A 455,457-nucleotide genomic window follows, 5' to 3' on the forward strand; every position below is an offset into this window, starting at 1 on the left:
GCCATCAAGCGCCCACACTTATCGGCTGTTAATTTTTAAAGAGCATTTCTGCGAGGAATCTTGAACCCCTCAGCAGCGCTGCGTTTTCAGCAGCAGAGAAACGAGATTATGAACCGTGTTTTGCAGCTCGTCAACAACTTTCTGAACGACTTCGTTGCGACTGCGGGGCTCAACTTCCGTACCGCCAAGGCTCGCTACCGCCGAACCTCAACAGCACTGCTTCCCGTCCTTCCGCGCCGCGTTTCCGTTAGCGCGAAAGAGGCGTGATTCTAAGCACCCGCCCCCATCCACGCAAGCCCTTTGTGAAGAAAGTTTGAAAAAGCCTCGGTGCGCTGCCGCGCACCGAGGCTTTGGGCTCGACGAGCGGTAAAGCGCAACACGCGCCGCCCTCCAAAGATATGACGAACACGTCTCTTTCCGTCTTTATATAGGAGGGTGCGGAACGGGCAAGGAACCTGGCGCCGTCGAGTATCATGCCGCGACCGAACCACGCACTCATATCGATGATGGACAGCACGACTCAACCCGGCGACGCCGACCTTCGCGACGAATATGCGGCGCTGCGCGAGCGCGCGATCCTGCTGGAACAACAGGTGCCGCCGCTTCTGCAACGCATCTCGGACATGTTGCCGCGCATCAGCGGCGAATCCGAACTGGCAGACACGCATCGCGAGCGGCTCGTCGGCGCACGCAATGCAGCGCTGGTCTCGATCGAAAACTATCAGCAGGCAATTCCATTCCTGCAGACGGCCGACTCGATCATCGAGCAACTGGACAAGACGCCCGAGCGCGACGAAGACATCGAGTGGCGGGAATCGCTGCTGCAACGGCTGGACGAGCTGATCGACGTCGCGGTCGTGATGATCGATGATGCGGACAGCTACTTCGAGCAAGCACAAGCCTGCGATCTGTCCAGCGTGCCGACATCGATCCTCGAGGATTGAACCGGCTCGACCGGAATCGCGCGGTGCACCGGACTCACGTCGTGGCCGCCGACAACCGTTAGCTGCTTCCCCCTGCATCGCCGGGCCTGCCGCCGATTCCCGCACAAAGCGACCACCACGCGACCGTCACCCCGCGCGGGGTCGCACGTCGCCACTACGGCGCATCCAGCACGATCGGCGCGCGCATCATCGGCACGCGGATGTATCCGCCCGCCGCATCACCGTACGCCCGTGCGTTCCCGTCGATCACGTATTGCGCCGTCAATGCGCACAGGGTCGCATCGCGCGCATCGACGGAGCGCAGCGTCGATACGTCGATGCCCAGCCGCTCCAGCAGTTGCCGGCGCTGGTTGCGCTTCTGCTTCGCCGACGCCACGGCCTTGCCCAGCATCGCGCAGGTAATCGCATAAGGATAGGTTTCGAAGCTCGCCCGCCCACCCGCGTAGCGCGCCTCGGTCAATAACGGATAAGCGTCCGCGAGCGCGCAGTAGACGCGCTCCCCCATGAACATCCAGTCGAAGAAGCCCGACGTGCTCGCAACGGCCTGCTCCCGCGACGGGGTCGGGAAGCACGAGATCCGTTCGCGCGCGAGCGCCTGCTCGGCCGCGCGGCGGCCGCTCCCGGTCCACCACAGGCTCGGTGCGTCGACGCCGACGGCGACGACATCATGGGAGAGACACAGTGCGGGCAGCGACTCGGGCGTGATCCGCGCCTCCCGGCAAACGACCGACGAGCCACGCAGGATCACGAGATCGCACAGCTTCCTGTCGCCGCCGACGTCGACACCCGCCACGGCAGCGGGTTGTCGTGCGGCGAATCGGGCCGAGCACATGCGCGTGCGTCAGTCCGCCGGCCGCGCGGCGTACGCGGTGTCGAAGATCGCCTCGAGACCGGGATGGACGCCGCGCATCGGGTCGACGACCGACTTCGCCCAGTCGAAGTACGCCTGCTTGCGTTCGAGCGGCCAGTCCGCGGGCGGATGCCGGGCGATGTCGCGCAGGTTGCAGATCTTGTCGGCCAGCTTCACGAGCTTCGCGCGCCGGCTGATGGTGGCCGCGTGCTCGACCTGCAGACGCTTGCGCTCCTCCTTCGGCAGCGACTTGTCGTCGGTGACTTCCATCACGATGTCCGCCACGTCCTTGCCGAACAGCCGCAGCAACTCCTGCTCGGTCGTCTCCGTATCCTCGACCGTGTCGTGCAACACGGCCGCGACGATCACGCGTTCGTCCTCGACGCCGGCCTCGTTGGCCAGCACGTCGGCGAGCGCGATCGGATGATTGATGTACGGCGACGCCTCTTCATCCTTGCGCCGCTGATTGCGATGCTTGTCCGCCGCGAACGCAATCGCGGCTACCAGCTTCTTCATATTCCCCCCTCGTGTGGCCAGACCCGCGGCCGTCGAACCGGCCGCGTGCGTTTCGGAACTGCTCATACTACCTGTACGCGATGACCCTTCCCGTGCGCCGACATCCCGGCGTGTCCCGTGTCACGCGCCGGCCGGCGCGCGCTGCAACTCGACCACGTTGACCCGCGCGCCGAATACGTCTCTCACGAGCGGCAGCAGGTGGTCGTGGTGCGTCAGGAACAGCACCTGCGTGCGCGTCGACAGATCGCGCAGCGCATCGAGCCCGGCCTTCGCGCGCGCATCGTCGAAATTGATGAACAGGTCGTCGGCGACGAACGGCAGCGCCGTGCGGCTGCCGAGCTGCAACTCCAGCGCCGCGATCCGCAGCGCGAGGAACAGCTGATCGCGGGTCCCTTCGCTGAGCCCCGCGACCTCGACCGACGTTCCCCTCGTGCGCCGCGCATACAGCGCGGGCGGCGTCCGTTCGGTGTCGACGGTCAGCTTCGCGAATTCGCCCAGCGTGAGCCCGGCGAAAATCTCGCCCGCGCGCCGGAGCATCGGCCCCTGCTTCTGGTCGCGGTAGCGATCCGTCGCCCACTTCAGCAAGCGGCTCGCGGTGGCCGCCTCGAGATACTGTTCGGCCGCGTCGCCCATCGCCGCCAGCGCCTCCTGCCGTTTCGCCTCGGCGACGGCCGCGTTCGCCTGGCCGTCGATCGCGCCGAACGCCTGGTCGGCCACGACCTGCTGCTGCGACAGCTCGTTCAGCCGCTTGCCGATATCGGCGAGCGACTGCTTCACCGCTTCGAGCTGCGCCGGCACGTCGGCGATGTCCTGTTCCGCCACCTCGGCCTCGACGGCAGACCGGGACAGCCCGTCGCCGTCGCGCACCAGCGCCTCGTGCGCGGCGTCGACCGCCTGCCGAAGCTGGCGCTGCCGATCCGAGCGTTCGGCCAGCGGCAGCGCCGCGTCGATCGACGCGACGCCGGCCAGTTGCAGCAGCGGCTGGATGCGCGCATCGGCGCCGGCTACCGCGGCAGCCGCGTCCGCGACCTTGCCGTCGGCCTGCCGCACGGCCTCGTCGGCACGATCGATCGCACGGGCGATTTCCCGGGCGGCCGCGAGACGCATCGTCAGCCGGCGCGCCACGTCCAGCCAGTCGCCGCTCGCCAGCCATTCCGGCGCGAGCGCTTCGGCGAGCCGCCGCGCGCCGGCCTCAAGCGCGTTCAGCTCCGCGCGGATCGTTGCGATCCGGTTGCGCGGCACGTCGGCATCGGCCAGTTCTGCCGTCACCGTAGTCGCAAGCCCGAGCGCGCCTTCCGCCGCGGCCAGCGTCGTCGCGCTCGCGGACAGTTTCGCGTCGGCCAGTGCGTCGCGCCATTGCGCTTGCCACGCGTCGTAAGCCGTTTGCGCATGATCGGCCCGCGACTGCGCGGTCGCACAGCCGCGTTCGGCTTCGCGCGCGCGATCGTCGAGGCTGTCCTTCTGTGCGGCCGCTTTCTCGGCCGACTGGACAAACGTCTCGGCGACAGCGACGAGCGCGGCCAGCCCGTCCGACTCGCCGCCTCGCGATACCGTCAGCAGCGCCGCCCGCAGCGCGGCTTCCGCGCCGACGCGGGCAGCACGCATCGTATCGAATTCGCGGCGCTGGCGATCGAGATCGGCCTGCGCGGCGAACACCGCGTCGCGCTTCGCGAGCCAGTCGCCCATCGCCGCCAGCGGCATGCCGGGCACCGCGGCCGCCGTCGCGAGCGCGGCCCAGGCGTCGCGATGGGCGGCGAGCTCGCGCTCGCGTTCGTCAAGCGCGGCCTGTCGGCGCGTCACGCCCGCACGCGCGGATTCGACCTGTTGACGCAGCGATTGCAGCGTCGCCGCGGCCTGGGTGGCGCCGAGCTGCGCATCGACGAGTTCGTCGGCGAGGCGAATCGCATCGTCGAGCGCCGGTGCGCCCGTGGCGAGATCGACGGCGCCGCTGCGGATCTCGCCCCACGCGCCGTCGCGACGCGCACGCGCCGTCAGCACGTCGGCGGTCGTGACGACCTTGTGGTTCTCCGCGAAATGCTTCTCCTGCAGTTCGAGCCGCTCGAGCTCCTCGAGTGCGCCATCCCGCGCGTCGCGCGCGGCAGCGGCCGCGCTGGCACGCTCGCTGTCTTCCTTCAGCAGCGCACCGAGCCGCGCCGCCGACGGCACGTCGAGCGCACGCAGCGCATCGACCGGCATGCGCCACTGACCGAGCGCATCGAGCGCGCCGGACAGCGTGCGTTCGGCCGCCGCGATTTCGTGCGCCAGCGCCTGCTCACGCGGGCCGCTGTTGCGAAAGCCTTGCGCATCGGCCAGCGCCGCGCGCAACGCTTCCGGCACGTCGACGGTCGACAGGCGCACCTGTTGTTCGCGGACCTGCGCCAGTTCGCGCGTGCGCTCGTCGAGCGATTCGCGCGCGCCGGCGAGCGCCTGGTGCAGCGCACCGTGCTCGCGCAGCAGGTTCGCGACCGTCTTCAGCGACAGCGCCGTCGGCAACGCGGCGCGTAGCGACGATTCGTCCGTCGGCCAGCCAAGTTGCGCGGCCGCCGACGACGCGGCTAACAGGTGCCGCTCGACGTCCGCGCCGAGCAGCAGCAGATCCTGCGCGTGATTCATGCATGCGCCGCGCAGCCGATCGAGCGCTTCGATATCGGCTTCGAGCGCCAGCGTGTCGGCGTCCGCGACGATCGCATCGCGCGCCTGCCGCTTCGCGAGCAGATCGGCACGCCGCTCCTCGAGCACCTTCTGTTCGGCCGCGAGATCGCCTTGCGCCTTCAGCAGATCCGCGTACGCGGTCGGCGGCAACTCGACGACCGCGCCAAGTTCAGCCAGCGCCGCGTCCTTGACCGTCAGCTCCTTCAGGTACGGCGCGAGCCGCCGCACGCGTTCGAGCTTCGAGCGCAGCGCTTCGAGCCGGCGCTGTTCCGCGCGCACCTGCTCGATCTGCTGCTCGACCGCTTCGCGCGCGTCCTTGCGATCGACCCAGTCGCGCGTACGCACCTGGACCATCTTCAGTTCGGTCACGGCTTCGTTGAATGCCGTTTCGGCCAGCGCGAACGCGCTGCCGCTGCGACGCGGCGCCCACAATTCGAGCACGCGCGCGTCGAGTTCCTCGCGTACCGGCCCGAGGCTGCCGACCCCGGCAGCCGATTCGAACAGCACCTGGCCGAGCTTGTCCGATGCGTCGAGAATGCTGCGGCCGCCATCGACCAGCCGCCCGTGATCGAGGCCGAACATCTGCTCGAAGAACTCGCGCGTCGCGCCGTCGAGGATGGCTGCCAGATAGTCGTCGGGCAACTTGTCGTCGGCGGGGGTGCGCAACGGGCTGCGCCCGCGCGCACGGTGGAACGCGAGTTCGCCCGTGCCGCTCTCCAGCACGCCGCCGATCCGCAACTCGGGCGTGCTGTGCAGAAAATCGAGCGGCGTCTGCAACTTCATCCCGAACAGCAATTCGGACACGGCCGTGCGAATCGTCGACTTGCCGGCCTCGTTCGGCCCGACGATCACATGAAAATCCTCGCTGGCCGACGGAAAACGCAGCGTCTCGTCGGTGAACTTGCCGTACTTGATCAGATCGAGCTGGCTGATGCGCATCGCTTACTCCCCCCTCGCCAGCCGCGCGAGCAGCGCGGGCCCGACCTGCTCGACCAGCGCGGTCAACTCGCCCGCGCGCGCCATCGTCAGCAACGGCACCTCCTCCTTCACGTCGCTGCGAACCTTGCCGACGAACGGCTTCAGGTCGCGCTCGAGCAGCGCGAGAAAATCCGGATCGTGTGCGGCGTCGGCCAGGATCTGCTTCAGGTCCTCCAGCGCCTCGAGCGGTTCGCTTTCGCCCGGCTGCTGATCGGCCGCGGACGTCGCGAGCCGGACCTTCTCGAGCCACAGCCGCTCGTTGCCGATGATGCCGATCTGGTTCAGCACCTCCGCACGCAACTGCGGCGCGCGGCCGAAAAAGAGGCCGTGCGCGGGCGTGCGCCCGGTGACGGTGACGCGCACCGCGCGCGGCACGTGGCCGTCGACGGTCAACAGCGCCTCCAGCGACTGGCCGATCTTTCTCGACAGATCGGCCACCGACAGGCAATCGGACGCATCGACCGACACGGCTTCCCAACGCAGCACGTCGAGATACAGGCGCTCGACCTGCGTGTTGCCTTGCTCGACCGTCACGAGCACCGCGCCGCGCCGGCCAGTCTCGCGGATATGGCGCCCCTGCAGATTGCCGGGAAACACGACGGTGGACGGGCCCGTCCATTGCTGGAATTCATGCACGTGGCCGAGCGCCCAGTAGTCGTAGCCTTTCGCATGCAGTTCGGCCAGCGTGCACGGCGCATAGTTCGCATGCGCCGCATACCCTTCGAGCGCCGTATGCAGCACGCCGATGTTGTAGTACCCGGGCACCGGGTCCGGATAGCCGATCGCGAGGTTGTCGACGACGGCCTTGTCCTTGAAGCTCTGCCCGTGCAGCGCGACGTCGAATTCCGGCAGCCGGAAGGTTTCCGGCTTGCGGTGGCCGAACACGGTGACGTTGTCGGGCAGCGTCAGCTTCTTCGTCATCTCGCTTTCGGCATCGTGGTTGCCGCCGAGCACGAACGCGCGGATGCCGGCCCGGCGCAACCGCCCCATCTGCTGGCCGAAGAAGATACCCGTGTTGTGATCCTTCCAGTCGCCGTCGTACAGGTCGCCCGCGATCACGAGGAACGCGACTTCCTCTTCGATCGCACGATCCACGAGTTGCCGCAGCGCCTCGCGCGACGCGTTGCGCAACTGCGCGGCCGGCGCGTCGGGATACGCGCTCAGGCCGTGCAACGGGCTGTCAAGGTGAATGTCTGCCGCGTGGATGAACTTCACGAAGGTTCCTCTGTTTCATGGCGAAGGGGCGACACCGCTCGCACGGGCTCGTGCCGTCAAGTGTCATCCCGGTCGCCGCCGGACTTGCCGCAGCACGCGCGGCGCGCGCCGAACCGGGTCGCGCCGCCCGTTGCAAGCGGGTCGGGATGGTACCTGAAAGCGGATAACGGCATGCGTTCCCCGTCGGTCCGGACGGTGGGGTAGCACGCGATACCGATACGAACCGCCATTGTGCCGCAGCACGATCGCGTGACAGCGAAACCGCGCCGCTGAAGAACGAGCCGCTCACGAAACGACGGCCATGCAATCGTTCGATATGGCAGTTACGCTCGAGACCCGGTTTCGAGCGCAACGAAGGAAGCCGGCAAGGCGTTGAACGGGAATCAGCAAAGCACGCCGGATCACCCCGCGTGCGTCGCACCGCACGCAGGCATCCGGCTACCTGCTGTCACTCGCCGCGTCACGGTATCGATCGGACATGCTGGCCCATGCCGGGCGGCACCGTCATCGTGGCGGCCGGGGGTCGGGAGCCCTGCCATTCAAGCATGGCGCGCGGGCAATCGGCAGGGGCCGCGCGCCGATAAAAAAAGCCCGGCCCGCATCGAAGCGGGCCGGGCCGTGGCGGAATGCCTGCCGCTTGTTACAGCGCGCCGCCTTGCGCCGACGCCGAACCCTTCACGCCGACCGATGCGCCGCCCTGCACCGAGTTCGTCGCGCCTTCGAGCGCTTCACCGGCCTTCGCCTTCGCACCGCCCGCGACGTCGCCTGCCGTCGACACCGCGCCTTGCGCATGGCTCTTCGTCGAGCTTGCGACGTGCTTCACGTGCGACTTCGTCGCGTGCACGGTCGATGCCGCCGCATCCTTCGTCGCACCGGCCGCCGAACCGACTGCCTGCGTCGCGCCGCCCACAGCCGTGCCGGCTGCCGAGCCCACGCCGCCGACCGTCTTGCCGACACCGTTCAGCGCGCCGCCGACGACATTGCCCGCACCCGAACCCGAGCCTGCCGCATTCGCGCCGGCGCCCGCCTGCACGCCCACGCCGCCGCCGAGCAGCGGCGTCTGGACCTGAGCGCCGACGCCTGCGGAACCCTGGGCGCCGGTCTGGGCCGTCTGTGCGAATGCAGCCGACGTCGCCATCGCCGTCAGAGCGGCACCCAGCAGAATCGTATGGATCTTGTTCATGGTCATTCTCCCCAAAGACGTTGTTGCTGCGGGCCGCCTTCGAGCGGCTTGTCGCATGCCTCACCGCGACATGCGGCAGGTGGAGCTAATGTAGCGGCGCCGCCGGCCAAAACGATCGAATTGCAGGGACTGTTACTTCGGTTGCAAATGCTGACGATTGACTCACACTGTTTGACAATCGAGGGGGTTGCGGCGGGGTGAACGCCGTATTTGACAACGGGCGGGCGACAACCGTGAACCCGGGGCGGCAGGCTGCTTCACGCCGGCGATTCGCCCGATCCGATCGTCATGCAGCGGGACAAGCCAGCCGCTTTCATCTGCATCCCGAAGGATATGAATTGCGTGGCCGGCGATGCGGCCACTTCAAAATGCAAGGCCCCGGCCGCCAGCAAGCGGACCGGGGCCGTGCGCACGCTGTCCGGTTACGGCCGGAACGTATCGCCGAGCACGACGCCTTCACGACGCGGATCGGTGCCGCCCTGCAGCGCCGGCGACTGGCCGACCGTCACGCGCATCACCGTGTTGACGCCGCTCGCCTGTGCGGACGTCGACACCTTGTGTCCGAGCGCGAGCAGCCCCGTGATCAGCGGATCGTTCGCACCGTTGTTCGCCGCGTTGACGTTCGGATGCTCGCCGCCGATCGTGGTGGTCGGGCTGTTGCTCGCGCCGAAGTCGACGAGGCCCGCCGACTGCTGCGCGTCGAGCCCCCAGTCGAGCGCGCCGACCAGCGTCTTGACCACGTATTGCGGAATCGTGCCGCCGCCCGGCGAACCGGTCGCCATCACGAAGTCGCCGCGCGAGCCGTCGGCGGCCTGCTCGAACACGATCGTCGGCGCCATCGAGCTGCGCGGCCGCTTGCCCGGCTGCAGCCGGTTGGCCACCGGATTGCCGGATGTGTCGAGCGGATTCGCGGAGAAGTCGGTCAACTGGTTGTTCAGCAGGAAGCCGTTGGTCATGTGGAACGAGCCCATGCTCGACTCGACCGTCGTCGTCGCGCTCAGCACGTTGCCGTCGCCGTCCACGATCGTGAACTGGTTCGTGCCGTGCTCGATCAGCGTCGTGTCGACGCCGAGCGGCACCGCGCCGAGATTGCCGGGCTGCGCGGTGCCCATGCTCTTGGTCGTGTCGATCAGCGCCGCGCGCGACTTCAGGTACGGCTTGTTCAGCAACGTGTCCCACGTGCCGCCCGGCAGCGGCACGAAGTCGGTATCGGCCACGTACTTGTCGCGGTCCGCATAGGCGAGCCGTTCGGCCTCGGTGATGAGGTGAACACCCGCGACGGTCGGCTTGCCGCCTTCGAGATCGATCGCCGTCGGCTTCAGCGACTTCAGGTCGAAGTTCTCGAGAATGCCGAGCGCCGATGCAACCGCGATGCCGCCCGACGACGGCGGCGGCATCCCGCACACCCAGTAGCTGCGATAGGTCGTGCACACCGGTTCGCGGCGCTTCGCCTGATATGCGACGAGATCGGCGACGGTCGTCTTGCCCGGCGTGAGCGTCGAGCCGTCCGCGCCCTTGGTCACCGCGATCTTCGCGACGATGTCCTGCGCGATCTGCCCGGTGTACAGCGCGTTCGCGCCCGACTGCGCCATCAGCGACAGCGTGCGCGCGTAGGCGGGATTCTTCAGTACGGTGCCGAGCGTCTTCGGCGACCCGTCGGCGTTCAGGAAATACGCGGCGGCTTCGGGGTCGCGCTTCAGGTTCGCGGCGTTCGCCGCGATCGCGTCGGCCAGCCGGCCGCCGATCGGGAAACCGTTGGTCGCCAGCGTGATCGCGTCGCCGAACAGGCTCTGCCACGGCAGGCGGCCGTGATCCTGTTGCAGCGCCTCGATGAGCCGCGGCACGCCGATCGTGCCGATCGAGCGGCCACTCGCGCGCGCGTTCGGCAGCGGCGCGGAATGATCGGTGGCGTCGTCGACGTAGCGCAGGTAGTTCTCGGTGGCGGCGGCCGGCGCGGTTTCGCGGCCATCGTATGCCTGCACCGTCTTGCCGCGCGCGTCGTAGTAGAGCAGCACGCCGCCCGACCCGAGACCCGTCGCCTCGGGGACGGTCAGACCGAGCACGGCCTGCACGGCGACCGCCGCGTCGGCGGCCGTGCCGCCCTTCTTCAGCACCGCGCAACCGGCCGCGCTCGCGTACGCGTTCGACGTGGCCACCAGGTACGTTTTCGCATAGACGGGCTTCATCCCGGTGCGATAGCCCGACGACGCTTCCGGCAGCGACGGGTCGCCCGGCTGGTTCGAGCCCACCACGACCGTCGCGCCGCTGTTGTCGACCGCGAGGCAGCTCGCATCGGTGGAAGGTGCGGTCGTGCGGGCCGCCTCGTTTTCGACGTCGCCGCCGCAGGCGGTCAACAGGGCAGCCGCGAGCAACGCGGACGCATACGGAAAAATCGCTGTTCTGTTCATTGTCTGCCGATGTTCTTGTCGATCGTTGCGATGGACATCCCGTTGCCTGCAACCCCCTCGGTGCACGGGCAACGCGTTCGATAGTCCCATGAACAAAATTTTTCCCGCAATAAGGAAATGACGTCATGCCACCGGACGCCCGGTGCGCGACGTCACCGAACCGGCATGCGGGTTTGCCTGCTGCATTGCAGCGCATCCCGAGACGCCCATGCGGCTCGCATCGTCACGTCGTTACCTTTTTCGCCCGGCGACGCGTGCCGCTCGCCGGGCCGCCGCGTGCGAAACCGTGCTCCATCGCGTCGATCGCCTCCGAAAAGAGCTCGAGAAACATCGCCATCGCGACCGTCGCGCTCATGTCCGCCCGCTGGTAGATGCAACTGAACGAGCGCGCACCCGCGTCGGCCAGCGGCGTCCACGCGAGCCGGCCGGCGGCCACGTCGTCCGCGACGTTTTCCGCGATCAGGAAGCCGACGCCGGCGCCTTCGGCCGCGAGACGCCGCACCATCGACACCGACCCGGTTTCGACCAGCGGCCGCACGCCGCGCGGCTGCCGCGCATCGATCTGGTCGAACATCGCGCGCAGCTCCGTGTCGGGCGTCATCAGGATCAGCGGATGCGCGAAGCAGTCGCGCATGCGCACCTTGCCGCCCGTCGACGCCAGCGGATGGCCGGGCGCCGTAACCACACCCAGCGGCTGCGCGAACGCGCGCACCTCGACGACCCCCGGCGCGGTGCGCCGGCGCAGCGCGTAACCGATGTCCACCTCGCCCGTCTCGACCCAGCGTACGATGCTCTCGCCGTTTCCCGAGCGCACGCTGTACGTGACGCCGGGATAGCGCTGCATCGCGGCGAGGATCGCGTCGGGCACGAGCTTTTCCGCCGTCGATGCCGGTACCGCGAGATTCACGTGACCACGCCGCAGCGCGCGCAGATCCTCGACCTGCGTCAGCGCGTTGTCGAAATCGCGCTGGCCGCGCCGCACGGCCGCGATCACGATCTCGCCGGCGAGCGTCAACTGCATGCCGCGCGGCAGCCGGTCGAACAGCGGCACGCCGACCTGCTCCTCGAGATTGCGGATCTGCTGGTGCACCGCGGCGGCGGTCAGGTGCAGCGCGTCGGCCGCCTTGCGAATCGAGCCGCGTCGCGCGACCTCGTCGAAACAGCGGAATGTCTGCGATATCGAACGCATGAAGGGGCCGTTAGATTTTTTCGAACAGGGCGTCAAGAATAATCCGATTTTACTGACCGGACGAATCGTCTAGATTCCGCTGCATCCCCGTATCCGATTCGAATGGAGACCGCAGTGACGACCGTCGACCAGATTACCCAGCGGCGCCGCGGCGTCGGCCTCATCGCCCACGATCCCGCGCTGTCCGCGGGCGGCTATACGCTCATCGCGCCGCAAACGGCCGACGGCAACGTCTATCTCGTCGGCATCGACGGCGAGGTCGTCCACCAGTGGAAGATGCCCGTGCGCCCCGGGCGCCACGCGGTCATCCTCGCGAACGGCAACCTCGGCTACAACGGCAATCATCCGCATTCCGAATCGCGCTACGCGCCGTGGTCGATGTGGCATGGCGGCGACTTCTACGAGGTCACGCCGCAGGGCGAAACGGTGTGGCGCTACGAGGACCCCGCGCATCACCACGACGCGCAGTGGCTGCCGAACGGCAACCTGCTGTACGCCGCGTGCGAACCGGTCGACGCGGCGTTCGCGCGGCGCGTGCCGGGCGGCACCGCGCACGGCGACGACGAGGTGATGTTTGCGGACGTGATCCGCGAAGTGAACCGTGCCGGCCAGATCGTCTGGGAATGGCACGCGCGCGAGCATCTGCGGCCGGAGGATTTCCCGATCGCGGCAGGCTTCGGCCGCTATCACTGGCCGCTCGTCAACGGTCTCGCGGTCGATGCGAACGGCCGCGTGCTGATGAGCCTGCGTACGACGTCGGGGATCATCGGCGTGAACCGTGCAACCGGCCGCGTCGACCTGCACATCGGGCCCGACGTCGTGTCGCACCAGCATGCGCCGGTGCCGCTCCCGAACGGCCACATCCTCGCGTTCGACAACGGCAATTTCCGTCACGGTGCGCACGTCGTGTTCTCGCGCGTCGTGGAAATCGATCCGGCGACGCAGCGCGTCGTATGGTCGTATGCGGACGACGTCGTGAACCTGTTTTATTCGCCGTTCATGGGCAACGCGCAACGCTTGCCGAACGGCAACACGCACATCACCGAATCGTCGACGGGCCGGTTGTTCGAAGTGACATCGGCCGGCGAGGTCGTCTGGGAATACGTGATCCCGTGGTTCGCCGAATACCCGGACGAAGCGGCGCGCAAGACCGGCCCCGGCCAGTTGAACAGCGTATTCCAGACGTTCCGCTACAGCGCCGCCCAATTGCCCTGGCTACGGACCTGAGCGTCCGTTCATCGCCGGTTTCCGGCCATCGTCGCCGTTCGTTTCCGAGGGGCCTGCCGTGTCGCACGATCCGATTTCCCCGCCCGTCGATGCCCGGCTGCCCGCGTGGCAGCTCGCGCTGTTCGGGCTGCAGCACGTGCTGTCGATGGCCGCGTCGCCGATCACGGCCGTCTTCCTGATCGCGAAGGTGCTCGCGCTGCCGGCCGACCTGACGGTCCAGCTGATCGGCGCGACGTTCTTCGCATGCGGCATCGGCACGCTGCTGCAATCGCTCGGCGCCGGCCCGATCGGCGCGCGCATGCCGTTCGTGATGGTGCCCGGCGGCGCACCGACGATGTTGTTCGCGGGCATCGCCGCGCAGTCGGGCCTGCCGACCGCGGCCGGTGCGGCGCTGCTCGCCAGCGCGTTCTACTGGGTGCTGCTGCCCGTCTTCACGCGCTGCCTGCGGCTCTTTCCGCGCGTCGTCGTCGGCGCGATGCTGTTGCTCGTGTCGATCAACCTGATCCGGATCTACGCGACGATCGTCGTCGGCCAGCCCGGCTCGGCCGACTTCGCGCAGCCGCGCGCGCTCGGTCTCGCGCTCGCGACGATCGTCGCCACCGTCGTCGTCGCGGGCGCGTTCCGCGGCACGGCCGGGCGCCTCGCGGTGCTGATCGGGCTGATGGCCGGCGCGACGCTCGGCTGGGCGCTCGGCGCGATGCCGGCGCTCACCGACGTGTGGCATGGGCCGCTGTTCACGCATCCCGTATGGCTGCCGTTCGGGATGCCGCGTTTCGACGTGCTGGCCGCGCTGCCGCTGCTGATTTTCACCGCGATCTCGATGGCCGAGGCCACCGCGCAGACGGTCGCCGTCGGCGAAACGTGCGGCAAGGCGATCTCGCTGCCGCGCGACGTGCCGAAGACGATACGCGGCGATGCGCTCGCGTCGCTGGCCGGCGCACTGTTCGGCACGCCGCTGATCGTGACGAGCGCCGAGAACATCGGCGTCGTGCAGACGACCGGCGTGCGCTCGCGCTACGTGACGGCCGCCGCCGGCGCGATCCTGATCGTCATCGCGCTGTTCGCGCCGCTTGCGCGGCTCGCGTATGCGATCCCGGCCGCCGTGGTCGGCGGCACCGCACTGGTCGTCTTCGCGATGATCGGCGTGATGGGCATCCGGCTGCTCGCGAGCGTCGACCTGCACGCGCGCGCAAACCAGTACACGCTCACGGCCGCACTGGTGGTCGGCCTCGCGCCGATCCTGGTGCCGAACCTGTATCGCCATTTCGGCGCACCCGTGCAGATCGTGCTCGGCAACGGCATGGCAGCCGGCACGCTAGCGGCCATCGCGACGCAACTGGCGTTCGCCGCGCTCGCGCGACTGGGCGGGCACGCACACGCGGGTGCGGCTGCGACGCCTTCGCGCGACGCGTAACGGCAGCGGCATGCGCACGCGGGACGCCGCTTGGCGACGCCTGCGGATCGGCCGACGCCGCGGACGCGTGGCGGTTCTTCATCCCGCTGCTGCTCGTTTCCTTGACGATGACGACGACGGCACCAACGACACGCGTGCCGCGCGCTGACGCGCCGGTTTCGTCGCGCGCCGCCGACCGGCCATCGGGACGATTGCCGGCGTCACCGCGTCCGGCTATAAAACGGGAATGGACACGAATCGCTGGATTCACGATCCCGTCGGTGCGTTTCGCGCCTGGCAGGAAACCGCCGCGACCGGCGCCGGCCGCCGGCCGTTCGCGCCGCGCTCGGTCGTGCAGCACGTCGCGATGTTCGAGCGGTTCCTGCGCCACCTGAGCACGCAACGCGTATCGCTCGCCACGTTCGGACCCGACCACGTCGCGGCCTTCCTCGCGGAACTCGACCGCACCTGCACGCCCGGCACGTCGACGCGCGTGCGCTATGCGAAACTGATCGACCGGCTCGGCCGGCATCTGGTCGACGCCGGCGTGCGGACGATCCATCCGGCCGGCCGATCGGCGCGCGATCTCGCCTGGCCGGACGGCGAGCCCGAGCCGTGCTACCTGCCGCCCGATGCCGACGCGGCGCTGCAGCGCCATGTGCAGCCTCGAGCGGACGACACGCCGGCCGATTGCCGGAATCGCGCGATCGTCGCGCTGCTGCTCGCGAGCGGTATCACGTCGGCCGAAATTCGCGCGGCGACCGCCGGCGCCGCCGAGCTCGACGCGCGGCCGCCGGCGTTGTCGGTGCCGCGCGATCGCGCGCGGCCGGCGCGCCGGATCGAGCTACCCGCGTTCGCGATAGCGCCGCTCGCCGCATGGCGTGCGCGCTCGACCGACGTGCCACCGTCGGCGCTGCTGTTTCCCGCGCCACGCGGAGGCGCGATGAACGACATGTTCCTGCTGCTCGTGGTGCGTGACGCGCTGAACGCGATCGGCTTTCGCGCAGCGGACATGAGCCCGCGCGTACTGCGCAATACGTATGCGCGCCGCCAGTTGCTCGCCGGCCAAGCGCATGCCGACGTCACGGCGATGCTCGGTCTGGCCAGCATGCGGACGGTCACGCGCATCCGGCAGACACTGCCGCCCGACGCAGCCGCGGATCGCGCTGCCCACGAGCATTGATCGCGCGTCGCGCGCCGCCCTGCGCGCATCGTGCTTTCCGGTTCGTTACTCGCCCGGCTTTGACTGGACTAGCCGCAAAATCCGCGTGTCGTACGGCGATTGCATCACTTCCGCGATGTGGATCTCGGACGCGGCCGGATGCAGCGGATTCAACAGGAAGTTGTGCGCGTGCGGCACGACGACGCTCGGCACGCGCAGCAGCGCGCTCGGCTGCGTGTGCAGCCACTCGGTGCCTGCGCTGCGGGTCCAGTCGACGTTCGTGCGCCAGTCGTCCGGCGCATCGCCCTCCGCGATTTCGGCGATGTCCACCGACTCGGGCACCTCGATACGCAGCAACTGATATCCGCTCGGCAATTGCGCGACGGTGGCGATTTCGAAATGAACGAGCGTCTCGAGCAACGCGAGCGCCGGATGCTCGGCGAGATACACGACGGGCTGCCCGGCGAAATGCCAGCGCCCGCCGGCCCGCAATCCGCCGATGCCTTTCAGATCGGCGTAATTGCTGATCCGCCACAGCGTCGTCAAGCGAAGTACCCCTCGTCGATCTGCGTAAGGGCCTCTTCGACGAGCCGCGCGCCATGCTCGGTGCTCGCCATGTCGAGCGACGTGCGGCCGCCGAAGCGCTGGAGCCCGTTGCGCAGCCACGCCATCGCCTTGTCCTGGTCGCTGAAGGTGGCCGTCGCCTGCGCGACGATGCGTGCGAGGCGAATCGCCTTGTCCGACTCTTCCGGCGACAGGCGTTCGTGCGCCTGGCGGCGATGACTCAGCGTGCGGCGCGGAATGATGAAGGCCAGCTCGTCCGATTTCAGCCCGCGCTCCGACAGCCGGTCGATCACCGACACGTCGACGCGCGCGCTCGCCAACTCGGCCAGATCGGCGCCCGACCGGACGCGGACCGCCAGCAGCTGCTCGAGAATCGTGAATTCGGCCTGACGCGGATGGGCGACGCCCGAAGGATGAAAAGCGATGGTGCTCATGACCTCTCTCCGGCAATTTGCCCAATCATTATAGGCGTTTTGCCGGAAGCATGCGGGTCGTTGAGCGAAGGCTTGCTGATCGGGGCTGGGAGACGGTATTCGGGGCACGCGAATCGGAGATTCGCCTCGGTGAGGGGGTGTAAAAATTCAGTATATAAAGTCATCGCTGGCGATAACGTGAAGTTGTCACGTAACAAGTTTCCAACGGTAATACGCGAATTGGAGCAATTGCCTCTTTTCCCAGTCCGGTCCCTACCGTCCCCCGGCAACACGCAGAGTTCTACTGATTACCCCGTCGACCGCTCCAGCAAGCCGAACCAGTCGACTCACCCTCGTCGCGCGTGACGAATCGCTCCCGTGCCCGCTCCAACCGATTCCATACACTCGAAATCGCGCCTCGCACCGGCCGGCCTACTTACTGTTCGACACAACCGGCGTCGGCGCATTGGCCGGCAGCGCGCTGAATTTCGCGGGCGCGGTGATGGTAGGCACGGCGATCGGCTTGAGCATGACGAAATCCCCGCCCGATATCGGCTCGCGCTGGAACATAACCGGAGCATCAACGCTGGCGCGCGCGGCAACTGGCTCAACCATCGTGCCGATGGTGCGGCCGGCGCGGCGAAATTCGCGGGCTCTGAAGTCTGCGGCAAGACGATCACCGCACTCAGCGGCTCCGCCAAGGCCCAGGCGTGACGTCGGCGCCGAACCTGCTGAACGCCGGGCAGCCGATCAACATAGGCTGATGCGCGACCGCCCGCCCTCAGCCGGCCCACGCGGACGACCGGATCACGCTGCAGAAGTTGCCCGCATGGAAGTGCGGATTCTTGTCCGCGAGCACGTCGGCCTTCACGTTGCCGAACGTCGTGCCGGGCTTGTGCTTGATGCCATCGTAGAACGCCTGGATGATGTCTTCCTTGAAATGCGGCGTGCGCGGATGCGCGCGCACGACCGCTTCCCGCTCGACGTCGCTGTATTCCGGGTAAGCGAGGCCCAGCACGTCCATCTCGACGCCCGCGGTGACCAATGCGACGACCGGATGCATGTGTTGCGGGATGCCGGGCGTGGTGTGCAGTGCGATCGAGGTCCACACGACATCGATGTCCTGTTGCGAAATCCCCTTGCCCTTCAGAAAATCGCGCGCGGCGTTCGCGCCGTCCACTTCGAAGCGCTCGCATGGGCTGCTGTGCCGGTGCGTGAGCCCCATGTCATGAAACATGCAGCCGCAATAGAGCAGCTCCGGGTCGTACTCGAGCCCGCGGCGCCGGCCCGCCAGCGCCGCGAAATAGAACACGCGGCTCGAGTGCTGGAACAGCAGATCGGATTCGGTATCGCGTACGAGCTCGGTGATCTCGCGCGTCAGACGCGTATCGGGAAGGGTGATGCCGGCAACGTTCACAGTCATGATCGACCTCCATGGAAGACAGCTTCGATTCTCCGGAGTCCGACAGATGTCTCCAATGGACGTGTTACGACGAATCCTGCCATTTCGCGCGACGAACGGACACGATGCCTGCGCGGCTAAGCCAGCGCCCCTATACTGCTGCGCATCAGGTTCGATACGACACGCAATCGATCATGCCGAAGGTCGTGGGTATTTTCGCCGTTCCGGGTGTGCAACTGCTCGACGTCTCCGCGCCGCTCGACGTGTTCGCGCAAGCGAACGTCGAATGCGGGAAGCCGTTCTATACGCCGCGGATCATCGCGAGCGGGCCCGGTCCGATCCGCAGTTCGTCCGGCGCACGGCTGCTGCCCGACTGGATCGCGCCCGACATCCCCGAGCGCATCGACACGCTGCTGGTCGCCGGCGCGCCGCACGCCGGCCAGATCTTGCTGCGCACCGACGTCCTCGCATGGCTACGCTCGGCGGCCGTGCAAAGCAGGCGCTACGGCTCGATCTGCACCGGCGCGTTCATCCTCGCGGCCACCGGCCTGCTGAAAGGGCGTCACCTGACCACGCACTGGGCCGCCGCCGAGGCATTCGCACAAGCGTATCCGTCCGTCGCCGTCGACGCCGACGCACTGTACGTGCGCGACGGCAAGCTGCGCACCGGCGCCGGCGTCACGGCCGGGCTCGATCTCGCGCTCGCGCTGGTCGAGGAGGATCTCGGCCGCGAGATCGCGCGGCGCGTCGCCGCGCAACTGGTGATGTTCTTCAAGCGCCCGGGCGGGCAGCTCCAGTTCAGCCGCAAGGGCGAGGCGCGGCCCGCCGGGCGTTCGGTGCTGCAGGAAGTCCAGCGCTGGATCGCGGCGCATCCGGAACTCGAGCATTCGGTGGCCGACATGGCGAAGCATGCGGGTATGAGCCCGCGCCATTTCGCGCGGCTGTTCCGCGCGGAAGTCGGCATGACGCCGGCCGCATGGGTGGAGGCGACGCGCATCTCGGTTGCCCGCCAGCTACTTGAAGACGGCCGCGACACGCCGAAGCAGGTCGCCGCGAAATGCGGCTTCGCGAACGTCGATACGCTCAGGCGAGCGTTCACCCGGCATGTCGGCATCACACCCGCCGAATACCGGAAACGGCAGGTGACGCTGGTTGCGTGATGTTGAACGTGCGACGCCGGCGGCCTCGCAAAAAATAATTCGGAATCCGACTCAACTGTCCGTCCCGCTGCTGCTGCGCCGAGCGCCCCTGTCGCCCGCGGAAAGCCATGCTCCTGCTCCGGCTCGCGGCAATCTTCGGATGAAATTGCATGCCGCGCGAATCGTTTACTCCGTTGCAATAATGATTCGCCGCAACGCGTATTTCCGGCCGGTAACGCGATCGTTACGATGCAATCAACCGCTGAACGCACCGTGCGAAGCGCGAAATCAACAGAACCGGAGGTCACCATGAAGTCGTTCATCCCCACTGTCGTCGCCGCAACTGCCCTCTGCGCATCGTACGGCGCATTCGCCCAGTCGAACCCGTCCGGCCAGTTGACCCGCGCGCAGGTGCGTGCGGAACTCGTCCAGCTCGAACAGGCCGGCTACAAGCCCGAAGTCTCCGACCAGTATTACCCGCGTGCGCTGCAGACGGCGCAGGTCCGCGTGACGAATGCCGAGGAAGCCGGCTACGGCGCGCAAGCGGCCGCCGGCACGCGTGCCGGCCGCGCGATCGCGGTCAGACAGGAAGGCCGCGACTCCGTCTATTTCGGCCAGTAAGCCCGATACGCGCCGGCTTATTCCCGGCTATTCCGATCCGCACGGCGTACCCGCGACACCCCGCTCCCGTTCATCGGGGCGGGGTGTTTGCTTTCCGGTCGTCCGCTCCCTTCGCCGGTCGCGCGCCGCGCGGCACCGTTCACGCAAGCGTCCGCTGTTTGCGCATAGAATGGCCGCGTGGTCGGTGCCGGCCAGAAAGAACGCGAGCGGTATCACGACGCCCGCTGGCCGGCCCGATGTCGCACACGGCGTATTTTTCGAAAAGGAGCGGTTTCATGTCTCAAACATCCGGTTCCACGATCACGTTTCGCCGCCCCGACGGCCAGGAACTGCAGGGCTATCTCGCCACGCCGGCACGGACCGAAGGCGCGCCCGCGGTCGTCGTCATCCAGGAATGGTGGGGGCTGAACGACCAGATCCGCGGCGTCGCGGATCGCCTCGCGCGCTGCGGCTACTTCGCGCTCGTGCCCGACCTGTATCGCGGCAAGTCGACGGTCGAGGAGGAGGAAGCACACCACCTGATGACGGGCCTCGATTTCGGCGACGCTGCGTCGCAGGACATTCCCGGCGCGGTCGCGTACCTGAAGACGCTGGCGCCGCGGGTCGCGGTGACGGGCTACTGCATGGGCGGCGCCCTCACGCTGCTGTCGCTGCAGTACGCCGAGGCGGACGCCGGCGTCACGTGGTACGGCCTGCCGCCGCTCGACTACATCGACCCGGCCAAGCTCAAGGTGCCGCTGATGGGACACTGGGCGACGCAGGATGCGTTCTTCAAGATCGACCAGGTCGACGCACTGGAAAAGAAGCTGACCGATGCGAAGGTCGGTTTCGAATTCCATCGCTATCTCGCGCACCATGCGTTCGCGAACGAAACAGCCGTCGGCCCCGGCCGCATCGCCGGCACGCAGTTCGATCCAGTGTGGTCGGAAACGGCGTGGGATCGCACGCTCACGTTCTTCGGCCGGACGCTGTGGGCGAAGCAGGCATAACGTAACGACGCTCGCCGCGCGGGCGACGGTACAAAAGAAAACGCCACGGATTTACCGTCCGTGGCGTTTTCGTTTTCACATTCCTTCGGACGTGCCGACAGGCACGGCTTACCCGTTCGCGGCCGACGCAGGCGCCGGAGCCGCCGCCTTGTCGTAGTCGACCGGTGCATCCGGCGCGCGCGGCGCTTCGCCTGCATGCTGGATCCAGCCGCCGCCGAGTACGCGGTACAGGTCGACCAGGTTCGTCCAGCGTGCCAGGCGTGCGCTGATCAGCGACTGCTGCGCCGAGTACAGATCCGTCTGCGCGGTCAGCACCGACAGGTAGCTGTCCACACCGTTCTTGTAACGCAGGTCCGACAGGTCGAAGCGACGCTGCTGCGCGTGCTCGTTGCGCTCCAGCGCCGCGATCTGCTGGTCGTACGTGCCGCGTGCGGCCAGGCCATCCGACACTTCGCGGAACGCCGACTGGATCGCCTTCTCGTAGTTCGCGATCTCGATACGCTTCTGCACGTTCGCGAGATCGAGATTCGCGATGTTCTGCCCGCCCTCGAAAATCGGCAGCGCGATGTTCGGCGCGAACGACCATGCCGCCGTGCCGGCCTTGAACAGGCCGCCCAGTGTCGGGCTCGCGGTACCGAACGCGGCCGTCAGCGAGATGCGCGGGAAAAACGCCGCGCGCGCCGCGCCGATGTTCGCGTTCGCGGCCAGCAGCGTTTGCTCGGCCTGCATCACGTCCGGGCGACGCGTCAGCAGATCCGACGGCAGGCCAGCCGGCACGTCCGTCAGCAGGTTCTGCGCGTCGAGCGGCATGCCCGCCGGCAGGTCGTCCGGCAGCGGCTCACCGATCAGCAGCACCAGCGCGTTCAGCGCCTGCGCGCGGGCACGCGCCTGCGCCTGCTGGTTCGCGAGCGCCGTCTCGACCACCGTCTGCGCCTGACGCAGCTCGAGCTCCGAGCCCGTGCCGTTGTCGAACTGCAGCTTGGTCAGGTCGTAAGACGCCTGCGCGGTCTTCAGCGTGTCCTCCGTGACCTTCAACAGGTCATCGGTCGACAGCAGCGTCAGGTATTGATCGGCCACCTGCGACACCAGCGAGATCTCCGACGCCTGCCGCGCATACGCGGTCGACAGGTATTGCGCGAGCGCCTGGTCCTTCAGGCTCTGCACGCGGCCGAACAGGTCGAGCTCCCACGACGCCGACAATCCGACGTTGTAGGTGCGCGAGATCAGCGGCTGGCCCGTCTGCGATACACCAGCCGGGAAGCGCTGGATGCTGCCCGTGCCCGTACCGTCGAGCGTCGGGAACAGCCCCGCGCGCGTGATCTGGTACTGCGCACGCGCCGCCTCGATGTTCAGCACCGACACGCGCAGGTCGCGGTTGTTTTTCAGCGCGATTTCGATCAGCCGCTGCAGGCGCGGATCGACGAAGAACTCGCGCCAGCCGATGGCAGTCGCCGCCTGGCCGTTCGCGCTGCGCGCGCCGGCCGCGCCCGGCTGCGTCGCGTAGACGCCGCCGGCCGGGTACGCCTGCGCGACGGGTGCGTCGGGCCGCTTGTAGTGCGGCGCCATCGTGCAGCCCGTGGCAAACAGCGCGGCAGCCAGTGCGGCCGCGGTTGCAGTCAAAGCATGTTTTTGCATCGTTACTGCCCCTTCGAATCGTGTGCGTCGTCGTGACCGCGCTGCAGGTCACCCTGCACGAGACGCCATGCATCGTCGACGTTTTCCGTCTCGCCGCTGAAGATCGCGCGAACCCGCACGAAGAACATCGGGATCATGAAAATGGCGAGGAACGTCGCCGTGATCATCCCGCCGATCACGCCGGTGCCGATCGCGTGCTGGCTGGCCGAGCCCGCGCCGTTGCTGATCGCGAGCGGCAGCACGCCCAGCATGAACGCGAGCGACGTCATCAGGATCGGACGCAGCCGCAGGCGGGCCGCCTCGATCGCCGCCCGCACCGGCCCCATGTTCCCGCCCGCCTGCAGCTCGCGCGCGAACTCGACGATCAGGATCGCGTTCTTTGCAGACAAGCCCACGGTCGTCAGCAGGCCGACCTGGAAGAACACGTCGTTCTCGAGACCGCGCAGCATCGTCGCGAGCAGCGCGCCGACCACGCCGAGCGGCACGACCATGATCACCGAGAACGGAATCGACCAGCTTTCATACAGTGCCGCGAGACACAGGAACACGACGAGAATCGAGATCGCATACAGGATCGGCGCCTGCGAGCCGGACTGGATTTCCTGGAACGACAGGCCCGTCCATGAATAGCCGATGCCTTCCGGCAGCTTGCTCGCGAGCGCTTCCATCGCGGCCATCGCCTGGCCGGTCGACTTGCCTTGCGCGGCCTGCCCCTGGATCTCGATCGACGACACGCCGTTGTAACGCTCGAGCTTCGGCGACCCGTAGATCCAGTGGCCGGTCGAGAACGCGCTGAACGGCACCATCCCGCCCGCGCTGTTGCGCACGTACCAGATGTTCATGTCCTCCGGTGTCATCCGGAACGGCGCGTCCGACTGTACGTACACCTTCTTGATCCGGCCGTCGGTATCGAGGAAGTTGTTCACGTACTGGGACGCCCATGCGATCGAGAACGTCTGGTCGATCGCCGCGGCCGTCACGCCGAGCGCGTTCGCCTTCTCGCGATCGATGTCGACCTTGTACTGCGGCGTGTCGTTCAGGCCGTTCGGGCGTACCAGCGCCAGCGCCGGATCCTTCGCGGCCAGCCCGAGCAACTGGCCGCGCGCGGCCATCAGCGCTTCGTGACCGAGACCGGCGTTGTCCGTCAGCTCGAAGTCGAAGCCGGCGGCCGTGCCGAGTTCGGGAATCGACGGCGGGTTGAACGGAATCACCATCCCGTCCTTGTACGTCGAATAGTGCGCGAAGGTCCGGCCGATCAGCGCCTGCACCTTCTGGTCCGAACGCTGACGCTGCTCGTACGGTTTCAGCTTCACGAACACGAGGCCCGCGTTCTGCCCGCGGCCCGCGAAGCTGAAGCCGTTGACCGTGAACACCGAGTCGACCACGTCCTTCTCGGCGGTGGTCAGGTACGTGTTGATGTTGTCGAGCGTCTTGCCGGTCGTTTCCTGCGTGGAACCGGACGGCGTCTGCACGATCATGAACATGTAGCCCTGGTCTTCATCGGGCAGGAACGACTTCGGCAGACGCACGAACATCACGCCGACCGCGAGGAACACGGCCAGGTAGATCACGAGCCAGCGGCCCGAGCGCCGGATCACGTGGTTCACGCCGCTCGTGTAGCGATCGCGGCCGCGATCGAACGTCCGGTTGAACCAGCCGAAGAAACCCTTCTTCTCTTCGTGATGCCCCTTCTCGATTGGCTTGAGGATCGTCGCGCACAGTGCCGGCGTCAGGATCAACGCGACCAGCACCGACAACACCATCGCTGACACGATCGTCAGCGAGAACTGACGATAGATCGCGCCGACCGAGCCGCCGGAGAACGCCACCGGCACGAACACCGCCGACAGCACGAGCGCCACGCCGACTAGCGCGCCGGTGATCTGGCTCATCGCCTTGCGGGTCGCCTCCTTCGGCGACAGCCCTTCCTCCGCCATCACGCGTTCGACGTTCTCCACCACCACGATCGCATCGTCGACCAGCAGGCCGATCGCGAGCACGAGGCCGAACATCGACAGCGTATTGATCGAGAACCCGGCGAGGCCCATGATCGCGAACGTACCGAGCAGCACGACCGGCACCGCGATCGTCGGGATGATCGTCGCGCGCAGGTTCTGCAGGAACAGGTACATCACGAGGAACACGAGCACGATGCCCTCGATCAGCGTCTTGACCACTTCCTCGATCGACAGGCGCACGAACGGCGTCGTGTCGTACGGGTAGTGCACGACGAGACCATGCGGGAAATACTTAGACAGCTCGTCGATCTTGGCCCGCAGCGCGTTGGCGGTCGCCAGCGCGTTCGCGCCGGTCGCGAGCTGGATGCCGAGGCCGGCCGTCGGCTGCCCCATGTACTTCGTGTCGAACGTGTAGTTCTCCGAACCCAGCGCCGCGCGGCCGACGTCCTTCAGGCGAACCTGCGAGCCGTCCTGGTTGACCTTCAGCAGGATGTTGCCGAACTGCTCGGGCGTGCGCAGCAGCGTCGATTCGGTGATCGTCGCCTGCAGCACGGTGCCCGGCTTCGCCGGCGTGCCGCCGATCTGGCCGCCCGCGATCTGCACGTTCTGCTGCGTGATCGCGGCCGTCACGTCGGTCGGCGTGAGGCTGTAGTTGGTCAGCTTGATCGGGTCGAGCCAGATCCGCATCGAGAACTGCGAACCGAGCAGCAGCGTCTGGCCGACGCCGTTCACGCGGCTCAGCGGATCGAGCACGTGCGAGGCCACGTAGTTCGTCAGGTCCTCCTTCGACATCCGGCCGTCCTCGGAGTTGAACGCGAACCACATCAGCCAGTTGCTGCTCGACTTCGTGACCTGCATGCCGAGCTGCTGCACGACCTGCGGCAGGTTCGGCGTCGCGAGCGACAGCTTGTTCTGCACCTGCACCTGCGCGACATCCGGATTCGTGCCCGGAGAGAAGGTCAGCGTGATCGTGGCGTTGCCCGAATCGTCGCTCGTCGACGACATGTACAGGAAGTTGTCGAGCCCGCTCATCTGCTGCTCGATCACCTGCGTCACCGTGTCTTCCACCGTCTTCGCGGAAGCGCCCGGATAGTTCGCCTGGATCTGGATCGTCGGCGGTGCGATCGTCGGATACTGCGCGATCGGCATCTTGAAGATCGATGCGACGCCGGCCAGCATCAGCACGATCGCGATCACCCACGCGAAGATCGGGCGATCGATAAAGAACTTGGCCATGAAAAGGACTCCCTGTTATTGCGCGCTCGACGCGGCGGCCGAACTCGCTGCGGCACTCGTCGCGGTACTCGCCGGCGCGGCGCCTGCCGATGTGGCGGATGCGGCGTCCGGCGCCGGGGCGAGCTGCGCGGCGACGGTCTTCACGGTCGCGCCCGGGCGCACCTTGTCGACGCCTTGCACGATCACGTGGTCGCCCGCCTGCAGGCCGCCTTCGACGATCCAGTTCTGGCCGTACGTGCCGGTCGTCGTCAACGGACGCATCTCGACCTTGTTGGCCGCGGTCACGACGAGTGCGATCGCCTGCCCCTTCTGGTCATGCGTGACGCCGATCTGCGGCACCAGGAACGCGTTCTCGTTCACGCCTTCCTCGATCCGTGCGCGCACGAACATCCCCGGCAGCAGCACGCGGTTCGGGTTCGGGAACACCGCGCGGATCGTCACCGAGCCGGTGGTCTGGTCGACCGTCACGTCCGAGAACTGCAGCTTGCCCGGCTCCGAGTAGGTCTTGCCGTCTTCCAGGATCAGCGACACCTTCGCCGCGCCCGGGCCGCTCGTCTTCAGACGGCCGCTCTGCACGTCCTGACGCAGCTTCAGCCCTTCGAGGCTCGACTGCGTGAGGTCGACGTACACCGGATCGAGCTGCTGCACGGTCGACATCAGCGTCGCCTGGCTCGCCTGCACGTATGCACCCGGCGTCACTTGCGAGATGCCGACGCGGCCGCTGATCGGCGACACGACGTCCGTATAGCCGAGGTTGATCTGCGCGGTGTCGACCGCCGCCTTGCCGGCCGCGACGTCCGCCGCGGCCTGGCCTTGGGTGGCGACCGCGTTGTCGTAGTCCTGCTTGCTGACCGCGTTCGCGGCCACCAGCACCTTGTAGCGCGCGACCAGCGCGTTCTGCGTGACGAGGTTCGCCTGCGCCTTCGCGAGCGTCGCCTTCGCGCTGTTCAGGGCCGCGATGTACGGTGCCGGATCGATCTTGTAGAGGCGCTGACCGGCCTTGACGTCGGTGCCTTCGGTGAATTCACGGCGCAGCACGATGCCGTCGACCCGTGCACGCACTTGCGCGACTAGGAACGCGCTGGTGCGGCCCGGCAGTTCGGTCACCGCCGGCACGGCTTGCGGCTGCACGGTGACGACGCCGACTTCCGGCGTTTGCGGCGGCGGTGCCGATTCTTTTTTCCCGCACGCGGCCAGGAAAACGGCGGCCGTTGCGGCAGTGATTAAGCGGTATGGAACCCGTTCGACGCGCATGGAGCGACCTCTCACAATTAGACGACCTTCAATGGGAATCACCAGATCTCCTCATGGCCCTGACGCGCGGCGGACCTGCTGTGTCCGGTCCGCCGCGGATGCGGACGCGTGTTGCGGGTGTGCGTTGCACCCGGCGGAGCGTTCGTTTGCCGAACTGCTTCCGAAAAAAGAACGGCGAGCCCGCGGCCTTCGCGGGCGCGCGGTGCCGGGGGTTCGGCCAGACCGCTAGCGCGCGGGCCGGAATGCGGCGCCGGCGAATTCGATGAACGCGCGCGCGGCGGCCGGCAAACGCGCGGCGCGCGCATGCGCGAGCTTCAGCGTGACGGGCGCGAGCGGGTGCAGTGGGGCCACGCGCACCAGCGTGCCGGCCGCCAGATCGGCGTCGACGAGATACGCGGGCAGCACCGCGGCGCCCATGCCGGCCACGGCCAGCCGCCGCGCCATCTCGAGATGGCCGACGCCCGCATTGCCGGTTGCCCCACCGGATCGCATCCCGGCCATGGGGTCGTCATCGGCCGCCGGCAGCTCCAGCCGCACGGCCGCGATGTCCGGCCAGTCGCCCGACGCGGCCGCGCCGCCGTGCGCGGCGACGTAAGCCGGCGCCGCGACCCGCACGGATTCGTACGCGGCCAGCGTATGCAACGCGTGTGCGCCGGACACCGGCATGCCGTCCGTCAGGAACGCGACGTCGATGTCCTCGGCAGTCAGGTCGACGTGGGCATCGGTCAGCGTCACGGTCGGCCGCACGTCCGGAAACCGGTGCACGAAACGATCGAGCAGCGCGCTCAACTGGCTGAGCCCGAACGCGACCGGTGCGGCCACGCGCAATACCCCTTCCGGCTTGCTGCCCATCGCGACGAAACGGCCGTCGATCTCGTCGATCGCACCGAGAATCCGCTCGACGCGCGCGAGATACAGCTCGCCGATTTCCGTCAGCGACTGGTGGCTAGTGCTGCGTTGAAGCAGGCGCGCGCCGAGGCGCGTCTCGAGCGCGTCGACCAGCCGGCTCGCCATCGCCGTCGACACGCGCAGCCGCGTCGCCGCCCGGCGAAACCCGCCTTCCCTTGCCACCGTCACGAATGCCCGAATCGATTGAAGTTGGTCCATTTGTCCGGATTCCCCTGCGCGGACGACTGCCCGTCTACCTGCACCCGATGCCGGCCCGCATCGGCCCGGCCAATGCAGCGGCCCCGCCACCGGCTCAGCCGGGTCGGTCGGCACGCTCGCGACGGGCACGCGCCGGCTTGCAACGGGCGCAAACCGGCCTCGGCAAGCCCGATGCACGATCATTCAGTAGCAGTCCTGAGTCTTTTCCGGCGATTCGCGGCGGCGACGCACGCGACAAGGCCGGCGGCGTCCGCGCATCACGCGGACGGTGTGGCCCGCAACATCCGGGCGTGCTGAATCGCATTTCCTTCAGCAGGTGCAATGGTAGGGAAACCGCCGGAAAATGGCTTGCCCGATCCTGCGATTGTTTTGCCTTAATTTCCGAATTTGTGCGCTGCACACTCTGCACCGACGGGCGACGCGGCCGCCGACCATGCAGGTCCGGATGATCGGGCTAATTTCGGACAGGTTTAGGCAATCCCGCGCGCTCGACTCGCCGTACGATGTGAGCGCCGTGCCATGTGCCTCGACAGGGGATCGCGGCCGCACGCATTGCACCGCTCACTCCGCCAACCGCTCACCCAACATGGAAATCGACGCCCGAACGCCGCCGCAACCGCGCACCCCGCTGGATCACGATGCCCGGTGGCCCGCCCGGTCAACCACGGCCCGGCTCGCGGCGCTGATCGCCGCGTACGCGCCGCACGACGGCATGTTCGACCTGCCGCTGCGCGGTATGCGCATCGCGCGCGCTTCCGCACCGTCGCCGCAGTGGAACCACGGTGTGCACCACGCGTGCCTGAGCATCGTCGGGCAAGGCGCGAAATCGATGCGGGTCGGCGACGCTACCTACGGGATCAACGAATCGCGGATGCTGGTCGCCACCGCCGACCTGCCCGTGACCGGACGCGTGACGCGCGCGAACCCGGCCGAGCCGTTCCTTTACGCGCAACTCGAACTCGATCCGCGCCGCATCGCGGCGCTCACGCCGGTCGTCTTTCCGCACGGACTGCCGAAGGCGGTCGACTACGGCGCGCTCGACACGCTCGACGCGACGCCCGAAATCGTCGACGCCGTCGCGCGGCTGATGCAACTGATCGCACAACCGGACGATCTCGACCTGCTCGCACCGCTGATCGTCGACGAAATCCTCATCCGGCTGCTGCGCGGGCCGTCGGGCACACGCGTCGCGCAGATCGGCGACGCCGGTTCGACGACCCAGCGCATCTCGCGCGCCGTCGCATGGATTCGCGACCACTACCTCGATCCGATGGCGGTCGACGCGCTCGCGCGACAGGTGGAGATGAGCCCGTCGACCTTCCACCATCACTTCCGCGCGGTCACGTCGATGAGTCCGTTGCAATGCCAGAAGGTGCTGCGGCTGCAGGAGGCGCGCCGCCTGATGTGCCTGTCGGCGATGGATGCGCGGCAGGCGTGCCGAAGCGTCGGCTATGTGAGTGCGTCGCAGTTCAGCCGCGAATACGCCCGGCTGTTCGGCGACGCACCGGGCCGCGACGTCGCGAGGCTGCGCGGCGAAGCGGTGCCGTTCTCGCGGGTCGCGCCATGACCGGATTTCGCAAGCGAGGACGTTGCTCGCCGCGAACCCGATCGTCGGGCCGGCTACACGTTCACGCGAGCGAGGGCGGCGCAGCGTGGCTGACGTCGACGCGTTTCGGCAGGATGCCGGCCTGAAAGAACACGTCCGCGATGCGCTGCTGGTACGCGAGCGTGTCGCGGGTGACGGGCTCGACGCCGAAGCGTGCGCGGTGAAACGCGAGCGCCACGGCCGGCTCCGGAATGCCCCACAGCTTCGAGAATTCGGCCGCGCCCTGCGCGCGATTCGCATCGAGCCAGCGCTGGACCGTCGCCAGTTCCGACACGACCGCGTCGAGCACGTCGGCATTGCGCTGCGCGTACGTGCGCGACGCGAAATAGTAGCTGCGGTTCTCGACGAGCCCCGTGCCGTCCGCGACGATACGCGCGCCGAATGCCTGCTGGACCACCGCGAGAAACGGATCCCAGATGATCCACGCATCGACCGAACGGTTCTCGAACGCCGCTCGCGCATCGGATGGCGACAGCCAGACCGGCGTGACGTCGGTGTAGCCGAGCTTCGCGGCCTGCAGCAGCCTCACCAGCAGGAAGTGTGTATTCGATCCCTTCACCAGCGCGATGCGCTTGCCGCGCAGGTCGGCAAAGGTCCTGACCGGCGAATCCTTCGCGACGACCACGGCTTCGGCTGCCGGACCGGCCGGCGTCTGCGCGTAGTAGACAAGCGGCGCACCGGCCGCGAGCGCGAAGATCGGCGGTGCTTCGCCGACGTCGCCGAAATCGATCGATCCCGCGTTCAGCGCCTCGAGTTGCGGCGGGCCCGACGGAAACTCGGTCCACGTGACGTTCACGCCGAGTGTCGCGAGCTTGCCCTGCAGCGTGCCGCGCGCCTTCAGCAGGCTGAGCGGCCCTTTCTGATAACCGATGCGCAACGTACGCGCGCCGGCCCCGTTGGCCAGCGCAAGGCCGGGGTGGGCGGCCGCGCCTGCCGCGATCGCCAGGCCGGCATGAATGAGCCGGCGGCGGATGCTGGAGTGTCGATCTGCCATGTCGTTTCGGGTTCGATGAAGTGGACGCGCAAGGAGCGCGCATGCGATGAAGCAGGTCGAACCGATTCTAAAAGGCAGCTACCGCATGCCGAACCAACGATGCTCGATATCGAAAGCGAGCGTTTTCATAAGGGCATGCCGATGGCACCGGCATCGTTAGCGGAAACGGTCCGCACACATTCCTGCGCCATTCGCTTTTAATAAAGGAATGCGAACCATTTCCATCAAGCCGAAAGTCCGTGCGCGGCACTCACGTACCGATCATGCGTGATCAGGAATGGCGGGACGCGCAACAAGCGTTCAACGCAGCCTCGTCGGCGGCCAGCATCTCCGGCACGCATTCCCGCAGGAAATCGACGAACGTGCGGATCTTCGCATCGAGATACTGACGCGACGCATACAACGTGTAGACCGTGAGCTTCTGCAGCCGGTAATCGGGGAGCACGCGCACCAGCGCGCCGCTCGCGAGCGCGGGCAGCGCCGCCGACATCGGCAGCGAGCCGATCCCGAGCCCCGCGCGCAGCGCGGTGCCGAGCGCATCGGCGATATTCACCTGGAAATCCGGCAGCGGCAGTTCGACCGTTTCGCGGCCGTTCGGGCCGTCGAGATGCCAGCGGTCGCGCGGAAAGAGCGGCGTGACGAGCCGCAGGCACGCATGTCCGGCGAGATCGCTCACCGTGCGCGGCGTGCCGCGCGCCTCCAGATAGGCAGGCGACGCGCACAGCACGCTGCCCACGTCGCCGAGCCGCTGCGACACCAGCCCGGAATCGGGCAGCTCCGTCGTGCTCAATTGCAGCGACACGTCGTAGCCTTCGTCGATGATGTCGGGCACATGCTGCGACAGCGTCAGCTCGACCGCGACCGACGGATAGCGTTCGCGGTAACGCACGACCGCGGGCATCACGTAGGACTGGCCGAAACTCGTCGTCGCGTGAACGTGCAGCCGTCCGGACGGCTTCGCCTGTGCATCGGCCGCCTCGGCTTCCGCTTCGTCGATATAGCCGAGGATGCGCTGGCAGCGGTCGAGATAGCGCTGCCCGGCGTCGGTCAGCGCGATGCGGCGCGTGCTGCGGTTGAGCAGGCGGGTGCGCAGATGCGTTTCGAGTTGCGCGACCGAGCGCGACGCGTAGGCCGTCGTGATGTCCAGGCGCTGGGCCGCGCTCGTGAAGCTGCCCTCCTCCGCGACCCGGACGAAAATGCGCATCATCTGTAACGTGTCCATCGACCTGCCCCCGGGATTGTCACGTCGCGCCGCCGTGCGGCCAGGGGGCCGGCGGCGCCGGCACGAGCCGGTCTGGCGCGAATTGTGCGGAACAGTACAGCAGCGTTGCAGGCGTGTCCAGTTCGCCGTATGCGGCACGGTCCGGATGCCGAATCGTGCCGCCGAGCCGTTCGCCGCGGGCATCCGGGCCGGTCGCCCACTCGTACCGGATGGGTCGACGAACCAACGGGAACGGTCGGCAAAAACGACCTGCCGGCCACGATACCGCTCGTCGATCGATGCCCTTCGCGTCTCGCACGTTACGCGGCGGCGGCCGCATCGAACGGATCGCGCAACACGATCGTGTCGTCGCGCTCCGCGCCGGTCGTGATCATCGAAACCGGCGCCTCCGCCACGCCTTCGATACGCGCGATGAAATCCTGCGCGGCCCGCGGCAGCGCCGCCCGCTCGCGCACGCCCTTCACGGAGCCTTGCCAGCCTTCGAACCATTCGTAGAGCGGCTTCGCGCGCGACTGCGCATCGAGGCTCGCGGGCAGATGATCGACGCGCGCGCCGTCGAATTCGTAACCGACGCACAGCGCGATCGACTCGAAGCCGTCGAGCACGTCGAGCTTGGTGAGCGCCAGCGAATCGATGCCCGAGATCCTGACGGCCTGGCGCAGTTGCGCGGCGTCGAGCCATCCGCAGCGTCGCGGCCGGCCGGTATTGACGCCGAACTCCTGTCCGCGCGCACGCAGCGTTTCGCCGGTGGCGCCGGTCAGCTCGGTGAGGAACGGGCCGCCGCCGACCCGCGTCGCATACGCCTTCGTGACACCCAGCACATGGCCGAGCTTCGCCGCACCGAGCCCGGTGCCGGCGGCCGCGGCCGATGCCACGGTGCCCGACGACGTCACGAACGGGTACGTGCCCCAGTCGATGTCCAGCATCACGGCCTGCGAACCCTCGAACAGGATGCGCTCGCCGCGATCGGTCGCGTCGTTGAGGTCGGCCCAGACCGGACGCACGAACGGCAGGATCTTCGGTGCGAGCGCGACCAGCGTCGCCAGCATCGCGTCGCGATCGTACTCGTCGAGCCCCAGGCCGCGGAACCACGCGTTGTGATGGTCGACGAGCACGTCGAGTTTGGCGGCGAGTCCGTCCGGTTCCGCGAGATCACCGACGCGCAGCCCGCGACGCCCGACCTTGTCCTCGTAGGCCGGCCCGATCCCGCGCAGCGTGGTGCCGATCGGTTCGCGGCGCAAACGCTCCTGCGCCTGGTCGATCGCGCGATAGATCGGCAGCACCAGCGTCGCGTTCTCGGCGATCGACAGATTGTCCGGCGTCACCGACAACCCGAGCTCGGCCATCCGCCCGATTTCCGCGAGCAGCGCTTCGGGGTCGAGTGCCACGCCGTTGCCGATCACCCCGCGCTTGCCGCGCACGATACCGCTCGGCAGCAGCGCGAGCTTGTACGTGTTGCCGCCGACGACCAGCGTGTGGCCCGCGTTGTGACCGCCGTTGTAGCGTGCGACGAGATCGGCCTGCGCCGCCAGCCAGTCCACGACGCGCCCCTTGCCTTCGTCGCCCCATTGGGCGCCCACTACCACCACGTTCGGCATGCTCCGTACTCCATGTGAGAAATTCAGACACTGGTTCGGCCAGGTGGGTCGTTTGTGTGCCATATTGGCGGAGCCGGATCACCCGATCAAACGATTAAACCTGAACCATCGTGTGAGTAAATCTCACACGAAACGATGCAATGGCCCGACGACTCCCTCCATTGAATTCGCTGCGCGCGTTCGAAGCCGCCGCGCGGCTCGGCAGCTTCACGCTGGCCGCGGACGAGCTGTGCGTCACGCACGGCGCGGTCAGCCGGCATGTGCAGCAACTGGAAGCATGGCTCGGGCGGCCGCTGTTCGAACGCCACAACCGGCGCGTCGAACTGACCGCGGCCGGACGCGCGTACCTCGCCGAGGTCGGCGCTTCGTTCGACCGGATCGCGCTCGCCACCGCGCAGCATTTCGGCCACGCGCAGCAGCGCGTGCTGCGCGTCAGCGCGCCCGCGACGTTCTCGCTGCGCTGGCTCGTCCCGAAGCTGTCGTCGTTCCAGGTCGCGCATCCGGCCATCGAGGTGCGGCTGTCGACGTCGAACGAACCGATCGACAAGTTGCGCGACAAGGTCGACCTGATCGTTCGCGGCGGCCCGCAGGCGATCGACGGGTATGTCGCGGAGGAATTCCTGTCCGAGGTCCGGCTGCCGGTGTGCGCGCCGAAGTTGCTGGAGGGCCGGTCGCTGGATACACCTGCCGATCTCGCCGGCTTCACGCTGCTGCACGCGGCAACCTACCCCGGCATGTGGCCGGAATGGCTCGCGGCGGCCGGGCATCCGCATCTCGTGCCGCGGCACTCGCTCACGCTCGAGCATTTCTACCTGACGCTGCAAGGCGCGCTCGATGGGCTCGGCGTCGCGATGGGGCCGATCGCGCTAGTCGCCGACGACATCGCCGAAGGCCGGCTCGTGCAGCCGTTCAGCGAACCGGCGCTGCCACCGTGGCGCTACTTCACGTATGTGGCATCCGCACGTGCGGACGATGACGCCGTACGCGCGTTCAAGGACTGGCTGAAGGCAACGGGAAGCACGACTATGTAGGGTGGATGGCGCTCACCACCCCTGCCTGCGTGGCGTACATTTTCAAGATTAGCAGGATTCCGAATCAAATTGGATAAACCCGCGGAACGTGTTTGCCTTCGTGCACCGCGTGATCGCGACGCACGCGGCAAGCCGCGGATGGAGCCGTGGCTTGCCGCCGGACAACGCTTACTGGCTGGCTGCGCCGGCCTTCTTCTCCGCGTTCTGCAGGTTCTGCGGATAGTTCGGATCATTGGCCGCCGGCTTGTAACCGGCGTCTTCGAGTTTCTTCAGCTCGGCGGTGTTCTTCGCACGTGCGGCCTTGTGTTCGGCCTTGCGTTTGGCCCTGGCCGCCTTGCGTGCTTCGCTCTTCGCGGCCTTGGCGTCCTGCGCAGCCGGTGCGCTGGCGGTTTCCTGCGCAAAAGCCGGAACGGCCGAGCCAAACAGGAAAGCGGCTGCAGTAGCAGCCAGCGTGAGTTTTCTGATCTGGATTCGCATCGCTGAACTCTCTTTTTTGATGACCATCACGGTTTGAAAAACCATCGAGATACCGCCCCTGCCCTGATCGGTCGTCATGTCGCGATCAGGACCTGTGCATCATAACCGTGTCGCAAGAATTGTGGCGTCAACGTGCTGACGGAATTGGGGATATACGTATGGGAGACAACGTGGGTCCCGCGCTCGATGACGGAAATCGCGGTACGCGAGACGCCGATGGCTGTTTCACGGGTGGTGATACCGATACGCTGATACGCGACGTGAGTATCGTCGTGCTTGCGCGATCACCGCAGCGGCAGTCGATCCGCACGTTCGATGCGGCTCGAGCGACGGTTCCTCCCATAAACGACCACGATTCGCTTCGTCGACGATCAAGGCGATTACGTTGCGTCGTTGCGGGGTGCAGCGATTCGTGCGGCAACCGTTGCCGCCTTGTGATGCAAAAGGTTACCTGTGGAGACAAGGCTCCCTGTCGACCGGCAGGTCTGACGAAAAAGGCCGGGCTAGTGCGAGCGGTGACGACGTCGGCTCGATTGGTTGCACGAATGCGCTGCAACCCGACATGAGCGATCAGCGCTCGTCCGGTGGAGGTGCATATGGCGCGAAGGCCTGTCCGTCGATGCGGCCGTGCTTGCCGACGCGTCGGGTGTCACGTATCGATGCCGATCGTTTCTTGTTTGCTCCCATCGATGGTGCCTTATGTGGACGGAGCGGCGATCTGCACAGCTTGCTTATACCTGTGCTTTATCCGATCGGTGAGCTTTTACGGGATTCCGCTTCGGGGGAAAGGTGAGCAGGTTCGGGAGCATCGTGGAAATCGGTTGCGGTGAGCTTCAGCACAGACGGCACCTTCACGTTCACTGGCAACGATGTCGATGAACTCCGTCAAGTCGTCCCAAGCGGCGCACTGTGCGACGACATTTTGGCACCCGGTCTGCTTTTCGGGCCGTGGTACGAGTCCAGCGTCCCCTGTGGCGGGCACAGCAAAACTTCCCGACCGTGGTTCCAAAGGTAGAAAAACGGACGCGGCGTGGAGATGAAAAGCAGCCCGGCGCGGATTCCTCCGCCACAGTCCACAGGCTAAATTTGGCGAGCAGCGTCACAGGCGATCGACAAAAACTTGTCCGTAGACGAGGCTGTGCGAGTACAAAAAACCATTCGTGGGCAGTCCAGGATGATTTCGAACTGCCGTGCAGGAAAGCGACCGGTTCCGCTCCACTGGCCGATCACCGGTGCCAAGAGGGCCGGGGGCCGGTTTTTGGGTCCCATAAACGGGAACCTCTACGCTGAATCCTGGGATTTCCTCCCATAACTTTCTACGTTTCGGGGGTTTGTTAGTGGGCACTCACCTCTTCGGAATGCCTTACCAGGCCTGAAGCCTTTCAGGAGCAGCGGGTCAAACGCGGCCGAGTGGGCCTGGATCGAGAGATCTGGACGGTCGGCTTCCCATGGACGACTCCCATTGGTAGCGGTTTATGGGGTTCGCCTTTCTGTGGAAGCACACGTGTGTTTACATCTTTGGTAAACCACGTTTACTTCTTTAACTACTTTTAGACGGCTCACAGCCTTGCCTGGCATGGGTTTGAACGGTGTTCGGTACCCATTTATGGGAGCACAGGTGGAAGGGTTTGGGGCTTCAGGTCTGTGGATTTGGGGTTTGGGGTACCGGGTTGTGGGAAATCAGGGTTGTGGATATGGGGCGAACGTATCCGGTTATGGGAAATCGACGGTAAATCGCGTGAGGTAGTCGTCTATGGGAACGCGTGAAGGTAGCCTTTTATGGGGTGCTTTTCTTGGTCCGTCGTTGAGTCGGTGCACAGAGATTTTCTTCTGGTAGCCGGTTATGGGGAATCTCTAAGGTACCCATGTATGGGAGCCGGTTTCGATCGATTCGATGTCCGGTGCTCAACGGTCCCAAGAAGCTTTCCCATAGACAGGACCGGGGCCGCGGACAGGTTGCCTTTTATGGGGAATCCGGAAGGTAGCCTTTTATGGGTGTGATTTCTACCATCGGGACGGAAAGCAATGACGTTGACGACGCCGACAGGTACCCTCCTATGGGAATCGGAAAAGGTAGCAAGTTATGGGAGAAAAGCGGAGCCGTGTTGCAGGGCACCACGACTCCTTCCGACGATCTCGATTCCATTCGTTTGCCCCATGGATGGGTACCTTCGTGGTGGCAAATCTTGTGCCGGGTTTCGCGGTGCGGACGGGAAAGGTAGCAGCTTTTGGGAGGAATTTTGATCAAAAGGTAGACGGATATGGGGTTCTGTCTAAAACGTGAAATCGGCACTTTTCCTTCCATATCATATACTTAGAAAAGATAGTGAAAGTAATGCTTGAGCATGAACGTTGCTCCACGACGCGAAAAGGTATAAAGTCCGCTCTCAATAAGGCAACCTTCCCCGGACACCACGATGCCGCGCAAGCCCGCAAGCAAAGGCTCAGACAAACAGGTTTCGCTGTTTCAGACACCCGAGCCGCCCGACTTGCTGCGCAAGGCGGTCCAGGCGATTCATATCGCACCGAAGTCCGGCAAGATCGGTCTGCAGCAGCGCAAGATGTTCAGTTCGCTGATCAAGAACGCGCTTCGGCAGGAGGCGTTCGAACCGGGCCGAACGAGCTTCTCGATCTCGATCGCGTCGCTGTCGCACGAGAGCGGGCTGAACAGCAACAACACGAAATACGTGAAGGACACGGTCAACTCGTTGATCAGTACCGTCGTCAATTGGGACTACCTGGCCGCGGACCGTTCGACGGTCTGGAAAGCGTCGGGCCTGCTCGCCGGCGCGGAGCTCGAGCAATCGGTGCTGAAGTACAGCTTCTCCGACCAGATTCGCAGCGAACTGCTCAATCCCGAAATCTACGCGCTGATCGATATGCGGATCGCCCGCGAGTTCCGGCGGTCGCATTCGCTCGCGCTGTGGGAAAACACGGTGCGTTACGAGGGAATCGGCATCACCGCGAAGATTCCGCTGCCGAAATTCCGCGACCTCATCCTCGGCCAGGACAAGGCATCGCAGTCGTACAAGGAATACAAGCTGTTCAAGAGCAAGGTCCTCGTGCCGTGCATCCAGGAGGTGAACGAAGTATCGGACCACACGCTCGAGCTGATCGAACACAAATCCGGCCGTAGCGTGGAAGCCGTGCAGTTCAAGGTGACGCGCAAGCAGAGCACCGATACGGTCGAAGACGGCGACGTCAAGAACGAAGCGCTGGTTGAGGAGGTCGCGAAGTTCGGCATTCCGCGCTCGGAAGCGCGCCGGTTGATCACGCAATACGGCGTGCAGCGCATCAAGGCGGCGATCGCCTATACGCTCAATCGGACTACGAAGAAGAATGCGACGCCGGTCGACAACGTCGCCGCGTACTTCCGCAAGGCGCTGACGCACGGCTACACGCTGGCCGATGGGCAGGGAACCGAAGCGGCCGCACCGGCGAAGGAATCCGCGCAGAGCAAGCAGGAACAGATTCGCGACAAGTATCTGGCGGCGAAGGTCGAGGAAGCCGGCGCGTATTTCCGCGAGCTGGAGATCGACGACCAGACCAAGCTGATCGAGCGCTACAACGAGACGGTGGCGGGTTCGAAGGACCTGACGCTGTCGCCGAAGAAGAAGGCGAGCAAGCTCGCGCAAACCAGTTTCTTCCGGTGGCTCGCGCTCGATACGTGGGGCGAGCCGACCTCGGACGACCTGCTGGAATTCCTGCTCAAGAGCAGTCTCGCAGGCAACTGACCGAGGCCTCGCCGTCGTGCGCACCATGCGCCGGACCGTTTCGAGGTCCGGCTTGATGGCGCAGCGCGAAGGCGAGGCCTTTTGCCGATAGCGCGTTACTTCGACGGGGCCGTGGCCAGCTCTGCGACGTACGCGTCGATGACCGTCTTGAGCTTGTCGGCAAGCGCTTCCTGGTGGGATGCGTCGACGCCCTTGAGCTGCAGGTCCAGACGCCCGTCCGGATACGTCTTCAACTGGCCGATCGCGCGCGATTCGAGCGCGAAGTCATGACGAACGCTGTAGCGCGTACGCCCGGCCTTCCTGGCGCCGTCGCTCTGCGCACGCAGGAAATTCTCGAGATCGCGGACGGATTTTTTTCGGTCGATCACGGCCGTCAGCAGCCGATCGGCCGTCGTCTCGCCGAGGCGTTCGAAGATCAGCTTCAGGAAGTACGCAGCCTGCAGACCGACCACGTCGTTCGCACTGGCCATCCGCTCCAGCAGCGTATTCGGCAGCGCGTTGAGCGACAGCGTCTTGCTGATCGAGGCCTTGTCCTTGCCGATTTTCTCCGCCAGCGTGTTCTGGTCGGAAAAGACCTTCTCGTCCAGGAGACGTTTCCACGCGATCGCATCGTCGAAGATCGTCTGGCGTTCGTGGTCGTGGTTCGCCCGATACGCGATCGTATAGAGCTGCTCGGGCGTGTGATCCGTGCGGAACGTCGCATTGATCGTCTCGTCGCCGTTGATGCTCGTCGCGCGCAGCCGGCGTTGCCCGTCGATCACGACGAGCTTGCCCGGGAACTCGGGAAGCCGCGTGACCTTGATCGGCTCGATCTGCCCTTCCCGTTTCAACGTCAGCGCGAGCTCGTGCAGGCTCGATTCCGAGTAGAACACGCGCGGGTTGAACGGGTTCGGGATGCAGTCCTTGACCAGCACCTTCTGCGGCGCGCCGAGCTCGGGCGTACCGGCGGGCGCGGTTGCGGCTTGGCCATTGGCAGGCGCCGCTTCGACGACGGCAGCCGGTGCGGCCACCGGCTCGGGCAGCCGCGTTTCGAGCGCCGCATTTTCCTGCGCGAGTCCGCGCAACAGGCCGGCTGCGAGATGCAGATTGCCGGTCGGTTTCTTGTCTTTCGAGGTGTCCTTAGCCATGGGCGGCTCCGGTAGCGCGCGTCGACGCGATGTATTGGGCCATTTCCGTGACCAGCTTTTCGATTTCCGCGCGGGCTTCCTTCAGGCCCTTCAGATATCGATTGTGGTGATGGATCGTGGTGCCGAGCGCGAACGTCTGACGATAGACCTCGCGTTGCGCGATCTGGCTGTCGAGCAGATGCTCCCCTATTTCTTCAGCCCGTAGAATTTTTAAAATTTCTTCACGCATTTTAGTTTTTCCATTAACGCTATTCAGCATTAATGCGGAAGAAAGTTGAGGATTTCGAACGGCGCGCATCGACTCGATCATGCGGATCATCGCGACCGTGCTGTACAGATCGGCCGGCGATGGCGAAAGCGGCACCAGGCAGAAGTCCGCCACTTCCAGGACGGATGCGATACGTGGATCTTCGAGGTTGCCGGGGCAGTCGACCACGATCACATCAAAGTTCGCGTCCTGCTTCTTGATCTCGCCCCCGATGCCGCGGCCGGCGGGAGCCAGCGAAAGGACCGTCATCGGCAGCGTGTTCTCGCCGCTCGTGACCCAACGGACGGAAGTGCCCTGAGGGTCGGCATCGATCAACGCGACTTTATTGCCGCCGGCTTCGAACGCAGCCGCGATGTTGACGGAGATGGTCGTCTTTCCAGTCCCACCTTTTTGATTGCTGACGGCGATCTTGAAAGCCATTAAATCCCTCCAAGGAGTTTTGCATAATATATGCAATTATTATCAAAATGTCCAGAAAAGTGTTCGAGGCCGTGGATATCGTTTGATCCTTGTGGTTGTTACGTGACAAATATGCCGAATGGCCAAAGCGTCATTCTTGCATTGGCTAAAAAGGACAAAATCGTGGAGCTCGGTTACGCGAACGAACGGAAAATACGGAAAACACCAACCATGGTTGAGATCAACAATGAAACCGTCATACGGAGAATTGATGTCTCGCCGCGCTTCCAATAGAAAATTCGATACGAATCCGAGTCGTTGATGTTGCGAGGTATCGAAGGGGGGCGGTTGTCACGTGACAAGCTGCCGGAGATTGATCGCATCGAGGGCGGCCACGTCGAGCGAAAGTTTTCAAGGTGATTGAGGCTTGCGCCACGGAGAGTCGCTTCACTTGAATTGCCGATGCACGCCGCATAACCACGACGTACGTCTAGCTGGCAAGGTCGTGAGTTGTCACGTGACAAACAGAGCCAAGCACACGTCCCAGGAGCAGCTTTGCGATCGCCAAGAAGTAGTCCTCTTTGCCCATGCCCATGCCCATGCCCATGCCCATGCTCGTGGCGTAGCGGACATACTGCTTAGAAAGGAAGGCATCGCCGATAGCTTCCGGTCCAGCTGGCTCGTCGGTAGGTTATCAAGAGGCGTTGTCACGTGACAACAGGAATGGGTGCCTAGCAGTTCGAGCGACTGGACGCTGTATAGAAATGGGGTGTCGCCGGGAGGCGTTGCAAGGAGCGTCGGGAGTGGCGCGGTACAGACATGCTCGGCGAGTCCCGTGGATCCCTTTATCGTCCACATACGCTCAGGGCGCTGACCCAACGCGCCGAGAGATTACCCGCATATGTTCTAACGAGATATGAGGGAAGCATCGATATGACCCCATTTAACGGGGCGCGAAAATCCATATTGCCTTTTGCATAGGCCAATAGGGCAGGGGACTGGTTTCGTGGCGAGTATCACGTACTCGCGCTGGAGGGAGGTTATGCGCGAGATCCCCGCAATGTGGCCCACTTTTGGTGCCGAATGCATAGGTGTGCGACATGTAGCGACTCAAACGGGTCGGGTCGTGAAACATTTCCCAAAAATCGATACTCGCCGGAAATCCTTGCGCGGCAATGGTTTGCGGCATGTTCTTCATGTTGTTTCACGCAAAATGAGCCGGATGCCGCCCAGAAATGGGGGCGTATGGTTTTTTGGGGTGTGGGCAACGAGGGCGGGTATGGCTGAGGCGCGATTTGTTGTAATTGATACGTGTTGTGTAATTCATGATACGTTTTTCGATGAGCGGCCGCCGGCGGTGCCGAAGTGCTGAGGATCAGTGCATCACTGGGGCGCGCGGGCCGTTCCATTGAGTGCTGGGTACCCTGATATTTAGCGCCAGTTGTCACGTGACAACGCATGCGTCGGCCTCCCCATTAACGGAGTCGCGAAGTATCGCGAGGAGAAATTGACACTCGGGATCTATGGAGGGAATCCGGGAGTGCGGCCGGTACGACCTAGCCTTTGGAAAGGGGAAGCTCCGCTCCGCCGAAATCGTCAGTCGGGAGCGGTTCGCCTGTAGCCGAATGAGAGGTGAAAGTATGGCCCCCGCCGCACGATACACGTCGGCGATGTTTGGCAAGAAGCAGCAAGGGAGACGCCGAGCAATTCATCCGAGTTGAAAACATATCGGCGTTTGGCGCTTCCTTTCCGTCTGAGCCTGCTCGACCCCGCATGCGAGGCGCCAGTCCCGCGCCGTTCACCCGTAATAGCTGACACATCCCCGCCCACCGTGCCGCCGTCAATAACTCGCGACGATCGACAGGGCGACATCCCCGCCACCCCTTAGGCTATCGATATCCCGTCGCGGAGAGTTGCCGAACAGCCGGCTATATTCCCGGTTGAACTGGGTCGGGCTCGCATACCCGACCCTGAATGCTGCCGATGCGGCGTCGAGCCGCTCCGCCAGCATCAGCCGACGTGCCTCGTTGAGCCGTATCCATTTCTGGTACTGCAGAGGACTCATGCCGGTGAGTTGACGGAAGTGGTGATGGAAGGTCGAACTGCTCATCTGAACCTGCGCCGCGAGATCATCGACACGCAACGACTCGTCATAGTGAGCGCGCAACCACTGGATCGCGCGTGACACGCGGTTGCACTGACTGCCGGCGGACGCGATCTGACGCAGGCGGGCGCCCTGATCGCTCGTCAGCAGTCGATAGTAAATTTCCCGCTCAACATACGGTGCGAGAACGGCAATCGCATTCGGGTCATCCAGCAGCGCGAGCAACCGGTTCAGCGCGTCGTACAGCGATTCGGTCATGTCGCCGACGACGAGCCCGCGGCCGGCTGGCGCATCGTCGTGATCCGGCGCGACTTGCATCATCAATTCGGCCATGACGCGAAAATCGAGCTTGAGGCCGAGCCCGAGAAACGGTTTGTCGGGGCTGGCCTCGATGATCTGCGTCGAACCGGGCAGGTCGAGTGACGTGATTAGAAAGCGGTCTGTGTCGTAGATGTAGGCGTCGCCGCTCTGCATGACCCGCTTCGCGCCTTGAACGACGAGGCCGAAGCTCGGCTCGACCATGCATTCCATCGGCTGTGTCGGCGCTTCCCTTCGATGAAAGCTCAGGTTGGGAATGGCCGTGTCGAGATGATCGACTCCTTCGGTCCATCTCGCGACGCGCGCTGCGAGCATCTGTCGCAGCTCGTTCTCGCGGTTGCGGCCGGTCGAACGACGGCCTGCCGGGTCGAATGCCGCGATGGCGACGTCATCATTTCGTTGGCCGGATATGTATCGGACGGCTGTCGGATGCATGGCTTCTCTACTCGGGTAATCGGGTCGACAGGCGGCCGCCGACGTGCTGGGGGCAACGAGAACACCGCTCGGAACCGCGGCACGGCCACCTTCCCGGAAGGCACGTGCGGCGACTGGCGGATTGGGACTACTTCGTCGCCTGCGATGCGCAAAGCTGCCAACGTCGCGATTTCGCCGCCGGCGTTGCCGCGCGCTCGTCGACCGTGCGCCACCAGCGCTCGCCGCGATGCGGCGCGTCGAGAGCGAGATGTTCGCCCATTCTGGGCGTCGACAGCTCGATGCCGCGCACGAGCGCCAGCGCAGTGACCCGCTCGAACGGCTCCTGCCAGCGATGCATCGCGAGGTCGAACGTACCGTTGTGGATCGGGACCAACCAGCGCCCGCGCAAATCGATATGCGCCTGCACGGTTTCTTCCGGCTGCATGTGAACGTACGGCCATTGCGCATCATAGGCGCCCGTTTCGATCAGCGTGACGTCGAACGGCCCGAGGCGCTCGCCGATCTCCCGGAAGCCGTCGAAATAACCCGTATCGCCGCTGAAGAACACGCGCAAGTCATCGTCGACGATCACCCACGACGCCCACAGCGTGCTGTTGCCGTCGAACAGGCTGCGCCCGGAGAAGTGCTGGGCAGGCGTTGCCGTCAGCGTCAGCCCGGCTACGTCCATGCTTTGCCACCAGTCGAGCTGGCGGACCTTGTTCGCGTCGATACCCCATTCGATCAGCCGATCCCCGACGCCCAGCGTCGTCACGAACACGTCGGTGGTGGCGGCCAGCGCGAGTACCGTGTCGCGGTCGAGGTGATCATAATGATCATGCGACAGGATCACGCCGCGCAGCGGCGGAAGATCCTCCAGCGCGATCGGTGGCGCATGAAAGCGCTTGGGGCCGATACGCCGAAACGGCGACGCGCGCTCCGCGAACACCGGGTCCGTCAGCCAGAATTCGCCACGCAGCTTCAGTAACAGCGTCGAATGGCCGAGCCGATACAGGCTGCGATCGGGTGCCGCGTCGAGTTCCGCGCGGGTCAGCGAATCGACGGGCAACGCGCCGGCGGGCACGGTATGACGCGGCTTGTTGACCAGCATGTTCCAGGCGATTCCCAGCGTCTTGCCCAATCCTTCGGCGGGGCGCGGCGCGACATTGGCAAAGCGCTCGCCATTGTGCTGCGGCGAACTGCCGGAGAGCGTCCGGCCGCGTCGGGCGGCCGCGAAACCCAGAATGCGGTGAATCAAAACGAGAGGCGATGCCATGTCGGTTCGTCCGGAGAATAAAGTACACTAAACAGTGTAGTTTATTTTTGGGATAAGTAAACTGCCCGGTGTAAAATTTCTGTATGGATACCAGCACTCCCCCTCAGCGCCTGACCGACCGAAAGCGCGCGGCCATCGTCGATGCGGCGATCGAGGAATTTCTCGCCGCGGGCTACGATGCGACGAGCATGGATCGTATCGCTGCGCGCGCGGACGTGTCGAAGCGCACCGTCTATAACCACTTCCCCGGTAAGGAGACGCTGTTCGCCGCGATCCTGAACAAGTTGTGGGATGCGACTCGCACCGGCAGTTCGCCGACCTATCGCGCCGACGTGCCGCTGCGCGAGCAACTGCTCGCGTTGCTCGACCGCAAATTGCGGTTGATGAACGACGAGGCCTTTCTCGCACTGGCGCGTGTCGCGATCGGCGCGGCAATCCATTCGCCGGAACGGGCGCGCGACATGGTCGAACGTCTCGGCGAGCGCGAGGAAGATGTCACGGTCTGGGTGCGTGCGGCCGCGGCGGCCGGCCGCCTGGCGGTCACCGATCCGGTGTTCGCCGCGCATCAGTTGCATGGCGCGGTGAAGGCATTCGCCTTCTGGCCGCAGATCACGATGGGCCAGCCGCCGCTGACGGCGCAGGAGCAGCAGAAAGTCGCGGAATCGGCTGCCGATATGTTCCTTGCGTACTACGCGCGACCCGACGACGGCGTTGCACGGCATCGCCGGCAAGACTGAACGCGGTCCTGGACACATCCGGAAGCATCCGGCTCCCCGGGCAGATCGAAACCATGGCGATGCGCGCGCTGTCGACGAGCAGGCAAACCGGTCGATCCGGGGAAAAACGAACGCCAAATGACGCCCATCCGTGCCGGCCGGTCATTTGACCTGGGCTCAACGATACTGCCGGCGCACCCGAAGCCGAACGCGAGCAACGACCCATGAAGACGCTGTTGATCGTCTATCACACGATGACCGGAGGCACGCGACAGATGGCCGAAGCAGCTGCCGGTGCGGCTCGCGAGCAGCCTGGCGTCGACGTCAGGTTGCAGCGTGTGGACGCGACGAGCGCAGACGATGTGCTGGCCGCCGACGCATACCTGTTCGCGACGCCGGAGAACCTTGCGGCGATGTCCGGGCTGATGAAGGATTTCTTCGATCGCTGCTACTACGCGGCGCTCGATCGCGTGAACGGCCGCCCGTATGCGGCAATGATCTGCGCGGGAAGCGACGGGCAGAACGCGTTGCGCCAGATCGACCGGATTGCGACCGGGTGGCGGCTGAAGAGCGTTGCGCCCGGCCTGATCGTCTGCACGCATGCGCAGACGCCGGAGCGCATTCTCGCGACGAAGACGATCGACAGCGATGCGCTTGCCCGCTGCGCCGAACTCGGTGCGGGCCTTGCTGCGGGGCTCGCACTGGGCGTGTTCTGATCACGAGTGCGGCGGCACCGATCTGCCGGATCGACACCGGCACGGCCCGCAGCCGTTCGCGCACTGCCGGTTTCGCAAATTTCCGCAAACAGCGCCGAACCGCCGAGCGTCGGAACTTCAACTGCCCTTCGTCGGTGCCGAAGGCTGGTGGTACTCGGGCCAAAGACGTTTCACGAGATCGCGCGATGCACCGTAGGCGTAGCAACTGTCGATCTTGAGCGGCTTCCCTTCGCTGTCGCGGTAATCGAGCGACGATCGCCGCATGCCGACCATCGTCTGATAGGCCGTCGTCGCGATCGGGCCGAGCAGTTCCTTCAAGTGCGTGCACGTATCGCAGGATGGCAGGCGCTTGCGAACCTCGCTGTTCCAGCCGGCGCCGATGTTCAATCCGACGAGCGCCTGCAGCGAGTCGCCGCCGCCCGGACACTGCGCATACGGATGCGAACGCATGAACGTGGAGACGGCGCGAACGACCATGTCGACGTCGAAGACCAGCGTCACGCCGAGATCGTGGAGCGGTGTCAGTGCCGCGACCGTTCGCGCGCCGCCGGGCGGCGTGAAATCGCTGGTCTTGCGGTCCGCGAGGCAGGCCGTCACTTCGAACAGGCCGTCGCTGCGCCGATAGCCGCGCATGTCGATCTGCCGGTGGTGAATCTCCTCGCGCGTGAGGCCGTCATGAGGGGTGTCGTCTTGGGAAACCATGCTGGCGCTCCATCTCGTGTAACCAGGTCTTTTCGCAGGCAACGGGATCGCGTCCGGCCGATCGGGCGCGCGGAGAAAAGCAGGCGGGGACATGCTGCCAACGAAGTCGATTCGGCCATACTACGCACTTTCCGAGATCTTCGTTCGCGACGCGATCGATGCGCACGCAACGAGCCGCGTATCGCGGCCGGCGCAAACGGGTGTCGGGCGGGCGGGGCGTGCGAGGTCGGCGGCTACGCGACCCGTCGCGGTTGTGACACGACGCCGTTGGACGTCCGTCGAGCGAAAGATCGTGCCTTGCGCCTTGCGCCTTGCGCGTTGGCCCGGCCCGGCGCAATTTTCCAGTAGCGGCCGCGAATGGCGTGACATCCGGAAACGTATCCATATAATGCGCAACACGACCGCGCGGACGCATTTCCGGCACCCCGGATCGGGCAAATGCAGACCGGTGAGTCAACCGGCTGTCGCGCGTACCGGTATACTTCCACTCCTGCCTTGTCCGGCATCGAGGCCGGGTGCCTGAAAACAGAGTGGCGTGCGCGATGCGGCCCCGTAGTGTTCCGCATCGGCGGCAGGCCCGCCGCACGCATGGCGGCGAAGCTTTTGTGCCGCGCGGCATGGCCGCACGAACCACACCTTATATTCCTGGTGGATTGAATTTATGGGTTTTGAACAACTTGCCGAATTGCGGGCGCAGCTCGCAGCGAAGGCCAAGCAGGAGCGCAACGCAAAGCGGCCGGCAGCGCCGACGGACGCCGGCGCGAAGCCGAAGTCCGGCGACCAGCCGTCCCGCGGCGCCAAGCTGGGTGCTGGCGCGAAGACGCAGCATCGGGCGAAGCCTGCTTCGGCGAAGCCGGCGGCGCCGGTCGATCCGGTCATCGTCGCGATCGGCAAACTGCAGCGGAAGTTTCCGCGCGCGTTCCCGAAGAATCCGGCCCCCAAAGTGCCGCTCAAGGTCGGCATCTGGGACGATCTCGCACGCGAAGCGCAGGCCGTCGGCCTCAACGAAGCCGAACTGCGCGAAGCGATGTCGACGTGGTGCCGTGGCAATCGCTACTGGTCTTGCCTCGTCGAGGACGCGGTGCGCGTCGACTTGCAGGGCAACGAAGCCGGGCGCGTGACGCACGACGATGCGGCGCGTGCACGCCGCCTGAAGGCTCGCCGCCCGGGCAAGGGCGCGGCACAATCGGCCAAGGGCGCGCCGCAGCAGCCGAAAACCGAGCAACAGGCCGAGGCCGCTGCCGCGCCACAACCGGCGCAGCCCGAAGCGGAAGCGCCGGTGCAGACCGACGCCGCGCCGCAGGTCGAGCAGCAAGCGGCCGGCAACGAGTAATCCGCACCGCGCTGCCGTCCATCGAGCAGCGTATAGCCGCATGCAAGTCGCGTGCGGTGCATGACACCCCAGACCGACTTGCCTCGACAGAGGCAGGTCGGGACTGCCTCCACCGGCGCTGAACCTGCTGGTACATCCCCTCCCTCGTCGAACACACAACGCGACCGGACGACCCACATTCGTCGATCGGCCTCGGTGCACATGATGTTTCGACCGTGCTGATCGAACATCAATAATATGCATGACTGATCATGAAAACGTGTCGACCATATAATTCGTCTTCCGAAATGATAATGTGGAAATCGTCGATCGATGTGCGCGCGATCCCGCCAGCCCACCCGACAAAACGGCGCGCGATAATCACGACGGGAGCGTCCGGCCGCAGGCAAGCCGGGCACGATACAGCCAGCCTTTCGAAAGATTAGGCAAGGCCGCCTCGACCCAAAGCCACGCCCCGTTTCATCAACCTTGATTCGCCCCGGACAATGAACTCGAGACACTCCGCGATTTTCGTCGCGCTCGCCGCCGCCGCGCTGTTCGGCGCCGCGACACCGCTTGCCAAGGCGCTGATCGGTGCAATGTCGCCGTTCATGGTTGCCGGCCTCTTCTATTGCGGCAGCGGCGTCGGGCTCGGCATCGGGATTCTGCTGCGCGGTTGGCACAGCCGTCGCGCATCGGCCGCGGACGCCGCGCCGTTGCAGCGTGCCGATCTGCCGTGGCTGGCCGGTGCGATCGCGGCGGGCGGCGTGGCCGGCCCCGCTTTGCTGATGCTCGGGCTGTCGAGTACGCCGGCGGCGACGAGCGCGTTGCTGCTCAATCTCGAAGGCGTGTTGACGGCGGTGATCGCGTGGGTCGTGTTTCGCGAGAACGTGGATACGCAGGTGTTCCTCGGCATGGTGGCGATCGTCGCTGGCGGCACGTTGTTGTCGTGGACGCCGGGCCGGGCCGGCGTGCCGGTCGGCGCGCTGCTGATCGTCGGTGCGTGCCTGTGCTGGGCGATCGACAACAACCTGACCCGCAAGGTGGCCGCGAACGACGCGATGGTGATCGCATGCATGAAAGGGCTGATCGCGGGGCCGGTGAACATCGGCATCGCGCTGGCGGCCGGCGCGACGCTACCTGCGTTACCGGTCACGGCCGCGGCGATGCTGACGGGGCTCGGCGGCTACGGGATCAGCCTCGTGTTGTTCGTGGTCGCGCTGCGTCATCTCGGCAGCGCGCGCACCGGCGCATATTTTTCCGTCGCCCCGCTATTCGGGGTCGTGCTGTCGCTGCTGATCTGGCCCGCGCTGCCGCCCGCGACGTTCTGGATCGCGGCCGCGCTGATGGCGTTTGGCCTCTGGCTGCACGTGCGCGAACGGCACGAACACACGCATGCGCACGAGCGACTCGAGCATACGCATCGGCATCGGCACGACGACCATCACCAGCACGCGCACGACTTTCCGTATGACGGCGACGAACCGCACACGCATCCGCACGTGCATCTGCCGATCACGCACAGTCACGCGCATTTTCCCGACATTCATCATCGACATCGGCATTGACGGTGTCGTGAGCGACGAGTGCCTTACGTCGCAAGGTGACCGTTTATGGGAAGCGCGAAAAGCCGGTCATCGGTTCGGCAATGTCGGTTGCCGGCATGTTGCCGCAGCATTCGCCGGCATTTGCGTGCCGCAAGCCGCGCGTTGCCGATCGGGTGGGAGGCGCGCAACGCGTACCGGATCATCCAACCGTTGTTGCGCCGGATGGAGGTGATCCACGGTTTTTCGTGGAAGCCGAATGTGGCGTCGAAGTCGCGTAACGGCAGGTTCGCGCTCGCCATGCCGGTCAACGCGGTTTTTCCGGCCGACGATGCGATGAAACGGCTATCGGACCGGCCGTTGCCGCGACACCTGTCACGCGCGAGGAAAGCAGAAGCCGAAATCCTCGCAGCCTGGACATCCGGGTGCGGGCCCGGGCGGCACGCCGAGCGATGCGGCCACTTCGTGCGCGAGGAATTTCTTCCAGCGCAGATGAGCGATGTTGCGCGCGGCGAGCGCGGGGAAAAAGCGCGCGAGCATCGCGGACACCGCGTCGCGTCCGTCGAGCCCGAGGTCGCGCCACAGATGATCGGGGCGCAGGCACGCATGCGCGATGATCGCGGCGAGGCAGTCGGCATCGTCACGGGCGACGGCGGGATTTGCATCGTCCATCAGCCGCGCATGCAGTGTCGCGACGAATGCCGAGTGGGTGGCCGGCAAGGGTAGCGGTGCGACCGCCGACGTGAGTGCAACGGTATCGACCGATCGCAGATGCGGAAACTGTCGGGCCAGCAGGCCGGCGAACTGGCCGGGAGGCAAGCCCAGCAGCGAGAGTTCGTTGCGCCCGGCGCGTGCCGTAACGAGTGTGCCGAACAACTGCGCATCGGGCACGTCGGTGTTGGCCGCCGCGGATTGCAGTAACTGCAACGCCTGTTCGTACGTGCGATCGGCCGAAGCGGTCATCGTCAGCCTCCGGACGAGAACCGGACCGCACGCATGCGAGGGGCACAACGAATCGCCGTCGCGATCGTCATGCGATCACTCGACGCCGACGATCACGCTCGATGCCTTGAAGATCGCGGATGCGGCGGTGCCGCTCGCGAGGCCGAGACGATCGACGCTGTCGTTGGTGACGATCGCGACGATTTCCGCGCCGCCCGCGGCCTTGACCACCACTTCCGAATTGACCGCGCCCTTCGCGATCGACGCGACGGTGCCCGCGACGCAGTTGCGGGCCGACACCTTGCTGCTGTCGACGTCGACCATCACGATGACCGACGATGCCTTGACGAGCGCGAACGCCTTCGTGCCGGCCGCGAGGCCCAGCGATGCCGCGCTGCCGTGGGTGATCACCGCGACGATCTCGAGGCCGTCCTGCGTGCGCAGCGTGATTTCGTCGTTGACGGCACCGGGTTTGACGGCGCCGATCTGGCCGACGAATTGGTTGCGGGCGCTGGTTCGCATGATGACTCTCCGGGTGGATGCCGCGGCCGGGCCGGCCGCGGTAGCAGATGAATGGAAATGCATCGGCCAGTGTACCGTCAACGCAGGCCCTGCGAATGCGATGGCGCGAATCGGTAAAACGCGCCGCCACAGGGCGTGTCGTCACGCATGCGTCATATCCCGACCGCGACGGCGCTACGGCGTCGACTGGCCGGCCGTGGGCGCCGTGGCCACAGAGCCGGCGTCCGCGGCGGCTGCCGCACCGTCGCCGTCCCATCCGCCGCCGAGTGCGAGAAAGAGCCGCACCTGGTCGGCCGCGACCTGACCTTCGGCCGCCGCGACCTGCGCCCGCACGCTCGTCAACGTGCGCGTCGCGTCGAGATCGGAAATGAACGATTCGCGGCCGGCCGCATAGAGACGATGGGTTTCGTCGGCGGAATTGCGGGCCGACTCGTACGCGGTGCGCAGTGCGTCCGTGCGCTGCACGTCGGCCGCGTAGGTCGCGAGGCTCGACTGCGTTTCGCGCAGCGCATTCAGCACGACGCCGTCGAAGTGCGCGAGCGCGCCACCTGTCGCGGCTTCGGCTTCGCGCACGCGCGCACGCTGGCCGTTGACGGGGAACGTCCAGCTGATCAGCGGTCCGAACGACCAGCGATTCGTGGTGGACGAGAACAGGTCGGCGGCGACGCCGACCGAACCGGCCGACGCACCGATGCTGACCGACGGGTACAGCGCGGCGGTCGCCACGCCGATCCGCGCGGTCGCGGCGGCGAGCTGCCGCTCGGCTTCGCGCACGTCGGGGCGGCGGCGCAGCAGCGCGGCGCCGTCGCCGATCGGAATCGGCTGACGCAGCTTCGGCAGGCGTTCGCATTCGGCGGCGGCTTTCGGCAGGTCGGCCGGCGCGCGTGCGAGCAACGCGGCGAGCTGGTACTGCGCGATCTTGCGGCGGCCTTCGAAGCGCGGAATGTCGGCGGAGAGCGTGCGCACCTGCGTCACGCCGCGCGTCACGTCGGTCTGGTTGCCGCGCCCCGCATCGCGTAGCCGTTGCGACAGTTTCACGCGTTGTTGCTGCAGGGCGAGCGACTGCTTCGCGATCGCCAGTTCGTCGCCGGCCGAGCACGCTTCGACGTACGCGCGCACGACGTCGGCCACGACCGTGATGCGCGCCAGGTCGCCGGCCGCCTTGACTGCCTCGCTGTCCGCGCGCGCGGCTTCGACGCCGCGCCGCAGCTTGCCGAACAGGTCGAGCTCGTACGACACGTTGATGCCGACCGCGCCTTCGTTGACGACCGGCAGCTTGTTTTCGAGCAGGTATTGCTCGGCCGATTCCTGCGCGCGCTGCACGCCCGCGTCCGCTTTGCCCGAGAAGCCGCCCTGTTCGTTCGCGACGACCAGCGCCGCGCGCGAGCGCGCGAGGTTCGCCGCGGCGACGCGCAGGTCGGTGTTCGACTTCAGCGCATCGCGCACGAGCCCGTCGAGTACCGGGTCGTCGTACAGCTGCCACCAGTTGCCGGGCACCGCGTCGCGCGACACCAGCGCGCCGTTCGCGTCGTCGAGCGCATGATTCGCGAGCGGCGCATTGACGTACGCGTGCTGTGGCAGCGTGTAGTCGGGGCCGACCGACTTGCACGCACCGAGTGCGAGTGCAAGCGGGGCGAGCGTTGCCGCGATGCGCAGACCGTGCCGCTTCATTGCGATGCTCCCGTGGCGCTCGCGGCCGTACCGGACGCAGCCGGAACCGGCGCGGCCACCGATGCGGTGCTGGCGCGAGCCGGCCTCGCGTCGTCGTCGCGGCGCGCGTCGGCGCCACGCATCGACACGGTCGCGGTACGGCCCGCGATCATCCGGAAATCGTCGGGCACCTCGTCGAGCACGACGCGCACCGGCACGCGCTGCGCGAGCCGCACCCAGCTGAACGCCGGGTTCACGTTCGGCAGCAGGTTCGCGCCCTGCGTGCGGTCGCGGTCCTCGATCGCGGCGACGATGCTCTGCACGTGGCCGCGCAGCGCATGCGGCTCGCCCATCACGATGATGTCGACCGGCTGCCCGATATGGATGCCGCGCAGCTTGGTTTCCTCGAAGTAGCCGTCGACGCGGAACGAGTTGCGGTCGACCACCGACAGCACCGCGCGGCCGGCCGGCACGTATTCGCCGACGCGCGGCGCGCGGTCGTTCAGGTACCCGTCCACGGGACTGACGATCGTCGTGCGCTGCAGGTTCAGTTTCGCGGTGTCGAGCGACACCTGCGCATCGGCGACGCTGGCTTCGCCCTGCTCGACGCGCGTACGGCTTTCCTCGACCTGTTCGCTCGCGACCAGGTTGCCGAGCTGCAGGTTGCGCGCGTATTCGCGCTTCGCCTGCGCCAGCGTCGCGCGGCGCTGCGCGAGCGTCGCTTCGGCGAGCCGCTCTGCGAGCGCGTAGCGTGCCTGGTCGATCACGAACAGCACCTGGCCGCGCTTGACCTCCTGGTTGTCGGCCACCTGCACCGACGTGATGAGGCCCGAGACGTCCGGCGCGACCTGGATCACGTCGGCGCGCACGTGCCCGTCGCGCGTCCACGGCGAGAACATGTAGTAGTTGATGATGCGCCACAGCACGAGGCCGGCCACAATGACGACGATCAGGGTGAGCAGGACTTGCCCTGCCGAGAGCCAGGTTTTTTTCACGTTAGGTAGCCACGAGTTGGTGGGACACGATCACGACGGCGGCCAGCACGAATACGTAGATGCCGAGGTCGAAGATCGAACGGTGCCAGACGAGGCGGTAGAAGCCGACGCGCTCGAGCACCGCGCGCACGACGATGTTGATCAGGTACGCGATCAGCATCAGCACGAGCGGGGCCGGCACGAACACGCCGAAGATATCGATTTCGCCGATCATGGTCGCGGTTGGAATGACAAGGTGGAAAGCCGGCTCATGCGCGCGCTCCGTCCGGCGCCTGCGGCGCTTGCGCGGCCGCGGCCGGATACAGCGACAGGCGCAGGCCGACGAGCGCGTGCAGCGTGTCGCGCAGCCGGCGGTGCGTGGCCGGCACCGCGGGAGCGGGCACGCCGTCGGCCTGCGTGCTGTCCGGCAGGCTGCGGCCGGCCACGCGCCGCAGCGCGTCGTCGATCGTCGCGAGCAGCGCGGGCGGCACCGGCTGGCGCGCGTTCGCGGCCGCGCAGCGGGTGTAGTGATCGGTGACGCCGGCCAGCACGCGATCGATCGCGTCGGGCACGTCGCCCGACAGCCGGCGCCGCGAGCGGCGCAGGTCGAGCGCATTCAGCGCGATGCGCAGATCGCGAAAGCTTTCGATCGACGGGTGGCGGTGGTCGTCGGACGCGCCGAGGCGCGGCAGCAGTTGCGTGACGCGATCGAGCATCCGCGATGCGTGGTTGCGCTGATCGTCGAGCGGCTGTGTCGACGCGGAGCGCGCGACGTCCTCCCAGCCCGAGCGCAGCAGGCGCCGCACCGCGAGTTCCGCACCGAACGGCCGCGTCGCGCGCGTCCATACGTACGCGAACAGCAGCCCGGCGACGCCCGCGAGGTTGCTGTTCAGGAACACGAAGAAATCGGCCTCGTACGCGCTCTGGATGCTGATGAAGGTGGCCGTGTTCACCGCGACGAGCATCGTCACCATGTTGAACTGCGGGCGCGGCAGCAGCGTGCCGATCAGGATGAACGGGCCCGCGAACATCAGCACGAGCATCGCGAAATCGTGGACGTGCGGCAGCACGACGAACAGGTACAGGCCCGCGAACACGACGCTCGCGGCGGTCGACAGGAAGAACTTGAACACCAGCGGCGCGGGCTCGTCGAGCGCGGCGAAGAAGCTGCACGACACGGCCACGAGCGTGACGGCGGCCGCGCCGTCGTGCCAGCCGGACGAGATCCACAGCCAGCACGCGAACACGATCGCGAACACGACGGTCAGCGTCGAGAACAGCATCATCCCGCGATCGAAGAAGCGTTCGGTGCCGCCGAGCCGCCAGTGCCGGTAGCGCGGCTGCCACACGCCCGACTCGTTCGCGATCAGCGCACGCAGCGAGCGGCAGTCCTGCCAGATGTCGATGACCTGGCGCAGCCGCCACAGCGCATTCGACATCAGCGCGCCGTCCCAGCTCGTCAGTGCGCTGTCGGGCGGCTGCAGCGCGGCGATGCGCTCGCGCAGGTCGTCCGCGACCGGATCGTGCGCCATGGCGCCGTCGGAGCCGGCCTTCACGGCCGGCAGCGGCGCGTCGAACCACTTCGCGGCGTCGGCCAGCAGCGCGTCGAGCGCGGGCGGGCGCACGTGCAGGTCGCGCATCAGCGCGATCAGCGGATCGGCGAGCGACGACATCAGCGGCAAAAATAGCTGCATCCGGCCCGCGAGCGCCTGTGCGCGGGCCAGCACGCGTGGATGCGCGTGGTCGTAGCCCAGCTGGCTCAGCAGGAACTCGAGGCCGGTGATGGTCGCGGCGAGCCGCTGCCGGCACGCGGACAGCGCCTTGCCGGCCAGGTGCCCGGACAGCGTTTCGCGGCCGTAGAACGCGGCGTCCTTGAACCACGCGTCGGTGCGCTCGATCAGCGTCGGCGCGAGGCGGTTCGGGAACACCGTGCTGCCGACCACGCTCGCGCACACGATGCCGAGCACGATTTCCTCGGTGCGCGCGATCGCGACGTCGAACACGGTGGACGGATCGGTGACGGTCGGCAGCGCGATCAGCGGCATCGTATAGCCGGCGAGCATGAAGACGTAGCTGCGCGCGGTGCGGTCGGAGATCGCGAGGTACAGAAGCGTGCCGCACCAGGTCGCGACGATGATGCTGAACAGGAGCGGCGTCTCGACGAACGGCGGCACGAAGAAGATCGCGGCGGCCGCCCCGAGCGCGGTGCCGAGCGCGCGGTACAGCGCCTTCGAGCGCGTCGCGCCGACGAACGGGTTCGACACGATGTAGACGCTCGCCATCGCCCAGTACGGGCGCGGCAACTGGAAGTACAGGCCGAGGTACAGCGCCAGCATCGACGCGGCGAACGTCTTGCCCGAGAACAGCCAGTCGCGGAGGCTCGGATAGGTCATGACGCGGAATCGGCGGAGTGGGGCGGGCGCGACGCCGGCGGATGCGGGTCGGCTGCGTTGAACGCGTTCAGCACGCGCAGCGTGGCTTCGAGATCGGCGCGCGACACACCCTTGAGCACCTGGGCGCGCAGCGCGCGCAGGTCTTCCTCCATCTGCGCGGTGACCGCGCGGCCGGCGGCCGTCAGCGAGATCGTCTTCGCGCGGCGATCGTGCGGGTCCTCGTCGCGGCGTGCGAGTCCGGCCGCGCACAATTGATCGAGCAGGCGCACGAGCGACGGCCCTTCGATGCCGACGTGTTCGGCGAGCGTGCCTTGCCGCACGCCTTCGCCTAGGCGCCCGGCGATCAGCAGCGGCGTCGCGCAGGCCTCGGACACGTTGTACGCGCTCAGCATGCCGTCGCTGGTGCGGCGCCATTTGCGCGCGGTGAGCACGAGCAGGCTGCTGACGGCGAGGCGGAGGTCGTGCAGATTGGTCATGGGCGAGATGATAGGGGCAAAAACATTCGATAGCAAACTATCGTTTTTGTCACCCGGATGACACGTCGCATGCGCCCCGGCCGGCCCGTCTGAAGCAATTTAGGCGGCGTGTCGGCCGGGGTCAAGCGGCAAGGCCGGCGACCGCGAACCGCGCACGTTCGGCGGGCCGACTATATTGAATAGTCAGACGAGAACCGTCCGGCAGCACGGCGCCCGCCCGCGCGCGTTAAGCAAATTCGAAGCCCCGGTTCGGGAAAGCCGACTTCGCGAAGCCGCGCGTGGCGTGCATATTAGGGTCATTGCAAGCGCACCGGAGACCGACGTGCCGACCTCATCCCCGCAGCCTGCCGCCCCCGCGTCGCTCGACGCATGGCTCGGCAAGACCGAAACGCTCGGCGACGACATCACCGCGTTCCCGCTGAACGCGCTGGCCGCCACGCTCGACCGCCCGTCGCCCGGCGATACCGTGCCGCCGATGTGGCACTGGCTCTACTTCCTGCCGGTCGCGCCGCTGGCCGAGGTCGGCCCCGACGGTCACCCGAAGCGTGGCGGCTTCCTGCCGCCGGTGCCGCTGCCGCGCCGCATGTGGGCCGGGGGCCGGCTGACGTTCCATGCGCCGCTGCGCGTCGGGCAGCGCGCGACACGCGAATCGACGATCGCGAACATCGAGGACAAGACGGGCCGCAGCGGCCGGCTCGGGTTCGTGACGGTGCAGCACCGGATCGAAGCCGGCGGCGCGCTGTGCGTCGAGGAGGAGCACGACATCGTTTATCGCGACGCGCCGCAGCCGGGGGCGCCCGCACCGAAGCCCGTCGCCGCGCCGGTGGGCGAAACGTGGTCGCGCACGGTCACGGCCGACGCGGTGATGCTGTTCCGCTATTCGGCGCTGACCTTCAACGGCCATCGCATTCACTACGACCGCAGCTACGTGACGCAGGAAGAAGGCTACCCGGGGCTCGTCGTGCACGGCCCGCTGATCGCGACGCTGCTCGTCGATCTCGTGCACCGCGAACGGCCGGACGCGACGCTCGCGAGCTTCGCGTTCCGCGCGGTGCGCCCGACCTTCGACGAGCAGCCGTTCACGCTGTGCGGCAAGCCGTCGGACGACGGCCGCACGATCGAGCTGTGGGCGAAGGACCGCGACGGCTGGCTGACGATGCAGGCCACCGCGACTCTCGCGTGACGCGCTTCCTTTCCTTTCTCCCTTCATCGACGACGGACATGCAGACGACGCAACACGACCCGTACCAGGACATCCGCGAAGCGGTGCGCGACCTGTGCAGCCAGTTTCCCGGCGAGTATTTCCGCCAGATCGACGACGCGCGCGGCTACCCCGACGCGTTTGTCGACGCGCTGACGAAGGCCGGCTGGCTCGCCGCGCTGATTCCGCAGGAATACGGCGGCTCGGGGCTCGGGCTCACCGAGGCGTCGATCATCATGGAGGAGATCAACCGCGCGGGCGGCAACTCCGGCGCGTGCCACGGGCAGATGTACAACATGGGCACGCTGCTGCGCCACGGTTCGGCCGAACAGAAGCGCGCGTATCTGCCGAAGATCGCGAGCGGCGAGCTGCGCCTGCAGTCGATGGGCGTGACCGAGCCGACCACCGGCACCGATACGACGAAGATCAAGACGACCGCCGAGCGGCGCGGCGATCGTTACGTGATCAACGGGCAGAAGGTGTGGATCTCCCGCGTGCAGCATTCGGACCTGATGATCCTGCTCGCGCGCACGACGCCGCTCGCCGACGTCAAGAAAAAGTCCGAAGGGATGTCGATCTTCGTCGTCGACCTGCACGACGCCATCGGTCACGGGCTGACGGTGCGGCCGATTCCGAACATGGTCAATCACGAGACCAACGAGCTGTTCTTCGACAACCTCGAGATTCCGGCCGAGAACCTGATCGGCGAGGAGGGGCAAGGCTTCAAGTACATCCTCGACGGGCTGAACGCGGAGCGCACGCTGATCGCGGCCGAGTGCATCGGCGACGGTTACTGGTTCATCGACAAGGTGTCGCGGTACGCGAAGGAGCGCGTCGTGTTCGGTCGCCCGATCGGGCAGAACCAGGGCGTGCAGTTTCCGATCGCGCGCGCGTTCGTGAACGTCGAGGCCGCGAGCCTGATGCGCTTCGACGCCGCGCGCCGGTTCGATGCGCACGCGCCGTGCGGCGCGCAGGCGAACATGGCGAAGCTGCTCGCGGCCGACGCGTCGTGGGAGGCCGCGAACGCATGCCTGCAATTCCACGGCGGCTTCGGCTTCGCATGTGAATACGACGTCGAGCGCAAGTTTCGCGAGACGCGGCTGTACCAGGTCGCGCCGATCTCGACCAACCTGATCCTGGCCTACGTCGCGGAGCACATCCTCGACCTGCCGCGCTCGTTCTGACGGAGGCTGACGATGCGACCCCTCGACGGCATCAAGGTGATCACCCTCGAACATGCGATCGCGGCGCCGTTCTGCACACGCCAGCTCGCCGATCTCGGCGCACGCGTGATCAAGATCGAACGGCCCGGCAGCGGCGATTTCGCGCGCGGCTACGACGAACGCGTGCACGGGCTGTCGTCGCACTTCGTGTGGGTGAACCGCTCGAAGGAGAGCCTGACGCTCGACGTCAAGCAACCCGATGCGGCCGCCGTCCTCGACGCGCTGCTCGCGGATGCCGACGTGCTCGTGCAGAATCTCGCGCCCGGCGCGGCCGAGCGGCTCGGCCTCGGCTACGACGCGTTGAAGCACACGCATCCGCGCCTGATCGTCTGCGACATCTCGGGTTACGGCGGCGACGGCCCGTATCGCGACCGCAAGGCCTACGACCTGCTGATCCAGAGCGAAGCCGGGTTCCTGTCGATCACGGGCTCGGCCGGGCAACCGGCGAAGGCCGGCTGCTCGATCGCGGACATCGCGGCCGGCATGTACGCGTACACCAGCATCCTGAGCGCGCTGCTGATGCGCGGCCGCACCGGTGAAGGTTGCCGGATCGACGTGTCGATGCTGGAGAGCATGGTCGAGTGGATGGGCTACCCGCTCTACTACGCGATCGACGGCCAAAGCCCGCCCGCGCCGTCGGGCGCGTCGCACGCGACGATCTGCCCGTACGGGCCATTCCCGGCCGGTGACGGCAAGACCGTGATGCTCGGGCTGCAGAACGAGCGCGAATGGAAGCTGTTCTGCGAGCAGGTGCTGCGGCAGCCAGCGCTTGCCGACGATCCGCGTTTCAATGCGAATTCGAAACGGCATGCGGCGCGCGACGTGGTGGATGCGCTGATCGTCGATGCGTTCGCGACGCTGACGGCCGCCGACGTGATGCAGCGGCTCGACGCGGCCGGGATCGCGAACGCGCGGATGAACACGCTCGACGACGTATGGCGGCACCCGCAATTGCAGGCACGGGAGCGCTGGCGCAGCGTCGACACGGCCGCTGGCCCGGTGCCCGCGCTATTGCCGCCCGGGGTGCCCGCCGGCGTCGAGCCGCGCATGGACGCGGTGCCGGCGCTCGGCCAGCATACCGACGCGATCCTCGCCGAACTCGGCTACGACCGCGCGCGGATCGATGTGCTGCGCGCGAACGGCACGATCTGATTGCGCTTTCACGACGATGACGACCACCACGATTTCCGCCAGTGCCTCCGCCTCCGCCCGTTCGTGGCTGTTCGTTCCCGGCAATCGTCCGGAGCGCATCGAGAAGGCGCGCGCGGCCGGCGCCGACGCGGTGATCGTGGATCTCGAGGACGCGGTGCCGCCGGACGGCAAGCCGGCGGCGCGCGACGCGGTCGTCGCGCAGCTCGATGCCGCGCGGCCCGTGTGGGTGCGTGTGAATGCGGCCGATACCGCGTGGTTCGCCGACGACCTCGCCGCGATCGCCGCGCATCCGGGCGCAACCGGCGTGATGCTGCCGAAGTGCGAGACGCGTGCGCAGCTCGATGCCGTGCTCGCGCACGCGCACGGCACGCTGGAACTGCTGCCGATCGTCGAGACGGCGGCCGGCATCGCGGGGCTCGATCAGGTGTGTGCCGCGCCGCGCGTCGTGCGCGTGGCGTTCGGCACGCTCGATTTCCAGGTCGATCTCGGCATCGACGGCGACGGGGAGGAACTGAACGCATTCCGCTCGCGGATCGTGCTCGCGTCGCGGCTGGCGGGGATCGCGCCGCCGGTCGACGGCGTATCGACGATCATCGACGATCCCGCCGCGATCGAACGGCATGCGCGCGACGCGCGGCGGTTCGGCTTCGGCGGAAAACTGTGCATTCACCCGAAGCAGCTCGACGCGGTGCATCGTGCGTATGCGTGGACCGACGCGGAGCAGGCTTGGGCGCGGCGCGTACTCGATGCCGTCGACGCGAGCGGCGGCGCGGCGGTCGCGCTCGACGGCAGGATGATCGACATGCCGGTGATCCTGAAGGCACGGCGCATTCTGTGCGGGTAGGCGGCCCGCGCCATTCCTCCGAACAATCGAAGTGCCGCGCGGTATCCGTTCGGGCACGCCGATTGCACCGTCCGATTCGACCCGCAACGTCCTGCTTTCGCCCGCGATTGCACTAGGACAATATTTTCAGGGTGTCTTTCTGAGCGACCATGCGGAAGCCACGACGGAGACATCGAGATGGGACGGACCGAGGTATCGGCAGGCTGGCGCGACGCGCTCGGCGCGGTGCACGGCATCGAGTCGAAATACAAGCGGCTCGTGAAGGCGATCGCCAGCGACATCGAGAACGGCGCGCTCGCGCCGGGCGCGCGGCTCGCGCCGCAGCGCGACGTCGCGTCGAGCCTCGGCGTCAGTGTGCAGACCGTCACCAACGCGTACAAGGAACTGGAGCGCCAGGGGCTGATCCGCTGCGAGGTCGGCCGCGGCAGCTTCGTGGCCGCGCGCGTGACGGAATCGATGTCGAACTACATCCTCGATACGACCGAGCGCGAACTGGTCGACTTCTCGATCGCGCGCATCGTGCACACGCCCGAGCATGATGCCGCGTGGCGCAGCGTGTGCGCGGCGCTGGCCGGCACCGACGATCAGCCGTGGATCCGCTCGTTCCGGCCGATCGCCGGGCTCGACGCGCATCGCGACGCCGGTGCCGCGTGGCTCGCGTCGCTGAACATGCCGGTGCACCGCGAATCGCTGCTGGTCACGAACGGCGCGGCGCATGGCATCTTTCTCGCGCTCGCGTCGATCGTCGGGCCGGGCGACACCGTGTTGTGCGAGAGCCTGACCGATCACGGCGTGATCGGCTCCGCGAACGTGCTCGGGTTTACGTTGAAAGGACTCGAGATGGACGAGCACGGCATCCGTCCCGAACATTTCGAGGAGATGTGCGACGGCGAACGGATCAGTGCGCTCGTCTGCACGCCGACCCTCAATAATCCGACGGTGTCGCTGATGCCCGAGTCGCGGCGGCGCTCGATCGCGCGCATCGCGACGCGCTACGGCGTGTACGTGATCGAGGACGACGTGTACGGCCCGCTGCCCGAGAAGACGGGCACGCCGATCGCCAGCCTGATCCCGGAGCTCGGTTTCTACTGCACGAGCATGACGAAATCGGTGCTGACCGGATTGCGCACCGGCTATCTCGCGATGCCGCGGCGGCTCGCGTTGCGCGTCGAGAGCGTGCTGCGCGTGAGCAGCTGGATGGCGACGTCGCCGATCGCGGAGATCGCGACGCGCTGGATCGTCGACGGCACCGCGCGGCGGCTCGTCGAACTGCAGCGCCAGCGGCTCGCCGTGCGTCAGGAGATGGTGAAGACCGCGCTGGGGCCGTATGTGCTCGGTGCGCACCCGAACGCGCTGTCGGCGTGGCTGCGCGTGCCCGACTACTGGCAGGCCGAGCGGATCGTGCGCGAACTGCGCACCCGCAAGATCGCGGTGACGTCGCCCGATCCGTTTCTCGTCGGCGGCACGGAGCGGCCGAACGCGGTGCGCGTGTGCATCGGCGCCGAAACCTCAGATGCCGCGTGCAATGCCGCGCTCGAGACGATCGCGGGCGTGTTCGAACAGTATCCGCACCTGAACGATTTCCACTGAACCGGCGGCGCCGCCGCGACGTCGCGCGCAATGTATCAGGACATTCGAAAGCGCGATTTGGAACATTAGACTGGATCGCATCACATCCGTCGCGAGGCGCGCGTTCCATGTCCTTCCTGTCGCTGTCCGACGTTTATCGCGCGCGCCGCCGCCTCGCCGGGCGCGCCGACGGCACGCCGCTCGTCGCGTCCGCCGCGCTGTCCGCGCGCGTCGGCGCCCCTGTCCATCTGAAGCTCGAGACGCTGCAGCCGACCGGCAGCTTCAAGTTGCGCGGCGCGACCAATGCACTCGCGGAACTCGCCGCGCAACGCGTGACGCGCGTGGTCACCGCGTCGACCGGCAACCACGGCCGCGCGATCGCGTATGCGGCACGCGCGCTCGGCATCGAGGCGGCCGTCTGCATGTCGTCGCTGGTGCCGGCCAACAAGGTCGATGCGGTCGCGGCGCTTGGCGCGCGCGTGGTGATCGTCGGCGAGAGCCAGGACGACGCGCAGCTCGAAGCAAGGCGCCTGGTGCGCGACGAAGGCTATGCGTACGTACCGCCGTTCGACGATCCGCGCATCATCGCGGGCCAGGCGACGATCGGCGTCGAGATCCTCGAAGCGCTGCCCGATACGGCGACGCTGGTCGTACCGCTGTCGGGCGGCGGCCTGTTCAGCGGCGTCGCGTTTGCCGCGAAGGCGATCCGGCCGTCGATCGACGTGATCGGCGTATCGATGGCGCGCGGCGCCGCGATGCATGCGAGCCTTGCGGCCGGCCGCCCGGTCGACGTCGCCGAGCAGCCGACGCTGGCCGATTCGCTCGGCGGCGGCATCGGTCTGGACAACCGCTACACGTTCGACTTGACGCGCGCGCTGGCCGACGACGTCGTGCTGCTCGACGAGCCGTCGATCGCGCGCGGCATCGCGCATGCGTATCGCGAAGAGCGACTGGTCGTCGAAGGCGCCGGCGCGGTCGGTCTTGCCGCGTTGCTGGAGGAGCGGATCGTGCGCCGCGATCGCGGCGGCCCGATCGTGGTCGTCGTGAGCGGCGCGAACATCGACATGGCCGTGCATCGCCGGCTCGTTTCGGAGAACTGACATGGCCCATCCCGTCACGTTGCTCGGCCAGGCGCAATTGCGTGCGCTGGTGCCGCTCGATCTCGCCGCGATCGACCAGGTCGAGGCCGCGTTCGTGTCGCTCGCGACCGACGCGGTCGTGATGCCGCCGATCCTGAATCTCGCTCTACCGGCGCGCCACGCCGAAGTCGACGTGAAGACCGCATACCTGCCGCGCTTCGACAGCTTCGCGATCAAGGTCAGCCCCGGCTTCTTCGATAACCCGTCGCTCGGGCTGCCGAGCCTGAACGGGTTGATGCTCGTGCTATCGGCGCGTACCGGCCTGACCGAGGCCGTGCTGCTCGACAACGGCTACCTGACGGCCGTGCGCACCGCGGCGGCAGGCGCCGTGGCCGCGCGCCGGCTCGCGCGCGCCGATGCGCGCCGTGCGGCGATCGTCGGTGCGGGCGAGCAGGCCCGGCTGCAACTGGCCGCGCTGATGCTCGTGCGCGACATCTCGCACGTGACGGTGTGGGCGCGCGACGCCGAACGTGCCGCGCGATTCGCGGCCGACGTGCGCGCGGTGCACCGCATCGATGCGACGGTCGCGCGCTCGGTGCATGCGGCGCTGGCCGACGCGGACATCGCGGTGACGACCACGCCGAGCCGCGCGCCGCTCGTGCACGCGGAAGACCTGCACCCGGGGCTGCACGTGACGGCGATGGGCTCCGACGCCGATTACAAGACCGAACTCGCGCCGTCGGTGTTCGGCGCCGCACGGTATTTCTGCGACCGGTTGCAGCAGACTCGGGTGGCCGGCGAACTCGCGCACGCGATCGCGGCCGGGGCCGTTGCAGCCGACGCAGTGTTTCCCGAACTCGGCGAAGTGATCGCCGGCCGCCGCGACGGCCGCACGCATCGCGACGAGATCACGATCTGCGACCTCACCGGCACCGGCGCGCAGGACACCGCGATTGCCGTGCTCGCGCTGCAGCGCGCCCGCGCGGCGGAAGTGGGCACGATTTTCCACAACGACCTCACGACTTGAGAGGAGACAGATGTCCGCAGTCATCGAAACCCAGACAGCCGCGCCGCGTCTCGCGTTCGCGCGCAGCGAATATGCCGCGCGCATCGCGAAGACGCGCGCGGCGATGGAGCGGGCCGGCATCGACCTGCTGATCGTCACCGACCCGACCAACATGGGCTGGCTGACCGGCTATGACGGCTGGTCGTTCTACGTGCACCAGTGCGTGCTGCTCGCGCTGGACGGCGAACCCGTGTGGTTCGGCCGCAACCAGGACGCGAACGGCGCGAAGCGCACCGCGTTCATGGCGCACGAGAACATCGTCGGCTATCCCGACCATTACGTACAGTCCACGGCACGCCACCCGATGGATTACCTGTCGACCGAAGTCATCGCGGCGCGCGGCTGGAGCACGCTGCGCATCGGCGTCGAGCTCGATAACTACTACTTCAGCGCGGCGGCGTATGCGTCGCTGCAAAAGCACCTGCCGGCCGCGCGCTGGGTCGACGCGACCGCGCTCGTCAACTGGCAGCGCGCGGTGAAGTCGCCGCGTGAGATCGAATACATGCGCGTGGCCGCGCGCATCGTCGAGCGGATGCATGCGCACATCGTCGAGGCGATCGAGCCGGGCATGAAGAAGAGCGACCTGGTCGCGCAGATCTATGCGACCGGGATCGGCGGCGCGGACGGCTTCGGCGGCGACTATCCGGCGATCGTGCCGCTGCTGCCGACCGGCGCCGACGCGGCCGCGCCGCACCTGACCTGGGACGACTCGACGTTCGCGCGCGGCGCCGGCACGTTCTTCGAGATCGCCGGCTGCTACCGCCGCTATCACTGCCCGTTGTCGCGCACCGTCCATCTCGGCAAGCCGCCCGCGCACTTCATCGAAGGCGAGCGCGCGGTGGTCGAAGGGATCGAAGCCGGGCTCGCGGCCGCGAAACCCGGCAACGTGTGCGAGGACATCGCGAACGCGTTCTTCGCGGTGCTGCGCCGCGCGGGCATCGAGAAGGACAGCCGCTGCGGCTATCCGATCGGCGCGAGCTATCCGCCCGACTGGGGCGAGCGCACGATGAGCCTGCGCCCGGGCGACCGTACCGTGCTCGAACCCGGCATGACGTTCCATTTCATGCCGGGGCTGTGGCTCGACGACTGGGGGCTGGAGATCACGGAAAGCATCCTGATCACCGAGACCGGGGTCGAGACGTTCTGCAACGTGCCGCGCAAGCTGTTCGTGAAGGAGTAGGGCGATGCGTGCTTCCCCGATTACACCGACCGTCGATTTCGACGCGGATGGCGAACAGCACGGCTTCCTGAAGCTGCCTTACTCGCGCGACGATTCCGCGTGGGGCGCGATCATGATTCCGGTGACCGTCGTGAAGCGCGGCGACGGGCCGACGGTGTTGCTGACCGGCGGCAATCATGGCGACGAATACGAGGGGCCGGTCGCACTGTCGAAGCTCGCCGGTTCGCTGAAGGCGGCCGACGTGACCGGCCGCGTGATCGTCGTACCGTTCATGAACTATCCGGCGTTTCGCGCCGGTTGCCGCACGTCGCCGATCGATGCCGGCAACCTGAACCGCAGCTTCCCGGGCCGCCCGGACGGCACCGTGACCGAGAAGATCGCCGACTACTTCCAGCGTCATTTGCTGCCGCTCGCGACGCACGTGCTCGACATTCACGCGGGCGGCCGCACGCTCGACTTCGTGCCGTTCGCGGCGATTCACGTGCTGGAGAACCGTGATCAGGAAGCACGCTGCGAGCGGGCGATGCGTGCGTTCGGCGCGCCGTATTCGATGCGCATGCTGGAACTCGACAGCGTCGGCCTCTATGACAGCGCGGCCGAGGAAGCCGGCAAGGTGTTCGTGTCGACCGAGCTGGGCGGTGGCGGCACGTCGACGGCTGCGAGCGTCGCGATTGCCGAGCGCGGCGTGTATGGATTTCTCGCGCATGCGGGCGTGATAGCGAAGGACGTCATCGACGGCAATGCCCCTCGCAGCACGACGACGCTGCTCGACATGCCGGACGGCTCGTGCTTCACGACCAGCGAGCATCGCGGGCTGCTCGAGATGTGCCGCGATCTCGGCAGCGAGGTGGAGGCCGGCGACGTGCTCGCGCGCGTGCACGACATCGACCGCACGGGCGTCACGCCGGTCGAGTACGTCGCGCGGCGGCGCGGGCTGCTCGCGGCGCGGCATTTTCCGGGCATCGTGCAGACCGGCGACACGATCGCGGTGGTGGCCGACATCGTCGAGCGCAACATTCCGGTGGCCGTATGAGGACGCGCACGACGTGATCAAGCTCGACCGATACGACCTCGCGATCCTGCGCCTGCTCGAGCGCGACGGGCGCATCACGAAGTCGAAGCTCGCGGAAGCCGTGAACCTGTCGATTTCGCCGGCATGGGAGCGCGTGCGCAAGCTGGAGGAAAGCGGCGTGATTCGCGGCTATCGCGCGGACGTCGACTGGATCGGCACGTTTTCCGGCAGCCGCATCGTCGTCGAGGTGACGCTGTCGCGGCACACCGCGCCCGACATGCGGCGCTTCGAGGATCGCGTGGCCGCGGCACCCGAGGTCGCGCAGTGCTATGCGACGGGCGGCGGCGTCGATTACGTGCTGCACGTGGTCGCGCGCGACATCGACCATTACCAGCGCTTCATCGATGCGTTGCTGATGGAAGACCTCGGCATCGAGCGCTACTTCACGTACATCGTGACGAAGGTCGTGAAGTGCGCATCCGGCGGCGCGCCGGACTGGCTGTAAAAGTTCGCGCCGGCGCGCGGCAATACGGAAAAAACCGGCAATTCCGGCTGTGCAGACCAAAATTTCCGCATGCGCGGGCGCGACACAATGAAGTTCGTGCCCACCAACGAGGAGACGCAGCATGCTGCCCGGACACCCCGTTCTGTTCAAGTCGACCTGCTACGTCGACGGTCGCTGGATTCATAGCGACAGTGCCGCGACGGTCGCCGTCGTGAACCCCGCCGACCAGGCCGTGATCGGCCACGTGCCGATGCTCGAACGCGCGCAGATCGTCGCGGCCGTCGACGCCGCGCAGCGCGCGTACGACACCTGGCGCTGGACGTCGCAGGCCGTGCGCAGCGCGGCATTGCTGCGCTGGCATGCGCTGATCCTGCGTCACGTCGACGATCTGGCCGCGCTGCTGTCGCTGGAGCAGGGCAAGCCGCTGGCCGAAGCGCGCGGCGAGATCCGCTATGCGGCGAGCTTCGTCGAATGGTTCGCGAACGAGGCGAAACGCGTCGCGGGCCGCACGATCCCGACCCACATCGACGGCGCGCATCTCGGCACCGTGATGGAGCCGGTCGGCGTCGCGGCGCTGATCACGCCGTGGAATTTCCCGGCCGCGATGATCACGCGCAAGGCGGCGGCCGCGATCGCGGTCGGTTGCGCGGTGGTCGTGAAGCCCGCGCACGAAACGCCGTTTTCGGCGCTCGCGCTCGGGCAGCTCGCCGACGAGGCCGGCTTCCCGGCCGGCGTGTTCAACGTGGTGCTCGGCGAGCCGCAGATGGCGATGGAAACGCTGGTCGGCGATGCGCGCGTGCGTGCGGTGAGCTTCACCGGCTCGACGCGCGTCGGCCGGCTCGTGACCGAAACCGCCGCGAAGGCCGGCATCCGCAAGGTCGCGCTCGAACTGGGCGGCAATGCGCCGTTCATCGTGACCGAGGACGCGGATCTCGACCAGGCGGTGCGGATCGCCGTCGGCGCGAAGTTCCAGACGTCCGGCCAGGACTGCTGCGCGGCGAACCGGATGCTCGTCGCGCGCCCGCTGTACGACGCGTTCGTCGAACGGTATGCGGACGCGGTGCGCGCGCTGAAGACGGGGCCCGCGTTCGAGCAGGGTGTGGACGTCGGGCCGCTGATGCACCAGGCCGCGTTCGACGCGACCGTGGCGCGCGTCGAGGATGCGCGGTCACGCGGCGCGCGCATCGTCGCGGGCGGCCGGCCGCATGCGCTCGGCGGCTGGTTCTACGAGCCGACCGTGATCGCGGATGCCGCGCCCGGCATGCGCGTGGTCGACGAGGAAAATTTCGCACCGATCTCGGCCGTCAGCGCGTTCGACACGCTCGACGAAGCGGTCGAAACGGCCAACGACACCGAGTACGGCCTCGCGGCCTACGTGTGCGCGACGCGCATCGACACGATCTTCCAGCTGGTGCGGCGGCTCGATTTCGCGATGGTGTCGGTCAACGGCGTGAAATTCACCGGTGCGCCGATCCCGTTCGGCGGGATGAAGGCGTCGGGTCTCGGGCGCGAAGGCGGCGCCGAAGGCTTCGAGCCGTTCACCGAAACCAAGTACTTCTGCCTCGGCAATCTCGGCCTGCCTGTCGCGGCGACGGCCTGACCCATTCAAAGGAGCCCATCATGAAACAATCGATCGACGCACTGTTGCGCGAGGACCGCGCCCACTTCATGCACCCGTCGACGCACGCGTACGACCATGAGACCGGCGCGCTGCCGGGCAAGATCGTGCGCGGCGGCAAAGGCATCCGCATCGAGGATCACCAGGGCAAGCGTTATATCGACGCGTTCGCCGGCCTCTACTGCGTGAACATCGGCTACGGCCGTACCGAAGTGGCCGACGCGATGTACGAGCAGGCGAAGCAGCTCGCGTACTACCACACGTATGTCGGCCATTCGTCGGACGCGATCATCGAGCTGTCGTCGCGCATCATCGGCTGGTCGCCGGCCGGGATGAAGAAGGTCTATTACGGGATGTCGGGCTCCGACGCGAACGAGACGCAGATCAAGATCGTCTGGTACTACAACAACGTGCTCGGCCGCCCCAACAAGAAGAAGATCATCTCGCGCGAGCGCGGCTATCACGGCTCGGGCATCGTGACGGGCAGCCTCACGGGCCTGCCGAGCTTCCACCAGCATTTCGACCTGCCGATCGATCGCGTGAAGCATACGGTGTGTCCGCACTGGTATCGCAAGGCGCCGGCCAGCATGAGCGAAGCGCAGTTCGTCGCGTACTGCGTCGACGAGCTCGAGAAGCTGATCGCGCGCGAGGGCGCCGACACGGTCGCCGCGTTCATCGCGGAGCCGGTGATGGGCACCGGCGGGATCATCGAGCCGCCGGCCGGCTACTGGCCCGCGATCCAGGCCGTGCTGCGCAAGCACGACATCCTGTTGATCTCCGATGAAGTCGTGTGCGGGTTCGGGCGGCTCGGCTCGAAGATGGGCGCCCAGCACTTCGGGATCGAGCCCGACCTGATTACCGTCGCGAAGGGGTTGACGAGCGCGTATGCGCCGCTGTCGGGCGTGATCGTCGGCGAGAAGGTGTGGGACGTGATCGCGCGCGGCTCGCAGGAACACGGGCCGATGGGGCACGGCTGGACGTATTCGGGCCATCCGGTGTGCGCGGCCGCCGCGCTCGCGAACCTCGCGATCCTGGAGCGCGAGAACCTGGTCGGCAATGCTGCGGAAGTGGGCAAGTATTTCGGCGCGAAGCTGCGCGACGCCTTCGGTGCGCATCCGCTCGTTGGCGAGGTGCGCAGCGTCGGCATGCTGGCCGCGCTCGAGTTCATGGCCGACAAGGACGCGCGCACGCCGTTCGATCCCGCGCTGAAGATCGGTGCGCAGGTGTCGGCGGCCGCGCTGCAGCGCGGCGTGATCGCGCGGGCGATGCCGCACGGCGACATTCTCGGGTTTGCACCGCCGCTCGTGATGACGCGCGAGGAAGCCGACGAGATCGTCGGGATCGTGAAGGAAGCGGTGGATGAAGTCGCGCAGCGAAACCTGTCTGCCGTCGCGTGATATTCGAACGGTCCTGATGCGTGTTTCGACGCGCGAGGTGACGCCGCCGCATGCAAGTGCGGCGGCGTTTTTTCTTGCCGGTACGGTGCGGGAAAACGTCAATGCGGGGTGTACGGCGCGTCGGCTACCGATCGAACGGCACGATGTTTTCGCCATGGAGGTCCGCGAACCTCGCCGCCGCCTTGCGCGGCGCGGGTGGAACGGTTTCCGGCATCACCGTCTTGCTGAAGTCCGGATTTTTCCAGAACGCCACTTCCGCGGCCGATATGTGAATGCGTACGTTGGGGCGCAGCTTCGCTTTGGCGCCGTCGACGTTCAGCCCGCCCATGTGATCCATGTGCATGTGCGTGATCACGATATCGGCGATCGCGGCCAGGTCGATGCGGGCCGATTCCATGCGCATCACCGAGCGCCCGGCGCGCGTGAAGTATTCGAAGCCGTCGCCCACGCCCGAATCGATCAGGATCAGGCGATCGGCGCTGCGCCCGAGCGCGATGTCGAGTGCCCGGTCGAACATGTCGCGTTGCAGGAAACGGCCGTCGAACCAGGCGTTGCGGTTCGCTTCGCTCACATTGGGGACATGGTGGAAGTCGGCAGCGCGACCAGCCCCGACCATGCAGTCGTCATGTAGTACGCGGGAATCAGCGCGTGGCCGGTCTTGCCGATCAGCCAGTCGAAGCCCCCCGGCAGATATGCCGCTACCGCCAGCCCGGTACGACATCGCGACAGGCTTGCCGCGCTTACGCGAGATAGCCCGTGACGCCATCCCAAAGCAGTTTCACCGCGGCCAGCACCAGCAGCCCGTAGCAGGCGCGATAAACCTGGCGTTGATCCAGTTTCGCGTGAAGCCGCCAGCCGGCGACGACACCAGCAGGAATGGCACACAGGCAGACCATCATCACGATCCAGACATTGCCCGTCGGCCTGGCCAGCAGCAGCCATGGCACTGCCTTGGTTGCGTTACCCACGGTAAAGAACAAGCTTGTCGTTCCCGCATAGACTTCCTTGCCGAGGCCGAGCGGCAGCAGATACATGGCGAGCGGCGGGCCGCCCGAATGCGCGACCATCGTGGTCACGCCGGAGGCAAGACCCGCCGTGATCGCCTTTGGCGTCGAACGCGGACGGACCGTCAACGCCGCGCCTCCGGCCCACCACAGTCCGACGAAGATCAGCGTGATCGCCGCCATCACGATCGCGATCGCACGGTGGTCGAGGAGCCGGAAGGTCAGATAGCCGACGCCGATGCCCGTCACGAGTCCCGGCAAAAGCAGCATCAGGTCCGGCTTCGACCAGGTCGAAGGCTTCCAGTAGCGCAATGCGAACAGATCCATTGCGATGAACAGCGGTGCGAGCATGCCGCCCGCGGTCACCGGATCCATCACCAACGACAGCAACGGAATACCGACGATCGAAAAGCCGCCGCCGAAGGCCCCTTTCATGAACGAGATCAGGAACACGCCCGTGAAGGCGATGAGTATCGTGATGAATGTCAGTTGCAGATCCATTCCGGTCGACGAAATCATCGCGATGACCTCGCGCGGTCGGCGTCACACACGCCCAACAGGCGTGAAAGCCCCGTCGTCCTTCTCGCAGACGCAGGGTGGGCGGTCATCGAAGCGGTGAAAGGCATATTGCGTCTCCATGAATGCTCCGAGGACAATCCGACGCCCGCGCGGATTTCGTCGAAACGAGGCGCGTGCACATTGGCCGTGGAAGCTGGGCAATCCCGATACAATCGGGCGATGAAGACAGAATGCACCGGCGTGCAACTCGGTACAATCAAAACATTGATCTCGGTGCAATATATATTGAACTCGGTGCATTGAATGTCCAAATCCGAATATCTGAAGTTGGCCGACACGATCGCCGCGGACATTGCCGCCGGAACGCTCAGGCCGGGCGACCGGCTTCCTCCCCAGCGCAATTTCGCGGACCAGCGAAAGATCGCCGTGTCGACGGCCAGCAGGGTCTATGCAGAGTTGTTGCGGCGAGGGCTCGTCGTCGGCGAGGTCGGACGGGGAACGTTCGTTTCGGGCGACGCAAGGCGCGGCGCAGCGGCGCCGGGCGAACCGCGCGATGTCCGGATCGATCTGGAGTTCAATTACCCGATACTTCCCGACCAGACGTCGCTCATCGCGAGAAGCCTGAGCGGGCTCGAAAGCGGTGCGGAGCTCGCGAGCGCCCTGGGTCAGGCAACCAGCAGTGGAACGCCCGCTCTCAGGAACGTCTCCGCCGCATGTCTGGCGGGCAACGGTTGGGCGCCTTCTGCCGAGCAGCTGGTCTTCACGGGGAACGGACGACAGAGCATTGCCGCCGCGGTCGGCGCCATTGTTCCGACGGGCGGGCGCTGCGGCGTCGAAACCTTGACCTACCCGTTCATCAAGGGCATCGCGGCTCGCCTCGGTATCACGCTGGTCCCGCTCGCGATGGACGAAGGCGGCGTGCGCCCCGACGCCGTACTCAAGGCGCACCGGGAAGCGAATCTCTCGGCGATCTACATTCAGCCCGCCATCCAGAATCCGTTGGGCATGACGATGAATGCCGCGCGACGGGAAGATCTGTTGCGCGTCGTGGAAAAGCTCGGCATTCCGATCATCGAGGACAACGTGTACGGCTTCCTCGACGACCAGCCGCCGCTTGCCGCCCTCTCGCCGGACAATTGCATCGTGATCGACAGCCTGTCGAAGAAGGTCGCGCCGGGGTTGACGCTCGGCTTCATCGTGCCGCCGCATCGGTTGCGTGAAACCGTGATGGCGTCGGTGCGCTCGGGTGGATGGACGGCATCGGGATTTGCATTTGCCGCCGCGCAGCGCTTGATGAGCGACGGTACGGTTGCCGAACTCGCCCGACTGAAACGCATCGATGCGGTGGCTCGTCAGAAGCTGGCCGCCGACCGTCTGTCGGATTTCGACATTCAGACGAACGGCAAATGCTTTCATCTGTGGTTGACGCTGCCGGCCCATTGGCGCTCGCAGGCGTTGGTCGCAGCGGCAGCCCGGCGCGACATCGCGTTGACGCCCTCGACCACCTTCGCGGCCGCGCCCGGCCATGCGCCGAACGCCGTCAGGCTGGCGCTTGCCGCACCCACGATGGACCAGCTCGACGCGGGTCTGCTCACGCTGAGCGGAATCCTGAATGCAAGAGAAGAGGATTTCGATTCGACCGAATGAGCGCTGCGCCGAGACGCTGGACTGGCCTCTCGCGCGTGGCCGTCGGACGGTCGTTCGGCACCGACGCCCTCAACGCAACGCTCAAGCCGCATCGATTCGGGCGCGGGCGCTCGGAAACCTCGGGCCGGCACATCTGGCCGAGCCGGAACCGCGCTCCCGGCGGCTTGAAGATACGGCCGACGCGGAAGCCAATATCGAGTGACGTTTTGTATTCCTGCCCGCTTCGGGCGAGCTCACGGCCGTCGATTCCGTCGACGGCCAACGACGGCTTCCGGTCGAAGCGCATCGGACCCGCGGTGGCCGTCGACCCCTTCCGAAACGCACATCGCCCGCCTCCGTTGCCGGAAGGCGGGCGATGAAGGTTGCCGCTTATGGGAAGCCGCAGGCGATCGTCGCGAATGCGTCAACCCGGTTGTCCCGGCACGGCTTCCCCACGCAACGAACACCCGCGCGTCTCGATCACCGCCAACAGCGCGACCAACCCGACCGCGCACGCGGCCATCATGTAGTAAGCGGGAATCAGCGCGTTGCCGGTCTTGCCGATCAGCCAGTCGTTGACGATCGGCGCGGTGCCGCCGAACAGCGACGTCGACACGTTGTACGCGATCGCCATGCCCGCATAGCGGACGTGGGTCGGGAACATCGCCGGGAACATCGCGGAAATGGTGGCGAGCTGCGGCACGTAGAGCACGCCGAGCACCGCGAAGCCGATGAACGCGCCGAGCGGGCCGTGCGTCATCAGCGTGAACATCGGCACGGCCGCGACGAACAGCCCGACGAGCGAGAACCACCACATCGTCTTGCGGCCGACGCGGTCCGACAGCCAGCCGGCGAACGGCAGCAGCACCATCATCGCGAGCATGCCGATCAGCGGAATCAGCAGCGACATGTTCTCGCTCACGCCGAGCTCCTTGTGCATGTAGGTCGGCATGTACGCGAGCAGCACGTAGTTGACGACGTTCAGCGCGACGACCAGCCCGCCGAGCAGCAGCAGCGGCTTCGCATAGCGCACCAGCAGCAGCCGGATCGGCAGCGCGGCGGTGGCGTTTTTCTCGCGGCGGTGTGCCTGTTCCTCCAGTTCGCGGAACACCGGTGTTTCCTCGAGGCGCGAGCGCAGGTAGAAGCCGATCAGGCCGAGCGGCGCCGCGACGAGGAACGGCAGGCGCCAGCCCCACGCATGCATCGCCGAATCGCCGAGCAGCAACGCGAAGCCGAGCATCAGGAACGCGCCGAGCGAGAAGCCGGCGAGCGTCGCGAATTCGAGGAAGCTGCCGCACAGGCCGCGCCGTGAATCAGGTGCGTATTCGGCGATGAAGGTCGCCGCACCGCCGTATTCGCCGCCGGTCGAGAAACCTTGCACCATGCGCAGTACGATCAGCGCGGCCGGCGCGAGCCAGCCGGCCGTCGCATAGCTCGGCAGCACGCCGACGAGCAACGTGGCGCCCGACATCGTCAGGACCGTCAGCGCGAGCACGCGCTTGCGGCCGAGCCGGTCGCCGAGCGGACCCCAGAACAGGCCGCCGAGCGGGCGGATCAGGAACGAGATCGCGAACGTGCCGAGGGCGAACAGCGTCGCGCTCGCGGTGTTGCCGGGAAACAGCGCGGCGGAAATGTATGCGAGGCCGTACGCGTAAATGCCGTAATCGAACCATTCGGTCGCATTGCCGAGGGCGGCGGCCGCGATCGCGACCCGCGGCAGGCTGTGCGGCTCGTCGCCGCGTTGGGTGGTCGCATCGTCGGGAATCGACGACGCGGCGGAAACGGAAGTCCACGATGGCACGTATCGCATGAGGGGTCCTCGCTATCAGCATGCGCCCGGGCGGGCGCCGACGAGGATCAAAGTAATCCCGTCAATTTGCGATGCCGGATGTCATAGGACGATGTGGGAATCGGGGTTTTCCCGCGCTGCGGCGGGGCGGCCCGCCGCGGCCGTGGCCGGCTCTCCGCGGCGCCGACTGGCGAACGGCGGTAAGCTGCGCGCTGCCACGCCGGATTCCTCGGACCGTGCCGCGCGTGGCGTCCCTTTTTTCACCCTTGATCAGGAGCGCATATCGTGGCGACCTACATCGTCTTTACGCGGGAAAGCACGCTGGACCAGCATGAGCTCGACATCTACGCGAGCCAGGTCGGCGCGACCCTTGCCGGCCATCCGGTGAAGGTGCTCGCCGCCTATGGGCCGCAGGAAATCCTCGAGGGGGAAGGCCCGGAAGGCGTCGTGATCGTCGAGTTCCCGTCGAAGGAGGCCGCGCACGCGTGGTATCGCGGCCCCGAGTACCAGGCGGTCGTCCAGCACCGGTTCAAGGGCGCGCGCTATCGCGCGGTGCTGGTCGAGGGCGTCTGAGCGCGGCCGCGCGCGCCCGTTACCGCACGTGCGGCAGCAGCGCGCGCAGCCAGTACGACACGGCCACCGCGCCGCCGTCCGGCGTGCCGATCGCGCGCTCGCCGAGATAGCTGGCGCGTCCCGCGCGCGGCGTCATGCGCGTCGTTTCCTCCGCGCCTCGTTCGGCCGCTTCGACGGCCGCCGCCCACGCGCTCGCGGGATCCCGATCGCCGTCGAGCGCGCGACCGAATGCGTCGACGGCCGGCACCAGCGCATCGAGCATCGTCCGGTCGCCGGCCTGCGCGCCGCCGAGTTCGCTGATCGCATCCACCGCTGCGCGGAACGCCGCGGCCCAGTCGCGCGGCGACGGCTCGGCGCCATCGGCGACATCGGCCAGCCGGCGCGACGCGCGCAGCAGCGCGGTCGCATAGAACGGCCCCGAACTGCCGGCGATCGCGCGGCGCAACGCGGCGCCGAGCGCCGCGAGCGCACCGGCCGGCGTGCCGTACGCGGTGTCGGGTAATTCGAGGATCGCCTGCGCGGCGCGCCGCATGCTCGCGCCGAGATCGCCGTCGCCGGCTGCCGCGTCGAGATCCGTCAGCGTCTGTTCGTGGTCGATCAGTGTCTGCGCCACCGCGTGCAGTGCCGGTTGCAGGCGCGCGGCCCACGCACGGCCGGTCGCATCGAGCGGCGGCGGCGGCGCGTCCTGCGACGCGGGAGCAGCCACGCGAATCCGTGTGTTCACGAGGCCGCCGCCCGGCCAGGCGCGCGCCTGCGTCGGCGCGTCGAGCAGCGCCGCGCGTTCGTCGTTCAGCCGCAGCACCGAGATCGAGCAGCCCGGCATGTTCAGCGCGGACAGGAACGTACCGGCCCATGCGCGCGCGACGACGATGCCGCGCCGGCTCAGGTTGTCGAACGCGGCGCGCAGCACGATCGCGAGCTCCATGTCCGGCGTCGCGCCGAGGCCGTTGACGAACAGCGCGACGCGTTCGTCGCGGTCGAGCACGAGATCGGCGACGATGCTCGACAGCAGCGTGTCGGCCAGCGCGTCGGCCGGCAGCGGCGCGCGGCGCTCGACGCCTTTCTCGCCATGGATGCCGAGGCCCAGTTCGATCTCGTGATCGGCGAGGCTGAAGCCCGACTTGTCGGCGCCCGGGATCGTGCAGCCGTCGAGCGCGACGCCCATCGTGCCGAGCTCGGCCGCCGCGTCGCGCGCGATGCTCGCGACGCGGGCAAGCGGCAGCCCGCGCGCGGCGGCCGCGCCCGCGAGCTTGTGGATCAGCACGGTGCCGGCGATTCCGCGCCGCTGGCCGCGCTCGACGCGGCCGCGCAGCGACACGTCGTCGGCGACGATCACGGTTTCGACCGGAATGCCTTCCGCGCGTGCGAGTTCGGCGGCGAGCCCGAAATTGAGCCGGTCGCCGGTGTAGTTCTTCACGATCAGCAGCGCGCCGTTCGGGCCGGCGCTCGCGCGGATCGCGGCGAGCACCGCGTCGGTCGACGGCGACGTGAACACTTCGCCGCACACGGCCGCGCTCAGCATCCCTTCGCCGACGTAGCCGCCGTGCGCGGGCTCGTGGCCGCTGCCGCCGCCGGACAGGATCGCGACCGGCCGCTGCGACGGCTCGGGCAGCGGCTGGCGGACGAGCACGTGCTCGTCGCCGAGGATCGCGAGATGCGGCGATTGCCGTGCGATGCCTTCGAGCATTTCTCGCACGACGTCGGACGGGCGGTTCACAAGCTTTTTCATGGCGACGGATTCCGGACGGGTGAACAGGGCTCGGCCGGGCGCGCACGGGCGCCGGACGGCTTTCGTGTTGCGGAGGTTCGTGCGTGCGTTGTTGCCAGTCGCGGATGGTCGCGTAACGGGCGACCGGTGCGGGGCGGACAACGAAGCGTACGCTTCGCGCCAAGATACATCAGGTTCGGACGTTGCGGCGCGGATCGCGGCGCGATGGCGCCGGGGCGGAGCGGCGGCGCGCGCCGGATGCCGCTATTTCAGCGCGGTGATCGCCTTCGCGCGAATCAGCCGTGCCCGCAGCACGTTGCGGCTGATGCCGAGCAACTGCGCGGCGCGGATCTGGTTGCGGTGACTGAATTCGAACGCGACACGCATCACGGTGTCCTCGATGTGTTCGAACAGGCTGCCGTGCCCGTCGTCGAACAGGTCACGCAGCGCATGCTCGAGCGCCGCCTGTGCATCGGCGGACGAATCGGCCACCGGCGCGGCCACGGCCGGTACACACGGCGGCGCGATGTGCAGGTCGCTGTCCTGCAGCACGTCGTGACGGCTCACGAGCAGCGCGTGATGGATCACGTTCTCCAGTTCGCGGATATTGCCGGGCCAGCCGTGTGCCTCGAGCCGGCGCTCGGCGCGCGGATCGATGCGGCGCGGCCCGCCGCCGAGCCGGTCGCGGTACATGTCGAAGAAGTGGCGCGCGAGCGGCAGGATGTCGCCCGGCCGCTCGCGCAGCGGCGGGACCGCGAGCTGGACGACGTTGAGCCGGTAGAACAGGTCGCCGCGAAACTGCCCGGCCGCGACCGCCTGTTGCAAGTCGACGTTGGTTGCCGCGACCACCCGTACGTCGACGGGAATCCCGGTGCGTGAACCGAGCCGCACGACCTCGCGCTCCTGCAGCACGCGCAGCAGTTTCACCTGCATCGCGAGCGGCAGGTCGCCGATTTCGTCGAGAAACAGCGTGCCGCCGTGCGCGGCTTCGAACCAGCCGGGCTTCGCGCTGAATGCACCGGTAAACGCGCCTTTCTCGTGGCCGAACAGTTCGCTATCGACGAGCGTTTCGGAGAACGCGCCGCAGTTCACCGCGACGAACGGCCCGTCGCGACGGGCGCCGAGCTCGTGCACGTGCCGTGCGATCAGTTCCTTGCCGGTGCCCGTCTCGCCGACGATCAGCACGTTCGCGTCGCTCGGCGCGACGCGGCGAACCTGTTCGAGCAGCGCGAGCGAACGCGGATCGGCGAACACCTGCACCTGTGCGCCGGCCTGCGCGTGACGTTCGGGCAGCGTGCGCACGGGCGCCGCGGCTTGATGGCCTGCGGGGTCGCGGGAAGCGGTAACGACGCGAAGATTGAGCGGGCGCGGCGATGCGGAAATGGAAGTCATGGCGATGAACCGTTGGATGGCCGGGCAGTGCGGACCGGCTGCTGCGTGGTCAGCAGAGTGTTGAACGTTTCGCCGCGCGCGAGAAGCATCGATTTCTGATAACCAAAGCGCGATTGCTGCGGAACCCGCAATGGCGCGGAAGAGCGGCGGTGCAGTGATGTCACGGCATCAAATTCAGCGCTATCGCACGCGATGCGCTGCTGCCTGATCAGCAGCGCATCAGCAGACCCGCTGCACCGGATTCATCGCGTGACGGAATATCGATGTGAAGCGCGAACCGGAACGCTTTCCACTGCCGCGCATTTGGTCGAGCGTCATTTCTGACGGGCGATGGCAAGAAACTTCGCGGTGCAGACGGAATTTCCGTCACGCAGCCGCACCGATGGCACGCTCCTTGCTGCCCCGAACCGGTATCGCCGCATTGCACGCGGCTCCACCACGGGAACGCATTGCATGAGCCACACCCTCAACGTCGTCGCGATATCGGGCAGCCTGCAGCGGCCGTCGCGCACGCTGGCGCTGACCGACGCGATCGTCACGGCGCTCGGCGCCGCGCTGCCGATCGAGACGCGATTGATCGAACTCGGCGAGATCGGCAGCCGGCTGGCCGGCGCGCTGACGCGTGCGCAGGTGCCGGACGATCTCGATGCGCTGATCCGCGCGATCGAGACGGCTGACGCACTCGTCGTCGCGAGCCCGGTGTATCGCGCGTCGTACACGGGCCTCTTCAAGCACCTGTTCGACCTCGTGCGCCACGACGCGCTCGTCGACGTGCCGGTGCTGCTCGCGGCCACCGGCGGCAGCGAACGCCATGCGCTCGTGATCGATCATCAATTGCGCCCGCTGTTCAGCTTCTTCCAGGCGCGCACGCTGCCGATCGGCGTGTATGCGTCCGAAAGCGATTTCGACCAGTACCAGATCGCCAGTCCGGCGTTGCGCGAGCGCGTCGCGCTCGCCGTGGCGCGTGCGGTGCCGCAACTGCGCGCGCCCGCGCTTTCCGCCGCGGCCGCGTAAGCCGCTTTTTTCGTTTCCCCTTCGACCAGGACACCTTCATGAGCCTTCCCGACCTTTCCGCCGATGGCGTCAAATTCGCGTACTGGGTGCCGAACGTCAGCGGCGGCCTCGTCGTCAGCACGATCGAGCAGCGCACCGACTGGAGCCTCGAATACAACCAGAAGCTCGCGCGCACGGCCGAGGCGGCCGGCTTCGACTATGCGCTGAGCCAGATCCGCTTCACCGCCGGCTACGGCGCCGAATACCAGCACGAGTCGGTATCGTTCAGCCAGGCGCTGCTGCATGCGACGACGAAGCTCAAGGTGCTCGCCGCGATCCTGCCGGGGCCGTGGCATCCGGCCGTGGTCGCGAAGCAGCTCGCGACGATCGACCACATCTCGAACGGGCGCATCGCGATCAACGTCGTGAGCGGCTGGTTCAAGGGCGAATTCACCGCGATCGGCGAGCCGTGGCTCGAGCACGACGAACGCTATCGGCGCTCGAAGGAATTCATCCAGGCGCTCAAGGGTATCTGGACCCAGGACAACTTCACGTTCAAGGGCGACTTCTATCGCTTCAACGACTACACGCTCAGCCCGAAGCCGGTGCAGAAGCCGCATCCGGAAATCTTCCAGGGCGGCAGCTCGCGCGCGGCGCGCGACAACGCGGCGAGCGTGTCGGACTGGTATTTCACGAACGGCAATACGCCGGAGAACCTGAAGGCGCAGATCGACGACATTCGCGCGAAGGCGGCGGCGAACAACCATCGCGTGCGCATCGGCGTCAATGCATTCGTGATCGCGCGCGACACCGAGGAAGAAGCGCAGGCCGTGCTCGACGACATCATCCGGCATGCGCACGTCGAGGCCGTGCACGCGTTCGGCGATGCGGTGAAGCAGGCCGGCAAGGCGTCGCCCGAAGGCGAGGGCAATTGGGCGAAATCGACGTTCGAGGATCTCGTGCAGTACAACGACGGCTTTCGCACGAACCTGATCGGCACGCCGCAGCAGATCGCCGAGCGGATCGTCGCGCTGAAGGCGATCGGCGTCGATCTCGTGCTGGCCGGGTTCCTGCATTTCATCGAGGAAGTCGAGTACTTCGGCAAGCGCGTGCTGCCGCTCGTGCGCGAACTGGAGGCGCAGCGGCAGGCCGTGGCCGCGTGATGCGGGCCGCCGCCCGCGCGCGGCCCGCGATCGTGCGGGCTCGCGCGGCGGCACGATGCTTACGCGATGCCTGCCATCTTCGACGCTTCGATCATCATCTCCACGCCGAGGCCGCCGAGCACCGCGCCCATCGCCCAGCGCTGCGCGAGCAGCAGCGTCGGGCGGCCGTGCAGGAACTTCGCCAGGCTGCCCGAGCAGATCGCGACCAGCCCGTTGGCCGATGCGAACGCGGCGATCAGCAGCGAGCCGAGAAACAGCGACTGGCCGAACACGCTGCCGTGTTTGTAGTCGATGAACTGCGGCAGCAGCGACACGAACAGCATCGCCAGTTTCGGGTTCAGCACGCTGGTCGTCGCGCCCATCGCGAGCAGCCGCAGCGGCTGTTCGTTCGGCAGCGTCTTCACCTCGAACGGCGAGCGGCCGCCCGGCCGCACCGCCTGCCATGCGAGGTACAGCAGATAGGTCGCCCCGACCGCGCCCAGCACGCTGCCCGCATAGGGCACGCTCATGAACAGCGTCGTGATGCCGAACGCCGCGGCGAACATGTAGAACAGGTAGCCGAGCATCACGCCCGCGAGCGAAACGAGCCCCGCCGCCCGCCCTTGCGCGATCGAGCGCGACATCACGTAGACCATGTTCGGCCCCGGCGTGACCGCGAGCATGCCGCCGATGACGAGAAATCCGTAAAGCGATCCGGACGTGTGCATGTTTTTCGCTTCCTGCGTCGAATGAGTGCTGACGGAGTTCATTGTCCGGCGCTGGAGGCGAACAGTAAAACGGGATAAACTGAATCGATTGATCAGTTTTTCTGAACCAAAATGAAGAAGCTCGACCTCGATGTGCTCGCGATGGTGGTGGCTGTCGCGGAATCCGGATCGTTTGCGCAGGGCGCGCAAATCGTGCACCGGTCGCCGTCGGCGGTGAGCATGCAGATCAAGACGCTGGAAGACGCGCTCGGCAAGCCGCTGTTCATCCGCGACACGCGCAACGTGACGCCGACCGACGACGGCAGGATGCTCGCCGACTATGGCCGCCGGATGCTCGCGATGCGCGACGAGGCGTGGGCATCGGTCGTGCGTCCGGAGATCCGCGGCCGCGTGACGATCGGCGTGCCCGACGACTACATCTCGTCGCTGCTGCCGCAGGTGCTCGGCAAGTTCGCCGCGATGCATCCGCGCGTGGAAGTGCGCGTGATCGGCCAGCCGAGCAGCGCGCTCGTGCCGATGCTGAAGGACAACACGGTCGATCTCGCATGCCTGACCCGCGTCAAGGGCGTGTCCGGCGAGCTGATCCGGCTCGAGCCGATCGTCTGGACGGGATCGGCGAAACGGAACGTGTGGGAGGAGCGGCCGCTGCCGGTTGCGCTGTTCTCGCATGGCAGCATGGCGCGCGACCATGCGATCAAGGCGTTGAACCGGCGGAAGATTCCGTTCCGGATGTCGTATGAAAGCCCGAGTTTCCTCGGGCTGCTCAGCATGGTCGAGGCCGGCCTTGCGATCGCGCCGCTCGCGCGCTGCTGCGTGCCCGATCACCTGTTGCAGCTGTCGGAGAGCCACGGGCTGCCGTCGCTCGGCGAACTCGAGGTCGTGCTCGCGCGCAGCGCGCAGTCCGCGCGGCCGCCGTGCGACTACCTTGCCGAGCAGATCCTCGGCGAATGGCGTGCCTGACCGGCACGTCGCCGGAAGCGCGTCAACACGACGTCAGCAGCCATTCACGGAACGCGACCAGCGACGGCAGCGTTTCGTTGCCCGGCGGGTAGACGAGGTAATAGCTGCGCTGGCTGGTAATCGCGTCGCCGATCGACACGAGCTCGCCGCGGCTCAATTCATCCTCCACCAGCACCTTCGGCACCAGCCCGATTCCCATTCCCGCGCGCACGGCCTGGATCAGGTGCGACGTCAGCTCGAAACTCGGACCGATCCGCATCTGGCGATGATCGAGCCGATAGTGCGAGAACCACTCTGCCCAGGCCTGCTGATTGCTCGTCACGCCCAGCAGCGTCTGCTTTGCGGCCCAGGCCGGCGTGCGCGCGTCGGCCTTGCGACCGCGGCCCGTGTCGGGCGGCGGCGCGATCGCGATCAGGAACTCGTTGTACAGCCGGTGCGCGTGCAGGCCGGGCCAGTCGCCGGCGCCGACGGTGATCGCCGCGTCGAGGTCGTCGTGGAGGAAATCGATCGCACCGATCCGTGAATGAAGGTGCACGGTCACGCCCGGATGCGCGGCGTAGAAGCCGTGCAGGTGCGGCAGCAGCCATTTCGAGCCGAACGTCGGCAGGGTGGCCAGCCGCAGCGTGCCGGCGCCGGCCTGGTGCGACATCGCCTGCAGCGTCGCGCCCCGAATGCGCCCGAGCGCGCCGCTCAGCTCGGCGAAGTAGCGGCGGCCGACTTCGGTCAGCTTGACCGAGCGGCCCTCGCGCCGGAACAGCGGCACGCCGAGCTGATCCTCGAGCGTCTGCACCTGCCGGCTGATCGCGCTCTGGCTCAGCGACAGCTCGTCGGCCGCGCGCGTGTAGCTTTCATGCCGCGCGGCGGCCTCGAATACGAGCAGCAGCGACATCGACGGAGTGAGGCGACGGTAATTCATGAGTTTTATGCAAGGTTCGCCGGGTAAGAATTCGTTTGTTTCTGGCGGAATATCGAAAGATACTGCAATTCCCGGTTGTGCGGAAACTTGCCAAAAAATCATACTTTGGCGTGCGTGAACCGGCCGGCTCCCCCCAACATTGCGCCTTTGCCCCATGTCGATCGCCCCGTTGCCCCGTCCCGCCAGCCCGTCCGCGAACGTTTACCGCGATTTTCTCGCCGCGCTGCAGGCCGCCGGCTTCGCCGGGGAAATCCGTGCGGACCACGCGAACCGGACCGTGCAGGCCACCGACAATTCGATCTACCAGCGCCTGCCGCAGGCGGTGATCTGTCCCGCGCATGCGGATGACGTCCAGCTGCTGGCCCGGCTGCTGGACGAGCCCGCGCACCGCGACGTCGCGGTCGCCGCGCGCGGCGGCGGCACCGGCACCAACGGGCAGTCGCTGACCGACGGCATCGTCGTCGACCTGTCGCGCAACATGAACGGGATCCTCGAAATCAACGCGGAAGAGCGCTGGGTGCGCGTGCAGGCGGGCGTCGTCAAGGATCAGCTCAATGCGGCGTTGAAGCCGCACGGGCTGTTCTTCGCGCCGGAGCTGTCGACGTCGAACCGTGCGACCGTCGGCGGGATGATCAACACCGACGCGAGCGGGCAGGGCAGCTGCACGTACGGCAAGACGCGCGACCACGTGCTCGAACTCGATTTCGTGCTGATGGGCGGCGAGCGTCTGCACAGCGACGCGCTCGACGACGAAGAACTGGCGCGCCGCTGCGCGCGGCAGGACCGCGTCGGCAAGGTGTATCGCACCGCGCGGCGCATCAGTGACGACAAGGCGGCGCTGATCGACGCGAAATTTCCGAAGCTCAATCGCTGCCTGACCGGCTATGACCTCGCGCACCTGCGCGAACCCGACGGCCGCTTCAACCTGAACAGCGTGCTGTGCGGCGCGGAAGGCTCGCTCGGCTTCGTCGTCGAGGCGAAGCTCAACGTGCTGCCGATTCCGAAATATTCGGTGCTGGTCAACGTGCGCTACGCGGGCTTCATGGACGCGCTGCGCGACGCGCGCGCGCTGCTCGAACACCGGCCGCTGTCGATCGAGACGGTCGACTCGAAGGTGCTGATGCTCGCGATGAAGGATTTCGTGTGGAGCAGCGTGGCCGAGTATTTCCCGCAGGACGACGCGCGTCCGACGCTCGGCATCAACCTGATCGAATTCAGCGGCGACGACGAACACGACGTCGATGCACGCGTGCGTGCGTTCGTCGAGCATCTGCGCACCGATACGAGCGTGGAGCGTCTGGGCCATACGCTCGCGGCCGGCGACGACGCGCTGAAGCGCGTGTATGCGATGCGCAAGCGCGCGGTCGGCCTGCTCGGCAACGTGCAGGGCGAGGCGCGTCCGCAGCCGTTCGTCGAGGACACCGCGGTACCGCCCGAGAACCTCGCCGCGTACATCGCCGAATTCCGCGCGCTGCTCGACGGCCACGGGCTGCAGTACGGGATGTTCGGCCATGTCGACGCGGGCGTGCTGCACGTGCGCCCGGCGCTCGACATGAAGGACCCGAAGCAGGCCGCGCTGGTGCGGCCCGTGTCGGATGCGGTGGCCGAGCTCACGCGGCGGCATGGTGGCCTGTTATGGGGCGAGCACGGCAAGGGCGTGCGCTCCGAATATGCGCCGGCGTTTTTCGGCGAGCTGTATCCGTCGCTGCAGCAGTTGAAGGCCGCGTTCGATCCGCACAACCAGTTCAACCCGGGCAAGATCGCGACGCCGCCGGACCCCACGCTGCGGCTGCTGAAGATCGACGAGGTGCCGACGCGCGGCGACCACGACCGGCACATCGACGAGCGCGTGTGGCAAAGCTACGGCACCGCGATGCATTGCAACGGCAACGGCGCGTGCTACAACTTCGACCCGGACGACGCGATGTGCCCGTCGTGGAAGGCGACGCGCGAACGCGTGCAGTCGCCGAAGGGGCGCGCGTCGCTGATGCGCGAATGGTTGCGTCTGCAAGGGCAGGCCGGCGTCGACGTCGTCGCGGCGGCGCGCACGCGGCAGCCGTTCCTGCGCGGTCTGGCCGAGCGCTGGCGCAACAGCCGCAACGCCCGCAACACCCTCGATGGCGACGCGGATTTCTCGCACGAGGTGTACGACGCGATGGCCGGGTGCCTCGCCTGCAAGTCGTGCGCGGGGCAGTGCCCGGTCAAGGTCAACGTGCCCGAGTTTCGCTCGCGCTTTCTCGAGCTGTATCACCAGCGTTACCTGCGGCCGCTGCGCGACTACCTGATCGGCTCGCTCGAATTCACGATGCCGTGGATGGCGCGCGTGCCCGCGCTGTACAACGGCCTGATGGGCGCCGGCTGGGTGAGGACGCTGCTCGAGCGCCAGGTCGGCATGGTCGACAGCCCGCTGCTGAGCCGCTTCGATCTCGCGGCCGTGCTCCGCGCGTGGCGCGTGAAGCCGGCCGACCCGCATGCGCTCGCCGCGCTGAGCGAGGCGCAGCGCGCGCGCAGCGTCGTCATCGTGCAGGACACGTTCACGCGTTATTTCGATACCGAGCAACTGGCGACGCTGATCGAGCTGGCGGCGCGTCTCGGTTTCCGGGTGTGGCTCGCACCGCTCGCGCCGAACGGCAAGGCGCTGCACGTGCAGGGATTTCTTCATGCATTCGAAAAGGCCGCGATCCGCAACGCGACGCAACTGGCCGCGCTGGCGCGCTCGGGTGTCGCGCTGGTCGGCCTCGATCCGGCGATGACGCTCACGTATCGGCAGGAATACCTGAAGGTGACCGGGCTCACCGACGTGCCGGAGGTCGCGCTGCCGCAGGAATGGTTGCTGGATACGCTGCCGCAAGCCGGTGCGGGCGGGGCGACGGTTTCATACCGGTTGCTGCCGCACTGCACCGAGAGGACCAATGCGCCGGACAGCGGCAAGCAGTGGGCGCAGGTGTTCGCGCGTCGCGGGCTGCGCTTGCAGGTTCAGGCGGCCGGGTGCTGCGGGATGTCGGGCACGTACGGGCACGAGGCGCGCAATCTCGCGACGTCGAAGACGATCTATGCGCAGTCGTGGGCCGCGCACGTCGACGGGGCGCAGCAGGAGGGCGAGGCGCTGGCGACCGGGTATTCGTGTCGCAGCCAGGTGAAACGTCTGTCGTCGAAGCAGGTGCGCCATCCGCTGCAGGCGCTGCTCGATCATGTGCGGGCGGTGGGGTGATGCTCGGGCGGTGCGGGTCGCGTGGCCCGTGAGGGAGTGTCGAGCGGCAATCCCCGTGCCGCTTTCGACCTGGGCCGGCGCGGGTCAGGCGTCGGCTTTCGCCGCTTTCCGCGAGCGCGGTTTTTCCGCGGCGGGAAACACGCCGACGCCGCGCGGACGTTTCGGCTCGATCCGCATTTGCCGGATCACGCGCCGGAAGTCGATCTCGTGCGCGGCCAGCGTGCCGATCAGTTTCGCGATGACCGCGAGGTGGGATGGGACGGTGCCCTTGCTCGAATAGTTGGTGATCGAACTTTCGTTCATCCGGATCAGGCGGGCGAACTCGCGCGCCGTCAACTGGGCCTTCTTCAACTCCTGTTGGAATTCCGCATACGCCATTGCACACATGATGCTTCGTCTCCGTGAATCGGTATTCCGCCCGCGCGGCGCCGGCGCCGACGGGTGGCGTTCCCGTCGTGCCGGCGCCGCGTCGGATTACATCTTCACCTGGTCGAGGAAGGTCTTCTTGCCGCCCTTGTAGCCGTAGATCGAGATGATCCCGTGCGTCAGGTCGCCCTTCGCGTCGAACGTCGTCGTGCCGATCACGCCGTCGTACTTCGTCGCCGGCATCGCCGCGAGGATCTTCGCCGGGTCGGTCGAGTTCGCGCGCTTCATCGCGTCGACCACGATGTAGACCGCGTCGTACGCGAACGGCGCGTCGAACTTGATGCCCTGGTTGAAGCGCTTCTGGTACTTCGCGAGGAAGCCCGCGCCGCCCGGCATCTTCTCGAGCGCGGCGCCTGCCTGCGAGCACAGCACGTTGTCGGCCGCCGGGCCGGCCAGTTCGGCCAGCGAATCGGTGCACACGCCGTCGCCGGACAGAATCTTCGCGCGCAGGCCGAGCTGCTTCGCCTGCTTCGCGAGCGGGCCGCCGGTGGCGTCCATGCCGCCGTACATGATCGCGTCGGGGTTCTCGCCCTTGATCTTCGTCAGGATCGCGCGGAAGTCGACGGCCTTGTCGTTGGTCGCGTCGTGCGACAGCACCTTCAGGCCGAGCGCCTTCGCCTTCTTCTCGAACTCGTTCGCGAGACCCTGGCCGTACGCGGTCGAATCGTCGACCACCGCGACGCTCTTCACGCCCTTCGACTGTGCATAGCTCGCGAGCGCGGGGCCCTGCTGCGCGTCGGTGGCGACCACGCGGTAGGTCGTCTTGAAGCCTTGCTGCGTGTAGGTCGGGTTCGTGGCCGACGGCGAGATCTGCACGATGCCCGCGTCGCTGTAGATCTTCGACGCCGGAATCGACGTGCCCGAGTTCAGGTGCCCGATGACGGCGACGACCTTGTCGTCGACGAGCTTCTGCGCCACCTGGGTGGCCTGGCGCGGGTCGGCCGCGTCATCCTGCGCGTCGAATTGCAGCGTGATCTTCTTGCCGCCGATCGTCAGGCCCTTCGCGTTGATTTCCTCGACCGCGAGGCGCGCGCCGTTCTCATTGTCCTTGCCGAGGTGCGAGATACCACCCGTCGTCGGTTCGACGCTGCCGATCTTCACGACCTGGTCGGCCATCGCGGTCGACGCGGCCGCGAACGCGGCGGCTGCGAGTGCAACGGTGATCAGGGGTTTGCAGCGCATGCCGACAGTGCTTCGTTCCATCTGCCATCTCCGAATTGAGTCTTTCTATTGACGTCTCGACCGGCCGGCCGCGGGGCCGGGGCGATCGGACGAGTCTCCATACCCATCATGGGCTTCACTTGCATGGCGCCGGGCCGAGTGACCTGCGTTGCCGCTGGACGCCACGCAATCGTATGAATATATATGAAGCCGCTTTTGCGCGCTGCGGCGAATCCCGTAGCGGGCCGGCGCGGCACGGGTCGACGCCCGGCCGTCGAAGGCTCCGGATGCCGGAAATCGTGCACTGCGGCGAGCTGCAGGTTGCGATTCGCTGTCGTCGGCCTTACGACCGCATCCATTATTCGGCCGGTCGCCGCGACGAAGCCATGGACACTGACGCGCGGTCAATCGGGAACTGTTCGGTCGATTTGTCTGCACAGTTTGGACACTCGCTCGCGCCTCGCCTCGCCGGTTTCGTGGTCATGCTTGATCGAGCGCGATTGCTGCTGGGATGCAACTAACGGTCAAGTCCAGTCGCACCGGCGAATGGGTGCCGATTCCACCGGCCGAACCATTCGTCTGGATCAGCAGAGAGCGGGGCGTCTTTGAACCGGCCCGCATGTGCTTTCGGAGCGTCGCGTCGCTGCAATCCACTGCAAGCTCGACCCTACGACCGTCCGCGCAACGCGACGACGATCACCCCTGCAATCGCCAGCAGGCCGCCGCACGCCGTCGTGATGCCGGGCCGCTCGCCCGTCAGCGCCACCGACAGCAGCGTCGCGACCGCCGGCGTCAGATAGAGAAAGCTGGCCGCGCGCGCCGCGCCGAAGTAGCCGAGCGCGAAGGTCCACGTCGCGTAACCGAGGGCGGCGGGAAAGACGCCGAGCACCACGACGGCCAGCACCGTGTCGCGCGATCCGCCGCCGAGCGACACGAGCGCGCCGGGCAGCCACGGCGTGAGCAATACCGCGCCGGCGAGCAGCGTGTACGCGGTGCACGGCAGCGCGCCGTACACGGGAATCAGCCGCCGCTGCAACACGAAATAGCTGGCCGAACACAGCGCCGCGCCGAGGATCAGCGTGCTTCCCGAGCCGAGGACGAGGCCGCCGGGCTGCCCTTGCGCGATCACCGCGATACCGGCCAGGCTGACCAGCGACCCGAGCCAGCCCCAGCGATTGAAGCGCTCGCGCAGAAACACGGCGGCCAGCAACGCGGTGAAGATCGGCAGCGTGTTCACGATGAAGCTCGCCGCGCCGGCCGACACGGTCTGTTCGCCGGTGTTGAGCAGCGCGTTGTAGAGTGCGATGCCGAGCAGGCCGCACGCGAGAAAGCGCCACGCATCGGCTTTCGTCGGCAGCGGCGGCCGCCGCCATGCGAGCCACGCGATCACGAGCACCGCCGCGGTCGCGAAGCGCGCCGCCGCGAGCTGCAGCGGCGCGAGGCCGTGCAGGCCGATCCGGATGAACGGGAAGGCGGACGCCCACGAGACGATCGTGAACGCCACAGCGGTTGCCGCGACGAGCGGCTGTCGCGCGCCGCGCGACGTCGATGACGAAAGAGTATTCATACGGCAATGGTGCGGCGTGGCGAGATGCTAAGCTAGCGCACAGATCAATATCCGGATATGAATATGGCTCACAGCTCGGACGCGCGGCGCACCGGCGGTCCGGCGCGGGCGCGTCGGGTGGCCGGCGGGCTGCCGGCCGCCGCGCCGATGCCGGGCCCGCGGCCGCCGCTCGCGAGCCTGGAGACGGTCTGCACGGTGGCGCGCGAGGGTTCGTTTCTCGCGGCCGCCGACGTCTCCGGCGTCACCCACGGCGCGATCAGCCGACGGGTGGCCGCCGTGGAAAACTGGCTCGGGATGGCGCTGTTCGAACGGCATGCGCGTGGCGTGCGCCTGACGCCGGACGGGCAGCGCTTCGTCGGCCGGATCGAGCAGGCGTTCGCGATCATCGACGGCGCGGCCGATCAGTGGCGCTCGCCGCGTACGCCGCGGCTGGTGCGGATGAGCGTGGTGCCCGCGTTCGCGCAGCTGTGGCTGCTGGAGCGGCAGCCCGCGCTCGAGAGCGAAGCGCCCGTGCTGCGCATCGAGCTCGGCATCGAGCTGCGCAACGTGGATATCGCCGGCGGCGAAGCCGATCTGTCGATCCGCTACGGGCGCGGCAACTGGCGTCGGCTGGAAACCCGCCCGTTCATGCCGGAACGGCTGTATCCGGTCGCGCATCCGCGGCTCGCCGCGCAACTGGCCAGGATGGGCCGCGGAACGGGCGACGCCGCGCTGCTCGACATGCCGTTGCTGCACGATTCCGACGTGACCGGCTGGCGCACGTGGTTCGACGCGCTCGGCATTCCGTTCAAGCCGCGTGCGCAGGATCGCCGGTTCGAGGATTACAACCTCGTGCTGGCGGCGGCCGAAGCGGGGCTGGGCGTGGCGCTTGCGCGCACGCCGCTTGCGGATGCGTATCTGCGGCGCAGCGCACTCGTGCGCGTGAGCCGTCACGAGGTCGATTCACTGCTCAGCTATCACTTCGTGCATGCGAAGGGCGAGAATCGGCCGGAAGTCCTCGCGTTGATGGAGCGGATGGTCAAGGCGCTGGGGTAGCGCGTACCCGGCGGGTAGCGCAGACGACCGCTTCAGCACGCGCGTCGCGACTGCGGCCGGCCGCTCGCTCCCGGTTCGTTCGGTCGCGGCCGCCAAATCGTTACAATGCAGCCGCGGAAAACGGCGAGATCGCCGCGGTGAAGCGGAATCGAGCCTTTGCCCGATGGCAGGGCAATCACCAACCATTGCAGTACGGGTTCAAATTTGTACAAAAGGGAACCGATGAATAGACCAGACAAATCGTCGAAGGCGCGTGCGGCGCTGGATCAACTTTTTTCCGGCCTGGCGCCTGCGGACGCGAAGCGCGAATCGCCGCGTCCGGGCAATCCGTTCGCAACGGACGACGAGGTGTCGAGCGCATCCGGCGGTCGCTGCGGCGCGGAAGTCACGTTGTCGACCCGCATCCAGCTGCGCGGTTATCCGAGCGCCGACGCGTTCATGAAACGCATGGCCGAAGCATGGGGCCTCGAGTGGGGCACGTACGACAGCATCCGTGCAGTGGCGACGCTGCCTGCGGGATGGCGCTCGCGCCGGTTGCCGGAAGTCACGCAGATCGTCGACGAACGCGACGTGCTGCGCGCCGAGAGCAGCCTGCAGGGCGGCGAGATGTCGTATCTGAAGGTGCATCCGCGCTACTACATCGATGCGCGCAAGCGTTTCGGCTGGAGCAAGTCGTCGAAGGCATCCGACGATCCGGATCTCGACGGTCCCGACTGGAACTGCTTCGTGGTCGATCGGGAAAAGTCCGTCGAAGTGCACGAGCTGACGACGTCGTCGTTGAAGGCCGACATGGACAATGCCCGGGCGACGCTGCTGAAATGGCTCGACGAGCACTACCCGAAACATCGCGACCCGTTTGCATACTGGTCGGACTGCGAAGGGGCGTCGTAAACCGGTTTGCACGGCGGTTGGCTCGATGCATCGACCGGCCCGCCATGAGGGCGATCATTGAAACGAGCGAGTGGGGTCCCGATTTTCTGGGCAGCGTTCGGCGCGGCGGTCGGGTCGACCGTCATCGAGCTGCTGCTCTGGGCAATCGCCGGCGATGACGCCGTCCGGAATCTGTTGCGCGACGCGCGCCTCACGGCCGCGATCGTGATGGGGCGAAGCGTGCTCGCTGTGTCCGGCGGCTTCGATCCGCTGGTCATGGGCGTGGCGACGCTCGTCCATGCGGCGCTTTCGCTGGTCTATGCGGCCGTGCTGGCACGGCTGGTCCGCAATCTGTCGTGCGTGGCCGCGCTGGTGGCGGGCGGCGCGTTCGGGCTTCTCCTGTACGGCGTGAACCTGTACGGATTCACGACGATCTTTCCGTGGTTCATCGCGGTGCGCGATGCGATCACGCTGATCGCGCATCTGGTATTCGGGGTCACGGCAGCGGCTGTCTATTACGTCGCCCGGCGCGACGCCAGCCGCTAATACCCTGGACGAACGAGCGGCGCGAGCCGATGCGTCTACAGAATTGACGCGAACCGCGGCACGCGAAGCAGGAGGCCGGCAATCAGATAGCACGCGACGCAGGCGATGCTCCCGGTCACGGCGAATTTCAGGAACGGGGACGCCGGTACGTTTCGCCACGCGAGGGCGACCGCGACCAGCACGGGCGGATGGATGACGTAGATGGCATACGCGCGTCGCGACAGCGGCCGCCACGCGCCCGTCAATGTGTCGAAGTGCTGTTGGAAACGATCGACGAGAAACAGGATCACGCCCCACGCGACCAGCGGCTCCCAGAATGCGTAGATGACGTCCTGCGGACGGCCGCGCCACGCGGGAACGTGCTTCGCGATCAGGTAGGCGACCGGCAGGACCGGCAACGTCATGAGCGCGATGCGCGACCAAAGTCGGACCTGCGGTGCCGGCAGATGCTCGATCCAGTGCGCGCGCGCCGTCCGGCAACCCGCTGCGTACAACACGACGTAGCTCGCGAAGTAGCCGAGTTGCAGCCCCCATACGTTGATACCTACCGGCCATCGCGACCGCAACGCCAGTGCCGCGATACCGGTGAGCAGTGCCGCGGCGGCCAGCGTCGTGTCGGAAGGGGCGCGCGCGACGCGGTTCGTATCGCGCGCCACGGTGCGCGGGAAGACGATATGCGGCAGCGCCGCCGCCGCGCTGAAAATCAGCAATGCCTCGGCGAACCACATCGGTCCGTTCTCGAACGTGCCTTTTCGCCACAGATGCTCCAGCGTATCTATAAACGGATGGCCCGCGCCCGACCGAGCGAGTGCAATCGTCGCGGGGCCGATCACGAAGCCGTAGACGAGCAACGGCAGGCCGAGCCGGAGAAACCGGTCGGCGAGGAAGCGGACGGCGCCCTTGCGCTCGATGGATGGCGGCGTGTAATAGCCCGCGAGGAAAAAGAACAGGCCCATGAAGAACGCCTGGTTGATCGCGCAGAAGAGCGTCAACAGCGCGGACGCCACCGACGGGCCTGCGGCCACTTCGTGGTAGTACCATCCGCCGAGTGCCCCGTACGTGATCGCGCAGTGGTGAAAGACCACCAGCAACGTCAGGCAGGCTCGTAACGCGTCCAGCCCGGCGTTTCGATGCACGGCATCCGTCTCGTCCTGCTGAAACGCCAAGTTGACCGGAACCTCATGAGCGCTCATCGCCTGCCTGCGTGTTTGGTCAGTCATGACCCGCCCGGCGACGATCGTCGTCGCGACGACGCATATGCATCCGGCGGGTATACAGGTCGGCACGATACGCCGTTGTGCTTACAACCATCCGACAAGCCGCTCCGATGCCGGCGCAACAGTCGCTCAGCCGAGCTTGCCGCGCAGATCGTCGAACGGAATCATCACGTTCGTGCGATACGCGGGTCGCGCCTTCAGGCGTTCGTACCACGCCACGACATGCGGCACGTCGGGCCGCGCGATGTCGAGTTCGAAATACCGGTAAAGGTGCGTGCCGGCCGCGATGTCGGCGAGCGTGATCGCGTCGCCCGCGAGAAACGGCTGCCCGGCCAGCACTGTGTCGAGCAGCCGGAAGTACTGCGCGCATTGCGCGATGCTCTGCTCGATGCGCACGGTGTCGCGCTGCTCGGGCGGCGTGCGGTAGTAGTCGCGGAACACGCCGTTGAGGAATGCCGGCTGCAGCGTGGTTTGCGCCCAGTCCATCCAGCGGTCCGCCCGCGACTGTTCGGCGGGATCGTCGCGCCAGAAGCCGGGGCGTCCGTGGCGCGCGGCGAGGTAACGCAGGATGCTGTGCGATTCCCACACGACGGTACCGTCGTCGTCGATCACCGGGATGCGCCCGTGCGGGTTCATCGCGAGGAATTCGGGTGTATCGAGCAGGCCGAACCGGCCGCCGGCCGGCACGTGGCGATGCGCGAGCGCGAGTTCGTCGACGAGCCACATCACCTTCTGGAGATTGAATGCGTTGCGTCGTCCCCATACCGTCAGCATGCCGGACTCCCTGTGTCGTGACGAACGTGAAGACGGACAGTGTAAACGCGGCAGGCGCGCACCGCGGTGCGCGCCTGCCGGCGATCGTCGTGCAACGTGACGATCAGAACTTGTGGCGGATGCCGACGATCGCGAGTTCCTGCGTATCGGTGCCGGAATTCACACCGTACGAGCCGACCGACGCGGCCGCTTTCACGGTCGCTCCGCTCGCGTTGAGCGTGTTGCCGCTCGCCTTCTGATAGCCGAACAGCGCATACAGGTCGGTGCGCTTCGACAGCGCGTAATCCGCGCCGAGGTTGACCTGGTTGTAGTGAGCGGAAGCCGGGCCCGTCAGCGACGTGTAGTTGTAGCCGACGCCCGCGCGCAATGCCGGCGAGAACTGCCAGTTGAAGAATGCCGAGCCGTTGTTGAACTTCGCGTTCTGGCTGAATGCCGAGAGCGTGTCCGCGCCGTACTGCGTGTTCGAATACGCGAGGCCGAAGGTCGCCGGCCCGGCCACGTACTGGCCGGCCACGCGCACGATCTGGATCGACTTCGCGCTCGAGAAGCCCTGGTTGATCACGGTGTTGAACAGCGTGTCCGAGCTGCTCGACCACGTGCGCACGCCGTTCGCGACCGTCGTGCCGCCGTTCGCGTAGAAGTAGCCGGCGCCGAGCGACAGCGGGCCGTTCGCATAGCTCGCGCCGAAGCTGTACGTGCGGCCGCTGCCGGTCGCGCCCGCGACGCCGCCGAAGCCGTACAGCGCCTCGAACTGGAAGCCGGAGATCAGCGGGCTCGTGTATTTCACCGAGTTGCTGACGCGCAGGCTGTTGTCGTAGTTGTCGAGATCCCCCGGCGTCGCGAACACGCCGCCGAAGTAGTTGTCCTGCGTGAGGCCCTGCACGAGATCGACGATCGGGTCGTACTGGCGGCCGAGCGTCACGGTGCCGTAGGTGCTGCTCGCGAGGCCGACGACGGCCTTGCGGCCGAATTCGCGCCCGCCCTGGCCGAGCGCGCCGGTGCCGATGTTGAAGCCGTTCTCGAGCTGGAACAGCGCGGACAGGCCGCTGCCGAGATCCTCGATGCCGCGCAGCCCCCAGCGGCTGCCCGACAGGTTGCCGCTGCTGAACTTCACGAGGCTCGACGCGTTGCTGCCGTTCGCGTTCTGCGCGTTGTGGACGTATGCGATGCCCGCGTCGGCGATGCCGTACAGCGTGACGCTGCTTTGTGCATGCGCGCCGGCGGCGACGAGCGCGGCCGGCAGGGCGAGCAGCGCGAATGAACGGATCTGTTTCATCGTTGGATTCCCCGTTGGTCGATTGGCCTGACGAATCGGTGAACGATACGGACCGCGCATCGTCGAGGGAACCAATAAATTGTCGGATCGTTATGAGGCGGGGCGGAGATGGGTGTGCGCGCAACGAGCCGGCGCCTCGTGGCGTTTCGCACCCGGGCATCCGCCCGATCCGTCGGAGACGATCGATGCGATCGTCGATCGCGCGCAACTCGATCGCGCGGTGGGGTATATCGGGCTCGGGCGAGATGAAGGCCGCCGGCACGCGCCTGCCGGCAGTCGTCGTGCGACGGGCCGGCCCGAACGCGCGGCCATGTGCGCAGCATGGCCATTCTTTCCTGTCTCGAAAATCTTGTAGCATCGCCGGAGTGCCGGTTGGCATGCCGCGATCACAGCCGCATGCCCGCTTTTCCGTTTGTTGTGAACCCGCCGCCATGCGCCGGCGGGGTCGATTCGCATGAGGTCAATATGCGTCGCATTGGGCTTGTCCTCGTTCCTCAGTTCCAGGTAATGAGCCTGCTCGCGTTGTCCGTGTTCGACATCGCCAATCTCCGCGCGGGCCGCTCGCTCTATGAAGTGAGCGTGATCTCGGAGGATGGCGGCCCCGTGGAGGCGTCGTTCGGCATGTACGCATCAACGCAACCGGCGCGGCTGTCGGAATTGCACACGGTATTCGTCGGCGCTTCACTGTCGACGCCGCCGCTCACGGACCGCATGCGCGAACTGCTGGTTGATCTGTCCGGCAAGGTCGAACGCATGGCGTCGATCTGCCTCGGTGCGTTTCTGCTGGCCGAGGCGGGCCTGCTGAACGGGCGCCGCGCAACGACGCATTGGGCGTTTCTCGATCGGTTCAGGGATCGCTATCCCGCGGTATCGGTGGAGAAGGATTGCATCTTCGTGCGCGACGGCACGCTGTGGAGTTCGGCAGGAATGAGCACGGCCATGGACATGGCGCTCGCGATGCTCGAAGAGGATCTCGGCCCGGACGCCGCATTGCAGGTCGCGAAAGACCTGGTGCTCGAGCGCTGGAGGCGCTCGGGGTCGCAGCCGCAGTCGTCCGTGCTGATCGACCACCCCGCACGCAGCAATCGGATCCACGACGTCATCACGCACATCCGGGCGAATCTCGGCACCGAGCTGACCGTCGACAAGCTCGCCGACGTGGCGAGGATGAGCAAGCGGCAGTTTACGCGCCGCTTCAAGGATGAAACCGGCCTGACGCCTGCAAAGGCAGTCGAGCGCATCCGGCTCGAAACGGCCCGGGATTTCGTGACGAGTTCGTCGTGGACCATCGACACGATCGCACGGGAAACCGGTTATGCGGATACCGAGCGGATGAGGCGGTCGTTCGTGCGTGCGTTTGGCCATCCGCCACAGGTCTTGCGGCGGCAGCGCAAGCCCGAACACGCGGACACCGACTGAGCGCGGCCGGCCGATACCGGGTCCCGCGCTGCAACATCATGGCACGAAAGGAGGGAACTGCGTCCCTCCACGCGCGCCCATCGTCAATAGAATGTTCTTCGGGCGGTGCCTGCTCGGGTAAGCCGAACCGAAGACTCGTCGACAGCGGACCGCACGCTCGTCCGCCCGCGGTTTTGCGAACCGTCCCTTGCTGCCCGCGTCATGTCGCCAGGCTGGAACCTCCGTGTGTGCCGCAAGGACGCGCCCGGTCGCCGATTGCGTTGCCGCACGTGCGAAGCGTGTCCGGCATGTGCAGGCACGCCGCGCGACGCGAATGACGCAACCGCCGAAGTGGCGCGGATCGGCGAAGCGCTGCGCGGGTGGCCGGGACGGCGCGCGTCGTCGGCGCCGTGTCGGGCGACACGCGGTTCGCGATGATGAAAACTGAACGGACGGTTGGGGCGCAGGATATGTCAGATGCAGCGATGAAAGACGACTCGTCGGCTGTTGTATATGTCGTCGACGATGATCCGGCCATACGCGCATCGCTCGATACGTTGTTGCGATCGCTAGGCCTGCGCGTCGTGACCTTCGCGAGTACCGCGGAGCTGCGCGCGACGCACCGGGAGAATGTCACGAGCTGCCTGTTGCTCGATGTGCGGCTGCGCGGGGAGAGCGGGCTGGTGTTTCAGCAGGCGTCGGACCGGCCGTCGATCCCGATCGTCGTCATCACGGGGTTCGCGGACGTCGAAGTGTGTCGCAAGGCGCTGAAGGGCGGCGCGGTCGATTTTCTCGTGAAGCCGTTCACCGACCACGAGTTGATCGATGCCGTGAACCTGGCGCTGTCGCTGGATGCGGCACGGCGAGTCCGCAACGACACGCACGACGAGTTGCGGCAGTCGTTCGAGTTGCTCACGCGCCGCGAGCGCGAAGTGCTTGCGTACGTCGTCAGCGGCGCGCTGAACAAGCAGATCGCGTCGCATCTCGGATTGAGCCTGATCACCATCAAGCAGCATCGCGCAGCGGTGATGCGCAAGATGAATGCGTCGTCGCTTGCGGATCTCGTGCGCAAGTCCGAGGCGATCGGCGTGCAACTGGCGACATGACGCCGCGCGTCGCGAGCGTCATGCGGCCGGGTCGGTCGTGCGCGGGTGGGCCGGCAGTGCGAACGAGAAGCAGCAGCCGGCGCCCGGTTCGCCGCGTGCCCAGATGCGCCCGTGATGGGCGTCGACGATCGAGCGTGCGACCGTGAGACCCATTCCCATGCCGTCGGATTTGCTCGTGAAAAACGGATCGAAAAGCCGATCGATCGATTGCTGTTCGATACCCGGCCCCGTGTCGCATACGTCGAACACGACTTCGGCGTCGCTCAGCCTGGCCGAGACCGTCAGCGTGCGCGCGTGCGACGGGCCGCTTTCGATCGCCTGGATGCCGTTCATCATCAGGTTCGCGAGCACCTGCTGGACCTGCACGGGATCGGCGAACAGGCGCGCGTCGGCATCGATGTCGCTGTCGACGCGAACGTTGCGTGCAGCGGCTTCCGGCGCGATCAGGAACAGCGCAGCGTGCACGGCGTCGGCGGCCGCGAAGTCGACGCACTTCGCCGGCGCCTTGCCGATGAAGCCGCGAATCTTGCGGCAGATTTCCGTCGCATCGCGCGCCCACCGGGCGGCCTGCGTGATCGCGGCAGCGGCCTCGGCGACGTCGGGCTCGTCGCGTTCGAGCCAGCGCAGCGCCGCTTCGGCCGACGAACCGACGGCCGACAGCGGCTGGCTGACCTCATGCAGGATCGAGGCCGACATCTCCGCAAACAGCGACACGCGGGCCGCGCGTGCGGCTTCCGCGCGCAATACCGTGAGCCGGTCGCTGTTCTCCTTCTGCTCGGTCACGTCGAACGCATAGAAATGCAGGCGCCGGTAGCCGTCCTCGTGCTTCGGCAGCGAGCAGCGCCATACGATCGGTACGCGGCGCCCCTTGAACGTCACGAGCGTGCGTTCGCCCTGGCAGGCGGTCCGGTTTTCGTAGATCGCGCGCAGCACCGCACTGTTGCTGAGCCGGTCGGCCGGCAACAGGATCTCCGCGTGCTGCAGGAAATGCTCTTTCGATTCGGCATCGAAGAGTTGCACCACCGCGTCGTTGGCCGCCACGAACGCATGCAGCGCGCGCAGCCGGGCGACGGCCTGCGGATGCTCGTCGAAATAGCGGTCGATATCCGAGATCCCGGCCATCTTCAGTTCCTTCACCGCGCGATAAACGCGCGACCAGTCTTCGATCAGGATCGGTATCGGCGCCGACAGGAAGAGCTCGCTTTCCGCTGGATGAGGGTCGTCAGGCAGGGCGATCGTCGGGGCTGCGGACGTGGACATGGGGACGTGGTGCTCGCTGAGGTTCGCGCCCGGCGCGAAACCGGATGACCGGAAGTGACGCATCGGGACGACGAACGACGTGCGCGTCCGACCTCGATGTAGCTGCAACTATAAAGCAGATCGCCGCGTGCTGCTGACCTCGACCGCGGGCGGATGCAGGCCGGCGCGGTGGTCAGACTTTGGTATGGGAAGGCATCGACCACGGTCTGATGGATCGAAAAAAACCGTTCCTCTAGACTCGATTCCAACGTGAGTGAAGCGCGCGGCGCGGCCGATGGCGAAGCGGCGATGTTCGCGATGCGTCGGTGCGACGGATTGATCGCGCGAGCCGCGCATGCGCATTCAATGCGAGGGGAACGGTAGAGATGACGCAGCCAACGTGTGCATACGACGATGTATTCGAACGCGCGCTGATGGGCCTGCTGGATCCGTCGAGAACGGCGGGCGTGCCCGGCTCGCACCGGCGGCGCGTGCGCGGCAAGCGCAATGACGGCGCGCGAGAGACCGGCGCGCCGGTGGCCTCGCGGATCAGGATCGTCGAGATTCTGTCGGATACCGCTGTCAGCGTGCGCTGGAGCGACCCGAGGTACGGGCATTTCGGCGAACAGCTGTGGCATTGCGTGACCGCGAGAACGGCGTCGCGCTGCGTGCTGACCGGTGCGCCGATCAAGCCGGGCGATCGCGTGTATCGGCCGCGGGGGCGCGGCCGCACCGTTCCGTGCAACTGGGACAGGATGATCCATGCCGCGGCAGTCGCGCCGGCGCCGTCCGCCGGCGCGGACGGCCGGTGACGCGCGAGCGGGTACGGTCGGTTTCGGCCGCATCATACCTCGGCATGATTGTCGGTACCGGGGGCGGTCGGTACGCTGTCCGAAATCCGGTTGCGTTCCCGGCCCTGCCAGCGAGCGTGGCGTCACGCGAGACACTCTGTGCACGACAAGACGGTTTGCATCATCGACGATGAATTGGCGATGAGACAGTCGCTGGAATCGCTCGTGCGCTCGATGGGCGTGCGCGCGAGGCTGTACGCCTCGGCCGAGGCGTTTCTCGAACACGGCGCGAGCGGGACGTCGCACTGCATCGTGTGCGATATACAGATGGCCGGGATGTCGGGCATCGAGCTGCTCGCCGTGCTGCGGGAGGGGTGTTGCGACGTGCCGATCATCTTCGTGACCGCGCACCCGAGCGCGCGCCGGGTGCTTGAGGCGAGACGGCTCGGCGCATTGTGCGTGCTGGAGAAGCCCTTCGATCCGCGCGAACTCGTGCAGTGGGTGATGCGCGCGCTCACGGGATGCTGAATGGGCGGCACGATGGCCAAGGGCGCAGCGACGCTGCGTTCGTGCCGCGTTATCGCGACCGGGCATGTCCATTACGCGGTTTTGTATAGACGACAGGAAAACTTATGGAAAACGATAGTCCGAGCCTCGGCGCCAGCACGCAGTTCGTCGACGTCGACGGTCGGCGCCTCGCGTATCGCACATTCGGCAGCGGTACGCCGCTCGTGTTGTGCGTGCGCTTTCGCGGCACCATGGACACGTGGGATCCGCTGTTCCTCGACACGCTCGTCGAACAGGGCTTCCAGGTCACGATCTTCGATTACAGCGGACTCGGGCAGTCGAGCGGCGAGCGAACCTATCATCCTGCGTCGCTCGCCAAGGACGCGATCGACCTGATCGTCGCGCTCGAGCTCGGCAAGGCGGTGATCGGCGGCTGGTCGGTCGGCGGAATGGCCGCGCAGATCGTGCTCGCAAAGGCGCCGCAGCTCGTCACGCACGCAGTGCTGATCGCGACCACGCCGCCGGGCCAGTTGGTCAGGGCCGGCGAGCCGTTGTTCTACACGATGGCGAAGCGCGAAAACGACTTCGAGGATTTCGTCACGCTGTTCTTCGAGCCGGCCTCCGCGGCGAGCCGCGCGGCGGCTGAGCTTGCGGCCGCGCGGGTCGCGCAGCGCAAGGTCGACCTGAGCCCGGCGGTACCGGTCGCGTGGGCCGGCGAGCAGGTCGGAGACGGCCCGCGGAACCCGGCCTTCCCGGTCGATGCCGTGCTCGATGCGCTGCGCTCGACGTCGATTCCGGTTCTTCATGTCGGCGGCGGTCACGACATCGTGTTCCCGGTGGAGAACTGGTATGCGCTCAACGGCCAGCTGCCGACGCTGCATCTCGTGACGCTGCCGCGTACCGGGCACGGGCCGCAACTCGAGTATCCGGTGGCTTGCGCGAGGCACATCGCGGCGTTCGTCGGCGTGCACGCCGGCTGATCGCGCGCGCCGCCGCCGCGCCGCACGGCAGAAGAACGAGGAAGACGTTTCATATCGTTTAGGATGACAAATGGAAGATCTGGTTGATTTGGCGATTCGCGCCGCAGGGGGAGTGGAACGCTTCAAGCGCTTTCGCAGCGTATCGGCGCAGTTGCATCACACGGGCGCGATCTGGGCGCTGAAGCAGCGCGACGGCGTGCTCACCGATTCGCGCGTGACGGTGCAGCTGCACGAGCAGCATGTCTCGCATGCCCCGTTCGCCCCAACGACGGATCACTCCGTCTACACGCCCGCGCGCGTCGAGATCCGCCGTGACGACGGTACCGTGGTCGATACGCTCGACGCCCCTCGCGCGTCGTTCGACGGCTACGAAATGGAGACGCCGTGGTCCAACGCACAGCTGGCGTACTTCGCCGGCTACACGATGTGGACGTATCTGACGTCGCCGTTCCTGCTGCGCCACGGCGGCGTTCGCAGCCGCGAAATCAAGCCGTGGATCGTCGACGGGCTGCCGTGGCGGCGCCTGCATGTCGAGTTTGCGCCGGAGATCGCGACGCATAGTGCCGTGCAGACGTTCTACTTCGACGCGGACGGGCTGCTGCGCCGACACGACTACGAGGTCGACATCCAGGGGCGCAACGCGGCTGCGCGGTACATCAGCGACTACGTCGACGTGCAAGGCATCCGGATGCCGACGCGCTTCCGGATTTATCCGCGCACCGACGCGAACGTGGCGCTGCCCGCCCCGTTGATCGTCGGTGTCGATCTGTCGAACTTCCGTTTCGAGTAACGAGGCAATCATGACGAATCAAGCGACTTACCGCGCGGCGGTAGTCAAGGCGCCTGGGCAACTGGAACTGGTCGAGCGGCCGATTCCCGCGCCGGCGCAGGGGCAGGTGCGCATTCGCGTCGAAGCCTGCGGCGTATGCCATTCCGACAGCGCAACCGTGGAGCGCGAAGCGCCTGACGGCGCGCCGCCGCGCGTACCGGGGCATGAAGTCGTCGGCCGAATCGACGCGCTCGGCGAAGGGGTGTCCGGCTGGCGGCTCGGCGAACGTGTCGGCGTAGGCTTTCTCGCCGGCGAAGATCGCACGTGCCCGTCGTGCCGGCACGGCGATGTCGTGAACTGCGAGAACCCGGTCATCACCGGGATGACGACGGACGGCGGCTATGCGGAAATCATGCTGGCCGAAGCTCGCGGGCTCGTGCGCGTGCCGGACGATCTCGACGCGGCCGAGGCTGCGCCGCTGTTGTGCGCGGGGCTCACCACGTTCAACGCGCTGCGCAATGCCGGCGCGCGGGCCGGCGACGTGGTCGCCATCCATGGCCTCGGCGGGCTCGGCCATCTCGCCGTGCAGTTCGCGAACAAGATGGGTTTTCACACCGTCGCGATCGCCCGCGGAGCCGACAAGGCCGCGCTTGCCGCGCAGCTCGGCGCGCATCGCTACATCGACGCGCGGACCGAGGACGTCGCCGCCGCGCTGCGCGCGCTTGGCGGCGCGAAGGTCGTGCTCGGCACGGCGCCGACCGGCTCGGGCATGGCCGACACCGTCGCCGGCCTGTCCGCGCGCGGCAAGCTGATCGTCGTTGCCGTGCCGGGCGAGCCGATCGCCGTGAATGCGGTCGATCTCGTGTTCGGCGGCCGCTCCGTGGTCGGCGCATTGACGGGAACGGTGACGGACAACGAAGAGACGCTCGCGTTCGCGCGGCTGCAGAACGTGCGGCCGATGATCGAAACGTTTCCGCTCGAGCAGGCGCAGGCGGCATACGACCGCATGATGCGCGCGGACGTCCGGTTCCGCGCGGTACTGACCATGAATTACGCACCCAACGGAGCTTCCGCATGAACGCAATCGCCCAGTCCATCCTCGACGCCCACGGCGGGCTCGCGCAGTGGCGCAAGTTTCGGCAGGTGCGCGCGCGCCTCGTACAAGGCGGTGCGCTGTGGGGCCTCAAAGGTCACGCCGGTGTGCTCGACGACACCACGGTCACCGTCGCGACGGATCGCCAATGGGCGTCGCATGCGCCGTTCGGTGCGCTGGCCGCGCGCAGCGAATTCACCGGCGAGCGCATTGCGCTGCTCGATTCGGCCGGACACGTGCTCGCGGCGCGCGAGCAGCCGCGCGGGTCGTTCGACGGGCATACGCTCGAGACGCCGTGGGACGAACTTCAACTGGCGTTTTTCGCCGGATGCGCGATGTGGACGTACCTGAACGCGCCGTTCGTGCTTGCATGGGACGGTGTGCATTGCGAAGAAGACGGCGTCTGGAACGAACAGGGCGAAGCATGGCGCCGGATTCGCGTTCACTACCCCGACACGCTCGAAGTGTTCAGCAAAGCGCAGACCATCTACGTCGGGCCGGACGGCCTCGTGCGCCGGCTCGACTACGACGTCGAAATCGCAGGCAACACGCCGGGCGCGCATTACGTCAGCGACTATGTGACCGTGTCGGGGATCCGCTTCCCGACGAAGCGGCGCATCTACCCGCGTGCAGCCGACGGGCAGGCCGTGCCGGAACCGCTCGTCGTCTCGATCGGCCTGCACGACATCGCGCTGAGCTGAGCGCGAACCACGGCGCGCCTCGCGCGCCCATCGAGGGAACTCATCATGACGCAATCTGCATCATCCGCCGCTCCGACCCGCTACGTCGATGCAGCCGGCGTGCGCTACGCGTATCGCCGCTTCGGCAACGAAAAGGGTAAGCGGCCGCTTCTGTGCCTTCAGCACTTCACCGGCACGCTGGACAACTGGGATCCGGCGATCGTCGACGTGCTGGCCCGCGATCGCGAAATCATCCTGTTCGACAACGCCGGCGTCGGCCGCTCCGGCGGACAGGTTCCGACGTCGATCGCGCACATGGCGCAGCACGTGCTGCACTTCGTCGACGCGCTGTCGATCGACCGGCTGCACATCCTCGGGTTTTCGCTCGGCGGCTTTCTCGCGCAGGACATTGCGATCGCGCGACCGGAGCTGGTCGAGCGGATGATCCTGTCCGGCACCGCGCCTGAAGGCGGCGAAGGCGCGGGGATGGACCGGCCGGAACTGCTCGCGATCTACCCGGACGGCGAGATGCCGATGAGCGAAAAGCTCAAGCGGCTGTTTTTCCCGGCAACGCCCGCGGGCCAGACGGCCGCCGCCGCATTCGTCGACCGCCTCGCCGCGCGCACCGCCGAGCCCGATTTGCCGGCCGGCCCCGAAGTCGCGTCCGCCCAGTTGCAGGCGATGATCGCGTGGGCGAACTGGAGCGGTGACGTGGCAGGCAAGCTGGGCCGGATCAAGCAGCCGGCCCTCGTCACCAACGGCAACGACGACCGCATGATCCCCACCGCGAACAGCTTCGTGCTCGCGCAGGGGTTGCCGAATGCGACGCTGATCGTCTATCCGGATTCAGGCCACGGCGCGCTGTTCCAGCATGCGAGTGCGTATGTCGCGCACGTCGCGGAATTCCTGCGCGGCGCGTGAACGCGTCGCCGACCCCTTCAAGGAGCCCATCATGAAAGCCATCGTATATGCAAAGGCCGGCGTACCGATCGACGATCCGACGTCGCTGTACGACACGGAGTTGCCCGTGCCGACACCTGGCCCGCGCGATCTGCTCGTGCGGATCGACGCGATTGCCGTCAACCCGGTTGATTCGAAGCTGCGGCTCGGCGTGCAGCCGAGCGGCCCGCGCGTTCTCGGCTGGGACGCGGCGGGAACGGTCGAGGCGGTCGGCGCCGACGTCGAGCTGTTCGCGCCGGGCGACAAGGTCTGGTATGCGGGCGACATCACGCGGCCCGGCAGCTACGCGGAATATGGTCTCGTCGACGAGCGGATTGCGAGCCGCCGCCCGACGACACTGGGCGCTGCCGACGCCGCGGCCCTGCCGTTGACTGCGATTACCGCGTGGGAACTGCTGTTCGACCGGCTGAAGATCGCCGAGCGCGGCGGCGCTGGGCAGAGCGTGCTGGTGATCGGCGCGGGCGGCGGCGTCGGGTCCATTCTCGTGCAACTCGCGCGCCGGCTGACCGAGCTGACGGTGATCGGCACGGCGTCGCGGCCGGCCACGCACGCGTGGGTCGCCGAGCTCGGCGCACACCACGTGATCGATCACGGCCAGCCGTTGCAACCGCAACTGAAGTCACTGAGCATCGACCACGTGGACCACGTGATCAGCCTCACGCATACCGACGCGTACTACGCGCAGATCGTCGACGTACTAAAGCCGCAGGGCCAGCTCGCGCTGATCGACGATCCGGACACGCTCGATGCGATGCCGCTCAAACGCAAGGCCATCTCGCTGCATTGGGAATTCATGTTCACGCGCTCGATGTTCCGCACGCCCGACATGGACCGTCAGCACGCGCTGCTCGCGCGCGTGGCGACGCTGATCGACGACGGCGTGCTCAAGAGCACCGTCGCCGAGCACCTCGGCAAGATCGACGCGGCGAACCTGCGACGCGCGCATGCGCTGCTGGAAGGCGGCCGCGCGAAGGGCAAGATCGTGCTCGAAGGCTTCTGAGCGCACACCGCCACCATTCCAACGGAATCACCATGACCACCATCACCACGCAAGACGGCACCCGGATTTTCTACAAGGACTGGGGCGTCGGTCGCCCGGTCGTGTTCTCGCACGGCTGGCCGCTGAACGCCGATGCATGGGACGCACAGATGCTGTTCCTCGTGCAGCACGGCTACCGCGTGATCGCGCACGACAGGCGCGGTCACGGCCGTTCGGGGCAACCGTTCGCCGGCAACGACATGAACACGTATGCAGACGATCTCGCGGCACTCCTCGACACGCTCGACGTGCGTGAGGCCACGCTGGTCGGCCATTCGACGGGCGGCGGCGAGGTCGCGCGTTACATCGGCCGTCACGGGACGAAACGAGTCGCGAAGGCCGTGCTGATCGGCGCCGTGCCGCCGATCATGCTGAAGACCGATGCGTATCCGGGCGGCTTGCCGCTGGACGTGTTCGACGGTATTCGACGCGGCGTGGCCGCGAACCGGTCCCAGTTCTATCGCGATCTCGCGGTGCCGTTCTTCGGCTTCAACCGGCCGGGCGCGACCGTGTCGGCGGGCACCGTCGACGCATTCTGGGCGCAGGGGATGACGGGCGGCGTCCACGGCCAGTACCAGTGCATCCGCGAATTCTCCGAAGTCGACTACACGGAGGATCTGAAGAAGATCGACGTGCCCACGCTGATCCTGCACGGCGACGACGACCAGATCGTGCCGATCGACAATGCAGGCCGGCTGTCCGCGCAGATCGTGAAGCACGCGACGCTGAAGGTGTATGAGCGTGCATCGCATGGCATGTGCGTCGTCGATGCCGATCGCGTCAATGCGGATCTGCTCGCCTTTTTGCAGTCGTGACGCGGGAACTTGCGCGACTCACACACTTCGAGCGGGACGAACGGAACCTGGAGAGCAGCATGGCAGACGTCAAACGGGTCGAATACCTGTTTCTGGGCGGCGGCAAGGGCGGGAAATCGCTTGCGATGGAGATGGCCCGGCAAGGCAAGCGCGTCGCGGTGATCGAGCGCGGGATGATCGGCGGCTCGTGCATCAACGTCGCGTGCATCCCGAGCAAGGCATTGATACACCGTGCGCGCGCGACGCATGCGTGGCGGGATGCGGCGCAACGGGAAGACGTGACGGCCGACATGACGGGCGTTTCCGCGTATGTCGCGTCGGTCGTGAACGGGATGGTCGACGTCAATCGCCGCGCATTCGAGCAGTCGGGTCTCGAACTCGTGATCGGGGCGGGGCGGTTCGTCGCGCCGCGCACCGTCGCGGTGCGCGGCGCCGACGGGGCCGAAACGATCTACGAGGGCGAGAATGTCTACATCAACACGGGTACGGTCGCGTCGATCCCGGACGTACCGGGGCTGCGCGATGCGCAGCCGCTCACGCACGTGGAGGCGTTGCGGCTGACGACGCTTCCCGGGCATCTGGTTGTCATCGGCGGCGGTTATATCGGGCTCGAGATGGCGCAGGCGTTTCGGCGGCTCGGCAGCGCGGTTACGCTCGTCAGCGATACGCCGCGCGTCGCGATGCGCGAAGACGAGGACGTCAGCACGGTCATCCAGCAGGCGCTGACCGACGACGGCATTCGCCTCGAACTCGCCGCGCGGCTCGTCGGCGTCGAAGGCAGAAGTGGCGAGCGCGTCACGGTGCGGCTGGCCGGCGGCCGTGCGATCGAAGGTTCGCACGTGCTCGTGGCAACCGGGCGCACGCCGCAGACGGCCGGCATCGGGCTCGAGCTCGCCGGCGTCGAGACGAACGAGCGCGGGTTCATCAAGGTCGACCACCGGCTCGCGACGACGGCGGAGCGCACGTGGGCGATCGGCGAAGTCGCGGGCACGCCGATGTTCACGCATGCGTCGTTCGACGACTACCGTGTGCTGAAAGCCGGTATCGAAGGCCGTCCGGCGAACACCGTGGAGCGCGTCATTCCTTATGCACTGTTCATCGACCCGGAACTCGGTCGAATCGGCTTGAACGAAACGGACGCGAATGCCCGACAGATCGACGTCGAGGTCGCGAAGCTGCCGATGGCTTCCGTGCCGCGGGCGCGCACCGACGGCAACACGCGCGGGTTCATGAAGGCGCTCGTGCATCCGGGCACCGGCGCGATTCTCGGGTTCACGATGGTCGGCACGGGCGCCGGCGATGTGACGACCGCGGTCCAGATGGCGATGCTCGGCGGCCTGCCGTACACGGCGGTGCGCGATGCGATCATCGGGCATCCGATTGTTTCGGAAGGACTGAACCTGCTGTTCGCGACGTTGCATTGACCGGGCGGCGGAGGGGGCACGCATTGTGCCCCCGGTTCGTCCGACCGGCGATGATCGAAGTGCCGCCATGTTGCCATGGCTGCCCTGCTCACTGCTCGACGCTTTCCGCGTCCGCCGTTTCGCCGAGGAAGCCACCGCTCTGGTGCGCCCACAGCGCCGCGTAAATGCCGCCCGCCTGCAGCAACTGCTGGTGCGTGCCTTCCTCGACGATGCGCCCTTCGTCGAGCACGATCAGCCGGTCCATCGCGGCGATCGTCGACAGCCGGTGCGCGATCGCGATCACCGTCTTGCCGCTCATCAGGGTGTCGAGGCTGCGCTGGATCGCGACCTCGACCTCGGAGTCGAGCGCGCTGGTCGCTTCGTCGAGCACGAGGATCGGCGCATCCTTGAGCATCACGCGCGCGATCGCGACGCGCTGCCGCTGGCCGCCCGACAGCTTCACGCCGCGCTCGCCGACTTCGACGTCGTAGCCGCTGCGGCCGTGGCGGTCGCGCAGCCGGCCGATGAACTCGGACGCTTCCGCGCGCACGGCCGCATCCTGCATCTCGCGCTCGGTCGCGTCGGGGCGGCCGTACAGCAGGTTCTCGCGCATCGTCCGGTGCAGCAGCGACGTATCCTGCGTGACCATCCCGATCGCGCCGCGCAGGCTGTCCTGCGTCACGTGCGCGATGTCCTGCCCGTCGATCCGGATCGCGCCGCCGCCCACGTCGTAGAAACGCAGCAGCAGGTTCACGAGCGTCGACTTGCCGGCGCCCGAGCGGCCGATCAGGCCGATCCGCTCGCCCGGGCGGATCGTCAGGTTCAATCCGTCGAATACCGCGCGATCGTTGTCCTCGTGCGCGAACTGCACGTTGTCGAACACGATTTCGCCGCGCCGCACCGTGAGCGGCTTCGCATCGGGCGCGTCGACCACGCTGCGCACCTTCGTCAGCGTGTTGATGCCGTCCTGGATCGTGCCGACGTTCTCGAACAGCTCGGTCATTTCCCACATGATCCAGTGCGAGTAGCTCGACAGGCGCAGCGCCATCGCGATCACGGCCGCGACGACGCCCGCGCTCGCCTCGCCGTGCATCCACAGGTACAGCGCGAGCCCGGCCGAGCCGATCAGCAGCAGCGTCGACAGCAGGTGATTGACGATCTCGAACGCGCTGACGAGCCGCATCTGCGCGTCGCCGGTCGCCTTGAACGCTTCCATCGCGCGCCGCGCGTGGTCGGCTTCGCGCCGCGTATGCGAGAACAGCTTCACGGTCGTGATGTTCGAATACGCGTCGGTGATGCGGCCCGTCATCAGCGCGCGCGCGTCGGCCTGCCGGCTGCCGACGGCGCCCAGACGCGGCACGAAATACGCGCATGCCGCGCCGTAGCCCAGCGCCCATAGCGCGAGCGGAATCATCAGCCGCCAGTCGAAGCTCGCGGCAAGCACGAGGATGCCGATCAGGTAGGCGGTGACGCCGATCACGACGTCGACCGACATGAACAGTGCGTCGCGCACCGCGAGCGCGGTCTGCATGATCTTGGTCGTCACGCGGCCCGCGAATTCGTTGGCGTAGAACGACAGGCTCTGGTCGAGCATCAGCCGGTGAAACAGCCAACGCAACCGCATCGGGAAGTTGATTGCGAGCACCTGGTGCTTGACCATCGTATGCAGCGCGATCAGCACCGCGCTGCCTGCGAGGATCGCCGCGAAACCGGCGAGCGTGCCGAAGTGGCGGCCGCCGAATTCGGCCGGTGTCGACGACGACAGCCAGTCGACCACGTGCCCCATCATCGCGAACAGCGCGGCTTCGTACGCGGCCAGCGCGGCCGACGTCAGCGCGATCAGCAGGATCCAGCCGCGCGCGCCTTTCGTGCACGCCCAGACGAACGAGAAGAATCCCTTCGGCGGCGTGACGGGATCTTCGAGCGGGAAAGTCGGCAGGCGCCGTTCAAACCACGAATACATCGACTTGTTCTCCTTGTGCGGCCCGACGCAGCGGGCGGGCCGGTGATGCCGGGGCCGGATGCGAGGCGGTCATCGTGTGTTCGCCCACTTCTCCAGCCGATGGGCGTTGTGCCGCGATCGCGGGGCCCGGCGTGAAGTGTCGCATCGATTCGACTGTGCTGCAGGCCGGTTGTAAGCCGGTCCGGCGGTACGACCGACTCTTCCGTACTTGCGTCTCGGGCTCCCTCCCGGGCAAGGTCATCCCGCGTCTTAAAAAAATCTCTTGACTATCTATCTATGAGTAGATAAAGTTCGACTCATGGAAACGAAACCGACCGTCCGCGAACAGATTCTCGACCACGCGATCACGCTGATGATGCAGCGCGGTTACAACGGCTTCAGCTATCGAGACCTGTCCGACCTGGTGGGCGTGAAGACGTCGAGCATCCACTACTACTTCCCGTCGAAGGACGATCTCGTGCTGGAAGCGGTGGCGGCGTACAGCGACGAAGTCCTCGCGGCCATGCGGACGATCGATCCGGCGTTGCCGGCCGACGTGAAGCTGAGCCTGTATACGAAGATGTTCGGCCGCACGCTCGGCGACGGCAACCTGATCTGCCTGTGCGGGATGCTCGCGGCCGACATCGAAACGCTGCCGGAGAACGTGCGGCAGGCCGTGCAGGCGTTCTTCACGGCCAACGAGCGCTGGCTCGCGGAATTGCTGAAGCAAGGCGCGAAGGAGGGCACGCTGCAGTTCAGCGGCGAGCCCGACACGGCGGCGCGCACGTTGTATGCGGCGTTTCAGGGCAGCGTGCTGGCCAGCCGGTTGTTTCACACGCGGGCGCGTCTCGAGGATGTCGAGGCCGTCTGGAAAACGCGGTCCTGACGGACGGCGCAAGGGGTCGGGCGGTTCGCCGCCTTTTATTGAATCTCGTTATCTATCATGTGGTAGATAGATGGTAGGCGCAGGTGGCGTGTCCGCCTGCATTTTTTGGGGATGATTATCTACCTATGAGTAGATAAGTTGATGCGAGACCGACGGAGAAGCCGCCGGCACGCGGTCCCCGGTTCGAAGGCTGTTTCATTCATTGGTGGAAAAAGGAGTCTGTCATGTCGATCGAAAAAGTGCTGTACCGCGCCCATGCAAAAGCCACCGGCGGCCGTGACGGCCGTGCGACGGTGCCCGAAAGCGGTCTGGACCTGAAGCTGACCACGCCGCGCGAACTCGGCGGCGCGGGCGGTGCGGGCGCGAACCCCGAGCAACTGTTCGCCGCCGGCTATAGCGCGTGCTTCATCGGCGCGATGAAGTTCGTCGCGGCGCGCGACAAGATCGCGATCCCCGCGGACGCCGCGATCGAAGGCAGCGTCGGCATCGGCGCGATCCCGAACGGCTTCGGCATCGAAGTCGAGCTGAAGATCTCGCTGCCGGGCCTCGATCGAGACATCGCGCAAACGCTGATCGACCGCGCGCACGTCGTCTGCCCGTACTCGAATGCGACGCGCGGCAACATCGACGTCACGCTCACGCTCGTCTGACCAATCGCACTGCGAACCACTCATCGCCATTCAAAGACCTGACCAGGGAGTTGCACCATGAAGATCGTCAAGCCGCTGTTGATCGCTGCCGCCGTGGCAGCCGCGCTGTCCACCGCACCTGCCGCGTTTGCCGCGGGCGCCGACGCCGTCGGTCCCGATGTGAAGACGAGCGCGTTCCTCGCTGCGCTGAACGGCCAGAAGGGCCCGGGCCTCGAAACGCTGAGCTCCGCGAAGGCGCGCCAGGTGCTGGTCGACGCGCAGAACGGCGTGAAGGTCGATCTGTCCGGCATCGACGTGTCGAACCGCACGATCGAGCAGGACGGCCTGTCGGTGCCGGTCACGATCGTGCGTCCGCAAGGCGTGACGGGCACGCCGCCGGTATTCGTGTTCATCCACGGCGGCGGCTGGGTGCTCGGCGATTTCCCGACGCATGAGCGGCTCGTGCGCGATCTCGTCGTGCAGTCGGGCGCCGTCGCGGTGTTCGTGAACTACACGCCATCGCCGGAAGCGCGTTACCCGGTCGCGATCAACCAGGCGTATGCGGCGACGAAATGGGTGGCCGCGCACGGCGCGGAGATCGGCGTCGACGGCAGCCGCCTCGCGGTGGTCGGCAACAGCGTCGGCGGCAACATGTCGGCCGTCGTCGCACTGATGGCGAAGGACAAGGGCGGCCCCGCGATCCGCTTCCAGGGGCTGATGTGGCCGGTCACGGACCACAACTTCAACACGGGTTCGTACAACGCGTATCAGCAGGGGCACTTCCTGACGCGGCCCCTGATGAAGTGGTTCTGGGATGCCTATACGAAGAACGAGGCGCAACGCAACGAGATCTACGCGTCGCCGCTGCGCGCGAGCATCGCGCAACTGAAGGGGTTGCCGCCCGCGCTGATCCAGGTCGCGCAGTTCGACGTGCTGCGTGACGAAGGCGAAGCATACGGCCGCAAGCTCGACGCGGCCGGCGTGGACGCGACGACCACGCGCTACGACGGCACGATTCACGATTTCGGTCTGCTGAATGCGCTGGCCGACGATGCGCCGACGAAGGCCGCGACGAAGGCGATGGCCAACGAAATCGCGACGCGGCTGAAGTAACGCGATCGGCGGTCGTTCGAACCTGAACGACGGAACGGCGGGCAGGTTGCCCGCCGTTTTTGCGTTTGGGCGTTTCGTTCATGCCCGGCAGTGTGTCGGGCAAAACGGTTGAAACGAATGAATGGCGATCGCACGAACGCGCCCGTGCCGCCGGCATTGTTGGTACGATCGCGCGTATCGTCCACGCCGGGGTCGCCAGCCGCCGGTTTATCGGCCGCGCAGCCGCCCGTTCGCGCGGCCACGTTCGGGAGAAGCGGTTCATGTTGCAGGCGTTCGCGGTCTTGCTGATCTTCCAGTGTCTCGGGGAAGGCGTGTCCTATCTGTTCGGCCTGCCGGTGCCGGGCCCGGTGATCGGCATGCTGCTGCTGTTCGGCTTCGTGATGCTGCGCCCGCAGGTCGCCGATGCGATCGAGCCGACCGCGCTCGAGCTGCTGCGTCACCTGTCGCTGCTGTTCGTGCCGGCCGGCGTCGGCATCATGGTGTCGGCCGACCGCGTGCGCGGCGACGCAGTCGCGGTCGTCGTCGCGCTGGCCGTCAGCACCACGCTCGCGATCGCGGTGACGGCGCTCGTCACGCGCGCGCTGCTGCGGCGCCAGCGCCGCGCGGGCGGCACCGCGGAGGGCGCGCAATGACGGCGTTCCCCAAGCTCGGCGCGATCTGGGTCTATCTCGCCGCGAGCCCGCTGCTCGGCCTGACCATCACGCTGGTCGCCTATCTGTTCGCGCAGGCCGTTTATGCGCGGGCGCGTTTCAATCCGCTGGCGAATCCGGTGCTGATCGCGGTCGCGGTGATCGTCGTGCTGCTGACGATCACGCATACGCCGTATCCGACGTATTTCGAAGGCGCGCAGTTCGTCCACTTCCTGCTCGGCCCGGCGACGGTCGCGCTCGCGTTGCCGCTGTACCGCCAGTGGTCGAAGCTGCGGCGCACCGCGTTGCCGCTGCTCGTCGGCCTGCTCGCGGGTTCGCTGACCGCGATCGTGTCGGCGGTCGGCATCGCCGCGCTGTTCGGCGCGTCCCATCAGACGATCGCGTCGCTCGCGCCGAAATCGGCGACGACGCCTATCGCGATGGCCGTCGCCTCCGAGATCGGCGGCATTCCGTCGCTCACGGCCGTGCTCGTGATTTCGACCGGCGTCTTCGGCGCGGTGTGCGCGCGCGGCATCCTCAATCTGCTGCGGGTCGACGAGCCGGCCGTGCGCGGCTTCGCGCTTGGCGTCGCGTCGCACGGGATCGGCACCGCGCGCGCGTTCCAGGTCAGCGAGGAAGCCGGCGCGTTCGCCGGGCTCGGGATGGGGCTGAACGGCGTGCTGACGGCGTTCGTCGTGCCGATCCTGCTGCCGGTGCTGTCGCGTTGGATCTGAGCGCCGGCCCACGCCGCCTGGGTATCGGTTTCCCTGATGGCGCGGATGGCACGCCGAAAGGACGGCATCCTCCGGCGTACATGTATCGTTGACGTTATCAGGACAATTCAGGAACGCACACGGACATTTGCGCGGCGATCGGCTAACGTTGCATCGGTGCCGTTGTCGCAAGCCGTCGCGTGCGCGCCGGTGTCCGACCCACACTCAACAATCGACAAGGAGATCGGTCATGAAGCAGTCTCGCGTGGTTTCGGTGGCAGTAGCAGTAGCGGCGTCGTTCGGTCTGTCGTTGACCGCCGCGCCGGCGGCATACGCGCAGGACCCGGCGTCCGCGCCGGCGCAGAAGCAGCTCGACAAGGCGCAGAAGAAGGCGGCGCGCAAGGCGGCCCGCGCGCGGCACGCGTCGGACCTGAAGGCGATCGGTACCGGCAGCGGCTACCGGTTGACCGGCGACCAGAGCAACTATCCGCAGAACGCCGTGCAGAAGGCGCCTGCGACGAAGGCGGCGCCGGCCGCGCCGGCGTCGGGACAGTAACGGTCGAAAGCGTTGCACAGCACGAACGGAGCCGGTTGAACCGGCGCCGTTCGTTCATGTGCGGAACTGCACAACTGCGGGGCAGCGAGGGGCGAGGCCCCCGCGTTACGACGCGAGCTTGCTCGCGAGTTCCGCGACGTGCTTGCCCTGGTAGCGCGCGATGTCGAGCTCGTTCGCGCTCGGCTGGCGGCTGCCGTCCGCGCCGGCGAGCGTGGTCGCGCCATACGGCGTGCCGCCGGTGATTTCGTTCATGTTGACGAGCCCGCTGCACGCATACGGCACACCGACGATCACCATCCCGTGATGCAGCAGCGTCGTGTGGAACGAGGTGATCGTCGTTTCCTGGCCGCCGTGCTGCGTGCCGGTCGACGCGAACACGCTGCCGATCTTGCCGACGAGCGCGCCTTTCATCCACAGGCCGCCGGTCTGGTCGAGGAACGTGCGCATCTGGCCGGCCATGTTGCCGAAGCGGGTCGGCGTGCCGAAGATGATCGCATCGTAGTCGGCGAGTTCGTCCACCGTGGCGACCGGTGCGGCCTGGTCGACCTTCACGCCGATCGCGCGGGCCTGGTCGACGGGGATCGTTTCCGGCACGCGCTTGAGCGTGACCTCGACGCCGGGCACCGATTTCGCACCCTCCGCGATGTGCTGCGCCATCGTTTCGACGTGCCCGTAGGACGAGTAGTAAAGAACGAGAACCTTGGCCATGTTGCGAATCTCCGATTAAAAAGGCCCCGCATTCAGCGGGGCCCGGTTTCCCGAACGGGCGTCACGCCCATTCGGCCGTCACTTCGACCGGACGCAGGTCGAACACCAGCACCTCGGCATCCTTACCGTCGGCGATCGTCAGCGCGTGTTCGCCACGGATGCGCGCGCCGTCGCCTTCGCCGAGCGTCACGCCGTTGACCGTCACGCTGCCGCGTGCCACGTGGACGTAAGCAAAACGGCTCGGATCAAGTTCCAGCGTAGTGCTTTCGTCGCCGTCGAACAGGCCCGCGTAAATCCGGGTGTCCTGCCGGATCTTCAGCGAACCGGCATCGCCGTTCGGCGACACGACGAGGGCGAGCTTGCCGCGCTTGTCTTCGGCCGCGACGTTCGTCTGCTGATAGCGCGGCTCGGCGCCCTTTTCGGCCGGCCCGACCCAGATCTGCAGGAAATGGACCGGCGTGTCCTGCGAGTGGTTGAACTCGCTATGGCGCACGCCCGTGCCCGCGCTCATCAACTGCACGTCGCCCGGCACGATCACCGAGCCGGTGCCCATCGAGTCCTTGTGTTCGAGCGCGCCGTCGAGCACGTACGACAGGATTTCCATGTCGCGGTGCGGGTGCGTGCCGAAGCCGCGGCCCGGGGCGACGCGGTCGTCGTTGATCACGAGCAGATCGGAGAAGCCGACTTGCTTCGGATCGTAGTAATTCGCGAACGAAAACGTATGACGGGAGCTGAGCCAGCCATGCTCCGCACGGCCACGTTGGTTTGCTGCACGGATATCGATCATGATTTCTTGTCCTTGAAGTCGCCGGACCTCGGAAGTGAGGCCGGCCGTTCGTTGAGATGAATCTTAGGTCAATCTATTTGACAAATAAATCGCTGTAGAGATAATGACTGTCGCAATGGAGTGGACAATATGGAAATCAACGACCTGAGGATCTTCGTCGCGACCGTGGACGCCGGCAGCTTCACGGCGGCGGCCGATCAGTTGATGCTGTCCAAGCAGTTCGTCAGCCGGCGCACGATGGCGCTGGAAGCGTCGCTGGGTGTCCGGCTGCTGCACCGCAATACCCGTAATCTGGCGGTGACCGAATCGGGGCAGGAGTTCTACGTGCGCGCGCAGCGCATCCTCGCGGAGATCGCCGACGCCGAGCAGGCGATGTCGGTACGTAGTACCGAGCTGCATGGTTCGCTGAAGATCAGTGCGCCGCTGTCGTTCGGGATCACGCACGTGTCGCCGCTGATCGCCGAATTCCTGTCCGCGCACCCGGCCGTGCGGTTGAACCTCGACCTCACCGACCGGCGCGTCGACCTGATCGGCGAGGGCTTCGATCTGGTGCTGCGGATCGGTTCGCTCGAGGATTCCACGTTGATCGCGCGTCCGCTCGGCGCGTGGCGGATGATCGCGTGCGCGAGCCCTGCCTACCTGAAGCGGCACGGCACGCCGCAGACGCCGGCCGATCTCGCCGGCCACACCTGTGTGCTGTACGGGCGCGAGCGGCGGATCGGCTGGGAATTCCGCGTCGACGGTGCGGTGCGGACGTTCGACGTGCAGGGGCCGCTCGTCGCGAACAACGGCGAAGTGGTGCGCGACGCCGCGATCGCGGGGCTAGGCATCGCGCTGCTGCCGCACTTCATCGTCGGCGCGGCGCTCGACGGCGGCGCGCTCGTGCCGGTGCTCGACGCGTACGTGCCGCCGCCGATCACGCTCAACGCGGTGTTTCCGCAGCACCGGGAAGGGTTCGTGACGCTGCGCACGTTCATCGGGTTTCTCGCGGAGCGGCTCGGGGAACCGGCGCCCACGGGTGTGAATGGGGCGGGCCGGGTACGGTAGCCGGCCGCTTTGCGGTGAATGGGGTGATTAATCTCCGCACATTTTGCGGGGATTGTTGAGTCGCGCGGTGAATGAGCGGATAATCTCCGCATGATGAGCGGAGATTACACCTTTATCTGGGAAGCGGCCGACTGGCCGGCATGGCGTTTCGACCTCCCGGTCCTCGCCACGCCGCTCGCCGACGTCAGCCGTGCGCAAGGCATGCTGGCCGGGCGGCTGGCGGATGTCGGGCTGGCGCTGCGCGACGAGGCGAGCCTGGCCGCGCTGACGGACGACGTCGTGAAGACCAGCGCGATCGAGGGCGAGAACTTGAATGTCGCATCGGTCCGGTCGTCGATCGCGCGCCGGCTCGGCGTCGATATCGGCGCGCTGGCGCCGGTCGATCGCCACGTCGAGGGTGTCGTCGACATGGTGCTGGATGCGACGACCCATTCGGCGGCGCCGGTCACCGAAGCGCGGCTGTTCGGGTGGCATGCCGCGCTGTTTCCGACCGGCTACTCGGGGCTGTCGCGCATCACGGTCGGCGGCTGGCGCACGGATGCGAGCGGGCCGATGCAGGTGGTTTCCGGTCCGATCGGCCGGCAGCGCGTGCATTTCGAGGCGCCGCCGGCCGCGCGCCTGCCCGACGAGATCGGGCGTTTTCTCGCGTGGCTCAACGCGCCGCCGGCCGAACCGTTGCTGATCCGGGCCGGGCTCGCCCATCTGTGGTTCGTCACGCTCCACCCGTTCGACGACGGCAACGGTCGTATCGCACGCGCGCTCGGCGATCTGGTGCTGGCGCGCGCGGACCGAAGCCCGCAGCGTTTCTACAGCCTGTCCGCGCAGATCCAGCGCGAGCGCAACGCGTATTACGACGTGCTGGAGCGCACGCAGCGCGGCTCGCTCGACGTCACGGAGTGGCTCGCGTGGTTTCTGAATACGCTGGGCCGGGCCATCGATCATGCGCACACGACGCTCGATGCGGTGCTGATCAAGGCGCGTTTCTGGCAGCGGTGCGCGGGCGTCGCGATGAACGAACGCCAGGTCAAGGTCATGAATCGCCTGCTCGACGGCTTCGAAGGCAAGCTGACGACCACCAAGTGGGCGGCCCTCGCGAAATGCTCGCAGGACACGGCGTTGCGCGACATCACGGAGCTCGTCGAGCAAGGCATGCTGCGTCGCTCGGCGTCCGGCGGCCGGAGCACGAGTTACGAGCTGGTGCCGTTCGACGGGTGATGTCGTCGCCGGCTCCGAAGACGAGCCACACGTGGCACGACAGGCTCGACAAGACGCTGCCGATCGACGTGATGCAGTCAGCCGGCGCTGCCCGGCTATTTCCTGCGTGCCGCGCGCGCCTGCGTCTGCGCCGGCGGCGCGGCGGATTCCCGTATGCGTAACTCGGGCTGAACGGCATGGCCGGGCCCCGTGGCGCCGTTCTCGAGCGCGTCGAGCAACGCGTGCGCGGCCTGGCGCCCGATCGCGTCGGTATCGACCCACATCGTCGTCAGCGGCGGCTGGATCTCGCGCGCGAGCGCGACGTCGTCGAACCCGGTGATCGACAACTGCGCGGGCACGTCGATGCCGAGCGCCTGCGCTTCGAGCAACGCGCCGAGCGCGAGCGCGTCGTTGCCGCAGATCACGGCGGTCGGCCGCGTCGCCGCATCGCTGCCGGCAATCGCGCGCAGGCTGGCCCGCCCGAACGCGATCGTGGCCGCGCCTTCGTGCTGATGCACGGGGCGCACCGCGAGCCCGTGCGCGGCCAGCGTTTCGTGAATGCCGCGCAGGCGGGCCTGGACACGGTCGTTGTCAGTCGACGGCTGCATGATGATCGCGAAATCGCGGTGACCGAGGTCGAGCAGGTGCGTGGTGAGCCGTGCGAACGCCGCGCGGTTGTCGAAGCCGATGCAGCAGTGCGGGCTGTCGTCGCGGTACGCGTACGTGACGACGTAAGGCACGCGATGCATCGCAAGGAGTTCGAACAGTTCGGGCGGATACGCTTCGCCGACCAGCGACACCGCTTCCACGCCGCGCGACAGCATCGCGCGCACTTGCGCGAGCGCCTGCGCGGGGTCGTAGTTCGAGCAGCCGAGGAACAGCGTGATGCCGTGCTCGGCCATGATCGTCTGCATGCCGGCGACCTGCGACGCGAACACCTGGTCGTCGAGGGTCGGAATGATCGCGCCGGTGATGTGGGTGCGCGTGGACGCCAGCGCGCGGCCGGCCGCATTCGGAATCCAGTTCAGCGCGAGCGCCGCGTCGCGCACGCGTTGCTGCACGTCGGCCGACACCTTGCCGGGGTCGTTGTACACGCGCGAGACGGTCGCGGTCGACACGCCGGCCAGTTTCGCGACGTCGCCGAGCACCGAGCGGCCGCTGCCGCGGCGTGCCCGCGATGCGCCGCCGCGGGGCGGGGGCGTGCTCATCGGCGGTCTCCCGGCGGGGTAGGCCGGCCTGCGCCGTGCGTTGCCAGTCGCGTCATTGTTTACCCTCGATTCATGGTGGCCGCGCTTGCATCCTCATTCGATCCTGTGAGAATGTAAGCGCTATCTTGATGCTGTTCCGTATTATGTTAGACATGGATTTCACCCGCACCGCGAAATTTTCAGAGAGGACGGCCTTTCCGGCCATTTTGTCGATCTCGAATGTAAGCGGTTACATTCAAACATGAGCAATCTCACCTCACCGCGTATCGCTGTCGTCGGCAGCGTCAACATCGACCTCGTCACGCGGGCGCCGCGTCTGCCGGTGCCGGGCGAAACGCTGCTCGGCACGACGTTCGAGACCGTTCACGGCGGCAAGGGCGCGAACCAGGCGGTCGCGGCCGCGCGCCTCGGTGCATCGGTCGCGATGATCGGCTGCGTCGGCGACGACGCGTTCGGCACGCGCCTGCACGGCGCGCTGGCGGCCGAGCGCATCGACGTGACGCACCTGCACCGGATCGCGGGCACGGCAACCGGCGTGGCCACGATCACGGTCGACGACGGCGGCGCGAACAGCATCGTCGTCGTGCCCGGCGCGAATGCATGCGTCGATGCCGAGCGGATCGACGCGGCGCGCGACGCGATCGCCGCAGCCGCGCTGCTCGTGTGCCAGCTCGAAGTGCCGGTTGCCAGCGTGGCGCGTGCGATGGCATGCGCAAGCGCCCACCACACGCCGGTGCTGCTCAACCCGGCGCCCGCGCAACCGCTTTTCGATGCGTTGCTGGCGCGGGTCGACTATCTCGTCGTCAACGAAACCGAGGCCGAGTCGCTGACCGGCATCACCGTTGGCGACGACGCATCGGCCGCGCGCGCCGCCGATGCGCTGTGCGCGAGGGGCGTCGGCAACGTGCTGGTCACGCTTGGCGCGCGCGGCGTGTGCTGGCGCGGCAGCGCAGGGAGCGGCCGCCATCGTGCGATGGCGGTGGCGGCCGTCGATACGACCGCGGCCGGCGACACGTTCGTCGGCGGGTTCGCGGTCGCGCGGGCCGGCGGCGCGTCGATGGCCGACGCGATCGGCTTCGGCCAGCGTGCGGCGGCGATCAGCGTCACGCGCCATGGCGCGCAGACGTCGATTCCGACGCGCGACGAAGTCAACCATATGGATACCTGAATTCCGCATGCGACGGAACGGCCGCACCCGGCCCCTACCAGTGACATGGAGACAATCGACATGAACGACAACCCACCTGTTCCGCACGCGCCGCCCCGGATTCGGCGCGGTCAACGCATCGCGCTCGCGCTGTTGATGGCGAGCGGGATCGTCAACTATCTCGATCGCGGCACGCTGGCCGTCGCGAGTTCGGCGATCCGCGGCGATCTCGGCCTGTCGCTCGCGCAGATGGGGCTGCTGCTGTCGGCATTCTCGTGGAGCTATGCGCTGTGCCAGTTTCCGGTCGGCGGGCTGGTCGACCGCATCGGCCCGCGCCGGCTGCTCGGCATCGGGCTGATCGTCTGGTCGTTCGCGCAGGCGTCGGGCGGCCTCGTGTCCACCTTCGGCTGGTTCATCGTCGCGCGCATCGTGCTCGGCATCGGCGAGGCGCCGCAATTCCCGTCGGCCGCGCGCGTGGTGAGCAACTGGTTTCCGCTGCGGGCGCGCGGCACGCCGACCGGCATTTTCAATGCCGCGTCGCCGCTCGGTACCGCGCTTGCGCCGCTGCTGTTGTCGGTGCTCGTTGCATCGTTCGACTGGCGCTGGGCGTTCATCGTGACCGGCGCGCTCGGCCTCGTCGTCGCCGTCGTGTGGTTCGCGCTGTATCGCGATCCGGTGCGCACGCAACTGTCTACCGCCGAGCGCAATTATCTCGATGCCGATGCGCAGAGCGTCGTCGCGGCGCCGAAACTGACCTTCGTCGAATGGCGCAGCCTGTTCTCGCACGGCACGACCTGGGGGATGCTGATCGGCTATTTCGGGTCCGTGTACCTGAACTGGGTCTATCTGACCTGGCTGCCAGGCTACCTGACGATGGAGCGGCACATGAGCCTGATGCGCACCGGGTTCGCCGCATCGGTGCCGTTCCTGTGCGGATTCGTCGGTTCGCTGGTCGCCGGCTGGCTGTCCGATTTCGTCACGCGTCGCAGCCGGTCGCCGGTCGTGAGCCGGCGCAACGCGGTGGTGGCCGCGATGCTCGGGATGGTCGCGTTCACGATTCCGGCCGCGCTCGTGCAGAGCAATACGGTTGCGCTCGCATGCATTTCGGTCGTGATCTTTCTCGCCAACGCGGCGTCGGCGTGCTCGTGGGCGCTCGCGACGGCGGCCGCGCCGCCGAGCCGCATCGCGTCGCTCGGCGCGATCCAGAATTTCGGCGGCTTCATCGGCGGCGCGCTGGCGCCGATCCTGACCGGCATCATCGCGCAGAAGTGGTCGTTCGTGCCCGCGCTGCTCACCGCGGCGGCGATCGCGTTCGCCGGCGCGATGGCTTATCTGCTGCTCGTGCGCAAGCCGATTCCCGAGCAGGCCACGAACGCCGCGCCTGGACCGTTGCCTGCGTAATCGTGCAGCCCGCATTCGCATTCACTGAAGGAAGGAGAAACCGATGCAACATCCGCAGCAATCGAACGTGACCATCGAGGGGATCGTACCGGTGATGCTGACGCCGTTCGACGACGCCGGCGCGATCGACTACGCCGGGCTCGAGCGGCTCATCGAATGGTATCTGGCACACGGCTCGGACGCATTGTTCGCGGTTGCGCAATCGAGCGAGATGCAGTTCCTGAGCCTCGCCGAACGCGCGGCACTCGCGCGCTTCGTGGTCGAGCGGGTGGCCGGGCGCGTGCCGGTCGTCGCGTCGGGGCACATCAGCGACGATCTCGACGCTCAGGTTACCGAACTGTGCGCGGCGGCCGAATCGGGCGCGCAGGGCGTCGTGCTCGTGACCAACCGGCTCGATCCGCAACGCAAGGGCAGCGCCGCGTTGCTCGACCACCTCCACCGGCTGCTCGCACGACTGCCGTCGGATCTCCCGCTCGGCCTGTACGAATGCCCGGCGCCTTACCGGCGGCTTCTGTCGGATGACGAACTGCGCGCGTGCATCGACACGGGCCGGTTCGTGATGCTCAAGGACGTGAGTTGCGATCTCGCGATGGTGAAGCGGCGCGTCGCGCTTGCCGAGGGATCGCCGCTGAAGATCCTGAACGCGAACGCCGCGATCGCCTGGGACGCGATGAAGGCCGGGTCCGCCGGTTTCAACGGCGTGTTCACGAACTTCCATCCCGATCTCTACCAGTGGTTGCGCACGCACGGCGAGTCGAATCCGGCGCTGGCCGACGAGCTGTCGACGTTCCTGGTCGTCTCGGCGGTATCGGAGGCGCTGGGTTACCCGGCACTCGCGAAGCTCTATCACCAGCGGATCGGCACGTTCGGGTCGATCAAATGCCGTGCGATCGACTACGACGTGCGCGAGCGCTTCTGGGCGCTCGACGCGGTGCTCGACAAGATCGTGGCCGGCACCGAACATTTCCGCCGGCGAATCGCTGCGTCATGACGTACGACGCGTGCCGCGCCAGTGGCGTGGCACGTGATCGCATCGCGTGCCGTGCATGCGGCCGGCACGCCCGTTGCCTGCAAGCACGACCCGCTTTGCGCGATGCGCCGCAATCGCGGCGCACGCATCGCGATTCCCCTCTCGTCGATGGCGGCAACGTCTGCCGCCGCGCCCCTCCTGCCGTCATTCACGACATCACGAACCCGAACCGCCCGCGATCCGCGAGCGCGGCGTCGATGCTCGTCCGGCCAACCTGCCGCGCGTTGCATCGACCCTGTCTGACGGACTGTCGACATGTCTTGCGCGAGGCGAGAAAAGCGCACAAATCTGCGCAATCCCGCGCCCATCCGTTGTAACGCTTCGTAATACCATGCCGCGGAGTGATTTTCACCGACGAACCGCCGAAGCCGCATTCGCCCATGCAACACGTAACGACGACAAGCCGGCCGCCGATCCTGGCGGCGCCGGTGGATGCCATGCTGCATGCCGTGATCGACGAAGTCGTCCACCGGAGCGTGTCGGAAGCGACGACGCGCGGCGGCTACATGCGCTGCGCCGATTATGCGATCGTCGGCGCGCGGGTGCTGACGCTGCTGACCGGCAAGCCCTATCGGCCGTTCGCAGGCGGCGAAGTGATGGATTTCGGCGGCGGCAACCTGTACGCGCTCTGCACGACACGCGAGCGGCGCCGCACCGCGCGTCATCTGTCGCAGCTCGCGCGGTATCACTGCTGGATCGAAGCGCGCCATGACGATGCGCTCGGACGCACGCGCAAGGAGATCGTCGACTTCACGCTGCGCCACGACGAGGCCGTCGCGAACCAGCTGGGCATGCCGTTCGCCCGTCCTTACCAGGCCTATTTCTGGGGTTGGGAGGATGAGCACGCGGTACCGGCCGAGTGGCACGATCATCCGGTATTCGCGAAGCAGGGGCCCGTGTGGCGCTGGGCCGAGCGCGAATGCACGTCGCTGCTGCGTGCGTACGAGCACGAACGGCCCGGCTATTTCGGGCGTCAGGTGTCGCGCGCGATCGATCGGTTCGCCGATCGCGTCGAAGGTCTCGGCTGACGCCGGCCCGCTTCAAGAACAACCGCGGGCTGGGCGCCGCCCCCGATGATGCGAATTTCGCGAGTGCTGGCGCGTCGCGGGGCATGAGCGGCAACTCCGGGCCGCGCCTCTCGCGCGACCCGGCCGCTCACTTGTTGGACAGCGTGCCGCTGCTGTTCGCACCTCCGAACAATCGCGTCAGGTACTGCGTGTTGGTGTTCATCCGCGCCATCAACGTGTTGAGTGCGGTGAACTGCGCCTGGTACTGCTTCGTCAGTTGCGCGGCATAGTCGGACAGATCCGACTGCTGCTGCGTGACGCGCTTCAGATCGGCGGTCAGCGCGGTCGTGCGCACGTCGATCATCCCGTTCTTCTTCGTGAACTGCGTGATCTGGTCGGCCAGGCGCGTGCCGATCCCGTTCTCCGGATTGAACAGGCGCGCGACGCCCGACGGGTTCGCGGATAGCGCGCCGTCGAGCTTCGCGCTGTCGACGTTCAGCGTGCCGTCTTTCTCGAGCTTGATGCCGATCGACAACAGGTTCACGTGTCCGTTGCCCTTCTCGGTGGTGGCGCCGCTGTCGACGCCGCGCGCGACGATCGACGCGAGCGAGTTGCGGATCGTGTTCAACGTCGAATCGCCGATCAGCGCACCCTGTGAGCTGGCCCCTGCCGTGTAGCTCGTCAGCGCGCCCATCGTCTTGACCACCGTGTTGTACAGGCTCACGAAATTCGTGATCGTGGCGGCCTGCGACTTCGTGTCGGTGCTGACCGTCAGCGTCTGCGTATCGGTCGCGCTGACCGCGGCCGCCGACAGGTTCAACGTGATGCCGGTCAGCACGCCCGATACCGCGTTGCTCGCGCTGGTCGATGCGATCCCGTTGAGCGTGAACTTCGCATCCTGCGCGGCGGTGCTCTGCCGCCACGCGGCCGCGCCGTTCGCCGAATCGATTTTCGATGCGCCGCCGGACGGGTCGGCCGTCGACGTGACGCCGAGGCTCGACAGGCCGCCATCGTTGGACACGTTGCCGACCGCGACGCTGATCGCGTTCGCCGCGCCCGTCTTCGACGATGCCAGCACGAGGTGCGCGCCGTCCGTGCCGTTGATGACCGTCGCGCTGATCCCCGGGTTGCCCGACGCGCCGTTGATCGCCGCCGCGATACCCGCCAGCGTGTTGTTCGTGCCGCCGACCTCGACCTTGAACGACTGGCTACCGAGCGACAGCGTCAGCGTGCCGGTACCGAGCGCCTTGCTGCCGTTGAAGCCGGCGGAAGACAGCGCCTGCGCGGTCGCGATCTGCGTGACGCCGACCGTGTAGGTGCCGGCGACCGCACCCGCGCCGGCCGTCGCGGTCAAGCCCTTGCCGCTTGCGACCGCGTTGAACGTCGACTGCAGCGCGCCGTTCTTCAGCGACGTCAGGCCCGCCTCGAGCGCGCCGAGCGCGGACGACAGCGCGCCGAACGCGGAAATCCGCGTGTTGCCGGTCGTTTGCGACGCGGCAAGCGTCGCGGCCCGGCCGGCCGTTTTCGCGTTCACGAGCGTCTTGACGAGCGAGCCGACATCCATCGCCGGATTGCCGGTCGAGCCGTTGATGATCGATTGCGCCGCCTGTTGCATCAGGCTGTTCGCGTTCGCGCCGCTGTTGACGGGCGTGGTCGTTGGCATGGGTGAGCTCCGGTTGAAGGCGATCCAGTGGGAAACGGCGGTGGAGCCGGCCGGCAGCGATCCGGATGGGTCCGTGGCGATCCGCGTGCGTGTCGTTTCTCGCGCTTCTCGCCCGACGTTCGCCACGGATCGTGAGAGTGTCGGGAAAACGTAAGAATGATGGGTGGCCTATCGTATTATTAAATCGGTATTGGTTGGTAATTTTTTGTAATTATTCTTGCCGAAAATGTGAGAGAAGAAAGAGGGGTGCGGAGCCCGGTTTCCAAAAGAAGTCGGCTATTCCACGGCTAGAAAATCGTAGCCGGGCCGAAGCGGGCATGAAACCTTGGGCTGTCTACGGGCGGGCAAGCTCAAAGAGTTAGAGCGTTTTTGGCTGTGCGCCTTGTGAACGTTGCCGAGGCATTGCAGGCCTATGCTCGGGAAGTATTGGGCAGCGAAGCTGCGGACCGCGCCTTCGTCACGATCTTGGCGTGCAAGGCGTCAAAAATAGCGATTATTGTCCGCACTACACTGCACCGAGTCCCTGTCGACGGTCAGTCTCCACCATGCCCGCCACCGCCCTGCAGTTCGCGCTGCTCGCCAAGCATCAGGAAATCGCGTCCCTGCGCCACCTGGCCGAGCAGATCGAATTGGTCGACCTGCTCGGCCGCCTGATCCATGCGCTGCAGCGCGAGCGCGGCGCCACCAGCATCTATCTGGCGTCGAGCGGCAAGCGCTTTGTCGCCGAACGCGCGGCTTCGCGCGGCGAATCGGCGCCGCTCGTCGCGCAGTTGCGCGAGCGCCTGGACCTGGAACTGACGCCCGCGCGCGGCTCGACTTCGCGCCTGCTGTCGCTGATCGCCTGGGTGCTGCTCGACCTGGAATCGCTGGATGTGCTGCGCGAACAGATCGACCATCTTGCGCTGTCGGCGCCGGATTCCGTCCAGGCGTTCAGTACCGTGATCGGCGGCCTGGTGGAGCTGATTTTCCAGTTTGCCGACAGCGCGGCGGATCCGTCGGTGTCGCGCATGCTGATTGCCCTCGTCCATGTCGTCGAGGGCAAGGAGGAAGCGGGACAGGAACGCGCCGTCGGCGCGCACATGTTCGCGGCGGGCACGTTTTCGGCGGACCAGCAGCAGCGCCTGCTGTATCTGATAGCCGCGCAGGAGCGCAGTCTCGAAGTCTTCGCGAGCTTCGCAAGCCCGGCGCAAAACGCATGGTGGGAAACCCGCATGACGGAGCCGCACATGGCGGCGCTCGAGAAGCTGCGCCGCGTGCTGTGCACGGCGCACGCCGGCGATGCGCTCGATGCCGTCCTGAGCGAAGCATGGTTCGACGCCGCGAGCGCCCGCATCGATGATCTCTGGCACCTTCAGATTGCGCTGACGCTGCAGGTGCAGGAAACGTGCAACGCGCGAATCGACGACGCGCACCGAACGCTGCGCGACTCCGAGCGCCTGATGGCGCAGTTGCGGAACAATCCGCCCCCGCATATCCAGGCGCTCGCCCAGTTCTTCGCCGGCGATCCGTTGTCGGCGCGCGCGGCGGTTCACGAACTGCCGGGACGCCTCTCCGGCTCCGACACGTGGACGCTCGCCAGCCTGAAATCCCTGCTGGAGTCGCAATCGGCGCGACTGGCCGGCGCGGAGGTCGAGCTCGACGCGGCGCGTCGCGCGCTCTACGAACGAAAGCTCGTGCAGCGCGCGAAAAATACGCTGATGACGCGCTTCAGCCTGCGGGAGGACGAAGCGTACCGGATGCTGCAGAAAGCGTCGATGGACGGCAATCGGCCGCTTGCCGATATCGCGGAAGACGCGCTGACGTCGCCCGAGCGATTCGTCGACGAGCACGCGCAGCCTTCCGCGCGACGTCGTACGCAGCGAAGCGCGCCGGAGGCACCGCACGACGACGGCACGACCTGACCGGAACGCACCGCGCTTCACGCACCGCGGCTGCGCCCGAAGCGCATGCATGAGGTGCGGTTTGCACCGCGCGAGTGCGATTCGCCGCGATCGGCCGCGGCTTTTTCCCCCGGCATTTCGCGTCCGGCCAGCCTGCATCGCGATATCCCCGTCACTGGTACGAGAATTGCGAACCTCTCGCTCGTCGGGCTAATGGCGGCCTGACGATCACGCCATGTCGAACCGTGGCGGCCGATCACGTGGATAACAGCGTCCGCGCCAGGCACTCGCATGTCGAGCGAGTGCCTGGCGCGTTTTTTTTGCCCGTCCAACTTTACGAGCGCACACCATGGCCTACCTCACGCCCAACGAATTCGTCACCAGGATGGTCGATGCCGGTGAATCGAAGCTGTCGATGTCGACCCGCGATACGCTGATTCGCGCGTACATGGCGGGCGCGATCCTCGCGCTCGCAGCCGCCTTCGCGGTCAGCATCACGATCAACACCGGCAACGCACTGGCCGGTTCGCTGCTGTTTCCGGTGGGATTCTGCATGCTGTACCTGCTCGGCTTCGACCTGCTCACCGGCGTCTTCACGCTCGCGCCGCTCGCGGTGATCGATCGCCGGCCCGGCGCGACCTGGGGTGGTGTGTTCCGCAACTGGACGCTGGTGTTCTTCGGCAATTTCGCGGGCGCGCTGACGGTTGCGCTGTTCATGGCGATCATCTTCACATTCGGCTTTTCGGAAGCGCCGAACGCAATCGGACAGAAGATCGGCGGCATCGGCGAAGCACGCACGCTCGGTTATGCGGCGCACGGCGCCGCCGGCATGCTGACGCTGTTCGTGCGCGGCGTGATGTGCAACTGGATGGTGTCGACCGGCGTGGTCGCCGCGATGATGTCGACGTCCGTACCGGGCAAGGTGATCGCGATGTGGATGCCGATCCTCGTGTTCTTCTACATGGGCTTCGAGCACTCGGTCGTGAACATGTTCCTGTTCCCGTCCGGGCTGATGCTCGGCGCCCACTTCACGATCGTCGACTATCTGCTGTGGAACGAGATCCCGACGGTACTCGGCAACCTGGTCGGCGGGCTGGTGTTCGTCGGCGCGGCGCTGTACAGCACGCACTACAAGACCGCACCGAAACGCACGCCCGCTTCGCCGGTGGGCGTCGTCGCGCGCAAGGCCTGATCGCGCTGCGCAAGCCGCAACCGACTGCCGGCGAGGCGCTGAAACGCGCACCGGGGGCGCGCGACCGTCACGTTGGCGGATGCGTCGGGGCTGATCTACGACGCGATCACGGTCACGTCGGCGCGCGTTGCCGCGCGCGGGGCCGACCGGGCGCGCGACAGGATCGAAAACAACTTCGCATAGTCCCCGCCGGCATTGCCGGCAGGGATGAGCGATGCAGCATCACATCGCATCACGGGCCAGCGCTGCGACCTCCGCGGCACTCCATGCGCCTGCGTACACGCGGAAGCCCTGGATGCGGCCGTTGAAAGATGGATGCGCCCAATTGCGGCCTAGGAAAGTGACCTGGTCGCCAACCTGGCGCGGCGACAGCAGGATTTCGTCGGATTTCCCGGCCTCGGTGCCGTCAACGTACAGGCGGCAGGTATTGCCCTGCAGCGTGACCGCGAGATGGACCCAGCGTCGAATCGGCAGGGCCCACGGCGCCGCCACCACCTGTGAATCCTTGAATGTCGCGCCAAAGATCGAGAAGCACAGCGTGCCTGAGCCGGTCTGGGGTGCGATGCACATGGCTGCGTTCGCGTCCAGCCCTGCATAGAACACGCAGCTGTCCCAGTGCAACCCATTCGCGTAGACCCACAAGGAAAGGCTGAAGTCGTCGAGGTCGCCGAACACGCCCGACGGCAGTTGCAGGCCGGCCTTCAGACCGTCGAACACGATGGCCTTGTCGTTGCGGCGCCCGTCGCCCCAGGTCGCGCCGTCCAGCAGCGTGCCCTCGATGAAGGTCATGGTGCCGGCGGCGGTCCGCAGCGCGCCGTGCGTGCCGGTGCCGCTCGGGTCGTTCAGCGGCAGGGACAGGCGGACCTCGCCGGGAACGGCGATACGAACCACATTGGAGCCGGCTCCCGGCGCGCCGGCGCCCTGCGCCGTGATCTGGTAGAACCAGACGCCGTTGGACGGTATATCGCTGTAGGTGAGCACCTCGCGCGCCGAAACCGTGCCCAGCAGGTTGAAGGGGCCGCTGGCCCGGCTCGCGCGCTTGATCTCGTACGAGGTCGCGCCGACGCTGCCCCACCACGACAGCACGACGCGATTGCCGCGCAGGTAGGCCGTGAGGCCAGACGGCGGCTTCATGGAGCCGGCATAGTCCGGGCGGCGATGGATCAGCGTCGGCCACCAGACGTCGTCACTGCTGCCCCCGTACTTCGGCTCGCACAACTTCACCATGCGCGCGACGTTCGGCGCCGCCAGCCCCAGGCGGTTGACGTAGTGGTTGTAGATGGGCTCCCAGCAATTGCGGCCCATCTGACCGTAGTTCACTTGCGTCCAGAAAGACGGGTGGGGCTGGGACGGATTGTTCTCGCGCACATAGGGCATCGGGTAGTTCTTGCCGTTCTCGTCGAGCAGGTTCGAGCGCGCCACATACTCTGCCGCTGCGAGGAAGCGGTTGTTGTACAGCCCGTAGAGATCGTCGCCCTGGTTCCAGGCGATTTCCAGCAGGTCACCGCCCAGCGACATGCCCAGCGTGGAGTGGCCCTGGTCGCGGCCGCTTTCCTCCCACTGCCCGAAATGGCCCGGGTGCATGAAGTACACGCCATGCCCGATGGCGCCATTGCCGAAGTTGCGGAGCTTGCCGCGGTTGTTGCCCGCATAGCAGTCGCAGGCCAGCCGGTACAGGTCGGGCTTGTCGCAGAACACGCCGATCGCCATGGCGCCCACCATCGAGGCCATGTCCCAGTTGGCATGGGACCCGATGCGCCCGTCGCTGAGGAACCACGACGATACCGGGGCGAAGACGTTGAGCAGCATGTCCTGGAACCGCTTCAGGTTCGCCGGGGCCCAGCCTGGGTAGGTGCGCAGGACTTCGCCGATCTGCGCCCACTGATGGCCTTGTATGCCGGCCAGGATGATGAAGGTGTGGTCGTCATGGGCGGTCGAGCCGGGAGGCACCGTTCCAACCACCTTCAGCGTGTTCGCCCAGGCGTCCAGGAACTCCACGGCCTTGTCGGCATAGCGGTTGTCCTGCGGATCGGACAGCTTCCATCGCAGGACCAGGGTCCACGCGCGCCAGATGTCGACGTACATGTCCCGCGAGCTGCCATCGGCGCGGTAGACGCCCGCCAGCGGGAAAGGTCGGGCGTCGAGGGAAGCGAAGCGCTCGGCGCACAGCGTGCTCCACCAGTGCGCCCACGGCTCCTGACCGGCCTTGATGTAGCCGCGGATGCGGGCGAAGTCGTCTTCGGTGACCAGCAGTCCCGGGTGACGGAAGACACCACTCGCCGAAGCCGGCGCGCGCGCCGGACCTGCAACAGCGGCCCGTGCCGCTTGGGCTCCGAGTCCCGGCAGCAGCGGCAGCATAGGAAATAGTCCCAGGCCCAGCGACAACGCTCGACGCGCAGGATTCGGCAACTCCTCGAGGCTGGCACGCTCCACGAACCGTTTCGACATCTTTATTTCCTCTGTCGTCTTGTTGAACTGCGCGACAGTATGGATTACGCGACAGTGGGTCGGTGTGACAAAGCACCTCCCGAAGTTGCAGGCGCGACCGACGATCGCCTGTTCAAACGCGAGGGTTGTACATCACGTGACTGCGACAGCCGGCGCTGCGGGGAATGGATGCGGTCTTAGCGAGACCACGCGCGGCGCTCTTTCCTGATTGTCCACTTAATCGAGACAGCGAATCATGTTTTGAAGGATTGATGATTCTTGGCGGGACAGTAGACTGCACCCGTGCTTCGCCAGAACCGATCCGGGGCACGCCGCCAGTCGCGGCGTCACCGGACGGATTCTTCGGCGGCGGGCCATGTGGTTTGCCGTCCGATCGTGCGAAGAGTAGTCCGTTGCCGGCATCGCGCGCTGATTCGGCGCGCAGCGGCACCGGCTGCATCAAACCGTCAATTCAAGGTGATTGCTATGCGTTACGTTTCGCTGGAGTCGAAGAAGGACGAGCTGCTGCTGGCGGCTCGCGTGCTGATGATGATCCTGTTCGTGCTGTTCGGCTGGCAGAAGCTGAACGGTTTCTCGGGCACGGTCGCGTACATGGCGTCGACGGGGAACCCCGCGCCCGAGCTGGCCGCCGCGATCGCGGTGGCGGTCGAACTGGTCGGCGGCGTGCTGATCGCGATCGGCTTCTATACGCGTCCGCTCGCACTGCTGTTCGCCGCCTATACGCTCGCGACCGCGCTGATCGGCCATCGCTACTGGGCGCTGCAGGGGATGGAGCAGTACATGGCGATGATCAACTTCTACAAGAACGTGAGCATCATCGGTGGACTGCTGTTGCTCGCATTGACCGGGCCGGGGCGGTATTCGGTTGACCGGAAGTAAGGCAGGGCGCATTTCCGTCCGGTATCGGGGCCCGGTGCGCGCGAGCGTGCCGGGCTTCTGTTTTTTGCGGGCGACGGAGCGACCGGCGCACGCACCGACGACGGAATCGGCGTCGTGCCCGGGCACGGCGGCCAGCGCATGCGCTCACGGCCGGAATCAACATCACGGATCATGTATCGCACGAAGCCGTTGGTCAGCGCGATGGGCGAAGAACGGGGCGATCATGTTCGCGACCGGATGCGAGCCGTTCATGTTATCCAATAGGCCCGATAATCCCTTCGTTTCCGTGATCGATCGCCACCTCATGCCAAACCAGATTTCGCCAACGGGCCGTTCCACTGTCCTCCTCATCGGCGCCTCCGGCCTGCTCGGTCGTGCGGTTGCCGCCTGCCTGGCTCGCGAATCGTCGTTGACGCTGCTCGCCACCATACGGAACCGGCAAAGCGCCGGTGCGAAACTGCTCGCGTTGCCGCCGGAAAACATCGCCGAGCTCGACGTTCTCGACCAGTCGTCCCTCGAGCACATTTTTGAAACCCGCCGACCGGCAGCGGTGATTCTCTGCGCCGCCGAACGCCGCCCCGACGTCTGCGAACGCGACCCGGCCGCGGCCCGCGCCATCAACGTCACCGCGCCCGCCCGCATCGGCGCGCTCGCCGCGCGATACGGCGCATGGACGCTCGGCATTTCGACCGACTACGTCTTCGACGGCAAGGCGGCCCCGTACAGCGAAGACGCGACCCCGAACCCGCTGAACATCTACGGCCGCACCAAGCTCGAAGGCGAGGCCGCGCTCCTGGCCGCGTCGCCGCTGTCGTGCGTGCTGCGCTTGCCGTTGCTGTTCGGCCCGATCGCCGACTGGAGCGAATCGGCCGTCACGAGCCTCGTGCCGGCCGTCGTCGCGTCTTCGCGGCCGGGCGCCGATGCGGTCGGCATGGACGCATGGGCGATCCGTTACCCGACCTGGACGCCCGACGTCGCGCAGGTCATTCGCGACCTGACGCTGCGCCATCTTGCGGGCGAATCCGTCACGGGCATTCGCCATTGGTCGAGCGAGGAGCCGATGACGAAGTACGACATCGCGCAGCGAATTGCCGCCGCGCTCGGCATCGACGCGTCGCTCACGCCGATCACGCAGCCGACCGACGCGACGCCGCGCCCGTACGACTGCCATCTCGATGCCGCGCGCGTGCGCGCGCTCGGGATCGATTACGCGACGCCGTTCGATACGGCGCTGCGGACCGTGCTGCGCGATGCGCCGCGGGCGTTATAGGCGCGACACCGGCCGCGGCTCGCGGCAGCCGCCGATATCAACGAGCCGATTCGCTGAGGTTCGTGCCGCCGTTCACCGTCTACCTGGCAGTCGGGCGACCTTCCGCCCGATATTCATTTGACGAACGAGGAAGCATCCGCGCCGCCGACGAGGGCGCGGCCGCTCGACGCCGATACAGATGCCATACCGCACGGCGCCATCGATGCGGCAACGATGCAGGCATCGCGAGCCGTCAATCCTCAGACATGCGTCACGGGGCGAGCGGCGTCGTGGTCGAATTCAAAATTTGTCTAGTCATCCTTGCGATTCGGTCACCCGAATTGCACCAAACGTGTGCCGCCATTCCCCGTAACGAGGCACGCTAGACCCTTGAAATTAGGGGATTTCCCGCGTTTCCCCCGTTTTTATTGATCACCGCTTGTCTCGCTGTTTTTCTTCTTGCATGCTTGTATAGACAAATTCCTGAGGCGGCTTGCTGCACCGAAGGGATGGTGAACTTCAACGCAAGGAGAAATCTCGTGAACGGCAAGCGCATCAAGTGGGCAATCAGGACGATCGGCGTCATCGCGGCTGCGGCGGCAACGCTCGCGGCGCCGGTGCAGGCAAAGGAATGGAAGACGGTGACGGTCGCACTCGAAGGCGGCTACGCGCCGTGGAACCTCACGCTGCCGGGTGGCAAGCTGGGCGGTTTCGAACCGGAGCTGCTCGCCAACGTGTGCGAGCGCATCAAGGTGCAGTGCAACATGGTCGCGCAGGACTGGGACGGGATGATTCCGGGCCTGCAGGCCGGCAAATTCGATGTCCTGATGGATGCCATTTCGATCACGCCGGAGCGCGAAAAGATCCTGCTGTTCTCGCGTCCGTATGCGGCGACGCCGGCGACGTTCGCCGTCACCGATACGAAGATCCTGCCGAAGGCCGCGCCCGGCGCACCGATCGTCAAGCTCACAGGTGACGCCAACGCGGACAAGCCTACCGTCGACACGCTGCGCAAGCAGCTGAAGGGCAAGACGATCGGCATCCAGTCGGGCACCGTCTACACGAAATTCATCAACGACAGCTTCAAGGACATCGCGTCGATTCGCGTGTACAAGACGTCGCCCGAACGCGATCTCGATCTGGTCGCCGGGCGCATCGATGCATCGTTCGACGACGTCACGTACTACGCGGCGAACAACGCGAAGAAGGACAACGCGTCGATCGTGCTCGCGGGGCCGAAGCTCGGCGGCCCGATCTGGGGGCCGGGCGAGGGGCTGGCGTTCCGCAAGCAGGATGCCGACCTGAAGACGAAGTTCGATACGGCGATCGCCGCGGCGCTCGCGGACGGCACCGTGAAGAAGCTCGCCGACAAGTGGTTCAAGACCGACGTCACGCCGTAAGCGCAGCGCGTTCGGCCGCCGCCGCGTAAGTGCGTCGAACGACGCGCGGCGCGGCGGCACGCATCCAGCGGATTCACTCAACGCATGCAGGGAGGCACGCATGGCGATTCTTGAAATGCTCGGCTTCGGTACCGAAGGCTGGGGCGGTGTGCTGCTGCTCGCCGCACTGATGACGGTCGCGCTGACGCTCGCCGCGCTCGCGGTCGGCGCCGTGATCGGCGCGGCGATCGCGGCCGCGAAGCTGTCGCGCTACCGCACCCTCCGCCTGCTCGGCGATCTGTATACGACGGTATTTCGCGGCGTGCCCGAACTGCTCGTCATCTATCTGTTCTACTTCGGCGGCTCGACGCTCGTGACGGCCGTCGGCCAGTGGTTCGGCGCGGAAGGCTTCATCGGCGTGCCGCCGTTCGTGATCGGTGCGCTCGCGGTCGGGATGATCTCGGGCGCCTATCAGGCGGAGGTCTATCGCGCGGCGGTGCTCGCCGTGTCGAAAGGCGAGCTGGAAGCCGCGCGCTCGATCGGCATGCCGCGCAGCATGGTGCTGCGGCGCATCCTGGTGCCGCAGGTGCTGCGCTTCGCGCTGCCCGGTATCGGCAACGTGTGGCAACTGAGCCTGAAGGATTCCGCACTGATTTCGGTCACCGGTCTTGCCGAGTTGCTGCGCACGAGCCAGATCGCCGCGAATTCGACGCACCAGTACTTCGTGTTCTTCGTCGCGGGCGGTGCGTTGTATCTGCTGATGACGGGCTTGTCGAACCGTGTGTTCAACCGGGCCGAGGCGATCGTCGGCCGGTCGTTCCGCCGCAATTTCGCGCGCAACTGACGGAGTACGGGCATGTCCATCGATTTCGCTTTTCTCCTCGATACGCTGCGCCAGCTGCTCGCGGCCGTGCCGACCACGCTCGGCCTGTTCTTCGCATCGCTCGTCCTCGGCGGCCTGCTGTCGCTCGTGATCGTCACGATGCGCGTGTCGCCGCGCTGGCTGCCGAACCGCTTCGCGCGTGCCTACATCCTCGTGTTTCGCGGCTCGCCGTTGCTGATCCAGATGTTCCTCGTGTATTACGGGCTCGGCCAGTTCGGCGTGATCCGCGAGAGCTTCATGTGGCCGCTGCTGCGCGAGCCGTACGTCTGCGCGGTGCTGTCGCTTGCGCTGTGCACGGCCGGCTACACGGCCGAGATCCTGCGCGGCGGGCTGATGGCCGTACCGGTCGGGCAGATCGAGGCCGGGTATGCCATCGGCCTGTCGGGCTTCTCGCTGCTGCGGCGCGTGATCGGCCCGATCGCGTTGCGCCAGTGTCTGCCGGCGTATTCGACCGAAGCCGTGCTGCTCGTCAAGTCGACCGCGCTGGCGAGCCTCGTCACGGTGTGGGAAGTGACGGGCGTCGCGCAGCAGATCATTCAGCAAACCTACCGGACGACCGAAGTGTTCGTCTGCGCGGCCCTCATCTATCTGGGCCTGAACTTCATCGTCGTGCGCCTGCTCGGTGCGCTCGAATGGCGGCTCTCGGGGCACCTGCGTGCGCCGAAGCCGTCCGGCCCGCCCGCCGCGGCGACCCGCAATGCCCAGCGCGTCGCGCCCTGAGCGCCATTTTTTCCAGGAGAATCCGATGAACACCGCTGCTCCCGTTGCGCTGTCGGTCAGAAACATCCACAAGTCGTTCGGCGATCACCATGTGCTGAAGGGCATTTCGCTCGACGCGCACGAGGGCGACGTCATCTCGATCCTCGGCGCGAGCGGATCGGGCAAGAGCACGTTCCTGCGTTGCCTGAACCTGCTCGAGACCCCCGACGACGGTTCCGTCGCGCTCGCGGGCGAAGAGCTGGCGATGAAGCGCGCACGCGACGGCAAGCTGCATCCGAGCGACCGGCGCCAGGTCGACCGGATCCGCTCGCAGCTCGGCATGGTGTTCCAGAACTTCAACCTGTGGTCGCACATGACGGTGCTCGACAACCTCGTCGAAGGACCGCTGCGCGTGCAGAAGCGCAGTCGCGCGGAAGCGGTGGAGGAGGCCGAGGCGCTGCTCGCACGCGTTGGCCTCGCGGACAAGCGCGGCTACTATCCCGCGCACCTGTCGGGCGGCCAGCAGCAGCGTGTCGCCATTGCCCGCGCGCTGGCGATGCATCCGAAGGTGATGCTGTTCGACGAACCGACGTCGGCGCTCGACCCGGAGCTGGTGGGCGAGGTGCTGCGCGTGATGCGCTCGCTGGCGGAAGAGGGGCGCACGATGCTGGTCGTCACGCATGAAATGGGCTTTGCACGCCACGTGTCGAACCGCGTGATGTTCCTGCATCAGGGCGAGGTCGATGCGGACGGGACGCCCGACGAAGTGTTCGGCGGCCAGACCTCCGAGCGCTTCCGGCAATTCGTGTCGAGCCACCACGACCGCACCACGAACTGAGGCTGCCATGACCGTATTCCGTGCGGCGCGGCCGCTCGACTGGCGACAGGTTGCGGCGGTGGCGGCCGGCGAGCCGCTGGCATTGGCCGACGAGACGCGCGCGCGGGTCGTGGCCGCTCGCGAACTCGTCGACGAGATCGTCGCGCGCGGGATTCGCGCCTACGGCGTCAATACCGGCGTCGGCGCGCTGTGCGACGTGATCGTGTCGCCGGCCCAGCAGAGCACGCTGTCGCACAACATCCTGATGAGTCACGCGGTGGGCGTCGGCATGCCGCTCGGCGCGGCCGAAACGCGCGCGATCATCGCGGCCGCGATCAACAACTATGCGCACGGGCATTCGGGCGTGCGTGCCGACGTCGTCGACCAGCTCGTCGCGCTGCTCGAGCACGATTGCCTTCCCGAAGTGCCGGCGCACGGCTCGGTCGGATACCTGACCCACATGGCGCACGTCGCGCTCGTCTGCGTCGGGCACGGCCATGCGCGCCATCGCGGCGAACGCATCCGCGGCGACGAGGCGCTGCGGCGCATCGGCCGCGAACCGCTCGTCCTCGGCGCGAAGGAAGGGTTGAGCCTCGTCAACGGGACGCCCTGCGTCACGGGGCTGGCGGCGCTCGCGCTGGCCCGCGCGGAACGGCTGCTCGACTGGGCCGACTGGATCGCGGCGATGAGCTTCGAGAACCTCGGCGGGCAACTCGCCGCATTCGATCCGGCTTCGCTCGCGCTGCGGATTTCGCCCGGTATCGGGCAGGTCGGCGCTCGTTTGCGTGCGCTGCTGGCGGACAGCGGCATGCTTGCCGCGGCGAGCGGCCGGCATACGCAGGACCCGCTCAGCCTGCGCACGATTCCGCACGTGCATGGCGCGGCGCGCGACGTGTTCGACGTCACGGCGGAGGTCGTCGATCGCGAACTCGCATCGGTCACCGACAATCCGATCGTCGCCGGCACGCGCGAGGCGCCGGCCGTGCATTCGCAGGCGCATGCGGTCGGCGCCGGCATCGCGCTCGCGATGGACAGCCTCGCGAGCGCGATGGCGCAGGTCGCGGCGATCGCCGAGCGGCGGCTCGACCGGCTCGTGAATCCGCTCGTCAGCGGGCTGCCGGCGTTTCTTGCCACGCCGGGCGGCAGTTGTTCGGGTTTCATGATCGCGCAGTACACGGCGGTCGCGCTGGTCGCGCAGAATCAGCGGCTCGCGGCGCCGGCGAGCCTCGACGGCGGCATCACGTCGGGGCTGCAGGAAGATCACCTGTGTCATGCGACGCCGGCCGCGCTGAAAGCGCTCGACATCATCGAGAACACGACGCGCGTGCTCGCGATCGAGCTGCTGGCCGCCGCGCAGGCGTACGATCTGCAGCCGGGCGAAACGGGGCGCGCGGCATCGACCGACGCGCTGTGGCGACACGTGCGCGAACGCGCGCCGGCGTATCACGACGACCGGCCGCTCGCGGACGATATCGCGATCGCGGCCGGCATCGTCGCCGGTGTGCCGCCGTCGTTGCGATGACGACGGTCAACGGCGAGCCGATCACCCCACATTCATTCGGTCGAGGGCGCATGAGCGAAACGGAACGCAGACTTTCCGCCCGGCAGGCGTCGGCATCGGCCGACACCGTGCCCGCGCGGGCATTGCCGGCCTACCAGCAGATCAAGCGCTACGTCGTCGAGCGGATCGCGAAGGGCGACTGGAAGCCCGGCGGCGCGATCCCGACCGAGGCGGAGCTGGTCAAGGAATTTGGCGTGGCGCGGATGACGGTGTCGCGCGCGCTGCGCGAACTGACGGCCGAGCGCGTGCTGACCCGCATCCAGGGGGCCGGCACGTTCGTCGAGCGCCGGCATTACGAGTCGACGGTGCTGGAGATCCGCAACATCGCGGACGAGATTGCCGAGCGCGGCCACCGGCACAGTGCGCGCGTGCTGCTGATCGAGCGCAGCGTCGACCCGGACGCGATCGATGCGCTCGGGTTGCGCGCCGGGCCCGTGTTTCATTCGCGTATCGTCCATTACGAGGAGGACGAACCGATCCAGTTCGAGGATCGCTACGTGAATCCGGCGTTGTTTCCCGCGTATCTGGAGCAGGACTTCACGCTCGAGACGCCGAATCACTACATGGTGCGACTGGCGCCGATCCAGCGTGCGGAGTTCCGGATCTACGCGGAGAAGCCTAATGCGCAGGTGCGTCGGCATCTCGTGATGGAAATCGGTGAGCCGTGCTTGCTGTTGCGACGCCGCACGTGGGTCGGCGATCAGGTCGCCACGTCGGTCAGGCTGTGGCATCCGGCGTCGCGGTTTCACCTGGCGGGCAACATGTAGGGAAGCGGGGTGGCCCGTTTGCCGCGGCAGCCGTGCTGGCCGGTGCCGCCGCATCGGGCGTGACGGAGCCCTGTCGTACCTGCATCGAAAGGCGATACACTGCGCGGGTTCCCGATTCGGTCGGGAGCATCGGGGAACCGGGCGACCGCATCGCGGCGCCGGCGCGGATCGCGCGACGGACCCTGACTCATGCGAAAAAATCGAGAGAAAGAGAGAGGGCCCATGCTGACACGTCTTCGTAACGGCATCCTTCGCGCACAGGACCTGCGCGAATCCGGAGCCGCTTTGCCCACCCAGCGCCCGTCGATGGCGTGCGAACTGGTCGACCTGAGTGCGAAGCGCGCGACGTGGCGCGTTCCCGTGCCGAACCAGGCGGACTGCTATCTGAAGGCCGAGCCGGGCGGCGCGGAGCGGTTCGTCGTCCATCTCGACGCGGAGACGTTCTATCGCCGCTGGCTCGAGACGAGCCCCACGTTCCCGAAACAGAATTCGCAGGATTGCGTACCGCGCCGCGCCATGTCGCTCGACAGCAAGTTCGCGACGGCGGCCGCCGCGTTCAGAAGCGGCCGCGACGCACCTGTGACGTTGCCGTCGGTCGGCTACTGGGCGGCGGCAAGCGGCTACGAGGTTGCGATGAGCGACGGCATGACGCGTACCTTCTGGCTGCTCGCCCATCGCGTACGGTCGTTTCCGGTCAGCGTGGCCGACGCGAGCTGGGCGACGATACTGAACGGCCTGGCCGGCATCGGCGTGGCGCCGATCACGTTCAGCGAGCTGTTCAGCCGGCGCGCATAAGCGCGAGGCCGCCGCGCGGCGCGCATCGTCCGGCTCGATTTGACACCTGACGCGGCCGCCGATTAAAGTCGGGCCGCGGGGCGGTGGGTCAAGCACACGCCCGGAACAGGCAGCCGATGTTCCAGGACCACGGGGCTACCCCGTGGATCAGATCGATACACCGATGCGTCGCAAGTGCGCATGTTGCGCGTTGCGCAACGACCGCTCTCGCAGCACCAGCCACGTTGACTCATCGTCCCGCCCCTCTCCGTCCATGCACTCATCCCTGCGCGACACCACCCGCACGATTGCCGAGGCGATGCTCGCCGGTTCGCCCGGACGCGACGGCGTCGTCGCGCGGATGGCCGCCGTGCTCGGCGAAGCGCCGCCGTGGACGCACGAATGCGCGGACCTCGCGCTTGCCCGCTTCGGCGCGGACTGGGCCGATACCGACACCGACGCGCTCGCGGCGATCCTGGCCGAGGCGCCCGCGTTCGTGCGCGCATGGCATGGCGACCGTCGGCCGGTGGTGATCCGCATCGTGCGGCGGCCGCTCGTCCAGCGACCGTTGCCGGCGCCGCTCGCCGGCTGCGACGTGCCGTACTGGCCGACGCCCGGCGATCTCGCCGGCTGGCTCGGGGTAAGCGTGCCGGAACTCGACTGGCTGGCCGATCACTGGCGTGTCGACGCGCGCAGCAGCGCCACGCCGCTGCATCACTACACGTACGTCGCGGTCGACAAGCGCAGCGGCGGGTGCCGCCTCGTCGAAATCCCGAAGGGGCGGCTGCGTGAAGCGCAGCGCCGCATCCTGCACGGGCTGCTCGATCGCATCGCGCCGCACGGCGCGGTACACGGCTTTCGCAAGGGGCACGGGATCGTGTCGTTCGCGGCGCCGCATGCGGATCGCGAGGTCGTCGTGCGCTTCGATCTCGCGGATTTCTTCGTGTCGGTGCGCGCCGCGCGCGTCCATGCGCTGTTCGCGACGCTCGGGTATCCGGCCGAAGTCGCGCGTACGCTCACCGGGCTGTGCACCAATCGCGTGCCGTCGGCGCGGCTGCTCGCGCCGGATCTGCGCGACCGGTTCGACTGGGTCGGCCGCCAGCGCTATCGCGAACGGCATTTGCCGCAGGGAGCGCCGACGTCGCCGGCGCTCGCGAACCTGTGCGCGTTCCGGTTCGACCTGCGGCTTGCCGCGCTCGCGCGTTCGCTCGATGCGACCTACACGCGCTATGCGGATGATCTCGCGTTCTCCGGCGGCGGCGCGCTCGCGCGCGACATCGAGCGGCTGCAGATCCGGGTCGCCGCGATCGCGCTCGAGGAAGGTTTCGCGCTGCAATTGCGCAAGACCCGCGTGATGCGGCGCGGTGTGCGCCAGCAACTGGCCGGCGTGGTCGTCAACCGTCACCCGAATCTGGCGCGCGACGCGTTCGATCGCCTGAAGGCCATCCTGACCAATTGCATCCGGCATGGCCCGGCGTCGCAGAACCGCGACGCGCATCCGGATTTTCGTGCGCATCTGGCCGGACGCATCGCGCATGCGGCGGCGTTGAACGCGGCGCGCGGCGCGAAGCTGCGCGCGCTGTTCGACCGGATCGCGTGGGAGCCCGGCGGCGCCGACCGTTGAACCGTCGGGCCCGCGCGACGCCGGTCAGCGACTTCTGCATCACGACGCCGCGCACTGCTATCATTCGCGCCATGCCGCGCCCGTGCCATGCGCGGCGATCATTTGCCGCTGCCGTTCGCCCCTTGCATGCGTACGCGGCGCCGCCTTTGCCGGCCTGGCCCTGTCTGTCAGTGACGCACGACGTCGTTTAGTGCGCATCGCGCAATCATGCCGGCTCAGGTGGACGATTCACCTATTTGACAGCCCCGATCGGCTGAACTTCGTGGTAGGTTCGGCCATCGGAGCTTTTTGCAAAAACATGCCCAAAGAGGATGAATACATGACCCAGGCCCTGCAGGAACTCGAAGCACAACTTCGGGACCTGAACATCAAGCTGTCAGAGGCGAAGCAGAAGGAGAAGCAGGCCGCGCTCGCGGCGTTCAAGGAACAGGTCGAGTTGCTGGGAATTTCGCAACAGGAAGTGCTGAGCGCGCTCGGCTACATCGTCCAGCGCAAGCGCAAGGCGCCTGCCAAGTACTACGATCCGTCGACCGGCCGCTCATGGTCGGGGCGCGGCCCGCGGCCGAAATGGCTCGAAGGCAAGGATCTCGAAACGCTTGCGGTCGATCGCGAGGCCAAGACCTGGTGGCCCGGGGACGATCAGGGCTGAAGCCCGTCGCATCGCAAGGCCATCCGGCGCCGCCCGGTTCGCGCGGGCGGGCCGGCCGGCGATCCTCCGCCCGCCCGCTGTCTTTCATCCGGTGTCCGGCCTGATCGCGACATCGCCGGCCTCGCCGCCGCACCGGATCGACGTTTTCCCTTCTTTTTTCTCTTTTCCGTTCGTTGCCTGTCATTTTCCGCCTGCCGCCCCGCCAGCGCGGGCCGACGTGCGTCCGCCCCCGTCGTTCGCGGGCACAGGCCTTAGAATGTCGCCGGACATTCGTGGCAGGACACCATGGCAGCAAACATGAAATCTTCGGCGCTCGGCGGCCCGTCGACCCCGCGCGTCGAGCAGGTCGGGGCGTACGCGTGGAAAGCGCTGGCCGGCTCGGCGATCGGCTATGCGATGGACGGCTTCGACCTGCTGATCCTCGGCTTCATGCTGCCGGCGATCACGGCGGCGCTGCACCTGACACCCGGGCAGGGTGGTGCCCTGGTCACGTGGACGCTGATCGGCGCGGTCGCGGGCGGCATCGTGTTCGGCGCGCTGAGCGACCGCTACGGGCGCGTGCGGGTGCTGACCTGGACGATCCTGCTGTTCGCGATCTTCACGGGCCTGTGCGCATTCGCACGCGGCTTCGAGGATCTGCTCGTCTATCGCACCATCGCGGGCATCGGCCTCGGCGGCGAGTTCGGGATCGGCATGGCGCTCGCGGCCGAAGCGTGGCCTGCAGCCAAGCGCGCCCGCGTGTCGTGCTACGTCGCGCTCGGCTGGCAGGTCGGCGTGCTGCTGGCCGCGCTGCTGACGCCGTTGCTGCTGCTCCACATCGGCTGGCGCGGCATGTTCGTGGTCGGCGTGCTGCCCGCGCTGCTCGCGTGGGTGATGCGCAACAAGCTGCACGAGCCGGAAGCGTTCGTGCAGCGCGCGACGCAGCCGAAATCCAACGCGTTCCGCATGCTCGTCGCCGACGGCCGCACCGCGCGCACGAGCGTCGGCATCGTGATCCTGTGTTCGGTCCAGAATTTCGGCTACTACGGGATCATGATCTGGCTGCCGACCTTCCTGTCGAAGCAGATGGGCTTCTCGCTGACGAAATCGGGGCTGTGGACGGCGGCGACCGTCGTCGGGATGATGATCGGCGTGTGGGTGTTCGGCCAACTGGCCGACCGCATCGGCCGCAAGCCGACGTTCCTGCTGTACCAGCTCGGCTCGGTCGTGACGGTCATCGCGTATGCGCGGCTGTCGGACCCGACGGCGATGCTGTGGGCCGGCGCGCTGATGGGGATGTTCGTCAACGGGATGGTCGGCGGCTACGGGACGCTGATGTCGGAAGGCTATCCGACGGCCGCACGCGCGACCGCGCAGAACGTGCTGTGGAACATCGGCCGTGCGGTCGGCGGCTTCGGCCCGGTCGCGGTGGGCGCGCTCGCCGCGCACTACTCGTTCCAGACGGCCATCGCGCTGCTCGCCGGCCTCTATGTGCTCGACATGGTCGCGACGCTGTTCCTGATCCCCGAGCTCAAGGGCGTCGAGCTCGAATGAGCACGGTGCGCGCATGCACCGCCACGAATTCACCGGAAACCACGATGCAACGGAACAACAGGACGATCGGCGTGATGGGCTCGGGCAAGGAGCCGTGGCTCGCGTTTTCGGAACCGCTCGGCGCGTGGCTCGCGCAGGCCGGCTTCAACCTGCTGACGGGCGGCGGGCAGGGCGTGATGCTGGCGGTCGCGCGCGCGTTCACCGGCGTGCCCGGTCGCGCCGGCCGGTCGATCGGCATCCTGCCGACACAGGCCGATCCGGTCGCGGGCTTCGTGCCGCTCGACGGCTATCCGCATCCGTTCGTCGACATCCCGGTCCTCACGCCGCTGCCGCGCCGCGAACCGGGCGCCGCGCCGGGCACGATCAACCGCAACTACGTGAACGTGCTGAGCAGCGACCTGATCGTCGCGCTGCCGGGCGGGCCGGGTACCGCCGAGGAGATTGCGCTCGCGCAGCGCTGGCGCAAGCCGCTCGTCTGCTTCGGGCCGGACGGTGCGTTTCGGTCGCTTGTCGCGGACGCGGTGTGCACGTCGTCGCTCGACGATGTGATCCGGTTCATCGACGATGCGTTTGCGGCGGAGCAGGCGCAGGCGGGTCGATAGTTCGGGGGGCGATGCGATTCCTTTCGTCGGGATGCGCGTGTGTCATTCAAGACGAGAACGCATGACGACATGCGCAGCGACGGCGTCCGCCGATCTCAGCCGCCGGCCGGCCCGGGCCGGCTGAAGCGCTGTTCGACGACCTCGGTCCCCCACTGCGTGCCCGCGGATTCGCTCGTCAGCGCAAAGCCGAACGACTCGTACAGATGGCGTGCGGCATCGAGCCCCTTGAAGGTCCACAGATAGGTTTCGCGAAACCGGTGCTCGTCGACGAAACGCATCGCGAGCGTCATCAACCGACGCCCGACGCCCGAGCCGCGCAACGCGTCGTTGACGATGAACCAGCGCAGGTGCGCGACGCCCGTCGCCGGGTCGCCGTCGATCGCGAGCGACGCAAGCGTCCGGCCGTCTTCCTGGCACAGCCAGAGCGCCTTGCCGTCGGCCGGCAGCGCACCCGCGAAGGCGGCCAGCTCGGTCGCCACGCGCTGTTCGAAGAAGGCGCCGAAACCCCAGTGTTCCGCATAGAAGCGCGCGTGCAGGCTCGCGATGTCGCCGATGCAGCCCGGCTGATAGCCGTCGCGAATCGACGGCGCGTCGACGGGCGCGACGCTCGCCCTGGCCGCGTTGTCCTGGGCGAGCGCATCGGCATACAGCGCGAGCGAACGCAGCAGCGCTTGCTGGTCGGCCGGAATCATGCGGCGCAGCGCATTCGACACCTGGTCGGTCGCGAACGTGTCGATTCTTTTCTGAAGCTTTTTGCCTTCGGCGGTCAGGTACAGCTCGATCGCGCGCGCGTCCTCGCTCGACACGCGCCGCTCCACGACACCGGCCGCTTCGAGCCGCGCGAGTTGCCGGCTCGTGTTCGACTTGTCGAGCCGCAGGATCGCGCCGAGATCCTTCGCGTTGATGCCGGGCGCCATCCCGATCTCGAGGATCGCGTGCACGGCCGACGGCGCCCAGTCGCTGTCGGCCAGCGTCGCGCGCATGAAGCCGAGTTCGCGCACCAGTTTGCGCGAGAAGTCGCGCAGCTCGAGGATGGTCGCGTCGCGCGGCTTGGCCGGTGCGTCGATGAGGTCCATGGTTGCCCCTGAAAGGTTGCGTATCGCAATCAATAATAGTTGCGAGTCGCAACTTGAGCAAGGCGGATTTTCATGTGGACCGCCTGCTTCGGGGCGGCGCTTGCGCGCGGCCGGACGGCCAGGCCGCCGAGACGTGGGGTCGGCCGGAACGGCGCGCTCGTGACAGGTACAGAAGCGGATGGCCCGGCGCGGCGAAGTGGCCGCATACTGGCCGGAGCTGGCCGACCTGCGAGCAGGGCCATCGACCGATCCTCGATCGACGGCCGCGGACCACGGAGATCACCATGAACAAGCTGTTGCCGATGACGATCGCATTGCTCGCCGGGAGCGGCATCGGAGCGGCGCCGCTCCATGCCGCCGGCGCGATGGACGCGCCGCCCTGCAGCGCCGCGCATGCGGCGGATCAGGCAGGCGGGAACGGCGCGATGCCGGGCACCTCGGTCCGCAGCTTCTCGACCGCCGGGTGTTCGGGCGCGGTATTGCAGGGCGACCAGGCTACTGCGACGGTCGACGGCGACAGGGTCGAGTTGCGCGACGGCGTCGTCTATGTGAACGGGCGATCCTATGGCGCGGTCACGCCGGCGCAGACGGTCGAATACGAGGCCGCGCGCGACCGGCGCACGTTGAAGGTCGACGGAAAAGTCCGCACGCCGCAGCGCTGATGCGGATCGCGTGTGCCGGAAAGCCGGATGACGGTTTTCGTGCTAGCGTTTTTCGCCGCGCGATGCTCGAACGAACACGATGACATTTTCCGCAACGCGCGGCGTCGATCCGCTTCCCGAAGCCGGCGCCACGGCGCCACGGTGCGCCGGCCCGGGCGCGGCTCAGGACGTGGCGACCGCCGCAACCGCCTCGGCCGGGCTGCCCGGCGGTTGGCCGGTTTGCCGGCGCGATCGGCCCGAGCTGAGGTACGCGGCGATCGAATCCTGCGTGATCTCGCCGAGCCATGCACCGTCCGGGTCGAGCACCGGCATCCACGACACACTGTACTGATACATCTTCGACAGCACGATGCGCAGATTGTCGTCCGCCGCGACGCCGGCCGGGAATGGCGTCACGCGTTCGCCGCACACGCCGCCGCCGTCGGTGCGTGCCGCGCGGCGCGTCACGTAGCCGAGCGCCCGGCCCGCGTCGTCGAGCACGGTCAGATAGCGGCAGTCGGTTTCGTCCATGACCGCCAATGCATGTGCGAGCGGCGTATCGACGCGCGCCGTTTCGGGTTGCGTGGCGGCGTCGCCGGCCTTCACGAGCAGCAGGCGCTTGAGCGTGCTGTCCTGGCCGACGAACTGCGCGACGAACTCGTCGCGCGGGCGCGCCAGCAGCGTGTCGGGGTGATCGTACTGCACGAGCTGGCCGCGCCGGAACACGGCGATGCGATCGCCCAGCTTGATCGCTTCGTCGATGTCGTGGCTCACCATGATCACGGTCTTGTTCAGTTGCCGCTGCATCTGGAAGAACTCGTTCTGGATCGATTCGCGGTTGATCGGATCGACCGCGCCGAACGGCTCGTCCATCAGCAGCACGGGCGGATCGGCGGCCAGCGCGCGAATCACGCCGATGCGCTGCTGCTGGCCGCCCGACAGCTCGCGCGGATAGCGTTTCAGGTACAGCTTCGGGTCGAGCGCGACCATCGACATCAGGTCGCGCGCGCGTTCGGCGCAGCGCTTCTTGTCCCAGCCGAGCAGGCGCGGCACGACGGTGATGTTTTCCTCGATCGTCATGTTCGGAAACAGCCCGATCTGCTGGATCACGTAGCCGATGTGGCGCCGCAGGTCGACTTCATTGAGTTGCGCCGTATCCTCGCCGTTGATGAGCACGCGGCCCGAGGTCGCGGCGATCAGCCGGTTGATCATCTTGAGCGTGGTGGTCTTGCCGCAGCCCGACGGGCCGAGGAACACGCAGATTTCCCCTTCGGGCACCGACAGGCTCACGGAGTCGACCGCGCGTACGGCCTGGCCGTCCTTGCGCGTGAAGGTCTTGGTCAGTTTGTCGAGTTCGATCATGTCTTCTGCACTCCCTTCGGTGTCAATGCACGTTGCAGCATCTGCAGCAGCCGGTCGGCGACGATCGCGAGCAGGCTCACGAGCACCGCGCCCACCAGCAGCTTCATCATGCTGCTCTGTCCGATCGCACGCAGGATCAGCGTGCCGAGGCCGCCCGCGCCGATCACGGCGGCGATCGTCATCACGCCGATGTTCATCACGACCGCGGTGCGCACGCCCGCGAGAATCACGGGCACCGCCAGCGGCAGCTCGACGAGGCGCAGGCGCTGCCACGACGTCATGCCGATGCCGGTGCCGGCTTCCTTGATCCCCGCCTCCACGTTGTGCAACGCGAGGTAGGTGTTGCGCATGATCGGCAGCAGCGAGTAGAGGAACACGGCGGTGATCGCGGGTGCGGCGCCGATACCCTGGCCGAAGCGCGAGAACAACGGGATCATCAGGCCGAACAGCGCGATGGACGGCAGCGTGAGCACGAGCGTGGCAATGCCGAGCAGCGGGCCGGCGAGCCAGTCGTGGCGATTGATCAGGATGCCGAGCGGTACGCCGGCGACGATCGCGCAGCCCACGGCGATCGCGACGAGCCACACGTGCTGCAGCGTGAGTTGCAGCAGCTCGGGCCAGCTCGAAGCGAGATAGTCGAATACGCTCATCGGTTGCTCCTTCAAGGTAGCGGGTGGGTGCGCAGGAATTCGTCGGCGACGTCGCGCGGCGATTTGCCGTCGAGGTCGACCGCCTTGGCCATCGCCTGCATCGCGTCGTTGTCGAGCGCGGCCGACAGCGCGTTGAGCTGCGCCGCGAGCTTCGGGTTGTGCGCCAGCGTGCTTTGGCGGACCACCGGCGTCGCGTTGTACGGCGGGAAGAAGTGCCTGTCGTCCTCGAGCGGCACGATGCCGAAGCCCTTCACGCGTCCGTCGGTCGTATAGACGAGGCCGATCTTCAACTGGTTGTTGTGCAGGGCCGTATAGACGAGCCCCGGGTCCATCTGCTTCAGTTGCGCGCGGCTGAACTGCATGCCGTAGGCGGCGAGCAGCGGCTTGAGGCCATCGGGGCGATTCGCGAATTCCGCGTCCATGCCGAACACGTAATGCTTCGCCGCCGGATCGGTCCTCAGGTGCTCGGCGAGCTGCGACACCGTCCGGATGCCGGTGGCCTGCGCGAGCTGGCTCGGCAGGCCGAGCGCGTAGGTGTCGTTGAGCGGCGACGCGTCGAGCCACACGAGCCCGCGCGGCACGTCGAGCGCCTTGACGCGCCGGTACATTTCCTCGGGCGACAGCTTGTCCTGGATCTTGTTGTAGACGAGCGCCGCGGTGCCCGTGTAATCCCACATCAGGTCGAACTGGCCGTTCTCCAGCGCGCTGCGGGCGAGCGTACTGCCGAGCCCGGCGCGGACTTCGACGTCGTAGCCGCGCGAGCGCAGATACTGCGACGTGAGTTCCGCGAGCACGTATTGCTCGGTGAAGTTCTTCGCGCCGAGCACGAGCTTCGCGGCGAATGCCGGCGTGCTGGCCGCGACGCACAGCGCACTGGCGGCGCACAGGCGTGCGAGCGATCGAAGGATGCGATGAAGCGTCATGCGGCACCTCCATGGCGTGCGAGCCAATGGCGGCTGCCGGCCGCGACGATGCCGTCCAGCACCAGTGCGAGGATCGCGGTGAGCGACGCGCCGAGCAGCAGCAGCGGCTGGTTGTCGAGGTAGATGCCGGGGAAGATCAGCGAGCCGAGGCTGTCCGCGCCGATCAGGTACGCGAGCGGCGCCGTCCCGACGTTGATCGCGAGCGCGGTGCGCACGCCGCCGACGATGATCGGCAGTGCATTGGGCAGTTCCACGCGAACCAGCGACTGCCAGCCGGTCATGCCGATGCCCTTGGCGGCTTCGCGCAGCGCGGCCGGCACGTTCTTCATGCCTTCGTAGGCATTGCGCGTGACGGGCAGGAGCGACGCGAGGAACAGCGCGACGATCGCGGGCACGTTGCCGATGCCGAAGATGCCGAGCGCGATGGCGAGCACCGCGAGCGACGGGATCGTGTTGCCGATGTTGAAGACCTGCATGAAGCGCTCGGCCTGATGCTGGAATCGCGGCCGGCTCAGCAACACACCGGCCGGCACGCCCACGGCGATGGCCAATGTCATCGAATAGACGACCAGCAGCATGTGCTGGCCCGCGTAGTAGGCGAGATCGTCCGCGCGCTGATGGAACGTTTCGGCGCCGATGCCGCGCGCCAATGCCCATCCCACGGCGATGATTGCCACCAGGCTGCCCACCAGCTGGACAGTGCGTCGAGTCATGAAGATACGCCTCCTCGATTCGGTGCGGCGCGCGCAGGCGCTCGCCGCGATGACGCCGCATGGCGTCGCGATGGAAGTTCGTGATCCCGGCATGGCCGCGATTGAACTGACGGAAACAGTGCTGCCGGCTGCACCGAGGTGCGGCTGGCGGTCGGGTGAACGCAACGACGCGTTCGTCTGATTGTCAGGTTCAGCCCGGCGGCGCCGTAACGGCAAGGCACGTTCGAGCAGGGCACCGTCCTGTGAAGACGGCATGGATGCGGGCGGCTGGAAGCCGACCGCTGGGGCCGGAGGCCCCTTTGACGTGGCGAAACGGATGCATGCGCAACGAAGTGCGAAATGACATCACGTTGCGCACGAGATCATGCGTTTTGTGATGAAGTTGACGCGAGTATAGAACAATCGATAAATCGCGTCTACCCGGGGGTGATCGCGGCGACGCGTCGCCGGGAGCGCGATAGCGAAGCGCGGGGTGCGTAAAAATTGATTCGAAGGCCGAATCGGTTCGGTAAAACCGCCGTCGCGGCCCACGCGTGCCGATCACGTTGGTCGGCAGTCGCGCGATCGTCGGCGCGGTCTTCCCGCGCATGCCGAGTGCCGCGCGATATTCGACGACTTCGATTCCCGCGACGCGCGTGAACGACGAATACCGCGCATCGGATTCACGCGTCCACGTCCGACTCCGAGCGCGGCGTCTTGCCGGTCCAGCGCCGATACGCATGACGGAAGCTGCGCGGTTCGCTGTAGCCGAGCCGCTCGGCGATCGCGGCGACCGTCAACGCATGATCGTCGAGCAAGCGCACGGCTTCGTCGCGGCGCACGTCGTCCAGCAACGACTGGAACGTGATGCCGTCCCTGTCGAGCCGTCGACGCAGCGTGCGTTCGGTCAGATGGAGCGCGCTGGCGAGCGCCGTCATCGACTTGAAGCGCACGAGGTCGCGCGCCATCAACTCCTTCGCGCGATCGGCGAAGCGCGTGCCGACCGACGCGGCCCACTGCCGTTCGAGCACTTCGCACTGGCCGTGCAATGCATTGAAGCTGACTTCGTTCGCGAGACGCGGCGCCTCCGTGCCGTCCACGGACGTGAACACGAGCCGGTTGTCGGCCGCATTGAAGACGACCGGGCAGCCGAAGTGGCGCGCATAGTCGGCCGCGTTGCGCGGCGTGCGGCGCGCGAGCAGCACCTGCTCGGGCCACACCGGCTTGCCGACGAGATCGGACACGATCAGGCGCAGGCTCGACAGGCACATGTCGGCCTGGAACACCTCGAGATCGGGCTCGCCGTTGTAGCGGCCGATGGTCACGCTCATGCCGCCGGCGTGCGCGTCGACGCGCACGTCGAAATACAGTCCCATGAACAGCGGAAACTGGCCCATGCAGCGGAACGCCTGCATCACGGAGCCGCTGATCAGCATCGCGTAGCCGGCGAGACCCAGCGTCGATACATGCAGCCGCGCGCCGATCGACAGCCCGATCGACGGCACGCCGCTGCAGCGCAGCAGGTTGCGGAAGCAACGTTGCTCCTGGCCGCGATTCACGTGCAGGTTCGGCGACGCGACTTCGTCCGCGCCCAGCCCGGTGCCTTCGAGCAGCGCGGCGCCGTCGATGTGCCGCACGCGGCACTCGTCCAGCGCGACCGCGATCGCGTGGACCGTGGCGGGAATGTCCTCCTGGCGTCCGGCCGGGCGCGCGAGGCCGAGCGCCGAACGCAGGCTGCGCTCGGCCCGACTCTGGTTTCGTTGGGAACGATTGTCCATGGTGCCGATGCGGTGACGGGGTCGCACAGAACATAGCCGGAATGTCCGCAAAACGCCAGTGCGGCACAGCAGCATGCAGGGCGGAACGGCGCGATGCGCGACCACATGTCCGGAAATATCCCTCGATTACGTCCGCTTTTCTCATTCGTCGTCGATTTTTTTGGCGCACCACACTTTCTTCCAGTCGTGCCCCGCCGGCAGCGCCGGACGCACGCGTGTTGAAGTCATGGACGCCACCCACGTGAGGACAGCATGGACAACGACAGGTCAGGTCGAACCGCATCGGCCGCCGCGATGCATGACTTCGGCGCGGATGCGCAGCGCGGCGACATGGACGCACGCAAGCCGCATCTGCTCGGACTCTCGACGCTGGTGATCTTCGGCCTCGCATACATGCTGCCGATGACGGTATTCACGACCTACGGCCTCGTCACGAGCGAGACGAACGGGCATCTGACGGCCGCGTACGCGGTCACGCTGATCGCGATGCTGTTCACCGCGCGCAGCTACGGCCACATGGCGCGGCTGATGCCGAGCGCCGGGTCGGCCTATACGTTCGCGAGCCGCAACTTCGGTACGTCGGCCGGCTTCATGGTCGGCTGGGCGTTGCTGATGGATTACCTGTTCATCCCGATGATCAGCTACCTCGCGATCGGCATCTACATGAAGCAGATCTTTCCGGCGGTGCCGGCCAGCGTGTGGATCGTCGGCAGCATCGCGCTGATCACCGGGCTGAACATCGTCGGCATCCGGCTCGTCAATCGCGTGAACCTGATCCTGATCGCGAGCCAGCTCGTGTTCATCGCGGTCTTCGTGATCGCGTCGGCGCACGTCGCGGCCGGCGAAGGGCTGTCGATGGCCGTCGCGTTGCCGTCGTCCGGCGATGCACGCGCGATCTTCGCCGGCTCCGCGATCCTGTGCCTGTCGTTCCTCGGCTTCGATGCGGTCACCACACTGTCGGAGGAAACGCGCGAGCCGCGGCGCACGGTGCCGCGCGCCATCCTGCTCTGCACGCTCGCGAGCGGTCTGCTGTTCATGCTGATCGCATATGTCGGGCAACTGGTGTTTCCCGACTGGCACGCGTTCAAGGATCTCGATTCGGCGAGCCTCGACCTGATGCGGCGAGTCGGCGGCCGCACGCTGTCGGCGTTCTTCGTGGCGGTGTACGTGGCCGGCTGCTTCGCGAGCGCGATGGCGGGTCAGGCGAGCGTGACGCGCGTGCTGTTCGCGATGGGCCGCGACCGCGTGCTGCCCGAATCCGTGTTCGGTCATCTGCATGCGCGGCTGCGCACGCCGGTGCGCGCGACGCTCGCGGTTGGCGTCGTGTCGCTGTCCGCGCTGTTCGTCACGCTCGATCTTGCGTCGACGATGATCAGTTTCGGCGCGCTCGTCGCGTTCGCGATCGTGAACCTGTGCGTGATGCGCAGCTATCTGGGCCGGCCGGAGCATCGCCACGCCGGGGGCTGGATCGCGTACGGCCTGATGCCGGCGATCGGCTTCGCGATGAACGTGTGGCTCTGGTCGGGGCTGTCGCGCCAGACGTTCTATGTCGGCATCGGCTGGCTCGTGCTCGGGCTCTGCCAGCTCGTCTGGCTGACGCGCGGCTTCACGCGCCCGGCGCCGACGCTGTCGATGAATTGAATGGCCGGCTGCGCGATGCCGGTTTTGAAACCCTGAAGGAGGAGTGATCCATGCACGCTGTTGACGTCAATTCCGCTGCGGACCTGCAGGCGCTCGGCAAGCGCCATCTGCTGATGCACTTCACGCATGCCGATGCATACCGCGAGAACGCGCTGACCGTGTTCGACCGCGGCGAAGGCTGCTGGCTCGTCGACCGCAACGGCAAGCGCTATTTCGACGGGCTCGCCGGGTTGTACTGCGTGCAGGTCGGCTACAGCCACGGCGTGGAGATCGGCGATGCGATCCGCGAGCAGATGGCGCGGCTGCCCTTCGCGACCAACTGGGGCGTGGGCCACGAACCGGCGATCCGGCTCGCGCACCAGCTCGCCGCGCTCGCGCCCGAGGGCTTGAACCGCGTGTTCTTCACGTCGAGCGGCTCGGAGTCGAACGAGTCGGCGATCAAGCTGGTGCGCCAGTATCACCAGTCGCGCGGCGAGCCGCAGCGGCGCAAGTTCATCGCGCGGCGCGTCGCGTATCACGGCACGTCGTTCGGCGCGCTCGCGTTGAACGGGATGACGAACTTCCGCAAGCATTTCGAGCCGCTGATGTCGGGCGTGCGCCATGTGGGCAACACGAAGCGCTACGGGCGCCCGGCGGGCGAGACGGAAGCGCAGTTCACGCGCCATCTGCTCGACGAGATCGAATCGCTGATCGTGCAGGAGGGGCCGGACACGGTCGCCGCGATCGTCGTCGAGCCGTTGCAGAACGCGGGCGGCAGCCTGACGCCGCCGGCCGGCTACGCGGCCGGCCTGCGCGACATCTGCGACCGCCACGGCGTGCTGCTAGTGGCCGACGAGGTGATCTGCGGATTCGGCCGGCTCGGCGAGTATTTCGGGTCGGCGCGCTACGGGCTGAAACCGGACATCATCACGTTCGCGAAAGGCATCGCGTCGGGTTACGTGCCGCTCGGCGGCGTGATCGCGAGCGATGAGGTCGTCGACACGGTGCTCGACGGGCCGCAGCAGATGTTCCTGCACGGCGCGACGTACGGCGGCCATCCGGTCGCGTGCACGGCCGCGCTCGCGAACCTCGCGATCATGGAGCGCGAGGGCGTGCTCGCGAATGTTCGGAATAACGAAGCGGTGTTTCGCCAGACGCTCGACGGGCTGCTCGAGCTGCCGTGCGTCGGCGACGTGCGCGGCGACGGCTATCACTACTCGCTCGAACTCGTGACCGACAAGGCCGCGCGCCGCTGGGCGGCGGCCCTCGGCGCGCAGGCGTTCGTGTCGACGATACTCGCGCCGGCGATCTTCGACGCGGGGCTGTTGTGCCGCGCGGGCGTCGACCACGAAGGCACGCCGATCCTGCAGTTCTCGCCGCCGCTCGTGATGTCGCGCGACGAGATCGTCTGGTTCGTCGCGCGGATTCGCGACATCCTCGTCGAGTCCTGCGCACGGGCGACGCGCTGAGCGGTAGCCTTCATTTCAGGAGCATTCGATGCGAACGTCACAACAGTCCTACATTGACGGCCAGTGGCTCGATCCGGCCGACGCGCGATCGATCGACGTGATCGACCCGGCCACCGCGCGGCCGTATGCGCGGCTCGCGATCGGCGGCGCGGCCGATGTCGACCGTGCGGTCGGCGCGGCGCGGCAGGCCTTCGACACATATTCGCGCTGGTCGGTCGACGAGCGCGTCGCGTTGCTGAAGCGCATCCTCGAGATCTACCAGCGCCGCTACGAAGAGGTCGCGCAGACGATCAGCCAGGAGATGGGCGCGCCGATCGCGTTCGCGCGGGCGATGCAGGCCGCGGTCGGCACCGCGCATCTCGAACAGACGATCCGCGCGCTGCAGTCGTTCCGCTTCAGCACGCAGACCGGTTCGCTGCTGGTATCGCACGAGCCGATCGGCGTGTGCGCGCTGATCACGCCGTGGAACTGGCCGATCAACCAGATCGTGTGCAAGGTCGCGCCGGCGCTCGCGGCCGGCTGCACGATGGTGCTCAAGCCGAGCGAGATCGCGCCGTTCAGCGCGATCCTGTTCACGGAGATCCTGCACGAAGCGGGCGTGCCGCGCGGCGTGTTCAATCTCGTGCACGGCTATGGGCATGAAGTGGGCGACGCGCTGTCGCGGCATCCGGAGGTCGACATGGTGTCGTTCACGGGTTCGACGCGCGCGGGCGTCGAGGTCGCGAAGGCGGCGGCCGATACCGTGAAGCGCGTGCACCAGGAGCTCGGCAGCAAGAGCCCGAACCTGATCCTGCCCGACGCGGACATCGAGGATGCCGTCACGCGCGGCGCGCGCAGCTGCTTCAGCAACAGCGGGCAGTCGTGCAACGCGCCGACGCGCATGCTCGTGCACGTCGATCATCTGGCGCGGGCCGAGCAGGCGGCGCGCCGGGAAGCGGAACGTACCGTCGTCGGCGATCCGCGGTCGACGGAAACCGGCATCGGGCCAGTGGTCAGCCGCACGCAGTTCGATCGCATCCAGCATTTCATCCGGCTCGGGATCGAGGAAGGCGCGACGCTCGTCGCCGGCGGCCCCGGCCGGCCGGAGGGGCTGACGGCCGGGTTCTACGTGCGGCCGACGGTGTTTTCGAACGTCACGCCGCGCATGACGATCGCAACCGAGGAAATCTTCGGGCCTGTATTGGCGATCATGACCTACCGGACCGAGGACGAGGCCGTCGCGCTCGCGAACGATTCGGTCTACGGGCTGGCGGCCTACGTGCAGTCGACGGATCTCGAACGCGCACGCCGGATCGCGGCGCGGTTGCGCGTCGGCAATGTTCACATCAACTACCCGGCATGGAACCCGGCCGCGCCGTTCGGCGGCTACAAGCGCTCGGGCAACGGGCGCGAATACGCGGAGTTCGGCCTTGTGGAGTATCTGGAAACGAAGGGCACGACCGGGTACACGGAAGGCGGCGCGTGATGACGATCTGATCGCCCGCGCGAACCGCATGGCGATTGCATTCCTGCCGATGCCGGTGCCGGTGCCGGCGCGGCGCTCAGCGGCAACGGCCCGGCACATCGCGGCACCCTGGCGCAGGAGAAGTCCTCGGGCCGTCGCGAAGCGGTCGGCCCTTGCCGCCCTCGACGCCACGCCGCATGTGCCGCCGCTCAGCGTTCTTCCGGGTCCGCCGCGGCCGTACCGGATTCGGCGACGGGTGCGGCGGCGGCCCGCCGGCGGATCTCGGAATCGAGGATCAGCCGCCCGCGCAGCTTGCCTTTCATCCGCTTCACATGCTTGGGCGCTTCGGTCATGTGCTCGACCATCAGCGCACGGACGCGTTCGGCATCGCGCTCGCGCGCGGCCTGCAGGATCGCCTTGTGGATCGACACGTTCGCTTCGCCGAAGCGCTTGTGCTCGGCGAGCGGCGTATCGTTCCGGAACTCGATCAATTGCCGGATCATCTCGTTGATCAGTTCGCAACTGAAGCGCAGGAACGGATTCGGATTCGCGGCCGCGAGGATGTCGTGGAACGTCGTGTCCTCCTGCCGCTGACGCAGCATGCGGCCGCGATCGTGCACGCCCGACCCGCCGTCGCAGCACGCGATGTTGGCTTCCAGCGCCGCGAAGTCACGCTCGGTCAGGTGCGGCACGGCGCCGGCAGCGAGCTCGGGTTCGAGCAGCTTGCGCACCGTATAGATGTCGTCGATCGTCACGTCCTTGAAGAACAGGTAGTTCTGCAGCAGCTGAAGCGTGCGGTCGAGCGGCACCTCGACGACCATCCCGCCGCCCGACGGCCCTGTCGTGACCTTGATGAGCCCCTGCACCTCGAGCGATTTCAGCGCCTCCCGGATCGTGCTCTTGCTCACCGCATAGAGCTGCTGCAGCTCGGCCTCGCGCGGCAGGCGGTCGCCCGGCTTCAGGTCCTTCTCGGTGATCAGCCGCTTGATCTCCTCGGCGACGAGGTCGGCCCGCTTCGGCTGCTTGATTTCGACCGCGAGGCCCGCACTGGCTCGGTCCATGACCATCTTCACGACTCCTTTGTCTGACCGCGCGCCCGCGTCATCGTCGACGATCGGTCCCGGCGCGGGTACGGAATTTTGCCTGATTGACACCAATTTTGATCAACTCTAGCATCAGGTTCATTCTATTTATCATGATAAATAGGATCAACCGGCGGCGCGCATCGAAGAGTGGCGTGGGCACGGTTTGGCAGTCGGTCGTATCGCGTGTGTCCCCCTCATGAGGAGCGTCAACTTGAATCGCCGAGAACTGTTGAAACTGGCCGCGCTGTCGGCCGTGCCGGGTGCGCTCGGCAGCATGTCGTCCCGGGTCGCGTTCGCGCAGGGCGCGCCCATCCAGCTCGCCTGCCCGGTGCCGATGTCCGGCCCGTTCGCCGCCAACGGCAAGTACGCCGATCTCGGCATGCAGCTCGCCGTCAAGCAGTACGGCAAGGTGCTCGGCGCGCCGCTCGCCTATACGGCGCTCGACACCGAGGGCAAGCCCGCGACGGCCGTGCGGCGCGTGCAGGAGATCGCGCAGCAGAAGGGCGTGCGTTTCTTCGCGGGCGGCATCCTGTCGTCCGAATCGCTGGCGATGGGCAAGGAAGTCCAGAAGGCGGACGGCGTGTTCATCACGACGGCCGGCGCGGACGAGATCACCGGCAAGGACTGCAACGCGGCGACGTTCCGCTGGTCGGTGCCGACCTTCGGCGCGATCGAGCAGACGGTGCGCCCGTTGATCCAGATGCTGCCGAAGGCGAAGCGCTGGTACACGATCACGCCGCAATACGTGTTCGGCGATGGCCTGCTGTCGGCCGCGAAGGCGGTCTTCAAGGAGAAGGGCATCGAGCACGTCGGCAACAGCTATCACTCGCTCGCCGAAAAGGAGTTCAGCGGCTACCTGACGAACGCGGCAGCCGCGCAGCCGGACGTGCTGCTGATCCTGAACTTCGGCTCGCAATCGTCGGACACGCTGCGTCAGGCCGTCAGCTTCGGGATGAAGCGCAACTGCACGATCCTGCTCGCGTGGGCGTCGGGCCTCGAGCAGTTCGAGGCGCTCGGGCCGGACATCTGCGACGGCGTGTATTTCGGCGCGCAGTACTGGCACGGCATCGATTCGCCGCTGAACCGCGATCTCGTGAAGCGCGCGAACGCCGCGTTCAAGGCGAACCCGAACTACAGCCTCGCGGGCTCGTACATCTGCTCGAAAATCCTGATCGACGCGATGGTGAAAGCCGGCAGCGCCGATCCGAAGAAGGTCGTCGCGGCGATGGAAGGGATGAAGTACGACGGCCTCACGGGCCCCGAGGAAATCCGCAAGGGCGACCACCAGGTACTGAAGAACTACTACCTGCTGAAGGGCAAGCCCAAGAGCCGGATGAAGAACGCGGACGACTATGCCGACATCGTCAGTTCCGGCCAGTCGTTCCTGCCGCTCGACAAGACGGGCTGCAAGCTCGCATGACGCCGTGCATGCGTTCGCGGCGCAGCGCGCGCCGCGGGCGTCCGTTTCCTTCCTTTCCGACACGGAAGCCATGAACGTCTATCTGCTGCAGATCGTCAACGGCATCGGCGTGGGCATGCTGTATTTCCTGCTCGCCGTCGGCCTGTCGATCGTGTTCGGCCTGCTGCGCTTCGTGAATTTCGCTCACGGCGCGTTCTATCTGCTCGGTGCGTACCTCTGCTACCAGGCGCTGCAATGGTCGGCGAATTTCTGGGTCGCGCTCGCGGTCGTGCCGCTCGTCGTCGGCGCGTTCGCATGGATCGTCGAGAAGCTGGTGCTGCGCCACGTGTACGCGCAGCAGCACGAATTCCACATCCTCGCGACGGTCGGCCTCGCGCTCGTGCTGCAGGAGTGCGCGATCCTCGCGTGGGGCCCGCTCGGCGACAACGTGCCGCCGCCCGACGCGCTGAACGGCGTCGTGATCTGGGGCGGCTTCGTCTACCCGAAATACCGGCTGTTCGTGATCGGCTTCACGGCCGTGCTCGCCGCGTTGCTGTGGTGGGTGCTCGAAGGTACGCGGCTCGGCAGTACCGTGCGCGCGGGCAGCGAGTCGACGGAGATGGTGTCGCTGCTCGGCATCAACGTGACGCGTGTGTTCAGCCTCGTGTTCGCGCTCGGCGCGGCGACGGCCGCGCTGGCCGGCGTGCTTGCCGCACCGATCCGCGGCGTCGATCCGTTCATGGGGATCGAGGCGCTCGGCGTCGCGTTCGTCGTGGTCGTCGTCGGCGGGATGGGGAATTTTCTCGGCGCGCTCGTCGGCGGGCTGCTGGTCGGCATCGTGCAGAGCCTGATGAGCACGCTGTGGCCGGAAGGCGCGCGATTGATGATCTACGTCGCGATGGCGGCCGTGCTGCTGCTGCGTCCGAACGGTTTGCTGGGGAGGGCCGCATGATCGATTCGTCGAAACCGCTGCCGCCCGGCGCGGCGGCGGCGCAACGCCCGCGGCCGTGGCGCGGCCTGCTGCAGCGGCCGGAAGGCTGGCTCGCGGTGGTGGCCGCGTGCGGGTTGCCGCTCGTACTGAGTTCGGGCTCGCTTGCGACCGAAGTGCTGGTGTTCGCGCTCGCCGCGCTCGGCTGCAACCTGCTGCTCGGCTACACGGGCCTGCTGTCGTTCGGGCAGGGCATCTTCTTCGGGCTCGGCAGCTACGCGGCGGGGCTGGTGCTGACGCGCGGCGTCGCATCGGTGAGCGTCGCACTGCTTGCGGCGGCGGTGCTCGGCGCCGTCGCGGCCGCGCTCGTCGGCTGGTTCTCGATCCGGCAGCGCGGCACTTATTTCGTGATGCTGACGCTCGCGTTCGGGCAACTGTTCTACTTCCTCGCGTATACGACGCCGGACGTGACGGGCGGCGACAACGGGCTGCTCGACATCCCGCGCCCCGCGCTCGCCGTGTTCGGGCATCCGCTCGTCTCGCTGGATTCGCCGTGGCGTTACTACGGCTTCGTCGCGGTGCTGTTCGTCGCGGTGTTCTGGCTGCTGTTGCGCGTGTCGCGTTCGGTGTTCGGCCGGACGCTGCTCGCGATTCGCGACAACGAGGCGCGCGCGGCGGCGGCCGGCTACGACGTGAAGCGCTTCAAGCTCGCGGCGTTCGTGATCTCGGGCGCGGTCACGGGCCTGGCGGGCGCGCTGCACGCGCTGATGACGGGCATCGCGCCGCTGTCGAACATCGACTATCACACGAGCGAGATGATCCTCGTGATGACGGTGATCGGCGGCACGGGCAACCTGTTCGCGTCGGTGCTCGGCGCGGCGTTCTACGTGCTGTTCGCGGACTGGCTGTCGACGCTGTGGCCGCGCTGGCTGCTGCTGCTCGGCCTCGTCCTGATCGCGGTCAGCCTGTTCATGCAGCGCGGGTTGTGGGGGCTGGGCGAACGCATCGTGGTGTCGCTGCGGCGTGGCGATCGCGCGGCGGCCACGGTCAAGGAGCGGCAATGAGCGAAGCGATTCTCGAAGCGCGCGGCATCGTCAAGCGTTACGGCAAGTTCACCGCGCTGGGCGGCGTCGATCTGCGCATCATGCCGCGCACCGTGCATTCGGTGATCGGCCCGAACGGCGCGGGCAAGACGACGCTGTTCCATACGCTGACGGGCACGCTGCCGATCACGTCGGGCTCGATCCTGTTCGACGGTCACGACGTGTCGCACGAACCCGATCACAAGCGCGTGCGGCGCGGCATCGCCCGCTCGTTCCAGGTCACGAGCCTGTTTCCGAACCTGAGCGTGCGCGAGAACCTGCGCGTCGCCGCGCAGGGCGTCGAATCGCGGCGGGCGCTGAATCCGTGGACGCCGCCGCGCGGCGCGCTCGCGCATGACGGCATCGTCGACGACGTCCTCGAGCGGCTCGGCCTGCAGCGCTTCGCCGACACGGCGGCCGGCGTGCTGTCGCATGGCCAGCAGCGCCGGCTCGAGGTCGGCATGGCGCTGGCGGCGCGGCCGCGCGCGATCTTTCTCGACGAGCCGACGTCGGGCATGGGCATCGACGATCTCGACGACATGAAGGCGCTGATTCGCGGCCTGCGCGACGACTATACGGTCGTGCTGATCGAGCACAACATGGGCATCGTGATGGATATCTCGGACACGATCACGGTGATGCAGCAAGGGCGCGTGCTGGTCGAAGGCAAACCCGACGCGATTCGCGGCGACGCGCGCGTGCGCAGCGCGTATCTCGGCAACATGATCACCGGAGGCCGCGCATGATGCTCGACGTGAAGGAGGTGCACGCGTGCTACGGCAAGAGCCACGTGCTGCAGGGCATTTCGCTGAACGTGAACGAAGGCGAGACGGTGACGCTACTCGGCCGCAACGGCGCGGGTAAATCGACGACGCTGAAGACGATCGCGGGCGTCGTCGCGCCGACCGGCGGCACGGTGACGTTCGCGGGCCGGCCGGTGGCCGGGCAGCCGGCGCACCGGATCGCCGCGGGCGGACTGTGCTTCGTGCCCGAGCATCGCGGGATTTTCCGGCTGCTGTCGGTCGAGGAAAACCTGCGGCTCGGCGCGCGCCGCGATTCGCCGTGGCAGCTCGACGATATCTACCGGATCTTTCCACGCCTGAAGGAGCGCCGCCGCAACGGCGGCGCACAGTTGTCGGGCGGCGAGCAGCAGATGCTCGCGATCGGCCGCGCGCTGATGAATCATCCGCGGCTGCTGATGCTCGACGAGCCGGTCGAGGGACTCGCGCCGGTGATCGTCGAGGAGATCGTCGAGCAGTTGAAGCGGATCAAGGCGGCCGGCGTCGCGATCCTGCTCGTCGAGCAGAACCTCGAAGTGTGCACGCAACTCGCGGACCGCCACTTCGTGATCGAACAGGGCGTGATCGTCTACGAAGGCAGCAACGCGGCGTTCGCGGCCGATCATGACGTGAAGGACCGCTACCTGGGTGTCGGTGTGGCATGAGCGCCGGGCCCTTTCAATGCGAGGAATGGCAACGATGCAAGTACTGGATTTGACTCCTGGCTTCGCGGCGTCCGGCTTGCGCGTCGATGGCGCGCGGCTGTGGGACAGCCTGATGCGGCTCGCGCGGATCGGCGCGACCGACAAGGGCGGCGTGTGTCGCCTCGCGCTCACCGAACTCGATCGCGATGCGCGCGACTTGTTCGTCGCATGGGCGAAGGAAATCGGTTGCACGGTGCGCGTCGATGCGATCGGCAATATCTTTGCGCGGCGCGCGGGCGAACGGGACGACCTGCCGCCCGTGGCGACGGGCAGCCATATCGACACGCAGCCGACTGGCGGCAAGTTCGACGGCAACTACGGCGTGCTGGCCGGCCTCGAGGTGCTGCGTACGCTCGACGACGCCGGGGTACGCACGCGTGCGCCGCTCGAGGTGGCCGTCTGGACCAACGAGGAAGGGTCGCGCTTCGTGCCGGTGATGATGGGTTCCGGCGTGTTCGCGGGCGCGTTCACGCTCGACCATGCACTCGCGCAATGCGACCGCGATGGCGTGTCGGTGCGCGATGCGCTGGCCGCGATCGGCTATGCGGGCAGTGCCGACGACGGGAACGGCGCGCATCCGGTCGGCGCGTATTTCGAAGCGCATATCGAGCAGGGGCCGGTGCTGGAAGCGCATGGCACGACGATCGGCGTGGTCGAGGGGGCGCTCGGGCAGCGCTGGTACGACGTAACCGTCCACGGGATGGAGGCGCATGCGGGCCCGACGCCGATGGAACTGCGCCGCGACGCGCTGCTGGTCGCGGCCGATCTCGTGCGTACGGTGAACGGCATCGCGCGTGCGCATCCGCCGCACGGACGCGGCACGGTCGGCTGGGTCGACGTGCACCCGAATTCGCGCAACGTGATTCCCGGCCGCGTGACGTTGACCGTCGACCTGCGCGCGGCCGACGACGCGACGCTGACGGCGATGGATGCGGAATTGCGTGCGGCATGCGCCGACCACGGCGCGGCGGCCGGGATGCGGATCGACATCGAGCCGGTCGTGTACTTTCCGCCGCAGCCGTTCGATCCGGCGCTGGTCGAGCAGGTCCGCGCCGGCGCGAGCGGGCTCGGGCTGTCGTCGATGAACGTGATCAGCGGTGCGGGCCACGACGCGGTGTATCTCGCGCGCGTCGCGCCGACCGCGATGATCTTCGTGCCGTGCAAGGACGGCATCAGCCATAACGAGATCGAAGACGCCGATCCGGCGCATCTGGAAGCCGGCTGCAACGTGCTGCTGCACGCGATGCTGGGCGCGGCCGGGATCGCGGGGGGCGCTGCGCAATGAAGATCCTGATCGCCCGGATGAACCACGAGACCAACACGTTCTCGCCGGTGCCGACGCCGCTCGCCGCGTTCGGCCGCAACGGTCCCGACTGGGGCGACGACGCGTATCGCGCGAATCATGGGATGCGTACCGCGATGGCCGCGTTCATCGATGCGGCCGAGCGCGCAGGCGCGGACATCGTGACGCCCGTATCGGCGGCCGCGAACCCGAGCGGGCCGGTCGCGGCCGACGCGTATGCGGCGATCTGCGATGCGATCGTTGCGGCCGCACCCGGTTGCGACGCGGTGATGCTCGATCTGCACGGCGCGATGGTCGCCGAGCAGAGCGCGGACGGCGAGGGCGATCTGCTCGCGCGCGTGCGCGCGGCGCTGCCCGACGCGCCGATCGCGGTCGCGCTCGACCTGCACGCGAACGTCACGCAGAAGATGATCGACCATGCGGACGTGATCGTCAGTTTCAAGACCTATCCGCACGTCGACATGTATGAGACGGGCGACCATGCGGCGCGGCTGCTGCTCGACCGGCTGCACGGCCGCGCGCGGCCCGTGCTCGCGTGGCGGCAGCCGCCGCTGATGACGTCGACGCTGCGCAGCGCGAGCGCCGAAGGCGCGATGCGGCGCGCGGTGGAGGCCGCGCGCGCGGCCGAGGCTGAAGGGATGCTCGCGGTGTCGATCCTGCCCGGCTTCTCGCTCGCGGATATTCCTGCACCGTGCATCAGTGTGGTCGTGGTGGCCGATGGCGACCGCGCCGCCGCCGACGCAGTGGCCGAGCGCATCGCGCGGCAGATCTGGGATGCGCGCGATGAATTCGTCTATCGCAGCGCGCCGCTCGCCGAATCGGTTGCGCAGGCTGCGGTGCTCGCACAGGGCGCGGACCGCCCCGTGCTGATGCTCGATCATGGCGACAACTGCATGTCGGGCGGCCCGTGCGACACGATGGACCTGCTCGAAGCCGCGCTCGCGCACGGCCTCGACGGGATCGTCAGCGGACCGTTGTGCGACCCCGAGGCGGTCGCGACGCTGATCGATGCGGGCGTCGGCGCCACCGTCACGGTGCCGGTCGGCAACCGGTTGCCGTCGCACGGCGGCGTGCGGCGCGAACCGTTTCGCGCGACGGGCATCGTGCGCGCGATCACCGACGGCGAATACGTGATCACCGGGCCGACGTATACCGGGCAGCGTGCGTACATGGGCCGCGCGGCCGTGCTCGACATCGGCACGGCCACGCTCGTCGTCACCGAGCGCACGCAGGAGCCGTGGGATCTCGGCGTGTTCGAGAGCGTGGGTGTCGATCCACGCCGTGCGCGCTTCCTGCTGCTGAAGTCGCGAATGTATTGCCGGCCGGTGTTCGTGCCGATTTCGTCCGCCCTGGTCGAATGCGACAGCCGCGGCGTGACGGGCTCGGACTACGGGCTGTTTCGCTACGAGCGACTCGCGCGGCCGGTGTATCCGCTCGACGACGTCGTCGAATGGTCATCGGGCACGCGACGCACGGATTGACGGAACCGCAGCGGAACCGAAGCGGAACCGAACCGGGAACGAGACGCCGGGTCGGCCCGCTTTCGGGCATCATGCGATGGCGCCGGCCCGTCGAGCAGCAGGGTCGGGCAAACCATTGCGTCCGCAACCGATCCGGAGAATCGACCGCCATGCATTCGAATCCTTTCCACCTGCGCAGCGCGCGCCTGCTCGCCGCGCTGACCCTCGCCACGACGGCCGTTACCGTGCACGCCGCCGACTGGATCGTGTCCGGCAACGACGGCAAGTACCAGCGCGTCGAGGGCCGCGACACCTATCTGCCCTCGCCGCCCGCCGACACGCTGACGCTGCTCGACGCGAGCACCTTCCCGCCGAAGGTCGCGCTGCAGGTCGACGTCGAGAACGGCATCCAGGGGCCGCCGCAGGCCGTCGCGATCACGCCCGATGCGAAGCTTGCGCTGGTCGGCGCGCCAACGCGCTATGACACGGCCGCGAAGCAGCTCGTATTCGACACGTTTCTACAAGTCGTGAATCTCGACAGCGCACCGCCCGCGATCACGCGCATCGAGCTCGGCACGCATCCGCAAGGGATCGCGATCGACCGCTCGGGCCGGCTCGCGCTCGTCGCCAACGTCGACGGCAGCGTGTCGATCCTGCGCATCGACGGCACGCAGGTGACGCTCGACGGCACCCTGAAAATCGGCAAGAAGCGGCTGGCCGGGATCAGCTTCACGCACGACGGCAAGCATGCGCTCGTGTCGCTGCGCGACGAGCAGGGCATCGCGGTGCTGAACGTCGACGACGGCAAGGTGACCGACAGCGGCACGCGCCTGAGCACGGGCGTCGCGCCTTACACGATCGACGTGTCGAGCGATAACCGCTGGGCCGTCGTCAGCAACGTCGGGCTCGCCGGGCTGCCGGGTTACACCGGCACGCTCGCGGGCGACGCCGATTCGGTCGCGCTGATCGACGTGTCGCGCGTGCCGTTCCGCACGGTACAGTACCTGACGGTGCCGTCGCTGCCGGAAGGTGTCGCGATTTCGCCGAACGGGAAGTGGATCGCCGTGCAGGCGATGGACGGTTCGAACCTGACGGCCGACAACCCGGGCCGCCACAAGCTCGGCAAGGTGCTGCTGTTCGAGGTCCGCGACGGACAGGCCGTGAAGGTGAGCGAGGTGCCGGGCGGCGAAGCCGCGCAGGGCATCGTGTTTACCGCCGACAGCCGGCACGTGATCGTGCAGTTCAACGTCGAACGGCAGCTTGCGCTGTATGCGGTCGAAGGCGGCAAGCTGCGCGATACGGGCAAGCGGATCGCGCTGACGGGCGGGCCGTCTTCGTTGAGGACGTTGCCGCGCTGACGCGCGACGCAGGGCTTGTTCGCGGCGCGCGGGTCAGTCGTGAGAGGGGGGAAGCCATCATCGCGCGGCTCGACGAAGCGTCGTGGATTGCAAGCCGCGGCGCCGTTTGCGACGGCACGCCGTTCGGCCGCGCACTTACGGACGCAGCAGATCGAACCCGCCGAACACCACGACACCGCTGAGCACGATCATCGCGACGGAGTGCTGGCCGAAGTAGAGAATCGCGGCGGCGAGCCACGTCGTGATGCAGAAGGCGCCGATGCGGGCCATCGTGTGTTCCTCGAATGCGTGATGAGGTGAATGTGTGCCGCACGGCGTTCGCCGCTCGAGCGGGCGAGCGGAGTACGCATGCGGACGGACGGAAACGGCAACGCGGGAAGCCGCGATCGCGGCGCCGGCCCATGTCGCATGCCGCGCGCAACGGGGCAGGGAGTCGAAGCTGGCGGCGTCGCGGTCGGGCCCGACGGAGGCCTCGACATGCGTAGCCAGCCGGCGAAGCGGCGATTTTACCAGCGCCGCCATGCGGCCAATCTGGCCCTTTCGCGATCCATTGTGCTCATCGCGTGGCAATCCACCCGACCCCGATATTCAAGTTTCGTGTGACGAATGCCGTAAACGAGATGGAAGGCGATTTCCGCCCTGTCACTTCGTTTACCGACATACGGACCGACACGATGCAGATCGATTTCTCCACGGCCGCGCGATCCCCGCTCGCGGATAGCGGCGTGGCCGCGAACCCGCCCGCCGCGACGTCGCCCACTGGCGCAACGAATGCCGCGAGCACGACGGGCACGGACGGCACCACGGGCGCGAGCGGCACGACCCGCCCCTCCGGCACGAAGGATTCGGCCGGCGCCACCGGCGAAACGCCTGGTGCGGCGGGCGCATCGTCGGAAGACCCGGCGGTTGCCCAGTTGAAGGCGCTGATCGAGCGGCTGCAGAAACAGCTTGCGACGCTGGAGCGGCAGATGGCCACCGCCGCCCAGCGCGCGAAGGACGATCCCGCTGCGGCCGTCGAACAGCAGTCGCTGAGCGCGGAAGCCAGCGCGATTTCGGCCGCGCTCGCGACGGCGATCTCGCAACTCGCCGCGGCGCTCGAAAAATCCGGCGGTTCGCCGTCGGGCGGCCTGGTGTCGACGCAGGCCTGAGGGGCCACGACCTCATCGGCCCCGCATTACAATCGCAAGCTCGTCTCCTTCTCAAGGATGGCTGAACGATGAATGCGGAACTCGACGACGACGAACTCGTTCGCTTCGACACGCACGGCGGCACGCCGCTGCCGGCAGCCGATGCCGAAGGATGGCTCGATCACGACGGTGCGCGCATCTGGCACGCGTCGTTCGGCCGGGGGCCGGCGGTCGTGCTGCTGCACGGCGGCCTCGGCCACGGCGGCAACTGGGGCAACCAGGTGCCGGCACTGCGCGCGGCCGGCTACCGCGCGATCGTGATCGACAGCCGCGGCCACGGCCGCAGCACGCGCGACGACCGGCCCTATTCATACGAACGCATGGCATCGGACGTGCTGGCCGTCCTCGACGCGCTGCAGGTCGGCCGTGCACGCTTCGTCGGCTGGAGCGACGGCGCGTGCATCGCGCTCGTGCTGGCCGCGCGCGCACCGGAACGCGCGGCGGGCGTGTTGTTCTTCGCCTGCAACATGGATCCGGGCGGCACGAAGGAGATGTTGCCGAGCCCGCTGATCGAGCGCTGCTTCGCGCGGCATCGCAAGGACTATGCGCGACTGTCCGCGACACCGGAGCAGTTCGACGCGTTCGTTGCGGCCGTCGGCGAAATGATGCGCACGCAACCCAATTACACCGCGCAGGATCTCGCGGCGATCACCGTGCCGGTCGCGATCGTGCAGGGCGAGCACGACGAATTCATCCGGCCCGAGCATGCGGCGTACCTCGCGCGCACGATCCCCGGCGCGACGTTGACGATCCTGCCCGGCGTGAGTCATTTCGCACCGCTGCAGCGACCGGCGCGGTTCAACGCGGCGATGCTGGCGTTTCTCGACCGGCTGCCGGGATGATGCACGCACGGCCCGCCGGCGAGCGGGCGCGTGCGTCGGCCCGGGTTCAGACCATCGCGTTGTCGGCGCCCGGAATCTCGTGCGCCTTGATCTGCTTGCGCTGCAGCTTGTAGCGAAGCTTCCCGAGCATGCCGTCTTCGTGGCTGACACGCGTGATGTTCAGCACGTATTCGTCGTCCGGTGCGATGGCCTGCGCGCCCATGATCCATCGCACGCTTTCGCGATAGTCGTACAGCGACTTGTCGTTGATGTCGGCAAGGAAGAACGACAGCGCGGCCATCGCGGCCGGGTGACCGCCTTCGGCATGTCGGCGCAGTTCGTCGACGTAGCGATGGCGCGACGGATAGTCCTCGATGTCGCCGATGAACATCAGCATGCACTCGAGGCCGTCCGTATGCCCCATCTCGTGCGCCTTGCGCGCGGCCTCGACGGCCTCGGTCTGCATGCGCACGCGTTCGGCACGGTCCGTGCTGGTCTGCCCGATGTGATGGTACGTGTAGCCGAGCCGGTACGCTGCCATGTTGCCGCCGGCCTCCATCGATTCGCGGAAGTAGTGGGCGGCGCGGTACGGGTCGGCCTCGACATGCATGCCTTCCTTGTAGAAGCAGCCGAGCAGGTAGTCGCACGAATCGCCGCCCGCCTCGTAGCCGAGCTGGCAGATGGCGAGGGCATCGGCGGGGCGCCGGTTTTCATACTCGAATGCGGTGGCGATCTGGTTCCATGCGAGCGAGCCGGGCTCGTTCTCGCGCGCGGCTTCGAGCCAGGCGTCGCCGCGCGCGTCGTCCTGGGCGAAGCCGAACGTGCCCGTGCGATGGGCGTAGCCGCGCAGGATCATCGCCGACGTGCAGGCGCGTGCGTCCGATGCACGTTCGATCGCGCGGGGCAGCCAGTCGCCCTGTGGATCGCGGCCGAGCGCCAGCCGCAAACCCATCGCCATGGCGCGATTGTCGTCGATCGGCTCGTTGCGTTCGGCTTCCTGCAGCCGCGCGTAGGCCTGTTCGTACTCGCTGCGCTTGAAATGGCTGTACGCGAGCCAGTGCAGCGTCTCCCAGCGGTGGTACGGATGCAGCGCGGCCTGCGCACGCGCGAGCGTCGCGGTCATCGCGCGGCGTGCGTCGTCTTCGTCGTCATCCGCGTCGAGCGTGTTGCCGGCGTAGTCGTCGCGCCAGATCTCGTGCAGCAGCCGGTCCTTCTCGACCGCGTCGAGGTGCGCGCACGCGTCGGACGCGACGAAGGCGCGGATGTGATCGTGCGAGCCGCCCCAGCGCGGCTGCATGTACCAGATGAACGTGCGCATCGGGAAGAACAGCTTCGGATGGATGTGCAGCGTCGCTTCCATCCAGTACCACTTTTCCTTGCGCAGCTTCTTGCCCTGGACGGCGCCGGGCAGCGCGTCAGGAAATTCCGGCGGGCAGGCGGCCGGCACGTCGGGATTCAGTCCCGAACGCGCGAACATGTGTTGCAGTTCGGCGCGCGTGGCTTCGTCCTCGGCGCCGGCGTTCAGGTGCAACTCGGTGACGGGCCAGCGGCGCTCGCGCACGAGCTGCGTGAGCCAATCGGGTTCGCCGAACGACGACACGCTCGTGAAGATCACCATCGGCGCGCTCCACATCGTCGGTGCGAGCACCAGCGCGCGCAGCGCGGCGACGAGCGTCAGCGTCGCGCATGCATGCGCGCCGATCCAGCCGGCTTCGGTCACCGTTTCGGCCCAGCCGCTGCCGCGGTACTCGTAGGCCCAGTGATGCCAGTAGTGCGCTTCGCACAGCCACGCATGCGCGGAGCGCGGGTTCGCGGCCTGCCACGCGCGCAGGCGCGCGAGGCCTTCGGCGCCGGCGTCGATGCACGGCTGCACGTCGGCCGGCAGCGCGTCGACGTACCGCGCTTCGGCGGTGCGATCGGCGAAGCTGGCGGCGAGCGCGGCATCGAGTTGCGCGTCGAGCGCGGCATGGTCGCCCGCGCGCAGCAGCGCGTCGACGTCGCAAATGTGCCAGCGGGATGTCGCGGGCGGAATCAGGTCGGCGGAAGCGGAGGACATGTCGGTATCGGCGGTCATGACGAAACGGGTTGGGGATCGAAGATGCGGTAGCGCTTCCACGGCAGCGCAAGCCAGTTTCCGGACGGATTGCGCAGGTACTCGCGCACTTCCTGCGTGGCGCGCGACGACGCGGGGCCGTCCTGGCCGCTGCCGCGCAGCCACTGCTGGCGCGCTCGCGCATACGCGAGCCCGAAATCTTCCCAGCTGTCGAAGCTGTCCTGCGCGCGCTGCGCATTGAGCAGCAGCACGACCCACGCGTGCTGTTCGGACGCCCAGCCGAGCAGCGCGATGCAGCGCACGAGAAACGCGGTGCGCGCGCAGTCGAACGCGAGTGCGTCGCGCACGCGCCCGAGCGCGGCGAGTTGTTCGTAGAAGCCGTCGTGCGAGCGACCGACGCCGCGAATCCAGCCCGCGAGGATCGACGGCACGCGCTGCACGATTTGCCACTCGGGCAGGTCGGCCGGCAGGTCGAGTTCGCGCCGCAGCTGGCGCGCGAGCTGTTCGCGCTGCGAGTCCGGCAGCGCATAGACGAGGTCGTCGCAATCGCAGCGCAGCCCGTTGCGGATCAGCAGGATGTCGGCCAGCGCGAGCGCCCAGCGGCGGCGGTTCGGCGGCGCCTGCTCGGCCTGCGCATGTGCGAGCCGGACGGCCGTGGTTTGCCGCACCGGCACCGCGCTGTCGGCGCCCGCGGCCTGGTCGGCGTCGACTTCGCGCACCAGCCGCGCGGCGACCCGGAACGAGCGCCACACGTACCACACGAGCCACAGCGCGACCGCGCCGAGCAGCAGTTTCAGCATGACGGACTCCCGTCCGCCGGCACGGGCAACGCGAACGCCGCGCACAGCGCGGGGTCGATCGCGATGCCTTCGATCTCGAATGCGGCCGTGGCCGGCGGTGCATCGGGCATGCGCGCGGCCGGCAGCGCATCGGCCGGCAACGCATGGCGCGCGGCCGCCGCGACGGCCGGATCGATCTGCCGCAACTGGCCGAGCGCATAGGGTGCGTTGCGCAGCAGCAGCCATTGCAGCACGGCCGGCGGCTGCTCGAAATGCTCGATCAGGTGGAAGTTGGCGCTCATCACGCTCAGCAGATGGTCGGGCGAGCGCACGTCGGTGACGAAGGTCCAGGTGCCGGTGGCCGCGCCCGGTGCATCCGGCTCGAACACGAGGCCCATGCCCTCGCAATCGGGGTGACGCTCGCCGCGCGGCGCGAGCGCGCGCAGGAACTGGCGGACGTCGTCGGCATAGCGGCGCACCGGATGGCGATTCTGCTTGCCCTTGATCTGGTCGATGCGCAGGCCGTCGCCGCTTACCTGCAGGCTGATCGTCACGTGCGGCTGGTTGCCCGCACCGCGCAGCGTGAACAGGCGCAGCCGGCCGTCCTGCGCGGCCTGCGCGTACTGCTCGCCGTAGCCGCCGCGCAGCCGTCGGCGATCGGCGAACTGGCCGAGGCAGTGCTGCATGTAGTACGACTCGTACGCGAGCTCCTCGCGCAGCGCCGCATGATCGCCGACGAATTCGAACACGATTCCGTTCGGCGTACGCAGTACCTCGCGCAGCGCGAGGCCGCTGCTCGGCACCCAACCCTTGTCGCGACGCGCCTGCATCCGCTGGTGCTCGCGTTCCCACATGTCGAGCGCCATCGCGCAAGTGATGCGCTGCAGTTTCTGCGCGAGCCGCGTGCCGGCGCGCGAGCGCAGGAATTCGACCAGCACGCGTTCGCGGTCGATCAGCAGCATGTGCTCGGGATCGATGAAGTAGAGCGGCGCCGGCTCGGCGGCGGGCGGCTGCGTCGCGTCGGATGCCGGGCCGGAGGCCGGGGATGCCGCGGAGGTCGCAGATGCCGGTTGCGCGCGGAACCGGCGCACGAGCCATTCGGGTGCCGGCCGGTCGGCACCGGCGAGCGCGCGGTAATCGGCGAGCGAAGCGAGCGGCTGCGCCTGCTCGAACGCACCGACGACCCAGCGGAAGAAATGGTTGCCGAGCCACGCGCGGATCTCGGCCGGATCGCCGCGCGCGGTGCTGCGGCGGGCGATGGCCGCCTTGACGTCGGGCGCATTGACGACATCGCGCGGCCGATAGGCCGACGCGGCCACGGTTTCGGTCACGGGCTCACTCTCCGGTCGGGCAGGGCGTGCGCGGGCGGTGCGCGCGCGACCCTGGCGGTGCTTCTGGCTCAAGGGCGAAACGGCGAGCGTACGCGCGCAAACAAATGCGGCGGCGTCGCGTATTCCGGTTCAGGTCGGTCGGTGCGTGAACGTCACGCGAGCGCGCGGGAGCCGATGACTCGGGAGCGGACGAGCGGAAAAGGGCGATTCATGGATTCTCTCAGGTCGGATTTTATTTTTGGCTTCCGCGAGTCTACTTCGATCCGTGCGGATGAATCAATCGCGCGGCTGGCCGGCGTCCGTGGATCTGACAAGACTTATCTCTTTTTCGTCGATTTTCGACGCGGCGCCATTCGGCCGCCGGATTCGATGCTGTTAAAACCGACAGGTTTTCCCGAAAAACGGGTGAGTGGTCCGGCCATGGCCGCGGCCTCGTCCGGCCTTCCGCGTATCTCATAAGTTTTTCTTTCGGCTCGCGCAACATATCGTCGATTGTTGGCGATCGGACGGTAGCGGATAGTCCTGCTTCGACAGGACGGCCGCGGCTTTTTTGCGTGACGCGGCCGGATCTGTTGTTCATGCAACCATCGGAAATAGAAGGAACCGCACTCATGCGATTCAATGCGACACGCGTCGCCGCGACCCTGTTCGTCGCCGCATGCGCGACCGCCACGGCCGGTCGCGCCGCCGCCGTCACGCAGGACGACCTCCACGACACCGTCACGCGCCATATCGCGCCGCTGATGAAGCAGTATGCGATCCCCGGCATGGCGATCGGCATCGTCGCCGACGGCAAACCGCAGGTGTTCGACTACGGCGTGATGTCGAAGCAGACCGGCAAGCCGGTGACCGGCGACACGCTGTTCGAGATCGGCTCGGTCAGCAAGACGCTGACCGCGACGCTCGCCGCGGACGCGCAGGAGGGCGGCGAACTGTCGCTCGCGGACCCGGTGGCCAGATATCTGCCCGAGTTGCAGGGCAAGCCGTTCGGCGTCGTCACGCTGCTTCAGCTCGGCACGCACACGCCCGGCGGGACGCCGCTGCAGGTGCCGGACAGCATCCGCGACGATGCGGGCCTGATCCGCTATCTCGACGCGTGGCGGCCCGAGTATGCGCCGGGCACGCACCGCAAGTATTCGAACGTCGCGATCGGCATGCTCGGCTGGCTCACCGCGAAGGCGATGCACGAGGATTTCGCGACGCTGATGGAGCAGCGGCTCTTTCCCGCGCTCGGGATGACGCACACGTACATCGACGTGCCCGCCGCGCGCATGGCCGACTATGCGCAGGGCTACACGAAGGACGGCAAGCCGGTGCGGATGTCGGAAGGCATGCTGTGGCAGCCGGCGTACGGCGTGCGGACCACGGCGGCCGACCTGCTGCGCTTCGTGCAGGCGAACCTGGGGATGATCCAGACGGCGCCGCGCCTGCAGCGCGCGATCGAACGCACGCACACCGGCTATTTCCGCGCGGGGCCGCTGACGCAGGACTTGATCTGGGAACAGTATCCGTACCCGGTCGCATTGCCGACGCTGCTCGCCGGCAACGCGCCGAAGATGCTGTTCGACGCGGTGCCGGCCAGCGCGATCCAGCCGCCGCTCGCGCCGAACCCCGCGACCTGGATCAACAAGACGGGCTCGACCGGCGGCTTCAGCACGTACGTCGCGTTCGTGCCCGCGAAGCGGATCGGGATCGTGATGCTCGCGAACGGCAACGTGCCGATCGAGGACCGCGTGAAGGTCGCCTACCGGATTCTCGGGTCGATCGGCGACGGGCGGTGACGTCGCCATGCCCGTGTCCGAGCGCTGGAGCCGCTTGGTCGGCGGCGTGTGCGCGCATCGAGCGTCAGGCCCGCTTGCACGCCAACGCCACTCAATGACCGCGATAGATCGAGTCGCGGCCGTTGATCATCATCGCGCGGCCGGATTCGCCGGTCGTGCGGGCTTCGCTGCCGTAACCGGTGTTGTCCGTGGCCGGGGCGGCGTTCGGGGCGGATTGCGCGACGGCGTTTTCACGCACACGCTGTTCGGCGGCGCGGATCGCGGCCGGGTACTGGTTGTGATCCAGCGCCGGGGTGTAGCCGACGGCCGCGAGACGGGCCATCTCGGCCTTCACTTCGGCGCGGGTCAGCGGATGGTCGGCTTGTTGCGCGAACGACAGCGCCGGTGCGGAAAGGATCAGTGCGGCAAGGGTGGAAGAAACGAGCGTTTTCATCGTGGGTACCTGTCTGGTTGAGTGAGCCGCAACCACCGTCGACCACGTCGATGTCGTTGCGAGTGCAGTCAATATAGGTACGCCGGCACCCGGGAAAAACGGCCGCCGCGCCAAATCATTTTTGATCCTGCGTCACGAATCGAACGTCGATTCGGTCGGCAGCCTTGCCGGCCGGGCGTCCTGCGTGAACAGCGCGGCGGGGCGGGTGATCGAAACGGGCATCAAACGGGGTAATCAGACCTCGCGGGACTCAAGTATGTCGAATTCCGTCTTGGACAGACTTAAGCCGTCTCCCTAGACTGAACTCGCTTTCCTTTACTCCCTGGAGAAAATCATGAGTCTCAAAGACAGGCTGCCCGGCAACAAGATCCTCGGTTTCGGTACGGCTCCGCTCGGCAACATGTTCCGCAACATCCCCGACGCGGAAGCCGCGGCCACCGTTGAAGCGGCGTGGCAACACGGCATCCGTTATTTCGATTCGGCCCCGTTCTACGGCGCAGGCCTCGCGGAAATCCGCCTCGGCGACGCGCTGGCGCACCATCCGCGTGACGAATACGTGCTGAGCACGAAGGTCGGCCGCCTGATCCTCGACGAAATCGAAGACGTGTCGGCGCGCGATCTCGGCGAAAAGGGCGGCCTGTTCGAACACGGCCGGCCGAACCGCATCGTCAACGATTACTCGGCCGACGCGACGCTGCGCTCGATCGAAGACAGCCTGAAGCGCCTGCGCACCGACCGCCTCGATATCGTGTGGGTGCACGACATCGCGCAGGATTTCTACGGCGACGAATGGCTCGCGCAATTCGAAGTGGCACGCAAGGGCGCGTTCCGCGTGCTGAGCAAGCTGCGCGAGGAAGGCGTGATCAATGCATGGGGCCTCGGCGTGAACCGCGTCGAGCCGATCGAACTGGTGCTCGACCTTGCCGAACCGCAACCGGACGGCATGCTGCTGGCCGGCCGCTACACGCTGCTCGATCACGAACGCGCGCTGCAGCGCGTGATGCCGGCGGCGGCCGCGCAGAACGTCGGGATCGTCGTCGGCGGCCCGTACAGCTCGGGCGTGCTCGCGGGCGGCACGCACTTCGAATACCAGAAGGCGTCGCCGGAAATCCTCGCGAAGGTCGACCGGATCAAGGCGATCGCCACGCGTTACGACGTGCCGGTCAAGGCCGCCGCGCTGCAGTTCTCGATGTCGCATCCGGCCACCGTCGCGGTGATCCCGGGCGCGAGCCGTCCGGAGCGGATCGCGGAAGACCAGGCGGCGCTGAACGTGGCGATTCCGGCCGACTTCTGGCGCGACATGCGCGAACAAGGTCTGATTGCGGCCAATGCGCCGCTGCCGACCGATCAGTGATCCTGAAAGGTGACGACATGGCGCAGGCCCATGCAGGTATCGAGATCGCGGCGTCGGCCGACACGGTCTGGCAACTGATCGGCGGTTTCGGCGCACTGCCCGACTGGCTGTCGTACATTCCGGCCAGCGAGCTGAGCGAAGGCGGGCGCGTGCGGCGTCTCGCGAACCCGGCAGGCGACGCGATCGTCGAGCGGCTGGTCGCGTTCGACGAAGCGGAACGCAGCTATACGTACGCGATTCTCGACGCACCGTTCCCGGTCGTGAACTATCGCTCCACGCTGCGGGTGCGCGATACCGGCCCGAACGCATCGAAGGTCGAGTGGTCGGGCACGTTCACGCCGCACGGTGCGACCGACGACGAAGCCGTCCGGCTGTTCCGCGGGATTTACGAAGACGGTCTCGCGGAACTCGCGAAGCGTTTCGCGACGGCCTGACGGCGGCACGTCGCATCGTGCGATGGGAGTCAGGCTTTCCGGCTCCCGCCACGCCTTCGCCGCGGTTTCGACCCGCTGCGAAGGCGTTGGCGCACCGGTGGCGCGCGTCGATCGGAAATCGCGCGCCGTACGATGAAGATCAGGGTTGCGAAGCAATCGGCACACTCGCTGCGGGTGCGCAACGCGCCGTGATGCAACGACGCTTCGCGCATTCATGGATTCATTTTCCAGCTGCCGCGACGACCTCCTCGCCGGTCAGGATCTCGCGGAAGATGCCGACCAGCGGCCGCAGGTTGACCTTGTGCCATGCGGCCCACAGCGGCGTGCGGTAGCTGAACCACGGCAGCTCGCGCAGCACGACGCCTTCCGGCACCTGGTGACGCAGGCTTTGCTGGATCATCGTCACGCCGAGCCCCGCGGCGACGAGCCCGAGCGCCGCGAGCGGCTCGGTCGCCTCCACCGAAATGTCCGGCGAAAAACCGGCCTTCGCACAGGCCGCGACGAATGCGCCGTGCCGCGGCGCGCTTTCCTGCTGCGTGACGCCGATCCACGCCTGCGCGGCGAGATCGTCGGCGCTCAGCGTCTTCTTCTTCTTCGCGAGCGGGTGCCCGTCGGGCAGCGCGAGCAGCATCGGATCGTTCAGCACCATCGTCGAATCGAGTTCGGGGTCGTCCGGCGCGGGCGGCTCGGTCACGAGCGCGATGTCGAGGCTGCGTTCGCGCAGGCCTTCGAGCTGTGCGGCGGAGGGATAGTTGTACAGCGCGATATGCACCGACGGGCGCTCGGCGCGCAGCGTTTTCAGCGCACGCGGCAGCACGCCCGAGTGGGTGGCCGTTTCCAGGTAGCCGATGCACAGGCCGCCTTCGTCGCCGCGGCCGAGCCGGCGCGCGAGCGATTCGAGCCGGTTCGCATGGCGCAGGAACGCATGCGCTTCGCTGAGGAACGTGCGCCCGTCACGCGTCAGACGAATGCGCTGCTGGCTGCGTTCGAACAGCGTCAGGCCGAGCTTTTCCTCGAGCTGCGCGATCTGGCGGCTGAGCGGCGACTGCGAGATGTGCAGGCGTTCGGCCGCACGGCCGACGTGCTCCTCTTCCGCGACCGCGATGAAATATTGAAGCTGGCGGATGTCGAGCATGTCAGACCTGATGGGACTCAATATCGATGAATTATGTCCCATCCAGACTTATTCGTGCAACCTGGGCCGGATTCACTTTCCTGCCGCACCAGCAGAAACGCATGCGCCTCGACGACACGCCGCCGGCCATCGCCTCCGTGAATGCCGCGTCGGCACGAAAGTCGGCGAAGACGTCCATCGACGGAGAAAAGCGCGGGATTTTCGCGCATGGCCACGCGAACCGGCTGCGGTGCGACTGCTCGACGTCGCGCTCGCATGAGTCACACGAGCGAAACCAGGCCCGCGCTGTCGTCAATTCCCGTACATGTCGAAGTCGAAATATTTCGCCTGGATCGTGTTGTACGTGCCGTCGCCGCGAATCTGCGCGATGGCGCGATTCAGCGCTTCGCGCAGGTCGGCGTCGGCCTTGCGCACGCCGGCCGCATCGCCGTTGCCCATGATCTTCGCGTCGTACACCACGCCGCCCGCGAACGAGAAGCCCTTGCCGCGCGGTGTCGCCAGGAACCCGAGCTGGCCTTGCACGGCATCCATCAGCACGCCGTCGACGCGCCCGGTGACGAGGTCCGCATACGCCTGGTCGTAGCTCGGATACGGCACGACCTCGACCTTCGCGGGCGCCCACTTCTCACGCGCATAGGTTTCCTGGATCGTTCCCTGTTCGACCGCGACGCGCTTGCCGGCGAGCTTCGCCGCGTCCGGCAGCAGCCCCGACCCGGTGCGCGCGATCAGCCGCGTCTGGTTGCGGTACAGGCGATCGGTGAAGTCGATCTGCTGGCGCCGCTGTTCGGTCGCGGCCATGGACGACAGGATCACGTCGAACTTGCGCGCCTGCAGCCCGGGAATCAGCCCGTCGAAACTGCTCGACACCCACACGCATTTCGCCTTCAGCTTCGCGCACAGCGCGTTGCCGAGATCGATGTCGAAACCCTTCACGCTGCCGTCGGTCGCGGTCGATTCGAACGGCGGATAGGTCGGGTCGACGCCGATGCGGATGGTGGTCCATTCCTTCGCCGACGCCAGCGACGCGAAGGCCATCGCGGCGGCGGACAGGAGAATCGTGAGGCGCGTCTTCATGGTCAGGCTCCGTTCGTGTGGGCAAGCGTGGGCGTGCATGTCAGCTCGGAAATTCGCCGCGCTGAAAATCGTTCGACAGTTCGAGGGCGTCGGCCATCTCGCCGACGGTGACGGGCTTGATCGGCGCGCGGATTCGGTAATGGCCGACGTCGCCGACGCTGCGCTGCTGCACGTCGGCGATCAGCTCGCCGACCGTCGTGCCGCACCAGCGCCCTTGGCACGGGCCCATGCCGCAGCGCGTAAACGCCTTCATCTGGTTCGGCCCCTGGCAGCCGAGCGCCGCGAGTTGGCGGATCTCGCCGGCCGTGACTTCCTCGCAGCGGCACACGATCGTGCCGTCGTCGGGGCGGCGCAGCGCGGCGGGCGGCGTGTACAGCGCGTCGAGCAGCGGGCGCACCGCGAGGTGGCGGCGCAACGCGCGCAGCACCGGGCGCTCGCGTGCGGCCTGTCGTTGCGTGTCGAGCGCGCCGAGTTGCGCGGCGATGTCGAGCGCTGATATTTCGCCGGCGAGTGCCGCCGCCCGCGCGCCGCCGATGCCCGCGCCGTCGCCTGCGATCCACACGTGCGGCATGCTGCTGCGGCCGCGCGCGTCGCACCGCGGCCGCCAGCATGCCGACGAATCGTCCCATTCATGTGCGCAGCCGAGCGAACGCGCGAGCTGCGTCGACGGAATGACGCCCTGATGCAGCAGCACGAGCGACGTGTCGAGGGTTTGCATGACGCCGTCTTCGTCGCGAAAGCGGATGCGTTCGGCGCGGCTTTCGCCGTCGATGCGGACGTCGGTCGCGCCGCGATACACCGGAATCCCGGCGCGGCGCACCGCGCGCAGCATGCGCCAGCCCTTGAGCAGATAGTCGGCGCCGCGCAGGGCCGGCAGCGCATGCGGGAGCGCGCGGCGCCACGCATCGCGCGGCGTCGTATCGACCAGCGCACGCACGCGCCGGCCGACATTCAGCAATTGCGCGGCGAACAGCCACAGCAGCGGGCCGCTGCCCGCGAGCACGGCGTCGGCGGACGGCGCGAGGCCTGACGCTTTCAGCAGCGTCTGCGCGGCGCCGACGCCCATCACGCCGGGCAGCGTCCAGCCGGGTACCGGCCACGGCCGCTCCTGCGCGCCGGTCGCGATCAGCACCGCGCGCGCGCCGATGTCGAGCGTGCCGCGCGCCGGGCCGCCTTGCGTGAGCATCGCGACGGGCGCCGGTTCGAACGCGACCTGCCACACGACGCTGCGCGGCAGGTAATGCGCGCCGCTGGCGAGCAGGCCGTCGACGAGCGGGCGGCCCGCCGTGTAGTCGGCCCCGAGCCATTGCGCGAGCGGCGCCGGCGCATCGGCCACGTTGCGGTAGATCTGGCCGCCGGGTGCGTGGCCTTCGTCCGCGACGACGACCGACAAGCCGGCCGCACGCGCGGCCGTCGCCGCCGCCATGCCGGCCGGCCCGGCGCCGACGATCAGCAGGTCGCACTGGCGGCGCGTCATGCGAGCCTCGCCTTGCCGTGCATCGCGTGCACCTGCATGCCGTCGGCGACGGGCGTCATGCAGCCTTGCACGTTCGGTACGCCGTCGATTTCGACGAGGCAGTCGAAGCACACGCCCATCATGCAGAACGGGCCGCGCGGCGCGCCGCTCACCGCGCTCGTGCGGCACGCGGCCGAGCCGGCGGCGAGCATCGCGGCCGCGACGCTGTAATGCGCGGGGACGTCGTGCGGCGTGCCGTCGATATGGATGCGCACGCGCTCGAGCAGCGCGGCGGCGGGAGTGAGCGGTTCAAACATGCCGGGCTTCCGTGGGCGCGGCGAAGCGCGCGGTGGTAAAGGCGGACAGGTCGGCCGGCGCGGCGCCGCCGGCGATCCACGGCGCGACGAGATCGGCGTGGGTCGCCGCGAGCGTCACGCCGCTGTGGCAGATCGCGATGAACGCGCCGGGGTACGTGGCCGACGCCTCGTAGACGGGCAGGCCATCGGGCGTCATGATGCGCAGCGCACCCCATGCGCGCACGATGCGCGCATGAGCAAGCGCCGGGAACGCAGTGCGGGCGCGGCGTGCGATGTCGACCATCGCGGGGCGTGTCTGGCCGTCGTCGAAGCCGACGTCTTCGGCCGAATCGCCGAGGAGCACCGAGCCTTCCGGCGTCTGCCGGACGACGAGCGTCGGATAGTCGAGAAACGGCGTGAGGCGTTCGGTGACCATGATCTGGCCGCGCAACGGCGAGATCGGTGCGCGCAGGTCGACCATCGGCGCGAGCCGCGCGTTGTCGAGGCCGGCCGCGAGCACCACGCGCCCGGCTTCGAGCTGCGCGTGGCGCGTGTCGATCTCGAAGCGCCCGGCGCGCGGCCGGATGTCGGTGACTTCGCTGCGCGGCAGATAGACACCGCCACACTGCTGAAACGCCTGCAGCATCGCGCGCAGCGTGGTGAGCGGATTCGCGTGACCGTCGTTCGGCGACCACAACGCGCCGGCCAGCGACGGCGATGCCGCGGGAACGCGCCGGCGCAGCGCCGCCGGATCGAGCACCTCGTACGACAGCGCGGCTTCCTGCCGGCGCAGCGATTCGAGCAGGTCGGTCGCGCTGTCGAGTTCCGTGTGCTGCTCGAACAGCTCGATGCCGCCCGGGCGCTCGAACGCGCAGTCCACGCCCGTTTCGCGCTGCAACTGCGCGGCGAACGCATGCCAGCGCTCGGACGATTCGCGCGACCAGCGCGCATACGGCAGGCAGCGGCCGCCCTTGCCCTGCACCCATACGAGCCCGAAATTGCCGCGCGCCGCGCGAAACGCGATGTCGTCGCCGTCGCACACCGCGACGCGCTGACCGAGACGCGCGATGCCCCACGCGATGGCCATGCCGACGAGACCGCCGCCGGCCACGACGACGTCGAAGCGGCGTATGGTCATGCACGGCTCCGGTATCGCGGGTGAGGCGGTTGCATGTTATATCCCATGGCGGCGCGGTTCCTTGCTTACAATACGTTGCGGAACCGATGTTCGGGCAGGCAAAATGGGTTGTCCAATACAGCTTGATCAACGACCCATAATCCAGTGTTATGACCACGCCCTCGCTCAGGATTCGCCAGATCGAAGCGTTTCGCGCGGTGATGCAGCGCCATACCGTCACGCGTGCGGCACGCGATCTCCATATCTCGCAGCCGGCCGTGAGCCGGCTGATCGCCGATCTCGAGGAGCGGGTCGGCTTCGTGCTGTTCGAGCGGCAGCAGGGGCGCTTCACGCCGACCGCGCAGGCGCGTGTGCTGTACGAGGAGGTCGAACGCGCGTTCGTCGGCCTCGATCGCGTCGCGCAGGCCGCCGAGCAGATCCGTGCGATGCGGCGCGGCACGCTGCGCGTGGCCGGCTCGCCGGCCGTCGCGCTCGACCTGCTGCCGCAGCTCGTCACGCGTTTCTCGCACGCGCATCCGGGTGTCGACATCACGTTGCTCGCGCACAGTGCATCCACCGTCGTCGACAAGGTCGCGTCGGGGCAATGCGATGTCGGGCTGATCGCCGAACCCGTTCCGCATCCGGCCGTGCGCGGCGAGCGGCTCGCGGAAAGCGCGATGCGCTGCATCGTGCCGCGCGGGCATCGGCTCGCGCGCAAGCGCGTCGTGCGGCCGGCCGACCTGCGCGACGAAGCGTTCATCTCGTTTCCGCCGAGTTTCGAGGCGCGCAGCGCGATCGATCGCGTATTCGTCGAAGCCGGCGTGTCGCGCGTGCTGTCGATCGAGGCACAACTGTCGCAAACGATCGTCGCGTTCGTCGCGAACGGCGCCGGCGTCGCGCTGATCGATCCGGTGACGGCCGCGTATGCGGGGCATCGCGTGGCCGTCAAGCCGTTCGAGCCGGCCGTGCCCGATCACTTCTATCTGGTGACGTCCGCGTCGCAGCCGCTGTCGATGATCGGCGACGCGTTCTGCGCGGATGTGCGCGACGCGTTCGCGCGGATGCGTGCGCCGCGCGATGCGTAAGCGGGAACAGGGAGGGGAGTCGCTTCGAGCGCGCCGTACGCCGTCGGGCGTGCCGGCGCGTTGCCGTTTCGGCCGGGCTCCCGGCTCAGGCGAGCGCGTCGTCCGTTGCGGGTGTGGCGGATGCACCGGACGCGCACGACCTGGTTGCGCCCGCATCCTTCGCCCCTGCCAGCCGCCGATAACGCGCGAGCGCCCACAGCGGGAAGTACGCGGTATAGCCGTGATACTTCAGATAGAAGATGCGCGGAAAGCCCGGCGCATTGTGCGAGCGGTGCCACCAGAAGCCGTCTTCCTGCTGCACCGACTGCAGATACGCGATGCCGCGCTTCACCGAATCGGATTCGCAGTCGCCGAACGCCATCTGCGCGAGCAGCGCCCACGCGGTGCAGTTCGACGTGCTCTCGTCGCCGTTCGTGCCGGCCAGCTTCGGATCGATGTAGCTGTCGTTCGTCTCGCCCCAGCCGCCGTCCGCGTGCTGCCGCGCGCGCAGCCAGTCGAGCGCGCGGGCGATATAGGGCTGCGACTGGTCCTCGCCGGCGAGCGCGAGGCCGGCCAGCACGCTCCACGTGCCGTAGAGGTAGTTCGTGCCCCAGCGGCCCCACCAGCTGCCGTCGGGCTGTTGCGTGCGCTTCACGTAGTCGATCGCGCGGGCGAGCGACGCGCGGTCGTCGGCGCGCTTCGTCACGCCGAAGCACAGCAGCACGCGGCCCGATACGTCCTCGGTCGGTGGATCGAGCAGCGCGCCGTGATCGGCGAACGGAATCGCGTTCAGATACATGCGGTCGCAGTCCGCGTCGAACGCCGCGAAGCCGCCGTTGCGCGATTGCAGCCCGCGCATCCAGTCGAGCGCGCGTGCGACGCGCGACGCGTACGGGTGCGTGCCGTCCGCGTCGCGATGCGTGCGGCCGCGGCGATCGAGCATCGCGGTGACGAGCGCTGTGTCGTCGATGTCCGGGTAGTACGGGTTCGCATACTGGAATGCCCAGCCGCCCGGTTCGACGTCGGCCGGGGCGTTCTCGATCCAGTCGCCGCGCAGGTCGTTCACCTGGCGCGTGGCCAGCCAGTCGTACGCGCGGGCGATGCGCTCGTCGAGTTCGCGCGGCGCGCCGGAAGCCGTGTCGCCGGTTTCCGGCGCCGCGACACCGCGCGCCTGCTCGAGCGCCATCGTGCTCCACGCGGTGTCCCACACCGGCGACAGGCACGGCTGGCAATACATGCTGCCGTCCGGTCGCGTCACCAGCAGCTTCTCCAGCGCGTTCTCGCAATCGCGCCGCAGCGGATGGTCGTCCGGATAGCCGAGCACCTGCATCATCTGGTAGCTGTACACGATCGGCGGGAAGATGCCGCCGAGCCCATCCTCGCCGTTCATCCGCTCCGCGCACCACGCTTGCGCATGCCGGATCGCGCGCTGCCGCAAGCGCTTCGGCAGCAGCGGCTCGATAGGGCGGACCATGCGATCGAGCGCAAGGAACAACCGGCGCATGCCGCGCGCGGGCGGGAAGTACCGGCGTTCTTCTTCCGGCGGCGTGACGAACAGCTCGCGGATCGACACGTTGCGCGGATTGCGCGCACGCGCCTTCAGCGAGCACAGCACCAGCAGCGGCACCATCGTCGTGCGCGCCCAGTACGCGACCTTGTACATCGAGATCGGCACCCACTTCGGGAACAGCACGAATTCGATCGGCATGAACGGCGCCGCGCGCCACGGCACCTGGCCGAACGTCGCGAGCAGGATGCGCGTGAACACGTTCGAGCGTGCCGCGCCGCCGAGCTTCAGGATCGCGTCGCGCGCGCGGATCATGTGCGGCGCGTGTTCGCTGTCGCCGGCCGCCTTTAGCGCGAAGTACGCCTTCACGCTGCACGACACGTCCGGCGCGCCGTCGACGTACAGATCCCAGGCGCCGTGCGTGTCGAGCCGCTGGTTCGCGCGCAGGTAGCGCGCCATCTTTTCCTGGCGCACGTCGTCGATCCGGTCCATGAAATGCATCATCAGGATGTATTCCGCGGTGATCGTCGCGTCGGATTCGAGTTCGAAACACCAGCTGCCGTCGGGCTGCTGAAGGCGCACAAGTGCGTCGCGTCCACGAGCGATGGCAGCGTCGAGCGCGGACCAGGGAGAGGGGGCCGATTTGTTCATGCGGCGGATCATACCATCCAGATGGAATGTTTATCTCGAGACGCGTGGTGCTACCATCCGCACCATGAAAAAACGCCTCGAACCCGCGCCGCGCGACGTGTCCGCGCCTGCCGAACCCGCTGGAACGCCCGATGCACGGGCCTCCGAAGGATCATCGGCGCCGGCCGCAGCCGTGGCCGGCGTGCGGCGAAAAAAAGCGCCGGATCAAGTGCGCGCGCAATTGCTGGCGGCCGCGTCGGAGATCGCGACGCATCACGGCGTGGCCGCGTTGACGCTCGATGCGGTGGCCGAACGGGCCGGCGTGACGAAAGGCGCGCTGCAATATCACTTCGCGAACAAGCAGGGGCTGCTGGATGCGCTGTTCGGGCAGGCGACCGAACGGTTCGGCGCGCAACTGGCCGCGCGGATGGCGGCCGATTCCAGCGGCGACGGCGCGGCGGCGCGCGCGTATCTGCATGCGGTGCTCGACGCGGCCAATCCGGCCGCGAGTATCGAGGTGCTGCGCGTGCTGGTCGCGTCGATGATCACCGAGCAGGACACGCGTGCGCGCTGGTCGGTGCCGATGCGCGAATGGACACGGCCCGACCCGGTGCCGCTCGAGCAGGCCGCGACGCTGATGATCTGCCGGCTCGCGGCCGACGGCTTGTGGATTTCGGAACTGCTCGACAGCGTCGAGGTATCGGCCGAATTGCGCGCGGAGATCGTTCGGCAGCTCGATGCGATGAGCAGGGGCGTGTTTCCGAAGTGATGCGCCGCCGATCCTATTTCGACGCTGTGCGCATGAACGGCCCGGGAACCCTGCCCGCTTCCTGACGCGCGATCATCCAGCCGGGATAGCAGGGCGGCAACGCGCTCACGGCGTCGAGACGCGCCAGCTCATCGTCGGTCAGGACGACATCGACCGCGCCGAGGTTGTCGTCGAGCTGGTCGATCCGCTTGGCGCCGATGATGACGCTCGTGACCGCCGGCCTGGCGAGCAACCATGCGAGCGCGATCCGTGCGACCGACACGCCATGCGCGCCGGCGATCGCGCGCATTTCCGCCACGCACGGCCACGCCCGATCGAGATCGACCGGCGGAAAATCGAAATGGCCGCGCCGCGACCCCGCTTCGGTCGACGCACCGGGGCCGAACTTGCCCGACAGCAATCCTCCGGCGAGCGGCGACCACACGAGCAGCCCCATCTGCTCGTCGACGGCGAGCGGAACGAGTTCGCGCTCCACGTCGCGCCCGGCGATCGAGTAGTAGGCCTGCAGCGTCTCGAAGCGCGTGGCGTGCAGCGCGGCACTCAGGCCGAGCGCCTTGCCGATCTTGCCCGCGCGCCAGTTCGACACGCCAACGTAACGGATCAGCCCCTGTCGCGTGAGATCGTCGAGTGCGCGTAGCGTTTCCTCGATCGGCGTGACGGGGTCGCTCGCGTGAATCTGGTACAGGTCGATATGGTCGACCTGAAGCCGTTCCAGGCTTCGCTGCACCGAATCCATGATGTGACCGCGCGACGCGCCCTGGTCGTTCGGGCCCGCGCCCATCACGCCGGCCGTCTTCGTCGCCAGCACGATCTCGTGGCGCGGGACGCCGAGGTCGCGCAGCGCTTGCCCGACCACGCGCTCGGCCTGGCCGAACGAGTAAATATCGGCGGTGTCGATGAAGTTGACGCCTGCGTCGAGCGCGCGGGCAATCAGGCGGTTCGCGTCGTCCTGGCCGACCGCGCCGATCGCCGCCCACATGCCGGCATCCGCGTTGCCGCCCATCGTCATCGTGCCGAGACACAGCTCGGACACATAGAGGCCCGTGCGGCCCAATTGCTTGTATTTCATTGGAGTGCCCTTCAGAATCGGCCGGACACAATGCGAGGCGTCGGCCGGTGGCGCCCCGCATGAACGTCGGAATGTTAGTTGGAGCGTGACTGGCCGGCCCGCAACTGCCCGGCAATCGCCGCGACGCGCGCGCCATAGCGGCGGGCCGTTTCGAGATCGCCCGGCGACATCTCTTCGGGCGACGCATCGGCCGGCGTCTGCGCCATCGGCGCGATGTAGGCGCCCATGCGGTTGAGGTCGTCGCGCGTCGACGCTTTCAGGTTGGCCGGCTTGATGTCCATGCTGACCCAGATGCCGCCGTGCTGGCCGGCCAGCAGGAAGAAGTATTCGAGCGTATTGAGCTTGTCGCCGTTGATGCTTGCGCTGTTGGTGAAGCCGCCGAAGATCTTGTTCTGCCATCCGCTCTCGAACCAGACCTTCGACGACGCGTCCGCGAACTTCTTGAACTGCCAGCTCGGGCCGCCCATGTAAGTCGGCGAGCCGAACAGGATCGCGTCGGCGCGGGCCAATGTGTTCCACGCGTCGTCGGCAAGGTTGCCGTCGGCATCGATCGCGACGAGTGCGGCGCCGGCGCCGTCCGCGACGGCGGCGGCCATCCGTTGCGTATGGCCGTAGCCGGAGTGGTAGACGACGGCCGTTTTCACCGGCGGGTTGAGTTGATCCATGAGGGTTTCCTTTTGTTCGGAGTGTCGTTCGGACGACGAGGGAAACCACTTTAGCGAGCCGCGATCGGGTGATAAACGACGACAGATTGAACGTTCTGTTACTTTCCGGATGAACAATGCAGAACCTTGATGCGCTTTTGATTTTTGCCCGTGTCGCCGAAATGGCGAGCTTCACGCGTGCGGCCGAAAGCCTCGGTATTCAGAAGGGACGGGTATCGACGGTCGTCCGCACGCTCGAACGGGACATGGGCGTCGCACTGCTGCATCGGACCACGCGGCGCGTGCAGCTCACCGAAGACGGACGCGCGTTCTATGCGCGCGCAACCGACCTGCTCGCCGAAGTGCAGGAATTGCAGTCGATGTTCTCGGGGCGTGGCGCATCGCTGCGCGGCAGGTTGCGCGTGGACATGCCGACGGAACTCGCGCGCAGTGTCGTGGTGCCGGCGCTGCCGCAACTGATGGCCGCGCATCCGGACCTGGAGCTGGAACTTTCGAGCACCGACCGGCGTGTCGATCTGGTTCGGGAAGGGTTCGACTGCGTGATCCGGCTCGGCCCGATCGCCGACGAGACGCTGGTTGCGCGGCCGCTTGGCAAGCTGCGCATGACGAATGCGGCGAGCCCCGACTATCTGGCGCGGCATGGCGTGCCGCGTACGCTCGCCGATCTGCACAGCCAGCGGCACAAGATGATCCACTACACGTTGACGCTCGGCGCGCGGCATCCCGGCTGGGAATACCCGGACGGCGACGGCTATGCGTGGCTGCCGTTGCCGAGCGCGATGCAGGTCAACAGCGTGCAGACCTATCACGCGGCCGGGCTGGCGGGCATCGGGCTGATCCAGGCCGGCTATTCGGCGCTCGCGCATCACGTCGAAAGCGGCGCGCTCGTGGAGGTGTTGCCCGACTTGCGGCCCGAGCCGCTTGCCGCGTCGCTCGTCGTCGCGCATCGGCGCAATCTTTCGCCGCGCGTGCGGGCTTTCATGGACTGGATCGGGGGCGTGTTGGAGCCGTACCTCGATTAGCGGGGCGGCGGAGCAGGCCCTTCCCAATCCGTGTCGCGATGAACAGCGGGTGCGGCATCAACGCGCCAAACCTCGCGCCTCGCCCAGTACCCACTCCGCGAACGCCCGCACCGGCGCCGTGCTCAATTCGATCGGCTCAGGAAGCACGAGGCAGAAGTTTTTCGTTACCGCCTTGCCGTCGGGCCACGGCGCGACCAGACGCCCCTGTTCGAGCTCGGCGCCGATGTAAAGGCGCGGCACCAGCGCGACGCCCAGGCCGGCCAGCGCGGCCTCGATCAGCATCGAATGAAGATCGTATCGCGGCCCGACCGCCGAATTGGTCAGCACGATGCCGGTCTCCTGCGCATAGCGCTGCCACGCGTCCGGATTCTGCCGCCGGTGAAGGCGCGGCAGCGCATCCAGCGACGGGTTCGCGCCAACTCCTTCGAGAAGCGCCGGACTGCAGACGGGCACCAGCACCTCCTCCAGCAGCGGATGCAGATGCATGCCGGCCCAGGCCGGATGCTCGAAATGAATGGCCGCGTCGAATCCGCTGCCGGCCAGCAGGAAGGGTTCCATCCGTTCGGCGATATGCACGGTGACGTTCGGATGGCGATCCTGAAAGCGCTTCAGCCGCGGGATCAGCCAGCGGGTCGCGAAGGTCGGAATCGCGGCGATATCGATGCTCGCGCCTGCCACGGGCTGCCCCATCAGATACAGGCTGTCCCGTTCCAGCCGGTCCAGAATCTCGCGCACCTGCACTGCGTATCGCGTGCCGTTGGGGGCAAGCCGCACCCGGTTGCCGACGCGCTCGAACAGCGTCACGCCGAGGAACGCCTCCAGCCGGCCGATCTGGCGACTGACGGCGCCCTCGGTGCGGGCCAGTTCGTCGGCAGCGCGGGCGAAGCTGCCATGTCGGGCCGCCGCCTCGAAGGCCAGAAGCGCGGAATTGCTCGGGATCTTGCGTCGCATCGGAGTCTCGTGGGTCGTACCGCGTTCGGCCGTCAGCTTGAACAAATATCACTGAAGGCTGACTTTAAGTCGATATCTACGCGGAAAACAGCAGATTAGCATTACGTCACTGCACTGAATATCCCGCATTCGAAGCACAGGATGCGCATCCGTCACGAAGGAAAATCCGATGATCTACACCGTGGAATGCAGCTTCGCCGACCCTGTCAGCGAAGCCGAATGGAACGACTTCTACAGCCTCGACAAGCTGCCGGCCCTCATCTCGGTGACCGGCTTTCATACGTCGCAGCGCTTCAGGGCGATCAGCGACGGCTGCCCCGTCTATCTGGCCGTTCACACGATCGACGGCCTCGACGTGCTGACCGGCGATGAATATCGGAAGAAGGGCGGCGGCAATTTCGCGCGATGGCAGCAGCACATCACCGACTGGCACCGCAATCTCTATAGCGACATCGGTCGTGCGCCGGCGGTCAATGCCGATGAACTGCTCGTGTTGAGCGCAAGCGGGCCCGACTCGCTGATCGAACTGGGCCTGACGCCGCTGGCCATGCAGGCCGTCGCGCTGGAACAGTTTCCGGCGCGCCGCTGGCTCGCGGTCCTGCCGCAGAGCGATGCGTCGCTTGCCGGGAACGTGCCGGCCGGGCTTTACCTTTACGCACCGATGACGGCGCAACTGACGAAGGCCGCCCGCGATGCCTAACGTGACTTTCCATATCGATGCGGAACGCATGCCGCCGGACGCGCGCCTCGCCGAACTGTCCGACGACTGCATCGACCTTTGTACGCGGGTCCTTCAGGCAGAAGTCACGAACGTCCACGTCATTTACGTAGCGGTTCGGCATGGCTGCGGGCATCCCGTTTTCGCGGAAATCCAGTATCGCGACGCGTCGTCTCGCCCGCCCGCGGTCATGAACGCGTTCATGGAGGCGCTGGATCACGCCATCGTCCGGCGCACCGGGCTGACCGCACGCATCCGTTGCTTCGGTCATGCCGCACCGAACCTTCACGCCCGAAACTAACCGCCGCGGAGCTGCACGATGTCCAACGTTACGTTTCCCGGCCAGCGTGTCGGGGAGTTCACGATCACCGCGATCAGCGACGGCTACCTCACGGCCAGCCTCGATTTCCTGTCGAATATCGACGCGACCGACGCCGCCGGGATGCAGCGTGCGGCCGGGCAGCTGGCGCCGTCCGCCGTGCATATCAACTGCTACGTGGTGCGCGGCGCGGGCCGTATGGTGCTCATCGACGCCGGGGCCGGCGGCATCAAACAATGGGGCGGCCGCCTGATGGACAATTTGCGGCTCGCCGGCGTCGAGCCTGCCGCGATCGACACCGTCCTGCTCACCCACGCCCATCCCGACCACGTCGGCGGGCTGGTGCATGCCGATGGACACGTCGCGTTTCCGAATGCGGAGCTGGTCGCGCATCGACGCGAGGTCGCATTCTGGCGGGACGACGGCAACCTGAGCCGCGCCAGCGAGCGCGCCCGCGGCAATTTCCGGATCGCGCGTCAGGTATTCGACGCTTACAGCGACGCGCTCAGGATCTTCGAGGAGGGCGAGGTGCTTCCCGGCATCGCCGCCATTCCGCTGCCGGGGCATACCGACGGGCATACCGGGTACCTGCTCGCATCCGGCGATCAGGGCCTGCTCGTGTGGGGCGACATCGTGCATTTTCCGCACATCCAGATCAAGCGGCCGGACGTGTCGATTGCGTTCGACCAGGATGCGTCGCAGGCGGCGACGACGCGTTCGAGGCTGCTGGACCGGGTCAGCTCGGAAGGGCTGTTGATCGCCGGCATGCATCTGGGCGAACCGGGGTTCGCGCGAATCAGGCGGACGAGTGGTGAATACGGGCTGTTTTACGAGACCGATGCCTGACGCGATACAGGTGTTTCCGTACGTGTATGTCGACGACTCCGATTCGATCTGTCGACGGACGCTCGCGTTGCAGGCGATCCCGCTGGAAGCGCCGTCCGGCGGCCGGCGGCGAGGGTGAAGGACGCGCGCGGAAACGTTTGGCAGATCGCCTCGCACCGGCGCGGCGCGTCGGCCGACGAAATTCGTTCGAGGCTCGACGATTGCCGGTAGCCGCGCTGCGCGCCTTCCCCCTCTGTCGCAATCGTCAAGATTCGTGTCGCGTGCGGATAAAAGCCGCCCGTTCCCCGCGCCGTTAACTCGTTCGCAACCCCGCGCCGCGTAGTGCGTCATGGCGCGCGCCGTTCGTGTTCCGGAATTCACCTCCGCCGCTGGCCGTGCCCGGCCGGCTCAAGGGAACGTCATGCGAAAACAACTCACTATCCGTGGTGGACTCGTCGCGACCATCGCCGGCTATACCGTGCTGCTCGTGCTGGTGGTCGGTGCGGGCATCGCGGCCCTCACCATCGGCAACGGTTCGCTCGAGGCGATGTACCGAGACGACACCGCGTCGCTGCTGCACCTGAAGACCAGTTCCGAGCGGATGCTCGTGCTGCGCGAACGCATGAGCGACGTCGCGCAGATCATCAGCGCCGGCCAGCCCGCGAAGGAGGAAGTCGCGCAACTTCACACATTGCTCAAGCAGAGCAACGACGAACTGGACGCGTACACGCGTCTGCACGCGCGCGACGCCAGCGAGCAGGCGCTGTTCGACACGCTGCAGAGCCGTCGGCGCGCGCTGCTCGACCGCGTGTTCCTGAAGGCGCTGTCACAGCTCGACGGCGACGACGCGTTCAATTTCCTCGACACGCAGCGCACCGCGCCGCCGGCGTTGTTTGCCGCCTACCAGGAGGCGATCGACGCGCTCGAATCGTTCCAGGTCGCGCGCCAGAAGGCCCGCTACGAGGCGGCCGGCGTGAATTTTCACCGGATCGTGTGGGGGATGGGGGCGGTCGCGGTGCTGGCGCTCGTCGTGGGCTTCGTTGCGCAGCGCGTGCTCGCGAAGGCGATCATCGGGCCGATCAATCTCGCGGTCGATCAGTTCGAGAAAATCTCGAAAGGCGACCTGACCGGTACCGTCGTCGTCCCGGGCGAGAACGAGATGGCGTATCTGCTGAATGCGCTGAAGCGGATGCAGGACGGCCTCGTCGATACCGTGAGCCAGGTGCGTGCGAGCACCGAGACGATCGTTGGCGACGTGCGCACCATCGCGAGCGGCAACGTCGACCTGTCCGCACGCACCGAGCAGCAGGCCGTGTCGCTGCAGCAGGCGGCCGCGAGCGTCGAGCAACTGACGGCGGCCGTGCGCCAGAACGCGGACAACGCACGCGATGCGCGCACGTACGTCGAGGGCGCGGCCGGCATCGCGTCGCGCGGCGGCGAAGCGATGCAGCGCGTCGTCGCGACCATGTCGGAAATTTCGACGAGCTCCACGCGCATTTCCGGCATCGTCGGCGTGATCGAGAGCATCGCGTTCCAGACGAACATCCTCGCGTTGAACGCCGCCGTCGAAGCCGCGCGCGCGGGCGAGCAGGGGCGAGGGTTCGCGGTCGTCGCGACCGAGGTGCGCGGGCTCGCCCAGCGCTGTGCGGCGGCGGCGAAGGAAATTCGCGACCTGATCGGTCATTCCGCGCAACGCGTCGAAGACGGCAGCGGTCTCGTCGCGCTGGCCGGCTCGGCGATGACCGAGCTCGTCGCGGCGGTCGAGCGCGTCAACGCGATCATGGGCGAAACGAGCCAGGCGTTCGACGAGCAGTCGTCGGGCATCGAGCAGGTGAACGCCGCGGTGATCCAGATGGAGCAGACGATGCAGCGCAATGCCGCGCTGGTCGAGGAGGCGGCGGCCGCGGCGCTGTCGCTCGACGAACAGGGCGCGCGGCTGAGCGCGGCGGTCGCGCAGTTCCGTCTGCGCGAAGCGGCGCTCGCGTGACGGGCGGGCTTATTGCGGCGCGTCAGGCAATGCGTAGTCGAAGCGGTACGCATGCTGGCCGTTGTCGATGTCGATGCGCATCGCGCCGGACAGCCCGATCAATTCGCCCGTGCCGGAGTCGGGCACGACAGTGATCGACTGCGCCGGCTGCCCGCGCGTCATGGTGGAGCTGTGCTGCAGCACGAAGCTGCCCTTGCGTCCGCCGAGCACGCCTTTGACGGTTTCCATCGCCACGTAGCCGGCCGAACCCTGAACGCTGCTGCGAAACGCGAGCATTTCTCCCTGGCTGACGGCCTCCAGATCGCCGTGAAAATGCTTGTCCAGCGACATGCGGCCGAGCCCGCTGCCTTCCGCGACGTTGCTCAAGGGTTCCGGATTCAGCTTCACTTCGAACGGACCGCGGGCCTGCAGTGTCATGACTGTTCTCCTCGTTGAATGGGCAATCGGCACTATAGGCGAATGCTGTCGGCGATGGGCGGATTGCGGCGCGCAATCGCCGGCGAAACAATGCCGCCGGCAAGTCGCGCCTCCCGCAGTCCGACATATTCCTCTACTCGGCGCCTTGACCTTGAAGCTGACTTAAAGCTTAGAGTGCCTGCTGACCACGGTGAATCGGCAGGCTTCGGGTGTTGCCTGCCCCGGTCGACCATCGACGGGAGACAACGAGCATGGACAGGCGTTTTACACAGGTCGAATTCGGGCCGCATACGGTCGACGTGCCCGAGGGCGGGTACTACGACCGGTTCCGGATGAACCCGGACCTGGACGCGGTGGCGCGCGACCCTGCCGCGGGAAACATCGATTTCTTCCGCCGGATTCCGAAGCGTCAGGTAGCATCGCGGGTCGGCCCGACGTGGGCACCGAACTTCTACTATCGCTCCAGCAGCGTTCAGCTGCTGTTCCTGGCGCCGCTCGACCGCCTGAGAACCATGCTCCCCGTACCGCTCGAACCGCTGCGGGCGTTGCCCGGCTACGGGCTCGTCGCGTTGACGTTCTTTTCGTATTCGGTGTGCGACAACGATCCGTACGACGAAGTATCCGTCGCGGTGGTCATCCGCCGGCCCGGCGCGAAAGGCTCCCACGCGCTCGAGCTGATCGACTCGATGCGGCGCCGGAGTTTCTTCGCGCACGTACTGGCGCTGCCGGTCACGACGGAAATCGCGCGGGTGCGGGGCGTGCACGGCTATCAGCTGCCGAAGTGGCTTGCGGATATCGACGTGGACATCGGCGCGACGGCGCGCGCACGTATCGCCGGCCCGGGCGGCCGGCCGGATCTGAGCCTGAGCGTGCCGCTGCCTGCGCTGATCCAGGTTCCGCCGCAATCGCACATGGGCACCACGACGATGATCAATCGCATCGACGGCGAATGGCACCAGTCGTCGGTGCAGACCAACATGCTGTCGTTCGCGCAGCGCCTGTTGCCGCGCAACGTCGAGCTGGTGCGGCACGGCGGCCCGCTGAGTCAGTTGCTCGACGGGCTCGGCGCATCCGCCATCGTGCGTCTCGACGTGGTCAAGGATGCGCAACTGGTGCTGAATCTGCCGACGCCGTTGACGGCCTTCGATGAACCCCGAAAGCCCCGCTAACGATACGGATGCGTGCGATGCGCGCGCGCCAAAGGAGTCGTCCATGCCGCAACCGACCTACGATCTCGTCGTATTCGGCGCCACGAGTTTCGTGGGGCAGATTCTGGCCCGCTATCTGTCCGACTATCTATCCACCGCGGGTGCAGGCGAGACGCTGCGCTGGGCGCTCGCGGGCCGGTCCGACGCAAAGCTCAGGCAAGTCCGGGATACGCTCGGCGCGGCCGGGCAGTCGGTGCCGATCATCGTTGCCGACGCGGCCGACGAAGCGCAGCTTCGGGCGCTGTGCGCGCAAACGCGGGTGGTGGTGTCCACCGTCGGCCCCTACGCGCTGTACGGCGAGCCGCTGGTCCGGGTCTGCGCGCAAACCGGCACCGACTATTGCGACCTCACCGGCGAGACGCAGTGGATCAAACGGATGATCGACAAGTACGAGCCCGCGGCCCGGCAATCGGGCGCGCGCATCGTGCATTGCTGCGGCTTCGATTCGGTGCCGTCCGACATGGGCGTTTTCTTCCTGCAGCAGCAGGCGCGGCAGCAGTGGGGCATGCCGGCCGCCCGCGTGAAGATGCGCGTCAAAACGCTGAAGGGCGGCGCGTCGGGCGGCACCGTGGCCAGCGTGATCAACGTCGTGCGCGAAGCGGCGGCCGATCCGGCATTGCGCCGGGAACTGCTCGATCCTTATTCGTTGTGCCCGCAACGGCATGGCTTTACGATGCGGCAGCATGCGGTTCGATCCGCCGAATTCGATCGCGACTGCGATGCGTGGATCGCGCCGTTCGTGATGGCGGCGATCAACGAGCGCGTCGTGCACCGCTCGAATGCGCTGGCGGACAATGCCTACGGCAGCCGCTTTACCTATGACGAAGCCGTGATGACGGGCACGGGCCTGAAGGGGCGCGTGACCGCGCTGGCGATGGTGGCGGGCCTCGGCGCATTCATGGTCGGTGTCCTCATCGCGCCGGTGCGCGGCCTGATGGAGCGCTTCCTGCTGCCGAAGCCCGGCGAGGGGCCGAGCGTCGAAGCCCAGCAGGCCGGCCGCTACGATTTGCGCTTCTTCGGCCGCGCGGACGACGGCAGAACGCTGCGCGTGAAAGTCACCGGCGATCGCGATCCCGGCTATGGCTCCACCGGCAAGATGCTCGGCCAGGCCGCGATCAGCCTCGCGATCGATGGCAGCCGTGACGGTGTGAAGACCGGGCGCGGCGGCGGGTTCTGGACGCCCGCGACGATGTTCGACGAGCGTTTCATCGACCGTCTCGTTCGCCACGCGGGCTTGCGTTTCGAGGTGATCTGAGCGCAGTTCGCGTCAGCTATTCGAGCAGCCGCGAGGGGGCATGGATGCCTTGGCCGGTACGCTGGCGGGCTCTACCCGCTACGCACGGCGACGCTTGCCCGTGCCCGTGCGGGCGGCCGCTTCGCTCACGATCATCGCGGCGAATTCGGCGGCCGCCGGCATCCGCGCGTCGTGCATCATCACGAATTCCATCGCCGGCAATTCCGGCAAGCCTTCGGGCAAACCCAATTCGCGAAGCGTGTCGTCGATCGCGCTGCGCGGCACCGGCGCGATTGCGATGCCGGCCCGCGCGAAGGTGCGGATGCCGGTCACACTCGGGCTTTCGCACGCGATCCGGTAGCGCATGCCGGCCAGCGCGAGCGCCTTGATGGCGGCGCCGCGGTACGGGCACGGATCGGGGAAGCACGCGAGCGGCACGTCGCCTTCCGGAAGCGGCTCGTGGCGCGCGAACGCCCAGACGAGCGGCTCCTGCCACAACGTCGCGCCGTGGCCCGCGTGCGAGCACCGGCTGCCGATCACGAGATCGAATTCGCCGTTGGCGTGCCGTTGAAACAGGCTGTCGCCGATGTCGACGACCAGATCCAGCCGCAGGCCGCGCCGCGCGGCGCCGTGACGGCGCATCAGGTCCGGCAGCCAGCCACTGGCGAAGTCCTCCGACACGCCGATCCGCAGCTTGACGTCGATCGCGTCACCCGTTCCCAGCCTGGCGCGCGCTTCCTCGCTCAGATTGAGCATCGCGCGCGCGTAGCCGAGCAGCGTCTCGCCATGCGCGGTGAGCGTGACGCTGCGCGTGTTGCGCGCGAGCAGTGCCTGGCCGACCTGTTCCTCGAGGCGAACGATCTGCGCGCTGACCGCGGACTGACTGAGGTTCAGCCGGCGCCCGGCGCCGGTGAAGCTGCGCACGTCGGCGACCGCGATGAACGTATGAAGCAGCGCTGTGTCGAGGGGAGCGTTCATTCATCAATAATCCGGGTTAATTCGATCAATTAATATCGTTTCCGGATTATAGGCCGACCCGCTAGGCTGCGAAGGGCAGTGGGCGAGCGCGCATGCCGCGCGCCGTCGTCACGCTTGGCAAGGATCGGCACCATGACACACGTGCTCTATATCGAAGGCTCACCCAACAAGGCCTATTCGGCGTCCATCGAGGTATGCGATGCGTTTCTCGACGCGTACCGGCAGGCCCATCCCGATCACGAGATCCGGAAGCTCGACATCTGGGATCTGGCGATGCCCGAATTCGATGGCGCCGCGCTGGCCGCGAAATACGCCGGACTGAGCGGCACGGCGTTGACGCCGGAGCAGGCGGCTGCGTGGCAGCAGATCGAGCGGCTCGCGGCGCTGTTCCACGAAGCGGACAAGTTCCTGTTCGGCGTACCGCTGTGGAATTTCAGCATTCCGTACAAGCTCAAGCACCTGATCGACGTGATCTCGCAGAAGGACGTGCTGTTCACGTTCGACGGAACGGGTTTCACCGGCAAGCTGGCCGGGAAAAAGGCGGCGGTGGTCTACGCGCGCGGGCTCGCCTATCAGTCGCCGGGGTCGTTTACGCCGGCCGCCGAGTTCGATCTGCAGCGCCCTTACATGGAAACGTGGCTCAAGTTCGTGGGCGTGACGGACAGCACGGGGATCGTCGTCGAGCGCACGTTGTTCGGCCCGGACGGGAAGGTCGACCGGAGTCGCGCGATCGACGAGGCACGAACGATTGCACGGACGTTCTGACGTGGGTGGCGCAGGGCACCCGGCGCTGCGCATCCGCGCGGGTCGAGTGTCAGCGCCCGCCGCGTGCGACGGCGAGCACGACGCCGAAGCCCACCAGCAGGCACCCGAACGTGCGATCGATCCAGTGTCGCAGCGACAGCAGCCGATCGCGGACAGCCGTGGCCGAGAAGCACATCGCGACGAGGGCGAACCAGCCGGCATGTGCGGCCGCGATGAACGCGCCGTAGCCGAGCTGCACGATCAGCGGCGTGTCGGGACGGACGGCCTGCATGAACAGGCTGACGATGAATACCGTGGTTTTGGGATTCAGCGCATTGGTCAGGAAGCCCGTGCGCAGCGCGGCGAGATCCGACAGCGCCGCCACGCGGCGGTCGGCTTGCACGCCGCCGGCTTTCGTCAGGAGCATCTTGGCGCCGAGGTAGATCAGGTAGATCGCGCCGATCAGCTTGACGGCATTGAAGAGCCACGGCGACTGACGGATCAGGAGCCCCACGCCCAGCAGCGTGTAGCACACGTGGACCGTTACGCCGAGCCCGATCCCGCATGCGGTGAGCACGCCGGAGCGACGCGACAGCATCAGGCTGTTGCGTGTGACCATCGCGAAGTCCGGCCCCGGGCTGATGACGGCCAGCAGCGTAATGGTGACTACGACTATCCATTCGGTCATACGTTTCTCCTGCGCTGGATGGGTTGATGGCACAATCCTATCGATCGTGCTTCATCAGGAAAAACGATGATTTCTGACCAGAATGGTGAGTTCGAGTCACAATCGATTCGTGCGAACCTGCCGTCTCTGATGGCGCTGCGTTGTTTCGACGCGGCGGCGCGTCACGAGAATTTCAGTCGCGCGGCCGACGAGCTGTGCCTGACCCATGGCGCGGTCAGCCGCGCGGTGCGTCTGCTCGAGGACGATCTGGGCGTGACGTTGTTCGAGCGGCGCAGTCGTCGCGTGTTCCTGACCGAGGCGGGCCGCACACTCGCCCGGGCCGTCCATGACGGGCTGGGCCTGATGCGTCACGCCGCCCACGCGTTGCGCACGGAGGCCGCCCGTGCGCGGCGTTCGGTCCTGTCGTGCGAGCCGACGCTGCTGATGCGCTGGCTGATCCCGCGCTGGCCGGATTTCCAGGCGCGGCATGCGGGCGTCGATATCCATCTGGCCGCCGCGGGCGGGCCGTTCTCGTTCGATAGTGGTATCGACATGGCGATACGTCGCAACGATTTCGCGTGGCCGGCGGGGTATCACGCCGAGCATCTGTTCGCCGAGCGGGTGGGGCCGGTTTGCCGGCCGGACAAGGTCGGTGCGTGGTTTGCATCGCGGCGCGGCGGCCGCGCGTTGAAGCCCGACGCCGCGCTGCTGCATACGCGGACCCGGCCGGACGCATGGAACGCGTGGGCGGTGGCGGCGAATCAGCCGGCCGCGAACGGGCGCGGGCAGCGATTCGATCACTTCTACTTCAGTCTGCAGGCAGCCGTCGCGGGGCTTGGGGTTGCGATCGGGCCGTGGCATCTGGTGCGCGACGACATTGAAAGCGGTGTGCTGGTCGCGCCGATGGGGTTCGTCGAGGATGGATCGGATTACTACCTGTTGACGCCGGCGCCGGTGGCGGAAGGAAGTGCGCAGGCGGCGTTGCTGGGGTGGTTGAGGGAGATGGTTTGACGGGGGGCTTTGTCCGCACTCGCATCGATATCAACGACTCATCGGGCAAACGCAACCTCGAATCGAAATAAGGCATGAATGTCCGTGCTGATGCTTGCTCATGCCGGCCTGCGAACGGAAAATGCGTCGATCGACGCGTGCTCGCAAGCCCGTTATTCGCGCGAAGGGCTTGGCTCGACGCCGCGGAGGCCGACGGGATGTCGGCCGGCTTTTACCGAAATGGCGCGCTATGGCGCACGCGTCGCTAAAAGAATGTCGCGATGTACTTTATCGCGCCAATGAATGAGCGTCGGTAAAGTTGCACTCATTCTTCATCTTTTTATCAGACATTTGACGACGTCCTTGCAGACCGGCGCGATGTCGGACTGCGGCGAACATTTCCCGTCGTCTTTAAACCCGCAGCCTTTACCCGACGATCAACGACGAGGCGAAGCCATGCAACTTCCAACCGGTAATTTATTCAGCGTCGACGGGCGGCGCGGCGGCGACGAGCGAATCGACCTGCTCGTGACGAGCCCGCGCGTGAACGTCGAGCGCATCGTATCGATGGGGCACACGAGCCCGGACGGGTTCTGGTATGACGACGCGCGGGCCGAATGGGTCGTGTTGCTGTCCGGCGCGGCCGTGCTCGAATTCGAAGAAGATGCAACGCGGCTCGATATGCGCGCCGGAGATTACGTGCTGATCGAGCCGCATTGCCGTCATCGTGTCGCGTGGACGCATGACGAAGTGCAAACCGTCTGGCTTGCCGTCTATTACGAACGCTGAAGAAAGGATTGACGTGTGGTGCGATTGGCCGATTGGCCAGTGCCCGACACGCCGATCGGGCAAGACCGCGTCGACCGGAGCAGCGTTGGAAACCCGCCGGTATCGATGCGCCAATCAATGCCCAAATCGCCGGACGGCGCGTTGAATCGCGCGCCGGCCCGTGCCGGGATGCTTATTCCTGAATCAGGAATCGATTGCGATTCTTCGCATCCTTGATCCATGCGGGCGCGCGACCGCGGCCCGACCAGGTCGCCCCGGTCTTCGGATCGCGATACTTTGCCTGCACGGGGGCGCCCGCTTGTTTGGCCGGCCGACCACGGCGTGTACCGAAAATGTCTTTTTCGGTAATGCCGTATTCCGCGACTTTGGTGCGGATGTCGTCGACGATCGCCTGGAATTCAGCGGCGCGCGCGGCCTCGGCTTTCTCGGCCAAAGCGTCCATTTGAGCCTTCAGTTCCTTGTAAGTTGCCATATATCACTCTTCAGGTTTGTGTCCATACATGATAGCGGTTTCAACCGAAATGATGAAGAAAATTGCTGAGACGGTGAATTCCATTGCCGATATGGCAATCCGCGACTGCTTCGAACACCTGAGAAGTGGTTTGACTGGATCGTTCGTGACCGATCTTTTCCTGCGGGACAAGCTTCGGAGACTCAATTATTCTTTATCTTTTTTCAGAGGGATTGGGGAATTCACTGATGAACAGGGATGACAAACTGAAACAGGTCGCGGCCGAATTCGGATTCGATCCGGACGAAACGATCAGGATCGGCGGAAAGTACACGCCCGTTCTGGTCGACGGAAGCACGGCCTACATTGCCGGCCAGGTGCCGCGAATCGGTGAAGTCGTGCATTTCGTCGGCGTCGTGGGCGAATCCGTTTCGCTGGACGATGGCCGCCGGGCAGCCGCTATCTCGGCGCTGCGCGCGCTGTCGCTGATCCGCAAGCATTGCGGCACGCTCGATGCGATCGCGACGGTACCGCGCATGACCGTGTACGTGCGAAGCGCGCCCGGCTTCACGATGCAGAGCGAAGTGGCCGACGGCGCGTCGGACGTGTTGGTCGCGGTGCTTGGCGACGCCGGCATCCATACGCGTTCGTCGGTCGGCGTGCTGCAATTGCCGAAGGGCGCGTCGGTCGAAGCCGATTTCATTTTCGGCTTGAAGCGCAGCGGCACGCCCGGCTGATATGGAATGGCCGGATAGACAGGGCGGGCCGCTTTGCGTCGATCAACGCGCCGTGCGTGAACGGGCGGCTTCGGGCGTCATTCCGGTCCATTCATTGAATGCGCGAAAGAACGAATTCGGGTCCTGGTAGCCGAGCAGGAAGGCGATCTGACTGTAGGGCAGATCCGAGCGATCGAGGTAATGCCACGCGAGCTTCTCGCGGACTTCCGCGAGCAGGGTCTTGAAGTTCGCGTCTTCGTCGCCGAGCCGCCGCTGCAGCGTCCGTTTGCTGATCGCAAGCGTTTGCGCGACGCCGTCCGCGGTGGCGAGCCCGCCCGGAATCAATTCGAGCAGCGCCGCGCGCACGCGCTCGACGATGCCGGCCTCGGCCGACAGTGCGTCGAGGCGGCGGCGCAGGTCGGGTTCGAAAATCCGCCACATCGCATGGTTCGCGGTCACGAACGGGCGTCGTGCATCCTGCAGCGCCACGCTCACGGAAGGCGCGTCGCCATACTGCGGCGTCACGCCGAAAAAGCGCGCATAGCCGGGATGGGGGCTGACGTCGCGCGGCAGCGTGACGGCGCGCGCCGGCAACTCGGTGCGGGTCGCCAGCCGCGCGAGTTTCACGAAGAAGCCGAGTTCGGCCGCGACCAGCATGCCGGGCGGCGGTACGTCGCGTTCCAGGAAGTCGACGGCGAGGGTGAGCGCATTGACCTCGTGCGACACACGCAACCGCATCGGGCCGATCAGCGGCTTGAACTGGCTGATGCGCCGGATCGCGATCTCCAGATTCGGGCTGCACAACGCGGCGAATAGCGGCGGATCGAAGGTTTCGACGGAGAGCAGATCGAGGATGCGCAGCGCGACGGCCGGCGTATTCGCCATGTCTTCCATCGCGCGCCACAGGCCGAAGTACTCGCGGGTCGTCAACCCGTTCTCGGGGCGCGTGAACAGATCGGCGGGCAACTGCGCGCGCCGCAGCAGTTCGTCGGCGCGCAGGCCAAGATCGACCATCATGACCTGCCAGCCGGGCGAGATCGCGAAGCGGTTCATTGCCGCAATTGCCCGGTTTCGACGAGTTGCTGAAAGAAGTCGTTCATCGACTCGGCGAGCGGGCGATAGCGCATCCCGAGCTCGTTGCGGCTGCGGCTGTTGTCCGCGCGCCAGGGCAGCCCGACGTTGCGAGCGATCACGCGGCGCGTCACGCTCTTGTTCGCGAGCGGGCCGACCAGCCACACCAGCCATTTCGGCAGGATGCGTCGCGGAACCGGATAGTCGGCGCCGTACCGTTCCAGCAGTGTGGCGGCCATCGCCGGCAGGCTCGTGTCGTGCGCCGACACGATGTAGCGGCCGTTGGCGCCCGGCAAGAATGCCGCACGCACGTGAGCGTCGGCAACGTCGCGGACATCCACCGCGCCCATGCCGAGATCCGGCACGCCGATTTTCATCGTGCCGTTGCCCATCTGCCGCACGATTTCGAAGCTTTCCGACGTCGCGTACGGGTTGATGCCGGGCCCGATCACGAGCGACGGGTTGATGGTGACGAGATCCCAGCGTTGCTGCTGGCGGGCGATCTTCCACGCTTCGCGCTCGGCGACCGTCTTCGAATACGAATAGGGCTGGTGGGTCAGCGACGAACTGGTGTTCCAGATTGCTTCGGTGAACACACCGTCGGGCGTCGCGGCGAGGTCGGCGTTGTCGCCGTAGATCGCGGCGCAACTGCTGGTCAGCACGACGCGCCGTACCGACGGCGTGCGGTTGGCCGTCTCGAGTACGTTGCGCGTGCCGAGCAGCGCCGGATCGACCAGCTCCTTCTGCGGATCGCGGACGGTGACGGTGAAGGGCGACGCGGTATGGAACACGGTCCCGCAACCGGCCATCGCGTCGGCGTACGACCCGGGTTCGAGCAGGTCCGCTCGGAAATAGCGGATGGTGCCGGGCTTGCCGGCCGCGATGCGCTGCAGATGCTCGAGCTTGTCGGGGCTGTCGGGGTCGCGGACGGCCGCATGGACCGTCACGCCGGCCTCGAGCAGCCGCTGCACGAGCCAGCCAGCGACGTAGCCGGTCGCGCCGGTGACCATGACGGGGAGGTCGGTATCGATATTCACGGGCGGGATTCCGTTGCAGAAGTGATGCGCCATGATGCCGCCTTTTGCGCGCCACTTCACTCGCAAAGCGCGCCAATCGACATGCGGGGGGCGACAGGCGGTGCGATACCGGCCGTGCGCGGGTGGGGCCGACGGCCATTGACGCGTCGCCCCACGTCCGATTACGCTCGTCCGCGATCCTGTTTCAAGGAATACACATGAATGACGACGCGACAGAGCGGGTGATCGAACTCGCCAGGCACGTAGTCGGCTACATGCAGGCCGCGTTTCCCGGCTGGCAGGAAGTTTACCTTTGTTTCAGCGTACCGGGCGACGGGCAGTACGGCGGGCGTGCGTCATACGCGACGGCGGCCGGCGTCGAGCTGGTTTCGACCATCGAGCATCGGGAGCTCATCGGCGGAATCATGCGCATCGGGCCGCTACTGCGCGACGCGCTCGCGAACGACGGCCGGAAATTCCGCGCCGCGCTGTTTCGCGCGAATGCCCGGTTTTCCTATCGAATGGATTACGACTGGAACGATGCCGCACGCTGGAACATCACGAAGCTCGGCGGCGCATCCGGCCGCCCGGCCGGGCTGGAGGCGCTGGAGCCGCTGGACAGACCGATGCATCGGGTCGTATGCAGAAGCGGCAATGGATTCAAGGCCGCGTTATCAGTTTGACGAATCGCCGACGATACGCACTCGATCGAAGGCAGGAGGGCCGCCATGCCGAAAGCAAAAAAGAAACTGCTGCCGAAAGACTTCGACGCGCTGCTCGAAGAAGGCGACGTCGCGAAGCTTCAGGCGGTGTTCGACACCTGCGACGTGAATGCGCGCGGCGGGCCGAGCAAGCGGACCGCGCTGTCGTTTGACCGGTGTCCCGACGATCTCGCGCGCTGGCTCGTCGCACAGGGCGCGGATATCGGCGCGGCCGATGCATACGGCAACACGGCCTTGCACGTGCGGGCCCGCAGCCGGCGCAGCCGCTTCGACGTGCTGCTCGAACTCGGCGCGGACGTTCACGACGACGGAGCGTCGATCGGCACGCCGCTGCATGCGGCGGCCGATTCGCGTCATGCGCTTGCCGCGCGCCTGCTGCTGGCGCACGGCGCGCGCGTCGACGCGTTGAACCGGGACGGGCAGACGCCGCTCGAGCGTGCATTGCGCACCTGCGACAATGCGGATCTCGAGCATATGGTGGCGCTCGCCGACGTGCTGCTCGACGCCGGTGCGGCGAAGACGCCGCCGATGCGGGCCCGCGTCGCGGAAATCGGCGAGCGTTTCGAGTTCATGCGCGAGCGCTACAACCCGCAGGCCGTCGATGCGGCGAGCGCTGCGCTGGACCGTCTCTACGCGTTGTTCGACGTGCCCCCGGCGCCGCGTCGTCGGCTGCACGACGGCCGGTCGCCGATCGTCGTCGCGGCCGGCACCTGGCAGGAACAGCATCAGGCGTTGTGGACGCAACTGGTGCCGGGAACGGGACACGCCGCGACGGTGCAGGGTGAACTCATCCGGATCTCGGGCCGCATCGCGCATGAACTCGATCACAACGGCGGCTGCAACTGGGATGCCGATTTCAGGAAGATGGCCGATGCATTCGCGGCCATCGTGCGCACCGGCACGTCGCTGCCGGCGGCCGATTTGTCAGACATGGAAGCCGTCGTGCAGGACGTCAAGCGGCAAGCCGGCGACCCGGCGCAACTGTGCCGGCTCGCGGTTGCGTGGGTGCGCCTGAACCCCGATCCGCTCGAACTCGCGCCTCCGTCCTATCGTCGGTAGCGCGCGGCGGCGTCGCCATGCGGCGCCGACCGGCAACCCCATGCCGGCCGTTCCGGCGCTCCGTCGTTTCCGGAAGCGATCCCCGACCGATATCAACCGCCATCCCCACTTTTGGGGATGCCGTCGCCAAGCGGTACGCCTACGATGGTCAACAAGGCGCCGGGGACCGGATATCACCAGAACTAATCGAGCAGGCCTGCCGTTGCGTGTCAATCGCTGTGAGCATCCGCACAGTCGGTTGACACGGTCGTCGCGTACGCTGATGCGCAACGTCCGTGGTGCGTCGTGGGCGCCGCGGCCGACGGCGCGTTGATGACGGAAGGCCTGATGTCGTATTTCGGGGAATTTCAATCGATATGCTCGCACGAGACTATGTGGAACGAGAGCTCTCCCATATCCAGCGCATGGTGGCGCTGCTGGACAGCGAGACGGACGTCGACGACGTGTCGATGTCGGGCGCGGCGCGCGTCAGGCATCCGAGATACTGGCGCGGGCGCATCGAGGAACTGCTGTCCACGCCCGACGTGCCGCGTCACGTCAGAAAGCTGAGCGAAGCCGTGCTCGCGAAGATCGACGAGATGGAAGCGCGGTTCGTGGCGATGAAGTAAGTGCATCGTCGGGCCGGGTATCGAACCGCGCGCCATCGCGTCGCATCCGGCCTCGAACGCCTCCATCTGCGACAGGCTTTCGTCCCGCGCGATCCGCGCCGCAGGCCGCCATCCGCCGTTCGCATCGCCACCGATTCCACGCCCGCCGCGTCAAAAATCACCTTTACGTCTGACGAGAAACGGTGACAAACGTGGTATTTCGGCCAAATCCGCATCGGCAATTTGAACAATCAGACCGATTGAGTAAGATGCCCGAACGGCGTTCGACAAAAACGCACGGCGCGGGGTGGCCAGATGCAGATGAACGGATTGATTCCCTCGGCATGGATCGATGACGTCTACGCTGCGGCACTGGGCGATCAACGATGGGAAGCGGTGCTGGACGGGCTGCGTCTGACGGTCGGCACGCGCATGGCCACACTGCTGTCGTTCGACGACGCGGCGCGGATGCCGGCAATCGAGCGGGCAGCCGGCGACGATCCGTCATGGGTCGCCGCATGCCACCACCGCTACAACACCGAGTTCTACCTGTACGACCCGGTCGTGCCGGTTGCCGCCGACTGGCCGGCAGGGCGCTGGTTCGAGGACGTCAAGCACCTGTCGGTGCGGCAGCGCACACATGGCGTGTTCTATCGCGAATTCATGCATCCGTTCGGGCTCGGCGGCATCTCGGGCCTGTACATCCATCGCGGCGAGGGCGCCGGCGCTTTCCTCAGCGTACAGAGCGGCCCGGAATCGCACGGATTGTCCGACGCGCAGCGCCGCACCATCGAAATCATGGGCGGCCACATCAGTCGCGCGCTGCGCATCCATGCGCGCATCGGCGAACTCGAAGCGCGCGTGGCTGCCGCGGAGTCGGCGCTCGATGCGGTGCCGGTGCCCGTGTTCCTGCTCGGCCCGCGGCGCGAACTGCGCTATACGAACCGCGCGGCCGATCAGCTGATCGCCGCCGAACCGGCGCTGCGGATCGTCAACGGCCGTTTCGCGCCGGAAGGCTGCGTCGATGACACGCAATGGCGGTACGCGTTTGCGCGCGGCGGGCTATTGCTGCGGCGTACGACGGGCGAGCCGCTGCCGCTTGCGCTGATTCCCGTTCCGGAACAGTCGCGCCTCGCGCGCGAACGGCCCGGCGTCGCGGCGCTGATGACGGCCGCGGACCTGCGTGCGCCGTCGGCGCGCGCGCAACGCTTGCGGGTGTTCTACGGGCTGTCGTCGGCGGAAGCCGAGCTGGCCGTGCTGCTGTGCTGCGACGGACGCTCGCCGCAGGAGTGCGCGGCGCTGCGCGGCGTGTCGATCGGCACGGTCCGCGCGCAGATCAAGTCGATCTACACGAAGACGGACGTGGCGCGCGCCGCGCAACTGACGTCGCTGGTCATGCAGACCTGAGCGCGCGACGCGCGCCGGTGCGGCGGCCTTTTTGCCTATCCGCCGCCGATTCCCTGCAGTATCTTGCCGGTCCCGCCGCAGACGGTGCAGGGCTGGCCCTCCACCCTGCCGGTGCCGCGGCAGACGCGGCACGTGTCCTCGCCGATGCCCGGCGCGCCTGCGGGGCCTTCGTCGCCGGCGTTCGGCGGGGTAGCCGGGTCGGGTTGCGCTGATGGCTTCGTGGTCGACATCACTGGCTCCTTTTGCGTTGCATGATGTCGCGGCGCGCATCGCACGTGCCCGTCAGGCGGCATGCGCGATGGCGACGGAATGACCGGAAGCGACAGCGCCCCCGTCGACCCGAACGGCTTCCACTGGTCGATATCCGGAAAATAGTCGACGACCGCTTTGCTGCAAGCCGAGCACGCTGGCCGGTTCAAGCGCATGGGACAACAAGGCGGCGTGACAACTTTCTGGTCAGTCATCCTACAACACCCGTAAGCGAAGCGGCGGAAATGCCGCTGGTTGTCCGGAAGCTGCCGCGCCGGTGTCCAGTTTGAATGCTAATCCGTTTCTGGAAAACGTTTCGCAAAAAAATGCGAAAGTGGAGAATGTGCTTCCTCGCTTTCTGCCAATCAACCTTTATGACAAAGGTTATAGGGGTATGCACCAAGTGAGTTAAACGATTAACCGACGTACATTCGCTCAACACGTCATACGACGTATGACTCTGCGATTCAAGAACGCGCATGGGTGAAGCAGGCGCCTACCCACGGATCGCCGCACAACAACGATCGACCATCAAGGAGACTCACCATGAAGCACCGATTCACCGGCTCCCGTACCGCCCTGGCCGTCGCGTTGATGGCCGGCTTCGCGATATCCGCGCAGGCGCGCGTGTTTCGCTCGGCGGACGTGCACGGCGACAATTTCCCGACCAACATGGCCGTCAAGTTCATGGGCGAGGAGCTGTCGAAGCAGACGGGCGGCAAGGATTCGATCAAGGTGTTCGGCAACAGCGCGCTCGGCTCCGAGAAGGACACGGTCGACCAGGTGCGGATCGGCGCGATCGACATGGCGCGCGTGAACGGCGCGTCGTTCAACGAGATCGTGCCGGAGTCGCTGATTCCGTCGTTCCCGTTCCTGTTCCGCGACGTCGATCACTTCCGCAAGGCGATGTACGGCCCGGCCGGCCAGAAGATCCTCGATGCGTTCACCGCGAAGGGGATGATCGCGCTGACGTTCTACGAGAGCGGCGCGCGCTCGATCTACGCGAAGCGCCCGGTGCGCTCGCCGGCCGACATGAAGGGGCTGAAGGTGCGCGTGCAACCGTCCGACCTGATGGTCGACGAGATCCGCGCGATGGGCGGCACGCCGACGCCGATGCCGTTCGCCGAGGTGTACACGGGCCTGAAGACGGGCCTCGTCGATGCGGCGGAAAACAACCTGCCGTCGTACGAGGAAACCAAGCATTACGAAGTGGCGCCCGATTACTCGGAAACGCAGCACGCGATGACGCCGGAAGTGCTGGTGTTCTCGAAGAAGATCTGGGACACGCTGTCGCCGCAGGAGCAGGCGGCGATCAAAAAGGCGGCCGCCGATTCGGTGCCGTACTACCAGAAGCTGTGGACCGCGCGCGAGGCGTCCGCGCAGCAGCTGGTGACGAAGGGCGGCGCGAAGATCGTGCCGGCCGCGCAGATCGACCGCGCGGCGTTCGTGAAGGCGATGCAGCCGCTGTGGACCAAGTATGAAAAGACGCCGCAGATGAAGCAGATCGTCGACGAGATCGAGGCTACCAAGTGACGCGTCGCACTTCCCTGAACGGCGCGGCGGCCGTGGGCTCGCCGGACGCGGCCGCCGCCGACGGCGCGACGCCGTGCCGGCCGCGTGCGGCCGCGCCGCTGCTGCGCTGCGTGAACGACGTGCTGTTCCGCGTGCTGGCCGTGATCGCGTCCGCGTGCCTCGCGGTGCTCACGGTGCTGGTGTTCTACGCGGTCGTGATGCGCTACGTGTTCGAGAACGCACCGGATTTCGTCGAGCCGATCGCGCTGTTGCTCGTGATCGTGATCGCGATGTTCGGCGCGGCGATGAAGGTGCGCGACGGTGGCCATATCGGCCTCGATTCGCTGGTGCGCCGGCTGTCGCCGAAGGCGCGTACGGTGGTCATCGCGATCCAGCACCTGAGCCTGATCGCATTCGCGATCATGATCATGATCGGCTGCGGCAGCATGGCCGTCGAGACGATGGGCGACCGTATCCCGATCATCGGGCTGCCCGAAGGCGTGCGCTACCTGATCGCGATGCCCGCGGCGATCGCGATCATCTTCTTCTCGCTCGAGCACCTGCTCGCGCTTCGTCGTTCTTCGTCGGGACAATAACGCCATGGAACTCGCGATCCTGTCCGTCAGTTTTCTGATATTTCTCGTGCTTGGCGTGCCCGTGTCGTTCGCGCTCGGCATTGCATGCGTGCTGACCTACATGGTCGAAGGCCTGCCGATCGCGACCGCGATGCAGGCGATGATCTCGGGGATGAACGCGTTCTCGTTCCTCGCGGTGCCGTTCTTCATCTTCTCCGGCGAACTGATGCTGCATGGCGGTATCGCCGACCGCATCCTGCGCTTCGCGCAGGCGACCGTCGGCCACTTCCGCGGCGGCCTCGGGATGGCGAACGTCGTCGCGTGCACGCTGTTCGGCGGCGTGTCGGGCTCGCCGACCGCCGATACGTCGGCGATGGGCGGCGTGGTGATTCCGCTGATGAAGCGCGAAGGCTACAGCGCCGCGTACGCGGTCAACGTGACGACGCATGCGTCGCTCGCCGGCGCGCTGATGCCGACGTCGACCAACATGATCATCTACGCGTTCGCCGCGCAGGGCATCACCGGGATGCTGCACGGCCAGCCGGTGAGCGGCGTGTCGATCGGCGACCTGCTGTTCTCGGGGCTCCTGCCGGTGTTGTGGGTAATGGGCTTCGTGCTCGCCGCCGCGTACTGGCAGGCCGTGCGTCACGGCTATCCGCGCCGCGAGGACGGCTCGTCCGCGCTGCCGCGGTTTCCCGGCTGGTATGCGGTGCTGCGCAGCTTCGTCGGCGCGGTGCCCGGGCTGATGGTGATCGCGATCATCCTGGTGTGCGTCGCGAAGGGCATCGCCACCGCGACCGAAGCGGCCGCGATCGCCGTCGTGTACTCGCTGGTGCTGACCGCGGTGGTCTACCGGACGCTGACGGCCGAGAAGCTGCGCCGCGCGCTGTCGCATGCGGCACGCACGACGGGCGTCGTGCTGCTGCTGATCGCGGTGTCCAACATGCTGCGCTTCCAGATGTCGTACCTGGAGATTCCGGATGCGATCGAAGGGCTGCTGAAGCAGTCGACCGCGGCGCCGTGGCTGATGCTGCTGTACATCAACATCATCCAGGTGTTCCTCGGCACGTTCGTCGACATGGCCGCGCACATCCTGATCACGACGCCGCTGTTCCTGCCGATCGCGATGGCATGCGGCGTCGGGCCGGTGCAGTTCGGGATCATGCTGCTGCTGAACTGCTCGCTCGGCCTCGTGCACCCGCCGATCGGGTCGGTGCAGTTCGTCGGCTGCGCGATCGGCAACGTGTCGATCGGCGAGACCACGAAGATGGCGTGGCCGTACTACCTCGCGATCTTCAGCGCGATCAACATCGTCACGTACATGCCGTTCTTCTCGACCTGGCTGCCGAGCCTGATCAGCGGGCACGCGGTGTTCTGATCGCGTTGCGCGTCGCGCGTTTCGCCCGTCGCGGCGCCGGACGACCGACGTGGTCCGGCGCCGCGGTTGCATGCGCGGCGCGTTCGCCGGGCCGTCGCGAGCCGGCTGCTCAATCCTGCCGTTCATCCGTTTCGAGGTCGCGAGCGATCGACCGTTCGTCGCGCCAGTCCGCCAGTTCGCGCCACAGCGCCGGGCGTGCATGGTCGCGCGGCGACAACGGGATCACGCAAGCGACGCCCCGCACGTTGACCACCACGCCCGAGTCGGGCAGCGTGGCCGGGATGCCGGAGGGCGAAGGATCGGCGTCGGGTCCGGCAGGGGTGCCCGGGCCGGGCGGGTGTCGAAACATCATGCGAAATCTCCGTGGCGCCGCGAATCGGCGCGTCAGTAGCGGACCCGCCCGATCAGGCCGAGCGGATCGATCGCGTGCTGGACGGCGCCGGCGAGTTGCCGGTGCGCGGCCGGCACGTGCTTGCGGTAGTACGCGATATTGACCGGCCCGACGCCGTGTTCGGCGCTGAAGCAGCCGCCTGCCTGCACGACGCGGTCGTACAGCGCGCCGCGCAGCGCCACCTGCTGCACCGGCCCGTAGCGTTGCGCCGCGGCATGCGGAATCGACACGACGAGATGGCAGCCGCCGTCGCCGAAATGGCCGAACGCATGACAGCGCAGCGCCGGATGCGCGGCGGCGAGCCACTGCTCGGCGGCGGCGACGAATCCGGCCAGCGCGCCGCGCGGGAACGATACGTCGAACGACAGCGGCACGCCGTCCTGCGCGACCGCGGCCGGCAGCGCGTCGCGAATCCGCCAGAAGCGTTCCGCCGGCGCGCATGCCGCGTCGAGCACCACGCGATCGCCGGCCAGCGCGTCGAGCGTCGCGACCGTGCGTTCCTCCAGCAGCGCGTCGAGCCCCGGCATGCCGGTCGCCATCTCGACGAGCGCGTAGCACGCGGCATCGCTCGCGTCGAACGGAATGCGCAACACGGGAAACGCCGCCGCGACACAACCGACCGCCGCCGCCGACATGAACTCGAACGCCGACAGCATTTCGCCGAATGCGCGTTCGAACGCGAGCAGGCCGGCGAGCGCCGCGTCGTACGACGCGAACGCGACGAACGCCGCGCACGACGACCGTTCGAGCGGCGCGAGCGCGAACGACACGGCGGTGACGAGGCCGTTCGCGCCATTCGCGCCGATGAAGCACTGCGCGACGTCGAAGCCCGCGTTGCGCTTGCGCAGTGGCGCGAGCGCGTCGATCACGGTGCTGGCTTCGTCCGCAAGCACCACTTCGACACCGAGCACGTGACGGCGCACGTCGCCGTACTTGATCAGGCGGCTGCCGCCCGCGTTTGCGCCGACGAGGCCGCCGGCCGCCGGATCGCTGCCGAGATCGATCGGCACGCAGAGCCCCGCTTCGCCCGCCAGACGGTTGATGTCGGACAGCCGCACGCCGGCCTCGACCGTGATACTGCGATTGGCCGGATCGAACGCGCGAACGGCGCGCATCCGCTCGAACGACACCACGCATTGCGTGCCGCTGCGATCGGGCACGGCCGCGCCGACGAGCCCGGTGCGCGCGCCCTGGGCGACGAGCGCGACCCGGTGCGCGACGGCGGCGCGTGCCAGCGCACGCACGTCGGCGGTCGAGCCCGGCCGCGCGACGCCGAGCGGCATGCCGCCGTACTGCACGACGTCGGTCGCATACGGTTCGCAGGCCGCGCCTTCGAGCCAGCCGTCGCCGAGTGCCGCGGCGAGCGCGTGCCGTTGCGCGGCGTGTGCGGCGGGGGCGGGCAGCGCGTTCATCGTCAGCTTGCCCGCGCGAGCTGCTTGCGCAGCCGGCCGCGCACGACGACCAGCGCGATCAGCGGCACGACGCCGCCCCACAGCGGGCTGTGGCGCATCGCGATCGACACCGCGAGCGCGACGGCGGTGACGGCGAGCAGCACGAGCGACAACGACCGCGCACGCCCCTGGTCGACGAACGTGCCGTCGACGAAGCCGCCGTCCGACCATGCGGTATGCACGATGCCGACCACCAGCACGCAGACGAGCATCGCCGCCGGCCCGAGTTCCTCGCCCCACAGACGGCTACCTGTCGGCGACACGAGCGCGAGCACCGCGCCGATCACGAGGAACAGGTCGACGCCGAGCGCGATGCTGTTGCGCTCCGCGCGGCGCATCAGCCACGCGCCGTGCACGAGTGCGAGCACGCCACCGATCAGGAACGCGTGGGTCCAGCGCAGGTCCGGCTGCTCGGGGCCGAGCCGGCCGTAAAACAGGAACACGATCGCCGGCAGGAAATTGCTCGCGTGCAGCAGGTAGTCGGTTATGGGATGGTTCGATTTCATCGTGTCTCTCCTTCGTCGAAACAGCGTGGCGACGCGTCAAGCGTCGTGCCAGCGGAACAGCCGCGCGGCGGCGAACAGGAACAGCGCGGTGCACACGGTCATGCCGAGCAGTTGCGGCGCGAGCTGCGCGTACGGCGCGCCGTCCACCAGCGCGCCGCGCAGCGCGACGGCGAACTGGTTGGTCGGCAGGAATGCGAGCCCGGCCTTCAGCCACGCGGGCGCGTCGTGCATCGGGATCGTCAGGTCGCTGAAGAACAGCAGCGGGTAGTAGGTGACGTTGCACGCGAGTTCGGCAGCCGCGAGCGAGCGGGTGCGGCTCGCCAGCAGCACGCCGATGCTCAGCACCATCGCCGCGCCGAGCAGCACGATCGGCAACGCGCGCAGCCCGTCCGGCGTCGCGATCGGCAGCGCGATGCCGAACGCGACGCGCGCCACCGTCAGCAGCACGAGCGCAGACAGCGCCATCATCGCCATCCGCGCGACGATCAGTGCGGCGAGGAACACGCCGCGCGACACCGGGAAGCACACGTACAGCTTGAACGTATTGCGCTCGCGCAGCGCGGCGATCGCGGTGGTCGTCGAGTTGAGGCCGATCGCCATGAACGCCATCACGAGGATGCCGGTCGCGAAGAACGCGCCATAGTCGAACGGGCGGCGCGTGGGCGCGGCATTCTCGAAGCGCGCCTGCGCGGCGGGCAGCCCGAGCCGCTGCGCGGCGCAGCGCGCGAGCGCGATCTCGACGACCCGCGATGCCGCCTTCACCGCGAGCGAGCCGTTGAAGTCGTAGCGGATCGTCGCCGGCGTGCGCTCGTCGGCGCCGAGCACGACGGTCACGCGCTCGGCCGGCGTGCCGCGGCCGCCGAAGGTCGCCTTCACCGTGTCGCTGTGCGACAGGCTGGCGACGATCTCCGCCCTGCACGCCTGGTTGTACGGCGTCGTGCCGCCGGGCACGTCGAACGCGATGTCGGCCGTGCCGAGCGAGCCCGAGCCGCCGAACGCGAACAGCATCACGCTCAGCAGGAACACCGGGAACACCAGCGTCCAGAACAGCGACGAGCGGCTGCGCAGATAGCCGAGCAGCTCGTTGCGCACGAGGATCAGGAACACCTTAGTCATGGGTCGGGCCCTCGGTGCACAGGCGCAGCAGGTCGCCCGGCGTGCTCGGCGCGAGCGCGAGATGCTGGATGCCCTGTTCGCCGACGATCCGGTGCACGTTCGGATGCAGCGTCGCATCGCCGAACGCCTCGACCACGTGCGCGGCCGACACGCGCACGCCGGTCACGCCGGGCAGCGCCGCGAGCCGCTTGCGCAGCGCGCGCGCGTCGGCTGCGTCGCGGCAATGCAGGACCGCGCGCGCATCGCCGACGAGCTCGGCGCGCAGCGTGTCCTGGTCGCCCTGGTAGCGCACGCCGCCGTCGCGCACCCAGACGAGATCGTCGACCACGCTCAGTTCCTCCTCGGAATGGCAGATCATCGCGACGCTCGTGCCGCTCGCGCGCTGGCGCAGCAGGTCGATCACGACGCCCGCATAGCGACGGTCGAGGCCCGTGAACGGCTCGTCGAGCACGGCCAGTTCGGGCCGGTGCGCGAGCGCGACGTACAGGTCCACGCGCTGGCGCTGCCCCTTCGACAGCGCGCGGCACGGCTTGTCGAGCAGTTCGGCGATGCCGAGCGCGTCGGTGATTGCCGCATCGGTGTGCGCGTACATCGCGCGGTGCAGCGCGACGATCTCGGATACACGCAGGTGATCGGGATACTCGACCTTCTGCAATTGCGCGCCGATTCGCTGCAGCGAGCGCGAATCGCGCATGAAGCGCTCGGCCGGCACGTCGAGCACGCGCACGTCGCTGCCCCCGCGCCGGAAGCCGAGCAGCGTTTCGAGCAGCGTGGTCTTGCCCGAGCCGTTCGGCCCGACGATCGCGGTGATCGCGCCGAGCCGGAACCGCACGTGGCGCGCGGAGAAGCGGAAATCGCCGGCCGCGACGTCGATCGCGCGCGCGCCGAGCGCCGCACCCGGCGCATGCGCGTCGGGCAGCGGCGGCGTGCTCGCGCGCCGCGGCCGGTCGAACGCGGCGGCCGGGGCGAACATCGCGCGTACGGACGCAAGAAACGAAACGCTCATCGTCGGCATCCTCAGTCGAACAGCATGACCTGCGTGTCGCGCGCGCCCCGGTACGGGTTGCGGCCGTGCGCGACCAGCATGTTGTCGACGACGAGCACGTCGCCGGCCTGCCACGGGAATGCGCATTCCTCGTCGTCGAGCGCGTCGTAGATCGCCACCAGGTCGTCGAACGGCATCGGCGCGCCGTCGCCGTAGCGGATCTCGTACGGGAACGCGGCGCGCGTGCCGTACATGCGCTGCAGGTAGCGATAGCTGAGCTCGCCCATCGAGCGCGGGTTCGGGTGCTGCGCGCTCGCCTGGTTAAACCACACGGTCTCGCCGGTGCGTGGATGCGTGCGCAGCGCGCTGCCGACGTGCGATACGGTCACGCTGCCGTCGTCGAGCCAGCGGCAGCCGACGCCGCGCTCGGCGCACAGCCGCTCGACCTCGTCGCGCTCGGTCGTGCCGAATGCGTCGTCCCACGGCCGGTGGTAGGCGGCGAACGGCAGGTTCGGGTTGGCGGCGAGACCATCCGCGCGGTCGCCCGGCGCCGCGAAATTGCGCAGGTACATCACGCCGCGTTCGGCGAACCGCTCGCGCAGCGCGGCCGGCACGCGCGCGGTCACCCGCCGCATGTCGCAGATCGGCGTCTCGCCGCCGGCTTCCGCCGGCTGCCGGCAGTAGAACGCGACGAGGCGAGGGAATGCCGGCATGTAGGCCATCTCCTGATGCAGCCCGATCCTGAACGGCGGCGGCATGCGGGTCGATTCATAGACCTGGCCGTCGATCTGCTTGCGTGGCGCGGCGCCGGCCGTGTAGCCGTTCGCGTGCGCCGGATACAGCGCGCCGAGGCGGCCGAACGCGGCGGTGTCGGGCACCGCGAAGCCGCGCCACAGCAGCGCGCCGCATGCGTCGAGCAGCGTGTCGATCGTGTCGAGCCGCGAGCGGTACCACGCGACGAACATCTCCGGCGACGTCGCGAGTTCGGCGCTGCGTGGCGTCACGCACAGCGGCAGCGTCGCGCCGGGCGCGACCGGCGCGCAGTGCACGTCGTCGGCGCCGAGCCGCACGGCGGCATGCGCGGCGAGGAAGGCGAGATCGGTCATCGCTCAGGCCAGCGCCGGTTTCTTCAGCAGGATTTCGAAGCCGAGCGCGCCGAGCCCCATGCTCGGGCTGTAGATCGACGCCACCGCCGACAGGCCGGCTTCGGCCACCAGCGCATGCGCTTCGTCGAGCGTGATCTTTTCCTCGACGTGGGTCGGCGGATAGTCGGCGGCCGCGCGCATCTCGGTGAAGCGGTCGAGCATATGCTGCGGCGCGTCGCGGCGCATGTCGTGCACGAGCGCGATGCCGCCCGGCTCCAGCACGCGGTACATCTCGGTCAGGCTGAGCGCCTTGTCGGGCAGGTGATGCAACGTCGCGCGGCCGACCGCCATCGTCAGCGTGCCGTCGTCGAACGGCAGCGCGAGCGCGTCGCCCACACGCATCTCGATCGCGTCGTCGAGCCCGAGTTCGTGGATGCGCGGGCGGCCTTCGTCGAGCATCGCCGGATCGAGGTCGATGCCGACGTAGCGCCAGCCGCGCATCGCCGGATCGGTCGCGAGCCGCACCGGCACGACGCCGGTGGCCGTGCCGATGTCGGCGATCGTGCCGGCCGTCATCCCGCGCGCCAGCTGGCGGATGCGGCTGATGAACAGCAGGTCCCACGGTTCGAGCGTTTCGGTGGCGAAGCGATCGTAGTCGTTCGCCGGGCGCAGGTTCTTGAGCAGCATGACGTTCCTTGTGCGAGAGAGTGAGGGTTCACAGCCAGCCGACCGGCACGGCGGCCAGCAGCCGTCGCGCGGTCGCGCTGTTGACGCCGAACGCCGGGCGGCGGCGCCGTTCCACCGCATGCGCGGCCATCGCCGCGATGCGCGCGCCGAGCCCGATGCCGACGCCCCACGACGGCGCGGCGACACCGAGTTCGAGCAGCGTCGCGGCGGTCAGGAAATCGATGTTCGGCCGCAGCGCGCGGCGCGCGTCGGCCTGCGCGCAGCACGCGTCGAACAGCGTCACGTACGCGCCGTCGAAGCTTTCTTCCGTCAACCGGCTACGTATGTGCGGCGGACGCGGATCGGCGACGAACAGCGGATGGCCGAAGCCGTACAGCGTGCGTTTTGCGTCGAGCGCCGCATCGATCGCCGCGCGGCCTGCCGCGTCGAGCGCGGCGGCCGGCGCGTGGGTGCCGCCCGGCACCGACTGCACGAGCGCGGCGAGCCACTGCATCGCTTCGAGCGCCGCGCCGACGTGCGACGGCCCGCTCGCGAGGAAGCCGGACGCGATCGCCTGCGTCAGCGTAACGCCGGTGCCGATCGCGACGCGCGGCGCAAGCACGGTCGGCGTGATGTAGCCGAAGCCGGCGTGCCACGCGACGAGCAGCATGTCCATCGCCGCTTGCGCGGGCGCGTCGTGACGCGTCGCGCCGGTCAGCACGAGCATGCGGTGCGCTTGCGTTTGCGCTGCATCGAGCGCCGTGCTGCCGCTGGCGTGTGTGCCGGCCGCGAACGGCCGGCCCTCGATCGCCGCATGCAGCAGGAATGGGGCGGCGGCCGCGCACAGCAGCATCGTGTCGAGATCGGCATCGTCCGGCGCCGGGCCGTGCACGCGTGCGGTCACGTCGTCGAGGCCGCGCAGCAGGCCGGACGCCGCCGCGAATACCGGCGCGACGCCCGCCGCGCCGAGGTCGGCGGCGAGCGACTGGGCGACCGAGCCCGGCGCCAGCGCGTCGGCGAACGCCGCGAGCCGCGCGGCGATCGCCGCCTCGTGCGCGCGATGGTCGGCGTGGCCGGGCGCGACGTCGAACCAAAGATGCGCGAGCGCGCCTTCGAACGTCGTCGCGCCGATCAGCGCGTTCAGGTCGAGATCGCGCACCCGCAGCGCTTCGGGGTCGAGCGTCGCGCCGTCGATATCGGTGCCGCGATGGCGCGTCGCCGGCCGACCGAGCAGATTGCGCGGCGCATCGCCGGTCGCGGTCGTGGTGGCGGAGGTGCCGGAGTCGAGTGTCGTATCCATGTCATTCCACCGCGGCGAGTTCGTCGCTGCTGACACTGATCGCCGCGTGCGCCATCGCGGCGATCACGGCCGCGTGCTGGTCGACGACGGGCAGCACGTTCGCGAAGTAGTAGCGCGCGCTCTTCAGCTTGCCGCGATAGAACGCCAGCTCGGCCGGCGCGTCGGCGGTGTCCGGCGCATCGAGCCGGCGCGCGGCGATCGTCGCCGATTCGAGCAGCACCCACGCCGACGTGACCACGCCGAACATTTCCAGAAAGCGCGTGTAGAACTGGCTGCTGCGATGCGTGTGGCCGTCCTGTACGTCGCGCGCGATGTCGTCGAGCGCGGCGGCGATGCGGTCCGCGCCCGCGCGCAGCGCATCGAACAGCGGCCGCAACTCCGCATGCGTGCCGGCGTGGTGCTGCTGCGCGAGGAACGCGTCGAGTTCGTCGCGGTAGTACTGGATTAGCCGCGAATGGCGGCCGAAGCCGAGCTTGTCGCGCACGAGATCCTGCGCCTGGATGTAGTTCGTGCCTTCCCAGATCGACAGGATCTTCACGTCGCGCGCGTTCTGCTCGACCGGGCTCGCGTCGGTATAGCCGAGCCCGCCGTGCACCTGGATCGCCGTTTCGCAGATCCGCCACGCCTGGTCGGAGATGAACGCCTTGCAGATCGGCGTCAGCAACAGTTGCAGCTTGCGATGGCGCTCGATCTCGGCCGGGTCGGCGTCGGGCGTGGCTTCGAGCATCGCCGCGCGCGTCGCAGTCGCCGCGAGCTTGCCGAGCAGGCCGCGGCAGCCGTCGACGCGGCTTTTCATGTCGACCAGCATGCGCTGCACGTCCGCGTGCTCGACGATCGCGACGCGCGCGGCGTGGGTGTTCGACGCGCGCTCGATCGGCCGGCCCTGCAGCCGGCGGCCCGCATACTCGACCGCGTGCAGGTACGCGCTCGACGCGACGCCGACGCCGAACATCCCGGTGCTCATCCGCGCCTGGTTCATCAGCGGCATCAGCTGCAGCAGGCCGACGTTGCGCCGGCCGCCGAGCAGCCAGCCTTTGGTCGTGCCGTTCGCGCCGAACACGAGATGCGTGTTCGCGCAGCCCTTGAGCCCCATCTTGCGCGGCAGGCCGATGCAGTCGACGTGGTTCGGCCGCAGTTCGCCGGTTTCCTCGTCGGGCCAGAAGCGCGGCACGACGAGGCACGACAGCGAGAACGAATCCGGCGACGCGGTATCGATGCGGCCGAGCACGAAATACAGCGTGTTTTCCGTCAGTTCGTGCATGCCGGCCGAGATGTAGACCTTCTCGCCGTCGATCGCGTAGATATCGCGTTCGAGCGGCGTCGCGCGCAGCGCCACGGCGGTGAGGTCGGTGCCGGCCTGCGGCTCGGTCGCGCAGAAGCACGCGTCCCAGCGATACGCTTCGAGCGGTGCGATCAGCGCCTTCTGGTGCGGCGTGCCGTGCATCTGCAGCAGCTTGACCGCGGGGCGCGTGAAGCCGCCGTAGGTCATGAACGACGGGTTCGCGCCCATGAACATCTCGTAGATCATCTGCGTGACGATCGGCGGCAGCCCGTGCGCGGTGCCGAACAGCGTGTTCGACCATTCGTCGCGAAAGCGCGCCCACAGCGCGTGGAAATGCGACGGAATCCGTACCTGGCCGTCATCGAGCAGCGTGCAGCCCTCGACGTCGGCCTGCTGGTAGCTGCGGCCGAGGTCGAGCGCGAAATCGCGGGCGCGTTCGAGCAGCGCATCGATCGACGCGCGATCGTGCGTGCCGTACAGGCCGTGTTCCGCCAGGAACCGCTTGTCTGCCTCGAACAGTTCCCACAGAAAGAAGCGCAGTTCGCGCAGGCTCACCTTGTATGCGCTCATCATGCGTCTCCTTCGATATCGAGCGCGGCGTCGAGGCCGCCGGCCAGGTCGACCACGGCGGCTGCCGCCGCGCCATGCAGCGCCGCGTCCCACACGAGCACCGTGCGGCGCTCGCCTTCGTCGAGCGCGCCCGCGAGCCGGATCAGCGCGGCGGCCGATTCGGCCGACGACAGATGGCCCGAGCCGTCGTGCTGGATACGCGCGGCAACCGGAATCGACGCGGCATCGGCCACGCGCGCCGCGAAGCCGGGATCGAAGCCGGGCGGCACGCACCAGTCGATCTGGTTCGCGCGCAGGTCGGCCTGATCGAGCGCGCGGCGGATCGCGCGGGCCGCGACCGGCGCGAGCGTGTCGCGCAGCGCGGTTGGCGCATCGGCCCACGGGTCCGTGATCGACGGCCCGAATTCGAGCGCGACGGAGCGCACGCCGCCCCACGCCGCCGGTTCCGGCGCCGGGCCGGCGCGCGACACGAGCAGCGCGGCGGCCGCGTCGCCGTAGCCGACCAGGTCGCCGAACTGGCGGAAGAACGGGTAGAGCCACTTGTCGCTGAGGATCACGAGCGCCTGGTCGCCTTCGTCGAGCAGGAGCCCGTCGAGCAGCGTCAGCGCCGAATACCAGCCGAGCGTGCCGTTCTGGCCGAGCGCGAACGGCGTCACGCGCTGCAGCCCGAGTTCGTACTGCATGCGGCCGACGACCGAATCGCCGATGCCTTCGTTGAGCGCGCAACTGGCGACGATCACGTGCGTCGTGCGGGCCAGCGCGCCGGAGCCGAGCTGGTCGCGCAGGTCGAGCGCCGCGTCGGCGGCGAGATCGGCGAGGCTGCGCCCGGGCGGCGCGACGCGCAGCGCGGGCCGGCCGCCCGGCGCGAGGCGCGTGCCTTCGTCGGGCGTCAGCGCACCCATGCCGCGCGGCCGCGCAAAGCGCGCCTGCGGCAGCAGCAGGTGCCGGTACCCGGGGTGGCGCTCCTGCGCCTGGATCGCGCTGAACACGACGGCGGGCGGCAGCACCACGACGCCGCCGGACAACGCGAGCGTGCCGGGCGCGGCGACGCGCGGCGCGCCGACACAGGTTTCATCGAGCGTCGACAGGGTCATGCGGCGGTCTCCTCGAGGTTCGGGCGCGCGAATGCGTCGCGATACTGCGCTTTCAGCGCCGGTCGGTCGATCTTGCCGTTCGGGTTGCGCGGCAACGTCGGCAGCGGCTCGACGACGAGCGGGTTCATGTAGGTGGGCAACGCGTCGCGGCATGCGCGGGCGATGTCGGCGCGGCACGCGTCGGCGTCGAGCGTCGATACGACGCACGCGGCGATCGCCTCGCCGAGCGCCGGGTGCGGGACGCTGAACACCGCGGCCTCGCGGATGTGCGGCAGCGCGAATAGCACGTCCTCGACCTCGGTCGGGCTCACGCGGTAGCCGGACGTCTTGATCATGTCGTCGCCGCGCGCGACGAAATACAGGTAGCCGTCTGCGTCGCGCCGCACGATGTCGCCCGACCATACGGCGACGTCCGGGCGCGGAATCTCGCCGTGCCGGCGCGGCAGCGGGCGAAAGCGCTGCGCGGTCAGCTCGGGCCGGTTCCAGTAGCCGAGCGTGACGAACGCGCCGCGGTGCACGAGCTCGCCGGGCTCGTCGGCCGCGCATTCGCTGCCGTCCGCGCGCAGCACGAGGATCTCCGCGTTCGGCACGGCCTTGCCGATCGACGTCGGGCGCAGCGCCGCGTCGGCCGGCGCCAGGTAGGTCGAGCGGAATGCCTCGGTCAGCCCGTACATCAGGTACGGCGAAGCCTGCGTGAACAGCGTCTGCAGGCGGTGCAGCAGCGGCGTCGCGAGATGGCCGCCGGTGTTCGCGAAGCGGCGGAGCCGCGTGCGTGCGGTGTCGCTCCAGCCGGCCGACGCGATCTGCATCCACAGCGGCGGCACGCCGGTGATCGACGTCACGCCGAACGCGTCGCAATGGCGCGGCACTTCGGCCGGCTGCAGGAAGTCGAGCGGCGTGTAGCACGCGCCGGACGCCAGCGCGGTCGTGAGCTGGCTCAGGCCCGCGTCGAAGCTGAGCGGCAGCACGCCGAGCACGACGTCGTCGTCGGCGAGCCGCTGGTACGCCGCGACGCTGAACGCGCCCGACACCAGGTTGCGATGCGATACGACGACGCCCTTCGGCTTGCCGGTCGAGCCGGACGTGTAGAGCAGCGCGGCCGGATCGTCGTCGACCGGGCGGCCGGCGGGGGCCGCTGCCACTGCCGATGCTGATGCCGGCGTATCGGTGCCCGGCGAATCGATCGCGTCGGCCAGCTCCTCGATCAGCAGCGTGCGCGTGCCGACGAGCGCGGCGAGCGCCGGCAGGCGCTTGAGCCGCTGCGCGCCGGTCACGAACAGCGCGGCGCCGCTGTCGGCGACGATGTGTTCGATCTGCGCTTCCTTCAACTGCGGATTGACCGGTACGAAGATCGCGCCGAGTGCGTTGGCCGCGAGCATCGCGACCACGGTTTCGATGCGCTTCGGCGCGTAGATCGCGACGCGTTCGCCCGGCTGCACGCCGCGCGCCGCGAGTACGGCGGCGGCGCGCCGGACCGCGCGGGCGAGCTGGTCGTAAGTCAGGGTGCCGCCGCCGTCGGCATACGCCGGATGATGTGGCCAGCGCTCGGCGCCGTGTTCGAGCAGGTCGGCGATGCTGATCAATGGGTTCATGATCGGCTCCTCGGGTTCAGGCCGGCCGCACGTACACGTGCGCGGCTTCGTGGGACAGGAAATGCGCCATCGAGTACGTGCGGTGGTACGCGCCGCAGCGCTCGAACACCGCGATGTCGCCGACTTGCGGGGGTGCGCCTGCGTCGTCGCGGCCGATCACGTCCGCGCGGCTGCAGGTGCTGCCGACGTAGAGCGTCGGCACGCCGCGCGGCGGCGGCGCGGGCGTGCGGCGCACGAGCGACGGCGCGGCGAGGCGGCGCATCACCGATTCGGTCTGCGCGAGCAGGAACGCATGCGACAGCCCGCCGTCGCAGACGGCGATCGTGCGGTCCTGCCATGTCTTGACCGCGACGACGCGCGTCGCGAACACGCCCGCATCGGCGAAGATCGCGCGGCCCGATTCGTGCGCGAGCGAATAGGGGCCGGCCAACGGCGCGAGCGCGGCGGCATAGCGGTCGAACGCGGCGTCGCCCGGGTGATCGTCGGCAAAACCGCCGCCGAGGCTCAACGAACCGAGCGGCGCGCCGTTGGCGGGCGCGAGATCGCGGGCCAGCGCGGCGAGCAGTTGGGGCAACACGAGCGTGTCGGGCTGCGTCGGGTCCTGGCGGATGAACGAATGCGGGCCGGAGAAGACGTGCAGCCCGGCCACCGGCAGGCCGGCAGCCGCGAGCGTGCGCACCGCGTCGTGCGCCTCGTTCGGCGTCATCCCGAAGTGGTCGTGCCATAGCGCGCGCGCCTGTTCACCCGCCAGCGCGCCGGCATTCACGCGCAGCAGCACGGCCCCCGGCGTGCTGCCGCCGGCCGCGGCTTCGCGGGCGAGCGGCACGAAGCGCGCGACCGCGTCCGGGTTGTCGAGCACGAAATGGCAGCGCGACGCGAGCCCGGCGCGCATGAACATCTCGTCCATCGACGGATTGTTCAGGTAGCGCGCCGTCTTGATCCGGCCGATCACCGCGTCGAGTTCGCCGCGGCTCGCGAGTTCGACGCCGTCCTCGTACGCATGCGCGCAGCGCGCGAGCATGTCCTGGTTCGGGTTCGCCTTCAGCGACACGATCAGCCGCGTGCCGAGCCGCGCCTTCAGCGACCGGTAGCGGGCGATCGCGATCTCCGGCTCGTACACGTAGCACGGCGTGCGCAGATCGGCGATCCACGCGTGATCGGCGGCGGCGGGAAGCGGGCGCTCAGGCGTCATGGCGGCCCACCGGATGGAGCGTGGCGGCCGCATACGCGCCGCAGTTCGACTGCATCACGCCGAGCACGCGCCGGCCGTGCGCGAGCGCATCGAGCCCGACGTCGGCCAGGTTGATCGGAAAATCCGAACAGCACGCGTGGCCGCGCGCATGGATGTTTTCCGCATACAGCCGCTCGGCCGGCACGCGCATCGCGCGGCACAGCGCGTTCCAGCCGGGCAGGTCGGCGTTGTGCGGCAGCACGAGGTCGTACGCGTCGAGCGCATGCGGCTCCAGCGCGACGGCCGCGTCGATCGCACGGCGCGTGTACGGCCACTCCATCATGATCAGGTCGGCCTCGTTCGCGGCGACCGTGTCCGAGCCGCGATGCCATTTCGCATGCGTCTCGATCGCGATGCCGCCGAGCCGGTTCCTCGTGCTGTTGCGCGCGATCAGCATCGCGGCCGCGCCGTCGCACTGCACGCCGGTCATCTGCCGCATCCGGTAGTCCTCGCCGTACACGCGGTCGGACGACACGACGAGCGCCGCGTCGAGCTGCGGATGGCGGCGCATCAGCGCGCGCACCGTTTCGATGCCGGCCGCGACCGACACGCAGTTCAGTTGCGCGACGGAGCCGAGCCACAGCGGCTCGATGCCGAACTGCGCAGCCACTTCATGCGGCAGGCTGCGCGGCGCCGGCGGCACGCTGAATTGCTGCGTGTGCACGTGCACGATCGCGCCGACGTCGGACGGATGCACACGCGCGGTGTCGAGCAGCCGGCCGACCGCCGCGATCGCGAGATCGGTCTCGCTGGTGTCGAGCGCCATGTGGAAATAGCGGCTGCCCGACTGCGCGATCGCGGCCGCCCGCTGCGCCGGATAGTCGCGCTCGGCGGCCCAGGCCTCGATATCGACAGGCGGGCCCGGCAGCTCGTAGGCGACCGCGTCGATGCCGATCCAGAAATCGCGTGACGCTTGGGAGGAGGTCGTCGTCATGGTTCAGTTGAGCGGCATCGCCGCGTAGTCGAGGACGTCGAGCTTTTCGAAGGTCGCCTGCACGGTGGGCGTGAGCAGGCCCATCTCGCGGATCGTCGGCACGAGGCGCCGGAAGATCGAGCGGCGGATCGAGCTCGATACCGGCGACTCGCGCACCATCGCGCTGCATTCGCGCTTCGACAGCCCCATCGGCTCCCAGATGTCGTCCGCGCACAGGTGCTCGTACAGCACGGCCGCGCCTTCGCAGATGAACTCCTCGCGCTCGCGCAGCTCGTGCGAACTCATCTCCGCGTACACGCGGCACAACGTGATCCGGCCGACCGCGAAGTGGCGTGCTTCGTCGCGCTGGATTCGCAGGAACAGGTCCTTGATGAACGGATCGGTGCTGTACGCGACGACGCTCTGGAAGATCGACAGCGCGATACCCTCGACCAGCACCTGCATCCCGAGGTTCGTCATGTCGAGCGCGCTGCTCGTGATCGTGTCGTGCAGTAGCCCCTTCAGCGAGCGGCTCATCGGGTAGCTGACGTCGAGCTTTTCGTTGACGAGCTTCGCGTACGCCTCGACGTGGCGCGCTTCGTCCATCATCTGCGCGGCCGCGCACAGCCGCGCGCTCAGGCCGTTCTCGGCCGACGCGAGCTTCGACGCGCAGATCAGCGCGGCCTGCTCGCCGTGCAGGATCTGCGACAGCAGCCAGCCCTGCGCGTGATGGCGCACCTCGCGCTTGTCGGCTTCGGCGAGCTTGCCCCACAGCTCGGTGCCGTAGATCAGCAGCGTCGGGTCGGGCATGCCGAGCGGGTTCGCCGGATCGAGGTCGTGGCGCCAGTCGACGTCGGTCGCGACGTCCCACTGCGCGGCCTTCGCTTTCTCGTACAGCCGGTTCAGCGCCTCTTCGCGCAGTGCGTAGTCGTTCGACATCAGCGCGTCGACGGGCATCGACCAGCGGATGTCGGCCGTGTCCTGCATCACGGTAAGCGTGTCATTCATGTCAGGGTCTCCCCGGCCGCGCGGCGGCGCCGGAATGATGGGCGGAATCGGTGAACGGGGCGGCGGCGCGCGACGCGCCCGGGTGCGGTTCGAGCCGGATCGCGAACGACGGCCACGCGCCGCGCAGTTGCGCGTCGAACGCATCGGCGAGCCGCGCGGGCCAGATCGCGCAGCACACGCGGTTGTCGCCGGCGAATTCTGCATCGCGCCGGATGCGGTCGCCGATCCAGACGACCGGCGCGCCGCGCGCGGCATCGCGCAACGCTTCGTCGTACAGGTGCACGCCGAGCAGCACGTGCGGGGCGAGCAGTTCGGCCGGCAGCGCGCCGAAGTATGGTGCGCACACTTCGATGAAGAGGCGGGAATCCGGGTGCACGGCGTCGCGAATCCGCGCGGTGACTTCCGCGAGGAATGCGAAATACTGCACGTGGTCGAGCAGCACGCGGCGCTCGCCGCCGGCCACGTCGTATGTATCGCCCGCGTCGTACGCATCGCCGGCGGCTTCCGCGAGCGCGGCGCGTGCATAGTCGGCCGGCGTGTCGAGCGGCATCCGGTACGCGCTGGCCGCGACCGCCACGGGCTGTCGCGCATCGCGCTCGATCCGGTAGGTGAAGTGAACGGGTCGCACCATGTCACGCCTCGCCGTCGAGAGAGAACGTCGCGTCCGGCGCGAACGCGACGTCGGCGATCGCGTAATAGCCGTTCAGCGCGAGCGAGCAGACGGCCGCGCGGCGCGGCGTGTCGCCGTCACGGTGCGCGAGCAGCACCGACAGCCACGGATCGCTGCCGAACGCATGGCCGAACACGCCGTGGCCGTCCGGCAGCAACGGCGTCTTGCCGACCGACGCGAGCAGCGCACGGCGCGACGTGGCCGGAAAGAACGGCAGCGCCGCGTGCAGCCCGGGGCGTGCCGCGCAGAACGTGCGGATGTCGCGGCCGAGCCGCACGACCGCGCTGGCCGGCGGCGCGGCGTCCGCGATCACCGACTGCGCCGGTTCGCGGCCGACGTCGACGAGCAGCGTGCAGACGCCGAAGCCCGAGCGCCCCCAGGCGGGATTGCCGTGCCAGTACGTGTAGCCGTGCACGTCGACGTCGACGATCTGCAGCAGCAGCGTGCGCGGCCCGGTTTCCGCCGCGGTCGCGAGCGCGCGGCGCAGCACGTAGCCCCAGCCCGCGCATTCGTACGAGCAGGTCATCCAGTCGGGCGTGTAGTCGTTCGCGCCGGCAAGGGCCTGTGCGAACGCGCGATGCTGCGGCGAGTCGTTCATCAGCAGCATCGACAGGATCGTCGAGCTGACCACGTAGTCGTCCGCGCCGACCGCGCCGCACAGCCGCTCGCGTTCGGCGCACGCGAGCGTGCCGATCGCGCGGGCCGTATCGTCGAGCGGCGCGGCCGCGCCGTCGCGCGACGGCGCGACGCGCCGGTACGCGAGTGCCTGCACGGTCAGCGCGGTCGCCGGGGCCGGCTGGACGGCGGCGGCCGCCACGGGGGCAAGGGGCGCGAGCATCGCCGTATCAGGCCGCGTGCTGCTGGCTGCGCAGTTGCGCGTCGAGCTGCTGCAGCGTCGTGTACTGCGTGATGTTCAGCGCTTCCGGATCGATCGAGCCGTAAAGCTGTTCGCAGAACACGATCAGCTCGACGATGTTCAGCGAATCGATGCCGAGTTCGCCGATGCCGGCGTCGGTGTCGACGGTTTCGACGTTGAGGATCTTCGCGACTTCGCGGGACAGGATGTCGAGCGCGTCGGCCGGAACGTTCTGGGTCGTCATGAGGGGAGCTCCTGAAGTTGAGTGGATTTGATCGGGATCGATCGGCCTGTCGCGTGGGTCAACTGCCGGCTTCGCAGCGCAGGCTCTTGCGAAGCTCGTGATAACAACGGTACGAACTGCCTTCCATCTTCGAAAACGCCAGCAGGTCGCGCTGGTCGTCGAACAGCGGCACCTTGCCGTCGCGCACGAGCGCGGTCAGGAACTCGTTCGACAGCAGCTTGATCGCGAGCACGCGCTGCACCTTGCCGAAGCTGTAGTGCGCATCGTCGGTCTGGCTGCGCGCGGCGTCCGCGATGAAGCGGTGCACGGCGCGCGCATCGGCATCGAGCTCGACGCGGCCGGTCCGTTCGAGCCAGCCGACGTGCGCCATCAGTGCGCGGACGAAGTACGGGCGCACGACGGTCAGGTATTTGTTGAACACGGTCGGGCCGCCGATCCGCAGGCGATCCTCGGCGGCGACGCGCACCTGGCCGCCGACGTTCGCGAGCTGCAGGTTGCCCGCGAGGAACGGCGCGCCGCAGGTCGAGCGTTTCAGCTTTCGGTATTCGTCGGGCCACACGAGGTAGGCGGCCGGGAACATCACGCCGGGCAAGCGTGCGGCGACGACGGCCATGCAGTCGCGATGCGCTTCGATGCCCCACACCTTGTCGACGGTCAGCGCGAGCCCGTTGTCGTCGCTGCGCACGACGGTGCGCCACGCGGCCAGCGTCGGGCCGCCGCCGTCGCTCATCAGGAACGCGAAGTTGTGGCCGGCGTCGATGCATTCGCATGCGCGACGGTTCTGGTCGTCCGAGAAGAACAGCCCGAACATGATGCGGATGAACGCGCGCATGAACGGCTTGAACAGGTGATGAAACCCTTCGCGGCCGATCTGCTCGAGCAGCGCTTCGGTGAGCGGCGCCTCGTCGTGCCGCAGCGGCGTCGATGCGGACGCGTCGGGCAGCACGTCGGGCGTGGCGGCGCGCAGCGCGATCACCATCTCGCTGTCGAGCAGCCGCACCGCGGCGGCTTCGACGAGCCGGGCCGCCGCATGCGGCGGCGTGCCGATTGCGTCGAGGTGGCGCAGCACCGGATACGCGGCCTGGTCGGCCACGCGCAAGAGCAGCGGCGGTGCGAGCGGGGCGGGGGCGGAAAGCGTGGACATGGCAGGGTTCCTGTCAGAAGCGCACGCGCACGGCGGCGTCGATGCGGGTGCCGAGACCGACCATCCGGTACTCGGACTGGCTGTCGGAGAAAGCGTGGGTGAGCGCGACATCGACGCTCACGCGTTGGTTCACGTCGGCGACGACCTGCGCGATCGCGAGCAGACCCTTGTCCTGCGGCGAATAGACGCCGCGCAGCGAATACTCGACACGGCCGACCTTCTTGCCGAGCCGCGCGAACAGGTAGTCGCGCAGGCTGCCGTCGACGCTCACGAAGTTGGCCGTGCCGCCGAGGCCGGCCAGCGCGGCGCCGGGCGCGACCGGCAGCAGCGCGTTGTTCGCCTGCGCCGCGCCGATCATCCGGCGCCACTGGCTCGCGTCGTAACGCGCTTCGTCGTGCGACCACTCGACGATCAGCGACAGGTTGCCGGGCAGCGCGCTCTGCATGCCGAGCGCGCTGCGCCACATGTATTGGCGATCGTTGCGGCGATCGACGGCGTCGTAGGCGGCCGCCGAATCGAGCGGCGTGCCGTTCGCGATGAAAGCGGGCAGCGGCCGCGTCGTGCCGCGTTCGAGCCACGCGCTCGCATAGACGGTGTTCGAGCGCGCGACGTCGACCGACAGCGTCGCGCCGGCGCCGCCGCGGCCCGCGTGACGGCCCGCGAGCAGCGCGGCCGAGCCGCCCGCCCAGTTGTAGGCGCCGCGCACGAGCTGCGTGGCGCCCTGCACATCGCGGTTGTCGACGTCGTTGCGCAGCGTGTGGTTCTCGCCGGCGATGAATTGCAGCGTGGTCTGCTCGCCGACCCATTTCGCTTCGACGAGCGGCGTGCCTTCGACGTCGCCGTAGCGATCGTAGATGTCGGCCGTCGCGGCCCGCTTCTGAAAGAAGCCGAGCGGGAAGAACGCCTGCGACGTGTCGAGCGTATCGATCCGCTTGCCGGCCGTCAGCGTGATGCCGTTGTCGAACGCGTAGCGCACGCCGGCTTCGTTGAAGCGGCTCGCTTGCGCGCCGAGCGAGTGGTTGCTGGCGACCACGCGCGCATTCACGAACAGGTTCTCGCCGTCGATGCGCGCGAGCAGCCCGGCTTCCTGCTGGTTGCGCGGCGAATCGCCGATCAGGCGGCCGAGCAGCGCGCGGCCGTCCATGCTGTCGACGGTGCGCGCGTAGCCGATGCCGTTGAGCGTGCCGAGCTGGTCCATCAGCGATTCTCCGTGCGCGAGCGTGCAGCCGAGCGCGAGCGGGATGGCAAGCGCGACACCGGGCCAGCCGCGGCGGGCGCGTTTGCGCGATGAATGGTGGCGGTCACGACGAGCGTCGGCATCGGCGTCGTACTCACTGGCCATCGGCGAGCGTGTCGGGATTGAACCAGCCCGACGGAATCTTGCGCGGCTGGCCGTCGAGGATGTCGACGACGCTCGCGCGCTGTTTCTCGACCTCGTTGCGATACGTGATCTTGCGGATCACCTTGCGGCCGTTCGCGTCGACCGGCGCGGAGAAATCGGCGCTGCGAAACAGCAGGCCGCTCGCCAGGAAGAACTGCGCGCGCACCGGCACGTCGGTATCGGGCGTGACCCACAGCTTGATCGTCGGGTAGACGTTGTCGGGATCGGTCGCGGTCAGGTCGAGCTCGGTGGCCGGCTTGCCGGCGATCGGCGTCGTGCCGGGCGCGGCCGTCGCGCGATAGCTGTCGGCCCAGTGCGTGCGCGTGATGTCGCTGATCACGACTTCGCCTTGCAGCCGCTGCATGCCGTTGATGCGCACCGCGCTGCGCGTGTTCGGCACGTAGAACCAGTGCCCGCGCGTCGTCGCGAGGTACTTCTGGCCGTCGTTCTCGCCGCTGCGCGTGAGCGCGAGCGTGTCGCCGTTGCCGCGCGTGTAGACGAGATAGCGCGTCGCGTCGCCGGACTGTCCGCCGACTTCGTTGGTGATCTGGATGTTCGTCTGCGTATCGGCGGCCGTGCTGCGATACGCGTCGGCGCGGGCGAGCATGGTCTGGGCCGTCGGCGCGTCGGCCGCCTGCGCGGCGAGCGGCGCGCACGCGCCTAGCGCGGCGAATGCGGCGAACGTGAGGCGAATACGATTCATGGGGCGAGTCCTTCGAGGATGTTGCGTTTCGCGAGCCCGAGCGTCGCGAGCAGCGCCGCGGCCACGCCGAGCACGACGAACGCGGTTTCGACGGCCGCCACGGCGACCGGCGACACGGTGAATTCGAGCAGGATCGGCTTCACGCGGCCGGGCGGCGCGGGCAGGTGGATCTGCGCGTGATTGAGTGCGACCATCGTCAGCAGCGCGAGCGCGATGCCGGCGGCCGCACCGAGCAGGCCGAGCAGCGCGGTTTCCTGGATCAGCACGCCGCGCACCGTGGCGGCCGGCACGCCGAGCGCGCGCAGCGTCGAGATCTCGCGGCGGCGCTCGACGATGCTCATCAAGATCCAGTTGCTCATCGACAGCAGGATCGTCAAGCAGAGAATCGCGCCGAACACCGAGAACTGGTTCTTGTACAGCGCGACGATCTGGTGATAGAGCGACACGAGCTGATCCCAGGTCTTCACGTCGAGCGTCGGCAGCGCGGCGCGCAGCGTCGCGGCGGCGGCCGGCGTGCCGGCGGTGTCCTTGAGGAATATCGCGATGCGCGACGCGCGGTCGGTGCGCAGCAGCGCCTGCGCGGCCGTGAACGTCACGTTGACGATCCGTTCGTCGACGTCCTTGTTGCCGGTGCTCATCACGCCGACGATCTGCGCGTCGGTCGCGTTGATGCCGCCGTGCGCGGTCGACGCCATCAGCTGCACGACCGAGCCGACGTGCACGCCGAGCTTGCGCGCGAGTTCGGCGCCCACGACGACTTCGGTGCCCGCGTTCGTCGGCGACAGATAGCGGCCCGACAGCACCGTGTGATAGTCGAAGAAGCCGGGCGGCTCGCGGTTCGGCTCGATGCCTTCGCCGACGAAGCCGTAGCTGAGATCGCCGTTCGACACGAGCCCGTCGAAGTCGATGCCGCGCGCGGTCGTCGCGACGCCGGGCAGCCTGGCAATCGCCTGCGTGGCGGCGGTCTGCTCGTCCGCCGTCAGCCCGTATTGCAGCGGCCGTTCGCCGATCAGGTCGAGGTAGCCGTGATGCAGCACCTGCACATGGCCGACGCCGCTGTCGATCGACCCTTCGCGGACCGCGTCGAAAGTCGCGATCACGTAGCCGAGCGCGAGGCTCGACGCGAACGCGGCGACGCCGATCATCGCCATCGTCAGCACGGTGCGGCGCCGGTTGCGCCAGAGGTTACGCCACGCAAACGTCGACCAGTTCACGATTCACTCCCGGTACGCCGTCGCGCATTTCGATGCGGCGCGGCAGGTGCGCGCACAGACGATCGTCGTGCGACGCAATCAGAAAGGCGGTGCCCAGCGTGCGGTTGGTCTCGAGGATCAGCTCGGCGACCGCGCGCGCGTTGGTGCTGTCGAGGCTCGCGGTCGGTTCGTCCGCGATCACGATGGCCGGCTCCTTGGCGAGCGCGCGGGCCAGCGCGACGCGCTGCTGCTCGCCGCCGGACAGCTCGCCGGGGCGGTGCCGCTCGCGCGCGGCGAGCCCCACCGCGTCGAGCATCGCGCGGGCGCGTTCGCGCCGCGTGCGCGGCGTGCCCCATGCGAAGCAGCCGAGCTCGACGTTCTCGAGCGCCGACATCACCGGAATCAGGTTGAATTGCTGGAACACGAAGCCGATGCGTTCGCGGCGAATCCGTTCGAGCGTGTCCGGCGCGTCGTCGATGCGGCGGCCTTCGAGCCAGCGTTCTCCGCTCGTCGGCACGTCGAGAAAGCCGGCGAGGTTGAGCAGCGTGCTTTTGCCGCTGCCCGACGGCCCGACGAGCGCGACGACGTCGCGCTGCCCGATCGAGATCGTCGCGCCGCGCACCGCGACGACGCGGCCCGCGCCTTCGTATGTGCGCGTGACGTCGCGCAGTTCGAGCACCGGGGCGAGGGACGAGATCGTCATGCGAACGCTCCCTGGACTGCCTCGACGGCGGCCGACGCGGGAATCACGGGCAGCGCGCCGTTCGCATAGAGATCGCGACACTTCAGGCGTTGCAGCTTGCCGCTCGTCGTGCGCGGCAGCGACCCGGGCTCGACGAAACACAGATCCTGCGCGGCGAAGCCGATGCGCGACGCGAGCAGTTGCTGGCACTCGGTGCGCGTTTGCGGCGTCGCGTCGACGGGCCGCGCCTCGATCGCGACGACCAGCCGCTCGGTGCCGGTTTCGGGATCGGGCAGGCCGAACGCGATGCAGGTGCTCTTGCGCAGCGCGCTGTGCGACGCCAGCGCTTCCTCGATCTCGTGCGGGAAATAGTTGCTGCCGCGGATGATGATGACTTCCTTCTTGCGGCCGAGGATATGCAGCTGGCCGTCCGCGACGTAGCCGATGTCGCCGGTGCGGAACCAGCCGTCGGCCGTCAGCGGCGCGGCGATCGTGCCGTCGTCGGGGTTCAGGTAGCCGAGCATCACCGACGTGCCGCGGATCGCGACTTCTCCGACCGCGCGGTTGGCCAGCGCGTGGTCGCCGTCGTCGAGGATGCGAAACGCCATCCCGTCGATCGGTGTGCCCATCGCGAGCACCGTTTCGGTCTCCGTGTCCTGGCCGTCGTTCGCGGCGGCCGGCTGCGCGTCGCGGCGCTCGATCAGCGCGCGGCGGTCGAGCGTATCGGCGATCACGTACGGCGCGCCGTCGACCGCGCCTTCGTGCCACGCGCGATGCATCGATACGGCGAGCGTCGATTCGGCCATCCCGTAGCACGGTTGCAGCGCCGACGCCGCCAGGCCGTACGGCGCGAACGTCGCGGCGAAATCGCGCAGCGTCGCGTCGTCGACGCGTTCACCGCCGATGAAGATGTTGCGGCACGCGGACAGATCGACACCATCCATCGCGGCGGCATTGAAGCGGCGCACGCAGTAGCGCAGCGCGAAGGTCGGCACCGACGTCGTCGTCGCGCGCGCCGATGCGATGCGCTTCAGCCAGCCGAGCGGATTCCGGATGAAGCTGTTGGGCTGCATCATCAGCAGCGGCGCGCGGTAATGCAGGTTCGACAGCAGCGTGAGCAGCCCCATGTCGTGATAGAGCGGCAGCCACGACGCGGTGCCGTCGCCGGCCGCGATGTCGAAGCGCACCGACCCGCCGATGCCGAGCACGTTCGCGATCACGTTCTCGTGGCTGAGCACCGCGGCCTTTGGATGCGACGTCGAACCCGACGTGAGCTGCACATGATGCGGATCGCGGCCGCTCTTCGAACTGATCAGTGCGCGCGCGCCGGCGTCCGCCGCGCTCGACAACGTCGCGAGATCGACCACGCGCGTGGCGGCCGCGGGAAACGCATCGTCGCGCCAGGCCGAGGCTTGCGCGTTCGCGGCGACCACGAGGCGCGGCCGGTACAGCTCGCACGCGACGTCCGCCACCTGCCGCCCGGCCGCCGCACGCCGTGCGGGAACGGGCACGGTGCAAGGCAGCGCACCGGTCATCACGCAGGCCATCATCGCGACCGCGTGCTCGACCGATGCGGGCAGCGCGAGCATCACCAGATCGTTCTCGCGTACCCCGAGCTCGCGCAGCGCGCCGGCCTGGCGAAACACCTCGCCCGCGAAGTGCCGGTACGTGATGCCCGCTTCGTGGCCCGTGTCGTCGACGAACGTCATGCGATGCATGGCGCCCGCGACGTCCTCGAGCGATTCGATCAGGCGATGAATGGTGGATGCGTACTTCGTCACGAAGGGTTCTCCCCTTGAGGAACACGGCCGCTCGCGCCACGGTGCCGGCGGCGCCGTTCGTCGAGTGAGGTGGATTCTTGCCGGATCGATTCGCCGCGACAAACGGAATCTATGCACGCTATGCATGAGCGCAGCGCATCCACTCGAGAACGGTTCCTAGGTGACTGGTCGGTCTCATTCGACCGGTCGTCTAGTTCACGATGTGGTGAGCTCATGCGCGTGCGTCATGCAATGCGTTCGGAAAATTCGTTTGTCCGAAACATCGACTCACAGAAGAATTGCATCCCGGCAGCGCGCCAGCGCCGCCGCGTCATCGTGCCGGGCAGGGCCCGGCTCAAGGAGAGCGTCTTGTCCGTCACCTCATCGCTTGTCGCCCGATCGAAACCGGTTGCAGACATGAAGAGCCGCCCGAGCGGCGTGGTCTTCTCGCTGAAGCTGGCGGTCTACGTCGCGCTCATCGCGCACGGGATGATGTTCGCGCTGTCGGCGCTCGTGATCCTGAAGATCGTCGGTATTCTGCTGATCGGTGCGATGTATGCGCACGGCGTCGAGCTGCAGCACCAGGCGCTGCATTACCAGGGGTTCCGCAGCAAGCGCCTGAACATGGTGTTCGGCGTGCTGCTCGGCATGCCGATGCTCGTGTCGTTCCATGCGTACCAGGACAGCCACCTGCGTCATCACCGGCTGCTCGGCACGCCGGAGAACAAGGAATTCTTCGACTACGGCGACCAGTACGGCGCGAGCCCCGTCGTCAATGTCGGGCTGTGGGCCTGGCGGCTGTCGATGGCCGCGCACTATATCCAGTTCGCGAAGAACGTCGCGAAGCTCGTCGTGCCGGGCGCGCGCTTCGGCGACAACGCGCTCGTGTCGCGCGCGATCCGCCGCGACTATCTGCTGATGGCCGCGGCGATCGCGCTGCTGGCCGCGCTGTCGTTCGCCTTGCACACGTGGTGCGTCGTCTGGGTGTGGGTCGTGCCGCTCGTGTTCGTCGCGGCGCCCGTGCATGCGCTGGTCGAAATGCCGGAGCACTATCGCTGCGACCTGACGAGTACCGACCCGTTCCGCAACACGCGGACGATCGAGAGCAACGCATTCATGACGTGGTTCACGAACGGCAACAACTATCACGTCGAGCATCACATGATGCCGAGCCTGCCGATCGAGCGGTTGCACGATCTGCACGGTGCGATCGCGCCGCGCATCCGCTATTACCACCGCACGTATCGGCAGTTCTACTACGCGTTGCTGCGCGGCCGGCTGTCGCCGCGCTCGGTGGACGACGATCGGGACGATCGCGAGCCCGATGCCGAAGCGGCTGCGCCGGCGTCCACGCAATCGGCGTGAGCGCCAGTGCCGAACGCCTTGCCACGACGGTGACGACGATGCTCTATCCGGAACTTTTCAGGTCGCTCGAAGCGGTCCGCTGGGACATGGAGAAGGACATCCCGTGGAACCGGTTCGACGCCGCGCTGCTCACCGACGAGCAGGCCGAGACGATCAGGATGAACGCGATCACCGAATGGTCGGCGCTGCCCGCGACGGAGATGTTCCTGCGCGACAACCGGCACGACAGCGACTTTTCCGCGTTCATGAGCGTGTGGTTCTTCGAGGAGCAGAAACACGCGCTCGTGCTGATGGAATACCTGCGCCGCTTCAGGCCCGAACTGGTGCCGACCGAAGCGGAGCTGCACGCGGTGCGCTTCGAGTTCGATCCCGCGCCGCCGCTCGAGACGCTGATGCTGCACTTCTGCGGCGAGATCCGTTTGAACCACTGGTACCGCTGCGCGGCCGACTGGCACACCGAGCCCGTCATCAAGCAGATCTACGAAACGATCTCGCGCGATGAAGCGCGTCATGGCGGCGCGTACCTGCGCTATATGAAGAAAGCGCTGAACGACTGCGGCGACGTCGCACGGGCCGCATTCGCGAAGATCGGCGTGCTGATGGCGTCGGCGCGCCGCACCGAGAAGCCGCTGCATCCCACGAACCTGCACGTGAACCAGGCGCTGTTCCCGCGCGACACCGTGCAGTCGCGCCTGCCGGACCCGACATGGCTCGAGCGCTGGCTCGACGAGCAGATCCGTTTCGACGGCGAATGGGAGAAGAAGGTCGTCGAGCGAATCCTGCACAACCTGTCGATCCTGTTCGAGCGCACGTTCGCGACCGCGCAGGAGCTGAACCGCTATCGCCGCGAAGTGACCGCGCGGGCGAATGGCGCGGCGGAGCCCTCGTAGCGGATCGACACATACGGCTGTCGCACGGCGGGAGCCGGATTTCGGTCGACTGGCGGACCCGATGCAAGCAGACCGGCGCTGCCGGCCGGCGGATTATTCATTTCCGGAAATAATCGGCTCATCCATTTCTTGTAACCGCATGGCAAGATCGAATTTCATCCGTTTAGTAAATTTTAATAAACACCGGTTTGCGGATTTAAATGACATTTTGTATGTCTGTTGCCGACTGTTTGTTTTTCGCAATCCGGGAAATGCGATGAAAAGTCGGCTGGTTGAAATTGAATTGTAGGCATTGGACGCTGCAGCTGCCAGGACGGCGAAATCGACTTGACGACGTCTAACTTTGCCGACAATCGCCTGTTTTTACGAGAATTTATCAACCATTTTGGTGCGCTCGATTCGTTCGCATATTAATTTACAAAATCACTACTCGATAATGTTGATGTAAGCATATTGATGCGATGAAAATCGATAGATAAATACGAGTGTCACGATTGAAAATAAGAATGATATGCATCCATGCTTCAATATAAAATCGTTTCCGAATCCAAATAGGAGAAGCGATACAGGGAGACGAGCGGCAACTTGCCTGTCGATGGGTGCAACTTTGAGGCGGCGGTATGGCTAATGTGAGATTGGCAAAGCGATTGAGAAGTTTGCCTTCGCTGGATTTCCTGAGAGGCTTCGAATGCGCGGCGCGCCATTTGAGTTTCACGCGTGCGGGGCAGGAGCTCAACGTCACGCAATCGGCCGTGAGTCGCCAGGTCAAGGCGCTCGAAGAGCAGCTCCGGATCGAGCTCTTTCACCGGCATATTCGTTCGCTGACGCTGACCGACAAGGGGCGTGAGTTGTACGACGCGATCTCGTTTGCGTTGTCCGACCTGGAATCGGTGGTCGGCAAGCTGTCGTCGAGTGTGGGCCAGCGTTCCATCTCGTTGTCGACCACCGTCTCGTTCGCGGCGCTGTGGCTGATTCCGCGCCTCGGTTCGTTCCGCGCCAGCTATCCGGACATCGACGTGCGCGTGTCGGCCACGAGCGAAATTGAAGATCTTAAACGCAAACGTTTGCACCTGGCCGTGCGCTACGCGGGCCCGTATACGTCGACCGACGATACCGACGTGCTGTTTCGCGAGCGTGTGGTGGCGGTGTGCAGCCCGAGCCTGATGACGGCGGCGGGCGACGCCGCGTCGATGCAGCCGGCCGACCTCGACAAGCACGTGCTGCTGCATCTCGACGACCCGCGCGGCGAATGGCCGTGGCACGGCTGGAGCCATCTGCTGAAGGCGCTCGGCGTGCCGCGGCTGCGGCCGGCCGGGGCGCTGCACTTCAGCCAGTACGATCAACTGGTCCAGGCCGCCGTCGACGGGCACGGCATCGCGATCGGCAGGCGGCCGCTGGTCGACGGGCTGCTGAAGCAGGGGCGGCTCGTCGAGCTGTTCCCCCATTGCACCGTTGCATCGGGCAGCTACGTGCTCGTACAGAACCCCGATGCGTGCAACGAATTCGATATCGCGGTGCTGACCAACTGGTTGCTCGAACAAGCCTGCCAGCCGCTCGCGTCGGAGCAGGATACGGCCGGCAGCAACGTGCTGCCGATGTATCGCGTCGGATAGCGCGGCGCGGGCGACATGGCGCGCCCGCCGTCGGACACCGTGAAGATGGCGAGCGTGATCGGCTGCGCGCATGCGCTGGTGCCCGACGCCGGCCATCTCTCGAACCTGGAGAATCCCGCGTTCGTCACGCGCAGGCTGCTCGACTGGTTCGACGCGCAGCAACTGCCGTCGAAATGACGGTCACGCGAACGGCGACGCCCGCGCGGGCCGCGCGGACGTCGCATCGACCTGAGTCACGCACGCTCGCTGACCGGCGTGAACTTCCGGGCGCGCACACGCGCTTCGTCGGCACTGCCGCGCACGAGGTTCAATGCTTCCGCGCGGCTCGCCACGCACGGCCCGGAGCCGGGCAGCGGCTGACGCGCGGTCTCGCGCAGCGCGAGCACCGACACGATGCCGATGAACGACGCGCCCATCAGGTAGTAGGCGGGCATCATCAGGTCGCCGGTGCGATCGACCAGCCACGCGGTGACGAGCGGCGTCGTGCCGCCGAACAGCGACACCGACACGTTGAAGCCGATCGCGAGCGCGCCGTAGCGAATCCGCGTCGGGAACAGCGCGGGCAGCGCCGACGGCATCACGCCCGTGAACGTCGACAGCAGGACGCCGTAAATCAGCATCCCGCCGAAGATCGGCAGCGTGCCGCCGGTGCGGATCAGCATCAGCGCCGGCACCGACAGCGCCAGCAGCCCCACGCAGCCGGCCATCATCACCGGCTTGCGGCCGACCTTGTCCGACAGGTGCCCGGCGTACAGCGTCATCGGCATCATCAGCACCATCACGAGCAGCACCATGAAGAGCCCGTGCGATTCGCGCACGTGCAGCGTCGCCGACAGGTAGCTCGGCAGGTACGACAGCGCCATGTAGTCGGTCACGTTGAAGATCAGCACGAGGCCGACGCATTGCAGCAGCGGCTTCCACTGTTCGACGAGCAGCGTCGCGAAGCGCTGTTTCGGCCGCGCGCGTTCGTCCGCTTCGCGCGCTTCGGCTTCCTTCTTGAAGGCCGGCGTTTCCTCGAGCTTGAGCCGCACGTAAAGGCCGACGAGGCCGAGCGGGCCGGCGATGAAGAACGGCACGCGCCAGCCCCACGACAGCAGTGCTTCCTGCGACAGCGTGGCCGTCAGCAGCGCGACCGTGGCCGCGCCGAGCGTATAGCCGATCAGCGTGCCGAACTCGAGGAAGCTGCCCATGAAGCCGCGACGCCTGTCGGTCGCGAATTCGGCGATGAAGGTGGCGGCGCCGCCGTATTCGCCGCCGGTCGAGAAGCCCTGCACGAGGCGGGCGACGAGCAGCAGGATCGGGGCCATGATGCCGATCGACGCATAGCTCGGAATCAGGCCGATCGCGAAGGTGCCGACGGCCATCATGATCATCGTGGCGGCCAGCACGCGCTGGCGGCCGATGCGATCGCCGAGCGGGCCGAACACCATGCCGCCGAGCGGGCGCACGAGGAACGCAGCCGCGAACGTGCCGAAGGTGGCCAGCAACTGCGCGGACGGGCTGCTCGACGGGAAGAACACCTTGCCGAGCGTGACGGCGATATAGCTGTAGACGCCAAAGTCGAACCATTCCATCGCGTTGCCGAACGCCATCGCGCCGACCGCGCGCTTGAGGACGGCCGGGTCGACGATCGTGATGTCATCCAGCTTGATGGACTGGCGCGAAGACCGGGTTTTCGCGGGGCGCGCTTGCGACGGGCTCAATGATCTCTCCTGGAGTTGCCTCGGCGGCGCGGCCGGCGGGAATGCGGCGGGGGCACGCGGGCCGACCGACGGCGAAGGCGGATGTCTCGGGGATGCCTCGATGCCGGTGGCGTGACGCGCGCGGCGGACGACACCGGGCAGGTGTGTTGTGCGAACCAGTTTAGAGAAACGGGCGGGAGCGGCTATCGGTCATGCGCCCGGAACCCGGTGGTAAACGACACGCGGGGAGCGGTGCCGGTCGCGCGTGGCCTCGGGAAGGGAACGCGCGACGTGGGCGGTCATCTCGCCATGCGCCGGCGCGCGGATACCAGCAACGCGACGAATGCCGCTTCGTCCGCGCGCAGGCCGCGCGGCGTACGCCGGACCGCCAGCGCGGCGAGCGTGCCCGCCTCGAACGCGTCGAGCACGGCCGGATGGATGTAGCAGCGCCGGCACACGGCCGGCGTGTTGCGCAGCAGCTCGGCCACCGCGCGCACGGTCTCGACGATCTGCTTGCGGGCATGCGTGACGCCGCGATGCTCGATGCGCCGCAGCAACCCGAGCGCGTGCACGCTGCCGGCCCAGGTCCGGTAATCCTTTGCGGTGAAATCGGCGCCGCCGGCCTCGCGCAGGTAGTCGTTCACGTCGGACGACCCGACCGGATGGCGCACGCCGTCGTCGTCCACATACTGGAACAGCTCGTGCCCGGGCAGCTCCGCGCAGCGCCGCACGATCCGCGCGACCCGCGCGTCGTCGACCGTCACGTCGTGCTCGATCCCGCTCTTGCCGGCGAAGCGCAGCCGCACCTGGCCGGGCTGGATCTTCAAATGGCGCTTGCGCAGCGTCGTCAGCCCGTACGAGCCGTTTTCACGCGCGTATTCCGCGTTGCCGATCCGCGCGAGCGTCGTGTCGAGCAAGCGGACGATCGTCGCGACGACCTTGTCGCGCGGCATGCCCGGCAACGCCAGATCGCGCGTCACGCGCGCGCGGATGCGCGGCAGCGCCCGCGCGAACGCCGCCATCCGCGCGTACTTGTTCGCATCGCGCGTTTCCCGCCACTGCGGGTGATAGCGATACTGCTTGCGGCCGCGCGCGTCGCGGCCCGTCGCCTGCAAGTGGCCGAGCGGGTCGGCGCAGATCCACACGTCGGTGTAGGCAGGTGGAATCGCCAGCGCGTCGATGCGGGCGATTTCCGCGGCATCGCGAATCCGCGTGCCGTCCTGCGCGTAATACGCGAAGCCGTTGCGCAGGCGGCGGCGCGTGTAGCCGGGCTGGCGGTCGTCGACGTGGCGCAGCGCCGCGGCCGCGCTCGAAGCGGGCTGCTTCATGCGCTCGTGTGCCGGGTGACGGCGATGGCGACGGCGACGGCGACGGATGGCGACCCGTGCTCCTGGGCTGCGGTCATGTATTTGCTCCCTTGTTCGTAATGGGCCCGGACGGCGCCCTGCAGCACGGCATGAGCGGTCGTCGCGGAACGGGAGCAAGAATCGTGCGCCGGCTGGCAGTACGACGCGATGGCAGAGCGGCCAGGAAATGCCGTTCGCGGCGACGACGAAACGTCATCGGCCGGCCGCGGGCTCGAGACACCTCGACATCCCCTGGCCGAGCTTCTCCAGCAGAAACTCGGCGACGGCCGTTACCGCGGGCGGCAGCGGCGGGCGGCTCGTATAGACGAGCTGCAGCCCGAGCCCGGCGCCGGAGCGTTGGTAGGCCGGCAGCACGCGCGCCAGCTTGCCGTCGTCGATCGCCGCCGCGGCGAGCACCTGCGGCACCAGCGCGATGCCGAGGCCGGCGAGGCAGGCCTGCATGACCACGCGCATGTCGTTGACCGAGAAACGGCTGTCGATCGAAATCTCCTGCGTGCCGCGCGGCCCCTGCAGGCGCCACATGCTGCGTCCCTGGCGGCTGGACACCGTCAGGCAATCGTGGTCGGCCAGCTCGCGCGGCGTGCGCGGCGTGCCGCGTCGTTCGAGATAAGCGGGGCTGGCGGCGAGGATCATCGTGCCCGGCGCGATCCGGCGCACGCGGAAGCTGCCGCCGGTCTCGATGCCGATCCGCAGTGCGAGGTCGATGCGCTCGGCGATCAGGTCGGACGGCGTGTCGTCGAGCAGGAAGTCGATGCTGATTCGCGGATAGCGCGCGTAGAACTCGGCCAGCCATTCCAGCTTGATCACTTCGAACAGGCCGGCCATCGCCGCCACGCGCACGGTTCCGGCCGGTTCCTGCCCGTCCGCGTGTTGCCGCTCGATCTCGAAGATCCGGTCGAGTGCCGGCGCGTAGCGCTCGAACAGCGCCAGGCCCTCGGTGCTCGGCGCAAGCTTGCGGGTCGAGCGATGCAGCAGGCGCGTGCCGATGTGCCCTTCGAACTGGTCGATGCGCCGGCTCAGCGTATTGGCCGGCATGCGCAGGCGTCGTGCCGCCTCCGAAAAGCTGCCGGCGCGGACGACCTGGACGAACAGCGCGAGATCATTCAGATCCAGCATGGGATTACTCCAGAAATGGATTAATCAAATCCTGTTTATCCATCTAGTGTAAAGCTGAATCGATCTCCATACTGGTCTCACGCTACCGGCGAATCCATCCGTCTCAAGGAGAATCTGCATGAAACTGCTGCACATCGATTCAAGCATCCTCGGCCAGGGCTCGGTCAGCCGCGAACTGTCGGCGGAAATCGTCGCCCACTTCCGCGCCCGCGATCCCGGCCTCACGGTCACGCGCCTCGACCTCGCCGCCACGCCGATCGGCCATCTGGCCGCCGAACACCTTGCCGCCGCGCAAGGCGCGCCGGTCGACGACGCGCTGAAGGCGGACGTCGACGCCGGCCAGCACGCGCTCGACACGTTCCTCGCCGCGGATATCGTGGTGGTCGGCGCGCCGATGTACAACTTCGGCATCCCGTCGCAACTGAAGGCGTGGATCGACCGCATCCTGGTGGCCGGCAAGACCTTCCGCTACGACGAGAACGGGCCGGCAGGCCTGTGTGGCGGCAAGAAACTGGTCATCGCATCGTCGCGCGGCGGCGTGTTCAGCGCGGGGTCGCCGGTGGCGTCGCTCGATCATCAGGAAACCTATCTGAGAGACGCATTCGCGTTCATCGGCATCACCGACATCACGTTCATTCGTGCCGAAGGCGTCGCGATGGGGCCGGACAAGCGCACGGGCGCCATTGCATCGGCGAAGGAAGCGGCGGCGGCCCTCGCGGCCTGACGCAATACGCCGGCTACCGGCCACGGGAGAACCCATGTTGAATACCCTCGATTCCGTTCCCTCGACCACCGTCGCCGGCCGTCATGTCGTGTTCCGCACGCGCGGTCACGCGCACGGGCCGGTCGTCCGCATGGTCAGCCCGTCCGACGTCGGCGAGATGATCAAGCCGTTCGTGTTCCTCGACCTGATCGATACGCGGGCGCCGCTCGGCAAGCCGGCCTTCGGCTGGCATCCGCATTCGGGCATCGCCACGCTGACGCTCATGATCGACGGGCACGGCACCTACGTGGAATCGACGGGCCACGAAGGCCCGATGGGGGCCGGCGACATCGAATGGATGAGCGCGGGGCGCGGCGTCTGGCATACGGGTTCCGTGGTGCCGCCGGTCAAGGCGTTCCAGCTGTGGGTGGCGTTGCCGCCGGGGCGCGAGCTGGCGCCGGCGTTCAGTCAGCACCTGTCGATCGACGACATCCCGACGGACGGGCCGGCCCGCGTGCTGCTCGGCCGCCACGGCGACGCGGTCAGCCCGGTCGATGCGCCGGCGGGCATCAACTACGTCGTCGTGCAGTTGAAGGCGGGCGAGCGCTGGACCTGCCGGCCGCCGCAGGGCCACCGGGTCGGCTGGACCGCCGTGATGGACGGCCGCCTGCGCACGCCGGACCCGGCCGGGCGGGGCGAACTGGTCGTGTTCGACTCGTCCGACGCGCCGATCGAATTCGAGGCCGTGACCGACGCGCGCTTCGTGGTCGGTACCGCGATTCCGCATCCGCACGATCTTCATCTGGGCGCCTATTCGGTGCATACGAGCGCCGCCGCGCTGGCGGAAGGCGAGCGCGAAATCGTACGTGTCGGCCGTGAACTGCGCGCCAAGGGCGTGATGCGCTGATGCTTTCGTCTCCGTCGATATCCGTCCTCGGGTCAAGGCGGCCGGCGCGCCGAGACGCCGCGCCCGCGGGGTCTTGCGCTTAGGTGTTTATACGTATGCCGATTTCGGCATCGGCCCAATCCAATATTTCATTGGAAGGTTATCGGACTTGTTTCTAGACTGATGCGGGGCATGTATACCGCGCCGGCCGCACACGCCGGCCGGTGCAGCCCGATCCGCGCCAGCGCCACGCAGAAACACAACAGCGCCGCGGCACACAACGACATCATCGGAGACGGACCATGACATTCATCAGGAAGCTGGCGGCCGGCGCGATCGTCGCCGCGGCGACGGTGCTGGCAGGCGGCGCGCACGCGCAGCAAAAGCCGATCACGCTCGGGTTCTCGCAGGTCGGCGCGGAAAGCGCATGGCGCACCGCGAACACCGTATCGGTGAAGAGCGCGGCGAAGGAGGCCGGCATCAACCTGAAATTCTCGGACGCCCAGCAGAAACAGGAGAACCAGATTCGCGCGATCCGCTCGTTCATCGCGCAGAAGGTCGACGTGATCGCGTTCTCGCCGGTCGTCGAATCGGGCTGGGAGCCGGTGCTCACAGAAGCGAAGGCCGCGCATATCCCGGTGATCCTGACCGATCGCGGCGTCGACGTGAAGGACCCGTCGCTGTACGTGACGATGATCGGCTCCGACTTCCTCGAGGAAGGGCGGCGCGCCGGCCACTGGCTCGAAGAGCGCTACAAGAACGACGCGGGCCCGATCAACATCGTCGAGCTGCAGGGCACGGTCGGCTCCGCGCCGGCCAACGACCGCCGCGCGGGCCTGCTCGAAGTGATCAAGAACAATCCGAAATTCAAGGTGATCGCGTCGCAGAGCGGCGACTTCACGCTCGCCGGCGGCAAGCAGGTGATGGAAGCGTTCGCGAAGACCTACGGCAAGCAGATCAACGTCGTCTATGCGCACAACGACGACATGGCGCTCGGCGCGATCCAGGCGATGGAAGAAGCCGGCATCAAGCCCGGCAAGGACGTGAGCGTCGTATCCTTCGATGCGACGAAGGGCGGCTTCCAGGCGATGGTCGCCGGCAAGATCAACGTCGACGTCGAATGCAGCCCGCTGCTCGGCCCGCAGCTGATGACCGCGGTGAAGGACGTCGTCGCCGGCAAGCAGTTGCCCAAGCGCATCGTGACCAACGAGACGGTGTTTCCGATGAGCGTCGCGGCGCAGGTGTTGCCGACCCGCAAGTACTGACCTGTCCGCCCGGGCGGCGGCCTCGCGGCCGCCGTCCGGCGGCGTTTCGAGGGAGGCTGCATGCAGAGTCCGCCGGTGGTTGAGATGATCGGCATCGACAAGTCGTTTCCGGGCGTCAGCGCGCTGCAGCGCGTGGACTTCCGGTTGTTTCCGGGCGAGATCCACGCGCTGATGGGCCAGAACGGCGCGGGCAAGTCGACGCTGATCAACGTGCTCACCGGCGTGCACGCGCACGATGCGGGCGAGATTCGCGTCGGCGGCGCGCCGGTGAATTTCACCGCGCCGCGCGAGGCCGAGGCGGCCGGGATCCAGACGCTCTACCAGGAAGTGAACCTGTGCGCGAACCTGTCGGTCGCGGAGAACATCTTCGCGGGCCGGCAGCCGATGCGGCGCGGCGCGATCGACTGGAAGACGATCCATGCGCGCTCGCGCGACGCGCTCGCCGAACTCGATCTGGCGCTCGACGTCACGCGTTCGCTCGATTCGTATCCGATCGCGGTGCAGCAGATGGTGGCGATCGCGCGGGCGGTGTCGGTCGACGCGCGCGTGCTGATTCTCGACGAACCGACCTCGAGCCTCGACGACGGCGAGGTCGCGCGCCTGTTCGACGTGCTGCGCCGGCTGAAGGCGTCGGGCATCGCGATCCTGTTCGTCACGCATTTTCTCGAGCAGACCTATGCGGTGTCCGACCGCATCACCGTGATGCGCAACGGCGAGCGCGAAGGCGAATACCTCGCGCGCGACCTGCCGGTCGACGTGCTGGTCGCGAAGATGACCGGCCGCGAACGCATGTCCGAGACGCTGCAGGCGGGCGCCGCGGCGGTCGAGCATGACACCGCGACCACCGCGCCGTTCCTGTCGATGCAGCAGGTCGGCCGGCGCGGGATGATGAGCGCGCTCGATCTCGACGTGCGCCCCGGCGAGATCGTGGGGCTGGCCGGGCTGCTCGGCTCGGGCCGCACCGAAACCGCGCAACTGGCGTTCGCCGCCGCGCGCCCGGATACCGGCGCGATCGAGATCGACGGCGCGCGCAAGCGGCTCGCGTCGCCGCACGACGCGGTGCGCAGCGGCATCGCGTACTGCCCGGAAGACCGCAAGAAGGAGGGCATCGTCGCCGCGCTGTCGATCCGCGAGAACATCGTGCTCGCGCTGCAGGCGCGGCGCGGCTGGTGGCGGCTGATCGGGCGGGCGCGCCAGCGCGAGATCGCCGACACGTACATCGCCCGGCTCGGCATCAAGGCGCGCGACGCGGAGCAGCCGATCGGGCTGCTGTCGGGCGGCAACCAGCAGAAGGTGCTGCTCGCGCGCTGGCTCGCGACGGACCCGAAGCTGCTGATTCTCGACGAGCCGACGCGCGGCATCGACGTCGCCGCGAAGTTCGACATCATGGAGCGCGTGCTCGCGCTGTGCGCGCAGGGGCTCGCGATCCTGTTCATCTCGTCGGAGATCAGCGAGGTCGTGCGCGTGAGCCATCGGATCGCGGTGCTGCGCGACCGCCGCAAGGTCGCGGAGCTGAGCGGCGCCGATGCGTCCGAGGAGCAGGTTTACCGGTTGATCGCGGGAGGCCAGTCATGACGTGGCTACGCACGCTGTTTCGTCATTCGCTCGCGTGGCCGGTGCTGACGCTCGCGCTGCTGTTCGCGCTGGATGTCGCGTATCGTCCCGGCTTCCTGTCGATCGTGCTGCTCGACGGCCACCTGTTCGGCGCGCCGATCGACATCCTGAATCGCGCGGCGCCGCTCGTGATCGTGTCGCTCGGGATGACGCTCGTGATCGCGACGCGCGGGATCGACATCTCGGTCGGCGCGATCGTCGCGATCGCCGGCGCGGCGGCCGCGACCGTGCTCGAGGCGGACCCGTCGCAAGTCGGCGCGGCGCTGGCCGCCGCGCTCGGCGTCGGGCTGCTGGCCGGTGCGTGGAACGGGCTGCTGGTCGCCTTCGTCGGGATGCAGCCGATCATCGCGACGCTGATCCTGATGGTGGCCGGCCGCGGCGTCGCGCAATTGCTGACGGGCGGCCAGATCATCCCGATCGGCGCACCCGGCTACCTCGCGCTCGGCGGCGGCTATCTCGCGACCGTGCCGTGCGCGGTGTGGATCGCGCTCGCGACGATCGGCGCGAGCGCGCTGCTGGTGAACCGCACGGCGCTCGGGCTGTTCATTCGCGCGATCGGCGTGAACCCGGTCGCGACGCGGCTCGTCGGGCTGCGCTCGGGTGCGATCGTGTTCGGCGTGTATCTGTGCTCGGGCGTGATGTCGGCGCTCGCGGGCATCCTCGCGAGCTCGAACGTGCGCAGCGCCGACGGCAACAACGCGGGGCTGCTGCTCGAACTCGACGCGATCCTCGCGGTCACGCTCGGCGGCACGTCGCTGCTCGGCGGCCGCTTCAGCCTCGCGGGCTCGGTGCTCGGTGCGCTGATCATCCAGACGCTCACCTACACGACCTATTCGATCGGCGTGCCACCGGAGGCGACGCTCGTCGTCAAGGCGGTCGTCGTGATCGCCGTGACGCTGATCCAGTCGGATGCGGCGCGTGCGCTGCTGGTGCGGCACGCGTCGCGGCTGCTGCCTTCCGCGCGATCGCGCGCCACCACCACCGGAGCGACGCCGCGATGAACCGTTTCCTTGGCCGCCTCGCCGATCCGCGCACGCTGCCGATCGTCGTGACGATCGTGCTGTTCGTCGCGCTGTTCGGCTTCGGGTCCGTGATGTACACGGGCTTTTTCTCGATGCAGGTGCTCACAGGGCTGCTCGTCGACAACGCGTTCCTGCTGATCGTCGCGATCGGGATGACGTTCGTGATCGTATCGGGCGGCATCGACTTGTCGGTTGGCTCGGTCGTTGCGCTGACGACGATCTTCTGCGCGGTCGGCGCCGAACGGCTGCACTGGCCCGTGTGGGTGATCGTGCCGCTGGTGCTCGCGTTCGGCGCGCTGTACGGCGCGGCGATGGGCGCGCTGATCCACTACTTCAAGTTGCAGCCGTTCATCGTCACGCTCGCCGGGATGTTTCTCGCGCGCGGCGCGTGCTTCCTGATCACGACGCAGTCGATCACGATCAACGCGCCGGCGTTTCATGCGATTGCGGGCATCAGCGTGCCGCTCGGCGGCGGCATGCTGAGCGCCGGTGCGCTGATCGCGCTCGCGACGCTGGCCGTCGCGATCTACGTCGCGCATTTCACGCGCTTCGGCCGCAACGTCTATGCGGTCGGCGGCAACGAACGCTCGGCGCTGCTGATGGGCTTGCCGGTCGCGCGCACGAAGATCGGCGTCTACGCGTTGAGCGGCTTCTGTTCGGCGCTCGGCGGCGTGGTGTTCACGTTGTACGTGCTGTCGGGCTATGGACTGCAGGCGCAGGGGATGGAACTCGACGCGATCGCCGCGACCGTGATCGGCGGCACGCTGCTGACGGGTGGTGTGGGCTACGTGATCGGTTCGGTGTTCGGGGTCGGCATCCTCGGCACGATCCAGGTGCTGATCACGTTCGACGGCACGCTGAGTTCGTGGTGGACGCGGATCGTGATCGGCGCGCTGCTGTGCGTGTTCTGCGTGCTGCAGCGGGTGATCGAGCGGCATGCGACGCGGCGGCGTACCGGCGGCACCGGGCTCGGCGCGCGGCGGCCGACGCAATCCGCCGCGCCCGCGCGGCCGGCGCCGCCCGAAGAGGACATCGGGCTGGTATCGACGATGCGGCGGTCGTAGTGCGACCGTCCACCCTTGTGAGAGGAGAACGGCATGAAGCGCGATGACGTGACAGCGGGCGTGGCCGATGCGCTGGCCGTCGAGCATGGCCGTCGGCCGCTGCTCGATCTCGGCGACGCGCGCGACTGCCGGATCGTGGCCGATGCGCTGCGGGTGCTGCTGCGCGAGCGCTCGGAAGCGCTGGCCTTCGCGATGCGCGTGGCTGACGAGCACGGCCGCCCGCGCCCGGATGCCGGCGAATTCGGCCTGACCGACATCATTCGGTTGGCCCGCGTGGTCGAGCGGGCCGATCGGCGGCGCGAGCGCATCGCGATGGAATGACACGCGCGGCCGCATGCCGGCCGCGCGTGGGACCGCGCCGTCAGGCCGGCCCGGTCGCGTCCGCCTCGGTGTCGAAGGGCGTATCCGCGACGCGCGTGCGTTTCAGCGCGCCGGCCAGTTTTTCGATCGCGTGCAGGTCCAGCGCATCGAGGTGCTCGCGCATTTCCTGCACGAACGGCGCATGGCCCGGCTCGTCCACGTACTGGCCGAGCCATTCCTCGATATCGGTCAGCCGGCCTTCGCCGGCGAGCGCGATCAGCTCGGCGAGCGCGTCGGCGGGCGGGCTGTGCATCGCCGGCGCCGCGTGTGCCGGCTCCGCTTCGTCGGCGGGATGAAACTGCCGGACGAGCCCCGACGCCGGTGCGAGCGCATGGCCGAGCGCCGGTGCGACGACCGCGAACGAGAACGACGTGCCGACGCCCGGCTGGCTCGCGACGGCCAGCTCGCCGCCCATCGCGGTGACGATGCGCTGCGCGATGAACAGGCCGAGCCCGGTGCCGCCGTTCACCGCCTGCACCTGCTGGTACGCGCGGAAGATGTCGGTGGTCGCGGTGATGTCGATGCCGATGCCCGTATCGGCCACCTCGAACAGCAGGCGCCACGCGTCGCCTTCGCGCGACGCGTGAATCGACAGCGTGACCGTGCCGTTGCGCGTGAATTTCGATGCATTGGACAGCAGGTTCAGCAATACCTGTTGCAGCCGGATGCCGTCGATCAGCACCGTGCGCGGCAGCGCCGTGACCGGCCGGTAGACGAACCGGTTGTCCTGCTGCGCGCACAGCGCGACCGCGTAGTGGCCGATGTCGTCCAGCAGCCCGGGCAGGTCGGTACGGTCGGGCGCGACGCCGAGCGGCTGGAGTTCGGCCTTCGTGAACGCGAGCAATTCGTCGATCAGCGCGAGCTGATAGCGGATGCTGCGGTCGATCGACCGGATCAGCCGCGCCTGGCCGCGCGTCGCGCCTTCCAGCAGCAGCTTCGCATAGCCGTTGATCGTCGACAGCGGCGCGCGCAGGTCGTGGCTGACATAGCCGAGCGTCTCGATCTTCTGCTGCATGTGCGTTTTCGACTGCTGCAACGCGTCGTTGAGCGCCACCGTGCGCCGCGCGACCTCATCGCGCAGCCGGTCCTGTTCGGTGAGCTGCCAGTGTTCGAGCCGCTTGCGTGCCTCGGTGCGCTGCCGGCCCACGTGGTGAATCCACGCGGCCAGCACCAGCAGGTGCGTCGCGAGCCCGATGATCGCGATGACCGGGTTCGGAAAGACGTCGGACCGGATCCACGACAGCACGGGAGGTAGCGCATCGCGGCCGTCGAGCATGCGGATCAGCATGTTGAACGTCGCGAACGCGACCGCGATCAGCATCACGCGGGCGGTCGGCGTGCGCCGGATCACGAGCAGCAGCGCCAGGCTGATGTTGACGAGCCCGAGCACGGTGTTCAGCCACAGGCAGAACCGGGCGAAGCTCGCCAGATCGCCGAACGCCGCGCCGGCGATGCCCACGCATTCGAGCGCGAGAAACACCACGTACACCGCGCGCATCGGCATCCTGGCCTTCTCGCGGTGCGCGACCATCAGGATGAAGACGATGAAGCACGCGACCGACAGGTACACGAAGATCGTTTCGCCGCGCGTCGACCATTCGCGCGCGCCGGGCGACAGCGCCATCGCGAGATAGCCGCGGTACGCCGCTTCGAAGAGCGCGGTGTTCAGGGTCAGCGCGGCCAGCACGTGGAACACGCCGCTGCGCGAGAAAAAGCCGATCAGCAGCGCGCACCAGACGAGGGCGAGCAGCCCGCCGAAGAACCCGAAGTTCCACATCGACGCGTGCAATTCCTGCGCGATCCATGCGTCTCGGGTGAACGCGACCGGCGCAAGGCGCATCTCCTTGCGCGACGTGATGCGGATCAGCACGGGCAACTGTTCGCCCGCGCGCAGCGTGACGTCGAGGGTCGGGTAGCGCGCCGGCGCGTCGTGCGCGTCGCCGCGATCGGTCGGGAAGCTGCGATCGAGCGTCCACTGGCCGTGCCGGCCGACATAGAAGTCGGCCCGATCGACGCGCGCATCGCGAATCGCGAGCACCAGCGGGTGCGTCTCGCTGTCCCGGTTGATCAGCGTCGCGCGGACCCACCACGCCGAGCGCGAGAACGTCACGTTGAACGCGGTGCGGGCCGGGGTGGCTGCATGACGCGACGGATCGGCGAGTCGCGCGGCGACCTCGTCGGCCGTTAGCGTCGTGCCGGCATCCTCGAAAACCGATACCGCTTCGAGTTGCGCGGGACTCGGCGCCGTTGCGGCACGGGCCGTCGCGCACGTGACGGCCAGCGCCGCCAGCAGCAGGAGCAACACGCGACATCCCGCCGTCCATGCCGCGTCGTGCCTACGCATCGCCGTGGTGCCCCCCCGGCGCGGCCGGCGCGTCGACCGCGTGGCGCTGGCGCCGCCAGTCGGACGGCGTGATGCCGAAGCGTTCGCGGAATGCCGTCGCGAAATTGCCGGGCGTGGAAAAGCCGATTTCCTCGGCGATGTCGCCGATGCCCATCGACGTTTCCGACAGGAAGTGCATCGCCGCGCGCAGCCGCGTGTCGCGCAGGTATTCGAATACGGTCTGGCCGAGATGATCGCGGAACACGCGCGACAGCCGCTTTTCGTGCGTGCCGACCTGCTTCGCGAGATCCTCGAGCGCCGGCGGATGGCGCAGGTCGCGCAGCAGTACCTCGCTCGCCGCGCGCACGAGGGCGGCATCGGGGTTGTCGGGCAAATCGGGCAGGTGTGCGAACGGCTGGCTGCGCCGCGTGCGCTTCAGGTGATTGCGGATTCGCGCGATGACTTCCGCCGGTTCGAACGGTTTGACGATGTAGTCGATCGCACCCGTTTCGAGCCCCGCGATGCGATCCTCGAGATCGCCGGCGGCCGTCAGGATGATCACCGGAATGGATTGCGTCGACGGCGTCGACGCCAGCAGCCGGCTCGCGGCGAAACCGTCCATGCGCGGCATGCGGACGTCCATCAGGATCAGGTCGGGCGCGATGGCCTGCGCGCGGTGATAGGCCTGCAGCCCGTCGAACGCGACGCTGATCCGGCACCGCGCGGTGCGCAGGATTTCGGTCAGGAGCCGCAGGTCGTTCGGGCGGTCGTCGACGATCAGAATATGGGCGCCAGCGAGATCCGGCGTGGTGCGTGGCGACGCCGAACTGGGCAAGCGGGATGACATGGTTGCGAACGCGTTGGAAGGGAGGGGGCCTGTCAGGTCGGCGGCATCGCAATCTGTACGATTGTTGCGAAAAATTATATGTCGACAACAGCGTCGATTGTGAGGATTCCGTGCGGCGCGTGTGGGCTTGTCGCATGGGCATGGCGGACGCGCGGCGGGATTGTCGGTGCTTCGGAAAATTGTGCCGAATCCATTAATAAAATTCCGGTCTTTATTTCCGGTCGAGCGGATTTTTAAATTTGAATGGCCCGGATGATGAATTCGTGATCGAGGTGTCGAAATCTCGATGGTGCGGTGTAAATGAAATTCGCTGATTCATTGCCGGGCCAATTAAGTTTACATCGATGCCGGTTGACTATTTCTATTTCTACAAAATCGAGATTCCTGCAAATGTGTATGAATGTAACTGCCGTCCGCTCTGGAAAAGGATTTTTCCGCTGCGGAAAAGGTTTGTTTGGACGAATGCCTGCAAACTAGCCCCGGCGCGGCTGGAATCGGTTCTTTTGCCGCCGCCGGTTGCCGCCAAAATTGCTGTTGCCGTCGCTTTCATGGCAGCCGATATTCAATGTCACATTGAATGATGTCATTCCCGGATCATGGGATGGCAGTAACAAAAGGATAACGGGCACGAGGGTAATGCAATCGTCATAATTCGCGAAGAGGTTCGATATACAAGATGAAGCGCGAAATGACGGGATGGGGCTGAGGGCAAGGCATCGAGCGAGAAGAAATCGTCACGTCAATTCGATCGATTAATTCGATGCCGGGGCCGTGCGGTGAGAGGCCGGTTTTTTCCGGATTTCCGGAAAAAACCGGTCGCGCGCCGGACGGAAAGGGGTGAGCGACTTTGCGTGGGCAGCCGGGCCGTTTGATCGATCCGGGCGCCGCGCGCGGCGCTCTATCGAATCAGGCGGATACGAAAAATATGAATACGACAAGCATGGCAGGTCAGGGCCTCGGGTCGATCGATCCGGCGCCGGCCGTCAGCGTCAGCGATGCGGCGGCGCATGCTTCACATCCGGGGACCACATGGCGCCTTTCGCCGCCTGAATGAAACATGACGGGCCGCCCGTGATGCGGGCCGGCGTCCGTTCGTCCAGCGTCCGAGCGACGCTTTTCCAATGAGATTCGACGTCGCCCTTCGGCGGGAGCGATGGCGTGCGCGCGTGCGGATTCGCGTCGCGTCGTGCGCCGTGCCGCCGCCGGGCCGGCGATGTCGACTTCCGTGAATCGATAACCGGCTTTTCGCCGTCGCGCATCGTGCCGAGCGGGCCGGCGCGGCGGTCGGTCGTGCACTCGCGATGTGGGTCGAGCATGCCGGGCAACGCTGTTCGTAGTGTTTATTAGTAATGCGAAGTGAGAGGCGGGCGGCGCGAGGCAGGCGAAAACGGAGCGGGTCCGCGCTTCGCCTGACGCCGCGTTCGCTGTTGCGTCATCCAGCACACGAAAACCGAGGGAACACAAGATGAACAAGTCGTTCAAGTCGATCTGGAACGAAGCACTGGGAGCCTGGGTTGCGGCTTCGGAGCTTGACCGCGCACGCGGCAAGCGTGTTGCGTCGTCGACGCGCGCGCCGTCCTGCGCCGCGCACGGAGAAGCCGCGACGCACGCGGGCATGCCGTCGGCGCCTTCGGTGTTGAGACTGGCCGTGCTGACGGCGACCGCTTGTCTCGGGTTGTTCCATGCGAGTGCGCATGCGCAGTACGCGCAGGATGGCGGTACCGCGTCGGGTGGCACGACGGCGATTTCGATCGGCCTCGGTTCGACTGCCGCGCAACAGAATTCCACCGCGGTCGGCAACCTGTCGACGGCGCAGGGCGTGTCGGCCACGGCGCTGGGCCCGGGCGCGCATGCGATGGCGGATGCTTCGACGGCCGTCGGCATCAACTCGCAGGCGACCGGCGTCAACAGTTCGGCGCTCGGCGTGCAGGCGATCGGTTCCGGCGCCTACTCGGTCGCGATCGGCAACCTGTCGAGCGCGACCCAAAGCGGCGCGGTGGCGATGGGCAGCGGCGCGGCGGCGACCGGCGTTTCCGCGGTGGGGTTGGGCAACAATGCGCTGGCGTCCGGTCAATACGCGGCGGCGGTGGGGCTCGGCGCCAGTGCGGCGGGCGCGCAGAGCGTCTCGCTCGGCTATGCGTCGCATGCCACCAACACGGGCTCCGTCGCGCTCGGCAACCAGTCGACCAGTTCGGGCGCGGCCGGCGTGGCCGTCGGCAGCGGTGCGCTGACGACCGGAAATTCCGGCGTGGCGATGGGCGTGAACAGCGGTGCGAAGGGCACCGCGTCGATCGCGATCGGCTGGGGCGGCACCGCGGGCGTACCCGGGTCGGGCACGCAGTCGCTCGGCACGAGTTCGATCGCGATGGGCTCGAACACGAATGCCGGCGCCGATCAGGCGCTGGCGTTCGGCCTGAACGCCAACGCGTCGGGCGTCAGTTCGATCGCGACGGGCGTGCAGTCGACCGCGACCCAGCAGTTCGCGACCGCGCTCGGCAATCTGGCGCTGGCGACCGGTGTGTCCGCCAGCGCGCTGGGGTCCGGAGCGACGGCGTCGGCCACGAATGCGACGGCAGTCGGCATCAACAGCGTCGCGGCGGCGGCCTCGACCGTGGCGATCGGCGATTCCAACTCGGTTGCCGCGGCGGCGGGTGCGGGCTCGATCGCCGGCGGCAACAACTCGAAGGTGCTGGGCGGCATCGGCGCCGTCGCGCTCGGCCTGGGCCAGACGGTGAGCGGCAACGGCGCGGTCGCGATCGGCGATCCGAGCACCGCGATCGGCACCGGCGCGGTCACGATGGGGTCGAACAATACCGCGAACGGCGACGGTGCGGTAGCGATCGGCAACAGCAACAACGCGCAGGGCACGGGTTCCCTGGCGCTCGGCAATACGTCGACGGCAGCGGCGGCGGGGGCGGTCGCGTTCGGCGCGTCGGCCGTGGCCAACAACGCAAACGATGTCGCGCTCGGCTCGGGATCGACGACGGCCGCACCGAATCCGACGGCCAGCGCGGTCATCGGCGGCGTCACGTACAGCTTCAACGGCGTCAACCCGGCGAGCGTCGTCAGCGTCGGCACCACGGGCAGCGAGCGCCAGATCACGAATGTCGCGGCCGGGCGGATCAGTTCGTCGAGTACGGACGCGATCAACGGGTCGCAACTCGCCGCGACGAACACGGCACTCGATTCATTGTCTACGTCGACGGCATCGAGCATCACATCGTTGTCGACCGGGGTTTCATCGCTGTCGACCGGTCTGAGTTCGACCAATAGCGCGGTGACGTCGTTGTCGACTTCGACGTCGACCGGGATCAGTTCGCTGTCGACGGGGTTGAGCTCGACCAATAGCGCGGTGACATCGCTATCCACGTCGACGTCGACCGGCATCGGCTCGTTGTCAACCGGCCTGAGTTCGACCGACAGCACGGTGACGTCGCTGTCGACGTCCACATCGACGGGCCTGTCGTCGGCCAATAGTTCGATCGCGTCGTTGTCCACGTCGACGTCGACGGGCATCGGTTCGTTGTCTACCGGGCTGAGTTCGACCGACAGCACGGTGACGTCGCTGTCGACGTCCACATCGACGGGGCTGTCGTCGGTCAATAGTTCGATCACGTCGCTGTCCACCTCGACGTCGACGGGTATCGGTTCGCTGTCCACCGGCCTGAGCTCGACCAACAGTGCGGTGACGTCGCTGTCCACGTCCACGTCGACCGGCATCGGCTCGCTGTCCACCGGCCTCAGTTCGACCAATAGCTCGGTGACGTCGCTGTCCACGTCGACGTCGACGGTCGTCGGCTCGTTGTCCACGGGCTTGAGTTCGACCAACAGCTCGGTGACGTCGTTGTCCACGTCGACCTCGACGGGCATCAGCTCGCTGTCGACCGGCCTGAGTTCGACCAACAGCTCGGTGACGTCGCTGTCCACGTCGACGTCGACGGGCATCAGCTCGCTGTCCACCGGCCTGAGCTCGACCACCAGCTCGGTGACGTCGCTGTCCACGTCGACGTCGACGGTCGTCGGCTCGTTGTCCACCGGCCTGAGTTCGACCAACAGCAACCTGACCTCGCTGTCCACGTCGACCTCGACGGTCGTCGGCTCGCTGTCCACCGGCTTGAGTTCGACCAACAGCTCGATCACGTCGCTGTCCACGTCGACGTCGACGATCGTCGGTTCGTTGTCCACCGGCCTGAGTTCGACCAACAGCAGCCTGACGTCGCTGTCGACCGCCACGTCGACCGGGATCGGTTCGCTGTCGACGGGCCTGAGCTCGATCGCGAACAACAACACGAACCTCGGCAACAGCACGGCCGGCGCGATCGGCGGCGGCGCCACCTACGATCCGACCACCGGCACGATCTCGGCGCCGTCGTACGTGACATACAACAGCGACGGCTCCACGACGATCAACAACAACGTCGGCTCCGCGATCGACAACATCAACGCGAACGGCATCAAGTACTTCCACGCGAACTCGACCGCGCCGGACAGCCAGGCGCTCGGCCTGGACAGCGTCGCGATCGGCCCGAACGCGATCTCGCGTGTGGACGGCAGCATCGCGCTCGGCTCGGGTTCGGTGGCCGATCGCGCCGTGGTGCCGTCGTCGGGCATCCTCCGCAACGGTACCGCGTCGATCCCGTTCAACACGACGGATCAGACGCTGCTCGGCGCGGTCTCGGTAGGTGACGCGACGAACAAGACGTACCGCCAGATCACCAACGTCGCGGACGGCACCGGCCAGCAGGATGCGGTGACGGTGCGCCAGCTGACCGGCGCGCTGCAGTCGTTCGCGGTCACGGGCCAGAAGTACTTCCACGCGAATTCGACAGCGGCCGATTCGCTCGCGGTCGGCGCGGAATCGGTCGCCGTCGGGCCGACGACGGTCGTCAACGGCGACAACGGCGTGGGCATCGGCAACGGCGCGATCGTCGACCAGACCGCGCCGGGCGGGATCGCGATCGGTCAGGCGGCGAGTTCCGCGCAAGCCGACGCGATCGCGCTGGGCAGCGGCGCGACGGCGACCGGCGCGCAGTCGGTCGCGCAAGGCGCCAACGCGGTGGCGGTCAGCGTGGGCAGCGTCGCGCTCGGCTCGGGCGCGCGCAGCACGGCGACCGATGCGCTCGCGCTCGGCGCCGGTGCGTCGGCGACGTTCGCGAACAGCGTCGCGCTGGGAGCAGGCTCGCTGACCACGGTCGGTGCGCTGACGAACTACGTCGCGTACGGGTTGAGCAGCCCGCAGTCGTCGGCTGGCGAAATCAACATCGGCAATCGCCAGATCACCGGCCTTGCGGCCGGCAAGAACGGCACCGACGCGGTGAACGTGTCGCAGCTCGATTCGGTCGCGAACCAGTTGACGACGTTGATCGACCAGCGCACGGCCAACCTCGGCGGGCAGTACACGACGAACCCGAACGGCTCGAACGTGCCGCCGGGCGCGAGCGGGTCGAATTCGTCGGCGGGCGGTTCGGGGGCGGTCGCATCGGGCGCGAACAGCACGGCGGTCGGCAACAATGCGCTCGCATCGGGCAACGGCTCTTCCGCGATCGGCGTGGGCGCGACGGCAGCGGGCAACAACTCGACCGCGATCGGCACGGGCAGCAACGACGGCGGGCGCTCGAACGTGGTCGCGGTCGGCTCGGCGGATTCGGCGCGCCAGGTCGTGAACGTCGCGGCCGGCACGCAGGGTACCGATGCCGTGAACGTGAACCAGTTGAACGCGGTCTCGAACCAGTTCACGCAGTCGCTGAACACGGTCAACAACCAGCTCACGCAGATGCAGCAGCAGATCCAGCAGACCGATTCGATGGCCCGCGAGGGGATCGCCGCGACCGCCGCGATGGCGTCGATTCCGCACATGGACCGCGATTCGAACTTCGCGATGGGGGTCGGCACGGCGACGTTCCAGGGCCAGAAGGCCATGGCGGTCGGCGTGCAGGCGCGCGTCACGGAGAACCTGAAGGCGACGCTGAACGGCGGTTTCGCCGGCAGCCAGCGCGTCGTCGGCGCGGGCATGCTGTATCAGTGGAAGTGATCGTGCGCAGCGGTTCGTTCCGGCCCGCGTGGCCGGAGCGGACCGCGCCGAACGCCAACGTGCGTGGAGGCGTCGCGACATCGCGCCGCACGCGCCGTGCTCATCGCATTCTCGGAGTCATCAAGTGAAAAACATCCATCTTGTTCTGCTGGCGTCCGTCGTTTCCCTCGCGGCCTGTTCGAGTGCGTCGGGGCCGACGTACAACGCGTACGAGCTGCAGTCGCGAAACGGCATCCGGACGTTCCAGGTCGATTGCCACGGCATCCTGTCGACCGCGAAGACCTGCATGAAGGTCGCGACGCGCATGTGCGGCAACGAGCCCGTGCGCCTGGTCGACACCACCACGCCGTACCGCGACGGCGCCGATCCGCATTCGATCGTGTTCCAGTGCGGTGCGGCCCCCGCGCCGGCCGCCGCGGCCGTTGCGCCGGCGCCCGCGCCGGCCGAGAAGGTGAGCCTGACCGGCGATGCGTATTTCGCGACCGACTCGGCCGTGCTGACGCCTGCGGCCACCGCCGCGCTCGACACGCTGCTGAACCAGCAGGCCGACCGGCATTTCGCACGCGTGGAAGTGGACGGCTATACCGACGCGACCGGCTCGGATGCCCATAATCAGGCGCTGTCGAAGCGCCGGGCGGATGCGGTCGCCGGGTATTTGCGCGAGCACGGGCTGAAGGCGGATTCGTTCGCCGCGGCCGGTCACGGGGAAGCGAATCCGGCGGCATCGAACGATACCGCCGAAGGGCGCGCGCGCAATCGTCGCGTGGAAATCTCGCTGCAGAAGTAGGACGCCGCGGCCAGGTTGCCGCAAGCGTGACCGTCGAAGCCAGGCGGCTCGCTTGCGGCAATGCGTGCTCGACGTGGACAACGGCCGCGGGCAAGGCTCGTTGCGGCGTGCGCATGCGGTGTCCGTCGCAGCGGCGGCGCCGCCGAACGGCGACTGGCGTCCGGCACGCGGATCGCCATCCGTACCGGCCGTGGATGGTGCTCAGTGTCGGATCATGCAGACGGCCACGATCTCGTACCCGGGGTCGGCATTCGCGCTCGCGGCTTGCTCCGCTTCGTCATACGAACCAAAGGAGGCGGCATCCTCGATGGCCGGCGCCATGCCGATATCGCCGTCCTCGGCGGTGCAGAGGAACTGCTCGCCGGTCTTCACGACATAGATGGACATCATGATTCCCTCCAGGGTTTGCAGGGGGAAATTTCAGTCTAGCAGGCCGGAAGCGGGGCGGCGGTCCGCTTTCGGCACGCGCGACCGGGCGGTTTTACGACCGTCGACCCGGACCGGCCTGCATGCGGCGGCAGCGGAAAGCCGTGCACAATACCCGCATGCGCTCCCTCGACCTCGAATGCCTCGTCACCGTCACCATGCCCTTCGGTAAGTACAAGGACCGGCTCCTTGCCGACCTGCCGGGCAACTACCTCAACTGGCTGGCCCGCGAAGGGTTTCCGCGCGGCGAACTCGGCCGACAACTCGCGCTGATGCACGAAATCGATCACAACGGCCTGAGAGGCTTGCTGGACCCGCTGCGCAAGCGCGGCTAGTGCAGGGCGGCGCGTCACTGAAGCCGCGCGCTGTTTCGACCGCGCATCGCAGGCGCGCGATTTCCGGAGAGCCGATGCCGACGGGGAATCCGCGGCCGCCTGCCCATGAAGCCCGCAGGGTCGTCATGGAAAACTGTATGAATATACAGTATAGTACCCGTCGAACTCGAGCCGCACAGGTCCAACCCTTGCGGCACGTGCGCCGCGCCTGCGGGCATCCGCCGCAGCGTTCCGGCACCGTGAATTCCCGCTAACTCATTCAGACGGGCAGGCAAATTGTCATCCAGCAATCTGATCCGCATTCGCGGAGCACGTCAGCACAACCTCAAGAATCTCGATCTCGACCTGCGCACCGGTGAAATGACGGTCGTGACCGGCCCGTCGGGCTCCGGCAAGTCGAGTCTCGTGTTCGACACGCTGTACGCGGAAGGCCAGCGGCGCTACGTCGAAACCTTCAGCGCGTACGCGCGGCAGTTCCTCGACCGGATGGACCGCCCGCAGGTCGAGCGTGTCGACGGCGTGCCGCCCGCGATCGCGATCGACCAGACCAACCCGGTTCGCAGCTCGCGCTCAACCGTCGGCACGATGACCGAGCTGAACGACCACCTGAAGCTGCTGTACGCGCGCGCGGCCGAGCTGTTCGACCGCAAGACCGCGCGGCAGGTGCGGCACGACACGCCGGAGACGATCTACGCGGAGCTCGTCGCGCGCACGCAGGCGGACGATCCGCGCGTCGTCGTCACGTTCCCGGTCGAATTGCCGGAAGCGGTGTCCGACGAGGAAATCGCGCAATGGCTGTCGGCGAGCGGCTACACGCGCGTGCAGGCGCAGCGCGAGGTCGCGTCGCCCACCGGGCCGCGCAAGATGCTCGACGTGGTGGCCGACCGCTTTCGCGTGCAGCAGGCCGACAAGGTGCGGGTGGTCGAGGCGATCGAGGCGTCGCTGAAGCGCGGCGGCGGTCGCGTGAACGTGTACGTGCTGGCCGCGGACGCGGAAAACGCAACGGCCGAGCCGTCGATCTGGCGCTTCTCCACCGGGCTCCACGATCCCGACAGCGACCTGCGCTACGCGGAGCCGCAGGCGGCGCTGTTCTCGTTCAACTCGGCGTACGGCGCGTGCGAGACCTGCCGCGGCTTCGGCCGCGTGATCGGCGTCGATCTCGGCCTCGTGATTCCCGACGCGCGCAAGACGCTGCGCGGCGGTGCGATCAAGCCGATGCAGACGCCTGCGTGGAAAGAGTGCCAGGACGACTTGATGCGCTACGCGGCGAAGGCCGGCATCCGGCGCGACGTGGCGTGGTCCGAGCTGACGGACGCCGAGCGCGACTGGGTCGTCAACGGTTCGCCGGACTGGAACGGCAAGTGGCAGAGCCAGTGGTACGGCGTGAAGCGCTTCTTCGGCTATCTCGAATCGAAAGCGTACAAGATGCACATCCGCGTGCTGCTGTCGAAATACCGCAGCTACACGCCGTGCGACGTGTGCGGCGGCGCGCGCCTGAAGACGGAATCGCTGCAATGGCGGCTCGGCTCGAAAGAGAATGCCGACGCCGTGCTCGCGCCGGCCGACCGCTTCATGCCGCGCGGCGTCGACTGGAGCCGCGCGCAGCTCGAAGCGCTGCCGGGCCTGACCGTGCACGACCTGATGCTGCTGCCGATCGAGCGCATCCGGCGCTTCTTCGACGACATCGTGCTGCCGAGCGCGCTGCTCGACGACGCATTGAAGCTGCTGCTCGCCGAGGTGCGCACGCGCCTGAAATACCTGTGCGACGTCGGGCTCGGCTACCTGACGCTCGATCGGCAAAGCCGCACGCTGTCGGGCGGCGAGGTGCAGCGGATCAACCTGACGACGGCACTCGGCACGTCGCTCACGAAAACCCTGTTCGTACTCGACGAACCGAGCATCGGGCTGCATCCGCGCGATCTCACGCGGATCGTCGAGGCGATGCAGCGGCTGCGCGACGCGGGCAACACGCTGGTCGTGGTCGAGCACGATCCGTCGGTGATGCTCGCGGCCGATCGATTGATCGACATGGGCCCCGGCCCGGGCGAACGTGGCGGCACGATCGTGTACGACGGCACGCCCGGCGACATCCGTTCGGCGCATACGCTGACGGGCGAGTATCTCGGCGGCCGCAAGCAGGTCGCGCATGCGTCGAACTGGGCGCGCCGCGCGGTCGACGCGAACACGCCGCGCATCGTGCTCGAAGGCGCGACCGAGCACAACCTGCGCGACGTCACGGTCGAGATTCCGCTGCAGCGGCTCGTGTGCGTGACGGGCGTATCCGGCTCCGGCAAATCCACGCTGCTGCAGGACGTGCTGTATCCGGCAATGGCGCGGCACCACGGCAAGGCGACCGAATCGCCGGGCGCCTTCCGCAGCCTTACGGGCGCCGACCAGGTCGGCGATGTCGTGTTCGTCGACCAGTCGCCGATCGGCAAGACCACGCGCTCGAACCCGGCGAGCTACGTCGGCGCGTTCGACGAAATCCGCAAGCTGTTCGCGAAGGCACCCCTCGCGCTGCAACGCGGCTACGGCGCCGGCACGTTCAGCTTCAACTCGGGCGACGGGCGTTGCCCGACCTGCGGCGGCTCGGGCTTCGAACACATCGAAATGCAGTTCCTGAGCGACGTCTACCTGCGCTGCCCGGACTGCGACGGCAGCCGCTACCGCGCCGAGATTCTCGAAGTGCGCATCGAGCGCGACGGCCGCGCGCTGAACATCGCCGACGTGCTCGATCTCACCGTCAGCGAGGCGGCCGCGTTCTTCGCGACCGATGCGGAGGTGCTGCGCGTGCTGCAGCCGATCGTCGACGTCGGCCTCGAATACGTGAAGCTCGGCCAGCCGGTGCCGACGCTGTCGGGCGGCGAAGCGCAGCGCCTGAAGCTCGCCGGCTTCCTCGCCGAATCCGCGGCGGCGGCCAACGGGCGCCGGGTCGCGACGGAAGAGGCGCGCATCGCCCGCGCGAAGCTGTTCATGTTCGACGAGCCGACCACCGGGCTGCACTTCGACGACATCGCGAAGCTGATGCAGGCTTTCGGCAAGCTGCTCGCGGCCGGCCATTCGCTGATCGTGATCGAGCACAATCTCGACGTGATCCGCGCGGCCGACTGGCTGATCGATCTCGGCCCGGAAGGCGGCGATGGCGGCGGCCTGGTGCTGTGCGCGGGCACGCCCGACGACGTGAAGGCCTGCGCCGAATCGCATACCGGCGTGGCGCTGCTGCAGTACGACCGCGAGATGGATGGCGCGGCCGCGGCTGCCGACGAAGGCGTGCCGCTGCAGGCCGCGCTGAACGCGGCGCGCGCGCGCCGTGCGATCGAAGGCGAGGACGTCGTGCGGATCGTCAACGCGCGCGAGCACAACCTGAAGTCGCTCGACGTCGACATCCCGCACGGCAAGTTCAACGTGATCACCGGCGTGTCGGGTTCCGGCAAGTCGACGCTCGCGTTCGACATCCTGTTCCACGAAGGCCAGCGCCGCTACCTCGAATCGCTGAACGCGTATGCGCGCTCGATCGTGCAGCCGGCCGGCCGCCCCGAGGTCGACGCGGTGTACGGCATTCCGCCGACCGTCGCGATCGAGCAGCGGCTGTCGCGCGGCGGGCGCAAGAGCACGGTCGCGACCACGTCCGAGGTGTGGCACTTCCTGCGGCTGCTGTATGTGAAGCTCGGCCTGCAGCATTGCATCCACGACGGCACGCCGGTCACGTCGCAATCCGTCGAATCGATCGCCGCGCAACTGCTGCGCGATCATCGCGGCGAACACGTCGGGCTGCTCGCGCCGCTCGTCGTCAATCGCAAGGGCGTCTATACGGATCTCGCGAAGTGGGCGAAGGCGCGCGGCAGCACGCATCTGCGCGTCGACGGCGAGTTCGTCACGGTCGATCCGTGGCCGAAGCTCGACCGCTTCCGTGAACACACGATCGAATTGCCGGTGGCCGATATCGTCGTGTCGCCGGACAACGAAGCCGAGTTGCGGCGCAGGCTCGACGAAACGCTCGAGCTCGGCAAGGGCGTGATGCACCTGCTCGCGCCGCTCGACGGGCTGCACCACGCGATGCAGAACGATCATTCGACCGCGCGCGTCGGCGAGGTCAAGGTGTTGTCGGTCAAGCGTGCGTGCCCGGTGTGCGGCACGAGCTATCCGGAACTCGACCCGCGGATGTTCTCGTACAACAGCAAGCACGGCTGGTGCACGACCTGTGTCGGCACCGGCGTCACGCTCACGCGCGAGCAGCGCGCCGCGTACGACGACACGGTGCTCGCCGGCGACGATCGCGGCCGCGAACAGACGCTGCCGTCGGACGAGCAGGAGCCGGAAGGCGTCGGCAATGAGCCGTGCCCGGATTGCCACGGCACGCGGCTGAACCCGTCCGCACGCGCGGTCACGTTCGACGCGCATCCGATCGTCGAGGTCGCGCAGTGGACGGTGTCGGACACGCGCCGCTGGATCGACGCGCTGGAACTCACCGGGCGCGACGCGCAGATCGCGCGCGACATCGTCAGCGAGATCGGCAGCCGCCTCGCGTTTCTCGAGGAAGTCGGGCTCGGCTACCTGAGCCTCGACCGCGCGGCGCCGAGCCTGTCGGGCGGCGAAGCGCAGCGCATCCGGCTGGCCGCGCAGCTCGGTAGCAACCTGCAGGGCGTGTGCTACGTGCTCGACGAGCCGACGATCGGCCTGCATCCGCGCGACAACCAGATCCTGCTCGACGCATTGCGCAAGCTCGGCGACAAGGGCAATACGCTGGTCGTCGTCGAGCATGACGAGGACACGATCCGCCGCGCGGATCACATCATCGACGTCGGCCCGGGCGCCGGCAAGCGCGGCGGCACGCTGGTCGCGCAAGGCGCGGTCGCCGATCTCGCCGCGCAGGCCGATTCGGTGACGGGGCGTCTGCTCGCGCAGCCGATGACGCACCCGTTGCAGCCGCGCCGCAGCGTGAGCCTGCCGGGCAAGAAGGGCGGTGAGGCCGTACCGGAAGCCTGGCTGACCGTGCATGGCGCGCGGCTGCACAACCTGCGCGACGTCACGGTCGGCATTCCGCTCGCGCGGCTCGTCGCGGTCACGGGCGTCAGCGGGTCGGGCAAATCGACGCTCGCGCGCGACGTGCTGATGACCAACCTGCTGGATGCGGTCGGCCGCTCGGTGCTGTCGTCGCCGGCCACGCGGCGTGCGCGCAAGGCCGCGCAGCAGGACGCGCCGGCCACCAACCGTCGTTCGAGCGTGCTCGCGCGCAGCGCACCGCGGCCGTCGCTGAACGTCACGCATGCGTGGCAGGGCTGCGAGTCGCTGAGCGGCTGGGAGCAGATCGATCGTGTGCTCGAAGTCGACCAGACGCCGATCGGCAAGACGCCGCGTTCGTGCCCGGCCACCTATATCGGCGTGTGGGACACGATCCGCAAGCTGTTCGCCGATACGCTCGAAGCGCGCGCACGCGGCTATACGGCGTCGCGTTTCTCGTTCAATACCGGCGACGGGCGCTGCCCGGCCTGCGAAGGGCAAGGCGTGCGCACGATCGGCATGAGCTTCCTGCCCGACGTGAAGGTGCCGTGCGACGTGTGCCACGGGCAGCGCTTCAATCCGGAAACGCTCGCCGTCACGTGGCGCGGCCGGAACATCGGCGACGTGCTGACGATGGAGATCGACGAGGCGGTCGAGTTCTTCGCGCCGATCTCGAACATCGCGCATCCGCTGCAGCTGATGAAGGACGTCGGGCTCGGCTACCTGACGCTCGGTCAGCCGTCGCCGACGTTGTCCGGCGGCGAAGCGCAGCGCATCAAGCTCGTCACCGAGCTGACGAAGGTGCGCGACGACATCACGCGGCGCGGCCAGAAGGCGCCGCATACGCTGTACGTGCTCGACGAGCCGACGGTCGGCCTGCATATGGCCGATGTCGCGAAGCTGATTCGCGTGCTGCACCGATTAGTGGATGCCGGGCATAGCGTCGTCGTGATCGAGCACGACCTCGACGTGATCGCGGAAGCCGACTGGGTCATCGATCTCGGGCCGGAAGGCGGCGTGGGTGGCGGCACGATCGTCGCGGCGGCGCCGCCGGAAGCGCTCGCGAAGGTGAGCGCGAGCCATACCGGGCAGGCGCTGAAGCCGGTGCTGGCCCGAACGGCCAGCGAAGACGCCGAAGCGGAGCAGCAGGGCGCGGCGCGGGTCGGCTGAACGCGTTGTATCCGGCGAGCGGCCCCGGTGCCTGGTGAGGCATCGGGGCCGTTCTCGTTTCGTCATTCATGTCGACGATGTCGACGCGCTCAATTCGCGTTGACGCCGATCGCCTCGATGATGGTCTCCAGTTGCGGGCTCATCGGCAGGTTCAGACTCAAGCCGGACGGAAGCGGGCGCAGGAACCAGCGCTTGTACTGACGCGCGATCTCGCCGTCGGCCGCCAACTCCTGGAACGTGCTTTTCACGATCTGCGCGAGTTGCGGATCGTCCTTGCGGAACATGATGCCGTACGGGTCGTACGATAGAAAATCGCCCACCACGTCGTACTGGCCGCCCTTGCTCGCATTCTCGGCGATCAGGCCGTACAGCAGCACGTCGTCCGTCGCGAACGCGTCGGCGCCGCCGTTCGCGACGAGCGCGAAGCCTTGCGCATGGTCCGGCACCACCTGTAGCTGGACCCCGAGCCGGAACTTGTCATTCAGGTCGCGCAGCGCCTTCTCGTTGGTCGTGCCGGCCGTCACCGCGACTTTCTTGCCCGCGAGATCGCGGAACGAGCGGATCGGCGCGCCGCGTTTCACCATCACCTTCGTGCCGGCCACGAAGAAGATCGGCGAGAACGCCACGCGTTTCTGGCGCTCGAGGTTGCTGGTCGTGGAGCCGCATTCCAGATCGACCTTGCCGCTGACCACCGCATCGATGCGGTTGTCGGACGTGACCGGCACCCAACGGATCGTCAGGCTCTGGTTGATCGCATCCTCGATCGACGCCACGAGCGCCTTGCACAGCTCGATCGAATAGCCGATCGGCTGGTTGCGCGCGTTCAGGTACGAGAACGGGATCGACGCGTCGCGATAGCCGAGCGCGATCGTGCCGCTGCCGCGCACCTTCGCGAGCGTGCCGGTCAGTTGGGCCGGCGCGAACGGCTCGCCGCGCGGCGGTGTCGACGGCGCATCTTCCGCGCGTGCGGCTGCGCCCGTGGCAAGCAGGCCCGCGAGCGCGAGCGCGCGCCAGAATCGCTGCATCTTCATCGCCGGGCCTCCGTCAGACTTCCGTCGGATGTGCGATCGTCGCTTCCTGTTCCGCTTCGATGCGCGCCGCGTTGGCTTCGGCTTCCGCTTCCGGCAGGAGCTGGCCTTCCCATTTCGCGACCACCGCGCTCGCGATCGAGTTGCCCACCGCATTGGTGGCCGAGCGACCCATGTCGAGGAACGTGTCGACGCCGAGAATCAGCAGCAGCCCGGCCTCCGGCAGCCCGAACTGGTGCAGCGTGGCCGCGATCACGACGAGCGACGCACGCGGCACGCCGGCCATCCCCTTCGACGTGAGCATCAGCACCAGCAGCATCGTGATTTGCGTGCCGAGCGACAGGTGCATGTTGTACGCCTGCGCGATGAACAGCGACGCGAACGTGCAGTACATCATCGAGCCGTCGAGGTTGAACGAATAGCCCATCGGCATCACGAAGCTCGAGATCTTGCGCTTCACGCCGAAGCGGTCGAGCGCGTCGAGGATCTTCGGGTACGCGGCTTCGGAGCTGGCCGTCGCGAACGACAGCATGAACGCTTCCTTGATCAGCACCAGCAACTTGAACACCCGCGGCCCGAGGAACACCAGCCCCGCACACACGAGCAACGCCCAGAGCAGGAACAGACTGAGGTAGAAGTCACCCATGAACACCGCGAACTTCAGCAGTACCGATAGCCCGTTGACCGCGACGGTCGCGGCCATCGCGGCCATCACCGCGAGCGGCGCGAGCTTCATCACGTAGCCGGTGATCTTCAGCATCACGTGCGACAGCTGGTCGATCGCGGCGATGAGGATCTTGCCACGCTCGCCGAGCGCGGCGAGCGCGACGCCGAAGAACATCGAGAACACGACGATCTGCAGGATTTCGTTGTTGCTCATCGCCTCGGCGAACGACCGCGGCACCATGTGGCCTACGAAATCCTTCAGCGTGAACTTGGATGTCGCGAGGTTCGCGGAGGCGCCGATGTCCGGCAGCGGCAGGCCGAGATTGTCGCCGGGCCGCAGCAGGTTCGCCATCAGCAGCCCGAGCAGCAGAGAGACCAGCGACGCGGTGATGAACCACGTGATCGATTTCGCGAACACGCGCCCGACCGAGGCCGCGTCGCCCATGTGTGCGATGCCGACGACCAGCGTGGAGAAGACGAGCGGCCCGATCACCATCTTGATCAGGCGCAGGAACACGTCGGAGACGAGCGAGATGTATCCGGCGACTTCGGCGGCGGCCTTCTTGTCCGGAAAGCTCGTATAGACCATGTAGCCGATCGCGATGCCTGCCGCCATCGCGACCAGGATCCAGAGGGCTGCAGCATTCTTTTTTCGCATCGTAAGCCTCCCATGCAGCGGTTTCGCAATCGGGGATGGAAGGACGATACAGGACCAGAATCGCGATGAACAGTGCAACCGGGTTCGGGTTTGCGCTAGCGCCGGGTCGCGGCCGATCGGGCGACGGCGGCTGCGCCGGTGGCGCTTCGTGCCCGAACCCGGCGCAACCTGCCGCCGGTTTGTGCGGAGCAGCACGTCGCCTGTTCGGCGGTTGCAGCGTCATGCGCCGCGGTCCTGCGCCAATCGACCGGCGATGTTGCGGTGCCGGGGTGCGGCACTAGTCATGCGCCCGGGGATCCAGCAGGCTCGTGCTGAAATCGCACGCCTGCGCCGCGAGCCTGACGATCTCGGCGGTCAGCGACTGCGCGCGTTCGGCGCGATGCAGCGCGACGTAGCGAACCGGCGGCAGCGCCGGCTGCGTGCGCACGATCTCCAGCGCGTCGCACGCGACGAGGTGTGCCACGCACGCCTTCGGCAGATAGCTGATGCCGAGGCCCGACAGCGTCAGACCGATCTGCGCGAGCAGGCTGTTGCTCGAGAGCACGCGCTGGATCGCGACGCCGTGTTCCTGCAGAAAGCGTGTGTACAGGTGCCCGGTGCCCGACAGGTTCCCCTGCAGGATCAGCGGAAACCGCGCGATGTCCTGCAACCCTAGGGCGGCGCGGGATGCCGGCATGAATCCGGCCGCGCACATCCACGCGTTGTCGACCTCGCCGACCACCGTCGCCGTAAACGCGTCCGTCGCATGAATCTGCGGGACCACGATCAGGTCGATCGTATCGGCCGCGAGCCGGTCGCGCAGCGTCGCGGTCAGGTCCACCTCCGCTTCCACGTGCACGCGCGGATACGCGGCCTGGATCGCCGCGATCAGGCGCGGCAGCCACGTCAGCGCGGTCAGCTCGGTCACGCCGATCCGGACATGCCGCACCAGCGCTTCCTTCGAACTCATCCGCTCGACCACGCGGTCGCGCTGTTCGAGCAATGTCTTCGCATGGTCGAACAGCTCGGCGCCCTTGTCGGTGAGCCGCGCGCTGCGATGCGCGCGATCGAACACGGTCAGGTCGAACGCGCGTTCGAGTTCCTGGATCCGCTTCGAGACGGCCGACTGTGTCGTGTTCAGGCGCGTCGCGGCTGCGTCGAACGAGCCGAGCTGCACGATCCAGTACACCGCTTCCATCTGCTTGAACGTCAGCATCGCGGGTCACTCGATAGATGAATAAAAGCGATATGTTCTCATGTCAAAAAATCGCTTTTTTTACATATTTAGGCTGTTTAAGGTGCTCCCGTTGCGTCGCCTGGCGAGTGCGTTCATCAGAAAGCGCGCCGCATCGCACCCAGCGTTCAATCGAACCCCCATTTCATGGAGATTGCATGGACACCGTCATCGATTCCCCGCCCGTCTCAGTCGCGGCCCGCAAGCCGCGCGTCGGGCTCGCATGGCAGATCGTCATCGGCCTCGTCATCGGCATCGCGACCGGGCTCGTGCTGAACCGGTTTCCGCAACTGCGCGACACGGCCGTGTCCGGGTTGCTGCAGCCGGCCGGCGACATCTTCATCAAGCTGGTGCGAATGATCGTCGTGCCGATCGTGTTCACGAGCATGGTGATCGGCATCGCCGGCGTGGGCGACGGCAAGTCGCTCGGCCGCCTCGGCATCAAGACGCTGTTCTATTTCGAGGTGATCACGACGATCGCGATCGTGCTCGGGCTCGTGATCGGCAACGTGCTGCAGCCGGGCGTCGGCACCGACATGTCGCAACTCGGGCACACCGACATTTCCCGTTACCAGCAGACCACGCAACAGGTGCAGCAGGCGCACCACGGGCTGATGGCGCTGGTGCTCGGCATCATCCCGGACAACATCGTCGCGTCGATGGCGAAGGGCGACCTGCTGCCGGTGATCTTTTTCTCGCTGCTGTTCGGGCTCGGGCTGCAGTCGGTGCCGGAAGAACATCGCAAGCCGGTGCTCGCGATGCTCAAGGGCATCGCCGATGCGATGTTCAAGGTGACGAACATGGTGATGCGCTATGCGCCGGTCGGCGTGTGCGCGCTGATCGCGGTGACCGTTTCCAGCTTCGGCTTCGGCTCGCTGCTGCCGCTGCTGAAACTCGTCGCCGTTACTTACTTCGCGATCCTGCTGTTCGCGATCGCCGTGCTCGGCGTGACCGCGCGACTGTTCGGGTTCCGCATCCTGACGCTACTGCGCGTGATCAAGGACGAGCTGATCATCGCGTTCTCGACCTGCAGCTCGGCGACCGTGCTGCCGCAGTTGATGAAAAAGATGGAGGACTACGGCGTGCCGAAGAGCATCACGACGTTCGTCGTGCCGACCGGCTACACGTTCAATCTCGACGGCGCGTCGATCTATCTCGGCATCGGCACGCTGTTCGTCGCGCAGCTCTATGGCGTGCATCTCGGCTGGCAGCAGCAGGTGCTGCTGACGCTGACCATGGTCGTCACGTCGAAGGGCGCGGCCGGCGTGCCGGGCTTCATGTTCGTGATCATGCTCGCGACGCTCGCGAGCGCCGGGTTGCCGCTCGAAGGGCTCGCGTTCATCGCTGGCGTCGACCGGATCATGGACATGGGCCGCACCGCGCTGAACGTGGTCGGCAACGCGCTCGCGCCGCTCGTCATCGCGAAATGGGAAGGCCGGTACGACGCGGAGAAGGGCCGCGCGTACGTCGAATCGCTGCGCGGCTGAACGCCGACATGCACGTATCGCACAACAATCCGAAGCAAACAGGAGCATCGAAGATGAGCAGTCCCCGTGGCGCACTTTTTCCCGACGCGTTGATGCAGCAGATCAAGTCGCGCTTTCATCACGTCGATCGCGACGTCGACGGCCGCGAGCGGCTGTTCTTCGACAACGCGGGCGGGTCGTTCCGGTTGAAGGCCGCGGTCGACGCGTATGCGCGGATCGATGCGCTGCCCGATTGCCCGGAGCGCATTCATGCACGCGCGCTCGATCTGCAGGCGATCCAGTCGCGCGGCGAGGACGACGTGCGCACGATCCTGAACGCGCAGGGCGGCACCGTGTATGCGTCGCTGACCGCGTCGGGCGCGATGTTCGACATGGTGCGCGCGATCATGGAGAACGTGCCGGGCACCAACGTGGTGACGACCGTGCTCGAGCATCCGTCGTCCTACGATGCGATGACGGTTTACGCGGAACGGACCGGCAAGACGCTGCGCATCGCGCCGAGCAATCCGGAGACCGGCGGCGTGGACGTCGACGCGATCGTGGCGCTGGTCGACGCGGACACCGCGCTGCTCAGCGTGATGGCGGCGTCGAACATCTCCGGCGCGAAATTCGACATCGAGACGATCGTCGCGCGGGCGAGAGAGAAGAAACCCGATCTGTTCATCGTCGTCGACGCGGTCCAGCATGCGCCGCACGGGATCATCGATTTGCAGCGCACGCCGGTCGACGGGATCAACTTCGCGCCGTACAAGTTCTTCGGATGCCGCGGCTCGGGCATGTCGTGGCTGTCGCCGCGCGCGGCGGCGTTGCCGCATCACCGGCTCGCGGCGAAGGAGAACGGCGTATGGGAACTCGGCAGCCCGGCGCCCGCACAGTTCGCGGTCGTGTCGGCGATCGTCGATTACGTGACGTGGATCGGCCGGTATTTCATCGATTCGGACGACCGGCGCACGCTGTTCGTCGAGGGCATGCACCGGATCGAGCTGCATGAACGCGCGCTGCTGGCCGCGTTGCTCGACGGCTTGCGCGCGATCGACGGCGTCGACGTGTATTGGGATCATGACGACCTGACGCAGCGCGACCTGATCGTCGGGATCGGCTTCGCGCATCTCGAACCGACGCAGGCGGTGCGGGAATACGAGGAGCGTGGCGTGATCGTCTATGAGCGCGTCGCATCGAGCCTGTATTCGGGCCGAATGCTGAAATCGCTCGGGCTTGGCGGCGCGGTGCGGATCTCGCCGCTCCATTGTCATGCGCCGGACGATATCGCGCGGTTCGTCGCGATCACCGAAGCGCTCGCGGCGCAGCGCTGATTGACGGCACGACCCGGAGCATCCGGGCCGTGTCGCATTGGGCGCGGTTGTCGATCAGCCTGCCGGCGCGACCGATGCACCCGTGATGCCGTGCCGGCGCAGCGAATCGGCGACGAAGCCCGACGCCTTCATGTCCTCGACGAATGCGGCCAGTGCGGCGGCGGCCGCGTCGCCGCGGCTCTTCGGCACGCCCATCGCCTGCCGGATCACCATGAAGCGCTCGTCGAGCAGGCGCAGGCCCTGCGTTTTCGCGGCATCGGTTTCGAGCTGCTGCTTCACGCCGGCCGCCACTTCCAGCTTTTGCTCGACGAACGTCGGCACGACGGCCTGCGACGTCGGCGCACGCACGATCTGCGCGGCTTTCAGTTCGCGGGTGAGGAACAGGTCGTACGCGCTGCCCTTGCCGACGGCCACGCGGTTATGCGGCTGGTCGACGTCCGCGTTGGTACGGATCGGCGACGCATCCGGCACGAGATAGAAGCCTTCGATCAGCACGTACGGCGCGGTGAACGCGACCGTTTCGCCGCGCAGCGGATCGACCGCGAAGAAGCCGAAATCGGCGCGCTCGTCGCTCAGCGCCTGCACCGATTTGCCGGCGGCGTCGAATACGACGAGTTCCAGATCGGCCGACAGGCGCTCGGCGAAGGCACGGGCGAGGTCGATCGATACGCCGAACGGCTCGCCCGTTGCCGGGTCGCGGTTCGCGAGGATCGGGTTGCCGAGGTTGATCGATGCGCGGACCTTGCCGGTGGGCGTGAAGGCGGAGACGACAGCAGGAGCGATGGGCATGGGCGGACTCGCGGGAGGCGTAGGGTTGGTCGGGTGACGGGATGCGCGACGGCGCGCCGATGTCGAGCTTATCACCCGGACGTTGGGTGGAGCGTGTCGCCCGGCGTGCCGGTGCGATCGGGCCGGGCGCACCGTGGCGACGGGGCGGCGCGCGATAGAGCGGGAGACGCTGCGCCAGCGTCGATGGCGCAGTGCATCGACGATCGGCGACAGGGCCGGCGACGCCTCCGTACTTTGCTTTTTCGTGAGAACCGCGCGCGATCTGTCGTGCGCACGGCTGTTTCCGGCAGCCCGTCGCGGGGGAACGAAGCACCGATAGCAAGACGCCCGTGATGTGGGAAAGCGCGTCGTTCACGGGCGTACGGAGGCTACCGCTGCGCCACCGCGCTCGTTTCCCGCCAGCCGCCGCCCAGCACCTTGTACAGCGTGATGAGATTGGACTGCTTGGCGAGCATGTCCGTGACCAGTTGCTGTTGTGCGGCGTAGAGCGTGCGCTGCGCGTCGAGCAGGGTCAGGAAGCTGTCGGTGCCGCTGCGGTAGCGTGCCTGCGCGAGGTCGTAGTACTGCTGCGCGGAGTTGACGTAGTCGCGGTCCGCGGCTACCTGGGTGACGTACGTCGTGCGTCCCGCGAGTGCATTCGACACTTCCTTGAACGCCGTCTGGATGGCCTTTTCATAGTTGGCGATGTCGATGTCCTTCTCGACTTTCGCCACGTCCAGCGTGGCGCGGTTGTAGCCGAAATCGAAGAGAGGCACCGAGAGGGTCGGCGCAAACGTCCACGCCCCCGTGCCGGCCTTGAACAGGCTCGAGAGGCTGCCGCTCGTGGTGCCCGCGGAAGCCGTCAGCTCGATCTTCGGAAAGAACGCGGCGCGCGCCGCGCCGATGTTGGCGTTGGCGGCCTTCAGCGTGTGCTCGGCTTCGACGATGTCGGGCCGGCGCGCGAGCAGATCCGACGGCACGCCTTCGCCGATGTCCGCAAACGTGTTCTCGCTTTCCATCAGTGAAGGGCCCTGCGGCAGATCGTCGGGCAGCGGCGCACCGATTTCGGCCACCAGGTTGTTGCGGTCCTGCGCGACCGCACGCGTGTACGAGGCGAGACTCGACCGCGCGCTCGCCAGTGAATTTTCGGCCTGGCGCACGTCCTGCAGCGACGCGCTGCCCATTTTCATCATGTTCACCGTGAGGTCGTAGGTGTGCTGGTCCGCATCCACGGTGTTCTGCGTGATCTGCAACGACGTCTCGTCGGAGAGCAGTTGCAGATAGTCGGTGGCGACGGTCGCGATCAGGCTGATCTGCGTGCTGGTGCGCGCGGCGTCCGTGGCGAGGTACTGCTCCAGTGCCTGACGCTTGAGGCTGCGCAGGCGGCCGAAGAAGTCGATTTCCCATGATGTGAGGCCCACGCTCGCGCTGCTCGAACTGTATGCGCTCGTGGAGCCGGCCACGCGTTCGCGCGTGACCGAGCCGGATGCGTTGATGGCCGGTCCGACGTTGGCGCGCGCAATGCGGTACTGCGCTTCGTACTGCGCGACGTTGAGCGCGGCCACGCGCATGTCGCGGTTGTTCGCGAGCGCGAGTTCGATCAGCTTTTGCAGTCGCGGATCCTTGAAGAAGTCGCGCCAGCCGAGGTCGGCTCCCGGCGGTGCCGCAGCCGTGCTCTGCGCGGCCTTCGGCTGCGCCAGCGGGGGCACGGTGGACCAGGTGTTGTCGACCGGTGCGGCCGGCCTTTGGTACGTCGGGTCCAGCGTGCAGCCTGCCAGCACGCCCGCGCAAACAAGGGCGATCAGTGTGCGTTTCATGCGTTGCCCTCGTTGATGTCGGCGGAGTCCGTGGTGTGGCCGTGTTCGTTGAACAGCCTGCGCACCACGACGAAGAAGACCGGTACGAAGAAGATGGCGAGCACCGTGGCCGCGATCATGCCGCCCGTCACGCCCGTGCCGATGGCGTGGCGTGCGCCGGCGCCGGCACCCGTACTGATGACGAGCGGCAGCACGCCGAACACGAACGCGAGCGAAGTCATGAGAATGGGGCGCAGCCGCATGTGGGCGGCTTCGAGTACGGCGTCCACGAGGCTGTGCCCCTGCGCCTGCAGATCCTTCGCGAACTCGACGATCAGGATGGCGTTCTTCGTGGACAGACCGACAGTGGCCAGCAATCCCACCTTGAAATAGATGTCGTTCGAGAGCCCGCGCCCATGAGCGGCGAGTAACGCGCCCAGCACACCGAGCGGCACGACGAGCAGCACCGCAAGCGGAATCGACCAGCTTTCGTAGAGGCCCGCAAGGCACAGGAACACGACGACGAGCGAGATCGCATAGAGCACCGTGGCTTGCGAGCCGGCCTGCTTCTCCTGATACGACTGCCCCGTCCATTCCACGGCGAAGCCGGGCGGCAGTTTGCGCGCAAGCTGTTCGACTGCCGTCATCGCCTCGCCGGTGCTCACGCCGGGCCGCGTGGCGGCCGACATGCCCGCGGCGAGCTGCCGGTTGTAGCGCTCGATCTGTGGCGGCCCGAACGTCCAGTGGCTCTTTGCGAACGACGAGAAGGGCACCATCGTGGCGTCGTAGCCTGTCGTGCTCGTGGTGGTGCTCGAAGACGATAAGGATGACGAACTCGACGAACTGCCGCTTGCCTTCACATACCAGTCGCCAAGGTCGGCAGGCATCATGCGATACGGCGCGTCCGACTGCACGTAGACTTTCTGCACGCGCCCCGTGTCGATGTAGTTGTTCACGTAGGACGAACCGAACGCGGTCTGCAGCGTGTCGTTGACGTCGGAGATGGCAAGCCCCAGCGCGTTGGCTTTTTCGCGGTCGATGTCCACCTGCAGCTGCGGGGTGTCTTCAAGGCCGGACGGGCGCACCATCGCGAGCGTCGGTTCCTTCGACGCCATGCCGAGAAACTGGTTGCGCACCGCGAGCAGCTTGTCGTGGCCTGCGCCGCCGCGGTCTTCTATCTCGAAGTCGAGGCCGCTTTGCGTACCCAGTTCCTGAATGGCGGGCGGATTCAGCACGAAGATCCGCGCGTCGCGATTGCCGGCGAAATGCTGGTTGGCGCGCGCGATGATGGCCGACGCGCTGTCGCGCGAACCGCGCAGGCTCCAGTCCTTGAGCGTCACGAACGCGATGGCGTTGTTCTGCCCCTGGCCGTTGAAGCTGAAGCCGTTGATGGCGATGACCTGCTTGACGCCAGGCTCGTCTTTCAGCACGTACTGCTCCACGGCCTCCACCGTCTTCAGCGTGCGCGAGGCCGGCGTGCCCGCGGGCGCGCTGATCGACACGATGAAGTAGCCCTGGTCTTCGTCAGGCAGGAACGAGGAGGGCAACGTGACGTAGAGCAACGCCACGACGCCGGCGATCGCGCCGTAGAGAAGCATGTAACGCGCGGGTCGCGCGACCACGCGAGCGAGCGAGGAACTGTAGCCCGCATTGCTCTTGGCGAACCACCGGTTGAACCAGCCGAAGAAGCCGCGCTTTTCGTGGTGCTCCACGTCGGCGCGCTTGAGCAGCGTGGCGCACAGCGCCGGCGTGAGCGTAAGCGCGAGCATGACCGACAGCAGCATCGCCGAGACGATGGTGATGGAGAACTGCCGGTAGATCGCGCCCGTGGAGCCCGCGAAGAACGCCATCGGAATGAAGACGGCGGTGAGCACGGTGGTCACGCCGACCAGGGCGCCGGTAATCTGTCCCATCGCCTTGTGCGTGGCTTCCTTCGGGCCGAGCTTCTCCTCGCTCATGATGCGCTCGACGTTTTCCACCACCACGATGGCGTCGTCCACGAGCAGGCCGATGGCGAGCACCATCGCGAACATCGATAGTACGTTGATCGAAAAACCGATCATCGACATCACACCGAACGTGCCGAGCAGCGCAACGGGCACCACGATGGTCGGAATCAGCGTGGCGCGCACGTTCTGCAGGAACAGGTACATCACGAGGAAGACCAGTACGACTGCTTCGAACAGCGTCTTCACGACCTCTTCGATCGAGATGCGAACGAACGGCGTGGTGTCGTACGGATAACTGATCGCGACGTCCTTCGGCAATTGCAGCTGGATCTCGGCGAGCTTCGCGCGCACGGCGTTGGCTGCGTCCAGCGCGTTGGCGCCGGTGGCGAGCTTGATGGCGAGCGCGGATGCCGGCTTGCCGTTCAGACGCGACGAGGTGTCGTAGCTGTCGCCGCCCACCTCCACGCGCGCCACGTCCTTCAGCAGCACGCGCGAGCCGTCGCTGTTCACGCGCAGCAGGATACTGGCGAACTGGTCGGCGGTCGTCAGCAGACTCGACGAGCGGATGGTCGCGTTGATGGCCTGCGAATCCGTTGCCGGCGAGCCGCCGACCTGCCCCGTGGAAAGCTCGACGTTCTGGTTCGTGATGGCCGTGGTCACGTCGGAGGGCGTGAGTCCGAAGCTGTGCAGCTTCACCGGGTTGAGCCAGATGCGCATGGCGTGCTGCGCGCCGAACAGCGTTACGTCGCCCACGCCGTTCAACTGCGCGAGCGGATCTTCGATCCGGGTCGCGATGATGTTGCCGAGATCCACCGAATTCCAGGTGCCGCCCGGCGACGAGAGCGCGACGATCATGAGGAAGCTCGTCGACGCCTTCGCTACCTGCACACCTTGCTCCTGCACCGTTTGGGGCAGGGTAGGCGTGGCCTGCGTCACCTTGTTCTGCACCTGTACCTGCGCGATGTCGGGATTCGTTCCGGGATTGAACGTCAGCGTGATGGTGGCCTGTCCGGCGGAACTGCTCGTGGACGACATGTACAGCACGTTGTCGATGCCGCTCAGCTTCTGCTCGATCACCTGGGTCACGGTTGCAGCGACGGTGTCGGCGGAGGCGCCGGGGTAAGTGGCCGTCACCTGCACCGAGGGCGGCGCGATGGTGGGGTACTGCGCGACGGGAAGACTCGTGACCGCCGCCGCGCCCACCAGCATGATGACGATGGCCATGACCCACGCGAGAATGGGACGCTTGATGAAGAACTCTGCCATGCCGTTCTCCGCCTAGCGTTGTGCCGACACGGTCGAGGCCGTGTCTGTCGCGGGTGGTGCAGATGCCGCGCTCGCCTGCGTCTGCGGCGTATCGGCCGCCACCTTGACCGGCGCGCCCACATGCATGCTCTGCAGGCCGCTCACGATCACGCGGTCGCCGGTGTGCAGGCCTGAGGTCACGATCCATTGGTCTCGGAATGCGTTGTCGGCCGTGACTTGCACTTGCCGCGCGTTGCCGGCCGCATCCACGAGGTAGACGCTCGCCTTGCCGTCTGACGCGCGCGTCACGGCCATCTGCGGCACGAGTATCGCGTGGTCGTTCTCGCCTTCTTCCAGGCGGGCGCGCACGAACATGCCGGGCAGCAATTCGCGTTCGGGGTTCGGGAACGTGCTGCGCAGCGTGACCGAACCCGTGGTGGCGTCCACCGTGACGCCGGAGAACTGCAGCGCGCCTGGGTGGGCGTATTCGGTGCCGTCTTCCATCACGAGCGTGACGGCGGCGCTGTCGCTGCCCGTCTTCTTCAGGCGCCCGGAAGCGAAGGCCTTGCGAAGCCTCAGCCATTCCGTGCTGGGGCGCGTGACGTCGAGGTACATCCGGTCGAACGCCTGGATGGTGGCGAGCGCGGTGGTCTGGTTCGAGGTGACGAGCGCGCCTTCCGTCACGGTCGATGCGCCGATGCGTCCGGAGATGGGCGCACGCACGCGCGTGTATTCGAGGTTCACGCGCGCGGATTCGAGCGCTGCCTCGTCGGCCGTGACGTTCGCGGCGTCTTCGCGAACCGCGGCGACGGCATCGTCGTAGTCCTGCTTGCTCACGGCGTTGATCTTCACGAGTTCGGTGAAGCGGTCCGCTTTCGTCTTCGCCGAAGCCAGCGTGGCGCGGGCGTTTTCCAGCGTGCCGCGCGCCTGGTCGTAGGCAGCCTGGTAGGTGGCCGGATCGATCTGGTAGAGCACCTGGCCCGCCTTCACGTCGCCGCCTTCCACGAACAGGCGCTTGCGGATGATGCCGCTCACCTGCGGTCGCACGTCGGAGACCTTCTGCGAGGAAAGGCGGCCGGAGAGTTCGGTGGTTTCGACGATGCGCTGCGGTGCGAGCGAGAGCACGCCCACCTGTGCGGTCTGCGCGGCGAAGCCGCCGGGCGGTGCGCCGGTTTGCCTGTTGCAGCCGGCGGTTCCGACTATCGCAAGTATCGAGAGTGCGGCAAATAGCTGGCGCGGCCTGCACGTCATGGGGCGGCGCGCGGGGTTCGGGAGAATGGGCGTCTTCATTTTTGACCTGTTTGGACATCGCGATGTCGCGCGATGCGAGAACGGGACGGCACCGGACGCTTCAGGGGTACCTCGGCGGTACCGGTGCTGGACAAGGCGTAACGCTACCGACGGCGCATTTTTTTGTGCTTACGGAAACTTACTGTCCAGTGAAGTGCCCCGACAGGGAAAAGAGAATCGGGCTTTCGGTGTACGTAATACCCGCGCGGCCCGGCCCTTGTGCCGGTTCCGTTAGCGATCGCAAATCACAGTAATATTCCGAAAGCCAGTCAGGTCGTATCCGGGCTACCATCATTGCGTCCTCACGCCGCCCTGAATACCTGAAATGCACCCACCTTCCATCCCCGACTCCGCGCCGCAAGTCCTGCTGGTCGACGACGATGCGGAACTGCGCGACCTGCTGCGCAGGTTCTTCCAGCAGCGCGGCATCGAGTTCTCCGTTCTGCACGACGCAACGAATCTCGCGCGGCGGCTGGAGCGCGAACGGCCGGCCATCGTCGTGCTGGACCTCATGATGCCGGGCGTGGATGGCCTCACCGCGCTCAAGCAACTGCGCGCGAGCGGCGACACGATTCCCGTCATCATGCTGACCGCGCGCGCCGAAGGCATTGACCGCGTGCTCGGGCTCGAACTCGGGGCAGACGACTATCTGGGCAAGCCGTTCATGCCACAGGAACTGCTCGCGCGCATCCAGGCAGTGCTGCGCCGCCAAGGGCCACCGAGAACCACGGCGGTGCGGGAGAAGCCCACCCCGTGCCGGTTCGGCCGCTTCGAACTGGATTTCTCGACGCGCACGCTGCTGTGCGAAGGCACGCCCGTGAAGCTCACTGGCGGCGAATACGCGCTGCTCGAGGTGCTGGCCTCGCACCCCATGGAAACGCTTTCGCGTACGCGGCTCATCGAATTGCTCCACGGTCCGGACGCAGAAGTGACCGAGCGCGGGATCGACGTGCCGGTATGGCGCCTGCGCCGCCTGATCGAGGACGACCCGTCCAATCCCCGACGGCTGCAAACCGTGCGCGGGATCGGCTACATGTTCATTCCCGACCACCCGGCCGATGAAGAATCCGCTTGATACGATGTTCGGCCGGCTCGTCATCACCACGGTGGGCCTGCTGGTGCTGGTTCATCTTACGTCGCTGCTGTTGATCGAGCGAACGCGCGCGAGCCTCGCCGCCTTCCATATTTCGCGCGTCGTGGAGGTTGCCGCCAGCATGGGCGGGCAGGGCAGCGACAGCGAGCGGTCCGGGGCGGACATCCTCGGTATTTCGTTCGTGGATCTGAAGCAATTACCGGCCGCCGACGCGCAGCGCTTTCGAGACGACACGAACGGGCCCATCGAACGACAATTGCGGCACGTGCTGCCGCCGGGCACTCACGTGGCAATGGACGACGACGGCACGCTGCGCGTGCTCCGCGCGGGCAGCACGCGTGGCATCGTGCTGCCGCGAGCCGAGGTGCCGCTGAGCCGTTTCACCGGGGCGCTGGCGTTGACGCTGATGTTCGCTATCGGGGTTGCCGTCGTGCTTGCCTGGCAATTGAATCGCCCCATCCGCGATCTTGCCGCAGCCGCGCGCGAATATCGCACCGGCCACCACCTGAACATCGTGCACAAGCGCGGGCCGCGCGAGTTGCGCGAGCTGATCGGCGATTTTAACGACATGACCGGCGAGCTGGCCGTGGCCGAGCGAGAGCGCGCCGTGATGCTGGCAAGTATCGCGCACGACCTGCGCACACCGATCACACGCATGCAGGTGCGGGCAGACCTGCTGAGCGATCGTGGCGATCGCGAGGGTTTTCTGCGCGATACCGAGTCCATGTCGCGTGTCATCACGCAGTTTCTCGACTTTGCGCGCGAGATTCCCGAAGGTTCGCCGCAGATCAGCGTGGACACGCATTGCCGTCGCGATTACACCGACGCGCTGAGTCCGAGCGGCGACGCGCACCGAGATGCGCTCGTCACGCTCGATCTTCACGCGGGGCCCGACTTCATGCTACCCGCGGTCGATATCGACCGCACGCTCTCGAATCTCGTCGAAAATGCGCTGACCTACGGCGAGCCGCCCGTGGAGATCGCCACGCGAGCGCGTGGCGAGCACTACGAACTCGTGGTGCGAGACCACGGGCCCGGCGTATCCGAGCCTGATCTGGATCGCGTGCTGCGTCCGTTTGTCCGGCTCGATCCCGCTCGCGGCGGCACCTCGCACAGCGGCCTTGGCCTGGCCATCGTTCACCGCCTCGTTCGCCATCACGGCGGCACGCTGCAAATTTCCAACGCGGCAGACGGCGGGCTTGTCATAGCGATGAGGTTTCCGAAGCGCAGCGCCGCGCAATGAAGCCCGCACGCGGTGACGAGACCCGTTTGCGCGCGCCGCCAAGGTCGGCAACGCGACACAAATAGCCACGCTTGCCAACGTAACGTGCCCGAAAGTATTCCGAGACCGACCCTGCCGCCGCCAAGCTCAGTTCGTCGATGCTCTCATCGGCCACCTGCGGCCAGCTAAACGACGGCCTGCGAATTGACATCGTTGCTTCGCAGAAACAGAACCTAGTACATTTTTCGGGGCGGCAGCAGGCGCTTTGCTCGCAAGCGCTGCCGGGCAACGGCGCTGGCCTTTTTCCGCTTGCGCTCCGTCGTGGGCTTCTCGTAGCCGGTGCGAGCGCGCAACTCGCGAATCAGCCCGGTTTTCTCGATGTCACGCCGGAATCGCCGAAGGGCGACATCGATCGGTTCGTTGAGCTTCAGCGTAATTGTCGTCATGTAGATCCTGTTGAAAACGGTTGAACGAAAAGCTAGCCGAGCCGCGTCATGACGGCGCTTGCTATCTCGTCGGATTCGAATTCCGAATATCCTGCTCCGATCGATAGCGCACGTACCGCCATGAACATGTGCAGTTCCGGTTGATGGCACATCGCTGAATCGGCGATTCTGGCGGGTACGACGGTGTCGATCCGGGTGACTTCATGTCGTCTGATCAAGCCGAGCAGTTCGTCGATGATCATTTCGTCCTCCAAAATACCGAAAAATTGCGTTGCGCCGGCGAGCATGCTTCAGCGCGCGCTCGAAAAGAACCCCTGATTGCCGTGATTGTCGTCGATGATGTTCTCGGCATAGCGCACGGACGCACGACGGGCGTCACCGGCATTGTCGAACGGGGAGGTGTCGTGCAATTGGAAAGTCTGGCTCTGCGTCAGCGTATCGGTGGTGCCGCGCAGGCAGATCTTGACTGCCGCGTCGAACCCGGCGTCGTAGTTATGCGGGGAGCCCTGCGGCGCCGCCACGTGAGGGTAAATCAATGGGTAAATCTCGAATCCACGATAGACGTGCATGCTCATGACGAACTCCTGGCGTTCGGCCACGACGAGTCGCATGGGCGAACACATCCGGCCAGTATTCCCGTCGAGGGGCGGGCCGATGGGTGAAGGGGACAACGTTGCAGCGCGAGGGAGGGGCGATGCAGCAAGCGGGCGGGTGGAGGGGCGAACGCTCAAAGAACGGCTGATCGCTCGGATGAACCCATCATACGCGCATCGTTTGCCGAGCGGTCGATTTATTCCGGGTTGGTGCAAGCACGCACCGGCACACGGTGCGACAGGCGGGTGGTCGGATCGCTGGCGCCGCGCCGGCGAGGACGTCAGAGGGTCGTCAGCAATTGCAACTGACGTTCGGTCTCGTTTCCCGCGACCAGCGAGAAGAACCCCGTCTCGCGACGTTCGACTACCGTGAGCCCTTCGCTGTCGGAGAAGCCGTTCCACGCGCTGTCGTCGACATGTGCGATCGCTCCGCGCGTTCGCGCGAATGCCAGCAGTAGCGGGCTCGCCTGACGGCGGAGCACCTGACGATCCGAATTCAGCACGTAGGGCGGCCAGCCCGCACGAAGGACCAGATAGTAAGGAATGGAGCCGGGGTCGATTGTCATTGGAGCGGTTTCGTGGGCGGGCCTGCGTTTGCCGTCCAGTTGCATTCGGAACGGTGTCGGGGAAAGCGTGCGATGGATCGACGGGAGTTCGCCGTGGCGTGCTTTCAGTGTATGCGTTGAACCGCTCGATTCGCAGAATATCGTAACGATCTGCTGCGGCGTCCGTCACGTGCATGATGACGGCATGATGCGCGGGCTCCGATGTCGTCGCGCGCGACTTCGGCGCTCACGTGATACCGGGCGTTCTGTCCATTTCCCCGATATATCGATCCGGATGGCGCTGGAGTTTTGACTGTCGTCATTGCTGTGTTCCTGCTCCACGCATCGAGTGGAGCTGTCTACCGCCAAAAGTTGTAGCGATCTCTACTGAATTGCAGTGTTCGTGACGACCCACTATGCTGCCGTCATGAATCCCGTCCCGACTTCCTGGCTCCTGTTGATCGTCAGTCTGCCGACCTCCGGTGCGACAACCCGCATGCGCATCTGGCGTACCGTCAAGGCGCTCGGCTGTGGTGCGCTGCGGGACGGCGCCTACCTGTTGCCGGCGCATGCCGAGCAGGCAGCGCAGTTGCGTGAGCTCGCCGACGAGGCCCGCAACGGCGAGGGGCAGGCGTGGTTGCTGGATGTCCGTGCGGACGATCCTGCCGACGAAGACGCGTACAAACGGCTGTTCGATCGCACGGGCGACTACGCGGCGTGGCTTGCCGAGCTTTCGGAGGCCCGCCAGACACTGCCGGGTCTGGCGGCAGCCGATCTCAATCGCCTGCAACGCCGCCACGCCCGCACGTACGAGGCCATTCGAAGCATCGATTTCTTTCCCGGCGAAACCTCGCTGCGCGCGCAGGCGCAATGGCGGGATTTCACCGCCGCGATCGAAGCGTTGCGCTCTCCCGGCGAGCCGCATGCCGCTCAACGCGGCATCCCGCGTCGCGACCCTGCGCAATATCAGGGCAGGCTGTGGGCGACGCGCCGTCACCTGTGGGTGGATCGCGTCGCCAGCGCGTGGCTGATTCGGCGTTTCATCGATCCGCATGCGCGCTTCGTGTGGCTGGACAACCTCGCCGATTGTCCGGTTGACGCGCTGGGCTTCGATTTCGACGGCGCCCCGTTCACGCATGTGGGCGATCGCGTGTCGTTCGAGGTCCTGATCGCGAGCTTTGGACTCGACGACAACGCGGGCCTCGTCCGGTTGGGCGCCATGGTGCATGCGCTGGACGTGGGCGGCGCCACCGTGCCGGAAGCAGGCGGATTCGAGGCCATTCTCGCGGGTGCCCGCAAGCGTGTTGCCGACGACGATGCGCTCCTGATGGAGATCGGCGCCGTACTCGATTCGTTGTACGTGCATTTCCGTGGCAATCGAAACCCCTGACCTTTCTGCGCGCCTCGACATGAATACACATCGCGACCGCCCGGCCTATACGCTGTGGCAACTGACCCGGTACTTCGCGTGGCTCGGCGCGACCGGTTTCGGCGGGCCCGTCGCGCTCGCCGGCTACATGCATCGGGATCTCGTGGACACGCGCGGATGGATCGCGGACGCGGACTACAAGGAGGGCCTCGCGCTCGCGCAGCTCGCCCCCGGCCCGCTTGCCGCGCAACTGGCGATCTATCTCGGCTACGTGCACTACCGGATCGTCGGCGCCACGCTGGTCGGGATCGCGTTCGTACTGCCTTCGTTTCTGATGGTGGTGCTGCTCGGCTATGCGTACACGCGATTCGGCGGCCTGACGTGGATGCAATCGGTGTTCTACGGCGTCGGCGCGGCGGTGATCGGCATCATCGCGATCAGCGCGCGCAAGCTGACCGCGAAAAGCATCGGTCACGACAAGCTGCTGTGGGCGATCTATCTCGCGCTGGTTGCCGTGACGGTGATCACCGAATCGGAAGCGGCGTGGCTGTTTCTCGCGGCGGGCCTGGTCGTCTGGTTCACGCGTGCGCCGCCCGGGTGGTTGCGCCAGCGGCGCGTCGATGCGGCCGTGGCGTTGCCCGTCTCCGCCACCGGGGCATGGCTCGGTATCGTCGACTGGCCGCAGTTCGCGCAACTCGCCGCGTTCTTTGCGAAGGCCGGCGCCTTCGTGTTCGGCTCGGGGCTCGCGATCGTGCCGTTCCTCTATGGCGGCGTGGTCACCGAGCACCATTGGCTCAACGAGAAGCAGTTCGTCGATGCGGTGGCCGTCGCGATGATCACGCCGGGCCCGGTCGTCATCACGGTGGGCTTCATCGGCTATCTGGTGGCGGGGCTGCCGGGCGCATGCGTGGCGGCGGCCGGCACGTTCCTGCCGTGCTACCTGTTCACCGTGTTGCCGGCGCCGTACTTCAAGAAGTACGGCAGGCTGCCGGCGATCCTGGCATTCGTCGACGGCGTGACGGCCGCGGCCGTCGGCGCGATCACGGGGTCGGTGATCGTGCTGGCCCGACGTTCGATCGTCGATGTGCCCACCGCCTTGATGGCGCTCGCGGCGATCGTGCTGCTGGTCAGGTTCAAGAAGCTGTCGGAGCCGGTGGTCGTGGGCGGGGCCGCCGCGATCGGCCTGATCGTGTACCCGCTGCTGCATCACTGACCGTGGAGGCCGCCATGCAATGGATTACGCGACAACGCCCGAAAATCGACCGGGTTGCCTGCCCCTGGCTCATTGCCCGTTTTATCGATGAGACGCCCGAATTTCTGTACGTCCCGCCGGGCGACGTGCTGCGGATCGCCAACGAGACCGGTGCGATTCCGTACGACATTCCGGGCGTGGAATTGACGCACGTCGGCGAGCAATGCAGTTTCGATGCGTTTCTCGACAAGTATGGTCTGGCCGACGATCGGGCGCTGCAGCACATGGCCCGTATCATTCGCGGCGCGGATACGTCGCGGCTCGATCTGACGCCGCAATCCAGCGGGCTTTATGCGATTTCGCTCGGACTGTCGGACATGTTTTCCGACGATCACGACATGCTCGAGCATGGTCTGGTGATGTACGACGCGCTGTATGCGTGGTGCCGGCATTGCCAGGCCGAAGGCCATGCGTGGCCGCCGAGGATGGCGGAGTGACGACGCGGAGAACGGGGAATTCGTCGAACCGTCCGGCATAGACTTGCGCGTCACTGACGAATAGTGGGGCGCAGTGTGCTCGTGATACCTGGCGGCGCCGGGGTTGCTGGCTGTAACAGTCAGTTTCGGCAGGGCACTGCCGTTCGTGACGGCAATCTGGCAAGATGCGTCGACTGACTGGAGACAGGGTGCCCCATGCACATCGCGATCGTAACCTTCCAGGGCTTCAACGAGCTCGACTCCCTCATTGCGCTCGGCGTGCTCAATCGAATCAGGAAGCCCGGCTGGCGTGTCACCCTTGCGTGCCCGGAGCCTTCCGTCACGTCGATGAACGGCGTAACCGTGCACGCGCAATCGACGTTGGCGGACGCCTGCACGGCCGATGCCGTCATCATCGGCAGCGGTATTCAAACGCGGGACGTCGTCAACGACGCGGCGCTGATGGCGCAGCTCAGGTTCGACCCTGCCCGGCAGTTGATCGGCGCGCAATGTTCGGGCACGTTGATTCTGGCGAAGCTCGGGTTGCTCGGCACGATCCCGGCCTGCACCGATCTCACGACCAAACCCTGGGTGATCGAGGCTGGCGTCGAGGTCCTGAATCAACCGTTCTTCGCTCAAGGTAACGTCGCCACGGCGGGTGGCTGCCTTGCTTCGCCGTATCTGGCCGCGTGGCTCATCGCGCGTCTCGAAGGGGAGGACGCCGCGCGCGGCGCGCTGCACTATGTCGCGCCGGTCGGGGAGAAGGACGAGTATGTTTCCCGCGCGCTGACGAACATCAAGCCCTACTTGCGGTAGCTCGACAGGATGCGGCGAGCCTCCATCGCAATGAGCCGGCGGCGGCGAGTCGCTAAGCCGCCGTTGCGTTTCTCACCCGGGCCGTCTCTCGCGCGGATTCACGCTGGTCGGGCTGGATAGAGCATGTCCCGCTGTTAACCCGGCCCGTCGCTCGCTGCCGCGAGCAGCGGCACGACCAGATCGCTGATCGGCGTCGGAATGCCGTGCGTTCGTCCGTATCGCTGCACGACGCCATTCCGGCAGTCCCATTCGAGCGGGCGGTTGCCCTGCCGGTCGGCCAGAATCGACGTACCCAAATCCGGCGGAAAGCCATGGAATCCGTCGATGATCTCCTGCGGCACTTCATCGCCGAGCGTCGCGCCTTCCGCACGCGCGACCTCGAGACATTCCTTCAGGTAGGCGAGCGACAGTTCGGTGATGTCGCTTCGCGAGAACATGCCGGCGCGACGACCGGTCAGCGCCATGAGCCCGGCCACGGCGTTCTGCAGCAGCTTGCGCCATGCGAGCGAGATGAAATCCTCCGCCACCTCGGGCGCGCAGCGCGTGCCGCGCAAGGCCGACACCACCACGTTGCTCGCCGGCGTATCGGGCAGGGTGAGGCGAGGCTTGGCCCGCAGCCACACCGACGCGCCGGATTCGCGTTGCGCCGGAAACCAGACGACCGACGGCACGATCGCGGCGCCCGCCGCATACGGTGCGAAGGCGGCTTTTTGCTCGACGCCGTTTTGCAGCACGCAGATGACGGTATTCGCATCGCATAGCGCGGCAACCCACGGTGCCGCGCTCGCCGTCTGCGTCGACTTGACCGCGACGAACACGAGATCGACCGTTTCCTTGACTGCTTGCGGGTCGGTCAGGACCGGCCCGGGCACGACGATCTCGCCGCCATCGAAGCGCAATTTCAATTCCGCGTGCGCGGAGCGGCCGCAGATCACCGGCGTGCGGCCGGCTTCGTGAAGGGCCGCGCCGACGGTCGTGCCGATTGCGCCCGGACCGACGAGCGCGACGGACGGGTAGCCGGATTTCGTCATGGTGTTTCTCCTGTCGAGTCATCCGCCAGATGCGGGCGCAGTGCGAGGGCGAGCGGAAAGATCGCGAGGGCGGTCAACGCGGTCGCATAGGTGGCGCCGTGCACACCGATCCGGTCGCCCAGGAAACCGTAGAGAACGGGCGATAGCGCGCCCGATGCGATCGTCCCGGTATAGAAAATCGCGAATGCGCGCTCGGTGCGCTCGGGTGCGGACAGCTCGGGGACGGTTCCGTACAGCACCGACGAAGTGCCGTTGAGCATCATACCCAGAATCGGCAGCAGCACCATGGTCGGCGCCAACGGGAGATACATCACCGCGATGATGGACGCCGCTGTCCCGCCCTCCGTGAGCAGCACCGTCCTCACCATGCCCATGCGCGCACCGAGCCAGCCGCACATGAACTTGCCGGCCGCACCGCCAATGAAAACGAGTGCGAGGGCCGTTCCCAGCAGTTGAGGCGAGACACCCTTTGCCTTCAGCAGAAAAGGCAGAAACGTAAGCAGTCCCATGCGTACGGCCGTATCGAGCACGCCGATGGAGAAGAGCGCGGAGAATCCGCTTTTTGCCGTGCCGCCGCGTTGAGCGGACGCATGCTCTTTCGCCGTCGTATTCGCCGCACCGCGCGGCACGGCGGGAAACCAGAGCGCGATGGCGGCGGCCACGATGCAGCCCAGTCCGGCGACGATCCATAGCGCATGACGCCACGGCATCAGGGTCACGAGCAGCGAAATGGCGGCCGGCAGCGCCGATTTCCCGAGATCGCCGGAAAAGTTGTAGATGCTCAGCGGGCCTCTCGCGTCGCGCCCATAGAAGCGGGAGACGGCGCCCGAAGCGATCGGATGCTGCGTGCTGGAGCCGCCGCCCGAAATTGCCAGCGCGATGCCCAGCCCGAGCAGGCCGCCCGACATGCCCGCGAGCGCATAGCCGAGCGCGGCGAGCAGCGTACCGAGTGCGAGCGTCGCGCGGCTGCCCAGACGTTGCGCGAGACGCCCGGCGGACAACTGCAGCGTCGCCATCGTGCCGGCATAGACGCCGCGCAGGATGGCCAGGGCCGCAAAGTCGAGCCCGAATTCCGACTGCCACACGGGCAGCAACGCGTAGATCATGTCCGTATAACCATCGTGCATGGCGTGTGCAGTGCACGATAGCCACAGCACGCGCCGTCGGGGTGGCGCGGTTTCCCGCATGATGGGAGGGGAAAAAACCGGCAGGCGCATCGTCATTCGCTCCGAGCGAGCGGTGAATGGAAGCCGCTCGTGGTATCGCTTTCAGCCTCGATGTGTCGATTTTAGGGCTGAGGGGACCGCCATTTCAATTGAGCTAAAATCGCGTCAATGGAGAGAAAAAGTCACGTCATGAGCGAAAGCCGGGATGTTGCGAAGCACCGGGGCGAGTTGCCCCCGCTCAATGCGCTGCGCGCGTTCGATGCGGTCGCGCGGCACGGCAGCTTCGCGGGCGCCGCGGCCGAACTGCATGTCACTCACTGGGCCGTCGGAAAGCAGATCAGGTTGCTGGAGGACTGGTTCGGCCTGCCGTTGTTCGACCGTCGTCCGCGCGGTGTCGCGTTGACCGACGAAGGGGCGGCGTTGCTGAACGACGTCAGCCACGCGTTCGAGCGTCTCGGTACCGCGGTTGTGCGGCTGCGCCACAACACGTTCACGCACCGGATCTCAGGCGTCGTGCGGGTGAACGTGCCGATGAGCTTTGCGTTTTGCTGGCTGCTGCCGCGGCTCGCCGATTTCCATTCGCGGTACCCCGACATCGACGTCAGGGTATCGACGACATCGCGCAAGCTGCGCTATGTCGCCGACGCTTTCGATATCGGTGTCCGCTCCGGTCCCGAGCAAGGCGCGGGCGTCGTGTCGCGTCCGTTGATGCCCGACCTGCGCGTGCCGGCCTGCAATCCTGCGTTGCTGCGCCAGCAGCCGATCCAGAGCGTGGCCGACCTGCGCCATCACACGCTGCTGCATTCGGCCACGACGCGCTCCGCCTGGTCGCACTGGTTGAAGGAAGCGGGCGCGTCCGATCTGCGGGCCGCGCGCCATGTCGAATTCGATCACGTGAATCTTCAGCTTGGCGCGGCCATCGAAGGGCTCGGCGTCGCGCTGGCATCGCTGCCGCTGATCGGGCGCGATCTCGCCGAGGGGCGCCTCGTGTGTCCCATCGCATCGCCCGTATGGCGCGCTGACGACTACATGCTGGTGACGAACGCCGATCGTGCCGACGATGCCGCGGTGTCCGCGTTCGAGGAATGGATGGAAGGGATGGCGAGCCGGGAGAGCGGCACGACGCCGGAGTAGTGGGGCCACTACCCCGGCTTGCGAGTGGACGATCAGAAGCCGTGGAACATGCCGATGTTGACCTGAACCTGGTTGCCGCCCGACGAGGTGTTGCCGAAGTCGGCAGCCGAAGCCTGCGCGCCCTTGGCATGCACGTAGGCACCCATCGCGTACAGCGCGGTACTCTTCGACAGCGAGTACGTCGCACCCAGCGACACCTGGTTGATCGATGCCATCGTGCGGCCTTCGGCTGCTTGCGTGGGGGTGGCCGCGGAACCGTATACGTACGTGTAACCCGTTGCCAGCGACAGCGCCGGCGTGACCCGGTACTGCAGCAGCGCACCCAGCACGTTGAAGTGGATCGACGGCTGGCCGTCGTTACCCTTGTACTGGGCGTTCGAGTAGCGCAAGCCGGCCGTGTACGGCCCCACCTCGTATTGCGCGGCGATTTGCGCGATGCCCGCGCTCTTGAACGCATTGCCGCCGTTGTAGCCCGAACTCGGATAGCCCAGCGCGCCACCGAAGCTCGGTTGCGCCGTCGCGTTCGTCCATCCGTTCTCGCCCTGGTTGGCCGCACGGAAGTAGCCGCCGGCGACCGTCAGGCCGCCTTGAGCGTAGGTCGCGGCCGCCGACCACGATTGACCCGACCCCGTTGCACCGGCCACGCCGCCGAACGAGTACGCGGCTTCGGCCTGGAAGCCGTGGATGATCGGCGAGATGTACTTCACGGCGTTGTTCTGGTTCGTCGTGTTGTCGTTGTTGTCGACGTCGCCCGGCGTCGAGAACGTCGACGCGGAAATGGCGTCGCCCGTCAGGACCTGAACCATTTCCGTCACGGCATCGAGCTGGCGCCCCATGCGCAACGCGCCGTACTGACTGGATGCGAGGCCCACGTAGGCCTGACGGTTGAACAGCGAACGTGTGGTACCGATCGGCCCTTGGCCGCCGATGCCGCCTGTCGCGATGTTGAAACCATTCTCGATCTTGAATACCGCCTGGAGGCCGCCACCGAGGTCCTCTTGCCCTCGGAGGCCCCACTTGTTCGAGCCCGCCGCGCCGCCATCGAGGCCGAACCTGCTGTGGCCGTTGATGTTCGACGTATAGCCGATGCCCGCATCGAGCATGCCATACAGGGTGACCGACGACTGTGCCATTGCTGCCGAGGATGCTGCGAAGGCGGCAACAGCGATAACGCTGATGTTGATCTTCTTGTTTTTCATCTGCATTTCACTGTCAGGAGTGGTTTCGGGAAGGGGTGAAACGGCTTTTGTCGTATTCGAATGCAGGTGACGGCGCGCGGCCTGCGCGTCGCCTCGGTCGCGAGGGCCGGCGTCATATTCGCCACATCGGCATGCCGGCTTCACTCATTTCGTGATCCTTACAATTTTGTATGGGGAACGTCGTACTGCTTGTACTGCTCGATCTGTCCTGCACCCCCTGCGTGGCCGCACTTTGCAGGTGCAAAAACCATATCAGGAACATAAATTCCCGTCAAAATTTGTTTGGTATAAGTTAATCTCGTTTGATGGACGCGTGCCTTACGGGGTTTCCCCTATAAGAACCAGCAAGTAGGCGATGTGTTATCGAAGTCCGCGGCATCACGCTGATGCGCTCGACGTCGGCAAGCGAATTCAGGTTGGGTCGTGTGGGGACGATAATCGACTGCAAGGGACAGCCATCGAGAGCAACAATCCGGCAGTACCGGTGGTGACCGTTCATTTTGATTTCGGATTGCGATAATCGAAATGAAGGGCGCGATTGTTGAATGCGTGTCCGTATAAGCCGTAAGCGCTTTCCGCATGTGATACGGCGGCGGACAGTTCCGAGCAGATCGGCTCTGAATATCTCGCGGCTATTGCTTCAACGACTGTTTCCGGATGGGACGAGAGGCGAGGGCCCGCAATTCTTCTCGGGGAAAAAGGCGCCGCAAGCGATCTCGATCTTCGCGCGGGCGAACCGGCTCAGGCGGGCGCCGGTTGAACGGGGGGTTTCGGGCCGACAGCCAACTGCGTGACATCGGCCCCGGAATTGCGTTCGAACGAACGTCAGTCGTGGACGAAACTCAGCATTCGATCGGGCGCTGCATTAAATAGAATTTCATGTCGTCGCGGCCATGCAGCGAAATCGGAATCGGATCGCGATTGAAGCCGAGCATTTCATAGAACTGGTAGGCCGACTCGCGTGCCGTGCACCAGAGCAGCGTGCCACGCTGTTCGCACACATGGCGAATGGACAGATTGACCAGCAGGCGGCCGAACCCCAGGCCGCGGACCGACGGATGGACGGCCATGCCGCGCAGGCGCCAGGCTTGCGCATTCGGCACGCCGGATTGTCCTTCTTTACACACGGATGCCACGGCGACAATAGTGTCGTGGTCGCGAACGGCAAAATGCAGGGTGGTTGGCGCGTGATCTCCGTGTAAAGCGCTTCCCTCTTCATCTCCCGCCATCAGGATCGCGGCCCTGAGGGGATAGGTTTCTTCCGCACGGACGGCACAGATGGTAAAGCGCACATCTTGTGAAGTCATATAATTATCGGCTCTCTTCGTGACGCAGATTTTCTTCCAGTTTTCTTTCGGTATACCCACTCGCAAAATTAGCAGTTGCCGTGCGTTACCAGTAAGGGTAATTTCCTATCCGTCACCTCTTTTACAATCATACGCTAACTGCGATCACAGATGACGTCGAAAGTCTCGACAGATGCAGAGCTTGCCTACGAGGAGATCCGAGCGAGGATCTTTGACGGCCGCTTTGCGCCCGGGCAGAAAGTATCCCACCGGGGCTTGTCCGACGAACTCGGCTTCGGCCAAATGCCCGTGCGCAGCGCATTGCATTTGCTCGAATCCGAAGGGTTGGTCGTCGTCATCGAAAAGAGTGGCACCTATGTTGCGTCGCCGACTACCAGCGATCTCCGCGAAATTTTCGAAATGCGGCTGGCCCTGGAGAGTACCGCGGCGTTTCTGGCTGCGAGGTCGGGCGTGACGGCAGGCCTTCGCGAGGCTGCAGCAAAAATGCAGGAACTGCTTGACCGGGACGTCGCGGACATCATGCTCGAGCAACGTATCGGTTGGGTATTTCATCAGGAGTTGTTCGCCGCCGCACGGAACGTGCGTATCTCCTCGGCGTATGGTCTATTGCGAGCCCAGACCCTGGCCCTGAACGAACTTCCGCGTGGCGACGCCGAAACCGTTCGGCGCGGCACGATCGAGCACCTGCACATCTTTCACGCAATCGAAGCGAACGACGGCGAGCTGGCGCGTCGGCATATGTGGAATCACATCGTTGACGGCACGCCGGCACGGATCAAACTGCTAAAGGCACGGCATGAACATGAAAAATAAAGGGCTTTCCCTCCCGATGCAAATGCTTGGCGGGCTTGTCATGGGCGCCGCTTGCGGCGTGTTTGCTCCAGGCTTTGCCGCGAAGCTGGGCTTCCTGAGCGCGATGTTCGGCCACGCGATCAAGATGGTCGTCATGCCGCTGATTTTCCTGTCGGTCACGGTCGGGGTCTTTCGTGCGGGCCGGCTTCGCGAGCGGCTCGGCAAGGTCGCACTGTCGAGTATCGGCTTCTTCGTGTTGATGACGGGTCTGGCCGCCTCGCTCGGCCTGCTGCTCAACTTTGCATTTCGACCGGGTCTCGGGGCGAGCATGGTTCAGTCCGGATCGATGCCCGCCGCGCTTGCGTCCAGTATCGACTGGACGAAATTTCTCGTCGACCTGATCCCCGCCAACATCGTCGCTGCGCTCGCCGCGGGGAATTCGCTCCCCGTGCTGGTTTTCGGGGTGATTTTCGGGGCGGCCCTGGCGGCCGCGCCGGAGCGTGCCGAGCCCGCGATTGCCGTTTTCGAGGCGCTGCTGTCGGGACTGTTCAAGATGGTCCAGTGGGTGATCGCATGGTCGCCGCTCGCGATCTTTGCCGCGATCGCGCAGCTGTTGTCGGCCAAGGGGTTCACCGGCGCGCACTCGCTTGTCGAGCTTCTGGGCGTCGCCTATCTCGGCATGGCGATTCTGGCGGTCGTCCTCACCCTCGTCATTCGCATCGCCGGTCAGTCGCCGCTGGCCGTTCTCAGGAAGGTGAAGGAGCCGCTGATCCTGGGTTTCACGACGCGTTCGTCCGAAATTACCTACCCGTTGCACCTGAAGAAGCTGGTTGAACTGGGCGTGCCTTACGGCGTGGCGTCCACGATCCTGCCGCTGGCCTATATTTTCAATCGCGACGGCGCGGTACTTTACACGGCCCTTGCGGTCGGCTATCTGGCCGATGCCTATCATCTCGCCTGGTCCTGGCCGCTGGTGATCACGATCCTGATCCTGACGATCATCACCATCGACGGCGCGGCCAATGTGCCCTCCGGGGCGATCGTCGCCATCACCATCGTTCTCACGTCGATCGGGTTGCCGGCCGATGCGGTGCTGCTGCTGCTGGGCGTCGACGCCTTTTTCGACATGGGGCGAACCGCCCTCAACGTCTACGGGAGCACGGCCGCCGCTGCAGTCGCGGTGAGGCTGTCCGGTTCGGACAGTATCGCCGCGGAAACCGTACCCCGGCAGGCAAGCGTGTAAGGGCTTCGGAAGCGACGGGCGGTGTGCGTTTCAATGTCGCCCCGCCCATTATCAGGCGCTGGCGTACGTCTATTCGAACCTTGAGGCAGGGCGGGAAAAGCAGGATGGGATGAACGTGCGTTCTTATCAAGTTTCAGTTGGTGGAACGACGTATTTTTTGCCGGAGAAACATGATGATTGGTTCAGAGTCCGCAGCTTTTTTCATGCTGCGCCTAGGCACACCGCATCCTTCGTGGGCATTCACTGACGACAGCAACATGCTCGGCATCGGCGATTGCGACGGCGTGATGAGTGCCATGTTCGAACTGGATCGCAACCAGGTCGCGCGGATCAGAAGATTGGGTCAGTCGGTGGAGCGAATCAGGTGTACGTGCGAACGCGCTGGCCGGGAACTGCACTTTTATCTCCATGGCAGGCAGGTATCCCAAGGCGTGTGGGTCGGCGTCGCGTCGGCCGATCCCGACTATCTTCCGACCGACGAGATGATCGCAACATGGGAAGCGCCGAAGCCCGACGATACCTTCAGGTCGACGGGCGCGGGCGCAGACCTGATCGCATCGCTTAGCCTGGTCTAAACTGCGATCACAGATTGTCGGGCGTACGCCGTTCAATGCATGTGGTTCTGGCACACACCAACCTCGGATCGCCAGAACCGTTTTGCTGGCCAGGGCATCGGCCAGCGCTTTTTATTCATTGAGCCGATTGCATCGGCTCGCTTGCGTCACGCTCACTGATCGGGGGCGTGACGTGCTGCACCCAAGTCCCCGTCGAAACCCGGCTGGCGCCGCAGCGCCACGCCGGGTGCGCGCTCCTGCACGAATCCCGCCGGCCAATGACAACGACACTGACCTTCCTCCCCGTCACGCCGGCCGACGCCGACGCCCTCGTCGCGATCCGCATCGCCGCGATGCGCGACAGCCTCGAGCGCATCGGCCGTTTCGATCCGCAGCGTGCGCGCGACCGGTTTCTCGCGTCGTTCGACCCGGCGCTATGCCGTTTCATCGAAGCCGGCCATGCGCGTGCGGGTTTCTATACGCTCCGCCCGATGGCGGATCACTGGTTGCTCGACCACCTGTATATCGTGCCCGCGCATCAGGGCAAGGGTATCGGCGCCGCCGTGCTGCGCGAGATCCTTGCTGCCGCCGACGAACGACGGATGCCCGTTCGCGTCGGCGCATTGCGCGGCAGCGACTCGAACCGCTTCTACGAACGGCACGGCTTCGTGCGAACCGATGAAGCGGAATGGGACATCTACTATCGGCGCGAACCGGGCACGGCGGCGACGTAGCGTTCGCGTGACGCATTCCGGTTGAAATCGACACGCACGTATTAGCGTTTTCACCCATGTGGAAAACGCGGAGTCGGCCGATGTTGCAGAGAGGGCGTAAATAATTGATCCGAGGCCGATTATGACGACATCTGCAACAAACGGCGTGAATGCCGTGCCGCCCGAAACATCCGACGCCGCAGCCGCATCCGTCGAAGTGCCCCGCGTCCCGTCGATCCTGCTGGTCGACGACGAACCGAACGTGCTGTCGGCGCTGCGCCGCGTGTTCCGGCCCGCCGGCTACGACATCGTGACCGCCGACAGCGGCGAGACCGCGCTCGAGATCCTGGCGTCGACCGACATCGACCTGATCGTGTCAGACATGCGGATGCCGCACATGAGCGGCGCGGAATTTCTGGCGCGCGCGCGGGCGCTGTACCCGGACACGATGCGCATTTTGCTGACCGGCTATGCGGAGATCGCGTCGGTCGTGCAGGCCGTCAACGAAGGCGGCGTGTATCGCTACCTGAACAAGCCGTGGGACGATCACGACCTGCTGCTGACCGTCGATCAGGCGCTGGAACAGCGCCGTCTGCGTCGCGAAGCGGCCCGGCTGGCGGCGCTGACGGAGGCGCAGAACGAAGCGTTGCGCCGTTTCAATACGGACCTCGAAACGCAGGTGCGCGCGCGTACCGAGGAACTCGGCCAGACGGTGATGTTTCTCGAAGCGGCGCAAAGCGACCTGAAAAGCAGTTTCACGGCGATGGTTCAGGTGTGCGCGAGCATGATCGAACTGCGCTGCGGGGCCGCGAGCGGGCATGCGATGCGGGTGGGCGAGATCGCGCGCCGGCTCGCGCTGGCGTCGGGGATGAGCGAACTGCATGCGCAGGACGTCTACTTCGCGGGGTTGTTGCACGGCATCGGCAAGCTGTCGCTGCCGGACGAATTGCTGCACAAGCCGCTCGCGCGGATGACGACGGACGAGCACCGCGTGTTTCAGGAGCATCCGTTGCGTGCGCAGATGGTGCTGACGCCGGTCGCCCAGTTGCACAAGGTCGCGTCGATCGTGCTGCACCAGTACGAGCGCTTCAACGGCCGCGGCACGCCGGACGGGCTGGTCGGCGATGCGATTCCGGTCGGGTCGCGGATCGTCGCGATCGCGCGCGATTTCGAAGGGTTGCGCCACGGCGAAATCGGTGCGCCGCATTCGATCGAACAGGCGATCGACGTGTTGCGCTCGCAGGCGAGCGTGCGTTACGACCCGCAACTGGTCGCCGGCTTCATCGAGTTGATGCGGGACCCGGCGAGCCTCGGCATCGCGGCGTCCGTCGCGGAAATCCGCTCGGCGCAACTGCGCGAAGGGATGGAGCTCGCCGACGATCTGCGCACGCATCGCGGCGTGTTGCTGATGACGAAAGGCAGCGTGATGTCCGCGCATCAGATCGAACTCGTGCGTCGCTTCGAAACGCGGGAGGGCACGCCGTTCGACATTCTCGTGCTGGCCGGCCCGGCCGCGCAGGCGCACGCACCCAACGCAGGCGCGCCGCCGGCCTGACATCGAACGTCGGCAAGATGGCCGCGGGACGGGCGCCTGCCCCTACCGCGGCGATGCACTCAACCCGTTGCGGGCGCCCGATCATGCATGGCATCTACAACCTTCCGCTCGTCGTGCTGTCGCTCGCGATCGCGACGCTGGCGTCGTATACGACGCTCGACCTCGCCGCGTTCATCTCGCTGCTCGACGATCCGAAGCTCAAGCGCGCGTGGCTGGGCGGTGGCGCGGCGGCGATGGGCACCGGAATCTGGTCGATGCATTTCGTCGGCATGCTCGCGTTTTCGTTGCCGGTGCCGCTCGGCTATGCGTGGCAGGAAACGGGGGCGTCGCTGGCGATCGCGGTGCTCGTATCGTATTTCGCGCTGAACGTCGTCACGCGCGCACGGCTGGGCTGGCGGCGACTGGGCATGGGCGGCGTGCTGATGGGCGGCGGGATCGCCGGCATGCACTACACGGGGATGGCCGCGATGCACATGCAGCCCGGCATTCGCTACGATGCCGCGCTGTTCGCCGCGTCGATCGGCATCGCGGTGATCGCATCGACGGCCGCGTTGTGGATCGCACAGGCGTTGCGCATGCAGCAGGCGCGCCACGCGACCGCGCAACGTATCGGCGCGGCCGTCATCATGGGCATCGCGATTACCGGCATGCACTACACGGCGATGGCGGCCGCGCATTTCGCGCCGGATGCGCGGTGCGGCGCCGCGAACGGCGTCGACGCGCCGTGGCTGGCGACCACCGTCGCGTTGTTTACGATGGCGACGCTGGTCGTCACGCTGCTGGTGTGCCGCTTCGATGCGCGCACGACTTTCCTGCGCGGGATGACCGACACGCTCGAACGGCTCGTGCGGGTGCGAACCGGCGAACTCGAACGCGCGCTGTACAGCTACGAGCAAACGACGCAGATGCTGCAACGCACGCGCGAGAACATGGCGGCCGAGATCGACGAACGCAAGGCCGCGCACGCGCTGCTCGAACAGGAGAAGGACGAGCAGCGACGCTTGCTGCATGCGCTCGCGGAAACCCACGAGCAGTTGCTGCAGTCGGAAAAACTCGCGTCGATCGGCCAGCTCGCGGCCGGCGTCGCGCACGAGATCAACAATCCGATCGGCTTCGTCAGCGCGAACCTCAATACGTTGAAGACATGGGTGCGCAGCCTGCTCGACGTGATCGCCGCGCATGAAGCCGCGCTGCCGCAGCTCGATCCGGCCACCCGCGATGCGTTGACGGCCGCGCACCGCGCGGCGGATCTCGACTACGTCCGCGACGAGATCGCGATGCTGATCGACGAGTCGATCGACGGCGCGCTGCGCGTGCGGCGCATCGTGCAGGATCTGCGCGATTTTTCCCGCCCGGCCAGCGACGAATGGAGCGTGGTCGATCTGCATGCGGGCCTCGAGAGCACGCTCAACGTCGTCCACAACGAGCTCAAGTACAAGGCCGACATCGTGCGCGATTACGGCGATGTCCCGCACGTCGAATGCCTGCCGTCGCAATTGAATCAGGTCTTCATGAACCTGCTGGTCAACGCGGCGCAGGCGATTCCGGAGCGCGGCGTGATCACGATCAGCACGTCGAGCGACGGCGATCAGGTGTCGATCGCGATCAGCGATACCGGTGCCGGCATGACGCCCGACGTCGTCCGGCGGATCTTCGATCCGTTCTTCACCACGAAACCGGTCGGGCAGGGCACGGGGCTCGGGCTGTCGGTATCGCACGGCATCGTCGAGCGTCATCGCGGCGCGATCGACGTGACCAGCGAGCCGGGGCGCGGCACGACCTTCCGGATACGGTTGCCGGTTCGGCGTGCCGGCGAGCGCGCGAACGCGGCAGCGCTGGAGCAGCGGGTTTGACGTCATGACGGCGGCCGCTACGAGCGTCATGCGTCACGCCAGGCGCTTGCGGCGCTGACGACGAAAGAAATGCCAGAACATCGCGGTCGCGTCCGGCCCCTTGGCGGAATGGAACGGCTCGCTCGGATCTCCCCCGCTCCACGCATGCGGCAGCCGGCGGACGATGCATACCCTGACGACCAGTCGCCCACCCTTCAGATAATCGACGTAGTCCGCATCGTCCTGCGCGTAGCTGCGTTGCTCGCCGACGCGGATCGCACCGTGTTCGTCGACGAGCCGGTTGAGCCGCGCGAACGCGATGCCGAGCTGCGTCGCGTTCCGGTCGGTCACGACCGTATCGAGCGCGCCGTGGATGACGAGGGCCGGCATGCCGGGATAGGACGCGGCGTCGGCGCACGCGTCGAGCGCGGCGACCGGATCGTCGCGGAGCCCGCGACGCATCAGGCTCATCGCGGCCATCGTCGACGACGGCGGCGCGATGGCCGGGCCGGAGTGCAGGCCGACCGCCGCGAAACGGTCGGGATACCGTAGCGCCAGCGCCGCGGCGAGCCCGGCGCCGGCGGACAGGCCGGCCACGTAGATCCGGTCGCGATCGAAGCCGTGGCGCCGCACGATGGCGTCGACCAGCGACGCGACGGCCGCGGCTTCGGACTCGGTCGCGTCGCCATGCCAGTGCCAGCAGCGGTGCGCATGGGTCGTCTTGGCCTGTTCGGGAAACAGCACGGCGAACCCCGCTCGCTCGGCCAGACGGCAGATGCGCGTGCCCGCGGCGAACGATTCGGCGGTCTGCTTGCAGCCGTGCAGCATGACGACCGCCGGCATGCCCGCTGTCTTGGCGGGTGCGGCGGGAAGATACAGCGCGTACGCAAGATGGTTCACGAGCCGGCCGGCGCTCGGGCCGGCGGAATGAAACGAGCGCAGCCAGGTGCCGGGCGGTTGGGCCGACGGCGCACGTGCGGCGGGCGCGGTGCCCGGCCGTTTGGCGGCAGGGGCGGCGGCCGGCTTGATGGTGCGTTGAGCGACCTTCTTGGCGGCTTTTTGGGCAGCCGGTCGCGGCTTGCCGGCCCGCTTCTTCGGCCGCGCACCGGTCGCGATGGAAAACAGTTCGAGATGCCGCAGCCAGAGGCTGGATTTTTTCCTGGGCATGTTCAGTTTCGTGCCGGCGGCCGGCCGTGGCGGGAAGAGGCGGCCGACTCCACCGTCGGATGGAAGTCGAACGGGCGCGAAGCAAGGTTCGTGCTGCCGGTGCCGCGGCAACCGAAAGGCGGCGTCCGGCGGAACGGGGTGACGCGCATCGATTATCGGCGATGCTGGCCGCCCGACGTGACGGGCGTGCGAATCGAAGCCTGATTCGGCCCTGGAAAGGACCATGGTGCATCCGGAATCGTTCGGCCGGCCGGGCCTTGGCCGCCGGACATTCGTCGCCCGCGCAGCCGGAAATGACGACGGCGGCGATCGAATCGTCGGATCACGCCGTTATTCAGTGATATCGTGCGGTTCGACAGAAGCGTCCAACGTTCATTCCGTTGTGAGGGGCGATATGCGTCTTGCTGATTTCATCGTACGGAACATGGAAACGATCCTGGTGCACTGGGAAGCGTTTGCCGCCACGTTGTTACCGGCCGCGAGGCACATGAACTCGCAGGGGCTGCGCGACCACGCGCGCGAGATCCTGATCGCCGTCGCCAGGGACATCGTGACGCCGCAAACGCGGGAAGCGCAACACGAAAAATCGCTGGGGCGCGCCCCCGAGCCGGCGAACGCCGGCGAGACGGCCGCCCAGACGCATGCCGTTCTGCGCGCCCGGCGGGGCTTCAACATCAACCAGCTGGCAGCCGAGTATCGGGCGCTGCGTGCCAGTGTGCTGCGGCTGTGGATCGACGCGTGCCAGCCGGGGGCGCCTGACATGGACGACATGATTCGCTTCAACGAAGCGATCGATCAAGCGCTGGCCGAATCAGTCTCTTTTTTTACCGACCAGGTCGAACAGGCTCGCAACCTGCTCCTCGGCATGCTGAGCCACGACATGCGCACGCCGCTGCAGACCATCCAGCTCACGGCGTCGTATCTTGCCGCCCTCAATGCAGGTGAGGCCGTATCGGAGGCCGCCGCGCGGCTGATTCGAAGCGGTGGCCGCATGCAGGGCCTTCTCGACGATCTCTGCGATTTCAATCGGACCCAGCTCGGGCTGGGCATCAACGTCGTTCCCCGCAATATCGATCTCGCACATGTGCTCGACAATGTGGTGGACGAGTTGCGAGCCGGTCATCCGGATCGTGAAATTACCGTCGATATGCGCGGCGATCTCCGGGGCGAATGGGACGACCAGCGAATGCAGCAGTTGCTGAGCAACCTGGTGAGCAATGCCGTCAAGTATGGCGCGCGCGATACACCGGTGCGGGTGGTGGCCACGACGACCGGCGCCGAGGTGGTCGTCGAGGTCAGCAACGGCGGGCCGGAGATCGATCCGCGCACGCTCGACCGCATTTTCGATCCGCTCGAGCGCGGGGAAGAGCCTCAGGGAAGGACGGGGGACGATGCCGGCCTGGGGCTCGGCCTGTTCATCGCGAGGGAAATCGCCAGGGCGCATCGCGGCCGGATCGAGGCGCGGTCCGATCAGACGGAAACCGTGTTTGCGGTGCGGCTGCCGAGAGGCGTATGAAGCGGGAAGCACGGGTCCGGGGATGATTCGCCGTCGGGCTTGCGGGCGGCGGTGGCGAGAGGCCGCTACCGGCCACGAACGGCCGTTCGACACAGCTTTTTAGATCGTCGGCAATCGGTGCGGATAAGGGCGTAGCCTTTAGCGGTTACCGTCGATCAGATCGTTCAGCAGCGCATCGAACGCGGCCTGTGCGTCTTCAAGTTCCTGCAGGGCGGCATCAAAGGTTTGCAGCGCGAACGGCGAAGGCTCGCCGCTGCCTTGCGGCGGAAATTGCTTCTGCATCGAGGCGAACGTACTCTGCACGCGCAGCGTGGCGGCCACCATGCGCTCCATCGCCTGGGTTTCTTCGGCTCGGGCCTGTTCCGGATTCATTCCTCTCTCCTTGGATGGTTTTCTTGAAGACCAGATCGTACACGCTGTGTCCGTTCTTGCCGCCCTTGGCAGAACGACTCCATTGAAGATTCCAACGGCACGCTGCGGGAGAAGCGATTTAATCGGGAATGATTCCGCAGTCGCGCCGAGGCCAAGATACTCATCGAGCGAGGCTATACAATCCCGCCGCAGGTCACAACGATTGGCCGCTTTGGATAAACCTGAAGGGCTGTTCAGGGTCGGCTGTTGGCGCCCATGTCGGGCAGCAGTCGGCCTAGACAGTCGTAGGCAATCGCTCTCAAGCAGCCATTCGAACGTCGACCGTACCTTGCCAAGGGACACACGCGTGCCAATCGTATCCGTCGCGGCACGCCACGCCCTGAACGCGAAGGCGCGAATATGGGCGCGTCCGATCGTCTTGGGACACGCACACCGGACACCGGTCGATGCCGTGGCGCTTGACCCGGAATGCGACTCGGTCGCCGCTCGCCGCTCGCCGCTACCGATAAACGGGCCGTGGCTGCGCTGGCGGGGCGACAACTAAATTGACGCGAGCAGAATCATGCGCCTGGCTAACTGTGCGTCACGCCACGAGCAGACAAACGGCAGCATGTACCTTAGACTCTTGCCGCAATGACCATTGAGTGGCCGGAGGCTTCGTCAACGAGAGCATCCGAGTCAGGGACGACATCGCCTTTGTCCATTTGATCAGCATCCGAGCGAGTCCCGAAAGGTTGGGCAACCGCATGTAAGCGTTGCTGCGGCAAAGCCGCTCGGCCGTCGCGGTGAAGCCTGTGAACGATAGAAGTATCTAAGGACGCTGTATGGCGACCAAGCTGTCATTTGAAGTTCTCGAAGTTTTGGATGCAATTGACCGGACCGGTACATTCGCCGAGGCGGCCGAGTTGTTGCATAGAGTTCCGTCCACGCTCACTTACCTTGTGCAAAAGCTGGAAAGCGACATGGACGTCGAGCTGTTCGATCGCAGCGGCAGACGGACGAGACTCACGGAAGCGGGTCGTGCTGTCGTGGAAGATGGGCGTCGACTTTTAGACGCGGCTCGACGCCTGGAGGCCAAAGCAAAAGGCATTCGAGACAGTTGGGAATCGGAGCTTCGACTATGCGTCGATGCAATCTTGCCAATCCAGTCCTTATGGCCGTATGTCCATGCCTTCTACGACCTGGAGATGAATACCCAGCTAAGTCTTTCCACCGAGGTGCTTGGGGGCGTGTGGGATGCCCTGGTTACGCGGCGTGCCGATCTCGCGATAGGGGCGTTCGGCGAGCCGCCGCATGCCGCCAATATTGCGGCCCGGCCAATCGGAACCCTCCGGCACGTTTTTGTCGTGGCTCCGGACCATCCACTCGCCCGCATCCCCGAGCCGTTGGAGAGCGAAACGATCGCAAGATATCGAGGTGTTGTCATCAGTGACACTTCTCGCGAACTGCAACGGCAATCTGTGGCCACCCGTGACGGACAGCCACTGGTCATCGTGCCGACGCTCGCAGCCAAACTGCAAGCACTGTGTGAAGGTATCGCTGTCGGGATGCTGCCTGATTTCGTAGCGAAAGAACCGATACACGAAGGCAGGCTGGTCGCGCGTCGCATTGTGGGTGTGCGCGAGTTCACGAATGGCTACCTCGCTTGGCGCGAGGACAAGGTAGGGAACGCTTTAAACTGGTGGATTGCGCAACTAGACAGCGCCGATCTGCTTGAACGGCTCTTGACGCCGCGTCAAGAGAGTAAAGGGCAGCCCGGGACGGCCACTTGCGCAGTCCGTTACTAAAGCGCGGAGTAACAGCCCATCAGTGCTAATGTCCGAGGATCTTCGCCGGTGCATGCAGTTGGACATCCGAAGATCAGCTTGGCACTGAACCTTGCCGTTGAGTTGCCGAGGCATCCAATGGCTGCACCGGGTCGAACTGCGACGGCCGCACATTGCAGAGCATTGGCCGGCCATGTTCGGCCAGAACCGGTCGGTCGGCAACAGAGGATAGGCTGTCGACGATCTTCAGCCACGTGACTCGTTTTGGTCCTTGAGATCACGTCGGGGCCTCCGAGACATGTGGATCGGTTCACAAATCAAAATTAATGTGCCAATATGGCCCGCATGGAACTCCGTAACGTCCCGAACCAATCTCGTCATCATCACGGTCGTCACTCGATGCGCCGTGGTTCGTTACGTCCATAGCAGGACATCCGGGATTGCAGTTTCCCCTTCCTGTACAAACGACCAAGGCGCCTACGGCGCCTTTTTTATTTTTTACCCCGAGGAGACTCTCATGACCATGATTCGCGGAACACGTTTCATCGTTGGCGAGGAAGCTGCACAAATTCGCGCTCTGGAAACCCAATTCCGGAGCTATCTTCATTAACGCTGGAGCAGAGGAGGCGATTGTCCCGGCGTTGTGGTCGCAAGATACATTCATTCAAAAAGCCGGGGGTAGCGAGATCATCGGCCAGATGTGGGCCTTTCCCGATAAGAAGGGACGCGCTTGCTGCCTGATTCCTGAGGCAACGGCGCTGTTCCAGGAGCGGTGCAGCGAGCTGCTGGGCCGACAACGGGAGCGGATGTTGTTTTATATCGCTCGATGCTACCGCTATGAACGACCTCAAGCCGGTCGCTACCGCGAATTCTCCCAACTAGGATTTGAGTATCTATGCCCCAACCCGGAATCCGCCCTCAAACGCAGTCGGGAGGTGGCGCTCGGCTTTTTTGATTCACTCGGCCTCCGCTATGAAATCGACGATTCGGCCCGCAGAGGCCTCAGCTACTATCTGAACGGTCGGGGCTTCGAAATACGCTGTACCGAACTCGGCGCACAACAGCAAGTCCTTGGTGGCGGTGCCTATCAGGAGGGCGCCGGTTTCGGCATCGGCGCTGAACGACTATTGTTAGCGCTGACCACCCAGGGACTTGCGTAGTGAAGTCCAATGCCGACGCGGCTTGCGGCCCGGGACAGTCGCAGGCTCCATATCGCTGCGTTGTCACGGAAAGCCATCTGTCGATGGGCGAATTTTGTCCGGCCTAAAATCTTCTCGATCGATGTACGGGCGGGTCAAAACCGACGGAGCGCTGAGTGACGGTCATCGCACAACTTTCCGATATTCATGTCCGGCCTCACGGCGTCCTGTATCAAGACGCCGTGGATTCCAATGCCATGTTTTCGGCGGCCGTCGATTCGCTGAACCGCATTCGACCTGAACCAGATCTCGTTGTCATCTCCGGCGACCTGACGGACGAGGGTACCGAAGGCGAGTATCGAAACCTTCGCGAACTGCTCGTCGAGTTGAGGCGACCGTTCGTGGTTCTGCCGGGTAATCACGACGACCGTGGCAATCTGCGAGCCGCGTTCCCGGATCACGCGTGGCTTCCGGACGAGGGCGCACTCTCGTTCGCGCTGGACGTGGGCGAACTACGCCTCGTGGCGTTGGACACCTCCGTTCCTGGGCTACATCACGGTGAACTGGGCGCCGAAACCCTGGCGTGGCTCGACGCTGAACTTGCCGAGCATCGCAATCGGACCGTGGTTATCGTCATGCACCATCCACCGTTCATGACCGGCATTCCTTATCTGGACATCTACGGGTTGCGAAATGCGGAGGCCTTTGACGCGGTTCTGGCGCGCCACGACAACGTAGATCGCATTCTTGCCGGACACGTCCACCGGTCGATGCAGACGCGTCTTGGGCGCGTCCCGGTACTTACCTGCCCGAGCACGACCACCCAGATTGCGCTGCGCGTTGAAGCGGACGCGCAGCCCGCTTCTTTTCTCGAACCCCCTGCATACATGCTGCATCGCTGGGCAGGTCGAGGTCAGCCAGCGGTCTCCCACTTGTGTTACGTGGGGCACTTCGAGGGCCCGTTCCCTTTCGCGTAAGCGCCCCGTCAACACACGGCGGTCGATGACGTACGAGGCATTGGCGCGGCATGGACGGGCAATGACCGCTTGTGACCTCGGAGCACGTGAGCGCATCAGAGTCGCCCACCGGCGCGGCGCATTGCCGCGCCGGTGGGCGCACTGCCCTCAATGCGCGTCGACGAGCCGCGGATCGATATACGCGTCGACGTCCTGCGACTGCTTGTACACCGCATTACGCACGTTGAACGCATTCGCGTTGCGCGTCGAGCCGTAGATCGAATCGAGGCCGTCGCCCTTGCGGAACGCACGCTTCGCGGCCGCCTCGTCGAGCAGGTGCGTGCCCTTCAGCAGCGGAAGATATTGCGCCGGCGCGAGACCGACACGCGCCGACATGATCTTGACCGCATCGGCCTGCGTTTTCGGATCGTTGATGTACGCGACGCAGCGATACCAGACCTTGATGACCTTCGCCCAGTCGGCGCGGCGCGCGGCGAGGCTCGCTGGCGCGACGGTGATCGCATCGTAGATCAGCCCCGGCGCATCCGCCGACGTGAAGATCGCCCGTGCGCCCGGCGCGCGCTTCAACGCCTCGCCGGCGTTCGGCTGCCAGGCGGCCACCGCGGCGATGTCGGCCGACGAACCGAGCACCTGCGGCAGCTCGTTGGTTTTCGCATTCACGAGCGTGACGTCGCCGTCCTTGAGCCCGTGCTTCTGCAGCGCGGTTTCGAGCAGCAGGTGGTCGACCAGGCCGAGCTCGACGCCGACCTTCTTGCCCTTCAGCGCCTCGACGGTGCGCAGCGGCGGCTTCGCGACGATCATGTCGTTGCCGGCCGAATAGTCGGTCAGCAGGATCATCACGTTCTTCGCGCCGGACGCGCCCGTTACCAGCGCATCGCCGTTGGTCGCCGCGACCGCATCGAGCTTGCCCGCGGAAAACGCGTCGAGCGACGCCGAATAATCGAACCATTCGAAGTCGACGTCGACGCCGGCCTCCTTGAACCAGCCCTTGTCGAGCGCGACCTGGAAGGCGACCCAGCCGGGCCAGTCGCTGTAGCCGATCTTCAGCGGTGCGGCAGCGTGCGCGGCAGGCGCGGCCCATAGCGCGGCGGCCGCCACGGCGGCGCCCAATGCATGACGGATGAAACGGAAGGACGGCAGGCGGCGGAACGCCGGGGCGGGACGGGTCATCGTTGTTCTCCAGGAGACCGGGATCGGGATCGTCGATACGGACCGTGCGCGAGCACATGGTCCGGCTGCGTGACCGGTTCCTGCGGATGCGGAACGGACGAGCGGCCACGGAGAGGCGCGACGGCCGTTGCCATCGCCAATCTCCCGGGCTTTTGTCCCGCCGTGTAGCACGCGTGCATCCGGTCTTGCGACCGGACGGACCCGCGCCGGGCTGCTCTCGGACCAGACGTTCGATGATGAACCGGAACCCTAGCACCCCTAAGATGCGACGCCGCCGCACCTCTCGGCGTCATGCCGAGCGAGAAGCGTGCCAACGGCGCGCGGCAAGGCGATTCAACGGCGGCGGGTGGCGCGCTGAAGTTCGATGAAGCGAGCGGCGAACAGGGCATGCAGTGCGCGCCGGAGCAGGTCGAGCTTGTTCATGAAGGATCGGATATGAGGTGACGGTGCATGAGTTCAGCAATGCCCATGCCATCACGCATCGGCCGGTGGGCGAGCACGCGATGCGCACTGCACCGGTGCGCGCTTGCGTGCGCATGGTGCGCCGCGCGCCCGCCGCGAGGGCAAGCGGATGCGTCGGTCATTCGGATGGCGTGCGGCATCGCGCCGCCGGGCCGCGTCGTGCGGTCATCGAGCGGCGGCTGGCACGCAACTCGCTTATTGGATGTCCGAGAGGTGCGAAGCAATTTGCATCATCTTCAGGATCGCTAGGGTTCCGGTCGTGCGGCGTGTGCCGCGCGATGCCTGGTCCGAGAGCAATCCGGTCTTGCCTTCGCCTCGACGAGAGGAAACGGCGAGGCTCCACGGAGGGATAAAAGCCCGGGAGGTCGCGATGTCGTTCAGTCGCCCTCTCACGCCTTTTATCCAACCGACCCCGGAGCCGCCATGTCGCCGAGCCCCCAAGCCATTCTTGCCCCGCCGCCGCACGTCGCGTGGGAAACGCTGATTCCCGCCGGAACCCACTGGTCCGGCATCCTGCGCCGCGGCCTCGCGCTGCGCATCGTCGACGTCGACGGCGGCGCGAACCTGTCCGCCGTCTTTCATCGCCAGGAAGACCTGCTCGAACGCTACAACATGGCCGATACGCTGAAGGCGCAGCACACCGCGCATCTGACGCGCGGCCATGCGCTGTATACGGACATGGGCCGCGTGATCGCGTCGATCACGGCCGACACGCTCGGCTGGCACGACCCGCTCGGGGGCGTCGGCGATGCGCGGCTGTTCGCGCACAAGTACGGCGCGTCGTCGTATCAGGCCGATCGCAACGCGATGATCCGCAACGGCCGCGACAGCCTCGTGCTCGAGCTCGCAAAATACGGCCTGTCGGCGCGCGACCTCGCCGCGAACGTCAACTTCTTTAGCAAGCTGGACACGCGCGACGACGGCGCGCTCGATTTCGTCGCCGGCCATTCGCCGGCCGGCAGCGCGTTCGACCTGCGCTTCGAGATGAATACGCTCGCGGCGTTCTCGACCGCGCCGCATCCGCTCGATCCGCGCCCGGACTATGCGCCGAAAGCCGTGAAGCTGATCGCGTACCGCGCGTATCCAGCCGAGGGCGCGGCGCCCGACGACGACCCGTGCCGGCGCGCGTGCGAAGAGAACACGCGCGGCTTCGCCAACACCGACCGTCTGTTCGCATGAGGAGCGAGACCATGCCGATCATCGAAAGCCGACTCGACCCGCGCGACGCGATCCACGACATCACGCTGAACGCGGGCGACCCGTGGCTGCACGACCTGAAGCGCGGGCAGACCTTCCGCATTCTCGACCTCGAAGGCAACCAGGCCGTCGACACGTTGTTCTACAGTACCGACGATCCCGAGGAACGCTACAGCGCGCAGGACACGATCCGCGCGCAGCGCAACCTGTACCTGAGCGCGGGCAGCGTGCTCATGTCGAGCCGCGGCAACCCGATGGCGACGATCGTCGCCGACACGTGCGGCCGTCACGACACGCTCGGCGGCGCGTGCGCGGCCGAGAGCAATACGGTGCGCTATGCGCTCGACAAGCGCTACATGCACAACTGCCGCGACAGCTTCCTCAACGCGATCGCGCACTGCACGTGCGGCGCCGGCGCGCGGCTCACCAAGCGCGACCTGGTCGGCAACGTCAACTTCTTCATGAACGTGCCCGTCACGCCGCTCGGCGGGCTCACGTTCGAGGACGGCATCTCGGCGCCCGGCAAGTACGTCGAGATGCGTGCGGAGATGGACGTCACGGTGCTGATCTCGAACTGTCCGCAACTCAATAACCCGTGCAACGGCTACAACCCGACGCCCGTGCGCCTCATGATCTGGGAGGCGGAATGAACGGCCCCCACGCTTACTTGCTTTGCATGGGGCCGGAGTACGCGCCGAAGCGCTACGCCGGGCCGACATGTTCGCCGCGGGAGGCAACATGAGATTCGCCAAAATCCTCGTCGCGAATCGCGGCGAAATTGCGTGCCGCGTGATCCGCACGCTGAAGCGCCTCGGCATCGCGTCGGTCGCGATCTATTCGGATGCCGACCGCGACGCGCGCCACGTGGCGCTCGCCGACGAAGCCGTGCGGGTCGGGCCCGCCCCGGCGGCCGACAGCTATCTGAACGTCGCGGCGATCCTCGCCGCCGCGCGCGAGACCGGCGCGCAGGCCGTGCACCCCGGCTACGGCTTCCTGTCCGAGCACGCGGGCTTCGCCGACGCGTGCGAAGCGGCGGGCCTGCGCTTCATCGGGCCGCGCGGCGATCACATGCGCGCGTTCGGCCTCAAGCACACCGCGCGCGAACTCGCGGCCGCGCACGGCGTCGCGCTGCTGCCCGGCACGGGGCTGCTCGACGACGTCGCGACGGCGCTCGCCGAAGCCGACGCGATCGGCTATCCGGTGATGCTGAAAAGCACCGCGGGCGGCGGCGGCATCGGCATGTCGCTGTGCCGCGATGCGGCGCAGCTCGGTGCGGCGTTCGAATCCGTCGTGCGGCTCGGCGCCGCGAACTTCGCGCATGCGGGCGTCTATCTCGAGAAGTTCGTCGAACATGCGCGGCACATCGAAGTGCAGATCTTCGGCGACGGCCGCGGCGGCGCGATCGCGCTCGGCGAACGCGATTGCTCGGTGCAGCGGCGCAACCAGAAGGTGATCGAGGAAACGCCCGCGCCCGACCTGAGCGCCGCCGAGCGCGACGCGCTGCACGCAAGCGCGGTGCGGCTCGCGCGCGCGGTGGGCTACGCGTCGGCCGGCACGGTCGAATTCGTGTTCGACGCGAGCACGCGGCAATTCTATTTCCTCGAGGTGAACACGCGGCTGCAGGTCGAGCATTGCGTGACCGAGGCCGTGACGGGCGTCGATCTCGTGGAATGGATGATCCTGCAGGCCGAAGGCGACCTGCCGCCGCTCGACACACTCGCCGTCGCACCGCGCGGCGCGAGCATCCAGGTGCGGCTCTATGCGGAGGATCCGAACAAGCAGTTCCAGCCGAGCGCCGGGCTGCTCACGCACGTCGCGTTTCCGGAGAACGTGCGGGTCGACGGCTGGATCGAGGCAGGCACGGAGATCAGCGCGCATTACGATCCGCTGCTCGCGAAGCTGATCGTGCGCGGCGACACGCGGCGCGACGCGCTGGCGGCGCTGCGGGCCGCGCTCGACCAGACCGGGCTGTACGGGATCGAGACCAACCTCGACTACCTGCGTGCGGTCGTCGGCTCCGACACGTTCGCGCGCGGCGCGCCGACGACCGCCTTCCTGTCGCGCTTCGCGTTCGCGCCGCACACGATCGACGTGCTCGACGGCGGCGTGCAGACCACCGTGCAGCAGGCGCCCGGGCGGGTCGGCTACTGGAGCGTCGGCGTGCCGCCGTCGGGGCCGATGGACGATCGCGCGTTCGATCTCGCGAACGCGCTGCTCGGCAACGCGCGCGACGCGGCCGGGCTGGAATTCACGATGGTCGGCGCGACGCTGCGCTTCAATACCGCGACGCTGTTCGTGCTCGGCGGTGCGCCGCTCGCCGCCACGCTCGACGGCGAAGCGGTGCCGTTCTGGCAGGTCGTGCGGGCCCGACCGGGCGCGGTATTGAAACTGGGCGGCGTGACCGGCGCGGGCGTGCGCGCGTGTCTCGCCGTCAAGGGCGGGCTGCAGGTGCCCGACTATCTCGGCAGCAAGGCGACCTTCACGCTCGGCCAGTTCGGCGGCCATGCCGGCCGCGCGCTGCGCAAGGGCGACGTGCTGCATCTGCACGCGGACGCCGGGCGCGGCGACGCAGGTGCGACGCTGGCCGCGGCCGACATTCCCGCGCTGACGCATGCATGGACGCTCGGCGTGCTCGACGGTCCGCATGGCGCGCCGGATTTCTTCACGCCGGACGACATCGCGATGCTCTACGGCACGCAGTGGACCGTCCATTACAACTCCAGCCGCACCGGCGTGCGGCTGATCGGTCCGAAGCCGCAATGGGCGCGTGCGGACGGCGGCGAGGCGGGGCTGCATCCGTCGAACATCCACGACAACGCGTATGCGATCGGCGCCGTCGATTTCACCGGCGACATGCCGGTGATTCTCGGGCCGGACGGGCCGAGCCTCGGCGGCTTCGTGTGTCCGGTGACGGTCGTGCGCGACGAGCTGTGGAAGCTCGGGCAGTTGCGGCCGGGCGATACCGTGCAGTTCGTGCGTGAGGGCGTGTCGGCCGGGATAGCGACTGCGGCGGCTGTGGAAGCGACACGTGACGTTGCCGCTGCCGCATCCGGCTCATCCGGCTCATCCAACGATTGCGTGCTGCATCGCGACCCGTCGGCCGGCGGCGGCATCGGCGTCGTCTACCGGCGCTCGGGCGACCGCAACGTGCTGGTCGAATATGGGCCGCTCGTGCTCGACCTGAACCTGCGCTTTCGCGTGCATGCACTGATGGGCTGGCTCGACGCGCACCGGTTGCCCGGCATGCTCGACCTGACGCCGGGCATCCGCTCGCTCCAGGTGCAGTTCGACGCGCGGACGCTGCCGCTCGACGCGCTGCTCGCGCATCTGCAGGCCGCCGAGCGCGAACTCGCGGACGTGGCGGACCTGCGTGTGCCGAACCGCATCGTGCATCTGCCGCTGTCGTGGGACGACCCGTCGACGCGCGTCGCGATCGAGCGCTACATGCAGTCGGTGCGGCCGGATGCGCCGTGGTGCCCGAGCAATATCGAGTTCATCCGGCGCATCAACGGCCTGGCGAGCATCGACGACGTGAAGCGCATCGTGTTCGACGCGCGCTATCTGGTGATGGGCCTCGGCGACGTCTACCTCGGCGCGCCCGTCGCGACGCCGCTCGATCCCCGCCACCGGCTCGTGACGACGAAATACAACCCCGCGCGCACCTGGACGCCGGAGAACGCGGTCGGCATCGGCGGCGCGTATCTGTGCGTGTACGGCATGGAAGGGCCGGGCGGCTATCAGTTCGTCGGCCGGACCGTGCAGATGTGGAATCGCCACCGCACCACGCGCGAATTCGAGGCCGGCAAGCCGTGGCTGCTGCGCTTCTTCGACGAGATCCGCTTCTACGAAGTCAGCGAAGCCGAGTTGACTGCGCTGCGCGCGGATTTCATCGCGGGCCGCGCGACGCTGAAGATCGAGGAATCCGTGTTCGATCTGCGCGAATACAACCGCTTCCTGAGCGACGAGGCGGAGTCGATTGCCGCGTTCAAGGCGACGCAGCAGGCCGCGTTCGACGCGGAGCGCGAGCGCTGGCGCGCGGCGGGCCACGCGGAATACGTCGGCGACGCGGAGCCGGGCGACGCGCAAGCGGACCGGGCAGCGGGTGCGCTCGACGACACGCAGCGGGCGATTGCCGCCGACGTGTCGGGCAGCGTATGGAAGGTGCTGGTGGAAGCCGGCGAGCGCGTGACCGAAGGGCAGATCGTCGCGATCGTCGAGTCGATGAAGATGGAGGTGGCGGTGACGGCAACGGAAGACGGCACGATCGAGACGATCGATTGCGCACCGGGCGCGGCGGTGGTGGCCGGCCAGCGGCTGATGGTGATGAAGGCGGGCGCCGCCGAGGAGGTCGCATGAGCACGACGGAACGCCCGGTTTTGCCCGGGTTGCACTCGATTGCCGCGCTGCGGGCACGCTACGCGGCGGGCAGCCTGACGCCGCATGCGCTCGTCGACGCGATCGCCGCGCATTTCGACGCGGGCGATCCGCACCATGCGTGGATCAGGCCGCTGACGCGCGACGAGATGATGCCGTATGCCGACGCGCTGGCCGGACGCGACATCGCATCGTTGCCGCTGTACGGCGTGCCGTTCGCGATCAAGGACAACATCGACCTCGCGGGCATCCCGACGACGGCCGGCTGCCCGGCCTACGCGTACACGCCGGCCCGCAGCGCGCCCGTCGTCGAGCGATTGATCGCGGCCGGCGCGATTCCCGTCGGCAAGACCAACCTCGACCAGTTCGCGACGGGCCTCTCGGGGCAGCGCTCGCCTTACGGCGCGTGCCGCAATGCGCTCGATCCGCGCTACGCGTCGGGCGGGTCGAGTTCCGGGTCGGCGGTGGCCGTCGCGCTCGGCGTCGCGACGTTCTCGCTCGGCACCGACACGGCAGGCTCCGGGCGCGTGCCGGCCGCCTTCCACGGGCTCATCGGGCTCAAGCCGACACGGGGCGTGCTGAGCACGCTCGGCGTGGTGCCGGCCTGCCGGTCGCTCGATTGCGTGTCGGTGTTCGCGCGTTCGGCGGACGACGCGCGCACCGTGTTCGCCGCCGCGCACGGCGTGACGGACGGCGATCCGTACGGGCGCGCCTGGCAGCCGCTGCTGGGCGCGGACGGGTTGCGCGCGCAGCCGGCGCGGCCGCTCGCGCAATTGCGCTTCGGCACGCCGCGTGCCGATCAGCTCGAATTCTTCGGCGATGCATCGTATCGCGCGGCTTGGGGCGCGGCGCTCGAACGCTTGCGCGCGACCGGCGCGCGGGTCGTCGAGATCGATTTCGAACCGTTCCTGGCCGCCGCACGGCTGCTGTACGACGGCCCGTGGGTCGCCGAGCGGCTGGCCGCGATCGGCGCGTTCGCCGCGCGCGAGCCCGACGCGCTGCATCCGGTGATCCGCGAAATCGTCGGCGGGGCGTCGCGCTTCAGCGCCGCCGATGCGTTCGCCGCGTTCGACCGGCTCGCGGCGCTGCGCGTCGATGCGGCTCGCGCGTGGGACGGCCTCGATGCGATCGTGATGCCGACCTCGGCGACGACCGCGACCGTCGATGCGCTCGAAGCCGATCCGATCGCGATCAATTCGCGCTTCGGCTACTACACGAACTTCGTGAACCTGCTCGACCTGTCGGCGATCGCGGTGCCTGCGGGTACTTGCGCAACCGGGCCGCATGCGGGCTTGCCGTTCGGGATCACGTTCGTCGGGCGTGCGCACGACGATGCGCGGCTGCTGGATCTCGCACAGGCGTGGGGCGATGGCGTTGTCGCCGTCGACGACGTTCGGCCGCCCGCGGCCGCGATGTCGGCGCGTGCCGCCGCCGCGGGGGGCGTGCGCGTGGCCGTCGTCGGCGCGCATCTGCGCGGCGAACCGTTGAACGGGCAGCTCACGCAGCGCGGCGCGCGCTTCGTCGCCGCGACCACCACCGCGCCGGCCTATCGCCTCTACGCGCTGTCCGCGGAAGCAAGCGGCGGTGTCGCCAAACCGGGGCTCGTGCGTGTGCCGAACGATGGCGCGCCGATCGCGGTCGAGGTCTGGGAGATGCCGGTCGACGCCTACGGCAGCTTCGTCGCGGGTATCGCGGCGCCGCTCGGCATCGGCACGCTGACGCTCGCCGACGGTTCGCGCGTGCAGGGCTTCCTGTGCGAGAGCGTGGCCCTCGACGATGCGCAGGACATCACGCGGTTCGGCGGCTGGCGGGCATACCGCGCGCAGGCGGCCAGCGGCACGCTGCAATGAACGCACGGTCGCGCGATGCCGCGGTATCCGCGCGACCGGCACCTGAAACGATACGGAGATTCCGATGACAACGACCCGTAAAACGACCGGCTGGCTTGCCGTGCGCCGCGAGCTGACGACGCGCGGCAAATGGACGCTCGGGCTGGCCTCCTTCCTGCTGCCGTTCGCCGTCTGGTGCCTGATCAGCTATGTGCCGTTCGTCTGGCATCCGCAGATGCGCATCACGAATCCGGGCAGCGTCGACTATTTCCAGACCGGGATGCAGATCGACCGCGACGTGTTCGACGACGAGCTCGCGCATGCGCGGGCCGCGCACGCGGCGGTGCCCGAGGGCGAGCGCGCGAATCCGGTCTACCTGCCGGCGCCGCACCAGGTCTTGCGCGCGTTCTACACGGCGTTCACGACACCGCCCGCGTCGCGCGACGGCGTGTGGCTGCACGAAAGCCTGTGGCACAGCATCCGCATCATCTTCTGGGGCTTCGTGATTTCGTCCGCGATCGGCGTGCCGCTCGGCATCGTCTGCGGCACCTTCAGTGCGCTCGCGCGGCTGCAGGAGCCGTTCCTGGAGTTCTTCCGCTACCTGCCGGCGCCGGCGTTCGGCGCGCTGATGGTCGCGATTCTCGGCATCTATGACGCGCCGAAGATCGCGATCATCGTGATCGGTACGCTGTTCCAGCAGGTGCTGATCATCGCGAACACCACGCGCAAGCTCGAATACGGGCTGTTCGAAGCCGCGATGACGCTCGGCACGAAGAAGCTGAAGCTGCTCACGCACGTCGTGATTCCGGGCGTGCTGCCGGATCTGTATCGCGATCAGCGCATCCTGCTCGGGTGGGCGTGGACTTACCTGATCGTCGCCGAGCTGGTCGGCACGAGCTCGGGTATCACGTGGTACATCAGCCAGCAGGCGCGCTATCAGCATTTCGACAACGTATATGCGGCGATCCTGATGATCGGGATCATCGGCCTCGGCACCGACATCGTGCTCGGGCTGCTCGGCCGCCGGCTCTTTCCGTGGGACCGCACGCTGAAAGCGTGAGCGCCGCCCGTACGTCCCCATCGACCGATTTCCGCAGAGGGCATCATGCAGAACCCGCAAGCCGTTCCCGATTACCTGATTCAATCCGACGCGGTGCGCGAGCGCTTCGCGCGGCTGAAGGCCCGCGACGTGATACTCGACGTGCGACACGTCGGCAAGCGTTTCACGACGCCGCAGGGCGAGTGCGTCGCGCTCGACGACATCAGTTTCCGCACGCACCGGCGCGAGTTCGTGTGCGTGATCGGCCCGTCCGGCTGCGGCAAGTCGACGTTGATCCGTATTCTCGCCGGGCTCGACGCGCAGACGAGCGGCGACGTGCTGCTGGACGGCAAGCCGGTCGATGGGCCGGGCGCCGATCGCGGAATGGTGTTCCAGGGCTATACGCTGTTTCCGTGGCTCACGGTGAAGAAGAACGTGATGTTCGGTCTGCGCATGAACGGCAGCAGCAGCGGCGTGGCCGAGCGCGAGGCGCTGCAGTGGCTCGATCTCGTCGGGCTGACGCGTTTCGCCGACGTGTATCCACACCAGTTGTCGGGCGGCATGAAGCAGCGCGTGGCGATCGCCCGCGCGCTCGCGAACCGTCCGCGCATCCTGCTGATGGACGAGCCGTTCGGCGCGCTGGACGCCCAGACGCGGGCAAGGATGCAGACACACCTGCTCGATATCTGGCGCAACATCGACGTGACGATCCTGTTCATCACGCACGACCTCGACGAGGCGATCTTTCTGGCCGACCGGATTCTGGTGCTGAAGGCGAATCCGGGCGGGGTGCAGGAGCTGATCGAGGTGCCGGTGCCGCGGCCGCGCGATTATTCGCAGGTCAATACGCCCGAGTTCGTCGCGACGAAGGCGCGGCTCGAAGCGCTGATTCATCCGCGGGAGGCCGCGAGCGCCGAGGACGACGGCATCAAGCCGCACATGATCCGGATGACGGACGTGGCTGATAACGTCGAATAGCGTCGAATAGCGTCGAGCCGATTCATTCCGTTACGCCGCGATCCATGTCGTACCGGCCCCTGCTGCTCGAGTTGACGACTTCACCGACAGCCGCACCAAAATAATGTCGTCAACTTGATTACACCCGGATTAATTTTGTCCATTCGTAGTGGACCTCGACTTCCCACGGTAAGCTGATGCATTCCTGATCGATTCTTCGGCTTGCGAGAGAAAGCGATGAAGGTAACCATTGCGTACATCGAGGAACCTCCGTTTGGGTGGACCGAAGCGGATGGCACCGCCACAGGTGCCGATCTCGAGCTCGCGGCGACGATCCTTCGGCAGATAGGCGTCACCCGGATCGAGTATTGCCCGACGACGTTCAGCGAGTTGCTGCCCGGCGTCGCATCGGGTCACTGGGACATGAACGTGCCGCTCTTCGTGACACCGCAGCGGGCCCATACCGTCGCGTTCAGCGTGCCGGTGTGGGGAATCGAGGACGGTTTCCTGGTACGGCCCGGCAACCCGAAGGCACTCAGGCGTTATGCGTCGATCGCCGAACGTCCCGATGCGCGCCTCGGCATCATTGCCGGACAGGTACAGCATGATTCCGCGATGGCGGCAGGCGTGAGCCGGCGGCAAATCGTCGTCTTCGAACAGCAAGCCGACGCGATCGCGGCCGTTCTGTCCGGCGTGATCGACGCCTATGCGAGCACCGCTTTGGGGAATCGAATCGTGGCGGGCCGGATAGGCAGCGCGATGATCGAGGCCGTCGCGCACGAGCCGGATGGCAACGGCAGCCAGCGGACGCCTCCGCTGGGTGCGTTTTCATTCAACCGGGAAAACCGGGATCTCCTGGCGGCGTTCAATCGGCAACTGCGCGCGTACGTCGGTTCGCCGGACCATCGCGCTCGCATGGCGAGATTCGGGTTGACGGCTCGCGAGATCGATCCAGCCGTCTCGCCGACAGGATAGGTCGCCGTTCGGCTGTGAACGGCAACCGTCCATTCGACTCGGCGAAATGGCTGAAAGCCGACGTCGATCAATCGAACCTGACCAGGTCCTTGAAGATCAGGCGCCCCCAGTTTTTTCCGCGCGCGTGTACCAGCCATCCGCCTTCCGACAGCCCGCCAAGCTGGATCGGCGCGAAACCGAGTTGTTCCGCAAGCGTACCCACTTCCGCCGCGGCCTCGTCATCGTCGCTCGCCAGAAACACGACTCGCCTGCCGCCGTGGACGGCCGGGTCCTGGCCAAGAACGCCAGCGGCCAGATGGTTGAAGCCTTTCACCAGTCTGGCGCCGGTGAACGCTTTCGCGACGAAGGCAGAGGACGGGAGACCATCCAGTTCGCCCAGCGGGGCCTGCGTGTTCATCGCGTCGATGACGGTCTTTCCGTTCCAGTCGGCCAGCGCTTTGGCGACCGCCGGGTGCGATTCGAAACGAACCGCCAGAAAGATGACGTCCGCCTTGACGGCCTCCGCCAAGGTGGTGGGAATGATCGTCGGTCCGATCGCGGCCGCGTCGGCCGTAAAGCTTTGCGGATCGCGCGTGGTTGCAACGGCCACTTCGATGCCGTTGCGGGCGAATGCCCGGGCAAGCGCATGGCCGATCTTGCCGAATCCGATGATTGCGTAACGCATGGGTTTCTCCTTCGTGTCCCGGTGTGCTCAGAGCTTGTAGCCGCCGCTCGCCTCGATCGTCTGGCCGGTCACCCAATGACCGTCATCCGAAGCCAGAAACGCGGCGACGGCGGCGATTTCCGAAGGCTCGCCGAATCGACCCAGTGCGATTTGCGCCTCCGCTGCCTTGACGAGGTCGGGATTCTCGCGAAAGGCGGCGTTCGCATCCGTTCGCGTGAAGCCCGGTGCGACGGCGTTCGCGGTGATGCCACGCGGCCCCAGCTCGATGGCGAGCGTATGGGTCAGCGTGTTGATCGCCGCTTTCGCCATCGAGTAGACGGGCGCCGCCGTGACGGGCTTCGTGGCGGCAGCGGATGAAATGTTGACTATGCATCCGCCATCGGCGAGGCGATCCAGCGCGGCCTGGATGATGAAGAAGGGCGCGCGGGCATAAACGGCCATAAGCGTGTCCCAGCTTTCCGGCGTCGCATCCTTGAAGCCGAGCCAGCCGGAATTGCCGGCGTTGTTGACCAGAATGTCGAGGGTCTTGCTGCCGTTGCGCCGGGTGAGCTCGTCGTCGAGTGTTTCGAACAACGCCGGGACGCTCGCCGGGTCGACGAGATCCGCATGGATCGCAAACGCGGTGCCGCCCGCTTTCTCGATCGCAGCGATCGCCTCGTCCGCGCCGGATTTGCTGGCGTTGTAGGTCAGTGCGACGGTCGCGCCGTCCCTGGCAAGACGTTCGGCGATCGCGCGGCCAATGCCGCGTGACGCGCCGGTCACGAGCGCGGTCTTGCCTTTCAGAGATTGAGTCATTGGGTCGTTCTCCTCAGAGTTGTGCCAGGCCGCCGTCGACAGCGACCTCGCTGGCGGTCATGAAGCTGCTGTCCGACGACGCAAGAAAGGCGGCCACCGCCCCGATCTCCGCGGGATCGGCCATCCGCTGCAGCGGCGTCAGCGCCCCGTAGGCCTTCTGGCCTGCTTCGCCGAGCGCTTCCTTGGCCAGTTCGGTCGCCGTCGCGCCGGGCGACAGCACGTTGACCCGGATGCCGGTGCCCTTCAGGTCTTCCGCCCAGGTCCGCGCGAGGTTGCGCACCGCGGCCTTGCTCGCGCTGTAGGCCGTGAAGCCGGGCGCGCCGGTGGTGCCGGCGCTCGACCCGGTCAGGATGATCGAGCCGCCCGCGCCCATTAGCGGCAGCGCCTTCTGGACCGTGAAGATCGTTCCCTTCACATTGGTGTCGAACGTGTCGTCGATGTGCGCGGCGGTGATCTGGCCGAGCGGAAGCGGGCTACCCGTCCCGGCGTTGGCGAAGACGATGTCGAGCGTTCCGCGCTGGGCTTTCACCGCCGCGTAGAGCCGGTCGAGGTCGGCGGGGTCGGAGACCGAGCCCTTCACCGCGCGGGCATGCGGCCCCAGGTCGGCCACCGCCGCGTCGAGCGCTTCTTGCCGCCGGCCGAAGAGGAAGACGAACGCGCCTTCGTCGATGAAGCGCCTTGCCGCGGCGCGGCCGATGCCGGTTGCGCCGCCGGTGATCACGGCGGTCTTGCCATTCAGTCTGTTCATGTCGTGCGTCCTTCGAAACAAGAGCGGGAAACCCGATTCTGGCGCGCTTGATTCATGAAGCCAATTGACTGAATATCTATAAATAACATCTACTTTTTAGATAGATCTATGCTCGACAACGTCACCATCAATCAACTTCGGGCATTCGTTGCCGTGTGTGACCAGGGAAGCTTTTCCGGAGCGGCAAGGGAACTGAGGCGCGCGCAGTCGGCGATCAGTCACGCGATCAGCGCGCTCGAAAGCGCCTTCGACGTGATGCTGTTCGAGCGCAACACGCGCAAGGCGACGCTCACCGCCGCCGGCCGCAGCCTGCTGCCCGATGCGCGCGGGGTGATCTCACGCACCGAGGAAATGAAGATGCGTGCGGTTGCGATCGCCGAAACTGGCGTCCCACAGGTGTCGATTGCCGTGGACACCTATTTTTCGCGCACGCACCTGATCGAATGCCTGCGCACGCTGCAGGCGGAATTTCCAACGGTTGCGATCAGTCTGCGCATGACGACCATGCAGGGCGGCGAGCGTCTGGTGCTCCAGGGCACGTGCGCATTGGCGGTGACGATCACGGACGTGCCCGAGCTGAGCCCGGGCACCATCGAACGGCATCATTTATTCGATGCGCAAATGGTGACCGTATGTGGGCCGGCGCATCCGCTGGCCGCCATGGCGAAGCCGATCCCGCGGGAGGAATTCGGCCGGCACATCCAGCTCGTCGTCACCGACAATCAGCCCGATGCGGAAAAGACTCAGCAAGGGGTCGCCAGTGAGCGCCAGTGGTGGGTAAACGATCTCGGCGCGAAGCACGACCTGCTCAGGGGGAGCCTGTGCTGGGGGCACATGCCGCGCCATATGGTCGACGCGGACCTCGCGAAGGGCACGCTCGTCGAGCTCCAGCGGCGCGCGTGGCACATGCGGCCCCTCACGTTCATGGTCTCGCAGCGGCGCGGATACGCGTTTTCCGGATGCGAGACGCGGCTGGTCGAACTCCTTGGCCAGTGTCCTTCGCAAAGGGTGCGAAGAGGGAAGTCGACGTAACCTGCGGCCGCGTTCGGGAATGGCGGCGATCGCTCATGGGGCGGTCGCGGTCTGATGGAGAAAGGCAAGGGCATCCGGGGGCAGCGTCGTCATCGGGCACGAGAGTGCTTGATTCGACCGCTCACCGAAACGTCACTTTGGCCATCGCCAGACGGGATTGCCCAGATGTTCGGCGAAGTAGTCGGACAACGCCGTTACCTTCGCGGGTCGCGCCCGCGCCGACGGCGTAACGAAATAGAGCCCGCCCGTCGTCAGCGACCAGTCGGGGAGAATGGCTTCGAGACGGCCATCGGCCAGATATTCGCCCGCGATGAACTCCGGCAGCTCGGCGATCGCAAGACCATCGAGCAGCGTCGGCAACAGCGCATCGGCGTTGGTGACGCATAGCGGGCCCGTGCGAGCTTCGTGAACGGCATCGAATTGTTCGTCGATGGCGGCCAGCAGCAGATCTGAACGGGGGCGATTGGCGCGACGGGAGGCATGCGGTCGCGTCGATCGTCTTTAGTGCCGGCAGGAGCTCCGCCGACCGTGCTCGGCTGCGAAGCGACGGTTTGATCGCCCAGCGGTTGCCGGCCGGAAGCAGCCGGCAGTTCCATCTCCGAACCTGACGGCCAGACGACTGCTCCACTCGGAAATCCGACGGTAGGTCCCTTTCCGGACCTCGGCCTTGGCAATCAATCGCCGATAAAAAGAAATGGCCGGCTCAGCATTCAGACCGGCCATTTGCTATTCGACGCTGAAAACGGAGAGGGTAGGTCAGCACGACCGTACCCAAGGGATGCTCATGGACCTGCGACCGGAGGTGTTCGCGCTGTCGCGAGTTGTCCTGTAGTTCATTGGGATACATTTGTGATCACAAATGTGATTATTTTCGAGATATCATCGATAAACACCCAATGTTGTGATCACATCATGAGTGACATGCGATGAACGACGCTTTGAGCGACTTCCTGACCCGGCACCGCATCCGTGAGGTGGAGTGTGTCATCCCCGACATGACGGGCATCGCGCGCGGCAAGATCCTGCCGCGCGATCTCTTCATGGCGTCGGGCGAGATGCGCATCCCCAAGAGCGTGCTGCTCAACACCGTGAACGGGCAACAGCCCGACAACAGCCCCTTCGTCGGCGATACCGACCCCGACATGGTCTGCAAGCCCGACGCCGCCACCGTGCGCATCGTGCCTTGGGCCGCCGAACCGGTGGCCGTGGTCATCCACGACTGCCTGGAATGGGACGGCCAGCCGGTGCAACTGTCGCCACGCGCGGTACTCCGCCGCGTGCTGGCGCTGTACGAAGCACGCGGTTGGCAGCCCGTCGTGGCGCCCGAGATGGAGTTCTATCTGGTCGCGCGCAATCAGAACCCGCACGAGCCGCTGCAGCCGCCGCTGGGGCGCACTGGAAAGCCCGAGGTGGGGCGGCAGAGCTACTCCATCGACGCGGTGAACGACTTCGATCCCTTCTTCATGGAGCTCTCCGCTTTCTGCGACCAGCACCAGCTGGGCGTGGAAACGCTGATCCACGAGGCTGGCCCGGGGCAGATGGAGATCAACTTCAGCCACGGCGAACCGCTCGACCTGGCCGACCGCGTTTTCCTGTTCAAGCGCACGGTGCGCGAGACGGCGCTGCGCCACGGCGTGTTTGCCACGTTCATGGCCAAACCCATGGAGGGCGAACCCGGCAGCGCGATGCACATCCATCAGAGCATCAACGACGGCGAAGGCCGCAACATCTTCAGCAATACCGACGGCACAGCCAGCGAACACTTCCACCACTTCATCGGCGGACTGCAAACCTATATCCCGCAGGTGATGCCCATGCTGGCGCCCTACGTCAATTCATACCGGCGGCTGGCGCCCTACATGTCGGCACCCATCAATGTGCGCTGGGGCCAGGACAACCGCACCTGCGGTATCCGCGTCCCCAAGTCGGGCCCCGGCGCCCGCCGCGTCGAAAACCGCGTGCCCGGCGTCGACGCCAATCCCTATCTGGCGATGGCCGCCACGCTGGCCTGCGGCTACATCGGCATGCGCGACCGGCTGCACCCCAGCGAGCCCACCGAAGGCAGCGCCTGGAACGTCGCCCACGAACTGCCGCGCCATCTCGAAAACGCCATCGAGGCCATGCGCGCCTGCGATGCGATGAAGGAGGTCCTGGGCGAAACCTTCGTCGACGCCTTCTGCGCGGTGAAGGAACTGGAGTTTTCCACCTACAACCGGGTGATCAGTTCGTGGGAACGAGAGCACCTGTTACTGCTGGTTTGAGGAGTCCGTCATGAACCGCACCCTTCCACATACCGGCATCGAGCACGAACGCGTACAGGCCTTGCTCGCACGTGAACGCGCCGAGTACGCGCAACGCAACCCGAAGTCGCAAGTGATGTCCGCACGCACCGCGCCGCAACTGATGTTCGGCGTGCCGCTGCACTGGATGAACGACTGGTCCACGCCTTTCGCGCTGCACGTGGCCCAGGCCCAGGGCGCACAACTCACCGACGTGGACGGCCACACGCTGGCCGATTTCTGCTTGGGCGACACCGGCGCCATGTTCGGCCATTCGCCCGCCGTCGTGAGCGACGCACTGGCGACCCAGGCACGGCACGGCCTGACGACCATGCTGCCCAACGAGGATGCATCCGTCGTGGGTGAATTGCTGGCTCGGCATTTCGGTCTGCCGAAATGGCAGTTCGCGATGACGGCCAGCGACGCCAACCGTTTCTTGCTGCGCTGGGTACGTGCCGCCACCGGGCGGCGTACCTTGCTGGTGTTCAACGGCTGCTACCACGGCACGGTCGATGACGTCTTCGTCGACCTGGTGGACGGCCAACCCACGCAACGCGCCAGCCTGCTGGGCCAGGTGCACGATCTCACCACCACCACGCGCGTGGTGGAATTCAACGACCTGGCCGCGCTGGAAGCCGCATTGGCTCCGGGCGACGTCGCCTGCGTTCTGGCCGAGCCGGTGATGACCAACATCGGCATGGTGCTGCCCGAACCGGGCTACTGGGCGCGGGCGCAAGACCTCATCCGCCGCCACGGCAGCCTGCTGGTCCTGGACGAGACCCACACGCTCAGCAGCGGCCCCGGCGGCTATGCGCGCGCTCACGGCCTGCAGCCCGATGCCGTGGTGGTGGGCAAGGCACTGGGCGGCGGCATGCCGTGCGCAGCCTATGGTTTCAGCGCGGCGCTGGCCGAGCGCGCCGAGGCCGCCAAGCGCACGGCGCCGCCGGGCCACTCGGGCATCGGCACCACGCTGACCGCCAACCTGCTGGCCATGGCGGCGATGCGCGCCACGCTCACGCACCTGATGACGCCCGAGGTCTTCGCCCCGATGCACGCGCTGGCCGAGCAACTGGCCGCCGGGCTGCGCACGATCATCGCCCGCCACAGCCTGCCCTGGTGCGTCACCCAGGTGGGTGCCCGGGTGGAGTTCCAGTTCTGCCCGCAGCCGCCGCGCAATGGCAGCCAGGCCGAGGCGGTGATGGATGCCGAGCTGGAGCACGCGCTGCATCTGGCGTTGCTGAACCGCGGCGTATTGATTACGCCTTTTCACAATATGATGCTCGTCTGCCCTGACACGACCCGGATGCACGTGCAGCGCCTGCTCGCCGCATTCGACACCGTGCTGGCTTCGCTCACCGCCGCTACCGATTCATGAGTCACGACATCGAACCCACCACCACTCAGCAAGACACGATCTATGCGACGTTGCGGCAATGGGTCACCGTAGGCCGCTTCCTTCCCGGCGAGCGCTTGAAGATCCGCAACGTGGCAGCCGAGATGGGGGTGGGTCAGATGCCGGTGCGTGCCGCGCTGCAGCGTCTGGCTGCCGAAGGTGCGCTGGTGAACGTGCCCAACGCCGGAACGATCGTCCCCAGGCTGACGGTGCCCGAGTTCGACGATCTGCTGCAAATGCGCATGCTGCTCGAAGGCGAGGCCGCCGAGCGCGGCTGCCTGAGGCTGGAGCCGGCCGAACTCGCCACGCTGCGCAAGCTTTGCCAGCGCATGGCGAAGGCGTTGAAGCACCCCGCGGATCAGCCGGCTCGCGCCAGGAAGTCCGCGGGAGGCAAACAAGCGCTGAAGCAGCCCGCCGTTTCGTTGAAGGCCGGCCAGGCCACCGATTACCTCGCCGCCAACGAAGACTTCCATGTCCTGCTCTACAAGGCGGCCGGCTCGCCGTTGCTGTTCGAGCTGATCGATACGCTGTGGCTGAAGGCCGGCCCGATCTCGAACCGCCTCTTCGACACGTCCGAAGCCTCCGCCGTGTTGAACGACGCCCACGAAGACCTGATGGATGCGCTGGACAGGCGGGATGCCGCCGCGGCGCGACGTGCAGTGGAGCGCGACATCTTCGTGGCGGGACAGTTTTTGCGGTCGACACTAAAACGCGATTGATCGCGGGTGTGAGGGCCGGCCTGGTCGGCGCATAGGGCGTCTTATGGGAGAGACCGCGATACGCTGTTCGGCGAGCGTTCGCGGATGTGCGGTTCATCGTCCTCTTTGTCCGACCCGTTGTCGGTGGAGCATCGCGTCGACGGACGTTTTCTGCCGCGAACGTATCTTCACACCGCCGCGGATTGTCCTTGCGGCCCGGCGAGGTGCGCAAGCCCGAGGCTCTCCAGTGTCTGCGCCTGAATCGCTGCTGCTTGAGCGTTGAGGGCGTCGGCGCCGAATGACTGACCCACGACCCAACGTGCGGGACGCGTGCCCGGTGCCCGCTCGACGAGCTGCACGATGGCTTCTGCGACGTCGTGCGGGTCCGGCGCGTGGTCGCTCGCGAACAACGCCATCAACGTCTCCACCATCTTGTCCGGAATCGCACCGGCTTCACCGTAGCCGGGCATGCGAGCGGCGTCAGCGGGCCGCTGCGCGCTGGCGAAGATATTCGTCGGATAGTTGCTGGGTTGAACGAGAACGACGTCGATGCCCAACGTCGACAATTCGTAGCGGTAGCTGTCGGTCAACGCTTCGATCGCGAACTTCGATGCACCGTACAGACCGAAGAACGGAAACGTCACGCGGCCGAGTATCGAGCCGATGTTCACGATCAGGCCTTCACCCTGCTTTCTGAAGGTCGGCAATACCGCTCTCGACATGCGCTGGATGCCGAATACGTTCACGTCGAAGAGTGCCTGTACCTGCTTCGTCGTGAACGCCTCGGAAACGCCGGCCGAACCGATACCAGCGTTATTGATCAGGACATCGAGGCGCCCGGCATGTTCCAGCACGGAAGCGACGCCGCGCTCGACGGACGCATCGTCCGTCACGTCGAGTTCGACGACCTGCACGTCGCTCGCCCGGAGCGCATCGGCCTGTGGCCGGTTGCGGCCGGCGACGTCACGCATCGACGCGAATACCCGGTGCCCGGCACGTGAGAGCGTTTCTGCGGTGTCGCGGCCGAAGCCGCTGCTGGCGCCGGTGATCAGAATGGTTCTGGACATGTTGAGTGTTTCCCAGCCAATGAGGTTAGAGGACCGCAACCGCATCCGTACGTGCGGCTCCGATGCGGTTGAGGTGAAACGTGCGACGTAATCGAAAACCGAGGCAGCTAATGTCTTCACCGTGTTGCCATGCAGTCTAGGCTTTGCCCCGAAACCCGGCTATAGTCGTAAATGACATTAATAGCGATGTTTACGACATGAGATTGACGATCCTGGCCCTCGAGGGTCTGTTCGACACCGGGCTGACGGTACTGCTGGATACCTTCGCGATGGCCAACGAACTGGCTGCAGCCCAAGGCTTTGCCGCGCCGCCCTTCGACGTGACGGTGGTTGGCGTGCGCAAACGCATCCGCACCGCACATGGACTGTCGATGCTGGTGGAACCGGCAAGCGGCGTGCGTCGCCCGGACTGGGTGGCCGTGCCCGCGCCCGGTATCAGAGAGCCGGAGCGCCTGATCGAGACGCTGCAGCGTCGAGACGTGTGCGATGCGATGGCGCACCTTCGTGCGTGGCATGCCGACGGCGTCGGCGTCGCCGCCGCTTGTATCGGTACGTTCTTGCTGGCCGAAGCCGGGCTGCTGGATCGCCGCGAGGCGACGACCACCTGGTCGCTGTCGCCTTTTTTCCGTCAACGTTATCCGGCAGTCGATCTGAATGATTCGCGCATGGTCGTCGCCGCGGATCGCGTGGTCACGGCAGGGTCGGCCATGGGCCATCTCGACCTTGCGCTGTGGTTGCTGCGTCAGGCCAGTCCCGAACTGGCCACGCTCGTGGCCCGCTTCATGCTGATCGACAAGCGTTCGTCGCAGGCCGAATACGTCATTCCGGATTACCTTGCACACGCCGATCCATTGATCGCGCGATTCGAGCGCTGGGCCCGCGAGCATCTTTCCCTCGGTTTCTCGCTTCAGACAGCGGCAGCCGCACTAGCCGTCGGACCGCGCACGTTGCAACGCCGTACCGAGGCGGTACTCGGGAAGTCGCCCTTGGCGTTCTTCCAGGATCTGCGAATCGAACGGGCGCAGACCCTCGTGTCGATGGGATACGACCTGGAGACGATCGCGAGCGAGGTGGGCTACGCGGATTCGGCGACGTTGCGGGCCTTGTTGCGTCGCAGGCTCGGCCGAGGCGTGCGGGAATTGCGTGCCGACAATCGGTAGCGTCCTCGGTACGGCTGGCACTGCTTCGCCGACGGCGAGCGACCCGGCTCGAACGCCGTCGCTGCGTCGGCAGCGGTGCTGTCGTGCGCTGCGAATGCCGGAACAAGGTTCCGTGGGCTCCGCCGGAACGGCACTAGCGCGCGCCGCCGCCCCCATGAATGCCCGTCAGTTCGACCATGAAGTCCAGGAATACGCGGGTCTTGGCCGGCACGTGATGCCGGGACGGGTAGTACGCGTATAGCGGATACCGCTCGTCGGCCCATTCGGGAAAGAGGTTGATCAACCGGCCGTCGGCGATCAGCGGCTCGGCACCGAGCAGCAGCATCTGCGCAATGCCGGAACCGGCGAGGCACGCGTTGAGCAGTGCGCCCGGATCGTTGACCGTGAGGCGTCCGCGAGTGTCGACCACGATGCGTTTGCGCTTGCGATGGAATTCCCACGCGAACGGCTTGCCGGTCTCCGGATTGCGAAATTCCAGGCAGCGGTGGTGCCGGTCTTCGAGGTCCTCGGGTTTGGCCGGCCGTCCCCGGCGCGCGATGTACGAGGGCGCCGCGACCGTCACGACGCCGGTATCGAGCAGCTTTCTCGCGATCAGGCTGGATGCCCGCGGTTCGCCGAAGCGCACGGCGAGGTCGAAGCCGTCCATCACGAGGTCGCCCAGGCTGTCTCGCGCGATGAGCTCGATTTCGAGTTCGGGATGCGCATCCATGAACGCATCGAGTCGTGGCCCGAGAATGGCGCGGTAGACGACCGGATCCAGATTGATGCGCAGCTTGCCGCGCACCGCGGAGGCGCCGCCCGCGGCCGCCGTGGCGGCTTCCTCCAGCCCGGCGAGATGGGGCATGACCTGCTCGTAAAAGCGGCGGCCCTCTTCGGTCAGCGACACCGATCGCGTCGTTCGGTTGAACAGCCGGATGTTCAGCCTCTTTTCCAGCCGCGCGATCGCGCGACTGACGCCCGGCGGCGTCATGCCGATGACGTCGGCGGCCGCCGAAAACGTCCCGGCATCGACGACGGCGGCGAACACGCTGATGCTGCCTGACAGCTTCTCGCTACTGGATCTCATGGTGGTTCGACTGAATACGGGTGGCGGATCGCGCACGACCCACTGAAGGCCGACACGCCGACGCCGCACAGCGTAGCCATGCCGGGCGTCCGTGTCGATCATGCCGAATTGATGACGCATTGTCACTTATCTGATGCCATCCATGTCGTTTTGTTTTGGTTGGCGTTTGTCCAGAATGCGACCCACGTATTCACACATGGAGAACGAGCAATGTATGCAATCACAGGAATTACCGGTAAGGTCGGCGGCGCACTGGCCCGTGAACTGCTGGCCTCGGGTCGGCCCGTGCGCGCGGTCGTGCGCGACGCGACGCGGGCAGCGGCATGGGCGGCAAGCGGGTGCGAGATCGCGACGGCTTTCATGGAAGACCCGGCGTCGCTTGCCGACGCATTCGCCGGCGCGACGGGCGTTTTCATCCTGCTGCCGCCGGTGTTCGATCCGGCGCCCGGGTTTCCCGAAGCGCGGAAGGTGATCGAGGCCGTATCCGCCGCGCTGCTGAAGGCGCGCCCCGACAGGGTCGTATGTCTGTCGACGATCGGCGCGCAGGCCGACGAGCCCAATCTGCTCACGCAACTCGCGCTGATGGAGCAGGCGCTGCGCGAGATGCCGATGCCGGTGACGTTCCTGCGGCCCGGCTGGTTCATGGAGAACGCCGCGTGGGATGTCGCGTCCGCGCGCGACGAGGGCGTCGTCGCCAGTTACCTTCAGCCGCTCGACAAGCCCGTGCCGATGGTCGCCACGGCGGACGTCGGCCGCGTGGCGGCGGAACTGCTGCAGCAGACGTGGAGCGGGGGGCGTGTCGTCGAGCTCGAGGGCCCGTACCGGGTGAGCCCCAACGATCTCGCGCTGGCCTTCGCTCGCGTGTTGGGCCGGCAGGTGCGCGCGGAAGTCGTCGACAGGCGAACGTGGGAAGCGCTGTTTCGCGCGCAGGGCATGAAGCATCCGCTCCCCCGCATGCGCATGCTCGACGGCTTCAACGAAGGCTGGATCAATTTCGAGAGCAATCCTGAAGAAATCCTGCACGGCCACGTTGCACTGGACACGGTTCTGGGCGAGCTCGTGTCGCGTACGGTCTGATTGAATGCGGTGGGCGGCGCGTGACGCGTTGCGCTACGCCCGCCCATGCATCGGATTTTCCGGTCGGACGGATAGCGGCGTTCATGTCGCAGGGGTGTCGTAAATGTCGCTATTAATGTCATTTATGACTATGGCGAGCGACCTCGTCCCGAGTCTAGACTGCGAAGCATTTCCGGCATCCGCAGATCTCTCCTGCGGCTCAGTCCGATAGAGGCCAATCCGATGACATTTTCGCCAGAACTTCACCTGCTGACGCTGACCGCGATCGCGACGCTGCTGATGTGGATTCCTTACATGCTGGCCAGAATCATGACGCGTGGCCTGATGGCGGCCTTGAGCAATCCCGATCCGTCCCATCCGCCCGATCCGCCGTGGGCGGAACGCGCACGGCGTGCGCATGCGAACGCGATCGAGAATCTGGCCGTGTTCGCCCCGCTCGTATTGATGTGCGCAATGACGGGTGCGAGCAGCCCGGCGACGGTGTTCTCGGCGAGGCTCTATCTGGGAGCCCGGCTGGTTCACTACGTCGTCTACGCCGCCGGCATTCCGGTTGTTCGCACGATCGCTTTCCTGACCGGCTTCGCGGCGACGCTCACGTTCGCTGTCGCGCTGCTCGGTCACGCGACATGACGGCTACCCGCCTGGTCTTGCCCATTCGCTCACTTCAGAGGTCAACATGAAATCGACGCCCGGCAGCATCCTCGACACGATCGGCAACACGTCGCTCGTCCCGTTACGACACGTTGTCCCGAAGAATGGCGCGCGCTTGTTCGTCAAGCTCGAAAGTCAGAATCCGACCGGCAGCATGAAAGACCGGATCGCGCTTGCGATGATCGAAGCGCCCGAGCGCGATGGGCGCCTGAAGCCCGGCGGCGCGGTGGTCGAGTACACCGGCGGCAGCACGGGCGTGTCGCTCGCGCTGGTGTGCGCCGTCAAGCGGCATCCGCTGCATCTGGTCTCATCGGATGCGTTCTCGAAGGAGAAGCTCGATCACATGCGCCTGCTTGGCGCGAAGCTGACGCTCGTCCCGAGCGACAACGGCAAGCAAACCGAGAAGTTGACGAAGGACATGATTCGCGAAGCGCATCGGATTGCCGGCGAGACGGGCGCATACATCACCGCGCAGATGGAAAACACCGATCAGCTCGACGCCTATACGAAGATGGCCGACGAGATCTGGGAGCAGACCGGCGGCCGACTCGACGGTTTCGTCCAGAGCGTCGGCACGGCTGCGTCGCTGCGCGGGATTTCGCGGCGCTTGCGCGAACACGACGCACGTATCCGGATCGCCGGTGTCGAGCCGGCTGAATCGGCGGTGCTGTCGGGTGGGCCGACCGGCGCGCACAAGATCGACGGAATCGGCGCGGGCTATGTCGTGCCGCTTTGGCGCGACGGCATCGCCGACGAACTGGAGCGCGTCTCGACGGAAGACGCGAGAGCCATGGCGTTCCGACTGGCCGCGGAGGAGGGGCTGTTCTGCGGGACTTCGACCGGCGCCAACGTAACCGGCGCATTGCGACTCGCCGAACGGCTCGGCCCGGACGCCACGATCGTGACGATCATGTGCGACACGGGCATGAAGTATCTGAAGTCGTTCGCGCAAACGATGGGTTGATGGCCGGGAAGGGCGGGCTTCCTCGTTTGTGGCCGACACCCCTCGAGGTGACTCAGGCCATGGATGGATCCGTCACGCCTGGGGCGCCGGTCTCGACATATCCGGCAAACTGGCGCAGAAAGCGTGCATCGGCGTCGCACGTGATGCTGATGTCGTACCACCGCTTGCTGGCCGCGAGGGGCCACGGAACCTGTATCGTTCGTCCGGCTTGCACGGTCATGGACTGCGCGGCGACCCCGTAGCGATTGTCCGTGATCGAGAACGTCACGACGGATTTTCCGCTATTGATCAGGTTGATCTCCAGGTCGCCCTGGGTGACTTCGTAGCAGACCGTCGCTTCCTGTGCACTCGCATTCGAGCCGGAAGAGCTGAAGCGCCGTACGAAGCCGTTGGGGGCGACCACCGTGATGTCGTATGCGGCAGAAGCGGCCCCCGCGGCGGAAAAGCGCCACGTGTCGGACAGCCTGGTTTGCGCATCCACCGTATAGCGCCTGACGGATGTGGGCGAAATACCGGAATGGACGGAAAACCCGGCCGCGACGCTTCCGCTGTTCACGAACGTCAGCATCAGGTTGCCGGACTCGGGGTGTTCTGCGGCATTGACGAACAGCTCGTACGGCAGCGCCCGCGCGTTTCGGCTGCCGCGCTCCTGCTGCGTTGGCACCTGGATGGTCGGGGCGGTGGGTGCCGGTAGCGTGCTTTGTGCGGCTGCCGCCGCACTCAATCCTGCAACCGGGGGGACGGTAACGGCGCTCGTGTCGGGATGCGTAAAGTCGAAAGCCGAAGTGAGATCGCCGCATACCGCGCGGCGCCATGCGCTGATGTTCGGCTCGATCACGCCGAAACGTTTCTCGAGAAATTTGATGATCGACGTATGGTCGAACACCTCCGAGCATGTCCATGCGCCCCTGGACCACGGTGATACGACGAACATCGGCACCCGAGCGCCGAGCCCCACGGGCCCCGCGGGGTTCGTTGCGCTGCCCGAATAGAATTCACGCGCGGTCGGCACATTCGACAGGCCGTCTTGAGCAGAGGCCGGCGGCGACGGGGGAACGACATGATCGAAGAATCCGTCGTTTTCGTCGTACGTGATGAACAGCGCCGTCTTGCTCCATGTATCCGGATTGGAGGTCAGCGCGTCCAGCACGGCGGCGATGTAGGTCGCCCCGTCGGCTGGCGAGCGAGCCGGGTGCTCCGAACACATGTACGGCGGCAAAAGCCAGGATACCTGGGGCAATGTGCCGGACTTCACGTCTCGGGTGAAGTCCGCCAGCGTTCGCTTCGTCGTGCCGTTTGCGACGAGTGCCGGGTCCGCATTCGCCGACGTGTAGGCCTGGAAGAAATTCAGTACGTTGTACGGATTCGGAAAATCGACATTCGTGGATCCCGCGGGGTTCGGGGTGAGCGTCGTCTTGAACGGCTCGGTGCCGTCCGAACCTTGATAGACATGCCAGCTGATACCGGCCTTTTGCAGTCTCTCCGGGTATGTCGTCCACGTGAAGATATTCGCCGGCGTGTTGTCGATCAGCGGTCCGCCGCCGGTGCCGGCCACGTCGATCATGCCTGTCATCAGATGGAGGCGATTCGTGTTGGTCGGCCCCATGCAGGACGAGAAATAGGCATCGCATACCGTAAACGCATCGGCAAGCGCGTAATGGAACGGGATATCGTTCCGCGAAAAGTGGCCCATCGTGAGCGCGCCCTTCGCCGGAATCCAGTTGTCCCAGCGACCATTGTTCCAGGCGCTGTGCCCATCGGGCCAGCCGTGCGGAAGCGAGCTGATCGTTTGCGCTTTCGTGGTGTTGGTGTCGAGATGGAAGGGGCTCGCATACGCGCCCTTGCCATCCGGTTGATTCCAGATCGAGCTTCGATTGTCGACGGGAAACGTCGAGCGATCGTTGAATCCGCGCACTCCGGCATGCTGGCCGAGGTAGTGGTCGAAAGAGCGATTTTCCTGCATGAGGATGACGACATGCTCGACGTCGGCGATCGTTCCGGTTTTCGACGCAGCCGGAATCGCGAGCGCACGTTGAATGCTGGCCGGCAACAGCGACACTGCCGTTGTCGCACCCAGCACGGCTGCAGTTTGCTTGATGAAATTTCTGCGGTTAACGGTCATGGCGTGCTTCGTACGATGGGTCAGTTGCCGCAATGAAAAATCTTCTTGGCGACCGGCGTGGAATCGATATGGCTGTCGTCGCCGCCACATCCCGAAAGAATCGCGCTTGCGAGCAACAAAAAAAGACAGGTGACCGCTCGAGTTTTTTTCATCCTTATTCCTTGTCCGACTTCGATGCGTCGTGGTCGGAAACGAAGCTGAAATCGCGTTCCCGCTGGCTACGTTTGCGTGAACGCGAAAGATGACGCTGCCGGGTTTAGGGGAAAGCCGGTTTCCGCTTGTCCGTTTTCGGTGTCAGGCAGTGAGCGGCTCGACGCAAAGCGCAAGACCGTGCAAGGGCGCAAAGCTGGCCCCGCACGCACGAGTGTCATGTGCGTCATCGATTCGAATCCGTGTCGGAGTGTGGGCCGGAGCGATGGCGCGATGCTTGGGCGTGCGCATTCGAACATCGGCGGATGACGGGATGGAGACAGAAAAATTCCTTTTTCATTTCAATATATTTCGTTTTGCTTTCCGTGTTGTCGTCTGCCTTCCATGCCCGTCCGCTAGCAGTGAACACGGATGCCGCTGACGGGTAAGCCGGTCGGAGCGCCGGCGGCAAAGGATTCGAGCGACGTTCCCGGTGTTTCCGCACGCGATGCGTTCGTGCAATACGCGCCCGAGCGGTGTAATGAGGGTAGTCGCTGGTGACGAGTGCGCCGGGTGCCTGCAGCGATGATTGGGTTGTGTTGTCAACGATGCGGCTGTCCTCGCCGTCGGGGTTTCCGGGGGGGGGCGCGTCGCTCCATCGCATAAGCGGAATAGTCCGGAATGGTTAGCGTAACTAATGGATGAAGATGGCGGAATATGCGAACTTCAACGACAATCCGGACAAAGGAAATTTTCATTGACCCGCGAAGGTGATCCGATCATGGCATGTTCGTCGAACTCCGGCATCGCCGAGCCTTCCAGTGTTCACCGGTTAGTGATCGTCGAGGGCATCATGGGATCCGGCAAGTCGGCGACCATGCGGTTTATTACGAAGCACTTGCAAGAAGCAGGGAGGCTGGCGCTACCTGTTCACGAAAGGGCCGACCCGCACCCGGTTCGCGCGACGGATGAACTCGAGCACTGGTTTGAGCCATGGAAGGACGCCACGCCAGAGGAACTCGCAGACCGCGCTCTGGCGAAATGGACCGCTTTCGTCGAGTACACGGCATCAAAAGCCGAGATTCCTGTTTTGGACGGTCAACTTTTTCATGGGGATCTGACTCATCTGCTCCTCATGGAAGCCGATATCGCGCTGATCGCGGGCTACGTCCGCGAGCTTGCGGCAGTCATCGCTCCGTTGAATCCGTTCGTGCTCTATCTTTGGCAGGAAGATGTAGAGGCAGCTGTCAGAAAGGTTTGCGCAGAACGCGGAGGCGAATGGATCGACTATCAAGTCGACTGGAAACTCGCGGCGCCGTACTGCCGTCGCAGGGGTTACGCGGGACTGGACGGTCTGATCGCGCTTTACCGGGATTACCGCAACCTTACCGATGATCTGTTTCGGGAACTGCCGTTAGCGAAGCTCGCCATTGAAAATTCCGGATGCGACTGGCCTGTTTATGAGAAGCATATTTTGCGCGAGTTGGGGTTGCCGACGGAATGAAGCGAAAAAAGTTAGCGCGTGGAGAGAGAGGCGGTCAGGTCAAAGCGCTCGTGGCAAATATCCGCAATCAGGCACTGCCGCGCGTTACGCCTCCGTCATCACCATGCCGAATCCATCCATTCCTACATGCAGGTCGCTATGAAAATTGCCGGACGCCTTTTCTGGATTTGCCTTGCACTCTCGATACCTGACGTCCGTGCCGAACAATTCAGGTCGGACCTGCACGAATCTGTCTCGACAGTCGACGTGAGCGTGAAGGATTTTTACGGGGCGGAACAGACCGGCAAAGTCGCGATCACGCAATTCCGTCCGGATGGCGATGGCCCGTTCCCGATCCTGATTCTCAATCATGGTCGCAGCCCGACGGATCGCGGCACGCCACCGCGTTTTCGCTTCACCCGGCAAGTTGCCTTTTTCGTGAAACGAGGATTTGCCGTGTTCGAGCCTACGCGCATCGGCTACGGTCAGCTCGGTACGCAATTCGATCCGGAATATAGCGGTAAATGCGGTCAGAAAGACTACGCACCGATGATCGAGGCGGCTCGCGCGGAGGAGCTTGCGGTCCTTGACTATTCGAGGCGGCAGCCCTATGTCGACCCGCATCGGATCGTCATTGTCGGGCAATCGGTAGGCGGCTTCGTCACGACGGCCATGGCGGCCGACAATCCGGACGGCGTGATCGCGGCGATCAACTTTGCTGGCGGTTCCGGCGGTGATCCGGTCGCGCATCCCGGCGTGCCATGTCACGGCGAGCGTCTGGAAGCCATGTATTCGCGATTCGGAAAAACGGCGCGTGTCCCGATGCTGTGGATCTATACCGAAAACGATCAGTACTTTGCGCCGACGTATAGCAGCGCGTGGCACGACGCATTCGTTCGCGCGGGTGGCAGCGCCGACTATCGGCTGCTTCCTCCGTTCGAGAAAAACGGGCACATGCTGTTCGCGCACGGTATCGACCTGTGGGAGCCCGTGGTATCGGAGTTTCTCGAGCGCCAGGGATTCCCGGTTCGATGACAAGCAGGATGAATGTGGAGATATTCGCAAGAGGCACAGCAGTAGCCGCCACCCGCGACGGATGTAAACGGTCACTCAATCGATCCAGGTGGCCGGCGAGAATCCGGGGCGAGGCGTCGCTTCATTTTGGCCAGGAACGGGCGTTCAGACGTATCGATCGTACGTCCACTTATGAAAAGTCATGACTGTCCGCATGATGCTCCAGCTTCAATCAATGTATGAAGTCTGGTCGGCGCTGTTGTGAGGAAATTATTTTGGTGTCTGATATATTCGGTTGGTATAAATTTCAGGAACGCATCATGAAACTTCGGACCGTATATTTGAAAGTGAGCGACATGGAGACGTCCGCTTCTTTCTGGGAAAGGATCCTCGGATATGAACCGATTAAGCGATCCGGCAAGTGGACTGAGTTCATGATCGGCACAAACAGGCTCGGTCTGTTGTTAAACGATTTTGGAGATGAAATAAAAAGCAGTAGCGCCGTCCCCGTCTTTGAGTTCGAAGAAAATGCACTTCACGAATTCGTGAAACGAGCAACAGAAATCGGTGCCGTCATCGTGATGGACGGGCTGAAGATCGAATCGATGAAAAGCATTGTATTGAGCAGCCCGGACGGACACGAATTCGAACTTTGCATGTGCCGCAGCTAACCAACGGCTTTACGGTTCGTGGAACGCCCTTACGAACCACTGCTTGGCAGCGATGAAGGCCCGTTGCAAAAAGCAACGACCGTCCCTTGCGGTCGGAAGCCACAGCGGCCGGCGGAATTCAGCCGGCAAGCGGATAGACCTCGCCTTCATCGCCGCGGATGACGGCAGAAAGCGCCACGGCCAGTTGCATGGCCGCGGCCATCGTTGGATCGACTGCGGAGGGGTGCCGAGGCGCGTTGAAACTTGCACGGCCCCGATTCCAGCTAAAGGTCTTGATCCATTCGCCATCGACAAGGACCGCGACGTCGCCAGGTCGTCCCGGAATCGAAATCCATTCGCCCGTCACTGGATTCACCGACGTGACCGGGCGCTCGTCTTCTTTTAAAGAAGCTTGCCCGCGGATGGCAGCCCGCCATTCATCCAGCGAGATGGACGGATCACGTTCGATGTGCAGTTGATAAGCCATGGCGGAAACCGGAGCGGCAGTGGGAGGATTACGCTAACACGAATGACGGGTTCGAAAAGAACGGGGCGATCGCACTGACCGCCGTGCCGTCGTCGCACGCCGCAACTCATCGAACATCCACCGCCCGTGCCGGAACCGTTGCCGCGACCAAAGTCGCGCCCCCCATTCTAGGCAACCACGCAAACGCGATCGTAACCAGCGTGACGCCGACGACGAGCATCGGCACCACCATCGGCCATGCGCCGGACTGATAGCGCGGATCGGTGAAAACCGCCGCCGTCTGCCCCACGCTGAAAGCGAAGAACATCATGATGAAGCCGGACCAGGACACTGCGCGGCCGGCAAGATGAGGCAGACCGCTGACCGCGCCTGCCTGCCCGCATGGCTGATGGATTCCGTGCCCGAGACAATACACGCCGTGCCCGACGAGCAGCGGCCAGATGCTGCCGGGAAGCAGCGCGCAGCCCAATGCCTGGATCACCGCGCCCGACAGGCTCAACGTCGCGCCTTGCCGCACCGTTCGCAGCATGCTTTGACGTCGCAGCAAGTGCCGGCAACCAACGGTACTGAGGACATAGACAAGCGTACCGCTCGCCGGTATCCAGCCGTACCGCTGGGGCGAGATGCCGAGCTGCCGAATGTAAATCGTGGGAGAAAGCAACAGAAAGCAGAACATGCCGGTGTACGTCGACGCGGCCAGCAGCGTCCATACCCTGAACGGGGCATTGCCGAATATCTCGCGCACGTCCCCGGTCGAGTTCCGGCCCGGCGCGATTCCGGCGGCGCTTTCCTCGAAGCCGTACCAGCACATGACGAGCAAGCCGAACGCATACAGGCTCATCCCCGCGAGTACCCATCGCCAGCCCGCGTGTTGCGTGACATACGCGCCGAGAATCGGGGCAAGGAACGCCATCATCCCCATTCCCATGAAACCGCGTGCCATCACGTACGGGCCGTCGCCGGCCGAATACCGGTCGCGCACCGTCGCACGCGCGCATACCAGGATCGCGGCCATCGCAAAGCCCTGCATCGCACGCGCGGCCACCAGCATCGCGGCGCTCGACGCGAGCGCCGCCGCCAGTGCGCTCAGCGCATAGAGCGCCAGGCCGGTCAGCAACACGGGACGACGACCGATGCGGTCGGAAAGACCGCCCATCGGCAATTGTCCGACACCGAATATCAATGCGAAAACCGTGAGACTGATGCTGGCGGAGCCCAGCGTCGCGGCGATTTCAGGCAGGGCCGGCAAGTAACTGTCGGTCGCCACCGGCTGGGCCGCCAGCAGCAGCGGCAACATGAGCGCGAAGTTCAGGCGAGCAGGGCGCGTGGTGTCCGGCATGACGGTGTTCGGCACGGTATCGGGCGTGGACGGAGGACGGCGGTAATGCAAGGTGGCTCGGCGAAGCTCGTTCGTATGGACGCGCCCGCCGAGTCTACCGGATCACGCTCGCCGACACTGTCGCGAGCGATGCCTTGGCGCATCGGGATCGCCTGCATGCCGATCCCCATCGCGTGTTCAGTCGAACGGCACGGCCAACCGGTCGATCACGGCGCTGGTCGCGGGCCGTACGCCGCGCCACCATGCGAACGCCTCGGCCGCCTGCTCGACCAGCATGCCGACACCATCCGCGATCCCGTGCACGCCCGCGTTTTTCGCGAGCCGGAGAAACGGCGTGAGCCGCTTGCCATAGGCGAGTTCGTAGGCGGTTCCCTTCGGACTGAACACGCTCGGCGGGACAGGCGGCAGATCGCCGGTCAAACTGGCCGACGTCGCGTTGACGACCAGGTCGAAACGTCCCATCCGCGCGAGGTCCGCGTAGCTGCCGGCAACCAGAGGGCCGCGTCCGGCGACCTGCGCGGCCAGCGCGCGCGCCTTGTCGACGTCGCGATTCGCGATCACGAGTTCCGCCGGGCCGGCTTCGAGAAACGGCAACAGCGCGCCGCGCGCCGCGCCGCCCGCCCCGAGCACCAGCACGCGCTTGCCGGCCATCGGCAGATTGAGGTTCGCCTCGATATCGCGAACCAGCCCGATGCCGTCGAAGTTGTCCGCCAGGATGCGGCCGCCGTCGAACTTGAGCGCGTTGGCCGCGCCCGCGAGCTGCGCCCGCTCGCTGCGTTCGTCGGACATCGCGAATGCGTCGAGCTTGAACGGCGCGGTGACGTTGATGCCCTTGCCGCCGCCATCGAAAAATGCCCGCACCGCGGCAGCAAAAGCGCCTGCCGGCTCGAGCGGGCCCTCGATCGCCGTATAGCGGAGGTCCTGCTGCGTCTCTTGCGCGAAGAGGCCGTGAATCAGCGGGGACTTCGTATGCCCGATCGGATTGCCGATCACCGCGTATTGGTCGGTCATCATTGGCTCACTTTTGAATAGAGGACGCCGTCGGCCTGCATCGCGTCGATTTCGGCCGCATCGAACCCGAGGGACCGCGCGATTTCCGCGTTGTGCTGCCCGAGATCGGGCGCGACCTCGCGAATCGTCGTATCGCAATCGGAAAACCGGAACGGCAGGTTGGGCAGGCGCAGCGTCCCGTAGCGTGGATGCTGTTGCTCGACGACCATGCCTCTGGCCTGGATCTGCGGATCGTTCAACACCTCGTCGATGCGCTGCACCTTCGCGCACGGCACGTCGATGCCGTCCAGCAGGTCCAGTACCGACGCGACGGAACGCGCGGCCACCCATGGCTCGACCACCGACAGGATCTCCGCGCGATGCGCATTGCGCCCGGTGCTGTCGTGAAACCGGGTGTCCGCACCGAAGCCAGCGGGGCCGCCGTGCGCTTCGATCAGTTGTGCAAAGCGCTTCCACGCGTCGTCGACCTGCGCGGCGATCACGAGATCGCCGTCCGCGGCACGGAACACGCCATAGAGCGTCGACGTCGGCATGTCGTGCCCGGTCTGCTCGGGCAGCACGCCCTTCAGCGTGTAGCACTGCACCGCGTATTCGTGCATCGACACCAGCGTGTCGTACAGCGCCATGTCGACGTGTTGCCCGCGGCCGCTCTTCACGCGCCCCAGCAGCGCGGCGTTGATCGCCGCGACCGCATGAATGCCGGTGTACATGTCACCGAGCGAAATACGCAGCAGCGGCGGGCGCTCGCCCGGCGTGCCGACCATCTGCATGATTCCGCTCTTCGCTTCGGCGATCAGCCCGAAGCCTGCGCGATGCGCATCGGGACCGGTGTGACCGTACGCCGAAATCGAGCAGTAGACGAGGCCCGGATTGCGCGCCGACAGTTCTTCATAGCCGAGCCCGAGCTTGTCCAGCGCGCCCGGCCGATAGTTCTCGATGAAGACGTCGGCGGAGTCGCACAGCCGCTGCATGAACGCCTTGCCGCGCGCGTCCTTCATGTTCACGCTCACGCCGCGCTTGCCCATGTTGAGCTGCAGGAAGTAGCCGCTTTGCTGGTCGTCGAGCACGGTCGCGTGCTGACGTCCGGCGTCGCCGGCGCCGGGGCGTTCGACCTTGATGACTTCGGCGCCGAGCGCCGCGAGACAGCGGCCGACATACGGGCCGGCGAGGAAATGGCTGTAGTCGACGACGCGAATGCCTTCGAGGGGACGTGCCTGCATCACAGTGCCTCCGGGCGCCGCGGCACCATCAGGCGATGTTCGCCGCGTTGAACGACCTCACCGTCCTGATTGATCAGTTCCGACGGCAGCACGACGATGCCCCAGTCCGGGCGGCTCTTGCTGGCCCGCATCGAACCAACGCGGAACGTCACGTGCAGCACGTCGCCGACCTTGATCGGAAGCAGAAAATCCCAGGTCCAGCCGAGCGACATGCCCGGCAGGAAGCGATAGTCGCTCTGGGTCTTCAGGCCGTCGGCCACGGACAGGCCGAACAGCCCGTGCGCGACGAGGCAGCCGAAATGGCTGGCGTTCGCGTATTCCTCGTCCACATGAACGGGCGTGTGGTCGCCGGTGAGGTCCGCATACGCGAGAATGCGTTCCTTGGTCACGACGTAGGTCGGGCTCGTGCAGGTGTCACCCTCGCGGGCGTCGTCCCAGTATTTCTCGACGATCGTCATGGTCATGCCTCCGCGCGCGGGTTGATCGCCAGCGCCTGTGCGACGCAGGAAGCCGGCCGGGCCTGAATCAGTTCGACGGCAAGCCCGTCGGGCAGGCGAATCCAGTTGCGCCCCTGCGGCATCTCCGTCACGTCGAATCGCTGCGCCGCGGCGAGCGCCGCTTCCAGGTCTTCGCACATCACGCCGAGATGCGCGAGCCGGCCTTCCGGGCCGTCGTGTTCCGGCGCGTGGATGAACTGCATGCCGCCGAGCGTCCAGTACTGCCGCGGCGCGTCGAGCGGGCCGTCCACTTCGCGCAGCGTCATGCCGAGCACGTCCTCGAAGAAACGGATGTGCCAGCGGATGTCCTTCACCCAGATCGCGACGTGTTCGAGATAGGCTTTCGTGGCGCTCATGCGGCGGCCTCCTCGCGTTGGCGATCGGCCATCGCGCGCTCCAGCCCCTTGATGCAGGCGACGAGCGTGGCATTGACCGGGGTCGGCACGCCGTAGCGCTGCCCGGCGCGCACGACCGAACCGTTGATGAAGTCGATCTCGGTGATCGAGCCTTTCTCCAGGCTTTGCAGCATCGACGTCTTGAAGGCGGCGGGCAGCCCCTCGGCGGCAAGGGTCCAGGCCTGTTCGGGATCGGTCATCGACAGCTTGACGCCGGCCGCCTGCGCCGCCGCGATCGCTTCGGCGACCGCCGCGAGCGACGTCGACTTCAGCAGCGGCTCATCGTAGAGCTGTCCGTAGGTGAGGCCGGTGAGGCCGGTCAGCGCGCCCGTCGCGACATTCACCAGCAGCTTGTCCCACATCGTGCCGACAATGTTGTCGCTGATCGTCGTGGCGAGGCCGGCGGTATCGAACGCGGCGGCGATCGCCTGCACGCGCGGCGTGATGCGGCCGTCGAGCTCGCCGATGTAGGTGCTTTTGCCGATCACGCCGGATTCGATATGACCCGGCCCGCGCAGCACGCCGCCGACGTAGGTCTTGCCCGCGAGGACGCGCTCGCGGCCGACTGCGTCGCTCAGGATCTCCTCGTGGCCGAGGCCGTTCTGCAGCGACAGCACGACGCTGTCGGGCCCGACTAGCGACAGGGCGCCGCGGATCGCGGCGTCGGTGTGGAACGATTTGACCAGCACCACGACCACGTCGGCCACGCCGACTTCGGCCGCTTGCGTCGTCGCGTGCACGCGTACCTGCCGGGTGCCGCGGGCGTCGTCGACCCGCAGGCCGTCGCGACGCATCGCATCGACGTGTGCGGGCGAGCGGTCGATCAACCAGGTTTCGTGACCGCCTTCGGTGAGGGTGGCGCCGATCGCACAACCCAGTGCGCCGGCTCCCAGAATCGCGATTTTCAATGGTGTCTCCTTGACGTATGGCCTCACGATAGGAGCCGCCGCTCATGCCGACAATGCAATGAGTACAATGACGTCATTGCCATGGACAATAATGTGACAATGCCCGCCGATCTGCCGGACCTGAAGCTGCTTCAGCTATTCGATCTCCTGTACGACGTGCGCAGCGTCACGCGCGTCGCCGAGCAGCTCGGCCAGAGCCAGCCGACCGTCAGCATCTGGCTCGGGCATTTGCGGGAACACCTGCACGATCCGCTGTTCATTCGCACGCCCGGCGGCATGGCGCCGACCCCTCAGGCCGACGCGCTGATCGGGCCCTGCCGGGAAATTCTCGAATCGCTGCGGCGCTTCACTGCGTGGGAGATCGCGTTCGATCCCGCAACGGCCCAGCGACGGTTTCGCATCTGCATGACCGACGCGAGCCACGTCACGCTGCTGCCGCGGCTGCTGGCCCATGTCCGGGCGCAGGCGCCGGGCGTCCGGCTGGAAGCGGCACGGATCGACGGCAATACGGAGCGGGCGCTCGAATCCGGCGAAGCCGATCTCGCGATCGGCTACGTGCCGTGGCTGGGCGGCGGCATTTATCAGCAGAAGCTGTATGACCAGGACTGGATTTGTCTGGTGAATCGGCATCACCCGCGGATTCGCGGCCGGCTTGGGGCCAAGCAGTACCGGTCGGAAGGGCATGTCGCCATCACGGCGGGAACCGGCGCGCAACTGCTCGAACAGGCGCTGCGGCAGGCGCGCATCGAGCGAGACGTGGTGCTGGAATTGCCGGGCTTTCTGGGGCTGGGGGCGATCGTTCAGACGACCGACCTGATTACGACGCTACCGCGTCATATCGGCGAGACGCTGGCCCAGGCCGGCGATCTGGCGGTTCACGCATGTCCGATCCCGGTCGAAGGCTTCGCGGTTCGGCAGCATTGGCACGCGCGCTATCACCACGAGGCCGGCAACCGGTGGCTGCGCGGCGTCGTAATTCGACTGTTCGGTGCTTCGCATTGACCTGCGGCTTGGGCGTTTGCGATGGCGGCCGGAGCGTTCGCGATTGCGGTACGTCGACTTCCGGTCTGGCCGAGCTTGCAATCTGGTTACCGATAGACGATCTGCGCGGCGAGGTCATGCTTGATCGACCTGGCCATGCTTCGGAATTCGCGGTATTCGCCCGGCCGCATGCCAGTTTTCCACGCGTTCACGTTGCCCGGTTACCGCTGCGCAGTTCGAGCAAACGTAGTCGAGAGAATTCGCGGCACGTCGTGCGTTCGCGGATACCAAACCGGTGCGGCATCACGGCAACGGGCAATTTCCCCGGAATGTGCGGAAGGCACGACGCATGACGGGAACATTGGGCCGGATCACCCCTCGGAAGCACCCCATCCTTGGCTGCTGACATCTGCCAGTGCGTCGAACACGGCCGGCGAGCGTTCCAGGCGCGCGACCGTGCGGGCGCCTTCGAGCGCGGCGACCAACGCGGCCGCGGCCGAGGATGCGCGCGCGGCAGCGAAACCGCACCCCCTGAAATGCGCCGCAATCACCTCGGTCGAATCGGCAAACCCCCGCGCCACCCGCTTGGTCAGCTCGGCGTCGAGCGCGGGCAGTTCGTTTGCCAGGTTTTGCATGAGACACCCGTACTGGAAATCCGTGGCGACCATTTCGGCCGCAAATGCGCTGAAGATCTGGCGAACAAAATTCAGCGCATGACCGGTCGTATCAGCCGAGATGTTCCGCAAGACGGCAATTCGATGGGAGACGTAATTGTCGATTGCTTCCTCGGCGAGTTGAGCCTTGCCGCGAGGAAAGTGAAAGTAGAACGACCCTTTGGGCGCGCCGCTTTCTTCCAGGATCTGGGTCAGTCCGGTCGCCGTGTAGCCCTGGATGCGAAACAGCCGTTCGGCCGTGGCAATCGCGCGAGCGCGCGCGTCAGTCTTGCGTGTCATGCCGGAAAAGTACCACGTTCCGCTTGACCGGTCTATGGCGATCGCTATACTATGGTGATCACCATATTTTGGAGTTCGACGATGCCCCTCGACAAGCGCAAGCCATCGGCGCCGCGACGAACCGTCCTGGCGATGGGCGCCGCCGGCCTGGTTGCCGCCTTGCTTCGTCCTGCCCGCGCAACCCCGACAGGAGAAGGTGATTTGGCCACGCCGACATACGGTGCAGGGACGCTTCCGAAAGGAGTGCGCTCGCGCATGATCCACGGGGTGAACGGCCTCGATGTCCATATTCTCGAGGCCGGTCATGACAGCGCCGGCCGGCCGCTCGCGTTGCTTTTGCACGGTTTTCCGGATCTGGCCTACGGCTGGCGGCATCTCATGCCCATTCTGGCCGACGCGGGATACCACGTCGTGGCACCCGACCAGCGCGGTTATGGACGCACCACCGGTTGGGCGAACGACTATGACGCCCCGCTCGGGCCCTTCAGCCTCCTGAATATGGCGCGCGATGCCCTCGGCCTGGTGTCAGCGTTGGGGTATCGGCATACGTCGATGCTGGTTGGGCACGACCTCGGCTCGCCCGTGGCGGCGTATTGCGCGCTGGCGCGACCGGACGTCTTTCCGTCAGTGGTGCTGATGAGTGCGCCGTTCCCCGGTCCGCCGGCGCTACCATTCGACACGGCACGAAGTGAGCCATCGTCAGCTCAACCGAACAGTGAAAGTCGAAAGTTGGCGGCGGCGCTTGCCGCGCTCGATCCACCGAGAGCGTATTACCAGCAATACCTGTGCACACGGAACGCCAACCGGGACATGTGGCACCCGCCCCAGGGTCTATCAGCGTTTCTGCGTGCATTTTTCCACGTGAAGAGCGCCGACTGGCCGGGCAACAAGCCGCATCCGCTGAAGGCGCTCACGGCTTCGGAACTGGCGCAAATGCCCACGTACTACGTGATGGATCTCGGCAAGACGATGCCCGAAACCGTCGCGCCATTCCAGCCGTCCGCCGCCGAAATCCTTGGCTGCACATGGCTTACCGACGCGGAACTGGGCGTGTACGTGGCGGAGTATGGCCGCACCGGGTTTCAAGGCGCGCTTCAGGCTTATCGTGTCTTGTCCGATCCCGACCTGAACGCCGAGTTGCGCCTGTTTTCGGGCAGAACGATCGACGTTCCGTCGCTCTTCATTGGCGGCAAGCGCGATTGGGGCACCTATTCGGCGCCGGGCGCGCTCGATCTGATGAGAACGAAGGCGGCGACGAGCATACGCGGCATCGAGCTGATCGACGGCGCAGGTCACTGGATCCAGCAGGAGCAACCGCGCAAACTCGGCGAGCTGCTGCTTGCCTTCGCGAAGGCGTGAAGCGGGGCGGTGTTGGTCCAGTCGTGACGACAGCGTCCGGCTTCGCCGCCCGCGGTCGGGGAGCCGCGTCCCGATGCTGAAGGGCGTCTCGATGTCGGCGAGTCGAGCTGGATGTCACACAGTTACAAGATAGTCGTTGACGCGACAGGCGCCTGCCGTTAGTGTATGCACCGAAGTCCAAGAAGTCCGATTGCTGTTCATCAATTGCTGCTGCTCCTCGGCGGTATTCGTTGTCCTCTCCCTCCTTGACGCTTCACGCGCTCTTCATCAGAGCAATTCTCCGTATTTTTTCTCAAGGAATCTTCATGGATACCGGTATCGTCAAGTGGTTCAACGACAGCAAAGGCTTTGGCTTCATTACTCCGGACAAGGGCGGCGACGACCTGTTCGCTCACTTCTCCGAAATTCGTGCCGACGGCTTCAAGACGCTGGCTGAAAATCAAAAAGTGAGCTTCGAAACGAAGCAAGGCCCGAAGGGTCTGCAAGCGGCCAACATCAAGCCGCTGTAAAGTTTGGAGGGCCCGGCCTCCGACGACGGACGCCGGGTCGCAGCGACATCCCAACGGAGCTTCACCTCCCCAAGTTGGCGCGATCGCCTTGAGCTGCATCGAGTGATTCAGCTAGCCGAGCGCCACACGTCTCGTTGCACTTCATTCCCCTCCGGCCGCAACGCCTTATTTTCGCTTTCCGACTGCGTCAGATTCAGTCCGCAATGGCTTTGAATCGGTGTGCCCATGCGCATTTCGCACGGCACGCGCGCACTCGAACATCATTAAAATTAAAATGCATAACAAACGAATTCAACAATACAACGGCTATGCCGTCCAACCCTCGGCGCATCGCTTGCCCGACGGTAGCTTTTCATCCAACCTCCTGCTCGAACGCGCCGATAGCATGCACAACGAAGGCCGCTATCAGTTCTATTCGCTCGATTACTTCACGAGCGAGGCACAAGCGCTCGCGCATTCGGCACGCTGGGCGCGCAACTGGGTCGATTCGCGCGGCTAACGGCAACGCCCTGCGGGCGGCGGAGGCGGCGCGATCCGATTCGAGCTCCGTCGCTTCGGCGCCATTCCGTCGCGGGCCGGTGCGGACGAACGACCACGGTGGCTGAGGACGGAAACGCACATCAGGTCGAAATCGCGAGGTGTCGATGGAATACGACGCCTTTCGCGATCGGCGGCAACCGCCTCACGTCCGACAGGCCGTTTCGGCGCCGAACCGGTCGACCACGAATTCAGTAAAGCTGCGAAGCTTCGGCGATTGCTGCCTCTCCTGAAGATAAAGCAGATTCATCTCCCGTTCGGGGCCGGCGAAGTCCGGCATGATCTCGACGAGGCGCTTCTCGCGAATGTCGTCGCGTATCAAGATGGAAGGAAGCATCGCGATGCCCAGCCCTCTCAATGCCGCCCGGCGCAACGCGTCCGCATTATCAATTTTCAGTCTGCCGTCCACGGACAGGCTCATCGGCCCATCCGGCCCTTCCAGCGTCCATTGAGTTTGCGCCGCATGCCATTCCGATCGGGGCGGATACGCATACGTCAGGCAATGATGCTCGCCTAGCGCGTGCGGCGTAGCCGGCGCGCCATGTTCGTGAACGTAAGCGGGCGACGCACACAGCACCAGTCGATATGGCGCCAGCGGACGCGCCACCACATCGGGATTGGCGAGCGTGCCGATGCGAATGGCCGCCTCGAAGCCTTCGTCGAACAGATCGGCGAGCGAGTCGGTTGCGACGATATCGAGCTTGATCTCCGGGTAGCGCCGGTAATAGTCCGCGAGCGCGGGAATCAGGCACTCGGTCGTAAACACGACAGGCGCGGTCACGCGCAAACGCCCTCGTGGCTGCTTGAGGTGAGCGAGCGCGAGCTGTTCCGTGTCGTCGACCAGACCGAGGATTTCGACGCATCGCTCGTAGTAAGCGTGGCCGAACGCGCTGACCTTCTGCTTGCGGGTCGTGCGGTGAACGAGCACCGCGCCCAGCCGGCTCTCCAGCGCCTGAAGGTAGTTGCCGACCATGGTCGGCGACAGATCGGCCGCCTGCGCGGCCGCCGTCAGGCTACCCGTTTCCACGATACGGACGAATACGGCCATCGCCTTGAGGAGGTCCATTGCGCAATCGTACTGGATTCTGTTTCAAGGTGATGCGCGTTTATCGGCCACCGGTTTGGAAATACAGTGCGATAGACGAGCGAAAGGAGAGCAGATATGCCGTATGAACTCACGACGTTGTCGTGTCCGCTTCTGGACCAGGACAGGGTGTCCCGCCATGCGCATCGCTGGGTATCGGATGCCGGCGCGCAAGGGCGGCTGCTTGGCGCATGGCGCACGGAAATCGGTGAGCTATCGCGGATTGTCGTGCTGCGTGGCTTCGAGACGATGGATGAATTGCAGCATGAACGCGATCGGGCATTGCGCGCCGCGCGACCTTTCGGCATTGAAAGCGCGTCCGTTCGATTGGCCATGGAAAGCCATGCACTTTTTCCTTTTCTACCCGACATCGAACCGGGTGCATTCGGCGGCTTTTACGAGATTCGTCGTTACTGGCTGAGAGCCGGCGGTATCGCGCCGACCATGGCCGCGTGGGAACGTGCGGTGGGCCCGGCCAAGGCCTATACGTCGCATCTCGTCTGCAACATGTACGCGCTCGATGGGCCGCCGCGCATCACGCACATCTGGGGATTCTCGAGTCTGGAAGAACGCATGGCGTTGAGAAAGCGGCACTACGCCGAGGGTCTGTGGCCGCCGGCAGGCGGGCCGGAACAGATCGAAAGGGCGACGTCGACGATCGGCTTGCCGGAGACGTGGTCGCCGTTGCGTTGAATGCACCGTTCGCGCTGGATGTCACGTATTTTCCGCTCGGGTGATCGGGGCTTGTGTCAACAGGACCTAGCCGCGCGTGATCGACCTGGCAAACTCGATGAACTGCTCGACGCAGTTCGACGAGAACGGTTCGGACCACGTAACGACCAATTCAAGAACGTGCGGCCTCGCCAGCGGCACGTAAGCGACGCCCGAGCGTTGCAACGTCGACGTGAAGCCGGGCACGATGGCGACGCCGCGTTCCGCGGCCACCAGCGACACCAGCGTCGTGATCTGCGACGCGGTCGGCCCTGTCCGCGGCGTAACGCCCTCTTGCGCGCACAGATCCTCGAGCGCGGCGTTCAGCGCGGAACCGTAACCCGCGGGAAACGTGACGAAGTCCTCCTTGACCAGTTCACGGAACTCGATCGTCGCCTTGTCCGCGTATTTGCTCCGGGCGGGAACCGCGGCGACGAGCGACTCCCGCGACACGACGAGGGACCGGATGCGCTCCCCGGGTGCCTTCGCCGCTGACCAGCCGAATCCGACGTCCATCGTGCCGTCGGCGATCTGCTGGCGCTGAGTGGCGGTCGATACTTCCCGAAACGCCAGCTCGACTTCCGGCATGCTGCGGCTCGCATTGCGGATGATGTCCGAAAACGCGTCGAACATCGGAATGGAACTCGCATAGCCGATCACGACGCGACCGACCATACCTTGCGCCATCTTGCGCGCCGTTGCCTCCGCCTCGTCGACTGCATGAATGACGCTCCTCGCGTGTTCGAGGAACAGCGCGCCTGCCGGCGTGAGCTGTACCGCACGTGTCGATCGTTCGAACAGCCGGATACCGAGGTCGGCTTCCAGCGCGGCGATATGGCGCGTCAACGGCGGCTGGGCGATACGCAAACGCAACGCCGCGCGTCCGAAGTGCAATTCTTCGGCGACGGTCACGAAATAGCGGAGGCGGCGTAGGTCGAGCATTCTTGTCGTTTCGGTATCAATGGCCACGAAATCAGTATTGGCACGCGTGTCGTCCACTCGTCAGACTGTCACCCACACCAGAGAGGGCGTCACCAGTGGGCAACAGAACCATCCGATTCGCATTTTTCCTGTGCGGCTTCGCGGCTTTTCTCACTCTCTATTCGACGCAGGGCATCCTGCACGAACTCGCCGCGGCCTTCAACGTGAGCGCGGAACGAGCAGGCCAGGGCATCAGCGCCACCACGTTGGCGGTTGCCATTATCGCGCCGTTCGTCGGTGCGCTGGCTGCCCGCTTCGATCGCCGAACGGTGATTTCGTGGGCTGCCGTGGCGTGTGCGCTTCCCGTCGTGTGGTCGGCACACGCGGCGAGCTTCTCATCGTTCCTCGCCGCCCGCTTTGCGGCGGGCATGCTGATGCCGTTCATCTTCGCGATCTCGATCGCCTGCATCGGCGAGATCTTCAGCCACGACGCGGCGACGGAGGTCAGCGCACTCTTCGTCGCCGGCACGACACTCGGCGGCTTCGCCGGACGCTTCGTGACCAACGTGCTGACGTCCGGGTTCGGCTGGCGTCACGCGCTCGATTTCATCGCGGTCCTGTGTCTCGCAACGGGCCTCGCGATCCACGCGTGCCTGCCGTCGTCCGGTGTCGCGCGTCCGGAAGGCGAGGGAGCGTCGACACCGCGCTGGAAGCTCCTGACGCGCGGCCCGCTGCTGGCCTCGTTTCTGGTCGGCGCATGCGTGCTCGCCTCGCAGGTCGCGACGTTCACCTTCGTCGGACTGCGGCTGGCCCGCGCGCCATTTGGCTTCAATACGGTCGAGATCGGCGCGATCTATGCGGTGTTTCTCGTCGCGGTCGTCGTCACGCCGCTCGCGGGCCGCGTCGCGGCGAAACGCGGCCCGCGCGATCTCGCGCTCGCGGCGACCGGGCTCGCGATGGTCGGTGCATTGGTGACCTTGTCGGGCAGTGTCGTCGCGATCCTGACCGGTCTCGCGCTCAGTTCAACCGCGGTGTTCGTCGAGCAGGCGTCGGCCAATGTGTTCATCTCGCGCGCGGCACCGGGTGCAAGATCGACGGCGATCGGCGTCTACCTGTCCTTCTATTACTTTGGCGGCAGTCTCGGCTCGGTCCTGCCCGTTCCCGCATGGAATCGGTGGGGCTGGGTGGGCTGCGTCGCATTCGTCGTCGTAGCGCAGGCGATCGCAGGCGTGCTCGTGTTTTTCTTCTGGCGCGGGGCGCCTCCCGCCGGCGCAAGCAAACCACGCTCACCTGAAGTCAGGCTGACTCGGTAGTCGACTTCGATTCACGGCGCTCAGCCGCCGCTCCTGCGCCGTTCGCCGCACCGTGCGCTGCCGGCAACGCAACCCGCACATAAAGAAACGCACGCCGCTCGCGATCGGGCAGCACTTGCGGCCCGTAGCTGATCCTGACCGCCCCGTCGTCGATCTCCCCGCCCCGCGCGAAACGCCACGCGCCGGGATCGCTGTCGAGCAGGAATTCGGCGCGCGCATACGCGTGCGGCTCGAACAGCGCTGGGATCGTCACAGTCCTTCCGTCGAGCTTGTCGAGCAACGCTTCGACCACGTTGAAGCCGTAGCCGTCGCGCACGATGTCGCAGATGAAGCTGCCCGCGATGCGCGGATTCAGTTCGATCACGTGCGGCACGCCGTCATGCACGATGCAGTCGAGATGCACGGGCCCCCACGTGAGCCCGGCGGCGGCCGTCGCACGCGTGCCGACGTCGATCAGCGCGCGCAGCGTGTCGGCGTCGAGATCGAGTTCCGACGTATACCCGCGCTCGAGAAAACCCGCGCCATGTCGCTTCAGCTTGCGCAGCGCGCCGACGTAGCGGCCGTCGAAATACTCGACGCAATATTCGCTGCCCGCCAGGAATTCCTCGATGACGACGCGTTCGGTCGCAAGCTCGGGTGCGTCGGCTTGCGCGGCGGCGCCGAGCGTGTCGAGCTGCGCGCGCACGGCGGCGATGTCCTCGCAGCGGCGCACGCCGTCGCTCGCGGAGCCTTCCGACGGCTTGACGACGACCGGGAAGCGCAACGGGGCAGCAGCCGCCGCGAGCGCAGCCGGCGCGGCCAGCGTACCCGCGACGAACTGCGCGGCCGGGATGCCGTGCTCGGCGAACAGCGCCTTCTGGTTCGACTTCGACACCGCATACGCGACATGCCGCGCATCGGGGCCGGCCAACCCGAGCGCGTCGGCGACCCATGCCGCGGTGCGCGCATAGGTATCGTGCGCGGTCGTCACGCGCAGCGTGTCGAGTTCGTCCGGAAAGCGCGCGCGCAGCCAGCCGGCGAGCTGGCCGGCGTCGGGCGCGAGGTTGACCGTCTCGACGCCGTCGGGAAACACGCCGTCGAGACGATGCCCGGGCGCGGTGATGACGGTCACGGTCGCCTGGCGTGCGAGGGCGGCGCGTACCAGCGCGATGCTGCTGCCGGTGGCGCGTGCGCCGATCACGATGAGTCGCTTCATGAGGAATCCTTGATCGAGGGCGGAAGAGGGAAACCGGCTAGCGTGCGCGCCGGCGCAGACGCTGCGCCTCGAGGCGCGGCAGCAGATGCTGGACGACGCGCGGCAGCGTATAGATCGGCAACTGCGCGCACGCGAACACGAGCGCCATGGTCGGTGTCGCGGCCAGCCCGAGCGCGGCCCACATCAACCCGACATTGCGATTGGCGACGATCAGCGCGACGTTCAGGCGTGTGCGGACGTCGCCGGGCGTGAGCCCGTACGCGACGATCTGAAAACCCGCGTTGACGACGAATGCGAGGGCGATCGCGGCCAACGCGCGGTGCGGTGCGTCGATGATCGACTGCTGCATGCCGGCCATCGTGCCGAGCGCGAATATGAGCAGCGCGACGACGACGATGGCGTCGATCGGCGTCGCATGGCGTGCGAGCCGTGCGCCCGCAAAGCGCCGCACGAGCAGCGCGACGCCCTCGGCGCTGCCGATCAGCAGCGCGAGCCGCAGCGCGAGGCTCGTCGGCGAGATCGACACCGCCGCGTCGTGGCTGAACCAGGCGGTCAGCAGCGGCGCGGTCAGCGGCACGAACACCATCGACGCGAGGGTCGCGACGAGCGCGACACTGGCGTCGAGCGACAGCATCCGCGCGATCGTCGACGTGCCGCTCGACGGCGGCGCGCAGTAGGCGATCACCAGTGCCACGACCCAGTCGTACGGCAGGCCGGCGAGCCGCGCGGCGACGCCGAGCGCGACCGGGCACGCGATCATCGTCATCGCGGGCAGCAGCAGCGACACCGCGGGCCGTCGCGCGACCGCGCGCACGGCGCTCGGCTCGACGCGCAGCAGCGTGCCGAGCACGAACACGAACACGGTAACGGGCATCAGCGGCCGCGCGAGCGCCGCGAGCGGCGGCACCAGCAGCCCGAGGCCGACGCCGCATGCGAGCACGGTCGGGCCGCGCCGCACCAGCGCGGCGATCAATGCGCGCACGGACGAACCTCGGGCGGGCGGCGAACGGGCGTGAAGCCGGAGCAGGCAGCGGATGGCATGCGGATTCCTCGGAACATGCCCTAGGCTAATCCGGATGATGGGCGAAGTAAAATGATATAAACTGAATCGGTAACAAGAGAAATCGATATGAACATCCCTCTGCTCGAAACTTTCCGGGCCGTCGTGCAGGAAGGCAGCGCGTTGCGTGCGGCCGAACGGCTCGGCTGCACGCAATCGAACGTCACGGCGCGGCTGCGTCAGCTCGAGGAGTCGCTGGACGCGCCGCTGTTCGACCGGCACGGCAAGCGGCTGGTGCTGAACGATGCCGGGCGCCGGCTGATTCCGTATTGCGACCGCATTCTGCGCCTCGTCGACGAGGCGACGCAGGTGGTGCGCGAAACGCCGGTTGCGCGCAGCTTCCGGCTCGGCTCGATGGAAAGCACGGCCGCCACGCGGCTGCCGGCGCTGGCCGCCGCGCTGAAGGAACGCGATCCGGCGCTCGGCCTCGCGGTGCAGATCGGCAGCGAGCCGGATCTGGCCGAGGCGCTGCTGCGCGGCCGGATCGATGCGGCGCTGACCGCACGGGCAGTGGTTCGGCCCGGGTTGCGTTACGAGCCCGCATTCGCGGAAGACATGGTGCTGGTGAGCGCGGCGACCGTCACGCGCCGGCAGCTGCTGGCCGACAACGCGGTGCGCTTGCTCGCGTTTCACGATGGCTGCCCATATCGCGCGGTCGCGGAGCATTGGCTGAAGGCGCGCGGCATCGCGATCGAATCGGTGTCGTCGTTCGGCACGTTCGGCGCGATCCTCGGCTGCGTGGCGGCCGGGATGGGCGTCGCGATCCTGCCGAAGCGGATCACGACCGAACACGTGGCGCGCAAGGAACTGCGCACGCATGCGTTCGACGATCTCGACAGCGTGACCACTTACCTCGTCACGCCCGACGAAGCGCCTGCCTTGCCCGAACTCGACGCGTTGCGCGCGGTGCTCGGCCGGCAGGCGGGGGCGTTGCTCGCGCGCTGATACACGCATGACGCGGCTCTAGGCCGGCGCAACCGCGCCTTCGTCCGCGAAGAAATCGGCCTCGATCTCGCGAATCCGCCGGCAATCCTCGAGCAGGCGCTCGAAGGTCGGACTGTACAGGCCGACCGTGCCGAGCGCGGTTTGCAGGTCGGTGGTCACGCGCAGCGTGTCGCCGACCTTGATCCACTGCTTGAGCCCGACGAACGACGGCAGCGCCCGGATCGCCTGCCACGTGAAATCCTGCCGCAGTACGCCGTTGCGCGACGACAGCAGCAGCACGTGCCCGCAGTACCCGCGAAAATCCGTCGGCGCGGCGACGTCGCCGAACAGCCTCTCCGGATGCAGCACCGCTTCGACGGCGGCCGACACGTGATTCTCGCCGCTGACCGCACTCGTGAGCCGCGGATCGAGGCTGCCGTGCAGCCGGGCGTTCAGCTCGACGATCGTCGGACCGTCGGCCGTATCGAACAGCTCCAGGTGGGTCGGCCCGAAACGCACGTCGAGCGCGTCGAGCACATCGGCCGCGTAGTCGAGCAGCGGGGCGTAGCGCGGGTCGGCATGGTTCAGCACCAGCATCTTGTCGAGCCGCGGCGCATGCGTGCGGTCGCGATGCACTTCCCACAGGCTGACCACGCGGTGCCGGCCTTCGAACGATACCGAATCGACGATGTACTCCTGCCCCTCGGAATAGCTCTGGATCACGATGTCGTCGTTCGGCTGGTTGTACAGCGAACGGGTGGCCAGCACGTCGCGCGCGGCGGCCTCGACCTGCTCGAGCGTCCGGCAGATCTTCACGCCGGCCACGCCCGCGCTGCGCGCCGGCTTCACGACGAGCGGCAGCGTGCCGTGCGCGCGCGCCCAATCGAGTGCCTCATCGACCGACGTGCTGTGAAAGTGCGCCGGCGCGCGCAGCCCGGCCTGGCGAATGCGTTCGTTCATCGCGAACTTGTCGCGTCGCGCGGCGGAGCTCGAGAGCGGGTTGCGAGACGGCACGTCGAGCCGCTCGGCCAGCGTGTCGGCCAGCTCCAGCGCCGCGTCGAGGCCGTGCAGCACCGCGCCGATCCGCAGATCGCTCAACTGCGCGAGTGTCGCGTCGATGTCGCCGCGATGCTGGACCTGGCGGATATAGTCGGACGGCACGAACTGGTTCCGGTAGATTTCCGGCAGATCGGGGTCGCTGATCACATGCGCGCAACGGATGCCGTATGCGCGAAACGCGGGGGCCAGGTAAGCGGCGGTCGACGCGCCGTCGACGATCAGGACGGTATCGATGAAGCGATGCTGCATGGATTCCTCGCTCGGATGGGGATCGGTTGAAGGATGTCGGGCGACGGCTCGCTCAGGCCTGCGTGCCGGTACCGGATGCGTCGCGGGGCCAGCGTACGGCCAGCACGACACTGATCGCGACGAGCACGGCCGCGATGGCAAACGCACGCGCCGCACCGGCCGTGATTGCCGCGCCCTGGCCGGCGACCAGCGCGCCGAGTGCCGCGACGCCGATCGCGGCGCCCACCTGGCGCGCGGTATTGAGGATTGCGGACGCGGTGCCCGAGCGGCCGGCTTCGACGCTGCCGAGCATCGTGGACGTCAGCGCGGGAATCGCGATGCCGCCGCCGATCGCCATTGCCGCGAGCCCGGGCGCCAGCAGCAGGTACGGCGTGTGCGCGGCGAGCGTCTGCCATAGCCACAGGTAGCCGGCGAGCGAGACGGCGAGGCCGACGATGACGGTCGCGCGGAAGCCGTAGCGCACCGCGAGCCGCGCGCTTGCAATGTTGGCGAGCATGATGATCGTGAGCGGCGCGAGCGCGAGCCCCGATTCGGTCGCCGTGAAGCCGCGCGCGTTCTGGAAATAGACGCTGAGCGAGAAGATCAGCCCGTAGAACGCCGCATTCGTGACCGCGCCGATCGCTAGCACGCCCGGCACGCGGGGGACCTGGAACAACGCGAGCTGCAGCATCGGCGCGGCCACGCGCCGTTCGATCGCGACGAACAACGCGCCGAGTACGGCCGACGCGATCAGCGCGCCGGCCGCATACGGGTCACCCAACCCATGCGCGCCGGCCCGGATGATCCCGCCCGTCAGCAGCCCGAGCACGAGCACCGCGACGAACTGGCCGGCCGGATCGAACAGCCGCGTGCGCGCGGCGGCCGAATCCCGCACGTGGCGCAGCGTGAGCCACAGCCCGAGCGCGCAGATCGGCAGGTTGATGAAGAAGATCGCTCGCCAGCCGAGCGAATCGATCAGCAGGCCGCCGAGCGTCGGCCCGGCCGCGCTGATCGCGCCGCCCGTCGCGCTCCACCACGCGACGGCTTTCACGCGGGCGGCGGCATCGTTGGCGCAGGCATGCGTGATGAGCGCGAGCGACGTGGGCAGGATCATCGCGGCGCCGACGCCTTGCGCGACCCGCGCGGCGACCAGCGCGGCCAGCGACGGCGCGAGCGCGCAGCCGAGCGATGCGAGCAGGAACAGCGCAAGGCCGTACGCGAACAGCCGGCGGCTGCCGAAGCGATCGGCCAGCGTGCCGGACGTCAGCAGCAGCGCGGCGAACGACAGCGTGTACGCATCGACGATCCACTGCAGCCCGTGGATGCTCGATCCGAACGCGTGGCCGAGGCTCGGAATCGCGACGTTGAGGACGGTCACGTCGAGCTGGACGATCGCGAAGCCGAGGCTCGCGGCCGCGACGGTCGGGAAGATCGCGCGCAGCGACGTGCGGGGCGAATCAGGGGCGGTGGTCGGCACGCGGTCGACGCGGTCGAGCGTCGGGGCACGGTCGCTCATCGCGGCTCCCGGGGCGTGCTGCAAGTATGCGGCGGCAGGCGGTATCGATTCATCGGGCGGGTTTCCGTATGGCGGATGAAGGAAGCCGGCTGCCCGTCGGGCGCTGGCCGCATCGTCGAATCCGACAGAAAACTAGCATCGACCCGTTGGCGAATACAAATAATAAGCAGCGATTTTTTAACAAGTATTCGTGTTAAGGGATGGCGCAAGGGACGTGAACCGGTTCCGCGCGGATTGCTGAACTTATATCGATAATTTTTGTTTGCAATCGAATTAATATCATTTCGCAATGCAATGACGGTCTCCTAGTCTTGTCGAGCGCTTCGCCCCGAGGACGGCGGAGCGCGGCGGTGTGCCACGCCGCTCTTCGAACCAGATCTTTATACGAGAGACCTATGACCTATCTCGCAGATGCACGCATCGCTTTGACGGCAGCGGAATCCGCTCACATTCGCCAGGCGCTCGGTGCGCTGGCTTACGACCCGGCCGGCGGCGCAGGCTATATCAGCGCAGTCCGCAAGCTGGCCTACAACGCGTTTCCCGACCGGATCGTCGACGCATTCGATCGTGCCAAGGCGCCGACCGCGGACGCGCACGGCTCGATCGAGATCGACAACCTGCCGATCGACGACGACGTAAAGGGCAGCCCGCGGTTCGAGGAAACCGGCCGCTCGTTCAAGGCCGGCGTGCTGAGCGAGAACGTGCTGGTCGCGTTGAGCACGCTGGCCGGCGAACCCTACTCGATCGCACACGAGGGCCGCGAACTGGTGAACAACCTGACGCCGCACAAGGCGACCGCGCGCGACTACACGGGCCTCGGCTCGGAGGTCGAGCTCGACTTTCATATCGAGAACGCCGCGCAGGCGCACATGCCGGAAGGCGACACGTCACCGTTCGCGCTGCTGCTGCTCGGCGTGCGCAGCGAGGCCGGCGGCGGCCCGTACACGCGGCTCGCCGATGCGCGCCGCGCGCTGCAACTGCTGTCGCCGGACGATATCGCGCAACTCTACGGCGAGCACTACATCATCCGTGTGCCGTACCGGTGGCGCGGCGCGGCGCCCACGCCGCGCGACAACACCGACCTGAGCGCCGTGCTGTCGGGGCCGCTCGATGCGCCGCGCGTGACGGTCGCGTTCTATCCGGACATGGTGCTGGCGGTCAACACGCGCGCGCAAGAGGCGCTGGCCAACCTGTATCGCGCGGTGCGCGAGGTGTCGTTCGGCGTGCAGGTATCGCCGGGCAAGCTGGTGCTGATCAACAATCACTTCACGCTGCATTCGCGCGACCGCTTCGATCCGCAGTACGACGAGAACGACCGCGCGTTACGCTGGGTGCAGCGCGTGTTCGTCGCGCGCAGCCTGTGGAATTTCCGCGCGTTCACGCCGCTGCAGGCGCGTGTGTTCGACCCGAAGGCGCTGTATGCAGGCGAGTCGGCGCAGGCGAGGCAGCCGTCGCCCGTCGTGCAACCGGCGCCGCGACGTGCGGCCGCGGTCGAACTCGAAGCGACGCCTGCGTGATCGATCCGGCTGGGTAGCGACCGGCGCCGGCCGTTGCCGACCCGCTGCCCGCCCTCGCTCCAAGCATCCTCGAATAAAAACAGGATTCCACAACACATGAGCAGAACCGCCTTTGCCGTTACACGCATTGCCCGCTTGCTGGCCGCCACGCTGATCGCCGGGAGCGCCGTCGCCGCGCATGCCGCATCGTTCGACCTGAGCCCCGAGCAGCCGGCCCGGCAGCGGGCCACCGTGAACCCGGCCGTCGAGCAGGCGCTGCCGGCCGGCTTCCGGTTCGCCGAAGCGAACACGCTGACGATCGGCATCGCGCCGAACCTGCCGCCGCTCAGCACCTATGCGACCGACGCACGCACGGTGGTCGGCTTCGATCCCGATTTCGCGCAACTGATCGCGGACAGCGTCGGCCGCAAGCTGAAGCTCGTGCCGCTCGCGTGGGCCGACTGGCCGCTTGCGCTGCAGTCCGGCAAGGTCGATGCGGTGATCTCGAACGTGACGGTGACCGAGCAGCGCAAGGAGAAGTTCGATTTCTCGACTTACCGGAAGGACCAGCTCGGCTTCTACGTGAAGACCGGCAGCAAGCTGGCTGAGATCCGCGAGCCGAAGGACGTCGCTGGGCTGCGCGTCGTGACCGATTCGGGCACGAACCAGGAAAAGATCCTGCTCGAATGGAACCGGCAGAACGTCGCGCGCGGCCTCGCGCCGGTCGAGATCCAGTATTACGCGGATGCGGCCGAGCGCTGGGTCGCGCTGCAGTCGGGCCGGGTCGACACGATCTTCAGCGTGAATTCGATGCTCGCGTACCAGGCGTCGCTGCGCGGCGATGCGAAACTGATCGGCACCGTCAGCGGCGGCTGGCCGCGCACCGCGGATATCGCGATCACGACCCGCAAGGGCAGCGGCCTCGCCGATCCGCTGACGCTCGCGATCAATGCGCTGATCGCGAACGGCAGCTACCGGAAGGCGCTCGATCACTGGCAACTGGATGCCGAGGCGATCGATCGTTCGCAGACCAATCCGCCGGGGCTGCCGCGCACCTGACGACGGCGCATGACGAGACGCGAGCGAGCGGCCGCTGTTTGGCTGCAGCGTGAACTGGCGGTGCGATCCGGCTACGGTTTGACGCCGGGCGGTTTCGTGGCCGGCCGGCCGCCCGCGATCTCGATCGTCGTCTCCCAGCGGAAGTAGCCCGATACCGCACCGTCGCGATCGAGCACGGCGAAATCGGCCGTGCACGTGGTGGTGCCCGGAGCCAGCACCTCGCTGTGCCAGAAATGGTCTTTCATCGGCCGACACGACGGATGCAGCAGGTTATCGCCGTCCGGCACCGGCGTGGCGGCGTCGCGGATTTCCGCTTCGATCGGCGCGACGATGCCCGCATCCTTCAGCGCGAACCGGATGAACAGCACGGTGACCTCCGCACGCAGCGCGAGCGCGGTTTCGCGCAGATGAAGCTGGTCGCCCGGCGACAGGCCGGCGAAGAGCCGGTTGTCGTTGTGGCCGACCTGCCCGGCGTCGCCGGGGCTCAACACGTAGATGTGCCGACCGTCGATCACGGTCGGCGCGTCGGCGTCCCGGCTCGCATCGGGGTAGGCCGACAGCAGCGTGACGGCGTCGACGATCGCGAGCGCATCGCAACGAACACCAGACATGAGCACCTCCTCCGCAACAAGGGAGCGGTGCGGGCAGCCGTCGGGCGGCCGCCCGCATGCCGCGATCAGTTATGGATCGAGATGAACGGGTCCCACGAGAAGCAACCCTGGCTCTGGCAATTGCGATCGATGATCTGGAACTGGAAGTGGTAGGTCACGCGGCCGACCTTCAGGCATTCCGACGACCAGTAGTAGTTCGCGACCTTCTGACACGTCGGCACTTCCGGCTTGCTGGTGTTCGGCACCGGGATCGACGCTTCCGCGACCCGCGGCGTCGGCGTCGAGATCAGGTCGTTGCCGACGTTGCCGATGAACTTGTAGAACACCACCTGGTTTTCGAAGCCCAGCGACAGGCTCGTTTCGCGCCAGCGAATCAGGTCGCCGACCTGCGCCTTCAGGTCGAGCTCGCCGCCCGCCTGCCCGGAAATGACGTTGTCCTGGTTGGTCACCATGTAGACGTAGCGCCAGTCGATCAGCGTCGGCGCCGCCGGATTCTTGCTGGGATTCGGATATTTTTTGAGAATGGTTTCGGTATCGAACGAAACGAGCACATCGGTAACGCGTGACATAGAAGCTCCCGTTTTAAGTAATGGGACTTATCGTTGCGCGAATTGCTTCGTGCGGCCGCCATCGCCTTGTGCTGCAAGGCTTTTAGCCGGTATCGACACATTCAGCAGCGACGGCGAATGCAGATTATCCCGTTTGGTTAAACGTGGAAGCTGTAAAGGTAAACAGGTCGATAAAATGATTTATCGAGTTAATTTTAAAATCGGAATCAATCGATTGGATGCGTGACATGAATATCACGACATTGAATCTGTTAATTGATTGATCGATGATGGGCGGGGACGGAAGAAGGGGCGCTTACCGGTAGGTCCAGAGCCGGTGCAGCACGAACGTCGTCGGCGGGATCAGCAGGGCGATCGCGACGACGCCCATTGCCCGCGACGCATCCAGCGCCTCGGCGGCGCGCGCGATGAGCATCGTTTCGACGAACCCGGCGAGCGTGACCGCGAGAAAGCGTATCGCGTTGCGGGTGCGCACCGTCGACGAGAAGCTCCACAGCGTATTCGCCAGGTACGAGAATGCGGTGGCGCAGAGGAATGCGAGCGCGTTCGCGGTCACCGGCGCCGCATCGAGGCGCGCGAACAGCGCCGTCGCGACCAGCACATGGATCGCGGTCGAGCAGAGCCCGGACACGCCGAAACGCACGAGCCGCGTGCGCTCGGCCTGGAGCAGCGTGCTCATGGCGGGCGCGGGTCAGCGCGCGCCGATGCGCGCCCGGACCGGTTGCGCGCGCCGGCGAGCCGGCTGTCGGCGTGCGTCGCGCGCGACCGGCAGTTCGATCACCTTGCCGTGCGCCTGGTAGCGGCGGCGGATCAGGTAGACGGGCCGTTGCTTCGATTCGTCGTAGATCCGCCCGACGTATTCGCCGACGACGCCGATTCCGATCAGCTCGATGCCGCCGATGAACAGCGTGACCGAGATCAGCGACGCGTAGCCGAGCACCGGGTTGCCGAACAGCAGCGTGCGCAGGATGATGAACGCGCCGTACACGAACGCGAGCGCCGCGATGCCGACGCCGATGTAGGTCCAGCTGCGCAGCGGCACGGTGCTGAAGCTGGTGATGCCTTCCAGCGCGAAATTCCACAGCTTCCAGCCGGAGAATTTCGAGTGCCCGGCGCTGCGCGGGTCGCGCTGGTATTCGACGATCACGGTCTTGTAGCCGACCCACGCGAACAGCCCTTTCATGAAGCGGTGCCGCTCGGGCAGGTTGCGCAGCGCGTTCACGACCTTGCGGTCCATCAACCGGAAATCGCCGACGTTCTCCGGCAGCTTCACGTCCGAGAGCACGTTGTGCACGCGGTAGTAGAGCGCGGCGGCGGTGCGCTTCGCGAACGAATCGCACGCACGGTTGCTGCGTTTCGCCGCGACCACCTCCGCGCCGTCGCGCCAGTGTTCGATCATCACCGGGATCAGGCTCGGCGGGTCTTGCAGGTCGGCGTCGAGCGGGATCACCGCATCGCCGGCGGCTTCGTCGAGGCCGGCCGTCAGCGCGGCCTCCTTGCCGAAGTTGCGGGTCAGGTCGATCACGCGCACGCGCCGCTCGGCGGCGCCGATCCGGACCAGGCGTTCCAGCGTGTCGTCGCGGCTGCCGTCGTTCACGCAGACGATCTCGAAGCGGATCGCGTCGATCGCGCTCAGCAACGGAATCACGACGTCGAAGAAGCGTTCGACGGCTTCGCCTTCGTTGTAGAACGGCACGACCAGCGAGACGAGCGGCGTGTAGATGGATTCCCGCATGATGATTCCCCTTGAGATGTCGTCTTACCGGCCGGCGCCGAGCGTCGGGCGGCCGGTGCGGCGCATGCCGTGCGCCGGGCGGTGGTGTGCTCGGGCCGGATGGGCGAACCCGGTCTCGGTCGAGGTGTCGCCCGCGTCGGGCATCGACGGCACGTCGCGTCGTTCCTGCGCGATCCGGCTGACGAGCAGCGTGAGCGACGCGAGCGTCACGAGCGGCATGAACTGGAACGACAGGTACGGCACGACCGCGAGGCCCGCCAGCGGCATCGGCCACAGCAGCATCAGCCATTCGCGATCGAAGCGCCGCCAGCCGTGCGTCCACGCATAGCGCGCGTACCACGCGATCACGATGCCGTACCACGTCAGGTCGTAGTCGTACAGATAGGGGCTGACGAGCAGGCATGCGCATGCGAGGGTCGCGGCGCGCAGTGCGTACGAGCACGCGCCGCGCCACGCGTAGACGACCGCGATCGCGGCAACCGCCGCCGACAGCAGCTGAAGGCCGCGCGCGACGAGCGCGGGCCAGCCGGCCATCGTCGCGAGCGCGAACAAGGTTGGCATGCGAGCGAGCTTGGCGTGGCCGGTGCCGACGATCGTGTAGACGTGGGCGATCACGTGCGTGAATGCGACCCACGGGCCGATGCCGAACGCGAGCGTCGCGAGCAGGGCGCTGACGGCGATCGTCGCGGCCCATGCGGCCAGCGCGCGCCATTGGCCGGCACACAGCAGTGCGAGCGGGAACAGCACCGCGAGCTGAGGCTTCATCGTCAGCAAACCGAAGCAGATGCCGGCGCAGACGGGGCGGCGGTTCAGCGCGAGCAGGCCGACGGCGGCGAGCGTCGCGGTGAAGAGGCTGGTCTGTCCGACGATCACCGTGAGGAACGCGCCGGGGAACGCAAGTGTGCACAGCCACGCGGCATCGCGCTGCACGGTCGCGTGAATCGTTGCAGCGAACAGCGCATACGTGATGCCGAGCCACAGCACGAGTGCCAGCGTGTACGGCAGCCAGCCGAGCGGCAGCACGAGCAGCAGCATCGTCGGCGGATAGAGCCACGGCAGCGTGCCGTCCGCGAGATTCATCGTCGGGATCGCGACCTTCTCGACCGCGAACAGCGCGGGGAACTGCCACGCGTCGGCCGCATGCCCGTGCGCGGCGAGCCATGCTGCGCTCCAGATCGGCGAGAAGTCCTGCGACAGCGGGCCCAGCGCGCCGTGGCGCGCCAGGAACATGCGGGTCAGGTAGATGCTGACGAACAGCAGTTCGGCCAGCAGCACGGCGCCCGCGTAGACCCGCACGCGATCGCGATTGAGCCAGTGCGGGTAGCGGCGCGGGCCCGCGATCGGAAGTTCCGGATGCGTATCGATGGTCGGATGCGCGTGACGGGCGAGCGGAGGCGTTTTCATCGCGCGCCCCGAGAGGCGAGCGTCGCCCGGTGCACGACGATGAACAGCACCGCGAGCAGCACGATCGGCCCGACCTGCGGAAACCGCATCAGCCGGTTGAACATCTCGAAGATCGGCAGCAGCCACGCGAGCACGATGGTGCCCTGTTCGCCGGGCAGCCAGCCTTCATCGAGACAGTAGGCGATCAGGCAGAAGATCGCGACGCCGAGCCACGTCAGTTCGTAGCCCCATAGATACGGCGTTGTCAGCAGCGTGGCAACGGCCAGGGCCGCGCCGCGCAGCCGCATGTCGCGCGTGCGGCGCCAGACGTCGACCGCCGCGGCGATCGCGAGCACCGCGATGGCCGCTTGCGCGGCCAGCGCGACCGAGACCGGCATGCCCGCGAGCCGCAAGGCGGCGAACGGCGTCGGCGACGCGAGCCAGTACGACGGCAGCATGAAATGCTGGTCGCGTACGGTCGACATGGTGTGCGCCAAGCCACTCAGCACGGCGGGGCCGGTCAGCGCGATCCCGGCCGCGGCGAACAGCGTCGCGCTGACGGCCGCCGCCGTGAACGCGCGCCACGCCCGTGCCGCGATCAGCACGAACGGGAACACCACGGCGAGTTGTGGCTTGATCGCGAGCAGCCCGATCAGTAGGCCGGCCATGACCGGGCGCCTGTCGAGCAGGTGCAGCGCAAGCGCGGCGAGACCGGCGGTCAGGATGCTGTTCTGACCGAACAGCGCACTCAGGAATACCGCCGAATACGCGACCATGACGAGCAGTGCGGCGCGCGGATGCGGAAGATGCGTGCGCAATCCCGACAACCGCGAGACGGCGAACGCGTAGCATAAAAGACTGCCCGCGGAAAAAAGGAGGTATGCGGGCAGGAAAGGCACGAGGGCGGCCGGCGCGATGAACAGCAACATCGTCGGCGGATAGAGCCAGGGAAGCGACTGGTGCTGCAGATACGCGCCGAAGTGCGCGAGTTCGGCTTGCATGAATGCGACGGGGTCGTAGGCCGTCGCGGCATGGCCTTGCAACACCAGTTGTGCTGCGGTCCAGAAGACCGCGAAATCGGTACCCGGTCGGGCGGTGGCCTTCGATGTAAAGCCGTGCGTCACGACGCCCCAGGCAATCAGCAGGGCGACACAGAGCGTCAGCATGATGCAGCTGTACGGAATGATGCGGTCGGCTGTCAGCCATTGAGCACAGCGTATGGCGCGAGCGCGCGTTTCACCACGATTGGCTGTGTACATGATGCCCCGTCTGTCGTAGTGGCTGCGTGGTCTGTCGCAACCGTTTGATGTTGTCGTGCCTGCGGATCGAATCGCGTTGAATCGGCGTTGTCCGGTGAATCCATTGTTGAGGAAAAAATCGCGGGATGCAAACCAGGCACTGAAGGCCGGTATTTAAACCGTCGGCTGACGGGCTTGAAAACCGCATTTTCATGTATGAGAAATCCGTGCGATAGGTTTTCGTGTTTCCGGCTTGAAACATTCCGTAGTTTTCACCTGTGTTGCGGCCCGCCGAACCAGTGGCGCACGACCGGCGCGCTGCGTCCGGGAAAATCCCGACGAAAATTTTTCCGCCCTTTGTGCAGCGCGACGGCGGGGATTCCGGCAAGTCGCGCCAGCCGCCAAGGATCGTTCAAATTTGAAACATTCGGGGCATCGCACGCCGGAACCGGGAAAGCGGAGGTCGCCGCGAGCCTTGATACGCCGAGATTTCTCCCGAGATGGCCTGCTCTTTGCGTAAGCGTTGGCACGGCAGTCGGCGACGTGACGACCGGGCGGTTTTGAGAGCAGACACACGGAACCGGCTTCGGGTCGCCTGCGGAAAAAATGACCGAAGCGCGACGGGGAATACGTAGCGTCAGGTCGATGACCTGCGAAAACCGTCGCCGATTGACCAATCAGACCCGGAATCGTCTGGGCAATAAGAATTCGGCAGCACATGGGGAATAAAAATGAAAGACCACTGCACATCGCGGATCGCAAACCGCGTTAAAGACACATTGCAGATTTTCAGGGAGTTCGTCTCCCGTTCAACTGGATTCCATGCGTCGAACGGCCGTCGTGCCGTTCAGGTCGGTCGGCGGGCCCGGTTCATCCGGCTAGCCGCACCGTACACGCCCCTCTCGCGCTCCGTTTCGCCGATACCCGTTCGCACGGACAGGGATATGCATTCCCGCTCCCGCAGCTGAGCGTCGCGCTTCGAATTTTCGCGTAGTGCCGGTGGTGCCCGTCCCCGACGTCCTGAAAGACGAAGGGAAATCAATAGTAGTCCGAAAGGAGGTGCTCATGTACAGAATCATCGAAAAGATCGCGTGGATCGTTCAGGATCAGAGCGGCGTGACGGCCATCGAATACGGCCTGATCGCCGCACTGATCGCGGTCGCCATCGTCGTTGCGTTGACGACGATGGGTACGGATCTGCAGTCCGTGTACAGCATGGTTGCCGCGGATCTGGATTCAGCGGTAGCAAGCATGTGATGGACGGTACGACGAGCGGTGCTTCCGGATCGATCGTCGACACCACCGGGCATTAACCATTCTCCTCGACGTCTCGATGCCGGATCGATCGATCCAGCCGGTACGCGAGGGTTTTGAAAGTCACCACGAAAGGAGATCACCATGTCCAAGCTCATTCAACAAGCCGCCCGTTTCGTCCGCGACGAAGACGGTGTGACCGCCATCGAATACGGCCTGATCGCCGCACTGATCGCCGTCGGCATCATCACCGCGCTGTCGACGATCGGCAAGGATCTGGCAACCGTGTTCAATACGATCGCCGACGATCTGAACTCGGTCGTCTGATGCTTCTGCAAACGGACCGCGAGGATGGCTCGGCCGGTGCAGTGAGCGAGCCTTCCTCCGGTCCACCGGGCAACGTGGAGCCGGAGACCATCACGCAAGCCGATGCGTGCATCGTCTGTCGTCGGATCGGCGACGAGCAGGGCAAGACGTCTATCGAATCCGCATCGCTTGCGGCAATGGTTTTCTGATCCACCTATCTGACCGATGAGGTTCGCCATGTTGCCAGTTGCGCCGCCTTACCCGGTTCCGTTGTGCGTGACGCTGCTCGCGGTCGCCGCGGCCAGCACGGACATCGCGTCCCGTCGCATTCCGAACCGTCTCGTCGTGCTCGGCCTGGCCGGCGCGCTGGTTGCGCAGTGCCTGCTGCAGGGTGTACCGGCGGGCGTGCTCGGTTGGCTCGCCGGAGCGGCGACCGGCTTTGGCCTGCTGTTGCCGTTCTACCTGTTGCGCGGCATGGCGGCGGGCGACGTGAAGCTGATGCTCGCGATTGGCGCATGGGTCGGCGCGGAAATGACGTTTTACATCGTGCTGGCCACGTTCCTGGCCGGCGGGATCGGCGCCATCGCCTACGCGCTGCTGCGCGGGCGGATGCGCCAGATGTGGACGAACGTGCGCACGCTGATCGTGCGGCGTTCGCAGGCGGCGCGCGCCGAGGCCGACGACGGCCCCTTCGAGATCGCATCGGTCGGCACGCTGCCGTACGGCGTGGCGATCGCGGTCGGCACGCTGGGCACGCTGTTCGCGTCGTGCGCATAGCGCGGCGGACCCGCAACGAGAACGCAACGAGGACGCAACGATCATGAACACGAACCACACCGAACCGAGACGCGACGCGCAGGTGGCACGCCTGCCCGATCCGCCGCCGTCGCGGGAGGTCCATACGAAGCTGGGCGCGCAGCTGCCGCCGGCGCCGCGCTCGCTCGCGGAAACCGGGCTGAGCATGGCGTTCGTCGGCGGCCTCGTGCTGAAGTCGACGCTGGTGCTCGGCCGCCCGTCGTACGGCGATCTGGTCGAACGGCACTGCCTGTCGCTCGCGGTGCTCGACGAAGTCTTTGCGTTCCTGGTGCGCGAGCATCTCGTCGAGCTGACCCATCGCGGCGCGACGGATCTCGACGTGACGTTCCGCCTGACCGATGCGGGCCGCGTGCTCGCGCTCGAGGAACGGGAACGCAGCGGCTACAGCGGGCCCGCGCCGGTGACGCTCGACGCGTATCTCGCGAGCGTCGCCGCGCATTCGGTGCGCAAGCTGCACATCGGCCAGAGCGACGTGTGGGCGGCGTTCGAAGGCATCGTGATCGACACGGCGGTGCTCGATGCGGCGGCCGCCGCGCTGAACGCGGGCCGGCCGCTGCTGATCTACGGCCCGGCCGGCAGCGGCAAGACCTTTCTCGCCGAGCGGCTCGGCGCGCTGATGCACGGCCGCGTGCCGATCCCGTACGCGATCTGCGCGGCCGGCGAGGTGATCGAGGTCTACGACCCGCTCGTGCACGTCGACGTCGGGTCGCAGGCCGGCGGCCAGTCGGTCGATCGCCGCTGGCGCCTGTGCGAACGGCCGGTCGTGATGTCGGGCGGCGAGCTGACGCTCGACGAGCTCGACCTGCGTCGCGACGAAGCGGCGGGCTTCTACCAGGCGCCGCCGCACATGAAGGCGAACATGGGCATGTACGTCGTCGACGATCTCGGCCGCCAGCGCGTCGAGCCGCGCGACCTGCTCAACCGCTGGTTGCGGCCGCTCGATCGGGGCGTCGATTTCATGACGCTCGAATCCGGCAACCGCTTCGTGATGCCGTTCGACGTGTGGCCGGTGTTCTCGAGCAACCTGGCGCCGGAGCAGTTCTGCGACGACGCGTTCATGCGCCGCCTCGGCTCGAAGCTGCACGTCGGCGCGATGTCGATCGACGACTACCGCGCGGTGTACGACGCGGCCTGCGCATCGCTCGGGCTCGTGTCGGCGAGCGACGCATTCGACTTCCTGCTGCATCGGCTGCACCTGCCGACCGGCAAGGCGTTTCTCGCGTGCTTCCCGGCGGACCTGCTGCGCCTCGTGGCCGCCGGCGCGCGTTACCGCGGCGATCCGCCCGAGGTGACGCACGACGCGCTGTACGACGCGTGGGCGAGTTATTTCGGCGCGGCGCCTGAACGGGACGGCGGCCATCCGCCGCCCGTCGAGCGCGGAGGCCGCACGTTCATCACCGGTTGAGCCGTTTCTTTCACGATTCGTCGAGGAGCATTGCCATGAAAAACAGTCGAGCGCTCATGATGCTGGTCGTCGCGATGGTCGCGGGTCTCGCCGCGGTCGTGTTCGCGTCCCGCTGGCTGGTACAGACGTCCACGAGCTCGGTCACGTCCGTCGCGGTCGCGTCCACCGACCTGAACCTGGGCGAACCGCTCGGGCCGAACCAGATCCACATGGTCAGCTGGCCGGCCGGCAGCGTGCCGACCGGCGCCTTCACCGATACGAAAGCGCTCGAAGGGCGCGTCGTGCGCACCAGCCTCGCGCGCGGCGAGCCGGTGATCGAGTCGAAGCTCGCGCCGGTCGGCACGAAGGGCGGGCTGTCCGCGGTGATCGCCGACGGCAGCCGCGCGATCACGGTGCGCGTGAACGACGTGGTCGGCGTCGCGGGCTTCGCGCTGCCGGGCAACTACGTCGACGTGATCGTCAACACGCAGGAACAGCAGGGCAAGACCGACGGGCAGAGCATCTCGAAGATCGTGCTCGAGCACATCCTCGTGCTGGCCGTCGCGCAGCAGGTCAGCCGCGACGACACGGCGCCGAAGGTGGTCAACGCGGTGACGCTGGAAGTCACGCCCGACCAGGCCGAACGGCTCGACCTCGCACGCAGCGTCGGCACGCTGTCGCTCGTGCTGCGCAACCAGGTCGACCAGAAGACGCTGACCACCGGCGGTGCGACCAAGCTGACGCTGCTCGGCAAGGAACCCGTGCCGGAAGCTGCGCCGGCGCCCGTCCATGCGCGGCCGGTCCGCGTGCACGTCGCGTCGCACGCGGCGCCGGAAGTCCGGCGCGACTGCGTCGGCGTGCTGACGGGCGTGAAGGGCAGCGTCGAATGTTTCTGAAACGAATGCTTGTAGCCAGACCAACAAACCGGCCGCCGGCAACGCGCGGCGGCCTTGGAAGTCGATAACCGGCACGGCGCCGGTCTCTCGGGGGATCAGACGAAATGAAGATCAAACCGCAACGCACAGGTACCGGCCCGCTGCGCACACGCGTCGCACGGGGCACGATGATGGCCGCGATCCTCTGTTCGGGATGGCTGACCGTGTATGGCGCACTCGCGCAGGAAGGCATCGAGTCGGCGGTGCTGACCAAGGGCGGCGCCAGCGCGCCGGCCGCGGTCGGCAAGGGGCCGATGCAGATGACGATCAGCATGGCGCCGGTACCGGCCGCCGCGCCCGCCGCGTCGGCGGGGCCGCTGCGCGGGCCGAACTGCGTCGGCGCCGTGCGCGAATCGACCAGCGTCGCGGTGCCGCTCGGCAAGTCGCTGCTGGTGCCGATGCCGGAGCCGGTCCGCAATCGGACGATCGGCAATCCGGCCGTCGCGCAGGCGACGATGGTGTCGCCGCAAACGCTGTACATCCTCGGGCTTGCGGTCGGCACGACCAACATGATCGTGCAGGGCAGGAGCGGCGCATGCCGCGTGATCGACGTCGCGGTCGGCGCGGACGCCGGCGGCCTGCAGGCGTCGCTGCTGCAACTGATGCCGAACGAGCGCGACATCCATGTGTCGACCGCGGCCGGCACGATCGTGCTGGCCGGCACCGTGTCGAGCTCGCAGGCCGCGCAGCAGGCCGTGCAGATCGCCCATGCGTATGGCGACAGCGCGGGCGATGCAGGTGGCGGCAAGCAGGGCGGCGGCGTGCTCAACATGCTGAACGTCACGTCGCCGCAGCAGGTGATGCTCGAGGTGAAGGTGGCCGAGGTGTCGAAGACGCTGATCAACCAGATGGGCAGCGCGTTCAACATCCAGGGCGGCTTCGGTTCATGGAGCGGCGCGCTGGTCAGCAACCTGCTCGCGGGCGTCGCGAGCGGCGCCGTGTTCAACAAGGCGAACAACAAGCCGTTCAGCATCGCGGCCGACGCGCAGAACACCGACAACCTCGTCAAGATCCTCGCGGAGCCGAACCTCGTGACGATCAGCGGCCAGGAGGCGACGTTCCTCGCAGGCGGCAAGATCTTCATCCCGATCCCGCAGAGCGGCAGCAACGGCGTCTCGTCGATCACGCTGCAGGAAGAGGAATTCGGCGTCGCGCTGAAGTTCACGCCGACGGTGCTGGCCAACGGCCGGATCAGCCTGAAGGTCGCGCCGGAAGTGTCGGAACTGTCGCAGACGGGCGTCACGCTGAGCGCGTCCAACATCGGCGGCACGTCGATCCTGCCGCTGATCACGACGCGGCGCGCGTCGACGACGGTGCAGATGAGCGACGGCGAATCGTTCGCGATCGGCGGGCTGATCAAGGACAACGCGAGCGGCGCGCTGAAGGCGATCCCCGGCGTCGGCGAAGTGCCGGTGCTCGGCGCGCTGTTCCGCAGCACGTCGTTCCAGCAGGACCGCACCGAGCTGATCTTCCTGATCACGCCGCACCTGGTGAAGCCGCTGCAGACCGCGGACGTCGCGCTGCCGACCGACAGCTTCTCGAAGCCGAACGAAGTCGACGTCTTTGCGACCGGCAACATGGAAGGCCGTGGCGGCGTGCGCAAGGCAGGCGCGCAGCCGATGCAACCGGCGAACGGCGCAGCCGCTCCGCAGACGCCGGCCCAGGCGCCGGCACCTGCTCCGGCGCCGAAGTCGGAAGCACCGGCCGCGCTGCCCGCACCGCGCGCGCCGCAAGACGCGGACGTGCAACCGCCGGTGCCGGCCGAGCCGCCGAAGGCGCCGGCGCCGGTCGCGGCCGCCGCCCCGCAGTCCGACGCGGCCACCGCGGCGCGTGTCGCGCGCATCGAAGCCGCCGCCGCGCGCCTCGCGGCCGCCGGCCCTGAATCGTCGGCCCAGCCGGCGGCGCGACCGAAGCACCGGAGCGCGACGGCGCCGAAAGCGCAGATTGCGCGCGCCGGCGCGGAACCCCAGTCCACCGATCGTTGAAACCATCCAAGGGGAAGCTCATGAAATCCGCCTACCTCGTATTCGTGCGCCGCGCGGCGCTCGCCGCCCCGCTCGCGTTCGCGCTTGCCGGCTGCATGTCGTCGACCCCGGTGTGGGACAGCCGTTTCGGCGACTCGGTCCGCACCGTGATGCACGCCCAGATCATCGACCCGCATGCCGGCGAACGTCCGGTTTCGGCATCGGGGGTCGACGGCGGCGCCGCCGCGTCTGCGCTCGACAACTACGACAAGTCGTTCAAGCAGGTCCAGCCGCCCACCAATGCGTTCGTGATCGGCATCGGCAAGTCGACCCAGTAACGACGGCACGCTCAGGGAGAACGCCATGAACCGCGCAGCCCGCTATCCGAAAGTCACGCGTCGCAGCCTGCACCGCCAGCGCGGTGCCGTCGCGATCATCGTCGGTCTCGCACTGGCGGTGATGATCGGGTTCGTCGGGCTGGCGCTGGATCTCGGCAAGCTGTACGTCACGCGCAGCGAACTGCAGAACAGCGCCGATGCCTGCGCGCTGTCCGCCGCGCGCGATCTGACGTCGGCGATCAGCCTGTCGGTCGCCGAGGCCGACGGCATCGCCGCCGGCCATCTGAACTTCGTGTTTTTCCAGAAGACATCGGTACAGATGTCGACCAACGCGAACGTCACGTTCAGCGATTCGCTGACCAACCCGTTCCTGACCAAGAACGCGGTCACGACGCCGGCGAACATCAAGTACGTGCAGTGCACCGCGACGCTGAGCAACATCGCGCACTGGTTCATCGAGGTGCTGAACGTGATGCCGGGCACGCAGGTCGCGAATACGGCATCCGTGTCGGCGCGCGCGATCGCGACAGTCGGTGGCGGGCAGACGACCTGCGCGATTCCGGTATTCGTGTGCCGCGCGGCGGCAGGGGCGCCATACAAGGTCGGCGACTGGATCTCGTCGCCGTCGGGCTCGTCGACGACCTACGGGCCCGGTAATTTCGGTTGGGCGGCGCTCGACGGTTCGACGAACGAGACGACGCTCGCGAGCGAGCTGTCGGGCAACACCTGCAACATCACGAGTCCGCCCGACCTCGGCACCACGGGCTTGAAGTCGGCGTCGCTGCGCGCCTGGAATACGCGCTTCGGCATCTACACGAACGGCGCGAACGGTTCGAGTGGGCAGCCGGACTTTTCAGGCTATGCGTATGTCGGCCCGAACTACGGGCCGCCCGGAACGGCCGGCATCAAGGGTGACGCATACACGCAGTTCGTCGCCGACCGCGCGGCTTTCAAGCCGTACCAGGGCGACGGCGCGCCGCCGTCGGGCAGCGGGATCACCACGAACGGCACGGCGAGCGCGAGCAACTACCAGACCTACGGCGGCGACCGCCGCCTCGCGCTCGCGCCGGAAGGCGACTGTTCGACGCTGCAGGGCAGCAGCGCAAAGGTGCACATCACGCAATGGGATTGCGTGCTGATGCTCGATCCGTTGCCGTTCAGCCCGGGCAGCGGAAATGTCGTCGCGCATCTCGAGTACCTCGGCTCGTCGGTGTCCGGCAACAATCCGTGCGCCACGCATGGGATGCCCGGCAGCGGCAGCGCGTCGGGCACCCAGGTGCCGATGCTGGTTCAATAGCGGAGAGGCGATCATGAAAACGCTACCGATTCGCCGTTCTCGCACGCGCGGCGCCGTCGCCGTCGAGTTCGCGCTCGTGCTGATGCCGATGATCCTGCTGGCAACCGGCGTGGCCGAGTTCGGCCGTGCGATCTACCAGTACGAGACGCTGACCAAGGCGACGCGCGATGCGGCACGCTACCTGTCGGTCTGGCTACCGACCGACAGCGCGTACCCGATATCGCAGGCGCAGTGTCTCGTTGTCTACGGCAGCACGACCTGCGGCGCGTCCGGCACCGAACTGTTGCCGGGGCTCACGACGTCCATGGTGACCATCTGCGATGCTCAGCACACGACCGGCTGCAGCGATGCGTCCGACCCGTCGCAGTTCGCGAACGTGCCGACCTACGACGCGAACAACAACGCGGCGAGCGGAACGGCGTCGGGCGCCATCAACATCGTCGAAGTGAAGATCTCTGGTTACCAGTACCAGCCGATCCCGGCGTACCCGGCGCTGCCGTCGATCACCTTCGGCAACATCATCACCGTGATGAGGCAAGTGTCATGAACGGACACCCTTTCCCGCAGTCGTACCGGCGGGCCCAACGTGGCGCGGCGATGGTCGAGTTCGCGCTCGTCGCGATGATCCTGGTCATGCTGCTGATCGGCATCTTCGAGTTCGGTCGCGTGCTGTTCTACTGGAACACCGCGAGTGAGGCCGTGCGGCTCGGCGCACGCACGGCGGTGGTGTGCGACGTGAACGCCGCCGGCGTCGCGAAGCGCGTGACGGCGCTTCTGCCGCTGCTGTCGAACGCGAACGTTTCGGTTAACTACTCGCCGGCGAACTGCGACGTGAACAGTTGCTCGTTCGTGACGGTGAGCGTGACCAACGTCACCGTCAGGACGATGATCCCGTTCGTGAACGTCGCGCTGACGATGCCGCCGTTCACGACGACCCTGCCGCGCGAAAGCCTGAATTCCGCGACGGGCGGCTCCGCCTGCAACTAATCGAAAAGACGAGGCACACGACATGATCAACATCCTCGTAGCTTCCGACGATACCGCGCGTCTCACGCAGATCGCGCGTCTCGTGGCCGATTGCGGACGCTATCGCACGACGCGCGCTACCGGCCGCCCGTCGCAGATCGAGCATCGCACCGACGGGCTCGATGCGTTCGACATCCTGCTGATCGACGGCACGTCGCTCGATCCGTCCGAGCTATCGGCGATCGAGCGCATCTGCCGCGCGCATGCGGGCTTGACCTGCATCCTCGTGACGGCCGATGCATCGCCGCACGTGCTGCTCGATGCGATGCGCGCTGGCGCCCGCGACGTGCTGCAGTGGCCGCTCGATCTGCAGGCGCTCGGCAACGCGCTCGGGCGGGCGGCGGCGCAAAGCACGCGGCGCGATACCGACGACACGCGGATCGTGTCGTTCATGTCGTGCAAGGGCGGGGTCGGCACGAGTTTCGCGGCCGGCAACATCGCGTTCGAGATCGCCGAGGGCTTCAAGCGCCGCGTGCTGCTGATCGACCTGAACCAGCAGTTCGCCGACGCGGCATTTCTCGTCAGCGACGAAACGCCGCCGTCGACGCTGCCGCAGCTGTGCGCGCAGATCGAGCGGCTCGACGGCGCGTTTCTCGACGCGAGCGTTGCGCACGTGACGGAAAACTTTCACGTACTGGCGGGCGCCGGCGACCCGGTCAAGGCCGCCGAGATGCGCGAGGACGCGCTCGAATGGATTCTCGGCGTGGCCGCGCCGCGCTACGACTTCGTGATCTTCGACGTCGGCGTCGGCATCAACCCGCTGTCGATGGTCGCGCTCGATCGCAGCGACCAGATCCAGATCGTGCTGCAGCCCGCGATGCCGCACGTGCGCGCCGGCCGCCGGCTGCTGGAAATTCTCGTGTCGCTCGGCTACTCGACCGACCAGTTGCGGCTGATCGTGAACCGCACGACCCGCGCGAGCGAGCGGACCCGCGCCGCGCTCGAGGAAGTGCTCGGCCTGCACGCGGCCTGCACGATTCCCGACGACGCCGACACCGTGCTCGAAGCGATCAACCAGGGCCATCCGGTGTCGCGGCTCGCGCGCGGCTCGGCGGTCGTCCGGGCGCTGCAGGGCTGTGCGAAGCAACTCGTCGACGGCGAAGTGCGCGCGGGACGCGGCGCGACGCACAGCGAACCGTTGATGTCCCGGCTGTTCGGCCGCAAGGCCACGCCGAAGCTTAAGTCGATGTAATTCTTTCGGGGAACCATCATGTCATTGCGCGAACAGATGTCCTTGCACCGGGCCCAGCCGCTGGCGGCCAGCGACGCGGCCGGCCCGGCCCATTCGTCGGTGCGCGACGCATACCAGAAGCTGCGCCGCGACATTCACCTGGCCGTGCTCGAGCGCGTCGAGCTCGAGCGCCTGTCCCGGCTGCATCAGGATCAGATCCGCATGGAAATCGGCGCGCTGATCGCGCGCATCCTCGACGAGGAGCGGCTGCCGGCGAACGACATCGAGCGGCGCCAGCTCGCGATCGACGTGTACGACGAGATGTTCGGCTTCGGCCCGCTCGAAGCGCTGCTGCGCGACCCCGGCATTTCCGACATCCTCGTGAACACGTACCGGCAGGTCTACGTCGAACGCTGCGGCCAGCTGGAACTGACCGACGTGACGTTCTACGACGACGCGCACCTGATGAAGGTGATCGAGAAGATCGTGTCGCGCGTCGGGCGCCGCATCGACGAATCGAGCCCGATGGTCGACGCCCGGTTGCCGGACGGTTCGCGCGTGAACGCGATCATCCCGCCGTCCGCGATCGACGGGCCGCTGATGTCGATCCGGCGCTTCGCGGTCAACCCGCTGAAGATGGACGACCTGGTGCGCTACCACAGCCTGACGCCGCCGATGGCCGAGCTGCTCGACGCGCTGTCGCGCGCGAAGGTGAACGTGCTGGTGTCGGGCGGCACCGGCAGCGGCAAGACGACGCTGCTCAACATCCTGTCCGGCTTCATTCCGCGCAACGAGCGGATCGTCACGATCGAGGACGCCGCCGAGCTGCAACTGCAGCAGCCGCACGTGCTGCGGCTCGAGACGCGCCCGCCGAACATCGAGGGCAAGGGTGAAATCACGCAGCGCACGCTGGTGCGCAACGCGCTGCGGATGCGCCCGGACCGCATCATCCTCGGCGAAGTGCGCGGCGCCGAAGCGCTCGACATGCTCAACGCGATGAACACCGGCCACGAAGGCTCGCTCGCGACGATCCACGCGAACACGCCGCGCGACGCGCTGACGCGGCTTGAGAACATGGTCAGCGTGTCCGGCCTGACGCTGCCGCCGAAGACGATGCGCCAGCAGATCGCGTCGGCGATCTCGGTGGTCGTGCAGGCGGCGCGCCTCACGGACGGCAAGCGCAAGATCGTCAGCATCCAGGAACTGACCGGGATGGAAGGCGACATCATCAACATGCAGGAGATCTTCACGTTCAAGCGCACGGGCGTGGACCGCGACGGCTCGGTGCGCGGCCACTTCTGCGCGACCGGCGTGCGGCCGAAGTTCGCCGAGCGGCTGCAGGCGTTCGGCATCAACCTGCCGGATTCGCTGTACGACCCGTCCGTGCATTACGAGACGGACTGACGCCAGGACGACATGTGCTGCCGGGGAGGCCTCATGAATGCGATCTTTTACGGTTTTGTGATTCTCACCTTCGTCGCGGTCGTGCTGTCGATCGAAGGCTTTTATCAATGGTGGAGCGCCCGGCATGGCGCCGCCGCGCGCCGGATCGAAGCGCGCATTCGCGCGATGTCGGCCGGCGGCAACGTCCAGCAGGAGCGGCTGTCGATCCTGAAGAAGCGGATGCTCGACGAGTCGAAGCCATTCGATCGGCTGCTGCTGCGCGTGCCGCGCGTGCAGGCGCTCGATCTCATGATCCAGCAATCGGGTCTCGCATGGACGCTGCCGAAGCTGATCACGCTCAGCGCCATGTGCGCGGCAATCGCGTGGTTCACGCTAAGCTTCGCCACGTTGCCGCAACTCGCCGCGCTGCCGATCGCGCTGTTTGCCGCCTGCATACCGACGATGTACGTGCTGCGTGCACGCGCGCGCCGGATGCTCAAGCTGGAGCGCCAGCTGCCGGACATTTGCGACATGATCGCGCGCGCACTGCGCTCCGGTCATTCGTTCACGAGCACGCTCGGAATGGTCGGCGACGAGTTTCCCGAGCCGATGGGCGGCGAGTTCCGCGTCACGTTCGACGAAGTCAATTACGGCGTGTCGCTGCACGATGCGCTGACGAACCTGGCGACGCGCGTGCCGGTGCAGGACCTGCGCTACTTCGTGATCGCGGTACTGATCCAGCGAGACACGGGCGGCAACCTGGCTGAACTGCTCGACAGCATCGCCGGCCTGGTGCGCGAGCGTTTCAAGCTGTTCGACAAGGTGCGCGTGCTGTCGGCGGAGGGACGCCTGTCCGCATGGATTCTCGGGCTGCTGCCGTTCGGCACCGCCGGCGTGATGGCGTTGCTGAACCGCGAGTTCCTGTCGGTACTATGGGAGGATCCGGTCGGGATCAGGATGGTCGGCACGATGCTGGTGTCGATGGCCTTCGGTCTGCTCTGGATCCGCCGAATCGTCCGGATTCGTGTCTGACGCGCGAACCGACCAACGAACCATTGCGAGGCAGTCATGCAAAACCTGAGCGTGGTCCATGCCGTGATGCTGGGCGGCTTGTTCATCTTCGTGGCCGGCGGTGTGCTCGTCGCGATGTTGCTGTTCGCGCCGCGCAGCATCCAGCGCCGGCTCGAGCAGGCGGGTGGCGCGGGCAGTGCCGGTGCCGTCCCGGGCGACGTCGACGACATGGCGGCGCGCTGGGTCGCGAAGCTGGTCGAGCTGTCCACGCCGATCTCGAAGCTGTCGGTGCCGAAAGAGGGCTGGGAGAATTCACCTCTGCGTATCCGGCTCATGAATGCCGGCTGGCGCGACCCCAGCGCGGCCGCATTGTATTTCACCGCGAAGACGATGCTCGCGCTCGCACTACCGTGCGCGACGCTGCTGGTGCTGATCACCACCCGGCTCGGCAACCAGCGCGAGGTGCTGTCGGTCATCCTCGTGCTGCTCGCATGTATCGGCTACTACATACCGAACATCGCCTTGTCGCGGCGGGTCAAGGTGCGCCAGCAGAAGATCTTCGAGGATTTCCCGGATGCGCTCGACCTGCTGACCGTGTGCGTCGAAGCGGGGCTGGGGCTGGACGCGGCGCTGATGAAGGTGAGCGAAGAGTTGCGCTTCAGCAGCGACGTGGTCGCGAGCGAACTCGATCTGCTGCTGCTCGAGATGCGTTCCGGCTTCACGAAGGAAGCGGCGCTGCGCAATCTCGCGCTGCGTACCGGCGTGGAGGACATCGAATCGTTCTGCGCGATGCTGATCCAGGCCGATCGCTTCGGCACGAGCATTAGCGAATCGCTGCGCGTGCTGTCGGACATGCTGCGCACGCGGCGCCGGATGCGCGCGGAGGAACGCGCGGCGAAGATCGCGCTGAAACTGCTGTTTCCGCTGATCTTCTGCATCTTTCCCGCGCTGATGATGGTGCTGCTCGGGCCGGCGATGATTCACGTCTACCGCGTGCTGCTGCCGACCTTCGTCGGCATCTCGCACTGAGCGGCGGGGCGCGACGGCCTCACCTGCATCCATCACGATCTTGCGTGCCGACCTGACCCGCGCGGCGGCCGGCACGGCAACAGGCTTCATGGAGGCTCCCTCCCCAGGCGGCGCCGCGAGACAGGTCGACCATAGCGGCGTCAATGCATCCTGGACCCATGGTCGGTCATGGAACAAGCCGTAGTCCACCGCCTTTACGGCTGCCCCCTACTGCTAACCCGTTGAAGCGGCGGCGCCCCGTAGCGGGGCAGCCGGCGCGCCGCGCGTCACTGGAAGTGATGCACGTAGCGCAGCACCATCCGCGTGCCCTGCGGCCGGTTGCGCGCATAGGTTTCAAAGTACGCGTTGAACAGCAGGTGATCGTGCGGCGAGAAGCTGACCATCGCCCCCGGCCCGATCGCGAACACGGCTTCTCGCGTGCCCGGCACGTCCTGCCCGTTGGCCTTCATGTCGGTGGTCTGGCGCAGCCAGTAGCCGTTGAGCCCCAGCCGCAGTCCGGGCCGCACTTCGTACTCGGTCGCGAAGTTCACGTGGAGCGCCTGGCCGGCCTGCGTCGACGTCACGTCCGGGCCGAGTGCCGTGGCCGGCTGATGGTTGGTCGCGTTCCACAGATAGTGCAGCCGCCACGACACGGTCCATTTCGGCGTGAGCCACAGCGTCGCCGCCCAGTACGGATCGAACGACCAGAAATGGCTGCCGGGATTGATCGCGCGCGACGGGTCGTACGCGCCGGTCGGCACGATGAACTGGAATTCGACGCGCTGCGCGAAGCGCGGGCCCTGCGCGCCCATCATCGGCTCGAACTGGATGAACGGGCCGATCAGCAGATCGCCGAAACCGGCGCGCGCATTCAGCGCGACGTTGCCGATGCCGTCGTCGGTGCGCGCGGACGCAATCCAGGGCAGGATCACGTCGAGGCCCGGATGCATGCCCGCGAACGTCAGCGGCGACTGATAGACGAGCTGGCTCAATCCGGCGAACAGGTCGATGTCCTGCTTCGGCAACCCGACCTTGTTGCCCGCATTGTCGTTGACGCGGCCGGCCGTGTAGTACTGCAGGTACTGCGTGCCGTACCAGCCGGCGCCGGCCGGCGGCATCCCGTCGAGGAAACTGGTCATGCCGAGGTTGACCGCGGGCAGGTCGGCCGCGTGGGCCGGCGCGTGGCCGGCGAGGCCGGCGATCGCGAAGCCTGCGGCGACGAGCAGGCGAGAGCCGAGTTTCATGTTCACCACCTCCTTGAGTTGTATTTGCGTGTACTAATCAAATTTCGCGTGAAAGATCCGGATGATCGGCGATCGCGTGATACTGGCCGGCATGGAACACGAGCGGCGCCTTGCCGAATGCGTCGAACCGTTCGATCTCGCCGATGAAGAGCAGGTGGTCGCCGCCTTCGTAGTGGCCGACGTTGCGGCACACGAAGCGCGCGCTCGCGCCGCCGAGGCACGGCACGCCGCCGCTCTCCGATGCCACGTGCGGCACGCCGTCGAACTTGTCGGTGCTGGGCGTCGCGAAGCGGCGCGACAGGTCGATCTGGTCGTGCGCGAGGATGTTGATCGCGAAGTGCGTGGCCGCGACGAAATCCGGGCGGCTCGGCGCGACCTTGCGAAGGCTCCACAACACGAGCGGCGGATCGAGCGACAGCGACGAGAACGAATTCGCGGTGAGGCCCACCTTGCGCCCGTCGGCCGCGCACGTGGTGATCACGGTGACGCCGGTCGGGAACTGCCCGAACGCGGCGCGCAACTGCATCGGGTCGAGGGCCGCGCGGTCGGTAACGGTCGTTTCCATGGCGTTACTCCGCGCGGACGCTGTGTTCGCGGATCAGCGCCGCGCACGCCGACGGCTCGAACCACCACGGCGCGAACCGGCGCGGATCGTCGAAGCCGTCGACGATCGTTTTCGCGAGCGACGGCGACTGGCCGGCCGCGCCGAGCAGTTCGAGAATGTGCGGCGGCGGCGGGGTGAGCAGCGAGTTGGTCCAGCGCACGACATGCTGCGCATAGGCCCAGTAGCCTTCGAAGGTCTGCTGCATCCAGTCTTCGCCGAACGGCGCGGCGCCGCGCGCGACGATCGCGTCGAAATACGCGTTCGCGCATTTCGCGGCGTTGTTCGAGCCCTGGCCGGTGATCGGATCGTTGACCACCACCGCATCGGCCATCCCGAACACTGTGCGGCCCGACGGCAGCCGGAAGAACGGCTTGCGCACGGTCGGCGCGAAACGCCCGGCCAGCGTGCCGTTCGGATCGGTGAGCGCGACGTCGCGGCAGCGTTCGAATTCCCACGGCACGTATTGCTGCAGGAACGACAGGCTGCGGTCCAGATGCTGCTCGGGCGTCTTTACATCGGCCCAGCAGTCGAGCGGGCCGCCCGGGATGCCTTCGAACACCATGATTTCGCATGGGCCCGTGGTGGTCAGCGCGGGAAACACGAAATACTCGCCGATGCCCGGCAGCAGGTTGAAGCGTACGCGCGAATACGGCTCGCTCGGCGTCATTCCTTTCACGTAGGTGAGAGCCAGCGCGCGCTGCGGGCGGTCGAACGGGCTGCGCGCATCGTCGCGGCCGAGCAGGCCGACGATCTCGCCCTTGCCGGCCGCGAGCAGCACGAGGTCGTGGCTGCGGGCGAGTTCCTCGAGTTCGGGCACGCCGATGTCGGCGATACGCACGTCCGCGCCGCGGCGGCGGACGCCGTCGAGCCAGTCGGCCATCTTCACGCGCTGGTCGACCGACTGCGCGTAGCGGGTCAGCCGCGACGACCAGTCGATCGCCTTGCGGCCGTGGCCGTCCGGGTGCGGCACCGCGATGCCGATGCCTTCGACGGCCGGGCACGCTTCCTCCCACGTATTCAGGCCGAGATCGCGCTCGATCTGCAACGACGTGTGGAACATGCACTGGCTCGACATGACCTTGCCCGTGCGGATCTGCTCCGCATCGCGGTTGGTCGCGAGCGTGACGTGGTAGCCCTGGTCGAGCAGGGCGAAGGCGAGTTGCAGGCCGGACTGGCCGGCGCCGACGATAGCGATGCGTCTCATGGGGATGTCCTCGGTTGGCCGTGTGACGGCCGGAATGGTTGCGTGAAGGGGTGACGCGACACGGTCACTCCGCAAGACGGGGAATCGCCGGCACCGCCTGTTCGGGGCCCATCGCGGCATAGCCGCCGTCCACCGCGTAGTCGGCGCCGGTCACGAAGCTCGCCGCGTCGCTGCACAGGAACGTGACGACCTGCGCGACTTCCGACGGATCGCCGACGCGTCGGAGCAGGTGGAACGGCGCGGCGACGCGATCGGTCTTCGCACGGTCGCCGTGCGTCATCTCGTCCATCACGCGCGACCAGGTCCAGCCCGGCGATACCGAGTTGACGCGGATGCGATCGGGCGCGAGATCCATCGCCATGCTGCGCGTGAGCTGGCGGATCGCGGCTTTCGAGGTCGGATACAGCCAGCGGCCGGTTTGCGCGCACTGCGCGGAGATCGAGCTGAAGTTCACGATCGCGCCGCCGCCGCGCCGGGCCATGTGCGGATGCACGGCCTTCGCGAGCATCGCGGCCGACACGACGTTGACGTCCATCGCGGCGAGCCAGTCGTTGCGGGTCGCATGGATGCCGTTGTCGACATAGCTGCACGCGAGGTTGACGAGCACGTCGATCGCGCCGAACCGCTCGACGATCGTCGCGACCGCGCGCTCGATCGCACGATCGTCGGTGATGTCGAGCGCGATGAACAGCGCCCGTTCGCCGAGCGATGCGGCCACGCGTGCGCCGTTGTCCGCATCGAGATCGAGGATCGCGACGCACGCACCGGCGCGGCTCAGGTCCTGCGCGACCGCGGCGCCGATCAGCGTGGCGCCGCCGGTGACGAGCGCGACTTTGCCAGCAAGGGCATTCATGGAGTGTCTCCGGGAATCGTGGGGTGAGGAAAGGGCGCGTCAGTGCGCACCCGTCGACGGCGCGCTGTCGTGCCAGCGGCGCATCAGGCCGTTCGACGGCACGGTTTCGTCGAGCAGCTTGCGGGCCGTGTCGACGCCCGCGACCGGCAGGCCGGCCGGGTCGAGCAGGCCGATCTGCACGAGCACGCTCGCCTGGTCCCAGTAGATGTGCTCGTGATAGAGCTTGTCGCCGCGAAACTTCACGATCGCGACGAGCGGAATCTCGACGCGCTTGCCGGTCGGCGCGACGCCCGGCAGCATCCAGTCGATCTCGGTGGTGTGCGTGAAGCGGAACAGCAGCTCGTCGACGATCTGGCTCGCGCCGATCGTGCGCGAGATCGGCGTGATCGTCGTGTCGGGCGGGTTCGCATGCACGAAGTGATGCGTGTAGAAGCGCTTCAGTTCGTCGTGACCGACGCCGCCCGTCAGCGTCGGAATATGGTTGACGTACGGCTCGGCGACCATCGTGGCCATCGTCGCGTCGACGTTGCGCGTGTCGAACTCGTGCTTCAGGTGCGTTTCCCACAGCGCGGACAGGTCGTAGCGCGGGCCGAGCGCGGCGCGGAACGCGGCGATCGCGCGCTGGTGGGCCATGACCGCGGCGGCCTTGTCGAAATGATCGCCGCCGGCGCGGGCGAATGCATGATCGACGCCGGGGTAGACGTAGACTTCGACGCCGTCGCGGCCCGACAGCGCAGCCGCGATGCGCTGCTGCGCGTCGGGCGGGCAGAAGCGGTCCAGCTCCGCGATCTGCAGCACGAGCCGCCCGTGCAGGTGCGCGGCTTCGTCGAGTGCGTGCTCGATGCCCACGCCGTAGTAACTGACCGCCGCGGCCACGCCCGGCAGCCGGCACGCGGCGAGATACGCGAGCTTGCCGCCGAGGCAGTAGCCGAGCACGCCGACCTCGCCCGTACACTCCGGCCGCTTGCGGAGCGCGTCCAGCGCGGCGCCGATGTCCTCGACGCCCTTGTTTTCGTCGTATTCGCGATAAAGGGCCATCGCGCGCTCGAAATCGGCCGCCGTATCACCGAGCTCGATGCCCGGGGCCTGGCGCCAGAACAGGTCCGGCACGAGCACCGTATAGCCTTCCTCGGCGTAATAGTCGGCCACGCCGCGCATCGTCGCGTTCGCGCCGAAGATCTCGTGACAGAGCACGATGCCCGGCCCGGTGCCGCCGGCCGGCGTGCTCAGGTATGCGCGAAACGCGCCGCCGTCCGGCGCTGGAATCTCGATGTGACTTCCGTTCATGGGTCCCTCCATGCGGTTGGTTTCGGTGACGGCCCAGTATTGGCGGCCGAAATGGGCGTTTCTATCCGCTTTCTTCGGCCGGTATCCGCGAATTCCGGAAACCTGCGGCAGCGGCTGCCGCGGGCTGGCGGGCCGGGGCCGAGTGCGGGTATGTGCGGATGCGGAAGGCCCGCACAGTTTTCTACGATGCGCGAACGGTCCGCTTCTTGCGTGGCTTGCGCGGGACTTGCGTGTTTCGTAGGACGGACTGTCCGGATACTCCGGGCGCTGTCCGGATCGTGCGACGGATTCCCCGATAGCGGGAATGCATGCACGGCGCGAGTGCGATCGAGCACGACGGGAGAACTTCGATGGCGCAATTTTCCGAAACCGGCTGGCTGGCCGATGCCGCCTGTTTCAATCACGACACGCTGCTGCTGCAGTCGAACGACGTCGACGAGGTGCGCGCACGCGTGGCGGACGTGTTCAAACCGCACCGGCTCACCCCGACCGGCGAATCGCGCGCGCTGCACAGCTGCATGCACCATGCGCGCTGGGGCAACCTGTCGTTGAACCTGCTCGATTACGGCGGCGGCGTCAGCATCGAGCCGGGGCCGCTCGAACATTTCTTTCTGCTGCAGATTCCGCTGCGCGGCGACGCCGAGATCGAGTGCGGCGCGACGCGCTTCGTGTCGTCGCCGGGCACCGCGTCGCTGCTTTCGCCGACACTGCCGTTGAAGATGCGTTGGGGCGATGCGTGCCCGCAGGTGATCCTGCGCATCGAGCGTGAAGTGATGGAGCGCCACGCGCAGCGGCATTTCGGCGACGACCGGCGTGCGAGCGTGGAATTCGAGCCGGAGTTCGACCTGTCGTCGCCGCAGGGCACCTGTCTCGCGCAGTTGCTGCCGGTGCTTGCCGGCGCGATCGCGACGGACGCGCATCCGCTGCGTCATCCGCTCGCGTTCGAGCAGCTCGAATCGACACTGCTGAACCTGCTGCTGTACGGTCACCCGAACAGCGCGCGCAACGGCACACGGTCCGCGCCGGCACCGCTCGCGCCGTTCTACGTGCGGCGCGTCGAGGAATACATTCGCGCGCATCTCGACGAGCCGCTGACGATCGAACGGCTCGCCGATCTCGCAGGCGTCAGCCCGAGCACGCTGTTCGCGGGCTTTCGCAATCGCCACGGGATCACGCCGATGGGCTTCGTGCGGCAGTTGCGGCTGCAACATGTGCGCGACGAACTGCTGGCCGACGACACGCCGGGGCTCGCGTCGGTCACCGATATCGCGCTGAAATGGGGTTTCGCGCACCTCGGACGCTTCGCGATCGAGTACAAGCGCGCGTTCGGCGAATCGCCGTCGGCCACGCTCAGGATGCGGCGCGTGCGGGGGTGAACGCGACGGCGGGCGCGATGTCCCGCCGTCGCGACGGTTCATGCGGCTGCGTTCGGCCCGGCGGGCGTGCCGGGCCAGCCGCTGGCCAGATCGTCTACGTCACACCGTGCCTTTCTTCAGATCGTCGATGCACGGGATGCCGGCGCGTCGTTTCGGCCGCAGGAATTTCGGCATCGACGGGGCCTGGCCGACGCCTGCCTGGCTCTGACCGGTCCTGGGCTTCAACGCGGCCGGCTTCGCCTTGCGCGGCATCCGGCAGCCACCGGCCGCCAGGTCGCCGTACGGATCGTCGTCGACGGCTGCCGCGGGGGCCGCCGGCATCGCGGGGGCGGTGGCCGCGACCAGCATCGGCGCGAACGGCAACGCATGCATCCGCTCGCCGGTCAGGACGAACGCACCGTTGGCCACCGCCGGTGCGATCGGCGGCACGCCGGCGTCGCTCAACCCGGTCGGATGCGCGTCCGACGGAACGAAGAAGACATCCACCGGCGGCGCTTCCTGCATGCGCACGGGCGGATAGTCGGCGAAACCGGCGTTGCGCACCGCGCCATGGTCGACGTCGATCGCGAAGCCCGGCTTCGTCGTCGCGAGGCCGAACAGCGCGCCGCCCTGGATCTGCGCTTCCGCGCCGGTCGGGTTGACGATGCGGCCCGCATACACGCCGGCCGTCACGCGATGCACGCGCGGTTGCTGCGCTTCGATCGAGACCTCCGTCACGTAAGCCACGACCGTCCCGGCCGATTCGTGCATGGCCGTGCCCCATGCGTGCCCGGCAGGCAGCGTGCGCGTGCCGTAGCCGGATTTGTCGACGGCGAGCGCGAGCGCCTGGCGATGGGGCGCGTGCTCGGGGCCGGCCAGCCGTGCCATCCGATACGCGACCGGGTCCTGTCGCGCCGCGTGCGCGAGTTCGTCGACCAGCGTCTCCATCACGAATGCCGTATGCGTGTGGCCGCCCGAGCGCCACGACTGGACCGGCACGTCCGCGTCCGTCTGATGGACGGAGACCTGCATCGGAAAGCCGTACGGGCTGTCGGCCACGCCTTCGGTCAGCGCGGGGTCGACGCCACCCTTGCGAATCGTCGTGCGCTCGAGCGGCGAACCCTTCAGCACCGACTGGCCGACGACGACGTGCTGCCAGTCGCGCACGGTGCCGTTGCTGTCCACGCCGATGTCGACACGATGCAGCACCATCGGGCGGTAATAGCCGCCGCGCAGATCGTCCTCGCGCGTCCAGATCGTCTTGACCGGGCCGAGGTTGCCGGCCGCCAGATAGGCGGCGGATACGCGCGCGGCTTCGACCACGTAGTCCGACGTCGGCGTCGAACGCCGGCCGTAGTCGCCGCCCGACGTCAACGTGAAGATCTGGACCTTGGCCGGCGCCACGCCGAGCGCCTTCGCGACCGCGGCGCGATCGGCCGTCTGCAGCGACGATCCGCCCCAGATCTTGATCCCGCACGCGCAGCTCGCCGGGCCGACGTCGACCGTGCAGCTGAGCGGCTCCATCGGCGCATGCGCGAGATACGGAAATTCGTATTCCTTCTGAATCCGGGTTGTCGGAGGCGGCGCACTGCCGCTCGATGCTGTCCGCACCACGGTGCCGGGCGAGGCCGCGAGCTGCTTGTAAGCGCGCATCTGTTCCGCGGACGACACGCTCGACCCGCTGTCTTTCCATGTGACCTGCAGCGCATCGCGCCCGAGTTTGGCCGGCCAGTACCCATCGGCGATGACGGCCACGCCGGTGCCGCCGCGGTCGACCGGGATCTCGACGACTTCCACCACGCCCTTGACCGCCCGGGCCGCGGCCGCGTTGTAGCTCGCGACCTGCCCGCCGAAGCGCGGCGGGCGCGCGACCACGGCCACCTTCATGTCCGGCAGGCGCCAGTCCATCCCGTACTTGAGCGTGCCGTCGAGCATCGCGCGCGCGTCGACGCGCGGTGTCGGCTTGCCGATGATGCGGAACTGGTCCGGCGACTTCAACGGCACCCGCTGCGGCACCGGCATCGCCATCGCGTCGGGCGCCAGTTCGCCGTAGGTCGCGCTGCGGTTGCCGGCCGTCACGACACCGTTCGCCGTGCGGCACGCGGCGGGATCGACGTTCCAGCGCCGCGCGGCCGCCGCGACGAGCATCGCGCGCGCGGACGCGCCGAGTTCGCGGTATTGCGCGAACGAGTGATTGACCGACGTCGCGCCGCCGGTCATCTGGATGCCTGTCACCGGGTCCTTGTACGGCTCGCCGGCCGGTGCGAGCACGGTGCGTACGTTGCGCCAGTCGGCATCCAGTTCGTCGGCCAGCGCCATCGGCAGCGCGGTGCTGACGCCCTGGCCGGATTCCGTCCGGTTGACGGCGATCGTCACCGTGTTGTCCGGTGCGATGATCAGGAATGCTTGAGGTGGCGAAGACTGAGGGGCCTTGCCGGCTTCGGCCGAGGCCCGGGTCGGCGCGATGCCCAGTGCAAGGCAGCCGCTCGCCGCGATCGTGAGCTTCAGAAAGCCGCGCCGGCCGAGCGTCGGAGAACCTGTTCCGGCGACCGGCGAAGCGTCGGGGTGGGGGGCGTCGGTGCTCGCCGGGCGCCCGGCAGTGCGAATACGCATGGTCAATGTCTCCCGGCAGGCTCAGGCAAGCGCGCTGGCCGCATCGTGAATCGCGGCGCGGATGCGCTGATAGGTTGCACAGCGGCACAGGTTGCCGGCCATCGCGCGATCGATGTCGGCGTCGGTCGGCGCCTTGTTGCCGCGCAGCAGGGCGGCCGCGCTCATCATCTGGCCGCTCTGGCAGTAGCCGCATTGCGCGACGTCGTGCCGGAGCCACGCGTCGAGGACGGCCTTGCCGAGCGCATCGTCGGCGAGATGTTCGGACGTCGTGATGTGCGCATTTCCGACCGCCGACAGCGCCAGCGTGCAGCTTCGGGCCGGCCGGCCGTCGACATGAACGGTGCAGGCGCCACAGTCGCCGGTGCCGCAGCCGAACTTGGTGCCGGTCAGCCCGAGATTGTCGCGCAGCACCCAGAGCACCGGCGTCGACGGATCGGCGTCGATCTCGGCCGGCCGGTTGTTGATATTCAACGTCACCATCGTGAAGTTCTCCCTTGGACACCTCGTTATCGCCCGCGAATCCGAAAGGCAATGCGGCGGATCTGAATCAATTAAAGCAGATCCGGTAAAAAGTCGGCATCCGGGAATTTGATTTTTTTGCCTTTCTTAATGATTGGCGAGATTTACTTAAAGAGAATCATTTTCATCTCTGGCGCAAATTAGTTAATCGTGGTGAAAGAATGTTGAGTTTTGCCAAAAAAATATCCGGCCCATGGAAAACGTTTGCGAGTCGAGCCTATATTTGACTCGCGATCACGCCTGGAGACACGAGAATCGGACGGCAGGTACTGACGAACGGGTAGGCGGGCAGCGGCGGTACGGTTATCCGACCGGGCAGGTCCGGCGTTTGATTGTCGGGCGGAAGGCTCTGTACATGCGGGATTTCGGCGGGGAGGCGGTGTTGGCCTGCAGGGACGGGCGGAGCTCGACTGTGCTCCTCGGGGCAGTGCTTCCGGCTATATGAAAACAACTGTTTCTAATTAGAGAAAAACTTACCGGGTGACGAAAGGGGCTTAAAAGTAAAATATGCCGATTCAATAATTCTCATCGATTCATTCTCATTGGTTTTTAATCAAGCCAACCACTTCGGATTGGTGGCGGGGCGGTGTTTTTCCAAAAAACATCGAATAGCGAATTCCAGTATTTGCCTTCTGCATTTTTAAATGCATCGAGGCAATACCCGGTGTCGTCGATTCTCTTATGGGAAGGTGTGATTATGCGTATGCGCATGGGTTCGAACAAAAAGCGCGCGGAAGCACGTCCGAAACTCCTCGTCCCGACCGGCATGCTGGTCGCGCTGGTCGGCGCCGGGATCGTCCCCGTCGACGCGCTGGCCGCCTGCACCGGAACGACGACCGTCAGTTGTACCGGAGCCACCACGTCCTATTCGAACGGCACCAATAATCTCAACCTGACCGTTGCGCCCCTGGCGACCGTATCCGTGGTGCCGTTGCTCGGCGGCACCGCGCTGTCGTTGACCGGCAGCGGCGTCACGCTGACCAACAACGGCAGGATCGACCCCGCGTTGTCCGGGTTGAGCCTCGTGTCGAACGGCACGGTCGTCGGCAATATCGGGTCGGCGAGCACCGTCAACGTCACGAACACGAGCTCGGGCGTGATGATGGGGTCGACGAGCTCGCTGCTCAACGGGCCCGCGTTGACGGTATACAACGGCACGGGCGGAACGACGAACATCACGAATGCCGGCACGATCGGTACGACCGGTTTGCTGGGCTTCAGCGCAGGCCCGACCGCGCAGGTCGTGACCACGTCGGGCGGCGCACAGGTCAACTTCACCAACGCGAGCGGCGGCGCGATCAACGGTTCGGTGGTGCTCGCACCCAGCGGGACGCCGGGCGCGGGGAACACGTTCACCAACGCCGGCACCGTTACCGGCAACGTGTCGCTGGGCGCGGCCCTCGGCACGTCGAACACGTTCAATGCGCAGACCGGATCGTCGGTCGGGCTCGGCGTCGATGCCGGGCTGGGCGGCAACAACACGCTCAACCTGCAACTGAACACGGCCGTCGGTGGCCCGGCGAACGGCACCATTGCAGTCGATACGTACGGCAATTTCAACAACCTCGGCGTGCAGGGCGGCACGTGGGACCTCACCGGCGCATCGACCGCGACGAACGCGTCGCTGACCGGCGGCACCGCGATCGTCCACGGCGCCGGGGCGCTGGGCACCGGCACGATCGTCGCCGGCGGCGGCACGCTCGAGGCCGGCGCGGCCGGCGTGAACCTCCTCAACAACGTGGCGCTCGGCACGAGCCTGACGGTCGACGGCGCGAACGGGCTCGCGTTGTCGGGCACGATCGGCGGCGGCGGCGCGCTGAACGCGAGCGGTACCGGCACGCTGACGCTGAACGGCGCCAATTCGTTCACGGGCGGAACGAATCTGACGGGCGGCGGCGGGCTCGTCGTCGGCACCGGCACGGCGCTCGGCACGGGCGCGCTGAACGTGAGCAGTGCGGGCGGCACGCTCGGCACCAGCGTCGGCGGCACGTTGCTCGGCAATGCCGTGAATATCGACACCGGCGTGACGCTCGGCCTGAACGGTTCGGCCAACCTCGGGCTGGGCGGCACGATCGCCGGCAATGGCGGTCTTGCGCAAACCGGCACGGGGACGACGACGCTGCTCGGCGCGAACACGTTCTCGGGCGGCACGGCGCTGAGCGGCGGCGGGCTGATCGCCGGCACCGGCGCGGCGCTCGGCACCGGCGCGCTGCATGTGACCGGTGCGGGCGGCTCGCTGGCGACGAACGTGGGCGGCACGCTGCTCGGCAATGCGGTGAATCTCGATACAGGCGCCACGCTGGGCCTGAACGGCGCGGCCGGCCTGAGCCTCGGCGGCGCGATCGCCGGTAACGGCGGGCTCGCGCAAAGCGGCACGGGCACGACGACGCTGCTCGGCGTGAACACGTTTTCGGGCGGCACGGCACTGAGCGGCGGCGGGTTGATCGCCGGCAACGGCGCGGCGCTCGGCACGGGGGCGCTGAACGTATCCGGCGCTGGCGGCACGCTTGCGACGAGCGTCGGCGGCACGCTGCTCGGCAATGCAGTGAACCTCGGTGCGGGCGCGACGCTCGGCCTGAACGGCGCGGCCGACCTGAGCCTGGGCGGTGCGATCGGCGGGAGTGGCCATCTGGCGCAAAGCGGCGCCGGCACGACGACGCTGCTCGGCGCGAACACGTTCACGGGCGGCACGGCGCTGAGTGGTGGCGGGTTGATCGCCGGCAACGGCGCGGCGCTCGGCACGGGCGCGCTGAACGTATCCGGCACGGGCGGCACCCTCGCGACGAACGTCGGCGGCACCGTGCTGGGCAACGCGGTGAATCTCGGCGCGGGCGCCACGCTCGGCCTGAACGGCGCCGCCGATCTCGGCCTGAACGGCGCGATCTCGGGCGCGGGCGGCCTCGCGCTCGGCGGCACCGGCGCGACGACGCTGTCCGGCGCGAACACGTTTACGGGCGGCGCGAGCCTGACGGGCGGCGGCAGTCTGATCGTCGGCGGCAACACGGCGCTCGGCCTGGGCGGCGCGTTGAACGTGAGCGGTCTCGGCGGTTCGCTGAGCGCGGATCTGGCCGCCGGCGCGGCGCTCGCGAACGGCATCAATTTGAACGGCGCATCGTTGACGCTGAACGGCGCGAACGACCTCGGCCTGAGCGGCGCGATCGGCGGCAGCGGCGGTCTCGTGCTGAGCGGCACGGGGACGACGACGCTGTCCGGCGCGAACACCTTCGGCGGCAGCACGACGCTGAGCGCCGGCACGCTGCTCGCCGGCGGCAATACGGCGCTCGGCAGCGGCGCGCTGAACGTCGCCGGTGCGGGCGGTGCGCTTGGCGCGAGCGTGAACGGCATCGCGCTGGGCAACGCGATGAACCTCGGCGCCGGCGCGACGCTGTCTTTGACTGGCACGCACGATCTTGGCCTGAACGGCGTGATCGCCGGGAACGGCGGTCTCGCGCAAATCGGCTCGGGCATCACGACGCTGACCGGCGCGAACACGTTCTCCGGCGGCACGACGCTCGCTGGCGGCGGCATCCTCGCCGGCAACGGCGCGGCACTGGGTACGGGCGCGCTGAACGTGACCGGCGCGGGCGGCTCGCTCGGCACGACCGTCGGCGGCACGGTGCTCGGCAACGCGATCCAGCTCGGCGCGGGCGCGGCGCTGACGGTTGGGGGTGCGAACGATCTCGGGCTGGGCGGGATCATTTCCGGTAGCGGCGGCCTGTCCGTGAACGGCCCGGGTAGAACGACGCTCACCGCGGCCGAAACGTTTACCGGCGGCACCACGATCGGCAGCGGCACGCTCGCGATCGGCGCGGGCGGCAGCCTTGCCGCGTCGAGCCCCGTCAACCTGACCGGCGCCGGTGCGCAGTTCAATATCAGCGGAGCGACCACGCCGCAGTCGATCGGCACGCTGTCGGGTGTCGCCGGTTCGACGATCGATCTCGGTGCGAACCACCTGACACTCGCGGGCAGCGGCAGCGGCGTCTTCGCGGGCAACATCGGCGGAGCGGGCGGGCTGACGCTCGCCGGCACCGGCTCGCAGGCGCTGACCGGCAACAACACGTATGCGGGCGGCACCGCGCTGACGGGCGGCAGCCTGGTCGTCGGCAGCGGCGCGGCGCTCGGCCTCGGCGCACTCGACGTCAACGGGTCGGCGTCGCTCGGCGCGAGCGTGCCGGGCGTGACGCTTGGCAATGCGGTCAATCTCGGCGCCGGTGTCACGCTGGGGTTGAACGGCGCGAACGATCTCGGCCTGAGCGGCACGATCGCCGGCAACGGCGGGCTCGCGCAAACGGGCAGCGGCACGACGACGCTGCTCGGGGCGAACACCTTCTCGGGTGGCACCACGTTGAGCGGCGGCGGACTGATCGCCGGCAGCGGCGCGGCGCTCGGCACGGGCGCGTTGAACGTGACCGGCGCGGGCGGCACGCTCGCCACGAACGTCGCCGGTACCTTGCTCGGCAACGCGGTGAACCTCGGCGCGGGTGCGACGCTCGGCCTGAACGGCGCGGCCGATCTGAGCCTAGGCGGCGTGATCGGCGGCAACGGCGGGCTCGCGCAAACGGGCAGCGGCACGACGACGCTGCTCGGGGCGAACACGTTCGCCGGCGGCACGACGCTGAGCGGCGGCGGCCTCATCGCCGGCAATGGCTCGGCGCTCGGCACGGGCGCGTTGAACGTGACCGGCGCGGGCGGCTCGCTCGGCACGAGCGTCGGCGGCACGGTACTCGGCAACGCGGTGAATCTCGGCGCGGGCGCGACGCTGACGGTCGGCGGCGCGAACAATCTGGGCCTCGGCGGCGCGATTTCGGGCGGCGGCAATCTGTCGGTCAGCGGCCCGTCGATCACGACGCTCACGGGGGCGGGCAGCTACACCGGCAACACGACGATCGGCAACGGCAGCACGCTGGCGGTGGGCGCGGGCGGCAGCCTGTCGGGCGGCAGCCTGTTCGATCTGGCCGGGGCGGGCGCGACGCTCGACCTGAGTGCGGCCACGTCGCCGCAGACGACGGGCGGGCTGATCGGCACGGCCGGCGCGGCCGTGAATCTCGGCGGCAATACGCTGGCGCTCGGCGGCTCCGGTAACGGCACGTTCGGCGGCACGATCGGCGGTGCGGGCGGGCTGACGCTCGCCGGCACCGGCACGGAAACGTTGACGGGCGCCAACACGTACACCGGCGGCACACTGATCAACAGCGGCACGCTGGCGATCGGCGCGGGCGGCAGTCTGGCGGCGGGCGGCGCAGTCAATCTGGGCGGGGCCGGCGCAACCTTCGACCTGAGCGGCGCGGCGCTGCCGCAGGCGATCGGCACGCTGTCGGGCGTGGCCGGTTCGACGGTGAACCTCGGCGGCAACGGCCTGACGCTGGGCGGCGCCGGCAGCGGCACGTTCGGCGGCACGATCGCGGGCGCAGGCGGCAGCCTGACGCTGTCGGGCACGGGCACCGAAACGCTGAACGGGGCCAACACATACACGGGCGGCACGCACCTCGCCGGTGGCGGCACGCTGGTCGCCGGCAACGGCGCGGCACTCGGCACGGGCGCGTTGAACGTCGCCGGCGCCGGCGGCACGCTGGCCGCGAGCATTGCCGGCACGACGCTGAACAACGCGGTGAATCTCGGCGCCGGTTCGTCACTGACGCTTGGCGGCGCGAACGACCTGAGCCTCGGCGGCATCATCGCCGGCGGCGGCAGTCTCGCGCAAACCGGCAGCGGAACGACCGCGCTCACCGGCGCGAACACGTACACGGGCGGTACGACGCTCGGCGCCGGCGGTCTGTCGGTCGGCAGCAATACGGCGCTCGGCACGGGTGCACTCACCGTCACCGGCAGCGGCGGCGCGCTCAGTGCGAGCACGGCGAACCTGCTGCTGGCGAACGCCATCGATCTGGGCATCGGCTCGACGCTGCATCTCGGCGGCGCGTTCGACTTCGGCCTGAACGGGACCGTTTCCGGCGCAGGCGGCGTGGTGCAGTCCGGCGCGGGCACGACCACGCTCGGCGGCGCGAACACCTACGGCGGCGGGACGACGCTGAACAGCGGCGGACTGAGCGTGGGCAGCAATACGGCGCTCGGTTCCGGCGCGTTGAACGTGACCGGCAACGGCACGCTGAACGCCAGCGTGAGCGGCACGACGCTCGGCAACGCCGTGACGCTCGGCGCGGGTGCGACGCTCGGGCTGAACGGCGCGAACGATCTCGGCCTGAGCGGCACGATTTCCGGCAGCGGCGGGCTTGCGCAGACCGGCGCGGGCACTACGACGCTCACCGGCACGAACACCTATGACGGCGGCACCACGTTGAGCGGCGGCGGGCTCATCGCGGGCAATGGCAGCGCGCTGGGTTCCGGCGCGCTGAACGTGACGGGCGCGGGTGGCTCGCTCGGCACGAGCGTGGCCGGCACGACGCTCGGCAATGCGGTGAATCTCGGCGCGGGTTCGACGCTGACGGTTGGCGGTGCGAACGATCTCGGGCTGGGCGGCGGGATTTCGGGCAGCGGCGGTCTGTCGGTCAGCGGCCCGTCGACGACGACGCTCACCGGCGTGAACACCTACACCGGCAACACGACGATCGGCGGCGGCAGCACGCTGGCGGTGGGCGCGGGCGGCGGCCTGTCGGCAGGCAGCGCGCTCGACCTGGCGGGCACGGGCGCGACGCTCGACATCAGCGCGGCGACCACGCCGCAGACGAGCGGCATGCTGTCCGGCGTAGCGGGCACGAACGTGAACCTCGGCGGCAACACGCTGACGCTGGCCGGCGCCGGCAACGGCAGCTATGCGGGGACGATCGGCGGCACCGGCGGGCTGACGATGGCCGGTACGGGAACGGAAACGCTGACCGGCACCAACACGTACACCGGCGCGACGACGATCAACAGCGGCACGCTGGCGATCGGCGCGGGCGGCAGCCTGTCGGCGAGCAGCCCGGTGAATCTCGCGGGTGCGGGGGCGACCTTCGACGTCAGCGGCGCGACGACGCCGCAGACTACGGGCACGCTGTCGGGCGTGGCCGGTTCGACGGTGAACCTGGGCGGCAACAACCTGACGCTCGGCGGCACGGGCAGCGGCACGTACGGCGGCACGATCGCGGGCGCGGGCGGCAGCCTCACGTTGTCGGGCACGGGTACCGAAACGCTGACCGGCAACAATACCTACACGGGCGGCACGAATCTCACCGGCGGCGGCACGCTGATCGCGGGCAGCGGCTCGGCGCTCGGCACGGGCGCGCTGAACACCGGCGGCGCAGGTGGCACGCTCGGCACCAGCGTGGCCGGTACGACGCTGACCAACGCGATCAATCTCGGCGCGGGTTCGACGCTGACGGTTGGCGGTGCGAACAATCTGGGCCTGGGCGGTGCGATCGGCGGCAGCGGCAACCTGGCGGTGAGCGGCCCGTCGACGACGACGCTCACCGGTACCGGCACGTACACCGGCAACACGACGATCGGCAACGGCAGCACGCTGGCGGTCGGCGCGGGCGGCAGCCTGTCGTCGGGCAGCGCGATCGATCTGGCCGGCGCGGGCGCGACCCTGGACGTGAGCGCGGCCACGTCGCCGCAGACCACGGGCACGCTGTCGGGCGCAGCCGGTTCGGCGGTGAACCTCGGCGGCAATACGCTGACGCTCGGCGGGTCGGGCAACGGCACGTTCGGCGGAACGGTTGGCGGCACGGGCGGCCTGACGCTGTCGGGCACCGGCACGGAAACGTTGACGGGGACCAACACGTACACCGGCGCGACGACGATCAACAGCGGCACGCTGGCGATCGGCGCGGGCGGCAGCCTGTCGGGCAGCAGCCCGGTGAATCTGGCCGGTGCGGGCGCGACCTTCGACGTCAGCGGCGCGACCACGCCGCAGACCACGGGCACGCTGTCGGGCGTCGCGGGTTCGACGGTGAACCTCGGCGGCAACAACCTGACGCTCGGCGGCACGGGCAACGGCACGTACGGCGGCACGGTCGCGGGCGCGGGCGGCAGCCTCACGTTGTCGGGCACGGGTACCGAAACGCTGACCGGCAACAATACGTACACGGGTGGCACGACCCTGAGCGGCGGCGGCACGCTGGTCGCGGGCAACGGCTCGGCGCTCGGCACGGGTGCGCTGAACACGAGCGGCGCAGGCGGCACGCTGGCCGCGAGCACGCCCGGCACGACGCTCGGCAACGCGGTGAATCTCGGAGCGGGTTCGACGCTGACGGTTGGCGGTGCGAACAATCTGGGCCTGGGCGGCGCCATCGGCGGCAGCGGCAACCTCGCGGTCAATGGTCCGTCGACGACGACGCTGTCGGGCGCGAACACCTACACCGGCAGCACGACGATCGGCGGCGGCAGCACGCTGGCGGTCGGCGCGGGCGGCAGCCTGTCGTCGGGCAGCGCGATCGACCTGTCGGGCACGGGTGCGACGCTCGACCTGAGCGCGGCGACTTCCGCGCAGACGACCGGCGCGCTGTCCGGCGGCGCGGGGACGAACGTCGACCTGGGCGGCAATACGCTGACGCTCGGCGGCGCGGGCAGCGGCACGTACGGGGGCGTGATCGGCGGCACGGGCGGGTTGACGCTGTCGGGCACCGGCACCGAAACGCTGACGGGCACCAACACCTACACCGGCGCGACGACGATCAACAGCGGCACGCTCGCGATCGGCGGCAACGGCAGCCTGTCGTCGAGCAGCCCGGTCAGCCTGACGGCGGCCGGCGCGACGCTCGACCTGAGCGGCGCCGCGTCGCCGCAATCGACCGGCGCGATCTCGGGTGTGGCCGGCTCGACGGTGAACCTGGGCAACAACAACCTGACGCTCGGCGGGGCGGCCAGCGGTACCTATGCGGGCAACATCGCCGGCACCGGCGGCGTGACGATGTCGGGCACCGGCACGGAAACGCTGACGGGCAGCAATACGTACACGGGTGCCACCACGATCAACAGCGGCACGCTGGCGATCGGCGCGGGCGGCAGCCTGTCGGGGACGACGCCGGTGAGCCTGACGGGTGCGGGCGCAACCTTCGACCTGAGCGGCGCGACCACGCCGCAGACCACGGGCACGCTGTCGGGCGTGGCCGGTTCGACGGTGAACCTCGGCGGCAACAACCTGACGCTCGGCGGGTCGGGTAGCGGTACTTACGACGGCACGATCGCGGGTGCGGGCGGCAGCCTGACGCTGGGCGGCACGGGCACCGAAACGCTGACCGGAGTCAACACGTACACGGGCGGCACGAGCCTGACCGGCGGCGGCACGTTGATCGCGGGCAATGGTTCGGCACTGGGCACGGGTACGCTGAACACGAGCGGCGCGGGCGGCACGCTCGGCACCAGCGTGGCCGGCACGACGCTGACCAACGCGATCAATCTCGGAGCGGGTTCGACGCTGACGGTTGGTGGTGCGAACAATCTCGGCCTGGGCGGCACGATCTCGGGCAACGGCAACCTCGCGGTGAACGGCCCGTCGACGACGACGCTCACCGGCGTCGGCACGTACACCGGCAACACGACGATCGGCAACGGCAGCACGCTGGCGGTGGGCGCGGGCGGCAGCCTGTCCGGCGGCAGCGCGGTCGATCTGGCCGGTGCAGGTGCGACGCTCGATCTGAGCGCTGCCACGACGCCGCAGTCGACGGGCGCGTTGTCGGGCGTAACGGGGGCGAGCGTGAATCTCGGCGGCAATGCGCTGACGCTCGGCGGGTCGGGCAGCGGCACGTACGGCGGCACGATCGCCGGCACGGGCGGCAGCCTGACGCTGGCGGGCACGGGCACCGAAGCGCTCAACGGGACGAACACGTACACGGGCGGCACGACCCTGAGCGGCGGCGGCACGCTGCTCGCCGGCAACGGTTCGGCGCTCGGCACGGGCGCGCTGAACACGAGCGGCGCGGGCGGCGCGCTCGGCACCAGCGTGGCCGGCACGACGCTGACCAACGCGATCAATCTCGGCGGGGGCTCGACGCTGACGGTTGGCGGTGCGAACAACCTGGGTCTCGGCGGCGCGATCTCGGGCAGCGGCAACCTCGCGGTGAACGGCCCGTCGACGACGACGCTCACCGGCACCGGCACGTACACCGGCAACACGACGATCGGCAACGGCAGCACGCTGGCGGTGGGCGCGGGCGGCGGCCTGTCGGCAGGCAGCGCGCTCGACCTGGCGGGCACGGGCGCCACGCTGGATCTGAGCGCGGCCACGACGCCGCAGACCACGGGCGCCGTGTCGGGCGTGTCGGGTTCGACCGTGAATCTGGGCAGCAACACGCTGACGCTGGCCGGTGCCGGTAACGGCACGTACGGCGGCACCGTGGCCGGCACGGGCGGCTTGACGTTGTCGGGCAGCGGGACGCAAACGCTGACGGGCAACAACACGTACACCGGTGCGACGACGATCAACAGCGGCACGCTGGCGATCGGCGCGGGCGGCAGCCTCTCCGGCAGCAGCCCGCTGAGCCTGACCGGTGCGGGCGCAACCTTCGACGTCAGCGGCGCGACGACGCCGCAAACGACGACCGCGCTGTCGGGCGTGGCCGGTTCGACGGTGAACCTCGGCGGCAACAACCTGACGCTCGGCGGATCGGGCAGCGGCACGTTCGGCGGCACGATCGCCGGCACGGGCGGCAGCCTGACGCTGGGCGGCACGGGCACCGAGACGCTGAGCGGTCCGAACACGTATTCGGGCGGCACGAACCTGACCGGTGGCGGCACGCTGGTCGCGGGCAGCAACGCGGCGCTCGGTACCGGCGCGCTCAATGCGAGCGGCGCGGGCGGCACGCTGGCAGCCGGCACGCCGGGTACGACGCTCGCCAATGCGGTGAACCTCGGGGCGGGTGCGACGCTGACGGTGAGCGGCCCGAACAGCCTCGGCCTGACCGGGGCGATTGCCGGCAACGGCAATCTGTCGATCACCGGCCCGGCGACGACGACGCTGTCGGGGGCGAACACCTACACCGGCGGCACGAGCGTCACCGGCGGCGGCACGCTGGTGGCCGGCACGCCGACCGCACTTGGCAGCGGCACGCTGAGCATCGGTGGCACCGGCGGCACGCTCGGGACCAACGTCGCGGGCACGACGCTCGGCAACGCGGTGAATCTCGGCACGGGCTCGACGCTGACGGTCGGCGGCGCGAACAACCTCGGCCTGAGCGGCCCGATCTCCGGCAGCGGCAACCTGGCGGTGAGCGGCCCGTCGACGACGACCCTCGGCGGCGCAAACGTGTACACGGGCGGCACGACTATCGGCAACGGCAGCACGCTGGCGGTCGGCGGCAACGGCAGCCTGTCGGCGGGCAGCGCCCTGACGCTGGCCGGCGGCGGCGCGACGCTCGACGTCGGCGCGGCCACGACGCCGCAGACGGCGAGCGCGCTGTCGGGCGCCGCCGGTTCGACCGTGAATCTCGGCGGCAATACGCTGACCGTGGCCGGTCCGACGGGCGGTTCGTTCGGCGGCACGATCGCGGGCACCGGCGGCTTCGCGGTGCAGGGCGGCGGCACGCAGACGCTGACCGGCGCCAACACGTACACCGGCGGCACGACGATCGGCAGCGGCAGCATGCTCGCGCTCGCCGGTGCAGGCAGCCTCGCGCCGACGAGCCCGGTGATCCTCGCGGGCAGCGGCGCGACGCTGAACCTGGCGGCCTCGGCCGCGCCGCAGTCGATCGGCACGCTGTCGGGTACGACGGGTTCGACCGTGAATCTCGGCGCGACGCCGCTGACGGTCAATACCGCGGGCACCAGCTCGTTCGCGGGCACGCTGTCGGGTACCGGCCCGCTGACGCTGGCCGGCACGGGCGCGCAGGTGCTGAGCGGGACGAGCACGCTGTCCGGGCCGACGAACGTGACCGGCGGCACGCTCGCCGTGACCGGTTCGCTGGCCAGCTCGCCGGTGACCGTCGGCAGCGGCGCGACCGTCACCGGGACGGGCACGATCGGCGGCCTGGTCGTGTCGGGCGGCGGTACCGCGTCGGTCCTCCAGCTCGGGCAGCCGCTGAAGGTCGCGGGCAACGCGACCTTCCAGCCGGGCTCGACGCTGCAGGTCGGCGTCACGCCGCAGCAGAACGGCGGCCTCGACGTGACCGGCTCCGCCACGCTCAACGGTGGGTCGGTGCAGGTCGTCGCGGCGACCGGGCAATACCAGCCGGGCAAGCTCTACACCATCGTGAATGCCGGCGCGGGCGTGCAAGGGCAATTCAGCGCGGTGAACTCGACGTATGCGTTCCTCACGCCGACGCTCACGTACAACCCGGCGCAGGTACTGATGTCGCTGGCGCCGAACGGCACGCCGTTCGCGTCGGTGGCGACCACGCCCGACGGGCAAGCGGTGGCGGGCGCGGTCGGCACGCTCGGCGCCGGCAACCCGCTGTTCGATACGGTGCTGACGTCGGATGCGACGACCGCGAACCGCGCATTCACGCAACTGGCCGGCGATCTGTATCCGAGTACGCGTAGCGTGCTGCTGTCGGACAGCCGCTACGTGCGCGACGCGGTGCTCGATCGCGCGCGGCTCGGTTCGCAGCCGGGCGGGGCGCTGTGCGGATGCGAGGCGCCGGTGTCGGCGGACGACCATGCGGCGGCGCTCGACCGGCGCATGGCCGCGGAGAACGGCTGCACGCCGGCCAAGTCGTACAAGCCCGCGGTGTGGGGCCGACTGTACGGCTCGCATAGCCGGTTCAACGGCGACGGCGTCACGTCGATCGATCGCAATCTGTATGGCTTCATCGTCGGCACGGATGCGGAAGTCAGCAGCCACTGGCGCGTCGGTATCGCGGGCGGCGCGTCGCGCAGCCAGCTCAATACCGACCAGAACGAGTCGGCGAAGGTCAACGGCGGGACGATCGCGCTGTACGCCAGCGGCCGATACGACGCGTGGAACGTGCGCGGTGGCGTGTCGCAGTCGTGGTACCGCGTGCATGGCGAGCGCAATCCGTCGTTCGGCAGCTTCGCCGATCACGATACCGCCAGCTACGACGCGAACGCGACGCAGGTGTTCACCGAGATCGGCTACTCGACGGCCATTCGCAACGTCTCGCTCGAACCGTTCGTCGGGCTGGCGTTCGCGAGCCTGCACACCGGCGGCTTCAAGGAGAACGGCGGCGCGGCGGCACTGCAGGGCGATTCCGACACGACGGGCCTCGGCTTCTCGACGCTCGGCGTGCGGGCCTCGACGGACGTCGCGGTCACGACGAAGGGCAAGGTCACGGCGTTCGGCACCGTCGGCTGGCGGCATGCATTCGGCAATACGCAGCCGGCGTCGACGCTGTCGTTCGCGAGCGGCGGTTCGCCGTTCAGCGTGACCGGCGTGCCGGTCGCGCGTGATGCCGCGGTGCTCGAGGTCGGTGTCGATGCGGCAGTGACCAAGAACCTGTCGCTCGGCTTGTCGTATAGCGGCCAGCTTGGCGGCCACATCAGCGATCACGCGTTGTACGGCAATCTGTTGTGGAAGTTCTAAAGGGAGGGGCGACGGCCGCTCGCGATGAAGTCGTCGTGAGCGGCCGATCGTTTATCGATGGTTATGTGGTGGCCTGTTTTCAGGTTCGTATTTCAGAAACTTCGTGATGCAAATCATTTTCATGAAGCGCGTCACGCGGTGTTTGGTATCCCGTTGCATCGGCTTGTTTGAACCTGTTTCAACGCTTTGCCGTATCGGGCAATCCGCGAACGATTCGTGCCGCCTTCGGGCGACAGGGTCCACGCGTCATCGCTCGAGCTGTTCCGCGGTTGTCCAACCGAACTGAGGTTACTCATGAAAACGAAAATGAACGTGAAATTGACGGGCATCGCCCTGTCGGTCGCGGCTGTGTTCAGCCTGGCCGCCACGGCGTCCCAGGCAGTGGTCGTGACCGCCGTGCCGGGAAGTCTCAGCAATACCGACGGCTTGATCATCGAAGGCGCGTCGCCGGCGCCCGGGGGACTCATCGGCACGGTGACGGGATGGGGGAATGGGGTGGTGACGGTCGGGAACCCGAATGCAGGCGGTATCTCGATCGGGCTGGCCGGGACGGGGACGGGAAGCGCGGCCATTGGTATCGGTAGCGGATTGCTCGAGCCGGTCGCGGGCGTGGCCGGTACGGTGACGGGGGTGTTGGGTGGCATTGGTGGCAGCGGCGGGGCGACCGGTGGTTTGGGTGGCGTGGTCGGTACGGTGACGGGTGCGCTGGGTGGTCTCGGCGGAAGTGGTGGTACGACCGGCGGGCTTGGTGGTGTGGTCGGTACGGTAACCGGCGCACTGGGTGGCATCGGAGGCGGGACTGGCGGCCTCGGCGGCGTCGTCGGCACGGTGGCGAACACGGCAACCGGCGCGGTCGGAACGCTGACCGGCGCACTGGGCGGTGTTGGGGGCGGGGCCGGTGGTCTCGGCGGTGTTGTCGGGACAGTGGGCAACGCGGCAAGCGGCGCAGTCGGCACAGTAACGGGTGCATTGGGCGGTGTTGGCGATCCGACCGGTAGTCTTGGCGGCGTGGTTGGCACGGTAACCGGTGCACTGGGTGGTATCGGTGGCGGCAATCCGACTGGCGGTCTCGGCGGCGTCGTCGGCACGGTGGCGAACACGGCGACGGGTGCTGTCGGGACGCTGACGGGGGCGCTGGGTGGCGTCGGCGGCGGGACCGGCGGTCTCGGCGGCGTCGTCGGCACGGTAGCGAACACGGCAACCGGCGCAGTCGGCACGGTAACCGGCGCACTGGGTGGCATCGGAGGCGGGACCGGCGGCCTCGGTGGCGTCGTCGGCACGGTAGCGAACACGGCAACCGGCGCAGTCGGAACGCTGACCGGCGCACTGGGCGGTGTTGGAGGCGGGGCCGGTGGTCTCGGCGGCATCGTCGGCACGGTGGCGAACACGGCAACCGGCGCAGTCGGAACGCTGACCGGCGCGCTGGGCGGTGTTGGAGGCGGGGCCGGTGGTCTCGGCGGCGTCGTCGGCACGGTAGCGAACACGGCCACGGGCGCAGTCGGAACGCTGACGGGTGCGCTGGGCGGTGTCGGAGGCGGGGCCGGCGGCCTCGGTGGCGTCGTCGGCACGGTAGCGAACACGGCGACGGGCGCAATCGGAACGCTGACGGGTGCGCTGGGCGGTGTCGGAGGTGGCGGGACCGGCGGCCTCGGCGGCATCGTCGGCACGGTAGCGAACACGGCGACGGGCGCAATCGGAACGCTGACGGGTGCGCTGGGCGGTGTCGGAGGTGGCGGGACCGGCGGCCTCGGCGGCGTCGTAAGCACGGTGGCGAACACGGCAACGGGCGCAGTCGGAACGCTGACCGGCGCACTGGGCGGTGTCGGTGGCGGTACCGGCGGCCTCGGCGGCGTCGTCAACACGGTAGCAAGCACGGCGACGGGCGCAGTCGGAACACTGACTGGCACACTGGGCGGAGTCGGCGGCGCGACCGGCGGTCTCGGCAACATCGTCGGCACGGTAGCCAACACCGGCACGGGCGTCGTCAATGCCGTCACCGGTGTCGCGGGCAACGGCGGCGCACTGATCACGCCGATCACGAGCATCGTCGGCAATCTCGGCGGATCGCTGCCGGTCGGTGCCGCCACCGGTGCGATCGGCGCAGTATCCGGCGCGGTAACCGGCGTCGCCGGCAGCGGCACGGCGGCGATCACGCCGCTCGCATCGGCGGTCACGTCGTTGATCGGATCGGCAACGACCGGCGCAGGCGGCATCGCCGGCGCCGGAACCGGCGTTCTCGCGGGCGCAACCGGCGCGGCCGGATCGCTTGCGGCGGTCACGACCGGCCTGACGGGTACGCTGGCGAACACCGTAACCGGCACGACGGGCGCGATCGCAGGCACGCTTCCGGCACTGAGCGTCGCGCTCAACGGTGGCACGGCGGCCGGCGCCGTCGGTGGCGCGACCAATGCAGTTGGCGCGCTCGTCTCCGGCGGTGCGACGATCGCCAACGCGGCGGTGCATTCGGTCGGTTCGGCTGTCGGATCGGTGGCGGGCGTGCTCCCGGCGCTGGCGGTTTCGCTGAACAGCGATTCCGCGCAGGGGGGCAGTGCCGGGGCAGGCGGCGGCCTGCTGGCGCCGGTGACGTCGCTCGTCAGCTCGCTGACCGCGCCGCTGCCGAGGAAGTAAGCGCCGTGAGCACCCGGCCGCCGCAGTCAATGGGTGGCCGGGAACATTCGGGCGCGTCACGTACAAGCACGGCGGGATCACGATTCGGGATTCCCGCTCGCTTGTTTCGCTGACGCGCCGCTTTGCATTCGATTGCAGATCGCCGCCGTACCGATGACGCACGAAGTTCCACGCTGGATCGAGACCAGTAGCGTAAGGAATGCGAAGAATCGGATTGACGCTCGCACGTCGAATCCGACGCAACGAGAGACTGCCGGCGCGCGACGCGCCGTGACACTACGACCGGTCGCGATTCCGGGCGCGCGTCGCGCCGGTGATGACCGCGATGCCGAACAGGATGACGGCCACGATTTCGATGATGTGCTGAGAGACGTGCAGCGTCATCAAACCCCAGGCGACGCCGCCGATGAAGATGATCCATCCGACCAGATAGATGAGCAGGGTCATCGTTTTTCTCCTTGCAGTATTGGCCCATGATGCCGGTTGCCGGTCTTGCAAAATTTACCGGCGCGCGATGAGCGCGATGAAGGGCGCGATCCGCGAGTGCAGGAGCATATTGCGCGCCTGCCCATGCGGCGGCGGACGACATTCCCAATGGTCACGCAATGGTCACAGCCTGCCGAGCGTTTCATTGTGGCGCTGCATCGTGCGCATGCAGCCCGAGCCGATCCATCAGCCGCCCGGCGTCGAACGGCGCTTGCGTTTTCGTGTCGTTGTCGAAATAGCAGTACACGTCGCGCGTCGCCGCGCGCGGCGGTTGCAGCGCCGGCGCGGCGAGACGCGCATCGTCCGGCTGCGTGCCCCGGCTCCACGCTTCGATTCTGCGTGCCCATCGTTCGAGCGCCGCATCGGCGTATTCGCCCGAATACTTCGTTTCGGTGCCGTGCAGCCGGATGTAGACGAAGCGTGCGCTCAGATCCTCGAACTGCGGCCACGCCTCGGTCGAATCCGACACGACGAGCGCGACCTTGTGGCGGCGCAGCAGCTTCACGAACGCCGGGTCCACGAAGCTGTCGTGCCGCACTTCCACTGCATGACGCAACGCTCGCTTGCGGTCGATCTGCAGATACGGTTCACGCACCCGCGCATCGTGCCGGCGGGCGAGCGCGAGCGCTGCTTCCGTGTCGTGCGGCAGCAAGCTCAGGAAGCGTTCCATGTGCGCCGGATCGAAACGCAGCGACGGCGGAAATTGCCACAGCAGCGGCCCGAGCTTGTCCTTCAGCGCGAACAGCCCCTGAGCGAAAAAATTCGCGCACGCGGTCGTGGCCGTTTCGCCGCGAAAGCGCAGCATGTGCGTCAGGTAGCGCGAGCCTTTCACGCTGAACACGAACCCGGGCGGTGTGTCGGCGTACCAGCGCCGCCAACTGTCAGGCGCTTGCAAGCTGTAGTGCGTGCCGTTGATCTCGATCGTCTGCATGCGGCCCGATGCATACCGCAGCTCGCTGGCCTGCTTCAGGTCGGCGGGATAGAACGTCCCTCGCCAGCCGGGGTAGCGCCAGCCTGAAATGCCGATGTGAATCCTGCCGGATGTGCGTGTCACGTCGATGCCCGGTTGCGCCGGATCCCTGGTGCGATCCGGGCGACGAGCAATCTGCGTGCCTCCGCCTTCGTCGATTTGATTTTTTTAAAGACCGCGCCACGTTCGGCCGGTATGATCGCTGCGCTCGCGAACGGCGCGACCGGACGGTGCATCCCGACGATCCACGCATCACTGCCTTCGCCAGTACGGCAATCACGACACCACCGGACGGACCCCGGCGACCCGCGGTCCGCCGATCCGGCCGAACGGGCCAACCCAGCACGACGGAGTATCGAAACGATGTGGATGGAGACAGGGACGGGGCGGCGCGCGCGGGCGATCGCGGCAGGCGGAGCGTGGTGCGTGGCCGCCGCGGGCGCGGCGCACGCGCAGGCATCGGCGCCGGGCGCGGCGGTGGCGGTGCTGCCGGCCATCGACGTGCGAGGTCCGGCCGATGCTGCTTCGTCCATCGGACTGGTCGGGCGGCGCACCGCCACCGGCACCAAGACCGACACGCCGGTCGACGAGATTCCGCAAACGCTCAACCTCGTGACCGCGCAACAGATCGAGATGACCGGTGCGGCCGACCTGAACCAGGCGTTGCGCTACGTGCCGGGCTTCGCGACGTTCGGCGCCGACAGCCGCACCGACTGGTATGCGGCGCTGCGCGGCTTCACGCCGACGCTGTACGTCGACGGACTGCCGGCGCCGAACGCGGCCGTGATCGCGAACTGGCGCGTCGATCCGTACACGATCGACTCGATCGCGGTGCTGCGCGGGCCGACGTCGGTGCTGTACGGCGCGGGCGAGCCGGGTGCGATCGTCGACGCGCATACGAAGCTGGCCGACGGCGAGCGCGTGCGCGAAGCCGGCGTGCAGATCGGTAACGACGCGCGCAAGCAAGCCATGCTCGACGTCGGCGACAGGCTCGATCCGGATGGCAAGTATGCCTACCGATTCGTCGGCGTCGCGCGCGACGGCAACGCGGTGACCGGCCCGAACGGCGACCGCCGCGTCGCGCTCGCGCCGTCGTTCCGGTGGCGGCCGAACGCCGACACGTCGCTGACGCTTTCCGCGACGTTCCTGCAGGACAGCGGGGACATCTCGTCGAACTTCCTGCCCGCGTCGGGCACGGTGCTGCCGAACCCGAACGGCCGCCTGTCGCAGGACCTCTACATGGGCGACCCGTCGTTCAACGACTATCGCAAGAAGCAATGGTCGCTCGGCTACGCGCTGGAACACCGCGTGAATGCGATCTGGTCGCTGCACCAGGACGTGCGCTGGTCGCACCTGTCGCTCGACGATGCGACGGTGTTCGGCAACGGCCTCGCGCCCCGCAGCACGACGAACATGATGCGTTTCGCGGGGCTGTTCCAGCTCAACTACAGCCGGTTCGACATCGACAATCACGCGCAGGCGCGCTTCGGTACGGGGGCGCTCGAACACACGCTGCTGTTCGGCGTGCAGTTCGACCGGCAGACGACGACCAACAGCGTATGGCTTGCGCTCGCGCCGTCGCTCGACCTGTACCACCCTGTCTATCGGCCCGTGACGGCCGCGATCTTCTCCGGCCCGACGTCGCTCGGCCACGTCGATCAGTACACCGCGATGAACGGTGTCGGCGTGTACGCGCAGGACCAGATCCGCTGGCAGCGCTGGACGCTGACGCTCGGCGGCCGCGAGGATGCCGTGAATGCGCGCTTCGACGACCGCGCCGCCGGCACGCACGCGCAGCAGGACGTCAGCGCGTTCTCCGGGCGCGTCGGGCTCACCTATCGCGGCGACGCCGGATTGTCGCCTTACGTCAGCTATTCGACGTCGTTCGATCCCGTCATCGGCGTGCGGATGTTCGGCGGCGGCTTGCCGAAACCGACCCGCGGCACGCAGACGGAGGCCGGGCTGCGCTGGCAGCCGCCCGGCCGGAACCTGATGCTGAACGCGGCCGTGTATCAGATCGACCAGACCAACGTCGTGACACCGACGCCGGTCAATCTCGACCCGACCGGCACGACGTCGGTGCAGACCGGCAAGGTGCGCTCGCGCGGCATCGAGCTGAGCGCGGCCGGCAAGGTGACGCACGAGTTGTCGATCGTCGCGTCATATGCGTATCAGGACGTCAAGAACGTGCAGGCGAACGATGCGTCGCTGAACCACTGGCCGGTGTCCGTGGCGCTGCCGCGGCAGATGGCGTCGATGTGGGCCGACTGGACCTGGCATACGGGCGCGCTGGCGGGTGTCGGCATCGGCGGCGGCGTGCGCTACCAGAGCGCGTCGGCCGGCGCGCCCGACAATTCGCTGACGGTGCCGAGCGCGACGCTTTACGACCTCGCGATCCATTACGAGCTGCCGCGCTGGCGTTTCGCGGTGAACGTCGCGAACCTGTTCGACCGGCGCTATGTGAGCGGCTGTCAGTCGTACGCCGTGTGCGTGTTCGGCAACGAGCGGACCGTGCTGGCCAGCGCGAAATACAACTGGTAGACGCGAGCGCGCCGCGTGCCGCCTATGCGCGCCGTTGCGGCTCCCGGGCGGCGGCGCGCGCGCCCGCGTGGCCCTGGCGGCGCCATTCGGTCGGCGTGATGCCGAACCGTTCGCGAAAGGCGGTCGCGAAATTGGCCGGCGTGGAAAAACCGATTTCCTTCGCGATGCTGGCGATGCTGAGCGAGGTGGAGTCCAGCAGATCCTGCGCGATCCGCAGCCGCTCGTAGCGCAGATACTCGAACACCGTCTGGCCGAGATTGTCGCGAAACGCACGCGACAAGCGCTTTTCGTGCGTGCCGACCGCACGCGCCAGTTCTTCCACCGTCGGCGGGTCGTTCAGCGTGCGGGAAAGATGGCGGATCGCCGCGCGCACGATGATGTCGTCCTCCTTGTCGCCCGCGGGCGGGCCTTCCGCCGGTTCCGCCGCGGCCGGCCGTTCGCGTTTCGTCCTCGAGAGCTGCACGCGAATCCGCGCGATCACTTCCGCCGGCTCGAACGGTTTCACCACATAGTCGACACCGCCGATCTCGAGCCCTTCGAGCCGCTCGTGCAATGCATCGGCCACGGTCAGGAAGATGACCGGGATCGCGCACGTCAGGGGATCGGCGGCAAGCAGACGGCATGCGGTGAAACCGTCCATGCGCGGCATGCGCACGTCCATCAGGATCAGGTCGGGCATCAGTGCCTGCGCGCGCTGGCACGCTTGTGTGCCGTCGAATGCGATGCTGATCCGGCAGCCCGTGCTGCGCAGGATGTCGATCAGCAACCGTAGCTGGTCGGGTTGATCGTCGACGATCAGGATATGCGTGTCGCTCAATGCGGAGATCGATGAAGACATCGTGCACCTGTTGTGAAAGGCGGTTGACTGCGTTTCCGCGGGTGGCCTGCCCGGTGCGGTGGAAACGTCGGAAGCCGCTCTGTGGCGATGCCTCCAGCGCATCGCATGCTCTCGCATCGATTCGGGACAGCGCGGAACCGCGCGGCAGGCAATCGCTCGGCGCCTCGAACGGCGTTCGTTGTTTTGATCGCCGAGCCGGTCGAGACGCGAGGGATTGCCGTGCTCGCGTGGAAATGATCGCGACTGCCGGAATCGGTGCGAGCGGAATTGTAGGAGCATATTTCGAATCCGGCCAGACATGGCGTCCCTATTCGCACGATTCACCCTTCACGATTATCGAAAATGGCGGTTTGTGACAGGAGCGTGAAGCGTCGATGTGCGTCAATGCTCGTGGTTTACGCGTATATCCGGCGTAAAAGCGCCGAGTCGGCCGTTTTCGAGGTTGCCTTTTTCAGAAATTTTTTTAATCAAATCCGCTTTGGCAAAGTATTTATCCGCCCGGTAAAAGATTTTGAATAACGGTGTGGGCGCGAAATCGTTTGCGAGATGGGCGTATTTTACGTAAGTCATTGAATATTTTGTATTTTACAATCTATAAAGAATGTCGTCTTTAATAATTTAATCTCGTGTCTCATAATTCGTCCGAACTTTGAATGACGGGTGGAGCAGGGTAGCGGAAGCGCCGCAAGCGGTGACGGACGTTGCCCGACCCAGGGCCGGCGCATCAGTTGATGACTGCCCAGGCCCGTGCTCGCTGCACGGAAATGAAACCCCGGCTGCCGGGGATGAAATAAAAGAAGCGTGGTGGGTCGCGGTTGGCGCGGCGAACAAATCGGGGAAACACATGGCTACGGGTTGAATCTCCGGATTCAGTCGGGGGAAGACTCGTCCATAAGAATCAATACGTATTCCTAATGCAATAGCCGAATCAACGGAACGGGACGTCGAACCGACGGCATGCCCGGGGCTTTCGAACGCCTTGTCGAAACGCGTGCGCGATGCGTGTCGCGTCGAAGGGGTTGCCCGGGCCGTGGAATCCGCTTCCGAACGAAGTCGCAACCGTAATCGAAGTCGAAGCTGTCAACAAAAGTAAGTAGTCCGTATTCAAACCAGACGCTACACAACGGAGCAGAAGACCATGAAGAGGAAGCATATTTCGGCGCTCGCCGCCGCGATGTTCACCGGCGCGGGTGTGCTGATCGCCGGCGCCGCCCACGCGGACAATTTCGTCGACCGCGGCAACCCCGACAACGCGCTGAACGGCCAGTGTATCGACGGCACCAACCCGCTATGCGTGGCAACGAAGAACGGCAGCTACGTCGCAGTCAGCACCGCGAACGTGACGCAAGGCACCAATGCGAAGGCCGGCACCAGCGGCATCGCGATCGGCGACCAGTCGAATGCGAGCAGCAAGGGCGGCACCAGCAGCGGCGGCGCGATTGCGATCGGCGTCGGCTCGCAGGCGCTGGCGAACTCGGCCACCGCGATCGGCACGGTGGCGGTCGCGCAGGGCAATACGGCGCTGGCGATCGGCCGTCAGTCGGCGGCGGTCGGCGATTTCTCGATGGCGCTCGGCAACGTCGCGGATGCGCACGGCACGAGCTCGATCGCGCTCGGCCACTCGGCGCTCGCCAGCGGCGACCGCTCGGTCGCGATCGGCGGCGCGAACCCGACCTCGAGCGACGGCGTATCGGCCGGCGCATCGTACGACGCGGCCACGCAAACGCGTGCCGGCGGCACGCAGTCGGTGGCGATCGGCGCAGGCGCGCAGACGAACGACAACAACCAGGTGGCGATCGGCTCGGGCAGCGTCGGCGCGAACAACGGCGGCACGCCGGTGTTCGGCGGCACGGCCGCCCCGGTCGGCGGCGCGGTATCGTTCGGCGCGCTCGGCAGCGAACGCCAGCTCAAGAACGTCGCGGCGGGCGCGGCCGATACGGACGCCGTCAACGTCCAGCAGCTGAAGAACGTGAACAGTGCGCTGAGCACGGGCATCGGCAATGTCGACGCACGCGTGACGTCGGTCGGCAATTCGCTGTCGACCACGATCTCGAACGTCGACCAGCGCGTGACCAGCGTCGGCAACAGCCTCAGCACCAGCATCGTCACGGCCACCCAGAACGTCGTCAAATACACCGACGACTCGCATGCTGCGATCGCGCTTGACGGCGCCGGCGGCACGACGATCGGCGGCGTGGCAGCCGGCGTGGCCGATACCGATGCGGTCAACGTCGGTCAGTTGAAGGGCAGCCTCACGCCGCTGCAAACGTCCATCTCGACGGCTTCGTCGAACATCACGAACCTGCAGAACAGCGTGACTGGCCTCAACGGCTCGCTGAGCACGGCGGCATCGAATATCACGAACCTGCAGGCGGCCGATACGCGCAACGTCAAGTACGACGGCGCGAGCGGCTTCGACTCGGTGACGTTCGGCGGCCCCAACGGCACGACGCTGCACAACGTCGCGGACGGCAAGGACGCGCACGACGCCGTCAACGTCGGCCAGTTGAACGGCGGCCTTGCATCGCTCAGCACGAGCGTGACGAACAACCTCAGCACGACGCTCGGCAACCTGAGCACGTCGATCACGAGCCAGATCGGCGACGCGACGAAGAACGCGGTGCAGTACGACGACGATGCGCATGGCGGCGTCACGCTCGGCGGAAAGGGGGCGACGGCGCCGGTCGGCCTGCACAACGTCGCGGACGGCGTGGCGGCGGGCGATGCCGTGAACGTCGGCCAGCTCGGCAAGGCGACCGACACGCTCAACCAGTCGATCACGGCTGTCGGCAACCAGGTGACGACCAATACCGGCAACATTGCGGCGCTCCAGCAGGATGCGCTGCAATGGAACCCGGGCCTCGGCGCGTACGATGCGAGCCACGGCGGCCACGGCCCTCAGCTGATCAGCAACGTCGCGGCCGGCAAGAGCGGCACCGACGCGGTCAACGTCGATCAACTGAACGCGGCGATTCACGACGGCACGAGCCAGCTCGACGCGCTCGCCGTGAAATATGACGATGCGAGCAAGCAGCAGGTGTCGCTCGGCGCGGGTAACGGCGGCAATCCGGTGCGCTTGACCAACGTCGCGGCAGGCAACGTGGCGGCTGGCAGTACCGACGCGGTGAACGGCGCGCAACTGCGGCGCGCGACCGACGGCACCGCGGCCGCGCTCGGCGGCGGCGCGACGGCGAACCCGGACGGCTCGATCGGCGCACCGAACTACAAGATCGGCGGCAGCGCATTCAACAACGTCGGCGACGCGCTGACGAACCTCGACGGCCGGGTCGGCAGCAACACGACGACACTCGCGAATCACGAAACGCGCATTGGCAATGCCGAAACGAACATCGCGAACAACACGGCGGCGATCGCCGGGCTGCAACAGGATGCGCTGCAATTCGACCCGACGCTCGGCGCGTTCAACGCCGCACGCGGCGGTGCGCCGACGAAGCTGACCAACGTGGCCGACGGCAACGTCGCCGCGGGCAGCACGGATGCGGTCAACGGCGGCCAGTTGTCCGGCGTGAAGACCGCGCTCGAACAGCAGATCACCAACGTGTCGAACCAGGCCGGCGAAGCGGTGAAGAACGTCGTCAAGTACGACGTCGACGCGAGCGGCAACCGGCTGAATTCGGTGTCGCTCGTCGGCGGCGACGCCACCTCGGCGGTCGTGCTGAAGAACGTCGCGGCGGGCACCAGCGATACCGACGCGGTGAACGTGAAGCAGTTGAAGGACGTGCAGTCGAACCTGAACCAGCTCGGCGCGCTCGCGGTGCAGTACGACGACAGCTCGAAGAGCACGATCACGCTCGGCGGCGCGGGCGGCACGCGCATCACCAACGTCCAGGCCGGCACGCTCGACGCCACCAGCACCGACGCGGTGAACGGCTCGCAGCTCTACGCGACCAACCAGCAGGTGTCGAAGAACACGACCGACATTTCCAACCTGCAAGGCAGCGTGACCAACATCGCGAACGGCAAGGCCGGCCTCGTGCAGCAGCAGGACCCGAACGGCGCGATCACGGTCGGCAAGGATTCGGGCGGCACCAGCGTGAACTTCTCCGGCACGGCGGGAGACCGCGTGCTGACCGGCGTCGCGGCGGGCGTGAATGCGAACGACGCGGTCAACGTGGGCCAGTTCAACGCCGCGCTGCAGAACGTCGCGGCCAACGACAAGATCCGTGCGGCCGCGACCGATGCGAACACCACGTGGATCGCGCGTGCCGATGCGGGTGCGATCGGCTCGACTGCGACCGCGACGGGCAAGAACGCGGTGGCCGTGGGTCAGGGCTCCGTCGCCGATCGCGACAACTCGTTCTCGGTGGGCGCGAAGGGCAGCGAGCGCCAGATCACGAACGTCGCGGCCGGCACGGCGCCGACCGACGCGGTGAACGTGCAGCAGCTGAACGACAACCTCGCGACGGCGTCGACGCAGGCGAAGGGGTATACCGACCAGCGCATCGGGCAGGTGTACAACTCGTTCAATGACCTGAAGAAGGACATGTACGGCGGTGTCGCGTCGGCGATGGCGGTGGCCGGCTTGCCGCAGCCGACCGGCGCGGGGCGCTCGATGGTGTCGGCGGCGACGTCGAACTATCACGGCCAGCAGGGCTTCGCAGCCGGCTACTCGTACGTGACGGAGAGCAACCGCTGGGTCGTCAAGGCATCGGTGACGGGCAACACGCGCTCGGACTTCGGCGCGGTGGTCGGCGCGGGTTATCAGTTCTGATGCAGCTCGCGTAGCGTTGAGCGATGCGCGGGTGCCGGGCAACGCATGTCATGCCCGGCATCCGCGGTCGACCGGCGCCCCGGGGTTCGTTTGCGAATCCAGGCCGGCGTCGTTGGACGCACGCCGATCGGATCGGTTCGCCGCTTCGGTCGCGCGGCTCCAAATGCGAACAGTGCGATCTGCGACGATCGTCGTGCGTCGCTCGAACGACCGCCTCGCGCGGGTGTGGCGAGTCGTCGGCCAGTGCGTCCAATGCGAATTGTGGAATGCGAGCCCCCACTCGTATTCTGAAGTCCTCGGGCGGCATGGCATGGGGCCTCCGCCCACCATCGCATCAGAGAACGCGACCATGACCGAAACGACACCCACGATGAAGCTCAACCACCTGAGCTTCCCCTCTGCCGACACGCTGGCAACCGCCCGATTCTTCGAGCGATACCTCGGCTTCACGATCGCGGGAAGCTGGGACAAATCCTGGATTCTCAAGCGTCCGGGCTTCGACGTCGTGATCGATCACGTCGGCGACGGCGTGCCCGCATGGCCGACCAATTTCCACGTCGGCTTCGAACTGCCGAGCCTCGATGCCGTGCACGCGCTGTTCGCGCGCTTCAAGAAAGAGGGCGTCGCGATGGAGACGGACGTGTTCAACAACGGGCGCGGCTCGCGCTTCTTTTGCCGCGCGCCGGGCGGCGTGATGTTCGAACTGAATACGCGCGCGGATGCCGCGCCGGAATATCAAGGCACTTTCGACGAGTGACGCGAGGTAGCCGTTGTCGTGCCGCGCTCAGTCGCAACGGCCGGTGCGGGCGAGGGTCTCGATGACGGCGCGGGTACGCGATGGCTTGGTGATTTCCACCCATTTCAGATGCGCGTATTTCGGGTCGTCGCGCAAGCCGGCGAACTTGACGCGGTTTTTCGTGAACGTCGTGTACGACCACAGCAGCACCGAGTCGCGCGAGCAGAACGCCATCCGCAGCGATTCCCGGTTGCCGTGAGAGAGCCGGGTGCGCATCAGCCCGCGGCCGATCGTGCGCCGCAGCACACGGGAAAACACCGTCCATCGGCCGAAGTTGAGCCACACGACGTGCGTGGCCCTCGACCACAGCACGTCGCGCACCGCGCTGTAGTTTCCGTCGGCGACCCAGTGGTCGCCGGTCGTCGCCGCCAGCACCGCGTGTTCGAACTGCGCGGGCGGCACGGCGGTCCAGCCTGGGCCCCAGTGGAGCCGATCGAGTTCGACGTATCGGCACGCTGCGGCGGTTGCCAGCGCACGGGCGAAGGTGGATTTTCCCGATCCGCTCGTTCCGACGACGATGACGCGCATGTGTGGCCAGGGGCAAAAAGGGTGAGGGTGCGTATTGTGCCCGATGCGCGTGGGTGGGCTCGTATCCGTAGCGGGAAAGGCGCACCGATCAATCGAGCGGCGGCACCGCACCATCCCGCAGCATCTTGACGAGCCGCGCGCGCCGCTTCTCGAGATCGGCGATCTGACGGTCGATCGCTTCGAGGCGTTCGCGCTGGACGTCGGTGATCTGATCGCACGAACGCGCACCTTCGATCAGCAGCATGCAGTCCGGAAAACCGCGAATGTCGTCGAGGGTGAAACCGGTCGCGATCATGCGCTGAATCTGCTTGACCTGCGTCACAGCCTTGTCGGGAAACAGGCGATAGCCGTTGTCCGCGCGCACCGACGCGAGCAGGCCGTGCTCGTCGTAATGCCGGATCGAGCGCACGCTCGCGCCGGTGAGCTGCGCGAGCTTGCCGATGGTCAGCAGCGGCTGGGTAGGCGGATTTTTCATGAAGGGCAGGTTAGCACGATTCGCTTGACTCTCACATCAGTGTGAGGGTTGAGACTGAGCGTCCGTTCATGCCTGGAGGAAAGAACCCATGACTACCCGAGTGCTGATCCGCTGGCTGATTGCCGTGATCTGGTGGGCGACGCCGTTCGCGTTGGCGTACGACGCGGCCGCCGCGCCGCTGACCTATACCGTGACGTCGCCGGACGGCGTGAAGCTGGCCGTTCAGGAAAGCGGCGACCCGGACGGCGCGCCCGTCATCCTGATCCACGGCCTGCTCGGCAGCCGCCTGAACTGGGACGCGCAAGTCCGGAGCCCCGAACTGCGCGGCTTCCGGATCATCACGTACGACCTGCGCGGCCACGGGCTGTCGGACAAGCCGTCCGGCGCGCAGCCGTATCGCGACGGAACCCGCTGGGGCGACGATCTCGCCGCGGTCATCGACGGCGCGCATGCGCGCAAACCCGTCGTGGTCGGCTGGTCGCTCGGCGGCGTGGTGATCTCGAACTACCTCGCCAGGTACGGCGATCGCGCGATCGCGGGCGCCGTGTATGTCGACGGCGTGGTCGAGCTTGCGCCGGGCCAGATCGTCGATCATCCGGACGTGTATCGGGACATGAACGCGCCGGATCTGAAAACCCATCTCGACGGCGAGCGCACGTTCGTCGGCCTGTGCTTCCACCGGCGGCCGGACGCCGCCACGTTCGAGCGCTTGCTCGCCAACGCCGCGATGGCGTCGTGGGACATGCAAAAGGCCATCCCGACGATGTCGGTGTTCGCCGCCGCGGGACTCGGCCACGCGCGCGTGCCGTTGCTCTTCATCTACGGCGGTCGCGATGCGCTGGTCGATACGCACGCGACGCTGGCTCGCGCGGCCGAGCTGAATCCGCGCATTGCCAGCAAGGTGTACGCGGAGTCCGGGCACGCACCGTTCATCGAGGAAGCCGAGCGGTTCAATCGCGATCTGGCCGCGTTCGTGCGGTCGGCGGCTGCTCAGTGAAGTGGCGAGGTCAGGCCGGCGTGACGGGGATGCCTGCCGGGTCGCCCGCCGCGCGATCGTGAAAGCGCTGGAACGCATCGATGAGCCGTGCGCGCTGCGCGGCCAGCGCCGGATCGCGCCGGTCGCGCGGCCGTGGGACGTCGACCTGGATTTCGTCGTCGACGCGGCCCGGGTTCGGCGCGAGCATCAGCACGCGATCGCCGAGATACAGCGCCTCGTCGAGATCGTGCGTGACGACGATCGCGGCCATCCGGTGCCGGTGGACGACGTCGAGCAGCAGCGTCTGCAAGCGCATCCTCGTGATCGCGTCGATCGCGCTGAACGGCTCGTCGAGCAGCAGCAGATCCGGCTCGCCGAACAGCCCGCGTGCGATCGCGGCGCGCTGCGCCATCCCGCCGGACAATGTGGCCGGCAGTTGCCGCGCGACGCCGGCCAGCCCAACCTCGTCGAGCAACCGCGCGACGCTCGGGTCGCGGCCGCCCCGCGCACCGGACGCGAAGCCGACGTTGTCCGCGATCGACAGCCACGGCAGCAGCCGCGGCTCCTGAAAGATCACGCCGACGCGCGCGGACGGGCCGGCCAGCGCGCTGCCGTCGAGCGTCACGCTGCCGCGAAAGTCCGCGTCGAGGCCGGCGACGATCCGCAGCAGCGTGCTCTTGCCGCAGCCGCTCGGGCCGACCACGCAGACGATTTCGCCGCGCGCGACCTGCAACGCGATGTCGGCCAGGATCGTGCGCTCGCCATACAGCTTGCGGGCGATCCGCAGGTCGAGCAGCGGCGTCGCGATGCCGGCGGCCGGGTGGACGGAAGGGGAGGCGCTCATTTGCCGCCCTCGCGCGATGCGCCGTCGAACACGTCGCGCCAGCCGAGCCAGCGCGACTCGATGCGGCGCATCGCGCCGTCGGTCAGCTTGCCGAGCAACGCGAGCAGCAGGATCGCGCCGAATACGAGATCGGGCCGCCCGGTTTCGCGACCGTCGCTCAGCAGGAAGCCGAGGCCGCGCGTGGCCGCGATCAGCTCCGCGGCGACCATGAACATCCACGCGAGACTGAGGCCGGTGCGCAGGCCGGTGACGATCTGCGGCAGCGCGGCCGGCAGCAGGATGCGGCGGAACAGCGCGAGCGGGCCGAGCCGGTACACCGCGCCGAGCTCGACGAGCTTGCGGTCGACGTCGCGAATGCCGGCGACCACCGCGAGGTGAACCGGAAAGAACGCGCCGATCGCGATCAGCGTGATTTTCGGCGCTTCGTCGATACCGAGCCACAGCAGCAGCACCGGCACCCATGCGAGCGACGGAATCGCGCGCAGCGCCTGGAACGTCGGTTCGAACAGCGCGTCGATCCGGCGGCTCAGGCCCATCGCCGCGCCGACGACGAGCGCGAGCCCGGCGCCGGCCGCAAACCCGGCCGCGACCCGCAGCGTGCTCGCGCCGACGTGACGTGCGACCCGCGTGACGCCCATCCGCGCGAGCGTATCGAGAATCTCGCTCGGCGCCGGCACGAGATGATCGGGCAGCCAGCCGCGCCGCACCACGATCTCCAGCAGCACGAGCGCGGCGAACGGCAGCGCGAGGCCCGCGATGCGCCAGGCGCGCAGCGGGTCTCGCCGGGCCGCGGGAGGCGGCGATGCGGGTGGGTGCGACGCGAGCGCTTCGCCGCGCGCGGTGGTGTCCGTCATCGGCGGCACGCTCGGTCTCAGTGCGACGCGGCGACGATCGGGCGCGCGAACGACGGATCGATCAGCGTATCGACGATCTTCGCGGGATCGACGCCCGGCTTGGTCAGTTGCTCGGCCGTCAGTACCGGCGCCGCGGCCTTCAGCGCCGCGCGCTGCGTGTCGCCCGGCACCGGATCGCTGAAGTCGTTGCGCTGGAGCTGCAGCTTCGCGACCGGCAGCGACACCTTCGATTCGTCGGCAATGATCTGCGCGGTTTCGGCCGGATGCGCGACGATCCATTGCCGCGCACGGTCATAGACTTTCAGTACGCGCTCGACCGCCTGCGGATACTGGCTGGCGAACGCGTCGCGAACATTCAGGAACCCGTACGTATTGAACGCGACGTTGCGGTACAGCAGGCGCGCGCCGTCGTCGAGCTGCGCGGCGGCCATGTGCGGATCGAGCCCGGCCCACGCATCGACCTGACCGTTCGCGAGGGCGGTGCGGCCGTCCGGATGCTGCAGGTTGACGATCTCGACGTCGTCGCGCGTCAGGCCGACCGTGTGCAGCGCGCGCAGCGTGAACAGGAACGGATCGGTGCCGCGCGTCGCGGCGATCTTCTTGCCCTTCAGGTCGGCGAGCGAACGGATCGGCGAATCCTTGCGTACCACGAGCGCGGTCCATTCGGGGCGCGAGAACACGTAGACGGTGTGGATCGGGTTGCCGTTCGCGCGCGCGAGCACCGATGCGAGCCCCGCGGCCGAGCCGAAATCGACCGCGCCGCTGTTCAGGTATTCGAGCGCGCGATTGCTGCCGAGGCTCAGCACCCAGCGAATCGCCGTGCCGTCGGTCTTGAACGCGTCGTCGAGCCAGCCGAAGTGGCGGATAACGAGACTCTCGGGCGAGTAGTACGCATAGTCGACGCGGATTTCCGCGGGCGTCGCCGCCTGCGCTTGCATGGACGTGAGGCCGGCAAGCACGGCAACGACGAGGGCCGCGGATTGCCACGCGCGGGACCAGAACGGCTTCATCGGGGATTCTCCGGAAGAGCGGCAACGCGCCGCGAACAGGCAGGTGACCGGCTAATGTAACGAAGCTCGGGCGATCCGTTAACGAAGAAATCCACGTTTGAACATACGTGCTGCTGCTAAGCGCGCGCCGTGCAACTTTATGACGCACGCCGATTAATTTATCGGTTTATATCGCTTGGGATTGCCGGATCGAGGGAACAGAATTTCCGCTGCCGGAACCCGGCCGCAGCGGGGCCGCATGCGCTTGCCGCCGCGAGGGTCGCGAAGGCGCCTGCCCGCTTTCCCGGCTTCACGACCACCTTGCCGTGCATTCGGCATCAAACTAAGGAATCCGATGAGTTCGATCGATCTTGGCTCAATCACGCCGGTTTCTTCCCCTATCCGCTCGGCGAGCGACGTCGCGCGCCTGATCAATACGGTGGACAGTTCGGTCAGCCATGCACGGATGATCGTGCTGCTGGCGCTCGGCGGCGTGTTTCTCGATGCGTACGACCTGACGACGCTGTCCTACGGCATCGACGACGTCGCGCGCGAATTCGGGCTGACGCCCGCGCTGACCGGGCTCGTCGGGTCGGCGATCATGATCGGCACGATCTTCGGCAGCCTGATCGGCGGCTGGTTGACCGACCGGATCGGCCGCTACCAGGTGTTCATGGCGGACATGCTGTTCTTCGTGGTCGCGGCGATCGCGGCCGGGCTCGCGCCGAACGTGTGGGTACTGATCGCCGCCCGCTTCGTGATGGGGCTCGGCGTCGGCATCGACCTGCCTGTTGCGATGGCGTTTCTCGCGGAATTCTCGAAGTTCAACGGCCGCGGCAACAAGGCGTCGCGGCTCGCCGCGTGGTGCCCGATGTGGTACGTCGCGTCGTCGGTGTGCTTCCTGCTGATCTTCGGGCTGTATTTCCTGCTGCCGGCCGAGCATGCGGGCTGGCTGTGGCGCGCATCGCTGATCTTCGGCGCGGTGCCGGCGCTCGTCATCATCCTGTTCCGCAACCGCTTCATGAACGAATCGCCGCTGTGGGCCGCGAATCAGGGCGACCTGGCCAACGCCGCGCGCATCCTGCGCGAGTCGTACGGCATTCACGCGCACGAAGCGGACGATGCGCGACGCGAGCCGAGCCCGCCGCCGGTGCGGATTCGCGTGCTGTTCCAGCGTCCGTATCTGGGGCGCACGATCGTCGCCAGCGTGATGAACCTGTGCATTCCGTTCGAATACACGGCGATCGCGTTCTTCCTGCCGTCGATCCTGTCGCAATTTCTCGGCGCGGGCGTGTTCGAGACGATTGCGGCGTCGCTCGCATTGAACGTGCTGTTCGCGTTCACCGGCGGCTTGCTGGGCATGCGCCTCGCGTATCGCTATCCGTCACGTCATGTCGCGATCGCGGGGTTTGCGTTGCAAACGGTCGCGCTCGTCGCGCTGGCGCTGGCAGGGCATCCTCACGGCGCATTGGCCGTCGGCGTCGTGCTGTTGATGCTCGGCACCTGGCTGTTCGCCGAAGGCTTCGGGCCCGGCGCGCAGATGATGATCTATCCGACGCTGTCGTATCCGGCCGCGATCCGCGGCACCGGCGTCGGCTTCGGGCGGTCGCTGTGCGGCATCGGCCAGGCGCTGGCGCTGTTCGTGCTGCCGATCCTGCAAGCCCGCCTCGGCACCGACATGTTCTGGGTCGTCGCGATCAGTGCGGTCACGCCGATCGTGTTTTTGCTGATCATTCGGTATGAGCCGACGGCGAACGACGTCGACGACGAAAGCGTGGCGTAAGCGCTGACCGGGGGCGCTCGTTGTCCCCCGGCAAATAGAAGCGGCTTCGTCAGACTGCACGAAGCCGTTTGTACTGAAGCCGGTTGGCCGCGTACGCAGACTGGCCGGCTTCGATGTTGCCCGACGCTACGCGCTGACCGCTTCCCGCTCGGCCGCGCGCTTGACCTGTTCGATATCGCGAAACTGCGCGGCCGGATGTTCGTCCGGCAGCCGCGCCGAGCCGCCGAAGAGTTTTTCGCGCAGCGTGCCCGGCGCATACGCGGTCGGATACACGCCACGGCGCTGCAACTCCGGCACGAGATAACGCACGACGTCCTCGAAGGTTTCATGCGCGAGCGCATACGCGAGATTGAAGCCGTCCACGTCGGTCGCGGCCACCCATTCCTGCAGGATGTCCGCGACGGTCGCCGCCGACCCGACGAACACCGGGCCCATTCCGCCGATGCCGCCCCAGGCGGCCAGCGCCTCGATCGTCCACGCGGTGTCGCCGCCCGACAGGTGCTCGACCGCCGACACGATCGCGTTCGTTTCGACGCGCCTGACCGGGTCGGTCGGCGCGTACTGGCCGAAGTCGATGCCGGTCCAGCCCGACATGAACACCAGCGAGCCGTCGTACGACACGTAGCGCCGATACTCGTCGAATTTGGCCTGCGCCTTTTCATCGGTCTCGTCGACGATCACCGTGACGAGGTTGTAGATCAGCACTTTCGCCGGGTCGCGCCCGGCGGCCGCGGCCTGCGCACGCACGTCGGCCACGTAGCGCGCGAGCTGGTCGCGGGTCGGCGCGGCGACGAACACGCATTCGGCGTGCTGCGCGGCGAATGCCTTGCCCGGGCCCGACGCGCCGGCCTGGAACAGCACCGGCGTGCGCTGCGGCGACGGCTCGCACAGGTGATAGCCGGGCACGTCGAAGAAGCGGCCCTTGTGGCCGATCTCGTGCACTTTCTCCGGATGCGTGAACACGCGGCCATCGCGATCGCGCACCACCGCGCCGTCTTCCCAGCTACCCTCGAGCAGCTTGTACAGCACCTCGACGTACTCGGCCGCGACCGCATAGCGGTCGTCGTGCGTGCGCAGCCCGTGATCGCCGACGTTCTTCGCACCGCTTTCCAGATACGACGTGACGATGTTCCATGCGAGCCGGCCCTTCGTGTGATGGTCGGCGGTCGACAGCCGGCGCGCGAACGTGTACGGGTGCTCGAACGTCGTCGACGCGGTGATGCCGATGCCGAGATGCTCGGTCGCCATCGCGATCGGCGCGGCCAGCTGCAGCGGATCGTTGACCGGGATCTGCGCGGCCTGGTGCAGCGCGTGATAGTTGCTGCCCTTGTACACGTCGTAGTAGCCGATCACGTCCGCGATGAAGATCGCGTCGAAGATCCCGCGTTCGAGCACGCGCGCGAGATCGGTCCAGTAGTCGAGATCCTTGTACTGCCACGAGCGGTCGCGCGGATGCGCCCACAAGCCGGGCGACTGGTGGCCCACGCAGTTCATCTCGAACGCGTTGAAGCGGATGGTCTTGCTCATTGCGCGGCCCCCGTTTCCGCACCGGCGCCCGCGTTGGCGTTCGCGCCGTTGCCCACGCGCCAGACGAACGGTGGCGTGCGGCCGTTGATGATCCAGTCGCCGACGATGCGCGCCTTGTACACGAGCGGATTGTGCGACGACACCGTGCGCGCGTTGCGCCAGTGGCGATCGAGCGCGGTCGTGCTGCGCGTGGCGGATGCGCCGAGCGCGTCGAACAGGCGCGTTGCCGCGCGCAGCACGAGTTCGGACACGACGAGCTGGCTCTGCGCGGATTCGATTTCGGCCGCGACGTTCGCGGCCTGCTCGGCCGCTTCGTCGCCGCCGAAGCGCGCTTCGTACGCGTGCTGAAGCGGTTGCGCGGCGCGCAACGCGAGTGCGTCGGCCGCGTATGCCCATGACGCGATCTCGCCGATCACCTGCTGCAACTGCGCATCGTCGCCGGCACGCTGCGCATTGCCGTGGCTGTACACGCGCGTGCGGTTGCGCACGAGCTCGCCTGCGTCGCGCACGATCGCATGGCCGATGCCGGCGAGCGTCGCGACGTGGAACAGCTGGTAGAACGCGGTCTGGTACTTGAAGCGGCGCGCGAAATCGATCACGTTGTCCGCGTCGACCGCCGCATTCTCGAAGCGCGTCGTGCCGCTGCCGGTGGTGGTCTGGCCGAAGCCGTCCCAGTCGTCCTCGCGGATCACGCCCGGCTGCGCGGTCGCGACGGCGACGATCACGTCGCTGCCGTCGTGCGCGCGCTGCGCGAACACGTCGATCCAGTCGGCGAACAGGCTGCCGGTGCTGTAGAACTTGCGGCCGTTCAGCACGAGCCGCCCGTTCTGCTCCGATACCTTCGTGATGGTCTGGCCGAGCGGCACGTCGCCGGCCTCCGACCACGCATTGCCGACGAGCTGGCCGCTCGCGAAGCGGTCGAACCAGGTCGTGCGCTGCGGCCCTTCGGGTGCATTGAGCCAATCCTCGACGAACGCGAAATGCCCGCGCAACGCTTGCGGCAAATTGGAATCGGCGGCGGCCAGTTCGGTCAGCAGCCGGAACAACTGCGGCAGCGATGCGCCTGTGCCGCCGGCGCTCGCCGGCAGCCGGATCGCGCCGAAGCCGGCCGACTTCAGCCAGCCGATCGCCTCGTGCGGCAGTTCGCGGTTGCGTTCGCGCTCGGCGGTGCCGGCGGCGATACGCTCGAAGATCGGCCGGAACCGGCGCGCGAGCGCGTCGTAATCGGTACCGGTGGAAAGGTCGGAAGCTGCGTGCGACGAAGTCATGCGGATTTCCTCGAAGGGCGTGGCCGTTTGCGCCGGGAGCCCAGTATAGGAAGCGCGGCGTGAGCGTTCCAATAACGGATTCTCGGATCGTTATCGTCGCTGCGTATTACCGCAAATGTGACCGCAGCCGCGCGGGGACGCATCGACGCTCTCGCGTCCGTTGCGACGTCAAAACACCGATTCACGTGCGTCAGGTGCGACCTCGTTTGTTCTCCCAAGGAATATCGTTCCGAGAATCGCTCGGTTTTCCGGCTCGTGCGGCGCTGCTAGATTGAACGCTTTCGCCAATCGACAGGAGAGCCCGATGTCAGACACTAGCGCGACGATTCAGGAGCGGCCGGCCGACGCACGACCGCAGGTGGCCCGCGTGATTGCGGACGATGCGGAAGCGCTCGCGGTCGCGCATGCGCTGGCGGAACGCCTCGCGCAAGGGGCCGCGGAGCGCGATCGCGAACGCCGCCTGCCACGCGAGGAAATCGAATGGTTTTCGCAGTCGGGGCTGTGGGCGATCACGGTGCCGAAGGCATACGGCGGCGCAGGTGTCTCACACGTGACGCTCACCGAGGTGATCAAGATCATCGCCGCGGCCGATGCGTCGCTCGGGCAGCTCCCGCAGAATCATTTCGGGCTGATCGACGTGATCACGCTCGTCGGCACCGATGCGCAGAAGCGTCATTTCTTCGCCGAAGTGCTGAGCGGCAAGCGGTTCGGCAACGGATTCTCGGAGAAGGGCACGAAGCACGTGCTCGACCTGAAGACGCGCGTGCGCCGCGATGGCGACGACTATGTGGTCGACGGCACGAAGTTCTATTCGACCGGCGCGCTGTTCGCGCATTACGTGCCGGTGCTCGGGCTCGACGACGCGCGGCAGGCCTGGCTCGCATACATACCGCAACCGACGCCCGGGCTGACCGTGATCGACGACTGGTCGGGATTCGGGCAGCGCACGACCGCGAGCGGCACGGTCGTGCTCGACGCGGTGCGCATCCCGGCGTCGCACGTGCTGCCCGCGCAGCGCGTGTCGGACGTGCCGACGCTCAACGGGCCGCTGTCGCAGATCATCCAGGCGGCGATCGACGCGGGCATCGCGAAGGCGGCCATCGACGATACGCTCGCGTTCGTGCGGACCCGCGCGCGGCCGTGGGTCGACAGCGGCGTTGAGCGGGCGGTGGACGATCCGCTGACGATTCGCGAAATCGGCCGCCTGCACATCCAGCTGCATGCGGCCGACGCGTTGCTCGAACGCGCGGCGCGCACGCTCGACGAGATCGCGGCCAAGGGCGACGTGACCGAGGACGACGTCGCGCGGGCGTCCGTCGCGGTCGGCGAAGCGAAGGTGTTGACGACCGAGGTTGCGCTGCTCGCGGGCGAGAAGCTGTTCGAACTGGCCGGCACGCAATCGACGCTCGCCGAGCACAACCTCGACCGGCATTGGCGCAATGCGCGCACGCATACGCTGCACGATCCGGTGCGCTGGAAATATCACCTGGTCGGCAACTACTACCTGAACGGCGCACGCCCGGCGCGCCATGCGTGGAATTGAGCCGTCGGCGGCAAACGGTTCGTCCGATCGCTGCCTATCTCCTTAGCGGCGCTAGCGGTCGGACGCCAGCAGCGCACGAGTCAACAACCGCGCGATCCCATCGAGCGTGAAACCCAGCGCGCCGATGATGACGATCACCGCCGTCAGTTCGGAATACGCGAGCCGGTCGCGCGTATCGAGGATCAGGTAGCCGAGGCCCGCGTTGACGCCGAGCATCTCGGCCGGCACCAGCACGATCCACAGGATGCCGATCGCGAGCCGGATGCCGTTGAGCAGCGGCCCCGCGATGGCGGGCAGCACGATATGCACGAGCAGCTCGCGGCGGGTGGCCGCGAGGCTTGCGCCGAGCTGCAGCCAGCGCCGGTCGATCTGCGTGACGCCGGCGGCCGTGCTCATCAGCACGGGCCACAACGCGGCGAACCCGAGCAGAAAGTAGATCGCGCGATCGCCGATGCCGAACGACATGACCGCGAGCGGCATCCACGATAACGGCGACACCATGCGCAGGAACTGGAACGTCGGCGACAGCATCCGCTCGATCCACTGAACTCGGCCGAGCAACAAACCGAGCGGGACGCCGGCCAGCAGCGCCGCACCGAGCCCGACGCCGATGCGTCGCAGGCTGACGAGCGTGTGTTCGAGCAACTGATCGTCCGCACACAGCGCGCGCAGGCTGGCGAACGCGCTGTCCGGCGCGAACTGCCGGCCGAGCGAGGCGGGCTCGGTCAACAGGTGGATCGCGGCCCACCAGACGGCGACCGTCGCCACGAGCCCGGCCACGCCGAGCCAGCCCGCGGCCGAGCGCGCCGGGAAGCGGGCGCCGCCGCCCCGGCGCGTGTCGGGGGCGGACGAGCGGCGGGTGGCGAGCGCGTCAGACAACGATGATCTCCTCGCGCTGGAACGCGCCCGATTGGCCGAACGCGGTCAGGCCGCCGACCGCGTCGATGCTCTTGCGCACGAACCGGTCGTCGACGAGATCGCGGGCCGCGAACGCCGGGTCGAGCGATGCGAGGAAGGTGCTGTCGCCGTCGACCACCGTCCGTTTCAGCCGCTGAACCAGCGCCTCGGTATAGCTCGGGAACGGATACGGCTGGAAGTCGATTCGCTTCGCGTGCCAGTCGGCATGACGGATCGCGCCGCTCGCCCGATAGGTGTCGGCCAGCGACGCCGATGGCACCAGCACGCGGTCGAGCGACGCGAGCGTATGCGGCGAATAGCGGTGCGTGCCGTCCTTCGACAGCAGTTGCGCGGTTTCCTGCGGATGCGCGCGCGCCCACAGCTGCGCCTTCACGATCGCGTTGACGACCTTTTGCGACCACCCGGGGCGCTGCGTCAGATCGTTCTCGTGCATGAACACCACGCAGCACGCATGGTTCTTCCAGACGTCGCCGGTGAAGCGCAGGATCTTGCCGATCTTCATCAATTCCGCGGTCGCGTTGAACGGCTCCGCGACGATGTACCCGGCGATCTGGCGCGCGGCGAGCGCGGGCAGCATGTCCGACGGCGCCATCACGACGAGGTTGACCTCGTTCGCCGCGGGCGTGCCGCGCCGCTTGAGCACGGGCACGAGCCCCTGCTGGCGCAGCAGGTCCTGCAACACGACGTTGTGAATCGAGTACCAGAATGGAATCGCGACGGTCTTGCCGCCGAGATCGCGCAGCGAATCGATGTCGGGCGCGACCGTCAGCCCTGAGCCGTTCACGTGGTTCCACGCGACCACCTTCGCCGGCGCACGGCTGCCGTAGCGTGCCCACAGCGTCATCGGCGACAGCAGGTGCACGACGTTGACCTGCCCGGACAGGAACGCTTCGACGAGCTGCGCCCAGCTGCGCAGCAGCTTCGGTTGCTCGACCGTCAGCCCTTCGGACGCGAAATAGCCGTTGTTGTGCGCGACCAGCAGCGGGGCCGCGTCGGTGATCGGCAGGTAGCCGATGCGAACCGGCGCATCCGGTTCGGCCGCGGCGTGCGCGTTCGCCATCGAGAGCAACGGGGCGGCGCCCGTCGCGGTGAACAGGGCCGCGAGCTTCAGCCATTCGCGGCGCGACATCGGAATCTGGCACATGGATAGGGAGGTCAGTTCAGGGGATGGAGGTCGGACGCGTGCGGGCGCTTCATGCCGGCCCGCAACGCCTTCAGGATGTCGATGCGCATCCTGCCGAGTTCGCTGACGAACGCGTCGCGCGGATGCGGGTAATCGACGTGCCACGCGTCGATGAAGCGGCCCTGCATGCCGAGCAGCACGATGCGATCGGCCAGCAGCAGCGCCTCGTCGATATCGTGGGTCACGAGCACCGTCGCGCAGCGCGTCGTCGCGACGATGTTCACCAGCAACTGCTGCATCGCGGCGCGCGTGACTTCGTCGAGCGCCGAAAAGGGCTCGTCGAGCAGCAGCGCGTGCGGTTGACGCGCCAGCGCGCGGGCAAGCGCCGCGCGCTGTGCCATGCCGCCGGAAAGCTGGGCCGGGCGCAGCGACGCGGCGGCTTCGAGCCCGACCGCATGCAGCGCCGAGCGGACGCGTTCGCATTGCTGTTCGCGCGTGAGGCGCTCCTGATGTTCGAAGGCGAGACCGAACGCGACGTTCCGTTCGGTCGACAGCCACGGCAGCAGGCATGGGTCCTGAAACGCGATCGCGATCCTCGGGTGCGGGCCCTGCAGCGTCGTACCGTCGATCGACACGGTGCCGGATTGCGGCCGTTCCAGGCCCGCCAGTGCCCGCAGCAGGCTCGACTTGCCGGTCCCGCTCGGGCCGATCAACGCGACGATTTCGCCGCGATCGACCGACAGCGAGACATCGGCGAGCACGGTATTGCGCCGCTCGCCGTCGTAGCCGAGCGTCAGATGGCGGGCGTCCAGCAGCGGGGGCGTCATGCGGCGATGCTCCGCGTCCGTGCGGCGAGTTGCGCCTTCAACTGCACGACGCTTGGCGTGACGATCGGAATGAACGCCGCTTCGCGCCAGCGTCGCTCGAAGCCGAGCCCCGCGTCGCGCAGATAGCCGCGGCCGCCGCTCGCCTCGAGTTCGAGGTTCACGGCCGTGGCCACGTGCGTCGCGAGCGCGATGCGCAGCTCGAACAGGCGGTTCGGATGCAGGCGCAGGCTGCCGTCGGCGAGGCCGGCCGATAACTGCGCGCAGGCCGCGGCCAGCTCGGCCGCGCAGGATTCGACTTCAGGGCCGAGAATGCCGCGCGTCGTTTCCGCCGCGCGCCGCGCTTCGGCCAGCGCCCGCCGCGCGAGCCCGATCGACAACCCGCACTGCAAGCCGAGGAACGCCGGCCGCACCGCGGGCAGGAACGTTTGTGCGTCCGGATGGATCAGCCACGCGGCGTCGCCCGGTACGTCGTCGAGATGCAGCGCGGCGGTGTTGCTGCCGCGCAGCGCGATCAGGTCGAGATCCGCGCTGCGCGTCAGGCCGGGCGCGTCATCGGGGATCGCGACGATCGCGGACGGGCGGCCATCGTCGAACGCGACCGCAGCCGCCACGACGAACCGTTCGGTACGCAGGTTCGTCACCCACGCCATCTTGCCGGTCATCCGCCAGTCGTCGGCGCTTTGCGCGTGCGGCGTCGCGTCGATCTGAAGCGACTCGATGCCGGACAGATACTTCATCGCGTTCGACAGGCCGCTTGCGCCGGCGCAACGGCCGTCGAGCAGCGCCGGCAGCCAGCGCTCGCGCAGCGCGGTATTCGGGCTTTGCAGCAGATATTCGATGAAGCTGCGCTGGCCCCACAGCACGAAGGCCGCGGTCAGCGAATGCTCGGCCACCGCGGCGATGCCGGCAATGGCGTCCGCGGTGGTGCCGTCCGCGCCGCCGAGGCTCGCCGGCACGCCGGTCCGGAACAGTCCGGCGGCCGCGAGGCGCGGTACGACCTGCGCGTTCAGCGCGGCGCTCGTATCGAGTTGCGTCGCGTTCGCGTCGAGCCAGTCGGCGAGCGACGCGTCGAGTGCGGGCGCCGTCAGGCGGCCTGTGTCCGGGGTTCCCATCGGTATGCCGCCAGTTCGGTGTTGAGTTCGTTGCGCGACAGATTGTTCGCGAAGTTGCACAGCGTCGCGAGGCTCACGCCCAGCACCACTTCGAGTGCGTTCGCTTCGGTGAAGCCGGCGGCCAGGAACGCGGCGAGCGCGTCGTCGGTCACGGCGCCGCGCGTCGCGATCACGGCGCGCGTGAAGGCGGCGACGGCTTCCAGCCGCGGCTCGGCGACCGGCTCGCCGTCGCGCAGCGCATCGACGTCGGCGCGATCGACATGGGCTTTTTTCAGTGCGGCGGCGGTGTGTCCGGCCACGCAGAACGCACAGCCGTGGACGGCCGCCGCGGTGATCTGCACGGCTTCGCGCTCGGCGAACGTGAGGCCCGCGCGGCTGTTGATCTCCGCGACGGTCATATAGGTTTCGAGCGCGACCGGCGCATTCGCGAGCGAGCGGACGAGGTTCGGCAGGAAGCCGTTCGCGCGCTGCGATTTTTCGAGGAACGGCTGGCTGGCCGCGGGGGCGGTCTCGATGGTGGGCAACGGCAGGCGGCTCACAGGATTCTCCGAAAAGGGCAGTGAGATCATTGTCGAGGCGCTGCTGCCGCCGGACAATGCGCGAACATCCGCGATTCCTGTGCGTTCGTCCCGCGCCGCGCGCCGCGGCCTCGCGACGCCCGCTAGTGCAGGCGCGCCGCCGATGGCGACGCGTTGTCGCGCTCGCGTCGCCATGCGCCGGGCTGCATGCCCATCGTGCGCTTGAACGCGTGCGCAAACGCCGATTCCGACTGATAGCCGACGCGTTCGCCCGCCCGCGAAATCGGCAGGCCTTGTTGCAGCAGGTCCGCCGCGAGCCGCATCCGCACCATCGTGACGAACTGCATCGGCGGATGACCGGACGCTTCGCTGAAGTGCTTGCAGAACGCGGTGCGCGACATGTTCGCGAACGCGGCCATCGATTCCGTGGTCCATGCGTCGGCGGGCGCGTCGATGATCGCGGCAACGAGCGTGCCGAAGCCGGTCCGCTGCATCAGCGATGCGAGCCCGCTGGCCACGGTATCGTGCCCGGCCGCGTCCCGTACCGCATAGAACAGCAGCAGTTCGACCAGCTTGTCGATCAGCGGGGACGGCGCGTCGACGCCGTGACGGCCTTCGGCGCGAATCAGGTCGAACAGCCCATGGATGCCGCGATAGGCGTCGTCGCCGTGCCGCACGATCAGGTACTCGGGAAAGAGCGACACGATCGCGCGCGACACGGTGGACTGGAATTCGATGAAACCGCAGGCAAGGCCGACGCTGCCGTCGACCGACGGATCGAGCGGCTGCATCGATCCGCGCCGCGCGATCGGGCGGCCGCCCGCGACCGCGCAGGCCTGCGGGTTGACAGGGCTCGGCGACAACCCGTGCGGCACGTCGCGCAGCAGAAACACGGCTTCACCTTCGGCGACCGGGATGCTGTCGCGCCCGTCCGCGAAATGAAGCCACGCCGACCCATGCAGGATGACGTGGAAGCTCGCCTTCGCCCGGCCGGCGGTGGACGCCTGCCAGTCGCCGCAATACTGGCCGACGTGAAAAAGCTGGCTTTTCGGCTCCAGGCTGGACAGCAGCCAATGGACGACCTTGTCTGTTTGCGCGGACATTCCGATGCTGGAGGATGGGTGACGCGCCCATGCTACGGGCTGCGCCGCGCCGCTCAAACCAACGAATCGTAGAAAGCATTTTCTCGTGGCGACGAAGCGAGGCCTGCGATCGGCGACGCATGACGGCGATTGACGCAGGTCAATCGCCTTCGCGCTGCCGGCAATACAGTGGACTCCGGTGCTCGCACGATGCGGCGCCCGATGGCGCGCGCAAGCCGCCGCGTGATGAGGCACGGGCCATGAAACATCTGACGTGGGCGATCGGCGCCGCGCTCGCGCTGGGCGCTTGCGCCGGTACGGGGCAGGGGTCGGCGTTCCGATCGACCGAAACGCAATTGCTGGCGGCACGGGAGGCCGCGGCGCTGCCGTGTTCGACGCCGTCCGAATGCGACCGTGCCTGGCAGCTCGCACGACGCTATGTCGACGCGCATTCATCCACGCGTATCACGCGATTCAGTGCGGATCGGATCGAAACCGCGCAGCCGCATTTCGCCGGAGAAGTCTATCTGTGGGCATCGCGCACCGCATCGGGCGACGGCGGCGCGGTGATCCGGCTCAAGGCGATGTGCAAGGGCATGTACGGCACCGATGGCGGCCCCGGCTGGCAATACGATGCATGCGCGTCGAAGATCCTCGAAATCGAGCGGGGCTTCCGGGCGTACGAGTAGCCATCGCGCGCGACGGACACGTCGACGCCGCCGCCGGTCGATCCTCGATCATCGGGCGCATCCCGCGCAGGTTCACGCTGCTTCAAACCGTTGACCTCGGTCAACGCCGGTTTCCGGCAAGCGCTGATGATGAGACAACGCCGACCGCCACCGGCGCGTCGAGTCATCCAGCGAGGTGGGTATGTACACGAACATCATGGTCGCCGTGGACGGCAGTCCTTCGTCGAATCGGGCGCTCGAAGAGGGCTTGAAGGTTGCCCGGTCCTGCGGCGCGCGGCTGTTCGCCGTCTTTGTCGTCGACCAATCGCTTCTGATCACGTACGCCGGACGAATGAACCCGGATGCGCTGCTCGACGAGGTCCGGCGCGACGGCGCGGCGGTGCTGCACAGCGCGGAACGGGCGATCTCGCATGCGGCCGTCAACGGCGAGACGGAAATCGTCGAAACCGAACCTGGCCAGAATGTCGCCGAGCGGCTGCAACGCTACGTCGTCGAACGCTCGATCGATCTGGCCGTGATCGGTACGCACGGGCGGCGCGGCGTCCGTCGCTTGTTCCTCGGCAGCGTCGCCGAACGGTTCCTGCGCGGATCGAGTTGCCCGGTCCTGCTCGTACGCAGCGACGATGCCGCGCCGGCCGCCGTCGCGGCAGCCTAGAATCGCCGCACCCGATACCGGGACGGCCCGCCACCTGCCCAGGGGATCATCATGCAGATATCCTTTCCCTCCGAACCGCCGACGTATTGCGGCGTGGCTCCGGCGCTGGCCTTTCCGGCCGTGGTCGAAGGCCGCCGCGTGCGCTGCGCGATCACCGCGGAAGCGCTGGAAGATCACTTCCGGGCGGCATCGCCGCGCGAGCAGGATCTCGTCGACGCATTCGCGCGCCATCGCCCCGCGATCGAACGCGCGGCGCGCTGCCTGCTCGAGGAAATGGACGGCAGGCCGATCCTGCTTCATAGCGGATTTTTCCGGTTCTGTACGTGATCGCCGTGGGTCATTGACGCGTATCGCATCCATGATCGTACGGGCCGATACGCCGATCTCCGCGGGATCTGCCGCGCGGCATGCGATGTCGCCCCCCGTCCTGTCCGCGTCATGATGCTGCGCCGGCGAGACGAAAGCGCCGACCGCGTGCCCACGATCAAAGGGAATGCGAACCAGGCGACACATGCACGAGCCGCGAAGCGCGGCACAGAATATCCGTTGACCTGCATCAGCAACGCGCGGCCGCGCGTGTGCAAATCTGGCTGTGTACGGCGGACGAGCGCGCCGCGGCTCACGGGAGTGCAGACGATGAAAACCGACAAGCAGTTGAAGCAGGACGTTCAGGACGAACTGGAATCCGACCCGGCGATCGACGCGACACGGATCGGCGTCGAGGTGTCCGACCGGATCGTGACGCTTTCGGGTCACCCGCCGAGCTACGCGGAGAAACTCGCGATCGAGCGCGCGGCGAATCGCGTGGCTGGCGTCAAGGCGCTCGTCGTCGACATGACCGTCCATCTGCCGAACGACGACGTTCGCACCGACGAGGACATCGCGAATGCGGTGCGCTCGGTGCTGCACTGGACGGTCGGGCTGCATGACGATGCGGTCAAGGTGCAAGTCGAGCACGGCTGGATCACGCTGTCCGGCAGGGTCGAATGGGCGTACCAAAGCCATCTGGCCGTGCGTGCGATCTCGCAGATGCGCAGCGTGACCGGCGTGACCGACCACATCGTCGTGCAGGGGGCGGTCGGCTCGGCCGACATCGGCGGCAACATCAAGCGCGCGATCATGCGCCACGCGGAGCGCGAGGCGAAACACATCGCGATCGAGGTGCGCGACGGCACCGTCCGGTTGTCCGGCAAGGTCGGGTCGTTCTCCGAGCGCAAGGCCGTGCGCGGCGCCGCGTGGTCCGCGCGCGGCGTGCGCGCCGTCGTCGACGACCTGGTCGTCGAGTAAGGCCGGCTGGCTGAAGTTAGGTGCGGCGTCCGCCCGGACGCGGGAGGGAAGCAAGATGACACTGTCAGGCGAGGTACACGACGCCGACTGGTCGGTGGCGATCGAGACGAGCCCCGCCGAAACGGGCGGCTATCGTTGCACGATCCACGTGATGCTCATGTCGCCGGACGGCGCGTGCGAACGTGTGTTCGCTCACAGCCGGTTCCATGACACCGAGCGCGAAGCCGCGATCGACGGGTTGCGCGTCGGGATGACCTGGGTCGAGATGAAGAAGTCGAACACCTTTACGGTTTGAACGACGACGGCCACGTATTGCATCGAAACCGGCCGCTCCTCCCGGCCCGATGCGATACGCGTGGCGGCCGCCCGTATTCAAGCGTCTAGGGCCAGCGCAAGCCCGTTATTGGCGTGAACAGGCCCTAGCCTCCCGTCGTTTTCCGCGCGGGCGGCGATGACGCGGAACGCATGCGGTGTTCGCCTTTCCGCTGGACGTGATGCGCAACGGCATCGGTCACGGTCGGAAAGAAGCTGGTCGGGCCGAACACGTCGAACAGCCCGTAGGCGCGCAGGCGATCCTTCACCGGCCCCTTCATTTCAGCGAAGTTCAGCGCGATGCGTTGCTCGCGGAGTTCTTCGCACAGCGCGACGAGCCGGTCCGCCGCGCTGACGTCGATATCGGTGACGGGCTCCGCGGCGACGACGATACGCGAGACCGGGCATGCCGAGCGCGCGATTGCCCCGTGCAGATGCTCGCAGAAGATCTCGACGTTGGCATAGAAGAGCGGGGCGTCCCAGCGGAACAGCACGAGGCCCGGGGTTTGCACGGCGTCCGGATGTCGCGTGATGTCGTGATAACCGCGCACGCCCGACAGCCGGCCAAGCACGGCATCGTACGGGTGCCAGGCTCGCCACACGAACGACAGCAGCGACAGCGCGCTGGCGAGCAGGATGCCGGGGACGACGCCCACGCCGATCACCCCGGCAAAGCACAGGACCGAAATCAGGCATTCGCCGCGGCGCATCCGGTACAGCCGGACGACGCTGCGGACGTCGGCGATGCCGAACGCGGCGTAGATCACGACCGCGGCCAGCGCTGCGCGCGGGACGAGCGTCAGCAGCGTGGGCGCGGCGATGAGCAGTATCGCGATGCATGCGGCGGCGACGAGATTGGTGAGCTGGCTTTGCGCGCCGGCGGCGATCGCCACCGGCGTACGGGACGCGCTGCTGCTGACCGCGCAGCCCTGTGTCACGCCGGCCAGCAGATTCGCCGCGCCCAATGCGATCAGCTCCTGGTTACGGTCCGGCGTGTCGCCCGCGCGCACGGAAAGCGCACGCGAGAGCATGCTGATATCGGCGAACGACACCAGTGCCACGGCGATCGCACCGGACGCGAGCGCGGTCAGGTCGGCGAGCGAGACGACCGGAAGGTGCGGGGCAGGCGTGCCGGCCGGCAATGCGCCGACCGTCGCGATGCCGTGCAACGGCAACACGCGCGTGGCCAGGGTCGCTGCGAGCACGGCGATCAACACGCCAGGCCAGTGGGGTATCACGCGCTTCATCAAGAAAATGGTCGCGAGCACGCCGACGCCGAGCAGGCAGGCAGCGGGTGAAAACCGGCGGTCGACGAAGGCATGCACGATGTGAGGGACGCTGGCGAACACGTCGCCGCCCGATGCGGTCATGCCGAACAGCTCGGGCAGGCGGCCGATGGCGAGCGTGATCGCAATGCCGTTCAGATACCCGTACTGGATCGGGCGCGACAGCAGGTCGGTGACGAAGCCGAGGCCGAGCGTCCCGAGCAGGATGCAGATCGTACCGGCCGACAGCGCCAGTGCGCCGGAGAGCGCGACGGCCCGCTGCGGATCATGGTCCGCGAGCGGTGCGATGGCGCCGGCGATCAGCGCGGCCAACGCCGAATCGGGGCCCAGGACGAGGATGCGGCTCGGGCCGAGTACCGCATAGGCGAGCAATGCCGCGATCGACGCATACAGGCCGGTGACGGCCGGCAGGCCGGCGGCCTGCGCGTAGCTCATGCCGACCGGAACCAGCACGGCGGAAAGCGCGATGCCCGCATAGAGATCGCGCGACAACCATGCACGCCGGTAGTTCGCGAGCAGCGCCACACCGGGGAACATGCGTGCGATGCGTCCGGAACGGGGCAGGTTCATCGCCGCTTCATCCGCTGGATATCCGGGCGAAAGGGGCGGACCGATCCGGGAGGTGGAGGTTCATCGGCATGCGGTCAGCGCGCGGCACGGCCCCGACCGCGCCCGGCTTCATGCCGCCTTGAGCACCGAAAGCTGCAGCGCCTGCGCGAAACGGGCCAGCGTGGCGATCGATCCCGTCACGCTTTCGTACCGTTCCCTGCCGATCTGGCCGTCGAGGATCACGAGCATGCCGGCGTCGCGGGCGAGGGCGACCAATGCCAGCGTATCGAGCGCAGCTGCATTGGGCTGACCGGACGGATTGCCCGAATCGACAAGCTGGGTAGCGTGTGACATGGCGTCTCTCCTGATGGCTCGCGATCGGTGTGCCGGGAGCCGTGATCCGTGATTTCAGTATCGTCGGCATGCATGCGCGATTCAATCGGCGTGTCCCGAAGTTGCAGTAGGAATCGAGCGGCGGCCGTCGGCGGATTCCTACACGGCGGACGGCTTCGGCGAAGGGCTTCGCCGGGCCGGCCGTCTGGCGCGACGCCGTGCATACCAGGACCCGATCGCGTGCCAGATCTCGGCGGCCGATTCGCAGTAGGTGAACAGTTCGAGGTCGCGGCGGTCGATCATCCCTTCGTCCGCGAGAAACGCCAGATCGACGGCGCGCCGCCAGTACGCTGCGCCGACCAGGATGACCGGCAGCGGCGCGATCTTGCGCGTCTGCAACAGCGTCAGGACCTCGAACAGCTCGTCGAACGTGCCGTATCCGCCGGGGAAAAACACGGCTGCCTTGGCGCGCTCGAGCAGGTGCAGCTTGCGAATCGCGAAGTAGTGGAACCGGAAGCACAGATCCGGCGTGATGTACGGATTCGGCGCCTGTTCGCGCGGCAGCTCGATATTGAAGCCGATGCTCGGGGCGCCGCGCTCGTAGGCGCCGCGATTGGCGGCCTCCATGATGCCCGGGCCGCCGCCCGTGACGATCGCGAGGCGCGCGGTACGCGTGCGCCGGTCGGCATCGCCGACGATGCGGCCGAATTCGCGTGCGACGCGGTAGTACACGCTGTGCTCGACGAGACGGCTGGCGACCGCGACGGCACGACGGCGGCCCGCGTCATGCGGGCGCAGCGCGAGCAGGCGATTCGCTTCGTCGAGCCGTGCGTTCGCGACGGCGGGCGCGACGATGCGCGTGCTGCCGTAGATCACGACGGCATGGCCGATGCGCTCATGTTGCAAACGCTCCTCGGCTTTCCAGTAGTCGAGTTGGAGCCGGATACCTCGCATGCCCGCCCGTTGCAGCAACGTCGCATCTTCGTCGGCAGGCGTGCAGTTCGGATTGCTGGCGAGATGCCGCGCCCGACGAGACGGCCGCTGGATGTCGTCGAGCGCGGCGGTCGCTTCGGGCCGCTCGCGTATCCGCTTGCCGTTCATGCCGCCGCGCGCGGTGCCGGCAGGAGCGCGTTTGACTATCGTGGGCATCAGCGGGAAGGCAGTGGCACGGTCACTGACTCAGCACCCATTGGACGAGCTGATGGGCGTCGTCGGCCGACAGCGGCCCGCCGCGATCGACGGCGGACGGCATCGGCGTGTCGCCCCAATGCGTGGGGCCGCCGACGCGCAACTTGCGCTCCAGCTCGGCGGCCGCGTGAGGATCGCCGCGGTAGCGCGCGGCGATATCGTGGAACGACGGCCCGAGGAACGTCATGTCGAGCGTGTGGCAAAACATGCAGTGCTGCGCGTTGACGAGCTCGGTCGGCTCGGGCACGGCCGTCTGCGCGGCCGCCGTGTCGGCAATGGCGGCGATCAGAAGGAAAGCGAAGCAACGCGTGATGTTCATGTTTGTTTTCGTCCGGATCGGCAGGCGCACGGAGCGCCGCCGGTTACGCTCAGGAGATCACTTCGTCGAGCGGGCGGCGGGGCGAATGCGGCGTGTGCGGGCCGCGGCCCACCCGCAGCAGCAACTGCGGCTCGCCGCGCAGCCCGAGTGTCCGGCCGAGGTCGGCGCGCAGCGCGGCCGTCTCGATCGGCTGGTTCAGGTACGACGCCGTACAGCCCGCGCGCGCCGCGACGAGCAGGATCCGCTCCAGCGCCTGGCCCGCGGCCAGCCACGCTTCGCGATCGTCGCGCACGGTCGAGATGCAGACGATCAACGGCGACGCGCCGACGAGCTGGTGATGGAGCGCGGCGAGACCGTTGCCGAGATCGAACGTCCGCACCGCCATCGTCACGACAGGTGCCGCGAAGTCCAGCAGCGTCGGCACGCCGGCCGCGAACGCCGGCATGCCGTCGACGCGCCGGCGCGGATCGATCCAGCTCGCCAGTTCGCGCCGGAAGCGCGGATCCGCGAACTGCTGCTGGTCGGCCTGCGCAACCAGTTCGGCAACCCGTGCGCGATGCGTGACCGAGTCGATGCACGCGACCTCAGCCCCTTCCGCGACGCCGGCCGCGATCAGCTCGCGCTGAATCGCGTCGGGCACCTCGGTCGATTCGAACGGTGCGCGTGTCGTGACGCGCTCCTGGATCGCGTCGAACAGCCCGCCGAGAGACGGATCGGAATAGCCGTCGTCGCAGACCCGGACCAGCGCAAGGAGATCGGGGTCGACCTCGGACGGAAACGTGCTGATCGTGTGGGCGAGGCCGGCGTGATCGAGCGCGACGCGCAGATTGAGCAATGCCGCGCCGCAACTGATGATCAGCTCGCGGTCGAATGGATCGACCACGGGCAAGGCGCGGACCCGGTCCGCACAGACTGCGATCGTGGCGCCGTTGACGATGAATCGCCACGGCTGGGAATTGTGGCTGGACGGGGCCAGCACCGCGTACGCCAGCAACGACTTCAATTGATCGTCGACATGGGCGCTTGCGGCAAGCGGGGGAACGGATATCATTCGATTATCTCCTGGCACGCCGCGCGGGCGGCGTCATGCCACTTCATCGTGTCAGCAACCGTCCGGCAGCCGTTGACCCACATCAAGCGCCCGTCATCGCGCCATGCGTGCGCGATGCGTTGGGACTAGCCTTGGACGGCGAAGCACGAAGACGATCGAGCAGGAGGCGAGCATGCTTGCGATGATGTTTGACGGCACGGCGCCGCGTTTGCGCGAGACGCGCGTGCCGGATCCGCTGCCGGCGCCGGGCCAGCTGTTGATCGACGTGCACGCATGCGGTGTCTGTCGAACCGATCTGCACGTCGTCGACGGCGAGCTCGCGCACCCGAAGCTGCCGCTTGTGCCGGGGCACGAAATCGTGGGAACGGTGCGCGTGCTCGGCGCTGGCGTGACGGGGTTCTCCGTCGGCGATCGCATCGGCGTTCCGTGGCTCGGCTCGACATGCGGGCATTGCGCGTATTGCACGTCGGGCCGCGAGAACCTGTGCGACAGCCCTGGTTTCACGGGCTATACGATCGACGGCGGCTATGCCGAGTGCGCGGTCGCCGACCACCGGTATTGCGTGCATTTGCCGCGGCGCTATTCCGATCTCGAAGCCGCGCCGCTCCTGTGCGCCGGCCTGATCGGCTACCGAACCTTGCGGATGGCAGGCGACGCGCGTCGCATCGGCATCTACGGCTTCGGCGCGGCCGCTCATCTCGTCGCGCAGGTCGCACGTTTCGAGGGGCGCAAGGTGTTCGCGCTGACGAAGCCCGGCGATACGGCGGCACAGCAGCTCGCGCTGTCACTCGGCGCCGCGTGGGCCGGCGGCAGCGACGAAACACCGCCGGAAACACTGGACGCCGCGCTCATTTTTGCGCCGGCGGGCGCACTGGTGCCGGCCGCGCTGCGCGCCGTCGGCAAAGGCGGGATCGTCGTGTGCGGCGGCATTCACATGAGCGACATCCCGGGCTTTCCGTACGCGTGGCTGTGGGGCGAGCGCCGGATCGTGTCGGTCGCCAACCTGACGCGCGCGGATGCGGCCGAATTCATGCGGATCGCCGCCGCGACGCCGCTGCGCGTCGAAGCCGTGCGCTACGCGCTGACCGATGCGAATCGCGCACTGGACGACCTGCGCATGGGGCGCGTGTCCGGCGCCGCCGTGCTCGGCGTGCGCGGCTGATCCCGTCCGGTACTCGCGCGATTCGCTCAGATGCGCCCCAGGCCTTCCGGATCCACGATCCGGATCTGCTTGCCTTGCGCGGCGACGAGCCCGTTGCGCTGGAACTTCGACAGCATGCGGCTGACCGTTTCGAGCTTCATCCCGAGATATTCGCCGATCTCGTCGCGCGTCATCCGCAGCACGAACTCGGCGGCCGAGTAACCGCGGGCCTTGAAGCGGGTGGACAGGTTCAGCAGGAAGGCGGCCACGCGCTGCTCGGCGGTCATCGTGCCGAGCAGCACCATCAGCGCGGATTCGCGGACGATTTCGCCGCTCATCATCTGATAGACGTGATGCTGCATCGGCCGCACTTCGCGGCACATCTGCTCGAGCTGGCCAAACGGGATGATGCAGACCGTGCTGTCCTCGAGCGCGATCGCATCGCCGTTGTGCCGCCCGGTGTGCACGCCGTCGAGCCCGAGCGATTCGCCGACGATCTGGAAGCCGGTGATCTGCTCGTTGCCGTCGCGATGCATCATCACGGTCTTGAACGACCCTGTTCTGACCGCGTAGATGCTGTGGAACGTGTCGTCCGCGCGAAACAGCGTTTCACCGCGTTTGACGTGGCGCGTCGTGCAGATCATCGCGTCGACCCGCGCGAATTCGTCGGGCGTCATTTCCCGCGGCATGCAGACGGTGCGCAGCGTGCAGGACGAGCAGCGCGACGACGTGCGCTTCGGCTGGTCCGTCCGCGTGACGGGATGCAGCGGAATGAACGGGTGCAACGGCACCGTCGTTGGAATTTCGGCATGGCTCTGCATGATCTGCTCCGGTTGGGGCGGCAGCGGGTCGCACGGTCGAGGTTGCGCTGGCCGTCGTACAGGCGGATCGGGAGGCGGCCGCCTGGTTCATCGAATCGGCGCCGCACCGGATCGGCGGGCCGACGATGCCGTCGCGACGCGAGGGCAAGGCCGGGCAGCTCCGGAAGGCACGCGGGTGTGTTGTTCTTGATCGAAGTATGGACAGCCGGACGCTTGATTGAAATCAGCGGAAATTGAAGATGCGGTAGGTGATGGCGAAGGTTTGTAGGACGATTCCTACAAGGGTGCGGCGGGTTGTCGCGGTCAGAGTTCGTCCGGGTCGTCGAACAGCTTGTGGCGCATCGCGTACCGGACGAGCGCCGTATCGTTGGCCATCTGCATCTTCTCGAGGATCCGCGTCTTGTACGTGCTGACCGTCTTGACGCTGACGCAGAGTGCCTGCGCGATTTCCGAAATCGACTCGCCGGTGGTGACGCGCCGGAACACGTCGAACTCGCGATCGGACAGGCGCTGGTGCGGCAGGAGATCGGTCGGTTCGTTCAGGCTCTGCGCGAATTGCTCGGCCATGGTCAGGCTCACGTAGACGCCGCCGGCCGCGATCTTGGTCAGCGCGGCGACCAGTTCGGCGCTCGCGCTTTCCTTGGTCATGTAGCCCGATGCGCCGGCGCGGAACGCGCGCACCGCATATTGCTGCTCGGCGTGCATCGTCAACACCAGGATGTGCAGCGCCGGTTTCTCGTCCTTGATCTGCTTGATGAGCTCGATGCCGTTGCGGCCGGGCATCGACAGGTCCAGCACCAGCACCTCGGCCTCGGTGCCACGAATCAGCGCGATCGTCGACGCACTGTCGTTTGCTTCGCCCGCCACGACGAAATCGTTGGCGTTCTGCAGGATGTGCCGCAGGCCGTCCCGGACGAGCGTGTGATCGTCTGCAATGAGTACGCGGATCATGGCGTGCATCCTTTGCCGGCTCGCGAGGGGCCGGCGCGCGTCGGCGTTCGTCGATCCGGCTCCGACCGGAACGTGGCGATCGTCCGATTCCGAACGGCGGACATGATGGCTGCCGTCGATGACCGGACGATGTCTCTTCAAAGGGTCGCATCAAAAGCGTGTCCGATGCGCGGAGATTGTGCGCGTTTTGCCGGTATTCGCCAATCGGGACCGATGCGTACGGCTGTCGGCGCGCGGGCTTGACCGGCGTCAACCGGACGATGCGCGTCGCGCCCAGACTGGTCGGGCAGGCTCATCGACACCGAACGGCAACAGGGAGGCTTCATGTATGCACGAATCTTTGCGGCGCTCGACGGCAGCCGCGGTTCGCGGCTCGCGCTCGACGAGGCGATCGCGCTCGCCCGTGAGTCGGGCGGCTTGATCGTCGCCGTGTGCGTGGTATCGGACGCGCCGCGGCCGACGGACGTCGACAGCGGCTATATCGAGCGGCGCGACCCGGCCGGGCTGGATGCGGACAAGGCCGCGATCGCGGTGGCGGACGCCGAGACCGCGTTCCGCCTGTGCGGCGTTCGCGGCACCGCGCAGGCGATCGACGCGTGTGGGGAGGACGTGTCGTCGGCGCTCGCGCGAGCGGCCGCCGAATGCGACGCGGACTTGATCGTGATGGGCACGCACGGCCGTCGCGGCATGCGCCGCGCGTTGCTCGGCAGCGTCGCCGAATCGCTGGTGCGCATCGCCGACCGGCCGGTGCTGGTCGTGCGGGAGGGGCAGGGCGCGGGTGCGGCCGTGTTGTGACGATTGTGACGAAAGCGGGCAGCCGCGACCGGCTGCCCGATAGTCGACGGCTCAGTGAGACAGCAGCACCGGCACCGTCATCGTCTCGAGGATCGTGCGCGTCGCGCCGCCGAGCACGCGCTCATGCGCGCGGGTATGGCTGTACAGGCCCATCACGAGCAGGTCCGCATGCAGATCGGTCACACGGTTCAGCAGCGTTCCGCCCACGCCGACCGCCCGCTCGCGCGGCGTCGTCGAGAACGACGCGCGAACGCCGTGCCGTTCGAGATACGCGGCGAGGTCGACGCCGGCCGGGGTGCGGTCCGGATCGGGGTGCCCGCGGACGACCGTCTCGACGTTGACGAAGCGGGCGCGGCCGAGCAACGGCAGCGCGTCGGCCATCGCGCGTGCGGCCTCGCGCCCGCCGTCCCAGCCGATCAGCACGTTCTCGCCGAACGTGCGCAGGTCGCCCGCATACGGCACGACGATCGCCGGACGGCCGCTGCCGATCACGACGTCCTCGACGAAATGGCGCGCCACGTAGGTCATGCGATCGTCGGGATCTTCCTGGCCGAGCACCAGCAGATCGGCATGGCGTGCATGCAGGATCGCCGCATCGGTCGCATTGCCGGCCGGCGCCTGCCATTCGACGCTGCGCCCGGCGCGTTCGGCGGCTGCCAGGAAGCGTTCTTCCGCCTCCTTGCGCCGCTCGTCGCACAGGCGCTCGTAGACGGCCAGCTTCAGCGGTTCGTCGGGCCGACGCAATGGTTCGAAGAGATCCTGGCAGACCAGGTAGAGGCCGATCAAATGCGCGTTCCAGCGTCCCGCGAGCTGGAGCGCGAGGTCGACGCGCGTCGCGCAGCGATCGCTGTCGTCGAGGTGGACGAGCAGGGTCTTGTAGCTCATGACGGTTCCTTTTCGGTGGAAGCGGCCGTGACGTCGGCGGACGCCTTTGCTGCGCAGCTCGCCGGAATCATCAGGACCGGGCATTTGGCCACACGCAGCACGCGTTCGGCCACGCTGCCGAGGAACATGCGCTGAAAGCCGCGCCGGCCGTGCGTGCCCATCACGATCAGATCGGCGCCGATCTCGCCCGCGAGACCGACGATCCGGTGCGGGATGTCTTCGCCTGCCGGCGCGACGTTGGAAATCCGCGGCGTGCCGGCTACGTCGCGCGCCTTCATGCGCCGCGCGGCGTCCTCGGTCACGCGCAATCCTTCTTCACGGAACGAATCGACCAGGATCGACGGATCGTATCCATACATGTCGTAGGCCGGCACCAGGAAATCGACGACGTAGACGGGTGTCAGCCGCGCACCCGTTTGCGCCGCGAGACTCAGCGCGGCGTCGAGTGCACGGGACGACGTGTCGCTGCCGTCGAGTGCGACCAGAATGTTCGAGTACATGGCAGTTCCCTTGAACGGATGTGGATGAAACCATCATCGGCGCGTGCACGCGGACGGCGCTGATCTGGATCAAGCGTCCCGGTTGCCGCGCGGCACGCCCTCCGCGGCGCGCGCGGCGAGCCACGCTTCGTCGGTCGGCTCGACGACCGCCGCGACCGCGCTCGATGCGCACGATGCGCACGACACGACATGCGCATCGTCCGAATTCGCACGCACGTCGATGCCGAGGCCGAACCAGCCGAGCGATGCGCGGATCCGCCCGCGCAACACGGCCGAGTGCTCGCCGATGCCTATATTGGCGACGCGCAGCGCGAGCGTGCGCATCGGGCGGCTCAGTGCGACATCAGCACCGGCAGCGTCATCGACGCGAGCACCGTGCGCGTGGCGCCGCCCATCAACAGCTCGCGCCAGCGCGGATGGCCATACGCGCCCATGACCAGCAGGTCGGAACCCGTTTCATAGGCGCGAGACAGGAGCGTGTCGCCGACGGACGAGCCGGCGCCGACATCGATGTCGAGCACGTTCACGTCGTGCGCATGGCGCGCCAGCATCAGCGCGGCATCGGCGGCCGGAATCCGCGTGGCCGCGGCCTCCGAATGACCGTCGACCACCGCGACGACCGTCGTGCGCTTCGCGTGCTCGAGAAAGGGCAGCGCGTCGTGCGCGGCGCGCGCCGCTTCGCGGCTGCCGTCCCATGCGACGAAAACCCGATCGCCGATCAACGGGAATTCTCCGGTGTACGGCCAGAACAGCACCGGGCGGCCGGCCGACAACACGAGGTTCTCCGGGAACTGGTCGTCGATATACGACTCGGGATCGTTCGGGTCGCTCTGGCCTGCGATCACCAGATCGGCGAGACGGGCGGCGCGCGGTACGGCGACATTCGCCCGCTCGTCGGCGCGAATCCAGGTTGCCGGCACCTTGGCGCGCGCCGTCTCAGCATGGAACAGACGCTCCAGCGCGGCGAGCCGCTCGTCGCGCTGTTCGCGGTGCGCGCGGAAATAGTCGACGGAACCGGCCATCACGTAGAACGAATGCGGCTCGGGGGTGTAGACCGCGAACAGCCCGGTGAGATGCGCACCGAAGCGCCGGGCGAGACGCAACGCGAACTCGAGACGCGAATGCGCGCGGGTGCTCGTATCGAGGTGCACGACCATGCTCTTGTAGCTCATCGGATTCGCTCCATCGACGGGTGATCCGCCAGTGCAATCCAGTCTACGAAGCAGGGTTTCCACGCGCTTGACTCAGATCAACGGCGGCCGTGCGCGATACCCGCACAGTGAAGCGGTCGAGACGCCGAGGCCGGGCAGGCGGCGCGACGCGGATGCGAACCCATTGATCCGATCGAAAGGGGAAGCCGATGAGTAGCGATGCTTTGACGACACCGAACGGCGCTTGGCGCGCGGGCTGCGATCTCGCGTTGCGCATGGTCGCGCTGAACCGCGACTGGCAACACGAATGGCATGCGCTGGCAGGGCGGCGCATCGAGCGCGACCGCACCGCGGTGCGGCGCCTTCAGCAGGCGCTGGCGGAAACGAACGAGTGGACGGCCTTCGCCGAGGCTGGCCGGCAGGTGACGAGCGACTACGCGATCGCGAGCGTCGAGATCTGGCAGGACGCCGCCGAGCTGTGCATGCGTGCGCAATTCGAGCACGCGAGTGCGTGGCGTACCTGGTTGCGCGAATACGGCTCGGGTGCGCTCACGCGTTATCAGACCGACTGGTTGCCCGACCTCGAGCGGCTCGCGGTGATCAACGAAGCCAGCATGCCGTGGGCCGACTGGATGGCCGCGCTGGAGCGCGGGATCGAGGAGGCGGGCGGCGCGACGAACGGGGCGCTCGCGGCGCGCCGCCTGAACGGCATCGCAGGCGAACGGGAGCACGATCATGTCCGCTAAGCGCGTCGCGTTCGTCACGGGCGGAATGGGCGGCCTCGGCGCCGCGATCGGCCGTCGCCTGCACGACGCCGGCATGACGGTGGCGGTGTCGTACACGGAGCGCAACGACCACGTCGCGACGTGGCTCGCGCACGAACGCGACGCGGGCCGCACGTTTCATGCGTTCGAAGTGGACGTGGCCGACTACGACTCGTGCCAGCACTGCGCGGCGCGCGTGCTCGCGGAATTCGGGCGCGTCGACGTGCTCGTCAACAACGCCGGCGTCACGCACGACGCCACCTTCGTGAAGATGACGAAGAGCATGTGGGACGCGGTGCTGCGCACCAATCTCGACAGCATGTTCAACATGACGAAGCCGTTCGTGCCCGGCATGATCGACGCGGGTTTCGGGCGCATCGTGAACATCGGCTCCGTCAACGGTTCGCGAGGCGCGTACGGGCAAGCCAACTACGCGGCCGCGAAGGCCGGCATCCACGGCTTCACGAAAACGCTGGCGCTCGAACTCGCGCGGCATGGCGTGACGGTCAACACGGTATCGCCCGGCTATCTGGCGACCGCGATGCTCGAGTCGGTGCCGAAGGAGGTGCTCGACACGAAGATCCTGCCGCAGATTCCGGCCGGGCGGCTCGGCGACCCCGACGAAATCGCCGCGTTCGTCGCGCTCCTGTGCTCCGATGCCGGTGCGTTCGCCACCGGCGCGGAATTCGACGTCAACGGCGGAATGTACTTGCGATGAACGGCTCCGTGCTGCGCGCGCCGCTCGCGCCGGCATCGCCGCCGACGGCAGGCGACGACGGGCGCGCGCCGGCGACGACGCGATGCGCGCCGGCCCGGATGAGCGCGGCCGAACAGTGGAACCGTGCCGCGCACGCGCATGTCGCCGCACTGACGTTCGGCTTGTCGCCCGTATCGCTGGCGCTGGCGATGCTCGACTGGGGCGCGCATCTGGCGGTGGCGCCGGGAAAAGGCTTCGAGCTCGCCACACAGGCGTGGCTGGGCGCCGTGGCGCCGACGGCAAGCGGGCGCGACGGCGAGGCTGACGAGGCGGAGTCGCGCGGCCTGGCCGTGCACGCCGGCGACGCCGATCCGCGCTTCGCCGCGCCCGCGTGGGGCGGCTGGCCGTTTCGCGCGTATCGCGACGGTTTCCTGTCGATCCAGCGTTGGTGGCGCGACGCGACACGTGGCGTGCCGGGCGTCGAACGCCATCATGAGGAACTGGTCGGATTCGCCGCGCGACAGTGGCTCGACGCCTGTTCGCCGGGCAATTTCCTGGCGACCAATCCGGTCGTGCTCGACGCGACCATGCGCAGCGGCGGCGCGAACCTCGCGGCGGGTTTCCGGCACTGGCTGGACGACGCGAACGCGTTCGTCGAGCGTGCGAGCGGCACGCAGGCCCGCGATCCGCGCGCGTATCTGCCGGGTCGCGACGTGGCGATCACGCCGGGCCGCGTCGTCTGGCGCAACGCGCTGTGCGAGCTGCTGCAATACGCGCCGACGACGGCACGCGTGGGGCGCGAGCCGATCCTGATCGTGCCGTCGTGGATCATGAAGTACTACATCCTCGATCTGCAGCCGCACCATTCGCTGATCCGCTTCCTGGTCGACGCGGGCTATACGGTGTTCGCCGTGTCCTGGCGCAACCCCGGCGCGGAATCGCGCGACCTCGGGCTCGACGACTATCTGCGCGACGGCTGCATCGCGGCGCTCGACGCCGCGCGGTCGATCGGCGGCGAAGCGGTCCACGCGGTCGGCTATTGCCTGGGCGGCACGCTGCTGGCGATCGCCGCGGCGGCGCTGGCGCGCGACGGGCGGCAGCACGACGCGCTGCGCTCGATCACGTTGCTGGCGGCCCAGACCGATTTCAGCGAACCCGGCGAGCTCGGGCTGTTCATCGATGCAAGCGAGCTGTCCGCGCTCGACGCGCTGATGTGGCGGCAGGGCTACCTGGACGGTGCGCAGATGTCCGCCGCGTTCGAACTGCTGAACGCGCGCGACCTGATCTGGTCGCGGATGATGAGCGAATACCTGCTCGGCACGCGCACGAAGCCCAACGACCTGATGTCGTGGAATGCGGATACCACGCGCATGCCGTACCGCATGCATTCGGAATACCTGACGCGGCTCTTTCTCGACAACGAGCTGGCAGCCGGCCGGTATTGCGTCGACGGGCGGCCGGTCGCGCTGTCGGATATCGACGTGCCGACGTTCGTGGTCGGCACCGAGCGCGATCACGTGTCGCCGTGGCGATCCGTCTACCAGCTCCATCTGCTCACGCACCATGCGCTGACGTTCGTGCTGACGTCGGGCGGGCACAACGCGGGCATCGTGTCCGAACCGGGCCATCCGGGGCGCCATTATCGGTGCGCGACGCGCGAACCCGGCGCGGCTTACCGCAGCCCGCACGACTTCATGCGCGATACGCCGGCGGTCGACGGATCGTGGTGGCCCTGCTGGCGCGACTGGTTGCGCGCGCGCTCGTCGGGCGACGTGCCGGCCCGTACGCCGGCCGCCGGCTTCGCGGCGGCGCCCGGCGCCTACGTACTCGAAACATGAACGGAGCAACAGCAATGAAAGCACTCGTCTACCACGGGCCGGGGCGCAAGGCGCTCGAGGAACGGCCCATGCCGGAACTGCAGTCGCCCACCGACGCGATCGTCCGCGTGACGCGCACGACGATCTGCGGCACCGATCTGCATATCCTCAAGGGCGACGTACCGACCTGCGAGCCCGGCCGCATTCTCGGCCACGAGGGCGTCGGCATCGTCGAGCAGGTCGGCGCCGCGGTCGATTCGCTGAAGCCGGGCGATCACGTGCTCATTTCGTGCATCTCGTCGTGCGGCCGCTGCGAATACTGCCGCCGCGGACTCTATTCGCACTGCACGACCGGCGGCTGGATTCTCGGTCATCGCATCGATGGCACGCAGGCCGAATACGTGCGTATCCCGCATGCGGCGACGAGCCTCTACCGGATCCCGTCCGGCGCCGACGAGGACGCGCTCGTGATGCTGTCCGATATCCTGCCGACCGGGTTCGAATGCGGGGTGCTGAACGGCAAGGTGCAGCCGGGGTGCTCGGTCGCGATCGTCGGCGCGGGTCCGATCGGGCTGGCCGCGTTGCTGACCGCGCAGTTCTACTCGCCCGCGCGGATCATCATGATCGACCCGGACAGCAACCGGCTCGAGATCGCGCGTCGCTTCGGCGCGACCGATTGCATCGACGGCCGCACCGGCGATCCGGTCGCGGAAGTGATGAAGCTGACCGACGGCATCGGCGTCGATTGCGCGATCGAGGCGGTCGGCATTCCGGCGACGTTCGAGATGTGCACGGCGCTCGTGGCGCCGGGCGGTGTCGTCGCGAACGTCGGCGTGCACGGCGTGAAGGCCGACCTGCATCTCGAGAAGCTGTGGGATCGCAACATCTCGATCACGACGCGGCTCGTCGACACGGTCAGCACGCCGATGCTGCTGAAGACCGTGCGCGCGGGGCGTCTCGATCCGGCACGGCTGATCACCCACCGGTTTTCGCTCGACGACGTCGAGCGTGCGTACGACACGTTCGGCCGCGCCGCGCAAACCCATGCGCTGAAGGTCATCATCGAAGTCGGTTGACGGGCCGGTGGCGTGTGACGGAGGCCGGTACGCAACGTCGTTCGGTTCCCGCCGCGCCGGGCCGGTGCCGACCGGTGTTTCGCCGGCGCCGTGGTCAGGACGAAACGGCAGCCGGCTCGCGCGCATCGTCCGATTCGACTGCGTCGAGATCGACGGTCTGCGCGTAGGTCGGGACTTCGCACGGCCAGTGCAATCGCTCCGAAATACGCCGCCGCAGTGCGTCCGCCGATGCAGGTTCGCCATGCGTGATGAAGGTCCGTGCGGGCGCGGGCTGCATCGTGCCGAGCCACCGGAGAATCTCCTCGTAGTCGGCATGCGCGGACAGCGCGGCGATCGACTCGACCTGCGCGCGCACGCGCACGTATTCGCCGTGAATCTTGACGGTCGGTTCGTGCGCGGCCAGCGCCGCGCCGCGTGTACCGGCCGCCTGATAGCCGACCAGCGCGATCGTGTTGCGCGCGTCGGGCGCGTAACGGCTCAGGTGATGGAGCACGCGGCCGCCCGTGGCCATGCCGCTTCCGGCGATGATGACCATCGGGCCGTGGTGTTCCGCAATCGCCTTCGACTGCTCGACCGTCCGGATCATCGTCGCCGCGTGGCCGAGCGCGTTTGCTTCGGAAAGCGTCAGCCGGTGCTCGAGGATATGGTGGCGATAGATTTCGGTCACGTCCGTCGCCATCGGGCTGTCGAGGAACACGGGGACGCGCGCCATGCGGCCGGACGCCTTCAGTCGCGCGATGTAGTGCAGGATCTCCTGCGCGCGGCCGACGGTGAAGCAGGGCATCACGACCACCCCGCCGCGCGCGAAGGTCGTGTCGAACAACGTGGCCAGCTCGTTCTCAGGGTCCGATTCCGGATGCAGACGGTCGCCGTACGTCGACTCGACGACCAGGAAATCCGCATGGGCGGGCGGCCGCGGCGGCTGCATGATCGGGTCGCGATAGCGGCCGAGGTCGCCCGAGAACGCGAGCACCTTGTGATCCCAGTGCATCACCACGCTCGCCGCGCCGAGGATGTGCCCGGCCGGCAGCAGGCGGAACGCCAGGCCGTCGCCGAGCGCCGTGCATTCGTCGAAGGCGACGGGCGTCAGCAGGCGCAGCGCGCGCTGTGCATCGTCGAGCGTATAAAGCGGCTGCGCGGGATGATGCTTCGAGTAGCCGTGCCGGTTCGCGAAGTCGGCTTCTTCCTCCTGCAGCCGCGCGCTGTCGCGCAGCATGATATCGCAGAGTTCGGCCGTGGCCGCCGTGCAGTACACGGGCCCGCGATAGCCTTCGCGCGCCAGCACCGGCAAGTAACCGGTATGGTCGATATGCGCGTGCGTGAGCACGACCGCGTCGAGCGTGTCGGGCGCGAGCGGCAGCGGGCTCCAGTTGCGCAAGCGCAGGTTTTTCGTGCCCTGGAACAGGCCGCAATCGACCAGTACGCGCCGGCCGCCGTGCTCGACCAGATACTTCGAACCGGTCACGGTTTCGGTCGCACCGAGAAAAGTCAGTTTCATCGCTCGCCTCCGTGAAAGTCGAGGGGTTCAGTGCGTCGATTACATCGCGAACCGTCCGGTGGCGATTGACGGAAATCAGGGATTCCCGCATCAAGCGATGAGATCGAATGCGGCGCGTCGGGCTGTTTCGCTATCGCTCTTTCGAAGCGGGATCGAGCTGCGAGACGAACGCGACGATGCCCGACACCAGCGTGACGATCGCGTACGGCAGCACGTGCGCGTCGACCAGCATCGCGTGCACGACCCCCAGCAGCGACGCGAGTGCGATGAACACGCCCAGCGTGGCGAGCGCGGTCCGGTACGAATGGCGAATCATGACGTTCTCCCGTGGGGCGGCCAGCGTTCGTCCTTTCGCACGGGTTCAGCGTGCGACCGCTGCGCGTAGATCCCGATTGTTGGCGAGCGCCTGCCCGATCAACGCGCGCAGACGTCCGTCGACGAAGTAGTCTTGCCAGGCATGGGATGCGTCATCGGATACGGGAATGGGAGCGGGATCGCGGGATGGCGCCGCCCTCATGGCGACGCCACTTCGGGTTCACTTATATCCGACGATTGCCGCGCGCCCCCTTGATCTGCATCACTGCGGCCGTCATGCGTTTCGAGTGAAGCCTCGCTTGACAGGCATAGGGCCGATCGTCCAGCCGATGGTCGATTTACGGGCGGTCGCCCGGCGCGAGATTCAGCAGCACCACGAACGACAGGATGCTCAGGATCAACGTGACGATCGAATACCTGAATACCCGCTCGTCGAACAGCATCCCATGCACGATGCCGGCCAGCGACGCCAGCGCGATGAATACGCTCAGCGTCGCGAGTGCGACGCGGTACTGCTTTCGGTTCATGACGGTCTCCCGGGAAGCGGCTCGGTCATCTCGCCGCGACATGTTCGCGTCGTCGCGTCGTTCGCGGTGTCTGTCGCCATGATCGAGTCGCGCTCCTGCGGCCCGTTGATCTGCATCAACGGACGAATCGGCCGGTGGCGCACCGGGTCGCCGTTGCCGCAAGCCCGCGGTTGCTTGATCCTCGTCAAGCCGCCGGCACCGCCATGCGCGATGCTGAATCCGGTACGGCGCACGTCCGGTCGCACGCTTCGCGATCGGCACGCGCCGGGACGGGAGACCGACATGAAGTCCGATACAGCACTCAAGCAGGATGTCGAGCAGGCGCTGTTCTGGAATCCGGCGATCGATTCGCGCCGGATCGACGTCGACGTACGCGACCGGATCGTGACGCTGCGCGGCACGGTCGACAGCTGGGCGCAGAAGCTCGAAGCGCAGAAAACCGCGCTGCACGTCGCGGATGCGCGCGCGCTGGTGCTCGAACTGAACGTCGAGCCGCCACAGGATGCCTGTGCCGACCACGAACTGGCGATCGCGATCACGTTCGCGCTCGGCTGGCAGGAGGCATTGCGCGATCAGCAGATTCGCGTCGAAGTCGATCACGGCTGCGTGACGCTCGACGGCGACGTCGAGCATGCGTTCCAGAGCCGTGCAGCGGAAAAGATGGTGAGCCGGATGAAGGGCGTCGTCGGCGTCGCGAACCGCATTCGGGTGCAGGCCGACCAGACGGTGCCCGACGTCGGCACGCGGATCGCCGAAGCGCTGGCCCGTCGCGCGCAGCGAGAATCCGCCGGGATCGCGATCGATGCGGACGACGGCATCGTCACGCTGACGGGCACGGTCGCGTCGCTGGCGGAAAGGCGTGCCGCGTGCGGCGCGCCGGCGTCGGTCAGGGGCGTGCGCGAGGTCGTCGACCGGTTGACCGTTGCGTGAGCGTCGCATGAGCGTCGCGCCTGTACCGCCGTCTACCACGGAGAATTAGCCATGAATCGTTCGCATTCCGGCCCCGGCCGCAACTATCTGCGCCGCGACAAGCGCATGCAGCCGCATACGAAGGACAGTTATCGCGATCCGAAGCGGCCGGCGGGCGACCGGATCTGCGAAGGATGCGGCGCCGTCTGCGACGCCGGCCGCTGGACCTGGTACGCGACGCCGCTCGACCGGCGGCAACTCGAATGCCCGGCCTGCAAGCGCATGCGGGAAAACGCGCCGGCGGGCGAACTGGTATTGCGCGGCGAATACGTGCGCCGGCATCGCTCGGCGATTCTCGAACTGCTGGAGCGGCAAGCCGATCTCGAGATGAGCGAACACGCGCTCGAACGCATCATGGAGATCGAGCAATCCGGCGACGCACTCGTGATTCGCACCACCGGCGTGCATATCGTGAGGCGCATGG

General features: G+C 67.1%; 406 protein-coding genes, 4 pseudogenes and 2 riboswitches (1 of these 412 only partly in view). Of the genes and pseudogenes, 215 read left to right on the top strand and 195 right to left on the bottom strand.

Annotation, left to right across the window (positions count from 1 at the left end):
* Positions 1-60: 60 nt before the first annotated feature.
* Complete coding sequence (locus HWX07_RS05250; protein ID WP_175875485.1) at positions 61-267, top strand: hypothetical protein; 207 nt, start codon at positions 61-63, stop codon at positions 265-267.
* Between the two features lie 206 nt (positions 268-473).
* The gene (locus tag HWX07_RS05255) at positions 474-944 is read left to right on the top strand and encodes a hypothetical protein (protein WP_011549388.1); all 471 of its coding nucleotides are present in this window, start codon (positions 474-476) and stop codon (positions 942-944) included.
* 154 nt (positions 945-1,098) lie between these two features.
* On the opposite strand, the gene HWX07_RS05260 is transcribed toward HWX07_RS05255, so the two are convergent.
* From HWX07_RS05260 to HWX07_RS05290, 7 genes are all read right to left on the bottom strand, one after another.
* A complete protein-coding gene (locus HWX07_RS05260) occupies positions 1,099-1,776 on the bottom strand; it encodes a DUF429 domain-containing protein (RefSeq protein WP_175875488.1) in 678 nt (225 codons plus the stop codon).
* A 9-nt stretch (positions 1,777-1,785) separates the two neighbouring features.
* Positions 1,786-2,310 (bottom strand): HD domain-containing protein, encoded by a 525-nt coding sequence (locus HWX07_RS05265; RefSeq protein ID WP_006489846.1) that lies wholly within the window; start codon positions 2,308-2,310, stop codon positions 1,786-1,788.
* 120 nt (positions 2,311-2,430) lie between these two features.
* Positions 2,431-5,901 carry a YhaN family protein gene (locus HWX07_RS05270; RefSeq protein ID WP_175875489.1) on the bottom strand — a complete coding sequence of 1,157 codons (3,471 nt, stop codon included), beginning with the start codon at positions 5,899-5,901 and terminating at the stop codon, positions 2,431-2,433.
* Between the two features lie 3 nt (positions 5,902-5,904).
* Positions 5,905-7,155 (bottom strand): DNA repair exonuclease, encoded by a 1,251-nt coding sequence (locus HWX07_RS05275; RefSeq protein ID WP_053526451.1) that lies wholly within the window; start codon positions 7,153-7,155, stop codon positions 5,905-5,907.
* 640 nt (positions 7,156-7,795) lie between these two features.
* Complete coding sequence (locus HWX07_RS05280; RefSeq protein ID WP_175875490.1) at positions 7,796-8,338, bottom strand: hypothetical protein; 543 nt, start codon at positions 8,336-8,338, stop codon at positions 7,796-7,798.
* Positions 8,339-8,760: 422 nt separating this feature from the next.
* Positions 8,761-10,746 (bottom strand): gamma-glutamyltransferase family protein, encoded by a 1,986-nt coding sequence (locus HWX07_RS05285; protein ID WP_175875491.1) that lies wholly within the window; start codon positions 10,744-10,746, stop codon positions 8,761-8,763.
* 223 nt (positions 10,747-10,969) lie between these two features.
* On the bottom strand, positions 10,970-11,935 hold the full coding sequence (locus HWX07_RS05290; RefSeq protein ID WP_074808434.1) for a LysR family transcriptional regulator: 966 nt from the start codon (positions 11,933-11,935) through the stop codon (positions 10,970-10,972).
* 102 nt (positions 11,936-12,037) lie between these two features.
* Between HWX07_RS05290 and HWX07_RS05295 the strand changes: the two genes are divergently transcribed.
* The 3 genes from HWX07_RS05295 to HWX07_RS05305 all read left to right on the top strand — a co-directional run bounded on the left by HWX07_RS05295 (position 12,038) and on the right by HWX07_RS05305 (position 15,738).
* Positions 12,038-13,162, top strand: coding sequence for an aryl-sulfate sulfotransferase (locus HWX07_RS05295; protein WP_175875492.1), 1,125 nt, complete (start codon positions 12,038-12,040; stop codon positions 13,160-13,162).
* A gap of 58 nt (positions 13,163-13,220) precedes the next feature.
* Positions 13,221-14,576, top strand: a complete 1,356-nt coding sequence (locus HWX07_RS05300) for a uracil-xanthine permease family protein (protein ID WP_175875493.1) — start codon at positions 13,221-13,223, stop codon at positions 14,574-14,576.
* A gap of 226 nt (positions 14,577-14,802) precedes the next feature.
* Positions 14,803-15,738, top strand: a complete 936-nt coding sequence (locus HWX07_RS05305; protein ID WP_175875494.1) for a site-specific integrase — start codon at positions 14,803-14,805, stop codon at positions 15,736-15,738.
* A gap of 45 nt (positions 15,739-15,783) precedes the next feature.
* Here the strand turns inward: HWX07_RS05305 and HWX07_RS05310 are convergent, their stop codons facing one another.
* The 4 genes from HWX07_RS05310 to HWX07_RS05325 all read right to left on the bottom strand — a co-directional run bounded on the left by HWX07_RS05310 (position 15,784) and on the right by HWX07_RS05325 (position 18,117).
* On the bottom strand, positions 15,784-16,263 hold the full coding sequence (locus HWX07_RS05310) for an RES family NAD+ phosphorylase (RefSeq protein ID WP_175875495.1): 480 nt from the start codon (positions 16,261-16,263) through the stop codon (positions 15,784-15,786).
* Positions 16,260-16,715 (bottom strand): antitoxin Xre/MbcA/ParS toxin-binding domain-containing protein, encoded by a 456-nt coding sequence (locus tag HWX07_RS05315; protein WP_175875496.1) that lies wholly within the window; start codon positions 16,713-16,715, stop codon positions 16,260-16,262. The genes HWX07_RS05310 and HWX07_RS05315 overlap by 4 nt, the downstream gene beginning before the upstream one ends.
* Before the next feature lie 411 nt (positions 16,716-17,126).
* Positions 17,127-17,309, bottom strand: a complete 183-nt coding sequence (locus HWX07_RS05320) for a hypothetical protein (RefSeq protein ID WP_244129931.1) — start codon at positions 17,307-17,309, stop codon at positions 17,127-17,129.
* Positions 17,310-17,475: 166 nt separating this feature from the next.
* Entirely contained in the window at positions 17,476-18,117 is a 642-nt protein-coding gene (locus tag HWX07_RS05325) for an HD domain-containing protein (RefSeq protein WP_175875497.1), read from the bottom strand.
* A gap of 173 nt (positions 18,118-18,290) precedes the next feature.
* Between HWX07_RS05325 and HWX07_RS05330 the strand changes: the two genes are divergently transcribed.
* The 3 genes from HWX07_RS05330 (at position 18,291) to HWX07_RS05340 (ending at position 20,845) form a co-directional block, all read left to right on the top strand.
* Positions 18,291-19,256: a GlxA family transcriptional regulator gene (locus tag HWX07_RS05330; RefSeq protein WP_175875498.1), complete on the top strand. Its 966-nt coding sequence runs from the start codon at positions 18,291-18,293 to the stop codon at positions 19,254-19,256.
* Positions 19,257-19,544: 288 nt separating this feature from the next.
* The gene (locus HWX07_RS05335; protein ID WP_175875499.1) at positions 19,545-19,856 is read left to right on the top strand and encodes a DUF4148 domain-containing protein; all 312 of its coding nucleotides are present in this window, start codon (positions 19,545-19,547) and stop codon (positions 19,854-19,856) included.
* 275 nt (positions 19,857-20,131) lie between these two features.
* The gene (locus tag HWX07_RS05340; protein WP_012337170.1) at positions 20,132-20,845 is read left to right on the top strand and encodes a dienelactone hydrolase family protein; all 714 of its coding nucleotides are present in this window, start codon (positions 20,132-20,134) and stop codon (positions 20,843-20,845) included.
* Between the two features lie 108 nt (positions 20,846-20,953).
* On the opposite strand, the gene HWX07_RS05345 is transcribed toward HWX07_RS05340, so the two are convergent.
* The 4 genes from HWX07_RS05345 to HWX07_RS05360 form a co-directional block, all read right to left on the bottom strand.
* Complete coding sequence (locus HWX07_RS05345) at positions 20,954-22,480, bottom strand: efflux transporter outer membrane subunit (RefSeq protein WP_175875500.1); 1,527 nt, start codon at positions 22,478-22,480, stop codon at positions 20,954-20,956.
* 2 nt (positions 22,481-22,482) lie between these two features.
* Complete coding sequence (locus tag HWX07_RS05350; protein WP_175875501.1) at positions 22,483-25,674, bottom strand: efflux RND transporter permease subunit; 3,192 nt, start codon at positions 25,672-25,674, stop codon at positions 22,483-22,485.
* Between the two features lie 15 nt (positions 25,675-25,689).
* Positions 25,690-26,928 carry an efflux RND transporter periplasmic adaptor subunit gene (locus HWX07_RS05355; protein ID WP_175875502.1) on the bottom strand — a complete coding sequence of 413 codons (1,239 nt, stop codon included), beginning with the start codon at positions 26,926-26,928 and terminating at the stop codon, positions 25,690-25,692.
* A gap of 225 nt (positions 26,929-27,153) precedes the next feature.
* Positions 27,154-28,035: a LysR family transcriptional regulator gene (locus HWX07_RS05360; protein WP_175875503.1), complete on the bottom strand. Its 882-nt coding sequence runs from the start codon at positions 28,033-28,035 to the stop codon at positions 27,154-27,156.
* Between the two features lie 586 nt (positions 28,036-28,621).
* Here HWX07_RS05360 and HWX07_RS05365 point away from each other — a divergent pair.
* The gene (locus tag HWX07_RS05365; RefSeq protein WP_175876134.1) at positions 28,622-29,602 is read left to right on the top strand and encodes an AraC family transcriptional regulator; all 981 of its coding nucleotides are present in this window, start codon (positions 28,622-28,624) and stop codon (positions 29,600-29,602) included.
* Positions 29,603-29,663: 61 nt separating this feature from the next.
* Here the strand turns inward: HWX07_RS05365 and HWX07_RS05370 are convergent, their stop codons facing one another.
* The 3 genes from HWX07_RS05370 to HWX07_RS05380 form a co-directional block, all read right to left on the bottom strand.
* Positions 29,664-30,635 (bottom strand): sulfonate ABC transporter substrate-binding protein, encoded by a 972-nt coding sequence (locus HWX07_RS05370; RefSeq protein WP_175875504.1) that lies wholly within the window; start codon positions 30,633-30,635, stop codon positions 29,664-29,666.
* A gap of 271 nt (positions 30,636-30,906) precedes the next feature.
* Positions 30,907-31,857 (bottom strand): LysR family transcriptional regulator, encoded by a 951-nt coding sequence (locus HWX07_RS05375; RefSeq protein WP_175875505.1) that lies wholly within the window; start codon positions 31,855-31,857, stop codon positions 30,907-30,909.
* Between the two features lie 299 nt (positions 31,858-32,156).
* Entirely contained in the window at positions 32,157-33,455 is a 1,299-nt protein-coding gene (locus HWX07_RS05380; protein WP_175875506.1) for an adenylosuccinate synthase, read from the bottom strand.
* A gap of 140 nt (positions 33,456-33,595) precedes the next feature.
* On the opposite strand from HWX07_RS05380, the gene gcvA (HWX07_RS05385) reads away from it, so the two are divergent.
* Positions 33,596-34,486 (top strand): transcriptional regulator GcvA, encoded by an 891-nt coding sequence (gene gcvA, locus HWX07_RS05385; protein WP_175875507.1) that lies wholly within the window; start codon positions 33,596-33,598, stop codon positions 34,484-34,486.
* A gap of 168 nt (positions 34,487-34,654) precedes the next feature.
* Here the strand turns inward: gcvA (HWX07_RS05385) and HWX07_RS05390 are convergent, their stop codons facing one another.
* Positions 34,655-34,963, bottom strand: a complete 309-nt coding sequence (locus tag HWX07_RS05390; protein WP_041492299.1) for a hypothetical protein — start codon at positions 34,961-34,963, stop codon at positions 34,655-34,657.
* Positions 34,964-37,380: 2,417 nt separating this feature from the next.
* Here HWX07_RS05390 and HWX07_RS05395 point away from each other — a divergent pair.
* Complete coding sequence (locus HWX07_RS05395; RefSeq protein ID WP_006480994.1) at positions 37,381-38,697, top strand: replication initiation protein; 1,317 nt, start codon at positions 37,381-37,383, stop codon at positions 38,695-38,697.
* 95 nt (positions 38,698-38,792) lie between these two features.
* On the opposite strand, the gene HWX07_RS05400 is transcribed toward HWX07_RS05395, so the two are convergent.
* The 4 genes from HWX07_RS05400 to HWX07_RS05415 all read right to left on the bottom strand — a co-directional run bounded on the left by HWX07_RS05400 (position 38,793) and on the right by HWX07_RS05415 (position 44,600).
* Positions 38,793-39,824, bottom strand: coding sequence for a ParB/RepB/Spo0J family partition protein (locus HWX07_RS05400; RefSeq protein WP_175875508.1), 1,032 nt, complete (start codon positions 39,822-39,824; stop codon positions 38,793-38,795).
* Positions 39,817-40,512, bottom strand: a complete 696-nt coding sequence (locus HWX07_RS05405) for a ParA family protein (protein ID WP_006497839.1) — start codon at positions 40,510-40,512, stop codon at positions 39,817-39,819. The genes HWX07_RS05400 and HWX07_RS05405 overlap by 8 nt, the downstream gene beginning before the upstream one ends.
* A 1,819-nt stretch (positions 40,513-42,331) precedes the next feature.
* Positions 42,332-43,348: an AraC family transcriptional regulator gene (locus tag HWX07_RS05410; RefSeq protein WP_175875509.1), complete on the bottom strand. Its 1,017-nt coding sequence runs from the start codon at positions 43,346-43,348 to the stop codon at positions 42,332-42,334.
* Positions 43,349-43,475: 127 nt separating this feature from the next.
* Positions 43,476-44,600 carry an MBL fold metallo-hydrolase gene (locus HWX07_RS05415; protein ID WP_175875510.1) on the bottom strand — a complete coding sequence of 375 codons (1,125 nt, stop codon included), beginning with the start codon at positions 44,598-44,600 and terminating at the stop codon, positions 43,476-43,478.
* Positions 44,601-44,683: 83 nt separating this feature from the next.
* On the opposite strand from HWX07_RS05415, the gene HWX07_RS05420 reads away from it, so the two are divergent.
* Both HWX07_RS05420 and HWX07_RS05425 read left to right on the top strand, forming a co-directional pair.
* The gene (locus HWX07_RS05420) at positions 44,684-45,337 is read left to right on the top strand and encodes a TetR/AcrR family transcriptional regulator (protein ID WP_175875511.1); all 654 of its coding nucleotides are present in this window, start codon (positions 44,684-44,686) and stop codon (positions 45,335-45,337) included.
* A 203-nt stretch (positions 45,338-45,540) separates the two neighbouring features.
* Positions 45,541-46,032, top strand: a complete 492-nt coding sequence (locus HWX07_RS05425) for an NAD(P)H-dependent oxidoreductase (protein ID WP_175875512.1) — start codon at positions 45,541-45,543, stop codon at positions 46,030-46,032.
* Positions 46,033-46,149: 117 nt separating this feature from the next.
* Here HWX07_RS05425 and HWX07_RS05430 read toward each other — a convergent pair whose 3' ends face one another.
* Positions 46,150-46,734: a DUF2889 domain-containing protein gene (locus HWX07_RS05430; RefSeq protein WP_175875513.1), complete on the bottom strand. Its 585-nt coding sequence runs from the start codon at positions 46,732-46,734 to the stop codon at positions 46,150-46,152.
* A gap of 661 nt (positions 46,735-47,395) precedes the next feature.
* On the opposite strand from HWX07_RS05430, the gene HWX07_RS05435 reads away from it, so the two are divergent.
* Positions 47,396-48,067 (top strand): ProQ/FinO family protein, encoded by a 672-nt coding sequence (locus tag HWX07_RS05435; RefSeq protein WP_175875514.1) that lies wholly within the window; start codon positions 47,396-47,398, stop codon positions 48,065-48,067.
* A 485-nt stretch (positions 48,068-48,552) separates the two neighbouring features.
* Positions 48,553-49,614: a DMT family transporter gene (locus tag HWX07_RS05440; RefSeq protein WP_175875515.1), complete on the top strand. Its 1,062-nt coding sequence runs from the start codon at positions 48,553-48,555 to the stop codon at positions 49,612-49,614.
* Positions 49,615-49,637: 23 nt separating this feature from the next.
* On the opposite strand, the gene HWX07_RS05445 is transcribed toward HWX07_RS05440, so the two are convergent.
* From HWX07_RS05445 to HWX07_RS05480, 8 genes are all read right to left on the bottom strand, one after another.
* Positions 49,638-49,892, bottom strand: coding sequence for a hypothetical protein (locus tag HWX07_RS05445; protein ID WP_175876135.1), 255 nt, complete (start codon positions 49,890-49,892; stop codon positions 49,638-49,640).
* A 73-nt stretch (positions 49,893-49,965) separates the two neighbouring features.
* Positions 49,966-50,553, bottom strand: a complete 588-nt coding sequence (locus HWX07_RS05450; RefSeq protein ID WP_175875516.1) for a nitrogen fixation protein NifQ — start codon at positions 50,551-50,553, stop codon at positions 49,966-49,968.
* Between the two features lie 75 nt (positions 50,554-50,628).
* Positions 50,629-51,054, bottom strand: coding sequence for a TOBE domain-containing protein (locus HWX07_RS05455; protein ID WP_175875517.1), 426 nt, complete (start codon positions 51,052-51,054; stop codon positions 50,629-50,631).
* A gap of 174 nt (positions 51,055-51,228) precedes the next feature.
* Positions 51,229-52,725: an efflux transporter outer membrane subunit gene (locus tag HWX07_RS05460; protein ID WP_175875518.1), complete on the bottom strand. Its 1,497-nt coding sequence runs from the start codon at positions 52,723-52,725 to the stop codon at positions 51,229-51,231.
* Positions 52,722-53,699, bottom strand: a complete 978-nt coding sequence (locus tag HWX07_RS05465) for an HlyD family secretion protein (RefSeq protein ID WP_175875519.1) — start codon at positions 53,697-53,699, stop codon at positions 52,722-52,724. The genes HWX07_RS05460 and HWX07_RS05465 overlap by 4 nt, the downstream gene beginning before the upstream one ends.
* A gap of 1 nt (position 53,700) precedes the next feature.
* A complete protein-coding gene (locus tag HWX07_RS05470) occupies positions 53,701-53,913 on the bottom strand; it encodes a DUF1656 domain-containing protein (RefSeq protein ID WP_006481008.1) in 213 nt (70 codons plus the stop codon).
* A 34-nt stretch (positions 53,914-53,947) separates the two neighbouring features.
* Complete coding sequence (locus HWX07_RS05475; RefSeq protein WP_175875520.1) at positions 53,948-56,071, bottom strand: FUSC family protein; 2,124 nt, start codon at positions 56,069-56,071, stop codon at positions 53,948-53,950.
* Positions 56,068-56,547 carry a MarR family transcriptional regulator gene (locus HWX07_RS05480; protein ID WP_175875521.1) on the bottom strand — a complete coding sequence of 160 codons (480 nt, stop codon included), beginning with the start codon at positions 56,545-56,547 and terminating at the stop codon, positions 56,068-56,070. The genes HWX07_RS05475 and HWX07_RS05480 overlap by 4 nt, the downstream gene beginning before the upstream one ends.
* Before the next feature lie 322 nt (positions 56,548-56,869).
* Here HWX07_RS05480 and HWX07_RS05485 point away from each other — a divergent pair, with 322 nt between their 5' ends.
* From HWX07_RS05485 to HWX07_RS05540, 12 genes are all read left to right on the top strand, one after another.
* The gene (locus tag HWX07_RS05485; RefSeq protein ID WP_175875522.1) at positions 56,870-57,730 is read left to right on the top strand and encodes a MaoC family dehydratase N-terminal domain-containing protein; all 861 of its coding nucleotides are present in this window, start codon (positions 56,870-56,872) and stop codon (positions 57,728-57,730) included.
* 38 nt (positions 57,731-57,768) lie between these two features.
* Positions 57,769-58,932, top strand: coding sequence for an acyl-CoA dehydrogenase family protein (locus HWX07_RS05490; protein ID WP_175875523.1), 1,164 nt, complete (start codon positions 57,769-57,771; stop codon positions 58,930-58,932).
* A 12-nt stretch (positions 58,933-58,944) separates the two neighbouring features.
* Entirely contained in the window at positions 58,945-60,123 is a 1,179-nt protein-coding gene (locus HWX07_RS05495) for a CaiB/BaiF CoA-transferase family protein (protein WP_175875524.1), read from the top strand.
* A gap of 16 nt (positions 60,124-60,139) precedes the next feature.
* Entirely contained in the window at positions 60,140-60,967 is an 828-nt protein-coding gene (locus HWX07_RS05500; protein WP_175875525.1) for a CoA ester lyase, read from the top strand.
* 177 nt (positions 60,968-61,144) lie between these two features.
* Entirely contained in the window at positions 61,145-62,557 is a 1,413-nt protein-coding gene (locus tag HWX07_RS05505) for a PLP-dependent aminotransferase family protein (protein WP_175875526.1), read from the top strand.
* A 107-nt stretch (positions 62,558-62,664) separates the two neighbouring features.
* Entirely contained in the window at positions 62,665-63,636 is a 972-nt protein-coding gene (gene eutB / locus HWX07_RS05510; RefSeq protein ID WP_175875527.1) for a hydroxyectoine utilization dehydratase EutB, read from the top strand.
* Between the two features lies 1 nt (position 63,637).
* Positions 63,638-64,642, top strand: a complete 1,005-nt coding sequence (locus tag HWX07_RS05515; RefSeq protein WP_175875528.1) for a cyclodeaminase — start codon at positions 63,638-63,640, stop codon at positions 64,640-64,642.
* Positions 64,643-64,652: 10 nt separating this feature from the next.
* Positions 64,653-65,861 (top strand): ectoine hydrolase DoeA, encoded by a 1,209-nt coding sequence (doeA, locus tag HWX07_RS05520; protein WP_175875529.1) that lies wholly within the window; start codon positions 64,653-64,655, stop codon positions 65,859-65,861.
* Between the two features lie 4 nt (positions 65,862-65,865).
* A complete protein-coding gene (doeB, locus tag HWX07_RS05525; RefSeq protein WP_012337136.1) occupies positions 65,866-66,894 on the top strand; it encodes a N(2)-acetyl-L-2,4-diaminobutanoate deacetylase DoeB in 1,029 nt (342 codons plus the stop codon).
* A gap of 13 nt (positions 66,895-66,907) precedes the next feature.
* Positions 66,908-67,378 carry an Lrp/AsnC family transcriptional regulator gene (locus HWX07_RS05530; protein WP_077220271.1) on the top strand — a complete coding sequence of 157 codons (471 nt, stop codon included), beginning with the start codon at positions 66,908-66,910 and terminating at the stop codon, positions 67,376-67,378.
* A 121-nt stretch (positions 67,379-67,499) separates the two neighbouring features.
* On the top strand, positions 67,500-68,978 hold the full coding sequence (locus HWX07_RS05535; protein WP_175875530.1) for an NAD-dependent succinate-semialdehyde dehydrogenase: 1,479 nt from the start codon (positions 67,500-67,502) through the stop codon (positions 68,976-68,978).
* Between the two features lie 20 nt (positions 68,979-68,998).
* Positions 68,999-70,393, top strand: coding sequence for an aspartate aminotransferase family protein (locus tag HWX07_RS05540; protein WP_175875531.1), 1,395 nt, complete (start codon positions 68,999-69,001; stop codon positions 70,391-70,393).
* A gap of 127 nt (positions 70,394-70,520) precedes the next feature.
* Here the strand turns inward: HWX07_RS05540 and HWX07_RS05545 are convergent.
* Both HWX07_RS05545 and HWX07_RS05550 read right to left on the bottom strand, forming a co-directional pair.
* Positions 70,521-71,062: pseudogene (locus HWX07_RS05545) on the bottom strand (MBL fold metallo-hydrolase); the annotation flags it as partial.
* Between the two features lie 71 nt (positions 71,063-71,133).
* Entirely contained in the window at positions 71,134-71,916 is a 783-nt protein-coding gene (locus HWX07_RS05550; protein ID WP_175875532.1) for a sulfite exporter TauE/SafE family protein, read from the bottom strand.
* A gap of 303 nt (positions 71,917-72,219) precedes the next feature.
* Between HWX07_RS05550 and HWX07_RS05555 the strand changes: the two genes are divergently transcribed.
* Entirely contained in the window at positions 72,220-73,563 is a 1,344-nt protein-coding gene (locus HWX07_RS05555; RefSeq protein ID WP_175875533.1) for a PLP-dependent aminotransferase family protein, read from the top strand.
* 403 nt (positions 73,564-73,966) lie between these two features.
* Here HWX07_RS05555 and HWX07_RS05560 read toward each other — a convergent pair whose 3' ends face one another.
* Positions 73,967-75,352: an MFS transporter gene (locus HWX07_RS05560; RefSeq protein ID WP_175766710.1), complete on the bottom strand. Its 1,386-nt coding sequence runs from the start codon at positions 75,350-75,352 to the stop codon at positions 73,967-73,969.
* A 264-nt stretch (positions 75,353-75,616) separates the two neighbouring features.
* Here HWX07_RS05560 and HWX07_RS05565 point away from each other — a divergent pair, with 264 nt between their 5' ends.
* Positions 75,617-75,904, top strand: coding sequence for a DUF1330 domain-containing protein (locus tag HWX07_RS05565; protein ID WP_175875534.1), 288 nt, complete (start codon positions 75,617-75,619; stop codon positions 75,902-75,904).
* 19 nt (positions 75,905-75,923) lie between these two features.
* Here HWX07_RS05565 and dhaL read toward each other — a convergent pair whose 3' ends face one another.
* Both dhaL and HWX07_RS05575 read right to left on the bottom strand, forming a co-directional pair.
* Entirely contained in the window at positions 75,924-77,633 is a 1,710-nt protein-coding gene (gene dhaL / locus HWX07_RS05570; RefSeq protein ID WP_175875535.1) for a dihydroxyacetone kinase subunit DhaL, read from the bottom strand.
* A 243-nt stretch (positions 77,634-77,876) separates the two neighbouring features.
* Complete coding sequence (locus tag HWX07_RS05575) at positions 77,877-79,004, bottom strand: sigma 54-interacting transcriptional regulator (protein WP_175875536.1); 1,128 nt, start codon at positions 79,002-79,004, stop codon at positions 77,877-77,879.
* 453 nt (positions 79,005-79,457) lie between these two features.
* On the opposite strand from HWX07_RS05575, the gene msuE reads away from it, so the two are divergent.
* Together msuE and sfnG are read left to right on the top strand one after the other, a co-directional pair.
* Entirely contained in the window at positions 79,458-80,018 is a 561-nt protein-coding gene (gene msuE, locus HWX07_RS05580; protein WP_175875537.1) for an FMN reductase, read from the top strand.
* Positions 80,019-80,056: 38 nt separating this feature from the next.
* On the top strand, positions 80,057-81,160 hold the full coding sequence (gene sfnG / locus HWX07_RS05585) for a dimethylsulfone monooxygenase SfnG (RefSeq protein WP_175875538.1): 1,104 nt from the start codon (positions 80,057-80,059) through the stop codon (positions 81,158-81,160).
* A gap of 59 nt (positions 81,161-81,219) precedes the next feature.
* On the opposite strand, the gene HWX07_RS05590 is transcribed toward sfnG, so the two are convergent.
* Positions 81,220-81,867 (bottom strand): LysE family translocator, encoded by a 648-nt coding sequence (locus HWX07_RS05590; RefSeq protein ID WP_175875539.1) that lies wholly within the window; start codon positions 81,865-81,867, stop codon positions 81,220-81,222.
* Between the two features lie 111 nt (positions 81,868-81,978).
* Between HWX07_RS05590 and HWX07_RS05595 the strand changes: the two genes are divergently transcribed.
* Positions 81,979-82,827 carry a LysR substrate-binding domain-containing protein gene (locus tag HWX07_RS05595; protein ID WP_175875540.1) on the top strand — a complete coding sequence of 283 codons (849 nt, stop codon included), beginning with the start codon at positions 81,979-81,981 and terminating at the stop codon, positions 82,825-82,827.
* Positions 82,828-82,849: 22 nt separating this feature from the next.
* Here the strand turns inward: HWX07_RS05595 and HWX07_RS05600 are convergent, their stop codons facing one another.
* A complete protein-coding gene (locus HWX07_RS05600; protein WP_175875541.1) occupies positions 82,850-83,743 on the bottom strand; it encodes a LysR substrate-binding domain-containing protein in 894 nt (297 codons plus the stop codon).
* Between the two features lie 154 nt (positions 83,744-83,897).
* Between HWX07_RS05600 and HWX07_RS05605 the strand changes: the two genes are divergently transcribed.
* On the top strand, positions 83,898-86,954 hold the full coding sequence (locus tag HWX07_RS05605) for an FAD-binding and (Fe-S)-binding domain-containing protein (RefSeq protein WP_175875542.1): 3,057 nt from the start codon (positions 83,898-83,900) through the stop codon (positions 86,952-86,954).
* Between the two features lie 84 nt (positions 86,955-87,038).
* On the opposite strand, the gene HWX07_RS05610 is transcribed toward HWX07_RS05605, so the two are convergent.
* From HWX07_RS05610 to HWX07_RS05620, 3 genes are all read right to left on the bottom strand, one after another.
* On the bottom strand, positions 87,039-87,341 hold the full coding sequence (locus HWX07_RS05610; RefSeq protein WP_011549323.1) for a hypothetical protein: 303 nt from the start codon (positions 87,339-87,341) through the stop codon (positions 87,039-87,041).
* Positions 87,342-87,428: 87 nt separating this feature from the next.
* Positions 87,429-88,583 carry a branched-chain amino acid ABC transporter substrate-binding protein gene (locus HWX07_RS05615; protein WP_175875543.1) on the bottom strand — a complete coding sequence of 385 codons (1,155 nt, stop codon included), beginning with the start codon at positions 88,581-88,583 and terminating at the stop codon, positions 87,429-87,431.
* Positions 88,584-89,208: 625 nt separating this feature from the next.
* Complete coding sequence (locus HWX07_RS05620) at positions 89,209-90,108, bottom strand: EamA family transporter (protein ID WP_175875544.1); 900 nt, start codon at positions 90,106-90,108, stop codon at positions 89,209-89,211.
* Between the two features lie 57 nt (positions 90,109-90,165).
* On the opposite strand from HWX07_RS05620, the gene HWX07_RS05625 reads away from it, so the two are divergent.
* From HWX07_RS05625 to HWX07_RS05635, 3 genes are all read left to right on the top strand, one after another.
* Positions 90,166-91,143, top strand: coding sequence for a LysR substrate-binding domain-containing protein (locus HWX07_RS05625; RefSeq protein ID WP_175875545.1), 978 nt, complete (start codon positions 90,166-90,168; stop codon positions 91,141-91,143).
* A 222-nt stretch (positions 91,144-91,365) separates the two neighbouring features.
* A complete protein-coding gene (locus HWX07_RS05630) occupies positions 91,366-92,034 on the top strand; it encodes a nitroreductase (protein ID WP_175875546.1) in 669 nt (222 codons plus the stop codon).
* Positions 92,035-92,091: 57 nt separating this feature from the next.
* On the top strand, positions 92,092-92,559 hold the full coding sequence (locus HWX07_RS05635) for a sodium:proline symporter (RefSeq protein WP_175875547.1): 468 nt from the start codon (positions 92,092-92,094) through the stop codon (positions 92,557-92,559).
* Between the two features lie 35 nt (positions 92,560-92,594).
* On the opposite strand, the gene HWX07_RS05640 is transcribed toward HWX07_RS05635, so the two are convergent.
* The 3 genes from HWX07_RS05640 to HWX07_RS05650 form a co-directional block, all read right to left on the bottom strand.
* Positions 92,595-93,695 carry an acyltransferase gene (locus HWX07_RS05640; RefSeq protein ID WP_244129932.1) on the bottom strand — a complete coding sequence of 367 codons (1,101 nt, stop codon included), beginning with the start codon at positions 93,693-93,695 and terminating at the stop codon, positions 92,595-92,597.
* A 210-nt stretch (positions 93,696-93,905) separates the two neighbouring features.
* On the bottom strand, positions 93,906-94,550 hold the full coding sequence (locus tag HWX07_RS05645; RefSeq protein ID WP_175875549.1) for a glutathione S-transferase: 645 nt from the start codon (positions 94,548-94,550) through the stop codon (positions 93,906-93,908).
* Between the two features lie 103 nt (positions 94,551-94,653).
* Complete coding sequence (locus HWX07_RS05650) at positions 94,654-95,826, bottom strand: porin (RefSeq protein ID WP_027808129.1); 1,173 nt, start codon at positions 95,824-95,826, stop codon at positions 94,654-94,656.
* Positions 95,827-96,291: 465 nt separating this feature from the next.
* Between HWX07_RS05650 and HWX07_RS05655 the strand changes: the two genes are divergently transcribed.
* A complete protein-coding gene (locus tag HWX07_RS05655) occupies positions 96,292-97,245 on the top strand; it encodes a GlxA family transcriptional regulator (protein WP_175876136.1) in 954 nt (317 codons plus the stop codon).
* 449 nt (positions 97,246-97,694) lie between these two features.
* On the top strand, positions 97,695-98,330 hold the full coding sequence (locus tag HWX07_RS05660) for a response regulator (RefSeq protein ID WP_048988612.1): 636 nt from the start codon (positions 97,695-97,697) through the stop codon (positions 98,328-98,330).
* Positions 98,331-98,348: 18 nt separating this feature from the next.
* On the opposite strand, the gene HWX07_RS05665 is transcribed toward HWX07_RS05660, so the two are convergent.
* Entirely contained in the window at positions 98,349-99,590 is a 1,242-nt protein-coding gene (locus tag HWX07_RS05665; RefSeq protein ID WP_244129933.1) for a sensor histidine kinase, read from the bottom strand.
* A gap of 365 nt (positions 99,591-99,955) precedes the next feature.
* Here HWX07_RS05665 and HWX07_RS05670 point away from each other — a divergent pair, with 365 nt between their 5' ends.
* From HWX07_RS05670 to HWX07_RS05715, 10 genes are all read left to right on the top strand, one after another.
* Positions 99,956-100,381, top strand: coding sequence for a DUF3331 domain-containing protein (locus HWX07_RS05670; protein WP_124462900.1), 426 nt, complete (start codon positions 99,956-99,958; stop codon positions 100,379-100,381).
* A gap of 138 nt (positions 100,382-100,519) precedes the next feature.
* Entirely contained in the window at positions 100,520-100,888 is a 369-nt protein-coding gene (locus HWX07_RS05675) for a response regulator (protein WP_175875551.1), read from the top strand.
* A gap of 104 nt (positions 100,889-100,992) precedes the next feature.
* The gene (locus HWX07_RS05680; RefSeq protein ID WP_175875552.1) at positions 100,993-101,847 is read left to right on the top strand and encodes an alpha/beta hydrolase; all 855 of its coding nucleotides are present in this window, start codon (positions 100,993-100,995) and stop codon (positions 101,845-101,847) included.
* Positions 101,848-101,917: 70 nt separating this feature from the next.
* Positions 101,918-102,637: a hypothetical protein gene (locus tag HWX07_RS05685; protein ID WP_175875553.1), complete on the top strand. Its 720-nt coding sequence runs from the start codon at positions 101,918-101,920 to the stop codon at positions 102,635-102,637.
* Between the two features lie 10 nt (positions 102,638-102,647).
* Entirely contained in the window at positions 102,648-103,694 is a 1,047-nt protein-coding gene (locus HWX07_RS05690) for an alcohol dehydrogenase (RefSeq protein ID WP_175875554.1), read from the top strand.
* Positions 103,691-104,410, top strand: a complete 720-nt coding sequence (locus tag HWX07_RS05695; protein ID WP_175875555.1) for a hypothetical protein — start codon at positions 103,691-103,693, stop codon at positions 104,408-104,410. Before HWX07_RS05690 ends, HWX07_RS05695 begins: the two co-directional genes overlap by 4 nt.
* A gap of 45 nt (positions 104,411-104,455) precedes the next feature.
* Positions 104,456-105,310 carry an alpha/beta hydrolase gene (locus tag HWX07_RS05700; RefSeq protein ID WP_175875556.1) on the top strand — a complete coding sequence of 285 codons (855 nt, stop codon included), beginning with the start codon at positions 104,456-104,458 and terminating at the stop codon, positions 105,308-105,310.
* A gap of 31 nt (positions 105,311-105,341) precedes the next feature.
* Complete coding sequence (locus HWX07_RS05705; protein WP_175875557.1) at positions 105,342-106,349, top strand: zinc-binding alcohol dehydrogenase family protein; 1,008 nt, start codon at positions 105,342-105,344, stop codon at positions 106,347-106,349.
* Positions 106,350-106,381: 32 nt separating this feature from the next.
* Positions 106,382-107,203 (top strand): alpha/beta hydrolase, encoded by an 822-nt coding sequence (locus HWX07_RS05710; RefSeq protein WP_175875558.1) that lies wholly within the window; start codon positions 106,382-106,384, stop codon positions 107,201-107,203.
* A 59-nt stretch (positions 107,204-107,262) separates the two neighbouring features.
* Complete coding sequence (locus tag HWX07_RS05715; RefSeq protein ID WP_175875559.1) at positions 107,263-108,627, top strand: FAD-dependent oxidoreductase; 1,365 nt, start codon at positions 107,263-107,265, stop codon at positions 108,625-108,627.
* A gap of 88 nt (positions 108,628-108,715) precedes the next feature.
* Here HWX07_RS05715 and HWX07_RS05720 read toward each other — a convergent pair whose 3' ends face one another.
* Positions 108,716-110,569: an ABC transporter ATP-binding protein gene (locus HWX07_RS05720; RefSeq protein ID WP_175875560.1), complete on the bottom strand. Its 1,854-nt coding sequence runs from the start codon at positions 110,567-110,569 to the stop codon at positions 108,716-108,718.
* A 298-nt stretch (positions 110,570-110,867) separates the two neighbouring features.
* Here HWX07_RS05720 and HWX07_RS05725 point away from each other — a divergent pair, with 298 nt between their 5' ends.
* The 6 genes from HWX07_RS05725 (at position 110,868) to HWX07_RS05750 (ending at position 115,074) form a co-directional block, all read left to right on the top strand.
* The gene (locus HWX07_RS05725; protein ID WP_027808131.1) at positions 110,868-111,434 is read left to right on the top strand and encodes a TetR/AcrR family transcriptional regulator; all 567 of its coding nucleotides are present in this window, start codon (positions 110,868-110,870) and stop codon (positions 111,432-111,434) included.
* A 224-nt stretch (positions 111,435-111,658) separates the two neighbouring features.
* Positions 111,659-112,084, top strand: coding sequence for an organic hydroperoxide resistance protein (locus tag HWX07_RS05730; RefSeq protein WP_006481042.1), 426 nt, complete (start codon positions 111,659-111,661; stop codon positions 112,082-112,084).
* 57 nt (positions 112,085-112,141) lie between these two features.
* Positions 112,142-113,176, top strand: coding sequence for an alpha/beta hydrolase (locus tag HWX07_RS05735; protein WP_175875561.1), 1,035 nt, complete (start codon positions 112,142-112,144; stop codon positions 113,174-113,176).
* Between the two features lie 260 nt (positions 113,177-113,436).
* The gene (locus HWX07_RS05740) at positions 113,437-113,808 is read left to right on the top strand and encodes a CidA/LrgA family protein (RefSeq protein WP_011549311.1); all 372 of its coding nucleotides are present in this window, start codon (positions 113,437-113,439) and stop codon (positions 113,806-113,808) included.
* Positions 113,805-114,539 (top strand): LrgB family protein, encoded by a 735-nt coding sequence (locus HWX07_RS05745; RefSeq protein WP_175875562.1) that lies wholly within the window; start codon positions 113,805-113,807, stop codon positions 114,537-114,539. The genes HWX07_RS05740 and HWX07_RS05745 overlap by 4 nt, the downstream gene beginning before the upstream one ends.
* A gap of 229 nt (positions 114,540-114,768) precedes the next feature.
* Positions 114,769-115,074 carry a hypothetical protein gene (locus HWX07_RS05750; RefSeq protein WP_011549310.1) on the top strand — a complete coding sequence of 102 codons (306 nt, stop codon included), beginning with the start codon at positions 114,769-114,771 and terminating at the stop codon, positions 115,072-115,074.
* 105 nt (positions 115,075-115,179) lie between these two features.
* Here the strand turns inward: HWX07_RS05750 and wrbA are convergent, their stop codons facing one another.
* Both wrbA and HWX07_RS05760 read right to left on the bottom strand, forming a co-directional pair.
* A complete protein-coding gene (gene wrbA / locus HWX07_RS05755) occupies positions 115,180-115,782 on the bottom strand; it encodes an NAD(P)H:quinone oxidoreductase (protein WP_089471615.1) in 603 nt (200 codons plus the stop codon).
* A 61-nt stretch (positions 115,783-115,843) separates the two neighbouring features.
* The gene (locus tag HWX07_RS05760; RefSeq protein WP_126364448.1) at positions 115,844-116,569 is read right to left on the bottom strand and encodes a pirin family protein; all 726 of its coding nucleotides are present in this window, start codon (positions 116,567-116,569) and stop codon (positions 115,844-115,846) included.
* 129 nt (positions 116,570-116,698) lie between these two features.
* Between HWX07_RS05760 and HWX07_RS05765 the strand changes: the two genes are divergently transcribed.
* Both HWX07_RS05765 and HWX07_RS05770 read left to right on the top strand, forming a co-directional pair.
* On the top strand, positions 116,699-117,616 hold the full coding sequence (locus tag HWX07_RS05765) for a LysR family transcriptional regulator (RefSeq protein WP_175875563.1): 918 nt from the start codon (positions 116,699-116,701) through the stop codon (positions 117,614-117,616).
* A 90-nt stretch (positions 117,617-117,706) separates the two neighbouring features.
* On the top strand, positions 117,707-118,831 hold the full coding sequence (locus HWX07_RS05770) for a Fic family protein (protein WP_175875564.1): 1,125 nt from the start codon (positions 117,707-117,709) through the stop codon (positions 118,829-118,831).
* Between the two features lie 95 nt (positions 118,832-118,926).
* Here HWX07_RS05770 and HWX07_RS05775 read toward each other — a convergent pair whose 3' ends face one another.
* Positions 118,927-120,018: a LacI family DNA-binding transcriptional regulator gene (locus HWX07_RS05775; RefSeq protein ID WP_175875565.1), complete on the bottom strand. Its 1,092-nt coding sequence runs from the start codon at positions 120,016-120,018 to the stop codon at positions 118,927-118,929.
* A 241-nt stretch (positions 120,019-120,259) separates the two neighbouring features.
* Here HWX07_RS05775 and rbsK point away from each other — a divergent pair, with 241 nt between their 5' ends.
* The 4 genes from rbsK (at position 120,260) to HWX07_RS05795 (ending at position 124,624) form a co-directional block, all read left to right on the top strand.
* Positions 120,260-121,186, top strand: a complete 927-nt coding sequence (gene rbsK, locus HWX07_RS05780; RefSeq protein WP_175875566.1) for a ribokinase — start codon at positions 120,260-120,262, stop codon at positions 121,184-121,186.
* 60 nt (positions 121,187-121,246) lie between these two features.
* Positions 121,247-122,566 (top strand): MFS transporter, encoded by a 1,320-nt coding sequence (locus tag HWX07_RS05785; RefSeq protein ID WP_175875567.1) that lies wholly within the window; start codon positions 121,247-121,249, stop codon positions 122,564-122,566.
* A 43-nt stretch (positions 122,567-122,609) separates the two neighbouring features.
* Positions 122,610-123,557, top strand: coding sequence for a dihydrodipicolinate synthase family protein (locus HWX07_RS05790; protein WP_175875568.1), 948 nt, complete (start codon positions 122,610-122,612; stop codon positions 123,555-123,557).
* 419 nt (positions 123,558-123,976) lie between these two features.
* Positions 123,977-124,624, top strand: coding sequence for a hypothetical protein (locus tag HWX07_RS05795; RefSeq protein ID WP_175875569.1), 648 nt, complete (start codon positions 123,977-123,979; stop codon positions 124,622-124,624).
* 127 nt (positions 124,625-124,751) lie between these two features.
* On the opposite strand, the gene fliD is transcribed toward HWX07_RS05795, so the two are convergent.
* Positions 124,752-126,266: a flagellar filament capping protein FliD gene (gene fliD / locus HWX07_RS05800; protein WP_175875570.1), complete on the bottom strand. Its 1,515-nt coding sequence runs from the start codon at positions 126,264-126,266 to the stop codon at positions 124,752-124,754.
* A 545-nt stretch (positions 126,267-126,811) separates the two neighbouring features.
* Between fliD and HWX07_RS05805 the strand changes: the two genes are divergently transcribed.
* Entirely contained in the window at positions 126,812-128,167 is a 1,356-nt protein-coding gene (locus HWX07_RS05805; RefSeq protein ID WP_175876137.1) for a nitrate regulatory protein, read from the top strand.
* A 328-nt stretch (positions 128,168-128,495) separates the two neighbouring features.
* The gene (locus HWX07_RS05810) at positions 128,496-129,338 is read left to right on the top strand and encodes a formate/nitrite transporter family protein (RefSeq protein WP_175875571.1); all 843 of its coding nucleotides are present in this window, start codon (positions 128,496-128,498) and stop codon (positions 129,336-129,338) included.
* Positions 129,339-129,560: 222 nt separating this feature from the next.
* Here HWX07_RS05810 and HWX07_RS05815 read toward each other — a convergent pair whose 3' ends face one another.
* Positions 129,561-131,786 (bottom strand): LamG-like jellyroll fold domain-containing protein, encoded by a 2,226-nt coding sequence (locus HWX07_RS05815; protein ID WP_175875572.1) that lies wholly within the window; start codon positions 131,784-131,786, stop codon positions 129,561-129,563.
* 465 nt (positions 131,787-132,251) lie between these two features.
* Between HWX07_RS05815 and HWX07_RS05820 the strand changes: the two genes are divergently transcribed.
* The 13 genes from HWX07_RS05820 (at position 132,252) to HWX07_RS05880 (ending at position 145,202) form a co-directional block, all read left to right on the top strand.
* On the top strand, positions 132,252-132,665 hold the full coding sequence (locus HWX07_RS05820; protein WP_175875573.1) for a DoxX family protein: 414 nt from the start codon (positions 132,252-132,254) through the stop codon (positions 132,663-132,665).
* Positions 132,666-132,969: 304 nt separating this feature from the next.
* The gene (locus tag HWX07_RS05825; protein ID WP_175875574.1) at positions 132,970-133,935 is read left to right on the top strand and encodes an SDR family oxidoreductase; all 966 of its coding nucleotides are present in this window, start codon (positions 132,970-132,972) and stop codon (positions 133,933-133,935) included.
* 518 nt (positions 133,936-134,453) lie between these two features.
* Positions 134,454-135,314, top strand: a complete 861-nt coding sequence (locus tag HWX07_RS05830) for a transporter substrate-binding domain-containing protein (protein ID WP_012337095.1) — start codon at positions 134,454-134,456, stop codon at positions 135,312-135,314.
* A gap of 100 nt (positions 135,315-135,414) precedes the next feature.
* Positions 135,415-136,137 (top strand): ABC transporter permease subunit, encoded by a 723-nt coding sequence (locus tag HWX07_RS05835; RefSeq protein ID WP_006481063.1) that lies wholly within the window; start codon positions 135,415-135,417, stop codon positions 136,135-136,137.
* 12 nt (positions 136,138-136,149) lie between these two features.
* A complete protein-coding gene (locus HWX07_RS05840; RefSeq protein ID WP_175875575.1) occupies positions 136,150-136,896 on the top strand; it encodes an ABC transporter permease subunit in 747 nt (248 codons plus the stop codon).
* Between the two features lie 25 nt (positions 136,897-136,921).
* A complete protein-coding gene (locus HWX07_RS05845) occupies positions 136,922-137,713 on the top strand; it encodes an ATP-binding cassette domain-containing protein (protein ID WP_059579354.1) in 792 nt (263 codons plus the stop codon).
* Positions 137,714-137,720: 7 nt separating this feature from the next.
* A complete protein-coding gene (hutH, locus tag HWX07_RS05850) occupies positions 137,721-139,214 on the top strand; it encodes a histidine ammonia-lyase (RefSeq protein WP_006481066.1) in 1,494 nt (497 codons plus the stop codon).
* A 50-nt stretch (positions 139,215-139,264) separates the two neighbouring features.
* Positions 139,265-140,020, top strand: a complete 756-nt coding sequence (gene hutC, locus HWX07_RS05855; RefSeq protein WP_011549290.1) for a histidine utilization repressor — start codon at positions 139,265-139,267, stop codon at positions 140,018-140,020.
* 222 nt (positions 140,021-140,242) lie between these two features.
* Positions 140,243-140,815 (top strand): Osa protein, encoded by a 573-nt coding sequence (locus tag HWX07_RS05860; RefSeq protein ID WP_175875576.1) that lies wholly within the window; start codon positions 140,243-140,245, stop codon positions 140,813-140,815.
* Between the two features lie 253 nt (positions 140,816-141,068).
* Positions 141,069-142,418: a reverse transcriptase family protein gene (locus HWX07_RS05865; RefSeq protein WP_175875577.1), complete on the top strand. Its 1,350-nt coding sequence runs from the start codon at positions 141,069-141,071 to the stop codon at positions 142,416-142,418.
* A gap of 319 nt (positions 142,419-142,737) precedes the next feature.
* Positions 142,738-143,067: an H-NS histone family protein gene (locus HWX07_RS05870; protein WP_011549287.1), complete on the top strand. Its 330-nt coding sequence runs from the start codon at positions 142,738-142,740 to the stop codon at positions 143,065-143,067.
* A 285-nt stretch (positions 143,068-143,352) separates the two neighbouring features.
* Entirely contained in the window at positions 143,353-144,600 is a 1,248-nt protein-coding gene (locus tag HWX07_RS05875) for an MFS transporter (RefSeq protein ID WP_175833320.1), read from the top strand.
* Between the two features lie 44 nt (positions 144,601-144,644).
* Positions 144,645-145,202: a DNA-binding protein gene (locus HWX07_RS05880; RefSeq protein WP_244129935.1), complete on the top strand. Its 558-nt coding sequence runs from the start codon at positions 144,645-144,647 to the stop codon at positions 145,200-145,202.
* Between the two features lie 95 nt (positions 145,203-145,297).
* Here the strand turns inward: HWX07_RS05880 and HWX07_RS05885 are convergent, their stop codons facing one another.
* A complete protein-coding gene (locus HWX07_RS05885) occupies positions 145,298-146,278 on the bottom strand; it encodes a helix-turn-helix domain-containing GNAT family N-acetyltransferase (protein WP_175875579.1) in 981 nt (326 codons plus the stop codon).
* A gap of 284 nt (positions 146,279-146,562) precedes the next feature.
* Here HWX07_RS05885 and HWX07_RS05890 point away from each other — a divergent pair, with 284 nt between their 5' ends.
* Positions 146,563-146,940, top strand: coding sequence for a sugar ABC transporter ATPase (locus HWX07_RS05890; protein WP_175875580.1), 378 nt, complete (start codon positions 146,563-146,565; stop codon positions 146,938-146,940).
* 162 nt (positions 146,941-147,102) lie between these two features.
* Here the strand turns inward: HWX07_RS05890 and HWX07_RS05895 are convergent, their stop codons facing one another.
* Genes HWX07_RS05895 through HWX07_RS05910 form a run of 4 tightly spaced genes read right to left on the bottom strand, consistent with a single transcriptional unit; the run spans position 147,103 to position 150,567 of the window.
* Positions 147,103-148,281 carry an ABC transporter ATP-binding protein gene (locus HWX07_RS05895; RefSeq protein ID WP_027808150.1) on the bottom strand — a complete coding sequence of 393 codons (1,179 nt, stop codon included), beginning with the start codon at positions 148,279-148,281 and terminating at the stop codon, positions 147,103-147,105.
* Positions 148,278-148,931 carry an ABC transporter permease gene (locus HWX07_RS05900; protein WP_006481104.1) on the bottom strand — a complete coding sequence of 218 codons (654 nt, stop codon included), beginning with the start codon at positions 148,929-148,931 and terminating at the stop codon, positions 148,278-148,280. The genes HWX07_RS05895 and HWX07_RS05900 overlap by 4 nt, the downstream gene beginning before the upstream one ends.
* Positions 148,932-148,942: 11 nt before the next feature.
* Complete coding sequence (locus HWX07_RS05905) at positions 148,943-149,854, bottom strand: glycine betaine ABC transporter substrate-binding protein (RefSeq protein WP_175875581.1); 912 nt, start codon at positions 149,852-149,854, stop codon at positions 148,943-148,945.
* Positions 149,851-150,567 (bottom strand): ABC transporter permease, encoded by a 717-nt coding sequence (locus tag HWX07_RS05910; RefSeq protein WP_012337081.1) that lies wholly within the window; start codon positions 150,565-150,567, stop codon positions 149,851-149,853. The genes HWX07_RS05905 and HWX07_RS05910 overlap by 4 nt, the downstream gene beginning before the upstream one ends.
* Here HWX07_RS05910 and HWX07_RS05915 point away from each other — a divergent pair.
* Positions 150,566-150,748 (top strand): hypothetical protein, encoded by a 183-nt coding sequence (locus tag HWX07_RS05915; protein ID WP_175875582.1) that lies wholly within the window; start codon positions 150,566-150,568, stop codon positions 150,746-150,748. The genes HWX07_RS05910 and HWX07_RS05915 overlap by 2 nt on opposite strands.
* Before the next feature lie 481 nt (positions 150,749-151,229).
* On the opposite strand, the gene HWX07_RS05920 is transcribed toward HWX07_RS05915, so the two are convergent.
* A complete protein-coding gene (locus HWX07_RS05920; RefSeq protein WP_175875583.1) occupies positions 151,230-152,324 on the bottom strand; it encodes an AraC family transcriptional regulator in 1,095 nt (364 codons plus the stop codon).
* Positions 152,325-152,576: 252 nt separating this feature from the next.
* Here HWX07_RS05920 and HWX07_RS05925 point away from each other — a divergent pair, with 252 nt between their 5' ends.
* From HWX07_RS05925 to HWX07_RS05935, 3 genes are read left to right on the top strand one after another with little or no spacing between them, the layout of a single operon-like run.
* Complete coding sequence (locus HWX07_RS05925) at positions 152,577-153,965, top strand: APC family permease (RefSeq protein WP_175875584.1); 1,389 nt, start codon at positions 152,577-152,579, stop codon at positions 153,963-153,965.
* Between the two features lie 50 nt (positions 153,966-154,015).
* Positions 154,016-155,413 carry an aspartate aminotransferase family protein gene (locus HWX07_RS05930; protein WP_175875585.1) on the top strand — a complete coding sequence of 466 codons (1,398 nt, stop codon included), beginning with the start codon at positions 154,016-154,018 and terminating at the stop codon, positions 155,411-155,413.
* Between the two features lie 28 nt (positions 155,414-155,441).
* The gene (locus tag HWX07_RS05935; protein WP_175875586.1) at positions 155,442-156,878 is read left to right on the top strand and encodes an aldehyde dehydrogenase family protein; all 1,437 of its coding nucleotides are present in this window, start codon (positions 155,442-155,444) and stop codon (positions 156,876-156,878) included.
* Positions 156,879-157,066: 188 nt separating this feature from the next.
* Here HWX07_RS05935 and HWX07_RS05940 read toward each other — a convergent pair whose 3' ends face one another.
* Positions 157,067-157,924, bottom strand: coding sequence for an FCD domain-containing protein (locus HWX07_RS05940; RefSeq protein ID WP_175875587.1), 858 nt, complete (start codon positions 157,922-157,924; stop codon positions 157,067-157,069).
* Positions 157,925-158,153: 229 nt separating this feature from the next.
* Between HWX07_RS05940 and HWX07_RS05945 the strand changes: the two genes are divergently transcribed.
* The 8 genes from HWX07_RS05945 to HWX07_RS05980 all read left to right on the top strand — a co-directional run bounded on the left by HWX07_RS05945 (position 158,154) and on the right by HWX07_RS05980 (position 166,955).
* Positions 158,154-159,362 (top strand): ABC transporter substrate-binding protein, encoded by a 1,209-nt coding sequence (locus HWX07_RS05945; protein WP_023476392.1) that lies wholly within the window; start codon positions 158,154-158,156, stop codon positions 159,360-159,362.
* Positions 159,363-159,432: 70 nt separating this feature from the next.
* Positions 159,433-160,293, top strand: a complete 861-nt coding sequence (locus HWX07_RS05950; RefSeq protein ID WP_027792118.1) for a branched-chain amino acid ABC transporter permease — start codon at positions 159,433-159,435, stop codon at positions 160,291-160,293.
* Positions 160,290-161,333: a branched-chain amino acid ABC transporter permease gene (locus HWX07_RS05955; protein WP_175875588.1), complete on the top strand. Its 1,044-nt coding sequence runs from the start codon at positions 160,290-160,292 to the stop codon at positions 161,331-161,333. The genes HWX07_RS05950 and HWX07_RS05955 overlap by 4 nt, the downstream gene beginning before the upstream one ends.
* On the top strand, positions 161,330-162,097 hold the full coding sequence (locus HWX07_RS05960) for an ABC transporter ATP-binding protein (protein ID WP_077220225.1): 768 nt from the start codon (positions 161,330-161,332) through the stop codon (positions 162,095-162,097). Before HWX07_RS05955 ends, HWX07_RS05960 begins: the two co-directional genes overlap by 4 nt.
* Positions 162,094-162,795 (top strand): ABC transporter ATP-binding protein, encoded by a 702-nt coding sequence (locus tag HWX07_RS05965; protein ID WP_006481111.1) that lies wholly within the window; start codon positions 162,094-162,096, stop codon positions 162,793-162,795. Before HWX07_RS05960 ends, HWX07_RS05965 begins: the two co-directional genes overlap by 4 nt.
* A gap of 34 nt (positions 162,796-162,829) precedes the next feature.
* Entirely contained in the window at positions 162,830-164,119 is a 1,290-nt protein-coding gene (locus HWX07_RS05970; RefSeq protein ID WP_175875589.1) for a Zn-dependent hydrolase, read from the top strand.
* Positions 164,116-165,618: a M81 family metallopeptidase gene (locus HWX07_RS05975; RefSeq protein WP_175875590.1), complete on the top strand. Its 1,503-nt coding sequence runs from the start codon at positions 164,116-164,118 to the stop codon at positions 165,616-165,618. Before HWX07_RS05970 ends, HWX07_RS05975 begins: the two co-directional genes overlap by 4 nt.
* A gap of 149 nt (positions 165,619-165,767) precedes the next feature.
* Positions 165,768-166,955 carry a beta-propeller fold lactonase family protein gene (locus tag HWX07_RS05980; protein WP_175875591.1) on the top strand — a complete coding sequence of 396 codons (1,188 nt, stop codon included), beginning with the start codon at positions 165,768-165,770 and terminating at the stop codon, positions 166,953-166,955.
* Between the two features lie 135 nt (positions 166,956-167,090).
* On the opposite strand, the gene HWX07_RS05985 is transcribed toward HWX07_RS05980, so the two are convergent.
* Entirely contained in the window at positions 167,091-167,477 is a 387-nt protein-coding gene (locus tag HWX07_RS05985; RefSeq protein ID WP_175875486.1) for a hypothetical protein, read from the bottom strand.
* Between the two features lie 152 nt (positions 167,478-167,629).
* Here HWX07_RS05985 and HWX07_RS05990 point away from each other — a divergent pair, with 152 nt between their 5' ends.
* Together HWX07_RS05990 and HWX07_RS05995 are read left to right on the top strand one after the other, a co-directional pair.
* Entirely contained in the window at positions 167,630-168,103 is a 474-nt protein-coding gene (locus HWX07_RS05990) for a hypothetical protein (protein WP_175875592.1), read from the top strand.
* Between the two features lie 68 nt (positions 168,104-168,171).
* Positions 168,172-168,984: an alpha/beta hydrolase gene (locus HWX07_RS05995; RefSeq protein WP_175875593.1), complete on the top strand. Its 813-nt coding sequence runs from the start codon at positions 168,172-168,174 to the stop codon at positions 168,982-168,984.
* Between the two features lie 46 nt (positions 168,985-169,030).
* Here HWX07_RS05995 and HWX07_RS06000 read toward each other — a convergent pair whose 3' ends face one another.
* The 3 genes from HWX07_RS06000 to HWX07_RS06010 are packed head-to-tail and all read right to left on the bottom strand — an operon-like array spanning position 169,031 to position 173,126.
* The gene (locus tag HWX07_RS06000; protein ID WP_244129936.1) at positions 169,031-171,019 is read right to left on the bottom strand and encodes a DUF4034 domain-containing protein; all 1,989 of its coding nucleotides are present in this window, start codon (positions 171,017-171,019) and stop codon (positions 169,031-169,033) included.
* A gap of 14 nt (positions 171,020-171,033) precedes the next feature.
* Positions 171,034-171,816 carry a DUF1266 domain-containing protein gene (locus tag HWX07_RS06005; RefSeq protein ID WP_175875595.1) on the bottom strand — a complete coding sequence of 261 codons (783 nt, stop codon included), beginning with the start codon at positions 171,814-171,816 and terminating at the stop codon, positions 171,034-171,036.
* Entirely contained in the window at positions 171,810-173,126 is a 1,317-nt protein-coding gene (locus tag HWX07_RS06010; RefSeq protein ID WP_175875596.1) for a hypothetical protein, read from the bottom strand. The genes HWX07_RS06005 and HWX07_RS06010 overlap by 7 nt, the downstream gene beginning before the upstream one ends.
* Before the next feature lie 210 nt (positions 173,127-173,336).
* Between HWX07_RS06010 and HWX07_RS06015 the strand changes: the two genes are divergently transcribed.
* Together HWX07_RS06015 and ampC are read left to right on the top strand one after the other, a co-directional pair.
* Positions 173,337-173,585, top strand: a complete 249-nt coding sequence (locus HWX07_RS06015; RefSeq protein ID WP_175875597.1) for a hypothetical protein — start codon at positions 173,337-173,339, stop codon at positions 173,583-173,585.
* A 152-nt stretch (positions 173,586-173,737) separates the two neighbouring features.
* Positions 173,738-174,907 carry a class C beta-lactamase gene (gene ampC, locus HWX07_RS06020; protein WP_175875598.1) on the top strand — a complete coding sequence of 390 codons (1,170 nt, stop codon included), beginning with the start codon at positions 173,738-173,740 and terminating at the stop codon, positions 174,905-174,907.
* Between the two features lie 91 nt (positions 174,908-174,998).
* On the opposite strand, the gene HWX07_RS06025 is transcribed toward ampC, so the two are convergent.
* Entirely contained in the window at positions 174,999-175,340 is a 342-nt protein-coding gene (locus HWX07_RS06025) for a DUF4148 domain-containing protein (protein WP_175875599.1), read from the bottom strand.
* Positions 175,341-175,674: 334 nt separating this feature from the next.
* On the opposite strand from HWX07_RS06025, the gene HWX07_RS06030 reads away from it, so the two are divergent.
* Positions 175,675-176,694 carry an aldo/keto reductase gene (locus HWX07_RS06030; protein ID WP_175875600.1) on the top strand — a complete coding sequence of 340 codons (1,020 nt, stop codon included), beginning with the start codon at positions 175,675-175,677 and terminating at the stop codon, positions 176,692-176,694.
* A gap of 17 nt (positions 176,695-176,711) precedes the next feature.
* Positions 176,712-177,128, top strand: a complete 417-nt coding sequence (locus HWX07_RS06035) for an SRPBCC family protein (protein ID WP_175876138.1) — start codon at positions 176,712-176,714, stop codon at positions 177,126-177,128.
* 220 nt (positions 177,129-177,348) lie between these two features.
* On the opposite strand, the gene HWX07_RS06040 is transcribed toward HWX07_RS06035, so the two are convergent.
* Positions 177,349-178,263 (bottom strand): LysR substrate-binding domain-containing protein, encoded by a 915-nt coding sequence (locus tag HWX07_RS06040; protein WP_175875601.1) that lies wholly within the window; start codon positions 178,261-178,263, stop codon positions 177,349-177,351.
* On the opposite strand from HWX07_RS06040, the gene HWX07_RS06045 reads away from it, so the two are divergent.
* Positions 178,262-178,522 (top strand): hypothetical protein, encoded by a 261-nt coding sequence (locus HWX07_RS06045; RefSeq protein WP_175875602.1) that lies wholly within the window; start codon positions 178,262-178,264, stop codon positions 178,520-178,522. The two genes, HWX07_RS06040 and HWX07_RS06045, sit on opposite strands and share 2 nt — an antisense overlap.
* Before the next feature lie 32 nt (positions 178,523-178,554).
* Here HWX07_RS06045 and HWX07_RS06050 read toward each other — a convergent pair whose 3' ends face one another.
* From HWX07_RS06050 to HWX07_RS06065, 4 genes are read right to left on the bottom strand one after another with little or no spacing between them, the layout of a single operon-like run.
* A complete protein-coding gene (locus tag HWX07_RS06050) occupies positions 178,555-179,337 on the bottom strand; it encodes an ABC transporter substrate-binding protein (RefSeq protein WP_175875603.1) in 783 nt (260 codons plus the stop codon).
* A gap of 40 nt (positions 179,338-179,377) precedes the next feature.
* Complete coding sequence (locus tag HWX07_RS06055) at positions 179,378-180,814, bottom strand: (2Fe-2S)-binding protein (RefSeq protein WP_175875604.1); 1,437 nt, start codon at positions 180,812-180,814, stop codon at positions 179,378-179,380.
* Positions 180,811-181,110 carry a (2Fe-2S)-binding protein gene (locus tag HWX07_RS06060; RefSeq protein WP_175875605.1) on the bottom strand — a complete coding sequence of 100 codons (300 nt, stop codon included), beginning with the start codon at positions 181,108-181,110 and terminating at the stop codon, positions 180,811-180,813. The genes HWX07_RS06055 and HWX07_RS06060 overlap by 4 nt, the downstream gene beginning before the upstream one ends.
* Positions 181,103-182,227 (bottom strand): FAD-dependent oxidoreductase, encoded by a 1,125-nt coding sequence (locus HWX07_RS06065; protein WP_175875606.1) that lies wholly within the window; start codon positions 182,225-182,227, stop codon positions 181,103-181,105. The genes HWX07_RS06060 and HWX07_RS06065 overlap by 8 nt, the downstream gene beginning before the upstream one ends.
* A 149-nt stretch (positions 182,228-182,376) precedes the next feature.
* Here HWX07_RS06065 and HWX07_RS06070 point away from each other — a divergent pair, with 149 nt between their 5' ends.
* Complete coding sequence (locus tag HWX07_RS06070; RefSeq protein ID WP_175875607.1) at positions 182,377-183,291, top strand: LysR family transcriptional regulator; 915 nt, start codon at positions 182,377-182,379, stop codon at positions 183,289-183,291.
* 85 nt (positions 183,292-183,376) lie between these two features.
* Here HWX07_RS06070 and shc read toward each other — a convergent pair whose 3' ends face one another.
* Positions 183,377-185,440, bottom strand: a complete 2,064-nt coding sequence (gene shc / locus HWX07_RS06075; RefSeq protein WP_175875608.1) for a squalene--hopene cyclase — start codon at positions 185,438-185,440, stop codon at positions 183,377-183,379.
* A gap of 52 nt (positions 185,441-185,492) precedes the next feature.
* Between shc and HWX07_RS06080 the strand changes: the two genes are divergently transcribed.
* Positions 185,493-186,176, top strand: coding sequence for a TetR/AcrR family transcriptional regulator (locus HWX07_RS06080; protein WP_175875609.1), 684 nt, complete (start codon positions 185,493-185,495; stop codon positions 186,174-186,176).
* A gap of 13 nt (positions 186,177-186,189) precedes the next feature.
* Here HWX07_RS06080 and HWX07_RS06085 read toward each other — a convergent pair whose 3' ends face one another.
* Together HWX07_RS06085 and HWX07_RS06090 are read right to left on the bottom strand one after the other, a co-directional pair.
* A complete protein-coding gene (locus HWX07_RS06085) occupies positions 186,190-187,245 on the bottom strand; it encodes an aldo/keto reductase (protein ID WP_175875610.1) in 1,056 nt (351 codons plus the stop codon).
* A gap of 74 nt (positions 187,246-187,319) precedes the next feature.
* Entirely contained in the window at positions 187,320-187,910 is a 591-nt protein-coding gene (locus HWX07_RS06090) for a flavodoxin family protein (protein ID WP_175875611.1), read from the bottom strand.
* Positions 187,911-188,026: 116 nt separating this feature from the next.
* Between HWX07_RS06090 and HWX07_RS06095 the strand changes: the two genes are divergently transcribed.
* Positions 188,027-188,932, top strand: coding sequence for a LysR family transcriptional regulator (locus HWX07_RS06095; protein WP_175875612.1), 906 nt, complete (start codon positions 188,027-188,029; stop codon positions 188,930-188,932).
* A gap of 57 nt (positions 188,933-188,989) precedes the next feature.
* On the opposite strand, the gene HWX07_RS06100 is transcribed toward HWX07_RS06095, so the two are convergent.
* A complete protein-coding gene (locus HWX07_RS06100) occupies positions 188,990-189,883 on the bottom strand; it encodes a LysR substrate-binding domain-containing protein (protein ID WP_175875613.1) in 894 nt (297 codons plus the stop codon).
* A gap of 169 nt (positions 189,884-190,052) precedes the next feature.
* On the opposite strand from HWX07_RS06100, the gene HWX07_RS06105 reads away from it, so the two are divergent.
* The 5 genes from HWX07_RS06105 (at position 190,053) to HWX07_RS06125 (ending at position 193,732) form a co-directional block, all read left to right on the top strand.
* Positions 190,053-190,583 (top strand): sugar ABC transporter, encoded by a 531-nt coding sequence (locus HWX07_RS06105; protein WP_175875614.1) that lies wholly within the window; start codon positions 190,053-190,055, stop codon positions 190,581-190,583.
* A complete protein-coding gene (locus HWX07_RS06110; protein WP_175875615.1) occupies positions 190,576-190,902 on the top strand; it encodes a hypothetical protein in 327 nt (108 codons plus the stop codon). Before HWX07_RS06105 ends, HWX07_RS06110 begins: the two co-directional genes overlap by 8 nt.
* 18 nt (positions 190,903-190,920) lie before the next feature.
* A complete protein-coding gene (locus tag HWX07_RS06115; RefSeq protein WP_175875616.1) occupies positions 190,921-191,766 on the top strand; it encodes an MBL fold metallo-hydrolase in 846 nt (281 codons plus the stop codon).
* Positions 191,759-191,884, top strand: coding sequence for a hypothetical protein (locus tag HWX07_RS37155; protein WP_264169985.1), 126 nt, complete (start codon positions 191,759-191,761; stop codon positions 191,882-191,884). The genes HWX07_RS06115 and HWX07_RS37155 overlap by 8 nt, the downstream gene beginning before the upstream one ends.
* Positions 191,885-192,166: 282 nt before the next feature.
* Positions 192,167-193,732, top strand: coding sequence for a methyl-accepting chemotaxis protein (locus tag HWX07_RS06125; protein ID WP_124462760.1), 1,566 nt, complete (start codon positions 192,167-192,169; stop codon positions 193,730-193,732).
* A gap of 9 nt (positions 193,733-193,741) precedes the next feature.
* Here the strand turns inward: HWX07_RS06125 and HWX07_RS06130 are convergent, their stop codons facing one another.
* On the bottom strand, positions 193,742-194,149 hold the full coding sequence (locus tag HWX07_RS06130) for a DUF3224 domain-containing protein (RefSeq protein ID WP_175875617.1): 408 nt from the start codon (positions 194,147-194,149) through the stop codon (positions 193,742-193,744).
* Positions 194,150-194,400: 251 nt separating this feature from the next.
* Here HWX07_RS06130 and HWX07_RS06135 point away from each other — a divergent pair, with 251 nt between their 5' ends.
* On the top strand, positions 194,401-195,318 hold the full coding sequence (locus tag HWX07_RS06135) for an acetoacetate decarboxylase family protein (protein WP_175875618.1): 918 nt from the start codon (positions 194,401-194,403) through the stop codon (positions 195,316-195,318).
* Positions 195,319-195,361: 43 nt separating this feature from the next.
* The gene (locus tag HWX07_RS06140) at positions 195,362-196,612 is read left to right on the top strand and encodes a saccharopine dehydrogenase NADP-binding domain-containing protein (RefSeq protein ID WP_175875619.1); all 1,251 of its coding nucleotides are present in this window, start codon (positions 195,362-195,364) and stop codon (positions 196,610-196,612) included.
* Between the two features lie 78 nt (positions 196,613-196,690).
* On the opposite strand, the gene HWX07_RS06145 is transcribed toward HWX07_RS06140, so the two are convergent.
* Positions 196,691-197,569, bottom strand: coding sequence for a LysR substrate-binding domain-containing protein (locus HWX07_RS06145; protein ID WP_175875620.1), 879 nt, complete (start codon positions 197,567-197,569; stop codon positions 196,691-196,693).
* Between the two features lie 132 nt (positions 197,570-197,701).
* Here HWX07_RS06145 and HWX07_RS06150 point away from each other — a divergent pair, with 132 nt between their 5' ends.
* Positions 197,702-198,334 carry an NAD(P)H-dependent oxidoreductase gene (locus HWX07_RS06150; RefSeq protein ID WP_175875621.1) on the top strand — a complete coding sequence of 211 codons (633 nt, stop codon included), beginning with the start codon at positions 197,702-197,704 and terminating at the stop codon, positions 198,332-198,334.
* Positions 198,335-198,383: 49 nt separating this feature from the next.
* Here HWX07_RS06150 and HWX07_RS06155 read toward each other — a convergent pair whose 3' ends face one another.
* Complete coding sequence (locus HWX07_RS06155; RefSeq protein ID WP_175875622.1) at positions 198,384-199,001, bottom strand: LysE family transporter; 618 nt, start codon at positions 198,999-199,001, stop codon at positions 198,384-198,386.
* 66 nt (positions 199,002-199,067) lie between these two features.
* On the opposite strand from HWX07_RS06155, the gene HWX07_RS06160 reads away from it, so the two are divergent.
* Together HWX07_RS06160 and HWX07_RS06165 are read left to right on the top strand one after the other, a co-directional pair.
* A complete protein-coding gene (locus HWX07_RS06160; protein ID WP_175875623.1) occupies positions 199,068-199,991 on the top strand; it encodes a LysR family transcriptional regulator in 924 nt (307 codons plus the stop codon).
* Between the two features lie 435 nt (positions 199,992-200,426).
* Entirely contained in the window at positions 200,427-200,759 is a 333-nt protein-coding gene (locus HWX07_RS06165; RefSeq protein ID WP_175876139.1) for a cupin domain-containing protein, read from the top strand.
* Between the two features lie 172 nt (positions 200,760-200,931).
* On the opposite strand, the gene HWX07_RS06170 is transcribed toward HWX07_RS06165, so the two are convergent.
* Positions 200,932-201,231 carry an H-NS histone family protein gene (locus tag HWX07_RS06170; protein ID WP_050013598.1) on the bottom strand — a complete coding sequence of 100 codons (300 nt, stop codon included), beginning with the start codon at positions 201,229-201,231 and terminating at the stop codon, positions 200,932-200,934.
* Between the two features lie 227 nt (positions 201,232-201,458).
* On the opposite strand from HWX07_RS06170, the gene HWX07_RS06175 reads away from it, so the two are divergent.
* Complete coding sequence (locus HWX07_RS06175) at positions 201,459-201,947, top strand: RidA family protein (protein WP_175875624.1); 489 nt, start codon at positions 201,459-201,461, stop codon at positions 201,945-201,947.
* 42 nt (positions 201,948-201,989) lie between these two features.
* Here HWX07_RS06175 and HWX07_RS06180 read toward each other — a convergent pair whose 3' ends face one another.
* On the bottom strand, positions 201,990-202,979 hold the full coding sequence (locus HWX07_RS06180) for an AraC family transcriptional regulator (protein WP_175875625.1): 990 nt from the start codon (positions 202,977-202,979) through the stop codon (positions 201,990-201,992).
* Positions 202,976-204,067 carry an NAD-dependent epimerase/dehydratase family protein gene (locus HWX07_RS06185; RefSeq protein ID WP_175875626.1) on the bottom strand — a complete coding sequence of 364 codons (1,092 nt, stop codon included), beginning with the start codon at positions 204,065-204,067 and terminating at the stop codon, positions 202,976-202,978. The genes HWX07_RS06180 and HWX07_RS06185 overlap by 4 nt, the downstream gene beginning before the upstream one ends.
* A gap of 164 nt (positions 204,068-204,231) precedes the next feature.
* Here HWX07_RS06185 and HWX07_RS06190 point away from each other — a divergent pair, with 164 nt between their 5' ends.
* The 4 genes from HWX07_RS06190 (at position 204,232) to HWX07_RS06205 (ending at position 207,788) form a co-directional block, all read left to right on the top strand.
* On the top strand, positions 204,232-204,696 hold the full coding sequence (locus HWX07_RS06190) for a hypothetical protein (protein ID WP_175875627.1): 465 nt from the start codon (positions 204,232-204,234) through the stop codon (positions 204,694-204,696).
* A gap of 45 nt (positions 204,697-204,741) precedes the next feature.
* The gene (locus HWX07_RS06195; RefSeq protein ID WP_175875628.1) at positions 204,742-205,794 is read left to right on the top strand and encodes an ankyrin repeat domain-containing protein; all 1,053 of its coding nucleotides are present in this window, start codon (positions 204,742-204,744) and stop codon (positions 205,792-205,794) included.
* A gap of 356 nt (positions 205,795-206,150) precedes the next feature.
* Positions 206,151-206,402 (top strand): hypothetical protein, encoded by a 252-nt coding sequence (locus tag HWX07_RS06200; protein WP_175875629.1) that lies wholly within the window; start codon positions 206,151-206,153, stop codon positions 206,400-206,402.
* Positions 206,403-206,702: 300 nt separating this feature from the next.
* Positions 206,703-207,788: a helix-turn-helix transcriptional regulator gene (locus HWX07_RS06205; protein WP_226135477.1), complete on the top strand. Its 1,086-nt coding sequence runs from the start codon at positions 206,703-206,705 to the stop codon at positions 207,786-207,788.
* 35 nt (positions 207,789-207,823) lie between these two features.
* Here the strand turns inward: HWX07_RS06205 and HWX07_RS36935 are convergent, their stop codons facing one another.
* Positions 207,824-208,018, bottom strand: a complete 195-nt coding sequence (locus HWX07_RS36935) for a hypothetical protein (protein ID WP_244129938.1) — start codon at positions 208,016-208,018, stop codon at positions 207,824-207,826.
* Between the two features lie 565 nt (positions 208,019-208,583).
* Here HWX07_RS36935 and HWX07_RS06210 point away from each other — a divergent pair.
* From HWX07_RS06210 to HWX07_RS06220, 3 genes are read left to right on the top strand one after another with little or no spacing between them, the layout of a single operon-like run.
* Positions 208,584-209,570, top strand: a complete 987-nt coding sequence (locus HWX07_RS06210; RefSeq protein ID WP_175875630.1) for a TRAP transporter substrate-binding protein — start codon at positions 208,584-208,586, stop codon at positions 209,568-209,570.
* Positions 209,567-210,145, top strand: coding sequence for a TRAP transporter small permease (locus HWX07_RS06215; protein WP_175875631.1), 579 nt, complete (start codon positions 209,567-209,569; stop codon positions 210,143-210,145). Before HWX07_RS06210 ends, HWX07_RS06215 begins: the two co-directional genes overlap by 4 nt.
* 4 nt (positions 210,146-210,149) lie before the next feature.
* Positions 210,150-211,502 (top strand): TRAP transporter large permease, encoded by a 1,353-nt coding sequence (locus tag HWX07_RS06220; protein WP_006481162.1) that lies wholly within the window; start codon positions 210,150-210,152, stop codon positions 211,500-211,502.
* A gap of 109 nt (positions 211,503-211,611) precedes the next feature.
* On the opposite strand, the gene HWX07_RS06225 is transcribed toward HWX07_RS06220, so the two are convergent.
* From HWX07_RS06225 to HWX07_RS06340, 24 genes are all read right to left on the bottom strand, one after another.
* Positions 211,612-211,854, bottom strand: coding sequence for a hypothetical protein (locus HWX07_RS06225; RefSeq protein ID WP_175875632.1), 243 nt, complete (start codon positions 211,852-211,854; stop codon positions 211,612-211,614).
* Positions 211,855-211,886: 32 nt separating this feature from the next.
* Complete coding sequence (locus HWX07_RS06230) at positions 211,887-213,305, bottom strand: FAD-binding oxidoreductase (RefSeq protein ID WP_175875633.1); 1,419 nt, start codon at positions 213,303-213,305, stop codon at positions 211,887-211,889.
* Positions 213,306-213,307: 2 nt separating this feature from the next.
* A complete protein-coding gene (locus HWX07_RS06235) occupies positions 213,308-213,850 on the bottom strand; it encodes a permease (RefSeq protein ID WP_175875634.1) in 543 nt (180 codons plus the stop codon).
* A gap of 36 nt (positions 213,851-213,886) precedes the next feature.
* Positions 213,887-214,966: an ABC transporter permease gene (locus tag HWX07_RS06240; RefSeq protein WP_175875635.1), complete on the bottom strand. Its 1,080-nt coding sequence runs from the start codon at positions 214,964-214,966 to the stop codon at positions 213,887-213,889.
* Positions 214,959-215,972, bottom strand: a complete 1,014-nt coding sequence (locus HWX07_RS06245) for an ABC transporter ATP-binding protein (RefSeq protein WP_053525827.1) — start codon at positions 215,970-215,972, stop codon at positions 214,959-214,961. The genes HWX07_RS06240 and HWX07_RS06245 overlap by 8 nt, the downstream gene beginning before the upstream one ends.
* Before the next feature lie 11 nt (positions 215,973-215,983).
* Positions 215,984-217,057 carry a TauD/TfdA family dioxygenase gene (locus HWX07_RS06250; RefSeq protein ID WP_175875636.1) on the bottom strand — a complete coding sequence of 358 codons (1,074 nt, stop codon included), beginning with the start codon at positions 217,055-217,057 and terminating at the stop codon, positions 215,984-215,986.
* A 3-nt stretch (positions 217,058-217,060) separates the two neighbouring features.
* Positions 217,061-217,723 carry a class I SAM-dependent methyltransferase gene (locus tag HWX07_RS06255; protein WP_175875637.1) on the bottom strand — a complete coding sequence of 221 codons (663 nt, stop codon included), beginning with the start codon at positions 217,721-217,723 and terminating at the stop codon, positions 217,061-217,063.
* A 28-nt stretch (positions 217,724-217,751) separates the two neighbouring features.
* Positions 217,752-219,002 carry a citrate/2-methylcitrate synthase gene (locus tag HWX07_RS06260; RefSeq protein WP_175875638.1) on the bottom strand — a complete coding sequence of 417 codons (1,251 nt, stop codon included), beginning with the start codon at positions 219,000-219,002 and terminating at the stop codon, positions 217,752-217,754.
* A 1-nt stretch (position 219,003) separates the two neighbouring features.
* A complete protein-coding gene (locus HWX07_RS06265; RefSeq protein ID WP_175875639.1) occupies positions 219,004-220,854 on the bottom strand; it encodes an acyl-CoA dehydrogenase in 1,851 nt (616 codons plus the stop codon).
* Positions 220,854-221,948: a hypothetical protein gene (locus HWX07_RS06270; RefSeq protein ID WP_175875640.1), complete on the bottom strand. Its 1,095-nt coding sequence runs from the start codon at positions 221,946-221,948 to the stop codon at positions 220,854-220,856. The genes HWX07_RS06265 and HWX07_RS06270 overlap by 1 nt, the downstream gene beginning before the upstream one ends.
* A complete protein-coding gene (locus HWX07_RS06275; protein ID WP_175875641.1) occupies positions 221,945-223,540 on the bottom strand; it encodes an acyl-CoA ligase (AMP-forming), exosortase A system-associated in 1,596 nt (531 codons plus the stop codon). The genes HWX07_RS06270 and HWX07_RS06275 overlap by 4 nt, the downstream gene beginning before the upstream one ends.
* A 16-nt stretch (positions 223,541-223,556) precedes the next feature.
* Positions 223,557-224,732: a PLP-dependent decarboxylase gene (locus tag HWX07_RS06280; RefSeq protein ID WP_175875642.1), complete on the bottom strand. Its 1,176-nt coding sequence runs from the start codon at positions 224,730-224,732 to the stop codon at positions 223,557-223,559.
* Entirely contained in the window at positions 224,722-225,705 is a 984-nt protein-coding gene (locus tag HWX07_RS06285; RefSeq protein ID WP_175875643.1) for a 3-oxoacyl-ACP synthase, read from the bottom strand. The genes HWX07_RS06280 and HWX07_RS06285 overlap by 11 nt, the downstream gene beginning before the upstream one ends.
* A gap of 3 nt (positions 225,706-225,708) precedes the next feature.
* A complete protein-coding gene (locus tag HWX07_RS06290) occupies positions 225,709-226,692 on the bottom strand; it encodes a ferritin-like domain-containing protein (RefSeq protein WP_175875644.1) in 984 nt (327 codons plus the stop codon).
* 1 nt (position 226,693) lies between these two features.
* Complete coding sequence (locus HWX07_RS06295) at positions 226,694-227,323, bottom strand: hypothetical protein (RefSeq protein ID WP_175875645.1); 630 nt, start codon at positions 227,321-227,323, stop codon at positions 226,694-226,696.
* Between the two features lies 1 nt (position 227,324).
* On the bottom strand, positions 227,325-228,200 hold the full coding sequence (locus tag HWX07_RS06300) for a hypothetical protein (RefSeq protein ID WP_053524765.1): 876 nt from the start codon (positions 228,198-228,200) through the stop codon (positions 227,325-227,327).
* A gap of 7 nt (positions 228,201-228,207) precedes the next feature.
* Positions 228,208-228,462, bottom strand: coding sequence for an acyl carrier protein (locus HWX07_RS06305; RefSeq protein WP_006481176.1), 255 nt, complete (start codon positions 228,460-228,462; stop codon positions 228,208-228,210).
* Between the two features lie 58 nt (positions 228,463-228,520).
* Positions 228,521-229,606 (bottom strand): hypothetical protein, encoded by a 1,086-nt coding sequence (locus HWX07_RS06310; RefSeq protein WP_175875646.1) that lies wholly within the window; start codon positions 229,604-229,606, stop codon positions 228,521-228,523.
* A gap of 13 nt (positions 229,607-229,619) precedes the next feature.
* Positions 229,620-230,948, bottom strand: a complete 1,329-nt coding sequence (locus tag HWX07_RS06315) for a hypothetical protein (protein ID WP_175875647.1) — start codon at positions 230,946-230,948, stop codon at positions 229,620-229,622.
* The gene (locus HWX07_RS06320) at positions 230,938-231,690 is read right to left on the bottom strand and encodes an outer membrane lipoprotein-sorting protein (RefSeq protein WP_175875648.1); all 753 of its coding nucleotides are present in this window, start codon (positions 231,688-231,690) and stop codon (positions 230,938-230,940) included. Before HWX07_RS06320 ends, HWX07_RS06315 begins: the two co-directional genes overlap by 11 nt.
* Complete coding sequence (locus HWX07_RS06325; RefSeq protein WP_175875649.1) at positions 231,687-232,904, bottom strand: ABC transporter permease; 1,218 nt, start codon at positions 232,902-232,904, stop codon at positions 231,687-231,689. The genes HWX07_RS06320 and HWX07_RS06325 overlap by 4 nt, the downstream gene beginning before the upstream one ends.
* Complete coding sequence (locus HWX07_RS06330) at positions 232,876-233,586, bottom strand: ABC transporter ATP-binding protein (RefSeq protein ID WP_175875650.1); 711 nt, start codon at positions 233,584-233,586, stop codon at positions 232,876-232,878. The genes HWX07_RS06325 and HWX07_RS06330 overlap by 29 nt, the downstream gene beginning before the upstream one ends.
* Positions 233,583-235,346 carry a fatty acyl-AMP ligase gene (locus HWX07_RS06335; protein ID WP_175875651.1) on the bottom strand — a complete coding sequence of 588 codons (1,764 nt, stop codon included), beginning with the start codon at positions 235,344-235,346 and terminating at the stop codon, positions 233,583-233,585. The genes HWX07_RS06330 and HWX07_RS06335 overlap by 4 nt, the downstream gene beginning before the upstream one ends.
* Positions 235,347-235,570: 224 nt before the next feature.
* Complete coding sequence (locus HWX07_RS06340; protein ID WP_154316539.1) at positions 235,571-235,744, bottom strand: hypothetical protein; 174 nt, start codon at positions 235,742-235,744, stop codon at positions 235,571-235,573.
* On the opposite strand from HWX07_RS06340, the gene HWX07_RS06345 reads away from it, so the two are divergent.
* The 4 genes and pseudogenes from HWX07_RS06345 to HWX07_RS06360 all read left to right on the top strand — a co-directional run.
* Positions 235,743-236,690, top strand: coding sequence for a fatty acid desaturase (locus tag HWX07_RS06345; RefSeq protein WP_027812747.1), 948 nt, complete (start codon positions 235,743-235,745; stop codon positions 236,688-236,690). The genes HWX07_RS06340 and HWX07_RS06345 overlap by 2 nt on opposite strands.
* A 38-nt stretch (positions 236,691-236,728) precedes the next feature.
* Positions 236,729-237,580, top strand: coding sequence for a ferritin-like domain-containing protein (locus HWX07_RS06350; protein WP_175876140.1), 852 nt, complete (start codon positions 236,729-236,731; stop codon positions 237,578-237,580).
* A gap of 620 nt (positions 237,581-238,200) precedes the next feature.
* Positions 238,201-239,193 (top strand): LysR substrate-binding domain-containing protein, encoded by a 993-nt coding sequence (locus HWX07_RS06355; protein WP_006481185.1) that lies wholly within the window; start codon positions 238,201-238,203, stop codon positions 239,191-239,193.
* Between the two features lie 3 nt (positions 239,194-239,196).
* Positions 239,197-239,370, top strand: a pseudogene (locus HWX07_RS06360) (alpha/beta hydrolase); the annotation flags it as partial.
* Positions 239,371-239,426: 56 nt separating this feature from the next.
* Here HWX07_RS06360 and proP read toward each other — a convergent pair.
* The 3 genes from proP to HWX07_RS06375 form a co-directional block, all read right to left on the bottom strand.
* Complete coding sequence (gene proP, locus HWX07_RS06365; protein WP_175875652.1) at positions 239,427-240,896, bottom strand: glycine betaine/L-proline transporter ProP; 1,470 nt, start codon at positions 240,894-240,896, stop codon at positions 239,427-239,429.
* 278 nt (positions 240,897-241,174) lie between these two features.
* Positions 241,175-242,203: a DNA topoisomerase IB gene (locus tag HWX07_RS06370; RefSeq protein ID WP_175875653.1), complete on the bottom strand. Its 1,029-nt coding sequence runs from the start codon at positions 242,201-242,203 to the stop codon at positions 241,175-241,177.
* A 231-nt stretch (positions 242,204-242,434) separates the two neighbouring features.
* Positions 242,435-243,358, bottom strand: a complete 924-nt coding sequence (locus tag HWX07_RS06375) for a LysR family transcriptional regulator (RefSeq protein WP_175875654.1) — start codon at positions 243,356-243,358, stop codon at positions 242,435-242,437.
* Between the two features lie 118 nt (positions 243,359-243,476).
* On the opposite strand from HWX07_RS06375, the gene HWX07_RS06380 reads away from it, so the two are divergent.
* The 7 genes from HWX07_RS06380 to HWX07_RS06410 all read left to right on the top strand — a co-directional run bounded on the left by HWX07_RS06380 (position 243,477) and on the right by HWX07_RS06410 (position 250,233).
* Positions 243,477-244,082, top strand: a complete 606-nt coding sequence (locus HWX07_RS06380) for an FMN-dependent NADH-azoreductase (RefSeq protein WP_175875655.1) — start codon at positions 243,477-243,479, stop codon at positions 244,080-244,082.
* Between the two features lie 34 nt (positions 244,083-244,116).
* Positions 244,117-244,968: a pirin family protein gene (locus tag HWX07_RS06385; RefSeq protein WP_175875656.1), complete on the top strand. Its 852-nt coding sequence runs from the start codon at positions 244,117-244,119 to the stop codon at positions 244,966-244,968.
* Positions 244,969-245,249: 281 nt separating this feature from the next.
* Positions 245,250-246,212, top strand: a complete 963-nt coding sequence (locus tag HWX07_RS06390; protein WP_175875657.1) for an ABC transporter substrate-binding protein — start codon at positions 245,250-245,252, stop codon at positions 246,210-246,212.
* Between the two features lie 60 nt (positions 246,213-246,272).
* Positions 246,273-247,787, top strand: a complete 1,515-nt coding sequence (locus HWX07_RS06395; protein WP_175875658.1) for a sugar ABC transporter ATP-binding protein — start codon at positions 246,273-246,275, stop codon at positions 247,785-247,787.
* Positions 247,784-248,827 carry an ABC transporter permease gene (locus HWX07_RS06400; RefSeq protein WP_175875659.1) on the top strand — a complete coding sequence of 348 codons (1,044 nt, stop codon included), beginning with the start codon at positions 247,784-247,786 and terminating at the stop codon, positions 248,825-248,827. The genes HWX07_RS06395 and HWX07_RS06400 overlap by 4 nt, the downstream gene beginning before the upstream one ends.
* The gene (gene yjfF, locus HWX07_RS06405; RefSeq protein ID WP_175875660.1) at positions 248,824-249,912 is read left to right on the top strand and encodes a galactofuranose ABC transporter, permease protein YjfF; all 1,089 of its coding nucleotides are present in this window, start codon (positions 248,824-248,826) and stop codon (positions 249,910-249,912) included. Before HWX07_RS06400 ends, yjfF begins: the two co-directional genes overlap by 4 nt.
* Before the next feature lie 33 nt (positions 249,913-249,945).
* Positions 249,946-250,233 carry a hypothetical protein gene (locus HWX07_RS06410; RefSeq protein ID WP_175875661.1) on the top strand — a complete coding sequence of 96 codons (288 nt, stop codon included), beginning with the start codon at positions 249,946-249,948 and terminating at the stop codon, positions 250,231-250,233.
* A 40-nt stretch (positions 250,234-250,273) separates the two neighbouring features.
* Here the strand turns inward: HWX07_RS06410 and HWX07_RS06415 are convergent, their stop codons facing one another.
* The gene (locus tag HWX07_RS06415; RefSeq protein ID WP_175875662.1) at positions 250,274-252,616 is read right to left on the bottom strand and encodes a sensor histidine kinase; all 2,343 of its coding nucleotides are present in this window, start codon (positions 252,614-252,616) and stop codon (positions 250,274-250,276) included.
* Entirely contained in the window at positions 252,609-253,442 is an 834-nt protein-coding gene (locus tag HWX07_RS06420) for a response regulator (RefSeq protein WP_011694953.1), read from the bottom strand. The genes HWX07_RS06415 and HWX07_RS06420 overlap by 8 nt, the downstream gene beginning before the upstream one ends.
* Positions 253,443-253,786: 344 nt before the next feature.
* Between HWX07_RS06420 and HWX07_RS06425 the strand changes: the two genes are divergently transcribed.
* On the top strand, positions 253,787-254,023 hold the full coding sequence (locus HWX07_RS06425; protein ID WP_175875663.1) for a hypothetical protein: 237 nt from the start codon (positions 253,787-253,789) through the stop codon (positions 254,021-254,023).
* A 408-nt stretch (positions 254,024-254,431) separates the two neighbouring features.
* Here HWX07_RS06425 and HWX07_RS06430 read toward each other — a convergent pair whose 3' ends face one another.
* Positions 254,432-254,767 (bottom strand): hypothetical protein, encoded by a 336-nt coding sequence (locus HWX07_RS06430; protein ID WP_226208430.1) that lies wholly within the window; start codon positions 254,765-254,767, stop codon positions 254,432-254,434.
* 140 nt (positions 254,768-254,907) lie between these two features.
* On the opposite strand from HWX07_RS06430, the gene HWX07_RS06435 reads away from it, so the two are divergent.
* Positions 254,908-259,473 carry a YadA-like family protein gene (locus tag HWX07_RS06435; protein ID WP_175875664.1) on the top strand — a complete coding sequence of 1,522 codons (4,566 nt, stop codon included), beginning with the start codon at positions 254,908-254,910 and terminating at the stop codon, positions 259,471-259,473.
* Positions 259,474-259,597: 124 nt separating this feature from the next.
* Complete coding sequence (locus tag HWX07_RS06440; protein WP_012336987.1) at positions 259,598-260,260, top strand: OmpA family protein; 663 nt, start codon at positions 259,598-259,600, stop codon at positions 260,258-260,260.
* A 201-nt stretch (positions 260,261-260,461) separates the two neighbouring features.
* Here the strand turns inward: HWX07_RS06440 and HWX07_RS06445 are convergent, their stop codons facing one another.
* Entirely contained in the window at positions 260,462-260,650 is a 189-nt protein-coding gene (locus tag HWX07_RS06445) for a hypothetical protein (protein ID WP_023475168.1), read from the bottom strand.
* A gap of 155 nt (positions 260,651-260,805) precedes the next feature.
* Between HWX07_RS06445 and HWX07_RS06450 the strand changes: the two genes are divergently transcribed.
* Positions 260,806-261,021 (top strand): DUF3820 family protein, encoded by a 216-nt coding sequence (locus HWX07_RS06450; RefSeq protein WP_012336985.1) that lies wholly within the window; start codon positions 260,806-260,808, stop codon positions 261,019-261,021.
* Positions 261,022-261,297: 276 nt separating this feature from the next.
* Positions 261,298-267,192: an excinuclease ABC subunit UvrA gene (gene uvrA / locus HWX07_RS06455; protein ID WP_012336984.1), complete on the top strand. Its 5,895-nt coding sequence runs from the start codon at positions 261,298-261,300 to the stop codon at positions 267,190-267,192.
* Between the two features lie 89 nt (positions 267,193-267,281).
* Here uvrA and HWX07_RS06460 read toward each other — a convergent pair whose 3' ends face one another.
* The 3 genes from HWX07_RS06460 to HWX07_RS06470 form a co-directional block, all read right to left on the bottom strand.
* On the bottom strand, positions 267,282-268,223 hold the full coding sequence (locus HWX07_RS06460; protein ID WP_175875665.1) for an amino acid ABC transporter substrate-binding protein: 942 nt from the start codon (positions 268,221-268,223) through the stop codon (positions 267,282-267,284).
* Positions 268,224-268,236: 13 nt separating this feature from the next.
* The gene (locus HWX07_RS06465; RefSeq protein WP_012336982.1) at positions 268,237-269,544 is read right to left on the bottom strand and encodes a dicarboxylate/amino acid:cation symporter; all 1,308 of its coding nucleotides are present in this window, start codon (positions 269,542-269,544) and stop codon (positions 268,237-268,239) included.
* 277 nt (positions 269,545-269,821) lie between these two features.
* Positions 269,822-270,739, bottom strand: coding sequence for a LysR family transcriptional regulator (locus HWX07_RS06470; RefSeq protein WP_175875666.1), 918 nt, complete (start codon positions 270,737-270,739; stop codon positions 269,822-269,824).
* 176 nt (positions 270,740-270,915) lie between these two features.
* On the opposite strand from HWX07_RS06470, the gene gltP reads away from it, so the two are divergent.
* Positions 270,916-272,244, top strand: coding sequence for a glutamate/aspartate:proton symporter GltP (gene gltP / locus HWX07_RS06475; protein ID WP_175875667.1), 1,329 nt, complete (start codon positions 270,916-270,918; stop codon positions 272,242-272,244).
* A 53-nt stretch (positions 272,245-272,297) separates the two neighbouring features.
* The gene (locus tag HWX07_RS06480) at positions 272,298-273,557 is read left to right on the top strand and encodes an aminotransferase class V-fold PLP-dependent enzyme (protein WP_175875668.1); all 1,260 of its coding nucleotides are present in this window, start codon (positions 272,298-272,300) and stop codon (positions 273,555-273,557) included.
* A 54-nt stretch (positions 273,558-273,611) separates the two neighbouring features.
* Here the strand turns inward: HWX07_RS06480 and HWX07_RS06485 are convergent, their stop codons facing one another.
* The 4 genes from HWX07_RS06485 to HWX07_RS06500 all read right to left on the bottom strand — a co-directional run bounded on the left by HWX07_RS06485 (position 273,612) and on the right by HWX07_RS06500 (position 280,605).
* On the bottom strand, positions 273,612-274,346 hold the full coding sequence (locus tag HWX07_RS06485) for an ABC transporter substrate-binding protein (protein WP_012336978.1): 735 nt from the start codon (positions 274,344-274,346) through the stop codon (positions 273,612-273,614).
* A gap of 368 nt (positions 274,347-274,714) precedes the next feature.
* Complete coding sequence (locus HWX07_RS06490; protein WP_012336977.1) at positions 274,715-276,142, bottom strand: efflux transporter outer membrane subunit; 1,428 nt, start codon at positions 276,140-276,142, stop codon at positions 274,715-274,717.
* Positions 276,139-279,336, bottom strand: coding sequence for an efflux RND transporter permease subunit (locus tag HWX07_RS06495; protein ID WP_175875669.1), 3,198 nt, complete (start codon positions 279,334-279,336; stop codon positions 276,139-276,141). The genes HWX07_RS06490 and HWX07_RS06495 overlap by 4 nt, the downstream gene beginning before the upstream one ends.
* 12 nt (positions 279,337-279,348) lie before the next feature.
* On the bottom strand, positions 279,349-280,605 hold the full coding sequence (locus HWX07_RS06500) for an efflux RND transporter periplasmic adaptor subunit (RefSeq protein WP_175875670.1): 1,257 nt from the start codon (positions 280,603-280,605) through the stop codon (positions 279,349-279,351).
* Positions 280,606-280,930: 325 nt separating this feature from the next.
* On the opposite strand from HWX07_RS06500, the gene HWX07_RS06505 reads away from it, so the two are divergent.
* Both HWX07_RS06505 and HWX07_RS06510 read left to right on the top strand, forming a co-directional pair.
* The gene (locus tag HWX07_RS06505) at positions 280,931-281,680 is read left to right on the top strand and encodes a response regulator (protein ID WP_175875671.1); all 750 of its coding nucleotides are present in this window, start codon (positions 280,931-280,933) and stop codon (positions 281,678-281,680) included.
* Entirely contained in the window at positions 281,664-282,941 is a 1,278-nt protein-coding gene (locus HWX07_RS06510) for an ATP-binding protein (protein WP_175875672.1), read from the top strand. Before HWX07_RS06505 ends, HWX07_RS06510 begins: the two co-directional genes overlap by 17 nt.
* Positions 282,942-283,153: 212 nt before the next feature.
* On the opposite strand, the gene rpsU is transcribed toward HWX07_RS06510, so the two are convergent.
* From rpsU to HWX07_RS06530, 4 genes are all read right to left on the bottom strand, one after another.
* Positions 283,154-283,366 carry a 30S ribosomal protein S21 gene (gene rpsU, locus HWX07_RS06515; RefSeq protein WP_012336972.1) on the bottom strand — a complete coding sequence of 71 codons (213 nt, stop codon included), beginning with the start codon at positions 283,364-283,366 and terminating at the stop codon, positions 283,154-283,156.
* Between the two features lie 32 nt (positions 283,367-283,398).
* Positions 283,399-283,608 carry a hypothetical protein gene (locus tag HWX07_RS06520; RefSeq protein WP_012336971.1) on the bottom strand — a complete coding sequence of 70 codons (210 nt, stop codon included), beginning with the start codon at positions 283,606-283,608 and terminating at the stop codon, positions 283,399-283,401.
* 48 nt (positions 283,609-283,656) lie between these two features.
* A complete protein-coding gene (locus HWX07_RS06525) occupies positions 283,657-283,941 on the bottom strand; it encodes a hypothetical protein (protein WP_041492341.1) in 285 nt (94 codons plus the stop codon).
* 299 nt (positions 283,942-284,240) lie between these two features.
* The gene (locus HWX07_RS06530) at positions 284,241-284,525 is read right to left on the bottom strand and encodes a hypothetical protein (protein ID WP_023475151.1); all 285 of its coding nucleotides are present in this window, start codon (positions 284,523-284,525) and stop codon (positions 284,241-284,243) included.
* Positions 284,526-284,931: 406 nt separating this feature from the next.
* Between HWX07_RS06530 and HWX07_RS06535 the strand changes: the two genes are divergently transcribed.
* From HWX07_RS06535 to HWX07_RS06550, 4 genes are all read left to right on the top strand, one after another.
* Entirely contained in the window at positions 284,932-285,894 is a 963-nt protein-coding gene (locus HWX07_RS06535; RefSeq protein WP_175876141.1) for a chromate resistance protein ChrB domain-containing protein, read from the top strand.
* A gap of 19 nt (positions 285,895-285,913) precedes the next feature.
* Positions 285,914-287,086: a chromate transporter gene (locus HWX07_RS06540; protein WP_175875673.1), complete on the top strand. Its 1,173-nt coding sequence runs from the start codon at positions 285,914-285,916 to the stop codon at positions 287,084-287,086.
* A gap of 14 nt (positions 287,087-287,100) precedes the next feature.
* Entirely contained in the window at positions 287,101-287,562 is a 462-nt protein-coding gene (locus HWX07_RS06545) for a chromate resistance protein ChrB domain-containing protein (RefSeq protein ID WP_023475148.1), read from the top strand.
* A gap of 195 nt (positions 287,563-287,757) precedes the next feature.
* Entirely contained in the window at positions 287,758-288,357 is a 600-nt protein-coding gene (locus HWX07_RS06550; RefSeq protein WP_175875674.1) for a DJ-1/PfpI family protein, read from the top strand.
* Between the two features lie 134 nt (positions 288,358-288,491).
* Here the strand turns inward: HWX07_RS06550 and HWX07_RS06555 are convergent, their stop codons facing one another.
* Both HWX07_RS06555 and HWX07_RS06560 read right to left on the bottom strand, forming a co-directional pair.
* Positions 288,492-289,388, bottom strand: a complete 897-nt coding sequence (locus HWX07_RS06555) for an oxidoreductase (RefSeq protein WP_175875675.1) — start codon at positions 289,386-289,388, stop codon at positions 288,492-288,494.
* The gene (locus tag HWX07_RS06560) at positions 289,385-290,605 is read right to left on the bottom strand and encodes an MFS transporter (protein ID WP_175876142.1); all 1,221 of its coding nucleotides are present in this window, start codon (positions 290,603-290,605) and stop codon (positions 289,385-289,387) included. Before HWX07_RS06560 ends, HWX07_RS06555 begins: the two co-directional genes overlap by 4 nt.
* A 138-nt stretch (positions 290,606-290,743) precedes the next feature.
* On the opposite strand from HWX07_RS06560, the gene gcvA (HWX07_RS06565) reads away from it, so the two are divergent.
* On the top strand, positions 290,744-291,688 hold the full coding sequence (gene gcvA / locus HWX07_RS06565) for a transcriptional regulator GcvA (protein ID WP_175875676.1): 945 nt from the start codon (positions 290,744-290,746) through the stop codon (positions 291,686-291,688).
* A 32-nt stretch (positions 291,689-291,720) separates the two neighbouring features.
* On the opposite strand, the gene HWX07_RS06570 is transcribed toward gcvA (HWX07_RS06565), so the two are convergent.
* Both HWX07_RS06570 and HWX07_RS06575 read right to left on the bottom strand, forming a co-directional pair.
* The gene (locus tag HWX07_RS06570) at positions 291,721-292,887 is read right to left on the bottom strand and encodes a porin (protein WP_041492339.1); all 1,167 of its coding nucleotides are present in this window, start codon (positions 292,885-292,887) and stop codon (positions 291,721-291,723) included.
* 842 nt (positions 292,888-293,729) lie between these two features.
* The gene (locus HWX07_RS06575) at positions 293,730-294,194 is read right to left on the bottom strand and encodes a GNAT family N-acetyltransferase (protein ID WP_012336960.1); all 465 of its coding nucleotides are present in this window, start codon (positions 294,192-294,194) and stop codon (positions 293,730-293,732) included.
* A 150-nt stretch (positions 294,195-294,344) separates the two neighbouring features.
* On the opposite strand from HWX07_RS06575, the gene HWX07_RS06580 reads away from it, so the two are divergent.
* The 6 genes from HWX07_RS06580 to HWX07_RS06605 all read left to right on the top strand — a co-directional run bounded on the left by HWX07_RS06580 (position 294,345) and on the right by HWX07_RS06605 (position 300,904).
* A complete protein-coding gene (locus tag HWX07_RS06580) occupies positions 294,345-295,007 on the top strand; it encodes a GntR family transcriptional regulator (protein ID WP_012336959.1) in 663 nt (220 codons plus the stop codon).
* Positions 294,991-296,229 carry a dicarboxylate/amino acid:cation symporter gene (locus HWX07_RS06585; RefSeq protein ID WP_175875677.1) on the top strand — a complete coding sequence of 413 codons (1,239 nt, stop codon included), beginning with the start codon at positions 294,991-294,993 and terminating at the stop codon, positions 296,227-296,229. The genes HWX07_RS06580 and HWX07_RS06585 overlap by 17 nt, the downstream gene beginning before the upstream one ends.
* Before the next feature lie 170 nt (positions 296,230-296,399).
* Positions 296,400-296,804, top strand: coding sequence for a hypothetical protein (locus HWX07_RS06590; protein ID WP_012336957.1), 405 nt, complete (start codon positions 296,400-296,402; stop codon positions 296,802-296,804).
* A 257-nt stretch (positions 296,805-297,061) separates the two neighbouring features.
* Positions 297,062-297,517, top strand: a complete 456-nt coding sequence (locus HWX07_RS06595; protein ID WP_175875678.1) for a GNAT family N-acetyltransferase — start codon at positions 297,062-297,064, stop codon at positions 297,515-297,517.
* Positions 297,518-297,638: 121 nt separating this feature from the next.
* Entirely contained in the window at positions 297,639-299,051 is a 1,413-nt protein-coding gene (locus tag HWX07_RS06600; RefSeq protein WP_175875679.1) for an HD domain-containing phosphohydrolase, read from the top strand.
* 83 nt (positions 299,052-299,134) lie between these two features.
* Complete coding sequence (locus tag HWX07_RS06605; RefSeq protein ID WP_041492291.1) at positions 299,135-300,904, top strand: histidine kinase; 1,770 nt, start codon at positions 299,135-299,137, stop codon at positions 300,902-300,904.
* 33 nt (positions 300,905-300,937) lie between these two features.
* Here HWX07_RS06605 and HWX07_RS06610 read toward each other — a convergent pair whose 3' ends face one another.
* Positions 300,938-302,050, bottom strand: a complete 1,113-nt coding sequence (locus tag HWX07_RS06610) for a PHB depolymerase family esterase (RefSeq protein ID WP_175875680.1) — start codon at positions 302,048-302,050, stop codon at positions 300,938-300,940.
* A 394-nt stretch (positions 302,051-302,444) separates the two neighbouring features.
* On the opposite strand from HWX07_RS06610, the gene HWX07_RS06615 reads away from it, so the two are divergent.
* Positions 302,445-303,566 carry a HAMP domain-containing sensor histidine kinase gene (locus tag HWX07_RS06615; RefSeq protein WP_175876143.1) on the top strand — a complete coding sequence of 374 codons (1,122 nt, stop codon included), beginning with the start codon at positions 302,445-302,447 and terminating at the stop codon, positions 303,564-303,566.
* Between the two features lie 138 nt (positions 303,567-303,704).
* Here the strand turns inward: HWX07_RS06615 and HWX07_RS06620 are convergent, their stop codons facing one another.
* Complete coding sequence (locus HWX07_RS06620) at positions 303,705-303,938, bottom strand: hypothetical protein (RefSeq protein WP_011549124.1); 234 nt, start codon at positions 303,936-303,938, stop codon at positions 303,705-303,707.
* 824 nt (positions 303,939-304,762) lie between these two features.
* On the opposite strand from HWX07_RS06620, the gene HWX07_RS06625 reads away from it, so the two are divergent.
* From HWX07_RS06625 to HWX07_RS06635, 3 genes are all read left to right on the top strand, one after another.
* Complete coding sequence (locus tag HWX07_RS06625) at positions 304,763-305,725, top strand: LysR family transcriptional regulator (protein WP_175875681.1); 963 nt, start codon at positions 304,763-304,765, stop codon at positions 305,723-305,725.
* 527 nt (positions 305,726-306,252) lie between these two features.
* Positions 306,253-306,864 (top strand): ATP phosphoribosyltransferase regulatory subunit, encoded by a 612-nt coding sequence (locus HWX07_RS06630; RefSeq protein WP_012336950.1) that lies wholly within the window; start codon positions 306,253-306,255, stop codon positions 306,862-306,864.
* Between the two features lie 155 nt (positions 306,865-307,019).
* Positions 307,020-307,820: a phosphodiesterase gene (locus tag HWX07_RS06635; protein WP_175875682.1), complete on the top strand. Its 801-nt coding sequence runs from the start codon at positions 307,020-307,022 to the stop codon at positions 307,818-307,820.
* A 147-nt stretch (positions 307,821-307,967) separates the two neighbouring features.
* Here HWX07_RS06635 and HWX07_RS06640 read toward each other — a convergent pair whose 3' ends face one another.
* Entirely contained in the window at positions 307,968-308,990 is a 1,023-nt protein-coding gene (locus HWX07_RS06640) for an ABC transporter substrate-binding protein (RefSeq protein WP_012336948.1), read from the bottom strand.
* Positions 308,991-309,129: 139 nt separating this feature from the next.
* Positions 309,130-309,254: riboswitch (guanidine-I (ykkC/yxkD leader) on the bottom strand.
* A gap of 432 nt (positions 309,255-309,686) precedes the next feature.
* A riboswitch (guanidine-I (ykkC/yxkD leader) is annotated at positions 309,687-309,818 on the top strand.
* Between the two features lie 57 nt (positions 309,819-309,875).
* On the opposite strand from HWX07_RS06640, the gene HWX07_RS06645 reads away from it, so the two are divergent.
* From HWX07_RS06645 to HWX07_RS06675, 7 genes are all read left to right on the top strand, one after another.
* Positions 309,876-310,631, top strand: a complete 756-nt coding sequence (locus tag HWX07_RS06645) for an urea amidolyase associated protein UAAP1 (RefSeq protein ID WP_012336947.1) — start codon at positions 309,876-309,878, stop codon at positions 310,629-310,631.
* Positions 310,632-310,642: 11 nt separating this feature from the next.
* The gene (locus tag HWX07_RS06650) at positions 310,643-311,299 is read left to right on the top strand and encodes an urea amidolyase associated protein UAAP2 (protein WP_012336946.1); all 657 of its coding nucleotides are present in this window, start codon (positions 310,643-310,645) and stop codon (positions 311,297-311,299) included.
* Between the two features lie 88 nt (positions 311,300-311,387).
* Positions 311,388-315,005, top strand: a complete 3,618-nt coding sequence (gene uca / locus HWX07_RS06655) for an urea carboxylase (protein ID WP_175875683.1) — start codon at positions 311,388-311,390, stop codon at positions 315,003-315,005.
* Positions 315,002-316,873, top strand: coding sequence for an allophanate hydrolase (atzF, locus tag HWX07_RS06660; RefSeq protein WP_175875684.1), 1,872 nt, complete (start codon positions 315,002-315,004; stop codon positions 316,871-316,873). The genes uca and atzF overlap by 4 nt, the downstream gene beginning before the upstream one ends.
* Before the next feature lie 64 nt (positions 316,874-316,937).
* Positions 316,938-317,912, top strand: a complete 975-nt coding sequence (locus HWX07_RS06665) for an ABC transporter permease (protein ID WP_175875685.1) — start codon at positions 316,938-316,940, stop codon at positions 317,910-317,912.
* Between the two features lie 45 nt (positions 317,913-317,957).
* Positions 317,958-318,869, top strand: a complete 912-nt coding sequence (locus tag HWX07_RS06670; RefSeq protein ID WP_012336942.1) for an ABC transporter ATP-binding protein — start codon at positions 317,958-317,960, stop codon at positions 318,867-318,869.
* Between the two features lie 216 nt (positions 318,870-319,085).
* Entirely contained in the window at positions 319,086-319,823 is a 738-nt protein-coding gene (locus HWX07_RS06675) for a transporter substrate-binding domain-containing protein (protein ID WP_012336941.1), read from the top strand.
* Between the two features lie 67 nt (positions 319,824-319,890).
* Here the strand turns inward: HWX07_RS06675 and HWX07_RS06680 are convergent, their stop codons facing one another.
* The 3 genes from HWX07_RS06680 to HWX07_RS06690 are packed head-to-tail and all read right to left on the bottom strand — an operon-like array spanning position 319,891 to position 322,030.
* Positions 319,891-320,487, bottom strand: a complete 597-nt coding sequence (locus tag HWX07_RS06680; RefSeq protein ID WP_012336940.1) for an NADPH-dependent F420 reductase — start codon at positions 320,485-320,487, stop codon at positions 319,891-319,893.
* A gap of 27 nt (positions 320,488-320,514) precedes the next feature.
* Positions 320,515-321,282, bottom strand: coding sequence for an SDR family oxidoreductase (locus HWX07_RS06685; protein ID WP_175875686.1), 768 nt, complete (start codon positions 321,280-321,282; stop codon positions 320,515-320,517).
* 13 nt (positions 321,283-321,295) lie between these two features.
* Positions 321,296-322,030, bottom strand: a complete 735-nt coding sequence (locus HWX07_RS06690) for an SDR family oxidoreductase (protein WP_175875687.1) — start codon at positions 322,028-322,030, stop codon at positions 321,296-321,298.
* A 108-nt stretch (positions 322,031-322,138) separates the two neighbouring features.
* On the opposite strand from HWX07_RS06690, the gene HWX07_RS06695 reads away from it, so the two are divergent.
* Positions 322,139-323,062 carry a LysR family transcriptional regulator gene (locus HWX07_RS06695; RefSeq protein WP_175875688.1) on the top strand — a complete coding sequence of 308 codons (924 nt, stop codon included), beginning with the start codon at positions 322,139-322,141 and terminating at the stop codon, positions 323,060-323,062.
* Positions 323,063-323,194: 132 nt separating this feature from the next.
* On the opposite strand, the pseudogene HWX07_RS06700 reads toward HWX07_RS06695, so the two are convergent.
* Positions 323,195-323,530 (bottom strand): annotated as a pseudogene (locus HWX07_RS06700) (LysR substrate-binding domain-containing protein); the annotation flags it as partial.
* Positions 323,531-323,988: 458 nt separating this feature from the next.
* Here HWX07_RS06700 and HWX07_RS06705 point away from each other — a divergent pair.
* The 3 genes from HWX07_RS06705 to HWX07_RS06715 are packed head-to-tail and all read left to right on the top strand — an operon-like array spanning position 323,989 to position 327,453.
* Positions 323,989-325,323 carry a glutamine synthetase family protein gene (locus HWX07_RS06705; RefSeq protein WP_175875689.1) on the top strand — a complete coding sequence of 445 codons (1,335 nt, stop codon included), beginning with the start codon at positions 323,989-323,991 and terminating at the stop codon, positions 325,321-325,323.
* Positions 325,324-325,333: 10 nt separating this feature from the next.
* Complete coding sequence (locus HWX07_RS06710) at positions 325,334-326,716, top strand: aspartate aminotransferase family protein (RefSeq protein ID WP_175875690.1); 1,383 nt, start codon at positions 325,334-325,336, stop codon at positions 326,714-326,716.
* A complete protein-coding gene (locus HWX07_RS06715; RefSeq protein WP_175875691.1) occupies positions 326,713-327,453 on the top strand; it encodes a GntR family transcriptional regulator in 741 nt (246 codons plus the stop codon). The genes HWX07_RS06710 and HWX07_RS06715 overlap by 4 nt, the downstream gene beginning before the upstream one ends.
* Positions 327,454-327,620: 167 nt before the next feature.
* Here the strand turns inward: HWX07_RS06715 and HWX07_RS06720 are convergent, their stop codons facing one another.
* Positions 327,621-328,499, bottom strand: a complete 879-nt coding sequence (locus tag HWX07_RS06720; RefSeq protein ID WP_244129939.1) for an SDR family oxidoreductase — start codon at positions 328,497-328,499, stop codon at positions 327,621-327,623.
* A gap of 197 nt (positions 328,500-328,696) precedes the next feature.
* Here HWX07_RS06720 and HWX07_RS06725 point away from each other — a divergent pair, with 197 nt between their 5' ends.
* Complete coding sequence (locus HWX07_RS06725; RefSeq protein ID WP_175875692.1) at positions 328,697-329,659, top strand: helix-turn-helix domain-containing protein; 963 nt, start codon at positions 328,697-328,699, stop codon at positions 329,657-329,659.
* Positions 329,660-329,792: 133 nt separating this feature from the next.
* Here the strand turns inward: HWX07_RS06725 and HWX07_RS06730 are convergent, their stop codons facing one another.
* Positions 329,793-330,725, bottom strand: coding sequence for a LysR family transcriptional regulator (locus HWX07_RS06730; RefSeq protein ID WP_175876145.1), 933 nt, complete (start codon positions 330,723-330,725; stop codon positions 329,793-329,795).
* A gap of 210 nt (positions 330,726-330,935) precedes the next feature.
* Between HWX07_RS06730 and HWX07_RS06735 the strand changes: the two genes are divergently transcribed.
* From HWX07_RS06735 to HWX07_RS06745, 3 genes are all read left to right on the top strand, one after another.
* The gene (locus tag HWX07_RS06735; RefSeq protein ID WP_175875693.1) at positions 330,936-331,802 is read left to right on the top strand and encodes an NmrA family NAD(P)-binding protein; all 867 of its coding nucleotides are present in this window, start codon (positions 330,936-330,938) and stop codon (positions 331,800-331,802) included.
* Between the two features lie 222 nt (positions 331,803-332,024).
* On the top strand, positions 332,025-332,432 hold the full coding sequence (locus HWX07_RS06740; protein WP_011549096.1) for an MAPEG family protein: 408 nt from the start codon (positions 332,025-332,027) through the stop codon (positions 332,430-332,432).
* A 46-nt stretch (positions 332,433-332,478) separates the two neighbouring features.
* A complete protein-coding gene (locus HWX07_RS06745; protein ID WP_175875694.1) occupies positions 332,479-333,417 on the top strand; it encodes a cysteine synthase family protein in 939 nt (312 codons plus the stop codon).
* Between the two features lie 52 nt (positions 333,418-333,469).
* Here the strand turns inward: HWX07_RS06745 and HWX07_RS06750 are convergent, their stop codons facing one another.
* Positions 333,470-335,539: a phospholipase C, phosphocholine-specific gene (locus HWX07_RS06750; protein WP_175875695.1), complete on the bottom strand. Its 2,070-nt coding sequence runs from the start codon at positions 335,537-335,539 to the stop codon at positions 333,470-333,472.
* 20 nt (positions 335,540-335,559) lie between these two features.
* Positions 335,560-335,691 (bottom strand): hypothetical protein, encoded by a 132-nt coding sequence (locus HWX07_RS37160; protein ID WP_257724749.1) that lies wholly within the window; start codon positions 335,689-335,691, stop codon positions 335,560-335,562.
* A 734-nt stretch (positions 335,692-336,425) separates the two neighbouring features.
* Between HWX07_RS37160 and HWX07_RS06755 the strand changes: the two genes are divergently transcribed.
* The 3 genes from HWX07_RS06755 to HWX07_RS06765 all read left to right on the top strand — a co-directional run bounded on the left by HWX07_RS06755 (position 336,426) and on the right by HWX07_RS06765 (position 338,836).
* A complete protein-coding gene (locus HWX07_RS06755) occupies positions 336,426-337,172 on the top strand; it encodes a hypothetical protein (protein ID WP_244129940.1) in 747 nt (248 codons plus the stop codon).
* Positions 337,173-337,310: 138 nt separating this feature from the next.
* Positions 337,311-338,186, top strand: a complete 876-nt coding sequence (locus HWX07_RS06760; RefSeq protein WP_244129941.1) for an alpha/beta fold hydrolase — start codon at positions 337,311-337,313, stop codon at positions 338,184-338,186.
* 299 nt (positions 338,187-338,485) lie between these two features.
* Complete coding sequence (locus tag HWX07_RS06765; protein WP_175875697.1) at positions 338,486-338,836, top strand: VOC family protein; 351 nt, start codon at positions 338,486-338,488, stop codon at positions 338,834-338,836.
* A 118-nt stretch (positions 338,837-338,954) separates the two neighbouring features.
* Here the strand turns inward: HWX07_RS06765 and HWX07_RS06770 are convergent, their stop codons facing one another.
* The 7 genes from HWX07_RS06770 to HWX07_RS06800 form a co-directional block, all read right to left on the bottom strand.
* Complete coding sequence (locus HWX07_RS06770) at positions 338,955-339,302, bottom strand: hypothetical protein (RefSeq protein ID WP_175875698.1); 348 nt, start codon at positions 339,300-339,302, stop codon at positions 338,955-338,957.
* A gap of 106 nt (positions 339,303-339,408) precedes the next feature.
* Positions 339,409-340,641 carry an MFS transporter gene (locus HWX07_RS06775; protein ID WP_175875699.1) on the bottom strand — a complete coding sequence of 411 codons (1,233 nt, stop codon included), beginning with the start codon at positions 340,639-340,641 and terminating at the stop codon, positions 339,409-339,411.
* 177 nt (positions 340,642-340,818) lie between these two features.
* Positions 340,819-341,652, bottom strand: a complete 834-nt coding sequence (gene aroE / locus HWX07_RS06780) for a shikimate dehydrogenase (RefSeq protein ID WP_124548553.1) — start codon at positions 341,650-341,652, stop codon at positions 340,819-340,821.
* Positions 341,652-342,872 (bottom strand): CoA transferase, encoded by a 1,221-nt coding sequence (locus HWX07_RS06785; protein ID WP_175875700.1) that lies wholly within the window; start codon positions 342,870-342,872, stop codon positions 341,652-341,654. The genes aroE and HWX07_RS06785 overlap by 1 nt, the downstream gene beginning before the upstream one ends.
* Positions 342,872-343,330, bottom strand: a complete 459-nt coding sequence (locus tag HWX07_RS06790) for a MaoC family dehydratase (protein WP_175876147.1) — start codon at positions 343,328-343,330, stop codon at positions 342,872-342,874. Before HWX07_RS06790 ends, HWX07_RS06785 begins: the two co-directional genes overlap by 1 nt.
* Positions 343,331-343,332: 2 nt before the next feature.
* Entirely contained in the window at positions 343,333-343,725 is a 393-nt protein-coding gene (locus HWX07_RS06795; RefSeq protein WP_012336917.1) for a VOC family protein, read from the bottom strand.
* Positions 343,722-344,672, bottom strand: coding sequence for a 2-dehydropantoate 2-reductase (locus tag HWX07_RS06800; protein WP_175875701.1), 951 nt, complete (start codon positions 344,670-344,672; stop codon positions 343,722-343,724). Before HWX07_RS06800 ends, HWX07_RS06795 begins: the two co-directional genes overlap by 4 nt.
* Positions 344,673-344,753: 81 nt before the next feature.
* Between HWX07_RS06800 and HWX07_RS06805 the strand changes: the two genes are divergently transcribed.
* A complete protein-coding gene (locus HWX07_RS06805; RefSeq protein WP_175876148.1) occupies positions 344,754-345,674 on the top strand; it encodes a LysR family transcriptional regulator in 921 nt (306 codons plus the stop codon).
* A 350-nt stretch (positions 345,675-346,024) separates the two neighbouring features.
* Here the strand turns inward: HWX07_RS06805 and HWX07_RS06810 are convergent, their stop codons facing one another.
* Positions 346,025-346,606, bottom strand: coding sequence for a TetR/AcrR family transcriptional regulator (locus tag HWX07_RS06810; RefSeq protein ID WP_175875702.1), 582 nt, complete (start codon positions 346,604-346,606; stop codon positions 346,025-346,027).
* 255 nt (positions 346,607-346,861) lie between these two features.
* Here HWX07_RS06810 and HWX07_RS06815 point away from each other — a divergent pair, with 255 nt between their 5' ends.
* From HWX07_RS06815 to HWX07_RS06825, 3 genes are all read left to right on the top strand, one after another.
* Positions 346,862-347,965: an alpha/beta hydrolase gene (locus HWX07_RS06815; RefSeq protein ID WP_175876149.1), complete on the top strand. Its 1,104-nt coding sequence runs from the start codon at positions 346,862-346,864 to the stop codon at positions 347,963-347,965.
* Between the two features lie 305 nt (positions 347,966-348,270).
* Complete coding sequence (locus HWX07_RS06820; RefSeq protein WP_011549079.1) at positions 348,271-348,474, top strand: cold-shock protein; 204 nt, start codon at positions 348,271-348,273, stop codon at positions 348,472-348,474.
* A gap of 274 nt (positions 348,475-348,748) precedes the next feature.
* Complete coding sequence (locus HWX07_RS06825; protein WP_012336912.1) at positions 348,749-348,973, top strand: hypothetical protein; 225 nt, start codon at positions 348,749-348,751, stop codon at positions 348,971-348,973.
* Between the two features lie 183 nt (positions 348,974-349,156).
* Here HWX07_RS06825 and HWX07_RS06830 read toward each other — a convergent pair whose 3' ends face one another.
* Positions 349,157-350,077 carry a LysR family transcriptional regulator gene (locus tag HWX07_RS06830; RefSeq protein WP_175875703.1) on the bottom strand — a complete coding sequence of 307 codons (921 nt, stop codon included), beginning with the start codon at positions 350,075-350,077 and terminating at the stop codon, positions 349,157-349,159.
* Positions 350,078-350,173: 96 nt separating this feature from the next.
* Here HWX07_RS06830 and HWX07_RS06835 point away from each other — a divergent pair, with 96 nt between their 5' ends.
* Positions 350,174-350,788, top strand: a complete 615-nt coding sequence (locus HWX07_RS06835; protein ID WP_175875704.1) for an NIPSNAP family protein — start codon at positions 350,174-350,176, stop codon at positions 350,786-350,788.
* 66 nt (positions 350,789-350,854) lie between these two features.
* Here the strand turns inward: HWX07_RS06835 and HWX07_RS06840 are convergent, their stop codons facing one another.
* Entirely contained in the window at positions 350,855-351,748 is an 894-nt protein-coding gene (locus tag HWX07_RS06840; protein WP_175876150.1) for a LysR substrate-binding domain-containing protein, read from the bottom strand.
* Between the two features lie 95 nt (positions 351,749-351,843).
* On the opposite strand from HWX07_RS06840, the gene HWX07_RS06845 reads away from it, so the two are divergent.
* A complete protein-coding gene (locus HWX07_RS06845; RefSeq protein WP_175875705.1) occupies positions 351,844-353,040 on the top strand; it encodes an MFS transporter in 1,197 nt (398 codons plus the stop codon).
* Here the strand turns inward: HWX07_RS06845 and HWX07_RS06850 are convergent.
* Positions 353,024-354,235 carry an ATP-grasp domain-containing protein gene (locus HWX07_RS06850; protein ID WP_175875706.1) on the bottom strand — a complete coding sequence of 404 codons (1,212 nt, stop codon included), beginning with the start codon at positions 354,233-354,235 and terminating at the stop codon, positions 353,024-353,026. The two genes, HWX07_RS06845 and HWX07_RS06850, sit on opposite strands and share 17 nt — an antisense overlap.
* Before the next feature lie 37 nt (positions 354,236-354,272).
* Positions 354,273-355,217 (bottom strand): hypothetical protein, encoded by a 945-nt coding sequence (locus HWX07_RS06855; RefSeq protein ID WP_175875707.1) that lies wholly within the window; start codon positions 355,215-355,217, stop codon positions 354,273-354,275.
* 147 nt (positions 355,218-355,364) lie between these two features.
* Between HWX07_RS06855 and HWX07_RS06860 the strand changes: the two genes are divergently transcribed.
* Positions 355,365-356,240, top strand: coding sequence for a LysR substrate-binding domain-containing protein (locus HWX07_RS06860; protein ID WP_012336905.1), 876 nt, complete (start codon positions 355,365-355,367; stop codon positions 356,238-356,240).
* Positions 356,241-356,258: 18 nt separating this feature from the next.
* Here HWX07_RS06860 and HWX07_RS06865 read toward each other — a convergent pair whose 3' ends face one another.
* Together HWX07_RS06865 and HWX07_RS06870 are read right to left on the bottom strand one after the other, a co-directional pair.
* Positions 356,259-357,527, bottom strand: a complete 1,269-nt coding sequence (locus tag HWX07_RS06865) for an ATP-grasp domain-containing protein (protein WP_012336904.1) — start codon at positions 357,525-357,527, stop codon at positions 356,259-356,261.
* A 52-nt stretch (positions 357,528-357,579) separates the two neighbouring features.
* Complete coding sequence (locus HWX07_RS06870; RefSeq protein ID WP_175875708.1) at positions 357,580-359,022, bottom strand: MFS transporter; 1,443 nt, start codon at positions 359,020-359,022, stop codon at positions 357,580-357,582.
* 395 nt (positions 359,023-359,417) lie between these two features.
* Between HWX07_RS06870 and HWX07_RS06875 the strand changes: the two genes are divergently transcribed.
* Together HWX07_RS06875 and HWX07_RS06880 are read left to right on the top strand one after the other, a co-directional pair.
* A complete protein-coding gene (locus HWX07_RS06875) occupies positions 359,418-360,539 on the top strand; it encodes a TauD/TfdA family dioxygenase (RefSeq protein WP_175875709.1) in 1,122 nt (373 codons plus the stop codon).
* Positions 360,540-360,635: 96 nt separating this feature from the next.
* Complete coding sequence (locus HWX07_RS06880; protein WP_175875710.1) at positions 360,636-361,577, top strand: ABC transporter substrate-binding protein; 942 nt, start codon at positions 360,636-360,638, stop codon at positions 361,575-361,577.
* A gap of 71 nt (positions 361,578-361,648) precedes the next feature.
* On the opposite strand, the gene HWX07_RS06885 is transcribed toward HWX07_RS06880, so the two are convergent.
* From HWX07_RS06885 to HWX07_RS06910, 6 genes are all read right to left on the bottom strand, one after another.
* Positions 361,649-362,188 (bottom strand): AidA/PixA family protein, encoded by a 540-nt coding sequence (locus tag HWX07_RS06885; RefSeq protein ID WP_175875711.1) that lies wholly within the window; start codon positions 362,186-362,188, stop codon positions 361,649-361,651.
* A 65-nt stretch (positions 362,189-362,253) separates the two neighbouring features.
* Positions 362,254-362,757: an inclusion body family protein gene (locus HWX07_RS06890; protein ID WP_006483191.1), complete on the bottom strand. Its 504-nt coding sequence runs from the start codon at positions 362,755-362,757 to the stop codon at positions 362,254-362,256.
* Between the two features lie 295 nt (positions 362,758-363,052).
* Complete coding sequence (locus tag HWX07_RS06895) at positions 363,053-363,436, bottom strand: GtrA family protein (protein WP_175875712.1); 384 nt, start codon at positions 363,434-363,436, stop codon at positions 363,053-363,055.
* 12 nt (positions 363,437-363,448) lie between these two features.
* Positions 363,449-364,492, bottom strand: coding sequence for a glycosyltransferase family 2 protein (locus HWX07_RS06900; RefSeq protein ID WP_012336898.1), 1,044 nt, complete (start codon positions 364,490-364,492; stop codon positions 363,449-363,451).
* A 24-nt stretch (positions 364,493-364,516) separates the two neighbouring features.
* Positions 364,517-365,896, bottom strand: coding sequence for a glycosyltransferase family 87 protein (locus HWX07_RS06905; protein WP_175875713.1), 1,380 nt, complete (start codon positions 365,894-365,896; stop codon positions 364,517-364,519).
* The gene (locus tag HWX07_RS06910) at positions 365,893-367,134 is read right to left on the bottom strand and encodes a glycosyltransferase family 87 protein (RefSeq protein ID WP_175875714.1); all 1,242 of its coding nucleotides are present in this window, start codon (positions 367,132-367,134) and stop codon (positions 365,893-365,895) included. The genes HWX07_RS06905 and HWX07_RS06910 overlap by 4 nt, the downstream gene beginning before the upstream one ends.
* 1,044 nt (positions 367,135-368,178) lie before the next feature.
* Here HWX07_RS06910 and HWX07_RS06915 point away from each other — a divergent pair.
* From HWX07_RS06915 to HWX07_RS06985, 15 genes are all read left to right on the top strand, one after another.
* Positions 368,179-368,370: a Flp family type IVb pilin gene (locus HWX07_RS06915; protein ID WP_175875715.1), complete on the top strand. Its 192-nt coding sequence runs from the start codon at positions 368,179-368,181 to the stop codon at positions 368,368-368,370.
* 141 nt (positions 368,371-368,511) lie between these two features.
* Positions 368,512-368,694 carry a Flp family type IVb pilin gene (locus HWX07_RS06920; protein WP_175875716.1) on the top strand — a complete coding sequence of 61 codons (183 nt, stop codon included), beginning with the start codon at positions 368,512-368,514 and terminating at the stop codon, positions 368,692-368,694.
* Positions 368,694-368,882, top strand: a complete 189-nt coding sequence (locus HWX07_RS06925) for a hypothetical protein (RefSeq protein ID WP_175875717.1) — start codon at positions 368,694-368,696, stop codon at positions 368,880-368,882. The genes HWX07_RS06920 and HWX07_RS06925 overlap by 1 nt, the downstream gene beginning before the upstream one ends.
* A gap of 28 nt (positions 368,883-368,910) precedes the next feature.
* Positions 368,911-369,450, top strand: coding sequence for a prepilin peptidase (locus HWX07_RS06930; protein ID WP_175875718.1), 540 nt, complete (start codon positions 368,911-368,913; stop codon positions 369,448-369,450).
* A 43-nt stretch (positions 369,451-369,493) separates the two neighbouring features.
* Positions 369,494-370,894, top strand: a complete 1,401-nt coding sequence (locus HWX07_RS06935) for an ATP-binding protein (protein WP_175875719.1) — start codon at positions 369,494-369,496, stop codon at positions 370,892-370,894.
* Positions 370,895-370,929: 35 nt separating this feature from the next.
* Positions 370,930-371,769, top strand: coding sequence for a Flp pilus assembly protein CpaB (cpaB, locus tag HWX07_RS06940; protein ID WP_012336892.1), 840 nt, complete (start codon positions 370,930-370,932; stop codon positions 371,767-371,769).
* 104 nt (positions 371,770-371,873) lie between these two features.
* Entirely contained in the window at positions 371,874-373,793 is a 1,920-nt protein-coding gene (locus HWX07_RS06945; protein WP_175875720.1) for a type II and III secretion system protein family protein, read from the top strand.
* 20 nt (positions 373,794-373,813) lie between these two features.
* The gene (locus HWX07_RS06950; RefSeq protein WP_012336890.1) at positions 373,814-374,110 is read left to right on the top strand and encodes a hypothetical protein; all 297 of its coding nucleotides are present in this window, start codon (positions 373,814-373,816) and stop codon (positions 374,108-374,110) included.
* Between the two features lie 25 nt (positions 374,111-374,135).
* On the top strand, positions 374,136-375,407 hold the full coding sequence (locus HWX07_RS06955) for a TadE/TadG family type IV pilus assembly protein (protein ID WP_175875721.1): 1,272 nt from the start codon (positions 374,136-374,138) through the stop codon (positions 375,405-375,407).
* A 13-nt stretch (positions 375,408-375,420) separates the two neighbouring features.
* A complete protein-coding gene (locus tag HWX07_RS06960; RefSeq protein ID WP_175875722.1) occupies positions 375,421-375,954 on the top strand; it encodes a TadE/TadG family type IV pilus assembly protein in 534 nt (177 codons plus the stop codon).
* On the top strand, positions 375,951-376,394 hold the full coding sequence (locus tag HWX07_RS06965) for a TadE family protein (protein ID WP_175875723.1): 444 nt from the start codon (positions 375,951-375,953) through the stop codon (positions 376,392-376,394). The genes HWX07_RS06960 and HWX07_RS06965 overlap by 4 nt, the downstream gene beginning before the upstream one ends.
* A gap of 22 nt (positions 376,395-376,416) precedes the next feature.
* The gene (locus tag HWX07_RS06970; RefSeq protein WP_175875724.1) at positions 376,417-377,625 is read left to right on the top strand and encodes an AAA family ATPase; all 1,209 of its coding nucleotides are present in this window, start codon (positions 376,417-376,419) and stop codon (positions 377,623-377,625) included.
* Positions 377,626-377,643: 18 nt separating this feature from the next.
* Entirely contained in the window at positions 377,644-379,008 is a 1,365-nt protein-coding gene (locus HWX07_RS06975) for a CpaF family protein (RefSeq protein ID WP_012336886.1), read from the top strand.
* A gap of 33 nt (positions 379,009-379,041) precedes the next feature.
* Entirely contained in the window at positions 379,042-380,019 is a 978-nt protein-coding gene (locus tag HWX07_RS06980) for a type II secretion system F family protein (RefSeq protein ID WP_175875725.1), read from the top strand.
* 36 nt (positions 380,020-380,055) lie between these two features.
* Positions 380,056-381,027, top strand: coding sequence for a type II secretion system F family protein (locus HWX07_RS06985; RefSeq protein WP_175875726.1), 972 nt, complete (start codon positions 380,056-380,058; stop codon positions 381,025-381,027).
* Between the two features lie 266 nt (positions 381,028-381,293).
* Here HWX07_RS06985 and HWX07_RS06990 read toward each other — a convergent pair whose 3' ends face one another.
* The 5 genes from HWX07_RS06990 to HWX07_RS07010 form a co-directional block, all read right to left on the bottom strand.
* A complete protein-coding gene (locus HWX07_RS06990) occupies positions 381,294-382,250 on the bottom strand; it encodes a transporter (protein ID WP_175875727.1) in 957 nt (318 codons plus the stop codon).
* A gap of 37 nt (positions 382,251-382,287) precedes the next feature.
* The gene (locus tag HWX07_RS06995; protein WP_175875728.1) at positions 382,288-382,815 is read right to left on the bottom strand and encodes a flavin reductase family protein; all 528 of its coding nucleotides are present in this window, start codon (positions 382,813-382,815) and stop codon (positions 382,288-382,290) included.
* A 4-nt stretch (positions 382,816-382,819) separates the two neighbouring features.
* The gene (locus HWX07_RS07000; RefSeq protein WP_012336881.1) at positions 382,820-384,058 is read right to left on the bottom strand and encodes a styrene monooxygenase/indole monooxygenase family protein; all 1,239 of its coding nucleotides are present in this window, start codon (positions 384,056-384,058) and stop codon (positions 382,820-382,822) included.
* A gap of 64 nt (positions 384,059-384,122) precedes the next feature.
* On the bottom strand, positions 384,123-384,911 hold the full coding sequence (locus HWX07_RS07005) for an SDR family oxidoreductase (RefSeq protein ID WP_012336880.1): 789 nt from the start codon (positions 384,909-384,911) through the stop codon (positions 384,123-384,125).
* A 39-nt stretch (positions 384,912-384,950) separates the two neighbouring features.
* Positions 384,951-386,198 (bottom strand): dienelactone hydrolase family protein, encoded by a 1,248-nt coding sequence (locus HWX07_RS07010; protein WP_175875729.1) that lies wholly within the window; start codon positions 386,196-386,198, stop codon positions 384,951-384,953.
* A gap of 350 nt (positions 386,199-386,548) precedes the next feature.
* On the opposite strand from HWX07_RS07010, the gene HWX07_RS07015 reads away from it, so the two are divergent.
* The gene (locus tag HWX07_RS07015; protein WP_175875730.1) at positions 386,549-387,574 is read left to right on the top strand and encodes an AraC family transcriptional regulator; all 1,026 of its coding nucleotides are present in this window, start codon (positions 386,549-386,551) and stop codon (positions 387,572-387,574) included.
* A gap of 99 nt (positions 387,575-387,673) precedes the next feature.
* Here HWX07_RS07015 and HWX07_RS07020 read toward each other — a convergent pair whose 3' ends face one another.
* Together HWX07_RS07020 and HWX07_RS07025 are read right to left on the bottom strand one after the other, a co-directional pair.
* Positions 387,674-390,166 (bottom strand): xanthine dehydrogenase family protein molybdopterin-binding subunit, encoded by a 2,493-nt coding sequence (locus HWX07_RS07020; RefSeq protein WP_175875731.1) that lies wholly within the window; start codon positions 390,164-390,166, stop codon positions 387,674-387,676.
* Between the two features lie 21 nt (positions 390,167-390,187).
* Entirely contained in the window at positions 390,188-390,646 is a 459-nt protein-coding gene (locus tag HWX07_RS07025) for a (2Fe-2S)-binding protein (RefSeq protein ID WP_012336876.1), read from the bottom strand.
* Between the two features lie 736 nt (positions 390,647-391,382).
* Here HWX07_RS07025 and HWX07_RS07030 point away from each other — a divergent pair.
* On the top strand, positions 391,383-404,099 hold the full coding sequence (locus tag HWX07_RS07030; protein WP_175875732.1) for an autotransporter-associated beta strand repeat-containing protein: 12,717 nt from the start codon (positions 391,383-391,385) through the stop codon (positions 404,097-404,099).
* A 294-nt stretch (positions 404,100-404,393) separates the two neighbouring features.
* Entirely contained in the window at positions 404,394-406,727 is a 2,334-nt protein-coding gene (locus tag HWX07_RS07035; protein ID WP_175875733.1) for a hypothetical protein, read from the top strand.
* A 276-nt stretch (positions 406,728-407,003) separates the two neighbouring features.
* On the opposite strand, the gene HWX07_RS07040 is transcribed toward HWX07_RS07035, so the two are convergent.
* Both HWX07_RS07040 and HWX07_RS07045 read right to left on the bottom strand, forming a co-directional pair.
* A complete protein-coding gene (locus HWX07_RS07040; RefSeq protein ID WP_006397039.1) occupies positions 407,004-407,174 on the bottom strand; it encodes a hypothetical protein in 171 nt (56 codons plus the stop codon).
* 181 nt (positions 407,175-407,355) lie between these two features.
* Positions 407,356-408,267: a DUF72 domain-containing protein gene (locus HWX07_RS07045; RefSeq protein ID WP_175875734.1), complete on the bottom strand. Its 912-nt coding sequence runs from the start codon at positions 408,265-408,267 to the stop codon at positions 407,356-407,358.
* 279 nt (positions 408,268-408,546) lie between these two features.
* Here HWX07_RS07045 and HWX07_RS07050 point away from each other — a divergent pair, with 279 nt between their 5' ends.
* Positions 408,547-410,724 (top strand): TonB-dependent siderophore receptor, encoded by a 2,178-nt coding sequence (locus tag HWX07_RS07050; protein ID WP_175875735.1) that lies wholly within the window; start codon positions 408,547-408,549, stop codon positions 410,722-410,724.
* 22 nt (positions 410,725-410,746) lie between these two features.
* On the opposite strand, the gene HWX07_RS07055 is transcribed toward HWX07_RS07050, so the two are convergent.
* Both HWX07_RS07055 and HWX07_RS07060 read right to left on the bottom strand, forming a co-directional pair.
* Positions 410,747-411,562: a response regulator gene (locus HWX07_RS07055; protein WP_175875736.1), complete on the bottom strand. Its 816-nt coding sequence runs from the start codon at positions 411,560-411,562 to the stop codon at positions 410,747-410,749.
* Between the two features lie 381 nt (positions 411,563-411,943).
* The gene (locus tag HWX07_RS07060; protein WP_175875737.1) at positions 411,944-412,132 is read right to left on the bottom strand and encodes a hypothetical protein; all 189 of its coding nucleotides are present in this window, start codon (positions 412,130-412,132) and stop codon (positions 411,944-411,946) included.
* A 568-nt stretch (positions 412,133-412,700) separates the two neighbouring features.
* On the opposite strand from HWX07_RS07060, the gene HWX07_RS07065 reads away from it, so the two are divergent.
* On the top strand, positions 412,701-416,294 hold the full coding sequence (locus HWX07_RS07065) for a YadA-like family protein (RefSeq protein WP_175875738.1): 3,594 nt from the start codon (positions 412,701-412,703) through the stop codon (positions 416,292-416,294).
* Between the two features lie 349 nt (positions 416,295-416,643).
* Positions 416,644-417,051 (top strand): VOC family protein, encoded by a 408-nt coding sequence (locus HWX07_RS07070; RefSeq protein WP_175875739.1) that lies wholly within the window; start codon positions 416,644-416,646, stop codon positions 417,049-417,051.
* A gap of 27 nt (positions 417,052-417,078) precedes the next feature.
* On the opposite strand, the gene HWX07_RS07075 is transcribed toward HWX07_RS07070, so the two are convergent.
* The gene (locus tag HWX07_RS07075) at positions 417,079-417,618 is read right to left on the bottom strand and encodes a toxin (protein WP_175875740.1); all 540 of its coding nucleotides are present in this window, start codon (positions 417,616-417,618) and stop codon (positions 417,079-417,081) included.
* Positions 417,619-417,706: 88 nt separating this feature from the next.
* The gene (locus tag HWX07_RS07080; RefSeq protein ID WP_011549915.1) at positions 417,707-418,093 is read right to left on the bottom strand and encodes a MerR family transcriptional regulator; all 387 of its coding nucleotides are present in this window, start codon (positions 418,091-418,093) and stop codon (positions 417,707-417,709) included.
* 88 nt (positions 418,094-418,181) lie between these two features.
* On the opposite strand from HWX07_RS07080, the gene HWX07_RS07085 reads away from it, so the two are divergent.
* The gene (locus HWX07_RS07085; RefSeq protein ID WP_175875741.1) at positions 418,182-419,090 is read left to right on the top strand and encodes an alpha/beta hydrolase; all 909 of its coding nucleotides are present in this window, start codon (positions 418,182-418,184) and stop codon (positions 419,088-419,090) included.
* 10 nt (positions 419,091-419,100) lie between these two features.
* On the opposite strand, the gene HWX07_RS07090 is transcribed toward HWX07_RS07085, so the two are convergent.
* Genes HWX07_RS07090 through HWX07_RS07100 form a run of 3 tightly spaced genes read right to left on the bottom strand, consistent with a single transcriptional unit; the run spans position 419,101 to position 421,777 of the window.
* On the bottom strand, positions 419,101-419,913 hold the full coding sequence (locus HWX07_RS07090; protein ID WP_175875742.1) for an ABC transporter ATP-binding protein: 813 nt from the start codon (positions 419,911-419,913) through the stop codon (positions 419,101-419,103).
* Positions 419,910-420,767 (bottom strand): ABC transporter permease, encoded by an 858-nt coding sequence (locus HWX07_RS07095; protein ID WP_175875743.1) that lies wholly within the window; start codon positions 420,765-420,767, stop codon positions 419,910-419,912. Before HWX07_RS07095 ends, HWX07_RS07090 begins: the two co-directional genes overlap by 4 nt.
* A gap of 17 nt (positions 420,768-420,784) precedes the next feature.
* Positions 420,785-421,777 (bottom strand): aliphatic sulfonate ABC transporter substrate-binding protein, encoded by a 993-nt coding sequence (locus tag HWX07_RS07100; RefSeq protein ID WP_175875744.1) that lies wholly within the window; start codon positions 421,775-421,777, stop codon positions 420,785-420,787.
* Between the two features lie 334 nt (positions 421,778-422,111).
* Here HWX07_RS07100 and HWX07_RS07105 point away from each other — a divergent pair, with 334 nt between their 5' ends.
* Entirely contained in the window at positions 422,112-423,539 is a 1,428-nt protein-coding gene (locus tag HWX07_RS07105; RefSeq protein ID WP_175875745.1) for an MFS transporter, read from the top strand.
* 126 nt (positions 423,540-423,665) lie between these two features.
* On the opposite strand, the gene HWX07_RS07110 is transcribed toward HWX07_RS07105, so the two are convergent.
* Positions 423,666-425,066 carry an LLM class flavin-dependent oxidoreductase gene (locus tag HWX07_RS07110; RefSeq protein WP_175875746.1) on the bottom strand — a complete coding sequence of 467 codons (1,401 nt, stop codon included), beginning with the start codon at positions 425,064-425,066 and terminating at the stop codon, positions 423,666-423,668.
* Positions 425,063-426,334, bottom strand: coding sequence for an acyl-CoA dehydrogenase family protein (locus HWX07_RS07115; RefSeq protein WP_175875747.1), 1,272 nt, complete (start codon positions 426,332-426,334; stop codon positions 425,063-425,065). Before HWX07_RS07115 ends, HWX07_RS07110 begins: the two co-directional genes overlap by 4 nt.
* A 304-nt stretch (positions 426,335-426,638) precedes the next feature.
* On the opposite strand from HWX07_RS07115, the gene HWX07_RS07120 reads away from it, so the two are divergent.
* Entirely contained in the window at positions 426,639-427,877 is a 1,239-nt protein-coding gene (locus tag HWX07_RS07120) for an SfnB family sulfur acquisition oxidoreductase (RefSeq protein ID WP_175875748.1), read from the top strand.
* A 51-nt stretch (positions 427,878-427,928) separates the two neighbouring features.
* On the opposite strand, the gene HWX07_RS07125 is transcribed toward HWX07_RS07120, so the two are convergent.
* The 6 genes from HWX07_RS07125 to HWX07_RS07150 all read right to left on the bottom strand — a co-directional run bounded on the left by HWX07_RS07125 (position 427,929) and on the right by HWX07_RS07150 (position 433,478).
* Positions 427,929-428,756 (bottom strand): ABC transporter permease, encoded by an 828-nt coding sequence (locus HWX07_RS07125; protein WP_175875749.1) that lies wholly within the window; start codon positions 428,754-428,756, stop codon positions 427,929-427,931.
* Complete coding sequence (locus HWX07_RS07130) at positions 428,749-429,939, bottom strand: ABC transporter substrate-binding protein (protein ID WP_175875750.1); 1,191 nt, start codon at positions 429,937-429,939, stop codon at positions 428,749-428,751. The genes HWX07_RS07125 and HWX07_RS07130 overlap by 8 nt, the downstream gene beginning before the upstream one ends.
* An 11-nt stretch (positions 429,940-429,950) precedes the next feature.
* Positions 429,951-430,745, bottom strand: coding sequence for an ABC transporter ATP-binding protein (locus HWX07_RS07135; protein WP_175875751.1), 795 nt, complete (start codon positions 430,743-430,745; stop codon positions 429,951-429,953).
* Positions 430,742-431,857 (bottom strand): acyl-CoA dehydrogenase family protein, encoded by a 1,116-nt coding sequence (locus tag HWX07_RS07140; RefSeq protein ID WP_175875752.1) that lies wholly within the window; start codon positions 431,855-431,857, stop codon positions 430,742-430,744. The genes HWX07_RS07135 and HWX07_RS07140 overlap by 4 nt, the downstream gene beginning before the upstream one ends.
* A complete protein-coding gene (locus HWX07_RS07145) occupies positions 431,830-432,396 on the bottom strand; it encodes a carboxymuconolactone decarboxylase family protein (RefSeq protein ID WP_175875753.1) in 567 nt (188 codons plus the stop codon). The genes HWX07_RS07140 and HWX07_RS07145 overlap by 28 nt, the downstream gene beginning before the upstream one ends.
* A gap of 122 nt (positions 432,397-432,518) precedes the next feature.
* Entirely contained in the window at positions 432,519-433,478 is a 960-nt protein-coding gene (locus tag HWX07_RS07150) for an AraC family transcriptional regulator (protein ID WP_175875754.1), read from the bottom strand.
* 14 nt (positions 433,479-433,492) lie between these two features.
* On the opposite strand from HWX07_RS07150, the gene HWX07_RS07155 reads away from it, so the two are divergent.
* The 5 genes from HWX07_RS07155 to HWX07_RS07175 all read left to right on the top strand — a co-directional run bounded on the left by HWX07_RS07155 (position 433,493) and on the right by HWX07_RS07175 (position 436,383).
* Complete coding sequence (locus HWX07_RS07155; protein WP_244129942.1) at positions 433,493-434,146, top strand: hypothetical protein; 654 nt, start codon at positions 433,493-433,495, stop codon at positions 434,144-434,146.
* Positions 434,147-434,327: 181 nt separating this feature from the next.
* On the top strand, positions 434,328-434,801 hold the full coding sequence (locus HWX07_RS07160; RefSeq protein WP_077188982.1) for a universal stress protein: 474 nt from the start codon (positions 434,328-434,330) through the stop codon (positions 434,799-434,801).
* 51 nt (positions 434,802-434,852) lie between these two features.
* Positions 434,853-435,128 (top strand): DUF1488 domain-containing protein, encoded by a 276-nt coding sequence (locus HWX07_RS07165; protein WP_175875755.1) that lies wholly within the window; start codon positions 434,853-434,855, stop codon positions 435,126-435,128.
* Between the two features lie 309 nt (positions 435,129-435,437).
* Positions 435,438-436,088 carry a BON domain-containing protein gene (locus HWX07_RS07170; RefSeq protein WP_027809190.1) on the top strand — a complete coding sequence of 217 codons (651 nt, stop codon included), beginning with the start codon at positions 435,438-435,440 and terminating at the stop codon, positions 436,086-436,088.
* A gap of 55 nt (positions 436,089-436,143) precedes the next feature.
* Complete coding sequence (locus HWX07_RS07175) at positions 436,144-436,383, top strand: hypothetical protein (RefSeq protein ID WP_027809189.1); 240 nt, start codon at positions 436,144-436,146, stop codon at positions 436,381-436,383.
* Positions 436,384-436,507: 124 nt separating this feature from the next.
* Here HWX07_RS07175 and HWX07_RS07180 read toward each other — a convergent pair whose 3' ends face one another.
* The 5 genes from HWX07_RS07180 to HWX07_RS07200 all read right to left on the bottom strand — a co-directional run bounded on the left by HWX07_RS07180 (position 436,508) and on the right by HWX07_RS07200 (position 441,126).
* Complete coding sequence (locus HWX07_RS07180; RefSeq protein ID WP_175875756.1) at positions 436,508-438,256, bottom strand: SulP family inorganic anion transporter; 1,749 nt, start codon at positions 438,254-438,256, stop codon at positions 436,508-436,510.
* Between the two features lie 108 nt (positions 438,257-438,364).
* A complete protein-coding gene (locus HWX07_RS07185) occupies positions 438,365-438,589 on the bottom strand; it encodes a hypothetical protein (protein ID WP_175875757.1) in 225 nt (74 codons plus the stop codon).
* A 138-nt stretch (positions 438,590-438,727) separates the two neighbouring features.
* Complete coding sequence (locus tag HWX07_RS07190; RefSeq protein ID WP_175875758.1) at positions 438,728-439,717, bottom strand: LOG family protein; 990 nt, start codon at positions 439,715-439,717, stop codon at positions 438,728-438,730.
* Between the two features lie 22 nt (positions 439,718-439,739).
* A complete protein-coding gene (locus HWX07_RS07195; protein ID WP_175875759.1) occupies positions 439,740-440,075 on the bottom strand; it encodes a c-type cytochrome in 336 nt (111 codons plus the stop codon).
* 49 nt (positions 440,076-440,124) lie between these two features.
* Positions 440,125-441,126 carry a nitroreductase family protein gene (locus HWX07_RS07200; protein ID WP_175875760.1) on the bottom strand — a complete coding sequence of 334 codons (1,002 nt, stop codon included), beginning with the start codon at positions 441,124-441,126 and terminating at the stop codon, positions 440,125-440,127.
* Positions 441,127-441,298: 172 nt separating this feature from the next.
* On the opposite strand from HWX07_RS07200, the gene HWX07_RS07205 reads away from it, so the two are divergent.
* Complete coding sequence (locus HWX07_RS07205) at positions 441,299-442,288, top strand: zinc-dependent alcohol dehydrogenase family protein (RefSeq protein WP_175875761.1); 990 nt, start codon at positions 441,299-441,301, stop codon at positions 442,286-442,288.
* A 26-nt stretch (positions 442,289-442,314) separates the two neighbouring features.
* Here the strand turns inward: HWX07_RS07205 and HWX07_RS07210 are convergent, their stop codons facing one another.
* Together HWX07_RS07210 and HWX07_RS07215 are read right to left on the bottom strand one after the other, a co-directional pair.
* Positions 442,315-443,088 carry a helix-turn-helix domain-containing protein gene (locus tag HWX07_RS07210; RefSeq protein WP_175875762.1) on the bottom strand — a complete coding sequence of 258 codons (774 nt, stop codon included), beginning with the start codon at positions 443,086-443,088 and terminating at the stop codon, positions 442,315-442,317.
* Between the two features lie 303 nt (positions 443,089-443,391).
* Positions 443,392-444,039 carry a response regulator transcription factor gene (locus HWX07_RS07215; protein WP_175875763.1) on the bottom strand — a complete coding sequence of 216 codons (648 nt, stop codon included), beginning with the start codon at positions 444,037-444,039 and terminating at the stop codon, positions 443,392-443,394.
* A gap of 324 nt (positions 444,040-444,363) precedes the next feature.
* Here HWX07_RS07215 and HWX07_RS07220 point away from each other — a divergent pair, with 324 nt between their 5' ends.
* Positions 444,364-444,834 carry a universal stress protein gene (locus tag HWX07_RS07220; protein WP_175875764.1) on the top strand — a complete coding sequence of 157 codons (471 nt, stop codon included), beginning with the start codon at positions 444,364-444,366 and terminating at the stop codon, positions 444,832-444,834.
* Positions 444,835-444,885: 51 nt separating this feature from the next.
* Here the strand turns inward: HWX07_RS07220 and HWX07_RS07225 are convergent, their stop codons facing one another.
* The 4 genes and pseudogenes from HWX07_RS07225 to HWX07_RS07240 form a co-directional block, all read right to left on the bottom strand.
* Positions 444,886-445,719, bottom strand: a complete 834-nt coding sequence (locus HWX07_RS07225; RefSeq protein ID WP_175875765.1) for a universal stress protein — start codon at positions 445,717-445,719, stop codon at positions 444,886-444,888.
* Positions 445,716-446,219 carry a universal stress protein gene (locus HWX07_RS07230; protein WP_175875766.1) on the bottom strand — a complete coding sequence of 168 codons (504 nt, stop codon included), beginning with the start codon at positions 446,217-446,219 and terminating at the stop codon, positions 445,716-445,718. Before HWX07_RS07230 ends, HWX07_RS07225 begins: the two co-directional genes overlap by 4 nt.
* A gap of 69 nt (positions 446,220-446,288) precedes the next feature.
* Positions 446,289-446,510 (bottom strand): annotated as a pseudogene (locus tag HWX07_RS07235) (acetate kinase); the annotation flags it as partial.
* A gap of 41 nt (positions 446,511-446,551) precedes the next feature.
* Positions 446,552-447,391, bottom strand: coding sequence for a universal stress protein (locus tag HWX07_RS07240; RefSeq protein ID WP_175876151.1), 840 nt, complete (start codon positions 447,389-447,391; stop codon positions 446,552-446,554).
* A gap of 188 nt (positions 447,392-447,579) precedes the next feature.
* On the opposite strand from HWX07_RS07240, the gene HWX07_RS07245 reads away from it, so the two are divergent.
* Genes HWX07_RS07245 through HWX07_RS07260 form a run of 4 tightly spaced genes read left to right on the top strand, consistent with a single transcriptional unit; the run spans position 447,580 to position 451,724 of the window.
* Positions 447,580-448,116: a hypothetical protein gene (locus HWX07_RS07245; protein ID WP_027809175.1), complete on the top strand. Its 537-nt coding sequence runs from the start codon at positions 447,580-447,582 to the stop codon at positions 448,114-448,116.
* Positions 448,106-448,852, top strand: coding sequence for a beta-ketoacyl-ACP reductase (locus HWX07_RS07250; protein WP_175875767.1), 747 nt, complete (start codon positions 448,106-448,108; stop codon positions 448,850-448,852). Before HWX07_RS07245 ends, HWX07_RS07250 begins: the two co-directional genes overlap by 11 nt.
* Positions 448,849-450,669, top strand: coding sequence for an alpha/beta fold hydrolase (locus HWX07_RS07255; RefSeq protein ID WP_175875768.1), 1,821 nt, complete (start codon positions 448,849-448,851; stop codon positions 450,667-450,669). Before HWX07_RS07250 ends, HWX07_RS07255 begins: the two co-directional genes overlap by 4 nt.
* A gap of 14 nt (positions 450,670-450,683) precedes the next feature.
* Positions 450,684-451,724 (top strand): zinc-dependent alcohol dehydrogenase family protein, encoded by a 1,041-nt coding sequence (locus HWX07_RS07260; protein WP_175875769.1) that lies wholly within the window; start codon positions 450,684-450,686, stop codon positions 451,722-451,724.
* Between the two features lie 94 nt (positions 451,725-451,818).
* Here the strand turns inward: HWX07_RS07260 and HWX07_RS07265 are convergent, their stop codons facing one another.
* The 3 genes from HWX07_RS07265 to HWX07_RS07275 all read right to left on the bottom strand — a co-directional run bounded on the left by HWX07_RS07265 (position 451,819) and on the right by HWX07_RS07275 (position 454,064).
* Positions 451,819-453,222: an MBL fold metallo-hydrolase gene (locus HWX07_RS07265; RefSeq protein WP_175875770.1), complete on the bottom strand. Its 1,404-nt coding sequence runs from the start codon at positions 453,220-453,222 to the stop codon at positions 451,819-451,821.
* Between the two features lie 130 nt (positions 453,223-453,352).
* Positions 453,353-453,538, bottom strand: a complete 186-nt coding sequence (locus HWX07_RS07270) for a DUF2964 family protein (protein WP_027809170.1) — start codon at positions 453,536-453,538, stop codon at positions 453,353-453,355.
* Between the two features lie 337 nt (positions 453,539-453,875).
* Positions 453,876-454,064, bottom strand: coding sequence for a DUF2964 family protein (locus tag HWX07_RS07275; RefSeq protein WP_175875771.1), 189 nt, complete (start codon positions 454,062-454,064; stop codon positions 453,876-453,878).
* A 282-nt stretch (positions 454,065-454,346) separates the two neighbouring features.
* Here HWX07_RS07275 and HWX07_RS07280 point away from each other — a divergent pair, with 282 nt between their 5' ends.
* Complete coding sequence (locus HWX07_RS07280; RefSeq protein ID WP_175875772.1) at positions 454,347-454,994, top strand: BON domain-containing protein; 648 nt, start codon at positions 454,347-454,349, stop codon at positions 454,992-454,994.
* Positions 454,995-455,045: 51 nt separating this feature from the next.
* Positions 455,046-455,457, top strand: partial view of a BCAM0308 family protein gene (locus HWX07_RS07285; protein ID WP_175875773.1) — the 5' portion only. 98 nt of this gene lie beyond the right edge of the window; the window shows 412 of its 510 coding nt (coding positions 1-412); its start codon is at positions 455,046-455,048; the stop codon falls past the right edge of the window.

It is taken from the genome of Burkholderia sp. BCC0097, assembly GCF_902832985.1.
Lineage (GTDB): Bacteria > Pseudomonadota > Gammaproteobacteria > Burkholderiales > Burkholderiaceae > Burkholderia > Burkholderia orbicola.

Excerpts from the sequence above, each read along its gene's own strand:
- HWX07_RS05760 (WP_126364448.1), bottom strand. The coding sequence starts at position 116,569 with ATGATCGATATCCGTGCAGCAAACCAACGTGGCCGTGCGGAGCATGGC.
- HWX07_RS05480 (WP_175875521.1), bottom strand. The coding sequence starts at position 56,547 with ATGACCAATCTGCACGACCTCCGCCTCGCCGTCAGCAGCCTGCTCGTG.
- HWX07_RS06250 (WP_175875636.1), bottom strand. The coding sequence starts at position 217,057 with ATGACCGATCTCGCCTTCCTCGCCGCGCATGCCGCCGTGCGGCTCGGC.
- HWX07_RS07280 (WP_175875772.1), top strand. The coding sequence starts at position 454,347 with ATGAAGTCCGATACAGCACTCAAGCAGGATGTCGAGCAGGCGCTGTTC.
- HWX07_RS07160 (WP_077188982.1), top strand. The coding sequence starts at position 434,328 with ATGTACACGAACATCATGGTCGCCGTGGACGGCAGTCCTTCGTCGAAT.
- HWX07_RS06550 (WP_175875674.1), top strand. The coding sequence starts at position 287,758 with ATGCACATCGCGATCGTAACCTTCCAGGGCTTCAACGAGCTCGACTCC.
- HWX07_RS07005 (WP_012336880.1), bottom strand. The coding sequence starts at position 384,911 with ATGAATGCCCTTGCTGGCAAAGTCGCGCTCGTCACCGGCGGCGCCACG.
- hutH (WP_006481066.1), top strand. The coding sequence starts at position 137,721 with ATGACCGTATTCCGTGCGGCGCGGCCGCTCGACTGGCGACAGGTTGCG.
- HWX07_RS06520 (WP_012336971.1), bottom strand. The coding sequence starts at position 283,608 with ATGATCATCGACGAACTGCTCGGCTTGATCAGACGACATGAAGTCACC.
- HWX07_RS06240 (WP_175875635.1), bottom strand. The coding sequence starts at position 214,966 with ATGACTAAGGTGTTCCTGATCCTCGTGCGCAACGAGCTGCTCGGCTAT.
- HWX07_RS05320 (WP_244129931.1), bottom strand. The coding sequence starts at position 17,309 with ATGGTTGAGCCAGTTGCCGCGCGCGCCAGCGTTGATGCTCCGGTTATG.
- HWX07_RS06015 (WP_175875597.1), top strand. The coding sequence starts at position 173,337 with ATGGATTCTCTCAGGTCGGATTTTATTTTTGGCTTCCGCGAGTCTACT.
- HWX07_RS05990 (WP_175875592.1), top strand. The coding sequence starts at position 167,630 with ATGCAGATCGATTTCTCCACGGCCGCGCGATCCCCGCTCGCGGATAGC.
- HWX07_RS05730 (WP_006481042.1), top strand. The coding sequence starts at position 111,659 with ATGTCGATCGAAAAAGTGCTGTACCGCGCCCATGCAAAAGCCACCGGC.
- HWX07_RS06255 (WP_175875637.1), bottom strand. The coding sequence starts at position 217,723 with ATGCTGCTCAAGAACCTGCGCCCGGCGAACGACTACGATCGCTTCGCC.
- HWX07_RS05885 (WP_175875579.1), bottom strand. The coding sequence starts at position 146,278 with ATGGACCTCATCGACGCACCGGCCAAGCCGCGCGACGCGACCATCCTC.
- uca (WP_175875683.1), top strand. The coding sequence starts at position 311,388 with ATGAGATTCGCCAAAATCCTCGTCGCGAATCGCGGCGAAATTGCGTGC.
- HWX07_RS05895 (WP_027808150.1), bottom strand. The coding sequence starts at position 148,281 with ATGATCGAACTCGACAAACTGACCAAGACCTTCACGCGCAAGGACGGC.
- HWX07_RS06860 (WP_012336905.1), top strand. The coding sequence starts at position 355,365 with ATGAACATCCCTCTGCTCGAAACTTTCCGGGCCGTCGTGCAGGAAGGC.
- HWX07_RS05365 (WP_175876134.1), top strand. The coding sequence starts at position 28,622 with ATGGAAATCGACGCCCGAACGCCGCCGCAACCGCGCACCCCGCTGGAT.
- HWX07_RS05710 (WP_175875558.1), top strand. The coding sequence starts at position 106,382 with ATGACCACCATCACCACGCAAGACGGCACCCGGATTTTCTACAAGGAC.
- HWX07_RS07200 (WP_175875760.1), bottom strand. The coding sequence starts at position 441,126 with ATGATATCCGTTCCCCCGCTTGCCGCAAGCGCCCATGTCGACGATCAA.
- HWX07_RS05540 (WP_175875531.1), top strand. The coding sequence starts at position 68,999 with ATGAAACAATCGATCGACGCACTGTTGCGCGAGGACCGCGCCCACTTC.
- HWX07_RS07260 (WP_175875769.1), top strand. The coding sequence starts at position 450,684 with ATGAAAGCACTCGTCTACCACGGGCCGGGGCGCAAGGCGCTCGAGGAA.
- aroE (WP_124548553.1), bottom strand. The coding sequence starts at position 341,652 with ATGACCGACCAATACGCGGTGATCGGCAATCCGATCGGGCATACGAAG.
- HWX07_RS06150 (WP_175875621.1), top strand. The coding sequence starts at position 197,702 with ATGACACACGTGCTCTATATCGAAGGCTCACCCAACAAGGCCTATTCG.
- HWX07_RS06340 (WP_154316539.1), bottom strand. The coding sequence starts at position 235,744 with ATGTCTGCAACCGGTTTCGATCGGGCGACAAGCGATGAGGTGACGGAC.
- HWX07_RS06060 (WP_175875605.1), bottom strand. The coding sequence starts at position 181,110 with ATGTTTGAACCGCTCACTCCCGCCGCCGCGCTGCTCGAGCGCGTGCGC.
- HWX07_RS05985 (WP_175875486.1), bottom strand. The coding sequence starts at position 167,477 with ATGGCGGCGCTGGTAAAATCGCCGCTTCGCCGGCTGGCTACGCATGTC.
- HWX07_RS06310 (WP_175875646.1), bottom strand. The coding sequence starts at position 229,606 with ATGTCCACGCTTTCCGCCCCCGCCCCGCTCGCACCGCCGCTGCTCTTG.
- wrbA (WP_089471615.1), bottom strand. The coding sequence starts at position 115,782 with ATGGCCAAGGTTCTCGTTCTTTACTACTCGTCCTACGGGCACGTCGAA.
- HWX07_RS37155 (WP_264169985.1), top strand. The coding sequence starts at position 191,759 with ATGCCTGACGCGATACAGGTGTTTCCGTACGTGTATGTCGACGACTCC.
- HWX07_RS05425 (WP_175875512.1), top strand. The coding sequence starts at position 45,541 with ATGAAGACGCTGTTGATCGTCTATCACACGATGACCGGAGGCACGCGA.
- eutB (WP_175875527.1), top strand. The coding sequence starts at position 62,665 with ATGTCCTTCCTGTCGCTGTCCGACGTTTATCGCGCGCGCCGCCGCCTC.
- HWX07_RS07040 (WP_006397039.1), bottom strand. The coding sequence starts at position 407,174 with ATGACCCTGCTCATCTATCTGGTCGGATGGATCATCTTCATCGGCGGC.
- HWX07_RS06830 (WP_175875703.1), bottom strand. The coding sequence starts at position 350,077 with ATGGACCTCCTCAAGGCGATGGCCGTATTCGTCCGTATCGTGGAAACG.
- HWX07_RS07170 (WP_027809190.1), top strand. The coding sequence starts at position 435,438 with ATGAAAACCGACAAGCAGTTGAAGCAGGACGTTCAGGACGAACTGGAA.
- HWX07_RS07240 (WP_175876151.1), bottom strand. The coding sequence starts at position 447,391 with ATGAGCTACAAGAGCATGGTCGTGCACCTCGATACGAGCACCCGCGCG.
- HWX07_RS05720 (WP_175875560.1), bottom strand. The coding sequence starts at position 110,569 with ATGTATTCGTGGTTTGAACGGCGCCTGCCGACTTTCCCGCTCGAAGAT.
- HWX07_RS07250 (WP_175875767.1), top strand. The coding sequence starts at position 448,106 with ATGTCCGCTAAGCGCGTCGCGTTCGTCACGGGCGGAATGGGCGGCCTC.
- HWX07_RS06195 (WP_175875628.1), top strand. The coding sequence starts at position 204,742 with ATGCCGAAAGCAAAAAAGAAACTGCTGCCGAAAGACTTCGACGCGCTG.
- HWX07_RS05980 (WP_175875591.1), top strand. The coding sequence starts at position 165,768 with ATGCATTCGAATCCTTTCCACCTGCGCAGCGCGCGCCTGCTCGCCGCG.
- HWX07_RS05405 (WP_006497839.1), bottom strand. The coding sequence starts at position 40,512 with ATGGCTTTCAAGATCGCCGTCAGCAATCAAAAAGGTGGGACTGGAAAG.
- HWX07_RS06720 (WP_244129939.1), bottom strand. The coding sequence starts at position 328,499 with ATGTCCAGAACCATTCTGATCACCGGCGCCAGCAGCGGCTTCGGCCGC.
- HWX07_RS06820 (WP_011549079.1), top strand. The coding sequence starts at position 348,271 with ATGGATACCGGTATCGTCAAGTGGTTCAACGACAGCAAAGGCTTTGGC.
- HWX07_RS06460 (WP_175875665.1), bottom strand. The coding sequence starts at position 268,223 with ATGAAGATGCAGCGATTCTGGCGCGCGCTCGCGCTCGCGGGCCTGCTT.
- HWX07_RS06270 (WP_175875640.1), bottom strand. The coding sequence starts at position 221,948 with ATGACCCTGTCGACGCTCGATGAAACCTGTGTCGGCGCGCCGCGCGTC.
- HWX07_RS05305 (WP_175875494.1), top strand. The coding sequence starts at position 14,803 with ATGGACACGAATCGCTGGATTCACGATCCCGTCGGTGCGTTTCGCGCC.
- HWX07_RS05865 (WP_175875577.1), top strand. The coding sequence starts at position 141,069 with ATGCACTCATCCCTGCGCGACACCACCCGCACGATTGCCGAGGCGATG.
- HWX07_RS05270 (WP_175875489.1), bottom strand. The coding sequence starts at position 5,901 with ATGCGCATCAGCCAGCTCGATCTGATCAAGTACGGCAAGTTCACCGAC.
- HWX07_RS05960 (WP_077220225.1), top strand. The coding sequence starts at position 161,330 with ATGAGCGAAGCGATTCTCGAAGCGCGCGGCATCGTCAAGCGTTACGGC.
- HWX07_RS05670 (WP_124462900.1), top strand. The coding sequence starts at position 99,956 with ATGACGCAGCCAACGTGTGCATACGACGATGTATTCGAACGCGCGCTG.
- HWX07_RS07220 (WP_175875764.1), top strand. The coding sequence starts at position 444,364 with ATGTATGCACGAATCTTTGCGGCGCTCGACGGCAGCCGCGGTTCGCGG.
- HWX07_RS05445 (WP_175876135.1), bottom strand. The coding sequence starts at position 49,892 with ATGGCGAGCGCGAACCTGCCGTTACGCGACTTCGACGCCACATTCGGC.
- HWX07_RS06370 (WP_175875653.1), bottom strand. The coding sequence starts at position 242,203 with ATGAAGCAGCCCGCTTCGAGCGCGGCCGCGGCGCTGCGCCACGTCGAC.
- HWX07_RS07010 (WP_175875729.1), bottom strand. The coding sequence starts at position 386,198 with ATGAACGGAAGTCACATCGAGATTCCAGCGCCGGACGGCGGCGCGTTT.
- HWX07_RS06505 (WP_175875671.1), top strand. The coding sequence starts at position 280,931 with ATGCACCCACCTTCCATCCCCGACTCCGCGCCGCAAGTCCTGCTGGTC.
- HWX07_RS05535 (WP_175875530.1), top strand. The coding sequence starts at position 67,500 with ATGCTGCCCGGACACCCCGTTCTGTTCAAGTCGACCTGCTACGTCGAC.
- HWX07_RS06510 (WP_175875672.1), top strand. The coding sequence starts at position 281,664 with ATGAAGAATCCGCTTGATACGATGTTCGGCCGGCTCGTCATCACCACG.
- HWX07_RS06185 (WP_175875626.1), bottom strand. The coding sequence starts at position 204,067 with ATGGCGCATCACTTCTGCAACGGAATCCCGCCCGTGAATATCGATACC.
- HWX07_RS05765 (WP_175875563.1), top strand. The coding sequence starts at position 116,699 with ATGGAAATCAACGACCTGAGGATCTTCGTCGCGACCGTGGACGCCGGC.
- HWX07_RS06650 (WP_012336946.1), top strand. The coding sequence starts at position 310,643 with ATGCCGATCATCGAAAGCCGACTCGACCCGCGCGACGCGATCCACGAC.
- HWX07_RS06345 (WP_027812747.1), top strand. The coding sequence starts at position 235,743 with ATGAAGAGCCGCCCGAGCGGCGTGGTCTTCTCGCTGAAGCTGGCGGTC.
- HWX07_RS06975 (WP_012336886.1), top strand. The coding sequence starts at position 377,644 with ATGTCATTGCGCGAACAGATGTCCTTGCACCGGGCCCAGCCGCTGGCG.
- HWX07_RS05680 (WP_175875552.1), top strand. The coding sequence starts at position 100,993 with ATGGAAAACGATAGTCCGAGCCTCGGCGCCAGCACGCAGTTCGTCGAC.
- HWX07_RS05685 (WP_175875553.1), top strand. The coding sequence starts at position 101,918 with ATGGAAGATCTGGTTGATTTGGCGATTCGCGCCGCAGGGGGAGTGGAA.
- HWX07_RS05335 (WP_175875499.1), top strand. The coding sequence starts at position 19,545 with ATGAAGTCGTTCATCCCCACTGTCGTCGCCGCAACTGCCCTCTGCGCA.
- HWX07_RS07090 (WP_175875742.1), bottom strand. The coding sequence starts at position 419,913 with ATGAGCGCCTCCCCTTCCGTCCACCCGGCCGCCGGCATCGCGACGCCG.
- HWX07_RS06165 (WP_175876139.1), top strand. The coding sequence starts at position 200,427 with ATGCAACTTCCAACCGGTAATTTATTCAGCGTCGACGGGCGGCGCGGC.
- HWX07_RS05740 (WP_011549311.1), top strand. The coding sequence starts at position 113,437 with ATGTTGCAGGCGTTCGCGGTCTTGCTGATCTTCCAGTGTCTCGGGGAA.
- hutC (WP_011549290.1), top strand. The coding sequence starts at position 139,265 with ATGAGCGAAACGGAACGCAGACTTTCCGCCCGGCAGGCGTCGGCATCG.
- cpaB (WP_012336892.1), top strand. The coding sequence starts at position 370,930 with ATGAAAAACAGTCGAGCGCTCATGATGCTGGTCGTCGCGATGGTCGCG.
- HWX07_RS05645 (WP_175875549.1), bottom strand. The coding sequence starts at position 94,550 with ATGCTGACGGTATGGGGACGACGCAACGCATTCAATCTCCAGAAGGTG.
- HWX07_RS05955 (WP_175875588.1), top strand. The coding sequence starts at position 160,290 with ATGATCGATTCGTCGAAACCGCTGCCGCCCGGCGCGGCGGCGGCGCAA.
- HWX07_RS05700 (WP_175875556.1), top strand. The coding sequence starts at position 104,456 with ATGACGCAATCTGCATCATCCGCCGCTCCGACCCGCTACGTCGATGCA.
- HWX07_RS06035 (WP_175876138.1), top strand. The coding sequence starts at position 176,712 with ATGGCGCAGGCCCATGCAGGTATCGAGATCGCGGCGTCGGCCGACACG.
- HWX07_RS06175 (WP_175875624.1), top strand. The coding sequence starts at position 201,459 with ATGAACAGGGATGACAAACTGAAACAGGTCGCGGCCGAATTCGGATTC.
- HWX07_RS05375 (WP_175875505.1), bottom strand. The coding sequence starts at position 31,857 with ATGGACACGTTACAGATGATGCGCATTTTCGTCCGGGTCGCGGAGGAG.
- HWX07_RS07120 (WP_175875748.1), top strand. The coding sequence starts at position 426,639 with ATGTCAGACACTAGCGCGACGATTCAGGAGCGGCCGGCCGACGCACGA.
- dhaL (WP_175875535.1), bottom strand. The coding sequence starts at position 77,633 with ATGAAAAAGCTTGTGAACCGCCCGTCCGACGTCGTGCGAGAAATGCTC.
- HWX07_RS06330 (WP_175875650.1), bottom strand. The coding sequence starts at position 233,586 with ATGACGATCTCGTCCCTCGCCCCGGTGCTCGAACTGCGCGACGTCACG.
- HWX07_RS06900 (WP_012336898.1), bottom strand. The coding sequence starts at position 364,492 with ATGCGGGAATCCATCTACACGCCGCTCGTCTCGCTGGTCGTGCCGTTC.
- HWX07_RS06275 (WP_175875641.1), bottom strand. The coding sequence starts at position 223,540 with ATGAACCCATTGATCAGCATCGCCGACCTGCTCGAACACGGCGCCGAG.
- HWX07_RS07140 (WP_175875752.1), bottom strand. The coding sequence starts at position 431,857 with ATGGGAACCCCGGACACAGGCCGCCTGACGGCGCCCGCACTCGACGCG.
- HWX07_RS05615 (WP_175875543.1), bottom strand. The coding sequence starts at position 88,583 with ATGGAACGAAGCACTGTCGGCATGCGCTGCAAACCCCTGATCACCGTT.
- HWX07_RS06030 (WP_175875600.1), top strand. The coding sequence starts at position 175,675 with ATGAGTCTCAAAGACAGGCTGCCCGGCAACAAGATCCTCGGTTTCGGT.
- HWX07_RS05725 (WP_027808131.1), top strand. The coding sequence starts at position 110,868 with ATGGAAACGAAACCGACCGTCCGCGAACAGATTCTCGACCACGCGATC.
- HWX07_RS05935 (WP_175875586.1), top strand. The coding sequence starts at position 155,442 with ATGCGAACGTCACAACAGTCCTACATTGACGGCCAGTGGCTCGATCCG.
- HWX07_RS06245 (WP_053525827.1), bottom strand. The coding sequence starts at position 215,972 with ATGAGCGTTTCGTTTCTTGCGTCCGTACGCGCGATGTTCGCCCCGGCC.
- HWX07_RS06205 (WP_226135477.1), top strand. The coding sequence starts at position 206,703 with ATGAACGGATTGATTCCCTCGGCATGGATCGATGACGTCTACGCTGCG.
- HWX07_RS06790 (WP_175876147.1), bottom strand. The coding sequence starts at position 343,330 with ATGACGATCGTCGAGAAATACTGGGACGACGCCCGCGAGGGTGACACC.
- HWX07_RS06590 (WP_012336957.1), top strand. The coding sequence starts at position 296,400 with ATGATGATTGGTTCAGAGTCCGCAGCTTTTTTCATGCTGCGCCTAGGC.
- HWX07_RS06490 (WP_012336977.1), bottom strand. The coding sequence starts at position 276,142 with ATGAAACGCACACTGATCGCCCTTGTTTGCGCGGGCGTGCTGGCAGGC.
- HWX07_RS05380 (WP_175875506.1), bottom strand. The coding sequence starts at position 33,455 with ATGCCGAACGTGGTGGTAGTGGGCGCCCAATGGGGCGACGAAGGCAAG.
- HWX07_RS06375 (WP_175875654.1), bottom strand. The coding sequence starts at position 243,358 with ATGCTGGATCTGAATGATCTCGCGCTGTTCGTCCAGGTCGTCCGCGCC.
- HWX07_RS05345 (WP_175875500.1), bottom strand. The coding sequence starts at position 22,480 with ATGCAAAAACATGCTTTGACTGCAACCGCGGCCGCACTGGCTGCCGCG.
- HWX07_RS06570 (WP_041492339.1), bottom strand. The coding sequence starts at position 292,887 with ATGAAAAACAAGAAGATCAACATCAGCGTTATCGCTGTTGCCGCCTTC.
- HWX07_RS06935 (WP_175875719.1), top strand. The coding sequence starts at position 369,494 with ATGAACACGAACCACACCGAACCGAGACGCGACGCGCAGGTGGCACGC.
- HWX07_RS05630 (WP_175875546.1), top strand. The coding sequence starts at position 91,366 with ATGAATAGACCAGACAAATCGTCGAAGGCGCGTGCGGCGCTGGATCAA.
- HWX07_RS05870 (WP_011549287.1), top strand. The coding sequence starts at position 142,738 with ATGACCCAGGCCCTGCAGGAACTCGAAGCACAACTTCGGGACCTGAAC.
- HWX07_RS06990 (WP_175875727.1), bottom strand. The coding sequence starts at position 382,250 with ATGAAACTCGGCTCTCGCCTGCTCGTCGCCGCAGGCTTCGCGATCGCC.
- HWX07_RS06825 (WP_012336912.1), top strand. The coding sequence starts at position 348,749 with ATGCATAACAAACGAATTCAACAATACAACGGCTATGCCGTCCAACCC.
- HWX07_RS05325 (WP_175875497.1), bottom strand. The coding sequence starts at position 18,117 with ATGACTGTGAACGTTGCCGGCATCACCCTTCCCGATACGCGTCTGACG.
- HWX07_RS07115 (WP_175875747.1), bottom strand. The coding sequence starts at position 426,334 with ATGACTTCGTCGCACGCAGCTTCCGACCTTTCCACCGGTACCGATTAC.
- HWX07_RS06725 (WP_175875692.1), top strand. The coding sequence starts at position 328,697 with ATGAGATTGACGATCCTGGCCCTCGAGGGTCTGTTCGACACCGGGCTG.
- HWX07_RS07180 (WP_175875756.1), bottom strand. The coding sequence starts at position 438,256 with ATGAACCTGCCCCGTTCCGGACGCATCGCACGCATGTTCCCCGGTGTG.
- HWX07_RS06560 (WP_175876142.1), bottom strand. The coding sequence starts at position 290,605 with ATGCGCCTGCCGGTTTTTTCCCCTCCCATCATGCGGGAAACCGCGCCA.
- HWX07_RS05285 (WP_175875491.1), bottom strand. The coding sequence starts at position 10,746 with ATGAACAGAACAGCGATTTTTCCGTATGCGTCCGCGTTGCTCGCGGCT.
- HWX07_RS06885 (WP_175875711.1), bottom strand. The coding sequence starts at position 362,188 with ATGTCTGGTGTTCGTTGCGATGCGCTCGCGATCGTCGACGCCGTCACG.
- HWX07_RS05975 (WP_175875590.1), top strand. The coding sequence starts at position 164,116 with ATGAAGATCCTGATCGCCCGGATGAACCACGAGACCAACACGTTCTCG.
- HWX07_RS06180 (WP_175875625.1), bottom strand. The coding sequence starts at position 202,979 with ATGAACCGCTTCGCGATCTCGCCCGGCTGGCAGGTCATGATGGTCGAT.
- HWX07_RS06395 (WP_175875658.1), top strand. The coding sequence starts at position 246,273 with ATGCAGAGTCCGCCGGTGGTTGAGATGATCGGCATCGACAAGTCGTTT.
- HWX07_RS06485 (WP_012336978.1), bottom strand. The coding sequence starts at position 274,346 with ATGCCCATCGCTCCTGCTGTCGTCTCCGCCTTCACGCCCACCGGCAAG.
- HWX07_RS06980 (WP_175875725.1), top strand. The coding sequence starts at position 379,042 with ATGAATGCGATCTTTTACGGTTTTGTGATTCTCACCTTCGTCGCGGTC.
- HWX07_RS06140 (WP_175875619.1), top strand. The coding sequence starts at position 195,362 with ATGCCGCAACCGACCTACGATCTCGTCGTATTCGGCGCCACGAGTTTC.
- HWX07_RS06390 (WP_175875657.1), top strand. The coding sequence starts at position 245,250 with ATGACATTCATCAGGAAGCTGGCGGCCGGCGCGATCGTCGCCGCGGCG.
- HWX07_RS06680 (WP_012336940.1), bottom strand. The coding sequence starts at position 320,487 with ATGCGTTACGCAATCATCGGATTCGGCAAGATCGGCCATGCGCTTGCC.
- HWX07_RS06730 (WP_175876145.1), bottom strand. The coding sequence starts at position 330,725 with ATGAGATCCAGTAGCGAGAAGCTGTCAGGCAGCATCAGCGTGTTCGCC.
- sfnG (WP_175875538.1), top strand. The coding sequence starts at position 80,057 with ATGAGCCTTCCCGACCTTTCCGCCGATGGCGTCAAATTCGCGTACTGG.
- HWX07_RS06005 (WP_175875595.1), bottom strand. The coding sequence starts at position 171,816 with ATGCTGAAACTGCTGCTCGGCGCGGTCGCGCTGTGGCTCGTGTGGTAC.
- HWX07_RS06945 (WP_175875720.1), top strand. The coding sequence starts at position 371,874 with ATGAAGATCAAACCGCAACGCACAGGTACCGGCCCGCTGCGCACACGC.
- HWX07_RS05595 (WP_175875540.1), top strand. The coding sequence starts at position 81,979 with ATGAAGAAGCTCGACCTCGATGTGCTCGCGATGGTGGTGGCTGTCGCG.
- HWX07_RS06580 (WP_012336959.1), top strand. The coding sequence starts at position 294,345 with ATGACGTCGAAAGTCTCGACAGATGCAGAGCTTGCCTACGAGGAGATC.
- HWX07_RS06610 (WP_175875680.1), bottom strand. The coding sequence starts at position 302,050 with ATGCCCAGGAAAAAATCCAGCCTCTGGCTGCGGCATCTCGAACTGTTT.
- HWX07_RS05265 (WP_006489846.1), bottom strand. The coding sequence starts at position 2,310 with ATGAAGAAGCTGGTAGCCGCGATTGCGTTCGCGGCGGACAAGCATCGC.
- HWX07_RS06295 (WP_175875645.1), bottom strand. The coding sequence starts at position 227,323 with ATGGTGCGACCCGTTCACTTCACCTACCGGATCGAGCGCGATGCGCGA.
- HWX07_RS06220 (WP_006481162.1), top strand. The coding sequence starts at position 210,150 with ATGGAACTCGCGATCCTGTCCGTCAGTTTTCTGATATTTCTCGTGCTT.
- HWX07_RS06665 (WP_175875685.1), top strand. The coding sequence starts at position 316,938 with ATGACAACGACCCGTAAAACGACCGGCTGGCTTGCCGTGCGCCGCGAG.
- HWX07_RS05550 (WP_175875532.1), bottom strand. The coding sequence starts at position 71,916 with ATGATTTCGTCGACCGGAATGGATCTGCAACTGACATTCATCACGATA.
- HWX07_RS06045 (WP_175875602.1), top strand. The coding sequence starts at position 178,262 with ATGTCAGACCTGATGGGACTCAATATCGATGAATTATGTCCCATCCAG.
- HWX07_RS06230 (WP_175875633.1), bottom strand. The coding sequence starts at position 213,305 with ATGAACGCGCTGCCCGCCCCCGCCGCACACGCCGCGCAACGGCACGCG.
- HWX07_RS06795 (WP_012336917.1), bottom strand. The coding sequence starts at position 343,725 with ATGAGCGCCACGAAAGCCTATCTCGAACACGTCGCGATCTGGGTGAAG.
- HWX07_RS06760 (WP_244129941.1), top strand. The coding sequence starts at position 337,311 with ATGAAAATTGCCGGACGCCTTTTCTGGATTTGCCTTGCACTCTCGATA.
- HWX07_RS07030 (WP_175875732.1), top strand. The coding sequence starts at position 391,383 with ATGCGTATGCGCATGGGTTCGAACAAAAAGCGCGCGGAAGCACGTCCG.
- HWX07_RS07215 (WP_175875763.1), bottom strand. The coding sequence starts at position 444,039 with ATGATCCGCGTACTCATTGCAGACGATCACACGCTCGTCCGGGACGGC.
- HWX07_RS06960 (WP_175875722.1), top strand. The coding sequence starts at position 375,421 with ATGAAAACGCTACCGATTCGCCGTTCTCGCACGCGCGGCGCCGTCGCC.
- HWX07_RS05735 (WP_175875561.1), top strand. The coding sequence starts at position 112,142 with ATGAAGATCGTCAAGCCGCTGTTGATCGCTGCCGCCGTGGCAGCCGCG.
- HWX07_RS06915 (WP_175875715.1), top strand. The coding sequence starts at position 368,179 with ATGTACAGAATCATCGAAAAGATCGCGTGGATCGTTCAGGATCAGAGC.
- HWX07_RS05950 (WP_027792118.1), top strand. The coding sequence starts at position 159,433 with ATGAACGTCTATCTGCTGCAGATCGTCAACGGCATCGGCGTGGGCATG.
- HWX07_RS06710 (WP_175875690.1), top strand. The coding sequence starts at position 325,334 with ATGAACCGCACCCTTCCACATACCGGCATCGAGCACGAACGCGTACAG.
- HWX07_RS06420 (WP_011694953.1), bottom strand. The coding sequence starts at position 253,442 with ATGTCATCCCGCTTGCCCAGTTCGGCGTCGCCACGCACCACGCCGGAT.
- HWX07_RS06290 (WP_175875644.1), bottom strand. The coding sequence starts at position 226,692 with ATGAATGACACGCTTACCGTGATGCAGGACACGGCCGACATCCGCTGG.
- HWX07_RS06595 (WP_175875678.1), top strand. The coding sequence starts at position 297,062 with ATGACAACGACACTGACCTTCCTCCCCGTCACGCCGGCCGACGCCGAC.
- HWX07_RS07275 (WP_175875771.1), bottom strand. The coding sequence starts at position 454,064 with ATGAACCGAAAGCAGTACCGCGTCGCACTCGCGACGCTGAGCGTATTC.
- HWX07_RS05650 (WP_027808129.1), bottom strand. The coding sequence starts at position 95,826 with ATGAAACAGATCCGTTCATTCGCGCTGCTCGCCCTGCCGGCCGCGCTC.
- HWX07_RS06145 (WP_175875620.1), bottom strand. The coding sequence starts at position 197,569 with ATGAACGCTCCCCTCGACACAGCGCTGCTTCATACGTTCATCGCGGTC.
- HWX07_RS06040 (WP_175875601.1), bottom strand. The coding sequence starts at position 178,263 with ATGCTCGACATCCGCCAGCTTCAATATTTCATCGCGGTCGCGGAAGAG.
- shc (WP_175875608.1), bottom strand. The coding sequence starts at position 185,440 with ATGATCCGCCGCATGAACAAATCGGCCCCCTCTCCCTGGTCCGCGCTC.
- HWX07_RS06065 (WP_175875606.1), bottom strand. The coding sequence starts at position 182,227 with ATGACCATACGCCGCTTCGACGTCGTCGTGGCCGGCGGCGGTCTCGTC.
- HWX07_RS05515 (WP_175875528.1), top strand. The coding sequence starts at position 63,638 with ATGGCCCATCCCGTCACGTTGCTCGGCCAGGCGCAATTGCGTGCGCTG.
- HWX07_RS05415 (WP_175875510.1), bottom strand. The coding sequence starts at position 44,600 with ATGGCATCGCCTCTCGTTTTGATTCACCGCATTCTGGGTTTCGCGGCC.
- HWX07_RS07035 (WP_175875733.1), top strand. The coding sequence starts at position 404,394 with ATGAAAACGAAAATGAACGTGAAATTGACGGGCATCGCCCTGTCGGTC.
- HWX07_RS05490 (WP_175875523.1), top strand. The coding sequence starts at position 57,769 with ATGCAGACGACGCAACACGACCCGTACCAGGACATCCGCGAAGCGGTG.
- HWX07_RS06540 (WP_175875673.1), top strand. The coding sequence starts at position 285,914 with ATGAATACACATCGCGACCGCCCGGCCTATACGCTGTGGCAACTGACC.
- HWX07_RS05920 (WP_175875583.1), bottom strand. The coding sequence starts at position 152,324 with ATGGACAATCGTTCCCAACGAAACCAGAGTCGGGCCGAGCGCAGCCTG.
- HWX07_RS06135 (WP_175875618.1), top strand. The coding sequence starts at position 194,401 with ATGGACAGGCGTTTTACACAGGTCGAATTCGGGCCGCATACGGTCGAC.
- HWX07_RS07210 (WP_175875762.1), bottom strand. The coding sequence starts at position 443,088 with ATGCAGAGCCATGCCGAAATTCCAACGACGGTGCCGTTGCACCCGTTC.
- doeA (WP_175875529.1), top strand. The coding sequence starts at position 64,653 with ATGTCCGCAGTCATCGAAACCCAGACAGCCGCGCCGCGTCTCGCGTTC.
- HWX07_RS37160 (WP_257724749.1), bottom strand. The coding sequence starts at position 335,691 with ATGAAAAAAACTCGAGCGGTCACCTGTCTTTTTTTGTTGCTCGCAAGC.
- HWX07_RS06130 (WP_175875617.1), bottom strand. The coding sequence starts at position 194,149 with ATGACACTGCAGGCCCGCGGTCCGTTCGAAGTGAAGCTGAATCCGGAA.
- HWX07_RS06095 (WP_175875612.1), top strand. The coding sequence starts at position 188,027 with ATGCAGAACCTTGATGCGCTTTTGATTTTTGCCCGTGTCGCCGAAATG.
- HWX07_RS06805 (WP_175876148.1), top strand. The coding sequence starts at position 344,754 with ATGGACAATAATGTGACAATGCCCGCCGATCTGCCGGACCTGAAGCTG.
- HWX07_RS07000 (WP_012336881.1), bottom strand. The coding sequence starts at position 384,058 with ATGAGACGCATCGCTATCGTCGGCGCCGGCCAGTCCGGCCTGCAACTC.
- HWX07_RS05460 (WP_175875518.1), bottom strand. The coding sequence starts at position 52,725 with ATGAAGCGGCACGGTCTGCGCATCGCGGCAACGCTCGCCCCGCTTGCA.
- yjfF (WP_175875660.1), top strand. The coding sequence starts at position 248,824 with ATGAACCGTTTCCTTGGCCGCCTCGCCGATCCGCGCACGCTGCCGATC.
- HWX07_RS06115 (WP_175875616.1), top strand. The coding sequence starts at position 190,921 with ATGTCCAACGTTACGTTTCCCGGCCAGCGTGTCGGGGAGTTCACGATC.
- HWX07_RS06385 (WP_175875656.1), top strand. The coding sequence starts at position 244,117 with ATGTTGAATACCCTCGATTCCGTTCCCTCGACCACCGTCGCCGGCCGT.
- HWX07_RS07175 (WP_027809189.1), top strand. The coding sequence starts at position 436,144 with ATGACACTGTCAGGCGAGGTACACGACGCCGACTGGTCGGTGGCGATC.
- HWX07_RS05770 (WP_175875564.1), top strand. The coding sequence starts at position 117,707 with ATGATGAGCGGAGATTACACCTTTATCTGGGAAGCGGCCGACTGGCCG.
- HWX07_RS05775 (WP_175875565.1), bottom strand. The coding sequence starts at position 120,018 with ATGAGCACGCCCCCGCCCCGCGGCGGCGCATCGCGGGCACGCCGCGGC.
- HWX07_RS06995 (WP_175875728.1), bottom strand. The coding sequence starts at position 382,815 with ATGGAAACGACCGTTACCGACCGCGCGGCCCTCGACCCGATGCAGTTG.
- HWX07_RS05880 (WP_244129935.1), top strand. The coding sequence starts at position 144,645 with ATGCAACGGAACAACAGGACGATCGGCGTGATGGGCTCGGGCAAGGAG.
- HWX07_RS06775 (WP_175875699.1), bottom strand. The coding sequence starts at position 340,641 with ATGCCGGACACCACGCGCCCTGCTCGCCTGAACTTCGCGCTCATGTTG.
- HWX07_RS06000 (WP_244129936.1), bottom strand. The coding sequence starts at position 171,019 with ATGTCCTCCGCTTCCGCCGACCTGATTCCGCCCGCGACATCCCGCTGG.
- HWX07_RS06110 (WP_175875615.1), top strand. The coding sequence starts at position 190,576 with ATGCCTAACGTGACTTTCCATATCGATGCGGAACGCATGCCGCCGGAC.
- HWX07_RS05970 (WP_175875589.1), top strand. The coding sequence starts at position 162,830 with ATGCAAGTACTGGATTTGACTCCTGGCTTCGCGGCGTCCGGCTTGCGC.
- HWX07_RS06890 (WP_006483191.1), bottom strand. The coding sequence starts at position 362,757 with ATGTCACGCGTTACCGATGTGCTCGTTTCGTTCGATACCGAAACCATT.
- HWX07_RS05390 (WP_041492299.1), bottom strand. The coding sequence starts at position 34,963 with ATGCGAATCCAGATCAGAAAACTCACGCTGGCTGCTACTGCAGCCGCT.
- HWX07_RS06305 (WP_006481176.1), bottom strand. The coding sequence starts at position 228,462 with ATGACGACCCAGAACGTTCCGGCCGACGCGCTCGACATCCTGTCCCGC.
- HWX07_RS06865 (WP_012336904.1), bottom strand. The coding sequence starts at position 357,527 with ATGCAGCATCGCTTCATCGATACCGTCCTGATCGTCGACGGCGCGTCG.
- HWX07_RS07085 (WP_175875741.1), top strand. The coding sequence starts at position 418,182 with ATGACTACCCGAGTGCTGATCCGCTGGCTGATTGCCGTGATCTGGTGG.
- HWX07_RS05925 (WP_175875584.1), top strand. The coding sequence starts at position 152,577 with ATGGACAACGACAGGTCAGGTCGAACCGCATCGGCCGCCGCGATGCAT.
- HWX07_RS06025 (WP_175875599.1), bottom strand. The coding sequence starts at position 175,340 with ATGAAAACGCTCGTTTCTTCCACCCTTGCCGCACTGATCCTTTCCGCA.
- HWX07_RS05610 (WP_011549323.1), bottom strand. The coding sequence starts at position 87,341 with ATGTGTGCAATGGCGTATGCGGAATTCCAACAGGAGTTGAAGAAGGCC.
- HWX07_RS06920 (WP_175875716.1), top strand. The coding sequence starts at position 368,512 with ATGTCCAAGCTCATTCAACAAGCCGCCCGTTTCGTCCGCGACGAAGAC.
- HWX07_RS06905 (WP_175875713.1), bottom strand. The coding sequence starts at position 365,896 with ATGAAAACGCCTCCGCTCGCCCGTCACGCGCATCCGACCATCGATACG.
- HWX07_RS07205 (WP_175875761.1), top strand. The coding sequence starts at position 441,299 with ATGCTTGCGATGATGTTTGACGGCACGGCGCCGCGTTTGCGCGAGACG.
- HWX07_RS05440 (WP_175875515.1), top strand. The coding sequence starts at position 48,553 with ATGAACTCGAGACACTCCGCGATTTTCGTCGCGCTCGCCGCCGCCGCG.
- HWX07_RS07265 (WP_175875770.1), bottom strand. The coding sequence starts at position 453,222 with ATGAAACTGACTTTTCTCGGTGCGACCGAAACCGTGACCGGTTCGAAG.
- HWX07_RS06280 (WP_175875642.1), bottom strand. The coding sequence starts at position 224,732 with ATGACGCCTGAGCGCCCGCTTCCCGCCGCCGCCGATCACGCGTGGATC.
- HWX07_RS06315 (WP_175875647.1), bottom strand. The coding sequence starts at position 230,948 with ATGGCCAGTGAGTACGACGCCGATGCCGACGCTCGTCGTGACCGCCAC.
- HWX07_RS06105 (WP_175875614.1), top strand. The coding sequence starts at position 190,053 with ATGATCTACACCGTGGAATGCAGCTTCGCCGACCCTGTCAGCGAAGCC.
- HWX07_RS07225 (WP_175875765.1), bottom strand. The coding sequence starts at position 445,719 with ATGAGCTACAAGACCCTGCTCGTCCACCTCGACGACAGCGATCGCTGC.
- HWX07_RS05330 (WP_175875498.1), top strand. The coding sequence starts at position 18,291 with ATGCCGAAGGTCGTGGGTATTTTCGCCGTTCCGGGTGTGCAACTGCTC.
- HWX07_RS06080 (WP_175875609.1), top strand. The coding sequence starts at position 185,493 with ATGAAAAAACGCCTCGAACCCGCGCCGCGCGACGTGTCCGCGCCTGCC.
- HWX07_RS05455 (WP_175875517.1), bottom strand. The coding sequence starts at position 51,054 with ATGCGAACCAGCGCCCGCAACCAATTCGTCGGCCAGATCGGCGCCGTC.
- HWX07_RS05860 (WP_175875576.1), top strand. The coding sequence starts at position 140,243 with ATGCTGACACGTCTTCGTAACGGCATCCTTCGCGCACAGGACCTGCGC.
- HWX07_RS05400 (WP_175875508.1), bottom strand. The coding sequence starts at position 39,824 with ATGGCTAAGGACACCTCGAAAGACAAGAAACCGACCGGCAATCTGCAT.
- HWX07_RS05715 (WP_175875559.1), top strand. The coding sequence starts at position 107,263 with ATGGCAGACGTCAAACGGGTCGAATACCTGTTTCTGGGCGGCGGCAAG.
- HWX07_RS06260 (WP_175875638.1), bottom strand. The coding sequence starts at position 219,002 with ATGGATACGACACTCGACTCCGGCACCTCCGCCACCACGACCGCGACC.
- HWX07_RS05620 (WP_175875544.1), bottom strand. The coding sequence starts at position 90,108 with ATGAATACTCTTTCGTCATCGACGTCGCGCGGCGCGCGACAGCCGCTC.
- HWX07_RS05280 (WP_175875490.1), bottom strand. The coding sequence starts at position 8,338 with ATGAACAAGATCCATACGATTCTGCTGGGTGCCGCTCTGACGGCGATG.
- HWX07_RS07245 (WP_027809175.1), top strand. The coding sequence starts at position 447,580 with ATGAGTAGCGATGCTTTGACGACACCGAACGGCGCTTGGCGCGCGGGC.
- HWX07_RS05555 (WP_175875533.1), top strand. The coding sequence starts at position 72,220 with ATGTCCAAATCCGAATATCTGAAGTTGGCCGACACGATCGCCGCGGAC.
- HWX07_RS05695 (WP_175875555.1), top strand. The coding sequence starts at position 103,691 with ATGAACGCAATCGCCCAGTCCATCCTCGACGCCCACGGCGGGCTCGCG.
- HWX07_RS06910 (WP_175875714.1), bottom strand. The coding sequence starts at position 367,134 with ATGTACACAGCCAATCGTGGTGAAACGCGCGCTCGCGCCATACGCTGT.
- HWX07_RS06705 (WP_175875689.1), top strand. The coding sequence starts at position 323,989 with ATGAACGACGCTTTGAGCGACTTCCTGACCCGGCACCGCATCCGTGAG.
- HWX07_RS07050 (WP_175875735.1), top strand. The coding sequence starts at position 408,547 with ATGTGGATGGAGACAGGGACGGGGCGGCGCGCGCGGGCGATCGCGGCA.
- HWX07_RS05590 (WP_175875539.1), bottom strand. The coding sequence starts at position 81,867 with ATGCACACGTCCGGATCGCTTTACGGATTTCTCGTCATCGGCGGCATG.
- HWX07_RS06155 (WP_175875622.1), bottom strand. The coding sequence starts at position 199,001 with ATGACCGAATGGATAGTCGTAGTCACCATTACGCTGCTGGCCGTCATC.
- HWX07_RS06200 (WP_175875629.1), top strand. The coding sequence starts at position 206,151 with ATGCTCGCACGAGACTATGTGGAACGAGAGCTCTCCCATATCCAGCGC.
- HWX07_RS05475 (WP_175875520.1), bottom strand. The coding sequence starts at position 56,071 with ATGACCTATCCGAGCCTCCGCGACTGGCTGTTCTCGGGCAAGACGTTC.
- HWX07_RS05785 (WP_175875567.1), top strand. The coding sequence starts at position 121,247 with ATGAACGACAACCCACCTGTTCCGCACGCGCCGCCCCGGATTCGGCGC.
- HWX07_RS05500 (WP_175875525.1), top strand. The coding sequence starts at position 60,140 with ATGACGACCACCACGATTTCCGCCAGTGCCTCCGCCTCCGCCCGTTCG.
- HWX07_RS05625 (WP_175875545.1), top strand. The coding sequence starts at position 90,166 with ATGAATATGGCTCACAGCTCGGACGCGCGGCGCACCGGCGGTCCGGCG.
- HWX07_RS05930 (WP_175875585.1), top strand. The coding sequence starts at position 154,016 with ATGCACGCTGTTGACGTCAATTCCGCTGCGGACCTGCAGGCGCTCGGC.
- HWX07_RS06210 (WP_175875630.1), top strand. The coding sequence starts at position 208,584 with ATGAAGCACCGATTCACCGGCTCCCGTACCGCCCTGGCCGTCGCGTTG.
- HWX07_RS06400 (WP_175875659.1), top strand. The coding sequence starts at position 247,784 with ATGACGTGGCTACGCACGCTGTTTCGTCATTCGCTCGCGTGGCCGGTG.
- HWX07_RS07270 (WP_027809170.1), bottom strand. The coding sequence starts at position 453,538 with ATGATTCGCCATTCGTACCGGACCGCGCTCGCCACGCTGGGCGTGTTC.
- HWX07_RS05315 (WP_175875496.1), bottom strand. The coding sequence starts at position 16,715 with ATGAGCACCATCGCTTTTCATCCTTCGGGCGTCGCCCATCCGCGTCAG.
- HWX07_RS06810 (WP_175875702.1), bottom strand. The coding sequence starts at position 346,606 with ATGACACGCAAGACTGACGCGCGCGCTCGCGCGATTGCCACGGCCGAA.
- HWX07_RS05395 (WP_006480994.1), top strand. The coding sequence starts at position 37,381 with ATGCCGCGCAAGCCCGCAAGCAAAGGCTCAGACAAACAGGTTTCGCTG.
- HWX07_RS06870 (WP_175875708.1), bottom strand. The coding sequence starts at position 359,022 with ATGAGCGACCGTGCCCCGACGCTCGACCGCGTCGACCGCGTGCCGACC.
- HWX07_RS05750 (WP_011549310.1), top strand. The coding sequence starts at position 114,769 with ATGAAGCAGTCTCGCGTGGTTTCGGTGGCAGTAGCAGTAGCGGCGTCG.
- HWX07_RS06265 (WP_175875639.1), bottom strand. The coding sequence starts at position 220,854 with ATGAGCGCATACAAGGTGAGCCTGCGCGAACTGCGCTTCTTTCTGTGG.
- HWX07_RS05260 (WP_175875488.1), bottom strand. The coding sequence starts at position 1,776 with ATGTGCTCGGCCCGATTCGCCGCACGACAACCCGCTGCCGTGGCGGGT.
- HWX07_RS07165 (WP_175875755.1), top strand. The coding sequence starts at position 434,853 with ATGCAGATATCCTTTCCCTCCGAACCGCCGACGTATTGCGGCGTGGCT.
- HWX07_RS06850 (WP_175875706.1), bottom strand. The coding sequence starts at position 354,235 with ATGAAGCGACTCATCGTGATCGGCGCACGCGCCACCGGCAGCAGCATC.
- HWX07_RS05665 (WP_244129933.1), bottom strand. The coding sequence starts at position 99,590 with ATGTCCACGTCCGCAGCCCCGACGATCGCCCTGCCTGACGACCCTCAT.
- HWX07_RS06575 (WP_012336960.1), bottom strand. The coding sequence starts at position 294,194 with ATGACTTCACAAGATGTGCGCTTTACCATCTGTGCCGTCCGTGCGGAA.
- HWX07_RS06840 (WP_175876150.1), bottom strand. The coding sequence starts at position 351,748 with ATGCTCGACCTACGCCGCCTCCGCTATTTCGTGACCGTCGCCGAAGAA.
- HWX07_RS05810 (WP_175875571.1), top strand. The coding sequence starts at position 128,496 with ATGGCCTACCTCACGCCCAACGAATTCGTCACCAGGATGGTCGATGCC.
- HWX07_RS05505 (WP_175875526.1), top strand. The coding sequence starts at position 61,145 with ATGGGACGGACCGAGGTATCGGCAGGCTGGCGCGACGCGCTCGGCGCG.
- HWX07_RS07100 (WP_175875744.1), bottom strand. The coding sequence starts at position 421,777 with ATGAAGCCGTTCTGGTCCCGCGCGTGGCAATCCGCGGCCCTCGTCGTT.
- doeB (WP_012337136.1), top strand. The coding sequence starts at position 65,866 with ATGCGTGCTTCCCCGATTACACCGACCGTCGATTTCGACGCGGATGGC.
- HWX07_RS05705 (WP_175875557.1), top strand. The coding sequence starts at position 105,342 with ATGAAAGCCATCGTATATGCAAAGGCCGGCGTACCGATCGACGATCCG.
- HWX07_RS07135 (WP_175875751.1), bottom strand. The coding sequence starts at position 430,745 with ATGACGCCCCCGCTGCTGGACGCCCGCCATCTGACGCTCGGCTACGAC.
- HWX07_RS07190 (WP_175875758.1), bottom strand. The coding sequence starts at position 439,717 with ATGCCCACGATAGTCAAACGCGCTCCTGCCGGCACCGCGCGCGGCGGC.
- HWX07_RS05995 (WP_175875593.1), top strand. The coding sequence starts at position 168,172 with ATGAATGCGGAACTCGACGACGACGAACTCGTTCGCTTCGACACGCAC.
- HWX07_RS06085 (WP_175875610.1), bottom strand. The coding sequence starts at position 187,245 with ATGAAATACAAGCAATTGGGCCGCACGGGCCTCTATGTGTCCGAGCTG.
- HWX07_RS07105 (WP_175875745.1), top strand. The coding sequence starts at position 422,112 with ATGAGTTCGATCGATCTTGGCTCAATCACGCCGGTTTCTTCCCCTATC.
- HWX07_RS06465 (WP_012336982.1), bottom strand. The coding sequence starts at position 269,544 with ATGCGAAAAAAGAATGCTGCAGCCCTCTGGATCCTGGTCGCGATGGCG.
- HWX07_RS06690 (WP_175875687.1), bottom strand. The coding sequence starts at position 322,030 with ATGAACAGACTGAATGGCAAGACCGCCGTGATCACCGGCGGCGCAACC.
- HWX07_RS07055 (WP_175875736.1), bottom strand. The coding sequence starts at position 411,562 with ATGTCTTCATCGATCTCCGCATTGAGCGACACGCATATCCTGATCGTC.
- HWX07_RS06835 (WP_175875704.1), top strand. The coding sequence starts at position 350,174 with ATGCCGTATGAACTCACGACGTTGTCGTGTCCGCTTCTGGACCAGGAC.
- HWX07_RS06070 (WP_175875607.1), top strand. The coding sequence starts at position 182,377 with ATGACCACGCCCTCGCTCAGGATTCGCCAGATCGAAGCGTTTCGCGCG.
- HWX07_RS06715 (WP_175875691.1), top strand. The coding sequence starts at position 326,713 with ATGAGTCACGACATCGAACCCACCACCACTCAGCAAGACACGATCTAT.
- HWX07_RS06750 (WP_175875695.1), bottom strand. The coding sequence starts at position 335,539 with ATGACCGTTAACCGCAGAAATTTCATCAAGCAAACTGCAGCCGTGCTG.
- gcvA (WP_175875507.1), top strand. The coding sequence starts at position 33,596 with ATGGCCCGACGACTCCCTCCATTGAATTCGCTGCGCGCGTTCGAAGCC.
- HWX07_RS05820 (WP_175875573.1), top strand. The coding sequence starts at position 132,252 with ATGCGTTACGTTTCGCTGGAGTCGAAGAAGGACGAGCTGCTGCTGGCG.
- HWX07_RS07020 (WP_175875731.1), bottom strand. The coding sequence starts at position 390,166 with ATGCGTATTCGCACTGCCGGGCGCCCGGCGAGCACCGACGCCCCCCAC.
- HWX07_RS06675 (WP_012336941.1), top strand. The coding sequence starts at position 319,086 with ATGAAGGTAACCATTGCGTACATCGAGGAACCTCCGTTTGGGTGGACC.
- HWX07_RS06600 (WP_175875679.1), top strand. The coding sequence starts at position 297,639 with ATGACGACATCTGCAACAAACGGCGTGAATGCCGTGCCGCCCGAAACA.
- HWX07_RS05910 (WP_012337081.1), bottom strand. The coding sequence starts at position 150,567 with ATGACTCGACGCACTGTCCAGCTGGTGGGCAGCCTGGTGGCAATCATC.
- HWX07_RS07095 (WP_175875743.1), bottom strand. The coding sequence starts at position 420,767 with ATGACGGACACCACCGCGCGCGGCGAAGCGCTCGCGTCGCACCCACCC.
- HWX07_RS05815 (WP_175875572.1), bottom strand. The coding sequence starts at position 131,786 with ATGTCGAAACGGTTCGTGGAGCGTGCCAGCCTCGAGGAGTTGCCGAAT.
- HWX07_RS05350 (WP_175875501.1), bottom strand. The coding sequence starts at position 25,674 with ATGGCCAAGTTCTTTATCGATCGCCCGATCTTCGCGTGGGTGATCGCG.
- HWX07_RS06480 (WP_175875668.1), top strand. The coding sequence starts at position 272,298 with ATGAGCAGTCCCCGTGGCGCACTTTTTCCCGACGCGTTGATGCAGCAG.
- HWX07_RS05940 (WP_175875587.1), bottom strand. The coding sequence starts at position 157,924 with ATGGTCATGGACCGAGCCAGTGCGGGCCTCGCGGTCGAAATCAAGCAG.
- HWX07_RS05470 (WP_006481008.1), bottom strand. The coding sequence starts at position 53,913 with ATGATCGGCGAAATCGATATCTTCGGCGTGTTCGTGCCGGCCCCGCTC.
- HWX07_RS06055 (WP_175875604.1), bottom strand. The coding sequence starts at position 180,814 with ATGACGCGCCGCCAGTGCGACCTGCTGATCGTCGGCGCCGGGCCGGCC.
- HWX07_RS07195 (WP_175875759.1), bottom strand. The coding sequence starts at position 440,075 with ATGAACATCACGCGTTGCTTCGCTTTCCTTCTGATCGCCGCCATTGCC.
- HWX07_RS05600 (WP_175875541.1), bottom strand. The coding sequence starts at position 83,743 with ATGAATTACCGTCGCCTCACTCCGTCGATGTCGCTGCTGCTCGTATTC.
- HWX07_RS05835 (WP_006481063.1), top strand. The coding sequence starts at position 135,415 with ATGGCGATTCTTGAAATGCTCGGCTTCGGTACCGAAGGCTGGGGCGGT.
- gltP (WP_175875667.1), top strand. The coding sequence starts at position 270,916 with ATGGACACCGTCATCGATTCCCCGCCCGTCTCAGTCGCGGCCCGCAAG.
- HWX07_RS06225 (WP_175875632.1), bottom strand. The coding sequence starts at position 211,854 with ATGATGTTTCGACACCCGCCCGGCCCGGGCACCCCTGCCGGACCCGAC.
- HWX07_RS05495 (WP_175875524.1), top strand. The coding sequence starts at position 58,945 with ATGCGACCCCTCGACGGCATCAAGGTGATCACCCTCGAACATGCGATC.
- HWX07_RS05255 (WP_011549388.1), top strand. The coding sequence starts at position 474 with ATGCCGCGACCGAACCACGCACTCATATCGATGATGGACAGCACGACT.
- HWX07_RS06585 (WP_175875677.1), top strand. The coding sequence starts at position 294,991 with ATGAACATGAAAAATAAAGGGCTTTCCCTCCCGATGCAAATGCTTGGC.
- HWX07_RS06815 (WP_175876149.1), top strand. The coding sequence starts at position 346,862 with ATGATCCACGGGGTGAACGGCCTCGATGTCCATATTCTCGAGGCCGGT.
- HWX07_RS06470 (WP_175875666.1), bottom strand. The coding sequence starts at position 270,739 with ATGCTGACGTTCAAGCAGATGGAAGCGGTGTACTGGATCGTGCAGCTC.
- HWX07_RS06605 (WP_041492291.1), top strand. The coding sequence starts at position 299,135 with ATGCATGGCATCTACAACCTTCCGCTCGTCGTGCTGTCGCTCGCGATC.
- HWX07_RS06525 (WP_041492341.1), bottom strand. The coding sequence starts at position 283,941 with ATGAGCATGCACGTCTATCGTGGATTCGAGATTTACCCATTGATTTAC.
- HWX07_RS06970 (WP_175875724.1), top strand. The coding sequence starts at position 376,417 with ATGATCAACATCCTCGTAGCTTCCGACGATACCGCGCGTCTCACGCAG.
- HWX07_RS06955 (WP_175875721.1), top strand. The coding sequence starts at position 374,136 with ATGAACCGCGCAGCCCGCTATCCGAAAGTCACGCGTCGCAGCCTGCAC.
- rbsK (WP_175875566.1), top strand. The coding sequence starts at position 120,260 with ATGAGCAATCTCACCTCACCGCGTATCGCTGTCGTCGGCAGCGTCAAC.
- HWX07_RS05340 (WP_012337170.1), top strand. The coding sequence starts at position 20,132 with ATGTCTCAAACATCCGGTTCCACGATCACGTTTCGCCGCCCCGACGGC.
- HWX07_RS06640 (WP_012336948.1), bottom strand. The coding sequence starts at position 308,990 with ATGACCCGTCCCGCCCCGGCGTTCCGCCGCCTGCCGTCCTTCCGTTTC.
- HWX07_RS06965 (WP_175875723.1), top strand. The coding sequence starts at position 375,951 with ATGAACGGACACCCTTTCCCGCAGTCGTACCGGCGGGCCCAACGTGGC.
- HWX07_RS06450 (WP_012336985.1), top strand. The coding sequence starts at position 260,806 with ATGCGCTCCCTCGACCTCGAATGCCTCGTCACCGTCACCATGCCCTTC.
- HWX07_RS05660 (WP_048988612.1), top strand. The coding sequence starts at position 97,695 with ATGTCAGATGCAGCGATGAAAGACGACTCGTCGGCTGTTGTATATGTC.
- HWX07_RS05965 (WP_006481111.1), top strand. The coding sequence starts at position 162,094 with ATGATGCTCGACGTGAAGGAGGTGCACGCGTGCTACGGCAAGAGCCAC.
- ampC (WP_175875598.1), top strand. The coding sequence starts at position 173,738 with ATGCGATTCAATGCGACACGCGTCGCCGCGACCCTGTTCGTCGCCGCA.
- HWX07_RS06950 (WP_012336890.1), top strand. The coding sequence starts at position 373,814 with ATGAAATCCGCCTACCTCGTATTCGTGCGCCGCGCGGCGCTCGCCGCC.
- HWX07_RS07185 (WP_175875757.1), bottom strand. The coding sequence starts at position 438,589 with ATGTCACACGCTACCCAGCTTGTCGATTCGGGCAATCCGTCCGGTCAG.
- HWX07_RS06770 (WP_175875698.1), bottom strand. The coding sequence starts at position 339,302 with ATGGCTTATCAACTGCACATCGAACGTGATCCGTCCATCTCGCTGGAT.
- HWX07_RS05690 (WP_175875554.1), top strand. The coding sequence starts at position 102,648 with ATGACGAATCAAGCGACTTACCGCGCGGCGGTAGTCAAGGCGCCTGGG.
- HWX07_RS06090 (WP_175875611.1), bottom strand. The coding sequence starts at position 187,910 with ATGGATCAACTCAACCCGCCGGTGAAAACGGCCGTCGTCTACCACTCC.
- HWX07_RS05805 (WP_175876137.1), top strand. The coding sequence starts at position 126,812 with ATGCCCGCCACCGCCCTGCAGTTCGCGCTGCTCGCCAAGCATCAGGAA.
- HWX07_RS05790 (WP_175875568.1), top strand. The coding sequence starts at position 122,610 with ATGCAACATCCGCAGCAATCGAACGTGACCATCGAGGGGATCGTACCG.
- HWX07_RS05915 (WP_175875582.1), top strand. The coding sequence starts at position 150,566 with ATGAAGATACGCCTCCTCGATTCGGTGCGGCGCGCGCAGGCGCTCGCC.
- HWX07_RS06880 (WP_175875710.1), top strand. The coding sequence starts at position 360,636 with ATGAGCAGAACCGCCTTTGCCGTTACACGCATTGCCCGCTTGCTGGCC.
- HWX07_RS05845 (WP_059579354.1), top strand. The coding sequence starts at position 136,922 with ATGAACACCGCTGCTCCCGTTGCGCTGTCGGTCAGAAACATCCACAAG.
- HWX07_RS07130 (WP_175875750.1), bottom strand. The coding sequence starts at position 429,939 with ATGTGCCAGATTCCGATGTCGCGCCGCGAATGGCTGAAGCTCGCGGCC.
- atzF (WP_175875684.1), top strand. The coding sequence starts at position 315,002 with ATGAGCACGACGGAACGCCCGGTTTTGCCCGGGTTGCACTCGATTGCC.
- HWX07_RS06410 (WP_175875661.1), top strand. The coding sequence starts at position 249,946 with ATGAAGCGCGATGACGTGACAGCGGGCGTGGCCGATGCGCTGGCCGTC.
- HWX07_RS36935 (WP_244129938.1), bottom strand. The coding sequence starts at position 208,018 with ATGTCGACCACGAAGCCATCAGCGCAACCCGACCCGGCTACCCCGCCG.
- HWX07_RS05655 (WP_175876136.1), top strand. The coding sequence starts at position 96,292 with ATGCGTCGCATTGGGCTTGTCCTCGTTCCTCAGTTCCAGGTAATGAGC.
- HWX07_RS07015 (WP_175875730.1), top strand. The coding sequence starts at position 386,549 with ATGGCGCAATTTTCCGAAACCGGCTGGCTGGCCGATGCCGCCTGTTTC.
- HWX07_RS06765 (WP_175875697.1), top strand. The coding sequence starts at position 338,486 with ATGAAACTTCGGACCGTATATTTGAAAGTGAGCGACATGGAGACGTCC.
- HWX07_RS07075 (WP_175875740.1), bottom strand. The coding sequence starts at position 417,618 with ATGCGCGTCATCGTCGTCGGAACGAGCGGATCGGGAAAATCCACCTTC.
- HWX07_RS06355 (WP_006481185.1), top strand. The coding sequence starts at position 238,201 with ATGGCTAATGTGAGATTGGCAAAGCGATTGAGAAGTTTGCCTTCGCTG.
- HWX07_RS06235 (WP_175875634.1), bottom strand. The coding sequence starts at position 213,850 with ATGAAATCGAACCATCCCATAACCGACTACCTGCTGCACGCGAGCAAT.
- HWX07_RS06535 (WP_175876141.1), top strand. The coding sequence starts at position 284,932 with ATGAATCCCGTCCCGACTTCCTGGCTCCTGTTGATCGTCAGTCTGCCG.
- HWX07_RS05450 (WP_175875516.1), bottom strand. The coding sequence starts at position 50,553 with ATGACCGCTTCGGCCGATCGCACGTACGAACAGGCGTTGCAGTTACTG.
- HWX07_RS05795 (WP_175875569.1), top strand. The coding sequence starts at position 123,977 with ATGCAACACGTAACGACGACAAGCCGGCCGCCGATCCTGGCGGCGCCG.
- HWX07_RS07070 (WP_175875739.1), top strand. The coding sequence starts at position 416,644 with ATGACCGAAACGACACCCACGATGAAGCTCAACCACCTGAGCTTCCCC.
- HWX07_RS06785 (WP_175875700.1), bottom strand. The coding sequence starts at position 342,872 with ATGCAGGCACGTCCCCTCGAAGGCATTCGCGTCGTCGACTACAGCCAT.
- HWX07_RS06445 (WP_023475168.1), bottom strand. The coding sequence starts at position 260,650 with ATGATGTCCATCTATGTCGTGAAGACCGGCGAGCAGTTCCTCTGCACC.
- HWX07_RS06615 (WP_175876143.1), top strand. The coding sequence starts at position 302,445 with ATGCGTCTTGCTGATTTCATCGTACGGAACATGGAAACGATCCTGGTG.
- HWX07_RS05575 (WP_175875536.1), bottom strand. The coding sequence starts at position 79,004 with ATGACTTCCATTTCCGCATCGCCGCGCCCGCTCAATCTTCGCGTCGTT.
- HWX07_RS05355 (WP_175875502.1), bottom strand. The coding sequence starts at position 26,928 with ATGCGCGTCGAACGGGTTCCATACCGCTTAATCACTGCCGCAACGGCC.
- HWX07_RS05605 (WP_175875542.1), top strand. The coding sequence starts at position 83,898 with ATGTCGATCGCCCCGTTGCCCCGTCCCGCCAGCCCGTCCGCGAACGTT.
- HWX07_RS05420 (WP_175875511.1), top strand. The coding sequence starts at position 44,684 with ATGGATACCAGCACTCCCCCTCAGCGCCTGACCGACCGAAAGCGCGCG.
- HWX07_RS05900 (WP_006481104.1), bottom strand. The coding sequence starts at position 148,931 with ATGAGCGTATTCGACTATCTCGCTTCGAGCTGGCCCGAGCTGCTGCAA.
- HWX07_RS06320 (WP_175875648.1), bottom strand. The coding sequence starts at position 231,690 with ATGAATCGTATTCGCCTCACGTTCGCCGCATTCGCCGCGCTAGGCGCG.
- HWX07_RS07150 (WP_175875754.1), bottom strand. The coding sequence starts at position 433,478 with ATGTCCGCGCAAACAGACAAGGTCGTCCATTGGCTGCTGTCCAGCCTG.
- HWX07_RS06160 (WP_175875623.1), top strand. The coding sequence starts at position 199,068 with ATGATTTCTGACCAGAATGGTGAGTTCGAGTCACAATCGATTCGTGCG.
- HWX07_RS05905 (WP_175875581.1), bottom strand. The coding sequence starts at position 149,854 with ATGACGCTTCATCGCATCCTTCGATCGCTCGCACGCCTGTGCGCCGCC.
- HWX07_RS06625 (WP_175875681.1), top strand. The coding sequence starts at position 304,763 with ATGGCGACCAAGCTGTCATTTGAAGTTCTCGAAGTTTTGGATGCAATT.
- HWX07_RS06895 (WP_175875712.1), bottom strand. The coding sequence starts at position 363,436 with ATGAGCACGCTGCTCCAGGCCGAGCGCACGCGGCTCGTGCGTTTCGGC.
- HWX07_RS06300 (WP_053524765.1), bottom strand. The coding sequence starts at position 228,200 with ATGCTCGCGCCCCTTGCCCCCGTGGCGGCCGCCGCCGTCCAGCCGGCC.
- HWX07_RS06425 (WP_175875663.1), top strand. The coding sequence starts at position 253,787 with ATGCCGGTTGACTATTTCTATTTCTACAAAATCGAGATTCCTGCAAAT.
- HWX07_RS05890 (WP_175875580.1), top strand. The coding sequence starts at position 146,563 with ATGAACAAGCTGTTGCCGATGACGATCGCATTGCTCGCCGGGAGCGGC.
- HWX07_RS05360 (WP_175875503.1), bottom strand. The coding sequence starts at position 28,035 with ATGGACCAACTTCAATCGATTCGGGCATTCGTGACGGTGGCAAGGGAA.
- HWX07_RS07110 (WP_175875746.1), bottom strand. The coding sequence starts at position 425,066 with ATGAGCAAGACCATCCGCTTCAACGCGTTCGAGATGAACTGCGTGGGC.
- HWX07_RS07255 (WP_175875768.1), top strand. The coding sequence starts at position 448,849 with ATGAACGGCTCCGTGCTGCGCGCGCCGCTCGCGCCGGCATCGCCGCCG.
- HWX07_RS06670 (WP_012336942.1), top strand. The coding sequence starts at position 317,958 with ATGCAGAACCCGCAAGCCGTTCCCGATTACCTGATTCAATCCGACGCG.
- HWX07_RS05825 (WP_175875574.1), top strand. The coding sequence starts at position 132,970 with ATGCCAAACCAGATTTCGCCAACGGGCCGTTCCACTGTCCTCCTCATC.
- HWX07_RS07065 (WP_175875738.1), top strand. The coding sequence starts at position 412,701 with ATGAAGAGGAAGCATATTTCGGCGCTCGCCGCCGCGATGTTCACCGGC.
- HWX07_RS05430 (WP_175875513.1), bottom strand. The coding sequence starts at position 46,734 with ATGGTTTCCCAAGACGACACCCCTCATGACGGCCTCACGCGCGAGGAG.
- HWX07_RS06930 (WP_175875718.1), top strand. The coding sequence starts at position 368,911 with ATGTTGCCAGTTGCGCCGCCTTACCCGGTTCCGTTGTGCGTGACGCTG.
- HWX07_RS05875 (WP_175833320.1), top strand. The coding sequence starts at position 143,353 with ATGGCAGCAAACATGAAATCTTCGGCGCTCGGCGGCCCGTCGACCCCG.
- HWX07_RS06875 (WP_175875709.1), top strand. The coding sequence starts at position 359,418 with ATGACCTATCTCGCAGATGCACGCATCGCTTTGACGGCAGCGGAATCC.
- HWX07_RS06500 (WP_175875670.1), bottom strand. The coding sequence starts at position 280,605 with ATGAAGACGCCCATTCTCCCGAACCCCGCGCGCCGCCCCATGACGTGC.
- HWX07_RS06985 (WP_175875726.1), top strand. The coding sequence starts at position 380,056 with ATGCAAAACCTGAGCGTGGTCCATGCCGTGATGCTGGGCGGCTTGTTC.
- HWX07_RS06740 (WP_011549096.1), top strand. The coding sequence starts at position 332,025 with ATGACATTTTCGCCAGAACTTCACCTGCTGACGCTGACCGCGATCGCG.
- HWX07_RS06495 (WP_175875669.1), bottom strand. The coding sequence starts at position 279,336 with ATGGCAGAGTTCTTCATCAAGCGTCCCATTCTCGCGTGGGTCATGGCC.
- HWX07_RS05370 (WP_175875504.1), bottom strand. The coding sequence starts at position 30,635 with ATGGCAGATCGACACTCCAGCATCCGCCGCCGGCTCATTCATGCCGGC.
- HWX07_RS06100 (WP_175875613.1), bottom strand. The coding sequence starts at position 189,883 with ATGCGACGCAAGATCCCGAGCAATTCCGCGCTTCTGGCCTTCGAGGCG.
- rpsU (WP_012336972.1), bottom strand. The coding sequence starts at position 283,366 with ATGACGACAATTACGCTGAAGCTCAACGAACCGATCGATGTCGCCCTT.
- HWX07_RS06545 (WP_023475148.1), top strand. The coding sequence starts at position 287,101 with ATGCAATGGATTACGCGACAACGCCCGAAAATCGACCGGGTTGCCTGC.
- HWX07_RS05560 (WP_175766710.1), bottom strand. The coding sequence starts at position 75,352 with ATGCGATACGTGCCATCGTGGACTTCCGTTTCCGCCGCGTCGTCGATT.
- HWX07_RS05295 (WP_175875492.1), top strand. The coding sequence starts at position 12,038 with ATGGAGACCGCAGTGACGACCGTCGACCAGATTACCCAGCGGCGCCGC.
- HWX07_RS06695 (WP_175875688.1), top strand. The coding sequence starts at position 322,139 with ATGCTCGACAACGTCACCATCAATCAACTTCGGGCATTCGTTGCCGTG.
- HWX07_RS07080 (WP_011549915.1), bottom strand. The coding sequence starts at position 418,093 with ATGAAAAATCCGCCTACCCAGCCGCTGCTGACCATCGGCAAGCTCGCG.
- HWX07_RS06170 (WP_050013598.1), bottom strand. The coding sequence starts at position 201,231 with ATGGCAACTTACAAGGAACTGAAGGCTCAAATGGACGCTTTGGCCGAG.
- msuE (WP_175875537.1), top strand. The coding sequence starts at position 79,458 with ATGAGCCACACCCTCAACGTCGTCGCGATATCGGGCAGCCTGCAGCGG.
- HWX07_RS05410 (WP_175875509.1), bottom strand. The coding sequence starts at position 43,348 with ATGCATCCGACAGCCGTCCGATACATATCCGGCCAACGAAATGATGAC.
- HWX07_RS06415 (WP_175875662.1), bottom strand. The coding sequence starts at position 252,616 with ATGCGTAGGCACGACGCGGCATGGACGGCGGGATGTCGCGTGTTGCTC.
- gcvA (WP_175875676.1), top strand. The coding sequence starts at position 290,744 with ATGAGCGAAAGCCGGGATGTTGCGAAGCACCGGGGCGAGTTGCCCCCG.
- HWX07_RS07230 (WP_175875766.1), bottom strand. The coding sequence starts at position 446,219 with ATGTACTCGAACATTCTGGTCGCACTCGACGGCAGCGACACGTCGTCC.
- HWX07_RS06380 (WP_175875655.1), top strand. The coding sequence starts at position 243,477 with ATGAAACTGCTGCACATCGATTCAAGCATCCTCGGCCAGGGCTCGGTC.
- HWX07_RS06620 (WP_011549124.1), bottom strand. The coding sequence starts at position 303,938 with ATGAATCCGGAACAGGCCCGAGCCGAAGAAACCCAGGCGATGGAGCGC.
- HWX07_RS05290 (WP_074808434.1), bottom strand. The coding sequence starts at position 11,935 with ATGCGTTCGATATCGCAGACATTCCGCTGTTTCGACGAGGTCGCGCGA.
- HWX07_RS06285 (WP_175875643.1), bottom strand. The coding sequence starts at position 225,705 with ATGACGACGACCTCCTCCCAAGCGTCACGCGATTTCTGGATCGGCATC.
- HWX07_RS05435 (WP_175875514.1), top strand. The coding sequence starts at position 47,396 with ATGGGTTTTGAACAACTTGCCGAATTGCGGGCGCAGCTCGCAGCGAAG.
- HWX07_RS05840 (WP_175875575.1), top strand. The coding sequence starts at position 136,150 with ATGTCCATCGATTTCGCTTTTCTCCTCGATACGCTGCGCCAGCTGCTC.
- fliD (WP_175875570.1), bottom strand. The coding sequence starts at position 126,266 with ATGCCAACGACCACGCCCGTCAACAGCGGCGCGAACGCGAACAGCCTG.
- HWX07_RS06530 (WP_023475151.1), bottom strand. The coding sequence starts at position 284,525 with ATGACAATCGACCCCGGCTCCATTCCTTACTATCTGGTCCTTCGTGCG.
- HWX07_RS07025 (WP_012336876.1), bottom strand. The coding sequence starts at position 390,646 with ATGGTGACGTTGAATATCAACAACCGGCCGGCCGAGATCGACGCCGAT.
- HWX07_RS06745 (WP_175875694.1), top strand. The coding sequence starts at position 332,479 with ATGAAATCGACGCCCGGCAGCATCCTCGACACGATCGGCAACACGTCG.
- HWX07_RS06190 (WP_175875627.1), top strand. The coding sequence starts at position 204,232 with ATGAATGACGACGCGACAGAGCGGGTGATCGAACTCGCCAGGCACGTA.
- HWX07_RS06925 (WP_175875717.1), top strand. The coding sequence starts at position 368,694 with ATGCTTCTGCAAACGGACCGCGAGGATGGCTCGGCCGGTGCAGTGAGC.
- HWX07_RS06435 (WP_175875664.1), top strand. The coding sequence starts at position 254,908 with ATGAACAAGTCGTTCAAGTCGATCTGGAACGAAGCACTGGGAGCCTGG.
- HWX07_RS06125 (WP_124462760.1), top strand. The coding sequence starts at position 192,167 with ATGCGAAAACAACTCACTATCCGTGGTGGACTCGTCGCGACCATCGCC.
- HWX07_RS06735 (WP_175875693.1), top strand. The coding sequence starts at position 330,936 with ATGTATGCAATCACAGGAATTACCGGTAAGGTCGGCGGCGCACTGGCC.
- HWX07_RS06555 (WP_175875675.1), bottom strand. The coding sequence starts at position 289,388 with ATGACGAAATCCGGCTACCCGTCCGTCGCGCTCGTCGGTCCGGGCGCA.
- HWX07_RS06350 (WP_175876140.1), top strand. The coding sequence starts at position 236,729 with ATGCTCTATCCGGAACTTTTCAGGTCGCTCGAAGCGGTCCGCTGGGAC.
- HWX07_RS06050 (WP_175875603.1), bottom strand. The coding sequence starts at position 179,337 with ATGAAGACGCGCCTCACGATTCTCCTGTCCGCCGCCGCGATGGCCTTC.
- HWX07_RS07155 (WP_244129942.1), top strand. The coding sequence starts at position 433,493 with ATGGGTGACGCGCCCATGCTACGGGCTGCGCCGCGCCGCTCAAACCAA.
- HWX07_RS06645 (WP_012336947.1), top strand. The coding sequence starts at position 309,876 with ATGTCGCCGAGCCCCCAAGCCATTCTTGCCCCGCCGCCGCACGTCGCG.
- HWX07_RS06685 (WP_175875686.1), bottom strand. The coding sequence starts at position 321,282 with ATGACTCAATCTCTGAAAGGCAAGACCGCGCTCGTGACCGGCGCGTCA.
- HWX07_RS07060 (WP_175875737.1), bottom strand. The coding sequence starts at position 412,132 with ATGACTTACGTAAAATACGCCCATCTCGCAAACGATTTCGCGCCCACA.
- HWX07_RS05745 (WP_175875562.1), top strand. The coding sequence starts at position 113,805 with ATGACGGCGTTCCCCAAGCTCGGCGCGATCTGGGTCTATCTCGCCGCG.